Raw genomic sequence first — 461373 nt, 5'->3', positions numbered from 1 at the left:
GCCGTGAAGGGTGGCGTACTGCGCCGTACCGGCCACACGGAAGCCGCGGTCGACCTGGCCCGCATGGCCAACCTCTTCCCCGCCGGCGTGGTGGTGGAGATCCTGAAGCCGGACGGCACCATGGCCCGCCTGCCGGAACTCCTCGAACTGGCCCGGGAACACGACCTGAAGATCGTGTCCATCGAAGACCTCGTCGCCTACCGCCTGCGCACCGAACGGCTGGTGGAGTGTGAATTCAGCATGGACCTGGAAACCCGCTACGGCCCCTTCCGCCTCCACGCTTACCGGCAGACCACCAACGAAGACGTCCACCTGGCGCTCACCCATGGACAGTGGCAGCTCGACGAGCCCGTCCTGACGCGGGTACACAGCAGCACCAGCAGCCGCGACCTGCTGCACAGCCTCCTGAGCGGCTACAGCACTGGACTGCGCGGCCCCCTGGAGAAGATTACCGCGGCGGGCAAGGGCATCCTGCTCTTCATGCGCCCCCACCAGGACGCGAACGACATCATCGCCGGACTGCGGCTGCTCAAGTCGCGGATGCAGGACGGAAAGTCCATGACGCCCCCCGAACCCCGCAGCGAGGAGCAGCGCGACTTCGGTATCGGTGCCCAAATCCTGCGCGACCTGCGGGTCACCAAGCTGCGGGTCCTCAGCAATGCCCCCAAGCAGCGGGTCGGGCTGGAAGGCTACGGGCTGGAAATCGTGGAGTTCGTTTCTCTCTGAGCGAACCATCGGTAGAAATTCCGAGTCGCGGCCGGCGGTATAGTGCGGGTGGCGAAAGAATGTATATTTGCGCAAAATTGACAGTACGCTATGGGACGTGCATTTGAATACCGTAAGGCCCGGAAGATGAAGCGCTGGGCCGGCATGGCCAAGGCCTTCACCAAGGTGGGCCGGGAGATCAACATCGCCATCAAGGAAGGTGGCCCCGATCCCGACTACAACCCCCGCCTGCGCCTGGCCATCGCCAACGCCAAGGCAGTCAATATGCCCAAGGCCAACGTGGACGCCGCCATCAAGCGCGCCACCGACAAGGATTCGGCCAACTACGACGAGGTAACCTTCGAAGGCTACGGACCCCACGGCATCGCCATTCTGGTACAGGCCACCACCGACAACAACAACCGCACCGTAGCCAACATCCGCCACGTCTTCTCCAAGTACGGCGGCAGCATGGGCGTCAATGGCTCGGTGGATTATATGTTCGAGCGCAAGGGGCAGTTCCGCGTGAAGCGGGAGAAGTTCCAGCACGACCTCGAGGAAATCGAACTGGAACTCATCGACGCCGGCCTCGACAGCCTGGTCAGCGACGAGGAGGAGATCACCTTCTATACCGCCTTTGAAGACTTCGGCAGTTTCCAGCACGAACTGGAGGAGCGCGGGATCCCCGTGGACAGTGCGGAACTGGTGTACCTGCCCACCCACACGAAAGAACTCAGCGACTCCGAAGCGGAAGCCGTGATCAAACTCATCGACATGCTGGAAGAGGACGACGACGTCGCCAACGTTTTCCATACCATGGACGAAAGTGAAGAATGAACGAATACGTCCTCCCTCCCTCCCACATTTCCGCCTACCTCTCCGCCGCCCCGCTCCCCCCCTGGGCCGACTGGCCGTACCGGGTTTGCTCCCCCGGCCGGGTGAACCTCATCGGTGAGCATATCGATTACACCGGCGGACTGGTGCTTCCGGCCGCCATCGACTACAACATTTACTTCGCCGCCCGCCCCCTGGAGGAGGCCGTCTGGAAACTCCACGCGGTAGACCTCGGCGAGACAATCGAAGTTCCCCTTCCCCTCACCGGCCCTACCCCCAAGCTGTGGGCCAACTACCTAGTGGGCATCGGCGTGCAGTTCCAGGAGCAGGGGCACCAGTTGTCCGGACTGGAAGTCGTATTCGGAGGAAACTTGCCGAATGGTGCCGGCATGAGCAGCTCGGCGGCCCTGGAAGGGGGAATGGCTTTCCTGTTGAACGAACTACTGGGCGCCGGCCTGACCCGGCCCATTCTGGCGGCCATCTGCCAACGGTCGAGCAACAACTTCCTCGGCATCCCCTGTGGGGTCATGGACCAGTTCGCCAGCCTGAATGGCTCACCGGATGGCCCCATCATCCTGAATTGTCACACCCTGACCAGTGAGCCGGTCCGCAATGAGATCAGGGGTTATACCTTCCTGCTGGTGAACAGCAAGGTGTCCCACGACCTCAGCGACGGTGCCTACGGTCAGCGGGTAGCGGAATGCCAGCGGGCCCTGGAAGTGGTCCACGCCACCTTCCCCCGGATCAACCACCTCAGCGCTACCCTCCCCGACCAGCTGAGTGTGGTCGTCGACCAGCTCGACGAAGTGGCCCGGAAGCGGGCCTCCTACGTGGTGGAGGAGAACCGCAGGGTGAGCCAGGCGGTGATTGCCCTGGAAGCGGGTAACGCCCGTGAATTCGGTACCCTGCTCAATGAATCCCACGCTGGACTACGCGATTGCTACGAGGTCAGCTGCCCGGAGATTGATTTTCTCCAGCACACGGCCATGGAACTCGAGGGGGTAGCCGGCACCCGTATGATGGGGGGCGGTTTCGGCGGCTGCACCATCAACCTGGTGCGCGACGATCAAATCGCGACGTTCAAGGAGACCCTGACCGAAGCCTTCGAAAGGGAATACGGCATCACGCCGGAATTCTACCCCGTCCACCTTACGGCGGGTACGCGCTTTATCTAGTCATTCTTTTCCGGCGCTACTACAGCACCTGCTGCAGCGCCCGCTCGATGGAAGCGGCTCCCCGGAGCCCGATCTCGGCGATCTTGCCTTCCCGGTCGATGAGGAAGGTGGCGGGAATGCCGCGCACGCCGTACTTGGCGGAGGCTTCTCCGCTCCAGCGCTTGAGCTCACTGCCGTGGTTTTCCCAGACGAGGCCATCCTGCTCGATGGCGGCCACCCACTTTTGCCGCTGGTTCTCGCGGGCTACTTCCAGTTGTTCCGGGGTCAGGCGGGCGGCCTGGTTGTCGTCGATCCCGTCCAGGCTCACGCTGTAGATGGTGAAGCCCTGGTCCTTGTACTTGTTGTACACCTTCACCACGTTGGGGTTCTCCCGGCGGCAGGGTCCACACCAGGCAGCCCAGAAGTCGAGCAGCACCACCTTGCCGCGCAGGTCCGAGAGCGCTACTTTCTCCCCGTCGGGGCTTTCCAGTACCAGATCGGGCGCGGGTTGCCCCGGCTGAATCAGCTCCTGGCTGCGGGCGAAGGCAATCTGCTGCTTGAGTTGCTCCAGGTAGGTGGTGTAATTCTGCCGGCTGGCATCGCCTTCGGGCAGGCGGGTGATCACTGCTTCGTGCAGGGGCACTCCCGCTTCACCGGCCCGCTGCAGGGCGCGGAAGGTGACGTAGGCGGCGGTGTAGTCGTTCTCTACCTTCTCGATCATCTCCTGGAATTCTTCCAAGCCGGCCACTTCCTGTATCCCCTGCATGGTGGCAAGGGTTTCCTTGGCGGCGGGCGATCCCTCAATGGTGAACTCGTAGTTGCTGAAAGTCGCCAGGTCACCGTCGATGGTAACCTCCCCGTCCGTATCGTCCAGGGCAACGGTAGCTTTCTGGGCGCCGACGCGGATCTGGTAAAGACCGTCCGGCAGCGGCTCGGCAAAGTCGAAGGCGAAGTTGCCGTTCTCGTCGATGGAAGTGCTCTTGAGCATTTCCTTTTCGCCGGCGATATTGATGCGGTCCAGGTTGGCGGACAGCCCGTTAGCGTTATTGAGGTGAACCTGAATGGAGGTGCCGTCGGGGGAACCCGCGTCACAGCCGGACAGCAGCAAACCAATCAACCCCAGCAGCGGCAGAAGCGTACGAATCATCAGCAATACTTTTTGTAGGGAAGGATTTTTCCCCTCCTTTGGTTGAATCAGCTTTCCAGGATTGCCGCCAGGGTGTCGTGGTGACGCATGTCCCAGGCCAGCAACTTGCCCCAGTCCTGTCCGTCGACCGTGATGTCATCTCCCTGTACCCGGCCAATGACCTGGAAGCCGATGCCGTGCTCCAGCAGCAGGTCCTCGAGGTCGCCGGTCTGGGACTCGTCCGCCGTAACGACGACCCGCCCCTGGGCTTCCCCGAAGAGGAAGGCGTCCTTGCGCATTTCCTCGGAAGTTTCGATGGAGAAGCCGTGACCACCGGCGATGGCACTTTCACAGAGCGACTGGAAGAGACCGCCGTCGCTGATGTCGTGGGCACTCTTGACGTGTTTGCCACGAATGGCTGACAGAATGGCACGATGTAATTTTTGCTCCTGCTCCAGGTCAAAGTGGGGCACGGTGCTGTATTCGATGCCGTGGATCTGCCGCAGGTACTCCGAGGAGCCCAGGTCTTCCACCAGGTCGCCGAGGAGGTAGATCACGTCGCCCTGTTCCTTGAACGACAGCGACATGGTCCGCTTGATGTTGTCCACGATACCCAGCATACCGATGGTCGGCGTGGGATATACCGGCTCGATGCGGCCGCCCTCGTACTGCGACTGGTTGTAGAAGCTGACGTTGCCGCCGGTTACGGGAGTATTGAAGGCCCGGCAGGCTTCGCCCATACCCTTGATGGCGTTGACGAACTGGTAGAAGGCCTCGGGATTGTAGGGGTTGCCGAAGTTGAGGCAGTTGGTGATGGCAACCGGTTCCCCGCCCGAGCAGGCAATATTGCGGGCGGCTTCGGCCACCGCGATCATCGTTCCCACATAGGGATCCGCGTAAACGTAGGCCGAGTTGCAGTCGGTGGTGACGGCCAGGGCCTTGCCGGTCCCTTTGATGCGCACCAGGGCGGCATCCGAGGGTTGGTTTTCGGTGATGCTGTTGGTCCGGACCGTGCCGTCGTACTGGTCGGTGATCCAGTTCTTGGACACCAGGCTGGGCGCCTTGAAGAGCTTTTCGGCCACGGCCAGCAGGTCTTCGGGTTCGGGTACTTGGCTGATGTCGTACTTCTCGACCTTGTCGAGGTACGCCGGGCGCCGGGTTTCCCGCTCGTACACCGGCGCGCCGCCGCCCAGGACCAGCGGTTCGGCGGGCACGTCGGCCACCACTTCACCGCCGGCGTAGAACTCCAGTCGTCCGGTGTCGGTCACCTCGCCGATCTGCTCACACTCCAGGTCCCATTTGTCGAAGACGGCCAGCAATTCCTGCTCGCGGCCTTTATGGCAGACGATGAGCATACGCTCCTGGCTTTCGCTGAGGAGAATTTCCCAGGGTTTCATGTCGGACTGACGGGTTGGCACCTTGTCCAGGTCGATCCGCATGCCGGTGCCCGATTTGGCACTCATCTCGGAGGTGGAGCAGGTGATGCCCGCGGCACCCATGTCCTGCATACCGACAACGGCGCCGGTGGCGATGACTTCCAGGCTGGCTTCCAGCAGCAGTTTCTCCTGGAAGGGGTCGCCCACCTGTACGGCGGGGAGGTCCTCGGCGCTGTCCTCGGTGAGGTCGGCCGAAGCGAAAGTGGCCCCGTGGATGCCGTCCTTACCGGTGGCGGAGCCGACGATAAAGACCGGGTTGCCGGGACCGTCGGCGGAAGCGCTGACCGTCTCGCCTACCTTTACCACGCCTACCGACATGGCGTTGACGAGGATGTTCTGGTTGTAGCTGGGGTGGAAGTACACCTCGCCGCCGACCACTGGCACGCCGAAGCAGTTGCCGTAGTCGCCGATACCCTTGACCACACCGGCCACCAGGTGCTTGGTGTGGGCCAGCTGGGGGTCGCCGAAACGCAGGCTGTTGAGGGAGGCGATGGGGCGGGCGCCCATGGTAAAGATGTCGCGGTGAATACCGCCCACTCCGGTGGCCGCTCCCTGATAGGGTTCGATGGCCGAGGGGTGGTTGTGGCTTTCGATCTTGAAGGCGCAGGCCAGGCCCTCGCCGATGTCAACGAGGCCGGCGTTTTCCTCTCCGGCGCCAACCAGCAGCCGTTCGCCGTCGCGGGGCAGCGTCTTGAGCCACATGATGGAGTTCTTGTAGCTGCAGTGCTCCGACCACATGACCGAGAAGATGCTCAGTTCATTGAAGTTGGGAGTGCGTCCCATAATTTCAACGATGCGGTCGTATTCATCACTGGTGAGTCCGAGATTCTTGGCAACCTCGACGTCTACATTAATATTGCTATCTGCGGCCATGGGCGGGGTTTTATCAGGGCCCAAAAGTAGGGAAAAGAACCGACCCGTTCGCCCCTCTCCTACCCCGGCGCCCGACAGGGTTGCCGACCGGCCGTCCGGCGGCTGACATTTTGACCGGCGCGGAAGGCTGGCACGGTGTTCGTACCCCCGTGGGAGCCGCAGGGGTATCCTTGCGGACGAGAACAATCCGATTGTAAAACCAAAACATCCTATACATGAAGCCGATCAACGATCGAGTAGTGGTTAAACCCGCCCCCGCCGAAGAAAAAACCAGCGGTGGCATCATCGTACCCGACACCGCCAAAGAGAAACCCCAACGCGGTGAGGTAATCGCCGTCGGCCCCGGAAAGGACGGCAACGCCATGACCGTCAGCGTAGGCGACATCGTCCTCTACGGCAAGTACTCCGGTCAGGAACTGAAGCACGAAGGGCAGGACCTGCTCATCATGCGCGAAGACGACATCCTCGTCATCCTGTAAGCACCCGCTTACCCCCATTACATCAATAACTAAAACTATATATCACTATGGCTAAGGACATTAGCTTTGATCGCGTAGCCCGCGAAAAACTGCGCGCCGGCGTAGACGCACTGGCAAACGCCGTAAAGGTGACGCTCGGCCCCAAAGGACGCAACGTCGTCATTCAGAAATCTTTCGGTGCCCCCCAGGTAACCAAGGACGGCGTAACCGTCGCCAAGGAAGTTGAACTCGAGGACCCGGTAGCCAATATGGGTGCCCAGATGGTCAAGGAGGTTGCCAGCAAGACCGCCGACATCGCCGGCGACGGTACCACCACCGCCACCGTACTGGCCCAGGCCATGATCCAGGCCGGACTGAAGAACGTAACCGCCGGTGCCAACCCCATGGACCTCAAGCGCGGCATCGACCTCGCCACTAAGAAGGTGATCGAGCACCTCAAGACCCAGAGCGAGGTCGTAGGTGACGACTTCAGCAAGATCCAGCAGGTTGCCGCCATCTCCGCCAACAACGACAACGAGATCGGCAGCCTCATCGCCGACGCCATGAAGCGCGTCAGCAAGGACGGCGTCATCACCGTTGAGGAAGCCAAGGGTACCGACACCTACGTAGACGAGGTGATGGGTATGCAGTTCGACCGCGGCTACCTGAGCCCCTACTTCGTGACCGACACGGAGAGCATGACCACCGAGTACGAGAACCCCTACGTGCTGATCCACGACAAGAAGATCAGCAACATGCAGGACATCGTGCCCATCCTGGAGCAGGTCATCCAGAGCGGCCGCCCGCTGCTCATCATCGCTGAGGACATCGAGAGCCAGGCCCTGGGCGTCCTCGTCGTGAACCGCCTGCGCGCCCAGCTGAAAGTGGTAGCCGTGAAGGCTCCCGGATTCGGCGACCGCCGCAAGGCCATGCTGGAAGACATTGCCGTCCTCACCGGAGGTACCGTCATCAGCGAGGAGAAGGGCTACAAGCTCGACCAGACCACCCTCGACCTGCTCGGCAACGCCGAAAAGATCACCGTTGACAAGGACAACACCACCATCGTGAACGGTGCCGGCGAGGAAAGCCAGATCACCGGCCGCGTCAACCAGATCAAGCAGCAGATCGAAACCACCACTTCCGACTACGACCGCGAGAAACTGCAGGAGCGCCTGGCCAAGCTGGCCGGCGGTGTTGCCGTACTCTACGTCGGTGCCGCTACCGAAGTGGAAATGAAGGAGAAGAAGGACCGCGTCGACGACGCCCTCCACGCTACCCGTGCCGCCGTTGAGGAAGGCATCGTAGCCGGTGGTGGCGTTGCCCTGGTACGGGCCATCGACAGCCTTGAAGGCCTCGTCGGTGAGAACGAAGACCAGAAGATCGGTATCCAGATCGTCCGCAAGGCCCTCGAGGCGCCGCTGCGCACCATCGTCGACAACGCCGGCGTTGAAGGCAGCGTAGTACTGCAGAGCGTCCGCACCAACAGCGGCAGCTATGGCTACAACGCCCGCACGGGTGAGTACGAGGACCTGAAGGCGGCCGGTGTAATCGACCCCACCAAGGTGACCCGCATCGCCCTGGAGAACGCTTCGTCCATCGCCGGTATGGTACTGACCACCGAGTGTGTGATCAACGACATGCCCGACGCTGACGGCGCGGCCGGTGGCCACTCCCACGGCGGCGGCATGCCCGGAGGCATGGGTGGCATGATGTAATCAAGCCCCTCAGCTTTTTGAAACAGGAAGACCCCGGTCGGCAACCGCCACCGGGGTTTTCTTATTATGACTCTCGTGTACCGGCCGTACACTAATTTCACCGCACATGGAACTGCAAGAGGGTAAGGAAAAATTCATCGAAGCCTGGGGTGCCCTGGGCAGCTCCTGGGGAGTCACCCGCACCATGGCCCAGATCCACGCCCTGCTGTTGGTGGCCAACGATCCGCTGAGCACGGACGACATCATGGACGAGCTCCAAATCAGCCGTGGCAACGTCAACATCAATATCCGCATGCTGGTGGACTGGGGCCTGGCCCACAAGAAACTGATCCCCGGGGAACGCAAGGAGTTCTTCGTAGGGGAAAAGGATATGTCCAAGGTGGTGAAGAACATCATCATCGCCCGCAAGAAACGCGAGCTCGAACCCATGCTGATGCTGCTCGACGACCTCACCGGTGTACAGGGTGACGGGCCCGACGCCCAGGAATTCCGGGAAGTGATCAAGGACCTCAAACTCTACAGCCACAAGGCGGATTCCGCCCTGGCCGCCCTGGTCAAGGTGGACAGCAACTGGTTCTTCTCCACCTTTCTCACCATGATCAAGTAGCCGGCCTAGTCTACCAGCCGCTCAATAATCATCCAGCCTCCCTTCGCCTCGTTGGACAGCAGCGTCAGCGCCTTGCTGTACGGAGGCCGCAGGATTTCCGAACGCTGGGTTCCCAGGTGCCCCACCACCGTGACCCGCCGCCGCGGTTGCCGGCTGCTGTCTGGAAGGTTGATGGTAACCTGGCCTTCTGAAGGGATGTAGATCAGGAAATTTCCCGCCGCATCCGCCGCCGCCGTCGCGCCAGTGGGATTGTCCCCGCCCAGGATGTCATCCCGGGCTTCCACGGTGCTGAGGGGCAGGTGCCGCTCAACGGTACGCACCGCCCGCAGTCCGTTCAGGGCCGCCTGACTGAAATTGCCGTAGGCTACCCGCCCCTCTCCGGCGAGCAGCTTGCGGTTGAAGCCCACTACCGACCGGGAAACCGACGCCAGCGGAGCCACGGAGGCGGTATCAACCACCATACCCCGGGAAATTACGGTGGCCAGGGATTGGACTACTTCCGCGCTGTCCAGGTAGAGGGGGTTGATCCGCAGGTAGTTGCCCCCATTGGCCTGCAGCCTTTCTATCAGCTGTGCAAAGGCCACGGAAGGGAACCGCTCCTCGTAGGCGTCCACGCCGATGAGGAGTTCCGCGCCGCCGTCCGCCGCCAGGTAACGATGGTCCGGGGTGAAGGTCACTGCGGGTAAGGTGAGTTCGGAGCGGCTGTCTGCAGTGGCGGGTTCGCGGGTGCAGTGCAATAGTCCGAACAGCCCGGCCAGCAGGAAAATGGAGAAAGGACGCATCCCACCAGAATACATTTTCGGCCCGGGTGGTTGTGGCTCAGCCCTCCTGGCCAGTATAAAATCCCCGGGTGGGGGTACGCCCCGACAACCTCTCCCCCGCCCCGATGTTAGCGCGTAAAGGTTTTAGTAGATGTCCCGTAAAAAAATAGTGGTGGCCGTAGGTGGCAGCAGCGGTTCGTTGTACGCCAAGGTGCTGTTTGACCGCCTGCTGCAATTAAAATCAAATTGGGAAAACGTTGGAGTAGTAATCACCGAAAACGGGAAGTACAATTGGAAATTCGAGTTGGGCGACGAGGAGTGGCGCAATTACGGTTTTGAATACTACGGGCAGCGGGAATTCACGGCCCCCTTTGCTTCGGGATCGGCCCAGTACGGTACCATGATCATCTGCCCGTGTAGCATGGGTTTGATGGCCCGCATTGCCTCGGGCATCAGCACCGACCTGATCACCCGGGCCGCCGACGTCATCCTTAAGGAGCGCCGCCGGCTGATCCTGGTTCCCCGGGAGGCACCCTACAGCCTGATCCACTTGCGCAACATGACCTCCATCACCGAAGCCGGCGGCATCATTTGCCCGGCGGTGCCTTCCTTCTACGGGAAATCCGACACCCCGGAAGAGATCGTTCGTACGGTAGTCGACCGCGTGCTCGACCTGGCTGGCTTTGAGCTGGAAGACACCTTCCGCTGGGGCAGCGGGGAAGATGGATACCCCGGCTAGCCCCCCTTTTATTTGCTGATACCCCAACCAACTTATTATGCACCACGACCTGACCCTTGCCCTGCCCACCCTGATGGGACTGGAGGAAACCCTCGCCGACGAAGCCCGCGAACTCGGCCTTTCCGAGGTTACGCCCGGCCGCCGCGTCGTCACCGCCCGGGGCAACCTGGAATTGCTCTACCGCGCCAACCTAGAATTGCGCACGGCCGTGAGGGTACTGGTCACCCTGGACACCTTTAAGGTTACCCACGAACAGTCGCTGTATGACCGCCTGCGGGCCACCAACTGGCGACCCTATCTGGCGCCGGAGGGCAGCCTTTTCGTGGACGTAGTGGATCCAGGCCGCTGGTTCCGCAACACCCACTTTATTGCCCAGCTCACCAAGGACGCGATCGTGGACCAATTCCGCGACAAGTACGGTACCCGCCCCTCCGTCGACAAACGGCAACCCGATATGCGCATCCACCTGCGCATTGCCGGAGAAGGGGAAGTAACCCTGAGCCTGGACAGCTCCGGAGATGGCCTCCACCGCCGCGGCTACCGCCGGCGCACCGGCGAGGCCCCCATCAATGAGGTGCTGGCGGCCGGCATGCTCGGTATTGCCGGTTACCGGGGAGAACAACCCTTCGTGGATCCCATGTGCGGATCCGGCACCCTGCTCGCCGAAGCCGCCCTGATTGCCACCCGGCGGGCACCCGGCCTGTTGCGCAGCTTCGGATTCGAGCGGTGGCCCGATTTCGACCGCGCCACCTGGGCCACCATCCGCCAGGCAGCCCTGGATCGCATCCGCCCCGCTCCCCAGCCGATACTGGGTGCGGACATCGACGGGGTAGCCGTGGCCATCAGCCGGGCCACCTTTGACCGCTGCGGCGTATTGCCCCAGGTGACCCTGGTAGAATCCTCCTTCGCCGACCTGCGTCCGCCCCAGGGCACGGAAGGTGGTCTGATGGTTACCAACCCACCCTACGAAATGCGCCTGCAAACGGGGGACATCGAAGGGCTCTACCAGGAAATCGGCGACAACCTCAAGACCCACTGGGCCGGCTACACCGCCTGGCTGATCTCGGCCAATTCCGCCGCGGTGAAGCGGGTGGGGCTAAGAACTACGCGTAAGGTCCCCCTCATGAACGGTCCCGTTGAGGCCCGCTTCTGTCGTTACGATATGTACACCGGCAGCGCTTCCTGACCGGGCGGAAGAATGAGCTTGGCACGGTACCTTAAGGGCATCAATCCTACGCCATGCACCACCTTTTCCTGACCCTGGTATTTCTCCTCATCGCTGGAACCTTCGGTCACGCCCAGCAGATGTCTGCCGCCAAAGCCCGCCTGGTGGAATCGGTGGATTCCCGCGCTTCCCGGTACATCGAGATGTCCGATGCTATCTGGGCCCTGGCCGAGACGGCCTTTGAAGAAGAAGCCAGCGCCAGGATCCTGGCTGATTACGCCGAACAGGTAGGATTTCGTGTTTCGCGCAATCTGGCGGGCATGCCCACCGCCTTCACCGCGGAGTACGGATCGGGCGAGCCGATCATCGGCATCCTGGGGGAATTTGATGCCCTGCCGGGCACCAGCCAGCAGGCCCGTCCCAAAAAGGCACCCCTGCGGGAAGGGGCCGCCGGCCATGGTTGCGGCCACAACCTCTTTGGGGTGGGCAGCCTGGCCGCGGCGATCGCCGTCAAGGAAGCGATGGACCGTGGAGAGATCAGCGGTACGATCCGCTACTACGGCACCCCGGCGGAGGAAAAGTACTTCGGCAAACTGTACCTGGCCCGGGAGGGCTTTTTCGATGACCTGGACGCCTGCCTGGACTGGCACCCCGCCGACAAGACGGAAGCCGACGTGCAGAGCTCACTGGCCCTGGTGGACTTCGTCGTTGAATTCCGCGGGCAGGCGGCCCACGCCGCGGCGGACCCCTGGAACGGACGCAGCGCCGCCGACGCCATGGAGCTGATGTCGGCCGGTATCAATGCCTATCGCGAGCACGTACGCCCCAGCGTCCGCATCCACACCCACATGCAGCAGGCCGGTGACGTGGTAAACGTGGTACCGGACTACGCCCGTTTCTGGGTGCGGGTGCGCGACAGCAAGCGGGACGGCATGCTGGCCACCTACGCGCGCGTCAGGAAGATCGCCGAAGGCGCGGCCACGATGGCGGACGTCGACTACCAGATCACCCTGGTCAGCGGATTGCACGAGGTACTCGTCAACCGCACGGGTGGTGCGGTGATGCAGCAGAACCTTGAGCTGCTGGGAGATATCGAGTACACCGACGAGGAAATTGCCTTCGCCCAGGCCATCCAGGAAGCCACCGGCAAGGAGCAGCGGGGCCTCGACGGAACCATCCACCCCCTCAGGGAAACCCTGGAAAACCCCGGAGGTGCCAGTTCTGACGTGGGGGACGTCAGCTGGCTGGTCCCCGAGATTCGCCTCGGCGTGACCACCGCGCCCATCGGTACGCCCTGGCACAGTTGGGCCGTGGTGGCCTGCGGCGGGATGAGTATCGGACACAAGGGTATGTTGCAGGCGGCCAAGGCCCTGGCCCTGACGGCCTACGACCTGTACCGGTCGCACGAAACGGTTACGGCCATGCAAGCGGAGTTCCGGGAACGGAAAGGCGGTGCCGTGTACCAGGCCATCCTACCGGAGGGGCCGCCCCCAATCCCCAAGGGAAAATAATCCTAGCGGGAGGCGTGGATGAGTCCGCCGCCAACCACGTCGTCTCCTTCGTAGAAGACGGCACTTTGACCGGGGGCTACGCCGCGGACGTTGGCGTAGAAGTCGACCGCGAACTGACTCGGCGACAGTTGGGACACCTGACTGAGGGTGCCGGCATCCTTGTACCTCACCTTCGTTACGAGTTCCAGTCCGTCGGCGGGCAGCTCGGCGTACTTCTGCAGGGTGGCCCCACCCACCAGCATGCCGTTCTTGACGAGGGCATCCACCGGTCCCAGGGTCACCGTATTGGTATCGGCATCAATCTTGGTGACGTACATCGGCTGTCCGAAGGCCTGCCCCAGGCCCTTGCGCTGGCCAATGGTATAGAAGGGGTAGCCGTCGTGGGTACCGATCACCTCCCCTGCCGTATTGACGAACTTGCCTCCGGCTACCTGCTTTTCCAGCTCCGGCAGCCGCCGCTTCAGGAAGCCGCGGTAGTCGTTGTCGGGCACGAAGCAGATCTCGAAGCTCTCGGCTTTCTTGCTCAGTTCCTCGTAGCCGAAGTCGTAGGCCAGCTGCCGTACCTCGGGTTTGGTCATGTGACCCAGGGGGAAGCGGCTGCGCGCCATGCACTCCTGGCTCAGCCCCCAGAGGACGTAGCTCTGGTCCTTGCGGTCGTCGGCGCTTTTGCGGACGTGCCACCGCCCGGCCTCGGTTTGCCGCAGCTGGGCGTAGTGGCCCGTGGCGATAAACTCGCAGTCCATGGCGTCGGCCCGCTTGAGCAGGGCGCTCCACTTGATGTGGGTGTTGCAGAGCACGCAGGGGTTGGGGGTACGGCCGGCCATGTACTCGTCGACAAAGTTGTCGATTACGTGGTCGCCGAACTCGTCGCGTATGTCGATGATGAAGTGGGGGAAGCCCATTTCCACGGCCACGGCCCGGGCGTCGTTGATGGAATCCAGGCTGCAGCAGCCGGTTTCCTTTTTTGTACCCCCGGAATTGGCATAATCCCAGGTTTTCATCGTTATGCCTACAACCTCGTAACCCTGCTCGTGCAGGATCATGGCCGTTACCGTGCTGTCAATGCCGCCGCTCATGGCGACCAGCACGCGTCCTAATTTGCTCATGCTCACTTGATTTTCGCGCGGGTTCAAGGGCCCGGCCAAAACGGAAAGCAAAGGTAACGGTTTGGGGCGGGGGGAAGTTGCTATCTTTACCCATCATGCTCGGATTTACCTATTACCAGCAGTTTGAGGAAATGGACTGCGGCGCCGCCTGCCTGAGGATGGTGGCGAGGGCGCACGGGCAGGAATACGGGCTGGAGGAGTTGCGCGAACGCACCCGCATCAGCCGCGAAGGGGTAAGCCTGCTGGGCATCAGCGAGGGAGCCGAAAGCATCGGACTGCAAACCCTGGCCCTACCGGCCAGCCTGCAGCAGATGGAAGACGAGATCCCCACCCCCTGCATCCTGCCCTGGAAGGGCGATCACTTTGTGGTACTCTACGGCGTAAAGGACGGCCGCTTCTCCATCGCCGACCCCGACCCCTCGGTGGGCAAGACGGAACTCGACCGCGTAGCTTTCGTGGCGGGTTGGTCGCACGGGGTGAACGACAACAATGAGTACGTCGGCAACGTGCTGGTGCTCGAACCTACTCCGGCCTTCCGCCAGCGGCAGCCCGTAGGCAACGACGAGAGCAGCATCCGCTACGTGCTGCAGTACGTGCTCAACTACAGCAAACTCCTCACCAACCTGGGGGGAGGACTCCTGCTGGCGCTGCTGCTGCAGTTGGCCATGCCCTTCCTGCTCAAGAGCATGGTCGACTTCGGCATCGTCCTGAACGACCCCCACTTCATCGTCCTGGTGGTGGTGGCCCAGGCGGTGCTGCTGTTCACCATGATCCTCTTGGGGGCCTTGCGACAGTACATCCTCACCCACATTGGCGGGCGGGTCGACGTGAGCCTCGTCAGCGACTACATCAGCAAACTGACCCGGCTGCCGATGGAGTTCTTCGACAGCCGCAGCCGGGGCGACATCTTCCAGCGGCTGAGCGACCACGAGCGGTTGCAGGACTTCATGACGGGCACTACCCTGCTGCGGGTGTTCAACCTCCTCAACTTCCTGGTCTTCGCCGTGGTACTGGCGATCTGGAACCTGACCATCTTCGCCATCTTTCTGTTCGGCACCCTCATCAACTTCCTCTGGGTGGGCTATCTGCAGCGCCACCGCCGCGAACTGGATTTCCGCTATTTCGAGCAGTCGGCCCGGAACAAGGAGCAGCTGATGGAGATCATCGAAGGCATCGAGGAGATCAAACAGAACGACGCCGCCCGCCACAAGCGCTGGGCCTGGGAACGCCGCCGGGCCGGCCTCTACCAGACCCGCCTGAAGCTGAACAAGCTCGACCAGTACCAGCGCACCGCGGGCAACCTCATCGATACGGTCAAGAACCTGTCCATCACCCTCGTGGCCGCCCTGGCCGTGGTCGACGGTTCCCTCACCATCGGGGCGCTGGTCGCCATCCACTACATCGTGGCCCAGCTGAACAGCCCGATTGAAGACCTGAGCGAGTTCTTCCGCGGCTACCAGGAAAGCGCGATCAGCCTGGAGCGGATGAACGAGATCTACAACAAGGAAGACGAGCACTCCGGCGACGGCCACCGGCTGAGCGTCATTCCCGGAGAAGGTCACCTGGCCCTGCGCGACGTTTCCTTCCGCTACAATTCCCCGGGCGCCGCCACCGTCCTCCACCAGGTGAACGCCGACATCCCGGCCGGCAAGATCACCGCCATCGTAGGGGCTTCCGGCAGCGGAAAATCCACCCTGCTGAAGCTGCTCATCGGTTTCTACCAACCCCTGGAGGGCGAGGTACTCCTCGACGGCACCAAGCTGAGCAGCATCGATCCCGCCTTCTGGCGCAAGAACCTTGGGGTGGTGAGCCAGGACGGCTACATCTTCAGCGACACCGTGGCCCGCAACATCGTGATGGGGGAAGGCGTCATCGACGAGCACCGGCTGCTGCGGGCGGTGAAGATCGCTCAGGCCGAGCGGTTCATCGAGCGGCTACCCGAAGGCTACCACACCCGCATCGGGGCCAGCGGAGCAAGTCTCAGCAAGGGGGAGCAGCAGCGCATCCTGATCGCCCGGGCCATCTACCACCAGCCCCCCTTCGTCTTCCTCGATGAGCCCACCAGTGGCCTGGACGCCTTCACCGAGGTGACCATCATGGACAACCTCTTCGAATACCTGCGCGGCTCCACCGTCGTCATCGTGGCCCACCGCTACGCCACTTTCGAGCAGGCCGACCACATCATCGTGGTGGAGGACGGCAAAGTTGTCGAGAGGGGCAGCCACTCCGATCTGATGGCCGGTCGCAACAGTTACTACCGCCTGGTCAAGAACCAAACCCTGCTTGGCAGCTGACGCTATGGAACCCGCCCAACGCTCCCAGGAAGTCAACGAGATCATCGGCACCCCCGCCGGGTGGGTGATGCGCAACGGTACCCTTCTGCTGGCCGGCCTCATCGCCGGCTTGGTCATCCTTGCCTCCTTTTACCATTACCCCACCACCCTGCGCGGCGAGCTGGTACTCACCACCGTCGACCCGCCCCGCCAGCTGGAAGCCAAGCAGGGGTTCGACGTGCAGCGGCTGCTCGTGGCCAGCGGCGATACCGTAGAGGCCGGTCAGACCTTGCTGGTGGCCCGCCGGGGCGAGGCCCGCTTCGAGCACGTGCTTTATCTGGAGGATCAACTGCTGAACCAGAAGAGCCTGGAACCCAGCGCCCTGCTGCTGCTGGACATCCCCCCCACCCTGGTCCTGGGCGATATGCAGGACGCCGTTTACCAGTTCCAGGAAAAGCAGGCCCTCTACCGCAACCTGGCCGCCCGCCGCCTTGACGCCTACACCTCCAAGGAACTGGAGGCCATGATTGCCCGGGAAGAACGGGAAGTAAGGGTGCTGCGGGGTCGGGAGGAAACCCTCCGGGATGAAGTCGTTAACGCCCGGGTGGCCCTGGACCGCGAGGAAGAGCTCTCCACCAATGGCGTACAGTTCACCGAACGGCTCACCAGTGCCCAGCAGCGACTGGAGCGGGCCGAGGAAGACCTGCAAAGGAACACCAGCAAACTGCGGTCGACGAGCTTCGCCGTGGAACTGATGCGCAACCAGATTGAATCCTACCGCTCCGGCCAGCAGGGCAGCACCCAGCAGGCCGGCATCGAATTGCGGGAGGCCTACGACGCGCTGCAGAACGCCGTCACCCGCTGGAAACGGGACTATACCACGGTGAGTCCGGTAGCCGGCAAGGTGGTGCTGAGCCCGGAGGTGCAGGAAGGAAACTACCTGGCCGAAGGCAAACTCCTGGCCACGGTTCTGCCCCTCAACGCCGGCGGCACCATCGGCCGCATGGAACTCGACGTTCGCGGCAGCGGCCGCATCGAGGCCGGGCAGCGGGTGGTGGTGGATTTTCCGAAGTGGCCGGCCCTGGAGTACGGCTCGGTAACCGGACAGATTGCTTCCGTCGGACTGGTCCCCGTAGAGGGCAAGATCCCGGTGCAGGTGGCCTTTCCCAAGGGGCTGGTTACCAGCACCGGGCACTCCATCACCCCCGACCCTTTCCTCCAGGGTGATGCGACAGTAATCGTCGACCAGCGGCGACTCCTGAACCGGCTGCTGTCGGTCTTTTAGGCGAACAACTCCTCGTAGAGCTCCCTCACCGTAGCTACGGTATGGATGCGGATACTGTAGCGGTCCGGGTCAATTCCTTTCACATTGTACTTGCTGACATAGATGCCCCGGAAGCCCAGGCGGTCGGCCTCCTGAATGCGCTGCTCGATGCGGGTGACGGCCCGGATCTCCCCGCTCAGCCCCACCTCGCCGGCGAAGCAGAGATCGGGAGAAACCATGACGTCCTGGGCCGAAGAAAGCAGCGCCGCGATGATGGACAGGTCGATCGCCGGATCGTCCACCCGCAGTCCGCCGGCGATATTCAGAAACACGTCCTGGTTGCCCAGCGAAAGTCCCGCCCGCTTCTCCAAAACGGCCAACAGCATCGACAACCGCCGCAGGTCAAATCCGGTAGCCGACCGCTGGGGCGTACCGTAAACGGCCGCGCTAACCAGTGCCTGCACCTCGATCAGCATGGGGCGCATCCCTTCCAGGGTGGCACATACGGCGGAACCCGACAGGTTCTCGTCCCGCTCGCTCAGCAGCAGCTCGCTGGGGTTGGACACTTCCCGCAGGCCTTCGGTCTCCATCTGATAGATGCCGAGCTCGTCGGTGGAGCCGAAGCGGTTCTTCAGGGTGCGCAGGATGCGGTAGGTGTAGTTGCGGTCCCCCTCGAACTGCAGGACGGCATCCACGATGTGTTCCAGCAATTTAGGCCCGGCGATGCTGCCCTCTTTCGTAATGTGGCCGATGAGGAAGACGGGTATCCCGCTTTCCTTCGCGAAGCGTTGCAGCTCGGCGGCACATTCCCGTACCTGGCTTACCGTGCCCGCCATGCTTTCCACGTGGGGACTGGCGAGGGTCTGGATGGAATCGGCGATCACCAGGTCGGGTTTCAGGTTGGCCGCGTGCTTGAGCAGCTTGTCGGTATTCGTTTCAGTGAGGAGGTAGCAGTTGTCCATGGAGCCCCCGAGGCGGTCGGCCCGCATCTTGATCTGCTCCTCGCTTTCCTCCCCGCTGACGTAGAGCACCCGCTTGCCGAGGCGCAGGGCCAGTTGCAACAGCAGGGTGGATTTCCCAATGCCGGGTTGGCCGCCAAACAGCACGATGCTGCCGGGGACGATGCCGCCGCCCAGCACGCGGTTGAGTTCGCGGTCGGGTGCGATCAGCCGCTGCACCTCCCCGGCCGTCACTTCGTCGAGGCGTACGGGGCGTGGCCCCTTCCCGATGGGCCCGGCGGCGGCCGCGGCGGCTCCGTTGCCCACCGAACGCCAGTCCGGCTGCTGGGTAATGCGGTCGTTCTTGGTTTGCACCACCTTCTCCTCCACCAGGGTATTCCACGATTTGCAGGAGGTGCATTGTCCCATCCACTTGGGACTCTCCGCTCCGCAGTTGGTACAGAAGAACGCTACTTTGACTTTGGCCATTTCTTGAGGTTTAACGGGGACAAGATACCACAATTTGTTGGGTTACCCCTTGCTGCGCCCGATGATTATGACTCCGCCAATGATGAATACCGCACCCACGCCCTGGAGAACGTTGATGTGCTCCTCGAGCACCAGGTATTCCAGCAGAATGGTGGCCACCGGCCCCACGGCTCCAATGATGGCCGCGTCGCCCGCCCCCAGGCGCTTGACCCCTTCCGTGACCAGGTAACTCGGCGCCACGGTACAGAAGGCCGCCATCACCGCCCCGTATACGTATACCTCCGTCGGCAATCCGAGCAGGGGATCGGAACTGAGGCTCACGTGGGTGATCACGGCCAGGGAAGAGGTGATGAGCGCCAGGCTGGTAAACCGGATGTTGCCGAGCCGGGGGGCCAGGCGGCCGCTGCCGATGATGTAGCTCGCGTAGAGCAGGGCGCTCAGCAGCACGAGGGCCGCTCCCTTCAGAAAATCACTGCCGGCGGAAAGGTCCGACCCGCTGAAGGCTATGAATATCCCCAGGTAGCAAATTCCGGTAGCCACCCACTGTACCGGGCGGATGGGGGTGCCGAAAACAATTCGCTGCATGATCAGCACCATGGTGGGGTAAGTGAAGAGGATCACCCGTTCCATCCCGGCGGTGATGTACTGCAGCCCCAGGAAGTCGGTGTAGCTCGCCAGGTAGTAGCCCACTACCCCCAGCAACAGGATGGTGCCCAGGTCCCGGGCCGTAAGGGGCTCGGCGTGCCGGCGTTTCCGGCCTCGGAAGTAACCGATGAGCAGGAACAGGGGCAGCGAGAAGATCATGCGCAGCCCCAGCAGACTGATGCTGCTGACCCCGTATTCGTAGGCCAGCTTGATGATCACCCCCTTGGAGCTGAACAGCACCGCTCCCAGGAGCAGGCACAGCATGCCGATGGTCCGGGAAGAATAGGCGGAAAGTGCAGCCATGAGGAAAGTGCGGTAAGGTGGGGCGGCTGGCGCAGGTTCAATGCACCGTGAGGTAAGCCACTCCCATGCCCGCGATGATGATCAGGAACTTGGTGACGGAGATGCCGTGGCGGTGGCTGCCGTCGGCCTCGAAAAGGATAGTCGTGGAGATGTGGAGGAAGCTGCCCACCACCAGCGCGAGGATACGCAGTCGCCATTCCGGATCGATGCTGAGCACCTGCCCCAGTCCCACCCCGATCGGCGAGAGTGACCCGAAGATGCCCAGACAGGTCCAGACAAACGCCCGGGAGTAGCCCGACCCCCGCAGCAGCAATCCCAGGGCAAAGGCCGCCGGCAACTTGTGCATGGCGATACCGTACAGCAGGTGCTCATCGTGGAAATGGTGGCCCCCCGCGTGGGTTTCCCCCGCTCCGAGGGGCAACCCCTCCAGCAGGGCGTGTACCCCCAGTCCGAACATGATGCCGACGGCAAACCCCATCCCCTGCCCGCGGTGGGCGTGCACGTGTCCGTGTTCCACCCCCTGACTGAAGCCCTCCAGCAACAACTGGATAAAAAAGCCCAACAACAACCAGGGACCGGCGGAGGCGGCGCCCTGCCCGAACACGTCGGGGATCAATTCCAGGGCCGCGATACCAAGCAGATACGCGCCGCTGAAAGACAGCAGCGTGGGCAAAAACTTGCGGAGGCGTTGGTCACCCACCAGGGCGGCACCACCGCCGACCAGGGCGGTAGAAAACAAAAGGATGTACTGCCAAACGGCCATAGTGAGGGGTATCGGAGCTAGGCAAACGCCACGGCCGGGGAATAGGTTAAGCCCACCGCCGGCTCAGGTAGCGGAAGAGGACCACCCCAAGCAGGGCAACGGCCGTCCCCAGCAGGGCGCCGGCCAGAATATCGCCGGGAAAATGTTTGCCCACGTACACCTGCGCCAGGGCAATCGACGCGGCCCACAGCACCAGCAGCAACCGCCAGTACCAGCGGTCCACCAGGGTAAGCGACAGCATGGTAGCCAGGGCGAAGTGGTTGGTGGCATGATTCGAGGGGAAGCTGTACTTGCCGCCGCAGGACACCAGGGCCCGCACACTCCCGCTCAGCTCCGGATCGGCGCAGGGGCGCAATCGCCCCACCCAGGGCTTGATCACCGTGGCGGCCAGCTGGTCCGCCACGGTGATAACCAGGCCAATACAGAGCAGCAGATAAAGTGTTCGTCTCATCCCCCACTTCCGGTACATCAGCCACAACAGCAAGGCGTATAGTGGAATCCACGTCAGCTTATCGCGGTAGACGGGGAGCACGGCATCGAGAAAGGGGTTGGCTAACTGCTGATTGAAAAACTCCAGCAGGGTCAGGTCGAGCGACATCATCGGCTTTCCGCCACTACGGCGACTGATTTGTGCTGATGGGCGCGGCCATCAGCGGTAAAGAGTTCGACCACCACGACGTAAGGGCCGGGCGCTACGCGGGTGCCGTCGTCGGCCCGCCCATCCCAGCTCAGTTCACCGGTCGTACCGAGCAGACTGGCCGCGTGGGGAGCCACCACCCGCCGTCCCGACAGCGCGAAGACGTGAAGATTGGCCAGGTACCCCGGGGCGTCGGCCCGGTAGTGGAGTAGGTACTCATCCTCGAAGCCGTCGCCGTCCGGGCTTACGGTGGGACTCAGGGCTGCGAGGTGGAAGGAGGAAGGCAGGGTTCCGGCGTACGCCTGGGAGTTCGGACGGGTGGGCGTCCCGAATCCCGATTCCCGGGAAGCGGAGGACCAGTGGTCCGCTACATCAGCCGCCAGGTGAAACCCCAGCCGTTCGAGACTGACTCCGCTCACCGTGCTCAGCAAGGGGTTGTGATAGTCGGGGTGGTAATCCACCGACTCGAGTACGCGGTCGTCCGCCCCGGACAGGGTGATGTTCCCGCCGGCGTCGGGCAGACTGGGCAGTGGCATTTCTACCACCCGGCCGGAATCCACGCCGGAAAACCGCTGCAGTAAATCCTGACGGTCCGGGGTGAAAACGACGTAGCCACCTGCAGGCAATAAATGCGTACGGTCGATCACCTTCGGACGGTGGGCGGAGTTGCGGTTGTGCAGCTGCAGCCCGTTCAGGTCAATGGCCGAACTGGAAACGTTGACCACCTCCACGAATTCACTCCCCCCCGGAGCGGGGTCGAACAGGATCTCGTTAATCACCAGGTCACCCGGAGCGGGGTCGTCGGCCAGGAGAAGTTCAAGTACCTGATCCCGGTCGGCGTAGTTACCCGCGCAATCGGCGTAGTCGGCCAGGACAGTTAGCCGGTAGATCTGCCCCCGTTCCACCGGGAAGGCCAGGTGGTAGGTGTGGCCGTCCTCCGTGGCGCCGGCCAGCGGTAGGTCCGCCACGGTGAAATAGACCGGTCCGGCTACCGGCTCATCGAAGGTTATCGTAAAGCCATGCTCCGTAATCTCCCAGGTCTGGGGCCGGGGCGGCTGTTGATCGGCCCGCTGTCCATACACCTCGTTCTCGCGTCCTGGCGTACCGCCGTCGGGGTGGGTGCTGGCGCGCCAGTTGCCGCCGCAGTCCCCGGCTCCGCTGCCGGTGTAGGCCAGGCTGTAGCCCCCGCCGTCGCGATCCGTATCGTTGTACCAAGCTGGGGTATAGCGAATGTGTTGGACGGTATCAGCGCCCAGGAGCAGGGTAATTTCATCGCCGTTGTTGGCCAGGGGAGGCAGACGAAGGGCTACGGCACGAGCGCCGAGGCGGGTGAAATCCTGGACGTATTCTTCCCGGACCAGCACGGCGTATTCCCCGGCTTCCAGGGGGGATTCCCCGGCACCCGCGGTAACCGCCCTGCCCCCGCTGGAGATCGCCAACTGACTTAGGTCAACCGCTTCATTGCCAGCGTTGTATACCTCCACGTATTCCGCATCGGGCAAACCCACGACCGGGGTGGGATCCACCATCATTTCCGTGATCTGCACCGCCTGTCCGGCCAGGGGCGGGGCCGCAAGGTGGAGGGCGATAAGCAGACTGGACCAGGGTTTCACGGGGCAAAGATAACACGACCGTCGGGGGGGCGCGGGCGGTCGTGCGCGGGGAAAGTACCCACCTTTCCAAGGCAAGGGGAAACAAATGCTTGGTTTTCACGGAAATTCCTTACCTTTGCGCTCCAAAAAATAGATAGCGATGCAAAAGGAGCTGCACCCCGAATCCTACCGCACGGTAATTTTCCGTGACATCAACGCGAACGTAAGCTGGCTGGGCAAATCCTGCGCCAAGACGCGCGACACCGACACCTTCGAAGACGGCAAGGAGTACCCCCTTATCAAACTGGAGATCTCCAGCGAGAGCCACCCCTTCTTCACCGGTAAGATGCAGTACGTGGATACCGCCGGCCGGATCGACAAGTTCAACAAAAAATTCGGCAAGAGCCGGTTCGCCAAGAAAATCGAGGAGACCGAGGAGGCCTAGTCCCCCTACCCTCTGTGGTAATAATCAAAGCCCCGACGAAGCTTGCTCTCGTCGGGGCTTTTCTCGTTGGGGGTCGGACATTTCGCTGCGGTCCTCAATGAAACGCCCCGCGCAGCCAAGGCTACGCGGGGCGTTCGAGTGTCGGTGTTAAGGCCGGCTACAGGTGAATCACCTCGTCGTAGGCCGCGGCGGTAGCTTCCATCACCGCCTCGCTCATGGTGGGGTGAGGGTGGACGGTCTTGATGATTTCGTGGCCGGTGGTTTCCAGCTTGCGGCTGGCCACTACTTCGGCGATCATTTCGGTGACGTTGCTGCCGATCATGTGGGCACCCAACCATTCGCCGTACTTGGCATCGAAAATCACCTTCACGAAACCTTCCTTGGCGCCGGCGGCGCTGGCCTTTCCGGAGGCGGAGAAGGGGAACTTGCCCACCTTGATCTCGTAGCCGGCTTCGCGGGCGGCCTGCTCGGTGTAGCCTACGCTGGCGACTTCGGGCGAGCAGTAGGTACAGCCCGGGATGTTGTTGTAGTCCAGGGGCTCGGGCTTCATTCCGGAGATGTTCTCCACGCAGATGATGCCTTCAGCGCTGGCCACGTGGGCCAGGGCGGGGCCGGGGATGACGTCGCCGATGGCGTAAATGCCGGGCACGTTGGTGCGGTACATATCGTCCACCTGGATGATGCCGCGGTCGGTCTTCACGCCGAGGTCCTCCAGGCCGATGTTTTCGGTGTTCGGGGTGACGCCGGCGGCGGAGAGCACCACGTCGCACTCGATCACCTCTTCCTTACCCGACTTGCGGTTCTTGGTGGTGACCTTCAGGGTATCTCCCGAGGTATCGACCCGCTCCACGCTGGTGTTGGCGAGGGTTTTGATGCCCTTCTTCTTGTAGATCTTGGTCAGCTCCTTGGATACGTCGGCGTCTTCCCGCGGGACCAGCCCCTGCTCGAGGAACTCCACGATGGTGACTTCCGTACCGATGCTGTTGTAGAAGTAGGCGAACTCCACGCCGATGGCGCCGGCCCCAACTACGACCATCCGCTTGGGCTGCTTGGGCAGGGTCATGGCTTCGCGGTAGCCGATGATCTTCTTGCCGTCGATGGGCAGGTTGGGCAGCTGGCGGGCCCGGGTGCCGGTGGCCACGATAATGTGCTGGGCGTCGTAGGTGGTGGCTTTCCCGTCGGCGTCGGTGACTTCCACCTTCTTGCCGCGGATGAGCTTGCCGGTGCCCGAGAGTACATCAATCTTGTTCTTGCGGAACAGGAAGTTGATGCCCTTGCTCATGCCGTCGGCCACGCCGCGGCTGCGGCCGATCATCTTGTCAAAGTCGGCCCGGGGCTCGGCTACTTCAATCCCGTAGTCGGCCGCGTGGCTGATGTATTCAAAGACCTGGGCGCTCTTCAGCAGTGCCTTGGTGGGGATACAACCCCAGTTCAGACAGATACCGCCGAGGCTTTCGCGCTCTACGACGGCAACCTTCATGCCCAGCTGGGCGGCCCGGATGGCGGCCACGTAACCGCCGGGGCCACTTCCGACAACGATAAGATCGTAAACCATATATATGGTGATTTTTAGGTGGAGGCCTGACCTCCGTGATTCTGTTTGGGTCGCGAAGATAAGGTGCGGGCCGCCGTATTACTGTCCGCAAGACACGCAAGAACCTGCTGGCCTATCTTCACCCCAGAAATTCACCGGGTCGAAGTGAACGTCCGGCCACGGTATTGTTTCTATGCCTTTAGTTAACCCACACACTACTCCATGCAGAACCGCACCGTAATCGACCACGTCACCCCCCAGATCAACAACGGAAGATTTCCCGTAAAGCGCGTGGTCGGCGAGTTGGTAAACGTCACCGCTACCATTTTCGGCGACAGCCACGATTACCTGCGGGCCCTGATCGAATACCGCAAGGACGGGGCCGAACAGTGGCAACTGACCGAAATGGAGGAGGAGCCCAATGACCGCTGGAAAGGCGCATTCCGGGTCGACGAGCAGGGCTTCTATGAGTACCGCCTCGTGGCCTGGGTGGACCACCTGAAAACCTGGTACAAGGGATTCAAGAAAAAGCAGGCGGACGGTCAGGAAATGGGCGTGGAACTGCGCATCGGCGCCAACTTCCTGAGCGAAAAGGCCGATCAGCTGGAGGGCGACGACCACCACCGCGTCACGGAGGCCATCCAGCGCCTCGGCGGTCAGGAAGAGGAAGCCGTGGCCTACGTGCTGAGTGAGCACTTTGCCCAGCTGCTGCACGACTATCCCCTGCGCCGGATGACCACCGTCTACGACCGCGGACTGAAGGTGAAGGTGGGCCGCAAGAAGGAGCGGTTCAGCAGCTGGTACGAGATCTTCCCCCGCTCGGCTTCGCCGGACATCAACCGCAACGGAACCTTCAACGACGTGGAGCAGCTCCTGCCCCGCATCCAGGAGTTTGGTTTTGACGTGCTCTACTTCCCTCCCATTCACCCGATTGGATACCGCAACCGCAAGGGACGCAACAACGCCGTGGAGGCCATGGAAGGGGAACCCGGCAGCCCCTGGGCCATCGGCTCCCACGAGGGCGGCCACAAGGACATACTCCCCGCCCTGGGCAGTCTGGACGATTACCAGCGACTGATGGCCCGGGCCCAGGAGCACGGCATGGAGATCGCGCTGGACCTCGCTTTCCAGTGCGCTCCCGATCACCCCTACATCAAGGAGCACCCCGAGTGGTTCATCTGGCGGCCGGATGGGTCCATCATGTACGCGGAGAACCCACCGAAGAAGTACCAGGACATCGTCCCGATCAACTTCGAGACCGAAGACTGGAAGGCCCTCTGGAAGGAACTGCTGGAGGTGACCCTCTACTGGTGTGAGGCTGGCGTGCGGATCTTCCGGGTAGACAACCCCCACACCAAGCCCTACCGCTTCTGGGAATACATCATCCGCGAAACGAACGAACGCTTCCCCGACGTAATCTTCCTGGCCGAGGCCTTCACCCGTCCGGCCATCATGGCGGAACTCGCCAAGCGCGGCTTCCAGCAGAGTTACACCTACTTCACCTGGCGGAATACAGCCGCGGAGCTGCGGGAGTACCTCGAGGAGCTGACGACCACGGAGCTGGCCGATTACATGCAGCCCAACTTCTGGCCCAACACCCCCGATATCCTGGCCTACGAGATGATGGGGGCCAACGAGAACCAGTTCGTCAAGCGACTGCTGCTGGCCGCTACCCTGTCGAGCAGCTACGGGGTGTACGGCCCCAGTTACGAGCTGATGGAAAACCGCGGCAACACCAACGGCAAGGAAGAATACTACGACAGCGAGAAGTACATGGCCCGTCACTACGACTGGTCGTACCGCAACCGCATCACGGATACCTACCGCCGCATTAACCGCATCCGGAAGGAGCACCCGGCCCTGCAGCAGACGAACAACATCGTCTTCACCGACAGCAACAACCCGAACCTGCTGAGCTACGTGAAGTACACCGACGACCGCAGCAGCATCATCTGGTGTATCGTCAACTTCGACCCCCACCACCCCCAGGACGGCTACTGCGGCGTGCCCACCGAAATCGTAGGAAACCGCAACTTCCAGGTCCTCGACCTGCTGTCAGGGGCTACCTACTGGTGGAACAGCGGTGCCAACTACGTGCGCCTGGACCCCGGTTTCTGGCCGGCCCATGTGTTTGAAGTCAAGCTGGTCTAGGGTCTAGTCCTAGGCGGCTTCCCGCACGAAGAGGTACTGGGTGCTGCCGCCGGTGGAGCTGGCGTTGCCTTCACTGGGCAGGACCATGGCCTCTACGTAGCGCCAGCCGTTGGCGATGAGGTAGTTCACGGCGTGCATCACGCTGTTGAACTTGATGCGTTCTCCGTTATTGGGGTCGATCACTTCCATCCGGTTGCGGGAGCCGCCGTTGATGCTCTGTCCGTAATCGATGAAGATGGTCACCTTGTTGGACAGGAACCGCTCCTGGGCGATCATGCGGACCATCTGGACTTCCTGGAGGTTGTTGATGTTGACGCCGTCGACCACGACCTGGGAGAAGGCGGTAACGGCGAAGCCGAAAACGAAGGCGAGGCTGAGAAAAAGCTTTTTCATGGGTATGTTTTGTCTGGGCATAGAATGCCCCGGATCACTGCGGGGATACGCCGGGGGGCAAGTATAGGAGTTCCTTAACGAAATAGCCGCGCCCCGCCGACGTTTACCAACCTATGCTGCCACTCCTCCTCCTGTTGCCCCTGATGCTGCTGCCCGTCACCCCGGAGCCCATCGAATGGCTGGACCCCGCCACCGTTACCCTGCCCGACACCTTCGTCGGCGAACCCGTCAGCCACACCTTTCGCTTCCGCAACCTGACGGAGGCGCCGGTGGTCATCGACAACGTACGGGTGGGCTGCGGCTGCACCGCTACTGAGTGGCAGGACACGGCCGTAGCCCCCGGAGAAACGGGCAGCCTGACGGTTACCTTCGACGCCGACGTGGCGGGGGCCTACCGCAAGTACGTCAAGGTATTTTTCGACGGACAGCGCGGCGGCCACAAACTCTGGATCGAGGGATTCGTCGAAAACCGCCCCTGAGACCCTGGCTAAAGGCGTACCTTCGCCGCCGCTATTAAGAAAGAAGAACTATGACTTGGTTGACCTGGGTGCTGCTGCTGGGCTACATTGGCCTCAGCCTGGCCCTTTACCGACTTTTTCCCCGCGCCGGCCGTCCGGCCAACCACGCCCTGATTCCGGGCTACAATATGTGGGTGGTATCGGAGCTCGTGGGCCGCAAGGGCAGCTACAGCCTGCTGCTGCTGATCCCCTACTTCAACATGATCTGGTTCGCCGGTCTGATGGTGGACCTGGCGCGCTCCTTCAACCGCTTCAATTTCTTTGAGCACGTCCTTTCCGTAGTCGCCAGCTGGGGGTACTTCGGCTGGCTGGGTGGCCAGGACCCCGTCTACCGCGGGCCCATCCTGGTGGAAGAGCGTGAATGGCAGTCCCGCCTGGCCGCCGCGGAGAAATCCGGGGACCAGCGCGAGGTCCGCAAACTGCGCAACCAGGCCCCCTTCGCCAAACCGGTACTGCGCGACTGGGCCGAGGCGGCCATCTTCGCCATCTTCGCCGCGGCCCTGATCCGCCTGCTGCTGATCGAAAGCTACATCATCCCCACCCCCTCGATGGAGGGCAACCTGAACGTGGGGGACTTCCTCTTCGTCTCCAAGGTCAACTACGGACTGCGGCTGCCCGAAACCATTCTGATGCTGCCCCTGGTCCACAACCGGGCCCCGGTGGTTAACGGCGAGAGCTACATCGACGGGGCCAGCCTGCCCTACCGCCGCCTGCCGGCCCTGGAAGAGATCGACCGCTACGACCCCGTCGTCTTCAACGTGCCCTCGGGCGACAGCGTCTACATCTTCCCCTACCGCACCTACTCGGCCAACGACTACGAGATGGGGAACATCGACGCGAATGCCGCCGCGGCGATCCGCAGCGGACAGGTGGAACTGGTGACCCGCCCCCGCGACAAGAAAGACCACTACGTGAAGCGCGCCGTGGGCCTGCCCGGCGAGACGCTCGAGATCCGCAACCGCGACCTCTACATCAACGGGGAGCAAGTGGCCCACCCCGAAAACGTACAATTTCTCTACGACCTGACCTTCACCGGTCCGCCCAACCGCAGCGGCTGGAGCGATATGGGCATCAGCGCCGACGACGTGCAGCAGCGCAACGCCACCAGTTTCGTCATGTTCCTCGACGAGGATCAGCTGGCCGCCCTGAAGGCCGGCGACCCTGGCCTGGAAGTGGACTTTTTCGACCAGACTGCCCCCAATGGCGTCCGCCTTTACCCCCACAGTGCCAAGTACTTCGGCGACTGGACGGTCGACAACTTCGGCCCCATCGTGATCCCCGCCCGGGGCATGACGGTCACCCTCGACGAAAGGAACTACCAGCTGTACTGGCGCCCCATCAAGGTCTACGAGGAGAACGAGAGCTTCGAAATGCGCAACGGCCGCTTCTACCTCAACGGCGAGGAGATTCAGGAGTACACCTTCCGGCAGGACTACTACTGGATGATGGGCGACAACCGCCATAACTCCGAAGACAGCCGCGTCTGGGGCTTCGTGCCCGAAGACCACATCCTGGGCAAACCCCTCTTCATCTGGTTCTCCGTCAAGGAGGGCAGCATCTTTAACGGGGTGAACTGGGACCGCATCTTCCGCTCGGCCACCAAACAGGGCGACTAGCCTTGGCGGGCCGGGATTTCCTCACCGAACGGCTGGATGCCTTGCGGGCCGCGGGCAACCTCCGGCGGCTGCCCGGCAACCCCGCGGGGATCGACTTCTGGTCCAACGACTACCTCGGTTTCTCCCGCCTGCTCGGCCGCGGCCACGCTTCCGAACTGGTACACACCGCCCCCGGCAGCCGACTGATCTCCGGTGATCACCCGGCCATCTCCGGACTTGAAGCAGACATTGCCGCCTTTCACGGTTTCCCGGCGGCCCTGCTGTTCGGTAGTGGCTACTCGGCCAACCTGGGACTGCTGAGTTGCCTGGCCCGCCGCACCGACACCATCGTCTACGACGAACTCATTCACGCCAGTCTGCGCGACGGCATCCGGCTCAGCGGGGCGGCGGCGCGCAGGTGCCCGCACAATTCGCTAGTGCAGGCCGCCCGGATCCTGACCGCGGCGCGGGGCGACGGACAGACCTTCTTCGTCACCGAAAGCCGCTTCAGTATGGACGGCGACCGGGCACCCCTGGCCGAACTGGCGGACTTGTGCCACCACCACGGTGCCCACCTCATCGTGGACGAGGCGCACGCCATCGGACTCGACGGGCCCTCCGGTGCCGGGCTGGTCGCCCAGCTCGGACTGGCGGGGGCCGTATTTGCCACAGTGGTCACCTACGGCAAGGCTCCCGGCTATCACGGCGCCGCCGTACTGGGCTCGAATGACCTGCGCGACTACCTGATCAATTTCAGCCGCCCCTTCATCTTCACCACCGCGCCCCGGCCCGCCTACGTGACGGGCTTGCGCGAGGTGTATGATCTCATGGGTACACAGCAGCCGGAGTTGCGGCAGCAACTGCAACGCGTGATTGAGGGCTACCGCTCCCTGGCTACTGAACACCTTGGAGAACTGGCGGCACCAAACGATGGCCCGATCCAGCTCGTTCATCTGCCAGGCAACGAGCGGGTGATGGCCCTCGAAGGTCACCTCCGCGAAAGGGGGCTGCTGGTCAAGGCCATCCGCAGTCCGTCCGTCCCCCCGGGCACCGAGCGCCTGCGCATTTGCCTGCACGCCTTCAACTCCGTAGGTGAGGTGGAGCAACTCATTGACGGCCTGACAACCGGCCTCGCAAAGATCTCCGCATGAAGTACGCCATCGCCGGAACGGGAGCCGTAAGCGCGGCCGGAACCACCGCTGAGGTCCAACACGCCCACTACCGGGCGGGACGCCCCGCGTGGCAAGTAGATCCTGCGACCGGCTTACCGGTGTACGCCATCGCTTCACTGCCCGCCCACCCCGCCATTGCCACCTTTGCCGCCGAGCGCCACCTGGACCGGGGCAGCCTGCTGGCCCTGCACGCGGCGGAGCAGGCCGTCGCTGCAGCCGGATGGCATAGCCGGGATTTTGCCGTTCTGGTCGGTTGCTCCCGCGGCCCCACCGAAAGCTGGGAGTCCACCTTTTCGACCTACACGAGCGAGGGCCAGCCTCCGGTGCGCACTTCTCCCCAGACTACGCTGGGCAGCCTGGGATTTGCCCTGGCGGACTACTTCGGGACGGGGAGCCTGAGCACCGGCGTCAGCGTGACTTGCTCCAGCGGTTTTCACGCCCTCTACCACGGAATAGCGCTCCTGGCTGCGGGCATGGCCGACCGGGTCCTGGTGGGCGGTACGGAAGCCCCCCTCACCCCCTTTACCCTGCGGCAGATGGAAGCCCTGAGGGTATACGCCCGTTCGCCGGAGGATGCCGGTACTCCACCTTGTCGTCCCTTGGCCGATCCACCGTCGGGCATGGTGGTCGGGGAAGGAGCCGCCTTCCTGGCCCTGGAAAGGGTGCAGGATCACCACCAATTCGTGGTGGAAGGGCTCGGTGCCGCGCGGGAGCGTGCCGGCAGCTCCACCGGCATCAGCCGGGAAGGGGATGCCCTGCAACACGCCATGCGGGAGGCCACGGGGGAAGGGGCATTAGACTTCGTGATCGCTCACGCTCCGGGAACGCCGCGGGGGGATGCCGCGGAGCGAGTGGCGATCGAAAGTGTTTTCGGATCCGTGCCGGTCACTTCGCTGAAGTGGGCCACCGGCCACACCTTCGGGGCCAGCGGACCGCTGGCGCTGGTGGGGGGTATCGGCATGCTGCAGGGGCATGAGTTTCTGGCGACGCCCTACCCTTCCGCCACCCCAGCGTTTGCGGACGGAAAGATCCTTCGGAGTTTCCTGGTCAACGCAACGGGCTTCGGCGGTAACGCCATCAGCGTCCGAGTAGGCCGGAGGAGCCTGCCCTGATCCAAACAATGGCTACCGCGACGCTGATTCCTTGACCACCAGTACCCCGCGCATCACCTGGTAGTGGCCGGGGACGGTACAGACGTACTCGTAGGTACCCGGTTTGGTGGGGGCCGTAAAGTAGATCGTATCCTCCGTTTCCGGGGCCACCAGTTCAGTGTGGACCAGTACCTCGGGAATGTCCGGGATGTAGTCCATAGCCGCCCCCTGCAGCCCCAGGGCCAGGGCGGCCTGGCCGACCCGGTCGCCCATTTTGCCGCTGGTGAGCACGAAGTTGTGCTCCATATCGTCCGGATTGCGGAAGGTGAACTTGATGCGCGCCCCGGGGCGGGCCGTGAGGTATTGTTGCTTGAACTTCATGCCGAGGGCAGATTCCAGGACGATTTCCTCGTCGAACTTCCCGTTCCAGTCTGCCGGCATCTCCATGGGGCGTTTGGCGGAGGATTCGGCATCGGCGAGGTCCGTCGTCGCCGCTGCTGATCCGCTGCCGCCACCCGGGATGGCGTTCAGGGTGTAATAGCCGAAGTCGTGCAGCAGGCGGTCACCGGCCGCACCGCGCAGGCGGGCCAGTTTGATCTCGTAGATGTAGCCGGGGCGGAAACCGTCGACCTTCACCCTCACCGTCTTGCCGTCGGGCTGCAATTCCGCCGCGGTTACCGGATTGGCCTGGATGTCCACCACCGGGCTGCCGTAGTTGTGGTGGTAGCGGTAGGTGAAGTTCTGGATGTTGAAGCTGGAGGGGCGGACCGTTGCCGCCGCCACGGGTTTGGTAAATTCAATGGAGAAGCCATCCTCCGTGGCGCGCACCGCGTACATTTCAAAGGGTACCTTCCCCGTCCATTTCAAGCGTTCCAGGGCAAATTCTTTGCCGCCCGTTGCGGCCCAACCGCGGGCGGTCTGTCCGGCGTAGAGGGCTTTGTCGGGGCCGAAGTTCAGGCGCAACAGTCCGGAGCTGAACCCTTCCCGGAAGGGGAAGACCACTCCCTGGTATTCGCCGTCCACCTTCTCCAGGGCCACCCGCATGATCTTGCTCTGCCCCTGGTCGCTCACCAGCAAGTGACCGGCAAAGGGCCCGAAGGCTCCTTCGGTGTTGTCGGCCAGAATGGCGGCGGTGGAGATGCCCAGGATGCCGTGGGGGAACCATACGGCGGGGAGTTTCACGTTGCCCAGCTCCTTGCGGGCCTGGTACATGGTCTGGAAATCGTCGTTGAGGTCGCTTTCCTTCAGGTTGACGTCCGATCCCGGCTCCCCGGCCCACCGCAGGCTAGCGGGGTGGCCGGCAAAATCACCCTTTCGGAGGTGGGTGATCCGCCCCGAGCCGATCCAGTCGCCCTGGTTCTCGGCTACGAAAACCTCTCCCTCCAGGTTGGTGCCGAAACCGGCCGGACTGCGCATGCCCGCGGCGTAGGGGATAAGTTTTCCGTTGGCGGAGTTGTACTGCATCATCCAGCCGCGGAAGGGGGACTTGCTTACTCCCTTGCCTTCCCAGCCTACGTTGCGGGTAGTGAGGAAGCTTCCGTCGGGCTGGAACAGGGGGCCGTAGTGGTATTCGTGGTAGTTGCCGGTAAGGGGCATATCGTACACTGTTTCGTACACATCAGCCGTCCCGTCCCCGTCACGGTCCGTGAGTTTCGTCACTTCTCCGCGTTGGGCAACGTAGATGGCTCCGTCGCGGGCACTCAATCCGAGGGGTTCGTGCAGCCCGCGGGCAAAGAGGGAATAGGTGGCCTCGCCCGTGGGATTGGCGATGATCCATACTTCTCCCCGCCGGGTGGTTACGGCCAGTTTCCCATCTGGCAGGAAGTCCATCCCCCCGACCTCGAGCTTGATCTCCTCGGGGATGTTCACCGCTTCGAGTTGGTAGAAGTCGGACTCCTGCTGCGCCAGAAGTAAGGCGCTGAGGGCAAGGCAGCAAACAAGGAAAAGCGGTCGCATGAGTAACAGTTTGACGGGGCAAGAGAAGGGAGGGACAGGGAAGGATTACCAATTCAGGGAATAGGTGAGCTGCTCACCCGGCGGAAGCTCGGCCACCAGCCGTTGGGTACCCTCCCCGCGGAGCAGGCGCAGTCCGCCGCTGGCCAGCTGATCGATGCTGACCTGCAGGCCCGGATCGACCAGTTCGAAGCTGCCCTTCCCGGTTTCCCGGATGGCAGCGGCGGCCACTACGCTGGTGACCAGGATTTCGTCCGTGCTGTGGTTGATCAAGGTGCGGCGCAGTCCCCGGTCGGTGGGTACAATCTCATCGGATACCTCCCCGCCTCCGGGGGTAGCGAAGAAGAAGGTTGGCCGCCCAGCGCCGTCCAGTTCGTAGCGCAGGTGGTGGAAATCCTCCGCGTGTTCCGGCCAGGCGTCGGTATCCGTGTTCCACTGCGGACGGCCGTCGAAGGCCACCACGGGCGCCAGGGCACGAGCTACCTGGGGCTCACCGCGGCCCACCCACATTTCACTCACGTCGAGGTAGGGGCCCCGCCAGGCCTGCAGGAGACTACCGTTGCGTAGGTCGTAACTGTAGTGGGGCCCCCGGGCTTCCCCGACGTTGATTACGTGGGTGCGCTTGTCGGTGTAGTCGTAGACCCGGGCGGGCGGAAAATTCAGAAAGCTGCGCAGCAGGTAGGGCCGCTCATCCGCCTCGATGGCCAGGGGTTCTCCGCTGCGGGGTGTGGCCACGGCCCGGTCCTCCGGCATGTCGTTGAAGCTCGCGAACTCCTGTCCCTCCAGGGCGTATTTCACCTTCAGGTGATTCCAGCCGGTGAACTGGTAGTGGTCCAGCCGTACCCGGTGATTTCCCTCACCAAGCTCGACGGAGCCTCCCCCCTCAATCCCTTCGACGCGACCGCCCAGGTCGACCACCAGTTCATCGTCGATGTAGAGTCGGGTGGAGGCCGGGGAAGTGATGCGGAATTTGTAGGTGCCGGCCTTGGGAATATCCAGCTCGGAGGTAAACCGCAAGGCGTAGCCGCTCCCCTTCTCCCGCAGGCCATCGAGGTCGAAGCGGGAAATGTAGCCCTGCTTCGTCGGGGTGAGGGATGCGTAGTCGGTCACATCCTCCGGGTTACCGGCGATGTCGTAGTAGGCGTAGCGGATGAGGGGCAGACTCAGCTCAACTTCACCGGCACTATCGACGGCGGAGGAACGGCCCGCTTGCCCGAGGCTGCGCATATTCGTCAGCGACATTTCCCCCTGGAGGAGTTCCAACGTGAGGGGGCCACCCGCTCCCCCCCCGGTGGCGGGCAGGGGCTGCTGGTAGTAGATAAGGTTACCGTTCAGGTAGGTGGCCACCAGCAAGGGAGGGTCTTGCCCGCGGGCGGGCAGGTAGGCCAGCTCCAGGTTTTGCCATACCCCCGGGGTCGCGGAAACCTCCGCGCGTTTGCTCACCGTTGTATCGAGGTCGAGCGTGGGCAATGTCAGGGCGTGGGTGCCGCCCAGTAACAGCCGGGCCTCCCCCTCCTCATCCAGGCGAAAACTGAAGGCCAGGGTTACCGCTTCGTGATTCGGCAGTAATTCCAGCCGGGCCGGGCCCGTGGCCGTGAGCACACCGTCGGCCATTACCCAGCCTTCCGGGGCGGAATTCATCTCCAGCGGCTGGAGACCGTCGTCCGGCGCCCGCTCCCCGGTCTCGATGGTTTGCACTTCCAGGGGGTCGGTCGAACAGGCGGCGGCGAACAGCACCGCGGAGAACAGGATGTACTTCAGCATGACGCAAGATAACAAGCCCGCTAGAAAGTAAATCGATTGCGCCAGCGGGTTCCGGTTTCCCATTCTCGGCCGGGCAACGTATGTTTAAGCCCCACGAAAACACTGATCATGCACCGCCGTAGCGCCCTTAAACTTACCACCGCAGCCCTGGGACTGGCTCCCCTGGCCGCGGCGGCTTCTCCTCGTCCCCCGGCACCCGCGACCCCGCCCGACGGTACTCGCTTCAACCTGGCCTTCGCCCCCCACGCCGGTATGTTCCGCAACCTGGCGGGAGAAGATTACCTGGACCAGGTACGCTGGGCCGCCGATATGGGCTTCCACGCCTGGGAGGACAACGGCATGGGCGGCCGGGAGCCGGAAATGCAGAAAAAGATCGGGGAGCTGCTGGCCGCGAAGGACATGCAGATGGGGGTATTCGTAGCCAACAAGATCAACTGGCGGGAACCCACCCTGACCAACGGGGCTGGGGAACACCGTGAGGCCTTCCTGGCCGACATCCGCAACGCCGTGGAAGTAGCCAAGCGCTGCAACGCCAAATGGATGACGGTGGTGCCCGGCTTCGTACAGATGCGCCTCGAGCCATTTTACCAGATGGCTAACGTGGTGGAAACCCTGAAGCAGGGCGCGGCCATTCTGGAGCCCCACGGACTCGTGATGGTGCTGGAACCGCTGAACTACCGCGACCACCCCGGACTCTTCCTGACCAAGGCCGCCCAGGGCTACGCCATCTGTCAGGCCGTAGGCAGCCCCTCCTGCAAGATTCTCTACGACATCTACCACCAGCAGATCCAGGAAGGAAACCTGATCCCCAACATCGACGCCGCCTGGGACGAGATCGGCTACTTCCAGATCGGGGACAACCCCGGCCGCAAGGAACCCACTACCGGGGAGATCAACTACGAACGGGTACTCGCCCACATCCACAACAAAGGATTCCGGGGCGTATACGGCATGGAGCACGGCAACAGCCAGGAAGGGGAAACCGGTGAGCGCGCCGTCGTGGAGGCCTACCGCAAGGTGGATGTACCGGTATAACCATCCAGTCCATGACCTTCTCCCCCACCCGCTTACTACCGTATATCGCCCTCATGCTGCTGGCCGCCTGTAGCGACAGCCCCGAGGAGCCCGCTGCCCCGCCCGCCCCGACGCCCCAAACGGGATATACGACTAACTCGGCCGCCGGACTCGAGTGGAGTCAGAAACGCTACGACCGGACGCGGGAAATGGAACGCAACGGGCAGCTGCGCTGCGATACCGTGGGGTACACCTGCCCAGATGACCCCGTCAGTGGTCAGTTCATTTTCTGCTACGCGGGTGATGAGCTCGTGCGGACGGCCCACGAATTTACCCAGGGCGACCACGCTTCCCTTTCCGAGAGTTACTACTACGACGGGGAGGATATGTACTTCGCTCACCTGACCGCCGGCGAGTGGCGCTTCGGGGGCCCGGGTAACGAAACGGAGCCGACCACCATCGATGAGATCCGGGAGGAGATGCGTTTCTACGGCAACGGGGACCTGCTGGACCGCCGCTTCCGTACTTATACCGTCAATTCCTGGGAAACCTCCCCGGACCCCGGGCAGCTGCCTACGGAGGCCACGGGAGAGGAGATTACCGGCGGATTGGGGGCCGATGCCGTGCGGCGGGTAGTCGACACGAGGCAGTATACCTGTCCGTGATTACTCTACGTCCGGGTACCAGTTGCCCAGCTGTACCTGGATTTCGGGATTCCCCGCGGTAACCTGCTTCCGGAAGGCATCCACGTCACTTTTTGATCCATCCTGGTTGCGGTAGTGGTAGGGGTAGACCTCGCGGGGGGCGAAGGCGAGCACCGATTCGGCGGCCTGGTCCACGTCCATCGTATACGGCAGGTTCATGGCTACGAAGGCCACGTCAATGTCCTGGAGTTCACGCATGGCGGGCACCCCTTCGGTGTCTCCGCTGATGTAGAAGCGCTGGTTGTCGTCGCCAAAGTCCACCACGTAGCCGTTGAATTTTCCTTCGGGATGAAAATTCTCCTTGGGCGGGGGATTGTAAGCCGGGATGGCTTCGATGGTGACGTCCCGCCAATTATAGGTTTCCCCATTGGCCAGGGTATGGCGTTCGGCGAAAGCCTGGACGATGGAATCCGCTTCTATGACGGCCGCGGGAGCCAGCAGCGTAGCCCCGGACAGGTCGAAGGCGCCGAGGGTGGCCGGGTCGAGGTGGTCCGGGTGGGTATGGGTAATGAGCACGAGATCCGGAGCCGGGAAAGAAGCGTAGCGCTCCGCTCCGCCGTAGGGATCGATATAGATGGTCCGTTCGCCCTGGGTGAGCACCAGAGATCCGTGGTAGACGGGGTGGACGGTGACTGCTTCGCTTACGGTTTCTTCCTCGGGAGTGGTAGCTTCCGTTGCTTCCGCAGCGGGCGTATTATTATCGGCGCAGGCGGCGAGTCCGCAGGTGCAGAGCAAAACAAAAAGGCAGTGTCTCATGGTTGGGATGCTGAGTGAATGCCGGTACAACGGGAATTACTCCGATGAGTTGATCCCGAATAATCGTTTACTTTCTCTGTCACCTTTGACCACCCTACTGTTCTCATGCGTCCCTATCTGCTTTTGTCGCTATTGCTGACCCTTCCCCATTGGCTACCCGCCCAGTTGAACCTGTTTTCCGGTGCCTCCTTTGAGCATGAGGTCACTCCCAACTGGGGTTATCAGTTCGAGGTGGAGCACCGGCAGGTGGTCAATACGGGGGATGACAACCGCGTCCTCCTCCTGGGGGCGATCAACCACCGGATTGTCGGCCGGCTCGACGTGACCCCGGGGGTGAGGTTTACGCCGCGGTACGATACGGACGAGCCTTCCACCGTAAGGCTGTTTACGGACCTGAATTTTTCCCACCCCCTGGGCGAGGGTCCTTTTAGCTTGGAAGCGCGCGTCCGCTCCCAGTACGAACGCGCGCTGGCGGACAATGGATCCGGACCGGAAGTGGCCGTCCGTCCCCGCGTCGGCATCGCTTACCAGCTGTTGGAACACACCGGATTGGTGGCGGAGTACGAGGCCAGGTACCGCTTTGACACCCGCGACGCCTGGACGCAGCACCGCTACACCTTCGGGATGGAACAGCAGTTGTCTACCCGCATCAGCGTAGAGGCCTTTTTCCGCCTGGAACGGGAAATCGACCCTCCCGTGCCGGAAACCGAGCCCACCATTGGGGTTTTTCTGGTGTACGTTCTGCCGGACCGCAGGGACCGCGACTGGCGCTACCGGTCGCCCTTTGGCCGCAGCCTGCTCTGGTAGACCACTAACTGCCCGGGACGATCATCACGGCGTTCTGCATCAGGCGGCTGGGGCCGCGCCAGAACATGCGGTAGTGGGGATTGTCGAGCAGGTAGACCAGCTTGCCCTGGCCGATGTTGCGGACGCCCGCCCAGCTGTTACCGGCCAGGAGGTTGAGGCTCGCCTCGGGGGCGTAACCGGCGGCCAGCAGTTGGGTGGAATCAACCGCGTAGCGTCCTACCGACTGCAGGCCGGCAGTGGGCACGAGGGAGGAACTGCCAAACTTGAGGGTATACACCTCCTCCTTCATGCCGAAGGCCAGGGGGTGGCTGGTATCGAGGGTGGCGTTCAGCGCGGTGCCGGGCACGTTCTTCTTGCCGTAATAGTCGGTACGCTCCCGGTAGTTCAGTTGGGCGGCGGCTTCCGAGGTATCCCGACCGGGGGTCTTCAGTTTCTGGTCGGTGAAGTCGCGGTCGGCCGTGAAGAATTCGGCGGTGCTTCCAACCGTGATCAGCGTTCCGCCGGCGGAGATCCAGTCCTTCAGCGTTTCCCGCTCTTCCTTGCCGAATACCGCGTCGAGGTGGTCGGCGTCGGGTAGGATCAGCACGTCGTAGTCGTTCAGGTCGGCGTAGCCATAGCGGCTGCCAAACTTGGGCACGGCAGTCTGTCGCAGTACGGAGGTGCGAATCCGGGTAACGGGCAGCCGCGTTTCCCAGTCAAAGAGAAAGTAGATCTGACCGCTGGTGTAGGTATCGAAAGGCTCGTCGACCAGCATGGCTACCTGGGGCTCCCGCAGGGGGAAATTGCGGGTGCTGGCCAGGTCGTGGCCCGAGCGCATCCGGCCCGTGGTGAAGCGTTCGATGCGCAGGCCGTGGTCTTCAGCCAGTCGCTGCATCAGCTGTGCCAGTTCAGTCTCCTTTTCCAGGTTGCGGCCGCGCAGGATGACCAGGCTACCGGCGGTGAACTCCCGTCCCTCGTCGGAGGTGAAGGGTTCCAGGGCCGCCCGGACGCGCACGTCGGCTTGCCACAGCTCGGCCAGGGCCTGGGGGGCGTTGCGCTGGCTCCAGTCGATCACGTAGGCGTAAACCGGGCCGTTGGTGGGACCGGCTACGGTTCCTTCCCGCTCGATGAGGCTTACCACCTCGGTGTCAACCCGTAACGGACCGTTGAATTGAAAGGCCTCGAGGTTATAGGCCAGGGGTGCCGACCAGGTGCTCATGTCGTACATCACGCTGTCCTCTATCTCCATCTGGTTGCTCAGGATGCTGTTCACGAACAGGTGGCGGGGTTGCTCGGTAGCAATAATGAGGCTGCCGGCGGGGTGGGTTCTTTCTGCGGTGGCGCGGGTGCCGCGGTACCCCGTGCCGCGGGCGGTGAGGGGTTCCAGGGTGCGCTCCACTTCCACGCCATTTAGGAGCATCATCTCGAGGAAATCGTTGAAGTAATCGCTGCCGTCGTTCTCGATGAGGTAGGCGGTGGTTTCCGCCTTGCTGTTCAGCGGATCCCAGGCCTGGAGGCTGTAATTCACCAGGGCCTCCCGGTTGGCGGCCGCGGCCTTCACCTGGGCGATGCTGGTGGTGTAGTGGTCCCACACCCGCTGCCGGAGGGTAAGAATGAAGCCGTCCTCCGTCTCCACGGCGCGGCCGGCGCCGATGCCACCCTGTTCGACGAGCATGCCAATGGCCCCCATCACCGAGGGATAGCTGCTTCCGTAGCTGGGGTAGTAGAAGTCGAAGCGGTCGCGGGTAAAGTAGCTGATGCCCTGTTGGTCGAACTGGGCGATGTTGGCCCGCCCGAAGGTATCGGCCCAGCTTTCGTAGGCGTCGGGCAGGAGGAGGTTGCGGGGCGTGGTGCCGGGGGTGGTAAAGTAATTGGCGTCGTAGCCCTGCTCGTGGTAGTCGGTATGGACGTTCGGCATCCAGCGCTGGTAGGCGCGGGTGTGCCCCCGGCTTTCGGGGTGGACGCCCCATACCCAGTCGCGGTTCAGGTCGAACCAGTAGTGGTTGGTCCGGCCATTGGGGAAGGGGGCATAGTGCTCCAGGTCGCGGGGCTCTTCGCCGCCGGTGGCCCGGGCCATGCCGTTGTACCAGTAAACGTAGCGGTCGCGGCCGTCGGGATTGATGCAGACGAACAAAAGGTTGACCGACTCGCGGAGGGCGTTCAGCAGATCGGGGTCTTCGGTGGTTGCCAGTTCATAGGCCACCTGCATCGCGGCCTCGGTGCTGCTGGCTTCGTTGCCGTGGATGTTGTAGCTATAGCTGTTGATCACCGGCTGTTGGGCTGCGATCTCTTGCACCTGCGTGCCCGCCATCCGGTAGCCTTCCACCAGCTTCAGCTGATTGTTGCGGATCTGCTCCAGCCGGCCCATCAGACTGGTATCGGTTACGGTAAGCAGGATCAGGGGACGACCCTCGTAGGTGCTGCCGTAGCGTTCGAGCTTGATGCGGGGACTTTGTTCGGCCAGGTATTCAAAGTAAGCCACCGACCGCGCGTATTCGGTGAACCGCTCCCCCAACCGGTAGCCCAAAAATTGCCGGGGGCTCAGGATTTCGGAGGAGGAAAGATTCTCCGGAAAATCCAGTCGCTCATAGACGTCGGATTGGGCATTCAAATTGAGAATACAAATACAGAAAATTATGACTGAGTAAAATCGCATAGCATATGGTGGGTAAGTCCCCAAAATAGGTAATGGTGACGGCGTAGGGGGTAATTATATATTTTTTTCCCCGCGGTCCGTTGTGGGTATACCGTTCTCCGGAGAAAGGCTACCGTTCCGTCAAAGTCCCTTGTTATTACGGTCAGAAGGCGCAATTTTAAGAGTGATCTGTAAGCTAATAGACCAACTCACCCACAGTAATTCGGCGATCAGCGTCTCTCTCAGAATGAACCTAACGTTTAGGCTTTAGTATTACCACCGCCCGGGCCGTCGAGGCTAGAAACGACTGCCAGGGAGGACTGGACCTGGAATTGAAACTGATACCGTACACACTCTACACGTCAAACATGTTAAAATCATTCGTCCTGCCGTTGTTGCTCCTATGCACTACGGCTCTTTGCGCCCAGGGGCGCTGCCAGCGCGGAAACTGCTACGATGGACAGGGCATCCTTCGTTTCGCGGACGGCGCCCTCTACACCGGAAATTTCAAGGCTGGTCAGTTCGACGGTGAGGGTACCCTTACCTATCCCGACGGCTCGGTGTATTCCGGGAACTTCCGGGGACAACGACAGAGTGGCTACGGCAAACTGAAGGACGCCAACGGCAATCTCTACGACGGCATGTGGCGCGACGGACGCCGCCACGGCCGCGGCAAGGTGGTCTACGCCAGTGGCGGGGAGATCATCGGAACCTGGGTAGAAGATCAATTGCAGGGAGAAGTAGCCTTCACCTTCGCCAACCGCGACTACTACGTGGGTAATATGGACCACAACGCCATGGACGGCTACGGCATCATGGAATTCGCTAACGGTGACGTCTACCGCGGCGAATGGAGCAACAACCAGCGCAACGGCAGCGGAAAAATGATCTACGCCGACGGGACCGTCTACGAAGGTCAGTGGGAAAACGGGGCTCCCAAGGTAGACTGGGCCGCCCTTGGATTCGTAGGCAATACTGCCAGTCTGCTCAGCTGCGACCAGGGCTGCCCGGACGGTAATTCGCGCTTCACCTACGCCGACGGCACCACATTTCTCGGTGAGACCCGCAACGGCTACCCCGACGGAAAAGGTACCGTACTCTTCCCCAACGGCAACAGCTACCACGGCCGCTTCCACAACCACCGGCCCAACGGACTTGGCATCATGCAGTACGCCGACGGGCAGATCGAAGGCGGCATCTGGAAGGACGGCCAGCTTTTCCGCCGCATGTATTCCGCTAGCGGCCAACCCGCCACCGAAGCCACCGCCGCCTACGACCCGGAAGTAAAGGTGTGGGCCGTAGTGGTCGGCGCCGCCTACTACCAGCACATGCAGACCCTGCGGTACACCGACGACGACGCCTACCAGTTCTACGCCTTCCTTAAGAGCATCGAAGGTGGCGCGCTTTCTGACGATCAGGTGAAGGTGCTGATCGACGAGAATGCCACCCACGACAACATCCTGGCCGCCATGCGGGATACCTACCGCAAGGCCGACGAAAACGACGTCATCCTCTTCTACTTCAGCGGTCACGGTCTGCCGGGCTCCTTCCTGCCGGTCGACTACGACGGGGAATCCCGGGCCCTGGCCCACGAGGACGTCCACGAGGTACTGCAGAACAGCCGGTCGCGCCACAAGGTGGTCATCGCCGACGCCTGCCACAGTGGCAGCCTGGTCGCCCGCGGCGTGGGCGCCAACCGCGAAGCCCTGTCGGGTTACTACTCGGCCCTCACCAACGCCAAAGCCTCCACCGCCCTGATGATGTCGAGCCGCGGAGAGGAAATCAGCCTCGAGGATGGCGGACTGCGCTCCGGTGTATTCAGCCACTACCTCATCCGTGGCATGAAGGGGGAAGCCGACGCCAACCACGACCGGATGGTGTCCATCCAGGAACTCTTCAACTTCGTCCACCGCGAAGTGCGCGGCTACACCGGCAACGTGCAAACCCCCACCCTGACGGGCAATTACGACGAACAGATGCCGATCTCGGTGATGCGGGCGCGGTGATGAGGCCCGAGCTTTGCTCGGTAGTTGCTGGTTTTTGAGCTTCGCCCGGGGGTTGCTGGTTTCTGGTTGCTTCCTCACTGGCGCTCGGGTTGCTGGTTTTCGAGCTTTGCTCGGGGGGTCTAACATTCGCGAACCGAGCTCGCGAACCGAGCTCGCGAACCGAGCTCGCGAACCGGAACCTCATAACCAAAGGAATGACCGCGAGCTTAGCTCGCGAACCGTTCAGCTCACGAACAGTCAGGATCCAGGACGATTATAAATGTAAAACTCCACGGCCCGGGGCGAAAACTCTACCTGACTGATATTCTCCGGGACACGGGTGAGGCTCAGGGGGACCGTATTATAGGGATCGTTCGTTTTCATTCGGCTCAGGTCGGCCTCCACCCGGAAGTCACTGGCCCGGATGGTACCAAAGGCGCGCTGGGGTACGGTGGCGGTGACGGTAACGAAGGGGGGAAACACCCGGGAGGAGTCCGACGGTGGAGCATTATAGAGGGTCACCGGGATGCGGAACTGCTGCTCGATAAACGCCTCAACGTCAACCGATAGATCAACCTTGTCGTAATTCAGGTCCAAGCCCTCGGGGGCGGGTTCCAATTGAACCTCCGCCCGCACGCTTTCCTCCAGGTTTTCGAGTACCAATGTCTGGGTGGGCCAGGAGGTGATTTCTTCCAGGTCGTCGATGGCCCCGCTTACGGTTACGCTGTCGGGACTCAGGGAGACTCCGTTGACCGCCGCGTAGCCGGGTCCGAAACTGGCCTTCACATTGGAAACCACCGGCACCCGCTTGCCATCGCGTGGGGTGGTGAGGATGCGCTGGGGATCGTAGCCGATGTTATCTATCTCCAGGTCCCCGCTGGTGAGTTGGCGGCGAATCTGCTGCTCCAGCACATTGCGACTGAGCAGGTAGTCCTCGTCGGCACCCACGTCCAACTCGACGTTCATTTCTCCGCCGCGCATGCTCTCCCAAATCAGGTTCCAGCCACGGCCGCGGATCTGTACCGGAATGCTGCGGGGGGGTGATCCGGCCAGTGCGCGATCCGCGCTGACGGTGTAGTGAAGCTGGACGTTCTTGGTGATTTCGTAGTCCTGGGAAAGGTTGAGGATCAGCCAGAATACGAAGGCCAGCCCGATGCAGATGAGCAGGATCTGCCGGTCGGTGGCCGCCATATTCCGGAAGGGAATACTATCCTTCAGTCTTTGCAGGGTAGATGGCATCGGTAAGTTCCTTCGAGATCGCGTTCTTGGTCACCTGAATGTAGGTTTTATTACCAACGTTCAGGGTTACGATCTGGTCTTCCACCTTGTCGATGATGCCCAGGATGCCACTGGCCGTAACGACGCGCTGTCCCTTTTTCAGTTCGCTCATGAACGCTTTTTGCTGCTTGCTGCGCCGGCGCTGGGGGATGATCATGGTAAATACCAGAACCGCCAGCATGGCAATCATGAAAAATCCGTTGGTGAACAGGTCGCCGCCCGCTTGAAGTAATAGCGTCATAGTCAAAAATCCTTTTATTCGTTAATGATCGTACCGTCGACGTAGATGGTGGTGAGTGACGGATAGGTATTGGCCGTGAGGGTAACGGGCTTGCGCTGCCGCCCGTACTTGTGGGCGGTATTGAAGACCACCTCCACTACCCCACCCTCGCCGGGTGCGATGGGCTGCCGGGGATAGCTCGGCACCGTACACCCGCAGGTGGAGCGGGCGTCGGTGATCAGCAGGGGCGCCCGCCCCGTATTCGTGAACCGGAAGGAGCGCCGCACTGTAGTTCCCTCCTTTACTTCACCGAAGTGATATTCCGGTTCCTCAAAGGTCAGCTTCGCCACCAGGCTGGTATCGGCCGGGGCGGCATCCTGGTCGGCAACGGGGTTGCGAATCAGGCTGGCCGTGGTACCCGCGGGCTTTTCCTCCACGCTTCCTTCGTCCGCCGGGGCGTCGGAACAGGCCCAGAGGCCGGCCAGCAAAAGAAGAATCACGGAAATCCGGAGCATACGTACACGATTGAGGCGGCAAAGATACACAGCGCCCACCAACCCGATTCCGTGGTTTGCGGTATGGATTGCCGCTTTTCCAAAGCTATCTTTACCCGCTTCAACAATCCGGCACTCACCATGCGCGTCTTCCTTACCGGCTTCATGGGCTCGGGCAAAAGCTACGTCGGTTCCCGCCTCGCCCGGCGACTGGGACTGCCCTTCGTAGACCTGGACCAGTTCATTGAGCAGCGTACCCGCCTGAGCATCGCCGAACTTTTCGCCGAAGTGGGGGAAGACAGCTTCCGCGACTTGGAAACCATGATGCTGCGGGAGTTCGACACCCTGCCCATGTTCGTACTGGCCACCGGCGGTGGCACCCCCTGCTGGCACGACAACATGAACTGGATGAACGCCCACGGCCGTACCGTTTTCCTGGACCCTTCGCCGGCCATAATTGTCAACCGATTGTCGCAGGAGCGGGACAAGCGTCCACTACTGCACGGAGGGGAAGACCTGGCCACCCTGGTTGACCGCAAGCTGACGGAACGGCGGGAGTGTTACGAGCGGGCGCACATTCATCTACTGCAGGACAATCCAAACCAGGACATTCCGCGTTTGCTGGAGAAACGCCTCAACACCTACCCCGCCAAATGAATTCCATGTCGCGACTACTGCTGCTATTACCCTTTCTGTTGCTGGCGGCCCCGGCCCTTGCCCAGCAAACTTCCAACGCGGGGATGTACTTCGTTGGCTTTGCCGACAAGGCCAACACACCCTTTTCCGTGGACCGCCCCACTGAGTTCCTCAGCACCCGCTCCCTGGCGCGCCGGGATAAGATCGCCGCGCCGGTGACGGAACTCGACCTGCCCATTCAGGCCGACTACGAACGCGCGGTGGCCGCCGCGGGGGCCCAGATCTGGCTCCGCAGCCGGTGGATGAACGGAGTGGTCGTAGCCGCCGACGAGCAACAACTCGATAAAATTGCCCGGTTGCCCTTCGTGGATACCACCTACTACGTAGCACCCCGGCAGTACGAGCGGTCCACTACCCTGCCCCGCCCGGCCAACTTTGATCAGCCGGCACCGGTGGTCGGCAGCGTTCCGGTGAACGAGACCTTTTACGGATACGGCTTTACCGACCTGGCCCGCATGAACGGCGACAGCCTCCACCGCCTCGGCTTTAGGGGCCGCGGAGTGCTGGTGGCCGTCTTCGACGGGGGCTTTCCCAGCGTGGGCTACAAGGACTTCCTGGGGTATGACCAGGTGGAAGCGGTTCCGGGTAATTACGACCTGGTGGAACAGGACAGCACGGCCCTCGACGGTTCCACCCACGGCGCCACGGTGGTGAGCACCATGGCGGCTCACCACCCCTTCTTCTTCATCGGCACGGCGCCGGAAGCCCGCTACCTCCTCTTCAAAACCGAGAACAGCCGGGGGGAGCACCGCCTCGAGGAAATCAATTACGCCATTGCCCTGGAGATGGCCGACAGCGCCGGGGTGGACCTGGTGAACAGCAGCCTGGGATATACCACCTTCTCGGACAAGCGTATGGACTACACTTACGCTGACCTGAACGGCCGTACCTCCCCCGCCTCGATCGCGATCGGCCACGCCTTTGACCGGGGGATGATCGTGGTGACCAGTGCCGGAAACAGTGGCGCGGACGACTGGAAGCACATTGGCATTCCCGCCGACGCCGAGGAGGCCTTCAGCATCGGCGCCCTGGACGCCGCGGACCAGCGGGCGTACTTCAGCAGCTTTGGCCCCACCGCCGATGGCCGCATCAAGCCCGACGTGAGCGGCCCCGGCGTGATGGTGACCGCCGTAGCCGCCAACGGCAAAGGCCTTACGGGGGCCAACGGTACCAGCCTGAGCGCCCCGTTGGTCACCGGACTGATCGCCTGCCTGCTGCAGGCCGTGCCCGAGGCCACCAACCAGGAGATCCTGGATGCCATCCGGGCTACCGCCTCCCAGGCCACCGCGCCGGATGCCACCTTGGGCTACGGCAAGCCGGATTTCGCGGCCGCCTACCGCCGCCTGATCGGTCGTCGGCAGCAACCGTAAGGGTCGGCTTTTTTGACTGGTCGCTTGTACCGGCCGGAGGCGTTGCTTATTTTTGGGAATCCCGGCAGCCAACCACTTAAGGTTTTTGCTGTTGGGCCTAACGAATAGCCGGGACACCCCGGCACCGCTTTTTTTATTTGGTATCAGTAAGTTGGAACGAGCCCCGGCATCCTCTGGATGACCGGGGTTCTTTTTTTACCGGCGGAAGGCCAAGCGCTCCCCCCTTACCTCATCGCGTACCCGACCATCGGCGTACGCCAATTGCCCGCTCACGATGGTTTCCCTTACCCGGCCGCGCAGGGTCATCCCCTCCAGGGGCGACCACCCCACGTGGTACAGGATATTCTCGGGAGCCACCGTCCAGGTAGTCGCCGGATCGTAGATCACCACGTCGGCCCACATGCCCTCGTCCAGGTAGCCGCGCCGGTCGATCTGGAAACACACCGCCGGGGCATGACACATCTTTTCGACGATCTTTTCCACGCTGATCAGCCCTTGCTGCTCCAGCCGCATCATCAGGTCCAGGCTGTGTTGCACCAGGGGTAGTCCGCCGGGCGCCTGGAAGTAGTCTTCCTGCGCCTTCTCGGCGGCCGTATGGGGCGCGTGGTCGGTGGCCACCACGTCGAATCGATCGTCCAACAGGGCCGGCAGCAGGGCGGCCCGGTGGTGTTCGGCCTTGATGGCGGGGTTGCACTTGATGCGGTTGCCGAGGCGGTCGTAGTCGTCGGCGTTGAAAGTCAGGTGATGGACGCAGACCTCCGCCGTAATGCGCTTCTCTTCCAGCGGTATGTCGTTGCGGAAGAGGCCTACCTCATCGGCGGTGCTGATGTGCAGGATGTGCAGCCGGGCGTTGTGGCGGCGGGCCAGCTCGATGGCCAGGCTGCTGCTTTTCAGGCAGCCGGCCGCCGAGCGGATGTTCGGGTGCTCCTGCACCGGAATATGGTCACCGTATCGCTCGCGGGCCGCGGCGGCGTTGCGGCGGATGGTCTCCTCATCCTCGCAGTGGGTAGCGATGAGGAGAGGGATCTGGGAGAAGAGCGTTTCCAGGGTTCGCTCGTTGTCCACCAGCATATTGCCGGTACTGCTGCCCATGAAGATCTTGAGTCCGCAGACGGAAGCGGGATCAGTGCGCAGGGCCTCGTCGAGGTTGTCGTTGGAGGCCCCCATGTAGAAGCTGTAGTTGGCCACACTGGTGTTGGCCCCGATGCGGTACTTCTCGTCCAGCAGGAGCTGGGTGAGGGTGGAAGGCTTGGTATTCGGCATTTCCATGAAGGAGGTAGTGCCACCGGCCACCGCGGCGCGGGCCTCGGAGCCGATGTTGGCCTTGTGGGTCAGCCCCGGTTCCCGGAAGTGGACCTGGTCGTCGATGACCCCCGGCAGTACCAGGCAGCCGCTGGCGTCGATTTCCCGATCGACCCGGCGGTCGATGCTGCCTTCAACCCGGGTGATGAACCCATCTTCAATGAGCAGATCGGCTACCCGCCGTTGTCCCCGGTTGACAACCGTGCCGCCCTTGATCAAAATGCTTCCTTTCCGCATACCGCTTACTTTTTGGCCAATGTAAGGCACCCTCCGGCGAATTTAGGACCACCTTAATAGATTGCTCACAGATTTTAAGCTTTCCCGCTGCAACCTTTGGGCCTCGGCAAACGCCATTGCAACATCCGCTGTTCCTTCCCATGGGCGGGCCCGCGGGTGCCATGAACAGTTAAACCGCAATACCCATGAAGACGCTGTATACCCTCTTTTTCCTCCTCTTCGCCGTCGGCCTCTCGGCCCAGGACGTGGCCTACGCCAGCACGGCAGTTGCTCCCGCATACGCCTACCGCACCTCCGCCGCGCCAGCACTGGCCACCAAAGACTACAGCCTGCGCCGGGAAAAAACCCTGCTCGGCGACCTCGACCTGAGCGGCGCCTGGGGTGGCCCAACCTATAACTATTCCGCTACCGGTGACGACTGGTCGCTGGTACGCGGCGGTTTCGGCGGCCTCGAGTTTGGCAATAACGTGTTCCTCGGTTACGGCGGATGGAAGGCGCGCGAGTCCTTCACCACCGACGAAGCCCCGCTGATCGGCAGCCGTCCAGAGTATGATTTCCGCCACGGAGGCTTCATCATTGGCGTGACCCCGGGGGCCGACAACGTGATCCACCCCCGCTTTACCGCCATCGTCGGCCCGGGGCGGATCGACGTGGCCAACGAAGGCCGCGACCGCATGCTGGTCGGCCAGTTGATGGGCGGCGCCGAGCTGAACCTGTTCCAGTGGTTCCGCCTCGGCATCGAGGGCGGCTACCGCTTTGCCAGCGGCGTGGATTCCCAAGTAGTGACCGCCAAGGACGTCAGCGGCGCCGTCGTACAGATCGAAGCGCGATTCGGATGGAGCTGGTAATGCCGGTTTTCGCGGGCGGGTTTTCTACCTTTGCGGGTCTATGGAAAAATCGCCCTTCAAGCATATCGCAATCGCCGGGAACATCGGGGCCGGCAAGACTACCCTCTGTCGCCAGCTCGGCCAGCATTTCGGCTGGGAAGTTCACTACGAAAGTGCCGACAATAACCCCTACCTCAGCGACTTCTACAACGATATGAAGCGGTGGAGCTTTAACCTCCAGGTTTACTTCCTCCACAACCGCTACAAGCAGATCATCGACATCCAGACCGGAGACCACCCCGTCATCCAGGATCGGACCATCTACGAAGACGCCCACATCTTCGCCCCCAACCTCCACGGCATGGGGTTGATGACCGAACGGGATTTCGACAGCTACACCCAGTTGTTCCACACGATGACCAGCCGCATTAAGCCGCCGGATCTGCTGATCTACCTGCGGGCCGGCATCGGCACCCTGGTGGCCCACATCGAAAACCGCGGCCGCGACTACGAAGGCACCATGAGCCTCGACTACCTCAAGCAGCTCAACCGCCGGTACGAGGACTGGATCCGCGATTACCACGAGGGCAATATCCTCATCATCAACGTGGATGAAGTAGACTTCGTGAACAAGAAGGAAGACCTGGGCAAGGTCATCAATATGGTTGACGGCAAGCTACACGGCCTGTTCAAGGACGCCTGAGGCAATACGTCACCAGCCGCAAGAGCGGGGGAGGAAGGCTATTCCTCCCCCGCTTTCAGTTTGGAAGAGAGGTCGATGTAAACCCCCTCCCGCTTGGGCGGCGAGATGCTTTGGAGGTACTCCGAGCGCTGGGCGTTGTCGTTCTCCACGAAAGGACGGATCTGGAACAGCCAGATCTTGTCGTCCTTGAAGCCCAGCTCCACGTCGAAGGGCCCTTCGGTTTTCACCCCGGGCGCCTTGGGCATGATCTCTTCCACTTTCTGGCCCAGGGCGTATAGTTCCACGAGGTTTTCGCGGCTCAGGATGGCCTGGTCGAAGGATGCAGCTTCCATCACACTGCCGCCGCTAGCGGGCAGGCGACGGTGCATGCGTTCCCGGGCCGGGGCTTGAAGGATGAACCTGCCGGTGTGGTCCAGCAGGTAAGCTTCCGCCGCCTGCCCGTCAACCGCGCCGCCGGCGCCCCGGCTGAACGCCACCGTGATGTCGTCGTCGTGGCCGGTACTTACTCCCTTGGTGATCATGACACCGGAGTACTCCACGTCTACGCTGGGGATGATCAGGATACTGGGGAAGACGTTTTCCGGGTTCAGCAGGTATCGTTGCCGCCAGCGGTAGCTGCGCTCAGTGTAGGGGCTGGCCCATACCTCTTTGATGCCCTGGATAATGGCGTCCTCCGCCACTACGTTAAATACCGTCTTGTTCAGGCCGGCCCCGGTGAATTCATCCAGGTCCTCCATGTTGGTGTCCGAGCGGAGGAAGACGGGCACCTGCCCCAGGCCGCCCCCGAACTGCTGGCGAAATCCTTCCCGCAACTGGGCAATCAGCTTGTCCTCGATGCGAATCTGGCCAATGGCCTCCCGCAGGGTAGCCAGCTGGGCCAGGGTGTAGCGTTCTACTTCCGCCGGCGTAGCTCCGCTCGATTCCATCTCCGCGGCCCGGGCGAACCGGCTGTTCAGGAATTCCCAGTAGCTCACCCCGGCCGGCTGCCCGGGCATCTGCTGGTCAAGGTGCTCCCGGAAGATGCCAAAGGGAATGACCAGTCCGTTCACCACGTTTTCCGGGAACAGCTGCTTGAGCTGTCCCAGGTTGGCGGCCTTGGGGCCGGAGCGGACGCCACTATCCTTGCTGTTCACCTCGCTTAACTTGAGCACGTCGCGGGTGCCCAGGTCAATGCGGTCGACGGGTACGCGGATCTTTTCCTGGCTGCGCTCCCGGACGGCGAACAGGTTCTTTTCGGTTTCCGACATTTCACTGACGGGCTTCATCACCACGGACCCGGCATTGGATACTGCGTAGAACACCTCCTGCCCGTCGTAGGGCTTGAGCTGCTCGAACTGGCGGTCGGTGAGTACGGCGTTGGGTATGCCCAGGTTACGAGCCAGCAGCTGGACGTGGCTGACCATATTTCCCTCGCTGACCGTCAGGATGCCCCCTACGGGCTTGAGGTCGGCGGGCGGGCGGCTGAAGGCAAAGATATCGCGGTTGTTCACCTCCACGCCGTCTGGTGCCCCCTCGATGAGGTGGAGGATGCCCCGGGCGTAGCCCGGATTGAGTCCGCGGGCCTGGGCCTGGGCCTCGATGTCCATCAGGCGGTTTCCACTGTCGGTGTTGCGGGCCAGCCAGTCTCCGAGTTCGCCGACGGCCTGGCCGAGGGGCAGGAGAACGGAAGAGCGGATCTGGTCGTCGAGAAAGCCCAAAGCCTTCGGTTCAAACTCGGCGTAGCGCTCGACTACTTCCCCGTAGGTTACCCGGTTGGTGGCCGTACCCCACTCCACGAAGCGGCGGGCGTTGTCGAGGTAGGCGGTCATCATTTCCGGCCAGATATACTGGTAGCCCGGATCGGCAATGTTGGCCAGGGCGGCCTCGTACTCCCACAGTTCGATAAAGCCGGTGCCGGTGGCCGCCTCCCCGAGGTAGCAGATCTTTTCCATCTGCTCGCGGGCGGTTTCGGCTTCCCAGTTCACGGCCGCGCGGAAGATGAGGTCACTGAGCTCGTTCAGGACATCGATCAGCCGCAGCCGGTCCAGCGGTCGGCGCGACTGGGTGACCAGGTCGCGGCGAATCTGCAGCGTCAGGTCGGCCGCGGCGGTGAGGCGGCTGATGTCGTTTTCGCCGTTTTCCTGTCGTTGTTGCCGTTCGACGAAATCGGCCAAGCGGGCGCGCAGGGAATCTTCCCGCGGCAACTCCTTGAGCAGTTCACTGATGTTATCAAGGTCACTGCCTCCGTAGGCGGTACGGATATCGGTCACCAGCTGGCGGGCCGGAGTGGCCAGGCGGCGAGATTCGAGCTCCTGGGCGTGTTGCTCGATGAAGGCTTCCACGGCACCCGCGTCCGCGCCCTCCGGACGTCCGTGGATTTTGATGCGCAGGTCCATGAAGGCGGGGTATTTGTCGGCAATCTCCTTGCTAACCGCCCGAATCCGCTGGTTCAGGTCGGTATCGCCGCGGTGGGGAATGTCACGGGCGGCCTGTACGATGAGGTAGAAGTTCTCGCGTAGCACATCATCCTTGGCCAGCAACCAGCGGAAAAAGGCGCGGCCCCACTCTTCCTCATCCTCCACCTGGAAGGCGCCGCGGTAGTAGCGGGCCTGTTCGAGAATCCAGCCGTTGTCCACGGCCACCAGGTAGTTGTTGAGCTGGTACTGCTTCAGGCGGCTGTGGTCGTGGGCCGCGTCCCAGAAGTCGTCATACTTCGTATCGGCCAGAATCTGTCCGAAGAAGAGGTGATCCCGCCGCATCAGCTGCTTGATCTCCGGCCGGTAGTCGGCGTGCTGGTGGGCCTTGTCGTCGTTCGGACAGGGGTCGCGGGCCGCCCGCTGACTGCCGTCGGAACAGAACCAGAAGATGCCGCGGTACGGGCCGCGGCGGTCGTTGCGGTAGCTTTCAATGAGGGTGGCAATTTCTTCGGCTGAGGACTGGGCACCCAGGGGGGATGCGGCAAGTGTCCCCAAAAGGGCGATGATCAGCAAGAACAGGGCGCGATCGGGCGACCGGAAATGAAAGGGCATGTAAGGGAGTTTATTCGGCAAGGCAGTGGTTGGTGGCCGGCAACTACAAGAAGAACCGGTCAAACAAAAGGCAAGTGGCGGGCGGTAAGCCCCCCGACAAGGTCTAATACGCAAGGTATTCGGGCCACGTTCAAAGGTAAGCCCGATATCTGCCCCACCGGTGTGAACATTGTTACATGAAGGTATCTTCTAAACCAAACCTTACTGGAAGTGATAGCACTGCGCATCTTGGCTTATGTACTCGGAACCATCGGCGTGCTGGGCACCCTGCTACCCTTTCTTAAATACGACGACTGGTGGATCCGGGGCTTCGACTACCCACGGCAGCAACTGATCTTCATCCTCTTTCTGGCCGCGATCTGCTGGGTACTCTCTAATCCGCAGAACACCACCTTGAATGTTGCAATTAGTGTAATCCTGGTGGTGGCCGCTTTATACCAGGCCTACCGGATCTACCCCTACACCTCTCTTCATAATAAGGATGCCCTAGACGCTCAGATTCTCGACAAACCGGAAGGCCACCTTAGCCTGTTAATGAGCAACGTGTTGCAGACCAACACCCGCACCGACTTGGTGATTAGCATGGTGCAAGATGCGGATCCAGATATCCTGCTGACGGTGGAAACCAATAAATGGTGGGAGGAAAAGCTGCTGGAAGGACTGGGTGACACCTACCCCCACCGGGTCATGGTTCCCCTCGAAAACCTTTACGGTATGCACCTGTGGAGCAAGATCGAACTAATCGACCCCCAGGTCAAGTACCGTATCAAGGATGACATTCCCAGTATTGAAACGGCCATCGTGCTGGAGAACGGACGAAGGGTCGACCTCTATTTCCTTCATCCCATGCCCCCCAGCCCCACGGAGGCCTACGCCAGTACCGGCCGCGACGCGGAGCTCTCGCTCGTAGGACTGGAGATAAAGGAAAAGCCAAACCGCACGGTCGTCGTGGCCGGCGACATGAACGACGTGGCCTGGTCCCACTCCTCCCGTCTCTTCCAGCGGCTGAGCGGACTACTCGACCCCCGCCGCGGTCGGGGACTTTTCTCTACCTTTCACGCCGAACACCGGCTGCTACGCTGGCCGCTCGACCACGTGTTCCACAGCAGTGACCTCACAGTCATCGATCTGCAACGGCTGCCCTACGTGGGCTCCGATCATTTCCCCGTACTGATCAAGCTCAGCTACGAACCCCAGCAGGACGAAAACCAGGGAGAAACGCCGGAAGGGGACGACCTGGAAGAAGCCAAGGAAACCATTGAGAAGGGCAAACGGCAGGAGGACGACGCCATTCTCAAGGAATAATTATTCGCAAAAAAGTGTCATTATTTCTTAACGTCACTGCGTGAGCTATGCCGTCTTGAAGTATCTTTGACCCCGCCCTAAACCAATTGCTCTATGAAAAATGTTGTTTCTCAGCGCTTTATCAAGTGTCACGATAAGCTCAAAGCCGAGAAACGCATCCGCTCCAGCCGGGCCTTTGCCCTTTCGCTGGACTATCTGCCCCAGTCGCTGAGTGAGATCCTCAAGGGAAGGCGCGACGTAACCATCGAACTGCTGCGGCAGGCCATCAACAAGTACAAGCTCAATCCGGTCTACCTATTCACCGGTGATGGTCCGATGTTCATGACCGAGGAGAGCAACCAGAACTTCCGGGTGCTGACCACCATCACCACTCCGGACGCCGACGAGTTGATCGTCCACGTGCCCCTGCCCGCCCAGTCGGTCTACGCCGGGGAACTCAGTGACCCCTCCTTCGTGGAGAGCCTGCCTACCTACAGCCTGCCCGACTACAAGTACAAGGTGGGTACCCACCGCAGCTTCGACGTACCGGGCAACAGCATGGAGCCCACCCTCTTCGAAGGCGACAAGGTGGTGTGCGCCTTTCTGGAACCCACTCTCTGGGAAAGCGGCATCAAGGACAACTACGCCTACGTGATCGTCACCCGCAGCGACGTAGTGGTCAAGCGCGTACGCAACTACCTCGGCAGCAGCAAGGAACTGGAGGTCATCTCCGACAACTCCTTCTACGAAACCTACCGCATCCCCCTGGCCGACCTGCGGGAAATCTGGTACGTCCGGGCCCGGATCACCCCCTTCCTGCCCTCCCCCCAGAACATCCAGCGGTACGTCCACCAGGAAATGGTGGAGCTGAAGGCCACCATCGCCCAGCAGGGCAAGCTCATCGACCGCCTGGGCGTCTCCGTGGAGAAGGCACTCAGCGGACAGAACAGGGGCTGATCGCAACCCAGCGGGCGCGGACGCGGGTGCCAGAACTACCGGACCAAGAGCCGGGTCCAATCCGCAGCGTCGGCTCCCGCCAGCCGGAGGGTGTACAGCCCCGCGGGCAATTCACCGGTCTGCAGCCGCCAGTTCCCGGAAGGCGACACCGTCACCCTGCGGACCAGGCGCCCCCTGCCCGAGTAAACATTCAGCGACCGGCATTGTCCGGAGTCAACTGCTCCGCTGACCACGCTTCCGCGGGCCACGGGATTGGGAAAAACCTTTACCGCTCCCCTACCCGCTTCGGCAAGGATGGAGCGCACTGGAGAATACTCAAAAGTCCCGTCCGCGTCCACCTGCCGCAGGCGGTAGAACTGGCGGCCAGGCAACGGACGCTCATCAATGAAGGCGTAATTGCGTGGGCTGCGGGTCGTCCCTGCCCCCGCTACTGCGCCGATCGCACTGAAGGTATTACCGTCCGCCGACCGCTCGACGGTGAAATAGGCATTGTTGGTTTCGGTGGTGGTGGTCCAGTTCAGCTGAACCCCACGGGGCGTTTCCTCCAGCCGGAAGTCTGCCCAACGTACCGGTGCCGCGGCCGCGCAGCCGGCGCTTACGCAATTGTTGCGAATAGCCGCCTTGTCGGCGCAGTTCCCGCTGTTGCTGCTTACCGCTACGGCCGGATTGTAGGTGTCGAAAGCGGCTCCATCCACCGCTACCTGGCAGGGCAGCTGGCAGCAATCGCCCAGTACGCCGTTGTTGGTGATCTGCAGGGCATTGTCCAGCACCACCAGTGAGGCGAAATCATCCAGGTTGTCCATCCCGTCGTTGCCGTCGAAGGTCAAAAATGCCGCCCGCTCCAGGCTTTGGAAACCCGTCAATCCACTCACCGGCTGGGTGTCCACGATGGCGGAAGTTGGGGTGAGGGCGTCGTTGTTCTGTATGGTGACACCGCCAGTCACGGTGGTTAGGTTTCTTAAGGGGTGGGTTTCGGTGAGGCTGCTATTCCCGACGATTTGAAGGGCGCTAGCTAAGGCGGTTGTCCCTTCAAAGTTCAGCAGTAAACTCACTTGGGGATTATTGGAGTAAACCAGAGAGTTCGTCACATTTAATTCTTGACCGCCTGTAATGCGCAGTTTGTTGTTTCCGGCAATACTGATATCTGCAACCTCGATTGCTCCCGTTCCATCAAATATCCGCGAGATGTTCGTTAGGGACGCATTGTCATTGATAGTTATTGAATTCATACCAGTGACCAGCGTAAGATCTCTCCCAACATTTGAAAGAGTACTATTATCAGTTATCGTCAGGACATCCGATATGGTAGCTGAAATTCCGGCAATACTCGTAAGTACTTGATTGAACTCCACCACCAATTCCGTCAGGGTGAAGTTGGCGCCGCCGCTCACGCCGGCGGAGAGTCCGTCGAGGGTGGTGAGGTTGTCGTTGCCGCGGATGATGAGGCTGGAACCGATGGAGGCTACGGCCGGCAGGTTGTCCAGGTTGACGAGGTCGTCGAGTTCGTTGAGCCGCATTTGCCCGCCGATGGTAGCGAGTAGCGGTCCGTCGAAATAATCCAGTTGGGGCAGGTGGGTGAGGTTGAAGTCGCCACCCGTTTGGGTCAGCGCCGGGAAGCTGGCGGTGGCCAGGTTGGGCACCTGCTGCATGAGGAGGTTGCCGCTAACCGTGGTCAGGGCCGGGAGGCTTACCGATTGTAAACCCGTCACGGTGGCGGGGTCGCCGGATCCGATCTGGAGGTTTCCGACGGAAGTCAGTGAGGTAAGGCCCCCCAGGGGATTTCCGGCACCCGCGGTATCATCGGCGCCCCAATCGGTCAGGCTCAGGCTGCCCGTTACCGTAGTGAGCGCCGAAAGATTGGACAGGTCGGTAATGGTGCCGGTAGCCTGTATGGTCAAGCTGCCTGCGACTTCGGTATAGGGAGTACCGCCGCTGTCAAAGGCATCCACTTCAGTCTGGGTGGTTAGCAGGACGTCTCCCGTGTAAGTCTGGGCACCGGCCAGAAAGGGGATGGTTGCATAAAGGGATAGGAAAAGGCATGCGAGGAGTGTGTTCCGACGCATCGGAATTCCGGGTAGAACAGTCATGAATAAAGGTGTGATAGCTTTACAGGCGACCTCGAATCAAGCGGTGCGAGGGCCTGATGAAGAATACGCGCGTAGGGTCAGTACCGTCCGTCGGACAGCTAGGCGATAGTCGTGACCGGGCCGGACATTATCGCCCGGTTACACGACACGCTCAAATCCCGTTTGCGCAGGATACACCATATAAATGTCCGAACCACACCCCATAATATGCAGTTCCCCAAATTTAATATCGCATTTATCCGTTACAACAGATAAATCAGATTACTCCACTTTGTGGATGGAGTGCTCCCAAGTGATGTTTATGCCCCCCGCCTTCAGCATGAGGGATACGCTGCAAAGTTTTTCCATGCTAAGCCGACAGGCGCGTTCGACCTTCTTTTCTTCCAGGTTGCCGTACAGGTGATAGTGCACGTGGATGTCGGTGAAGACCCGGGGCTCGGTGTCCACGCGTTGGCCTTCTACGGACACCTTGATGTCGTGCAGGTCCTGCCGCTGCTTTTTCAGCAGCAGGACGATGTCGATGCTTGAGCAGCTGGCTACGGCCGACAGTACGAGCTGCATGGGCCGCATGCCCTTGCCCTGTCCGCCAATGTCGGGGCTGCCGTCGGTGATGACGGTCAGGCCCTCGTCGTTGGAGGTTTCAAAGAGAAAGGCGTTGTCAATTCGGTTAAGTTCTACTTTCATTTCTTGGCGCGGTTGGTTTCCCACATCTTGCGGTTGTCGTTTACTTCGATCCAGTAGCCGTCGGGATCCTGGATATATACCTGCTGTACGCCGTCGGGGCGCGTATTGCTCTGCATGGGTTCGCCGCGCCAGGTCTCAAAGGGGACGTTGATCTTCCGGAGGTGGGCTACGAAGGCATCGAAGTCGGCCATGGCGATGCAGAGGTGTACGCCTTTGGTGGTCTTCACATCGACGGTATCGGTTTCGATGATGTGGAGTGCCATTCCCTCCCCGAGGGAGAACCATACCCGCCGGTCGTTTCCGGTACCGTTGAAGACGGTGTCCAGGGCAAATACCCGCTGGTAAAAGTCAGCGCTCTGCTGGAGGTCATCGACGTTTATCGCGTAATGGTCGAAGCTCGCCCGGAAAGGACCGTTCTCGGTACCGAAGGGTGTCATTTTGGGGGAACAGGAGAAGGCGACCCAGCAGGTGGCCAGGAGGAACAGGTAGCGCATGTGACTTTAGTTTCGGGGTAAGATAGCCCTCCGCCGAGCAATTGGTCCGCAGAAAGGCAGCGGAAAAATCGATTGTCCTTACCGGACTACATCAGCAGTTCAGGATCGGTATCGAGGGTAATGCGGTTCGCTGCCAGCAGGGTCCGCCGCAAGCCCGCGGTGCGGGTAAAGACGTAGCTGAAAAAATAGCGGGCGGTTTGCAGCTTCGAGCGGTAGAAATTTTGCTCAGCCTGGTTTTCGCCGGCATCGAGGGTGCGTTCGGCGGCGTTGGCCTGCCGGAGCCACATCCAGCCGATGACGTGGAGCCCGAAATACTCCAGAAAGATGGTGGCGTCGGCCAGGAACACGCGGGGATCCTCCTTCCGGGCCAGCTGCATGAGGTGCTGGAGGACCTGTTGCATTTCTTCCAGCCCCTTCCCGAGCGCCGCCCCCAGGGCAGCGGTCTGACCGGTTGCGCCGGTGATTTCCGACTGGATTTCCTCGGCGAGGTACACCACCGCCTTGCCGTTCTCCATCATCACCTTGCGGCCCAGGAGGTCGAGGCCGTGGATGGTGGTGGTACCCTCGTAAATGGAGTTCACGCGGATGTCGCGGAAGAGCTGTTCCACCGGGTGGTCGTCGGTGTACCCGGCTCCCCCCATGACCTGCATGGCCAGACTTACCGATTCGTTGCCGTACTCGCTGGGAAAGCTTTTGGCGATCGGGGTCAGCAACTCCAGCAGCAGGTGGCTGCGGTCGTCGCCCCGGGCGGTGTGGAGGTCCTGGTACAGGCTACACTGCAGCAGGAGGGCAATACTGCCCTCGACCACCGCCTTCTGGAACAGCAGCATGCGGCGCACGTCGGCGTGTTCGATGATGGGCACCTGGGGAGCGTTGACGTCCTTGTTGCCGGGGTGGCGGCCCTGTGAGCGTTCGCGGGCGTATTTGAGGCTGGCGTAGTAAGCCGCGGAGGCCGCCCCGGTGGCCATGATGCCCGTCCCGATCCGGGCCTCGTTCATCATCAGGAACATATGGTTCAGGCCGCGCAGCTCCTCTCCAACCAGGAATCCCCGGGTGGTACCTTGCTCTCCGAACATGAGGTGGGCCGCCACGTAGCCTTTCTGCCCCATCTTGCCGTAGATGCCGGCCGTGGTGACGTGGTTGTCGATGAGGCCACCATCGGGGCCGGGCAGGTATTTGGGTACTACGAACAGGCTGACGCCCTTCACCCCTTTCGGGCCGTCCTTCTTGCGGGCCAGCATCAGGTGTATGACATTCTCCGCTTCGGTATGGTCGCCGCCACTGATGTAGATCTTTTGTCCGTAGATGTGGTAGCTCCCGTCTTCCTGTTCCTCGTAGTAGGAGGTGATGTCGCTCAGCGAGCTGCCCGCCTGGGGTTCGGTGAGGGCCATGGTGCCCTGCCAATCTCCGGCGGCCATCTTGGCCAGGTAGGTGTCCTTGAGTTCCTGGGTACCGAATTCCAGGATCAGATTGGCCGCTCCCTTGGTCAGCAGGCCGTAGGCGGCCAGGTTACCGTTGGCCGACTGGAAGACCAGGGTGCCGGCGTTCAGCACCGTGAGTGGCATGCGCTGACCCTCGTACGCCTCATCCCAGGCGGCGCTGAGCCAGCCGCTGCCGCCCATGGCCCGCAGTCCCTCCCCCACCTCGGGCAGCACGTGCACCTTTCCGTCGGCAAAGTAGGCCTTGTCGCGGTCCATCCGCGTGTACACCGGGTGGAGGTACTGGTCGGCCAGTTGCCCGGCGGCGTCCAGACTGAAATCGATGGCTTCCCGGTCGAAATCGCCGAACCGATCGCCGCGGCGGATTGCCTCCAGATCGAGCACTTCGTGGAGGATAAACCGGAGGTTACGGAGGGAAATGTACTGCATACGGTAAAGATATGAATTCATTGCACCCGCGTCCGCGCCACCTGTGTATCTTTGCCGCCCCAAACGAACCGCGCGTGGCAAACAAGTACTTCGACCTGATTGACCAGACCTTCTACTTTCCCCAGGAAGGATTTGACATGGAAAACGGGTACCTCACCTTCAACCGTATCCCCCTCATCCACCTGATCCGCAAGTACGGTACGCCGCTGAAGCTTACCTATCTGCCGAGTATCGGCCGCAAGATCAAGGAGGCGCGGAACCTGTTCCGCCGCGCGATGCGCGCCCAGGGCTACGCCGGTCAGTACCAGTACTGCTACTGCACCAAGAGCAGTCACTTCGCCCACGTGGTGGAGGAGGCGCTGGACCACGACGTGCAGCTGGAGATCAGCTCGGCCTACGACGTCGACCTCATCCGCCGCCTGTACGCCCGCAAGAAACTCGACAAGAAGATCCAGATCGTCTGCAACGGCTTCAAGCCGGAGAACTACCTGGCCGGCATCGTGGGGCTGATGAACGACGGCTTCGAAAACGTCATCGCGGTGGTCGACAACAGCCACGAGCTCGATTACTACGAGGCCCACGTTCAGGGCGTAGCCAAGATAGGCATCCGCATGGCCACCGAGGAGGAGCCCAACTTCGAATTCTACACCAGCCGCCTCGGCCTGCGCTACGGCGACGTGCTGCCGCTGTTCCGCGACCGCATCAAGAACAGCGAGAAACTGGAGCTCCACATGCTCCACTTCTTCGTCGACACCGGCATCAAGGACACCCTCTACTACTGGGGCGAGCTGAAAAAGGCCGTCCGCCTCTACGGAGAGCTGAAGAAAGAAAGCGAAAACCTTCACGCCCTTAACATCGGCGGCGGCATGCCGATCCGCAACAGCCTCGGCTTCGAGTTCGACTACAAGTACATGGTGCGGGAGATCGTGAAGAACATCCTCGACGCCTGCGAAGAGGACGGTGTGCCCGAACCCGACATCTTCACCGAATTCGGTAAGTACACCGTCGGGGAAAGCGGGGCCACCATCTTCAGCGTCCTGGCCCGCAAGCAGCAGAACGACAGCGAGATGTGGTACATGATCGACAACTCCCTCATGACTACCCTGCCCGATGCCTGGGGCATCGGTGAGCGCTTTATCCTGCTGCCCATTAACAAGTGGGACCGCGATTACCGCCGGGTAAACATTGGTGGGTTAAGTTGCGACAACTCCGACTACTACAACTCGGAGATCCACGAAAGCCAGGTGTACATGCCCGTCGACCGCGACGGCGACGAGGAGCCACTCTACCTCGGTTTCTTCCACACTGGAGCCTACCAGGACAGCATCAGCGGCTACGGCGGCATCAAGCACTGCATGATTCCGAGCCCCCAGCACATCATCATCGACATCGACGAGGAGGGCAACCTCACCGACCGCGTACTGGCCGGCAAGCAGTCGGCCGAGAGCATGCTTCAGATCCTGGGGTACTAGCTATTCTGCCCCGCCGCGCGGGGACTGCAATTTCCGGATGATTTCCATGGACAGCCGTTCCGGGGTGAAAGGGAGCAATCCCTTGATCATCAGGCCCATTCCTACTTCGGTTATCACCTCCAGGCGTCCGGCCTCCATGGCTGTATAGCCCTGCCGGGCGGTGGATGCGGCGGATCCTGCCGATTTGAACAGCAGGCTGTCGGCCATGTCCGCGGTATCGGCGAAGCCGGTGTCCACGGCCCCCGGACAGAGGGCGGTGACGGTGACGCCGGTGCCGGAGACCTCCGCTGCCACGGCCTTGCTGACCGAATTGACGAAGGCCTTGGTAGCGAAGTAGACGGCTTGTCCGGGCCCCGGCATGAAGGCGGCGGTGCTGGAGGTATTTAGGATGCGGCCGCGCCCCCGCGCGATCATGCCCGGCAGAAAGAGGTGCATCAATTCAGTAACGGCCACCACGTTGAGTTCGATCATTTCGGACAAGCGGCTCCAGTCCTGACCGGCGAAGTCGCCTGTCCGGCCGAAGCCCGCGTTGTTGAAGAGGTAGTCGACGGTGAGCCCGTGTTCCGCCACGTAGTCGGCCAGTGCCCGCCGGGATCCGGCCTCGGTCAGGTCGCGGGGGAAGACGGATACGCTTACGCCGTAGCTGGTGCGCAGTTCTGCGGCCAGGTCGTCGAGTTCCGATTGCCGGCGGGCCACGACCAGGAGGTCGCGGCCCCGCCGGGCGTGTTCGTGGGCCAGGGCGCGGCCGATGCCGGAACTGGCGCCGGTTACCAGGCCGAGGTCGGTCATGCCTTGGCCTCCTCGGCGATCTGTCCCAGTTGGGTGAAGAAGCGGCGTACTTCACTTACGCCGGTCAGGCTGTAGCGGGCCGCGGTACGACCGGGGCCCACCTTGATGCTGACGCCCCAGTCGGGCAGGGCGCGGAAGATGTCCTCGTCGGTGCTGTCGTCGCCGATGCCCAGTACGAAGTCCCACTTCTGCTTGTTGACCCAGTGCTGGGTGGCCTTGCCCTTGTTCACGCCGGAGTTCTTGATTTCGACCACCTTGTTGCCTTCCAGCACCTGCAGGTCCTGGTTCTGGATCAGGTAGGTGAGCATGTCGCGGAATTCCCGGACCCGCTTGTTGCCGAGGTCACGGTCGATGTTGCGGTAGTGCCAGGCCAGGCTGTAGTCTTTCTCCTCGATGAAGGAGCCGGGGGTACGGGAAACGAGGTTCTCGAGCAGTTCACGCACCTTGGGTTTCCAGCCGTCGACGACGTTGGAATTCAGCTGCCACTTTTTGTTTTCCTTCATCCATACGCCATGCTCGGCGGCCATTTCCACGTCCAGGTGGCCGAGCCACTTTTCCAGGGTGGTGCGGTCGCGGCCACTGTTGATGACGACGGTGTTTTTAGGATCGGATGCAAGCTTGACGAGGACATCAAGCACCTCCTGGTCCGGCTTCACGGCCTGGGGATCGGGGTCGAAGGACATGAGGGTGCCGTCGTAATCGATGAACAGCAGGCGGTGGGCGGCCTGCTCGTAGCTTTCGGCGACAACCTTCAGGGCCTCGGCGCTCAGGTGAGTGGTGTGGTGCATTTTATTCTTCTCTTTTAGTTTTTGTTGTTCGCGGATGAAGGTGGCCGCCCAGTGCTTGACGTCGTACTGCTTCAGTTTTTCCTGCATTTCCTCCATGCGCTTATGCTGCTCGTCGACGTCCATTTCGAGGGCTTCGATGAGGGCCGCCTCGATTTCCTTGGCGCTCTGGGGGTTGACGGTGATGGCGCCGTCGTTGAGTTCGTACACCGCGCCGGCCATCTCGCTCAGGATCAGCACCCCGCGCTTGGAGTCGTCCTTGGCGGCGATGTATTCCTTGGCCACCAGGTTCATCCCGTCGCGCAGGGGGGTGATCAGGGCGATGTCCGCCTCCTTGTACAGGGTGGTCAGGGCCGCGAAATTCAGCGAGCGGTAGTAGTAGTGGATGGGCATCCAGTCGAAGGTGCCGTATTCGCTGTTAACCTGGCTGACCAGGATGTCCACCTCCGTTTTCAGGCTCTGGTACTGGTCGACATTGGCCCGGCTCGGCACCACGATCATGATCAGGTTCACCTTGCCGATGTATTCAGGGTTGTTGCGGATGAACTGTCCGAAGGCCCGGATGCGGTGGGGGATACCCTTGGTGTAATCCAGTCGGTCCACGCTGAGGATGATCTTCCGGCTGGCGTGCAGCTTGCGGATTTCTCCGCTGCTCTGGTCGGTCTGGGCGTCGACGTTAGGGTGGGCGTATTTGTCGTACTCGATGCCCATGGGAAATACGTCGACGTTCACCTGGCGGTCGCCGATGGTCAGCCGACCGAATTCGTGCTCGTAGCCGGTGATGCGGTAGGCCGCCGAGAGGAAGTGCCGCATATAGCCGAAGGTGTGGAAGCCCACCTGGTCGCTGCCCAGGATACCGTCCAGGATCTCCTTGCGCCACGGCAGGATCCGGAACACTTCGTAGCTCGGGAAGGGAATGTGGAGGAAAAAGCCCATGCTGATCTTCGGGAACTTTTCCCGGATCATGGCCGGCAGCAGCATCAGCTGATAATCGTGCACCCAAACCATGTCGTCTTCCCGCAGAATATCCTCTATGGCCTGGAAGAACTTGAAGTTGACCTCCTGGTAGGCCTGCCACATTTCATCGTTGTATACGGTATACTCCGTGAAGTAATGGAAGTGGGGCCAGATCGTCTTGTTGCTGAATCCCTCGTAGTAGAGGTCGATTTCCCGCTCGGTCAGGAATACCGGCACCAGGCTGCGCTTCATCAGGTCGCTGCGGATGGCCTCCCGTTCCCATTCGTTGGCAATGTCCTCACCGGGCCAGCCGATCCATATTTTATTGTAGCTGTCATCAAGGGAATTCAGCCCCGTGGCCAGTCCGCCGGCGCTGGGGTGGTAGTGCAACTCCCCATCCATACGGTTTACGGTGATGGGGAGGCGGTTTGATATGATGACAAGTCTTGACATATGCTGGGTAGTGTTAGCTAGAAAGGGTTGATGGTTGCAAGGCGGTTGCCTTTACCAAAATAGTACAGCGGGCGCGGACGCAGGTGCGAGGAAGGTACTTAAAAAATCAGTATTTGCTGGCGCTCGGCCGGAACCTCCACGGGCCGGGTTTCCAGGCGTACGGGTACGGCCGGGGTAGCGTCGGGCAAAAAGCGGCGCACGATGCGCAGGCGATGGCTGTAGCGGCGGCTTTCCCGGTCGAAAATACCGTAGTGGTCCAGGGGATCCACCCTCACCCGGCCACAAACGTGGAGCACCTGGCTGTCGGGCAGGATAAGCCCGACGTGGTCTACCCTCCCCCGGCCATCGTCGAAAAAGGCCAGGTCGGCCGGCTGGCACTGCACCACGAAATCCACCGAGCGGCCCAGGCGGCTCATTTCCGGAATGGTGCGCGGCAACTGTACGCCCACCAGGCGGCAGACCAGCTGGATCAGTTCCGCGGCGCCCACGCCAGTGGGGGTACGGCCACCCTTCAGCTCCGGCGTAAAGAGCCACTTGCGGGCCATCCGCAGCATCACGTCGGCGTCGGCGGTGAGGTTCTCACTCAGGAGCGCCTGCCCGGAATAGCGGAAGCGCTGACCGGCGTGCTGCAGCTGGATGCCGTCGTAGCCCGGCAGGCGGGCACCGAAGGTGACCGGCATGCCGAATCCGTCACTGAAGATGGGACAGAATAGTTCGAGAGCGAAGGCCGGCTGTTCCAGCTGCCGCCGGTAGACGTCTTCTTCCACGCTCACCAGTTGGTCCGTCAGCACGTAGCCCTCCAGCTCATCGTCGGGGAGAAGCACCCGGCTGTAACGGTCCTTTTGCTCCACCACCGCTACGGCCTCTCCCAACAATAACTGACTGAGCAACGGCGCGCCCGGGTGGGGCCGTTTGTGGAGGGTGGCAGCGGTGTACTTTCCGGTGGCGTAGGTGATCTGCATCGGCCGGCAAGATAGGTCAAAAGCCCCGGGCAACCCACGGCGGCTGCTTACCTTTGGGACATGAAATTAAGCCTGGCGACGGTTGTTATCTGCTTCATTCTGGCGTTCGCCCCGGGCAGGGCGTCATCCCAGGATGCCCTGTTTTCCCAGACTTTCGCCTCCCCGCTCACGCTGAGTCCGGCCCTCACCGGCCTGTTTCCCGGTCGCTACCGGGTGGCGATCAACCACCGCAGCCAGTGGGGGGAGGTGATGCAGTCGCCCTTCAGCACTTCCAGCTTCGCGGCAGATTTCCACTACGACTTCGATCCGAAGCGGCGGGGCAGCGACGGTTTCGGCGCCGGGGTTCTCTTCGTCAACGACCGGATGGCCGAGGCCGGCTACGCCCAGAACCAGGTGATGATCGGCGGGGCCTACCACAAACGGCTCGACGCCCGCGGCTTTGAAACCCTCAGCGCCGGCGCCCAGGTGGGGGTAGTACAACGGACCATCGGCTACGGCGATCTGACTTTCGAAGACGAGTTTAACGGGATCGATGGCTACCTCGACGGAGCGGGCGGAGAAATTCTGCCGGAAAACAGCGTCTCCTTTGGTGATTACCAGATCGGCCTGAACTACAGCCGTACGCCCCAGAGTCGCACCGCGGTTTTCGCCGGCGTCAGCCTGCACCACCTCAGCCAGCCGGAACAGAGCTTCTACGCTACGGCCACGGCGGGTGAGGACATCGAGGTTACCAATACCCTCTACAGCCGCTACGGGGCCTACGTCAATTTCCGTATCCCGCTCTCGCTCACGGCCCAGCTTTCACCCCGGGGCTATTTCGTCACCCAGGGGCCTCATGCCATGTTATTGATGGGTAGCAGCCTGCGGCTCCTGCTCGACGACAGCAACGGCACCGGACTGCACCTGGGCGCCCACCTGCGCGGAGCCCGCAGCATCGACGGTTTTGGTCCCGAAAGCGCGATTGGCTTCGTGGGACTGGAGGTCGCCGATTTCCTCTTCGGTCTGAGCTACGACGTCAGCCTGGGCGACCTGACGACAACCCGCCGCAACCGTTCCGCGTTTGAACTGAGTGCCACTTTCACCGGCCTGTCGGAAGATGACGCCGCGGTGCCCTGTCCCAAATTCTAAGCGGGGTGGATACTAAAGGTGGGGTGGTACCGCTTATACCCTCTCAGACAATCTGCTTATGAAGTTCCTTTTCCCCCTCTTGCTTCTTTTCCTTTCGGCATCCCTTTCGGCACAGATCGAATGGCTCAGCTGGGAAGAGGCCGTAGCACGCAACGCCAGCGAACCCCGCAAGATGATGGTGGATGTATATACCGACTGGTGCGGGTGGTGCAAGCGGATGGATAAGACTTCCTTCGTGGACCCCGCCGTCACGGAGTACGTGAACGAACACTTTTACGCCGTAAAGCTGAACGCCGAGCAGCGGGAGCCCATTCAATTTGACGGCCACGAGTTCACCTACGACCCTACCCTCAGCCGCCGCGGCGTGCATACCCTCGCAGTAGCCCTGCTGGATGGCCGGATGAGCTACCCCAGCATCGTCTATCTGGACAAGGAACAAAAGCGCATTACCATCGCCCCGGGTTTTAAGGAGGCCGAAGCCCTGCTGCAAGAGCTCACTTACGTTGGGGGCGATCACTTCAAGCGGCAGAGTTACGCCGACTACGTGAAGTCCCAGGCCAAAAAATAGCGTCTGGCTGGCCGCTTCAGTCGGCAGCCAGTAGGTCCTGGTACAGCCGGAAATTCTCCGCGTCGAAGCAGACGAACACCACTTCCTCCACCTGACGGGCGGGGTAGGCTTTTACCGTTGATACGGCGATGGCTGCAGCCCGGTCCTTGGGATAGCCGTACACCCCGGTGCTGATGTTGGGAAAGGCGACCTGGCGAGCGCCCAGTTCCTCCGCCCGGTCAAGGCTGTTGTGGTAGCAGGCCGCCAGCAATTCGGCTTCCCCGGATGCTCCCCCCGCCCATACCGGTCCCACGGTATGGATTACGTGACGGGCCGGCAATTGCCCCCCGGTGGTCACAACGGCCTCTCCCGTCGGGCATCCACCCTGACGGGCCCGGATTTCCCGGCACTCGGCCAGAATTTCGGGTCCTCCCGCCCGGTGGATGGCCCCGTCCACCCCACCCCCGCCCAACAGCGATTCGTTGGCGGCATTGACGATGGCATCGGCGGGTAGGCGGGTGATGTCACCCTGGACAACGGACAGTTTCATACGGCGGCTTGACTCGGGGAGGGAAAATTAGGTTTTCCGCTGATGTTCGATTTTTTCGGAAAATTTTTATAAAAAACGGGACAAACCCCATCCTTATGGGGTCATATATGGAAAAGTTTGTCTACATTTGTAGCATAACGGAAGGAATTGATCCTTCCCCAGTTTGTTCTCTCATTTATAAACCTATTAACTCACGGGAGTAGGAAGTTTTATTTAACCTCCTGCGCCGTTTCCCTATGAAGTATTTCCGGGCCTATGGCCCACTGGACAGTTAGTTACCAGTAGACGATTTAAGACTTAACTAGGTCCGTACGGTGCAACGTGCGGACCTTTTTTTTGTGCCCGGGCGGCACCCGGGGAGCTCAGGGTTTCCGGGTAAAGGAAATGCTGCGGAACTACCTCTACCCCCACGAACGTGGGGTGGGTAGCCCTGCGGACGCTTCTATCTTTGCCGCACGAGTTATTGGGGATTATTCCCCTGTTTTATGTGTCTCTCAGTGAAGCCTATTTTACCTAAGCGAGTATTGCCTTTGGCACCTATCGCAAACCCCAACTTACTGGCGGTCATCGGTACCGCACGACATTTCACTATTAATGTAGTCAGAAAGTGTAATTGGTGCCCCCACAATGTTGTGGGGGCATTTTTTCGTGACACCCCATTTAAATGGGGTCACGCCGGCCCCACCCCGGTCGTTCTAGGGGTGGATAATGTAACGAAACGGTTATTTCCGTCATCAGGATTTGAAGGGTCCGGGCGGGACAAGAGATTATTATTTGGTCCATTTGGATCATGATAATGTGTAAGTAAGTTTTTTAACGGCATTATGCGCCGTGACTTTTTGTTATTATGGTAGTTAGAAAGCTTTTTTAGGCCTGTGCATTTGCACGGGTCTTTTTTTTGCCCCCCCGGCACCGGTGAACACTTTGGCCCTCACGGCCTGTTTGCTACCCAAAAGAGCCCTCCGCCTATGCCCCGATTCCTCCTTGGCTTTCTGACTGGTCTGTTGTTCCTGGGATGTGGTGAGCCCCCTGCCGGAGAGGCGACTGCGCCCCCCATGGTGGCCGCGGTTCAGGCCGCCCCCGATGTCGAGGAAGACACGGTGGCCCGGGAGGAACCACTCACAGCTCCCGCTCCCGCCCCGCCACCCCCAGCTGCGCCCAAAAAGGTGACAGTGGCCCCGCCTCCCCCTACGAATACGGCACCCGCGCCCGCGCCCCCGAAGGCAAAAACCGTAGCCGTGAGTTCCTTTGCCCCCAGCCACGCCATCTGGAATGAATTGTTGCAGCGGCACGTCTCTGCGGGAGGAAAGGTCGATTACCGGGGCCTGTTGGAGCACCGCGACCGACTGGAAACCTACCTGGACCTGTTGGCCAAGGATGCCCCCGACGCCCGGTGGACCCGGGAGGAGCGGCTCGCCTACTGGATCAACGCCTACAATGCTTTTACCATCCAGTTGATCCTGAACAACTGGCCGGTGAAGAGCATCCGCGACCTGGACGAGCCTTGGGACCGGAAATTTATCAAGCTTGAGGGCAAAGCCTACAGCCTCAACCAGATCGAGCACGAAATCATCCGCCCGGAATTCCGCGAACCCCGGATTCACTTTGCCCTGGTATGCGCGGCCCTCAGCTGTCCGCCCCTCGCGAACCAGGCCTATACCCCCGCCAACCTCGAGCGGATGCTGGAGGAGAGGACCCGCAGCTTCATCAACGACGAAAAATTCAACGTCACCCAGGAGGCCGTCGTGCGGGTTTCGCCGTTGTTCGACTGGTACGCTGACGATTTCGGCGACCCCAAAACCTTTTTGAACCGCTACCTGGTCATCGACATTCCCCCCCGGAAGGAGCTACACTTTCTGGACTACGACTGGGAACTGAACGACTGAGCAGGGTACCTTGCACCCATGGCAAAAATCAAGCAAAAGGCCCGGCTGCCCTACGAAACCGAACCCGGCACCATCCACTCCGAGAAAACGCTGAATACCCTGAGGTACGAAGACGTATTCTACACCCACTCCGTGGGCCGGGTACTGGAAGTCGACCGCCAGAGCAACCACCGCATCCGCTTCACCACCCAAGGGGACGTGCGGCTGCAGGTGGAGGTTTGGGGCGACAATATGATTCGCTTTTTCCTGGCCTACGGGCGGGAAGCAGCCGACTTCAGTTACGCCCGCGACCCGGAGTTCGGCCCCCAGCCGGCGCACATCGTCTGCCGGCAGGAAGCCGAGGGATACTTCATTGAGACCGCCTCCCTGGAGGTCAGGGTCGATCTGGTCGACGCGGCCGTATCGATCACCGACCGGGCCACGGGAGTGGAAGTACACCGCTACGCCAGCCCCTTTTACGCCCGCACCACCCTGATGAAGGGGCTGGACCAGATGCGGCTGCAACTGAAAACCGCCACCGGCGAGAGTTTTTTCGGCCTCGGCGACAAGGCCTGGGATACCGACCTGAGCGGCCGCTGCTTCGAGAACTGGAACAGCGATTCATTTGGCTACGGCCGCGAGCGGGACGCCCTGTACCGGACCGTACCCTTTTATTATGGTTTGCGCAAAGGCCACGCCTATGGCATCTTCCTGGACAATACCTACCGCACCCATTTCGACTTCAACAGTAATAAAGACGGCCTCACTACCCTCTGGGCCGACGGCGGAGTGTTCGATTACTACTTCATCAATGGGCCCCAGCTGGACCAGGTTGCCAGCCGGTACGCCCGCCTGACGGGCGGGCCGGAGTTGCCCCCGCTCTGGGCCCTGGGTTACCACCAGTGCCGCTGGAGCTACTTCCCCGAACGCCGGTTGAAGGAAGTCGCGGCCACCTTCCGCGAAAAGGAAATCCCCTGCGATGCCCTCTACCTGGACATCGACTATATGGACGAATACCGGTGTTTCACCTGGGACAAAAAGCACTTCCCCAATCCTAAGCGGATGATCAGCGAATTGCGGGAGGCAGGCTTCCATACCGTAGTGATGATCGATCCCGGCATCCGGGTGGACGAGGACTACCCCGTCTACACCTCCGGAGCCGAACAGGACGTCTTCTGCCGCCGCAGCACCGGCGAGCAGATGGTGGGGCCCGTCTGGCCGCCGGAGTGCGTGTGGCCGGACTATACCAACCCCCGCGTCCGGGATTGGTGGGGACAGCTCTACCGTGAACTCTACGTCGACCAGGGGGTGAGCGGCTTCTGGAACGACATGAACGAACCGGCCATGTTCAAGGTCAACGCCCTGACCTTCCCGCCGGACGTCCGCCACGATTACGACGGGCTGACCGGGGACCACCGCAAGGCCCACAACATCTATGGCATGCAGATGGCCCGCGCTACCCACGAGGGGTTGCGCAAACTGCAGCCCGAAAAGCGCCCCTTCCTGCTCGCCCGCGCCAATTTCAGCGGGGGACAGCGCTACGCTTCCCTCTGGACGGGCGACAACATCGCCAGCTGGGAACATCTGGAACTGGCCAATCGGCAGTGCCTGCGGATGGCCATCAGCGGTTACAGCTTCGTGGGGACCGACATCGGCGGGTTCGTGGACGATCCCAGCCCGGAATTGCTCACCCGCTGGCTGCAACTGGCCGTCTTCCACCCCCTGATGCGCATCCACAGCATGGGCAACAACACCGACGGGGCCTCCGAGACGGAAACCGCCCAGGTGCAGGAGGCCGAGGCCACCAACCGACAGGACCAGGAGCCCTGGGTTCACGGGGGCAAACACACCGCCCACAACCGCCGCGCGATTGAACTTCGCTACAAGCTGCTGCCCTACCTCTATACGGCCTTCGAGCGCCACATCGCCACCGGTATTCCCGTGCTGCGGAACCTCTTCTTCTACGACCAGACGGACGAACAGTGCCTTAAATACGGCGACCAGTTCATGGCCGGTGAGGACTTGCTAGTTTGCCCGGTCACCGCCCCCAATCTGAAGTCAATGACCGTCTACCTGCCCCGGGGACAGTGGTACAGTTACTGGTCGGGCAAGACCTTCACCGGTGGGCGGACGTTGAGGGTGCGTATTCGCCCGGACCGGCTGCCCATCTTCGTAAGGGCCGGGGCCATCGTTCCCACCCTCGACGTGGTGCAGTCCACCGCCGAGATCGCCAGCCTCGAAACCCTGCACCTGACCGTCTTCCTCGACGCCACGGGCTCGGGCAGCCTCTACTGGGACGCCGGTGAGGGCTACGGCTACCGCCAGGAACAATACCTGCGCTGCAGCTACGTCGTGAACTACGACGGCAGTACGGTCACCCTGGAGCAGTCGGCCGAAGGGGAATTCACGCCCAACCTCCGCCGGACCAGCATCCGCCTTGTCGGTCTTGACCGCGCCCCCACCCGGGTGGAGGCCGACGGGAAGGCCCTAACCGACGCGCCCCGCTACCACCAGCAATCGGCCTACTTTACCGTACCCTTTGACTTCCGGAAAGTGGTGTTGCGCTAGGCTCCCCCTTTCCCTCACTTTATCTACGACATCATGTTTACTGGGATCATTGAAACCGCCGGGACCATCACCGCTATTGAGCACGACCGGCAGAATGTGCACTTCACCGTCAGCAGCGACCTCGGGCCGGAGCTTAAGATCGACCAGAGCCTCGCCCACGACGGGGTGTGCCTTACGGTCGTTGCCCTGGACGGGAACGCCCACACGGTCACGGCCATTCGGGAGACGCTCGACCGCACCCGCCTGGGAGAATGGCGGGTTGGCGGCACGGTCAACCTGGAAAGGGCCATGCAGGCCGGGGCAAGGCTCGACGGGCATATTGTACAGGGGCACGTCGACACCGTGGCGGAATGCCTCGCGGTGGAGGAAAGTGGCGGCAGCTGGTACTACACCTTCCGCTACGCCACGGACGATTTGCTGGTGGACAAGGGAAGCATTTGCGTGAACGGCGTCAGCTTGACTGTGGTGGAACCCACGGAGGATACCTTCCGGGTGGCGATTATCCCCTACACCCACGAGCACACCAACTTCAAGCAGCTACAGGCTGGCGACCGGGTCAACTTGGAGTTCGACATCATCGGCAAATACATTGCCCGGCAAATGGCCGCCTACCGCAAGGTCGTAGACCCCAACTCTTAATAAAAAGATAAAGGTAAGCGGGCGGACCCACGAACCCCCGGAAAGCACCGACCTTCTATCGCATAACCGCTTAATCCCAAAAACCCAAGCGATGATGAAAACGCTACTCCCGTTTGTCTTTTTTCTTCTCCTGCCCTTCCTGGCCACCGGGCAGAAAACCGCCGACCCCGGTCAGCATGAGGCCCCATCCCAGCGCTTCGATGCTCCCCGCTCGGCCCTGGCCAAGGCCCTGATTGATACCATACTGCCCGCGGCCCTTTCGGATACCTGCGCCCGCAGCGCCATGGCTTTCGGAATAACGGACATCGACGGCTTCGTGACCGGATCCAACGGCTACGGCGACCTGGTGAAACTGCAGCGGTTCTCCTTCAACGCCGACGGTCCCTTCGCCATCACTTCCGTCGGGGTGGCCTTCGCGGGCTACGACACTACCATCGAGGAAACATTCCTCCAGGCCCTGGTCTTTGACGACCTCCAGCCCGACAGCTCCTTCGGTGATTTTCTGGGGGTCAGCGATTCCGTCCAGGTACGCAACATCGCCCTGCCGACTACCCAGATCGAGTTCACCTTTTTCGATTTCCCCGAGCCCGTGATCGTTGAGCGCGATTCCTTCCTCGTGGGCGTGGACTTCAGCGATACGTACAATGCTACAGAAAACGGCTACGTGGGCATCTACCACACCCGGCAGGATTGTGGCGACGGCCGCAACACCTTCGAATTCTTCCCTACCCAGGGCGGCGGGCTGGGCTTCGCTACCCTCTTTGATAACTGGGGCGGACTGAATATCGAAATGTTCATGGTAGTGGTTATCGACACCGAAGTGAGCACCGCTACCCGCCATCCGCTGGCGGACTACGGAGCCTCGGTCAGTCCCAATCCCGCGAGCTCGCTGGCGGCCGTTACTTTCCGGACTGAGTTGCCCGGTACCTACGCCGCCACCCTTACCGATTTGACCGGTCGTCAGCTGCGGCAGTCGCGGCTGAACACCCCGGCCGGACCCTCCGCCCGCATTGAATGGCAGGTGGGCGACCTCCCGGCCGGACTCTACCTCTACCATATTGATGGCCCGGCGGGTCGCCAATCCGGCAAGGTGATGGTGCAGTAAGCCTACAAATCCAGCAGCCCCGCGGGCAGCTCCATCAGCAGAAGACCGTCTTCGTTCCTCACCTCACGTACCAGATCGTCGTGGAGGGGAATGTAGACGGTCTTCTCGTTATGGGTGATCTCCGCCAGGTAATGTTCCGGCAGGTCCAGGATATCCTCGATGGGGCCCAGTTCCGGATACCCCTCGGCCTGGATGCGGTAACCAATGACCTCATCCCAGGGCGTACCCTCCTCCGGGGCCATGACGCTTACCTCGGCGGCGGGCAACCAGAGGGGACGGTTGGCCAGCAGGTTCACCTGCTCCCGGGTATCGAATTTCTCCAATTTTACGGTGAGCTTGCCGCCCTGCCGGAAGCGTTCCACGAAGTAGGGAACGGGCCGCTCGCCGATCAGCACGGCGCGGGCCAGCAACAGGTCATCCTCGTAGACCTCCTCCACGAAAAGTCCCAATTCGCCGCGGACGCCGTGGGGCCGTCCGGTGGTTCCGATTTGTACCAATTCCATAGGCCGTAAAGGTAAGCCGGCGAGGCCGCAGGTACCACACTCCGTCTGGAAAGCCGGTCAACCCGTCACCGGCGCAGAAGGCCAGAACCGGCCCTGTAAAACACGGCGGACGCCGGAAAACCCACCCCAATCTGCACACTTGATGACTCCCTTGGTAGGGGGCTGACCCTTACCTTTACCTGATGACTACTAGCGAGGTAAAGCTCATTTCCGTGGAGGAAATCATTAAGGCCCGCCACCGGCTGCGGGGCGTCGCGTTGGAAACGCCGCTGATGCGCAGCACCCGCCTGAGCGCATTGTACAATGCCGAGATTTACCTCAAGCGGGAAGACCTGCAGGAAGTCAGGAGCTACAAGATTCGCGGCAGCTACAACAAGATGACCTCCCTGAGCCAGGAGGAGCGGGAACGCGGGGTGGTCTGCGCCAGCGCCGGCAACCATGCCCAGGGACTGGCCTTCGCCTGCAACGCCATGCAGGTCAAGGGGGTTATTTTCATGCCCGTTGTCACCCCCTCCCAGAAGGTCAGGAAGGTGCGGCTGTTCGGAGGTGACTTCGTTGAGGTAGTCCTCATCGGGGATACCTACGACGACGCCTATTCCGAATCCATGCGGGTAGCGAAGGAGCGCGGCCTTACCTACGTCCACCCCTTCGACGACCCCAAAACGATTGCCGGACAGGGTACCGTGGGACTGGAAATCCTGGATGCCACTACCCTGCCCATCGACATGGTGGTCATGCCCATTGGCGGCGGAGGACTGAGCGCCGGGATCGGCAGCGTTTTCCGCCAGTTGAGCCCGAAAACCGAGTTGGTCGGGGTGGAACCCTCCGGAGCTCCCGCCATGTTTAACAGTATCCGGGCGGGCGAGGTAGTCACGTTGGATACCATCGACAGCTTCGTGGACGGCGCGGCGGTCCGGCGGGTAGGCGACCACAATTTCCCGATCGTTCGCGATACGATCTCCAGGATCGAGCTGGTCGACGAAGGCAAGGTCTGTGGCGTAATGCTCGACCTCTATAATGAGGACGGGCTGGTGGTCGAGCCCGCCGGGGCCATGTCCATCGCCGTGCTCGACCAGCTCGGCGACCTCAGCGGCAAGCACATCGTCTGCGTGGTCAGCGGCGGCAACAACGACATCACCCGCACCCCGGAAATCCAGGAACGGGCCCTCATGTACGCCGGCCTCAAGCACTACTTCATCGTGGAGTTTCCCCAGCGCTCCGGTGCCCTGCGCGACTTCCTCGACGTACTCGGCCCCAAGGACGACATCACCCACTTCGAATACACCAAAAAGCACAACCGCGCCATGGGCCCCGCCCTGGTGGGCATCCAGCTGGGCAGCCGCGATGATTTCAATCAGCTCATCGCCCGCATGGACGCCCGCAAACTGCGGTACGAGCACCTGAACGACCAGCCCATCCTGTTCGAGATGTTGATCTGAGTTGTCCAACATTTCGTTCAGAGTTTGTATGGATTTTCCTGTTCTGGCCGAAAACGCGGGATTTTTTACCCTAAACAAGGCGGTGAAGGCGGATCGTAGCCCAGTTACGAAGCCGTTTTCACCAACGCAGTTTGGGGGAAAAAGCACCGTTTGCAGACCGAATGGGAAAGTCCATACAAGCGCTTAATTTGGCGCTTTACCAGATCCGCTTTTTGTGCTTCAGAACCTGAAACTTATTTCCGCCGGTGCCGGCAGTGGCAAAACCTATCGCCTCACCCGTGAGATGGCGGATTTGCTGACCACCGGCTCGGTCCGCCCCAGTGGCATCATCGCCACCACCTTTACCAAGCGGGCCGCGGCCGAACTCAAGGAGCGCGTCCGGGTAGCCCTGCTGAAGGAAGGCATGAGCCGGGAGGCCAACGAACTGACCAACGCCCTGATCGGTACGGTCCACGGACTGGGCGTCAAGCTGCTCCGCCGCTTCGCCTATGAAGCTGGCGTAAGTCCGAAAGTGGACATCATCGCCGACGGCGACGACCAGCGGCTCTTCAACCTGAGTATGGCGGCCGTCATCAGCCTCGACCAGATCCGCCGCATCGAACACCTTTGCACCACCCTGGGACTGAGCCGCAACGGCGAGAAATACAACTGGCGCAAGGACGTGCTCGGCCTGGTAGAAATCATCCGCGGAAACAACTTCTCGGAGGAAGACATCGCCCGCAGCAAGCGCCTGAGCTGGGAAACCCTCAGCGCTTTCCTCCCCACCCCCACCGGAGACCTGACGCTGGAGCAGTACCACGTGCGGATGGCGCGCGAACTGAAAGAAACCTACCGTCGGCTCTTCGATAACGAGGCGGACGGGACCAAGAAAACGGAAACGGCGGCCCTCTACCTCCGCAATCTGCTGGCCGAACTCAAGGAGCGCGACTACCTCCCCTGGCTGGAATACGCCAAGCTGGGCAAATTCACCGGCTCCGTCGGGGCGAAGAGCCGCGACCTGGTAACCGACCTGGTAGCCCTGGCCGAACGCCACCCCTCGCTGAAGGCTTTTCAGGACGACATCCGCTCCTACCAGGACCTCCTCTTCGATGTGGCCCGGGATGCCATCGCCGAATACGACCAGTACAAGAAGAAGCGCGGCCGCATCGACTACACCGACATGGAGGTGCTGGTTCTGGAGTTGCTCGACCACCCCCGGGTGCAGCAGACCCTGAGGGAGGAACTGGACCTGCTGATGGTCGACGAATTCCAGGACACCTCGCCCATTCAGCTGGCCATTTTCCTCCGGTTGAGCGAGCTGGCGCGGCAGAGCATTTGGGTAGGGGATCCCAAGCAGTCGATCTACGGATTCCGCGGGGCCGAGCCCCGGCTCATGGCCGCCGTGATGCAGGCCAACGGCCCCATTGACCCGGCCAACATCCAGCGGCAGAGTTGGCGCAGCCGGGAAGACCTGGTCTACGCCTGCAACAGCCTTTTCGTGAATGCCTTCCCGGATATCGCTCCGGAGGAAGTAAGCCTTGAACCCGTGCGCCTGCGGGCCGGCAGTCGGTTCAGCCCCCCGGAAAGTCCGGAACTGGCCGCCCGGGGCGGACTCCTCCACTGGCACTTTGAGCCCGAGGGAAAAGGACGCCACAGCGCGACCTTCATGCAGTCGACCCTGGCCAAGGCCATCCGCGAACTGCTGGCCAACCCGCCACCGGTGTTGCCCAAGGGACAAAAGACCGAGCGGCGTCTGCGGGCCGGCGACATCGCCATTCTCTGCCGGAACAACTACGGTTGCGCGGCGGTAGCCGCCGCCCTGGCCGACCAGGGGATCCCAGCAGCCATTGCCCGCGACGGCCTCCTGGCCACCGCCGAAGCCACCCTGTTGCTGGCCTGCCTGAAGTACATGCTCAACCCCGGCGATACCCTTTCGGTCGCCGAAATCATGCTGTTCGGCAGCCGGCAGGACCTGCCCGACATCATCGACCACCGGCTCCGTTTCCTGGAAAGCCAGCCGGAATCCACCCCCTGGGGCTCGGAGGAAGACCTGATCGGCCGCCTGGACGAACTGCGCGCCGTGACTTCCGAACACTCCACCAGCGAAATGCTGAACATCGTGCTGGAGCGGCTCGACCTGCGGCGCATCGCCGTGGCCTGGGGCGACGGGGAACAACGCCTCAGTAACCTGGACGAACTGCGCCGCCTGGCCGTAGCCTACGAGGACAGCTGCCACCGCCAGCACACGGCTGCCTCCCTCGGGGGCTACCTGTTATATCTGGACCGACTGCTGCGGGAATCCAACGACAAACAGGGCGCCAGCGAACGCCCCGACGCCGTGAACGTACTAACCTACCACCGCAGCAAGGGACTGGAATGGCCGGCGGTAATCTGCTTCGACCTCGACCAGTCGCTGCGCGCCGAAGTATGGGGGCGGGCCGTGGTGCCCGACGACCCGGCGGCCCCGGTCGACCTCCACAGGCCCCTGGCCAACCGCTGGCTACGCTTCTGGGTAAAACCCTACGAAAGGGTATCCGCCGAGGTCCCCTGGATCGACGCCCTGAACGAAAGCTGCCACCAGCAGCGGGCCACGGAGGACGCCCTCGCGGAAGAAGCCAGGCTGCTTTACGTTGGCATGACCCGCGCCCGCGATTACCTCATACTGCCCACCGGCAAACCGGGGGCCGGCTGGGTGAACCGCGCCTACGGCCGGGGGGGCAACCAGACCGACGTGCTCGCGCCGGATACCACCGAGACGCCCTTCTCCTGGAACGGGGTGGACGTCGACAAATACTACCAGCACTGGGTGGAACCCCGCCAACAACCGGCCTACCCGATGTCTTACCGCGGCATCCCCTTCCTGGACCAGGAGCGCAATGGTCGGCAGCCCCATTCGCCCCTCCACGTGGATGAAGCCTTCCTGCTCAATCACTACAGCGGTAACCTCCCGGGAGATACCCTTACCTATGGTACGCCACCCGACCTCGGTTCCGGGGTCGACGTGCGGCTGTACGGGCGGTGTGTCAGCATATTCCTGGCGGGTGACCCGGGGTGCAAAGCCGAACCTGAATACCGCCACGAACTGGCCGAACAGCTGATTGCGGATTTCGGACCCGGAGCGGAGGCCGAACCCGAGACTCTGTTGCAGCTGTCCGAGGCTTTTCATGCCTTCCACGGCACCCGCTGGCCCCAGGCAACCCTCCACGCCCAGTACCCCCTGCGCGGTACCGTGGGGAACCGACGGTACGATAAATGCATCGACTGGCTGTTTGAACTGGAAACCGGAGGCTGGGTGTTGTTCTACGATGTATGTCTTTCCCCAAAGCAGTTCCAGCAACAGGCCGGGCTCAAAATGGCGGAGCTCAAGCTCCAGGCTGAACTCGCGGCCCGGCAGTTGGGGGGACCGGTGAGTGCTGCCTATCTTCACTTTCCGGTACAATCATGCCTTAACGAGATCAAGCTGTGAAAATCCTGCTGGTTGCCGCCACCCCCGAAGAGATCCTGCCCACCGTAACCTGGTTGCGGGAAGAGGCCACCGCCACCGATCGCAACGTACTGACCTTCCCCGGTTGCTCCATTGAGATTCTGTTCACCGGGATGGGGCCCATGACGACGGCCTTCGCCCTCGGGCAGATCCTCCGTCCGCCCCTGCCCCAACTGGCCATCCAGGCCGGCCTGGCCGGAGCCGTGGACCGCTCCCTGGAACTGGGCACCGTGGTACAGGTGGACCGGGAACGACTAATGGATCACGGCGCCGAGGACCGCGACGGGGCCCTCTTGTCGCCGCCGGATATCGGCTTTCCCTTCTCCCCCCCGTTCGGGGACGACGGCATATTGCGGATGGTGGGTTCCGGTCCGGCCCTCCCCTTCCCCACGGTTGCCGGCGGGACCGTTTCCAAGGCTACCGGCAGCGCGGCTTCCGTATCACGGCTCCGGGAACAGTTCCCGGAAGTCCAGGTGGAAACCATGGAGGGCGCCGCCTTCTTCTACGCCATCCGTTCCCGGGGCGTGGCCGGACTGCAATTGCGGGCCATCAGCAACTACGTGGAGGAACGCAACCGGGCCGCCTGGCAGATCGACACCGCCGTACGCAACCTGAACAAAGCGCTCCGCAAGGTGCTCCAGCCCTTTCTGGGGGTCAGGGCGGAGCAGCCCCAGCCTACTGCTTCATGACCACCTTGTCGGTGGGCCCCATCATTTCGTTGCGCAGTGCCGTTTGCCGGGCCACGTTGCGGGCGGTATCGAGCCAGGCGTTACGGGTGATCTCATCCTCCTTGTTCAGGATGGCCGGCAAACCGTTGTCGCCCCCCTCCCGGATCGCCTGGACCAGGGGGATCTGGCCCAGCAGCATGCTGTTGCTTTTCTTGGCCAGGGTTTTTCCTCCACCTTGTCCGAAGATGTAGTACTTGTTGTCGGGCAACTCGGCCGGGGTGAAGTAGGCCATGTTTTCCACCACCCCTAGTACGGGTACCTGCACGTCCGGCAGGAAGAACATGTTCATGGCCTTCACGGCGTCGGCGAGGGCGACTTCCTGGGGAGTGGTCACCAACACGGCCCCGGTAACGCTCACGGTCTGTACCAGGGTGAGCTGTACGTCGCCGGTGCCGGGGGGCAGGTCCACGATCAGGAAGTCGAGAGGGGGCCAGACCGTCTCCTCGATGAACTGACGAACGATGCCGGCCAGCCGGGGGCCGCGCAGCACGACGGCCTGTTCCGGTTCCACGACAAATCCCGTACTCATCACCGGTAATCCGTAAGCGTAGAGGGGCTTGATCTTGGGCTTCCCGTAGACCTTTTCTACCTGGGGGCGCTGCCCCTGCAAACCCAGCATAGTGGGCGCTGACGGTCCGTAAACGTCCGCGTCCAGCAGACCGACGCGGGCGCCGAGTTCCTGGAGCCCCAGGGCCAGGTTGACCGCTACGGTGCTCTTGCCTACCCCACCCTTTCCGCTGGCTACGGCGATGATGTTCTTGACGTGGGGCAGCGGGTTGTCTTTCTGGGGGCCGCCGGTGGCCTGCCCCGCTTGTCCGCCGAGGGCGGGGTTCTGCATGTGCACGTGTACCTGGGCCTGGGGGTAAACGGCCAGGATGGCTTCCTGGCAGGCGAAGTTGAGCTGTTGCTTGTAGTTGTCCTCCAGCTTCGGCAGTTGCAGGGTGAAGGAAACCACGGGCTCCTCCACCTTCAGGTGCAGCACCATGTTGGCGGTAATAATGTCCTGTCCGGTCTTGGGATCGGTAACCGTGGCGAGCGCCTCGGCAATTTTGCTAAGTTCCATATATCGTTATAGATCTACAATGGTCACCCCGTCGCCACCCTGTTCCCGGGGCGGCGTGCTCAGGCTGAAATCCTGGTTGTATTCCTTGAGTTTTTGGCGCACGGCCCGCCGCAGGGCCCCGCTGCCCTTGCCGTGGACGATGCGCAGCTGGCTGGCGTTCGACATCAGCGCCTGGTCGATGAAGGCCTGGGTGGTCTGCAGTACTTCCTCGTACCGCATCCCTCGCACGTCGAGGTTGTTGCTGAAGGAGGCCACGGCGGACACATCGCTGGATACGCTGCGCTCCTTGCGCAGGGGCATGGGGCTGTCGGCGGGCTCCAGGTCGCGCAGGTTGGTCGTCAACCGCAGGTCGCCGACGATCACGATGGCCCGCTTCTTGTCGATCGATTCGATGGTGCCGGCGGCACCCCCCGTGCGCAGTTTGACGTAGTCGCCTTCCTTGAAGTTCCGCTTGCCCGCCTTGCCGGACTTGGGCTGGTAGTAGATGGTTTCCCGCAGGTCGGTGACCTGTTCGCTGATCTTTTCCCGCTCCTCGCGCAGCTCCCGGGCCTTTTCCTTTGCCTCGTCGATCTTCTTTTCTTCCCGCAGGGTCCGGATCAGGTTTTCCATCTCCTTGTTGTACTTCGCAGTTTCGGCCAGCGACTGTTCCTTGGCTTCCAGCTTGAGTCGCTTGCGGCGCACCTCGATGTCGCGGTGCAGTTCCTCGTAGGTGCGCGTCAGGGCATCGAGCGTTTTTTGCTTCTGCTCCAGTTCTGATAGCCGCTGTTCAACTTCCTGTTTCTCGCGCTGCAGGTCCACCAGCAGCTGGTCCACCGCCCGCTCGTTTTTGCCGGCCCGTTTGCGGGCGTGGGCCAGGGTGTCTTGGGGCAAGCCACTCTTCTGGGCGATCTCGAAGGCGTAGCTGGAGCCGGGGCGGCCGACGTTGAGTTCGTAGGTGGGGCTCAGGGTGTCCTTGTCGAAGTTCATCCCCCCGTTCACGATCCCGGCCGTTTTGTAGGCGTAGATTTTCAAGTTGCTGTAGTGGGTGGTGATGACTCCGAAGACCCGGCGCTGGTTCAAGCCTTCCAGGATTCCTTCGGCAATGGCGCCGCCGAGCGCGGGATCCGTGCCCGACCCGAACTCGTCGATGAGAACCAGGGTCCGGTCGTCGGCCGCCTTCAGGAATTCCCGGGCGTTCTTCAATCGGCTGCTGTAGGTCGACAGGTCGTCCTCGATGCTCTGCTGGTCGCCGATGTCGGTAAAAATGCGGTCGAAGGTGCCCATTTCCGACTCGGCATCCACCGGGATGAGCATGCCGCTCTGTACCATGAGCTGGAGTAGTCCGACCGACTTCATCGCGATCGACTTGCCGCCGGCGTTGGGCCCCGACAGCATCAGCAGGCGGTTCTTGCCGCGGAGCTTCAGGTCGAAGGGGACGGTCTTGCGGCCGTGGGCCTTGTTCTTGAGGTACAGGAGAGGGTGGCGGCCCTCGCGAATGCCCACCGAGGGGCGGTGGTCCACCTTCGGCCGCGCGGCCTTCAATTGCCGCGCCAGACCGGCCTTGGCCTGCACCAGGTCGAAATAGCCGATCAGGTCACGGTAGGCCGCCATATAGTCTACGTAGGGCCGCAGCGTAGCGGAGAGCTCGCGCAGGATGCGGAAGATTTCCCGCCGCTCCTCCTGCTGGAGGTCGAAGATGTCGTTGTTGATGCTGATGACCTCATCGGGCTCGATGTAGGCGGTTTTGCCGGTGGCCGACTCATCGTGGATGATGCCGCGAATCTGTCGCTTGTGCTCGCTGGGTACGGATAGCACTCGGCGGCCGTTGCGGAAGCTCTCTACCGTATCACTCAGGTAGCCCGCGCGGCGGTACTTCTCGATGACGCTCCGGAAGGCCCTTTCCACCTCCCGCTGCTTGCTGCCCACCAGCCGGCGGATGCGGCTGAGCTCGGGGGAAGCGTCGGAGCGGATGTTGCCCTCCGCGTCGATCACCGCCTCAATGGCCGCGGAAAGCTCGGGGAGGTATTCCACCTCCCGGACTACGGCGTAGAGTTGGGGGTAGGCCGACTGCCGCGACCCCGCGTTGAAGAATCCGAAGAGTTGCTTGGCCTGGAGGAGGAGCACGTTGAGCTTGGCCAGCCCGGATTCTACCAGCGCATAGCCTTCCACGCGGAGGGCGCGCAGCTCCTCGTCCACGTCCTCGTAGGCGGTGATGGCGAACATATTCCGCTCCTCGGTTCCCTGGCGGAACTCGGCTACCTGGTCCAGCCAGCGGTTGATCTCCTTGACGTCGGTGGAGGGGGTAAGCTGGCGGGCGGAAGCACGGCCCAGCTCACCCTGGCACTGCCGTTCTACCAGGGCCAGTACTTTGTCAAATTCCAGTTTTTCGAGGGTATCCGCGGGGAGTAGCTGCATAAATTAACACCAAATGTAGCAGGTAAACGGGCGGCCCCCACGGATGGTTGGTTCAGTCTTCCCGTTGGCGGTTTTTTAGCCGGGGCCGCGTCCACTCCTCCCGCTGGGCGAAGGAAACGACGTTCTTGATCAGGGAGATCATGCCCAGAAAGACCAGGTAGCCCACGGATACCACGATGTAGATCCAGCGGTAGGATCCCGCGTCGGAAATGGTGATGCCGCTAAAGGCCCACGCCAGTAGTCCAGCGCCAAGGGCCAGCCCCATAAAACTGTAGATACTGCGCCCCCAGTACTTTGCGGTATTGGGAGCCGAGGCGCTGAGTACGGCATTGAAGAGGGCAAAAAACAGCATGAAACTGGCGGCGGTAAGCCAGGGAAAGCGACTGCCTGCTTCTCCTTCCTCGCCGGCCCCGCTGATGATCAGCCCGAACATATCTACGACGAACACCATGGCCAGTACCACGGCGGCCTGCAGCACGGGGTCGACGCGCCGTTCGAAAATGGAGGTCTGGGAAGTCATGGGAAGCTGTTTACCGCCTAACAGCGGCCGGTCCCGATTGTTAAAGGTCAGTCGGTTTGTACGCCCGACTCCTTTTTCTCGTGGTCAAACTCGCTGACCCACTGGATGGCGTCCATTACCCGCTGCCGTTCCCGGTCGCGGTCTTCGGGGGTATAGCCGTAGGCGGTGGCGAAAACGTCCAGCACCTCCTCCAGTACGGGCAGGATGCTGGGCATGTCGAAATAGAGTCTTCCGCTGCGGCGCTCCACCCAGTCGATGGGATACAGGGCCGACTCGTGGTCGATACACCAGGCGGCCTCGGCGGCGGCCAGGCGGGCCACGTCGGTTTCCTCCGGCCGTTGGCGGGCCAGGTCAATGATTTCCGGGGTCTGCTTGCCGTAGTTGGCCACCAGATAGGGCGCGCGGTCGGGGGCCAGGCTGGCCGCCTCCAGTTGCCGGGTAATTTCCGCCTCGTAGGCCAACACCTCGCTGAAGTTGCGGAAGGGACCTCCCGTCAGGACGATCTCCCGGGTGCTGTTGCGCCCGAGTTCTTCCCCTTCGGTGTGGAGCTGCTTGCCCAGTCGGTCGACCACCCGCTCGGCCATTTTGCGGTAGCCGGTGAGTTTTCCACCGGCGATGCTGAGCAGGCCGGACTCACTTTCGAAGATCTCATCCTTGCGCGACATCTCGCCCGCTTCCTTGCCTTCCTCGAAGATCAGCGGCCGGACGCCGGCCCAGCTGGACTCCACGTCGGCTACCTTCAGGTTGACCGTCGGGAAGATCTCGTTGGTGGCGTTCAGGAGGTACTCCACGTCTTCCAGATAGACAGGCACGGCGTTCGGGTCACCCTTGTACGGGGTATCCGTCGTGCCAATGTAGGTGCACCTCAGGCGGGGAATGGCGAACAGCATCCGGCCGTCCGCCACGTCGAAGTAGCAGGCGTGGGCCAGGGGCAGCCGCTCGCGGGCGACCACAATGTGGACCCCCTTGGAGAGGAACAGCCGCTTGTTGTTCATGCTCTGGTCGATCTTGCGCAGGTCGTCGACCCAGGGGCCGGCGGAACTGATCACGTGTTCGCAGGAAATAACGAAGTCGCGCTCGCCGAAGCGGTCACGGCAGTGCACGGCGTTGATCTTTTTGTTTTCGTCGTAGCCGAATGCCGTGGCCTCCACGTAGTTGACGGCCAGGGCTCCGTGGCGGACAGCGGTTTTCACGTTTTCTACGGTCAGCCGCGCATCATCCGTCCGGTATTCGGCGTAGAATCCACCGCCCTTCAGGATGTCCTCCCGCAGCAGGGGTTCGATTTCCAGGGTTTCCTCCTTGGTGAGCATCACGCGCTTGTCGTCGCCCTCCACGTCGGCCAGGAAGTCGTATACCCACAGGGCCATGCTGGTGGACAGCTTGCCCAGAGAGCCGCCCTCTACCAGGGGCAGGAGCATCTTCTCGGGGCGCACCAGGTGGGGGGCCAGCTTGTGAACTACGGCCCGCTCCTGTCCAACCTCGCGTACCAGCCCGATTTCCAGGTTCTTGAGGTAGCGCAGGCCGCCGTGGATCAGCTTGGTGGATTTGGAGCTGGTACCGGAGGCGAAGTCGTTGCGCTCGATGAGGGCAACGGAGAGTCCCCGGCTGGCGGCATCCAGGGCAACCCCTGCGCCCGTGATGCCGCCACCGATTACGACCAGGTCAAAGGTATCCTGGTCGAGTCGCTCGAGGATTTGGTTACGGGCCGTAGTGGCGTGCATGGCAAAGTACTTTAGGTGGGTGTTGCGGCGGGGCCGCGGGTGCAATGCTCGTACAACGCCGTCCGGCCGGATTGGTTAACTAGCCGGCGTTTTCGGGCCGCAGTTTGCGTACGGTACGGCCGGCCTGCCACATTTCGCTATCGCTGAGTTCCTTCAGCTCCTTCTCCAGCTTGACCCGATAATCCTTCTGGCTGTTGGAGTCGATGCTGCGCTGGGCTTCCTGGCCGGTGGCCACGCTTTCGTAGAGGTCCTCGAATACCGGCTTTACGGCATCGCGGAACTTGTCCTTCCAGTCCAGGGCGCCCCGCTGGGCGGTGGTGGAGCAGTTGGCGTACATCCAGTCCATGCCGTTCTCGGCTACGAGGGGCATCAGGCTCTGGGTGAGTTCCTCCACGGTTTCGTTGAAGGCTTCGGAGGGGCTGTGGCCGTTGGCGCGCAGCACGTCGTACTGGGCCTCGAAGATGCCCTGGATGGCACCCATCAGGGTACCCCGTTCTCCCGTGAGGTCACTGTACACCTCCCGCTTGAAATCCGTCTCGAAGAGATAGCCCGAACCGACACCGATCCCCAGGGCCACCACCCGCTCGAAGGCGCGACCGGTTGCATCCTGGTCGATGGCGAAACTGGAGTTCAGTCCGCGGCCCTCGAGGAACAGCCGGCGCAGGCTGGTACCAGAGCCCTTGGGCGCTACCAGGATCACGTCTACGCCTTCCGGGGCAACGATGTTGGTCCGGTCGTTGTAGGTGATGCCGAAGCCGTGGCTGAAGTAAAGGGCCTTGCCGGGGGTGAGGTAGGGCTTGATGCGGGGCCACACTTCGATCTGGGCGGCGTCGGACAGAAGGTACTGGATGATGGTACCGCGGTCGGCGGCTTCCTCGATCTCGAAGAGGGTCTCACCGGGCACCCAACCGTCCTGGACGGCCTTGTCCCAGGAGGCACCGCCCTTGCGCTGTCCAACGATGACGTTAAAGCCGTTGTCCCGCAGGTTCAGGCTCTGTCCGGGCCCCTGTACCCCGTAGCCGATCACGGCAATCGTTTCATCTTTCAGCACCTCGCGGGCCTTTTCCAGGGGGAATTCTTCTCTCGTAACGACCTTTTCTTCGGTGCCGCCAAAGTTCAACATTGCCATATCGGTTGCTTTTATGTGCGGAGCAAATATGCAACGGGCGGGCTGAAGCCACGGGGTCAAACTCCCGGCCAATTACGACGGCTAATTTGTCGCCGCGGCCTTGGGTTCGACGTCGATCTGCCGGATGACGACCTGGGAAAAACGCTTGTGGCCGAGCAGGAAATAATGGAGAGCGATGCTGTCGGCTACCCGCCCGGCGTCGGTGCGGGGAGGGCCAATCCGGCAGTTCTCGATTTCACGGCTCCTGCGGCCGCGCCGCCTGATCCACATAGGCAGATTGCGGTAAAAGTCGAGGTGGGCCCGGATGATTGACCGGATGTGTTCCACCTTTCCCTGGGCGAGGAAAAGCATACCGGCGGCCCCGTCGAGCAGCAAGCGCACCGGCAGCCACCAGATGAGGCGAAGGGTGTTCTCGTTCTTGAAACTGGTGACCAGGGTGTTGCGGAAATTCAGGAAGGCCTTGCGGGGGGTATCGTAGGCCAGGGTGCCCCCGCCCACGTGATGCACGGTGGCGGCCGGTTCAACCAGCACCCGGTAGCCGGCCCGCTTCATGCGCCAGCAGAGGTCGATCTCCTCGGCGTGGGCGAAATATTCCGGCTCAAAGCCCGCCAGTCGGTGAAAGACGTCCGCCCGGACGAAAAAGGCCGCCCCCGTAGCCCAGAAGATCTCCGCCGGGCAATCGTACTGCCCCTCATCACGCTCCATGTGGCCGAAGACCCGGCCCCGGCAGAAGGGGTATCCCAGGAAGTCGAGGTAGCCGCCGCTGGCCCCGGCGTATTCAAAGCATTCGGGATCGTGCTCGGCCAGCACCTTGGGCTGTACGGCCCCGACGGTTGGGTCGAGGAAGTGGGGCAATATCGTCTCCAGCCAACCGGAGGTGACCCGCACGTCGCTGTTCAACAGCACGTACACCGAAGCCTTCACCTGCTGCAGGGCCACGTTGTAGCCGGCGGCGAAGCCCAGGTTCTCGTGCAGTTCGATCACCTCCACCGCCGGAAAGGCGCTTTTCAGATAGGCAACCGAATCGTCGGTGCTGGCATTGTCGGCCACGATAAGCCGGCAGGTGGGCGGCAGGGAGTTGGTCACCGTTGGCAGGTAGCGCTCCAGGTAGCCGCGGCCGTTGTAATTGAGGATGACTACGGCGGCGTCGGGCAGTTCCTCGTCCGCTACGGCGGTGGCCCGCTGGTCTTCTTCCAGGGCCCGGCGGGCGTTGGCTTCATCTATTACGAGCTGGTCGCGCAGGGCCTCTACCCCACCCAGTACCAGGTCGCCCCGCAGATAATTCACGAAGCTGACCGTGAGGGTTTCCCCGTACAGGTCGCCGGAATAGTCGAAGAGGTGGACTTCGATGCTCGTGCCGCGGCCGTCGCCCAGTACGGGGCGGTCGCCGATGTAGAGCATGCCGTCGTAGGTGCAGCCGTCGAAGTGGGCCCTCACCGCGTAGATGCCGGGGGCCGGCACCAGTTTCAGGGGGTGGTCGGGGTGAAGATTGGCGGTGGGATAGTCGAGCGTTCGGCCGATTTGCTGTCCGGCTATCACGGTGCCCGTCAATTCATAGGGCCGCCCCATCAGGGTGGCGGCCTTGCTCACCTCTCCGGCCTGGAGGGCGCGGCGGATCTTGGTGGAGCTGACGGTGATTTCATCAACTTCCTGGGCGGCGATTTCCACCACCTCGTAACCGTATTGGGCCGAAAGGTGCCGCAGCAACTCAACGTCACCGGCCCGGTCCTTGCCGAAGCGGTGGTCGTAGCCAATGACGATGCGATCGGGCGTAAAGTTCCTTACGAGAAATTCCTCGATGTATTCGGTGGGCGTCTGCTGGCTGAACTGGCGGTCGAAGGGGATCACGACGAGGTGATCGATGCCCTCTTCGGCGCAGAAACTGATCTTTTCGCGGGTGGTGGTCAGCAGCCGCAGGCTGTCGTCTTCGGGGCGCAGTACGGTGCGCGGGTGGGGATCGAAGGTGATGACGACGCTTTCTCCCTCCCGGGCTTCGGCCATCCGGCGAATGCGGGCCAGCAACTTCTGATGCCCGCGGTGGACGCCGTCAAAGCTGCCAATGGTGATCACGGCACGCCGAAAACGCGGAAGATCGGCCAGTCGGAAATAAGTCTGCATCGCCGACAAAGGTAGCGAGGCGGCGGCGGAGTAGGTAGCGAATCGACCACTACCCTACCCCGCCGCCACACCCGCTGGGGTAACGGCTATTGAATCAGCCGGTTACAATCATACGTTCGGCTTCCAGCCGTCTTCGTACTCCCGCGACCAGAGGGCCATGGCGTCGGAGTTCTGCTGGGGCTTGCCGGTTTTCGGGTCGGTCTTGAGTACCGACTGGGTACGTTGGGCCATATTGCCCAGGTGGCAAATGGTCACGCTGGTGTTGGCGTCGGACACTTCGGAGTTCAGGGCTTCATCCTGGTTCACCCCGCGGATGAAGTTGGCAATGTGGAGCTCGTCGAGGCTGCCACCGCCGGCGGTATCCATACTGACGGACTTACCGGTCTCCTGCTCGTGACGAATCTCTTTGCCGCGCTCATCGTAAACAAAGTAGCCGTCGCGGTCCATAAGTACGCTGCCTTCGGTACCATAGATCATGGCGCCGCGACCGCGCTCCCACAGGGGCATGGCGTTGCAACTGCGGCCGTCCCAGTGGATGTGCTTGTCGCCGGGGAAGTTGAAGTTGGCCAGCTGGGTATCGTAGGCCTCCCAGGCGTCGTCGTAGGCCAGTCGGCCCCCGCTCGAAGTGACCTGCTCGGGGAAGTCGACATCCAGGGCCCAGCGGCACATATCCACCTCGTGGGTTCCGTTGTTGAGCATCTCGCCGGTGCCGTACTTCCAGAACCAGTGCCAGTTGTAGTGCACCAGCAGGGCGTCGAAGTCCTGGCGGGGCGCCGGGCCCTGCCAGAGTTCCCAGTTGAGCCACTCGGGTACGGGCGCGGGTTCGTGGTTGCCGATCGGGGCGCGGTTGTTGGCGTACCAGGCCTTGGCGGCGTAGGCGTTGCCGATGAGGCCGTCGTGGATCTCCTTGACGATGCGGTTCAGGGATACGCTGCTGCGGGTCTGGTTGCCCATCTGCACCTTGAGTCCGCTGCTCTTCTGCTTGGCGATGAGCATCTCGCCCTCGGCGGGGTTGTGGCTGCAGGGTTTCTCTACGTAGACGTGCTTGCCGGCTTCCAGGGCCATGATGGCCATGGGGGCGTGCCAGTGGTCGGGGGTAGCGATGACAACGGCGTCCACGTCGGAATTGTCCAGGAAGGTGCGGAAGTCCTGGTGGCCCATGGGTTTGTCCCCGCCGCCGGCCATGACGGCTTTTTGCCCTTTTTCAATGGCCCGGGTATCGACGTCACCGATGCCGATTACCCGGCAGTTTTCGGCGCCGGCGAAAGTGCGGGCCAGGGATGCCCCGCGACTATTGGTCCCGAAGACGGCCACGTTTACGGTATCGTTGGCCCCGAGTACCTGGCTGTGCAGGGGCATGCCCATGGAGAGGCCCGCCGTGGTGAGGGCGGTAGTTTTAAGGAAAGTGCGGCGATTTGCCATGATCGATGAATTTAAAGCTCACGAATTTTGATGGTGCGGAAGGCAACTGCGTCGCCGTGATCCTGAAGCAGGATGGGTCCCTGGGGCCACTGGCCGAAGTTGTCCCATTTCTGGTATTTGCTGTAGTTGACCAGGGCCTTGAACATCTGGCTGAAGCGGTCGTACTCCACGACCTTGTAGCCGTTGAGCCAGTGCTCTACCTTTCCGTCCTTGGACACGATGCGTCCCCGGTTCCAGTCGTTGATCTTGTAGTCCTTGTTGCGCTTCACATCGACCGGCTTGGCCGGGATGAGGTCGTAAAGGGAGCCGATGGTCCGGTTGCCCAGCACGCCGGCCTTGGCGTCGGGGTGGCGCTCGTCGTCGAGAATCTGAAACTCGAGCCCGATGGCCGATCCGGAGCCCTGGTTCAGCTCGGGGTCCACGTAGTACTTCACGCCGCTATTGGCGCCTTCGGTGGGCTTGAACTCGAAGACGAGTTCAAAGTTGCCAAAGTGCTCCTTGGTGACGATGTCGCCGCCATTGGTGCTCTCCCCGCCGTTTCCGGCCAGCACGCGCAATTCACCGTCTACGATTTCCCAGCCGCTGGCGGGGAAGTCATTCAGCTTCGCGCCGCGCCATCCGTCGGAGGTCTTTCCGTCGAACAGCAAGCGCCATCCCTGCCGCTTCTCGGCCTCGGTGAGGGTGTTTACCAGCAGGTTTTCCTGGGGGGCCAGGACGGCCCGTTTGCGGTCGGCCTTGGTGGCGTTATCCTTGATGCGGATGTTGCGCCATTTGACCTGCTTACCGGCCAGTTCCTCGGAGATGGAGTGTACCTGCAGGCAGATCAGTCCGGAATCATCCAGGCTGTCGACCAGATTGGCTACGGACTGCCCGTTCACGAAGGTGCGCAGTTCATTGCCCACGGCCTCGATGCGCAGGCTGTTCCACTCCCCGTGCTGGTAGGCCGAGCGGGCGGGATCGTTGTAGTGGACCGGGTAGATCCAGCCGCGACGGGCCTCGTCGTAGATACCACCGGTGTAGCCACGGGGGCTGGGGTCAATCTCCACCTGGTAGCCGTAGATGCGCCGCAGGTCGCCCTGCTGCCGCCACTGCCCGCGGGCCATCACCCCACTGTTCAGCGGTGCTTCGTCGTAGAATTCAAGCTCCAGGATAAAATCAGCGTAAGTCCGCTCCGTACAGAGGAAGGTATTGGGCGTATTCACTACCGCGGTGCCGGTGATGGTGTTCCCATCAAGGGAATAGGGCGCCTTGCCCCCGTAGGTTTCCCAGTTGCTCAGGTCCTTGCCGTTGGTAAGGGAAACGAAGCCATCCTCCTGCGCCGTCAACGGCAGGAAGAGCCAGGAAAGTAGGAATACAGCGTAATGCCGTTTTTGCATGTCGATGAATTATAATCCCGAAGGCAAGCGGCCAATCGGAAGGGGTTAATGTTGTCTAAAGGACAAGATAGAAAATATTTGAAACGGACCACCCCATTGGTAAACCGATTGCAAGAATTTGTGCCAACGGTTTCCGATCTTGGGTCCCACCCTACCGCCTATGCAACTGCTTCCCTACTTTTTTTTCCTGCTCGTTCTGGGCACCGGCGTCCGCGCCCAGTCGGCCGACGGCTTTTCCCTCGAGTCGGAAGAAGACGGTGTGCGGGTCTACATCCGCACGGAGGACAACGACGAAATGTCGGTACGCGTGGTCACCCGCACCACGGCAGAGTTGCGACGGGTACGCGCCACCCTCGACGACGCGGAAAGCTATCCCGAATGGGTCCACCGCTGCGATGGTGCATACATCGTTCCCGGCGGTACGGCCAACGACTACCTGTACGTATCCGGTATTGACCTCCCCTTTCCCTTCCGCGACAAGGAGGTAGTGGCCCGCGTGCAGCAGACCGTCGGGCCACAGTCGGTGTTTAGGCGCACCATCCGGGCCGAGCCAACCGCGGTGCCGCCCAATGCGGGGCGCGACCGACTCCAGGTGTACTTCGGGGAATGGGTGGTCCGCCCCCTGTCCCGGGGCGTGGTGGAGTTGCAGTGCACGGTGCGCACGGATGCCGGAGCCGGCCTCCCCGGCTGGTTGCGGCGGGAGATCCTTACCAACGGACCAGCGAAAACCGTGAGCAATCTTCGAGACCGCCTGGAGGCCACCCCCTAGATTCCCGCAACGGCGGTAAGGGGAACAACGGGCCCCTCCGACCAGTCCATCATGGCATTGAAGAGGCGGATCTGCTCGAAGTGAACCAGATCGCGACGGCGGATGATGGTGGGCTGTATCACCCCATCGGCGATGAGCTGGGCCCGCCGTGCTCCGCGCAACAGGGGCCAGGCCGGGGTGTACCACCGGCTGCCATCGTAAAGCGCCAGGTTGGCGTAACTGCTATCGGTAAGGTGCTGCCGCTGGATGATGAGGATGTCATCGCAGTCCTGCCGCTCCTCCAGCAGGGCCTCGATTCCGCTACGGTCGGCGTACTTGTGGCTGTAGTTCAGGCCATTGCCTTCGACGACCCGCAGCGACCGGACGGGGCGAACGGTATACGGCTGGACCTCCCAGTGCTCGAGGGTGGCGCCGTACACCAATCGCAACTTATGGACGCCCTGCTGCGGCAGGTCCAGTCCTTCCAGGATTGCGGCCAGCTTCAGGCTGCCCTGCTTTCCGTAGTGGAGGGTGCGGGAGCGGTCCATCCGCTCCTGGTGACGGTCAAGCAAGGCCGCGCGCCCGTCCTCCAGTCGGATGGTTTCCAGCAAGCGTGGGGTGGCGGGTTTCTTCATCGGGGGGCGAAGATAAGCGGAGCTACCGTTCCCGCAGGGGGATACGGATCTTGGCGCAGAGCTCCGCATATTCTTCCTCCGCCGTACTGCGGGCGGTGACGCCGCCTCCGGACCGGAAGAGGTGGGTGCCGTTTTCCTCCTCCAGATAGCGGATGAGGACGCAGCTGTCCAGTGTTTCTCCGTCGAAATAGCCTCCGATACCGCAGTAGTAGCCGCGTGGGCCGGGTTCGGCCCGACGGATGAGGTCGAGGGTAGCGGGTTTGGGTGCGCCGCTCACCGAACCGGCCGGAAGCAACGCCAGCAGGTAATGCCCCAGTGAGGACCGCCAGTCCGAAGGCAGCCGGCCGCCCAGCCGGGTGCTGGTTTGCAACAACCCGCCGGCGGCGGTGTCGATGGAGCGCAGGTAGCGGTATTCCGTCACCCTCACTTCCCGGGCAATGCGGCTCAGGTCATTCCGCATCAGGTCGACGATGGTGGCGTGTTCAGCCACTTCCTTCGGACTGTTCAGGAGGTACTCCCGGCCGGCCGGCGTATCGGGGGCCGTGCCCTTCATGGGGCGGGTTTCGAGGTAACCACCGGCGTCGATGGTCACGAAGGTTTCCGGACTGAAGCAGACAAAATGGTCGGGGTAAAGAATGCGGTACTTTGCCTGGCTGTTTTCGTAGACGGAGGCGAGGCTATCCGAAAGTCTTACCGGGGTAGGAAAAGTGAGATTGACCAGGAAGGTATCCCCGCGCTGCAGTCCTTCCCTAACCAGGGCAAACGCTTGATCGTAGCGTTCCCGGGGGATATAATTCGCCTCCAGGGTTGGCCGCGGCAGGCCGGAACGGGTAGTGTCGGGGCGGCCGGGAAAACTGAAGCGCACGCCGGAAGCGGCCAGCTCGGTCAGGGTCCACAATCGGGGCCTTTGAAGTTCAAAGTCAATCAGAAAGAAGCAGGGCTGCCCGCTCCGGCCGCAATCATTGAGGCGATCGGCCCAGGCATCCAGCGATGGTGAAGTGGTATCCGGCATCGTCTGGAAAGACGCGGCAGCGCGCAAAAAGTTAGGAAATGCAGGCCTCCAATTTCTTCAGGTAGCTGAGGCTGTCGGGGATGGCCCGGTGGGCCCGCGGACTTTCCCGGCTCAGTTCGAGGCACACCAGCCGACGGAAATCGATGTCCTGCAGCGCTTGCAGCAGGGGCAGCATTTCCAGATCCCCCTCGTCCGGCGGCAGGTGAAGGTGTACCCCGCGGTTCATTCCCTCCAGGGAAACCGTCCCCAGGCGGTCGGCATAGCGTTCGACGGCCCGCGCCGGGATGTCCTCCCCGGTCACCCAGACGTGGCCGAGATCCAGCGCCAGCGACAGCCCCCGGGCCAGCCGCTCATCGGTGCGCAGCAGCCGGTCGTAATCGGCGTTGGTCTCGATCAGCATGCCCGGTTCGGGTTCCAGGCTGAGGCTGACCTCCCGTTCGCCTGCGTAATCCGTCACCCGCAGTAGTCCATCGACCAGGTACTCCATGGCTACTTCGGGGTGAACCGTGGGTTGGCGCACGCCGGACCAGAAGGAAACGGTTTCGGCACCCAGCATACCCGCGATGTCGATCGCCCGCTTGAGGAAGCTTACCCTGCGCGCACGTCCCTCCGGTGTGGGGTTGATCAGGGTAGGTTCGTGTTTTACCGCGGGGTTTAGGAGGTAGCGGGCACCGGTTTCAATGACGCAGTCCAGCCCCAGTTCTTCCAGCCACTGCCCCACTTTTTCCGTCTGCGCCTGCCAGTCTGCCGCCAGGGGGTCCAGGTGGTGCCAGTCCAGGGTAAGGGCCACCCCCTCGTAGCCGGCGCCCGCGATCAGCCGCAGGGCATCGGGTAGCCGGTGGTGGGCGCATCCATTGGTGTTGTAGGCGTAGCGTAAGGCCATATTCTGCGGCCTTATTCGGGGCGTGGAACGAAGGATCCCGCCACCGCCTCGGGTTCCGCGGAGGTGGCGCGCAGCCACCGCAGCAGTTCCATCTGCTGTTCCGGGAAGCTGTGGACCGGCGGGTGGTCGCCGGCCGTCATCGGGGCCTTGAAGAATACTCCCAGCGACTCCACTACCCCACCCTGTCCGCGGCGGTTCGCCAGGTCGAGACAGCGGGCAATCTCGATGGCCAGGGGGGCCGCCAGGATGCTGTCCTTGCACAGGAAGTCGACCTTGATCTGCATGCGGTGGCCGAGGAAGCCGGAAATATCGATGTTGTCCCAGGCTTCCTTGTCGTCGCCCCGGGGACGGTAGTAATTGATCTTCACCAGGTGGTCTTCCACGGGGTACCCCAGGCAGTTGGTGAGCACGTCACCCTTGGTGCCGATCTTGTTTTCCAGGGATTCGGGGTGGCGCAGGGCCTCTCCGTCGCGGTTCCCGAGGATGTTGGTGCTGAACCAACCGTCGACGTGGAGGGCGCGGGCGCGCAGGGCGGGGGCAATGACGGTCTTGAGGAAGGTCTGCCCGGTCTTGCCATCCTTGCCGGCGATCGGCACGGTGCGATCCCGCGCCAGTTCGCGGAGGGCGGGAATTTCGGCGGAGCGGCTGGGGGTGAAATTGCCGTAAGCCACGCCCTGGGTAATGCAGGCGTAGGCGTAGAGCATGGCCGGACTGATGCCGGGGTGGTTGTCGTCCAGCGCGCGTTCGAAAGCATCCGCCCGGTGGTAGATTTCATCCGTGATTTCCACGGCGTGTTCCGTGCTGGCCAGGTTGATCACCACCACCCGCCCGTCGATGTCGGAGGCAAAGGCGCTGAGCTGCTGCTGAATGCCGGCGATGAGTTCCCGGTGGGTGCCCGTACTGTCGCGCTCCCCTACCACGCCACGGCAGTAGTTGCGGTTGCTCACCGCGGTCCAGGGGCGGCGGGAACCCAGGTCGTTGGCCACGGCCTCCAGTTCCTCGCGGCTCAGTACCCGGTGGGTCTGGGCGGCTTCGTACAGGTTGTGGTCGAAGAGGTCCCAGCCGTGAATGCGGATATTCTGGTAGGGCACCAGGTCCAGGTCCGAAAATTCCGCCAGCGGCAGGCCCGTGGGCTGCTGCAGTCCGCGGCGGATGAGCTCGATGCCCGCGGCCGCGGTAGTGCCCACGGCACCGCCCAGGCCGATGATGGCAATGCCGAGATTGGAAGCTTTGGTGGAAGGTGTCGTACTGCTCAAGGCGGGGTGGCTTTTCGGATAAGCCGCCAAGGTAGTGGATTTTGCCGTCCGGGCCTACCCCATGCACTCGGTTGCGCGCCGCTGGGCTACAGCCCTACCTGCCGCCGCCCTTCCCGCAGGTAATCGCGGATGTTGAGCCAAAAGGCGGCAAAGAAGTAGAACGGGAGGGAAGAACCCAGGGATAGACACGACAGGTAGATGAAGTAGAGGCGTACCCGGGTCCGCCGGATGCCCATATGGTCCGCCAACCAGCCGCAAACGCCGAAGGCGGAGTGTTCGAGGGTTCTGCGTAGCCATTCCATGCGACGGTTCTGTTTTGGTGGGGCAACCCCAATTTACGGAGTTGTCGCTTTCTCATTGATCGCAAAATGTACTACCGAAGTTCAAGCCGGCGGTAGAGCCAGTCGCGGTCCACCTCCCGTACGCTTTCTCCCTCCAGGTCCGCCCGGGAAACGTCCACGATGGCGTGGCGGATCAACCGCAGTACGGGATGGCCTACCGCGGCGCAAATGCGCCTTACCTGCCGGTTCTTGCCTTCCGTCAGGGTGAGGCTGAGCCAGCTGTCGGCCACGTTCTTGCGGTAGCGGATCGGGGGATTTCTCGGCGCGACCGCGGGTGCAATGCGTTCCACCAGGAGGGGCCGTGAGCGATGGTCCTTGCCCTTGATGCGGATGCTGGGCCCCGCCGCCAGGGCCTTAAGCGCCGCCGGATCGGGCTCGCCCTCCACCTGGACCCAGTAAGTGCGGGGGTGGTAATGGGCGGGATTGAGCAGTTTGTGGTTCAGGGAACCATCGTTGGTCAGGATGAGCAACCCCTCGCTGTCGCGATCCAGCCTTCCTACGGGGTAGACGTCGCCCGGGAAGTCGTATACGTCGGCAAGCGTTCGGTGCTCGGGCATTTCCCGGGTGAACTGAGATAGTACATCAAAGGGCTTGTCCAGCAGGAAGTATCGGTGGGCCATGGCTCAGACGTTCAGGTCGCCGGACAACCGATCCAGTTCCTCCCGTACTTCGCGGTGGGTGCCTTCCAGTATCAGCAGGTTTTTCTCTTCCCGGTCCAGCATCTCGTCAAACCGGCTGAAGTTCGCCTCGATCCGCCGCCGCAGCGTGCCGATGTAGACCTTCAGTTTCTCCTCCAGTTCTCCGGCGAGGCGGGCACGGCCCTCGGTTACCTCCCGCTCGAACCCCTGCACGATCCGCTTCCGTTTTCCGCGGGTGCTGAATCCGGCGAAAATGACCCCGATGGTGGTCAGCACGCCACCGGTAACGTCTACCACAGGCAGGGTGCTCAGCGCCATCAGGATGACGCCCAGGGCCGCCATTCCGCCGCCGGCGGCGAGGTTGGGGGCGATGGAATCGCGGTCGGCAAACAGCGACTCGTCGGTGAAACTCTCCGTCTTCCCCACGAAGCGGTTGAACTGGTCCTGCAGGTCGCGCAGCACGTTCTCCCGCCGTTCGGCGATGCTGCTGAAGATCTCGTGGTCGTTGCTCAGAATGGTCTGGCTGCCGCGGATTTTCAGGTCGATGGTCTTGACCATCTGCTGGATGGTTTCCGCCAGGTCCACCACGTTTTCATTGAGGCGGGCGCGGAGCTTTTCGTTCAGGTCGGTTTCAAGGTCCCGGGCCAGGTTCTCGAGCCACTCCTTGGGTCCCGGGGTGCTGCCGAAGGTGGAGGCGATGCTCCGCTTCACGAGGCCGAACATGCTCAGTCCGGATTCCAGCTCACTGAGCTTGGCGCGGGTGATGCCGTCGTAGGTCAGCAGCAGGTTCTCGACCATCAGGTCCACCTGCTTGTTGCTCTGGGCCACCTGTTCGTCGAGGGTGGTCTGGATGTCGGTGCGGAAGGCGGTGTCGGCGTCGAACTGCCGCCGCCGCAGAAGGAGGCCGTCGGCAATCTTTTCGTTGATGGTGGATGCCGTCAGGATGCTGTTGTTCAGCTTCAGCCGGGGTGCCCGCCCGCCGGTGATGTTGTCGGCGATGAACTGCCGCAGGGGTGCAAATCCCGTATCCTCCTGGCCGAGTTGCTCGTCGCGGGCGCTCACGGCAAAGACCCGCGGTTCGGCGATGCCCTCCTGGCGTGCTTTCTCGGCTACGCCGGCCAGGTTCACTTCGAGTTCCTGGGGAGTGGCCAGGTCACTTTGCTGAAGGACGAAGATGGTCTTCTTGCGCCAGTCGCCGTGGATGTACTGGAAGAAGTCCCAGGCCGATTGGCGGTAGGGGTTCTTGGCCTCGAAAACGAAAACGATGAGGTCGCTGGCCGGGATGAACTGTTCGGTGATCTCCTGGTGGTGCTCGACGATGGTGTTCGTCCCGGGGGTATCCACGATGGCGATCTCCCGCAGGATCTCCACGGGCAGGAAAACCTTCTTCAGGTAGGGATTCACCGTCACCTCCCGCCGCTCCTCCCCGTAGAGGATTTGCTGGATGGTGTCGGTCATGGGCTGGGGGGCCGCCTTGGCAATTTCTTCGCCCGTGGCCAGCAGGGCGTTGACGAAGCTGGACTTGCCCGCCTTCACCTCGCCCACGATCACGAACATGAAGGGTTCGAAGATGCGGTTGCGCAGGTCGCTGACCGTGCGGGCCATTTCCTCGTGGCCGATCCGGATGGTGAGCTCGTGCAGCCGCTTGATGATTTCCTCAAGGCGGGCGCGGTCGGCTTGCAGGCCGGCGTCAATTAGGTTTGCCATGGATTAAAGTTAGTCGTTTGGGAGAAGGAGCAGTTCGGGCCCCAGGCAAAATAGCGCATCGAGCACTGAAAGGTCGGGCTGAAAACCGTAGCGTTCCTCGAAGACCTGGCGGTAGGCGGGAACGGCTTCCGGACCGGGCACGGCACCCGCGTCCGCGCCCCGAAACGCAGTTGTATCCACAAGCTCCACGGGACCACCCAGCAGCTCGAGGATCCGCCCGGTGAGGCGATAATTAAACTCGTACAGCAAGGTGGCCGGCTGCAACAGGGATTCCAGGATCGGGTCCCCATAGTGCTCAAAATAGGGTGCCCGCCCGTAGGCCGACCGGATCGCCTGGGCGTGTTGCCGCTGCCAGTCGCTGTGGTGGCTGACCCTTACTTCCCGAATGGGCATTTGCCGGTGTTTGCCCCCTTCCAGCGGAACCGACAGCAACAGTGGGCCGTTGGCTCCGGCGATGCGGCAGCGGTTGCGCCACCCCCCTTTCTGGTAGTTTTCGTGGGCTTCCCACTGCCACATTCCCGCCCGTAGGGCAGCTAGAAACCAGGAGGTGGGGGGGAAGTAGGCGGTAGGGGTAGTGAGCAAATTGTTAGGACGTTGGATTAAAACCGGGGTCAAACATATGCCATTTCCGGTCGGTTAAGCGGGCATGAGTACATCAGATAAACTAACCGACCGCTACAAAAAGCAAAATCCGCTTACCCAGTACCCCCAGCCGCCCTTCCCGCGACAGCCGCAGGAGCGCCCGGGGTCCGTCAACAAGATGGAGCCTGAACCCGACCACGGAGAGAAAAGCTACGTGGGATTCGGCCGCCTGAAGGATCGCAAGGCCCTCATCACCGGGGGAGATTCCGGCATCGGGCGCGCCGCCGCCATCGCCTTCGCCCGTGAAGGAGCCGACGTGGCCATCTGCTACCTGCCCAGCGAGGAGCAGAACGCCCAGGAGGTGATCAAACTGATCGAAGCCGAGGGCCGCACGGCAGTAGCCATTCCAGGCGACATCATCTCCGAGGACTTCTGCAATGAACTGGTAGAAACAGCCGTGAAGAAACTCGGCGGCCTGGACATCCTGGTCAACAACGCCGGCCGGCAGACGGCCCAGCAGAGCATTTTCGACCTCACCACCGAGCAGTTCGACAACACCTTCAAGGTGAACGTCTACGCCCCCTTCTGGATCACCAAGGCCGCCCTGAAGCATATGGAAGCAGGAGCCTCCATCATCAATACCGCCTCGGTACAGTCGTTCGACCCCTCGGCGACCCTGCTGGACTACGCCCAGACCAAAGCCTGCAACGTAGCCTTCACAAAGGCGCTGGCCGGTCAGGTAGCCGAAAAGGGCATCCGCGTGAACGCCGTGGCCCCCGGTCCATTCTGGACGCCGCTGCAGTCTTCCGGCGGGCAGCCCCAGGACAAGATCGAGAAGTTCGGCAGCACTACCCTGCTCAAGCGTCCCGGTCAGCCCGTGGAGCTGGCACCCGTTTACGTGCTGCTGGCTTCCCAGGAAGGCAGCTATATGACCGGCGAGGTGGTAGGCGCCACCGGCGGGGAGATGCCCTACTAAGCCTTACCTTGGCGGATCAGTTAACTCCCGCCAATGCGATTTACCGTTACGTTTCTGCTGATCATGTTTTCCGCCATCGTGGTGGGACAGAAGAACCCCGCCTACCAGCTCTTCAACGAGTCGGGCCGCAAGGTCCACTTCGGCAAGATGATGAAGGAGCTGCGGGAGGCGGACATCATCCTCTTCGGAGAGTACCACGACAACCCCATCGCCCACTGGATGGAGCTGGAGATCATCGATGGTCTCGGGAAGTATAGCCTGGGGATGGAGATGTTCGAAACCGATGAGCAGGAGCGGCTGGATGAATTCATGAACGGACAGATCACCCTGGAGGAACTCGACAGCCTCACCGGGGGCGTCTGGCCGAACTTCAAGACCGATTACCTGCCGTTGCTGCAGGCCGCCCGTGCCGACAGCAGCAAGGTATACGCCACCAATACGCCCCGCCGGTTCGCCAGAATGGTGTTCCAGCGGGGCTTCGTGGTTTTGCGTTCCCTCGACGAGGCGGACCGCGCCTACCTGCCCCCCCTGCTGCCCCCCTACGACCCCGAACTGCCCGGCTACAAGGCCATGCGGGTGCAGGGACACGGATCCGGCCACAGCGGTGAAAACTTCCCCAAAGCCCAGGCGATCAAGGACGCTACCATGGCCTGGTTTATCGTCAAGAACGCCGAACCCGGCGTACCCTTCGTCCACGTGAACGGCAGCTACCACAGCGACAATTTCGAGGGCATCAGCTGGTACCTGCGGCAGTACAAGCCCCAGCTGAAGGTGATGACCATTACCACCCTGGAGCAGCCGGAGATCGACGAGCTCCGCCCGGAATCGGTTGGGAAGGCCAACTTCACCCTCCTCGTTCCTTCCAATATGACGAAAACCTACTGAGCGGCGGCCAGCTCCAGGAGGGAGTCCCCGATCAATAGCAGGGCCACGAGACCGGAAAATACCGCGGTGAACAGCACGGCCCCCGCGGCGACATCCTTGGCCTTTCCGGCCAGCACGTGGTAGTCGGGGCTGACCAGGTCGACCACGTACTCCACGGCCGTGTTCAGCGCCTCGGCGGCCAGCACCAGTCCGGAGCAGATCAGCACGGCCACCCACTTCCACAGCGGGAAGTCAAGGGCCCAGCTCACCGCGACCATCCCCACGAAAGCGAGCATATGGATCTTGGACGGCGCGTGATTGCTCAGCAGATCGTGGGCACCGCGGAAAGCATAGCCGAATGCGGACAACCGGCCCCGGGAGTAAGTGATCAGTCGTTTCATACGCCTTAATCAAGTTGGAATCCGCCGGCCGTGTTCGGGACTACAGCCAGCCGATACCGCCCCGCAGCAGGATAAATCCCGTCAGGGCCACCAGGGGGGCCATCCAGCAGGTGAGTAAATAACGGTAGTAAGCGGGCGACACCCGGCTGGCCTGCACCCACTCCACCAGATAGCTGAGGCACCAGACGGCCAGGGCAATGGACCCGACCAGCAGGGCCAGGAGGGTGCCGAAGTATTCGTCGAAAAGCATCAGGAACAGGTAGAGGATCAGCTGCCCGACGAAGGCCAGGGCGTAATTCACCGCGGACGCTCCTCGGTAATCACCGCCCGGGTTTCCACCTTTTGCAGCAGGTGGTTGCCCACGGCCTCACCCTGGGTCACCCCGTAGTCGATGGCGGGCCGGTAGTGGATACCCCCGTAAAGGCGGCTCAGGGCGGCTTCTTCGCTGGCAGCCAGGAAGCTGGGGTAGCTGCGGGTGGGCAGGTCGTACTCTTCCTCGCTGTCGTCGTCGAAGGCGAAATTGTCGCCGTACAGGTCGGTCAGCACCACGGCGCAGGCGCGGCTCACGACGGAGTGTCCGCTGGTGTGCTCGGGGAAGGGCGGCGTCTGCAGTAGCGGGCGCCACTCCTGGTCGATGTGGCGGTTGATGAAGGTTTCGGGGCGGACGAGCTTGCTGCGGTACTTTTCGTCCCAGCAGCTGATGAAGGCGTCGAACATGGCCATGCTCGTCATGGCGTAGGTTTCGACCGTGCGGGCGAAGTCGGCATCGGCCTTGCGGGCCGCGATGGCCGCGATATTGACCCAGTGGCCTCCGGGGGTGATTTTCTTGGTGGCGAACATCAGGTGGCCTACCGTGTGGCTGACGTAGGGGTTGCAGTCCCAGAACTGGGCGATGGCCTGACGTTCGGCGGATTCCTCCTTACTCACGCCGGTATACACCTCATATACCTCCATGACCTCCTTCATCCACTGGCTGTTGGGGTCGAGGCTGTATTCAGTGGGCGGTGGTGGCTGGAACTGGTTGGCGCTGTCGAGGGCGAAGGGCCGGATCTTCATCCAGCTGGGCTCGATGCCGTCCATGTAGTCCGGCGGCGTGGGTTGCCACTTGCTCTCGTCGTCGGTAATGGAGTACTTCGGAAAGGTGCGCGTCTGCTTGTACATATCGCCGTCGTACCAGGCGATCACGTGGTCGGCCACCGCATCACCGTAGGCCACCGAGGCGTCGAATACTTCGGCGGGCATGCCGACCTTGCGGATCTCGGCCAGCAGTTGCTCGCGGAACTCGTCCATGCGGTCCTCGCTGAAGATCAGGCTTTTGCCAACTTTCAGGTGGGCGACCACGGCTGCCAGGGGGTAAGCGATTTCCGTTTGGGCCGGGGGCGCGGGCGCGGGTTCCAGGTGAGGGATCTGACCGGCCAGGCTGCGGAGATTGGGATCACCGGCGGCGAGGGCTTCGTAGCCGGCGATGCTGGAATAGGAGTAGATCCGGCTGGCCACGGGGGGCGAGAAGATGTCGTGGACGATGACGTCGGTGAGCTGCTTGACCGAGCGGTGGAAGTACTCCGGGTCAGCTACTTCCTCCTGGTAATTGGGGTTCACATCTTCCCCGCAGGCGACCAACAGGCCGCAGAGGGACAACAAACAAATAAAACGACTCATAAGCTTCATTGCGTGCACGGTTTAGGAGGTAAGCGTGAGTGGCACGTCTCTTCGGTGGGTGAGCCAAAATTACAACGTTTCCGGCCAATCCGCGGAATCCCTTTGTTGGCATGGCAGGAAGACGGCCGACCTAAGGGCAAAAATCCGGGACCTCCCGGTTCAGGAATTCCTCCACCAACCTACCATACTCCCGCGGCCGCCAGACCACGTTGTGGGCGTGCCAGGCACCCCAGTCCAGGGCGTGGTAGGTAAGGTATTCCCGGAGGATGCGGTCGGCGATGCGGTCGGACTGCTCCGGGGCGGTAAGGGTATCGCTAAGCGAATGAAACAGCAGTACGGGTACCCGTATCCTGTCCGCGGCCTCCGCCGGACTGGCCGCGCTGTAGTCCACCCCGCCCCGGAAATTGACCCATTGAAAGGTACCCGGCGAGAGTACCGAAAGCACGGGACCGTACTCCCGGACGCCCCGTTCCGTGATGGCCGAATGCCAGTCGGCGTAGGGGCTTTCCGCCAGCACGAAGGCCGGCCAGGCGCTCCCGTCCGCTGCGGCCAGCAGGGCCGTGGCCGCCCCCCAGCTCTCCCCCACCCAGCCGATCTGTTCGTCGGCCAGCCCCGTTTGCTCCCTGAACCAGGCGTGGGCGGCCAGCAGGTCGCGTGCCTCGTGGATGCCCCCACTGGCGTAAGCGTCGTCGCTATCGCCGAAGCCGCGGTGGTCGTACAGCAGCAGGTCGCAGCCGCAGCGGTCGAAGTAGGGGGTATACTTCAGCATGCTCACCCGGTTGTCGTTGTACCCGTGGGCGAAGATGACCCCACAGCCGGCCTGTCCACCCCGGTAGTACCAGCCGCGTAAGGTGAGGGCTCCCTCGGGGCTGGAAAACTCGATGTCCTGGGGTGGTGGCAGCTCGGACTGGAGGCTGTCCAGTTTGAGGCGCCACCGTTCGGTAGCGATGCGGTAGGATTCCTCCAGGCTGCGGTGGGGGGTATCCAGCACCCGGTTGCTGATGACGAAGGTGATCAGCAGGTAGAAAATCAGAAGGGCAGCGAGGCCGACAAGTACTTTCTTCATGGGCTACACCGAAAATAAGGAATACCGCGTTACCCCTGGTCCGGGGCGGGCCGGGCCGCCGTCCACCGGGGCATTGCCTATCTTCGCCGCCTTATCCGACCTATGCCATCACTCGAAAAGAAACACCGGGTCCAGTCACTCATCCAGCTTGCGCTGGCCGTGGCCCTGCTGATCGTGATCAACGTCCTGGCCAACGCCCGGCTGGGAGGCACCCGGCTCTACGGTGCCCTGGATTTGACCGAGGACAAGCGATTCACCCTGACCGAACCCACCCGACAGCAACTGGCCGCCCTGGAGGAGCCGGTATACATCCGGGTGCTGCTGGAGGGTGAGTTGCCGGCCAGCTACCAACGGCTGCGCACGGCCGTCGCCGAGACCCTCGAAGACTTCAGCGGCTACACCGATAACCTGGAGTATGAGTTTGTCGATCCGCTCATCGGCCAGCCCGATGAGGTCCGCCAGCGGCAGGAGGATATGCTCCAGGATGGCATCGTGCCCATGACCGACTACCAGCAGACGGCCGGAGAGCGCACCACCCGCGCCATCTACCCCTACGCCCTGATTTACTACGGCGACCGCCAGCGCATCGTCCCCCTGCTGGAAACCGCCCGCCCCGACGTGCCCATCGAACAGCAGCTCAACCAGGCCGAAAGCCTGCTGGAGTACAACTTCACCTCGGCCATCCAGAGCCTCACCGACGACGACAAGCCCGTCATCGGGTTCACCCTCGGCAACGGCGAGCTCGGAGCCCTGCAGTTCGCGGACCTGGTCGCCGAGTTGCGCAAGGACTACGAGGTGGGGCCGGTGTACCTCGACAGCTTTGCCACCCTGCCCACCGATATCGACCTGCTCATCGTGGCCAAGCCCACTGTTCCCTTCACGGATTTCCAGGCGTTCAAGCTCGACCAGTACGTCATGAACGGCGGCAAGGTCATCTGGGCCATCGACGCCGTGGCCATGGACTACGACAGCCTGCGCGCCACCGGCGAAGCCTACCCCCAGAGCCGGACCACCGGCCTGGAAGACCTCTTCTTCAAGTACGGCTTCCGGCTCGGCAACCAACTGGTGCTTGACCTGGTGAATACGCCCATCCCGATCGCGACCAGCCAGGGGCCCAGCGGACCGAAGTTTAACCTGGTGCCCTTCCCCTACCACGTGCTGGCGCTGCCAGAAGCCGACAACCCCATCGTGCAGAACATCGACGCGGTGGACATGCGCTACCCCACCCTCATCGAACTGGTGGGCGGCAGCGACCAAGTGGAAGAAACGGTGCTGCTGGCCAGCAGCGACCGCAGCCGCCGGCAGCGGTTGCCCTCCCCCATCGACCTGGACGCCCAGAAGTTTGACGTCGACCTGGACCGCTTCAACGAATCAGACCTGCCCCTGGCCGTGCTCCTGGAGGGTCGGTTCGAGAGTCCATACGCCAATCGCCTCAGCCGCGAGAACGAACAGCTGCTGAGGGCCAACGGGATGGACTACCGGGCTGAATCCGTCCCGACGGCCATGGTCATCGTCAGCGACGGCGACGTACTGGCCAACAGCGTCAACAGCCGCGGAGAAGTAGGCTACCTGGGCGTCAACCCCTTCACCAAAATCCCCTACGCCAACAAGACGTTCATGCTTAACGCCGTGGAGTACCTGCTGAACCCCGGCGGCGTCATCACCAGTCGCGGCAAGCAGGTGAAGCTGCGCCTCCTCGACCGGGAAGCAGCGGTGGCGGAAGCCGGATACTGGCGGGCGCTCAACCTGGCCCTTCCGCTGGTGGCGCTGGCGCTTTTCGGGTGGGTATTCAATTTCCTGCGGCGGCGTCGCTACACCACAAACTGACCGTATGAAACGCACCCTGCTATTGCTTGGACTGGTCATGGTGCTCGGCCTTCTGGCCCTGTGGGCCACCCGCAATCCCGACGGCGCTGCGGCGCAATCCGACGAAAGATCCTTCGGCTACCCGGCCACCGATGACATCCACCGCATCTTCATCGCCGACCGCGAGGGCAACCAGGCCTCCCTGGAGCGCGGCGGCCCTACCGGATGGCGCTACGATGGCTACCCGGCGAACGAAAACGCCATCAAAAACCTGCTGCAGGCCGTCGGCCAGATGGCCGTCCAGCGGTTGCCCACCAGCAAGGAAACGCCCAACCTGATCCGCAACCTGGCGGGAGGCGGCATCCTCGTACAACTCTTTGATGCGCGGGGCAACAAGCTCCGGGGTTACTACATCGGGGGCGGAACCAACGGAGAACTCGGCACCGCGGCCATCATGGAAGACAGTGAGCATCCCTACGTCGTCCACCTGCCTATGTGGAGCGGCAACCTCCGCCACCGGTTCAACCTGAGGGGCGACGAGTGGCGGTCGAAGCGGCTTTACCGCACGGACCCTGACCGGGTCGAGTACCTGGAAATTGAATACCCCCGCCAGCAGGACAAGGGCTTTCGCCTAGAGCGGACGGCGGACGGTTCCTTCCTCCTCCACGCCCACGCCAACAGTTACCTCCCCGCCCGCCCGGTGCCGCGGGGCGTGGCCGAAGGGGTACTGAGCCGCTACGAAGATTACTACATCTCCCGCTACGAAAATGCGGATACGGCCAGCATCAACCGCGCCCGCAACCGACTGCCGTTTGCCATCATCCGGCTCAAGGAAGCCGACCAGCCCGAGCAGCTGGTGCGCATTTTCCCCCGCTACCGCTGGCCCGACACCCCGGACCAGACGCTGGAGGCCTACACCGCTTTCGTCAACGACGACCAGGATTGGGCCCTGTTAGCGGTAGAAACCACCCAACCCCTCCTCATCGGCTATGACTCGTTCTAGCCAACTTATCGGCCCGCTGCTGGCTCTCTTTATCGGGCTCACCGCCACCGCCGTGCTGCCACCGCCGCCGTGGGGATTCTTCGGCCACCGCCGGATAAATCACCTAGCCACCTTCACCCTCCCCGTGGAGATGATGCCCTTCTTCCGCGCGAATATTGACTACCTGGCGGAGCACGCCGTGGATCCCGACAAGCGGCGGTACGCCGCCCCCGGCGAAGCGGTCAGGCACTACATCGACCTCGACCACTGGGGTACCCTCCCCTTCTCAGAATTGCCGCGCTACTACCCGGACGCCAGGGCTTGGCGGGGTCGTGTCCTGGACCTGCAACCCTCGGGAGATACCGTCGCCTGGCGCTTTGACACCCTGCTCCGGAACGACGACATCCTGCTCCTGCGCACCGCCGACCATACAATCGACCTTCCCTACTCCGATTACCGACGGCTCTGGTACGATGGGACGGATACGGTCAGCCGCGATTCCGTGCTCGCGGCGGGCCTCCCCCTCACCGGTGATCGGGTAGCGCTGGAAGACAACTTTTCGCCCCACGGGATCCTGCCCTACCACCTCGTCGCTTTTCACCGGCGCCTGACGCAAGCCTTCGTGGACGGGTCGCCCGACCGCATCCTCCAGTTGGCCGCGGAGATGGGCCACTACGTCGCCGATGCCCACGTTCCACTGCACACCACCAAAAACTACAACGGCCAGCTAACGGGGCAAACGGGCATCCACGCCTTCTGGGAAAGCCGGCTGCCGGAACTCTTCGCCGACGTCGACTACGATTATTTCGTAGGGCCCGCGGAGTACATTCGGGATCCGACAACCTTTTACTGGGGTATCGTGATGGACAGCCACCGGCTCGTCGACAGCGTGCTGCAGACCGAGCGGCGGCTGCGGGCCACCTACCCCGCTGATCAGCAAATGTGCTACGAGGAAAGACTGGGGCAAATGACCCGCACACCCTGCACCGAATACGCCCGGGCGTGGTCCACGGCCATGAACGGCATGGTAGAGGAGCGTTTCCGGGCCTCCATTCACGCCGTAGGGTCGGTATGGTACAGTTGTTGGGTCGACGCCGGACAGCCCCATTTGCCCGGGGTAACGAGCCGCACTGCGGAGGTGTCACAGGCACCCGCGCTCGCCGCCCCCGTACCGGATTCTACAATACGCGCCCATGAATAAGGCTTACTGGATCAGCGCTGCTGCCCTTTTTGTCCTGACGGCCTGGCTTTCGGCGGGCTATCACCAGGCGGACGAGCACTTTCAAATCCTGGAATTCGCCAATTACAAAGTGGGGCTGACTGCGGCGGAAGACCTGCCGTGGGAATGGCACGAACGGATGCGGCCGGCCCTGCAACCGTTTCTGGCCTATCTGGTCTACCAAATGGTCGGATGGGGGGACCAGGCCAATCCCTTCACCGTGGCCCTGCTCCTGCGGTTCCTTTCGGCGGCCTTCACCCTGGCCGTTGCATTTACCCTGTTCCGGCGGTACCGCACGGCTTTCCCGCCGCCCCTGGGTTGGCTGTTCGGCCTCACCCTCCTCTTCCACTGGTTTGCCTACTACAACGGGGTGCGGTTCTCCAGCGAGAACTGGTCGGGCCTGGCGGCCGTAGCCGGTTTCCTTTCCTACCCTCTTCACCTGGCCCGCCGGGAGGCCACGCTGACTCCGGACGGCGGCCGCAGCGCCCTGATGGCGGGCGTGTGGTTTGGCCTGGCCTTCCTGTTCCGCTACCAGATCGCCCTGCTGGTGGCGGGCTTCGGCCTGTGGCTGCTGTTTGTGCACCGGGAGAAGTTCCGCAACATCCTCCTGCTGGTGGCGGGCGGCCTGGGTACACTGGCCGTTTGTTACCCACTTTCCTACTGGCTGTACGGGGAGTGGTCCCTGCCCGCCTGGAATTACCTCGCGGCCAACCTGATCGAGGGCAAGGCGGCCACCTACGGCACCCGCCCCTGGTACGGCTACGTGGAGCTGGTTTTCCTGCGGGGCATCCCGCCGCTCAGCCTCCTTTACCTGGCCGGATTTGGTGCTTTCTGTTATGCCTACCGACGGGATCCGGTGGCGTGGATGGGCCTGGCCTTCGTGGTGGCTCATTCGTTCCTGGCCCGCAAGGATATCCGCTTCCTTTATCCCTTGACCCCGTTGTTACCCGTATTCTTGGTGGGCGCCCTGGCCGCCTTTCGGCCGTGGGTCATGAACCACTGGCCGCGCAAGGAGTGGCGGATAGCGGCGTCGCTGATGGTACTTACCAATACGCTGTTGCTGATCTACGTCGTCAGTCGGCCGGCGGCGGCGGAAATCGCCCCCCTGAAAAACCTGTACGAAACCTACCCCCAGGGAGTGACACTCACCGGGCCCCAGTCGCGGATCCTCAAGGCGGAGGGCGCGATCGCCCGCTACTATCACCGCCCGGCTACCGTGGTGGATACGACGGGGCAGCCAGTCACCAAATTCGCCCTGGCTGAACGCCCCCTCATCTGGGTAGACCGTACCCGCGACCAGCCGCAGCCCCCGGCCGGCAGCGCGCTGGTGTACACCGACCGCCCGGGCTGGCTGGATGCCCTGAACCTGGACCTGGGGCAAAAGTGGTATTACCTGTATTCCGTGGCCCCGTCTGGCGGGGAAAAAGACGCCCACTAGATCTGTTCTGCCCAGTGCCCGTAGTCCACGCCGGGGTTTCTATATTTGCGGCCTATGACCGCTTACTCTACCGACTCTCCGACCACTTGGACGCTCGAGGCCCTCAAGGAGCTTCACGACCAGCCCCTGATGGAATTGCTCTTTCGCGCCGCTACCGTACACCGTGAGCACCACGACCCCAATGAAGTACAGGTTTCCAGTCTGGTAAGCATCAAGACCGGCGGCTGCCCCGAAGACTGCGGCTACTGCCCCCAGGCGGCCCGCTACCACACCGACATCGAGGAAAATGCCCTGCTGTCGGTGGAGCAGGTAAAAACCGCCGCCGAGCGTGCGAAGGGACTCGGCAGCAGCCGCCTCTGCATGGGCGCGGCCTGGCGCAACGTCCGCGACGATGCGGAATTTGAACAGGTGCTGGAGCTGGTCCGCACCGTGAACGGACTGGACATGGAAGTATGCGCCACCCTGGGCATGCTCACCCCCAACCAGGCCGAGCGGCTGGCCGCGGCCGGGCTTTACGCCTATAACCACAACCTCGACAGCAGCGAGGACTACTACAAGGAAGTCATCTCCACCCGCGGCTACGAAGACCGGCTGGAGACCATCGGCAACGCCCGCCAGGCCGGCCTGACCGTTTGCTCGGGCGGCATCATCGGAATGGGGGAAAGCGTGGAGGACCGGCTGAAAATGCTGCTCACCCTCGGCAGCCTCCGGCCCGTTCCGGAATCCGTCCCCATCAACGCCCTGGTGGCCGTACCCGGCACCCCCCTGGAGGACCAGCGGCCCGTAGACATCTTCGAGATGGTGCGCATGATCGCCGTTACCCGCATCGTGATGCCCTCCACCACCGTGCGGCTGAGCGCCGGGCGGACCGACATGAGCCCCGAAGGGCAGGCCCTCTGCTTCTTCGCCGGTGCCGGATCCATCTTCGCGGGCGACAAGCTGCTCACCACCCCCAACCCGGAGGCTTTCGCCGATATGGAGCTCTTCAGCGCCCTCGGACTGCGCCCCACCCAGGCTTACGCCAAGGGAGAACGGCCGGTACCCACCGCCGACCCCGGTCCGCCGGAGCAGAAGCGCCCCATCCGCTGGAGCCGCCCCGGCCACAAGATTGAGCGCAACGAAGCCAAAAGAAAATAACGACAACACCCGAAAATTACCGCATTATGAGCCGCACCATGGTCGCCGGAAACTGGAAAATGAATACTACGCCCACCGAGGGCAAAGCATTGGTCAAGGCCGTAATGGACAAGGTCCCCAACCCCTCCACCAAAGTGGTGTTTGGCGTGCCCGCCATCCAGCTGATGGAAATCCAGGAGCTGGTCAAGGGCCACCCCAACTACGCCGTGGCCGCCCAGAACATGCACCAGGAAGAAAGCGGGGCCTACACGGGTGAGCTGAGCGCGGCCATGCTGGTCGACGCCGGCATCGAATACGTGATCCTCGGCCACAGCGAGCGCCGCGACTATGCCGGCGAGGACGACGACCTGATCAACCTCAAGATCAACCAGGCGCTCAAGCACGGCCTCAAGCCCATCTACTGCTGCGGGGAAAAGCTCGACATCCGCCAGGCCGGAAACCAGGAAGTGGTCGTCGGCCGCCAGATCGAACAGGCCCTTTCTTCACTGGAAGCCGACCAACTCTCCCAGGTGGTGATCGCCTACGAACCCGTCTGGGCCATCGGCACCGGCGTTACCGCCTCCAATGAGCAGGCCCAGCAGATGCACGCCAATATCCGGCGCATGATCACCAACCAGTTCGGTTCGGAAGTGGCCAATAACCTGACCATCCTCTACGGCGGTTCGGTCAAGCCCAACAACGCCGCCGAACTGTTCGCGGAACCCGACGTCGACGGCGGACTCGTAGGTGGTGCCAGCCTGGACGCCGACAGCTTCGCCGCCATCATCAACGCCGTACGGCGGTAATCGCCGCCTCCCTACCCTTCGATATGAAACGACAGGGTAAAGGTCCGGCTGGTCACCTTTTCCAGCACCCGGCTCTCGGGTAAGGTGGGGTTGAACAGCAGGGTGTTGCCGATGCCGTGGCTGATCTTGAATTCCGGCGACAGGATGAAGTAGGGGAAGAAGATCTGAATGCCGGCGCCGTACTCAATGGCGTAGTCGTGCGGGCTGATCCTGACCAGCTCCTCCGCCTGCCGGGTCCGGGATTCGCTGGCCACGTCAAAGCTGTACTTCATGCCCGCGATGAGGAACAACCGCTTGTCCCGGTAGGGCGCCGACTTGTAGCGGAAGTAGAACGGCATCTCGATGAAGACCGACTCGATCTTTTCCTGGCTGACGGCCTGCCGCTCCGTGCTCTGGGTATAGTCCAGGCTGCGCTCCGCAAAGCTGAAGCCCGGCGTGAAGCGGAAATCGAAATAGCGGCCGAGCTTCAGGTTCCCGATAAGGTTCAGGTTAAAACCCGGGCCGTTCAGGCTTTTGATGCCGACAATAGAATCGGTATATAGGAACTCCTCGCTGCGGTACGGGGTGTAGCGGCTCGAGTTGAACCCGAGGGTAATGCCGAAGTAGTACGGCTTATTCTGGAAATCGTAGAAGTTGTAATTCTGGCCGCCGGTGAACTGGGCGCGGGCGCAGGTGCTGAGGCCGGCCACCAACGCCAGGGCCAGGATTAGCGGGTGGCGGTGTAGATGGAGGCAATTCCGAAAGTAAGTGCTTGGCATTCCGTGTTGTTATAGCCGACCCGGTCCAGGATCGTCAAAAAGTCCTCCCCGCTGGGAAATGCCTGTACACTTTCAAAAAGGTAGGCGTAGGCGCGCGGGTCCTTGCTCTGTAAACGGCCGATCAGCGGCATAATTTTACCGAAGTACAGATTAAAGCCCCAGCGGATGGGTGCGTAACGGATCCGACTGAATTCCAGCACCACCAGTTTGCCCCCGGGCCGCAGTACCCGGTGCATCTCGGCCAGTCCGCGCTCGAGGTTCTCGAAGTTGCGGACCCCGAAGGCGGCGGTCACCGCGTCGAAGCTCGCATCCGCATAAGGCAGGTTCTCGCTGTCGCCCTGCTCGAGCACGATGTGGTTCTCCAGCCCGGCCTGCTTCACCTTGGTTCTTCCGTAGGCCAGCATGCCCGCGCTCAGGTCGATACCGGTGACGTGGTCGACCCCCCGCCGGCGGACGGTCTGAATGGCCACGTCGGCCGTGCCGGTAGCTACGTCAAGCACGCGGTGGTGGACGGCGGGGTCCAGCTCGGCAATCATTTTGCGTCGCCACAGGGTGTCGACCCCCAGGGAAGTACCCCGGTTGAGGAGGTCATAGGTGGGGGCAATGGCGTCGAACATCCGTCCGACCTCTTCCTTCTTGGATTCCCCTTCCCCGTAGGGTTTTACTACTTTCTCGGTACCTGACATATGGACAAGTTAACCCCTGATATTGCCTTTGGTTTACCTAGGTTTTCCGGCACGATTTTTGTACCTTCGCGCGTAGGCGAATGCGCCGGTAATCAGGAGGATTGGTGACCTTTTTTGCCAGGTGCGCCCGGATTTAACCAGGCCGGAGCGCGCCCCGTTTGCGGAGGTCGCGACGGCCTCACCACTCCATAACTTTCAGCTCTTTATGCCAAATCAACGCATCATCCCGGTCAATATAGAAGACCAGATGAAATCGGCCTACATCGACTATTCGATGTCGGTCATTGTCAGCCGCGCCCTGCCCGACGTTCGCGACGGCCTGAAGCCCGTCCATCGGCGTGTTCTCTTCGGCATGTCCGAACTGGGTCTGAGCTATCGCAGCTCCCACAAGAAATCCGCCCGTATCGTCGGGGAAGTCCTCGGTAAGTACCACCCCCACGGCGACTCCTCGGTCTACGACACCATGGTTCGTATGGCCCAGGACTGGTCACTGCGCTACCCTCTCGTAGACGGTCAGGGTAACTTCGGTTCGATGGACGGCGACAGCCCCGCCGCCATGCGCTACACCGAAGCCCGCCTGCAGCGGATCTCGGACAGCATCCTCGGTGACCTCGACAAGGACACGGTTGACTTTCAGCTCAACTTCGACGATACCCTCAAGGAGCCTACCGTCCTGCCCACCCGGATCCCCAATCTCCTGGTGAACGGTGCCTCGGGCATCGCGGTCGGTATGGCCACCAACATGCTGCCCCACAACCTGAATGAAGTGGTGGATGGCGTGATCGCCCTTGTTGACAATCCGGACATTACGGTTGACGAGCTCATGGAGCACGTCAAGGCCCCGGATTTCCCCACCGGAGGCATCATTTACGGTATGGACGGCGTGCGCGAGGCCTTCCGCACCGGCCGTGGCCGCGTGGTGGTCCGCGGACGGGCCGACATCAAAGTCGACCACAACGACCGGGAAACCATCATCATCAGCGAGATCCCCTACCAGGTCAACAAGGCCACCCTCGTGGCCAAGATCGCCGAACTGGTGAACGATGGCAAGATCACCGGCGTCAGCGCCGTACGTGACGAATCGGACCGCGACGGCCTGCGCATCGTTATCGAGATCAAGCGGGACGCGATGGCCTCCATCGTGCTCAGCTACCTGTACAAGTACACCCCCCTGCAGTCCAGCTACGGCGTCAACAATGTAGCCCTGGTCGGCGGTCGCCCCATGACCCTGAACCTGAAGGACCTGATCGAGGAATTCGTGGCCTTCCGCCTCGAGGTCATCCAGCGGCGGACGCTGTTTGAACTCAACAAGGCCCTGGCCCGCGCCCACATCCTTATCGGCCTGTTGATCGCCCTGGACTACCTCGACGAGGTGATCCGCCTGATCCGGGCCAGCAACAGCCCCGAAGAGGCCAAGGAAGGACTTATGGCGGGTGCCTTCATCGAAGACAAGGCCGCCTTCTGGAACAAGTTCGGCAGCCTGGTGAAGGAAGCCCAGACCGAGGAACTCGTCGTGCCGGAAGGCAATGTGATGAGCGGCGAGCAGGCCCAGGCCATCCTGGACATGCGGCTGCAGAAGCTTACCGGACTGGAGATCGACAAGATCCGCGATGAGTACGCCGAGATCCGCGACCTGATCGACCGCCTGCGGGCCATCCTGGAATCGGAGGAGCTGCAGCGCGACATCATCAAGGAAGAACTGCAGGACGTGCGCGCCCGCTTCGGCGACGAGCGCCGCTCGGAGATCAGCCTTGATACGGCAGACATCTCCATCACCGACATGATCGCCGACGAAGACGTGGTCGTTACCATCTCCCACCTGGGCTACATCAAGCGTACCCCCGTGGCCGAATACCGCGCCCAGGGCCGGGGCGGCCGTGGCAGCCGGGGCTCCAAGACGCGGGATGCCGATTTCATCGAGCATATCTTCGTGGCCAGCAACCACAACTACCTCTTGCTCTTCACGGAGCAAGGTCGCTGTTTCTGGCTCCGCATCTACGAAATCCCCGAAGCCGGCAAGAACAGCAGCGGACGCGTCATCCAGAATATCCTGGCCATCCCCAAGGAAGACTCGGTACGCGCTTACATCAGCGTGGCCGACCTCACCGACGAGGTATTCCTGCAGCAGCACTCGGTGATCTTCGCCACCCGTCGTGGTCAGGTGAAGAAAACCAGCCTGGAGGAGTACAGCCGCCCCCGTACCAATGGCGTCAACGCCATCACCATCAACGAGGGGGATGAACTGCTGGAGGCCCGCCTCACCAACGGCAACAGCCATGTCTTCCTGGCCACCCGCAAGGGACAGGCCATCCACTTCGAAGAGGAGAAGGTGAGAAACATGGGACGCAACGCGGCCGGTGTTCGTGGCATCACCCTTAACGGAGAGGACGACGCCGTGGTGGGCATGGTAACCATCGACCACGAAACCGATACCGACAAGTCGATCCTGGTCGTCAGCGAAAAGGGAATGGGCAAGCGGTCCGACTGGGCCGATTACCGCATCACCAACCGCGGCGGCAAGGGCGTGGCCACCATGAAGATCAGCAAGAAAACGGGTGAACTGGTTACCATCAAGGCCGTCAGCGACGAGGACGACCTGATGATCACCAACCGCTCGGGCATCCTCATCCGGACCTCGATGCAGGACCTTCGGGTCATGGGCCGCTCCACCCAGGGGGTAAGGCTAATCAAGCTCGATGGCGACGATGCCATCGCCGACGTAGCCGTGGTGAGCATCGACGAGGAAACCCTCGCCACCGGTGAAGAGGAATAATTTACCGGTACGCTGAAAGTACAAAGCCGTCAGTAGCAGTCACTACTGGCGGCTTTTCAGTAACTCCGGCCCCGTTGAACACCCCTTGACACCAACTGTTCCATTAATTTTAGGAAGGTATTAACGATACTTGCTCCCTCAATTAACGTTTTGCATTTATCCTTTGACGCCGAAAACCGTCTACAGGATAAGACACAAACCATTCTGAAACCAACAAATTTTACCCATGCGTAAATTTATGCTGAGCGCTCTTTTCGCTCTTTTTGCCGTCTCTGTTGCCTTCGCACAGAGTGGCGAGGACGCACTGAAGAACGCCTCCAAATCCTACAAAAGCTACCAGACGGGCAATGACGTCGTTGAGCTGCAGGCCGCCGTGGACGCCATCCAGGTTGCCATGAACGACACCCAGGTACAATCCGACGTCGACGCCTACCTCACCGCTGGTGACATTTACTCCGCCGCCATCCAGCGCTACGTGCAGGACCGTACCATGGCCGGTGCTGAGCCCATCGAACCCATCGTTGCCAAAGCCGCCTCCCGCGCCGCCCAGGCCTACATGAAGGCCTACAATATGGCCGAAAAGGGACGCGACAAGAAAGCAGCCCTGAAGGGGCTGGAAGCGCTTCAGGGTAACATCTCTAACGAAGGCATCTTCGCGATCCAGGACAAGAACTACCAGGACAGCTACGAGGCTTTCAACACCAGCGTAACCGTCCACGACTTCCTGACCACCAACGACGGTGACAGCGCCTTCGCCGAGGACGAGACCAAGCTCAACGACGAGCGTTACTACGCCGCCCTTTCCGCCGTACTGAACGAGCAGTACAACGAAGCCGAGCCCCTCTTCATCCGCCTCTACGAGTCCGGCTACGAAGATGCTGGTCTGTACGACGGCCTCTACAAGGTCTACAGTGGCAAAGGTGATATGGAAAAGGCCGGACAGTACCTGACCGAAGGTCGGGAGAAGTTCCCCGAAGAAACCACCCTCCTCTTCACCGAGATCAACTACTACCTCGCCCAGGGTAAACTGGACGAACTGACCGGCAAGCTGCAGGAAGCCATCAAGGCCGAGCCCGAGAACATCAGCCTCTACGCTACCCTCGGACAGGTCTACGACCAGCTCTACCAGTCGAACCGGGAAGAAAATCCCGAGAAGGCAACCGAGTACTTCGAGAAGGCCAAGAAAAACTACGAGGCCGGACTCGAAAAGCAGCCCGATAACGCTTCGCTGATCTACAGCCTCGGTGCCCTTTACTTCAACCGCGCGGCCAAAATGACCGAGAAGCTGGTTGAGCTGGGTAACGACCTCAGCAAGGAAGGTCAGGCCAAGTACGAAGCCATGGAGAAGGAAATCAATGCCGAGTTCGCCCAGGCATTCCCCTACTTCAAGAAGGCCGAGCAGACCGACCCCAACAACCTGAATACCCTGATCGCCCTGAAGGAAATCTTTGCCCGCCAGGACGACTACGACGCCTCCAACGAAATGAAGGAGCGCATCGAGCGGGTCCAGGCCGGTGAGAAGATCGAATCGAGCTACTTCAACAACTAGGGAATCACCTATCCAGGCCCCTAATCAAAAAGCCCCGCCGGACAACTGTCCGGCGGGGCTTTCTCTTTATCAGGCGAACAGTACCAGCTGACCATCGCCGAGAGTAGCCCCGTGGCGACTGCTGCGACTGCGACTGTGGATGATCTGCTGGCGGATAACGCCCGGATCAAATCCCAACTGCCGGAAATCCTTGTCGGCACACAACAGGAAGTACTGGGCGCGCTTCCATACCACGCCGATCTTTTGCAGGTGCTCCCGCCTCAGCGGACGAAACCGGCGGGAATCGACAATCTTCCGGGCCGACTTTACCCCCACCCCCGGAATGCGAAGAATCATCTCGTAGGGCGCGGAATTCACGTCCACCGGAAACAGCCCGGGGTGCCGCAGGGCATAGGCCAGTTTGGGATCCAGGTCCGGATCCAGGTTAGGCTGGGCATCATCCACGATCTCGTCGGCCCGGAAGCCGTAGAACCGCATCAGCCAGTCGGCCTGGTAAAGCCGGTTCTCCCGCCGCAGGGGTGGCGCCGAAAGCACGGGCAGCCGCGCGTCATCGCTGATGGGCACATACCCGCTGTAGTACACCCGCTTGAGTTGCTGCTCCTGGTAAAGAGAGGAAGCCAGGGTGAGGATGTCCTTGTCGCTTTCCGGGCTGGCCCCGATCACCATCTGGGTGGACTGACCGGCGGGGGCGAAGTTGGGGGTCTTCATCAACGCCCGCTTTTCCTCCCGGTAGCCCTCGATGGAATTTCGCAGGGCATTCATGGGTTGGTACACCTCGGCGTAATTCTTCTCCGGGGCCACCTTCTTCAGACTGACCTCGCTGGGCATTTCAAGGTTCACGCTGAGGCGGTCCGCGTAAAGCCCGGCCTCGTGAATCAGGTCGTCGCTGGCCCCCGGAATCGCCTTGAGGTGGATGTAGCCATTGAATTTATGCTCGGTCCTCAGCGTCTTCGCAATGCGGACGAGCCGCTCCATGGTGTAGTCCGCGCTCTTGAAAATGCCCGAGGAGAGGAAAAGCCCCTCGATGTAATTGCGGCGGTAAAAATTCAGGGTGAGGTCCACCACCTCCTCCACGGTAAAGGCCGCCCGCTTCACGTCGTTGCTCCGGCGACTTACGCAGTATGCGCAGTCGAAGATGCAGTGATTCGTCAGCAGGATCTTCAATAGGGAGACGCAGCGCCCATCCTGGGTGTAGGTATGGCAGATACCCATTCCCGTCGCGTTGCCGAGGCCGTCGGTGGTATTCTTTCGCTTGCTGCCGCTGCTGCTGCAGGAAACGTCGTACTTGGCCGCATCAGCCAGGATGCTGAGTTTCTCAGCGGTTCGTTGGTTCATAGGGGAAGGGGAATAGGCGCTAATTTACAACAATTCATGGTGTAAATAATCTATTCCACACAGTTGTTTAGGCGACTGTATCCTTTATGACCAACTTGATTGCCCCGGACAAAATGGTGAGCTTTTAATCCCCTAACAGCCGACAAATTTCACCGCCCGAAAATGCCTTGGGCGTCACATAATTCCGGCTTACGCAATTTAGACAATCCACCTTTTATTTGGCAGGACAACCATTGACCGTATAATTATTGACCTACGATCGTTTCTGTTGATTAAGTTTTGCAACCCACCCTTCAACTTTCATTTCTCGCTGAAAATGGCAGCTACAGAGCTGACATATTCCCATCGAAAAATGGCTGTGGGTGGACCGTACCTTTGGATTGTCAATCGGGATAACCGAAGACGGCAAGCCGATAAATACCCAAGGCGTACGGCTGCTGATTCCCTCCCGGTTCTCTAATGCGGCATGATCGACTTTAAGCTTTATACAGGGCGGCCTTCCGAGTAGGAGGCCGCTCTTTTTTTATCCTGCCACGCAGCGGAAGCCCAGGTGGTTGAGTCCGCTGTCCGCCGGGGTAAACTGCCGTTGCTGAAGGTTGAAGCCGGTGCAGTAGCTCGTGCTGCAGAGGAAGGATCCTCCCTTTATGATGGATTCCCCCGTTTCCTTCCGTTCGGAGTCCGTCCATTCCCATACGTTGCCGGCGATGTCGTACAGTCCGTTGTCGGAAGCCGGAAACTGTTTGACGGCCGCTACGCCTACATAGCCATCCTCTACCCGGTTTTCGTAGGGGAAGGGGCCTTGCCACCAGTTGCCCCGGTACTCGCCATCGGGCAGCATTTCGGCGCCCCAGGGGAAAGAACGGTTCTCCTCTCCCTGGGTGGCCGCGTACATCCACTCTTCTTCCGTGGGCAACCGTTTACCGGCCCAGGTGGCGTAGGCACGGGCATCTCTGAGGCTCACCTGGGTCACGGGTTCATCGGGGCGGGCGGCGGGGGCATCGGGCCCCTGGGGAAATTTCCAGTTCGCGCCGGTGACGGGTTCCCAGCTGAGGGTTTCCAGGTTGAATACTCCGGACCAGCCGAAACTGTCGGCCTCGGTGGTGTAGCCCGTAGCGGTGACGAAAGCGGCAAAATCGGCCGTGGTCACTTCGGTTTCGTCCATGAAGTATCCGCCGGCGGGGTGATCGATCCAGACCATACCCTCGGTGGGCGGAGTGGTTAGTGCGGCAGTGGCCACGTCTGCGCGGCTTTCACAGCAAAGCAGGGAACCGGCGAACGCGGCGAGTAAAAGGAGATGGGGAAGCGACATTAGGCGATAACTACGATATTGCCCCAAAATAAGATGAAATGAGACGATTGCCGGCGGAATGGGAACCACAACAGCTGGTTTTGTTTTCTTTTCCGCGGCGGGAAGGCGACTGGGGGGAGGTACTGGAAGACGCTTCGGCGGCAATGATCGCGGCGGCCAATGCTGTTCACGAAGCCTGTCCGACCCGCATCGTAGTGGGCGACCGCGAGCACTTCGAACGCTACGCCGACCGCTACCGGGGAGAGGTCAGCTACTGGCCCACTGACGATTCCTGGATCCGCGACTCGGGCCCCATTACCGTGGTTGCCGAAAGTGATCCTACCCTGCTCGACTTTACCTTCAATGGTTGGGGTGGCAAGTTTGATGCCCGCCGCGACAATGAACTGCCCCGCATCATTCACGAAGAGTTGTATCCCCGGGCCGCCTACGCCCGCGTGCCCCTGGTACTGGAGGGTGGCGCCATCGAATCCGATGGCCGCGGCACCATACTGACGACCTCCCGCTGCCTGCTGTCCACGGGCCGCAACGACTACCGCGACAAGGCCGAGGCCGAAGCCATGCTCCGCGACCACCTCGGAGCTGAGCGAATCATCTGGCTTGACTACGGGGAACTGCTGGGCGACGATACCGACGCCCACGTGGATACCGTAGCCCGCTTCCTGGACGCGGAAACGATCGCCTACGTGGGACCACCCCCGGAATCCGATCCCCAGCACGCCGACTTTACCGCCATGCGCCGACAGCTACGGGAAGCCGCCCGGGGTTACCGGCTGGTGGAACTGCCCTGGACGGGCCACGTGAGCAGTCGGGTGGACGGCCACCGCCTGCCGGCCTCCTACGCCAACTTTCTGATCAGCAATGGCAGCCTGTTCGTACCGACCTACGGTACCGAAGCCGATCAAAGTGCGCTGGAGGTGCTGCGCCAGGAAAGCCCCTACCGGGTGGTGGGGGTCAATTGCCTGCCCTTCGTAGAACAACACGGTGCCCTGCACTGCCTCACCATGCAAATCCCCGACTGGGAGAACCCCGAAAAATCCTGACGTATGCGACCGGTCACCCGCCGAAAGTTCCTTCACCAAGTCCCCGTAGCCCTCTCCGCCGCCTCCCTGGTCACCGGATGCTCCCCCACTGCGGAAGCGGCCGAAACCGCTGGCCCCGGTGGTCCGGTAGTTATCTCTACCTGGCAACACGGCCTGGCGGCCAATGAGGCAGCCTGGGAGGTCCTGCAAGGGGGCGGCAACGCCCTGGACGCCGCTGAAGCCGGGGTAAAGGTTACGGAAGCCGATCCGACGGTCAGCACCGTGGGGCTGGGCGGACGGCCCGACCGCGACGGCATCGTCACCCTGGACGCCGCCATTATGGACGGGGCCGGCGACTGTGGCAGCGTGATGGCGCTGCAGGATATTCTTCACCCCATTTCCGTAGCGCGGCGGGTAATGGATAACACGCCCCACGTCATGCTGGCGGGGGAAGGTGCCCGGCAATTTGCCTTGGCGGAAGGGTTCCCGACGACCAACCTGCTGACCGAGGACAGCAAGCAGGAATGGGAGCAGTGGAAACGCGACAACCCGGGATATCGCCCCCCGATCAACGTGGAGAACCACGACACCATCGGTTTGCTGGCCCTGGACGCTCAGGGGCGCCTCGCGGCCGCCTGTACCACCAGCGGAGCAGCCTACAAATACCACGGCCGCGTAGGCGACTCACCCATCGTGGGGGCGGGACTCTACGCCGACAACGAGGTGGGGGCGGCCACGGCCACCGGCTGGGGGGAAGCCGTGGTGCGGGCCTGCGGTTCCTTCCTGGTCGTGGAACTGATGCGGCAGGGGCACTCCCCCACCGAGGCCTGCCGGATGGCCGTAGAGCGCGTGATCGCCAAAAATCCCGACTACCGGGAAATTCAGGTAGGATTTATTGCGTTGGCCAAGGACGGAACCACGGGGGGATACTGCATCCACCCCAATTTTGATTACGCGGTCTACACGGCTGCAGAGGGCAACCGGATGGTGGTGCCCGACAGTAAACTCACCTCCGATGAATAGGCCCCGCTTCGAAGTTTGCCTGCAGGGAATCGATGACGTATACGCCGCCCACGCTGGCGGAGCCGACCGGGTAGAACTCTGCTCCGCCCTGGTCGAGGGGGGACTCACCCCCAGCCACGCGGCGATTGCGGCCAGCCTGGAAGTGGGCATCGACGTGATGGTCATGATCCGCCCCCGTGGGGGAGACTTCGACTACAGCGCCCGGGAGCTCGACCTGATGGAAAAGGACATCGCCGTATGCCGTGAACTTGGGGTTACGGGCGTTGTCTTCGGCATGCTGCAACCCGACGGACAGGTGGCGCGCACGCAGGTGCAAAGAATGGTGGAAGCCGCCGGTCCCCTACAGACCACCTTTCACCGCGCCTTCGACGTCTGCCGCGACCCCTGGGAAGCCCTGGAAGAACTGATCGGCCTGGGCGTCGACCGCATCCTGACTTCCGGACAGCGGGGCACGGTACCGGAGGGCATCTCCCTGATCCGCGGGTTGATCGAGCGGGCGGGCGACCGCATCTCCATCATGCCCGGCTGCGGCATCACGGCGGATAACGTAGCCCAGGTCATTGCCCTGACCGGTGCCGAGGAATTTCACGCAACGGCCTTCGACCGGGTGGGCAGCCACATGGCCCACCGCAACGAAGAAGTATATATGGGCATACCCGGGCTGGAAGAATACGAACGGGAAGCCGTCACTCCGGCCGCGGTACGACGTTTCCTGCGGCAGTTTCCTCGATAACCAGAGGCTATACGGCCGGAGCATTCCGAAGATAGTTTTACTATCACCCCTATCGTTCCAACAATATTTTGCAACCTATTTTTGTTACAAAATAATTTTCGCGAACAAATCCAGGCGCAAAACTTTGTCGTAGGTGGTTGAACTACACGCATGTGTATACACCAATTCACCCCTCCAATTCTTTGCACCATGAGATCATATTTACCACGCTGGTGGGGTTGTTTCGCCTTGCTGCTTTGCTGCACCCAGGTTGCCCTGGCCTCCTCCCACCGGGAAGCCCCCCTGATTGCCGACGATCCACTGGCCGACAACACCGATGTTTACGCCTTCGTCAGTCCCGATGACCCCTCCACGGTCACCCTGATTGCCAATTACATTCCCATGCAACTGCCCCAGGGCGGTCCGAACTACTACACCTTTGGGGAAGACATTCGGTACGAGATCCACGTCGACAACGACGTGGCGATCCGGGGGGATGAAATCACCTATCGCTTCACCTTCACCCGGGTGAATGAGGACCCGACCACCTTCTTCAACATCCGGCTCGGAGCCGAAAACATCAAAGCTACTTACTTCCTGGAGCGTAGCATGGACGGTGGTACCACCTTCGATACCATTGTCAGAAACGGCATTTGCCCGGCCTACAACATCGGCCCGCGGTCGATCGAAGGCCCGGTGGGGTTGGACTCTACTTACCGGGAGGTATGGGAAAACGCCATCACCGAGGCTTCCACCGGCGAAATGGTCTTTGCCGGACCCGCTGACGACCCCTTCTTCGTGGACCTTGGCGGGATATTTGACCTTGGCGACAGCCCACGGCAGGGAGAAGGTGACGTGAGCCGCGACGGGCTGGCACAGTTCAACGTCCATACCATCGCCCTGAAGGTCCCGATCAGCACCCTTAAAAAAGCCGGCACCGCCGCCCGGCCGGCCAACATCCTGGATGGAGATTACGTCATCGGGGTTTGGGCTTCGGCCAGCCGCCGGTCCGTCCGCACCCTGTACCGGGATGGGGAGATCCGCGAAGAGGGGCGCTTCGTGCAAGTCAGCCGGCTCGGCATGCCCCTGACGAACGAGGCAGTAATTCCCATAGGGATGAAAGATTACTGGAACGCAATCACGCCCTACGCGGAATTGCGGGACACGGTACTGGACAAGTACTTCTTCAACCCGGAACTGGCACTCTACATGGACACGGCCTTCTTCGCCGCGGCCGTGCCGGCTTTTACCCCCTTGCGGGTGCAGCAGGCCAGTCCGACGGTATTGGGCAAGGTGGACTTCACCAACGGCGCCGACGGCCTCTTTATCCTGAAGGGGCACCCCGCCCTGTCCGGAACGGCCCTGGACGACGCCATCTTCGGCAGCCTGCTGCTGCCTGGCCCCGGCCAGCCGCGTTCGGTGGACCTCTGGCCCATCTTCCATACCGGCGTGCCCAACCTGCCGCCCTACCAGCTGGCTACCGGCAAACCCGCCGGCAACCCCCTGGCTACGGGTAAGCCCTTCATCAACAACTTCCTGCCGAACGGCGGTGACATGTTGCGGTTGAACATGGCCGTACCTCCCACCCCTCGCGACAGCGATGGCTTCAGTTCACTGGGCTTGGTCCAGGCAGCCGTACTCGGATTAACGGATGCAGCCTATGCCAACACCGACCTGCAATTCATTCCCAATATGGACGGCTTCCCCAACGGCCGGCGGTTGGAGGATGACGTTACCCGCATTGAGCTGCAGGCGGTTTCCGGAGTGGTCCTCGCGGCCGTGGGCCTTTTCTACGACGACTACGACCTGGACGGTGGTGGCAGCCCCCTTACCCCGGGACTGCTGGACGTCCTGGGCTACACGACGGAAGTAGAATCTAACGACCTGCCCTTCCGCACGTCCTTTCCCTACGTAGCCATGCCGTGGCGCGGTACCGAAGTGGACCACACCATCATCGCCGAGTAGGCACCCTCCCCCCCACCCTCTTAACTGGCTGCTCCGGTGCCCGCGCGGTACCGGAGCCTATCCTCAACCATCATGAACTCCATTACCTCATTATACCGTGGCGGGATGCTGTTGGCCGCTGTGCTACTGGGTACGGCACTCTATGCCTCCTCCCACCGGGAAGCCCCCCTCATCGCGGACGACCCCCTGGCCGACAACGTCGACGTCTACGCCTTCCGGTCGCCGGACAACCCGGACATGATCACCCTGATCGCGACCTACATCCCCATGCAACTCCCCCACGGCGGGCCTAACTGGTACCACTTCGGGGAAGATATCCGCTACGAAATCCACGTGGACAACGACGTGTCGACGGTTGGTGATGATATCACCTACCGTTTCACTTTCCGACGCACCAACGAGGACCCCACCACTTTCTTCAATATCCGCCTCGGCAAGCAGAACCTGAGGACTACCTATACCCTGGAGCAAATTGACTTCGCGGGTAACAGCACGGTCCTCATAGAAAACGGAGACGTGCCCGCCCCCAATATCGGCCCCCGCTCCATCGAGTCGGCCGTTGGCCTGGGTGAAGACAGCTATGAATCCTACTCCAATTCCACCGTCCGCACTACCGCCGGTGGCATCGAGGTATTCGCCGGCCCGGTAGACGATCCATTCTTCGTGGATCTCGGTGGCATTTTCGACCTCGGGGACGCGCCCCGGCAGGACGGAGAGCCAGTGGACGGCTTGGCGTGCTTCAACACCAATGCGTTGGTGCTCAACGTACCCATCACCGCCCTGCTGAAAAAGGGAGTAGGCGCCACCCCCGAAAACATCCTTGACCCCGACTTCGTGATCGGCGTGTGGGCCTCCGCCAGCCGCCCGCGGGTGAGAATCCTCCAGACCGACGGAAGCAAGCCAGACGTAGTGGACAGCAACTACATCCAGGTGAGCCGACTGGGAATGCCCCTGACCAATGAGGCCATCATTCCGGTAGGCATGAAGGACTTCTGGAATGCCTGCACTCCCTACGACGAGGCCCGCGATACCTTCTTCGACCGCTATTTCCACAACCCTGAGCTGGCGCTTTACATGGACGACGACCTGTTCGGTGGCGCCGTGCCCGCTTTCGCTCCCCTGCGCATCCAGGAGGCCAGCCCGACGGTATTGGGCCCCGTAGACTTCACCAATGGAGCCAATGGGCTCTTCATCCTCAAAGGTAATGAGGTACTGGAAGGCACCGCGCTCGACGACGATATCTTCGGCACCCTGCTGCTGCCTGGCCCGGACCGGCCCCGGTCGGTGGATCTCTGGCCCATCTTCCATACTGGGGTTCCCAACTTCCCCCCTTACCAGCTGGCTACCGGCAAACCCGCCGGCAACCCACTGGCGGCCGGCAAACCGTTCATCCACAACTTCATCCCCAACGGCGGTGATATGCTGCGGCTGAACATGGCCGTGCCCGTTACCCCCCGGGAATCGGCCGACTTCAGTTCCCTGGGACTGGTGCAAGCCGCCGTACTGGGCCTGACGGACGCGCGATACAACGGCAGCGACACCCTGCAGCTGATTCCAAATATGGATGGTTTCCCCAACGGGCGCCGTCTGGAGGATGACGTCACCCGGATCGAACTGCAGGCGGTCTCCGGAGTGGTACTGGCCGCCGTGGGCCTGTTCTACGACGATTACGACCTCGAGGGAGGTGGAAGTCCCGTCACGGCTGGCCTGACCAACGTGCTGGGCTACACTACCGGTATTGAAATGAACGACGAACCCTTCCGGGAATCCTTCCCCTACCTGGCCCTGCCCCACAGCGGCAAGGGAGAGTGCAGTGGGGCCCTGCGGCCCACCTCCGCCGGCGGAAGCCTGCCGGAAGAGGGAGTAGGCGTTAACGCGCCCAACGTTGTAGGTTACAGCTTCCCCAACCCCTTCCAACAGGAGACGACCCTGAAGTTGCACGTCCGGGAAACCACTGCGATCAGCATCGACCTCTACGACGGCAACGGACGCCAGCTGCAAAACCTCGGTCGGCAGACTTTCCCGGCCGGTGATCACCAGATCAACGTATCCGTCGGCAAGTTGCCCCAGGGCCTGTACTTCACCGTGATCAGCAATGGCAACGGCAAGGTCCTGCAGACCATCCGGATGGTGAAAACCAACTGACCCGAGCGACCGTAACTTGAGATAACCGAAAGCGTGGTATCCCGCCCCTGGACGGGGTGCCACGCTTTACTTCCACATCACCACACCACCATGCGAAACTCTACCATTCTACTGAACAGTCTGGCTTTTCTTATCCTGTTGGCCCTGGGCTGCAGTGAAGGTGCTGATCACCAGCAACAGGCCCGCGCCCAGGAACCTGAGATTCCCGCCCTGCTCCCGCGCCCCGCCGCCCTGCAGGCCACCGCGGAATGGGACCAGACCCAGAGCGGCTACTCCCAGATGGCCGCCCAGCTGCGGCTGGACAACCCCAACGCCATCGAACCCCGCATCAACCTCGCCAAGATCTTCATCAACGAGGCGCGGGTCACCGGGGAGCACGGTCACTACTATCCCGCGGCCCTGGCGATGCTGGACGAAGCTCTGGAGCTGAACCACCAGGGGCCCCGGGACCCGAATCTGGAATTCGACGCCCTCTCCACAAAGTCCGGCGTCCTGCTGTCCCAACACGAGTTTGCCGAGGCCCTGACGGTAGCCAATAAAGCGGTTAGCCTCAACCCCTACAACGCCCAGGTGTACGGTGCCATCGCCGACGCCAACGTCGAACTGGGGGATTACGAAGCGGCCGTCCGGGCCGCGGATAAAATGAATGAAATCCGCCCCGACCTGCGCTCGTACAGCCGTGCATCTTACCTCCGGGAAATCCACGGGGATATAGACGGAGCCATCGACGCCATGAACCGGGCGGTGCGTGCGGGCGCGCCGGGCTATGAGTCCACGGCATGGGCCCGACTGACCCTGGGGCAACTGTACCACCGCTACGGGCAACCCGACAAGGCCGCCGCGGAATACGCAGCCCTCCTGCGGGAGCGCCCCAACTACCCCTTTGCCCTGGCCGCCCAGGCCGAACTGGCCCAGGATGCGGGCGATGACGCCAGGGCCGAACAACTGCTGATCCAGGCCCGCGACATCATCCCCGAGGTCGGATACTACATGGACCTGGCCAAGCTATACCGCAAGCAAGGGCGCACCGACGAGCTCGAATCTATGGAGCAGGACATCCTGGAGATGCTGGAGGACGACGTCAGCAGCGGACACAACATGGACCTGGAGTATGCTACCCTGTACCAGGATGTGTTTCCCGACTACGACAAGGCACTGGAGTACCTGCTGGAGGAGCACAACCGCCGCCCCGCCAACATTGACGTGAACCGCGAACTGGCCAGGTTATACGTAGCCCGCGGCGAGAACGACAAGGCCCTGGACCACCTCACCAAAGCGGAGCGCACCAACAGTGCCCACCCCGACCTGGCAGCTATCCGTCAGGCCACCGGCACCGCTACCAAATAACGGGAAGAAATTCAGGCGTTCTTGAAGCCTTCCACGACCGCTGGATCGCCCACCGAGAGGGACCCTTCTCCGCCCCGCCAGAGGGCATTTTCACCGAACAGAACCTTCTTGCCCCGTTTGCGGTAGTCCGCCAGGGTGGTAAGCACGGCGGGATCCCGCTCGCCGGTTTCTGGTTCGTGGGTCACCATGATGCAGCGGGCACAAGGTTTGGGAAGCTGAAAACGGTGGCTGCCGATCCTGAGGGTTGCCCAGTTGTCCTCGGCGTATGCCTCCGGGGCATCAATCACGATATTGGGGCGGAAACGGGTCATTTCCAGCTCCCGGCCCCTCCGGCGGGAGAGGTCATCCAAGCTGGCCGTATTCGCGATCAGGTAAGGGAAACCGTCGGCGAAGCTCACCGTCTCTTCCGGATTGGCGTACCGCTGGTCAACCGGTCGCATGCTTTCCGCGGGCATGTACACCAGCCTGCCCCCGGGTAAGTCTAGTAAACTAGCCAGGGTGGTGGAACCAGCCACCTCCACTGCCTGAAAGGTGTCGTCCCAAACGGTGACCGTGAGCGAGGAAGAAAAATCGGGACGGGCATTCTGGCTTTCCCAAATCGTGGCCCCGGTAGAAATCTCCATCACCCGCAATCCCTGCTCGCCAACGGTATGACCGGAGTAACGGGCCAGGTGAGGGTTTTCCCGCTGGGTAATGAAGCGCCCCGTTCCGTCGATCAGCATCCAGCGGCGGTCGTCCGCGAATCCGCGCTCCTGCGGCTGCAGGGTGGTTACAGACTCCCCGCCGAGGCTTTTCACCGGGTATCGGTAAAGGGCGGCCACCTGCATCAGGCCTGGACGGATTCCACCAGTTCGGGAATCTCGACCTGGGTATTCAGCAGATCTTCCATGGTTTCGCGGCGGCGGATGAGGTGGACCTTTCCGTCGAGCACCATCACCTCGGCCGGCCGGTAGCGGCTATTGTAGTTGCTGGCCATCATGTAACAGTAGGCGCCAGCGTTGGCCATGGCCAGGATGTCGCCTTCCCTCACCTCGGAGAGCTGGCGGTTGATGCCGAAGGTGTCGGTTTCGCAGATGTAGCCCACCACGGTGTAGATGCGCGGTTTCCCCTTGGGATTGCTGATGTTGGTGATGTGGTGGTAGGCATCGTAGAACATCGGCCGGATGAAGTGATTCAGTCCGCTGTCGACCCCGGCAAAGACGGTTGCCGGCGTGGTTTTCACTACGTTGGTACGTACGAGGAAGGTTCCGGCCTCGCTGACCAGGAACTTGCCGGGCTCGAACATCAGTTCCAGCTCGCGGCCGTAGTCCTTGCAAAAGGCGTTGAACCGTTCGCTGAGCTGCTGTCCGAGGTCCTCGATGTCGGTGGCGATGCCTCCTTCCTTGTAGGGAACCTTGAAGCCCGAACCGAAATCGAGGTAATCGAGATCCGGGAAATCGGTCGCGGCCCGCAGCAGGATCTCAACCGCCTGGAGGAATACCTGGGCGTCGAGGATATCGGAGCCGGTGTGCATGTGCAGTCCCTCCACTTTCAGGTCCAGGGCGTTGACCACCTTCAGTACGTGGGGTACCTGGTGGATGCTGATGCCGAACTTGGAATCGATGTGGCCGACGCTGATCTTGCTGTTGCCGCCCGCCATGATGTGGGGGTTCAGCCGGATACATACGGGTACGCCGCGGTGCTGGTCGCCGAATTGCTCCAGGATGGAAATGTTATCAATGTTGATGCGCACGCCCTTGGTGACCGCCTCGTTGACCTCGTCGAGTCCCACGCAGTTCGGGGTAAAGAGGATGTCGTGGGGGTCAAAGCCGGCCATGAGGCCGAGATCGACCTCCTGCATAGAAACCGTGTCCAGGCCACTGCCCAACTGGCGGAACAGCCGCAGTACGTTCAGGTTGGTGAGGGCCTTGCAGGCGTAATTGATGCGCAACCGCTCCACGCCGGAAAAGGCCCGGTGGATGCGGTCGTACTGGTCTTTCATCTTGTTGGCGTCGTACACGTAGAGGGGTGCACCAAATTCTTCCGTCAGGGAAATCAGGTCGACGCCCGAAACGGTGTAGCGTCCATTCTTAAACTGCATGCTGATAAAATTGCCAGGGGTTTAGTCCCGAGATAGAGTAGGTATGAACATAATCAGGTGGGTTGCAGGTTTCATGAATAAATGCAAATGTCAATTTTCCTGCAAGCCGATGGTTATTCCGGCGACGTCTGGTGGATCCTGGGCGCCCTGATCGTTCTGGGGGTCGTATTCTATATGACCAAGCGAGCTCAATATACGCAGCGCGCCAGGCACCTGAAAAACAGCGACCCCCGACAGGAGGTCGTAAACGACACGAGTTACAATATCAACCAGGAGGGAATCGACGGTCACCGCTCCGAAGGCATGACCGAAGCCGAAGCGCGGCGGACGAAGGAACGCATGCAAGACAGCGGACACATCCCGAGCGATGAGGAGTACCACGACCTGAAGGACGACACGAAGAAGGACCGCTAGGACAACAATACCGCGGCTCGGGCGTCTTTAGCCCAATGAAGCAGTTGGATAAACTGATGGCGAAGTCCTTCGTAGGACCCTTCATCGTCACCTTCGCTATTGCCCTGTTCGTCCTGCTGATGCAGATCCTCTGGTTGTACCTGGACGACATCGCCGGGAAGGGGCTCAGTTTTTTCCTTATCATGGAACTGCTGGCCTACAAGTGCGTAGGCCTGGTGCCCCTGGCCCTGCCCCTGGCGCTGCTGATCTCCTCGGTAATGGTGCTGGGTAACCTGGCCGAGCATTACGAGCTATCAAGTTTCAAGTCCGCCGGGGTATCCCTGCTGCGGGTCATGCGCATGCTCATCATCTTCGGGGCCATCAGCGCCGGCGTCTCCTACCTCTGCAGCGACTACATCATACCGGCCGCCAACCTCCAGTTCGGGGCCCGGATGTACGACATCCAACAGAAAAAGCCGACGCTCAACATGGAGCCCGGCGTGTTCAACGAAGACTTCAACCAGTTCACCATCCGCCTCGGCGACCGGGGCGACGACGGTCGCCGCATTGAGGACGTGCTCATCTACGACCACACCAAGGCCAACGTGGGGGAGTTGAGCCAGATCACCGCCAGCAACGGCGAGATGTACACCTCCGACAATGGTGACTTCTTCATCATGCGGCTCTACGACGGTCACCAGTACATCGAGCAGCGACCCAGCGGGCGGGAAGGTCGGAGCGCACCCTTCATGCGGACGAGTTTCGACACCTACACCAAGGTGTTTGACCTGAGTGAATTCCAGCTGGAGGTGCACGCTACCTCCCTCTTCAGCACCAACCGCAGCATGCTTTCCACCTGGCAACTGCGGGAGGGCGTGGACTCCATCGCCACCGATATTGCGGTGCGCAAACAGGGCCTGAGCAACCACCTGCTGGCCTACCTGCCCCAGTTACCGCGGGACACCATCACCTACCGCGTCCAGCAAAATGATCCCCTGGCGTTCGCCGGAGCGGATACCAGTTTGGTGGTAGAAGTAGAGACCACTGAGGCCGACAGCATGGAACTGCTGGAGGCCGCCTATCGCCCGCTTCACGCCGCTCCCCGGCCCGAGGAGCGGGGATACACCTCGGACAGTGTCCGCCATCGCTTTCTGCGGGAGCGACAGGCCGAACTGGAAACCCGCCGCGCTGCCCGCTTCGCCGAGGCCCGCCGCCACCCCCTAGTGGTGGGTGCCTCCCCCTGGCACGGGGTGCGCAGCCTGCTCGACAGCCTGCCGAAATCGGACCACTCCCGGATCTACAACCGCGCGCGTTCCAGCATCCGTTCCGTCACGGCCCAGGCCCAGTCGACCCTCCGCCTGCTGCCCGGCATCGAGGAGTCGCGGGTGAAGCACGTTTACGACATGCACATGAAGTACAGCATGGCCGTGGTGTGCATCATTTTCGTCTTCATCGGAGCCCCGATGGGGGCCATCGTGCGCAAGGGGGGCTTTGGGTATCCCATCCTGGTGAGCATCATCTTTTTCGTCATCTTCATCATCCTGACGATTTTCTGCCGCAAGCTCGCCGAGAGCTTCGTGGTCAGCGGGGTATTCGCGGGCTGGCTGCCGTGCCTGATTCTCTTCCCCATCAGTTTGTGGATCACCTACAGCGCCATGAACGACGCCAAGCTGGTGGACACCGACCGGGCGAAAAATGCCCTGCGGCGGGCCCGCGACAGCAAACAAGTAGCGGCCCTGCGGCGTCGGATAGCGAAGTCCTAATTTCGCTACCTTCGCCCTATGCCGTTCACCCGTCGTCATTTCACGCCGCCCAGCCTGCGCCTGCGGACCTTTCTGCGGGCCAACCGCTACTTCCTCCTCGGGGTGCTGCTGCTCATCCTGGCTAACCTCTACCTGGTACTGACGCGGCAGCAGGGAGAAGCACTTATCGCCATCAACCAGCTGCGTACTCCTACCTGGGACCTGGTATTCATCAACGGGACGCGGCTCGGAGAACCCATCGCCTACGTGGTGGTGATCCTGGTGGCCCTTACCTACCGCATTCGCACGGCCATATTTGCCGCGGCCACCGGAGCGGCGGTTGCGGTGTTCACCGGACTGCTCAAGCTTTACTTCGCCCAGGCCCGCCCCATGCGGTATTTCTTCGACAACTTCGAGACCACCTGGAACGACCTGAACCTCTTCGAGGAGAACATGCGCAACTGGGGGGACACCAGTTTCCCCAGCGGGCATTCCGCCTCGGCCTTTGCCCTCTACAGCTTCATTTGCTTCAATGTGCGGCGGCCCAAGGTGCTCATCAGCATCCTGTGTTTTCTGCTGGCCATTGAGGTAGCCTTCAGCCGCATGTATCTCCTTTATCACTTCCTGAGGGACGTGACCGCGGGGGCCTTCATTGGGCTGCTGATTGCCATTCTTATGTTCTTCCTGCAGTGGAAGGTTTTTCCCGATAGTACCTTGCTCAACGACGGAATCTGGTGGACACGCAAATCGCGGGTTCCCCCCGTCGAAGAGAACATTACGCCCGACTGATATGCCCCCTAACCAAACTACCCTCCCCTCCCTGGCCGTCGTCCGGGAAGACAAAAGCCCACCCGACGCTCGCGTTCCCCTCACCCCCAGGCAGGCGGCTGCCCTGATCAGCCGGGGTTGGGACGTGGTCGTACAAACCAGCCCCCACCGCTGCTTTCCCGACGAGGAATATGCCCGTCTGGGCGTACCGGTGCGCGAGGACATCACTACCCAGGACATCCTGCTGGGCATCAAGGAGGTGCCCATCAGCCGCCTGGTTCCGGGGAAAACCTACTGCAACTTTGCCCACGTGGCCAAGTTCCAGCCTTATAACCAGGGGCTGCTGCGGGCTCTGCTCGACAAGGGTATCCGCCACATTGACTACGAATACCTTACCGACGACCGGGGCCGCCGGCTCATCGCCTTCGGCTACTGGGCGGGGATGGTCGGTGCCCACAACGCCGTCTGGGCCTTTGGAAAACGCACGGGCAGCATCGATCTGCCGCGGCTGAAGGACCTCCACGACTACGCCGCCGTCAAACCGGTGTACGCTGCGCTGTCCCTGCCCCCCGTGAAGGTTGTCCTTACGGGCACCGGGCGCGTGGGCGCGGGTGCCGCGAGGGTGCTGCGCGATATGGGTTTCCGCAAGGTGAGCCCCGCGGAGTTCCTGGAGCCCGCGACGGAGCCCGTGTTTACCCAGCTCGCCGTGGAAGACTACGTAGAGCACCCCTCCGGCAAGGCCGTGAAGCGGAGCCACTTCTACGCCCACTCCGCAGAGTACCGCAGCCGCTTCGGCCCCTACTGCGCAACGGCGGACATCTTCATCAACGGCATTTTCTGGGATGGCCGGGCACCGGCCTTCTTTTCCGCCGCCGACATGGAAGCTGCCGATTTTCGCATCCAGACGATCGCTGACGTGACCTGCGACATCGCGCCGGCCGCCAGCGTACCCTCCACCCTGAGGGCTACGACCATTGCCGACCCCGTATTCGGTTATCAGCCACGCACCTCCCAGGAGGCGTCTCCCTACACCTCCGATGTGGTCGACGTGATGTCGGTGGACAACCTGCCCAGCGAGCTGCCCCGGGACGCCAGCCAGGCCTTCGGGGAAACCTTCATGGACAAGATCCTGCCGGAGTTCACCCGGCCGGAGAGCGACATTTTGCTGCGGGCCACGATTACCCGGGACGGGGAGCTCGGTCCCCACTTCACCTATCTCAAGGATTTTGCCGCCGGCGTCCACCCCGCCTAACCTCCAGAAGATGACCGTCAACCTGATTTCCGATACGGCCACCCAACCTACGCCGGCAATGCTGGAGGCCATGTTCTCCGCCCCCGTGGGCGACGACGTTTTTCGCCAGGACCCCACGGTGAACGAGTTGGAAGCCTTCGCCGCCAAGCTGTTTGGGATGCCGGCGGCGCTGTTCTGTCCGTCGGGAACCATGACCAACCAACTGGCAATCAAGTGTCATACCCGCGCGCTGGATGAGGTAATCTGCGAGGAGAACAGTCACATCTACCAATACGAAGGCGGGGTGTACAGCTTACTGTCCAACGTCAGCATCAGCCTGCTGCGGGGGGAACGGGGAAAGGTGCTGCCGGGGCAGGTGGCCGCGGCGGTGAAACCCCGTTATGACTGGCTCCCGCGCACCCGGCTGCTGGTCCTGGAGAACACCTGCAACAAGGGAGGTGGCAGCATCTATACCCTCGACGAGGCGTCACAGCTGGTCAGTGAAGCCCGGGAATTCGGACTGGCCGTTCACCTCGACGGCGCTCGCCTGTTCAATGCCTTGGTGGAAACCGGCGAATCGCCCGCTGCCTGGGGCAGCCTGTTCGATACGGTATCCATCTGCCTGAGCAAAGGCCTGGGCGCCCCGGTGGGCAGTCTGCTGCTGGGCAGCGAGGAGTTAATCGCCGAAGCCCGGCGCTACCGCAAGGTGTTCGGGGGAGGGATGCGACAGGCCGGCTACCTGGCCGCGGCGGGAATATTCGCGCTGCAGCACCACGTCGACCGGTTGCGGGACGACAATGCCAGGGCCCGCCGGCTGGCGACCGTCCTGCCCGATCTGCCTTACGTAGCTTCCGTAGCTAAAACGGAAACCAATATCTGCATCTTCCACCTGGCCGGGGAGCTTACGGCCGCCGATTTCCTGACTGAACTGCGGGCGGAAGGAATCGAGGCCACACCGTTTGGGCCCCAGACCGTGCGCTTCACCACCCACCTGGGCGTCGACGACGCGCAGATCGAATTCGTTATTGACCGTTTACACCATTTGACGCCACGGGTATCCCAACCCGTTCGTGGGTGATCGTATCTACCGGACAAATCTGTTCGCAGAGCAGGCAGGCGATGTCACAGGGACGGTCCACGGCAATGGTGTCGAAGGGACTCACGAAGCCCGCCTCCTGCGGACAAATGGCCACGCAGGCCCCGCAGTTGATGCAGGCGTTCCAGCCGATGTGAAACAATACCGGTTGCTGCTTGCTCATATCTTCTTAAATTCGGAGGTGGGGCTAAAGTAGTCGGCCATGGTCAGGTACAGTTGCCGGTTCCGCTCGGGGATGTTCATGTTGTGGAAGATATCGGTTTTGATGCCGTAAAGCTTCCACATTTTGTCGCCCAGTTCACTCAGCCACAGGCGTTGGTAGGCCTCAAGGGCGCCGGCCTGCAGCGGCAGCTGGTCAGCCAGGTGGCCAGACAGAAAATCGGCGGCGATCTTACCCCCCGCCACGGCGGTGTGCAGTCCGCCCCCGGTGATGGGATTCACGTGACGGGCGGCGTCGCCTACCAGGATGAGGTTGTCGGCGAACTGTGTCCGCAGTGGGGCGGCCAGGGGCACTCCCCCACCCTGTACTTCCAGAATGCGGCTGTTGGCGAAGCGGTCGCGGAAGAAACTTTGGGTCATGAATTTATCGAGGTGCCAGCGGGCGGGCTGGTCGGTCATGGTGGCAATCACCCCCAGTCCGATCTCGGCGTAACCGTGTCCCTTGGGGAATACCCAGGCGTAGCCCCCCGGAGCCCATTCGTGGCCGGTGACAATCTCCAGCAGTCCTTCGGTCTCTACCCCATCGACGATGAACTGCAGGCAGCCGGCGAGTTCGGTGATCTTGATGTGGGTCTGTAGGCCGGCCCAGCGCCCGACCTGCGACTGTAATCCGTCAGCCCCCACCACCACCCGGGTCCTCAGGGTGATTTCCTGGTTATAGCGGAGCAGTCGCACGGTGCAAAGGCCATCGGCTTGGGGGGTATACCCCAGCCCTTCGGTCTTCAGCCAGACTTCCGCTCCCGCCCTTTCGGCCTGGGTCATCAGGTAGCGATCGAATCGCCGGCGGTCCACCACGTAGCCCAGGGGGCGCTTCCCGGCTTCGGAACCGTATTCCTCCGGTTTGAGGCTGCGGTAGTCGTGGACGGCCCGGTTTCCCGTCTCGTCGTAAATGGCAAAGCCGTAGATCGCTTCGTGGATGAATTCCTCGTCCGGCGTGATTCCCACTTGTTCCAGCGCGTGGCGGCTGATCGCGCCGGAGCACTGGATGGGAGCGCCCAGCTCCTGCCGCTTGTCAACCAAAAGTACTTTCAATCCGGCGGTAGCGGCAAACCGGGCGGTAGTGGAACCGGCCGGTCCGGCACCAATGATGACTACATCGTAATCTACTGGGGGCATAGAGAGGGTTTGTCTACTGCCAAACCCGGACCGGGGAAGGGTGTTCAGCGCCGGGTGGCCCGGCTTGTCCTAATTGCCCGACTTCCAGACCTGGAACCACCGCTTTCCCGCGCGATCGCGCTCCTCCCGGCGCCGTTCGCGGTCCTTGGCCCGGCGGCGCTTGCGGATTTCCTTCTCCTTGTCGCGGTTCCAGATACTGTACCGCTTGCCGATGACATAGCGTACGCTGACCGCGGTATGGGTGTCGAGTACCGATTCTCCACCCACCACGTTGAGGGCCGGTTTGAAGTCGTAGCTGACGTTCACCCGCGCGAATGTGGCCTCCATCCCGACGATGCCGGTAATCCCTTTGGGTCCGTCGAAGGGGTTGCCCGTCTCCCCGTCGATTTCGTTGCTCCAACCGGCGTGTACTCCGGCACCGTAGAACAGGTTCAGCCGTCGACTGAGCAGGGGCTGGTGTTGCTTGCCCAAAAGGGTGAGCGTGCCTTCGTCCTCGTTCAGGGAGGATAGGACGATGCCTTCCAACACGAAGTTCTTGTGGATCTGCGGCAACCGCAGCTGGGCGGTGGCGCCCCACTCCGTACCGACCCGGATTCCGAGTGCGGCGTCGTAGGATTGGGAGACCAGCAACAGGGGAGCCAGAAGGAAGGCGGCCAGCACGGATTGTTTCATGCCGGTATAACGCCCCTGACGGGACCTTTGGTTTGCACCCCCTCAGATCAGGCTGTCGACCAGACGCCGCCCCAGCTCACTCTCCGGGGATTGGAGGATGGCCCGGGGGCACCCCCGCTCCACGATCGTCCCGTTCTCCATCAGCAGAATGGAAGTAGTACACGACGTGGCCAGCCGCAGGTTGTGGGTAATGAACAGCACCCCTACCCCCCGGGGTCGACAGGCCCGTTCCATCACCTCGACCACCTCCCGGCGCAGGGGCACGTCGAGGCCGGAGAGGGCTTCATCGCAGATGAGCACCCGGGGCCGGGCGGCCAGGGCCCGGGCGATGGCCACCCGCTGTCGCTGTCCACCGCTCAGCTCGTGGGGCAGCTTCCCGCGGAAGTCGGCCGGGGGGAGCCCCACGCTGTTGAGCAGGTCATCTACGCTTTCTGCACTCTCCGCCGCCAGCGCTTCTTTAAGGGCCGCTGCCACGGTAAGGGATGGATTCAGCGAGCCGTAGACATCCTGGAAAATGATCTGCCCGCCCGCCAGTCGGCGGATCTCCGGTCCGGAAGCCGAGGCGGGCACGCTGCCCCCCGGTGCCAACAACTGGCCCGCCTCGGCGGGCAGCAAGCCAACCAGCCAGCTGGCGATGGTGCTCTTTCCGCAGCCGCTGGGGCCGATGAGGCCCACCCATTCTCCCCGGCGTATGGCAAAGGAACAGTCGCGAATCACCGGGCTTTCAGCGGAGGCGTAGCGGATGGTAAGGTCGCTGACCTGCAGTACCAGGTCCTGGTGGGCTTCTGGGGTAGGATTGGCACCCGCGGCCGCGCCCGGTGTAGGGAACTTCCGTACGGTAGACGTTGGCCGCCGGATGGATACCTGGCGGTCGGTGACGCGCTCGATCAGTTCCTCGTCGTGGGCGATAAAGAGCAACCCCATATCGTGCTCCGCACGCAGGTCGTCGAGCAGGCGAACGATCTCCGCCTGGGTGACCAGGTCCAGGGCCGTAGTGGGTTCATCGGCGATCAGCAACCGCGGACGGCCGGCCAGGGCCATGGCGATGAGAAGGCGCTGCAATTGACCGCCGCTGAGTTCCCGGGGCAGGGCGTGCATGATGCGGTTGCCCAGGGCGTCCAACCCCACTTTGCGAAGGGTTTCCGCTACCGCCTCATCCAGGTTGCAGGCGGAATCTCCCAGCCGGTGAATTGCCTCCCGCAGCTGGCGGCCACAGCTGACCACCGGATTGAGGGCCGACTGGGGCTCCTGAAAAATGTAGGCTATCTCTCTGCCGCGCACGCGGGTTCGAATGCTTTCCGGCAGGGACAGGAGGTCCACCGGTTCGCCGGCCTTGGGGTGGTATAACGCATTGCCGGTTGCTACCCGGGCTTTGGGCGGGAGCAAGCCCAGGAGGGCGAAGGCCGTCAGGCTTTTGCCGGAACCGGAGGGGCCAACCAGGCCCACCGATTCACCGGGGGCTACGGAGAAGGAGAGGTCCCTGACGAAGCGGGGATTGGCCGGGAACGACAAACTGAAATCAGTAACGGTAAGTAGTTCACTCACGGGCGTCAAGAATTACCACTCCGGCACCTGCAGCTGCAATTGATAGTCCCGGGCCTCATAGTCAATGGCCGCCACGTAGGATTCCCGGCCATTGGAGATCATGAGGTAAGGTACGCGCAGTGGCCCGTTGTAGTGAGCCGCCTGGCGGAAAACCTCGGTGGTGAGGGGAATTTTCGGCGCTTTGCACTCGATCAACAGGAAAGGACGCATCTGCTGATCGAAGATCAGGATATCGGTGCGCCGGGCGGCGCCGTTCACCGCCAGTCCCCGCTCCACGGTGATGCGGTTGCGGTTGTACCGCATCTCCTTGATGAGGAAGTGCAGCAGCAGCTGGCGGACGAACTCCTCGGGCTGCAACACCAACCACTTGCGGCGGATCTCGCAGCGCACGTGGCGCTGGTTCCCGCCAAGCTTCACGGAAAGCTGGGAGGAAAAGCGTTCGAGCCGCAGGTCAATGGCGTAGGGGGAAGATGGATCAGTCACGATAGGTTCGGGCAAGCGCTTGTAGCCGTGGAAACAGCAACAGCAGGGTACGGTTGAAGGCGTCGTGGTGTTCCTGGAGGCTTTGGTTGACCCCCCGCAGCAACTCGGGGCGGCTGAGGCGCGGCAGCATGCGGCGAAACACGTCGGCCATCCCCTCCTCGCTGGTGTAGACCGATAGCCACTGGTGGCGGGTCAGACCGTCCACGTGGGGCACCAGCCGCCGGGGCAGCAACGGGCGGGCGGCGTGGAGCCGGTCGTAGGCTTGTTGGGTAAAGGCGGGAAAGGGCGCGGGCCCGAGCGCTTCCCAGTTGAGGAAAAGGAAATGGTCGAAGGCCACGTCGCTGATCACGCCGGCGTAGCGGCCGTGGGCGGAACGTAGCCGTGCATTCAGCCGGCGTACGTCTGGGTCGGCGTCGGTGAAGCGGTCGATGCGGCGGTGGAGCTCCACCCCCCGGCGGATGCCCTCCGGCAGGGTATCCACTTCTCCCCGCCCCCGCAGCAGGTCACCAATGAAGTTGCCCACCTGCAGGTCAGCGGAATAATGCGACAGTGCCAGGTGCGCCAGAAAATTCAAACGTGCTCGAGTTGGTGCTTATAGTAGTTGTAGATGTCCACCTGGGCGCGGAAGGTGCCGTTGCCGGCCACGGCCTTGCGGTACTGGTTCATCTGGCGGTCGGAGATGTGGCGGGCCCGCTGGTTGTCGCGCCATTGCATGTCCATGATGCGCCGCAACTCAAGTTTGATGAGGTGGTCGTAGATCGGGGTGACCACCTCCACCCGGCGGTAGAGGTTGCGGTTCATCCAGTCGGCCGACCCCATGTACACCTTCTCCTGTCCGTTGTTGCCGAAGATGAAGATGCGGGCGTGTTCCAGGAAGCGGTCAATAATGCTGATGATCTGGATGTTCTCCCGCTTACCGGGGACCAGCCGGCAAATGCCACGCACGATCAGCCGTACCTCCACCCCCGCCCGGGCCGCTTCCCGCAGCTTGTTGATCATGGTTTCCTCCTCCAGGCTGTTCATCTTCAGAAAGACGTAGGCGTGCCCGCCCTCGCGGGCGATGGCGATTTCCCGGTCGATGAGGTTGAGGAATTCCGTCTCCAGGTTAAAGGGGGCCACCAGCAGGTGCTTGCAGCGCGGCAGGATGAGTTTGCCGCGGAGCAGGTCGAACACCCGCTCCACGTCCTTGCCAAGTCCAGGCCGGCAGGTCAGCAGGGCGTGGTCGGTATAAAGCCTGGCGGTCTTCTCGTTGAAATTGCCAGTACCGATGTAGCTGTAGTGGATCGTATCGTCGTCCTCGGTGCGCCTTTCGATGTGGAGCAGCTTGGTGTGCACCTTCACGGCCGGGTAGCTGTAGCGGACGTAGGCCCCCGCTTCGGTCATCTCCTTGCCCCAGTAGAGGTTACTGGCCTCGTCGAAGCGGGCCTTGGCCTCCACGAAGGCCTCTACCTGCTTGCCCTGCTTGAGGGCGTACAGCAAGTTGGCAACGACCTGGGAATTCTTGGCCACGCGGTACAGGGTGATCCGGATCTTGCGCACCTCCGGGTGGTCCGCCGCTTCCCGGATCAGCTGGGGGATGTAGTCGTACTTCTGGTAAGGAAAGCTGAGGAGGATGTCGGTCGCCTGGATTACGTCCATCAGGCTTTCGGCCCCCTCCAGCTTGGGGTGCGGCAGCGGGGGCAGGGGCTCGTAGGCCAGGTACTCCCGCCCGGGGGGCTGGGGGAAGGTGAAGAAGTCGTTGAAGTTGTGGTAGCGGGCCCCGGGGATCATATCGTACTTCGACAGGTTCAGGGCCTTCTTCAGGCGGGTGAGCATCCAGCTGGGCATGTCGCCGTCGTAGAGGAAGCGGGTGGGCAGGCCCAGGTCCCGGGTGGTCAGGCTGTGCTCGATCTTGCGCAGCAGGTCGCCGTCAAATTCATTATCGATGTACAGCTCCGCATCGCGGCTGAGTTTGAAACTGTAGCCAAAATCGACGCGGCGATCCATCCACCGGGAGAGATTGGCGCGCACCACGCTGTCGGTAAAGATGACGTAGTAGCCCTCCGGGTCGTCGGCCGGGCTGGGCAGCAGCAGGAAGCGCCCCGTCTTGTTGATTGGCAGGGGTACCAGGGCTACCTCACCCGTTTCCTCCGCTTCGGGTTCGTTGAGGCTGACGGCAAGACACAATTGCCCGTCGTCCAGGAAGGGCAGTTCGCGGTCGCCGGCCTCCTCCCCTTCGGTGGGCAGCCAGTGGAGTTCGAGGTGGGGCTGGATGTTCTTGTCGAAGTGGTGGGCAGCAAAGAATCGCTGTTCCGCGTTCATCTGATCGGAGTGGATCAGGTGGATGTTCTCGTCGCGCAGCTGGGGCAGGATCTCGTCGCGGAAGATGCGCCCGAACTCCTCCTGCTGCTGGTAAACCTTGCGGCGGATGGCCTTCAGCTCGCTTTTCGGCTTGAAATCAAAGAGTTCCTTGCGCTCCGTCTTGGGCAGTTTTTTGAATTGCCGCAGGGAGGAGACCCGGACCCGATAGAACTCGTCGAGGTTGGCACTGTAGATGGCCAGAAAGCGGATGCGTTCGTAGAGCGGCACCCGCGGATCGGCGGCTTCCTGCAGCACCCGGGCGTTGAAATCCAGCCAGGAGGAATCGCGTTTGACTAATTCTTTTGCCAAGGGAGGAATGGGTTAGCAACCTAAAGGTATAACAGGGGCGCGAACGCAGGTGCAAGGTAGCGATTGTCCCACGAGCCGGTATATTTCCGCGAACAAACCAGCCTTCCAAGTATTAAACCAGCAACTGATTTGCCCATGAGACTAATGCAGCATAAGCGGGAAGCCTTTTGGTTCTACCGCTACCTGTCCAACTTCTACGATAAGCTGGTGAACCCCCTCTTCTGGACGGAACCGATGCGGGAAAAAGCCCTCGGCATCGTCGACTGGTCCAATGGTGAATCCCTCAAGGTGATCGACGTCGGTTCGGGTACCGGCTTCACTACCGAAGGGATCGTCAAGCGGGTCCCGGCGAAGAACGTCATCTGCCTGGACCAGAGTCCCCAGCAGATGGAAAGGGCCATGGTCAAACCGGCCCTGGTCGACTGCCGCTTCCGCCTAGGCGACGCCGAGAACCTCCCCTTCGACGACGATACCTTCGACCGCTACGTTTCAGCCGGCTCCATCGAATACTGGCCCGATCCCCAGCGGGCGATCGAGGAAGCCTTTCGCGTCATCAAACCCGGCGGACAAGCCCTGCTGATCGGCCCCCTGGAACCCAAGAACCCCGTCAGCCGCTTCATCGCCAACACCTGGATGTTGTTCCCCCCCGAGAACGACTACCACCTCTACTTCCACCAGGCGGGCTTTACCGACATCGACTGGGTATTCGTACGCCCCCACTGGCAGGAGAACGAACGCTACGCCATTGCCATGGTCGGCAAGAAGAACCGCCCCGGCCCCAGCCCCAACGCCCGCCCCCGCCGCAGCACCCGCTCGCTGGTGGAAGCCGAGCCCGAAGGTGGCTGGCTCGGCCGCAACCTGCTGCTGACCGGACGTCTCATTCTCGGCTCTACCGCCGGATTCCTCTTCATCCCCATGGCGCTGATGGCCCACGTCACCGCCCCCCTGCGTGGTGTGGAAGGTGAATACCAGCCCCTGAACCGCGAGCAGAAAGCCGTCCTCTACGGCCTGGGCGTCGTCACCGCCTTCTTCATCGGCCGGGCCATCCTGCGGCGGCGCTGGTGATGGATGAACTGAACGAACGGATCCGCGATTTTTACGACCAGTCCACTCCCCTGTGGCTGGACACCTGGGGAGAACAGATGCACCACGGCTATTACGGGCCCGACGGCAAGCGGAAGGTAGGCCACCGGCAAGCCCAGATCGACATGATTGAGGCCCTGCTGGAATGGGGCTTGCCCCCTGAAGCGGAAGTGGAACGCTTCCTCGACGCGGGCTGCGGCGTAGGCGGCAGCAGCCGCTACCTGGCCCAGAAATACCCCGGAGCCCACGGCCTGGGCGTAACCCTCAGTCCGGTGCAGGCCCACCGCGGCAATGCCTTCAATCGGCGGGAGGGCCTCTCCGACCGCGTCAACCTGATCGCCAAGGACGTCTACGAACTTACCCCGGAAACGAGCGGCCGCTTTGACCTGATCTGGAGCATGGAATCCGCCGAACACATGGAAGACAAGGAGGGGCTATTCCGCCTCTTCCAGGGTCTGCTGCGCCCCGGCGGGCGGCTCCTCATGGCCACCTGGTGCCACCGCGACGAACCGCCCTACCTCTCCCCTTCCGACCAGTATACGCTGCACCAGATTTGCGAATTGTACCACCTACCGCCCCTGGTCAGCCTCTCGGAGCTGGAAGCGGCGGCCACGGCCGCCGGCCTTACCCACGTCCGGATGGACGACTGGTCCGCCGCGGTGGAACCCTTCTGGGGGGCCGTGATCCGCAGCGGACTCGATCCCCGCAACTGGCCCGGATTGCTGCGGGCCGGACAGGGCACCTTGGCCGGTGCCTGGGCCATGAAGTATATGCGGCGGGGATTCGCCAGCGGCGCCATCCGTTACGGCGTACTAAGCGCTGGTCGCTGAGGCCCTACACCGCTTCGATCAGTTCGCGGGCGTTCTTGAGGGCGGACTCACTCGGTGGGTTCTGGCTCAGCATGGTCGCGATGGCGCGCACCCGCTCGTCACCGTCCAACTCACGCACCCGGGTAATGGTGCGCTCGGCGTCCGTCTTGTCGGTCTTGTATACGAAGTAGTGGCGATGGGCACGGCTGGCGACCTGCGGGGAGTGGGTGATCACCACTACCTGGTGGTGACGGCTCAGGTCGGTCAGGATGCGTCCCATGCGCTGGGCTACGTCTCCGCTTACGCCCGAATCGATCTCGTCAAAAATCAGGGTGGGCAGTTGCATGGCGGAGGCGACCAGGCTTTTGGTCACCAGGGCGAGGCGCGACATTTCACCTCCCGAGGCGGCATCCTTGATGGCCTGCAGTTTACCCCCCTTGTTGGCGCTGAACAGGAAGCGTACCTCATCGAGTCCGTGGGGTCCCGGCTCGGGTAGCGGGGTAAAGTCCACCTTTAGGCGGGCGTTGGTCATGCTCAGTTCGCCCAACTGCTGCTGCACGTTGGCGGCGAAGTCCGGGGCCACCCGTTCGCGGGCCTTGCGCAGTTGCTTGCCCTGGTCCACGAGGCGGGCCCGCAATTGGTCTTGTTCCTTTTCCAGTTTGGTAATGCTGCCGCCCAGGTCGGAAAAGTGATCCAGCCGGGCGGAGAGCTCCCGGTAGATCTCCAACAATTCCGTATTGGTCTTGACGGAATGTTTGGTTTGCAGGCGGTAGAGCAGGTTGAGTCGCTCCTCGATTTCCTCGAGCCGGTCGGGCCTTACGTCGGTGTCGGAACCGAAGGCCTCCAGGTCCGAGGCCACTTCTTCCAGCTCCAGTCGGATGCTTTCGAAGCGTTCGGCGATGGACTGCAGTTGGGGGTCGCCGGCCGAAAGCGGGGTGAGTTTCACGGAGATGGCCAGCAGGCGGTCGGTGACCGATTCGTCGGCCTCGGTGAGGTAGTGGAATACTCCGGAAGTGAGCTGCTTGATCTCGTCGGCGTTGCTCAGCCGGTGGCGTTCGGCCTCCAGGCTTTCCTGCTCGTTTTCCCGCAAATTGGCTTCCTCCAGCTCATTCACCTGGAACTCCAGGAATTCCTGCTCCCGGCGGGCCTGGGCCTGCTCCTCCCGCAGCTGGGCCAGCTTGCGGCGCGTCTGTTGCAGCCGCTGGTACTCCGTGCGGTATTCCCGCACCGCGTCCCGCTGTCCGGCCAGGGCATCGAGCAATTCCAGCTGAAAGTCGCTGTTGTTAATGTACAGGGTATCAAACTGCTGGTGGAGGTCGATGAGGGTACTTCCGAGCTCCTGCAGCACCTTCAGGTTTACCGGCGTGTCGTTTACGAACGCCCGGCTTTTCCCCGAGGGGGTGATCTCCCGGCGGATGATCAACTCCGCGTCGTAATCCAGGTCGTTGTCGGTAAAGAAGGACCGCAAGTCGTAGGCCGCGATGTCGAAACGCCCCTCGATGATGCACTTGCGGCTGTCGTCGAACAGCGTCTTGGTGTCCGCGCGCCCGCCAAGGATGAGGTTCAGGGCGCCGAGCACGATGGACTTACCGGCACCGGTTTCCCCCGTGATGATGCTCAGGCCGGTAGCGAACTCCAGGGTCAGCTCCTCGATGATGGCGTAATTGCGGATGTGCAGCCGTTTGATCATAGACGTATTTGTTGGAAAAGCCCAAATTTACAACTCAAAGTACGGCCACCGAAACGTGATTTCCCCGATTCTGTTTTTTTAACCCCTTCTGGCTTCCGGGAATTAATTGTTAGCTTCACTCGACACACTCACAATTGATTGCCTATGAACTGGTGGCTCTACCCCCTCACCGCCCTGATCCCCATGCTGGTGGGGTCCATTTATTACAATGAAAAAGTGGTCGGCGGCATGTGGATGAAGGCCACCGGACTGGACGCGGAAAAGTTGCAGCGGGGGAATATGGCCGTCATCTTCGGCATGGCTTACCTCTTCAGCGTATTGATCGCCCTGTTGTTGCCTTTCCTGGTGATTCACCAGACCAGCATCGATAGCCTGTTCATGATGCAGGAGGGCTACGGCGTAGCCGAAAGCGCCCTGATGCAGCAGCTCGAGACCCTCGACACCACCACCGGGATGTACGACCTCCACCGGAGTTTTGGCCACGGATTTTTTCACGGCGCGCTCATGGCGATCGCTTTCGTCGGCAGCATCCTGGCCATCAACGCCCTCTTCGAACGGCGGCGGTGGAACTACGTGCTCATCCACGTCGGCTACTGGACGATCACCCTCGGACTGATGGGTGGCGTGCTCTGCGCCTTTCTGAAAATCGCCTGAATTCCCGGTCGTTTTGTCCACCTCACCCTGGACCTATACCCGTAACCAGCGCGGCGGCCTGATGCTGCTCCTGCTGCTGTTGGCGGGAGCCTACGGACTGACCCGCCTGTCGGGGCCGCCAGGACCGGAGGACTACGACCACCAGGATGGTGAACTGCTGGCCGCCGCCGAGCAACTCCGGCTGGCCGCCGCATCGCAGTCAGATAAACCGGCTAACGTCCGGGAGGACTTTCCCTTCGACCCCAATACCGTCAGCCACCGTGACCTCCGGCGGCTGGGACTGAGCGACCGCCAAGCCACGGCCTGGGTGCGTTACCGTGAAAAGCGCCCCTTCCGCACGGTCGAAGATATCAGCCGCCTCCGGGTACTGCACCCCGACCAGGCTAGTCACTTACAGAACCTGGCCTACCTGCCCCCCACAGTGGCGGACCCGGAAAACCGCCCGGCAGCGGCCGAGGTACCCGCGGAGCGGTTTTTCTTCGACCCCAACACCGTATCCGCCGACAGCTTTCGCCGACTGGGGTTCAGCGAACGGGAAACGAACGCCCTGCTGAAGTACCGCAGCTACCGGCCGGTAACCTTCCGCCAGCCGGAAGACCTGTTGCGGGTGAGCGCCCTGGACAGTCAACACCTGGCCGCGGTGCTCGACCTCGTTCGCATTGCAGTTCAACCGTCCGTGGAACCCGCGCCCGCCGCCACCCCTGGAAAGCAAACAGATACGCTGGTTTATGTCGACATAAATCGCGCCACGGTGGTGGACTGGACCCAACTGCCGGGCATAGGCCCTTACCGCGCCGAACGGATCGTGAAGTACCGGGAAGCACTGGGGGGATTTGCCACCGTAGCTCAGGTAGGAACCACCTACGGGCTACCCGATTCAGTGTATACCACCATTGCCCCCCGCCTCCGCGGTAGCCCCATCCTGCGCCCCCTTTACATCAACCGGCTGGACGCCAACGAACTCGCCCGCCACCCCCTGCTGAAGCGGAGCACGGCTACGGTGATCGTGCGCTACCGCGAAAACCACGGCCCTTTTCATTCAGCGGAAGACCTGAAAAAAGTGCGGGCCCTGTCCACCGAAAACCTCAGTGAGCTGTTGCCCTACCTGAACTTTGACCCATGAACCACCTCTTTTCCCTGATCGGCAACACCCCCCTCGTCGACCTTTCCACCCTCCAGGAGAACTCCAAGATCAAGCTTTACGGCAAGCTCGAGGGACAGAACCCCGGCGGATCGGTGAAGGACCGGGCGGCCTTCAGCATGGTGCAGGGGATGCTGTCGCGGGGTGAACTGGGTCCCGGCAAGCGCATCGTCGAAGCCACCAGTGGGAACACCGGTATCGCTATCGCCATGATCGCGGCCAGTCTTCACATCCCCGTCACCCTCATCATGCCCGAGAACAGTACCGAAGAGCGGGTCAAAACCATGCGGGCCTACGGAGCCGAAGTGCTACTGACCCCGGCCGACCGCACCATCGAGTACAGCCGCGAACTCGCCCAGGAAATGGAGGACAGCGGGGAGTACGTCCAACTCAATCAATTCAGCAACGACGACAACTGGAAGGCCCACTACCGGACCACGGGACCGGAAATATGGCGAGACACCGACGGACAAATCACTCACTTCGTGAGCAGTATGGGCACCACCGGAACCATTACCGGAACCGGACGCTACCTGCACGAACAGTCTCCGGCGGTACAGATCGTCGGCGTACAGCCCACGGACGGTAGCAGCATCCCCGGGATCCGGCGCTGGAGTCCGGAGTTCGTTCCGGCGATCTACGACGACAGTCAGGTGGACCGCAAGATTGACGTCAGCGAAACGGAAGCCGTGGAAATGAGCGCCCGCCTGGCCCGGGAGTGCGGCGTCTTTGCCGGGACCAGTTCCGGAGGAGCCACCGCCGCCGCCCTCCGCCTCGCCGGCGAACTGGAGGAAGGCCTCATCGTGTGCATCATCTGCGACCGCGGCGACCGCTACCTGTCTACTCTCTGATCTCCGGCAGCACCCAGGGTTTGGCCCTCAACCACTCCCATTCCGTGCGCGCCAGGTCCACCTTTGGGTCGATGAAATCCTGCCGCAACCGGCCATTCAGTCGCACCTTGAAGTGACCGTATACCTCCACCGGCCCCTTGGCAACATCGCGGAGGTGGTGGGCGTACTGCAGGATCATGTCGGGGTGGGTCACCAGTTTGCTGTACCGCCGGTCGTCGAGGCTGTCGGAGGGGAACACATTACGGCTCATGCCCTGTTCGTCCACCACCCGGTAGAACCCGTTTCCCTGCTTGGTGCGCAGCATCATGCGCCAGCTGTAGCGGTGCCCTTCCTCGGTCCAGTTTACGTCCGATCCGAAGAGGTGGTTGCGGAGCGGCAGCAGGGCATGCACTGTCACCAGCAGTACCAGGGCGGCGGGGCGCGGGTGCCAGAGCCGGTCCGGCGACACCGCTTCTCCCAGTCGGGCGCGCCAGCGGCTGCGCCAATCCGCTACCCGGGGAATTCGCCGGCCCAGCCACTGCACGAAGCGCAACGGCCAGTCGGGAGCGAAGAACAGGCTGGTCAGCACCAAAGAGAGGTAGGGAAAGATGCCAATGTTGAAAATGAGGTGGTTCGTCGCGTGGAAGAACAACAGCAGTGCGAGCGCTACCCAGCGCAACCGGCGGTGCAGCAGCAGAAAGGGGGCCAGGAGGTCGAGCAGCATCCCGCCCCAGGCCATGACGTAGGCCGTGGACTTCAGGGCAAACACCGGCCCCAGCACCGGCATATCAGCGCGGGCGGCCAGCCAGAGGTGGAGGGGTAATGCCTCGAGGAGCCAGTCGTGGTTGATCTTGTTGATCCCTCCGAAAAAGTAGACCAGCCCCATGAGCAGGGGGAACACGTACACGCTCCACCGCGGGGCTACCGGCGACCACTGCCGCGGATCGCGCCTGACGTCCAGCGACCATTCCCGCCAGGCCGGCGTAAGGGCCAGCAACCAGGCCAGCCACACGAAGAGGTAGGCGTGGTTGAGGTAGTGGGCCTTCTCCAGCAAAAACAGATAGGTGAAACACAGGGCGAACAGCGGCGCCGTGATCCGGAACCGCCAGCCGGCCGCCACGGCGAGCCCCAACAGAAATCCGACGGGGAAGAACACACTCAGCCACGGTTCCGGCAGCGGGTGTACCCACTCAAAGCCGTAGTAGCGGAAGGTAAAACCGGAATAGGCGTCGTGGATCCAGTGGTAGTAGATGCCATTGCCGAGAATGTCGCCAGCACCCAGCAGCCCAAGCGCGATCCGCAGCCACACCAGGGTGTAAATCGGGACTACGCCGGATGGGCAAAAGACTTGCTTGAGCGACATAACACGGCGGTAAGCGCGGAGACCGTCGCCAGCGGGACTAGAGGTGGCGCTCGGCGTGGTAGCTGCTGCGCACCAGGGGGCCACTCTCCACGAAATCGAAGCCCTTGGACATGCCCAGGGCCTTGTAGTGGGCGAAGGTATCCGGAGTGACAAAGCTGTCGACCGCAAGGTGCATGGCCGTGGGCTGCAGGTACTGACCGATGGTCACCACGTCCACGCCGCACTCGGCCAGGTCATCGAGGATGCGTTCCACCTGCTCCTCGGTTTCCCCGAGGCCGACCATGAATCCCGTTTTGGTACGCTTGCCGGCCTCCTTGATCCGGCGGAGTTCCTCCAGGCTGCGCTTGTAGCGCCCCTGCGGGCGCACCTTGCGGTAGAGTTCCTCCACCGTTTCCATATTGTGGCTGACGACCTCCTGGCCACCGTCGATCATGCGGTAGAGGGCGTCCCAGTTGCCGCGCACGTCGGGAATCAGGGTTTCGATGGTCACCTGGGGGGTGCGTTCCTTGATGTGGCGGACGGTCTGGTACCAGATCTCGGCGCCGCGGTCCTTCAGTTCGTCGCGGTTCACGGAGGTGAGTACGGCGTGCTTCACCTGCATCAGATCGATGGCTTCGGCCACGCGGCGGGGCTCGTCTTCATCGTACTCCGTCGGCCGACCGGTCTTGACGGCACAGAAGCTGCACGAGCGGGTGCAGACGTTGCCCAGGATCATGAAGGTGGCCGTACCGGCTCCCCAGCATTCCCCCATGTTGGGGCAGTTGCCGCTTTGGCAGATGGTATGGAGCTGGTACTCGTCCACCAGCTTGCGCACCCGCTTGTAGTCGGGTCCGATGGGCAATTTTACGCGGAGCCAATCGGGTTTACGTTGACGTTCGGCGCGGGCAGGGGCTACGGGTAGATCGATCATAATTATAGGTACAAAGCTACCCCAAATTGGTTGTTCGTCGAAAAACATTCCCCCTTCATTGTGCTCCTGCTACATTTACCAACTATGGATTTCATGGAAAACATCCGGGTGGCGTTGCGCAGCGTAGGCACCAACTGGCTCCGGGCCCTGCTGACCACGCTCATCATCGCCGTAGGCATCATGGCCCTCGTGGGCATCCTTACCGCCATCGACGCGGCCATCTATTCCCTCTCCTCCAACCTGTCCAGCCTCGGAGCCAACACCTTCGAAATCGACCGCAAACGGGAAACCGTCCGCTCCCGTGGGGGGCCCGGGGAAGGAAAGCGTTCGGAGCCCTTTACCTACGCCCAGGCCATGGAATTCATGGAAACCTACGAATATCCGGCCGACGTCAGCGTGAGCTTCCCCGCCCGGGGAGCCACGGCCGTGACCTACCAGGACCGGGAAACCAACCCCAACGTGTCACTTTACGGCATGACCACTAACTACCTGAACAGCAAGGGGTTTGAGATCGCTACCGGCAGGAATTTTACTATGCGGGAGGTTCAGGAAGGGGGCAACCTCGCCATCCTGGGGTCGGAACTGGTGGAAACCCTGTTCAACGGTAACGACGAGTTCGCCATCGGCAAGGAAATCACCGCCGGTGGGAATCGCTACCGGGTAGTGGGCACCCTTAAGAGCAAGGGCGCCAGCATGACCAGCAACGACAAGCGGGTACTCATCCCCCTGCAGGAAGCCAAGCGCTTCTACGCCAACAACCGGACGAACTACGACATCCTGATCGCGGTCCGCGACCCCACGGGCATCGACGCCGCCATGGCCGAAGCAACGCTCACGATGCGCCGGGTGCGCCGCCTGCGAGCCGGACAGGAGAATGACTTCGAGGTTTCCAACAGCTCCGACCTGGTGAGTATCATCAAGGAGAACACCGTCATGCTGCGGCTGGCCGCCATCAGCATCGGGCTGATGACGCTGCTGGGGGCCGCTATCGGACTGATGAACATCATGCTGGTGTCCGTCACTGAGCGCACCCGGGAGATTGGCGTCCGCAAGGCCCTCGGGGCCACCCGCCGCAACATCCTCCTCCAGTTCCTCATCGAGGCCGTGGTCATCTGCCAGCTGGGTGGCCTGTTCGGCATCCTGCTGGGCGTAGCCGCCGGCAACGTCGTGGTAGTGTTTACGGGAGGCAGCTTCATCGTGCCCTGGTTGTGGATTGGCCTGGCGCTCATCGTGTGTACGGTGGTGGGCTTGCTGTCCGGCCTCTACCCCGCCCTGCGCGCCGCGGCCCTGGATCCCATTGAGTCGCTGCGGTACGAATAAGTGCAGTACTTTATCGGCGATGCCCAATCAAGTTACCTACCGCGTCTACGATTTCCTGAAGGAAATTGAGCCCTTCAGTTACCTCGACCAGGAATCTCTCCTGCGGGTAGCCTCGCGGGTGGAAGTCCGCTACCAACCCCCGGGTACGGTAGTCTTCCGCCCGGGTGAACCACCCCGCGACCGGTTCTTTGTCGTGAAGGAGGGCGTCATTGAGCTGTACAGCGAGGACGCCGACGGCCAGGAATTGCTGGTGGAGCGCTGCGGCGAAAAGGACATCTTCGGCATCCGTCCCCTGCTGGCCGACGATACCTACGTCTTCCTGGCCCGGGCCGTGGAGGAATCCCTGCTATACGCCATCAACAGTGAGGGGTTTCGCGACATCATCCCCCACCACCCGCGGGTACTGGAGTACCTGGCCACCAGCATGGCCGGCAGCAGCCGCTATAACCTCGAGTACCGGGCCGTGCAACGGCAACGGCCCGGCGCCGCCGCCTCCCGGGAAGAGCCTGACCTGCTGACCCTGCAGTCCCTGCACCGGTCGCGCGACCCCGTAGTCTGCCACGCCAACGAAACCATCATGGATGCGGCCCAGCGGATGACCGAACAGGGCGTCGGATCCATCATCGTGGTGGACGAGGACCACTGCCCCATCGGCATCATTACGGACCGCGACCTGCGGCGGTGCGTGGCCACCGGAATGGTCAGCCGGAAATTGCCCGTGCTGCGCATCATGTCGAGCCCGGTATCCTGTATCCCCACCGAGGCCACCGTAACGGACGTGCAGATCCGCATGCTCCGGACGGGTTATCACCACCTGGTACAGACCGAGGACGGTACGGACAAAAGCCGGGTGACGGGGGTGGTCAGCGAGCACGACCTGCTGTTGCTGCAAGGAAACAATCCCGCGGTCGTAATCCAGGAAATAACGACCGCCCGCACGCCGGCTTACCTGCGAGAACTGCGCGACCGCGCCGAACGGCTGCTGAGCAGCTACCTGGAGAAGGAGGTGGCCATCGGCTATATCACGGCCGTGATGACGCAGATCAACGACGAAATTATCCGGAAATGCATCAAGTTGGGGTTGGCGCGGATGCAGGCCGACGGGCTGGGCAACCCTCCGGCCCTCTTCGACTGGCTCACCCTGGGCAGCCAGGGTCGGGGCGAACAATTGCTGCGGACCGATCAGGATAACGCCCTGATCTTCGAGGACGTAAGTCCCGCCAAGTATAATTCCACCAAAGACTACTTCCTCAAGCTGGCCGACTACGTCACCGAGCACCTTAACGAGGTAGGCTACCGCTACTGCGATGGCGACATGATGGCCAGCAACCCGAAATGGTGCCTGAGCGTGAGCAAGTGGAAGGACCAGTTCACCGAGTGGATGCACGAGAACACGGCCGAAAACCTGCTCAATACCTCGATCTTCTTCGACTACCGGGGCGTGTGGGGCGACGGCAGCCTGCCCGACAAGCTGACCAGTCACATCTTCGACGAGCTCGGCAGCAACAGCACCCGCTTCCAGGCCTCACTGGCTATGGCGGCCCTGCAAAACCCCAGCCCGCTCACCTTCTTCCGCAATTTCGTGGTGGAGCGCTCGGGGGAACACAAGGACCAGTTCGACCTCAAGGCCCGGGCCATGCGCCCCCTCACTGACGCCGCCCGCGTACTCATCCTGCAAGCCCGCAAAGGCAACATCAACAACACCTTGAAGCGTTTCGAAGCCCTGGCAAAACTGGAGCCCCAGAACGCCCGGCTGTACGAGGAGGCGGCAGAGGCCTACGAGTTGCTTATTCGCCTGCGGGCGGAGCTAGGTCTGAAACGGGGGGATAACGGTCGCTTCGTCCGTCCGGAGGAACTCACTCAGGTGCAGCGGCTGCTGCTCAGGAACAGTTTTAACCCCGTGAAGGAAATCCAGCAACTGCTGGAAGTGCGCTTCCAGCTAAGTTTCCTGCGCTGATGGCAGTTGCGGAATGGCTGCGCAGGGTATTCGGGCTGGCCGGCGGGGATGGCCGGCGGTCGTCGGAAGGGGGGTGGCCCGACTACTACCGGCGCTACGCCACCGAGGTGGATCACCGGATTCCGCCGGACACCGACCTCAGGGAGATTCCCGTTGTCGTCCTGGATGCGGAAGCTACCGGTATCGACGTTCGCCAAGACCGTATCCTGTGCATGGGCGGGCTAAGGGTAAGTGGCAACAGCATTAACCTCGGAGAGAAGTTCGAGGCCTACCTCCCCACCCCCCCGGGATTCGAACGGTCGGACGCCGTCGTAATCCACGGCATCATTCCGAATTCCCAGCGCTACGCCTACGTCGATGAGCCAACGCTATTGTCGGATCTCCTGGAGTTTCTGGACGGGGCACTGATCGTGGGCCACCACATCGGTTTCGACGTGGCCCTCATTAACCAGGCACTGAAGCGCCACGGCGCCGGCCCCTTGCTGAACCAGGTAGTGGACACCGCCGACCTGGCCAAACGGCTGCGCCCCGCGGGTTACTGGACCCCCGAGCACGACTTCAGCCTGGACGCGTTGGCGCGGCGCTATCGGATACCGTTATCGGACCGCCACACCGCACTCGGTGACTGTTACATCACGGGCGTTCTATGGCTGAAACTACTGTCCCGGCTCGCCCTGAGGGTCGGCCGGGACTTGCAGCTTCGTGATCTCTAAGTAGGGAGGGCGAGGGCTATTTCCCCTGCCCCTTGCGGTGCTTCTTCTTGTCCCGCTTGGCAAAACTGCCGGGGCTCGGTGCTCCCGTCTTGTACTTGTTGCGGGGGCGCTTGCCGCGGGGGCCGTCGTCGTTGCCGCCGGCCTGTCCGTCATAGATGCGCAGTTCCACGTCGTTGCCCCGGTCCTGGACACCCGCCAGGGCGGCCACTACCCGACTGGCCTCGGTGCTGTCGACGTCGATGAAGGTCAGGTTGTTCTGGAGGTCGATCTTGCCGAGGTCAATCTTCTTGCCGGGCAGGTTCTTGTTCAGCATACCGATGACCTGGGGCACGGTGTACCCCTGCCGGCGGCCTGCCGACATGCACAGCCGGGTGTAGCTCACGTTGGACCGGCGGTCGTGGGACTTCCGTTCCCGCTTGTCGTCCGAGCCGGCTTCCACGGGGCGGCTGCTGCCGACCTGCTGGCTGAAATCGGAAAGCGACAGGGCTACGAACTGCTGGATCAGGGCTTCCCGGTCGAGGTCGGCCAGTCCGTCGACGATCTCCGGCATCAAGGAGAGGAGTTTCTGGTCGGACATCGTTGCCTCCTTCACCGAAGTGACGAAGCGCAGGGCCCGGCGACGGTAAACTTCCTCCTGGCTGGGGATGGGCGCTTCGGTGAATTCAATCTTGCCGTAGCGTTCGATATCGCGCAGTTTGCGCACTTCCCGTCCGGTGACGATGGAGATGGCTACGCCTTCCTTGCCGGCGCGGCCGGTACGGCCGCTGCGGTGAACGTAGACCTCGGGGGCGTCCGGCAGGTTGTAGTTGATGACGTGGGTAAGGTCGGAAACGTCGAGGCCGCGGGCGGCTACGTCGGTGGCCACGAGCAGTTTGATACGTCCCTTACGGAAGCGCTTCATGACGTCGTCGCGCTGGGCCTGGCTCATGTCACCGTGCAGGGCATCGGCGGCGTGGCCGGCGAAGCGCAGGTCTTCGGCTACTCCGTCGACTTCGCGCCGGGTGCGGCAGAAGATGACGGCGTACATGTCCGGATCCAGCTCCACCAGCAGCTTCAGCAGGCTGAAGCGGTGGGCCCCCTTCACCTTGTAGTACAGGTGGGTGATGTTGGAGTTGCCGGCGTCGGTATGGTCGATGCTGATCTCCTGGGGATCGTTCATGTAGTCGGTGGAGATCTTGCGGGCCTCCTTCGGCATGGTGGCCGAGAAGAGAAGCGTCTGCTTCTCCCGGGGAGTAGCATCAAGGATACCGTTCAGTTCTTCCTGGAAGCCCATGTTCAGCATCTCGTCGGCCTCGTCGAGTACCACCCGCTTCAGCTGGTCGACGACGAGCTTCTTGCGGTTGATCAGGTCCAGGGTACGCCCCGGAGTGCCGACAATGATGTTGGCTCCGCTGCGGATGGCGCGGATCTGGTCGCCGGCGCTGGCGCCTCCGTAGACGGCTACCACGTTCACGCCCTTGCGGAAGCGCGCGAATTCAGTGAGGTCGCGGGAGATCTGCAGACACAGTTCGCGGGTAGGACAAAGGATGAGGGCCTGTACGGCGTCCAGTTCGGTGTCGATGCCGTCAACGACGGGCAGGCCGAATCCGGCGGTTTTGCCGGTACCGGTGCGGGCCAGGGCGATAAGGTCGCGGTCCGAACCGAGGATGGCCGGGATGGTTTTGGCCTGAACGGGCGTGGGCGTAGTGAAGCCGAGTTGCGCTACGGCTTGTTTGACGTCGTCGCGTAGCGACGTTTCATTGAAATTTTCCATTTCACCTGTATTAATACGGGTGAAACGGTTTACTACAATGCACTGTCAAAGCGCCCCAGCGTAAATCTCCAAACCACCCGCGTGATTTAAGAAGCCGCAAAGGTACGACAAATTTTATTAACACCTAGTCCTTCTGCATAATTCCCACAAAATGAACGCCCTGGGTACCGGCCAGCACCATTTCGCGTCCTGGCTGTTCTATGGCAAATTATGGATCGCCTATGCAAACTGCCCTGCCCCTTCTTGCCATCTTCACTACCCTGCTCCTGGGATGTGCCCCGCAAACACCCGCTGCTCAGGCTGGGGAACCCGCGCCCGATGCCCGGCAGATACAGTCCACCGATTGGGCCGGGGTATACGCCGGAACGGTGCCCGCCCCGAATGGCGGTACGGCCATCGAGACCGTATTACAAATACACCCCGACACTACCTACACCCTGGTAACCCGACCGGCTGGGAGCCCGGTGGAGCCCCAACGGTTTTCCGGACGGTTCGCCTGGCAGCCCGACGGGAAGGGGCTCAAGTTGCTGGACATCGACAGCACCGACCGCCCGATCTATTATGCGGTAGGTGACGGGTTGCTGCGGCAGCAGGATCTGGTAACCGTGTCCATCGAAGGGCGGTCGACCAACAACTATGATCTACAGAAAGATTCCCTCGGACTGGCCGGGCAGCGGTGGGAGCTCAGTGAACTGGACGGCACTCCCCTCCCCCGGGCCAAGCAAAATCCCTACCTGACCTTCTTCCTCACCGACCAGCGGGTACAGGGCCACGCCGGCTGTAACTCCCTGTCGGGAAACTACCGGGTGGAAAGTGGCGAACTGGCCTTCCCACCCCTGGTGACCACCAAGATGGCCTGCCCCCAACTCGAGGTGGAGAAAAAGTTTCTGGAGGCCCTGCACGCGACCACCAACCATGAAGTGAAGGATGGGCAGTTGATCCTCAAGGACGGGTCGGGGAAAGTGCGGGCGGTGTTTAAGGGCCAATAATCGCGGCTTTTCCGCCGGCGGCTGCACTATTTACCGCCGTACCGCTATCTTTGCGCCTTCGCCCGGATGGCGGAATTGGTAGACGCGCTGGACTTAAAATCCAGTTCTCAGTACTGAGAGTACGGGTTCGATTCCCGTTCCGGGTACAACGGCGAATGATCCCCGGATCGTTCGCCGTTTGTATTTTACTGCAGCAGGTCCCTTACGTGGAGCACGACGTTGACGAGCATCAGGGCGGCCAGGGCCAGCCCCAGCAGCCGCATCCAGGTCGCATTATCGGCGCGGAAAACTTCCGCCCGGGCCCGGGCTTCGGCGCTGCCGAAGCGGAGCATTCCACGGGCAAAAAGGTAGAGGTATACGCCTACCGCCAGGAGGATGAGCTCGATGAATAGTCCGATGAGGCTGAGGGTCATGACAAGGGAGGTTGGGGCGAATATCGTACTTTTCGGCCGCCTAACCACCGATCATGACCAAACAAGAACTATCCGCCGCCGAGAACGAGGACGGCATGCTGCTGCAAGTTTCCCGCCTGAACCACCGCCTGGAACGCATCCTGGAAGGCGGGGGCGCCAAGCGGGTCGCCAAGCAGCACCAGCAGGGAAAACTCACCGCCCGGGAGCGCGTACGTAAACTTATCGACCCCGGATCGGAATTCCTGGAGTTCGGTGCCTTCGCTGGCTACGAGATGTACGAGGAATACGGTGGCTGCCCCGCCGGTGGGGTCATCACCGGCTACGGCCGCGTGGCCGGCCGCCTGTGCGTGATCGTCGCCAACGACGCCACCGTCAAGGCCGGCGCCTGGTTCCCCATCACCGGCAAGAAGAACCTGCGGGCCCAGGAAATCGCCCTCGAAAACCGCGTTCCCATCATTTACCTGGTCGACAGCGCCGGGGTATTCCTGCCGCTGCAGGACGAGATCTTCCCCGACGAACGCCACTTCGGCCGGATCTTCCGGAACAACGCCCGGATGAGTGCCCTGGGCATCACCCAGATCGCCGCCGTAATGGGCAGCTGCGTGGCCGGGGGCGCCTACCTGCCCATCATGTCGGACGAGAGCCTCATCGTCCAGGATACCGGCAGCATCTTCCTGGCCGGGCCCTACCTGGTCCGCGCCGCGATCGGCGAGAAAGTAGACAAGGAAGACCTCGGCGGAGCGGATATGCACGCCTCCGTAAGTGGGGTGATCGACTACAAATGCGCCAACGATACGGAATGCCTGGATACCATCCGCGACCTCATGAGCCGCGTTCCGAATAAGGTGATTACCCCTTTCGACCGAACCGAACCGGGCAGCGTGGAGGCCTCGGCCGTGCTCGGCGTCCTCCCCGAGGAAAGGTCCAAGCCCTACGACGGCCGCGACCTTATCCGTGCCCTGGCCGACGACGGCAAGTTCACCGAGTATAAGGAAGAGTACGGGCAGACCGTCCTCTGCGCCTACGCCCGCATCGACGGCTGGTCGGTAGGAATCGTAGCCAACAACCGGCTCGTGGTGCGCAGTGGCAAGGGCGAGATGCAGTTCGGCGGAGTCATCTACAGCGATTCGGCCGACAAGGCCGCGCGTTTTATCATGGTGTGTAACCAGAAGAACATTCCCCTGGTCTTCCTCCACGATGTCTCCGGCTTCATGGTGGGCAGCCGCTCCGAACAGGGGGGCATCATCAAGGACGGGGCCAAGATGGTCAGTGCGGTGAGCAACAGCACGGTACCAAAGTTCTCCATCGTCGTAGGCAACAGCTACGGCGCGGGCAACTACGCCATGTGCGGCCGGGCCTACGATCCCCGCCTGATGCTGGCCTGGCCCACGGCCCGCATCGCCGTTATGGGTGGAGAGCAGGCCGCCAAGGTGTTGTTGCAGATCCAGGTCAGCAGCCAGAAAGCCCGCGGCCAGGAGGTTTCGGAGCAGGAAGAACAGGAACTCCTCCAGCGCATCACCGAGCGCTACGACCACCAGACCAGCCCCTACTACGCCGCCGCCCGGCTCTGGGTTGACGAAATCATCGACCCCCGCAAGACCCGCGCCTACATCTCCGCCGGCATCGAAGCAGCCACCCACGCCCCCGTCGAACGCTTCAACGTGGGCGCCATCCAGACCTAGACCGCCATGTTGTGTTACTCCACGGACCAGTCCGTGGAGTAGCACAACATGTTGCCTCTCCCTTTCCTGATACCCAGTGCCGACCGGCGCACAGTACCCCCATGGTGAGCAGTGCGAGTTTGTATTCAACATATCAAGGAAATGCTGGCTGAGTAATATCTTTTTTCACGTTGGCACCGGCATCAATGCGGTTCCTGGCACCTGCGCATAGCGCCGCACTTACTTCTTTCGGTTATAATATGACTGGAGTGTCGGCGTGGCTTTCCCTGAATACCAGACCTAGATGTCCCAGAATGAACCCCGCGACCGCCGTTAGCCGTAAATATCCGGTCAAAAAGCCGCGATTAGGCGGCTGGAGTGGGGGCAGCGGTTTTCCCGGTACTACTTTCGCGGCCATGTACCAGAACGATCTCTTCCTTCGTGCCGCCCGCGGCGAATCCGTTGAACGCCCCCCGGTATGGCTCATGCGCCAGGCCGGTCGTATCCTGCCCCAGTACCGCGCCCTGCGCGCCAGCCTGAGCGGTTTCAAGGAATTGGTGTCCTCTCCCGACCTCGCGGCTGAGGTAACCATCCAGCCCGTGGATGAACTCGGCGTGGATGCGGCCATCATCTTCAGCGACATTCTGGTCATTCCCGAAGCGCTCGGCCTGGACTACACCATGGTCGAGAAGGTCGGCCCCCGCTTTCCCCGCACGATCCGCAGTCAGGCGGACGTAGATGCCCTGCGGCCGGCCGAGGAGGCACCCGCCCACCTGGGCTACGTCTTTGATGCCCTGGACGCCACCAAGCGACGGCTCGACAACCGCGTTCCCCTGATCGGCTTTGCCGGGGCCCCCTGGACCATCTTCGCCTATATGGTGGAAGGTGGTGGCAGCAAGACCTTCAGCAAGGCCCGCCGAATGCTCTACCAGGACCCCCAGATGAGCCACCGCCTGCTGGAAAAGATCACCACGGCCACGGCGGCCTATCTGAAGAAGAAGGTCCGCCACGGCGCCGACCTCATCCAGCTGTTCGACAGCTGGGCCGGAGTCCTTCCTCCCAATCACTACCAGGAGTTCTCCCTGCGCTACATCGAGCAGCTCTGCCGGGAACTGGAGGGTACCCCCGTGACGGTGTTCGCCAAGGACGCCCGCCACGCCATTTCGGGCATCGGAAAGCTGCCGTGTCAGGTGGTTCAGCTCGACTGGATCGCCGACGTCGAACGGGCGCGGACGCTGGTGCCGGGCAAGGTGCTACAGGGCAATATGGACCCCGCTCAGTTGTACGCTCCCACCGACCAGGTAGCCGAAGCTACCCGGGCGATGCTCGACCGCTTTGGTCGCCACCACATCGCCAACCTCGGCCACGGCGTATACCCCGATACCCCGCTCGAGGGGGTGAAGGCCTTCGTGAACGCCGTCAAGGACTACCGCTACGCCGACTAGGGAACCGGGGGAGGCTGGACTGCGTATGTTGAGTATGCGCAGCATCATTCTCCTGTTTCCCTTCCTGTTTCTCCTCGCCTGCTCCAAAGAAGACGTAGTTATGGGCCCGACCGGCTCCCCCGCCCCACCCTCCGCCGAACCCGACACCACGATTTCCTTCCTGGCCCTGGGCGACAGCTACACCATTGGTACCAGCGTTGCCGCCGATGAGCGGTGGCCGAACCAACTGAGCCGGCAACTGCTCGCCCGGGAGAAGATCGCCGTGGAGCCTCTGGAGATCGTGGCCCGCAATGGCTGGCGTACCGACAATCTGGCCAATGCCCTGGCCGCCGCCGACCCCGGAGAGAATTTCGACCTCGTCAGCCTGCTGATCGGGGTGAACGACCAGTTCCAGGGCTTCTCCGTCGACGGCTACCAACAGCGGTTCCGGGCGTTGCTGGAATCGGCCATTGGGTACGCCGGGGGCGATACCTCCCGGGTATTCGTCGTTTCCATTCCGGATTATGCCTATACACCCTTCGGGGGTGGTAAGGAGTCCATCAGCCGCGAAATCGATGCCTTCAACGCCGCAGCCGAATCCGTAGCTACATCTTACGGGGTACCCTTCTACAACATCACCCCCATTACCCGCCGCGGGCTACAGCAGCCCGACCTGGTCGCCTCCGACAACTTACACCCCAGCGGGAAGCAGTACGGCCTCTGGGTGGAGGAAGTACTGCTGGCGCGGGTAGCCGGTCTGATCAGGAAAAACGGCTAGCCCCGGCGGGTGCGCCATCCGCCTCGGCCGGAGTGAGGGTGTTGCCCGGGTAGGCGCTCAGGGCCGCTTCCAGGCAGTCCATGGACTTGGCAAGTTCCCCGGTGTTCAGCACGTAGGCGATCCGGCACTCATCCATACCAAGACCGGGCGTGGCGTAAAAGCCGGGACCGGGGCTGAGCATCACGGTAGCCCCCTCGTATTCAAAATCTTCCAGCAGCCAGCGGCAGAAGTCCTCGCTGTCGGCGATCGGGAAGCGGGCAAAACAGTAAAATGCCCCTCCGGGCTTGGACAGAAAAACGCCGGGCATCTGTCGCAGGCGGTCGTAGACGATGTCGCGCCGCCGCTGGTATTCCTCCTTCACCTCCTGGAGGTAAGGTCCGTCATCCTCCAGCATCACTTCACTGAGCCGCTGCCCGAGGCCGGGAGGGCTGAGACGTAATTTCGCGAAGCGGTCCACCGACTCCCGCACGGAGCGGTTGCGGCAAACCAAAGCTCCGACCCGGGCACCGGTGGCACTGTACCGCTTGGATACCGAGTCGATGACGATGGCGTGTTCGTGGAGTTCTTCGAGCTGGAGTACGGATTGCAGGGGGGCGTCGTAGCTGAATTCACGGTACACCTCGTCGACACAGAGGAACAGGTCGTGTTCGCGCACGATGGCGGACAGCAATTCCATTTCCTCCCGGGAGTAGCAGGCCCCGGTGGGGTTGTTTGGATTGGTGATCACGATCGCCCGCGTCCGGGGCGTTATTTTTTCGGCAAAGGCCTCCGCATTGGGGATGCTGAACCCGTCGCTGATGTCACTCGTCACCGGAATCACGGTAACCCCTGCGATGTGGGCGTAGCCGTTGTAGTTCGCATAAAAAGGCTCCGGGATGATGATCTCATCTCCGGGGTCGAGGCAGGCCAGCATGAAAAAGAGAATGGCCTCGGAACCACCGGTAGTGACCATGATCTCATCGGCCGTCAACTGGACGCCAAAGCGGGCATAGTATCCACACAACGCTTCCCGGTAACTGTCGATGCCATTGCTGGGGCTATAGTCAAGTATCTCCCAGGGAAGCTCCCGGAACCTGGCCACGGCCTGGGGGTGGGTCTTGATGTCCGGCTGCCCGATGTTCAGGTGATAAATGTGCTTTCCCTTCGCCCGGGCCCGGTCCGCCAGCGGGATCAGCTTGCGAAAGGGCGACAGGGGAACGGTCTGGGAACGGCGGGATACAACTGGCATAGGGGCCGAAGTTTGGCACTACGAAGATAATCCGGCCGGAGCGGTAAACCCTGCAGGGTCACTCCGGGCGGTAAAAGTACTCCCCTTCGTACCCTTCGTAGAACCCGCCAAAAAGGGGGGCATCCACGTGTCGGATCCGGCGGAGCAACTCGTCGAGGCTGGCCACGGGGACGTTGTCGACCTGGGTGATGACGAAGCCGGCATTCATGTGGGTAGCCGCGATGGGGCTGTCCCGGAAGATGGAAACCACCCGCACACCGCCGCCGGGGAAGCGTTGCCACTCGTCGGCACTCAGGTCGCGCAGCTCAAAACCCAGGAGGTGCAGCCGGTCGTCGGTACGCTCGCTGACGAGTGTACCGGGGCGGTTGGTTTTGTCGGTGAGCAGGACGGTCTTGCTGCGGCTTTCTCCGTCGCGGATGAAGGTCACCTGTACCCGCTGTCCGGGGCGGTAGCGGCTGAGCTGTTCCTGCATTTCCGGACTCGAATTGATGGCTACCCCGTTGATGGCCGTCATCACGTCGCCCATCTGCAGTCCGGCGCGGGCCGCCGGACCGTTGGGGGTAAGGTCGGTGATGAGGGCCCCGCTGGCCGCCGGCAGCCGGAGTTGCTTGGCCTGCGCATCATTGATGCCTTGTATCCATACGCCGAGCACCGCCCGTTGTACTTCTCCGTAATCCCGCAGGTCGTTCAGTACCCGCCGCGCCAGGTTGCCGGGGATGGCAAAGGCGTAGCCTTCGTGGCGACCACTGTTGGTGATGATGGCAGTATTGATGCCGATGAGTTCTCCGGCGGTATTGACCAGGGCTCCGCCGCTGTTGCCGGGGTTGACGGCAGCGTCGGTCTGGATAAAGCTCTCAATGCGGTCGTCGGGGCGCAATACATCAATGCTGCGACCCTTGGCGGACACGATACCCGTGGTCACCGTCGAGTTGAGGCTGTAGGGGTTGCCGACGGCCAGCACCCACTCCCCCACCCGAAGGCTGTCGCTGTTGCCGAAGTGGGCCGTAGGCAGGTCCGTGGCGTTGATCTTCAGGAGCGCCAAGTCGGTGCTTTCGTCCACCCCCACCACCCGGGCGTTGAACTCCCGCCGGTCCTGCAGGGTGATGCGGATGCGCCGGGCGCCCTCGATGACGTGGTTGTTGGTCGCCACCAGCCCGTCCGGAGAGATGATCACCGCCGATCCGGTGGTGACGCTGTTGCCCCCCGCCCCGGACAGCAGACCTTCCCGCATATAGGAACGAACCGAAACGACCGCCGGGGTGACCCGTTCGGCCGCCGTGATGAAGCTCGTAGGGGCACTGCTGGCGAAGGTGCGCAGCCGCAGGTCCTCCCGGCTGGGGTTCACCGGCATTTCCTCGGCGGGCAAACCCGGAATGAACCACCGGCCTGCCGCCACCCCGAGCACGGCGGAGGCGAAACAGGCCAGGGAAAAGACTACTATTGTGCGTAGACTCATAGGACCAACAACGCCCGTGCCCCCCGGATTGTTACTCTAATTCCAGGCCCTACCTTTGCCCCCGTGATCCGCAAACCTTCCTACGACCCCGACCATCCGCCCTCCAGCAACATCTTTGGCTGGAAGGTCTCCCTCATTGGCCTCGCGCTGATCCTGCTGCTGGCCGGCATCGCCGCCTACCGGACCTATACGCTTGACGTACCCGTAGGCTTCGAAGATCCCCTCGAACAGCCTGAATCCAAGAATTACTACCGTGAAAAGGCCGACCGCGAAGCGGCCAAACTTGATTCCCTGCGGCGGCAGCAGGATCAGCGGCGGCAACAAGATCAATAAATGGACCTGACCTTTTACAAGTACCACGGAGCGGGCAACGACTTCATCCTCCTCGATGATCGGGCGGGCAAGCTGGCGGACCGCCTCTCCCCCACCCACGTTGCCCGGCTGTGCGACCGCCACTTCGGCGTGGGGGCCGACGGACTGATGCTCCTGCGCCCGGCGCCCCCGGAATTTGACTTCGAAATGGTGTACTTCAACGCCGACGGCAGCGGCAGCACCCTGTGTGGCAACGGTGGCCGCTGCATCGTCCGCTTCGCCGCCGACCTGGGTATCGAACGGGACATCTACCGTTTCCTGGCCTCCGACGGACCCCACGAAGCCACCCTGACCCCGGCGGGCGACATCGCCCTGGGCATGGCCGACGTGGAGACCATCCGCGAGGTAGGTGCGGACTACGAGATCGATACCGGCTCCCCCCACTACCTGCGGTTCGTGGAGAACCTGGACACCGTGGACGTAGTCGCCGAAGGCCGCGCCCTGCGGCAATCTCCCCCTTACCGAGATAAAGGGATCAACGTAAACTTTGTCCGCCAACGCCCCGACGGACTCGATATCGCCACCTACGAACGCGGCGTCGAGGACGAAACCCTGGCCTGCGGAACCGGGGTGACCGCTGCGGCCATCGGCTCCCTGATGCGGCGGCCCAACATCCCCGACGGCCCCTTTCTCGTGCCCGTCCAGGCCAGGGGCGGTTCGCTTTCCGTCAGCGGGGAAAAGCAAAACGGGCGGTTCACCAACCTTCAACTCATTGGCCCGGCTACCTTCGTATTCACCGGAACCATAAGCCTTTAGTACATGCTGGATCAAGTTTACCTCAATGGCGCTTACCTCGCCGCTTCCGAGGCACACCTCCACGTTTCCGACCTGAGTATCCTGCGGGGATACGGGGTCTTTGACTACTTCCGGGTGATCAACGGAAAGCCGCGGTTCATCACCGACCACCTCGACCGCTTCCGCCAGAGCGCGGCCGGGCTGGAGCTGGATCTCCCCCTCGGGGGGGCGGAGCTGGGTGAGGTAATTCAGGAAGTGATCGACCGTAACGGCCCGTCCACGGGTGGGATACGCACCATCCTGACCGGAGGTTACGCCGGGGATGGCTATACGCCCCAGCAACCCAACCTGCTGGTCCTCCCCTACACCTTCACGCCCCCCGCGCCCACCTACTACGCAGCAGGGTGCACGGTCATGCTGCACGAATACGAACGGCAGCTGCCGCGGGTGAAATCCATCGATTACCTGGAGGGCATCCGTATTCAGCCCCTGCTGCGGGAGCGGAGTGCCCAGTATCCCCTTTACGTCGACCGCCGGGGCTGCGTCCGGGAAAGCGACCGCTCCAACTTCATGATCGTGGTCGATGGTCGGCTGATCACCCCGGTGGATGATGTGCTGCTGGGCATCACCCGCCGGCACCTGCTGCGGTTGGCGGGCCAACTGGGCATCCCGTTTGAGGAAAGAGACGTGACGGTGGAGGAGCTCCTGGCGGCCGACGAGGCCATCATCTGCAGTTCCATCAAGGGGGCCATGCCCATTACCCGGGTGGATGATCAACTGATCGGCGGCGGGGACGCGGGTGCCATTACCCGGCAGCTGATGGAGGCCTGGCGGGAATACGCATAAAAAAAGCCCCGTCGGCAGCGGACTGCGGACGGGGCTCCTGATGAGTTATCTGAGTTGAAGTCGGTTTAGACTTCCTTGTCGATGTCTCCGGTAGCGGCATCACCTTCGCCTTCGTTGGCTTCGGCGAGGGCTTCACCTGCGGCCTCGGCGGCGTCGGCTTCGGCCTTGGCTTCACCGGCTACGTCAGCAGCGGCGGCGCGGCTTTCTTCCGTGGAACCAGCCTCCTCCTCGGTGGAAGCGGTGGCTTCGGCGGTTTCGGTTTCCTCTACGGCCTCGGGCTCGGGCTCGGGAGCGGGGGGAGGCGTACCGGAAACGGCAGCGCGGAATTCAGCTTCCTTCTCCTCCTGGGCGGCGCGGCGCTCGGCGGTGGTGCCTTCTTTGGCGTCGATCCACTCCTGGTACTTCTTGTCGGCTTCCTCCTGGGTCAGCGCGCCTTTGGCAACGCCGCGCATAAGGTGCTTGCGGTAGAGTACTCCCTTGAAGCGGAGGATGGCCCGTACCGTATCGGTGGGCTGGGCACCCTTCAGCAGCCAATCGTAGGCGGCGGTGCGGTCCAGGTCGATAGTGGCCGGAACGGTCATCGGGTTATAGGTACCGATCTTCTCGATGAACTTACCGTCGCGGGGCGCGCGGGCGTCCGCAATGACGATGTGGTAAAAAGGACGCTTACGACGGCCCTTACGCTGAAGGCGAATTTTAACTGGCATGGTGACAAATTGTCGTTTGTTAGATAAGACCGACCTACTCCCTCCAGGGGGCAGCCGGTTTTGCCGGGGCGCAAAGGTAAGCCGAAACCACCTAACGCAAAAACTTAACGGAGGATTTGTTTGCTTGTTCCCCGCGCCCGCCGTGTAATACCTGAACTATCCTGCACGTCCATATATATAGGATGGCGGGGTAAGGCGGTAGCTCGGCCTTGCTGTCCACCGCCGCGGCCCAGTTGATGAGCGCGAAAGGGTTGGGAATCAACCCCCAAGGCTTCGGCGCGGCATATATAATACCGGGAATGCTTGGAAACATCCGGGCCAGTGGTATGTTAGCGGCAGTAAAGACATAAACCACCTGCACATGAAATTTTTTATCGATACCGCCAACCTCGACGACATCCGCGAAGCCGAAAGCCTGGGCATTCTGGACGGAGTAACCACCAACCCCAGCCTGATGGCCAAAGAGAACATCAGCGGCGATGAAAACGTGCGGGCCCATTACGCCAAAATCTGTGAAATCACCGGCGGCGACGTCAGCGCCGAGGTGATCAGCACCGACCTGGAAGGCATGAAGCGGGAAGCCAGCGAGCTGGTCAAGATCGCCGACAACATCGTCGTCAAGATTCCCATGATCCGCGAAGGCGTCAAGGCCCTGGCCTGGTGCACCGAAAACGGCATCCGGACCAACTGTACCCTAGTGTTCAGCCCCGGACAGGCCATCCTGGCTGCCAAGGCCGGCGCTACCTACGTAAGCCCCTTCATCGGCCGCATCGACGACATCGGCTGGGAAGGCATGACCCTCATCTCCGACATCGCCGAGATCTACGCCATCCAGGGCTTTGAAACCGAGATCCTGGCCGCCTCGATCCGGAGCGGCAAGCACATCGTGGAAGCCGCCAAGGCCGGTGCCGACGTGGTGACCTGCCCCCTGAGCAGCTACGACAGCCTGTTCAAGCACCCCCTGACCGACATCGGACTGGAGAAATTCCTGGCCGACCACAAGAAGGCGCAGAGCGTAGTCTCGTAAATTAACCCTAAGATTGCCCGGAGCAGCCCCGCTGCTCCGGGCATTACCCATTCTGAATACCTTCCCCGTTGTTAAACCAGTCTATGAGCAAGCCACGTGTAATCAAGAACTACGATAAGCTCGACGAGGATTTGCTCGAGCAAATCAAGCTCAACTACCCCAATGGCTTCGAGCGTCACCTGATCCGTTTCACCGACGTGAACGGAAAGATCGCCAGCGCGCTCCCCTTTGAAACCAGCGAGAAGTACTACCTGATCCGCATGACCAAGTCCGAGGCCCAGCTGATCATCGAAGACGACGACGACTACGATGACGACGGCATCCTCACCGACGAGGCCCGCGAGGAGTACGGCGACAAGTACGACGACGACATCGAGGAAGCCGACATCGACCTGGACGAACTCTCGGACGAAGACGTAGATACCGACGAAGAGGACTAGCGTGGAGCCCTACCTGACCGTTTCGGGCTCCCCCCATCCGGACAGTGCCAACTCCCGCCTGCTGGCCAGCCTGGCCACCCTTACTTCCACTCCCGTCCGCTCCGCTACCCCCCTGGATTCCCTGCCCATCTTCCAGCCCGCTCGGGATCAATCCCCCTGGCCGGAACCCGTTATCAATTGGCGCAAGGACTGGGCAGGGGCGAAGGCCGTTATCATATCTACCCCCGCCTACCTGGACAACCTGCCGGGCGTACTGAAAAATGCCCTGGACTGGCTCACCACCTCCGGGGTGGCCACCGGCAAGCCCGTACTGGCCCTGACCTTCTGCCCCCACCCGCCGCGGGGGGAACATGCGCTGCAAAGCCTGCTGTGGTCGCTGCAGGCGCTGGACTGCCGGGTCGTGGCCCAATTGCCCTGTTTTCAGAATGAGGTGGCCTTTGATGAAGGGGGCGGCATTTTACCGGGCGATACCCGGGAGATGCTCACCGAAGCCCTGCGGCTGTTACCCTAAAGGCATCCCCCGTGAACCACCGGATCATCGTCGGACTCTTTTTCCTCACCTACCTGGTCATCGGATTCGCGGTAGTGGACGACTACGGCATCACCTACGACGAAGCCATACAGCGCCGCCACGGTCACGTCACCGTCGAATACATGGCCGACCGCCTGGGCATTGATCACCCGCCCCTGGCTACGGAAGGAAAGTCGTTCAGCGAGTACGGCATGATCTTCCAGATCGTGGCTACCCTGGCTGAGATTCAGTTGGGCATCATGGATGACCCTTTCCAGTACTACCGGCTCCGCCACCTCATGGGTTTCCTGCTGTTTGCCCTGGCCCTGGCCTTTTTCTACCGGACCCTGAGGCTGCGCTGGCCCCGGGAAAAGTGGTACCCCCTTATTGGCACGGCCATGCTGCTGCTCAGTCCGCGCATCTTCGCCCACGCCTTCTTCAACCCCAAGGATCATATCCTGCTGGTTTTCTACGCCATTGCCACCTTTACCCTGGCCCGCTACCTGAAGCACCGCAGCAATGCTGCCCTCGCCTGCCACGTACTGGCCTCCGCCCTGGCGCTGAATACCCGCTTCCCGGCCCTTATTCTGGTGGCGGCCACGGCCCTGATCCTCATTTGGGAACAGCTGTTCGAGCGCCCCGGCAACTACCGCAGGCTGGTGCACGCGGCCGTCTACCTGCCTGCCACCTTCCTGCTCATGCTCCCCTTCTTCCCCTACCTCTGGGTGGAAACAGGATCTCGCCTGGCCGGCGCCATCAGTCACATGAGCGCTTTTACCTGGGACAGCGTCAACCTTCTCTTTGCCAATTACCTGCCGGCCACCGACCTGCCGGCCTACTACATCCCGGCCTGGATCTTCATCACCACTCCCCTGCCCTATCTACTGTTCCTCTTCGCGGGACTGTACCTGGCCATTCGTGCGGTATGGCCCGGACTACAAAAAGGGAGACTGTGGACGGGCTACGCCGGCCAACTGGATTTTGTCCAGCTTGGCCTCTCGGTCGGGCCTATTTTGGTCGTTATCGTGCTCGGATCCACCCTGTATAACGGTTGGCGGCACCTGCACTTCGTCTATCCCGGCCTGGTGTTCCTGATGATTACCGGGTACGACCGACTGGGGCGGTGGCGGCCCGTTCTCAGCAGCGCCGTGCTGACCCTGGGGATAGTCACTACGGCCATAGCTATGATCCGCATGCACCCCCAACAGCAGGTGTACTTCAATGAACTTATTAGCGGCGACTACCTGCTGCGGCGGTTTGACATGGACTACTGGGGTGCTGGCTACCGCCAGGCTCTGGTGGAGCTCGCCGACCAGATCCCTGAAGGAGAAACCCGCACCGTCAAGTGCCAGAACTGGCCCTGTATCGACAACATCCGGGCCCTGCCGCCCCGCGCCCAAGGGAAGATCATCCACGAATCCGACTGGGGCCGCGCCGACTATACCGCCACGAATTTTCTATACCCCCAGGAGCGGATCGACGTGGCCAACCGCGTCGGCATATTCGCCCGACCGGTCGTGGAAGTTGCCCCGCGGGGCGATCTCATCATCGGCATCTACAAGAACAGTGAATGAGCGTACGCATTGGCCTACTATCCGACACCCATTCCTACCTGGACCCGGCTATCCTGGAACACTTCGCCGGTTGCGATGAGGTGTGGCACGCCGGCGACGTTGGCGACCCGGCGGTGCTGGATGCACTGGAAGCCTTCCGCCCCGTACGGGGGGTATACGGCAACATCGACGATACGGCCATCCGGCAGCGGCTGCCCCTCGACGCCTGTTTTACCGTGGGTGGGGTGAAGGTGCTGATGACCCACGTCGGCGGATATCCAGGACGTTACACCGCGCGGGTAAGGAAGCTTATCGAAGCGGAGCGGCCCGACCTTTACATCTGCGGCCACAGCCACATCCTGAAGGTGATGATGGACAAAACCCGCAAAGTTCTACACATGAACCCCGGGGCCTGCGGCCGTCACGGCTTTCACCGGATGCGAACCGTACTACGATTTTCCGTGAACGAGGGCCGGATCGAAGACCTGGAGGTTATTGAGCTGGGGTTGCGCGGGGCTGTTCCCCCGGACTTTCTTCCCGATTAGACTCCGGAATATCCATCCCCATGGCCCGGGCGCGGGCCCGCCAGCGCTCCCGCGCCAGCCGCTGCATATCCTGGGTACTGTCCATCTCGTCCATGATCTCGAGGCCCAGCAGGGTTTCCATGGCGTCTTCCATCGTGACCAGTCCTTCCATACCGCCGAATTCATCCACCACCAGGGCCACCGGCTCCCGGCGCTCCAGCATGCGGTCGATCAGGTGGTGCAAGGAGGTATCCTGGGGAACGGTCAGCAAATCTCGGACCAGCGACAGCACGGGCTCATCGTCCCGCTTTTCAATAATGGCCTTGTACACCATATCCTTTAGCACGTAGCCGAGGACCTGGTCGCGGGTCTCCCCGAAGATGGGGTAACGGCTAAAGGGGCTGTTGTCAAACTTGTCGTAGAACTCCCGGATCGTCAGGGTGGACCAGGCGCCGACCACTACCGTGCGGGGGGTCATCACGTCGTGGACGGTCAGGGATTCAAAGTTCAGGAGGTTGCGCAGGATGCGGCCTTCTTCTTCCTTCAATTGACCCTGCTCCGTCTGGGCCTCGGCCATGATGGCGAACTCGACCCGGGTGAGGGCCGTGGAGTGGGCGTCGCCGCCGCCGAGGCTCTGGTTGATCTTGTTGGATACCCAGACGATCCCGAGGGCCTTGAAGATCTTGACCAGGATGTCCAGGCTCTTCACGGTGAAGGGGGCCAGCTTCTTCCAGTAGGAGGCGCCGAGGTTTTTGGGGATGATCTCGGAAAAGATCAGGATGGCCAGGGTCATCACGATACTCACCACCACCTCGTAGGATACCGCATAGCCGATGAAGGGCAAGACGAATCCACCCTCACCAAAAGCAGCACCCGTGCTCGCACCTACCAGGATGGCACCCACGGTGTGGGCGATCGTATTGAGGGAGAGGATAGCCGTCAGCGGCTCGTTGATTTCCTTTTTGAACTGCTGCAGCAGTTCACCGGTGCGCCCGCCTTCCTGCACCTTCAACTGGACGTAGCTGGGCGTAATCGACAACAGCACGGCCTCGAAAATGGAACACAGAAAACTGAAGGCGATGGAGATGAGCGCAAATAAAAGCAGTGGGACCATAGGGGGAGAAAGAGGTATTACACCCTAGAAGGTGAGCGGACCCCGATTAGTTTACATACAGCTTCTGGTAAGGGACGATTACGTCGGCCGTCTCCAGGGCATTCAGGCTGCGCAGTTCCTCGACCGTGATGCGGTACTGGCGGGCAATGCCGTACAGGCTATCTCCTTCCTGCACGATGTGGAAGGACCGATCCTGCTGCACCGGGGCTCCGTAGGCCGGGGGCACCGGGGATTCGTAGGCCGGGGCGGCGGACTGGGGGCGGCTCTCAGCCACGGGGCGGGCGGGGGGCACGATCACATTGGGTGACGGTGCCACTACCGGCGGGGGCGGGTAAGCGGTGGTGTAGCTTGAATTGTTGCGGTCGCGCGCGGGTGCCGGGGCAACCGGAACGTAGTCGCTCGGGCGCGGGGTGATGCCGGCTGCGTTGTTGCCGGAACCGGTTGGAGATTGAGTAGGCGCGGCCTCCGGGCAATCGCAGTCCGAAGTTTTGAGTCGCTGCCCTACCCGGGCCACGGGAGCATCACTGAGGTTATTGAAATCCTTGAACCGCTGGGTCGTATACCCGTACCGCAGGGCCAGGCTGGCGAAGGTTTCTCCGGGCTGGACGATGTGGTAGCCGCTTTCGTTACTCTCAGCTGGCCGGGTCCGGGCCGGCGGGGGCACCACTACTTCGGGGACGGACACCACGGGATCGGCCGGCGGCGGAGTGGATTCCGGAACGCGAATGCGCGGCGGTGCCACCGTGGTACTACCACCACCGGTGTACGCCGCATCATTTTCCGAGCCGATTTTTAGCCGTTGGCCTACGAAGATGGTATTGTCGTAAAGTCCATTGGCCCGCTTGATCTCGTCGACGCTGACCCCGTAGCGGCGGGAAATCGCGTAGAGCGTCTCCCCCGGGGCAACCTCGTGGACCGTGACTGGTACGGCACTTGGAACACTGTTTTGCTCCGTCACCTGGGTGGCTACCATTTTCGGGGCGGCACTTCCTTCCTGGAGCACGGGCTCGGCCGGAACATTAGCCGCGGCCACGGGCTGGGCGTCGATGTACAGGGGTACGAAGGCGGTTTGCCGCTCCCGATCCCTGCACTGCTGTTCAAGGTATTGGTCCAGGGAGACGTCGTTCACGCCGGCGGCGGAGATCACTTCATCGTGATTGACGCGGCCGTCACCCGTGAACTGTCGTTCCACGATGCCCAGTCCCGGGACGAGGCGGTACAGGATGGCGGGGAAAGCCGCGCCGGGTTGGGTCTGTCGCAAGAGGTAGGTGGCCTGGCAGCCACTTCCTTCCATCCCCTCGAAGGTGACGGTTGCTCCGTTGTTGCCACCGTCCAGATTTACCCCGATGACGCTGTTTTCGGTATCGAAGGCGAAAGAGGCGAAGGGCGATTGGTAGCGGATGTTGCTTCCCATTTCCTCAAGTACGGCTGCCATTACTACGGGCTCTACCCGGTAGCCTCCCTCGGGCAGCGGCTGTACGAGGAAGAGGTGGTCCTGGGCTTCGTTAATGCGGTGGGCCAGGTCTGCGGTCAGCCGTGCCTCGCTGCAGGGCAGGTAGTCTTGGGGAAGCTGGGACTGAACGGCCGCTCCTTCTCCGTCGGTTTCCAGGATGAGCCGCATGCCAAAGCCGGCGGGCAGGCTGTAGGAATAGTAATCCATCCGGGCGCTTCCATCCACGGTCCGGTCGTAACGCAGGCGTGCACCGCACGCCCCATCGTATATCAGAAATATCTGTTCGGCGTAACCCTGCCCCCACAGAAAGAGCAAGAGCAGTACGAAAAGTGATCTCATCAACTAAGTGGTTTGGCGTCGTAAGTGGAACAGACGGAACGCAGTAAGAACGACGGGCAGCCGGCGAACTTGTCCGTACGCTCACCTTAAACATGGCAACCCTGAAATAAAAGCAAGCCTCGGGCGCGGATGTCCCAGCCAAGGTAGGGACAAAACCACATTACCTCCTAACCCCAGCGAACCTTAGCCGCAGAAAATCGGATTTTACCACAAACATTCCCCATGCCCCTCTCCTTCCCGCCCCACTGCCGCGCCTGCCTGTTCGGGCTCTGCGTTTTCCTGCTTCCCGTCGCTTGTGGACCGGATAACCGCCAGGATATTGACCTGAGCGATTTGGTGGTCGAACAGCCGGTGGACGGGGTTGGCCACTACGTATACGCCATTAACCTGCCACAGTCCGTTGCGGCCGGCGAATCCTTCGACGCCCAGATGGAGTGGCGCACGGTGGGCGGCGTGGATCCCAATGCCCGCTACACCATGGACGTGGTACTCGAAGGCGCCGAACGGAAGGAATGGTCGATCCCCTCCGGGGCCAACACCGTAGGGGAACTGCACCTGGCCAACTGGCTCAGCTACACCTTCGAGGTGCCGGCCAGTTTCCCGGCCGGGAATTACACCTTCGGGGTCCGCTTGCGCGACGCGAACCGGGACCTGGAGGAAGTGCCGCTGGGCTACCTGGAAGAGCTGCGGATGGACGACGGCTACTTTCGCCTGGGCGAGATCGAGGTGGTCAACTAAGGGCTAGACCTCGACGTAATGATCGTCCAGCTTGCGCTCCTGGGGCTCACCCAGCTTGTCGACTGACTTGGCCACCAGCATGGCTACGGTGGCATCACCCGTTACGTTGGCTACCGTCCGGCACATGTCCAGGGGGCGGTCCACCGCAAAGATCAGGGCCAGTCCCACCTCGGGAATACCGGCCTGCGCCAGTACGATCACCAGCATCACCATCCCGGCACCGGGAACGGCGGCCGAGCCGATGCTGGCCGCCAGGGCGGTAGTAATGATCGTCAACTGGGCGCCGAGTCCCAGCTCGATGCCGTAGGCCTGGGCAATGAATACCGCCGCTACGGCCTGGTAGAGGCTGGTACCGTCCATGTTGATCGTCGCCCCGATCGGCAATACGAAGGAGGTAACCTCCTCGTCGACCCCCAAATGCTCCTCTACCCTTTCCATGGTCACCGGCAGGGTGGCCGCACTGGAACTTGTACTGAAGGCCAGCAACTGCGCCGGGCTGATGCCCTCAAAAAACCTGCCGTAGCTCACCCCGGTGAATACCTTGACCAGCATGGGGTAGACCCCGAAGACCATGAAGGCCAGTCCGGCCAGTACCGAGGCACTGTACATCAGCAAGGCAATGAAGAGATCCTTGCTCGGGGCCTCCACCACCAGACTGGCCAGCAGGGCAAAGACGCCGACGGGGGCGGCGAGCATGATCAGGTCGATCAGCTTGAGGACGACTTCGTTGACGCCGTCGAAGAAGTCCTTTACCGGCTGGGCCTTCTTGGGATCGATGAGGATGAGCCCGACGGCGAAGAAGATGACAAAAAAGATCACCTGGAGCATATTGCCGTTGTCGCTGGCGGCGCCGATGATGTTGTCGGGCACGATGTCGACCAGCGCCTGGAGGGGGCCGGCATCCGCCTGTTTGGAGGCATCGGTTATCCTGGAACCCGCGTCCGCGGCAAAATCGTTCAGCAGGTTATCTCGGGTAGTCTGGTCCAGACCCTTGCCCGGTCCCACCAGGTTGACGATACCGAGGCCCACCACGATGGCTACGACGGTAGTGAGTACGTATAGCCCGATGGTGCGCACGCCCATGGAGCTGAGCTTGCTGATGTCCTTGAGGTCGGTGATTCCCTTGATGAGGGAGGCAACGATCAGGGGGATGGCAATCAGCTTCAGGCTATTGATGAAAATCGTGCCGAAGGGCTTGATCCAGTCGCCGACAAATTCCTCCCAACCCAGGGAGGCGGCCAATACGCCAAAGCCGACGCCAAGCGCCATGCCGATGAGTATTTGCCAATGCAGGGCCAGCTTCTTCATGAGGGGGTAGTTGGTTAGGGACGGGGCCGAAAATACCTTACGCCGCCCCATACGGCCAAACTACCACCTTTCTCGGCCGGCCCAACCGGGTTATCCCAGCAGGTTGGGGTACTCGTCTTCCGGTGGCTTGGGGATGGGCTTGATCATGGGCAGTTCCATGACCTTGGCTTCCTTCGGGCCCACGGTAATGAAGCGCAGGAAACCGCCGTGGGCTTCGGCGATGTGGCGGGCGAAGGTGCGGAAGTTGTGGTAGTAGAGGTAGCCGTAGGGTTCCCGCAGTTTGGGCAGGATATCGTTCAGCTTGCTCAGTTCCTTGACAATGAACTTCTCCCGCTGCTCGATGCCGTTTTGCATGCCGTTGTACAGCTGCTGGATGCGGGCCGAGAGGCCTTTGTCGATCTTTTCGTAGTAGGCGCTGAGGCGGCCGCGGGTGTTGTAGGTACGGATGTCGGCCAGGCGCTGGGCCTCGGTCAGCTCAACTTCATCAAGGTCATTGTCGGCGGCACCCACCAGGATTACGATCAGGGGGATGGCGTCGAACATCAGCTGTTGCTCTTCGTCGGTCAGGTTGTTGAACTCTCTCAGCATAACTTTCTACTTTGGGGGCGACAAACATACATAGTCCCACCCTAGCCATGCAGCAATTACTCCTTTTTTTGATGGCGGTCGTCGCGGGTGCTATGCTGGCGGTACAGGCCGGGCTCAACAGCGGAATGGGCAAGGCCGTCAACAGCCCCGTATACGGTGCCCTGATTTCCTTTGTTACGGGAGGCATTGCCCTGCTGGCCTACTGCCTGGTGGCCGGCGTACCTCTGGGTAATGTACGGCGTGCGTTCGACTTGCCCTGGTTTTACTGGCTCGGCGGCGTGCTGGGTGGCTTTTATGTATACGCCATCATCGTGCTGGCGCCCCGGCTGGGGGTGGCCCTGACCATTGGTCTGACCGTAGCCGGGCAGATGGTATTCAGCCTGGTGATCGACCATTACGGCCTGCTGGGCATCCCCCCCCAATCGGTGAACTGGCTGCGCATTCTGGGCATCGCGGCCATTATTGGCGGGGTGGTGTTGCTGCGCAGTAATTAAGCTTGCTGTACCTTTGCCGCCTATGGGATGGTTCAAAAGACTCAAGGACGGTATTCAGACCGCCACGCGTAACAAGAAAGAAGCCCCGGAAGGCCTGTGGTACAAGTGCCCACGGTGCAGCGAAACGGTAACCCGCAAGGAGCTGCGCGAGAACTTCTACAAGTGCCCGAGCTGCAATTACCACGAGCGCATCGGCTCCCAGGAGTACTTCGATTTATTGTTTGACGGCAATTTCGAGGAGTACGAAGCCGACATGGAGGCCGTGGACGTACTGCAGTTCAAGGACCTCAAAAGCTATAAGGACCGGCTGAAGGCCGCCAAGAAAAAAACCGGACTGAACGACGCCATCCGGGTAGCCCGCGGCAAACTCAACCGCCGCCCCCTGCTGGTGGCCTGTATGGACTTCGGTTTCATCGGCGGCAGCATGGGCAGCGTCGTCGGCGAAAAGATCGCTTTCGCCATCGATGAGGCCCGCAAAACCCGCACCCCCCTGCTGATCATCAGCAAGACCGGTGGTGCCCGCATGATGGAAGCCGCCTTCAGCCTGATGCAAATGGCCAAGACCAGCGCCAAGCTCAGCCAGCTGGCCAAGGAGGGCGTGCCCTACTTCAGCCTCATGACCGACCCCACCACGGGTGGCGTGACGGCCAGCTACGCCATGCTCGGCGACATCAACCTGGCGGAACCCGAAGCCCTCATCGCCTTCGCCGGCCCCCGCGTCGTGAAGGAAACGATCAAGAAGGAACTGCCCGAAGGATTCCAGACCTCGGAGTTCCTCCTCGAGCACGGCTTCCTCGACTTCATCGTCGACCGCAGTGAGCTGGTGGATCGCATGGGCGACCTGCTGCACCTCTTCGAATCCGCCAAGGCACCCCAGACCTAACCGACTTCCGGGTTCAGACGACCAAGTCCGGCTCCTGCTCCCCGCGCAGGAAGTCGCGGACCCGCCGTGCCACGAAGATGCCTAGCCGTAGCCACCCCAGGGGCGGTTGCAGACTGGCAATCAGGCGGATCACCGTGGTGACCGCTTCCAGAAAATAGGCCGCCCCTTCCAGCATCCGTCCGATATACCGCTGGTGGCGCCCCAGGTCGTCGTGGCTTACCGAGGCATCCATCAGGTTCACGACGTCAAAATCCAGCCGGTACCGGGTCAGTAGCAGCGGTGCGCCGCCCTCCCCTGCCACAGCCCCCAGGGAGACGAACGGCCGCCCCAACAGGAAATGCCCGAAGTAGCGAAAACCGGTAAAGAACATGCCAATGCCTTCCTGCAGCCGCTTGGCCACCGCCTTTACGAAGTCGAACACGGCCCCAAGCAGGGTTTCAATGGTGCCGGCGATCCAGGCGATCACCCGCCTTACCGCCCGAAAGGCCCCGCGTAGCAAACTGCGCAGGCCGTAGTACGCCCGTCGAAAGGGGTGGCGCTCGGGCTCCCCGTAGATGGGGCTTACCTCCCGTTGTCGTTCGGCGAATTCGGCATCAAGCTTGTCTTCCATTCCGCTTTCTCTCACGGCCTCCCAAATTCGGTTCTCCTCCGCTTCCGCTTCCGGGGGCGGCGGCGGAGCGTAGGCGTCCAGCAGTCGCCCCACCAGCTTCAGGTCGACCAGCCAGCTACCGGTTTCGGCCGTGCGCACGATTACCCGATCCAGCCGACGGTCCTTCCACTCTCCGTGTTCCCGCTCCTGGGCCACCAGGGCCAGGACCGCCCGGTGACTCAGGATCCCGAAGGCTCCGTCCAGCACCCCCGTATAGAAACCAGCCCTCCACAGGGCGAGCTGCAACAGCCGGATGCCCAGGTGATTGGCGCCGGTGTCCTGATGTAATTCATTGCCCTTCACCCGTCGTTCGGCCCGGCGCGCAAGTCTTTCCTCCCGGTCCGTCCAGGCGTCACCGGTACCCCCACCCTGCGGCAGGGTGTACTGCAGGAAATACCGGCCCGCTGCCTCGGGCAAGAAGCGGTTGGCCCGCCGGAAGGCATCGAACAGCCGGGGGCCGTCGAGCAGGAGTTCGTGGAAGGTACGGTGCAGGTGAACCGCGTCGCGGCCCGGCAGATATTCCCGGTAGTGGCCGCCCAGGGAGTTATCGAGTTGGTAAAGCAACGGCAACTGCTCCCGCGTGAAGTAAGACGGTCGGCGGTTGGTGTACCCCTGCTGAAAATGGTAAAAGTAGACCCGCATCCGGAAGGACAGGGAGCGGCCGTAGGCGGAGGTTTCGCCGATACGGTACCCTTCCCTCACTTCGGTATCCCCGTCGAAAGAAGTGTATCGGGCCAGTCGGTGCACCACCGGAACCAGGTATTCCTCCAGCCAGTCCAGTCGCTCCGCCAGGCCTCCGGCCGGCAGGCTGCGAAAGTTGCGAAAGCCGGGATAATCGTCTTCCCCTACGAAGGCGCCCGCCGCTACCGTGACCTTCCCCAGCAATTCCCGTGGCGGATCTTCCCCGGCGGCGCGTGCCCGGTGCCACGCCTGAAAGTCCGCCGGCGTGAGGTAGGCCAGGTCGGTCAGGTGCTGCACCAGTTCGTGCCATTGCCCGCGGCGGGTACGCGAAGGTTGAGCAGTGCGCAGGAAAGTAGCGGGAACGGTAGCGGGGAAGGGCATGGCGTAGCGGGCGGTCATGGTCTCGGCTACGATCCGCTCGGCCTCCTCCCCTACCCGGGGACTCAAGTTTCCCGCCTGCAGGTCGCGGCATACGTCGACGAGCGTTGCGGTATTCACCCCCTACCGTTTGCTGCCCAGCAGGAGCTTGGCGATGCCGTCGGCCATGGCCGCCCGGGCAATGCCGGCCGCCTTCACCGTTTCGTTGTGGAAGTCGAGGTAGACGGCCTCCTCCGGCGAGAGGTTTTCCTTCACGAAGGTGACCGTATCCTTGTCGATCGATACGTGGGTGGCGGCAAGGGCGGAAACCGTGGCGTCCTTCTTGAGGAGATTGCCTTCCAGCTGCTGCATGATGCGGCTGAGCTTCAGGGGATTGCCTTCTTGCGCATCCTGGAGATCGTTTACGCGAATGGTAAGGTTGCCCGTCAGGGTGACAACGTCCAGGCTCGTCATATCGTGGATGAAATCACCGAATGATTTGTTCTCTGGCATGGGTGTGGGGTTCAGGGAGTTAGTAGAATTCCTCGGTACGCATAAGGTGCAGCTTTTTCCGCAGTTCTTCAGTGTCCAGCCCCGGAATGTCGGCTACATCCTCCTCCCGGAACAGGCTGTAGCGGAAGGTCGGCTTTTCACCGGGGGCGGCCTGGGGGGTGTAGCACAACAGCAGGTCGCTGAGCACGGTATAGGCCCCCATCGTCAGTCGCGGACCGTCCGGGCTGCGCTTCTGCCCCCGTTCCCGGTCATTGCGGGCGGCGTAGTGGGTGCAGCTGATGAGCTCCCCCGCATCATTAATGTAGTTTTTACCGCTGATGACCTGGCAGCCTGCACTCCAGTTGCTTATGCCCAATCCACTCCAATGGATATTGAAGGTGGGATTGGGGTTGGGGTCAAGGCCGTCCCGGCGATTGCGGTCCGTGAGGGCATTGTCGCCGTGGACGTCGCGAATCACCATCACCCCCGCGCCGGCCGGCCGGGCGGCCTTATAAATACGTTCCCGGCGCCCCTGGCTGATGTTGTGCCAGTTGAAGCGGTAATGGTGCTGCCCTTCGGTCAGGTAGCCCTCGCGGCCCTCCCGCGGATTGGAATCGGTGGAACCCCAGAAAAAGAAGGTCATCCCGCGGATCAGCAACACAAAAAGATCGTCCGGCGGTCGGCGGCCGCCCTGGGGGAAAGCCTCCTCCGCCCGGAAGCGGATGCCGATCAGTTGGGGAGCTGCGGGGTCGAATTCCCACTCGGCGGGCAGCAGGGTATCGCCACGGCGTGCCGAGGCCGCCAGTTGCTGCATCGTGGGAGTTGGATGGTCACGGAAGTGCCGCGCCGCCGTTGCCAACCAGTTCATCCACCGCTGGTGGTCGGGGCGGGTTTCACCCAGTGACCACCGGCACCGAAGGCCTTCACGCTCCCACTGGTCAAGGTAGAAGCGGGTGTCACTGCCCACTACCCCGTCGGGCCAGGAAGCCGGATCGCGACGGCCGTGGCGTTCCGGGCTGGCGATCGTCCGGACGTACTCCTGAAAGAGCCGCACCGCCGCCTGGGTGACGTACCCGAAAATACCCCCGTGAGCCGCGTAGGGCATGAAGCCAGCGGACTGCAACAGTTGGGTGAGCGCCCGAATGCGCTGGCCGGGCAGTTGTTCCCAGGGCCACCAACGGTTGCGGCTATCGTCGCGGAAGCGGATCTCGCCCCGGGCAAAGCCATGGGGATGGTGGTACAGGCGCAGGAACTCCTCCTTCTCACCCGCGGTCATTGCCACGTCCGCATCCACCCGCCCCAGCCGCAGTACCTTTTCCATACGGCTTTATACTTTCCAGGTCCTGTTGGTTACCAGCTCCGGCCACTTCATTTCCAGTCCTTCCAGGGCCTGCAGCACGATGTCGGTCATGAGGTAATTGCGGTACCAGCGCTGGTCAACCGGGATGATGTGCCAGGGGACCTCGCTGCGGGCGATGACGTCTTCGTAGGCCGCGCGGTATTCGTCCCAGTGTTCCCGCTCGCGCCAGTCGGCGTCGCTGTGCTTGTAGTGCTTTTCGGGTTCGACCACCCGCTCCATCAGCTCCTCCCGCTGCTGTTCCTCGCTGAGGTGGAGGTAGAATTTGAGGATGAGGGTGTTGTTGTCGTACTGCAGCAGCTTTTCAAAGGCGTTAATGCTGGCTATCCGGCGGTCGACCTGCTCCTCCGTGATCCAGCCGTGGACCCGCTGGATGAGCACGTCCTCGTAGTGGCTGCGGTTGAAGATGACCATTTCCCCCTGAGCGGGCACTTCCTTGTGGACCCGCCAGAGAAAATCGTGATCAAACTCCTCCTCCGTCGGCTTGCGAAAGTTGACCGCCCGCAGCCCGTAAGGCGCGCAATCGCCGAATACGTTCCTCAGCGCGCCGTCTTTCCCACTGGCATCCATGCCCTGCAGCACCACGAGTACGGCGTGTTCCTTCTCGGCGACCAGCTGCCGGTGCAGTTCACTGATGCGGCTGGAGCGCTCCCTGGTTTGTCGTTCGGCTTCGTCGCGGTCCAGGTCTTCGGGGGCGCGGGTGGATATGGTGCTCAGGTCGATTCGGGTCATGCAGCTGGTGGGGTTGAGAAGTTTAGGTTTTTGAAAGGGATGAGGCGCCGGAGCGCGGGTGCCAGGGCAACCGGGAATGGCCAACGAACAGGAAAGTACGATACCGCGGGCGAACCCTCCCTCCGTACCCACTATCACCCGCCGGGCGGCCATATTTTTCCTAATTTTGCGGCCATGACCAGACTGCTGCCCCTGGGGCTTTTGCTAGTGTTAGTTGGATGCCGGTCCACCCCCGCGCCCGAAGCTGCCCCCGCGGTGGATGCCCTACCCGTTCGCCTGGAAGCCCTGGACGAATCCGCCACCCGGCGCTGGTTTGGTCCCGAAGTGGTTGCCGAGGAGCTCTTCGCCGGCATGGAATGGTCGGAAGGCCCCCTGGTACTGCCCGACGGAACCGTCGTCTGCAGCGACGTGCCGAACAACCACATCCTCAGCTGGACCGGAAGCGGCAGCGAGGTATGGCTCAACAACTCAGGTGCCGCCGCCAACGACTACAGCAACGAGCCCGGCAGCAATGGCCTGGCGCTGGATCCCGAGGGACGGCTGCTGCTGGCCCAGCACGGCGCGCGCCGCATTGCGCGCATGGATGCTCCGCTCGCCGGCCCCGAACCGACCTATTCCACCGTGGCCGATCGCTACGATGGCAAGCGTTTCAACAGTCCCAACGACCTGGTGGTAGCCGCCGACGGGTCCATTCTCTTCACCGACCCGCCCTACGGACTGCCCAAGGGAGAGGCCGGGGAAATGGGTTTCAACGGAGTCTACCGCGTAGACCCCCGCGGTCAGGTGACCCTGCTGACGAAGGAATACTCCCGCCCTAACGGTATCGGACTCAGTCCGGATGGCCGCACCCTTTACATCGCCAACTCCGATGGCGCCCGCGCGGTAGTGACCGCCACCCCCCTGGCCGAGGACTTCACCCTGGGTGAGCCCCGCATCCTCATCGACGGTACCGAACTCGCCGGCAAGGAGCCCGGTTACCCCGACGGACTGGCCGTGGCCGCCGACGGCACCGTCTTTGCCACCGCGCCCGGGGGCGTCTGGGTGGTTCGCCCCGACGGGACGGTACTGAGCAAAATCCGCAGCGAAGGGCCAGTGTCCAACGTTTGCCTGTCGCCGGCCGAAGACTGGCTTTACCTTACGAACGACAACCGCCTTCTGCGCGTAAAACTTAATCCCCTATGATTTCACTCAACGACCACGACATCAACGAAGCGGCAACGGCCATTCGCCGTGGCATGGAAGTCTACGTGCACCGCGAACACGGCCGCATGCTGATCGCCGACGACCCGGAGCGCAACGTCCGGGCCGATCCGGAGGTCTTCGAAGCCATCATGCAGGACGTCAGCACCGACCCCGACGCCTACGTCCACATCGAGCGCATGCCCGCCGCCGACGCCATCAAGATCATGTCGGCCTTCACCGACCGCGTCCGCAACCAGGAACTCTGGCAGGCCCTGACCTACGCCCTGAAGCGGCCCAATCCCTTCATGAATTTCAAGACCGAACTGCGGCGGTTCCCCAAGAACTACGAGCGGTGGCGGCAATTCCGTCAGGAGCGCTACACCGAGTACGTGCAGCAGTGCCTCGCCGAATCGAAGGATTGAGCGGCAAACCACAAATCCGGCGGCTGTCCCGCCCTGACATTGACCTCCCCCGGTGGAACGCCGCCGTGCGCGACAGTCCCGCCAACTTCCCCTACGGCCTGAGCCACTGGCTCGACGTGGCCACCGCCGGCCGCTGGGAGGGCCTGGTGGTCGACGATTACCGCCTCGTGCTGCCACTTCCCGCCCTGCGCCGCTTCGGGTTCCTGCCCGTCATCATCCGACCGCCCTATACCCAACAACTGGGGCCCTTCGGTCGTCCCCGCCCGGGCGATATCGCGGCCTTGTTACAGGCCATTCCCTTTCGCTTCCAGGTTTCCCTTCCCCTTATAGCGAGTATCCCTGCGGAAGAAATCTCGTCCCGTTTCCGCTGCCGGAAGCGCACCAATTACGAACTCGACCTTTCGGGGGAATGGGCGCAGATCGTTTCCGGATTTCCCCGCAAACTCCAGGCCTTTCTGCGGCAGACGGCCGCCCGCGATCAACTGCAGCCTCTGGAAGCAGATGAATTTGTAGACCTGAGCCGCCGCCACCTGGCCGGCCGGGCCGGCCTGCGGGAAAGTGACCTCACCGCCCTGCATACCCTGATCCTTGCGGCACGTCAGCATGAATTCGGCCAATGCTACCAGTTGCGGGAAGAAGGCGAACTGCTCGCCGCCGGCTTTTTTCCCTGCTTCGGCCGCCGGACCATCAACCTGGCTACCGTCACCACGGAACGCGGCCGCAAAAGAAGGGGAACCAGCCGCTTACTGGCCCAGGTGATGCGGCAGCGCGCCGGCACCCCGGGCGCCATCTTTGATTTCGAAGGATCCGAATTGCCGGGGGTAAGGGACTTTTTCGCCAAATTCGGCGGCAGCGACCGCGGCTATTACCTGCTGGAAAGCCGCCCCTTCGGCCTGGGCTAGCCGCAACCACCCGGGCCTTGCTCCGTTACGGTAGCAAAGCCCTGCCTCCATGCCCGAACTGCCGGAAGTCCACAACTTCAAACTGTACTTCGACGCCGCCGCTACGGGACAGACGATCGCCGAAGTGACCGTCCACGACGGCCAGATCCTCCGCAACCTGTCCGGCCCGGCCTTCGCCGATGCCCTTACGGGGCGCACCATCCTGGGCAGCCTGCGCCGGGGCAAATACCTCTTTGCGAATTTGGATAATGGCCACGCCCTGCTGCTGCACTTTGGCATGACGGGCGACCTGAACCTCTACCAGGAGGCCGCCGACCGGGGGAAGTTTGAACGGTTTGCCCTCCGGTTCACCGACGGCAACGTGCTGGGCTTCGACGATCCCCGCAAGTTTGCCCGCATCCTCTACCTCCACGATCGCGACGCCTACATCCAAGAAATAAACCTGGGCCCCGACGCCCTCAACCTGAGCCTGGAAGACTGGCTCGACGCCGTAAAGGGCAGGAAAGCCACGATCAAGGGGCTGCTGCTCAACCAATCCATCCTGGCGGGGGTGGGCAACCTGTACGCCGATGAAATCTGCTACCGCACCCGCATCCACCCCGCCGCCCGCGCCTGCGACCTCTCCGAGGAGCAGCTGACGGACATTCACGCCGAGACCATTGCCGTAATGAAATACGGCACCGAGAACGCCCCCTACTACAAGGACTACCCCGACGACTGGTTCTGGCACGTGTGGCGGGAGGAAGGCAAACCCGGCCCCGGGGGGGTGGGTGAAGTAAAGGTGACCAAAGTGGCTGGCCGCACCACCTACTACGTAGAAGGCTACCAGCACTAACTACTTCCCGTGGGGTTTACATCCGCTCAGGCATTTCAATGCCGAGGATGCCCATGCCCGATTCCAGTACGTTGCCCACGGACTGGCACAACCGCAGGCGGAAGGCCGTGGCCGCTTCGGAACCGGCGTTCAGGATGCTGACGTCGTGCCAGAACTTGTGGAGGTTCTTGGCCAGTTCGTAGCAGTACATCGCCACCAGGGAGGGGTCGTAATTCTCGGCCGCGTCCCGCAGCAGCGTCGGGTAGCTGTACAGCTGGCTGATGAGCTCTCGCTCCGTAGGCTCCAGCGCGGTGTAACCTGCCGCCGCGGACAGGTCCGGGGAGCCGGCCTTCCGCCACACGGCGCGGGTCCGTACGAAGGCATTCTGCACGTAGGGGCCGGTCTGTCCTTGAAGGTCGACGCTTTCCTTGGGGTCGAACACCATTCGCTTCTGGGGGCCCACCTTGATGATCTGGAACTTGAGGGCTGCCATGCCCACTTTGCGGATGATCTCGCGGCGCTCCTCCTCGCTCAGGTCGCTGGTGGATTCCCGCTCCAGGCTCGACTGGTAGGCTTCCTGGATGACTTCGTCCATGAGGTCGTCGGCGTCTACGACGGTGCCTTCCCGGCTCTTCATGCGGCCGCTGGGCAGGTCGACCATGCCGTAGCTCAGGTGGTAAAGCCCGTCGGCGTAGGGTTCTTCCAGCCGCTTGAGGATCTCGAAGAGGACCTGGAAGTGGTAGTTCTGCTCATCGGCTACGGTGTACACCATCCGGGTAGCGCCGAAGTCGTCGTACCGCAGGCGGGCGGTACCGAGGTCCTGGGTGATGTAGAGGCTGGTGCCGTCGGCCCGCAGCAGGGCTTTCTGGTCGAGTTTGGCGTCGGTGAGGTCGACGAAGACCGATCCGTCCTCCTTGCGGTAGAACACCCCCTTGTCCAGGCCCGCGTCCACCATATCCTTGCCCAGCAGGTAAGTCTGGGACTCGTAGTAGAGCTTGTCGAAGCGGACTCCCATCCGCTCGTAGGTTTCGTCGAAGCCTTCGTATACCCAGCCGTTCATCCGGTTCCAGAGGGCTACGGTTTCCACGTCGCCGTCTTCCCACTTCAGCAGCATTTCCTTGGCGGCGGCGCCCAGTTCGCTGTGGGTGTTGAAGTAGGTGTTCTTGTAGGACTTCCAGAATTCCTTCTCCGAAAGTTCCTTTTTCTTGCGGTCCTCGTAGATTACCTGGGCGTCTTCCGACTGCTGCCAGGCGCGGTACTCTTCCTGGAAGCGGGTTTCAAAGAGCACATAGTACTCCCCCACGAAGTGATCAGGTTTGACACCGGTCGATTTCGGGGTAGCTCCCTTGCCGAAGCGCTCCCAGGCCAGCATGGATTTGCAGATCGCAATCCCCCGGTCGTTGATAATCTGTACGGTCTTGACGTCAAAGCCGGCGGCGTCGAGCAACTGGCTGGTGGCCCACCCGAGGAGGATGTTGCGCACGTGCCCCAGGTGAAGGGGCTTGTTCGTATTCGGACTGGCGAATTCCACCACCACCCGCTCACCACGGTCCGGAGAGCGGCCAAAACCGGGTTCTCCCGCTTGCTCCAGCAGGAAGCGGGTCCACACCGCGTCGTCGATGACCAGGTTCAGGAACCCCTTGATGACGTTGTAGTCCTTGATTTCCGCGAAGTTGTCGCGGAGGTACTGCCCGAGTTCCTCGCCGATCTGCTCCGGTTTTTTCCGGGCCAGGCGGGTCAGGGGAAAGGTCACGACGGTATACTCCCCCTCAAATTCCTTGCGGGTCGACTGGAGGGTGATGTCCTGTCCGGAGGCATCCACGCCATACAGGGTTTCGAGCCCGTTGCGGACCCCGGTTTCGATCAGTTCTGGTAGTGCGGTCATATGGCCGCAAAGATAGATGATCAGACCGCAACCGTACTCAAACTCACCCTTAACTCTTCCTGGGCTTCCTGGGCAACGGCCCGCACCGCAGGTGAGATATCGGTCAGTCCGGCGTAGTACTCCACTACCGGCAGGTAGCGCACGTCCTGCAGGCAACTGATCAGCCGCAGGGCGGCGATCTTCAGCCGGTCGTCGCGGCCGCGCAGCACCCGGCGCAGGGACTTGAACTCCCGCCGCCGCAGTTCGGCCAACTCTTCCTTTCCGGCATACTTCTTCTCTCCAGCCGTGGAAACCTGCCGTTGCCGCTTGTCGAGCACGGGGATGATGAGCCGTTTCAGGGAAAGTTCCAGGAGGTTATCCAGGAATTCAATGGCGCTGATCTGCACCGCACTGTTATCGCCGTTAAGGGCCAAATGGACCGGTATGACGTCGGCCGGCGGATAGCGCAGCCCGAGGAGGCGGAAGAGGCGGTTGAAGGTTCCCCGCATCCGCTGCCGCAGCAGGCTCGCGTAGGCCTCCCGGTACGCCAGTTCGTCCTCGCTTTCAGTATAGCGCAGCAGGATTTCCTGGTGCATCAGCTGGTCGTGCTGGGATTCGTAGGTCCTTACCTCGGAGACGACCAGGCGGTAGATCAATTTGCCGGGCATATTCCGCTTGGGAAAGTCGCGCCGGAAGGCATTCAGTGCCCGGAGCACCTCCATCCGTAGGGGAAGGTCGTGGGGGTAGTAACGTTCGATAAGGGAGAACAGCAGGTCGACCGACTGCTGCCGGTCGATTTTCTCAATGACCGAAGGCAGGCGGCGGACCTCCGCCAGGGAGAGCTCCCCCTTGGCCACCAGGTCGGGCACCACCCCCAGCAGGCCGCCCTGGTACTGCACGAGGGCATTGATGGCCATGGTCCGCTGTCCGGGATGCACGATCAGATGCAGCAAGGGGACAATCAGGTCTTCGTGCTGGCTTTCGCCGGCCGCGAGGATCGCGTAGCGCAGCACATCCTCGTTTTCCGACACCAGGCACCGCTGGATAAAGGCCCGTCCGGTCGCGGTCTTCGACCGCCCCGAGGCCCGCAGCAGATAGGGATACCACCGCTGCCGCTCCGCGGCCGGCATACCCCGCAGCTCACGGATGCGGCGACGCAGGCGCTGCCCCACCCGCCACTGCTTCTGGCTGAACTCGTTGCCGGCGGTTTCGGTCGCCAGGCTTACCAGTGCCGCACCTGAGATGTCCGGGTTGGGGTCATCGAGCAGGGGCTCCAGCACGGAGCGTTCTACGGCGTGAGTCCGGGAGAAGAGGTAGTCAAAGGCTGCCGACCTGACCTGCCGTTCCGGATCCCGTAGCAGGGGCATTACTTCGTCCAGCAACTCCGTTCCGGGTTGCAGGTACAGGCTGCGGAGGGCCCGGGAGCGGACGTTCCCCGAGGGGTGGGCCAGCAGGCGGCGGATCGGCTCGCGGAAGGAACTTCCACTCAGGTCATCGGTACGCTCCAGCACGTAGAGCAGCTGCTTTTCGTGGGTACTCATCTGCCCTTCTTCCAGCACCTGCAGGAAGCCGGCCATCACCTTGCGGTGGTGACTGCGCAGGCGGTTGCGGTGTTCCTTGGGTTTAAGGTGGGACAGCTGGGCGCGGAACGCCTCGATGTACTCTTCCCGGATCAGCACTACGCTGCCCATCCAGAGGGCCACCAGGGCCAGGATCACCCAACTGATGGCCGGGGCCGAAAGGTGGAGCACCTGGGTGACGAGAATCAGCAGCAAGCCCCCCACCCCGCCGGCGAGACTGTCTACGAATACATCGATGTAGGTCTTGACCCGCTTCTTGGTCTCTTCGTCGAGCGGCAGGAACAGCATCTCGATACTTGCCCGGCTCAGGCTCTGTTTCAGGCTGCCATCGACCGAGCGACTGAAGATGGCGGCGTTCAGTCCGGGCATGGCCAGCATCACCACCGCACCGATGCCCAGGCCCACTGGCAGGAACAGCAGGGCCCCGCTAACCCCCATGCCCTGTACTACCCGGTGAGTGAACAGGAGCTGAATGACCAGGGCCACGATGTTGAAAGTCGAATACCAGAAACCGAAGAAGCCCGCCAGCCGGTCCTGGTCGCCGTAGCGCTCGGCCGCCAGTACGCTGAACTGATAGTCCACCAGTTTCGCCACCGTGACGCTCAGGGCCACGATCACACAGAGCAGGAGTAGGTGCTTGCTGGCCAGAATCAGACGGTGCGGGGCTTCGTACCCGGTGTCGGATTTGCGTTTGCGGCTAATGAGGCTCTGTTTGCGCGCCACGTACCGCCGCCAGATCACGGTGGTCAGGATCAGGGCCGGCAGCAGCAGGCCCGCCGCCATCAGGATAAGGTTGCGTGCCCCTATTTCCTGGGCCAGCAGGGAGGTGATGTATCCCCCGGCAATTCCACCGGCTATGGCACCCGCCCCGATGAGGCCGAACAACCGCTTTGCCTGACGGACGTCAAAAACGAAGCTCGCCATCATCCAGAACTGGGAGGCTGCCAGCACCCCGAAAATGGCGGTCCAGAGATAAAGGACCACTGCAACGGTGGGCCGCGCCAGTGGAATCTTCATGAAGCCCGCGCACCCCAGCAGTATCGCCAGGCACACCAGCAGGGAAACCGTACTGACCCGCAGCAGGCTATAATGCCGCAAAGCCAGGGAATACCCGGTACTCACGATGGCTGCCAATACCGCCGTAGTAAGAAAAATGTAGGGCAAGCCAATGGCCCCGTACTCGGACAGAAACAGGGCACTGGCCGTCGGCTTGACGATCAGCAGGGTACAGATGATGAGAAAGACGAGCAACTGCAGCAACAGCACGGCCCCCCACTCCCCCGGGCGGGCACGAAATAGCTTGCTCAAAACTTGCTGCATACGGAGACGTTAATTCCCTCGTGGGCCAGGTGTACAATCTTAACTCAGGACACGCGAGAACTGCACCGCCCTCCCCTTTCCTAACAAGATAACTCTATAAAATGTCAACCTCCCCGCAATTTGGAGAAGTCCTCAACCAGGTAGACAACAACGACCGCCAGGAAACCATAGTTCTTGGCGGCGGCTGTTTCTGGTGCGTTGAAGCCGTATTCCAGGACATCCAGGGCGTCCAGCGCGTCATCAACGGTTACGCCGGCGGCGACGCCAAGACGGCGAATTACGAAGCGGTGTGCACCAAGCAGACCGACCACGTGGAAGTGGTCCTGCTGGAGTTCGACCCGGAAGAGATCAGCCGCGACGAAATTCTGGAAATCTTCTTTGTCTCCCACGACCCCACCACCCCCAACCGCCAGGGCAACGACATCGGCCCCCAGTACCGCAGCGCGGTATTCTATACCGACCAGGCGCAGAAGGAAGCCGCCGAACGGCAGATGAGTGAGCTGGTACCCGAGCTCTACGGCAAGCCCGCCGTTACCGAGCTGCGGCCCTTCCAGAGCTTCTACCCCGCTGAAGACTACCACCAGAATTACTACAGCAAGGTGGGCGACCGGAACAGCTACTGCACCTTCGTCATTACCCCCAAGGTGGGCAAGATCCGCAAAAAGTACAGCCACCGATTAAAGTCCCGTGCATGAAACCCTGGGCCACTACGCTTGTATTACTACTTTTTACCGCCGCACTCGCGGCGCAAAACCATTCATCCTATATGGATACCACCAGTTACAGTCTCGGCATCGTGCTGAGCCAGAACCTGAAAAGTCAGGGATTCGACAGCATCGACGCCAGCAGTCTGGCCAAAGGATTTGAAGACGGCCTGAGCGGTTCGGGCAGCGTTTCCCCCGAACAGGCCAACCAATACATCCAGCAGTACTTGCAGAAGGCGGCGGCGGCCGCAGGTGCCGAGGCCCGCAAGGAAGGCGATGCCTACCTGGCCGAGAACGCCAAGCGCCCCGAAGTGAAAGTTACCGACTCCGGCCTGCAGTACGAAGTACTCAAGGAAGGAACGGGTGCCAGCCCCTCCGCCACGGAGACGGTTAAGGTCCACTACCACGGTATGCTGGTCGACGGCACCGTATTCGACAGCTCCGTAGAGCGCGGTCAGACCATCGAATTCCCCCTGAACCGGGTGATCCGCGGCTGGACCGAAGGCCTGCAGCTCATGAAGGAAGGAGCCAAGTACCGCTTCTACATTCCCTTCGACCTGGCATACGGCGAGCAGGGTTCTCCCCCCGCCATCCCCCCCTACTCCACGCTGATCTTCGACGTAGAGCTCTTCGAGGTTAAATAAGCGAAGCGACCGGCTCGCTCACGGGTTGGGTGCCCATCCACTGCTGAAACAGTTCAGCCAGTTCCTGGGTGGCGCCCATCCCGTAGGCGGCGGCGCCGAGCATCAAGGTGGTGACGACGAAGGTTACGGTACGAGCCTGGCGACGGCGTTTGCGGTCATTCTTAAGCGTGAGGTAATTCATGGTTTGGTATCGTTGATGTCCTGGTAAGTTGGTAACGCCTAATTTAGTCAGCCTCATATACTTAACCCCTCCCCACCCCCCCATTTTAGGACCGATTTAAGGTCTCCTTTACGGAACGGTACCCTTTTGGCAGGGACCGGCATCCACCCAGCGAACATCCTACGTTAAAAAAGCTATCAGAAACCATGCCCACCCTTTCCGACGCCTACAGCACCCTGAGCCGGGAAGTGGCCGCCGCCGGTGCCCGACTGGTGGTAGTGACCAAGACCCATCCCGTGGAAGTGATCAGGGAGCTCTACGAGCTGGGCCACCGCGACTTCGGTGAAAACCGCGTCTCCGAGCTGGAAGAGAAACACCCCCAGCTGCCCAAAGACATCAACTGGCACTTCATCGGCCACCTCCAGCGCAACAAGGTCAAGAACGTCTTGCCCCTGGTTTCCCTGATACATTCCGGAGACAGCCTCCGCCTCCTGCGGGAGATCGACAAGCGGGCCAGCGACCGCCGGGTGGACGTGCTCCTGCAGTACCACATCGCGGAGGAAGAGAGCAAATACGGCCTCACCGTGGAATCGGGCCGCCAGCTGCTGGAATCCATCCGTGAGCAGCCGCTCAAGCACGTCCGCATCGTCGGCGTGATGGGCATGGCCACCTACACCGACGACAAAGAGCAGGTAGCCCAGGAATTCCGCACCCTCCACGAAATCTACTCTTCCGTCAAGGAGGAGTTCTTCCTCGACGAGCCCACCTTTTCGGAGATCAGCATGGGCATGTCCGGCGACTACGAGGTCGCCCTCCAGCAGGGAAGTACCCTGGTCCGCATCGGCAGCCGGCTGCTCGGCGAACGCAACTACGACTGAGCCTGCGCCCCGGCGGGTGGCGTAAACAACAGCGGAAAGAACCGCCCCTCCATTCTCTCCCCCTTCGGCACCACCGGCACGCCCTTTAGGAGCTCTTCGGTGACGTTGCTGCGGGTGCCATCCGCAAATACATTAAGTACGAAAGCCCGCCGCGCCCGCTCCGAACGGTTGTGGTAGGAACCGTGGACCAGTAGCGGATGGTGAAAGGTGGCGTACCCCGCCGGTAATTCCACGGCCACCCGCTGATCGAACGCCCGCCGCTGTTCGGCGTCCAGCTGGGCGTAAAGGCCTTCCATATCGTTGGCCAGGGTGGTCTTGTCCAGCAATTTCCAGCGGTGTGAACCGGGGACGTACTGCAGGCAGCCATTCTCCGGCGTAGCATCGTCCAGGGCCGTCCAGCAGGTCAGGTGCTGAATCGGGCCCGTGCGGGTCCAGTAGCTGTAATCCTGGTGCCAGGCGACCACTCCCCCGTGGCGGGCGGGCTTGCAGAACAACTGGTCGTGCCAGAAGCGCACCGCCCGGTTGCCTAGCAACTGGGAGGCAGCCACCAGAAACCGCGGGTTCCAGAGTACATCGTGAAAGCCTGGCGTAATGCGCCAGTGCCCCAGGCTGTGAAAGAGGACCGCATCTGGATCTCCGCTTTCGTTGCTGTGGTATTCGTAAAAGAGGTGGTTTCCGGGGTGGTCGGGCTGCACGAGGGCCTCCAGTTCTTCCCGCAACCGCCCAACCTCCTCTTCCTCCAGCAACTTTACCTTGCTCAGGTAGCCGTGCTCGTGGAAAAAGTCAACCTGTTCATTCGAAAGCGCGTACCGCTCCCAGGCCTCCTCGGCGCTGAGGGGTGGGAACAGGTCGCTGATCGGGGCGGCGTACTGGGATAGATCACGCTGGGACATGGCGGTGGCATTTGCACCGAATATAGCTAGCCGGCGGAACTCGGATCGGTAAAGGTCCAGGCCAGGACCCGGCTTTTCTTGTTGCCCTGCTCCATGGACAGGACGCGCACCGTGACTCCCTCCAGGGCATCCAGCAATTGGCGGGCGGAGCGCAGGTAGCCCTTCTTGGAGACCAGGGTCGTAAACCACCCCACCTGCCGGCTGAAGTCCTGGCTTTCCCGGATCATGCGCCGCAGGAACGCCATCTCTCCCCCCGGCGTCCACAACTCCGAATCCGCCCCGCCGAACGACAGTCCGCCGTCGGTCCGCCCCAGTTTCCGCCACTTTTTTTCCCCCGCCCGTTCGGCGGATTCCCGGTCGGCGTAGAAGGGAGGATTGCAGAGGGTAAGGTGGAAGTAGTCCTCCGGCTGGATGATGCCCCGAAAGATGAAGGCCGACTCCTCCTGCTGGCGGATCTCGATGTGCCGGCGCAGCTTGGGGTTGAACTTGACGATGGCCCGGGCCACCCGTACGCTGTCCGGATTTACCTCCGACCCCACGAATGACCAGCCGTACTCTCCCACCCCCAGGATGGGGTAGATCACACTGGCCCCGGTACCGATGTCCAGTACCCGTTGGGCCTTGGGCAGCAGGTCGGCAATGGTATGGATATAATCCAGCCGACCCGGCAGTGGAGGCACCAGGTGGCCGTCCGGCAGGTCCCAGTGCTGCAATCCGTAATCCCGCAGCAGCAACACCCGATTGAGCAGTCGCAGGGCTTCGTTCCGGGAAAAATCCAGGCTCAACTTGCCCACGGGGTTCGTAAACAGATATTGCTTCAGGCCGGGTTCCAGCCGGCAGAGTTCCGTAAAGTCGTGCTTGCCACGGTATCGGTTTCGGGGGTGCATACGCCGGGTGTATCGGGGGGCAAAGGTAGTCGTCCGCAGCAGAAATCCGCGGAGGTCGGGCTACCTTGCGCCCATGGAAACGATGCCCCTGTCCCAGCTGGCTACCTTTATCCGTAGGGTATTCGCCCTCAACCTGCCCGAACCGGTGTGGGTGGCGGCCGAGCTGGCCCAGGTGCAGGAATCGCGCGGCCATACCTGGCTCACCCTGGTGGAAAAAGGGGAAGGGGAAGAGGCCATCGTGGCCCAGCTCGAGGGGGTGATCTGGTCCTCCACCCGTAAGCAACTGGAAAAGGCCCACGGACTGCGCCTCCTCCGCGGACTGCTGCAGGAGGGGATGTCGGTGCGGCTGCGGGTCAGCGCCTCTTTCCACGAACGCTACGGACTGAAGCTCATCGTGGAGGACCTCGACCCGGAACATACCCTCGGCAGCCTGGAACGCCGACGGCAAGCGACGCTGGAGGCCCTGAGCCGCGACGGTCTGCTGGACCGGAACGCACAACGGCCCCTGCCCGTAGCCCCCCAGCGACTGGCGGTGATCAGCGCGGATACGGCGGCGGGATGGTCCGACTTCCGGCGTCAGCTCGCCGAAAACGTCTTCGGTTATGCTTTTACGACCGACCTGTACGCCGCGGCGATGCAGGGAGTACAGACCACCGAGGAGATCACGACCCGCCTGCGACAGATCGGGCGGCGCAGTGGCGAATACGACCTGATCGTCATCGTCCGCGGCGGCGGCGGCAAGACCGACCTGGCGGCCTTCGACGATGAGCGGCTGTGCCGGGCGGTGGCCGACGCTCCCCTGCCGGTGGTGGCGGGCATCGGTCACGAAATCGACGCCACGGTGATGGACCGGGTGGTCCACCGCAGCCTAAAGACCCCGACGGCCGTCGCGGCCTACCTGATCGACCGGCTCGCCCAAACGGAAGCTACCCTGCTGGGATTGGGACGGCGTATCGCTGCCACCTCCACCGCAAGGTTGCACGAGGAGGACACCATGCTGAACCGGCGGGCCTCCGCCGTGCGACAAAGCGCCACGGCCTTACTGGAAGCCGGGCACCTGCGCACCGACGCCCGGGAAAGGGAACTGCTGGTTGCGGTGAGCCACCAGCTCGACCGGGCCAACGACCTGCTGGACAAGCAAACGGCCCTACTCGATGCACTTCGCCCCGAGACCACCCTGGCGCGGGGATACGCCCTCGTGAGCCAGGCAGGCAGCATACTGACCGACCCCCAACAGGTGAAGGCCGGCGAAGTGGAAGTCAGGCTCCGCGACGGAAAACTCCGTCTGAAGAAGGATTAATTCCCGAAGCCGATAGATTTGGATCCTCCCTTGCTGCTGCGGTAAAGCTCCGCCATGCGGATGGCCGTGACGGCCGCCTCGACGCCCTTGTTGCCGTGCTTGCCGCCGGCCCGGTCGAGGGCCTGCTGGTGGTCATTCGGAGTGAGCACCCCGAAAATGAAGGGTTTGCCGGTGGTGATGCTCAGGTTGACGAGCCCCTGGCTGACGGCGTTGTTGATGTATTCGTCGTGCTTGGTTTCCCCCTTGATGACGCAACCCAGGCAGACCACCACGTCGGGCTTTTCCCGGGCGGCAAGGATGCGACCGGCGGCCGGCAACTCAAAGGTTCCCGGCACCTGGACGGTGTGGATGTTTTCCTCCTTGGCGCCGTGCTTGACCAGGGTGTCGTAGCAGCCCCGGTAGAGCTCGTGGGTAATGTCGGCGTTCCAGTCCGCTACCACGATACCGAAGGTCATCGGCGCGGCGTCGGGCAAGGAGGAATCGTCGTAACTGCTGAGGTTTTTCTGGGCGGAAGCCATGGCTTTATTTTGCGCCCAAGATACTGCGGGCGGGGGAAGCCACCGCGCCTCAGAAAGGCAGGCGGTCCACGTCGACGTTGCCCCCGGTGAGGATGATGCCTACGTGCCGCCCCTGGAAGGTTTCCGGATGCCGCAGGATAGCGGCTAATGGTACGGCGCAGCTGGGCTCGACGATGATCTTCATCCGCTCCCAGATCATGCGCATGGCCGCGATGATCTCCGCCTCGGAGACCGTGAAGATGTCCTTTACGTAATCGCGGATGATGGGGAAATTCCGTTCTCCGAGGTTGGTGCGCAGTCCGTCCGCCACCGTCTGATTGGTTTCGTTCTCCTCGATGCGGCCGCTGCGCAGGCTGCGGAGGGCATCGTCGACGGCTTCGGGTTCCGCGCCGATCACCTCCGCCTGTACGCTGAAGTAGCGGGCGGACAGGGCCGTTCCCGCCAGCAGTCCGCCACCGCCAACCGGGGCCACGATATAGTCGAGTACCGCCTCGGTGTCCTCAATGAGCTCCAGGGCTGCCGTGGCCTGTCCGGCAATGACCCCGTAATCGTCGTAGGGGTGAATGAAGGCCGCGCCGCGCTCGGCGATCACCTCCTCCAGGGCTGCCTGCCGCTCGCGGGGGGTGTTGTTACAGTAGGTGATGTGGGCACCGTACCCCTCCACCGCGGCGACCTTCACCCGGGGGGCATCGTGGGGCATGACGATATAGGCCGGCACCCCGAGAATCTGGGCGGCCTTGGCCACGGCCTGGGCGTGGTTGCCGCTGCTGTGGGTGGCCAGTCCGCGCTCCCGCTCCCGGGGGCTGAACCGCAGGGCCGCCGAGGCGCCGCCCCGCATCTTGAAGGCCCCGATGCGCTGGAAGTTTTCACACTTGAAGTACAGCCGGGCACCCGCCAGCTGGTCGATGCTCCGGTTCGTCAGCACCGGGGTGCGGTGCACGAAGGGGTGGATGGCCTCGTGGGTAACCAGCAGTTCAGCCTGGTTAGGCGCGCTGTGCAGGGGGGGAAGTTCAATCATTTGTAGTGGGCGGAGAGCCATTTGGTTACTTCCTCCAACCAGCCCCTGACCGGGGTTTCCCGTTCGCGCGCCGCCCCGAATCCGTGGCCGCCCGTGGCGTAAATTCTCAGGTCGGCCGCTACCCCGTGGGATTGCAGGGCAGCATAATATTCCAGCGAATTGCGGGGAGGGACCGCCTTGTCGTCGGAGGCATGAATGAGCAAGGTGGGCGGGGTAAGGGAATCCACCTGAGCAGGAAGGTGAAAATATTCCCGCAGGTCGGCATCTTCCTCCGGTCCGAGCAGGTTGGCCTGGCTGCCGGCGTGGCCGCGGCGGTCCGCGTCCATCAGGGTGACCGGGTACACCAGGATACTGAAGGCGGGACGGCTGCTCACACCCCCTTCTTCCCGCGGGTGGACCGAGGCGGAACCCGCCAGGTGGCCACCGGCCGAAAAGCCCATCACCCCTACCTGGTCCGTGGCGAAGCCGAGGCTATCGGCCAGGCCCCGAATGCGCAGCAAGCCAGTCTGGGCATCATTCAGGGCCACTTCGGAGCGGCACTCCGGCTCGGCCCGGGCGGGCAGGCGGTGGCTGAGGACAAAGGCGTGGTACCCCGCGTGGCTGAGGTAGCGCGCGATGTCCGTTCCCTCAAGGTCCCACGCCTCAATGGCGTACCCGCCACCGGGGATGATCATCACGGCATCGGCCCGACCCGAGCGGGGTATCGGGGCGAAATAGTGGAGCTCCGGCTCGCTTACGTCGGTGAGGATGCGCCCGATGCCGGCTTCGTTCCGGCTGCCCAGCGGGCGATCGTTTGCGCAGGGAATGGGACCCGTGTACACCGGAAACACCTGATCCTGGCCGGTGAGTACGGCAGCGAAGAACAGCAAGGGCAGCAGGAGGCGCATTTCGGGGGATTGGCGGGTAATGGATTACAATTTGCGGTAGCCCGTATCGGTCAACTGCAGGGCGTAGGCACCGGGGTAGCCCATTTCCAGGGCGCGGTCGCGCACGCTCCGGGCCTGGTCCGCGCTCGTGAGGTCATCGATGAAGAAGACCGTCAGTTCACCCCGCTTTTCCGTCCGCAGGGTGCCGAGGGTTGCCGCGCGTTCCCGGTCGAAGTTTTCCGGTTTGCCGAAGGCTCCGAGTTGTACCCGGAAGGCAGCCTGGGTGGCGGCCGGAGCCGGTGCCGGGGGAGGTGCCGGTGTCCCGGAGGCGGGTGCCGGGGCCGCAGGGGAAGGCCGCGCGGCCGGAGCTCCTTCTTCCGTCACTACAAAGCTTCCCGCGTAGCCAAGGTCGCGGGCACGCTGGGCGGCACCCTGGGCCGCTTCCCGGTCGGCGTAGCCGCCCAGGCGGACCTTGAAGCGGCCGTCGGCCTCCTGGAGGTATACCCGGCCAAAGGTCGACAGGTTCTCGAACTGCTGGAGGTTGGGGCGGTTGCTCACGCTGGCGATCTGGACGGCAAATCCCGGGGCGGGGGTGGCCGCCGGCCGGTCGTAGGTCGCAGGAGCCGGGGGGCCACCACCGCCGGTAGGCTCGGTGACGACGGGCCGGGGAGCGGGAGCAGGGGCCGCGGGGCGATCGTTGGCGGCCGTGGGAGCCGGACGTTCGTTGCCCACCGTGGGAGCCGGATGGCTAACGGTTCCGCCGGCGGCACCGGGCAGCAGCAGGATATTTCCGAAAGCGTCGGACTGCTGTCCGCCACCGGTGGTCACCGGAAAGTTCATGGGCGCATAGCCGAAGGCATCAACGGATACGTCGTAGGTGGTGTACGGCTGCACCGAAGTGTAGTAAGCCCCGTTGACGTCGGTGGTGAGGGTGGTTGACGTCGAATCGCTGCGGCGGGTGATGACTACGGTAGCGTCGGCGATGGGAAGATTGGTCTGGATGTCGGTTACGTATCCGCGGACCGCCCCGAACGGCACGGGGTCGTCGGCGGAAACTCCCTCCGGGACGGAAGTGACTGGACCATTATCGGCTCCGGCCGGGCGGTTCTCGGTAGCGCCGGTGGCCGGGCTGATGTAGTACAGGTCTTCGGACGAGGCCATTCCCGCCGGGCGGTTGCTGGTGACGTAGCCCGTCTGGGCGGTCGGATCAAAGAGGAAGCCCAGGTCGTCGCGGCTGCTGTTCACGGCTGCCCCCATGTGGTAAAGGGTGGTGGGGCGCCGCCCTTCCATGGCCGCCCGGAACACGTCGTAGCCGCCGAGGCCGTGGTGCCAGTCGCTGGAAAAGAACAGGCTGTTGCCATCGAAGAAGGGCGTGATTTCGTTTCCGCGAGAATTGACGGCGGGACCTACGTTTTCGGGCACGGCGTCCCAGCCGCGGCCATCGAAGGAGGCCCGGTAGATGTCGTATCCTCCGTAACCACCGGGGCGGTCGCTGGCGAAGTAGATCGTGCGATCGTCGTTGGCGGCAAAGGTGCCGTAGCCGGTACTGAAGTCGTTTCCGTTGAACGGCAGGGGCCGCACGTTGGTCCATCTCCCCTCGGGGTTGACGTCGGCGACCATCAGGGTAAGGGTGATGCCGGCTTCGGGCACCATGCGGGTACCGGGGGTAAAATTGTTCCGGCTGAACAGCACGGTGCGTCCGTCGGGGCTGTAGCTCACCGGACCAATGAATCCGTTCTCAATGCGGTAGCCAAAGCTCAGGGGCACCGGGTCGGAGGCCGTGCCGTCCGCCGCCAGGTTGGCCACGTAGGGGCGGTTCCCGGCCATACCGTCGAAGTCCTCGTCCGCCCGACCGGAATTGAATACCAGCCGGCCCGGCTGGGGCACGCTGGCCCCGAAGTCGGCGGCCAGGCTGTTGATCGACATTCGCTCGGCCTGGAAGCCCGCGTGCTCGTTCCGTTGTTGCTGGGCAAACCGGGTACTGGTCACGTAATGGTTACCCACCGTGGGGTCCGTTTCCCGGGCGTAGGCCGCGAAGAGGGGTTCGGCCTGGGCGTACTCCCCCAGTCCCCGGAGGGTCTGGGCGTAGCCCAGCAGGGTTTCGGCATCGACGCGGCGGTCGGCCATAGCCCGTTCGTAGTACATCCGGGCGGTATCGAGCTGGTTCAGCATCCGGTGGGCGTGGCCGAGGCGGGAGAGGGCTTCCACATCGTCGGAGCGGTAGTCCAGGGCGCGGCGGTAGCTCTCGATCGCCAGGTTATAGGCGTGGAGCTCCAGCTGCTTGTCGGCGGTGCGCATCTCGCTGCGGAACTGGGCCGCAAGCGGCACGGCGGCCAGCGTCGGAAGGAGGAAGAGCAGGGTCTTGAATACGTGGTTCATGACGGGAATATAGGTCGCCCCAAACATAGGTAATTTCCCTGCGGCGGCGGTGCCCCTTCCGCTAACCCGAACCCGTACTGCACCGCAGGGGTAATAGCTGGTATGGCTCCCCCCCTGCCCCCGCCCGCCGATCGCCCGATGGTGGTAACCGCCTGGTTCGCCGAAGAAGACCTGGCCCCCTTCAACGCACTGCGCCGCCGCTTCTTCCCGCCGGAAAGGAACTACCTCGACGCCCACCTGACCCTCTTCCACCACATTCCCCCGGGTATTCGCGGGGCTTTCCTGCACGCTGCGGCCGATGCCTGCGCCGGGCTCCCTCCGGTACCGGTGGAGATACGACCACCATTCCTGCTGGGCCGGGGAGTAGCGTACGCGGTGGCTTCGGACGGATTACGGCACCTGCGGTCCCGCCTGGTCGAACAATTTTCCCCCTCACTCACCGCACAGGACCTGAACAGCTGGGGCCGGCCTCATCTGACGGTACAGAATAAGGTGGCCCCGGAAGACGCCCACCGGCTGTTGCGCCGACTACAGCCCCGGTTTACCCCTTGCCACATCGCTCTGAAGGGGCTGAGCTGCCATACCTACGACGGTGGCCCCTGGAGCCTGATCACCCACCTGCCTTTCGGAAAACCTTAATCCGGGGCGGTTCGTTACTCCACCATGGCAGCCAAGGAAGAAAAACCTGAATTCAAGAACCCCATCGACGGGAAGAAAGTGGCCCTGAACCCCCAGCTCCTCCCCTACGCCCACGAGCGCGGAGCGGCGGTAGTGAAGCCCGTGGACCGCGGCAAGATCACCGGTCTGGCCATGACCGCCATGTACGAGCAGACCAACCAGCAGCTCGACCAGATCCGTGCGCAGATGGAACTGCTGGCTGCCCAGGCCAACGAGATCGCCCACCGGATGTCGGTCAGCGAACGCATCTACGAGGCGGAGATGAACATCGACCCGATCGTGAACCGGACCTACTACCTCTACGAGCGCAGCAACGGCAAAAGTCTGCTGAGTCTGGTGAGTCCCGCCGAGTGGGGCCCCCGCCCCCCTTACCACTACCTGGCGACCGTGCGACTGCTCGGCGACCACACCTGGGAGGTGATCGAGCGACGGGAGGACCTGGAAGACTAGCATTCGCCCCGCCAGAGGTTAACTTTGTCGAAAACATCCTCAATGACCGTTGACGACGACCTAGTATTGCGGCTGGCCGATCTTGCCAAGCTGGACGTCTCCGAAAACCGCCTGGGTAAACTCCGCGGTGACCTGACCCGCATCCTGGCGATGGTGGAAAAGCTGAATGAACTCGACCTGGAAGACGTCGAGCCCCTGCGCTACGTGACCGAGGCCGAACAGGCACTGCGGCCGGACCGCGCCGGGGATCACCTGGACCGCGAACGGGCAATGGAAAACGCCCCGGAAAGCGACGGGGTGTTCTTCCGGGTACCGAGAGTTATCTAACCCACAAATTGCCCCATGGCCGCCGTAATTGACATTCACCAACTGACCAAGACCTACCTCATGGGGCAAACCCAGGTACGTGCCCTGCGCGGCATCGACCTGCAGATTCAGACCAATGAGTACGTGGCCCTGATGGGCCCCTCCGGTTCGGGCAAGTCGACCCTGATGAACCTCCTGGGCTGCCTCGACTCCCCCACCTCCGGCCGTTACCTGCTCGACGGCAAGGACGTCAGCCAGATGGAAGACGCGGAACTGGCCAGGATCCGCAACGAAAAGATCGGCTTCGTCTTCCAGACCTTCAACCTGCTGCCCCGGCAGACGACGCTGGAAAACGTGGCCCTGCCCCTGGTCTACGCCGGACTACCCAAGAAGGCGCGGCGGGAGCGGGCCGCTGAAGTATTGCACGACGTGGGACTGGGCGACCGCCTCGACCACCGCCCCAACGAGCTTTCCGGTGGACAACGGCAGCGGGTAGCCATCGCCCGGGCCCTGGTGAACCGCCCGGCCATCATTCTGGCCGACGAACCCACGGGCAACCTGGACACGAAAACCTCCATTGAAATCATGGGCATCTTTGAGGATATCCAGGCCCGCGGCAATACCGTAATCCTGGTGACCCACGAACCCGACATCGCCGATCACGCCCACCGGATCGTGCGTTTGCGCGACGGAGAAGTCGAGAGCGACCTGCCCAACGAACACGTGATTCGGGTCAGTGATCCCACTCACCGGTATAATCAGGCCTGACTTGCTATCTTTGCGGCCAACTTCAAGCCGGGTGGCAATTGCCATCCGCCGTTACGATAGCATATATGAACCAACGTACGATAGCCAGTACCATCAGTATTAGTGGCGTAGGGCTGCACACCGGCCAGGAGGTGAACCTAACGTTTAAGCCCGCTCCGGAAGGTCACGGCGTCAAATTCCAGCGGGTCGACCTCGACGATCAGCCGCTGATGAACGTCGACGTGAACCGGATCGTCAGCACCGAACGATCCACTACCCTGGGCAGCGGCTCGGCCACCGTGTCCACCATTGAGCACCTCTTGAGCGCGCTTTCCGGACTGCAGGTCGACAACGTTCTGATCGAAATCGACGGCGGAGAGGTCCCCATCCTGGACGGCAGTGCCAGCCCCTTCGTGGAAAAGATTCTGGCCGCCGGCTTTGAAGAACAGGATGCCCCCCGCGACTACTTCGTGGTGGAGGAGCCCATCACCTTCCGCGACGAGGCCACCGGCTCCGAGATCGTGGCGCTGCCCTACGACGGTTTTGAAGTGGTGTCGATGATCGACTTCGACAGCCCCGTCCTCGGTCAGCAGTACGCCACCCTGCGCGGCTACGAGGATTACGCCACCGAGATTGCCCCCTGCCGCACCTTCGTGTTCCTCCACGAGCTGGAAGCACTCTTCGAGCACGACCTTATCCGCGGCGGCGACCTGACCAACGCCATCGTCATCGCCGACCGCCACGTGCCCCAGCCCCGCCTCAACTCCCTGGCCCAGAAGATGGGCAAGGAAACCGTAGAGGTGACCGAGCAGGGCATCCTCAACACCCTGGACCTGAAGTTCCACAACGAACCGGCCCGCCACAAGCTGCTGGACGTGATGGGCGACATCAGCCTCCTCGGCGTACCGATCCGCGGCCGCATCCTCGCCACCAAGCCCGGCCACCGGGTGAACGTGGCCTTCACCAAGCTGCTGAAGAAGGCCTACCTGGACCAGCGCCGCCTGAAGGGCCGCCCCCGCTACAATCCCAACGACGAGCCCGTCTTCACCACCGAGCAGATCCTCGAGGTGATGCCCCACCGGTACCCGTTCATGCTGATCGACAAGATCATCGAGATGAGCGATACCCACATCGTCGGACTAAAGAACCTGACCTTCAACGAGGCCTTCTTCCAGGGGCACTTCCCCAATAACCACGTGATGCCGGGCGTCCTGCAGATCGAAGCCATGGCCCAGACCGGTGGCCTGCTGGTACTCACCCAGCAGGAGGATCCCGGAAACTGGGACACCTACTTCCTGAAGATCGAGAACGCGAAGTTCAAAAACTTCGTTGTACCCGGTGATACGATACTGTTCAAGATGGAATTGACCGCTCCGGTCCGCCGGGGCATCTGCCAGATGCGCGGAACCGCCTACGTAGGGAACAAGCTCGTCTCTGAGGCCGACCTGGTCGCCCAGATCGTGCGCCGGACGTCCTGACGGGACTACTCCACCCTTGCCCTACCCTATCCGCCAACCATATAAAATCATTCATGTCCATTCATTCCCTAAGCGTCGTCCACCCCAATGCTAAAATAGGAGCCGGCGTGACCGTTGGACCATTCACCACGATCGAGGAAGACGTTGAGATCGGCGAAGGGAGTGAGATCGGGCCGAACGTGACCATCTACGGTGGCGCCCGCATCGGCAAGAACGTCAGGATCTTTCCCGGGGCCGTGGTTGCCGCCATCCCCCAGGACCTGAAATTCCGCGGAGAATACACCACCGCCGAAATCGGCGACAACACCACCATCCGGGAGTTCGTGACCGTGAACCGGGGTACGGCGGCCGCCGGCACTACCCGGATCGGCGCCAATTGCCTGCTGATGGCCTACGCCCACGTGGCCCACGACTGCATCCTCGGCGACAATATCGTCATCGCCAACAACGTGAACCTGGCCGGTCACGTCGTGCTGGAGGATCACGTGATCATCGAGGGGCAGGTAGGGGTACAGCAGTTCGTCCGCATCGGTCGCCACAGCTTTATTGCCGGGGGCAGCCTGGTGAGGAAAAGCGTGCCGCCCTACATCCGCGCCGCCCGGGAACCCCTGAGCTACATCGGCGTGAACCGCATCGGGCTCCAGCGCCGGGGCTTCAGCATCAACCAGATCAACGCCATCCACGAGATCTACCGCATCCTGTTCGTGAAGGGCCTCAACATCACCAACGCCGTTACCGAGATCGAGGCCTCCGTGCCGGTCTCCGAGGAGCGGGACGAAGTGATCAGTTTCATCAACGGAACGGAAAAGACGGGCATCATTCGCAGCTTCCAGGCCCTGGATAATGGCAGCTGATCTTCCCTCCCTGAAGATTGACGTAAAAGAGGTGTCGAAACGGTTCGGGCGCACCTGGATCATCCGGCAGCTTTCTGCGGAGTACACCTCCGGCACGATCTACGGCATCCGGGGGCGGAACGGCTCCGGCAAATCCACCCTCATTCGTATGCTGGCGGGGCAGCTCAGTCCGAGCCGGGGCAGCCTGCGCTACACCCTCGGTGACCACGAATTGCCCGTGGAGGACCTCTACGCCTACGTGAGTTGGACGGGGCCCTATTTTGAGCTGGTCGAAGAGCTGACGGTCCGGGAATTCCTGTCCTTCCATTTTGCCATGAAGCCCCTGCTGCCGGGACTGACGGTAGACGGGGTAGTGGAGCGGATCGGGCTGCAGCATGCGGCGCGCTACTCCCTCACCGATTGCTCCTCCGGGATGCGGCAACGGGTACTGCTGGCCTCGGCCCTCTATGCGGCCACTCCCCTGCTCCTGCTGGACGAGCCCACCGTAACTCTGGATGCCAGCAGCGCCGAATGGTTTCTGGAAGAACTCCACGCCTGCGCTACCGGCCGGCTGACCTTTATTGCCAGCAATGATGAGCGCGACCTGTCGGCTTGCGACACAATAAGCTCGCTATAGTGTTATTATTCGGATATTATTCCCGTCCTTAGGACTACCTGCCCTATGTTATTCAGTTACGCGGAAAAGAGTACCCCCTTCGTCCTGAGTCCCGAGAGCCTCGACTGGCACCTCGCGAAAGGCTGGTACCGTATGGGGTCAACGATCTTTACTACCCACTTCCTCTTCTTCCAGAACCGCCCCTTTTCCGCCATCTGGATCCGCATCGACCTGCAAAACTTCAAGTTTTCCAGGAGCCAGCGCAAATTGCTGCGCAAGAACGCCCAGCTGTTCGACACGGCCATTGCGCCGCGCTGCATTGATGAGGAACGCGAGCGGCTGTACCGCAAATACGCCGATTCCTTCGACGGGCGGCTCTCGCCGTCGGTGGCCGACAGCCTGGAGGACTACGACAATGAGGTACTGTTTAATACGTGGGAAGTAACCGTTCGCGACCGGGTGCGCCAGCAGCTGGTCGCCAGCAGCTATTTTGACCTGGGAGGCCGTTCCGCGGCCAGCATTCTGGGCATATTCGATCCGGACCTGAAATCGTTCAGCCTGGGGTACTATACCATGCTGCTTGAGATCGAGCACTGCTTGCAGCAGGGCTTCCGCTATTATTATCCGGGGTATGTCGTACCGGGCTACCAGCGGTTTGATTACAAGCTGCGGCTGGGCAAGGCGGAGTATTTCGATATCCGTACGGAAGGCTGGCTGCCCTACAACGAATTCAATCCCGATGCGGAAGCTCCCGTAGAGGCCCAGCAGCTGGCCCTCGCCCGCTTCACGGAAGTGTACGGAAGGCAGGATGCCGGCGTCAGGGTAAAAATCTATCCCCTGTTTGAGGCCGGGCTGTACGACATCTGGAACGACGACTACTTTCCCTATCCCTACCTGGTTTCTCTGGGCGGACAGTCCAGGCACCCGCTCATCGTCGTGGCCTTTGACCCGAAGGTGCGGCAATACTACCTGTTGGAGTGCCGGCACATGATTCAGACGCAGCTGATGTTCAATGCGGAATACCTGCAGTCGTTCGAGAGCAACGATTTCGTGACGGAGTTGCTGGCCGTGCGGCAGGTGCTGTTACAGACGGCCGACGTGCATCACGTGGCCGAGGCCTGTGTGGCCCTAAACCTTGGGTAGTTCGGGCATCTTGCAGTCCTCCTCCGGCGCTTTGCCGCAAACCTCGCATTTGCCGATCTGATTCGTCAGCATGGGGTTGTTGCTGGCGCAGGTGCCCCGGAATTCCTCACCCGTCACCAGGTGGCGAATATTGATGAGCAGAAAGCTCAGGGCGAAGACGCCAAAAATGATCAGGAAGAGGGTGATAAAATCCATGGGTAGGGGTTATGCGACAAAGATAAAACGGTTCCCGCTGCGGGAAGGTTGTCCGGCCCGGCAGGACGAAAAAAGAGGGTTCGGGCCGTAGCCCAAACCCTCCAGAAAAACACCTAAAACCCATATTCTTCAATGAATAACCCGGTGTCGGCTCCGGTACCGGGGAACCGGTACGTCAGGCTGACGCGATATAGCTGACCAGGTTATCATAATTTTTGCTTTGTTGTCTGACCTGCAACCTTATCAATGGACAAGGTTTGAAGTACTTACGCTGAAACGCACCGAAAGTGTTTACAGGGGGGTACTTTTAAGAGTTCTAAGGTAAAAAAAAATTAGAAAGTGAGCGGTTGGATAAAACATTCAGATTTTTGGCAAGCCGCCGCTGATTTGTTGCGCCGGGGCGCAGGTGCCTCCGCCCATCCATTCGCCCTGCCGACCCTCTGCACCGTCGGCCCCACCTGCGTCCCCCGCCCCCGCAAGGTGGTGCTGCGGGCGGTGAACTCCGACACCACTATGCTGCGCACCTATACCGACCGCCGTTCGGTCAAGGCCACTCACCTCAAGGAGGGGTCGGAGGCAAGCTATGTCTTCTGGGACCCCAACCAGCAGCTGCAACTGATGACGGGTGGACCAACGTCCTGGGCTTCGGAGGAAGAAGCGGATGCGGTATTTGCCGGCCTTCCCAAGCACGGTCGCAAAGCCTACGCTACGGAGGCCGCCCCGGGTACTCCTCTACCCTCCCCCGGATCGGGACTGCCCCCCGACTGGGAGGAACGGGACAAGGAGGCTACGGATTTCGCCCGTGATCACTTCGGGATATTGGTCACTACCCTGCGGTGGGCGGATGTACTCCACCTCGACCGCGGCGGCAATACCCGCATGGCGGGGACCCGCCCACTAAACGGTGACTGGACCTGGGAATGGGTTGTCCCGTAAACCTCGTCCTTACACTTCCCGGCACAACTGCAGCCAGTCTTGCCCCACGAGTTGATCCACCGGCGGCATCCGGCCCAGGGCCATCAGTTCATTGATGGCGGCGGCCTCGGCGTCCCGTTTCACGCCCAGGCAGGCCTGTACGTGGCGGTCGCGGATGTAGAAGGCCAGAAAAGGCGTCTCCCCTGGCTTACCATCCAGGACGATGCGGTCGTAATGGGTACCGTGCCCTACGTAGCGGAAATTGACCCCCTGCTGGTTGGTCCAGAAAAAGGGCACCATATGGTAGGCTTCGGAGCTACCCGCCATGTTGCGGCCGGCAATTCGCCCCTGCTGGCTGGCCACTTTCCAGTGTTCGATCCTTACTTCTCCTTCCCGGTCCGGATAGGTGGCAATGTCCCCCGCAGCCCAGGCGTTGGCCCCGTGGGCGGCGAGGTGGCCATCCACCTTGATGCTGTGGTCCTTCTGGAAAGCTATCCCGGAAACGTAATCGGTGGCCGGCCGGACCCCGATCCCGACGACCACTACATCGGCGGGCAGACTGCTGCCATCGTCCAGGACTACCTGCTCCACCCGCCCGGCCCCCTGGATGGACGTCACCGTCCGCCCGAGTTTGAAGGTCACCCCGGCGGCTTCGTGCAAGTCCTGCACGTAGCGGCCTACCGCTTCGCCAAATACCTCCCCGAAGAGCACCTCCCCCGGCGAGACCACGGTGACCTGCCCGCCCCGCTTGCCCAGGCTCATGGCCGATTCCAGTCCGATGAAACTGCCTCCGACAATGACCACCCGGGTATGGGAGTGCACCGCCTCCCGGAGCTTCACGGCATCCCCGGGCTGACGAATGGTGTATACCCCCGGCAAATCCGCTCCGGGCACCGACAGCTTGCGGGGCGTGCCGCCCGTGGCCATCAGTACGTGGTCGTAATGAATCACCGCTCCGTCTTCCAGCAGCACGCTTTTGGCGTTCAGGTCCAGCCGCTGCACCCGCGCCCCCGCCCGGAAATCGACGCCGAGCTTGCGGTAGAAGTCAACGGACCGCAGGGGCAATTTTTCTATGGGATCGTCTTCCTGCAGGAAATTCTTGGTGACGGCGGTTCGGTCATAGGGTAGCACCTCCTCCTGCCCGAGCATCAGTATTGAAGCCTGCTGGTCCAAGTCGCGAATGGCCTCCACCGCATAGGCCGCGGCCGTACCCGCCCCTACGATCACGTGATCGTAGTGGTCGCCGCGGGGCCGGGATTCCGGCAGTGCTTCAGGTGGTTCGGGACGATTGGTGGATTGGGGCGTTTCGCTGACGCAGATTTGTCCTTCCTCAATGGCCACGGCGAAGGTGGGCAAGCCTTCCATGCCGGGGGCCTCCAACTGCTCACCGTTGCGCACGTCGAAGCAGGCGTGGTGGAGGGGGCAGCGGACGCGGTGCTCGCAGAGAGCCCCCTTGCTGAGGGCGAACTGGTAGTGGCTGCACTTATTCTCCACGGCGTACACGGTGCCGTCCACGTTCGCCAGCAGGACATCGTAGTCGCCTACCGTAACGGCATGCATATGGCCGGCGGGGAGCTGGGCAAGGGGGAGTACGGGGGTCATGGGCGGTGCTTTTGTCAGGTATAAGCACCGCCGTACCCTTTGGTTCACACCACGGTCACCAGGGCACCTTCGCCCCCGGACCGCATTTCTCCGAGGGACCGTACCGGGGAACCCAGATCGGCGCAAATGCGCTCGAAATCGGTGGCTACATCCGGGGAAACGGCGACCAGTAGTCCGCCGCTGGTCTGGGGATCGGCCAGCAACCACTTCTGGCGTTCATCCTTCAGGTCAACGCCGTGGCCGTAGCTGGCGAAGTTCCGCTTGGTGCCGCCGGGGATGCAGCCGGCATTCAGGTAATAGTCGAGGGTAGCGGCGTCGATCAGGGGAACGTCATCCATGCGAATCTGCGCACGGGTTCCGCTGGCCGTACACATCTCGGTGAGGTGACCCAGCAGGCCGAAACCCGTAACATCGGTCATGGCGTGGACGCCTTCCAGGGCGGCGAGCGCGGGTCCCAGGCGATTCAGTCGTACCATTTGCTCGATGGCGAGCCCATCGTCCGCACTTCGCAGCTTCTTTTGCTTCTGAGCGGTACTCAGAATGCCTACCCCCAGCGGCTTGGTCAGGTAGAGCAGGTCACCGGGGCGGGCGCCGCCATTCTTTTTCAACTGGCTGATGGCTACCCGGCCATTTACGGCCAAGCCGAAGATTGGCTCCGGACTGTCGATGCTGTGGCCGCCGGCCAGGGGGATGCCGGCCTCAGCGCAAGCCTGACGGCCGCCTTCAACAACCTGCCCCGCGATTTCAGGCCCGAGTTTATCGATCGGCCAGCCCAGGATGGCGATGGCCATCATGGGCGTGCCCCCCATCGCGTAGACGTCGCTGATGGCGTTGGTGGCCGCAATCCGCCCGAAGGTGAGGGGATCGTCGACGATGGGCATGAAGAAATCGGTGGTACTGATGATGGCCGTACCGTCGCCGAGGTCATAGACGGCCGCGTCGTCGCGCTCACGGTTACCAACCAGCAGCTGGGGGAAGGGCTCTCCCGGCGCGGTCTGGGCCAGGATGCGGTCGAGGACCGCCGGGGCAATTTTGCAGCCGCAGCCGGCGCCGTGGGAGTATTCGGTAAGCTTTACATCAGTCATTGCGGGGGGGGGATTACACCTTGGGGAAATAAAAAAAGGCCTTCCGGAGACCGGGCACCTCGCCTCACCGCACCCATGAGGGGGGGGGTGAGAAGGGGGCTGCGTCTCCGGAAGGCCTCGGCGGATTGCGGACTAGTACTGCCGCAGGCTTTCGTCGCGGTTGTCGCGCTGGCGGCGGATCTTGCCCTTGGTGCGCTCGGCGAGTTTCACGGCGGTGTAGGCATTGGCCAGGCCACCGGTGGCGGACAGTTCGGCGAACTTGACGGTTTCATCGTCGGTGCCCGGCTTGATGACGTTCAGGTTGACGGGCAGGGCGCTTTCCTCTATGATCTCCTTCACCTGGCGGGCGGAGAGGTCGGGGAAGTAGCTGCGCAGGAGGGCGGCGATACCGGCCACCATGGGGGCGGCCATGGAGGTGCCGTCGAACTTGGCGTACTCGTCACCGGGGATGGTGGAGTAGATCTGGGCGCCCGGGGCGAATACGTCGACGTATTTCTTGTTGTAGTTCGAGAAGCCGGCGGCCAGCTGGTCGTTGTAGTTGCTGCTGGCGGCGCCTACCTCGATCCAGGTCTTGCCGGTCTTGCGGCGGCCCTGGTAGGTGTCGTTGGGGTAGTTGTTTTCCAGGGTCAGCATCTTGCCGTCGTTGCCGGCGGCGTGTACGAGGAGGACATCGTTCTTCTCGGCGTACTTCATGGCAGCGTCAACCTCCTTCTTGTAGGGGCTCTGTCCCTTGCCGAAGCTCATGTTGATCACCTTGGCGCCGTTGTCCACGGCGTAGCGGATGGCGTTGGCTACGTCCTTGTCGCGCTCGTCGCCGTTGGGCACGGTGCGGACGCTCATGATGCGGACGTGGTCGCCGCCTACGCCGTTGATGCCGAGGTCGTTGTCGCGAACTCCGGCGATGATACCGGCTACGTGGGTACCGTGGGCGGCGTCGGGGCCTTCCACGTCGTTGTTACCGTAGTTGCGCTGATCGAAGTTGGCGGGGTCGTCACCGACGATCTCCCGGGCATCGAACTCGGGGTTGTAGTTGTACTTCAGCTGGCTGTCGAAGTATTCCTGGGCTCCTTCGAGCTGGCCGTAGAGTTCGGCAAAGGTGGTGCCTCCGGCGGTGGCGTTGGCGACCACCTGTTTGACGATGGCGATCGTCTGGTCGTCGCTGTCGATCCCGGCGATGTCCTCAGCGGTAACGTCCTCGGGCTCCTTGTTGAGTTCCTCCAGGGCCTGATCGATGGCCGCCTTGATCATTTCGTACTGGGCGGCGGTGGGGCCGAGCTCCTTTTGCTTCTTTTCGATGGTCTCCTTGTAGGACTGGTAGGCATCAAATTCCGCCTTTTCCTTCTTGCTCAGTCCCTCGCGGTTGCGATTGTTGTACTTGGCGTGGAGGCGGTTGTAGAGGCGCACGACCTCCAGGTTCTCGTAGTTCACGTTGCGGCCGTCGGCCCCACCGATGAAGTTCCAGCCGTGGACGTCGTCGACGTAGCCGTTGCGGTCGTCGTCGATCCCGTTGCCGGGGATTTCTCCGGGGTTTGTCCAGATCACGTCTTTGAGGTCTTCGTGCTCGATGTCCACTCCGGAATCGATCACGGCCACCACCACCGGTTCAGCCTTTTTACCGGCCAAATAGGCGTTGGCACGGGCGGCGCTCACGCCGGGAAAGGAATTTTCCGTCTGGTCAAGTTCCCACCAGTTGTTGGGGGCGGAAGACTGGGCGGTCAGGCCCAGCGACAGAACACAGAGAAAAACAAAAAACAACTGTTGCATATCGGTTTATTTGGCGCAATGTAAAGCCACGGGCCACCCGGAAAGTTTTTGGTGGCCGGCCCCCGGCGGTGCGTAAAGTTAACCGGCAGACGCACTTTCGGGTGGTTAGTGAAAGCTTAAATCCCCTGTTCAATAGCCGTTACTTCCACCCTGCCCCTTCGTCCAAACGGCGTTGCCCGATCAACTCGGTGCCCCTCACCCGGTATAAGCCGGCAAACATCGCTTGCCCAGACCTGTTTTTTTGTTGGAGGACCGTCGGCAATCCCAGTTCAATCTATGAAAAACGTGTACGACCGCATTCGCCGCTGGCGAACTGAGCGACCCAAGACTTTTTACGCCCTGGCCGGCATCTCCGGCCTGGTGGCCGCAGGCGTGGTTGCCCTGGTAGTCGTCTATTTGATGGTCAATGCCGGAGCCTTCGGCCCGATGCCTTCCCGTCAGTCCCTGCTGGATTACCGCAATGACGTCGGCAGCGAAGTCTACGACGTGACCGGAGTCAGCCTGGGTCGTTTCTACGCCCAGGACCGCACCGTCACCGAATTCGACGAGTTGCCCGACCACCTCATTCAGGCGCTGGTGGCCACCGAAGACAGTCGGTTCTATCAGCACGGAGGCGTAGACTGGGAAGCCTACGGCCGGGTGGCCTACAAGACCCTGCTGCAGGGGGAAGACGACCAGGGCGGGGGCTCCACCCTGAGCCAACAGCTCGTGAAGAACGCCTACGGCCGCCCCCGGCTCGGCTACGGCCCGCGGGTCGATCTCCTGCTGCACAAGATCCGGGAAGGGTTTCTGGCCCAGCGGCTGGAGAGCGTCATGTCCAAGGACGAGGTCGTCAAGCGTTACCTTAATACGGTCAGTTTCCCGGGCAACACCTTCGGTATTGCCGCGGCCACCCAGCGGTATTTCCAGAAACCGCCCAGCGAGTTGAGCGTACGCCAGTCGGCCAGCCTGGTCGCTTCCCTCAAGGGGACCAGCAGCTACGACCCCCTGCGGGCCCCCGAACGGAACGCCAAGCGTACCGACCTGGTGCTGAAACTGATGCACAATGCGGGCTACCTCACCGAAGAACAGCTGACCGATGCCCTGGCCGACAGCCTTGGCCTGAACTACCACCGCAAGTCAGAAGAGGAGCCCCTGGCCCCTCACTTTACCCAGGCCGTCAAGCGGGAGGCCCTGCGCCTGCTAGCGGACATCCAGCGCCCGGATGGAGAACCCTATAACCTGTACAGCGACAACCTGAGCATCTATACCACCCTGGACCTGCGGCTCCAGGAACACGCCGAAGCGGCCGTGGAGCGACAGATGACCAACCTGCAGCGGGAATTCGAACGTCACCTTGGCCGCCGCGACGCCTGGGAAACGGAGGCTTCCCTGCGGGGTGCCATCCGCAACAGCCAGCGGTGGCGCGTGGGCCGCGCCGCCGGTCGCGACAGCACCGCCCTGGTGGAGGAGTTCAATACCCCCCGCCCGATGGAACTGCTGGTCCCCAATGGGGAACCCATCTCCGGGGAGTTTACCCCTTTAGACAGCGTAAAGCATTCCCTTTCCTTCCTACGCTCCGGTTTCCTGGTCCTGGACCACTCTACGGGTGCCGTGCGCGCCTGGGTCGGTGGCAGCGACTTTGATTTCAGCCGCTACGACCACGTGCTCAGCCGCCGGCAGACCGGATCGACCTTCAAACCCTTCGTATACGCCGCTGCCCTGAAGAAGGGCTATGACCCCTGTTACCGTTTGAGCAATGCCCTGAGGACTTACGAGGACGAGGACGGCCCCTGGACCCCCCACAACTCCGACTGGAACCACGGGGGCACTTACAGCATGCACGGCGCCCTGACGCATTCGGTCAACGTGGCCGCCGTTCGCATGATCATGGAGACCACCCCGGAGCCGGTGGTGGAAATGGCCCGCCGCATGGGCCTGCCGGGCGAGATTCGCCCCATCCCGAGCATCGCCCTGGGCACCGTAGAGAGTAACCTGTTTGAAATGACGGGAGCCTACGGGGCTTTCGCCAACCAGGGGGAGTATGCCCCACCCCACTACATCAGCCGGATTGAGAATGCCGACGGGGAGGTGATCTACGCCCACGATGCCCCGACCGAAACGGTGCTTGAAAGTCGTACCGCCGCCCAAATGCAAACTATGCTCCGCTACGTAGTGGAGCGGGGCACCGCAAGTCGGCTGCGGTGGCAATACGGGATCACCCGCCCCTCCATCGGCAAAACGGGTACTTCCCAGAACATGGCCGACGGCTGGTACATCGGCAGTACTCCCACCCTGACCGGCGGTGCCTGGGTAGGTGGGGAGAACACCGGTGTCCGCTTCCGTAACGGCAACATGGGCAACGGTTCCCACTCCGCCCTGCCCATCTGGGCGTACTTCCTGGAGAAGGTCGAAGCCGATACTGTCCTCGCCGATGTATTGGGCGAAGATTTTCCTCCGCTGCCGGCCGAGGTACAGCGCGACTTCTACTGTTCCGAATTTATCCCTCCCGTGGAGGTGGTGGAAGAACTGGAAGGCGATGACGTAGAGGAACCTGTGCAAGCCCTCCCCGTTAGTGGACTGGAGCCTTCCGACAACGGCACCCGGTAGGCTAGTCGGTCACCTTCAGCTCCTCCCGCTTTTCGCGCAGCTCTGACTTCAGCTGCTCCTTGACGGCTGTTAGTTTGGGATCGTTGATGCGGTTTTCCATCTCCTGGGGGTCCTCCTGCAGGTCATACAATTCGTAGCCTTCAAAGCCGGGCTCCGTGAAGTGGATTAATTTGTAGCGCTCCCCCCTTACCCCTTCGTGGCGGGCCACCCGGTGGTAACTGTTCATTTGCTGGTAGTAGCGGTAGTAGACATAATCCCGCCAGTCCTCCGGGGTGTCCCCCTGCAGGATGGGGAGCAGGCTCCTGCCCTGCAGTTCATCCGGAACGACCGCACCTGCCAACTGCAGCAAGGTGGGTGCCAGGTCGATGTTGAGGGTCATAGCCTCGGTGGAAGAACCTGCTTCGATCAAGGGCGGGTAGCGGATCATGAGTGGCGTGCGGTGGCTCTCTTCGTACATGAAACGCTTGTCGTACCAACCGTGCTCACCGAGGTAGAAGCCCTGGTCGCTGGTGTAGATCACGATGGTGTTCTCGGCCAGTCCGCTCTCTTCAAGGTAGTCCAGTACCCGTCCGACGTTGTCGTCCACGCTCTTCACGCTGGCCAGGTAGTCCTGCATGTAGCGCTGGTAGCGCCAGCTGAGTTCCCGGTCGGTACCCTTTACGGATTGCCACTCTTCACCCACCCGTTTGAGGAAGGGCTCCCAGGCGGCCCTTTGCCCCGGGGTCATACGGCCCAGTTGGCGGTCGAAATTCTTTACCTGATCGAAGTTAGGGTTCTGGATGAAGGTTGCGCCCCCGGTACCGGGGTCCGGGTTCTGATACTCCCCCGTGACCTTGAGGTCGTGGCTGGTGAACATATCGGCGATGCGCATGTCGGCGTGGGCCGCGGCGGGCCGGCCGGCGTATTCGTCGCGCAGGGTGGCCGGCTCCGGGTAGCGCTTGTCCAGCAGGCCGGCCAGGTCACTCGTATCTGGCATCCAGTTACGGTGGGGGGCTTTATGCCAGTAGAGCATCATGAAGGGCTGGTCGCTGGCAGCATTGCGGCGCAGTTCCTCAAGCGCATAGTCGGTGATTACCGTGGAGGTATAACCTTCTGCCGGCGGCAGGGTGTCGCCGTTGTGCACGAACACCGGGTTGTAGTAGCTCCCCTGCCCGATCAGGCCACGGAATTCGTCGATGCCCCGGGGAATGGCCTGGAGGTGGTGTTTGCCAATCAGCGAAGTACGGTATCCCGCTTCGTGGAGGGCCTCCGGGAACGTCCACTGATCAGGATTGAAGGGGCTCAGGTTGTCGATCTTGCCGTTGAGGTGGCTGTACTTTCCAGTCAGGATAGCCGCCCGGCTCGGGGCGCAGATTGAATTGGTCACGAAACTGTTGCGGAAGAGCATCCCCCCGTCGGCGATCCGGTCCAGGTTCGGCGTTTCGGTCAGCTCATCGGTGTAAGCCGAGATGGCCCGTTGGGCGTGGTCGTCCGACATGATGAAGATGATGTTCGGTCGTCGGGCGGTGGCGCTGCCACTGAGTTGTTCGTCGGTTTCGGGGGCGGGTCCGCAGGTGCAAAGCAGCAGGGCCAAGAGCAGAGAGGAAATGAAATAGTGCATGGTGGCCAAGATAGCCGATAACCGGAAAAAAGGTATTCCCGCCCAGCTGCCGGAGTTGCTTACCTTTTCCAATATGAAACGACCGGAATTCCTGCGCTCGCGGCTGCTGCTTGCGCTGATAATCCTCCCCCTGCTCCCGGCGATTGCCCAGGAAACCCTGCATTCCATTGATCGCCGCCCCATCGTCGAGCGCCATCGGGTAACATTGACCACTATGGATACCCTGGGCGCGCTTTCGGTGGGCAATGGCCGGTTCGCGGTAACGGTCGACGCTACCGGCCTGCAAACCTTTCCGGAGCGTTACCGCAACGGCATACCGCTGGGTACGCTGTCGGAATGGGGTTGGCACAGCTTTCCGGCCGACACGGTCTATTCCATCGGGCAGACCCTCCGGCCAACGGCGTCACACGGACGACAGGTACCCTACGCCGTACAGTGGCCCGCCGACACCCCCGCCGGGCGGGCGGCCGATTACCTGCGGCAAAATCCCCACCGCTTGCACCTGGGACAGGTAGGCTGGGACATTCGTGGGGCGGACGGCACGCTGGTCCGGGTGGAGGACATCACCGACATCCGCCAGGAACTTGACCTCTGGAACGGCCATGTCCTGACCCACTTCACCGTGGGTGGCGCCCCGGTCCGGGTGACCACGGCGGTCCGCCAGGATGCAGACGAACTTGTGGTGAAGGTGGAAAGCCCCCTGCTGGCCACGGGGCGCCTTGCCGTAAAAGTGTCCTACCCCTACCCCACCGGGGAATGGCTCGATGAGGCAGCGAATTATGATCAGGAAGAGCAGGAGCGGCTAAACGCCAGCCAATCCCGGTCGGGCAATTGGCTTATCCAGCGGCAAATCGACACTACCACTTACTTCACCCGTTTCCAGACCACCAACCGGGCGGCAGGAATCGATAGCCTACCCTATGGATACCGGTGGACCCCCTCCGGCGGGGATTCAACCTGGACCTTCGCGGTGGCTTTTGCTCCTGATGCGCCTTCCCTGGCACCCGCGGCCGCGCCCTTGGAAGCATTGGAGGAAATTGCCCGGGCCTACCACCAGTACTGGACCACCAATGGCATCATTGACTTCGGAGCCGTAACCGACCCTCGGGCGGCAGAACTGGAGCGGCGCATGGTGCTTTCGAGATACCTCACCCACGTGAACAGCAGCGGCAGCATGCCCCCCCAGGAAACGGGGCTGACCTATAACTCCTGGTACGGCAAACCCCATCTGGAAATGGCCTGGTGGCACGGTGTCCACTTTGCGCTCTGGGGGGAACCGGAAGTTCTCGCCCGCCACCTGGACTGGCACTTCCGTGCCCTGCCCGGCGCCCATGCCATTGCCGTACGACAGGGGTTCCGGGGGGTAAGGTGGCAGAAGATGACCGATCCGGATGGCGGGGAAACGGCCTCCTCCGTGGGATCTTACCTCCTCTGGCAGCAACCCCACCCGATCTACTTTGCGGAACTGCTTTACCAGCTTTCCCCCTCAGACAGCCTTTTGTCACGCTACGCCCCCCTGGTCGACACGACGGCGGCCTTCATGGCCGACTTCCCCCACTACGATGCCGAACGGGGGCAGAGGGTGCTCGGCCCCGGGGTGATTGCCGCCCAGGAACGGTTCGGGGCCGACACCACCCTGAATACCACCTTCGAACTGGCCTACTGGCGGTGGGGGCTCACCACCGCCCAGCAGTGGCGGGAGCGGAGGGGACTGCCCCGGCGGGACGACTGGGACAGGGTCATTGCAGCACTCGCCCCCCTGCCCGTCCAGGACAGCCTGTACCTCGCCGCCGCCAGCGCCCCCGACTCCTATACGAATCCGCGCTACCTCACCGACCACCCCAGCGTACTGGCGGCGTATGGCTTGCTGCCGGCTACGGAGGGACTGGACACTGCCATCATGGCGCGCACCCTGGATACCATCTGGAAAGTCTGGCAGTGGGAAGAAACCTGGGGGTGGGACTTCCCCCTGACCGCCTTCACCGCCGCGCGGATGGGGCAGGCGGAACGCGCCGTCGATGCCCTGCTGATGGAGGTGCCGAAGAACCACTACCTGAAGAACGGCCACAACTACCAGCGATCCAATCTGAGGATCTATCTGCCGGGGAACGGCGGCTTTCTCGCAGCACTGGCGATGATGTGCGCGGGAGCCGCCGGCCTCCCGGGTGGTTCAGGTTTTCCCCCGGATTGGGACGTCAGATGGGAAGGGCTGCAACCTGCATTATGACTTACAGGATGGGTACCCGCAACGCCCGCAGTCCATCCACGCCCTGCAACGGCTCCAGTTCAAAGTTCTCCCACTGGTCACTGATGAATCCCTGGGCACTGAGGTAGCGAAAATAACCCTGATAGACGAGGGCCTCCCTGTCCTGGGTATAGATCACCGTGAGGTGATCAGGCTGGGTAAGCCTTTCTTTCGTTTGCTTTACCACCGCTTTATCAATGCGCTTCTTGACAATTTCATAGCGCACGTTATAAGCGCCATCAACATCGAGCCGCTTCAGGTCCGGTTGAAATTTCAGGGTAAGCCGGCTGCTGTAAGCCAGAACCAGGGGAGCGATTTCCAGGTGAAACTCTTCAGCCTCTGGGCACTCCGGTGAAGAGGTTACGACCGGGTGCCTTACCGCGCGGGCAATATTGCAGGTCCAGATCAGCTGACGCAGTTGAAGGTTTTCAATGTAAATATCATGAAACTCCAATTGGGGGGCCAGGGCCTTCCCGAGATAGATGTTGTACTCTATTCCATCGGTCTGGTACTTCTCGAAGTAACACGGCACCAGCTTCTGTAACTGCTGTTCCTCTTCCTCTAGCATGCGACTGATACTCCGATTCAGATTATCAAGCGCGCATTCGTAGGCCAACCGGTTACGGTCAAAAATCCTGGACTCCTCACCAAGTCGGCTGAAGTAGGCATCGGTCATGGGCCGGACGTCCTCGAAACGTTCGGCCAAGTGGAGCAATACCGGGTTGATCCGGAGGCGGATATATTCACCCAGCGCGGTTTCATCATCCGTCCCGAATTGATTACTCATCCCTTCCCGCTTGCCATTCACCTCAAACGACAGTGCTTTCACTGCATCCAGGGAATGCTTTTCCCCGGCCTCGTCCAAGACCTCAATTGCCACGGTAAGGTTATCCAGAAGATCCACATAGATTGCCCGGTTCCGGTTCTTAGAGGAATTGCGGATATCCAGCGACCCATAAAAAGGACTTAAATCCTCAAAAGTGATGATGTCCCGTGGCCCACTGGAATTCAAATGGGCAATCGCCGCCTCCCGAAACCGCCACTGAATAGCGGGATGGATCGCCGTGAATTCTTCCAGCATGACGGCCTCTACCTTGCTTTCAAATTCATCGAGGTGACGCTTGAGGGCATTGACAAACATTGGCGTAATCTGGCGGATTTTGAACAGGGACAGGCCATTTATCTCCCCGGCTTCAGGATTGGACAGCTCTAGGATTCCTATCGTTTTCCCTTCATATACGAGGGGGGCCAATAACAGATTCCGGAATCCGGATTTTATCACCAGTGAAGCCAGGGGATTATCCATTACCTCCCCGAGATTCTCGATGATTATGGTCCTTTGTTGGGTGATCGCCTGATAATAGATGGATTGGTGCAAGTGGGCCCGGTGCTCCTTTTTCAATTGCCGAATCAGCAAACTGTTCCAGATCTTTCGATCGGATACAAAGTTGAGTTCTCCGTTTTTTTGCAAGGTGGCCAGCCCCAGGCGGAGGTCAGGCAAGCAAAACAGGTTGCGCAACTCACGTTCCAGCTCAACCATCCACTGCTCCTCGGGTATATCCTGTCGATTGAGCAGTGAGATGTGGAGCCGCTTGGTAGACTCTTCGATGGTGATGTCGACCAAAGTGGTTAGGGTCACGCCCCTGAAGAGAAAGTTCTCCGGGGGAAGTGCGGCCATCCAGTCCTGCACGTCAAAGTCCTGATCCAAAAGGTTCTGCAGACGTTCCCGGGGCAGTTCCGGCAGGGGCCCGCGCGGCATCACATCGATGAACTGGGTATTGCCCGTCAGTTTAAAATACCGGTTCAAGCCTTTTGTCTCGTTCCAGGCGGAAAAGACGATCGGCAGGTCCACTTTCAGGTCCAAACCATACAGTTGTTTTAGAATGCTTTTATAGGCATAGATCACCCGGGCATCAATCCGGGTATAATGCACCGAGCTATCTACAGAATCAATTTTGACATCGTCAGATTGGTAAATGCGACGGTAGGCTTCAGTAGCATAGATGAACCGTTCATGATCAAAGGGCGAGCAAAGGGAATGGGGTGAGTTGGACCATCCCTGGACGGGTAGCAGGGGGGAAAAAAGCCTGGCAAGAAACTCCTGCTTGTCGGCAAAGTAGTTTTCGTCACGGATAGGCTCGAGCAGCCCTGGGTTGCGGGCTATTTCACCTTCGATAAATTGACGGTCAGGATCAGCGTCGGGTATTTCCGCCCGCCATTTCGCTACCACTCCCGCCAGGGAAAGCTCCGTAACAAAGGGAACGGCATCTGATAACCTGGTTGAAAACGGCTGTTCAACAAGCATGATATGGTTAATTTTCCCTCGAGGGGGTGGCAAGAGGTCATTTGAAGGCTACTACCGCACTGCTGGGGCCGGTCAAAGGGATTAGGTCAGTCTCACGGAAACCAGCCTTGGTGGCCCACTTGCGAAAATCCTGGTAGGTATAATCGAAGCCCTCGGGCGTTTCGATGAGCATATTCAGGCTCATCAGCAGGCCAAAAAGGTTCTCTTTCCGCTTGTCATCGATCACGTTCTCGATGACCAGCAGGGCGCCGCCCTCCGGGAGGGCATCGTAGGCCTTGCCGAGCAACATCAACTTTTCCTGCTCACTCCAGTCGTGCAGGATATTGCCCATCGTGATCACGTCGGCGTGAGGTAAATCGTCGGCGAAGAAGTCGCCTGACTCCACCCTCACCCGGTCTTCCATGCCGCGGTTGCGGATGTTCTCCTCCGCGATGGGCACCAGGGCCGGAAGGTCGAAGGTCACGCACTGCAGGTGGGGATGCTGCTCGGCCAGGATACAGGAGCAGGTGCCGTCGGCCCCACCCACGTCGCAGTAGTTGGTATAGGCAGAGAAATCGAAACTCTGGGCCAGAAAGATGAAGTTGGGAATCTGGAAGCCCGCCATGGCGGCCGCGAATTCCCGCAGAGTGGCCGGGTCAGCGTAGACGGCTTCAAACAGGCTCTTTTCCCCGTGCTTGGACTCATTCTGGGGTTGGCCGGTCTGCAGGGCTTCCTCGAGGTTGCCCCAGAAGGGGTAAAGGCGGTTATTGGCCATCTGCAGCATCCCGCCGATGTAGCCGGGCGTGCCACGGACGAGGTAATGGTCCACGTCGGGGGCGTTGGCGTACTGGGCGTCTTCGCCCGTACCCTTGCGTTGAAGAAAACCCAATGCCACCAGGGCATCCAGAAAGTCATAGAGCGACCGGCTGTGCAGGCCGAGGGTCTTCTGTATGCTGGCCGCTTTCTGGGGCCCTTTGGAGAGGTAGCTGAACAGGTCCAGCTCTACGGCGGACAGCAGGACCTTGGCCGCCCAGAAGCCGAAACCGGTTTGCAGGATACGGTCAGGGGCGACGGTGGGGATGGGGGTCATATCAATCGTGTGGGTGAAGTTGTTAAGGAATATAGGTACAGCCCCGGTACCACGCAACCCGGTAATCTGGCCGGTTTCTAGCGGGTGGGTAGCGGCATACCGTGCATGCGCAGGAAGGAAAGTTTGTCCCAATACCCCCGCTGCAGCTTGATCTTGCCCTCCGTGATGTGGAAAAAACCGCAGCCAAGCAATCCCATGGGGTCCTTCCATTCCAGGATGACCCACTCGTCGTCCTGGAAGAGATTGACGGGCAGGCAAGTCATTTCCGCCGTGCTGAACTCGTAGGCGAAGAGTTCCCGGATAGCGTGCTTTCCCTGGATGGGCAGGTTGGCAACCTGATGGTTGATGGCATCGTCGTGGTAGAGCTCCGCCAGTCCATCCGCGTCGCCTCGGTTAAACAGTTCTATCCAATGTAGTACCATGTCTTTTGCGTCGTTCATGAAACTGACGATTTTAGGGGGCCAGTGATTCATATAACCCGTATTACCTTAGCCAGTGCGCGGCCGAGGCCGCCGACTTCACTCTCTCTTTCCCGATTTACCGCGATCATGCCCATGAAGAATCTCTTTTCCCTGCTTTTTATCTCCCTTTTGCTCTGCACCTGCGCGAGCCAAAACAACCAGGACGCCGCCGCCACGGAAGGTGACGGCTGGATCAGCCTGTTCGACGGCACCTCCACCGACGGGTGGCGTGGCTACAACGCCGAGGAACTTCCTCCCGGCTGGGTGGCCCGCGACGGGGTACTGCAATTCGACACCGAGCTGGAGCTGGAACAGGACTATACGGGTGGCCGCGACATCGTCTACGGTGAGCGGGAGTTCGAGAACTTCGAGCTGGAACTCGAGTGGAAAATCCCCCCCGGCGGTAACAGTGGCATTTTCTACCACGTGAAGGAAGGTTACGACAGCCCCTCCTCGATTGCCCCCGAATACCAGCTGATCGACGACGCCGGTTACGCCGACATCCACGATCTGACGGCCTACAACAGTCAGTTCGGTGCCGAGCACCCCGAAAAACTGCAGGACTGGCAAAGCACCGGCGCGGACTATGCCATGCATACCCCCGATCCCGCCAAGAAGAAACTGAACCCGGCCGGGGAATGGAATACCAGTCGGATCGTCTTCACCCCCGAACGCGCCGAGCACTGGCTCAACGGTGAGCTGCTGCTGAGCTTCGAGCCCTGGTCCGACGAATGGCAGGCCAAGCGCGACTCCGGCAAGTGGAAGAATGCCCCCGACTACGGCAAGTTCCGCAGCGGATACATCGCCCTGCAGGACCACGGCAGCCCGCTCTGGTTCCGTAACATTCGGATCCGCGAACTGTAACTCCCCCACTCCACCGATTCCAAATCCAAGATTAATCCGATCATGAAAAGAAGAACATTCATCCAGAGCAGTTCCGCCCTGGCCGCTGCCCTGTTGTTGCCCGGCTGCGCTACCTCCGGCCAGTCCGGCCCCGAGAAAACCCGACTGCGCACCGCGCACATCGGTCTGGGTTACCAGGGAAGTGAAGATATGAAGGCCATCGCCTCCCACCCCGCGGTGGAGGTGGTAGCCCTTTGTGACGTAGACGCCAACTTCCTGAAGGCCGCCCACGAGAAGCACCCTGGCGCCCGCACCTTCGTCGATTACCGCGAGATGCTGCGCGAAATGGGCGACGACATCGACGCCGTGGTTGTTGCCACTCCCGATCACACCCACGCTCCGGCCTCCCTGATGGCCATGGAGATGGACAAACCCGTCTACTGCCAGAAGCCGCTGGCCCACCACGTATCGGAGGCCCGCGAAATGGCCCGGGTGGCCAAGGAAAAGAACCTGGTCACCCAGATGGGCATTCAGGTCCACTCCTTCTATGATTACCGCCTGGCCACCCAGTTGATCCAGTCGGGCATCGTCGGCAAGGTGCACACCGTACGGGCCTGGTCGCCCAAGAACTGGGGCTACGACGGCCCCGCCCCCACCACCAGCGATCCGATTCCCGCCAGTCTGGACTGGAACCTCTGGCTGGGTACCGCGCCCGATCGCGAATACGTGGAGGAGCGCTACCACCCCACTAACTGGCGGCAAATCGTAGATTACGGCTGCGGCACCCTGGGTGATATGGGCGTCCACATCTTCGACACCCCCTACAATGCCCTGGAGCTCGACGTCCCGCGCACCGTCGTGAATGAATGCCGCCCCCCGAACGGATACGGCTTCCCGGAAAATAACCTGGTGACCTACGAATTCCCCGGCACCCCGTATACCGGCGAGAGCCTGAAGTGGGTTTGGTACGATGGCCCCGGCGCTCCGGCCGCCCACCCCGACCTGGAATTGCCCAACGGAGAAACCCTACCCGACCAGGGCGCGGTGTTCATCGGCGATAAAGGCCGCCTGCTGCTGCCCCACTTCATGCAGGAGCCCCGGATGATCGTCGACGGCGAGTACCAGGACATTTCGACCGAAATCGCCGCGGCCGCCGAGGCCCTGCAACTGGGTACCCCCATCCGCAACTACGAAACGGAAAGCCCCAAGCACTACCACCAGTTCGTGGATGCCTGCCTCGGCAAGGGCAGCTGCAGCGCTCCGTTCAGCTACTCCGCCCGCCTGACGGAGGTCATCCTGCTGGGTACGGTAGCGGGCCGCTTCCCCGGTCAAACCCTCCACTGGAACGCCGGCTCCGGCCGCTTCGACGAGGAGGCCGCCAACAAGTTCCTGGAAGGCGACTATCGTAAGATCTGATTGTATCAGACGTCCACAACCGGCGGTCGGGAAGGTTCCGGCCGCCGGTTTTTTGTGACCACTGTTTAAGTCATTATCGGAAAGTACTGGAGGAGTAATAACGCCGGCCGGGAGCAGCCGACTGCGCGCGGGTGCCTACCACAGTCGGTGTGTCAACGTCGATTTTTTACAATCGCGGTGGCTTTTCTGCCCCGAACTTAGGATCATCGCTCACCAAACTACCCGCAGCCATGACCCACGTATCCGAGATTGCCCCCGATGTGTACCGAATTTCGGTTTTCGTGCCGGAGATGAACCTCCAGTTTAACCATTTCCTCCTACGGGACGAGGAGCCCATGCTATACCACGCTGGCATGCGGCGGATGTTCCCGCTGGTGTACGAGGCCTTAAGTCGACTGATTGCCCCCCGCGATTTGCGGTGGATTGGCTTCAGCCACTTTGAAGTAGACGAATGCGGTGCCCTGAACGAGTGGCTGGGTGTGGCCCCCCAAGCTACCCCGGTCTGCAGCGAGGTCGGGGCCCTGGTCAACATGGGCGACTTTGCCGACCGCCCGGCCCGGGCCCTGGCCGACGGGGCCACCTTCACGACGGGACGTAACCGCTACCGCTTCATCCGCACCCCCCACCTGCCCCACGGATGGGACGCCGGCGTTCTCTTCGAGGAAACCAACGGCACCCTGCTCTGCTCCGACCTGCTGCACCAGAATGGCGACGTAACCGCCCTGACGGATACGGACATCCTGTCGCACCACCAGCGGTCCCTGATGGAATTCGAGCAGGGCCCCCTCATGGGCTATTCCCCCTACACCTCCCGCACGGCGTCCATCATCCAGCGCCTGGCGGACCTCAATCCCCGCACCCTGGCTACCATGCACGGTTCCTCCTTTAACGGCGATTGCCGGCAAACCCTGGAAGGCCTCGACCAGGTACTCCGGACGGTATGGGAACCCCAGGCCAGGGCCGCCGCCACCGCTTGAGGAGGGGGGTTCCCCGGATACTCCCTAAATTCGGTGGACCCCCACCGCACGCCATGATCGCCGTTTCCACCTACCGCCCCAGCCCTCCCCTCGCGCCCTTCGTGAGTTGCTACACCCGGGGGGTGTATAACACGGAAGCCCGGCGGGGGGCTATGATCGAGGTAATCCCAAATGGTTGTCCGGAACTCATCATTCACTTGCGCGAACGCCACTGCCAACTTCCGGGTGGCAACGGATTGGCGGCCACGCCCGACTATATGCTCATCGGGCTGTTCCGTCGCGCCTTTCGCGTACACTTTGACGAGCCGGTCCCGGTATTTACCATCCGCTTCCGGCCGGAAGCCCTCACCTCCCTGTTCCAGCTGGAGGGAAGGGAGATGCTGGACGATTTTCAGGACAGCTACCTGCTGTTTGACAAATCCTTTCACGCACTGTGCGACCGGATCCGGACCGAGCCGGAGGTGACCCAAATGATCGCGCGGGCGGAGGATTATCTACTCCACCGGCTCGCCCTGCGGCCAACCCGCCGGGATTACGTGGCGCGGTCGGCCGCGCTGATGCGGCGGTGCGCGGTATGCAGCGTAGCGGATATATCCCGGCAGGTATGCATCAGCCAGCGGCAACTCGAGCGACAATTCCGCCGGGTGGTAGGGATCACCCCGAAACAGTACCTCAATCTGCTGCGCATCAACCGGGCGGTGGAGGCCCTGAATCGGGACCCGAACCTGGACCTCACCAGTGTGGCTTACGACTGCGGCTACTTCGATCAGGCCCACTTCATCCGCGACTTTCGCCGGGTGACCGGGCGGCCACCCGGTGCCTACCGCCGCGGGGAGGGCAACCTGGTCGCGCTGGGCGGATAATCCTACCCGCTTGGCTTACCCCATGGAGTGGAGGCCCACGTGGTTTCCTTCAGTGTCGCGAAACAGCGCGAAATGGCCACTATCGGGGCTGATAAATGTCTTTGACAGGAGGACTTGCCCGCCGGCGGCCTCGACCCGATCGAGGACCGCGGTCAAGTCTTTGCCCCCGTTCAGGTAGACCTTGGGCCCGTCCGGCGAGGGAGTGTACCCCTCACCTGAGCAGATAGCGCCTCCGATGCCCCCCTGTTGCTGGTCGTGGAGGAGGATGCCCATACGCACGGGCCCCATCTGCATTTCCGGCATTTCGTAGTCGAAGATTGCGCTATAGAAAGCCTGGGCACGGGGGAAATCAGTGACGGGGATTTCCACCCAGCTCAGGGCGTGATGCATCATTTCCATAGGTTAAATTGTTAGTGTGGTCAGAAAAGTGATTTTGGGTGGGCGATCAGGAAGGTACTCGCTACGGTGAAATCACCCTGGGTGATCGGCGTCCACCCGGACAGCCTGCGTTGCTTCCCGCGCTTCGGGCTGGTTCCCGCCGGCCGCGGAACCCGCGCTCCGCCGCCCCGCCAACAAAACAATCCCTTAACAAGTCCGGGGGTTTTGCCAAAAGAAAAAGCCGTACCTTTGCGCGCTCAAATCGGCAGTTCCCCAAAAGCCAAGTTTTATGCAGTCTATTCGCAACATCGCCATCATCGCCCACGTCGACCACGGCAAAACCACCCTGGTGGACAAAATGCTGTTGGCCGGCCAGCTCTTCGGAGACCACGAGAACCCCGGCGAGCTGATCATGGACAGCAACGACCAGGAGCGGGAACGCGGGATTACCATCCTTGCCAAGAACGTCTCGATCCAGTACAAGGGCACCAAGATCAACATCATCGACACCCCTGGTCACGCCGACTTCGGTGGTGAGGTAGAGCGGGTGCTGAACATGGCCGACGGCGTACTGCTGCTGGTGGATGCCTTTGAAGGCCCCATGCCGCAGACCCGCTTCGTGATGGACAAGGCCCTGAAACTCGGCCTGAACCCGCTGGTTGTCATCAACAAGGTAGACAAGCCGAACTGTACCCCTGAAGAGGTGCACGAGATGGTATTCGACCTGATGTTCAGCCTGGACGCTACCGAGGACCAGCTCGACTTCCCCACCATCTACGGATCGGCCAAGAACGGCTGGATGAGCACCGACTGGCGGCAGGAAACCGACAACATCCTGCCCCTGCTGGATGCGATCCTCGAGCACGTGCCCGAGCCCAAAATCAAGGAAGGCAACACCCAGATGCTGGTCACCAGCATTGAATTCAGCAAGTACATCGGTCGTATGGCCATCGGCAAACTGAGCCGGGGTACCCTGAAGGCCAACCAACAACTTACCCTCATCAGCCGCGAAGGCGTGGAGACCAAGGCCCGGGCCCGCAGCCTCTTCGTTTACGAAGGATTCGGCCGCGTGGAAGTGGACGAAGTACAGGCCGGAGACATCTGCGCCGTATTCGGCGTGGAAGGATTCGAGATCGGCGACACCATTGCCGACGGTGAGAACCCCGAAGCCCTGCCGACGATCGCCATCGACGAGCCCACGCTGAGCATGGTCTTCACCATCAACGATAGTCCCTTCTTCGGCAAGGAAGGCAAGTACGTCACCAGCCGCCACATCAAGGACCGCCTGACCGCGGAACTGGAGCGGAACCTCGCCCTGCGGGTGGAGGAAACCGAGAGCGCCGACAAATTCAAGGTATTCGGACGCGGTGTAATGCACCTTTCCGTACTCATCGAAACCATGCGCCGCGAGGGCTACGAGCTCCAGATCGGACAGCCGCAGGTTATCGTGAAAGAAATCGACGGCGTGAAGCAGGAGCCGGTGGAAGAACTGACCATCGACCTGCCGGACGAGATGTCGGGAACGGCCATCAACATGGTCACCCAGCGCAAAGGCACCATGCTGAGCATGACCCCGAAGGGTGAGCGGGTGGTCCTCGAATTCGAGATTCCCAGCCGCGGCATCATCGGTCTGCGCTCCAACATGCTGACCGCTACCCAAGGTGAGGCCATCATGACCCACCGCTTCAAGGAATTCCAGCCCCACAAGGGTGAAATCCCCGGTCGCCTGAACGGCTCGCTGATCTCCATGGAGAACGGCAAGGCCATCCCTTACTCGATCAACAACCTGCAGGACCGCGGCCGCTTCTTCATCGACGCGAACGAAGAGATCTACGAAGGACAGGTCATCGGCGAGAACAGCCGCGCAGCCGACCTCGTGATCAACGTGACGAAGACCAAGAAGCTCACCAACATGCGCTCTTCGGGCAACGACGACAAGGCCCGCCTGGTACCGCCCCGCAAATTCTCCCTGGAGGAAGCCCTCGAGTACATCCAGGCCGACGAGTACGTGGAAGTAACTCCCGAAAGTCTGCGCCTGCGCAAAACGCTGCTGCGTGAAGCTGAGCGGAAGCGTGGGGAGAAGATTACTTTCTAGGGCTTTAAGGCTATTAATTCTTTAGTACTGTAGGTGCCGCCTTCGGCGCTGGCTATCTGCGTACGCCGGGCGACGGTAGTATTACCCTGCAAGGTCCTTTCCTGGTGGAGGGGGTAACTTGGGGAACTGCCATGAACGCCTTGTTCCGCTATTTTTTGCTGTTGCTTGCTTTCTTTCCCGGCTGGATGGCGGGGCAGGAAAACCACTGCACGGGCAGTCGCTATGTGCAGCTGTACTACGACGATTCGGGGCGTGACGTGCGCCTGTCCTGTATCGTGGATTACGGCGGTAGCGGCGATATCCTGGTGGGCGGGATGGCGGGTGGCGACATCCTCCTGTCCCGGCTATCGGCAGAGGGAGTGGTACGCTGGCAACGGGCAATCGCGACCGGCGGGGAGAGTACCGAGCTGAGCCTGGTAAACGGATTGCTCGTCGATCCGGAGGGCATGATCGCCGGGGTGGTCAGTCATTTTTCGGACAACCGGCAGACCGCCGGGCTCTTTCGCTACAATCCGGTCACCGACCAGCTACTCTACTACCGCAAGGCCCCCTACGAGAGTGACCCCACCGGCATCCTGCTGGGAGGTGGCGGCGAATACGTAGTATCCGGCTCCCGCATCGGAGCGCCCTCCCCGATTTTCCGACGGGGTCTGCTGCAGCGATTCCGCCGAAACGACGGCAGCCCCCTGGGTCAGGGTCATTACTATGACCTGGCCGGGGAAGAAACCATCTTCGATCTACTCCCCCACCCCGATGGCGGATACCTGGCTGCCGGGGCGGCCAGTGTACGGGGCAGTGCCGGCGCTGGCCGTAGTGTCCTGCTGCAGGTCGACCCTGGGGGCAACCTGCTCAGCAGCCGGGTAGGTCCCGTTGCTGACGACCGCAATGCCCGACTGTTTGCCTTCGATGTGGAAGTGGAACAGGGCCGGACTTACCTCCTGCAGTGGGGTGATCTCGACCGCATTACCGGAGCGGAGGGGACACTACCCATTATTACGGCTTTCGCAGCCGGAGGTGAAGTGTTGTGGAGCCGCAAATACGACCTGACCGCCAGCAGCGGAGAGGTGGGGATCGAAATGGCCATTCACAATGGGGGACTGCTCCTGTACGGCTACTCGCTGGTGGGCAAGCGCGACATCTTCCTGCTGCAACTGGAGTTTTCCGGTGAGGTACGCTGGGCCCGCCGTTACTCCTTCCCCGGTAATGCCCAGGTTTACCAGCGCGGAAACCAGCAGTTGCTGGCAAGACCCTTCCGGATCCTGGTAGCGGCCACCTACAGTTTCCGCGGCACCCAGCCCCACGAGGGGTTGCTGCTCCAACTCGACGGGGAGGGGCGCCCCCTGGCGGAATGCCTGGTAGTGGAAGATTCCCCTGTGGCGGTAAGCAACCTGCTAACGGTATGGAGCGAGCGCTCCCTCAGTGATACAATGATTACCGCCGACTGGGTGGAGGAAGCCGCCGACCGACCGGAAACGGAGCTGGTGGCGGTGGATGATTGTGACCGCCCCTGCGCGGGGTGTACGGAAAGGAGTTTCTCCTCCCGGGTGCTGTGTCCCGGCGACACGATTCTGGTAGCTGGAAGCTGGAGGAGCGAACCCGGGCTCTATCGCGACACCCTGTCCGGCAGGGCCGGGGCCTGCGATACCGTGGCCACCACCGAGATCGTTGACGCCCCACCCATCTCGGCCCGCTACCTCCAGCTTCCTGGCTGCGGGCTCGCGGGGGGTACGATCGAGGTGATCCCTTCCGGAGGGCTGCCGCCTTACGGCTATGCGTGGTCGGATGGACCGCGCACCGGGTCCCGGGGCAGCCTCGATCCCGGCGCATACCAGGTGACGGTGAGTGACGTTACGGGATGCCAGTCGTTCGTCCTGCCAGTAACCGTTGCGGCGGCCGCCGATACCGATTTCAGGCTGGAAGTCACCGTCCCGAGCTGTCCCGGGGGCAGCGATGGAGGGGTAGCTTTATTGCCCGCCGGCTCCGGGCGTCTCAAGCTGCTGTCCGACACCACCTTCACCGCCGATGCCATTACCGGCCTGGCCAGCGGGTTCTATTCCTTAATCGTCCGTCTGGACGACGGATGCGAGGTCTACCGGGAAGCCGAGGTGCCTCCGTCGGCCCCCTTCCACCTCCAGCTCAGCGGGCCGGAGCGCGGGCGGCTGGGTGATCCCCTGACGTACACCGCACAGGTTACCGGAGGCTCACCTCCCCTGGCCTTCACCTGGAGCGCGGACAGCACCGCGAGCTGTGTCGCCTGTCCGTCCTACCAGCTTACCGCCCGCCAAACCGGGTGGATAACGGTAGAGGCCGGGGACGCCAGCGGTTGTACCGCCCGCGACAGCCTGTTCCTGGTCGTAGAGCGGGGACCGCCGCGGGTGTACGTGCCGACGGCCTTCAGTCCGAATGGAGATGGCCACAACGACCTGTGGGTGCCGGGCCTGGGGCCGGACATCGCCGCCATCGTTTCCTGGAAGGTGTACCACCGCTGGGGCGGACTGGTGTGGTCCTACGAAGCGGGAGGGGCGAACTATTGGGACGGCGCGGTCGCGGGAGTCTACTTCTACACCCTGGTGGTGCGGCTGATCGACGGGACGGTGGCCGAGCTGAGCGGCGAGGTAACGGTAGTCCGCTGAGGGTACTTTATCTTTGCCGGTCAATTGACGCCCATGAAACGATTTGCATCCGCCAAGCCATTGCCCATCCTGCTCCTCCTCATCTTCCTGGCCGCCGCCAGCCGGTTGCTGCCGCACTGGCCCAACTTCGGTCCGGTAGGGGCCATGGCGCTGTTCGGTTCCGCCCTGATGGCCCGCCGCTGGATGGCCTTCGTGGTGCCCTTCGCCGCTCTTTACCTGAGCGATCTGGCCCTGAACAACCTGGTGTACAGCCAGTACTACGAAGGATTTTTCTGGGGTTTCAACGGCTGGGTGTACGCCGGATTCGGCCTCACGGTGCTGCTCGGCTTCGGACTGCTGCGCGAGCGCAGCTTCAGCTGGCTGCGGCTGGGTGGCGTAACGCTGGGCGCGACGGCCCTCTTCTTCCTGCTGACCAACTTCGGGGCCTGGCTGGGCTCCCCCCTTTACCCCCAGACGGGCGGCGGACTGCTGGCGGCCTACGCCGCGGGGCTTCCCTTCCTGCTCAACAGCGCGGCGGGCAACCTGGTCTTTGCCGGACTGCTCTTCGGCGGGGCCCGCTATCTGGCGCCCCGCACCCAGGCGGTAAAAGTGCGGGAGCGGGTATAACGGGTAGTATGCATTTTCAACGGCTATTCCTCCTTGCCTGGCTGTTCGTGATATTGCCCGGCACCTGCGTGCGCGCCCAGATCGTGAACATCGAAGACAAGCGCAAGGGCTTCGACAGCGTAGGCTGGTACGGGCAGATCGACCTCGGCGGCAGCCTGACCCGCAACATCAACCAGGTCATCACGCTGAACGGGGCGGTACGCGTCGACCGAAAAGGACGCCGACAGTCGCTGCTCGGACTGGCCGATTACCGGCTGGTGCAGGTCAGCGGCAAAAACGCCCTCAACGCGGGCTTCGGCCACCTGCGCTACGCCTACTACCTGAACGACCGATGGCGGTGGGAGACCTTCGGACAAATGCAGTACAACGAGCAACTCCGGCTGCAACTCCGGACCCTGGTCGGTACCGGGCCACGCCTCAAACTGCTATCCTTCGACAACAATCGCGTGTACGTGGGCACCCTGTACATGTACGAGTACGACGAGGTGGCCGACGGGGAAATCATCTACCGCAGCCACCGGCTGAGCTCCTACCTCAGCTTCAACCTCTACGCCTGGGAGCACCTGTCGATCTCCAACACCACCTACTACCAGCCCATCCTGCCGGACTTCCGGCAACCGCGCATCTCGAGCGTCACCTCGGTCTCCCTGAAACTGACCGACCGGCTCTCCTTCAATACCCGGTACAGCATCACCCACGATGCGTTGCTGAACCGGGGGCTGCCCGACGTGCCGGAAACCACCTACGAATGGGTCAACGGCCTGCGGTACAGCTTCTGACCCGGGGCTAGCCTCGAGTTTCCGTCCGCGCGGTATCAATAGTGCAAATGAATACCTTAGCCTCAGGAAACCAATACTGGCGTTCCTCAGTCTCGCCAGCCCAGGTTGTACCGTCGAAAACCAATCCATGTCAGACGCAAACTACCCCGCCATTCCCGTGGCCTATCCGGAAACCCGTACCGACAGCACGGAAGACGAATACTTCGGCACCACCGTGGCCGACGAATACCGATGGCTGGAGGACGACAACAGCGAGGAGACTAAAGCCTGGGTTCAAAGAGAAAATGAGGCCACCTTCGGCTACCTCGAGCAGATTCCCTTCCGCAAGGACATCGAGGAGCGCCTCACCGAACTGGTAAATTACCCCCGGCTGTCCTCCCCCTTCAAGGTGGGCGACTACTACTTCTACAGCCGCAACAACGGGCTGCAGAACCAGGCGGTGATCTATTACAAAAAGGGCATGGATGGTGAGGAGATGGTCTTCATCGATCCCAACGCCCTGAACGCCGACGGCACCACCAGCATCAACCTGCTGGGCGCCGACAAGGACAACCGCTACATGGCCTACAGCCGCAGCGAAGCCGGCAGCGATTGGAGCAGGATCTACGTGCGCGACATCGCCACCAACCGGGAGTTGGAGGACGAGCTCGACTGGATCAAATTCAGCGGCGCCGGCTGGTACGGCGACGGCTTCTTCTACAGCCGCTACCCCGCCCCGGCCGAGGGTGACCGGCTGAAGGGCAACAACCTGAACCACTCGGTCTACTACCACAAGCTGGGTGAACCCCAGTCCGCCGACCGCCTGGTGTACGCCGACGCGGAGCACCCCACCTACTACCACTACGGCGGCACCACGGAAGACGAGGACTATTTCATCATGTACGCCGCTCCAGGTACCGACGGCTACGCCACCTACTACTTGCCGTTGCCGGGGAACGGTGAACTACCCGCCACCATTGACCCCATCGCCCTCTTCCCCGACACCGACCACAAGAGCGCGGTGGTGCACGTGGAGGGCCGCGACTTCTGGGTGCACACCGACATCGGGGCGCCCAACTACCGCCTGGTGAAGATCAACCTGGATGCTCCGCAGAAAAGCAGCTGGACGGAGATCATTCCGGAAGCGGAAAGCCTGCTGCAGGGCGTCAATACCGGGGGCGGCTACCTCTTCGCCAACTACCTGGAAAAGGCCACGGACCGCTACTACCGGCTGACCTACGAGGGGGAGCACAAAACGGCGATCGAACTGCCCGGTGTCGGTTCCGCGGGTGGCTTCAGTGGCAAGGAGGAAGACGACAAGCTCTTCTACGTCTACACCAGCTTCACCTATCCCCCCACCATCTTCGAATACGACATCGAGGCCAACGAGAGCAAGCCTTTCTTCCAGCCGGAACTGAAGTTCAACCCCGAGGACTACGAGGAGAAGCAGGTCACCTACACAAGCAAGGACGGCACCGAGGTGACCATGTTCCTGGTGCACAAGAAAGGCCTGGTTTTGGACGGGAACAATCCCGCCTACCTCTACGGCTACGGCGGCTTCAACATCAGCCTGTCGCCCAGCTTCAGCGTAATGCGGTTGCCCCTGCTCGAGAACGGCGGCGTCTTTGCCATGGCCAACCTCCGGGGCGGCGGGGAATACGGCGAAGCGTGGCACAAGGCGGGCATGCTCAAGAACAAGCAGAACGTATTCGACGACTTCATCGCCGCCGGGGAATACCTGATCGAACAGGGGTATACCAGCCGCGAAAAGCTGGCCATCGCCGGGGGGTCCAACGGTGGCCTCCTCGTGGGGGCGGCCATGACCCAGCGTCCTGATCTTTTCGCCGTGGCCTTCCCGGCCGTGGGCGTCATGGACATGCTGCGTTACCACAAATTCACCGTGGGCAAGGGCTGGATTCCCGAATACGGCAGCAGCGAGGATGCCGAGATGTTCCCCATCCTGAAGGCCTACAGCCCGCTGCACAACCTGAAGCAGGGTACCGCCTACCCCGCCACCATGATCACTACGGCCGACCACGACGACCGGGTGGTGCCGGCCCACAGCTTCAAGTACGCCGCCAAGCTGCAGGCCACCCACGGGGGCGACAAGCCCGTACTCATCCGCATCGAAACGAACGCCGGCCACGGAGCGGGCAAGCCCATCTCCAAGATCATCGAGGAGCAGGCCGATATGTGGAGCTTCTTCTTCTACAATACAGATACTCCGGTGGAGTACGGTGTCAAGGGGTGAATGGGTGAAGGAGTGAATGGGTGAAAGAGCCTGCAGACTTTTTGCCTCGCTTCGCTTGGCACCTTATTTGACTTGGCGGCTTGATTTCTGTACCGCCGGATGGGTTCGCCACTGATCCGGGGGTATGGGTAGGACTTCTTTCCGCCTGACTACTCGACTACCGTCCCGCCGCAGCTGCTGCCGGCACCGGCGGTACACCCGTAGCAGTGCTGGTTCAGGACGATGTTGCGGTTGCGGAGTTCTGCGGCGTTGAAATCGCGGAGGTGCTGTCCCCGGGCGGCCACCTTCAGGTCGAGCATCTGGTTGAAGTCGCAGTCGTAGAGGTAGCCGTCCCAGCTTACCGAGATGGTGTTGCGGCACATCAGTCCTTCCACCGTGGCCGGGTTGTAGGCGTCGACCAGTTTCTGCATGTACTCCCCGTAGTTCCCGCTTTCCAGCAGGTAGTCGAGGAAGCGGCTCACCGGCAGGTTGGTGATGGCGTACAGCTCATTGAAGATGATGCCGTACTTGCGGTGGAGCTGCCGCTTGAATTCAGCCTCCAGGGTTTCCTGCTTGCCGGGCAGGTAGGCGCCGGAGGGGTTGAATACCAGGTCGAGTTTCAGTCCCGTTTCGGGGTTGCCGTAGCCAACGGCGTTGAGCAGTTGCAGGGCCTGGATGCTGTCCTCGAAGACGCCATCGCCCCGCTGCCCGTCGGTACGCCCCTTGCTGAAGTAGGGCAAGCTGGAAACCACCTGTACCCGGTGGCGGGCCAGGAATTCCGGCAGGTCGCGGTACTTCGGGTTGGCCATGATGATCGTCAGGTTGCAGCGGTCGATGACCTGCTTGCCCAGCCGGGTACACTCTTCCACGAACCAGCGGAAGTTGGGATTCATTTCCGGGGCGCCCCCGGTAATGTCGACGGTGCGGATGCTGGGGGTGGCAGCGATCACTGAGAGGCAGAGCTCGAGGTCTTCCCGGCTCATATTTTCCTCCTTGCGGTCGGGGCCGGCGTCTACGTGGCAGTGGGCGCAGGTCTGGTTGCACAGCTTGCCGATGTTGAGCTGGAAGATCTCGATTTCGGTCGGTTTGAAGGGGCGGTGGCCCTGTTCAGCCAGGCGGTCGGTGAACCGGGGCAGGCCGGCGTCGGCGATGTCCTTGCCGTTCAAGACGTTCAGCTGGATGTAGCCCTGGCTCAGGTCGGATCCCTTGCGCTTTAGGCTGATTGTTTTTTGTTTTACTCCCATGGGTTGGTTGGGGCTGGTAGCTGGTTACTGGTTGCTGGTTGCTGGTTGGGGCTGGTTACATGGTTACCTTCTCCACCTGCCGCTGCATCTGCCGGGCGTAGATCAGGGTGGTGCCGGCCTTCACGGCGGCGGCTACGTGGACGGCTTCCATCATCTGCTCCTCGTCCGCGCCGGCCTGCAGGCTGTTCGTGGTGTAGGCGTCGATGCAGTAGGGGCACTGCACGGCGTGGCTGACGGCCAGGGCGATTAGGGCTTTCTCGCGTTCGGTGAGGGCACTGTCTCCTTCCGTCACTTGGCTGTACCAGTCGAAGAACTTGCCGCCCATCTCTTCCTGCCATTCGGTGATCTTGCCGAAGGTGCGCAGGTCTTTGGGGTCGCTGTAGGGGTTCATGGGGCTATTGGTTTGGGGCTTTACAGGGGGCGGGGTCGCGGGTGCCGGGGCCGACCCGAAGTCGCCGGGGGAATACGGTATGCCTTCCCGGGCGGCCTCGGCCGGGGGCATGATTTCGGTGTTGTCCCACAGGCCGGTGGTCAGGGTAGCCGCGTAGCTCAGGGGCAGCCGTGTCCGCTGGGCGAGCATCTTGGCTTTGGCCGTGTGGTGGTCGTAGTCCAGGGCGTGAAAGGTGTAGGTCAATCTCCCATCCGCGTCGTCCAGCATCAGGTACCAAGTGCGGGGCGTCCCGTCGTTGGCGGGCATTCCCGCCGCACCGCTGTTGAGCCAGAGGCGTCCGTCGCGGGCATCGGCGAAGGGCAAACCGCTGTGGCCCCCCACGATCACGTCGGCCCCGCTGGCCGCAAAGCTGCGCTGCTTGGTTTCCCAGGGGGTAGACTTCCAGATGAACTCCGACTCGTGGTCGGCGGATCCGTGGAGGACGCGCACCCGCTTACCAGCGTAGGTGAAGTCGAACTGCCGGGGCAGGGTACGCATGTAGGACAACCCCCGTTCGCCCACTTCCTCACGCGCGTAGGCGTACCAGAGGCGGGAGAAGAGGTCGCAGCGGCTGCCGTCGCTGAAGTTGCAACCGCAGTCGTCGACGCCGTCCCGCAAGTTGAGTTCTACGTTACCGGCGATGGAGCGGGCGCCCCAGTCTTCCAACAGGTTCAGGCAGCCTTCCGGATCGGCGCAGTAGCCCGGCGTATCGCCGGTGCAGATTACGTTACTTGGGGGGATGCCCTGGGAGACGGCGCGCTCCTGCAGGGCAAGCAGGGCTTCCAGGTTGGAATAGATACCGCCGAAAATCAGGACGGGTCCGGATAGCCGGCCCAGATCCGCTGTGGATTCAGTTGACATGTGGCATAGATACGCGGCGGCGGTTATCTTGGTTTCAAAAGAATTACCCTCCTGTTCGCCGTGCCGTTGGATGCGGGCATACAACTCACAACCTGTAAGGAGGGTGTGAACCATTATCCTGAGGCATTCGGGAAATTGTATCTTTGCCGGCCCGTCTTTCAGATTAACGCCTAACACCTAAGTACCTTGATCGCCGCTCATTCGCTACTTCCCCCCTACCTGATATCCAACTGGCTGGCGGCCCTGCCGTTCCCGGCCCTGGTGGTAGGCAGCGATCACCGGGTATTGTTCGCCAATGCCCACATGAATGCCCTGTTCGACGAACTTGGCCCCCAGAACGGTTACTTCGACCCCCAGTACCTCCTGGACAAGTCCGATGAGCGGCAGCCCACTCAAAAGGTCAACAACTTCCTCCAGAGCGGGGAATACGTGGCCAAGAACATTCAGATCGGCTTCCCCCCCCGCAACTTCTTCCTCCGCGCCACCCGGGTGGTCACCGAGGAGGACCAGGAATACTTCTGTTGCGTGCTTACTCCGCAAAAGTTCCTGGACGACGTTGACTACTCCGAGCTGCTCGACACCGTCTCCTCCCTGGTCATGCAGATGGACATCGACGGCAACATCCACTACCTCAACGAGCGGGTCTTCGAAAAGCTGGGCTACGACCTGAGCCAGCCGGAACTGGCCGTCCGCCACATCCGCGACATCGACCGCCACTACGACGAATCGGCCTGGTCCGAGCGCCGTCAGGAACTGCGCGAGGGGCGGGGCGTCAGCTACTTTACCCAATTCAGCCGCCGCGACGGCAGCCTGATGCCCGTGGAGGTCAACGTCATCCCCGACCGCTTCTCCATCAGCCGCCGGTTTACCCTGACGGCCCAGGACATCACCGAGCAGAAGGCCGTGGAGGACCGCCTCCGCGAAGCACTGCTGCAGGTCAAGGAGCTGAGCCGGGAATACCAGCGGGAGAACCGCCAGCTCAAGCAGACGATCCGCCAGCAAGGGCACGCCAAGGAAATCATCTCCGTCGACCCCGGCTATCAGAAGGTGCTGCGCAAGGTCGAACAGGTGGCCCCCACCCAGACCACCGTACTCATCACCGGCGAGACGGGCACGGGAAAGGAGCTGGTCGCCGGCCGCATCCACGCCCTGAGCTACCGGGCGGACAAGCCGCTGATCACGGTAGACTGCAGCGCCCTGCCGCCCGACCTGATCGAAAGTGAACTCTTCGGCTACCGCAAGGGGGCCTTCACCGGCGCCTCGGAACACAAAATCGGACGCTTCCAGGCCGCCGACGGGGGCACCATCTTCCTCGACGAGATCGGAGAGATGCCCCTGGGCCTCCAGACCCGATTGCTGCGGGTGCTCCAGGAGCGGACCTTCACCCCACTGGGCGGCACCCGCCCCATCTCGGTAGACGTCCGGGTCATTGCGGCGACGAACCGCGACCTGCGGGCCGAAATCGATAAGGGCACCTTCCGTCAGGATCTCTTTTTCCGCCTCAGCGTCTTCCCCATCCACAACCCCCCACTGAGGGAACGGCCGGCGGATATCGGCCCCCTCCTGTGGCATTTCATCCAGAAGTTCAACGTCCGGCTGAACCGCAAGGTCACCAAGGTGGAGCCAGCCGTAATGGACCTGCTCAGCTCCTACCCCTTCCCCGGCAACATCCGGGAGTTGGAGAACCTGACCGAGCGGGCGCTGATCGTATCCAGCGGCGATACCCTGCGACAGGCGGACATCCGGCTCGAGGTAGGCGCCCTCAAAGCCGGTCCGGGGCCCGAACAGCCGGTTTGGCAGCAGCCCAGCCAGGAAGAGTTGCTCACCCTGGAGGAGCACCAGAGACAGTACATTGCCTACGTGCTGGAGCTTACTGGCGGCAAGGTAAGCGGCAAGGGCGGCGCCGCCGGCATCCTGGGCATGAACGCCCAGACCCTCTTCGGACGGATGCGCAAACTCGGCCTGCGGTAGTTCCCCGCGTTTAGCTGATGCGGGAGCCGTTCTGGATGGGTCGGTCGGGCCGCAGAAGGGTTACGGCCCCTTCCCCCTCGATGCCCCCCAGCACCAAGCACTCACTCATGAAATTTGCGATCTGCTTGGGCGGGAAGTTCACCACGGCTACCACTTGTCGCCCTACCAGCAGCGACGGAGTGTAGTGATCCGTGATCTGGGCCGAGGATTTCAGTGTACCGAGCTCACCGAAATCGATCCAGAGTTTGATCGCCGGCTGGCGGGCTTCGGGGAAGGGCTCGGCCGCGGTGACAGTTCCCACCCGCATATCCACGCGGGCGAATGCAGGCCAGGTCAAGTCTTTTTCCATAGGGTATCGTGGATGATGCGACCCGCAAGGGGCAGCAGATACAGCAAGAAACAAACTACCAGGCTAACTACGGTTACGGAGAGCAGGTCGGCGTAGGGTGCGGCTGCTCCTAGTACTTCCGTAGGCCACAGCCCAAAGGCGTAGATAGTCCCAAACACCAGCCCGCCCCCGACGCTGGCGAAGAAACTGACCCGCGGGACCGGCAGCCACCACAGGCAGAACACCGGGGCCAAACCGACTACCATCGCCCCGGAAACGGTAGTGGCCGAGAGGATGGCGGGATCCAGAAATACGGGCAGGGTGCCCACCAGGGTTATACCGGCCATGGCCCACCGGCCGGCGCCGACCGTGGCGGTAGTTTGGTTTCGGCTGGCCAGGTCAATTACCGCAAGCTTGGAGAAACTGGAAAAGGTGCTGTCCAGGGTGCTGGCGGCCGAGGTAACCATGATGAAGTTCATGACCAGCAGCAACGGCCCACCCAGAAGCCGGGCCACTTCGACGGGTGCCTGCCCCTGTACTCCCGCCAGGTTGCCGTATACCCCTACCAGACTGAAGAGGAGGATGCACCCCGCCCCCAGCGGAACGGCCCAGAGAAAGGCTTTCAGACTCGTACGCGGCTTGGCCAAAAATCCCCGGTCGGTCAACACCGGATCGTGAAAGGGGTAGCTGAGGCTCTGCAGCAGGGCCACCAATAACAGGTTGATCCCCCCGCTCCACCCACTCGTGCCCGGGGCCGGCCCCGCGGAAAGCAACCGGACCGGATCGTAGTCCAGCCGGGGCAATATAGCCCCCAGCACTACCGTAAGCAGGAGCGCAAACAGGGCCATCTGTATGACGTCGGTCAGGATAGAGGAAGACATTCCCCCTTTCAGGCTGTAGGCGAGGGTAAGCGCGGTAAATACCAGAATGGCAACATAGTAGGAGGTGCTGCCGATGTCCCCGAAGTAGCTGCCGATGACCATGGTGTTGGACCACACCTCATTGAATAACCGAAACCCGATCAGCAGGGAGAAGAGCAGTACCGCCCCCCGGCCAAACCGGCTGCTCAGGAAGTGGTGGATACTACGGTAACGCCCCCGGGTGCGGAGGTAATAGATGACCACGCCCGCCACGGCGAAACCCACGTAGTAGGCCGCGTAGGCCGCTCCCCCGATCCAGCCAAAAGAGAGGCCCAGGTTGGCTGCGTTCGTGATGGACTTTGCAAACAGCCAGGAGATGACCAGACTACTGGTCAGGGCCACCACGCCGGGCGCCCGCTCCCGGCGGGTCCCCTGATAAAAGGCACCCGCGGTGCGCGCCAGGGGAGACACGGCGAACAAGATCAGGCTGGATCCCACGACCAGCAGCCACTGCAGGTTGGTATAGGTCAGGAGTTCGTCCATCATTCCACGTCCCACCAGACTGGCACGTTCACCGAGTTTCCGTCGGTGGCTGCCGCTGCGGCCCGGTAATTATCGAAATTCAACGCCTGCTCGTCGGCGGGATAGGGAAAGCGCACGGGGTAGCGCCCGTCGTTCAGGCTGGCGGCCACGGGATTCAGAGCGGGAAAGCCGGTGCGCCGCCATTCGATCCAGCCCTCGTAGCCATGACCGATTCCCGCCAGCCACTTTTGGGTGATGATCTGCTGTAGTCCCCGCTCGGGAGCCCAGGCCGCCGCGCCTCCGGTGAGGTAATCGGTGGGCAAGGGGGTAGACCAGTATTCGAACCCCAACCGTACGCCTTCCTCATAGAGGGCCTGAACGTCGGCGTCCAGGTATCCGCGGTGGGCGGCTTCGGCCAGGAACAGGGTGGTCTCCCAGGCGGTGAGGTAGTTGAACTTCAGGGCCCCGGTATTTTCCCGCCAGATCCGTCCCGGGCGGGCGTAATCATCGGGCACGATGGCCGACGCCGCATCAATTCCGTTAATGATGCCGTTAAATCCTCCATCGTTAACCGCGGGCCGGTACAGGACCTCCACCCGTGGATCGGCGTAGTGGCCGTAGAGCTGCTCGGCCGTCATCGACATCAAAAACACGTTGAAAATTCCTACACGGGCGGTAGCGAAAGCGAAGCTGTTGGGCGGTCCGGCGGTAAATTGAAAGATGGCATCCTGCTCTCCGGAGGTGAAGTAGTTTCCGGATTGGTAGATCGTGGTCAATTCTTCCCGAACGTCCACCCGCCCCGAGATCCGCATTAGCGCCTTTATGCGCAGGCTATTGACAAAACGCCCCCAGGCGGCAAGGTCCCCGGCGTACAGCAAGTCCCCCTTTATTGGCAGCGCGGTCGCCGGGCGATCGAGCAGGGCACTCGCCCGACGGAGGTTATCCAGGATGCCCCCCTCGGCCAGATAAATATTCTCCTGCCGGTCGTAAGCGGGGGTTACTATCCCGTCGGAGCGCCCGCGTACCGCCTCGGAATACGGGACGTCGCCGTAGATGTCGGTCAGGGTCATGGCCAGGTAGGCCTTGAGTACCCGCGCCGGACCTTCGTAGGCCGCAGCGGCCGGATTGTCCAGGCTTTGCTGCAGGAGGGTTTCGTTGTCGCGCAGGGCCACGTAGAGCACGTCCCAGGGGTTGCCTCCTTCCTGGGGACTGCTGAGCGCGTGGCGGTCCAGCAGGTTAAAGTCAATCATGGCAAAGTGCTGACTGAGCAGGTTACCGGCCACGAAGCCTTCATAGCTCATGTCGTCTCCGAAGCCGTAGAGGACCTGCCGCAACAGCAGTTCACTTTCCACTTCAGAAGGGGCGTTCGGATTGGTGTTGATCTCCTGGAAATCTTCGGTACAGGCAGAAAAGAGGAAAACCAGGATGGTAGAAGCGAGGAGGACGTTTTTCATGGTAGCGGTTGGGGGCTTACCCGGTTAGAATTGAAGGCCCAGAGACAAACCGAAGCTGCGGGCGGAGGGATAGGTCATGTCCTCCACCCCAAACACGATGCGCTGCCCCTGAATCGCAAACTGCTCGGGATCGAAGTGGGGAATGGCCGACCAGGCGTAGAGGTTGCGTCCAATGAGGCTCAGGGACAATTCTCCGAGCCCCGAAAGGAAGGAGCCCATCAACTGCTCGCGGTCGAGCTGGTAAGTAATCCTCAGCTCCCGCAACTTCAGGTAGCTGGCGTCGTAGAGGTTGTTCTCCTCGTGGTTGCGGTCGTAGTAGCTGCGGTAGTAGCTTTCGGCGGATATGGCCATGGTATTGGCGACATAGACCGGCTCCTCCTCCGTGCCGGTATTGACCACCCCGGGGATGACGATGCCGTTTTCGGGTCGGTGGGCGGTTTCCTCCAACTGTCCGGCTACGCCGGCCAGGCTGAGGGTGCGGCTGACCAATTGTCCGCCCTGCCGCCAGTCCAGCAGCACGTCCAGCCCGAAATTCCGCCAGCGGAAGGTATTGGAGGCTCCGAGGAGGAAATATGGGTTGGCGTTGCCCAGCTTGCGCAGGGTGTTGTCGGCCACTAATTCTCCCCGGTCGTTGAGGATAAATTGGCCATCGGCCGTCTTGCGGTGGCCGGTGCCCCAGATGTCACCCATTTCTCCACCGGGTTCGACGATGAAGTAGACGGTCTGGTTCACCGAGTTGTAAATACGGCTGTATGACAGGGTAAAGCGGTCGGCACCTGCGGGCAGTGACTCCACCTTGGCGGTGGTAGTACTGAAATTCAGCCGGGTGGTCCAGTTGAACTCGCGGCCGGTGATGGGGACCAGACTAAGAATGGCTTCCCAGCCACGAGACCGGACGGCACCCCCGTTGACGATCTGCTGGCGGTAGCCGGACGACTGCGGGATAGGCAGGCTCAGGATCTGGTTGTCCGTACGTTGGGAGAAGTAGGTCAGGTCCAGCCCTAACCGGTAATCCAGCAGACGAAGGTCCGCCCCAGCCTCCCGGGCGGTGGTTCTTTCAGGCTGTAGATCTGGCTGCGGCAGGGTGGACTGTTCACTGAAGGTGGGCTGCCCTCCGAAGGGCGTCTGGGCCACGAAGGTGGAGGTGGTCCGGAAAGGATCCGTGTCGTTGCCTACCTGGGCGGAATTGGCCCGTAGCTGCAGGTAGCTGATCGCTTCCGGGAGCTCCCACGCCTGGCTCACCACAAAACTCAGACTGGCGGAGGGATAAAAGAAGCGGGTGCTAGATGCATCCGTGGGCGACGCCAGGGCGCTCGACCAGTCGCTGCGGCCAGTGAGGTCCAGGAAAAGGTATTCCCGCAGTCCGAATCGTGCCAGGCCATACAGGCTGTTGATCTGCTTAGCGGCCGAGCGGTCGAGTGCCACTACCGGACTGGCCGCGTTGCTCAGGCGGAAAATGCCGGGCTGAGCCAGGGTGAAGGCGCTGTACTGGGCGTCTGCCGCCCGCTGGGTAAGGCGGTTCCCTCCGGCCAGCAGGTTCATGTCCACGGCGCCGAAGGAGGTGCGATAATCCAGGAGAAAATCAGTATTCACTTCCCGGTAGCTCACATCGTGCTCCGCGTATCCGCCGCGGGGGAAGCGGTTGCTGCTGTAGTGGCGTCGGAACTGTCGGCTTTCACTGCTGTAGTCCATCCCGGACCGAAGGCTAATGCTCAGGTTGTCCAATAATTCATACCGCACGGATACGAAGCCGAACAGGCGGTCGCGGGTAAAGCTGTTCCGGTTTTCGCGGAGGGTGAAGTAGGGGTTATCGAAGAAGGTATAATTGTAGCTGAACTGCTGTATCCCTTCCAGCCCGGGCTGCCAGTATTCTTTCAGGGATTCCACGTCGGTCTGCCGGCCCAGCCAGGCGGTGAGGTCATAGTTGATGTTCTCGGAGCCGTAGCCCCCGGCGGGCCGGTTGTCGGAGCCGGAGTTAAGGTAGTTCAGGCTGGCGTCCACCGAGAAGCGATCCGAGGGCCGGAATTCAAATCGCCCCGCCAGCGTCTTGCGTTTGAGGTTGACGCCCGGAATGAAACTTTCACTCCGCAGGTCGGCCGCCGAAAGACGAAACTCGCCGCTCTCCCCTCCCCCGCTGATGGCCAGGTGGTTGATGGCCGTGTGCCCGGTTTCGTAAAAGTCGCGGACGTTGTCGGGACGGCTCACCCAGGGCGTGGCCGCAATGGGCAGCCCCCCGTGTACGGCCACGTCGCCCCCGCGAACCACCCGCCCGTCCGGAAGGGTTACCGGACTGTCGAACTGCGGAAGGCTCAGCCCGGCATCGAGGCGGGGACCGTAGCTGTAGGTGATATTATCAGAAATACCCCCGCCCAGACCATCGACAAAGGCGAACTGACCGCCCTGCCCCTGTCCGTACAGGTTTTGGTAGCGGGGAAGCCGGAAAGGTTGGTCCAGCGTCAGGCTGCTGTTAAAGCTTACGCCCAGACCGGGCTGCTTCCCTCCACGTTTGGTGGTGATGACGATCACCCCGTTGGCGGCCCGGGTCCCGTAGAGAGCGGCGGCGGAGGCCCCCTTGAGTACACTCACGCTGGACACGTCCGCGGGATTGATTTCCATGGCCCCGTTGCCGAAATCCACCCCCTGAAAGCCGGCGGCAGCTTCGTCGCTGGCGTTGAGGACGGTGTTGTTGCTGATGGGCACCCCGTCGACTACGAAGAGCGGGCTGTTGTTCGTGAAGCTGGTTTCTCCGCGGATAACCACCTGACTGCTGGACCCCACGCCCGTGGCCCCGGCAGTCACCCGCAGTCCCGCCACCTGCCCGCTGAGATTGTCCAGAAAGTTGACTGCCTGGACATCAGTAAGCTCCTCGTTGCCAATCTGCTGCACCGAGTATCCTAAAGTGCTGTTCTGCCGGCGGACGCCCAGCGCCGTTACGACGACTTCTGACACATCAACGCCGGCCACCATCCTGATCCGGAGGGGCATGGGTGTATTCACCGCCACCGGAACATGGTGGTCGCGATAGCCGATATAGCTGACGACCAGGGTGTCCGGGAGGCTTTCTACCGGGAGGGAGAATGCACCCCCCTCATCCGTAAAGGTGCCCTGCGCGGGCTGAGCCTGCATGAATACGGATGCCCCCACCAGGGGCTGGGTGCCGTCCGTCACGGTTCCGGTGAGGGTAACCTGGGCAGACAGCAATATGGACAGGAGGGAGCCACCCAGGGTGGCCCAACCACGTAAGTGAGACATTCGGCAATGGTTGAAGTCGGGAAAAGGGGAAGCGGGAATTACAGCTGCCCCAACGGCGGCCCCCTACCCGTTGCCACCTGTTTCGCCCCAGTAGTTCGCCGAAGTAATCTGCCGAATGGCATTATGGAGCGGCGTTTCAGCAATCCCTGCAGTTCCGGCAACATGGACCGGAGCAGGTACCAATGGCGGATCACGTCGCCCCTGTCGTTGAGATCGGCGAGCCGGGCAAGCTGAACCACCTCTTCCAGGGCCGCTGACAGTTCGGTCATCACCCGGTGGCTTTGCCAGGAAATGCCCCGAATCAGGGGCTCGGTAAAATGGGATCGGTGTAGACCCAGCAGCCAGATGCCGCCCCGCTGGTCTGGTCCGAGGACGTTCCTGCCCTCCGCCAGGGCGCGGGCCGCTTGATCCAAATGACTCACCCGCAGTCCGGGGCAGTCGTTGCCCACTACAATGATGCTCTCGTAGCCGCGGGCAAATACCTCGGCCATCGCCCGGGCCAGTCGGTCGCCGAAGCTGGGACCGCGCTGTCGGCCTTCGTCATAGTGATACACCGGCAGCCCGCTCCGCCCGAGGGTATTTCGGGTACGCCGGAGCAGCGCCCGACTGGCGCTTAAGCTATCCGTGGCGCGGCCAAAGCCCTTCGTGGCCGCTTCCGCGGAGGCGGATCGACTGAAGAGCAGGATGGCGGTGGTTGGCGGCACGGGGCAAATTGATGACGGGGAAAAAACCCACGCCGCAATTTACGGTAGAACCCCGCGGTGCGGATTTACCCCAGCGCGGCTTTAAGGGCAGCGGCCCAAATGCCGTAGGCTTTTTCCAGCGCCTCCCGGTGCTCGGGTTGGGGGGTAATGCGGGAGAGAACTTCCTGCCTGCCTACGGCTTCGGGGAGGTCGGCGGATAGTCCGGCGGATACTCCGGCGGCCAGGGCGGCCCCCACGGCACCGTTGGTATTGTGCACTTCAATGGTGGCCCCCGTCAGGGTGGAGATGGTGGAGGCGAATACCTGGCTTTGGAACATATTGTCGTTGCCCACCCGGATGGTGCTCAGCGACACGCCCAGCTCCTGCATTACTCGCATGCCGTAGACGAAGGAGAAGGCCACCCCTTCAATACCCGCCCGCACCAGGTGGTCACGGGTATGGCGGTTGAAATCAAGTCCGAGGAGGCGGGCCCCCACCTCCCGGTTCTGCAGCATCCGCTCGGGACCGTTACCGAAGGGCAAAAAGTGCAGTCCCTCGCTGCCGATGGGCACTCCCGCGGCAATGCGCTCCATGTTCTCGTAGGTGGTGGCGGGGCTGCACACCTGCTGACGAATCCAGCGGTGGGCAATTCCGGTGCCGTTGATGCACAGCAGGATGCCGATGCGGTCCTGGTCCGGGCCGTGATTGACGTGGGCGAAGCTGTTGACCCGCTGGCCGGGGTCGAAAGAGCGGCGGTCGGTGACGCCGTACACCACCCCGCTGGTCCCTGCCGTGGCCGCCACTTCTCCGGGGCGGATCACGTTCAGGCTCATGGCATTGTTTGGCTGGTCGCCCGCTCGGTAACCAACGATGGTCCCGGGAGCGAGTCCCGTTTCCCGGGCGGCGGTTTCGGAAACCGTTCCCTGTTGGCCGACGGCGGGTACGCGGGGGCAGAGCTTGTCGGCGTCGAGGCCCATTTCCTCCAGGACAAGCTCCGCCGGCTGGTTCTGTTTGAAATCCCACAGCACCCCTTCGCTCAGCCCGGTAACCGTGGTGGTGGCCTGACCGGTGAGCCGGAGGGCGATGTAGTCGCCGGGCAGCATGGCGTGGGCCGTGCGGGCGTAATTATCGGGTTCATGGTCGGCTACCCATTTCAGTTTGGCGGCGGTAAAGTTCCCCGGACTATTGAGGCAGTGGCTCAGGCAACGCTCTTGACCGATGCCAACAAAAGCCTGCTCACCAGTACTTACCGCCCGACCGTCGCACCAGATGATGGAGGGGCGAATAACCTTGTGGTCGGCGTCAACTAAGACAAGTCCATGCATCTGGTAACCAATGCCGACGGCCTTCACTTCCGAACTTGGCACCTGCGTACGCGCCAGCAACTGCTCGGTGGTTTCCACCACGTACTGGTACCAGAGCTCGGGATCCTGCTCGGCCCAGCCCGACTGGGGCGACTGCATGCTCATCTCCTCTTGGGGGGCCTGCACCCGCGCGAGGACCTTGCCGGTGGCGGCTTCGACCAGGGCGGCTTTTACGGATGAGGAGCCGATATCGTAACCAATCGTGTACATGGGAAGCGGGGTTTAATGGGCCCCGAATGTAACACCCAATATCAGTTTGTCCGCATGTCGCGCACGATGAGTTCGCTCAGGTCGTATACCATGACCTCGCCCTGCTTCTCGCGGCCGGTGACACCGTCGGACAGCATCGTGAGGCAGAAGGGGCAGTTCACGGCGATCACGTCGGGGCTCAGGCTGAGGGCTTCGTCGGTCCGCTCTATATTGATGCGCTTGTCGCCGGGCTCGTCCTCCTTCCACATCTGGGCTCCGCCGGCACCGCAGCATAGTCCGTTCTGCCGGCTGCGCTTCATCTCCACCAGTTGTCCATCCAGGGAGCGCAGGACATCCCGCGGCGCTTCGTAGATGCCGTTGGCGCGGCCCAGGTAGCAGCTGTCGTGGTAGGTGATCCGCTTGCCTTTGAAGGATCCCCCTTCGGTCATCTTGATGCGGCCGTCATCGATCAGTTGCTGCAGCAGCTGGGTGTGGTGGACGATCTCGTAGTGCCCCCCCAGAGCGGGGTACTCGTTCTTGATGGTATTGAAACAGTGGGGGCAGGCCGTAACCATCTTCTTCACGCCGTACATATTCAGCGTTTCGATGTTCTGGAGGGCCACCATCTGGAAGAGGAATTCGTTGCCGGCCCGGCGGGCGGGATCCCCCGTGCAGGCTTCCTCGTCGCCCAGGATGGCGAATTCGATACCCGCAGCCGTGAGGATTTCCGCGAAGGCCCGCGTCACCTTCTGGGCGCGGTCGTCGAAGGAGCCGGCGCAGCCCACCCAGAAAAGGATTTCGGGGTGCTTGTCTTCGGCGGCGAATTCGGCCATGGTTTTAACATTCATATCGGTGGGGTCTATGGGGCGTTGAATGATTAGGGTTGCTGGGTTTCAGGTTTTTTGAGTTACTGGGTTGCTGTCCGTCGCTGTACCCTTCGATTACATTACTTGGTTTTTGCGTTTGCCCTTGCTTTGGCAAAAATTTGCAGTAGCGTAAAGTATTCTTTTCCAATGGTGCGGACAGTGTCCTTTTCTACCTGGATCTCTGATTCTAGCAGTATTTCCAGCCAGAATACGGTTTCGTCGCACTCTTCTACGACAATACACATCTTGGCGTACCATTCCTTCTTTGACCGAGCACGACAGGCCGCGCGATAGTTAGCAGCTACGGAAGTGGCGGATTTGATCAGCTGGTAACGAATCACATTCAATGCCGGATTTTTACCCGCTACCTGCAGGAAGTTGATGAGTTGGATCGCCGCCGCTTTCGTTCGCTTCTTTAACTGGATTGAAAACTCCTGATTCGTCGGGCGCTGACTACCATATGCATTCACGGGTTCAGCAAACACCATGTCCTGGTCAGCCGGCACAAATCCTGTCCAATCCGCTTCTTCATCCATTTCTTCTACTCTCTGAGGGTAATCCCAATGGTTGTTGTACTTCCCTGTGAATTGGCTAGCGCAAAAGTCAACGCCAACTCAAAAATTAATCAACTCAAAAACTCAATACCCCCATTCCCCTACCCTTCGGTCCAGGCCGTACGCGAAGTGCCCACGCTCCAGGCCCGCTGCTGGTTCTCGATGCTGTTGAACAGCGGCATCCAGTCGGCCGGCCCCTGAGCCTCGGTCAGGATCTCGTGGCGACGCATCTGGTTGATCATTTCCAGGGGATTGATCAGTACCGGACAGGCTTCCACGCAGGCATTGCAGGTGGTACAGGCGTGAATTTCTTCGCGGGTAATGTAGTCCCAGAGGTTGCGGCCGTCGTCGAAATTGGTCCGGCTCAGGGGCGCTTCCGGATCAGGGGCGAACTCGGTATTTCCGCTGCGGATCTTGTCGCCGATCTCTTCGGCCCGGTCACGGACGTTCATGACGATCTTGCGGGGGCTGAGTTTCTTGCCGGTAATGTTGGCGGGACACACCGCGGTACAGCGGCCGCATTCGGTACAGCTGTAAGCTCCGAGAACGTCGATCCAGCTCATTTCGGTGACGTCGTCCGCGCCGAACTCGGGCAGGGGGGCGTTCATGTCGGGTTCCGGAGCATTGGGGTCGCCGAGGCCCATCATGGACTTCACCTCGTTCATGACCTCCGGCATATTGATCATCTCGCCCCGCGGCTTCAGCCGGGCAAAGTAGGTATTTGGGAAGGCCAGGAGGATGTGGAGGTGCTTCGATTTGGGCAGGTAGTTCAGGAATACGAACACCATGATAATGTGACCCCACCACCCGATGCGCTCCAGGGTGTAAAGCGTCCCGGCCTCCAGTCCGCCGAATACTACCGGTCCAAGGAATCCGCTAACGGCAAAGTTGGTGGGCCGGTAGTGATCGGGGTCCATGTCCTGGAGCACCACGTCGGTGCCGTTCATAGTGAAGATGCAGGCCAGGAGGATAAGCTCAAAGACCAGGATCAGGTTGGCGTCGAGTTTCGGCCACCCCTGCATCTCCGGCTTGTGGAAGCGGGGGATAAAGAGCAGGTTGCGCCGGACCAGGAAGATGACCGTAGCCACGAAGGCCAGGATGCTCAGCAATTCGATGGTACTGATGATGAAATTGTACATCCCGCCCAGCGGTCCGAGGAACCAGCGGTGCACCCCGAAGATGCCGTCGATGAAAATTTCAATCAGCTCAATCTGGGTAAAGACGAAAGCCGCGTACAGCATGAAGTGCAGCAGGGCCGGAATCGGCCGCTTGAACATCTTCTTCTGTCCGAAGGCGACCAGCAGCATGTTGCGCCACCGCTCCCCCGTGGGACCGGTGACCGCTTCGTCCTTGCCCATCATGACGTTGGCGTAGACCTTCCGGAACTGGAAGAAGGCGAAACCGAGTGCCAGCAGGGCTACCACGGCAAAAATGATCGACTGTACCATACGGGTAAAGGTAGAATTACGGGACGGGGCTCCCAACTTTTGTTTGCGAAATTTCGCTACTCGTAGTTGACCGGAGTGTGCACTGCCGTCGGCGATATTACAACATTTTGTTTGTTTTATTCTGAAAAGCGGATTATCTTACTTCCGGCAAGGATCGGGTCCCGGGATCTCCGGATCAGTCATACACCCTCCAGGCCGTTGCAAAAATCAAACAAGTCATAGGCAGCCCGCCGTACCCGTCCCGGTACCGGATGGTAGGTAGTGGTTGTCGGTTAACCTTCCTTTCGCGTACTCTCCGGGAATATGCGGAAAGGCCACCGGCGTGGGCGGTGGTTTGCGCGAAGTGGAGGGAGCTGTGCGGCGGCGGTCGGGTGGGTTCTCCCACCCACTCAGAGGAGCCCTACGCCCCCACTCCACTAACCACTCCCCCAGCTGAAAAAGCCTTTTTACCTTTGCGCCATTATGCAGCAACAGGTCAACGTTTTCAAGTTCGGCGGTGCCTCTCTCAAGGACGCCGACGCCATTCGCCACGTAGGCACCATCCTCAAGCGCTTCGCGCATCAGAGACTCGTCATCGTCGTTTCGGCCATGGGTAAAACCACCAACGCCCTGGAAGAAGTCGCCAACAGTTACTGGCGCGGCGACGCCCCCGAAGCCAAGCAAAAACTCGGCGCCATCCACGAAGCGGCTACCCAGGTGATCAATGAACTGTTCGCCGAGGTACCGGAGGAGCTGACCGCCGCGGTCAATGACCTGTTCGTCAGCGTCGAGTGGGCATTGGACGAAGCCCCCAACCCAGAGTACGATTACGACTACGATCAGATCGTCAGCCTCGGGGAACTGGTGAGCTCCCACATTGTGGCCGCCTACCTTAACCGCATCGACCTGCCCACCCGCTGGCTCGACGCACGCGACGTGATTCAGACCGACAATACCTACCGCGAGGGATGGGTCAAGTGGCCGGAAACCATCGAGCGCGCCGAACGCCTCGTACCACCCCTCCTCCAGGAGGCCAATTTCGTCCTTACCCAGGGCTTCATCGGCAACACCAGCGAGAACTACACCACTACCCTGGGCCGCGAAGGGTCGGACTACTCCGCCGCCATCTTCAGCTACTGCCTGGACGCCGAGGCCATGAGCATCTGGAAGGATGTGCCCGGGGTACTCACCGCGGATCCGCGACTGTTCGACAACGTCACCAAGATCGACCGCCTGAGCTACAAGGAGGCCATCGAGATGACCTACTACGGCGCCAAGGTGATCCACCCCAAAACCATCAAGCCCCTCCAGAACAAGAGCATCCCCCTCTACGTCCGCTCCTTCATCGAGCCCCACCTGGAAGGCACCTACATCACCGACGACGCCGGGGACGTGTACCCGCCCATGGTGGCCGTAGAGCGCGACCAGGCCCTCATCAACATCAGCACCCGCGACTTCAGTTTCGTGGCCGAGCACCACATTCGGGAACTGTTTGAGCACATCACCACCACCCGCCTGCAGGTCAACATGATGCAGAACACCGCGATCAGTTTCAACGTGGTTGTCAACGACATCGACGACCGGGTGGAACGCTTCTGCACACTCATCGACCAGAACTTCAAGACCACGGTGGATCGCCAGCTCGAACTGATCACCATTCGCCACTACACGCCGGAGATCGTCGACAGCCTCCGCCGCGGCAAGGTGAATATGCTCGAAGGCCGTTTGCCCCTGACCCTCCAGATGGTCGTGAAAGACGTACCCGTTATGCGGCGCAAGGACTAGCGGTGACCATCCGTCCAAATTAAAAAGGGGGTGCGCCGGATCGGCGCACCCCCTTTTTCATTGCTGCACGGCAGGATTAGTGCAGGTTACTGGTGATGAGCTTCAGAAATTCATTACGTGTACGCTCCGACTCAAAGGCGCCGGTGAACGCCGAAGTAGTGGTCACGCTGCTCTGCTTCTGCACCCCGCGCATCATCATGCACATGTGACGGGCCTCCATGACCACGGCCACGCCGAGCGGATTCAGGGTAGTATGGATGGCCTTGAGCACGTCGTCGGTCAGTCGCTCCTGCACCTGCAGGCGGCGGGAGAACACCTCGATCACCCGCGGGATCTTGCTGAGGCCCACGATGTAACCGTCCGGGATATAAGCCACGTGGGCCTTGCCGAAAAAGGGCAGCATATGGTGCTCGCAGAGGGAGTAGAACTCAATGTCCTTGACGATCACCATCTCGGAGTAGTTCTCGGCGAACATGGCGGAGCGCAGGATATTCTCCGCGTTCATCTCGTAACCCTGGGTCAGGAACTGCATGGCCTTGGCCGCCCTCACTGGGGTCTTCAGCAGTCCGTCGCGCGAGGGGTCCTCCCCGAGGTCCTGCAGGATACGGGTGTAGTGGTCACTGATGGTATCGGTGGTTTCCTCATCGTAGTTGAGGACTTGTTGTAGCGGCATAATCTATGGTCTTCCGGCCGGTCCGTAGTAGTCGGCGTAGATGTTTTCGGTCTCGTAAAGGCGCACCCGGTAAAGGCGGGAGCCAGCGGCGGCGATTTTCTCCTCCAGGTGCTTCCAGATTTCGCTCGTGAGGTTTTCCGTAGTGGGTTGGCGGCCGTCCTTGAACCAGTCGATGTCCAGGTTCAGGTTGGAATGGTCCAGTTGGTCGACCACCTCGGCCTTGACGATGCCGGACAGCACCTTGGCATCCATGACAAAGCCCGTAATGGGGTCTGGTTCACCACAGACGGTCACCCGCAGGTCGTAGTTGTGACCGTGCCAGTTCCGGTTGGCACATTTGCCGAATACCTCCTTGTTGCGGTCGTCGGGCCACTCCTCCACCGCCAGTTTGTGGGCGGCGTTGAAGGTCTCTCGGCGGGTCAGGTAATGCATGGTCGCGTTTTTCGGGGTGCGAAGGTAATCAATCGCCGAGCTCTAACCGGCGCAGCTTATCCAACAACAGAGCCAGGCGCAGGTTGAACGGCTCCCCGGCATTGAGGTACTGTCCATCGACCAACAGGTGGTCGCCCTGCCGCTCCAGCTTGCCCAGGGTAGTATAGGTGGCGGCCGAGGCGGGCTGCAGCACGCTTTTCCAGTAGATGGCCGCATCGGTCATGGCGTAGCCCACCTTTCCGTTTCCGAACAGGCTCTGGTCACAGATGAAGAGCACCCGTTCATCTCGAGTAGCCTGGAGATAACCAGCGGTGGCGTTCTTCAGGATACGCGGCGGCATGGTCACGAAGTCGGTATACACCCCGTCCGCCCCTCCCCCAAAGCCGAGGTAATCCATGACCATCTTGAACAGGTCGACCCGCCGCCAGTCCACCCCCTGGTACCGCAGTACCCGTTGGTCGATCACCGCTCCGTGAAGGGCTTCGGCCGTTTCCACGACAAAGTATTCGATCAGGTCGGCCACCACGTCACGCCGTCTGCGGTTGGCCCGGCGACGATCCGCTTGCCCGTTCAGGAAGGCGGCCAACCCCTGCAGGGCCACGTCCCGAATCCGGTGAAAGTTATCCGCCTGGGCGTACGCCTTCAGATAGTCCGGCAACGCATCGGCACCGAAATAGGCGGCCAGTCGTTCCCCCAGCCGGTCCTCAAATTCACCGCGCAACTGCCCTGGCGTTACCGCGGGCGACGGATCCGGTGGAATGTCTTTCAACTCCAGGGGATCGTCATAGCCGGTTTCACGTTCTGTGGGTTCCGGGCGGCGGGGCGCAGGTTCCGTGGACTGGTCCTCGAAAGCAAATTCGAAGGACAGTCCTCCCCCACCCGCTTCCGGCTCCTCCTCCCCGCCTAAGTCAATCTCAAATTCCACCTCCGGATGGCGGTTGGGGGGAGGGGGTGGTGCTTCACTCGTCGGTGGCGGACTTTTTTTTTCTTCCTCCGCACCGGCCGCGGCCTGCTTGCGGGCCTTGGCCCGGGCAATGAAGGCCTCCAGTTCACTGAGTTGGGCTTCGTCCAGATAGGATTGTTCGGGGTCAAAGACGGGATCCGCCGACAGCTCCTCGGTGGCGAGGTTGTAGTCCGGCAGGGTCTCGTATACCGGCTCAAAGTAGGGCTCGTCGGCTTCGGTGGGAAAGTCATCCACGTCTGCCGCGTTGGCGGCTCCTTCCCGCATCCACAGCGGATAAGCCGGGAACACATCTCCGGCCGCTTCCCCAGTATCCGCAAAGCCCAGCCGGCTGAAGAAGGCCCGGGCGCGTTCGTTGTAGGGGCGCAGCGCGACCAGGATATCCCGTTCACTTCCGATACGTTTCACCGCTGCCTCAAACAGGGCTTCGGCTACTCCCTTCCCGCGGTCAGCCCGGCGCACCACCAGGTGATCGACCCGGGCAGCGTTTTTCCCGCTACGGGTCACCACTATATAGCCGGCCAGGGCGCGACGGTGCTCGTCCCAGGCGGAGATCACTTCCGAACGCGGATCGGTCAGGGCCAGCAGGACCTGGTCGGCGGCCTCGGCCACCGTACGGTCATTTTCCGCCCGCTGCTCATCGGATAGTTCCGGCAGGTCGAAGTCCGGAAAAATGGCCTGCCAGACAAAGGTGGATAAATGGGCGAAGTCGCTCTCCCGGCCAGGACGGTACTGCATAGGTTGGATTGCCGATTAGGTCGTAAACGTACTGCTAAACGGAGCGTTGCACGGGTAGTTCGTCCCCCGGCCGCAGCCCCGCCGCTGCGCCGCGAAAATAGCAAGGCCCGCGCCTCCCACCCCGCTGGGACGTTTGCGCTAATTGCCTACCTTCGCACCGTGGCCAATTCTCGCACCATACACGACAGCGCCCGCTTCGGGCTGACCATCGAGCGGCTGTGCCGCCACCTCATTGAGGAGCACGGCGACTTTGCCGACAGCTGCCTCATCGGCATCCAGACCGGCGGCGTACAGCTCGCCGAACGGCTGCACCACCGCCTCCGGGAGCTCGGCGTATCCGACCTGCCCTTCGGCAAGCTGGACATCACCTTTTACCGCGACGATTTCCGCACCAAGGCCGGCCCCCTCACCGCCCACCCCACCACCATCAACTTCCTGGTGGAAGACAAGCGCGTCATCCTCGTCGACGACGTGCTCTTCAGTGGCCGTACCGTGCTCAGCGCCATGACGGCCCTCAACCACTACGGCCGACCCTCCGCCGTGGAACTGCTCGTGATGGTAGACCGCCGGTTCCGCCGTACCCTGCCGGTGCAGGCCAACTACCGCGGGCTGCTGGTCGACTCCCTGACCAACGAATACGTCGACGTGCAGTGGCGGGAAACCCACGGCACCGACCAAATCCTACTCCTCGGCTCCTAACGTCAGCTATGGCCTCCGTTCAGCAACTATCCACCAAACACGTACTCGGCATCAAGTACCTCACCGCGGCCGACGTGGAGCTGGTACTGGATACCGCCCGCGAGTTCAAGGAGGTGATTAACCGCCCCATCAAGAAGGTGCCCAGCCTGCGCGACATCACCATCGCCAACCTCTTTTTCGAGAACTCCACCCGCACCCGGATCAGCTTTGAACTCGCCGAAAAGCGGCTCAGCGCCGACACGGTAAATTTCAGTGCCTCCAGTTCGTCGGTGAAGAAGGGAGAATCCCTGTTGGACACCGTCAATAACATCCTGGCCATGAAGGTAGACATGGTCGTGATGCGGCATCCCGCGCCCGGCGCCCACCACTTCCTGGCCGGCAAGATCGACGCCAGCATCGTCAATGCGGGCGACGGCACCCACGAGCACCCCACCCAGGCCCTGCTGGACGCCTACTCCATGCGCGACGCACTCGGCGGAGAGTTGCGCGGAAAGAAAGTCTGCATCTTCGGTGACATTACCCACTCCCGGGTAGCCCTGTCGAATATTTTCTGCCTGCAGCGACTCGGCGCCCACGTTCGCGTGTGCGGCCCCCCTACCCTCATCCCCAAACACGTCGGGAGCCTCGGCGTGGAGGTCAGCTACGACGTGCAGGAAAGCCTGCACTGGTGCGACGTGGCCAACGTGCTGCGCATCCAGCTGGAACGGCAGGACACCAAGTACATCCCCAGCCTGCGGGAGTACAACCGCTATTTCGGCATCACCAAGGAGCGCATCGCCCGACTCGACAAACCCATCGTGATCATGCACCCCGGCCCCATCAACCGCGGCGTTGAAATTGATACCGAGGTGGCCGACTCCGAGCACAGCATCATTCTCCAGCAAGTGGAAAACGGGGTGGCGGTCCGGATGTCCGTTCTTTACCTCCTCGCTGCCCGCCGCAACGAAGTCTAGATGTTGTACTACCTGGTACGGCCGGCGGCCCGCTTCGTACTGTCGTTCTACTACCGGAACATCGACATCACCGGGCTGGAGCACATCCCGCGTGACGCCCCCGTCATCCTCGCGGCCAATCACCCCACCGCCTTCCTGGAGCCCTGCCTGATGGCTTGCTTCCAGCCCCGCACCCTCCACTTCCTGGCCCGGGGAGATCTTTTCCAGCGCAGTTGGGCCAAAGTGCTGCTGGGGGCGCTGAACCTGTTACCGGTGTACCGGATACAGGACGGGGGCTACGAAAAGCTGGTCCGCAATTACGATACCTTCAAGGAATGCTTTGACGTACTGAGCCGCCAGGGTGCCCTGATGATCCTGGCGGAAGGACGCTGCATCCACGAGAAGAGGCTGCGCCCCCTGCGTAAGGGAACCGCCCGCATCGCCCTCGGAGCCCTGGAGTACGACAATACTTTGCGGGACGTCTACATCGTCCCCGTCGGGGTCAATTTCTCGGCCGCCGACCGGGTCCGCTCGAAAGTGATGATCCGTTGCGGTGAACCCCTCAGGGCCAGCCACTACCTGCGGGAATTCCGCCACAACGAAGCCGGAGGCATCCGTAGCCTCACCGATGCCCTGCGTACCGCCCTTTCGCCCCTGGTGGTCCAATGCCCGGAAGGGATGGATGCCGCGGCCTTCGAGCCTATGCTCACGGTACGCCGCAATGCCGTATCCACCGCCCCGGAGGGAATCACCCATTCCGGCCTTGAACTGGAAGCGGAACTGGCCACGGCTGCGGACCCGGGCCTCCCCGGGAAAAGCCCCGGCGCCCTGCGCTACGCCACCCTCCTGCAGCAGTTTGGACTCCACGACCGTGACCTGGCAGCAGCCGCCGGCCCCGGTAAAAAGCCCTGGATGGCCTTGCCCGCCACCCTCCTGCTGCTTCCCCAACTGCCGGGCTGGCTGCTGGCGGAAACAACTGGGTTGACGGGACCCAAAACCATCGAATTCTACAGTGCAGTACGCTTCGCCGCGCTGGCGGTCATCACCCTGTTGTATATACCGCTGTTGATCTTTCTGCCCTGGACTATCGCCCTGTGGCTGGTGGCGTCACTGTTGACTACCCGCTGGTCGATCCGACAACTGGAGGCCTGCCGCGACTGGCGACAGCAACGCCGGCTCAGCCAGGTGAGCCCAGAGGACCAAAGGAGATTGCGGGAGGCGCGGGAAGCCCTACTCTAGGACCACGTTGTCGTGGACCCGAACTTCCTTGAACTTCGCCTCGTGTTCCTCGACAAACTTGAGGTGGACGGGGGAAATCTGGTAGGCGTCGTGGCCGGCCACGTCGTCGAACCACAGGACCAGGGAGTAATCAAAGCTGTTGTTCACCACCCCGCGGGAAGGGGTTGCGGCGGGTTTGCCCAAAAACAGGCGGCGCACCGTGGGCGAGGCTTCCAGACTGCGAACGCCGGCTTCGAAACTCTTCAGTTCGTCTTCGCTGAGGCCATCGTGCAACCAGAAGTACACGGTGTGAGCCATGCCGGGCTGGGTAGTTTCACTCATTTCGGTAGATTGGGGGTTCTGTGCCACGCAACCACTGGCCACAAAGAGGAAGAAGAGAAGGCAAGGCAACAAAAGCGGTCGGTAGTTCATTGATGTAGGTTATGCGGGCAAGATAGCCCACGGAAGTAAATCAGCCTCATGACCCTTATCATCATCCTCATTACCGTCCTGATTTCCTGGCAGGCCTTTAATAACTCCGAGCTCCGGGCCAAGCTCATTTTCCTGCCAGCAGCCATCAAGAATCGCGGTGAGTACTACCGTTTTCTCACCCACGGGTTCATTCACGCCGACTTCCAGCACCTGCTCTTCAATATGTACGCCCTGTACATCTTCGGCGGCTCTGTAGAGTTCGTGTTCACCGAATACCTCTTCGGAGATACCCTGGGAAAACTCGCCTACCTCGTCTTTTACCTCGTAGCCATTGTAGCGGCCAGCGTGCCCGACTACCTGCGCCACCAGGATAACCGCATGTACGCCAGCCTCGGCGCCTCCGGGGGCGTGGCGGCCACCATCTGGCCCTACGTGATGCTCGCGCCCTGGAACTGGTTCATCTTTCCACCCCTGCCGGCCATCCTGCTCGGTATCGGCTACATCCTGTATTCCCACTACGCCGACAAGCGGGGGCAGGGCAACATCGGCCACAACGCCCACCTCTGGGGAGCGATTTTCGGTCTCATCGCCTACTCCATCCTCGTGCTTGCATTCGAGCCCGCCCTCATGAGCTACTTCCTCCAGGAACTGATGCAGCCCAAGGGCCCGAACTTCTAATGGCGGCAACCCTCCCGCGGATAGCGGCTGCGTCGTACCTTCGCCCCCTTTAGTAAAACGTGTGAATTTATGGGACTCAAGTGTGGTATCGTTGGCCTGCCGAACGTAGGGAAATCGACCCTTTTCAATGCGCTGACCTCAGCCAAGGCACTGGCCGCTAACTACCCCTTCGCCACCAAGGACCCGAACCTGGGCGTCATTACCGTACCCGATCCGCGGCTGGACAAGCTCGAAGAGCTGGTCAACCCCCAGAAGGTGATCCCCACCACGGTAGACATCGTCGACATTGCCGGCCTCATCAAGGGCGCCAGCAAGGGCGAAGGCCTCGGCAACCAGTTTCTCGGTAACATCCGGGAAACCGACGCCATTCTGCACGTGGTACGCTGCTTTGAAGACGACAACGTCGTTCACGTCGACGGTAACGTGGACCCCGTCCGCGACAAAATGATCATCGACACCGAACTCATCCTCAAGGACATCGAGACGGTAGAGAAGCGCGTCGACAAGTTCCGCCGCACGGCCAAGAGCGGCGACAAGGACGCCAAGCGCATCGTAGAAGTCGGAGAAGCCCTGCTCGCCCACCTGGAAAGCGAGAAGCCCGCCCGCAGCTTCGAAACCTCCGAGGAGGGCGAGGCGGTCGTCAAGGACCTCCTGCTGCTTACCAGCAAACCCATCCTTTACGTCTGCAACGTCGACATCGACAGCATCGACGATGGCAACGAACATACCCGGGCCTTCCGCGCGGCCGTAGCCGAAGAGAACGCCGAGGTGATCCTGATCTCCGCCAGCATCGAAGCCGACATCGCCGAGCTGGAAACCAAGGAGGAACGGGCTGAATTCATCGAAGAGATGGGCCTGACCGAGCCGGGCGTCAACAAGGTGATCCGCGCCAGCTACGAGCTGCTCGACCTGATTACCTACTTCACCGCCGGGGAGAAGGAGGTCCGCGCCTGGACGATCCACCGCGGCACCAAGGCTCCTGGCGCCGCCGGCGTGATCCACACCGACTTCGAAAAGGGATTCATCCGCGCAGAAGTCATCCACTACGAGGATTTCGTAGCCTTCGGCAGTGAAGCCGGCGCCCGCGACAACGGTAAGCTGAACGTCGAGGGAAAGGAATACGTAGTCCAGGACGGCGATGTGATGCACTTCCGCTTCAACGTCTAAACGGTATTAGCCTATCGTGGTTAAACCCCACCCGTAACTTGCCGTTACGACGGGGTAAACCCCAGTACCTATGGCCAAGCAACTCTACCTCATTGCCCAGTTCGAGCTGAACGACGCGGACAATTTCGCCCCGATTTTCCGGGAACACGCCAAAGCCAGCCGCGCCAAGCCCGGTTGCCTCTTCTTCTACCTCATCCGCGACCGCGAGAACCCCGCCAAATTCGCTACGATGGAGTGCTGGGAGGAGTACCGCTACTTCGAAGACCACGTCAACGACGACGAGCACAACGCCTTCCACACCAAGATCAGCAAGGTCTGGAAACGGGAACCCGACGTGATGGAGGCTGATTTGCTTTGTGGGATGGAGTGATTTAGGCCGTTAGTCCTTTAGGCCGTTAGTCCTTTAGGGCAACACTAATTAGCATCCCCTAAAGAACTAACTGACTAAAGCACTAAACTCCTACTTTACCTTATTCACGATAGCATCCTGGTGATCAATGCTTTCCTGGTGGATAGCGCGCAGGTAGCTGATCATGAATTCCTCGCTGAGCCCGTGGACCTTTCCGCGTTTACTGGACTCCTTGAGGACTTCTTCCCAACGGCTTTCCTGGAGGACGGCGATGTTGCGTTCGGCCTTGAATTCACCAATCTTGTCGGCAAGTTTCATGCGGCGTCCTAGCATGCCGATCAGGTCGCTGTCGATTTCGTCGATCTGGCGGCGCAGCTCCGTGAGGCGTTCCATCTCAACCTCGTCGGCGGTGGGTTTGCGCAGCCGGAGCCCATCGAGCAGTTCGCCGAAAGCGGCGGGGGTGATCTGCTGGGCAGCGTCGGACCAGGCTTCGTCGGGACGGGGGTGGACTTCCGTCATCACGCCGTCGTAGTTCAGGTTAAGGGCTTCCTGGGCCACTTCGGCCAGCAGGTCGCGGCGACCGCAAATGTGGCTGTTGTCGACCACCATCTGGAGATCGGGGAAGCGGCGCTTCATCTCGATGGCCATCTGCCAGCGCGGTACGTTGCGGTAGATGGTTTCCCCGTGGTAGCTGAAGCCACGGTGGATGAGTCCGATGCGGGTGATGCCCGCCTTGTAGATTCGCTCCACGGCTCCGATCCACAGTCCCAGGTCTGGGTTGATCGGGTTCTTGATGAGGACGGGGATGTCGGTACCGTTCAGGGCGTCGGCTACCTCCTGTACGCTGAAGGGGTTGACCGTGGTACGGGCACCGAGCCAGACTACGTCAATGCCCGCTTTCAGACAGTCGTATACGTGACTGGCGTTGGCCACTTCGGTCGTGGTTTTCAGGCCGGTTTCTTCTTTTACGCGCTTCAGCCAGGAAAGTCCCTCCTTGCCTACCCCCTCGAAACTGCCGGGGCGGGTGCGGGGCTTCCAGATGCCGGAACGGAACAGGTCCACCTGGTTGAGCTTGGCCAGGTCCTTGGCGCACTGCATCACCTGCCCTTCGGTTTCGGCGCTGCAGGGACCGGCAATTACGATACCGCGGCCGGGCGTGGGCGGAATGACCTTATCAATCTTCATGTCCATGATAAATCTATTTAGCTGTTATTGATTGTGATATGACATACCGATTACACCATCGGTTCAAGTCAGGATTTTTGTGATTTGATTGGCGTGACGGATCCGTTCGTGGAAGCCGTCGAAGTCACGCTTTATGAGTTGGGTACGGAAGCGGGACAGCTGTTCGATGTGCTCGTCCAGTACGTCAAGCACGTGATCCCGGTTTTGCCGGAAGATCGGCACCCACATATCCGGAGAACTCTTGGCCAGCCGCACGGTGGAGCCGAAGCCCGAGCTGGCCAGCTCGAAAATCCGCTGTTCGTCCTTTTCCTTCTCCAGTACCGTCAGGGCCAGGGCGAAGCTGGCGATGTGGGAGATGTGGCTCACGTAGGCGCAGTGCAGGTCGTGGGCGCGGCTGTCGAGGTGGGTGAAAGTCATGCCCGCGGTGGCGAATACCCGCTTGGCCACGTCTACGGCGTCGGCATCGCTGTCCTGGGTATCCACGAGTACGCAGGTCTTGCCGCTGAACAGGTTGGGTACCGCCGCTTCCGGGCCGCTGAATTCCGTGCCGGCCATGGGATGGCAGGCTACGAATCTACCCCGCCGGGGATGGTGCTTGACGCCGGTCAGCAGGGTTTCCTTGGTGGAGCCCACGTCGAGTATGGTCTGCTGGGGGCCTACCATGTCCAGCAGTCGGGGCAGCAGGTCCAGCATGGCGTCCATGGGCGTGGCTAGTACGAGGACGTCGCAGCGGGGAACACCGGTTTCCAGGGGGGCATCCTCGTCGATGAGCCGGCGACGTACCGCCTTGTCCAGGTTCTCCTGGCTGGCGTCCATACCGATGACCCGCACCTCCATGCCGCTCTCCTTCAAGCTGATGGCCAGGGAGCCGCCGATCAGTCCAATTCCGATGATTCCTACCGTCATGGCTGTGGGCTTTGTTCGGGCACCCGCGCGCCGCCGCCCAGTCGGGAAAGGGCTTCTTCCAGTACCGGGACCGGGCTGCAAAGACTGATGCGCACGTATTCGTCGCCGGCAGGTCCGAAAATGCCGCCGGGGGTGATGAATACCTGATTTTCGTATAGGGCGCGGTCGCAGGTGCCGTATCCGTCGATGCCGCCGGGGCACTTCGCCCAGACAAACAGCCCTACCTGATCACGGCGGTAGCTGCAACCCAGGGTGTCCATGATCCGGAAGGCCACCTCCCGCCGCTCGCGGTAAGTAGCGTTGAGGCGGTCGTACCACTCCCGCCCCAGTCCCAGGGCCACCGTTGCGGCCTCCTGTACGGGCAGGAACATGCCGCTGTCCATATTCGACTTGAACCGCAGGACGGTCTTCAGGTAGGCTTCGGCGCCGGCCAGTACGCCCACCCGCCAGCCGGCCATGTTCTGGGCCTTGCTCAGGCTGGAAAGCTCCAGGGCCACCTCGCGGGCACCGGGAACGGACAGGATGCTCTGCACGGAATCGGTGAGAATGAAAGCATAGGGGTTGTCGTTTACCAGGAGGATGCGGTTGCGGCGGGCGAAGTCGACCAAACGGTAAAAGAACTCCGGGGGAGCGGCCGCGCCGGTGGGCATGTGGGGATAGTTGATCCACATGATCTTGACCTTGTCCAGTCCTTCAGCCTCCAGGGCGTCCAAATCTGGTAGCCAGCCTTTTGTCTCGCTCAAGGCGTAGCTGCGCACTACCCCACCGGCCAGCTCGGTGGCCGAGCGATAGGTGGGATAGCCGGGGTCGGGCACGAGTACCTCGTCGCCGGCATTCAGGAAGGACATGCTGATGTGCATGATGCCCTCTTTGGAGCCCATCAGGGGCAGGAGTTCCCGGTTGGGGTCCAGCTCCACGCCAAAGAAGGTAGCATACCAGCGGGCGAAGGCCGCGCGCAGTTCGGGCCGCCCCACGTAGGGCTGGTAGCCGTGGGTGTCGGGGCGGCGGGCACTGGCAGTTAGGGCCTCGAGCACTTCCGGCGCGGGTGGCAGGTCGGGGCTGCCGATGCCCAGGTTCAGGATGTCCTGTCCCTGTGCACGCAGCTCGGCGATCTCCCGCAGCTTCTTGCTGAAGTAGTACTCCTGGGTCTCACCGAGGCGGTTGCTCTCCGGCAGGATGGGTGAAAAGGTCGTTTGGGGGGTCATAAGTCTTCAGGGTTTTTCGCCCGCCTGGTAAATGCCCAGTACGCGGAGTTCCTGGGTGATGGGCTGGATGCCCGCCAGGGCTTCGGCCACCGTGATGGAACCATTCAGCATGAAATCGACGTAGAAGCGGTACTGCCACGGCCGACCGATGATGGGGGTACTCTGGATCTTGGTGAGGTTGATCTTGTAGGCATCCAGGACCATGAGTACGCGCGAGAGACTGCCGGATTCGTGGCTGACCGAAAAGCTCAAACTGACCTTGTCGCCGGCGTCTTCGCTGACGTCGCGGCCCCGTTCGAGCACCAGGAAGCGGGTGTGGTTCAGCTTGTTGGTTTCGATGCCGGGGGCCAGGATGTCCAGTCCGTACAGCTGGGCGGCCAGGGAGTGGGCCACCGCGCCGCGGGTACGGTCGGCGGTTTCCTTGACGTGGCGGGCGCTCAGGGCGGTGTCGGCCGACTCCACCAGTTTGATTTTTGGCCAAGCCTTGAAGAACTCCCGCACCTGCATCAGGGCAATGGGATGGGAGTACACCTCCCGCAGCTCCTCGATGGCTACGCCGGGCAGGGCCATCAGGTTCTGGCGGATGCGCAGGTAGACTTCCCCGGTGATGCGCAGGTTGGACCGCTGCAGGAGGTCGTAATTCTCCATCAGGCTGCCGGCCAGGGTATTTTCGATGGCCATCAGGGCCACGTCGCTCTGCTCCTGCTCCACCTGTTTCACCACTTCGGAGAAGGTGTGGCCGGACACGGTGACCACCTCCCGTTCCCGGAAGTGGATGCGGGCGGCGGCTTCGTGGAAGGCGCCCGCGTAGCCCTGGATGCTGACGCGTATTTGCCGAAGGGCGGTAGTAGGATGCATAGGCAGATGGAATAAAAAAAGCGGCTCCCGGATGTGGGGGACCGCCATTGCTGTAACTTTCTATTGGTACGTTCAGCGCCCCCCTACTCGCGTAGGCAGTAAAAGCTAAACCAGAAATAGAAAGTGCTTTTCGTCATGATGACACAAACCTACGGCCTTGTTTTTGAAACACAAAATGTTGTTCTGGCAACTACGGCGGATTAGTGGTTGCTCAACCATCGCCTTTCCCGGTCGTTACTAATTGACCCGGTCGGCGTTTAAACTACCGGGTTCTAACTTTACCGCATGGATACATTGATTACCGTTGGGCAGTTGGTCCTGAGCCTTTCCATTTTGATCGTGCTGCACGAATTCGGCCACTTCCTTCCGGCTCGCCTCTTTGGCACGCGGGTGGAAAAATTCTACCTGTTTTTCGACCCCGGCTTCAGCCTGTTCAAGAAGCAGATCGGGGAAACGGAGTACGGAGTTGGGTGGCTGCCCCTCGGCGGCTACGTCAAGATCAGCGGGATGATCGACGAAAGCTTCGACACCGACCAGATGGAACAGGAGCCCCAGCCCTGGGAGTTCCGGTCCAAGCCGGCCTGGCAACGCCTCATCATCATGCTGGGCGGGGTTACGGTGAATTTCTTCCTCGGTTTCTTCATTTATGCCATGGTGCTCTTCGCCTACGGGGAGGAGTACTTCCCCGCGGAAAACATCACCGCCGGCATTGCCGCCGACAGCCTCGGACAGGAGATCGGCCTCGAAAGCGGCGACCACATCCTGCGGGTGGGCCAGGTGCCCTTCGAGCGCTTCAACGACCGCATCGTCCTGCGGGAGATCGCGATCAACAACGCCCGCGACATTGAGGTGAACCGCGGCGGCGAAACGGTAATCGTGGACGTCGATCCCAAGTGGACCGACCTGCTTACGCGGTACGAAAACAAGAACGCCCGCCTCTTCACCATGCGCATGCCCCTGGTGGTGGCCGACGTGGCCCCGGGTGGCCCGGCCGAAGCCGCCGGCCTACAGAAAGAGGACCGGGTCGTGAGCGTGGATGGTACCCCCACCCCCTACTTTGACCAGTTTACCGAAATCATCCAGCGGCAGAAAGGACAAACCGTTACCCTGGGCATCCAGCCGAAGGACAGCGAAACCATCAAGGAGGTTCCCCTCACCCTTACCGAGGAGGGACGCATCGGCGTGGCCGTTGCTCCCCCCGATTACTTCTACAAGACCGAGCGGCAGGAATACGGGTTCGTGGAATCCCTGCCCGCCGGCGTCAACCAGGGCGTCAGTTTCCTCAGTGACCAGTTCAAGGCCTTCGGACAGATGTTCGCCGGCAACATCAAGGTCACCGAGAGCCTCGGCGGGTTCGCCAGCATCGGCTCCATGTTCGGCAGCACCTGGAACTGGGAGCGTTTCTGGTACATGACCGCCTCCCTGTCGCTGATCCTCGCGTTTATGAACCTGCTGCCCATCCCCGCCCTCGACGGTGGCCACGTGATGTTCCTGCTTTATGAAGTAGTTACGGGTCGCAAGCCCAGCGACAAGTTCATGGAACGGGCCACCATGGTCGGCTTTGTCATCGTACTCGGCCTGGTGGTACTCGCCAACGGACTCGACATCTGGCGCTGGATCAACAATTAAGCATGAATTATTTCAGTTTTTTCGGGCTGCGGCCCTCCCCCAGGGTTGACCAAGCTGCCCTGAAGCGCAGCTTTTATGCCAATTCCAAGCGGTTCCACCCCGACTTCCACACCTTGAAGGATGAGGAAGCCCAACAGGAAGTGCTGGAAAAGAGTACCCTGAACAACCAGGCCTACAAGGTGCTGGCCGACGACGACCTGCGGCTGAAGCACCTCCTGGAAGTGAAGGGCGTGCTGGGGGAAGAAGGCAGCAACCAGGTACCCCAGGACTTCCTGCTGGAAATCATGGAGGTGAACGAGGCCCTGATGGAGCTGGAATTCGAAGACGACCCCAGCGTGCGGCTTAAGGTCACCGGCCTGATCGATCAGCTGGAGGCCGATCTGGACCGGGAAGTTGCCCCAATTCTGGAATCCTACGACGACGAAACCGTCAGCCCACAGGAGTTGGAGCAGCTCAAAGACTACTACCTCAAGCGGCGGTACCTCCTCCGTCTGCGTGAAAAGATTTAACCCATGTTAATCCTTCTTTCTCCAGCCAAGACGCTGGATATGTCGCCGGCCGGGGCCGGTGGCACGGCTCCCCGCATGCTCGCCGATACCCACGAGCTGGTACGCACCCTGCAGCGGCAGTCGGCCCGCAAGCTTGGTAAACTGATGTCCATCAGTGACAAGCTCGCGGAACTTAACTATGAGCGCTATCAGTCCTTCGCCGAGGAAGCCGTAGGCAAGGCTGCCCTGCTGGCCTTCCGGGGCGACGTGTACCAGGACCTAGAAGCCGACGACTTCAGCGACCGGGAATTCGCCTTTGCCAACCAGCAAATCCGGATCCTCTCGGGACTTTACGGCATCCTGCGCCCCGCCGACCTGATGCAGCCCTACCGCCTGGAAATGGGCACCCGATTGTCCACCAAGCGCGGCAAAAACCTCTACGCCTTCTGGGGCGACAAGATCACCCAACTCCTCAATGCCGACCTGGCGGAGGAAGGCAGCGGCCTGGTGCTTAACCTGGCCAGCCAGGAGTATTTCCGCAGCGTTCGGCCTGAGCACGTTGACGGCCGGATCCTGAACATCCACTTCAAGGAGCCCCACGGGGACAAGCACCGCGTCATCGCCTTCAACGCCAAGCGCGCCCGCGGACGGATGGCCCGCCTCATTACTCTGGAAGGGATCCGCACGGCCGACCCCCTGAAGGATCTGGTAGTGAACGACTACGTCTACCGCGAAGACCTGAGTACGGAGAACGACTGGGTGTACGTCCGCGGCTAATCGGCAATTTCCTCCCAATAGCCCAACAATTGTTGGGCGCGCTGGGCGGTAGTGTGGCAGGATAGCACCCGCTCGCGGGCCCGGGCCCCGACCTTGCGTTTGGTGGCCTCGTCCGTGCCGTAGAGCACATCCAGGACGTGGTGCTCCTGCTCCACGCAGAACAGCTCCAGCTTGTCCTCGAAAAAGAGCTCCAGGCCATCCCAGGGGTCAGTCAGGATGGGCACCCCGCAAGCGGCAGCCGCCAGCAACTGAATGGTGGGCGTATAGCCGAACTGCCGGCGGTTGCTCTGCCCAAGGATGAGGGTACAGGCTTGGCGGTTGTAAAAGTCCACCCGGTTCGTTTCCGGAAGGTGCTCCACGTAAGTGAGGTTATCCGGCCAGTCGGCATCAACCGGGTACCCCTCCCCGGCCAGTACGAAGCGGCGGTTTGGCGTCATGCCGGCGGGGGCCAGCAGGAGGTTGTCCAGCAGCTCTTTCCGTTCCGGCTTGAATGAGCCGATGAAGCCCAGGTCGTAGGTCTTTTCGATGTCCATCCGGTAAAAGGAGAAGGGATCGATGCTCTCGTACAGGGGACGGGCACACTTGACCCCAAACTCCTCCTCCAGGCGGTTCAGGGCCGGCCCCCCGGTGGTGGACAGGTAAATATCGAAGGCAGACATGGATTCCCGGGAGAGGGTGCAGGGACTGGGCGTTCCGGTTTCCAGCCCGCGGAGGGTGAGGCTCAGGTCGGTGTCGTAGTAGAGCTTGATGCCCCGGGCTTCATTGGCCAGCCAGCGGGCAATGCGGTCTGCCCCGGCTACTCCGGAGCCGAGCATGACCAGGTCGGCCGAAGCGATTGCCGGCAAATATTCCCGCAGCAGGGTGTCGAGGTTTTCGTAGGACCAGACCTCGCAGTAGGGCGACTTGAACATGTCGCGGGGCGCCCGTCCCAGACGGTCCTGTGGCTCCAGGTAGGTGGTCCGGTGGCCGTGGTGGGAGAGCTCATTGATGAGGCCACGGTAGAGGTGGGCAGTCGGGTTTACGTGACTGCTCAGGATCGGCCGCCCGATGATTACAAGGTCCAGGGTCTGTTCGGGAAAATTCACGCGAGCAAGGTACGCACGTCCCGGCGGCGGGTCCCCATTTCTCCCGTTAGGATTCCTTTAAATCTCGGTTCAACAACGGAAAATATCGGCCCGCTCCGGGATAGCCACCGCTCTCCTACCCTCCCTAAACACTGGTGGCGACACCCCCATCAGGAGATGCAGCCACCAGTGCTTTCGCTTCCTTACGCCGGGCGCCCTTACGGTCAGCGAATCATCACTCCGAATGCTTTCCGGCGCAGGTCACCATCCTGCAATGCAGTGACCACGCAAATGAAGTACTCACCCCGACCGGCCGCCTTGAGCTGATCGGTAGCGATTTCCATGCGGTTGCGGTGGCCGGCGGAAACGAATCCCTGGGTCCGGAAGCGTTCGCGGCCCAGCAGGTCAATGAGGCGAACCTCCACCGCACCGGACACTCCGGCCGGGAACTCAACGAAGAGTTGCCCGCCGCTGCTGGGGTTGGGGTATACCGATACACCGGCCAGGGGGGTGGCAGGGCTTGGAACCAGGCTGGTGGTACCCGAGCAGTCGAAGGTATCCAGTCCCAGTGCACGCACGCGTTCGAAGAGCAGCCGGTGGCCCGCATCGGTCAGGTGGACGCCGTCACCACTGTCCAGGCTGTCGATGATGAAGCCGTTTTCATCGGCTACGCCGGTCCAGAAGTCAATGGCACGCTCTCCGTAGATCGAGAAGATGGAATCCCGGACCTCCCGCTGCAGTTCCACCTGGGCGGTATTGGTGAAGTTGCGGGGCTGGGTGGTGGCCACCCATACTTCCACGCCTGCGTTGCGGGCCTCTTCCACCACGGTGGCGAAGTTGGCCAGCTGGTCCTCCACCGGGAAGTTGCGGGCCGCGTCGTTGGAGGGCATGTTGATGATGATGGCGAAGGGGTTGTAAGTCAACGCCCGGGTCACGTTCCGCAACGGATCAGGGCTGATGTTCACCCCGGCCGGCACCTCGGCCCCATTGGGCAGGATGTGGTAGGTGGTATAGCCTCCCCGGGCCAGGTTGATCACCTCGTAACGGGTATCGCGGGACAAGTACTCGGCATAGCGGGCCACCCAGGCGCTGTCGGGAGTGGAGGCGCCGGTTCCTTCCGCGGTGGAGGAGCCCAGTACGACGATCTCGCAGGTGGTGGTGTCGGAGGAGATTTCGAACACCGCGTCGCTGACGTCGAAGAGGGTATCCGCCAGGATGCGTACCAGGGCGGAGTCCGTCGGTGCATTGGGCACCGTCCACTCATAAGCTTCGTTAAACGCCGGCACGGTATCAATGGTCGTCCATTCCTGGCCGTTATTCAGGGAGTATTCCAGGATAACGGAGGTAAGGTTGCGGGATTCCCAGGTAATGGAAGGTGACTTCCCGGCCTGCCAGAACTCTCCGCCATTTGGTGCGGTCAGCGTAAGGGAGGATCCACCGGCGGCCGCTTCGTTGGCGTAGGTCATGCGCAGCACACCCAGGTAGTAGAAGCCGGAGCTATTGGTATTATTCGGTCCCGGGCCAATGGTGATCTGGATGGTGCCGTCGGGTTGGGGTTGCACCGTGGAGACAGCTACGCTATCGGCGTTGGAGGCCACATCCAGCAACGTCGTATCCCGGGTTGCACCGTCGATGACAAAGCGGGTTTCCCGGTTGTCGCTGGCACTCCGCGAGGCAAACAACTCGAGGGTGTACATCTTGTCGGGGTTCAGGCCCGTGAGCTCAACCCCGGCGGTGGGCTCCGTACGCCCGCCGAATTCCGTTACGTTGCCGAAGAAGCTGTCGCCGGTGGCCGTAGCGGGGAAATCGAGGTCGGGATTCGGGTTCTGGGTACCGTTGGTGTTGATGTTGTTGAAGGGGTCGAAGATGTTGATGCCGTAGCCGGTCTGCAGGCCGCTTGAATTCTGCAGGTCTGCAATCGCTCCGGCCTGGGGATCCGTGATGTTGTTCCAGGGCGCGGGACTCAGGGTCGAACCACCGAAATCCACAAGTACGGTATCGAGTTCATCCGGACCGCTGGGTGGAGGTGGCGGGGGCGGCGGGGTATCCTCCTTGTCGTAGCTCACCATCAAAGCCCCGAGGTAGTAGAAACCGGTGGAGTTGTCGTTGTTGGCTCCCGGACCGGCCTGCAGGATGATGGTCCCATCCGCAGCCGGCTTCAGCGTCATCCGCACTACGGTGGCGGTGTTGTTGGAAGCGTTAAGGCTGACCGTTTCCGTGGTTAGACCCTGGGCGGTATAGGTAGCTTCCCGGGTATCGGAGGTATTGTTCCGGGAGGCAAATATGGTAAGGGTGTATTCCTTGTCCGCCTGCAGGCCATTGAGTGTAACGGCGCCGGTGGGCTCAACCGCGCCGTTGAAGGTGCCGGTGTTGCCAAAGAAGCTGTCGCCGGTAGCCGTGGCGGGAAATCCAAGCGAGGGATCCGCATCCTGGCTTCCGGCCGTATTGACGCCGGTGAAGGCGTCGGTCACGGTAATTCCGTAGGCCGTAGGCAGCGAGCGGGCGTTCAGCAGGGAAGCGATGCTGCCACTGGTGAAGTCATCCAGGTTGTTCCAGGGGGCGGGCGAGGAAACCGAGCCAAAGTCGATCAGGAGGGTATCCTTGTCCTGGGCGGAAACCGATCGGGGCAGCCACCCCAGACAGAGCAGCAGGATCAGGGCCCAATAATGTGTAGAGGGTTTATTCATAGCGGGTAATGGTTTAGAGAAAGAGATGCGGCAATGCGCTCCACAAAGAAAACCCAAACCCCCAATAATGGAAATTCTATTCACCGCCGGACGGCAATTTGTTAACCTTGTTCCTGATCGGTCCGGTCCATCGCTACTTCCCGGCCCCGGTCAACTCCTCCACAAAGGCATCCAGCGTAGCCCGGGTGATGCTCCAGTCCGGCGGTTTAATGTCTCCCCAGGCCTTGGGGGTGTCGGACATATTGAAGTAGTTGATCCCCACCACCCGGTCGTCGCCCCGCAGGGTCCGCGCCGCGCCCAGCAACCATTCCGTCTGATAGTCCTCCGGCCCCTTCACCCCGAATTCGGTGATGAACACCGGCTTGTCCACGAAGCGCATCCGCCACATCTTGCGATTGAATACGGTGGCGAATTGCTCCTGCTTCCGGGGGTCGGTAATGTTCTTGTCGGGCAGGCCGTAGATGGCAATGCTGAGGTAATCCACGTAGTCGTCGCCCGGATACCACTCCAGGGAGCCCCGGTCGCCGGCCGGTCCCCAGACCCGGTTCACGTTTGCGGGTAGTTTGCCGGGATCCATAACGTAGCGAAAGGACCGGATGTAAGTGTGGGGGTCCTGACTCTGCCAGGGGTAGCGGTGGATGGGGATTTCCATCTCGTGGGCGTAGCGGAAGTACACCCGGTCGGCGGCTGCACCCAGCGTCCGGTACAGCCGCTGCAACTCCTTGTCGTACCGTCCCGCCGCCACGTTCGCCAGTACATCCTTGTCGCGGATGTCGTCGGGCGCGTGGAAGGGTTCAAAGCTGACGATCGGGGTATGCCCACGGGCGCGCACGGCCTGCATCAGGGAGTCGAAGGAGCCGTCCTGAACGGACCGGAAATCGACGAAAAGGTGTTCCGCCGAAATGCTTTCGGCACCCAGCAGGCGGCCCTGGGGGTCGTAAAGCCCGAAGGTGAACGCTACCTGACGGTGGGGACGACGGTGCGTCTCCACCTCATCCAGGGATCGGAGGCCGCCATAGGTACCCTGGGGGGCTGCGCGAAGCTTCTCCACCACCCCCGTCAGGTCTGGCAGTGGTCCACCGGCGTCCCCTTCGTGGATTACGTAGATGGGAACTGCAAGGAAACGCAGCCGGTGCAACCGTCGGTATAGCTCTTCCTCCGCCGGCAGGTCGCGGGGATAGGCCGAGAGTTCCTGCTCCCCGGCGTAGCGGAAGGTGACCGAGGCCGCATCTACGACGTCATCACCGGGGTAATACTCCAGTGCGCCCGGGTATCCCGCCGGTGCCCATACCCGCACGGCCTGGGGTGCCAGGCTGTCGCAAAGGGCGGCAAAATGCCGGTATGCTTCGATGTAAACGGAGGGGTACTGCTGCCAGGGATACGCTTCGACGGGAACTTCCATTTCCGGATTGAACCGCAGGAAAACTCCCGCTCCCCCGTCGGGCAATGCACCCAGAAAGCGCTGGAAGAGATCATCGTACCGGCCCTCCTTGATGTCCAGAAGGGGATTGTCGTCGTAGGATCTGCTGCCCCCACTCCAGGTCCGCAGCGTAACCATTGCGGGGAGGTTAGTCGCCAGGTCACCGACCGGAAGCTCATCATCGGACCAGCCGGCCAGGTGGCTGAGGTCCAGCGCGTACTGCCGCAGGGGCGGGGGCAGCGCTCCACTCGGTTGTTGCCCCAACTCCACCCGGCCAATGAGCTGGGTTTCGGGCGTTGGGTAGAGGGCATTGCCACGGGGACTCACCGCGTCCAGCATCCAGCCAAATACCGGGGCGAGGAGGTAGATCATGATGCCCACCGCCGCGATGGCTAGCATGGTGTACCGCCAAAAGTATTTGCGCTTGTGGATCACTGGAAGGATTCGTAAAGGTGATTCTGGTGCTGCACCCAGCTTGCTACCCGTAGCCGGGCGGAGTCAATGGAGGACGGGGAAACCGAGGAGGACAAATCCATCCTCTCCAAGGGATCATTCGCCAGGTTGTAGACTTCTACGGTGCTCGTCGATTCGTTGAAAATGTACTTCATGTCGCCCTTGCGGTACCCAAAGTAAAGCTGCGTCCAGGGAGCAAAGTAAAACCCTTCTTCTGAGGGTGATGACAACAGGTTTCTGCCCTGCCAGTCGGCGGGTGGCGCTATACCGATCAGGGAAAGTGCCGTAGCGGGAATATCCTTGCTGCCGCCGAGGCCGCTATTGCGCTGTCCATTGAACAACACGGGATTGATCAGGTAAAGGGGGACGCGGAGGTCTTCCTCGTACAGGGTATTGCCGTGTCCGCTGTGGCCGTGCTGCTGGAAGGCCTCCCCGTGGTCTCCCGTCACGACGACCAGCGTGGTGGAATCCAGTCCCCGCCGCTGCAGGTCGTCGAGCACCCGGATCACCATCTCCATATCGTGGCGGGCGGCGTTGAGGTAGCGGTTGTAGCTGAAATCCCCCACCCCGTAATCGTATTCCTCCCCCGCGTAGTAGTAGGGATAATGCGCCTGCACCGTCCAGAGCATGGAAAAGAAGGGCTCATGCGGTGATTCGTCCAGCCAACGCCCCAGCTCTCCCACCAGGCACTCATCGTCCACCCCCGCTCCGGCTCGGTAGGAATGGACATCCAGGCGAAATTGTTCCTCACACTCAATGTCGCGGTAATCCTTCACCACGTCAAATTCCCGGTGCTGGAGGTAATCCAGGGCACTCTGCCAGGACTGATCCGCGGAGGAGAAGAAGGAGGTGCGGTACCCCTCCTGCTCCAGGACGGATGGCAGGGAAGGGAAATCAACCGTGGTGAGCTCCCGCGTTACGCTTTCGTAGGACAGCTTCGGGTAAATCCCCGTGAGCAGGGAAACCATCGAACAGTTGGTGGACGGAGCGTGAGCGTAGATATTCGGAAAGCTCATGGCTCGGTCCAGATAGGGCGCCAGGGGGGCTGCCAATCCCTGGGGACCGTGGTAGGTATCCAAGTATACACCACCGACCGATTCCAATACGATGAACAGGAGGTTCTTCACCCGGTCATCCCCTACCGGAGTCGTAACCGGCGCTTTAGACGGGACTTCGGCAAAGGGAAGGGATCCAGGCGGCAAGCTTTGCTGGCTGAAGGCCGAAGGCGTGTCGGAGGCAAAGGCCGAGCGGACGAAAGTAGCCACGGCGTTGTCCAGCTGCCCGGCTGGAGCGGGGGGCGGACGGCGGTACGACAGCAGCAGGCTCAGGCTGATAACTCCAAAAAGGGCCGCGCCAAGTAGGTAGGTACCCGCCCGCCGGGGCCCCCAGAGCGTCGCCAGCTCGGCGATCCGACTCAGCAGCAGCACGCTGGCGCAGAAAAACAGCAATTCCTCGGCCCTGCCCCCCGAGGCCTGTTCGCCGATGGCACCCCAGGAATCCTTGGTGGTCATGAAATCGGAGTAGTATAACCACTGATAAGTGAAGGGGTTGCCGAGGTAGGCGACGGTATCAACGTTTACCAGGCTAGACAGGGCCAGCAGCAGGGTGATTACGGTAAAGCCGGCCGTAATCCACCCCTCAGGGATCCGGTTACGGGCCGCCGCCAAGGCTCCCCAGCCAAGGCTCACCACTCCTCCAACGAGCAGCAAGTCCTGGGCTGCACCGGACAACACGTAGACCAATGACCAGCGCGGTGATTGCCAGATGATCCGGGGGGTGAGTTCCATAATATCCGCCCGGGCAATGAGGTGTACGGCGGCCAGCCCCAGGCCGAGGGCGAAGATCCGGTCGAGGGCAGGTATTTGCCTTTCCTTCAGCCGGTGGCGGCTCAGCCACCGCAGCAGGGCGTAGGTCACCAGGAGTACCACCAGCAGGATGAGCCCCAGGTCGCCTATGGTCACGCCCCCTTCCGCTTCCCCCTCCACCGTACCCACCCGGCGGATGGGGCGGTCGGGATCTACCGTCACCGTAGCTCCCGCACGGGTGTCCCAGTAGTCGCGGAAATCACCCGCCTCATTTTCCGTGATCCAGAAGCAGTAGTAGAATTCCGAATCGGGGGGAAGTTTCAGCTCGGCCTCAAAACCCTCCCGCCCCGGGGTCATGGGGGTGTACAGCAGAGAATCAACTACCCGCACTCCATCGTTCCACCGTTGCCCCTCAAGCACCGAAAAGTTGATCGGTTTCCAAACCAGGAAAACGGCACCGCCGTCTTCGGGGGCGTAGACGAACTGTTGCCGCAGGGTATCCGTCGCTCCGGAAAGCGAAGTACAGCAAAGTATCAGGAAGAGCAGGGTGAGTGTAACAACTTTCATAAGCCAATCCGCAGCCGCGCAGTCAGTCCCTTTCCATTTCACCGGGCTGCACCGTAATAAAGGTATGCGCTTCCGGCAATTATTTCGGGGTATGTGGCTTTCGGGGCAAAATCCCGGCACCCGCGCGCCGCCGCCGTCAGCCTTGCACGGTAAGTTTTAGGTCAAGGGCGTCAAAGGTGGCCCGCCCACCCACCGGCAGGGTACACATATCCTTCACGTGGCCGATGGGCATTCCGTAGGCGACCGGGATGCCGAGATCTCCCAGCCGGTCGGTAAGCGTTTCCTTCAAAGTAAGGGAGCGGTCGCCGGCGTCGGCCTCGCAGTCGTTGAAGTTCCCCAGAATGATTCCCGCGGCGGAGGAAAGTTTCCAGGCTTGCCGCAGCTGGGTCAGCATACGGTCGATCCGGTACGGCTTCTCCCCTACCTCCTCGATAAAGAGCAGGTTGCCTTCCACCGGGGGGACGAAGTCGGTGCCCACCATGGCCGCCAGCAGGCTCAGGTTGCCGCCCCATAGAGCGCCGGATGCCTGTCCGGGGTGGATGATGTAGGGGTCTCCGCTTCCCTCCGCAGGAACAATCGGCTGCCACTCCTCTCCCTCCCAGATGGCCATACGCAGGTGGCGTTCGGTGAAGTCCGTGAACTCCGAACTACCCACGGGGCCATGGTAGGTGATCATGCCGGTTTCCCGTGTAATGGCGTTCAGCAGTGCCGTGATGTCGCTGTAGCCGATAAGAATCTTCGGGTTGCGGCGGATGAGGTTGAAGTTCACCTCGGGCAGGAGCCGTCCGCTGCCGTAGCCGCCCCGGGCGCACCACACGGCACTCACCTGGGGATCGCCGAACATGGCATGGAGGTCGCCCAGGCGCTCGGCGTCCGTACCGGCCAGGAACCCGCGTTCGGCGCGCACGTAGCGGCCCAGTTTTACCAACAGCCCGAGACTTTCAATCTGGGTAACGGCCCGCTCCAGTCCGTCATCGTCAAGGTAACTGGCCGGGGTAATGAGCCCTATGGTATCCCCCTTCCTGAGGCGGGCGGGGGCTTCGGGGCGGCGGCGCGCGGGTGCCGCAGCCAGGGGCAAGGGCAAGGCCAGGGTGGCAGCCAGACGGGTAGTGAAGGTTCGACGGTCCATCCGGGCAAGTTAATCCACCCAGGCAGACTTTCCAGTCGCCGGGCGGTCAGGCCAGCGGGGCGTAGCCCAGGAAATAGCCGGCTACGAAGCTGAGAAAAAGCGTCAGGGTATAGAGGAGGCCCGGCAGGCCAGCCAACTTGAGCAGGGGGTGACGCCGGGAGAAGAAGTCGGGAAGTTGCATCTCGTGGGTATTCAGGTGAAACTGTTCCAAAGCTCCCCCGAAACGGGTGGTTTTCCCGGGACACATTCCCGGCATTCGTTCCACAACCGGGGTATGATTAGTCGCCTCGGAATGCGCCCAAACCCTTATCTTTCAACAAGATGCCGTTCACCCTTATTTCGGTGTGGATTCTCGTCTAGCCTACCCCGCCCTACGTCGAGTAAGTTGGCGGTTGCAGGAAGCCGCGCCGATATTGGGAAGACAAAATCACTTGCTACCATGGGAATTCTGGGCCGTTATCTCCTTTACCTCGCAGACTGCCTCGTCATGCTTGCCGTGATCGGGGTCCAGTTCTTCCTGTACCGGGGCGAGCTTCCCTTCGGGTACGATACCGAGCAGTGGTTGCCCCTGCTGCTGGAGGGCGGCGGCAGCGTGATGCTCACCACCCTCTTCGGTGCTACCCTCTACTGGAGTATCGTGGATTACCATCCGGCCCTGGTCAGCCTCCGCCGTTCGCGGGTGGTAACCCGGTCAGGAGAGCGCCCCGGCGTGGAAACGCGCATCGTCCGCTCTTTTGTGAAAGCGTTCAGCGTCTTTACCGCCCCTGTCCTCCTCCTGTTCGCCCTGTTCAACGACCACTTCCTCCACGATTACGTGGCCAAGACCGAACGCCGTAAATAAAAAAGCCCTTCGCGCGGAGCGCGAAGGGCATGGAAAGGGGACTACAGAAATGTAATCTAGTGCGTCTTGGGGGCCATTAAATCCCGTAGCTGATGCCGAAGGAGACCTCGCGGCCGCGCTCGTAGCTCTGGAAGATGTACTCCTGCCCACCGAAGGTGGAGAAGCTCTCGAAGGCGGGATTGAGCAGGTTGCGGGCACGCAGGCTCAACTTGAAGTTTTCGATTTTCTTGCTGATGCTCATGTCCAGCTGACTGCGGCCGCGCTCGAAGATGTCGGGGCTACCGACGGCACCGATGCTCTGCAGGCGGTCGCCGAAGTAGTTGTAAGCCACCACCACGTCCCAGCCGGTTTCCGGCGTAGCGTAGCTCAGGTTAGCGTTGGCTACGAAGGGCGACTGACCGTTGAACTGGCGGTTGGCGCTGAAGTCGGGATCAACCGCCTGCCCCAGCCGTACCTCGGCGGCATCGATCTGCTGCCGGGCTTCGATGAAGGCCAGGTTGGTGCTCAGGGTGAAGTTGTCCAGCTTTTCGTTCAGGAAGCCCAGCGACTTGCGGGCCTCAATTTCCAGACCGTAGAGGTCGGCATTTTCGGAGTTCGTCCAGGTGAACTGCTGGTCGCCGGACAGGCGGAAAGTAGTCACGATGGGGTTCCGGAAGCGCTTGTAAAAGGCACTCAGCGCGAGTACCTCTCCGGCGTTCGGGAAGATCTCGTAGCGTAGGTCGTAGTTGTCGACGCTGGTAAGCTCAAGGTCGGGGTTACCGAAGACGATGGGCTCACCCAGGAAGCCGAAGGCACCGAAGGGGGCCACTTCCCGCATGTTGGGGCGGGCGACGGTCTGGGTAAAGCTGCCGCGCAGGTTGGTATTCTCGCCGAGCTTGTACACCAGGTTCAGGGCGGGCATGAACGACAGGGTGTCGATGTCGGCCGTGTTGTCGTCGATCCGGTTCATATCGGGGGTGCGGCCATTGGCGGCGGCCTGCTCGTATTCGATGCCGACAACGTCGCTTTCCACGAGGATGCGGGTTTGCTCTGCCCGGAGACCGAAGATGGCCTTCAGTCGGGGGCTGACCTCGTAGGTCATCATACCGTAGGCGGCGCCGACGGAGTAGTTGCCGGTGTAGCTGTTGGCCAGGTTGCTGTTGTCAAAGACATAGACACCCACCAGGTTGCGTCCGTTGACCTGTTCCAGAACACCAAGGTTCTCGGGCCCGAAGTACACGCCGAAGTCACCACCGGCCTCGGTGAAGGAAAGACCGCGGTCGTTCTCGTAGGCATAGATGGTTTCGTTGAAGTCGCGCTGCTTGTTGCGGTACATGCCACCGAACTTGAGGGCGTTGCCGCGGCTCTTGCCCTGCAGTACCGGAACGGTGATGTCCAGGGAGCCCTGGTAGGTATCGTCGGCCAGGTCGCGGAAGAAGCGGCTGGGGCGGCTGAACTGGCTGGGATCGATGATGTAGCGGTCGCCCTGCTCGATGTACTCGGCGAAGCGCAGGTCAGGTTCGTTCTGCTTGCTGTCGATGTAGTTGGCCGACCACTCTACCTTAGTGTTACCCAGTCCGGTGAGGGTGTGGTCACCCTGCAGTACGTAGTCGATCAGTTCCCGCTCCATGAAGGTGGAGGCTTGCGAGCGGTAGAAGTTGTCTTCCGTGCCCGCGGCACCCTTGCTCTCGTTGCTGCCCTCCAGGATGCGGCCTTCCAGGAAGCCCTGGTGGCTGTAAATGGTGTAGAAGGAGAGGCTGTTGGAGGCGGAGGGGCGCAGGGTCAGGCCGACCATGCCGCCGAGCTGGGCGGATTCCACGCTCTTCGAGTCGTTCAGGTCGTAGATTTCCTGGAGGCTGCCGGAGTTGCCACCGGGGTTGACGAAGTTGCCGCGGCGGCCGTTGGTGTACTGGCTGAATTCCCGGCTGTAGGAAGCCGTGGCAAAGAAGCCGAGCGGCATGGTGCCGAGCATGAGCTGGTTGCCAATGTTGGCGCTCAGGCTGTAGTCGGGGCCGGTGCGCTTGTTGCCCAGGGTGAAGGCATTACCGAATCCGTTGGCTACGTCCTCTACGGCGGCGGCAAGTTCCGGATCGCGGCGGGCGCGGCGGTCGACGTTGCTGCTCAGGGCGTTGAGGTCCTTGAGCCGCGGGTCGTTCAGGATGGCGGGACCGTCGAGGGTGCCATCGTTGTACCCGAGGCCGATCTTGTCGCCGGCGGGGAAGGTGAGGAAGTCGTTGCGGAAGTTGCTCAGGTTGTTGTAGCCTCCGGAGGCCGACACGCCCCAGGTGAAGCGCTCGGGCAGGGCCTTGATCTTGATGTTCACGCTGCCACCGGTGAAGTCACCGGGGAGGTCGGGGGTGAATGACTTGCTGGCCGTGATGTTGTCCAGCACCGTGGTCGGGATCAGGTCGAGCTGGGCGGAGTTGCGGTAGGGGTCGATGCTCGGCAGTTGCAGTCCATTGAGCGTGGTGGCCGAGTAGCGGTCGCCGAGGCCACGCACGTAGACGTATTTGCCGTCCACCACCGTAGTACCGGTTACCTTGGTCAGGGCCGCAGCGGCGGTGCCGGCGCCAAGACGCTGAATCTCCTGACTGGAGATCACGTCCTGCACCTTGTCACTGTTCTGCCGCAGCTTCATCACGGCAACCTCCCCCCGCTCAAGGGCCTGAGCCGTAACGGTAACGTCGAGGGCCAGTTCAATACCGGTATCCTCGGCAAAGGTGATGTCCAGGATGGTGGTTTCGTTGGCTTTCACCTCTACCCCTTCAAGGAGTTGTTCGGCGTAGCCCACGTAAGTGGCTGAGATGGTGTACACTCCGGGCTCGGCCTGGAATTGGTACTTACCCTCGATGAAGTCGGTCTGGGCGCCAATGGAGGTGCCCTGGATGACGACGTTGGCCCCCAGCATGGGGAATCCGTCCTCGTCAAATACGGTTCCTGAAATGGCGCCTTTCTGGGACAGGACGGTAGCCGATACCAACAGGAGGGCCACTAAGGAAAACATGCGGTTAAGCATAAGAAAGAGAATTGTGTGCACTAGAATATTAGAGGGAGGGCGGCTCCGCGGAGCGGCCCGGTTTTTTGGGGTAACCGCTTAGTGGGCTACTACCATTTTCTGTAGGAGGCGGCTGCCAGCGGCGTCAAGGACGATGAGGTAGTTGCCGTTGGGCAGTTGGCTTACGTCCAGGGTTTCCTGCTGGGCACCGGCGTCGTAGCGGCGGGTGGATTGCTGCAGGGGCCGACCGAAAAGGTCGAAGACGGTAAGGGTAACCTGAGCCGGCTGCGGCAATTCAAAGCCGACGGTAGCGGTTTGTCGGGCGGGGTTGGGTACGGGTGCGTCCAGCAGCAGGCCTCCCGCGGCCACCTGCCCTACCCCGTTGGTGAAGTCACCGGTAACCATATACTCGGCCAGGGCGGTCCAGCCGGTCACCCAACTCCGGTCGTCGTTGGCGTAAGCGCCCGGGGCAAAGGCGCCGAAGTAGGCGGTGGTTTCAAAACCGGCGCTGGCTTCGGGGGCACCTACGGCAGCCGGACCAAAGGCATACACCCGGGGGTCAATGTTTCCGCCGTCGAGGTCGCGGCTGTCCAGGCCATTGAGGATGGGGTCGGCGATCACGTTGCCGTTGGCCAGGAAGTTGGCGGCTACGTTGGCGCTGGAGGCCGGCACGATGGCTTCGTTCTGGTCGACGGCCAGGAAGAGGTCGGCGGCGGTGGTGCCACGGCCGAACCCGAAGAAGTAGTTGTTGAAGAAGCCCAGGTCACCGTCCAGCAGGCGGGAGTAGGAATCCACCTCGGAGTCCGTGCGGTCCTCAACGGCGACGGCCGCCCCGTTGAAGTCCATGAAGATGGAGTTGTGGTAGTAGCCGCCGGCGTTGTCGCGGAAGAGGATCGACAGGGGGAGCGAACGGCCGGCATCGCCACCGGAGGCGGTTTCGTTCTCCCCGATACCGATGAAGGTGGCGTTGTAGATGGTGGGGCGGCTGAAGGGCTGCTGCTCATCGGGGCTGGCACCGTCGTGCTCGCCGGAGCGGCCGGTGGCGTCGCCGGGGCCCTGGAGGGCGAACCAGAACTGTCCGCCGCCCCGCCAGCCGTAGTCGTAGTCGAACCCGTCGTCGCCACAGAAGGCGACGGCGGCGTGATTCACCTGGACGGTTCCGCCGAACCACTCGATGCCGTCGTCAAGGTTAGCGAAGACTTCGACGTAGTCGATCTCCGTACCGGAGCCTACCCCACCGAGGGTGAGGCCGTTAATCTCATTGTCGGTGCTGAGTTGGGCGCCGCCGTGGCGGATGGATACGTAGTTCAGTACGCCACTGTTGTCGTCGTCCTCGTTGCCTCCGAAACGGGCGCGGGCTTCGGCGGCATCGATGCCTTCAATGCCGTCGGAACCTCCGGGGCGGGCGATGGTGGCCTTGCCCAGGATGATCAGTCCACCCCATTCACCGCGGTCGGTGAGGTCGAAGTCAAGGGGGTCGTTGAGGTCGTCCTCGGCGGCGGTAAAAATGATGGGCGCTTCGGCCGTGCCGCGGGCAAAGATCTGGGCACCCTGGGAAATGATGAGGGCGGAGGTGTTGTCGCCGGTGGAGACGTCGGCACCGCCGAGGCCCCGGATTACGGTACCGGCCTCGATGTTGAGGATGGCGCCGGCTTCGAGGTAGACCAGTCCATCCAGGATGTATTCGTTTTCGCTGCTCCAGGTGTAGGTTTCTCCGCCTACGAGGTCGTTGTCGGTGACTACGACCTGCGTCTGGGCCATGCCCGGGGCGGCACAAAACAGGGCAACAATAAGCAGGGTAAAGTTAGCCTTCATAGAGCTTGGGTTTCTTTGGGGTCTCTGATTGCCCACAAAGGTCCCGTTGATCCATAAACTCCCTATTACAATTAGGTTAACTTATTGTGAAGGGGACACGATCTACTCCGCGTCGCGCTCCAACAGGGCGTAGGCACGGCGTAGGGCGGCGGCATTGGACTCGGCCATTTCATCGGCGTTCCCCACCTTTTCGGTGAGGCCGATGAGGTAGCAGCCCGCCTCCTTGGCCGAAATCCCTCCGGGCCCACTGTCCTCGATGGCAATACAAGCCGTGGCGGGCAGCCCCAGCCTTTCGGCGGCCAGCAAATAAATATCCGGCTCCGGCTTCATGTTTTCCACGTCGGAGGCGGTCACGCTGATGGAGGTGTAGCGGTCCAGGCGGGTAGCTTCGATCATCAGGTCGGCGTCCGAGCGGCCGCTGTTCGTAGCGATGGCCAGGGGAAACCGCCCGGCGATGGCCTCTAGGGCTTCCGGCACCCCCTCAAAGGTGCGTCCCTCCCGCCGTACGGAGTCCTGGAATCGCTGCTGTTTCTGTTCTACCAGTTCGGCAACGGTCATGGACCAACCGTGCTCGCCAATCAGCCATTCGGCCACTACCCGGTCGCTGGTGCCGATCCACTGCTCAAACCAGTGAGCGTCGTACGCCAGGCCATAGTCGTCCTGCAGGAGCGAAAGCCAGGCTGCACAGTGCAGGGGTTCGGAATCGGCCAGGGTGCCATCTAAATCGCAGAGCAATCCACGCAGCATATCTATTCTTTAAAACAGGTGAAAATCTCCCGGCAGCCCGAAAATAACTGAGTCGGGCAGGACGGAATGTCTGATGCTAATTAGGAGAAGAAAGGTAAGCGGGGGAAAAGTTCGGATCAGCGGAGGATCACGCGACGGATCACTTCGGCACCCCGCCAGACGACGGTTCCGAAATCGAAGGCCTGGTCGCTGACCTGCTGGATCTGCTCAAACTTGCCTTCCTTCTGGAGCTTGACGGTCCGGCCGACTAAAAAGCCGGAGCAGGCCGCGCTGCAGATGAAGAGCGCGAGCACGATGGTGATCAACTTGACCTTAGGGTGCGTCATTACGTCTGCTAATATAGGAAATCCGCCGCTGCCATACCACAATGGGCGGGCAAACGGCGGATTTATTCGACGAATGGCCTGTTTACCGGGACCGAAATCCGGATTACTCGAATTCGCGCATTACGCGCACCAGGGTTTCCACCCCTTCGTACGGCATGCTGTTGTAGATGCTGGCCCGGAAACCACCTACGCTGCGGTGGCCGGTGATGCCATCACAGCCGGCAGCCTCGGCGGCAGCCAGGAACGCATCGGTGTCCGCTTCGTCCGTACAGACGAAGGTCACGTTCATCAGGCTGCGGCTTTGCTCGTCGGCTACCGTACCCCGGAACTTGGGGTTGCGGTCTATCTCGTCGTACAGCAATTTGGCTTTGCGCTCATTGAGCTTCTCCATTCCTTCCAGGCCGCCCTGCTCCTTGATCCAGCGCAGGGTAAGCATCATTACATAGATGGGATACACCGGCGGCGTATTGAAGGTGCTGCCGCCGTCGATGTGGACGCGGTAATCAAGCATGCTGGGCAGGTTACGCTGCACCTTTCCCAGCAGGTCCTTACGGACGATCACCAGGGTAGCTCCGGCGGGGCCGAGGTTCTTCTGGGCTCCGGCGTAGATGATGCCGAACTTCTCCAGGGGGATGCGACGGCTCAGAATGTCGGAAGACATATCCGCCACGAGGGGAAGGTCGGTTTCCGGCCACTCCTTGAACTGGGTACCGAAGATCGTATTGTTGCTGGTCAGGTGGACGTACTTCAATCCCTCGGGGATGGTGTACTCCCGCGGGATGTGGTTGTAGTTGCTCTCCTTGCTGCTGGCGATGACGTTCACCTTGCCAAAGTGCTTGGCCTCCTTGATGGCCTTGGCCGACCAGGAGCCGGTATCCAGGTATCCGGCGGTTTCCTCCGGGTTCAGCAGGTTCATGGCCGTCATGAAGAACTGGGAGCTGGCACCGCCGGAAAGGAAGAGTACGCCGTAGTCGTCGCCAACGTTGAGCAGTTCCCGGACGAGCTGTTCGGCTTCCAACAGTACGGCGTCGAAGGCGTCGGAACGGTGGCTGATTTCCAGAATAGACAGGCCGCTGCCGTCCAGGTTCTCCACGGCCGCGGAGGCCTGCTTGAGCACACTGGCGGGAAGGATGGCCGGTCCGGCACTAAAATTGATCTTTTTCATGGGGGGTGGTTTGCGGGGGCAAAAGTACCTCTGATTAGCAGTGATTGCATAGAATTGTTTTCTGCGGGGATAGTTTGGCTCCACCCCCCATGATCCCGACCGGAACAGCTGCGTTTTCCGGCCGCTGAGTAGCGGATCCGTTTAACCCGGGAGCGATTCGCGGGGGAAAGTTAATTTTGGCCGTAGCCGACCGACTTCAATTTTGGGGTCAACATCCGGCCGCCTCGCCTACTTATAGTGCCACTTAACCTTGCGCTTAACATGACCCGCATTCAAACCTACCTGTTGCTTTCCGTCTCCCTGCTGTTCCTGGTGCTGAGTTGTACGCCCAAGGCGGCGGGCCCCGCCACGGCGGATGGAGACACCGCCGACAAGAAAAAGACCACCACGGTCACCCGCCCCGCGCGGCCCGGGGAAGAGCTGAGCAGCTGCCCGAAATTTACCGACGCCCCTAACCCCGACGACGCAGAAACGAATTACGTCATCTACCGCGCCGCCCTGAAAGCCAAGGAGATGGACCGCGCCCTCAAAACCTGGCGCAAGGTCTACGCCGTGAGCCCCGCGGCCGACGGGCGCCGCCCCACCGTCTATACCGATGGTGTAGCCTTCTACAACTACCTCATCCAGCAAAACCCCGACAAGCGGCAGGTGTACGGCGATTCCATCCTGATGCTATACGAACAGGCCCGGGAATGCTACCCCGGCGACGGGTACATGGCGGCCATCCAGGCATTCGACAGCTACTACACCTACCCCGGCACGGCCACGGAAGACGAGATCTACGCCCTGTTCAAGGAGAGCATCGAGATGGACGGTCCGGAGAAGCTGCAGTACTTCGTGATCAACCCCATGTCGCGGCTGGTGGTCGACCAGCACGACGCCGGCAAGATCGAGGACGCCGAGGCCAAGCAGATCGTCAACGCGCTGAAAACGCGGCTGGAATTGGGTCTTGAGGAATGCAGCGGTACCGAGTGCGCCCCCTGGCAGGCCATCCAGGCCTACGCCCCCAGCAGCCTGCAGTACTTTGAAACCGTGAAGGGTTTTTACGATTGCCAATACTATTTGCGCGAATACTACCCCGATTTCGAGGCCAACCCCAACGACTGCGACGCGATTACCACCGCCTACTCCCGCCTGCAGTGGGCCGATTGCGCGGAGTCTTCCCCTGAGTTCCAGCGGGTGAAGAAAGCCTACGAGGCAAACTGCGCCGTAGTGGAAGCCGGCCCCTCCGGCGGCAGCACCCTGCGGCAGGCCTACGATGCCCTGAAGAGCAATCAGTCGGCCGAGGCTGTCCGCCTTTTCGAAAAGGCCGCCGAGGAATCCACCGATGGCGAGCGGAAAAGCCGCTACCTGCTCACGGCGGCCAAAATCTACTACCGCGACCTGCGCAACTTCAGCCAGGCCCGGGCCTTCGCCCGCCGCGCCGCCCAGGCCGACCCCACCAACGGCGAACCCTATATGCTGATCGGAACCCTCTACGCCAGCAGCGGACCACTGTGTGGCCCGGGCACCGGCTTCGACAGCCAGGTTGTCGTCTGGCCGGCCATCGACATGTGGCAGCGCGCCAAATCCGTCGACCCCTCGGTAGCCGCCAAGGCCAACCAGCTCATCGGACGCTATACCCAGTATATGCCTTCGCGGGCCGACATTTTCCAGCGGGGAATCCAGGAAGGATCCACCTTCACCGTGGGTTGCTGGATCCAGGAAAGCACCCGCGTCAGAACCCCCTGAGGCAGCGGGGGCGCACCTACGGATTAAGTTTTTATATTTGCGGAAGGTCAGCTACCGGCCCCCTGCATTGTATATAAACCTATCTGTACGTGAGATCATCGCTTAATGTTCGGTCACGCCGGGTCCTTTCGGGCCTGCTGGCCATCACAATTTGCCTGCTGGCGGGAGGAACCATCCTTTCCAGCCTGACCAACGCCTCCCCCGCCCCCGGCAACCCGAAACTCACCGCCACTGGCTTCCCCATCGTGGAACCCACCGTCCGCTACGGCGTAGCCCTTGACACTTTCCTGATCGAGGAGAACACCATCGAATACGGCCAAACCCTCTCCGATATCCTCCTCGGGCATGGCATGGGCGCCCAGGAAGCCTTCGACGCCGCCAACAGCTTCAATGCCATGCTCGACGTGCGGAACCTGCGCGCCGGCCGCCCCTACCAGATCCTCGACGACGAGGACACCCCGGGTCCTGACTTCCTCGTCTACGTTCCGTCGGTCTACCGCTACCTGCGGCTCGACCTCCAGGGCACCGGCCGGGATGAGTACGCTACCCTGCCCGTAACCATGTCCGAGCAACTCGCCGCGGGTGAAGTGGAAACCTCCCTCTGGAACGCCATGGTCGGTGCCGGACACAGCTTCGCGCTCACCGACAAGATGGAAGACGCCCTGCAGTGGTCGGTCGACTTCTACCACGTCCAGCCGGGAGACGCCTTCCAGCTGGTCTACGAACAAGAATACGTTGAGGGGGAAGAAGCCGGTTTCGGCCGCGTCCGCGCCGCCCGCTACAGCACCGGTGGCAAGGACATTTACGCCTTCTACTTCGAAAGCGAAGACAGCACCCAGGCGGGCTACTTCGGCCTCGACGGCCAGCCCATGAAGGCCACCTTCCTGAAGGCGCCCGTCCGCTACAGCCGCATCAGCAGCCGCTACAACCTGCGTCGCTTCCACCCCGTCCAGCGGCGGGTGAAGCCCCACCTCGGCACCGACTACGCCGCACCCTACGGTACCCCCATCGTGGCGGTTGCCGATGGCGTGATCACCCGCTCCGGGCGTACGGGCGGCAACGGCATCTTCGTAAAGATCAAGCACGACAAGCGGTTCGATACCCAATACCTCCACATGCAGAAGCGGGCACCCGGCATGGTTGTCGGCAAGCGCGTTAGCCAGGGCGACGTAATCGGCTACGTTGGCTCTACCGGCCTCGCCACCGGTCCCCACGTCTGTTTCCGCTTCTGGGACCACGGCAAGCAGGTGGACCACACGAAGATGGACTTCCAGGACGCCGAGCCCATGCCGGAGGAATACCTGCCGGAGTTCTTCCAGGTGCGCGACGACTACCTGGCCAAGCTGAACAGCGTAGGCAGCCCCGTCGAGGATACCGCCAAGAAGTAATCAGCCCCTCCGGGCCTAGAGCAGGAGGTCCATATCCACGTGCTCCTCGATCAGCTCCACCGCCCGCCGGATCTTCCAGGGGGTCTTGAGGTTGATCTTCACCTCCATCTGACTGATGCGAACGGCCGCCCCATAGGTGTCCAGCTGACAGGCCACGACCGGAATGTTGTGGGCGCTGAGGAAGTCGGAATGCGGCAGGTCCGGGTTATCGTCTGACAGGCCAGTAACCACCACACCCGAGATGGTAGTCCCGGGGAGGTTTCTCTCTTCCAGGATGCTTTGCAGCGCACTCAGCGCCTCGTACAGCCGTCGGTGGCTGACGATCACCAGCAGGTTTTTCAGATTCTCGACTTCCTCCTGGGCCAGCAGACTGCCGCTGGCAATGTTCTCGACCTGGTTGTCCAGCCCCTCGCGGTTCATCAGGGTCCGCCCCTTCAGGGCATGGCGTATAGAGGCCATGATGGGGTTCGCCAGTATCTTCTCGTAGGGCAATACGCCCAATAGCGGAATGCCCGTCTTTTCCAGGTACTTCCCGACGTAGTAGCGGACCTTCTCGAGCTTGGCCGGCAGCGTCTTGTTCACGATCACCCCGCGGACCGGTACCCTCCGTTCCCGGAACATGGCCAGGTTCATGTTGAGGCGGTCGATGGTGCTGCCGATACCCCCCTCCACGATCATCACCACGGGGGCGTTGAGCAGCTGGGCCACCTGGGCGTTGCTGACGTCGCACACGCTGCCCACTCCGGGGTGGCCGGTGCCTTCGTAGATCACGAAGTCGTTGCGCGACTGCAGCTTGCGGCTGGCCCGGGTGATGGCCGAACTGAATTGGTAGCGGGAGGGATCGTCCAGGTACTTGGCCGTAACCCCGCTGCCGATGATGACCGGACTGTGTAGCTCGGACCGCAGCTCGAAATCCATGCCCCGGGCGAACAGCAGGGCGTCCTTGTCCACCTGCAGGTCGCCGAGCTCCACCCACTCCTGCCCTACCGGCTTACAGTAGCCGACCCGGAATTCCCGTTGCCGGATGGCGGCCATCAGGCCCAGGGTGCAGGTGGTCTTGCCCACGTGCTGGGAGGTAGCGGCGATATAGAGGCGGTCGAGCATGGCGTTTCGGTTAAAGGGTGAAGGGCGCGGACGCAGGTGCAAAGAAAGGTAACCCAAAGCCAACGCCCGGAGTGCAGTCCGTAGGGAAGCCTAGTGCATACTTGCCCCCCCGGCTCCCCGTGGGATCCGGATGACTTCCACCATATCCTGTACCTCCTCCGGTGGGGGGGCGGTGAGACGGCTGACGACCAGCGCCACGACCAGGTTGACCACCATGGCCACGCTGCCGAAGCCTTCCGGACTGATGCCGAACCACCAGTGTTCGGCGTCGGGTACGGCGTCGACGAACCACCCCAGCCGGTAGACGGCCATGTAGCCGAACATCAGCACGATGCCCACGACCATGCCCGAGATGGCGCCCGACCGGTTCATGCGCTTGTCGAAGATACCCAGCACGATGGCCGGAAAGAAGCTGGCCGCGGCCAGGCCGAAAGCCAGCGCCACGGTTGCCGCCACGAATCCCGGTGGGTTAACCCCGAAGTAGGCCGCTACGATCACCGCGGCGGCGGCTCCTCCCCGCGCCCACCAGAGCTCCTCCGCCTCGCTCATGTCGGGCCGGATCTGCTTCCGCATCAGGTCGCGGCTCACGGCCGTGGAGATGACCAGCAGAAGACCCGCCGCGGTGGACAGGGCGGCGGCCAGTCCGCCGGCGGCGACCAGGGCAATGATCCAGGCGGGCAAACCGGCGATTTCCGGATTGGCCAGCACCATAATGTCACGGTCGATGTAGACCTCATTGGCGTTGTCAGTCGGGGCATTGTTCAGCAGGGCCTGTCCGTAGGGCCCCGGCACCCGCGCGCCGTCCGCCCGTTGCTGGTCGACCCCACCCATAAAGGCTTCACCGGGAGCGTACTGCAAGCGGCCGTCCTCGTTCTTGTCTACCCAGGCTACTAGGGCCGTTTCCTCCCACTTGCTGAACCACCCCGGCAGCTCGGTGTAGGGGCGGTCGGAGATGGTGGTGATCAGGTTCGTACGGGCGAAGGCCGCGATGGCGGGGGCCGTGGTGTAGAGTACGGCGATGAACAACAGGGCCCAGCCGGCACTGATGCGGGCGTCCTTTACCCGTGGAACGGTGAAGAAGCGCACGATGACGTGGGGCAAGCCCGCCGTACCGGCCATCAGGGCCAGGGTGATGGCGAATACGTCGATCATGGACTTGGAACCGTCGGTGTATTCGGCAAAACCCAGTTCGGCGTGGAGCTGGTCGAGCTTGTCCAGCAGCGCGGTACCCGACCCGTCGTTCACGTCGGCGATGAATCCGAGTTGGGGGATGATGTTGTCCGTCATCTGAAGGGAGATGAAAATGGCCGGTACCATATAGGCGAAGATGAGCACGCAGTACTGGGCCACCTGGGTGTAGGTGATGCCCTTCATGCCGCCCATGATGGCGTAGAAGAACACCACTACGGTACCGATATAGACCCCGGTATTGATCTCCACCTCCAGGAAGCGGCTGAACACCAGCCCCACCCCCCGCATCTGACCGGCAACGTAGGTGAAACTGACGATGATGGCGCAGAGGACGGCCACCGTGCGGGCCACATTGGAATAGTAGCGGTCGCCGATGAAGTCCGGGACCGTGAACTTGCCAAACTTGCGCAGATAGGGGGCCAACAGCAGGGCCAGCAGCACGTAACCGCCCGTCCATCCCATAAGGTATACGGCCCCGTCGTAGCCGGCGAAGCTGATGATGCCGGCCATGGAAATGAAACTGGCCGCGCTCATCCAGTCGGCCGCGGTAGCCATTCCGTTGGCTATGGGGTGTACCCCACCCCCGGCGACGTAGAATTCCGTGGTGGAACCCGCGCGGGCCCAAACAGCGATGCCGATGTATAGCAAAAAAGTGGCGCCTACGATCAGGTAGGTCCAGGTCTGTACGTCCATAAGCGTTTCCAGGTTCTCGGGGGTAAACCGGCTATTCACCGACGCCAAACTCGGCGTCGAGGCGGTTCATGAGGTAAACGTAGACGAAGATGAGGACCACGAAAGCGTAGATGCTCCCCTGCTGGGCAAACCAGAAGCCCAGCTCGGCCCCGCCAATGCGGTACTGATTGAGGGGCTCTACGAAAAGGATGCCGCAGCCGAAGCTAACGGCAAACCAGATCGTAAGAAGGATTGCTAAATACCGAAGATTGGCCCGCCAGTATCGGCGGTGGTCTCCCGGTGGGGCCATCGGTAAAAAATTAGGGGGTGTACGTGTGGCCCGTCGAATTAAAAAGGCATGATCGACTAGGTTCTTTACCGGCTGAATGCCGAATTCCTCCTCAAGATATACCAGCTGCGAAGAACTTCCAAATGCCAAACCCCCAAATTGCGAACCTTTGTTCCGGCACCACGCTTACCAGTCCGAACCCAAGCAATTATTGACATGGCCGAATGGTACGAAGGATGGACGGATGTGACTTATCCGATCTTTGAAGGAATCACGGGGTGGCCGGGGCAACCCACTACTCACCTCGAAACCCTGAGCTGTATCCACTGCGGGGATACCGCCAAGGTTTCCGTCCTTCACATGAGCGTCCACACCGGCACCCACATGGATGCCCCCTGTCATTTCCTGGCCCAGGGCATCGACGTCAGCCGCTTCCCGATCGAAGTGGGGATGGGTCCGGTCAGGGTAGCCGAGATCGACTGCCCGGCCGAGGTGCGCCCCGAAGACCTGGAGGCCTACGAAGGCCGCTCCCGCCCCCTGGTTTCCGGCGAGCGGCTGATCCTGCGTACCGGCAACAGCGACGCGGCGTTCTGGCCCCAGGCTCCCTTTGATGAAGACTACCATGGCATCGGCCCGGCGGCGGCGGCCTGGATCGCGAAACGCAAACTGCAATTGGTGGGCGTGGACTACCTGTCGGTGGGCCCCTTCCACTCCGGCAATCCCCAGACCCACCGGGCCCTGCTGGGCGCCGGCGTCTGGGTGATCGAGGGCGTGGACCTGCGCCACATCCGGGAGGGGAACTACGAAATGATCTGCCTGCCGCTGAAGATCGCTGGCTCCGACGGCTCGCCCATCCGCATCCTGCTGCGGCCGGCAAATAATTAAACAACACTTTTTGTGTTGTTTAATTTGCCTTTTCAAACTGTCCGTGTTATTTTTGCTTTGCGTCGCATTCCGTGGCGCGGTTGCAAAAAGTAAACGGTTATGTCTCGCTCTACCCCCCCGGCCCACGGGTCCGGCTCCGATAAAGTTCTGAACGTCAACTGGGGCCTTCTCGGCCGCCGGCTCCGCCACCGGGGCAAACAGTACGTCAGTTCCGCCCGCTACCGGGCTTCACAGACCGAATACATCCCACCGGCGTGGATGACCCACCTGCGCCTCACCTGGTTTCGCCTGGGCCTGATCGCGCTGGCGGCCTTCGTTTTCACCCAGAAACAGATCGACTTCACGGTGACCGTCGGGGCGGCCGGAGAAACGGCGGCCCAGGTTGCCGGCGCTCCCGCCGAGCAGACCTCAGCCCTGAGCATGCTACCCTCCCCTTCCCGCGCCGCTGCCCCCCGCTGGTCGCCCGACCGGTATGAAGAGGCCGCTACCCGGGCCTACATCGACCGCTTTGAGCGGGTCGCCCGCACGGAAGCCGGAAAGTTTGGCATCCCCGTACCCGTCAAGCTCGCCATGGCCATTCTGGAGAGCGACGCCGGCGAAGGCGTTGCCGCCCAGCAGGACAACAACCACTTCCCCACCGCTACGCCCCGCCACCGCTTCGACAATGCGTGGAGCAGCTGGCGCGCCCACAGCCAGGCGATTCAGGAGCGCTACCCCCGCCTGGCCTACGAATCGGTCAACCACCAACAGTGGATCGCGGCCCTGGCCAAAACCGACTACAGCGACGACCCCGCCTACGCGGAGAAGCTGTTGAAAATCATCGAGCGGTTCGGATTGGACCGCCTCTAGACGAGCTTTATTTTTCTCTAAGTGGTTTTCCCGGCCGCTTCCCGACGGGAGGCGGTCATTTTTTTAGCTCCCCCTCACCGGCAAAACCACCCGCCCCCGCCGCCGTTTTCCCCTTGTGATGCAACAAGACGAACTCCTGGAAGCGGAATACCAGCGCTTTATTGAATTTGGCCAGCTTCTGGACCGCCGCACCCGGCGCTACCTGGTGGAATACCTCCGGGCCAAACTGAGCGGGAAACCCTACCGGGGAGAGGCCCTCAACGACCGCTACGCGGAGTACTTCCAGTCGGCCCTGGACGACATCTTCGGCATCGACCAACTGCTCTTCGTCTGCGCCAACAACGAAACCATCACCCGGCAGATCGTACTCGACACCCTGTACTGGATCAGGAAGACCTTTACCCGTTCTGCAACGAAGCATCCCTACGTACAGGAGGAAGAACTGCTGCGCGGCTGGAGCGTGACGCCGGCCAAGGCCTTCCCCCACCGCTACCCCCACCTGCTGCAGTTCCTGGGGTCAACCTACCTGCGGGAGGAACTCGATACCGGGTTCTACCGCAACCGGCTGGATCAATTCTTCGCCCGGGAAGTCGCCGATTGGACACCCACCGACCACCAGCAATTCGACCGGATCCTTACTGACTTACTCAGCCAGTGGGACGCGCTGCTGCAAGCCCGGATTTTGGCTTACCAACTCACCAGGTTCAATGAGGCAAAGGAGAGTTATACCGAGCTGTTGACCCAGAAGGTGGAGGAATACCGCCGGCTCCAGTCTATTCTCGACCCCTTCACCGATTACCTGGGTTGGGACATGAGCCGGGAACTCTGGCAGTCGACCAGCTTCGACGCCCTGCAACGCTACGACGCGCTGCTGGCCGACGAAGAGAGTCTGCGACGACTGGCCGACCTGTTGGGTAACCTGCGGGAGGCCGAGATCGAACTCGAGGAAGAAACTTTCGAAAAGACCATCGTCCGCCAGGAGTGGGTCAGCGATCCCCTCCACCGTGCCGAAGTTGTGGGGGTGCACGAGAGCCAGGACCTCAATCACCTCCTGAGTTCGGAGGCCGCCCTGCTCAGTCAGCACGATACCGAAACCGCATTCCTGAAGAAGTACGCCGACCACGGACTGCTGACCCTCCGCTACGAAGACCGCTACCTGCGGCGCAGCGAGGACACGGTGATGGAGGTGAACCAGCGCGTGAAGCAGCGGGAAAAGGGGCCGTTCATCGTCTGCGTCGACACCAGCCAGTCGATGATGGGCCGCCCCGAGGAGATCGCCAAGGTGCTCACCCTGGGCATCCTGAAAATGGCCATCCGCAGCAACCGGCGGGCCTACCTCATCAACTTCAGCACGGGCATCAAGACCATCGACCTCCACGACATCGCCAACTCCATTGATGAGCTGGCGGCCTTCCTGACCATGTCCTTTTACGGGGGCACGGATGCTACCCTGGCGCTCTACGAAGCCCTGCGGCAGCTCAAGGCGCACGACTACCGGGACGCGGATGTGCTGATGATCTCGGACTTCGTGATGTACAAGATCGATTCAGACGTACTGGCCGAGGTAGCTCACTTTCAACACAATAACGGAACCGAGTTCCACAGCCTTGCCCTGACCCGGGAGGCCAACGCCGAACTGCTTTCGCGCTTCGATACGAACTGGTTGTACGACCCGGAACGGCGTGGCATCATTCGTGAACTCACCCGGGGCCTCACGCCCATCACCAGTCGCTAATTACGGCCCGGTCGGCGACTCTGCTTGCGCAGGACCAGCAGGGCAACCACCAAACCTACCGCCAGCAGGATCCACAGGGTGGGATGCTCGTACCAGGCGGCTTCGGGGTTGAGTTCGGGGTCCACATCCACTCCTTCCTGGGCAAGTATCCAGGGGGAATACAGCAATGTGAGAAAGGGATAAAGTTTACGGGACATAACGTTGCTTTTTCACCCTTACAATTGGGACAACCAAAGTGGGGTTCACCGTATATCCTCAAAACAGCCGCGCCCCGGAGTTATCCAGGGCGCGGCTCATAAGGTGTGGTTGATCAGCGGCTTAGGTTGGCTTGCGGCGGGTCACCACGATGAGGATGATGAAGAAGGCCGCGACGCCTACCCACAACAGGGGGTTTTCGTACCACTCGGTCTTGTCGATATCAATATCGATGAGCGGATTGTCCTGGCTGCCCAGCCAGGAGGTGGCCAGCAGCAGTAAGGTCGAAAGCGAAAGGGTGCGCATAAGGAGTTGGATTTGGGATAGAAACCCTTTTCCAACAACCTGTTCGCGCCATCCCTTTCCCGCCTAAACTTTAACGAATATCCGCCGGTGGTACAGCCAGGCACCAAGGGCGAGATAAAAGGCCACCAGTACCAGGGCGTACAGCAGGCTGGAAAGCCGGTCAAGCAGAAAGTCGTGGACAAAGACGGTTTCGTAGAGGTAGCCGTGGAGGGAAGTCTCCCCCACCCGGATGCTCCCGAAAATCTTTGCGAAGAAGCTGGACAAAAAGTACAGGATCAGGGCATTGGCGCCGGCGTAGCTGAATATCCGTCCCCACACAATGCCCTTCACGTCGGTGATGTAGTAGATGGCCGCGAGTACGACCAGGGCCCACCCGGCCGTGACCAGCACGAAACTGCTCGTCCACAGGGCCTTGTTGATGGGAAACACCAGTCCCCACGCATGACCAAGAACCAGTAAGACACCCCCGGCCATGAGCATTCCCCGGGTCTTGTTGGTGTAGGGGCCCAGCAGATACCGGCCCGTAACCACACCAATGAGGCAGGTAGCCACGGCAGGCAGGGTGCTTAGCAGCCCTTCCGGGTCGTAGTCCTCCTGCCAAGTGTGGGTGCCGAGAATCAGCTTGTCCACGTACATCGCCCAGTTGTTGGGTGCACGCTCGTAGGTCGGATCGCTGCCATCGGGCAGGGGCAGGAAACCCATCCAGAGCCAGTACCCCAGTAGCAGGCCTACCGTTACCCACAGGAGGTGGCGCGACCGCAGGTGCAGGGCCAGGGGTGCCGCCAGTAGGAAGACGAGCCCAATCCGCTGCAACACACCCGGCAGGCGAATCTCACTCCACGCCTTCACGAAGGGTGGGTAGATCAGGAATGCCCCCAGGAAGATGCCCAGCCCGATCAGTTTCAGGCTGCGCACGACGATCTTGCGGTAGGCGTCGGGCCCCGCTTCCTTGCCGCGGTAGGCAAAGGAAATGGAACAGCCCACGATGAACAGGAAGAAGGGGAAGATCAGGTCGGTGGGCGTGTAGCCGTGCCAGGGCGCGTGCCCCAGTGGGGCATAGATGTGGCTCCACGTCCCGGGGTTGTTGACCATGATCATGGCCGCGATCGTCAGCCCGCGGAGCAGGTCGATCGACAGGACACGGTTGTTGACGGTGGTCGTTACAGCTTCCATTACCGCAGGAAGGATTCGGCCTTCTCCACCATCTTCTGACTGCCGGCGAACAGGGGGATGCGCTCGTGAATGTGCTCCGGCTTGATGTCCAGGATGCGGCGGTAGCCGTCGGTGGCCCGCCCGCCGGCCTGCTCCACGATGAAGGCTACGGGATTGCATTCGTAGACCAGGCGCAGTTTACCGGCCTCACGCTCCGAGCTCTTGGGGTACATGTAGATACCGCCCTGGATCAAATTGCGGTGGATATCGCTCACCATGCTGCCAATGTAGCGGCTGGTGTAGGGGCGGTCCTCCTCTTCCTTCTGGCAGTACTTGATGTAGTCCTTGACGCCCTGGGGGAAATGAACGTAGTAGCCTTCGTTGACGGAGTAGACCCTACCCTGCTCCGGCATGCGGATGTTGGGGTGGGACAGGTAATAGGTACCGATGGCGGGGTTAAGGGTAAATCCGTTCACGCCGTTGCCAGTGGTGTAGACCAGCATGGTGGAGGTGCCGTAGATCACGTAGCCCGCGGCTACCTGCATATTGCCGGGTTGGAGGAAGTCCTCCAGGGTTACGGGGGTACCCTCGGGTGAGATGCGGCGGTAAATACCGAAGATGGTACCCACCGACACGCCGGCGTCGATGTTGGAGCTCCCGTCGAGGGGATCCATGACCACCACGTATTTGTTGCGGTTTGCGTTGTTGGCACCGCTGATGGTGATGAATTCCTCATTTTCCTCCGAGACGATGCCGCAAACGATGTTGCGGTTGGTCAGGGCATTGATGAAGACATTATTGGCGAATACGTCGAGCTTCTTCTGCTCCTCGCCCTGGACGTTTACGTTGCCGACGGTACCGGTGATGTCTACCAGTCCCGCCTGGCGGATTTCGTGGTTGACGACCTTGGCCGCCAGGCGGATGCAGTTGAGGAGGCGGCTGAGCTCACCGGAGGAGTACTCGAAGTCCTTCTGGTTGCTGATGATGAACTCTCCGAGCGTTTGGGGGTGATGTTTCATGGAGTGGTGTGGAAGTGTGGGTGTTGAGTTAGTGGTATTGGCCTGGAATCAGGAAGCGACGTACGTATTCGGATACCCCTTCCTCCAGGGAAGTGAACGGCTCGCGGTATCCGGCCTGCCGCAGTTTTCCCATGTCAGCCTCTGTAAAGTATTGATAATTCGGGCGCAGGTCCGCCGGCGTATCGATGAAGTCGATGTCCGGTTCCCGGTCCATGGCCTGGAAGGTAGCCCGGGCGAGGTCCAGGAAGGTGCGGGCCCGGCCGGTGCCAAGGTTGTACAGGCCATCCGGTTGCGGTAGCTCGGTCATCAGCCAGTGGCTCACGCGACACAGGTCCAGCACGTAAATAAAATCGCGCTGCTGCTCCCCGTCGGCAATGTCCTCCCGGTGGCTGCGGAACAACCGCATGCGACCGGTGGCTTTCACCTGGCGGTAGGTGTGCCAGACTACGCTGGCCATCCGCCCCTTATGGTATTCATTGGGTCCGTAGACGTTGAAGAACTTCAGGCCGTACCAATGGGGCGGCGCCTGGGTCTGTTCCCGGGCCCAGACGTCAAAGTCGTTCTTGCTGCGGCCGTATTCGTTCAGCGGGTGCAGCTCGTCGGGCGGGGTGGTATCGCTGAATCCTTGTTCACCCGAACCGTAGGTGGCTGCGCTGCTGGCGTAGACAAGCGGGATGCCCTGGGCCGCGCAGCGTACCCAGACATCGCGGGAGTACTGCCGGTTCAGGCGGTCGAACAGCTCCGTGTCGGTTTCGGTAGTGTCCGTGCGGGCGCCGAAGTGAAAAACGCCCCGCAGGGGCCACTGTTCCTGGTCCCAGACGGCGAACAGGGTGTCCCGTTCCACTTTCACCAGAAAATCCTTGCCTTCCAGGTTGGGGATCTTGTCCGCATAATGCCGAAAATCGTCCACCAGTATCAAATCCGTAAGGCCCAGGCTGTTGAGGTATCCGACTAAAACGCTTCCAATAAATCCGTTCGCGCCGGTGATGAGGTACATAAGCTGAGGTTAGGGGCGTTAATTTACGTCATTACCGGCGAGCGACCATGCCCCGGCTATTCCCCTTTGCCCGGCACCCGCGGCCGCGCCATGTGCACGTTGTGGGCTACCTTGCGGCCAAACGAAAAATGATGGCCAAGAACGCGGTTAAAAAAAAGAGCCGGATCACCGTCGACGTGGGGCTGGACGAAAACAATATGCCCATCGAAATGACCTGGGCGGCCAGTGACAATCCGGCGGGGAACCACCCCCAGGACTGCAAGGCAATGCTACTTTCCCTCTTTGATGAGCGGACCAAAGAGACCCTCAAGATCGACCTGTGGACCAAGGAGATGCAGGTGGTGGAAATGGACCGGATGTTCTATCAGACCCTCCGCGGTCTGGCCGACACCTACTTCCGCGCCACCCAGAATAAGGAACTCGCCAACCAGATGCAGCAGTTCGTCTACTATTTCGGCCAGGCCACCGGGGCCATCCCCAAGGAGGAATAAGAAAACCTGCCGGGGTTACGTAATCGATTGCACCAACGTTGTAGTTTAGCGGCGTGCCCTACCTTGGGTGCCTCATTAAAACATACGAACTCCCATGGCGACTTACTTTGACCGCATTCCCACCATTCAGTACGAGGGTCCCGAGAGCGACAACCCGCTCGCGTTTAAATACTACCAAAAAGACCAGGTTGTAGCCGGCAAGACGATGGCCGAGCACTTCAAGTTTGCCATGGCCTGGTGGCATACCCTGCGTAATACGGGTGCCGACCCCTTCGGTCCCGGAACGGCTCAATACCCCTGGCTGGGGGATTCCGACCCGGTACAGGAAGCGAAGAATACCGCTGACGCCGGCTTCGAAATCCTGGAGAAGCTGGGACTGGACTACTTCTGCTTCCACGATGTCGACCTGCTGGAGGAGGCGGGTGCCGACCTGACTACCTACCGCAAGCGGCTGGATGAGGTGACCGACTACATCCAGCAGAAAATGGAGGACACGGGCAAGAAGGTGCTCTGGGGCACGGCCAACCTGTTCAGCCATCCCCGCTACATGAACGGCGCGAGCACCAATCCGGACTTCCGGGTAGTGGCCTACGCCGGAGCGCAGCTGAAGGGGGCCATCGACGCTACCATCAAGCTGAAGGGAGAGAACTACGTCTTCTGGGGCGGCCGCGAGGGCTATATGAGTCTCCTCAATACCGACCTGAAGCGGGAAATGGACCACCTGGGCCGCTTCCTGACCATGGCTCGCGACTACGCCCGCGCCCAGGGTTTCACCGGCAGCTTCTTTATCGAGCCCAAGCCGTTCGAACCCAGCAAGCACCAGTACGATTTCGACAGTGCCACCGTGGCCGGCTTCCTGCGGCAGTACGACCTGCTCGACGACTTCAAGCTCAACATCGAGGTAAATCACGCCACCCTGGCCCAGCACACCTTCGAGCACGAGCTGGCGGTGGCCGCCAGCCAGGGACTGCTCGGCAGCATCGACGCCAACCGCGGCGACTACCAGAACGGCTGGGATACCGACCAGTTCCCGAACAGCGTCCAGGAGCTTACCGAGGCCATGATCATCATCCTCCAGGCGGGCGGACTGCAGGGCGGAGGGGTAAACTTCGACGCCAAGACCCGGCGGAATTCCACCGACCTGGAAGACATCTTCCACGCCCACGTAGGGGGGATGGACGTCTTCGCCCGGGCCCTGCTGGCCGCCGACCGCGTCCTGAGCAAGTCGAAATTCAAGGACATGCGCCGGGAGCGCTACGCCTCCTTCGACGCCGGGGACGGCCAGAAGTTTGAAACCGGAAAACTGAGCCTGGAAGCACTCGCTGAGATCGGATTCGCCGGCGGCGAGCCCCCGATGACCAGCGGCCGCCAGGAACGGTACGAAAACCTGATCGCCCAGTACCTGTAGGCGATCACCGACTGCCTTAAAGGAAGGAGCCGGCCACCCTGCTGATTGGGGGGCCGGCTCCTTTGTTTTTCAGGACTTCTACCGCGGTTAGCGGATGGCCTGACGGATCCGCACGAGCTTGGTCAGCAGGTCTTCCAGTTGGTCAAGGGGTAGCATATTCGCCGCGTCGCTTTTTGCTTCGGAGGGATTGTAGTGGGTTTCCATGAAGAGCCCATCCACCCCAACGGCGACCCCGGCCCGGGCGATGGTTTCGATCAGGGCGGGGCGGCCGCCGGTAACGCCGCTGCTCTGGTTGGGTTGCTGGAGGCTGTGGGTACAATCCAGAATCACGGGGGCGCCAAAGGACTGCATGGTGGGAATGCCCCGGTAGTCGACCACCAGGTCGGTATAGCCGAAGGTTACCCCCCGCTCCGTCATCCAGACCTGGTTGTTGCCACTGTCCAATACCTTCTGCTGGGCGTGCTGCATAGCCGAGGGGCTCAGGAACTGTCCCTTCTTGATGTTCACCACCCGACCGGTCTCGGCGGCCGCAACGAGCAGGGAGGTCTGGCGGCAGAGGAAGGCGGGGATCTGCAGGATGTCGACGTATTCGGCGGCCATGGCCGCTTCTTCATCGGCGTGGATATCGGTGGTCGTGGGCAGGCCGAACCGCTCCCCCACCTTGCGGAGAATGGACAGCGCGCGGGTATCGCCGATGCCCGAGAAACTGTCGATGCGGCTACGGTTAGCCTTGCGGTAGCTGCCCTTGAATACGAGGGGGATGTCCAGCTTCTGGGTCACCTCTACCAATCGCTCGGCGATGCGCATGGCCATCTCCTCCCCTTCAATGGCGCAGGGCCCGGCAATGAGGAAGAAGTTATCGGCGGAAAGATCGGGAAGTCGCATGCCTGGGGAATTTTGGGTGGTCGGGCGGGTTATTCGCCGCCCTGGGTCAGTTCAACAAATTTGGCCTTGACGGACTGGGCGAGTTCCTGGGCCCTTTGCTGGCTGGCAGCCTCGGCGTAGACGCGCACGATGGGTTCGGTATTCGATCCGCGCAGGTGCACCCAACCGTCGGGGAAGTCGAGCTTCAGCCCGTCGATATTGGTGAGTGGAGTTTCCGGGTAGAGGCCTTCCATGACCGAAAGGGCATCGGCCAGGTCCAGGGCGGGATCGAGCTGGATCTTGTCCTTCACCATTTCGTAGTGCTGGTAACCGTCGCGGAGTTCGTTGATCGACTTGCCGCTGGTGGCCAGGTGGCTGAGAACCAGCGCCAGGCCGATGAGGCTGTCGCGGCCGTAGTGCAGCCGGGGGTCGATGATGCCGCCGTTGCCCTCGCCACCGATGGTGGCGTTGACTTCCTTCATTTTTTCTACCACGTTTACTTCGCCGACGGCGGAGGCGTGGTAGGGTTGTCCAAAGGTCTCCGCCAGGTTGGCCAGGGCACGGCTGCTGCTGAGGTTGCTGACCACCGGACCGGGATCGTGGCGCAGCACGTAGTCGGCCACCGTCACCAGGGTGTACTCTTCTCCGATCCAGCGCCCGCCGGGGCCCACCAGGGCGAGGCGGTCCACGTCGGGATCCACCGCGATGCCGAGGTCGGCCCCGGAGGTTTCCATCCGGTGGATGAGGTCGGTCAGGTGAGCCGGCAGGGGCTCAGGGTTGTGGGCAAATTGTCCGTCGAGGGTACCGTTCATCACCTCACAGGTGACTCCGAGTTGTTCGCAGAGGGGCGGGATGGAGATGGCGCCCACGCTGTTTACCGCATCGAGCACCACCCGGAAGCCGGCGGCCCGGATGGCAGCAACGTTCACTAGCGGGTGTTCCAGCACGGCGGTGATGTGGTCCTGCAGGATATCGTTGTCCTGCCGCAGGCTGCCAAGGTCATCGACGGGGGCGTAGGTGATGTTGCCCGCCCGCACGGTGGCGATCAGGTCCTGGCCGGCTTCGTGGCTGATGAATTCACCCTGGTCGTTGAGCAATTTGAGGGCGTTATATTCCTTGGGGTTGTGGCTCGCCGACAGGATGATGCCTCCGCCGGCACCCCGGGAAACCACCGCCATTTCCACCGTGGGGGTGGTGGCCAGCCCGCAGTCGATCACGTCGATGCCCATGGATTGGAGGGTGGCCGCGGTGAGGGCCGATACCACCGGACCGGAGGGGCGGCCGTCGCGGCCGATGACGACCAGGGGGCGGGCGCCGCTGCGGATCAGCCAGTCGCCGTAGCCGGCCACGCTGCTGACGATGTCTTCGGGGGTGAGGTTGTCGCCGGGCCGGCCACCGATGGTGCCGCGGAAACCGGAGATGCTTTTTATTAGGGGCATGGGATGAGCTAGGTGTGCCGCCGCTGGGCGGGTTAGAAGAGCGCCGCAAGTTTACGACATCCGCGGCGAAGCGGCTACCTTTACTCCATGTCGCACCCCCTCAATGACCCGAAGACGCTGCAAGGCTGGGCACTCTTCGATTGGGCCAATTCCGCCTTCGCCCTGGTCATTACCACCGCCATCTTCCCCCCCTACTTCGAGGAAATGGTCGACGAGCAATTCCGGGTGCTGGGCCTGGAATTCACCAACAGTTCCTGGTTCGCCTACCTGATCACTTTCAGCTACCTGGTCATTGCGGCTTTCTCCCCTTTCCTGAGCGGGATCGCGGACGCGGGGGGCCGCCGCAAGTCCTTTCTCCGGACGTTCACCATCATGGGCGGCCTGGGTTGTTTGAGCCTGTTCTTCTTCACGGGGATGGATACCCTCTGGATCGGTAGCCTGGGCTTCATTGTCGGACTCATCGGCTTTGCCGGTGGACTGGTGTTCTACAACAGCTTCCTGCCGGTGATCGCCACCGAGGACCGCTTCGACCGCCTCAGCGCCCGGGGCTTTGCCATGGGGTACGTCGGCAGCGTTATACTGCTCGTGGTCAACCTGGCCATGGTCACCCAACCTGGTTGGTTCGGCTTACCGGAGACCGGTACGCTGGCGGTACGCATGGCCTTCCTGACCGTCGGCGTCTGGTGGCTGGTATTTGCAGCCGTGTCGCTGTCGCGGTTGCCCAACGACGAACCCCGCCCCGGTACCGGCCTCGGAGAGATGGCCGCCATGGGATGGCAGGAATTGCGCAAGGTGTGGAACCAACTCGAAGAGCATCCCCAGGCGAAACGGTTTCTGGCGGCCTTCTTTTCCTATTCCGCCGGGGTGCAGACCATCATCTTCCTCGCCAGCATTTTCGCGAAGAAGGAGCTGAACTTTGCTACCCAGGAACTGATCGTTGTCGTGCTCATCCTGCAAATCGTGGCCATCGGCGGCGCCTACCTGGCGGCCCGGATCAGTGAGCTGCGCGGCAACAAGTTTGCCCTTTACGTTGAGCTGACCATCTGGATCCTGATCTGCGTACTCGCCTATTTTGTCAGTGGGAAGGTGCAGTTCTACCTCATTGCCGGGGCGGTGGGCCTGGTCATGGGCGGCATCCAGTCGCTGAGCCGTTCCACCTACGCCAAGGTTATCCCAGCCGAAACGAACGGCGGGGTGCGGCGGACCGACACCACCTCCTGGTTCAGTTTCTACGATGTGCTGGAGAAAGTGGCCATCGTACTTGGCACCTTCATCTTCGGCTTCCTGGATGCGCTGACGGGGAGTATGCGGCTGAGCATTCTTATCCTCGCGCTCTTCTTCCTGGTGGGTATGCTGCTGCTCTCCCGCTTCACCCTCACCCCCCGGCGCGTGCAAACCTAGTTCGGCCTGCCGGGTTAAGGCATGGATGAAAGAAGGCATGGAAATCATTGCGAGCCGTAAAACCGCGCTCCTCATCGGGGCCACCGGACTGGTGGGTGGCCACCTGCTTGAGCAACTGCTCGACCACAGCGCCTACCGCCGGGTGATCGCGCCTACGCGCCGCCGCATGGCACGGGAACATGATAAACTGGACAACCCGGTGGTCAACTTCGAACGGCTGAGCCGCGACCCCGCCCTGTTCCGTTGTCACGACGTCTACATTGCCCTGGGTACTACGATCAAGAAGGCGGGCAGCCCGGAGGCCTTCCGGCGGGTCGACTACGATTACGTGGTGCATACCGCTTCCCTGGCCCAGATCCACGGGGCCAACCAGTGTCTGGTGGTAAGCAGTGCCGGAGCGAATTCCGAGAGTCGGTTTCTTTACAGCCGGGTGAAGGGGGAAATGGAGGAAGCGATCACGCGACTGGACTTCTGGGCCATCCACCTGTTCCGGCCCGGGGTGTTGCTGGGGCAGCGTGACGAACTGCGGATCGGGGAAAAACTGGCTGCAGGCCTAACAACCGTGGTGCGTCAAATCTCACCCGGACTGCTGGGAGACTACAACCCCACCGAAGCCGACGTGCTCGCACGCCGGATGATCGAAGCCGCCCAGGCTATTTCGCCGGGAGTACACTTCCACGGGGCAGAGGAGCTGCTTCGCAAATAAACCTACTCTTCCTCCTCCTGACCGGGCTTTTTCGCTTCTTCGGGATAGGCGATGCGCAGCTGGTGGGAACTCTTGAGCACTGAGCGGAAGATCCTCCGCAGGCTTTCCAGTTCGTGAAAGCTTAGCCGGCTTTGCACCAGTTGGCCATTGGTGAGCTTGCCCCGGATGATGTTATCGATCAGGTCGTAAAGCTCCTGCTGGGTCGGTTGCTTGAGGGATTTCGATGCGGCCTCCACGCTGTCGGCCAGCATGAGTACGGTCTGTTCCTTGGTGGTAGGCAGGGGCCCGTCGTAGCGGAAGTAGGGCTCGTCCACTTCGCGTTCGGGATGGTTCTTGATGTGGTTGCGGTAAAAGTATTCCGTGCGGGTGGTGCCGTGGTGGGTCCGGATGAAGTCGATGATCGTTTCCGGCAGCCCGGCAACCCGCGCCAGCCGCACCCCCTCATTCACGTGGTCGATGATGATCTTGGCGCTTTCCAGGTCGGTGATGCGGTCGTGTGGGTTTGGACCTGTCTGGTTCTCGATGAAGTATTCCGGGTTCTTCAGCTTGCCGATGTCGTGGTACAGGGCCGCGGTGCGTACCAGCAGGGAGTCGATGCCGATCTCACTGGCCACCCGCTCGGCGAGGTTGGCGACGTTCAGGCTGTGCTGCCAGGTGCCGGCCGCCTGTCGGGCCAGTTTCTCCAGCAGGGGGCGGTTCATATCGTTCAGCTCCATCAGGGTGATGGGCGAGATCAGTCCGAAGAACCGCTCCAGCATCGGAATCAGGGGATAGGCCAGCAGCACCAGGAATACGTTCAGGCCCAGCCATAGCAGGTCGACGTAGTTGATCCCGGACCACCCCGAACCCTGCACCAGTTGGATCCCTACGTAACCGAAAAGGTAGAACGCGAACAACAGCAGCAGACTGCTGAAGAACCGGCTCCAGTCGCGGGTATCGATGTCCATGAAGATGACCACCACGCCAGCCATGATGCTCAGGAAGGTGAAGGGATAGCCGAGAGAAGTCAGGAAACTCGCGATCAGCACCACGGCTACGTGCACGAAGAAGGCCAGGCGCTCGGAAAAGAAGATCCGCATGACAATCGGCACAATACAGAAAGGCACGACGTAGGCACTCCACCCCGGGGCCAGCTCGATGGACCGGACCATGATCGCGTAAAGCAGCGGCCACATCAGGATGAACACCAGGTTCTTGATCCGCACGTAGACGAAGGGGAAGAAGGTGCGGAGGTAGAGGTACAGCAGCAGGATGACCAGTCCGACAATGAGGGTGAAGCCGGTGTAGACGGAAAGGAAGGTGGTAGACCCCTGCAGGTTGCTGTTGTAAAGCCGGCGGTAGCTCAGCAGTTTCTGGTAGACGTTGTCGGAAATAACCTCTCCCTGACGAACGAGGATGTCGCCCTGTTCCACCAGCCCGTCGAAGGGGCTCACCGCCTCCAGGGTTTGTTCGCGCAGGCGGTTGGTGAGGCTGTCGTTATAGAATACGTTGTAGTGTAGCCGGTCTTCGAGCAGGGGAAGGAGGAAATCGGGCGCGGCCAACCGGGTATACAGGATAGAGTCCGTCAGCCACTGTCGCGCCCGCCCGGGGGTGGTGAAGACCTGACCGATGGTACGGGTGTGCACCTCGCTGCCGTCGACAATCTGGATGACGGATGCCATCCCGGAGCGGGCTTCATCCTCGGTGCGCAAATTGACGATGCCGCGTTGGTAGATCCGGTCGAGCAGCTCCAGGCCGTAGAGCCGGTGGGCTTCGGGTTGCTGCAGCAGCCCGGGATAGGTGCCACGCACCCGGGCCGTATCCAGGGCCACCCGAAATGCTTCGATATACTCGGCCCGGGCCCGGCGGGCGGTCTGGGGGTCACGCTGGTAAACCGGGGTCAGGTTCCGCAGGACGGCCTGCCGGTCGGCCTGCAGCCGCTCTTCCCGCTTCAGGATGGGGATGGAATAAGGGGCCGTCAGGTCGGCGTACTGCCAGGTCTGGTTAAGTTCGAACTGGTACGGGAAGGTGAGGTTGTTGGGGTACAACAGGCTGATCAACACCACCGCCAGCACCCCCAGCAGGATGCGGGGCAATCTACGTGCCCAGAGGGAACTCTTGCTTACTCCGTCCATTCCGTCGCCAAGTTAGGTTTTATTCGCGCTTCAGCAGCGACCGCCTGCCGTATACCGAGCAGATGGGGCAGTCGCGCATCCGGTGACCGCGCGCCGGACAATACTCCCGGCCAAAGAAGATCATTTGCAGGTGCAGCCGATTCCAGCTCTCGCGGGGGAACAACCGTTTAAGGTCGGCCTCCGTCCTGGCCACATTTTTTCCAGTGCTCAGGGCCCAGCGGAAAGCGAGGCGGTGGATGTGGGTATCCACCGGGAAGGCCGGCACCCCGAAGGCCTGGCTCATGACCACGCTGGCTGTCTTGTGCCCCACCCCCGGCAGGGCTTCCAGTTCTTCGAAGGTAGACGGCACTACCCCACCGTGCTCCTCGGTGATGATGCGGCTGAGTTCCTTGATGGCCTTGCTTTTGGCGGGCGACAATCCGCAGGGGCGGATGATCTCCCGGATATCCTCCACCGGCAGGTCCTTCATGACCTCCGGTCGGTCGGTCACCGCCCACAGGTGGGGCGTCACCTCATTCACCCGCTTGTCGGTACACTGGGCCGACAGCAATACGGCCACCAGCAGGGTATACGGATCGGAATGATCCAGGGGAATCGGAACTTCGGGGTAAAGGCGTTCCAGGATTTCCTGGATCGCCGCTGCCTTCTCTGCTTTCTTCAACTACTCTTGGGGTTTACGCGGCAAAAGTAAGGCGTACGCCCGCAAGCCCCCCTCCCCTAGTCGATATACCGCCGGGTGAGGTCTCCGTAGGCGTCGATGCGGCGGTCGCGGAAGAAGGGCCAGATGCGGCGGACATCGGCCGTACGCTTTTTGTCGACCATCACCACGTTCACGTCCTCCTCGTCCCGGGGCGACTGATACAGGTATTCCCCCTGGGGGCCGGCCACGAAGCTGCTGCCCCAGAAGCGGATGCCCCCGGTTACTCCGGAGGGGTCGGGCTCGTAGCCCGTACGGTTAACGGCTACCACGGGTAGGCCGTTGTAGACGGCGTGACCGCGCTGGGAAATGATCCATGCATCGCGCTGCCGTTCCTGCTCGGCCTGGGGATCCGTGGATTCGTAGCCAATGGCCGTGGGATAGATCAGTACTTCCGCTCCGGCCAGGGCCATGAGGCGTGCGGCCTCGGGGTACCACTGGTCCCAGCAGACCAGCACGCCGAGCTTGCCGACGCTCGTCTGCACGGGCTTGAAGCCCAGATCTCCCGGGGTGAAGTAGAACTTCTCGTAGTAGGCCGGATCGTCGGGGATGTGCATCTTGCGGTAGCGGCCGGCGATGCTGCCGTCGCGCTCGATCACCACGGCCGTGTTGTGACAGATGCCTGGCGCGCGGCTTTCGAACAGGCTCAGTACGAGCACCAGGTCGAGTTCCCGGGCCAGGGCACCGAAGTATTCGGTGCTCGGGCCCGGGATGGGTTCGGCCTGGTCAAAGACCTCGGTGGATTCGATCTGGCAGAAGTAAAGTCCGGTATGCAGTTCCTGCAGCACCACCAGCTCCGCGCCCATCTCCTTGCACCGGCGGATGCCTGCGGCGCTTTTCTCGATGTTGGCGGTCCGGTCGCCGGTATTGGACTGTTGAACGATTCCGATGGGTAACTGCATGGTCAGATGGCTTTAGGGGGCGCAAATATATCGCGCCTGCCCTAAGCCTCGCCGTCGTAGTCGAAGGGCAGTCGCTTCACATCCTTAACGGTGGAAAGCGTCATCAGGGTTTTAAGCCGCTCGATCTCGTCGATCTGCTGCAGCGTCTTGAACAGGAGGCGCTCGTAGGTGGGGATGTCCTTGCAAACGATCTTCAGCAGGAAGTCGGCCTCCCCGGTGATGATGTAGCATTCGGTGATCTCCTCGATGATCTGCACCTGCTCGAGGAAGTTCTCCCGGGCCTGGTTCTTTCTCCAGTCCAGGGAAACGAGGACAAAGGTTTTCACGTTCAGCCCGATCGCCTCGGGGCTCACCTTGGCGTGGTAGCTTTGGATGACCTCGTTCTGCTCCAGTTTCTTTACCCGCTCAAGAGTGGGTGCGGGACTCAGTCCGATGCGTTTGGAAAGATCGAGGTTGGTGATCTTGCTGTTATCCTGCAGAATTTTGAGGATACTCAGGTCGATCTTGTCAAGTTTGTCGGACATATAAGGATAGGATAAGTGATAATATGTTGGTGCGGCAAAGATAGCCGCACCAACAATTATTTCCCAATCCTGAATAGAAAAGTATATTATTCGCTCAACGCCGGCTTACGGCCAAATACCGAGGCTAATGTAGTCGTTCGATATTTTGCTGATTGCCAGCGCAAAAGCCGCCGTGCGGAGGTCCTTGATCTCGGGCTTTTCGCGGTAAAGTGAGTAGATTCCCTGGAAGCCGAGGATCATCGTTTCCTCCAGTCCGGAGCGAACCAGGTCGATCTCGTCGGCCCCGTGGATGATCATGCGGCGGTCGCGGTCGCTGATCTCCTTGCCCGTGGTGGTTTCGATCTGCTCGACGATGCGGCGGTAGTTCTGCTCGTCGAAGCGCTTCTGCAGGCGGCCGAAGCGCATATGGCTCAGGTTCTTGAGCCACTCGAAGTAGCTTACCGTTACCCCACCCGCGTTCAGGTAGATGTCGGGCAGTACCACGATGCCGCGCTCGGCCAGGATAGCGGCGCCGGCGGCCGTGACCGGTCCGTTGGCGGCCTCGGCAATCAGCTTCGCTTTCACGTTGCCAGCGTTGTGCTCGTCGATCTGGTTCTCCAGGGCGGCGGGTACGAGAATGTCGCACTCGAACTCCAGAACGGCCCGGCGATCCTCCTTATCAAAGGCTTCCGCACCGGGGTAGGTAAGGATGGTGCCGTGCTCGGCGCGGTGGCGCATCACGTCGTGGATGTCCATTCCGTCCGGATTATAGATGGCGCCCTCGACCTCGGACACGCCGATGATCTTCACGCCGCCTTCGTCCTGGCTGATGGTAGCCGTATGCGAACCTACGTTACCCAGTCCCTGGACCACCATGGTCTTCCCTTCGATGCCTACCGACAGGCCAAGCTGGTCCATCAGTTCCTTCTCGTTGCAGGCCTCGCGGATGCCGTAAAAGACGCCACGGCCCGTGGCTTCGGAACGCCCACGGACGCCGTTCTGGCTCACCGGTTTGCCGGTAACACAGCCGGCGGCGTTGATGTCTTCGGGGTGGAAGCTGCGGTAGGTGTCGTAGATCCAGGCCATTTCCCGGGGACCGGTACCGTAGTCGGGTGCCGGCACGTCAATGGCCGGGCCGATAAACTTGCGGCGGATCAGCTCGGTGGTGTACCGGCGCGTGATCTTTTCCAGGTCGGCTTCGCTGTATTCCCAGGGATTGATGCGAACGCCTCCTTTGGCACCGCCGAAGGGCACGTCGACGATGGCGCACTTGTACGACATCAGGGTGGCCAGGGCCACTACCTCTTCCTGGTTCACGTGGTTGGAGTAGCGGATGCCCCCCTTGGTGGGACTCCGGTGGTGGCTGTGCTGGGCCCGGTAGGCCTCAATCACGCGCACCTCTCCGTCAATCTTGACGGGGAAATAGATTTGGTAGACGGAGTTGCAGACCTTGATCTGCTTCAGTAGGCCTTCCGGCAAACCGGTGTGGGGAGCTGCGGCGTCAAAATATTGACCCACGCTTTCCAGAAAAGAATTGTCAGGCATGATCTTCAATTTGATTTTCAATAATGGTTAGGCGGCGGTCCAGCCTCCAGAGGTAGTACGCCAGACCAAGGAATACAACGACGATGACGGCCACCACCACGTACATCTTCCCGATGCTGCGCATGAAATCGGCCGGGGGGGCTACCGCCGCCTCCTGGGCGAGGGCGGGGACGCAGGTGCAACAAAGGAGGAGAAGAACAAGGTAGCGTGACATGGCATCGGCTGGTTAGGCATCGGCGAAGGTACGCAATCGCGTTACTCTCGGAGGTAGCCTGCGGTCAGGAATACTTCGCACCGGCAATGGTCCAGTTATCCGCGCCATTCGTCTACCGATTTTGCCCCCGTGGGCTGCCACCGCGAAGTTGGACATCCAATTAAGCCACTGCATTATGCGTATCCTTTCCCTGCCCATCGAAGAAGACCTGCTGGAGGTTCACAACAGCCTCTGGTCTGGTGAGGAAAAAGTATTCTTTAACGGTAACCTGGCCAGCTCCGGCTGGAGCCTCTTCGGCCGCACCCACTACTTCACGGTGGACGCTCCCGGAGGCGAAGGCGTAGACCGCTACCGCGTGGAGATCGGCATGAACTGGTATGGCGGGTACGCCGTCGACGTCTTCCGCAACGACCGGTGCCTGCTGGCGAGTTCCCGCACCCCTCTCACCCGCGTCGACCCCAGCCTACAACCCCATACGGACGCGAAACCTTTTCACCTCAGCCGGGATAAAAGCCGCCCCACCGAGCTGGACGATGAATTCTTTGTCTGAGCGCGAAGCGGGATCATCGCCGCTATACTGACCATTCCCGGCGGGGCTTAGTTACCTTTGCGGCCAAAGTTTACTCGCTATGTCCGCTCTTTCCGCTATCAGTCCCGTCGATGGCCGTTACGCCAACAAAACCGAAGCCCTCGCACCCTACTTCAGCGAGTACGGCCTGATCCGCTACCGCGTCCTGGTTGAAGTGCGTTACCTGCAGGCCCTCCACCGCCTGGGGCTGCCTCAGCTGCAATCGGTAAGCCGGCAGCAGATCGCTGACCTCGGGGAGGTCGTCGACAACTTCGACGTTTCCGACGCTCAGACCATCAAGGAAACCGAGCGGGTTACCAATCACGACGTCAAGGCGGTAGAGTACTTCGTCAAGGACAAGCTTAAGGAGCGGGGACTGGATGCCATCCTGGAGTTTACCCACTTCGGACTCACCTCCCAGGACATCAACAACACGGCCATCCCCCTCAGCCTGCGGGATGCCCTGGAGGAGGTGATGTTGCCCGCTTTCCAGCAACTCACTCAGCAGCTCGACGGGCTGGTCGATGCGTGGCGGGACGTGCCCATGCTGGCCAAAACCCACGGACAGCCCGCCTCCCCCACCCTGCTGGGCAAGGAATTCGCCGTCTGGACCAGCCGGCTGCGGGAGCAGGTCCGCCAACTGAAGGCCGTACCCGTATCGGCCAAGTTCGGGGGTGCCACCGGCAATATGAACGCCCATTACGTAAGCTACCCGGATTACGACTGGCACGGCTTCGCCGACGAGTTTGTCAAGAATGACCTCGGGCTGGAGCGCAGCTACCCCACCACCCAGATCGAGCACTACGACAATCTGGGAGCGGGATTCCACGCCCTGACCCGGGTGTGTACCATCCTGATCGACCTTTGCCAGGACATCTGGACCTACATCAGCATGGAGTACTTCCGCCAGCGCACCGTCGCGGGCGAGATTGGGAGTTCGGCAATGCCCCACAAGGTGAACCCCATCGACTTTGAAAACGCCGAGGGCAACCTGGGGCTAGCGCGCGCCCTCCTTACGCATCTGGCGGACAAGCTGCCCGTAAGCCGCCTCCAGCGCGACCTGACCGACTCCACCGTACTGCGCAATGTCGGTGTCCCCTTCGCCCACGTACTGATTGCGGTAAAGGCTATTGAGAAAGGTCTCGGCAAGCTGTTACTGAACCCCGACAAGATCGCCGCCGACCTGGAAGCCAACTGGATGGTGACCGCCGAGGCCATCCAGAATGTGCTGCGCCGGGAAGGTTATCCCCAGCCCTACGAAGCCCTGAAGGAGCTTACCCGCGGGCAGGCCAATATCGGAGAGACGGAGATCCATCGCTTCATCGACCAGCTGGAAGTGTCCGAGGAAGTGAAGTCCGAGCTGCGGGCCATCCGGCCGGAGAATTATGTGGGACGGTTTTGAGCGCTTTCAGAGTTCTGCATATCGCAGGTGGAATGAACCGGGCCGGAGTTGAAACGATGATTATGAATCTCTACCGGTGTATGGACAGGTCCCGCCTGCTGTTCGATTTCCTCTACTTCTCGAATGACCAATTCGATTATGACGAAGAAATTAGGCAGCTCGGGGGAAGAATCCATCGCCTACGAGAACCGAAAAATCTGCTGGATCGGCTTAAGCTTAGCAAGTCATTCTTGACCAGCCACCATCAGTATTCGGCCATCCACGTTCACGATCTATACCACAGCGGGCTCTATCTATTGGCCGCTTGGATGTCCGGCACCAAAATACGCGTCATGCACGCGCACGTTACCCGACCCAATTTACGCCTATCACCACTCGCCCGTCTTTACCAGGGGTTAACTATCGGTCTGGCCCGGAGATTGGCTACCGGACGTATTGCTTGCGGACGCGCTGCAGGGCAATTCTTGTACGGTAATTCAACCCCCTTCACCGTAATGAAAAATGGAATTGCATTACAGGAATTTGAACCACCGCCCCTGCACCGAAAATCTGAAATAAGGAAATCTATCGGGGTGTCGGACACCGCCACGTTGCTTTGCCAGGTGGGCAGATTAGAGCAGCAAAAAAACCCGCTTTATAGCCTGGAAGTACTACACTCGCTTCGGCTTCAGGGCAAGGAAGTTATGCTAATTTACGCCGGAGAGGGCAGGCTGCGTCCAGCCATTATTGAACGAGCGCGGGAGCTGGGCCTTACAGGCCACGTCCGGCTGCTGGGGTCCCGGCAAGATACTCCCGATCTTATGTTCGCCAGCGACCATCTACTACTCCCCTCCTATTACGAAGGTTTTCCTCTGGTCATTGTCGAATCTCAAGCCATGGGTCTCTCTTCCATCGTTTCCGACCGTGTAAGTCCAGAGATCGACTTAAACCTCGGTTTGGTCCGGTTCATTGGGTTGGAATCCCCGGCGAGGTGGGCCTCTACAATACTGGAAAATTCGGCGACCAGGAAGGTAGGGACGACCGCACGACATCAGATACTGAGGGAGGCCGGATATGACGCAGGCCAGAACCTTGGCCAACTCTATGGACTGTACCGGGTCAACCCATGACGCTCCACTACATTGAAGCTTTCGACCATACCGAACTCATCGAACGATGGATTCCCATATTGGCAACGATTGAGGACCTTAAAATCGTCGTGCACGTAAATCCTTGGTATCGGGATCAACTCACAACCTATTGTCGTACGCTTACGGGTGTAGAGCTGCGCGGACCAGTAGGCTGCCTTAGCTGGTCAGACTACCTTGAACGGCTGCAATTTTCATCTACTTGTGTAGCTTTTATAGCGACACTGGGCAAACGAACCGAGTGGTTTTACTCCTTGGCGGGACGCGTGCGCTACGCCGTTCTCCTTCACAACCTGAACAATTGTTTTGACCGAAAGGAGTATCGTCACCCTCCCGAGCGCATAGTGGACAGGTTAAAAGACTTGCGAACGTTGATCCGCAAAAGATCACACCGCCGATTTCTGGCTTCCGCTGGGGCACTTACCTACGCCACCGCCGCGCTAGCAAGTGAGGGAAAGAAAGAATCTTTCTTGTATGCCGTGCCGCATCTGGTTCTTCCATTTGCCGCTTACCAAGCCGGCTGTAAAATACTGAATCGACCGGCGGCTTCCTCTGGGCTAAGGGTAATTATCCCCGGTACCGTGACCGAAAGGACTAGAGACTATCAGGCTGTCATTGATGCGCTGGTCATCGTGGCAGAATCGGAAGCCCCCATGCACGTCCATCTTGCAGGGCGTTTTAGAAATCCCACCTTGGAACAATTGTTTCAAACCCGGTTGGCACATGCCTTTAGTCACCCGGCTACCGGCCCCCTTACTATTCACAAATACCCAAATGGCCTGAATAAGACCGACTTTGATCGTTTACTGGCAGAGAGCGATCTCATTTTGGCCCCCCTTAAAACACCCGTCACTGTTGGCCGGTATCAAGAACAAATTGGACGCACAAAGGCACTCGGCACCCCCTTCGATGCCATCTTTTTTAAAAAGCCACTTTTATTGCCAGCCTGGCACCCAGTGCAGGATCCAGCGGTGATACCTTACTCAAGCGCCAATGACCTGGGGCACATCCTAATTAATTTCGCGAAAGGGAACCGAGAATTGCCCGTCAATTGCTGGGAACACTATAGCCATTTCCAGTTGCGGGAGTACTGGAAAGCCGTGCTCGCTAGTCTTGCTGAATAAACCGAAACCCGTGTCCACGCCTTAAAAATCCGGACTGTTACCAAATGGGTCGTCGGAGAGGAGCTGCCCGTCCTCGAGGAGGTCATCGTTGCCGCCGTTGTAGGCGTCGCAGTTCATTTCGATACCGAGTTCACCTTCGGGCCTGATCCAGTCCTTGCTGGTATCCCAGCCGATGGTTTCGTCTTCCTGAGCGGCACGGACGAAGCGGCGGAAGAACGGCTTGGCCATATTCGAACCGGCGCCGAGGCCGAGGCTGCGGAAGCGGATCCAGCGGTCGTCGCCGCCCACCCAGGTGCCGACGATAAGCTCGGGGGTGATGCCCATGTACCAGCCGTCGGTCTGGTCGTTGGTGGTACCGGTCTTGCCGCCTACGGGGCCTTCCACGCCGCCCAGGTTGCCTACGGAGGCGCGCGACAGCATATTGACCATGACGTAGTTGGCCTGGGGACTGATGGCCGGCTGTTCTTCGGGCAGGTATTCGTAGATGACGCGGCCGGTACGGTCCTCGATGCGGGTAAGGAATACAGGGCGGATGAATACGCCATTGTTTCCGAAAGTGGTGTAGGCCCCGGTGAGTTGCTGTACGGTGAGGTCAACCGATCCCAGGGCGATAGACGGAGCATCCGGAATTTCCTCCTTCGGGATGCCCATATTGGCCACCATATTGCGGACGGGCTCCGTGCTGGCCAGTTCCTTCATCAGATAGGCCGAAATGGTGTTCACGGAGTTTTTCAGCCCCTGGTAGAGGGTGTAATCGGCGTAGCTGTAGGCGCCGTTGGAGTTGCGGGGGGTCCAGGGTTTGTTCAGGTGGAAATTGCCGTCGCCCGGCGCGATGGTGACGGGCTGGTCGAGTACCCGCTGGCAGGGGGTGATGCCACGCAGGTCAATGCTGGCCGCGTAGATGAACGGCTTGAAGGTCGAGCCTACCTGCCGCTTGGTGGTGACGTGATCGTACTGAAACCACTTGAAATTGCTGCCCCCCACCCAGGTGCGGACGTAGCCGGTGCTGGGCTCAACGGACATGCTACCGATCTGCAGGATCATCTTGTGGTAACGCACGCTGTCCAGGGGGGTCATCAGCGTGTCCGTTTCCATGCGGTCATTGTCGTAAGTGAAGACCCGCATCTTGACTTCCTTCTCAAATTCGGTCTTTACGGTACGCTGCAGTTCCTTCCAGGCGCGCTCCAGCTCGGCAAACTCCGGAAGCCGCATCACCTTCCGGTGGCGGTCGGCGAAGTCTTCGGAGATCAGGTTGAGGCGCACGGCCTCGTCGATGGCCCCAGGTTCTTCCTTTTCCTGCATCATCCGCTCGATTTCACGGTCGTTGCGCGAGAAACGGAAGTCCATCTTTTCCCCGACGGCGTCGAGCACCGGCTGGAGGATCGCGTTCCGGTAGGCCTGGTAGCGATCGGAGTGGCGGATGGCGTTCTGGAGACTTTCCTGGCGGCGGTCCACCCTCACCTCGGTCTCGGAATAAGGATTGGTGTATGTCCAGGGGTCCAGGCTCTTCCAGTGCTGGAAGAACTGCTTTTGCAGCTGCCGCATGTGGGCCACGGCCTGTTCTTCGGCGTGCTGCTGCATGACCGGATCGATGGTCGTGTAGAAGGTGAGGCCGTCGCGATAGATGTCGTAGGGCTGGCCGTTGGATTTCAGGTAGGGCTCCTGGGAGAGGATGCGTTTGGCTTCCTCGGCGAGCACCATGCGGAAATAGGGGGCCAGTCCGTCGTCGTGGCGCTGACGGGTAAATTTGATGCCCAGGGGCAGGGCCGAAAGGGAATCGAATTCGGTGCGGGAGATACGGTTATTTCTGACCATCTGCGCCAGCACCTGGTTGCGGCGGTTGCGGGTGCGGTCGGGGAAGCGGAGGGGGTTGTAGAGGGAGGCGTTCTTCAGCATGCCGATGAGCATGGCCGCCTCTTCTACATTCAGGTCGCTGGGTCGCTTACCGTCGAAGTAATTCTCCGCCGCGGCACGGATGCCCTGGGCGCCGTTGATGAAGTCGTAGCGGTTGAGGTACATCGCGATGATTTCCTCCTTGGTGTACTTGCGCTCGAGGCGGACGGCGATGATCCACTCCTTGAGTTTCTGAAAGCCCCGCTCGACGATGTTGGCGCTGACCTGCTCGGTGAACAGCAGTTTGGCCAACTGCTGGGTGATGGTGGAGCCACCCCCCGAAGATTGCTGGCCCAGGATGGCCGTCTTGATGACCACCCGGGGCAGACTCTGCCAATCGATGCCACTGTGGGTATAGTAGCGCTCGTCCTCGGTGCTGACCAGGGCCGCCTCGAGGTGGGGGCCGAGGTCCTTGAAGTCAACCATTACCCGGTTCTCCACGAAGTAGCGACCGAGGACCGACCCGTCGGAAGCCAGCACCGGGCTGGCTTCGTTGTTCTTCGGGTTCTCCAATTCGGTGACGGAGGGCAAATCCGTAAAACTCAGTCCGACAAACAGCAATACCACCCCGATGGGCATGGCGAAGACCAGAATCCAAAAAAGCTTGAGGGCCGTGCGGCTCCACCCTTCGGTTCCGGCGAATAAAAAAGACTTAAGCTTGGACATTGCGGTCGTGGATTATTGTGGGCCACCAAAAATTAACGCGACAACTGAAGGCAAAACGCGGAAATCGGGTAGCGGCGTACCGTAAAATAAGACAAGCTCCCGGCTTAGTCCAGTTTCAGAACGTCGAGGAAAGCCTTCTGGGGGACTTCCACCTTACCAAACTGCCGCATTTTCCGCTTGCCGGCCTTCTGCTTTTCGAGCAGCTTGCGCTTCCGCGAAATGTCGCCGCCGTAACACTTGGCGGTAACGTCTTTCCGCATGGCGGAGAGCGTTTCCCGGGCGATGACCTTGGCCCCGATGGCCGCCTGGATGGCAATCATAAATTGCTGGCGGGGCAGCAGTTCGCGCAGCTTCTTGCACATGCCGCGACCGATGTACTCGGCCTTGGAGCGGTGAACGAGGGCGGACAGGGCGTCGACGTTTTCTCCGTTGAGCTTGATGTCCATCCGCACCAGGTCGGTTTCCTGGTAGTCCTTGGGCTGGTAGTCGAAGCTGGCGTAACCCCGGGAGATCGACTTGAGCCGGTCGTAAAAGTCGAAGACGATCTCGGCCAGGGGAAGGATAAAGTGCAGTTCCACCCGCTCCGGGCTGAGGTAGGTTTGCTTGGTTAGGGTGCCCCGCTTGTCGATACAGAGCGTCATGATGCTGCCGATGTATTCGGTGGTGGTGATGATCTGTGCGGTGATCATCGGCTCCTCCACCATGGCGCGGTGGTTCACGTCGGGCAGGTCGGCGGGGTTGCGGATCTCAGTGACATTGCCCTTGGTGTCGGTAACCCGGTAGGTTACGTTGGGTACCGTGGTGATCACATCCATATTAAACTCCCGGAACAGGCGCTCCTGGACGATTTCCAGGTGCAGCATACCCAGGAAGCCACAGCGGAAGCCGTAGCCGAGGGCCGCGGAGGTTTCGGGCTCGAATACCAGGCTGGCGTCGTTGAGCTGCAGCTTCTCGAGGCTGTCGCGGAGGGGCTCGAAATCGTCGTTGTCCAGGGGGAAAATACCGGCAAAGACCATGGGCTTCACCTCCTCGAACCCGCCCAGTCGCTCACCGGGCCGGTCATCGAGGGTGACCGTGTCGCCCACCTTGATTTCCGAGCTCGTCTTCAGTCCGGTCACGATATAACCCACACTGCCGCATTCGATCTGGGGCTGGGGTTTGGGGGTGATCTCCATGGCCCCTACCTCGTTGGCTTCGTAAACGGACTTGGTGGCAATAAAGCGCAGGTTGTCGTTCTTTCTGAGCACGCCGTTCATCACCCGGACATAGGCGATGACGCCGCGGAAGGGGTTGAACACCGAGTCGAAGATCAGGGCCTGCAGCGGCGCCTCCGGGTCTCCCTTGGGGGCGGGGATGCGTTCCACTACGGCCTTCATGATTTCGGGTACCCCGATGCCGGTCTTGCCGGAGGCCAGGATGATGTCTTCCCGGTCGCAGCCGGTCAGGTCGATCATCTGGTCGGCCATCTCCTCGATCATGGCGGTTTCCATGTCCACCTTGTTGAGCACGGGAATGATTTCCAGGTCGTGCTCCAGGGCCAGGAAGAGGTTGGAGATCGTCTGGGCCTGGATGCCCTGGGTCGCGTCTACCAGCAGCAGGGCGCCTTCACAGGCGGCAATGGAGCGCGACACCTCGTAGCTGAAATCGACGTGGCCCGGGGTATCGATCATGTTGAAGGTGTACATCTCGCCGTCGGTATGCGGGTAATGCATCTGAATGGCGTGGCTCTTGATCGTAATGCCCCGCTCCCGCTCGAGATCCATATCGTCGAGCTGCTGGTCCATCTTCTCCCGTTCGCCCACGGACTGCGTAAAGTCGAGCAGACGGTCGGAGAGCGTAGACTTGCCGTGGTCGATGTGGGCGATAACGCAGAAATTTCGGATATTCTTCAAGGCAGTAGGGAGTTGACGGTTGATCAAAGCGCGCAAAGATAAGGAACACCCATACCCGGCGATGGTTTTTTCCTGACCGCCGGCTTACGATTGGGGTCGGGCCTAACTACGGTGAATCTTCCCCCAGCCTCCCGTATCTTATGGCACCCGCCCCTACCGATACGCCACTCGATATGTCCCGAATCATAATGTGTTGCCTGCTGCCCCTGATGTGGCTTTCTCCCCTGCGCGGGCAGGTAGATGAACGCTACTCCGACCGGCTGATCCTCGCCAACGGCACCAAGTGGTCGGTGGACCTGCGCCGCTCGTCACCGGAGGAGCTGGCTCGCTCGGTAACTTTTACCCGGCCGGACGGCAGCAGTGGTTCACTCACCCCCGACCAGGCGATATCCTTTCAGTTTGCCCGCTCGGGACGCCACTATCGCTCCGTAGCGGTTGACCTGCCCTCCTCCGCCGCTTCACCTAATCGCGCACCCCGCCTCCGCTTCGGAGAGGTCCTCGCTTCGGGTGATGTGGAACTGATCAAGGTCGCCCTGTCCACCGGAGAATACGACGAGCAGGCGGCGGACGGGGAGCCTTATCTGTACCTGCTGCGGGAAGGGGATATCGAGCTGGTGCTCAGGCTGTCCAGTATTATGGTCTACGAAAGGCTGCACGCCAATCCGGCCCGCTTTCGCAACCTGCTGAAATTCATCACCCGCGATTGCCCGGCGGCGCTCGCACTCGCGCGCACCGCCCGCTTTGCTGATGCGGACATCCTCCGGGTACTGGATGCTTACGCAGACTGCGACCCCCATCGCTCGTTGACCCTGGATCGCTCCCGGCTCCGCGGCGGCGTGCAGCTGGAGCACCTGGCCCGGGTCTTTCACCTCGATATTCGGGACGGTGACTTCAGCGACCGGCAACTCAGTGCCGGCCTGGGCTACCAGGCCATGGCCCGGTTCACCGAGGGGTACCGGCGACTGGCCGTCCTGGCCTCACTGGACTTCGTCTACCACTCCTTTCGCTGGGAAGGTGTATCGGACGTATCACAGTCCATGATCCGCGGTAACCTTTCCCTCGGCTACTCCGCCGTAGAAAGCCAGCAATATGCCGTACAGCTTACGGCAGGACTGAGCAATTACAATGCATTTGCTTCCGGCTTCCGTAGTTTCTTCTCCAACAATTACTTCCTGTTAAACGGCGGGGCCAACCTGCGGGCGGGCAAATGGCTCCTTGGCTTGCATTACGAGTACCTGCCCGGACAGATTTCCCGGCGGCCCGGCAATCAGCTGGTCACTACCCTGGGATACCGCGTTCCTCTCTGAATAACCGGCCGGCCACGGCGCTTCGCGCTACCTTGCACCTGCGCTCCGGCGCCGTAAAACAGTGAGCCGGGGGGTGGCGTTTATCCTTCGGCAGTTCAATCCATGGAAGAAGTTCACGAAGTTCCCGAAGCTCCCCAACCGCGCCGTCGCAAGCGCCGGTGGTGGCAGCGGGTGCGCAAGCTGTTCATCTGGATCGTACTGGTGGTGGTGGCCCTGCTGGGCTTGCTACAGCTGCCCTCCTTCCAGAACTGGCTCGTGGACCGGGTGACGGCCAACATCAGCCGTACCCTGGAAACCGAGGTATCCATTGACTACGCCCGGCTTTCGTGGTTTGACGAACTAACCCTGCGCGGCGTTTTCATCGAAGACAAGTACGGGGATACCCTGCTGTACGGTCAGGAACTGACGGCCGACTTCAACCTGCTCTCCCTGCTCAACAACGCGGTGGAAATCGAGGAGCTGGCCATTTCCAATACCCGCTTCAAGATCCGCCGCGACCTGGGCGACCCGGAAACCAACCTGGAGACCGCCCTTGAGCGGCTGTTCCCGCCCCGTGACGAACCAGCCAAGCCGCTGAACCTGGCCCTGGAACGGCTGGACCTGGAAAATATCTCCTTCGTGCAGGACGATAGCGTGCGCGGGCAACGCTTTGACGTCAGCTTGCAGTCCGGGGTGATATTCCTGGATGAACTCGACCTGCCCAACAAACTGATATCCATTGAAACGGCGGAGATCATGCACCCAGTGGTGCGGCAAACGAGCATCCCCCCCACCCCACTATCGACCGTTCCCGAGGTGGACGCCGCGCTGCGAAGCCTGGACAGCACCCTCACCGACAGCAACCGGGTGAGCCTGCACGTGATGGCCGGCAGCCTGGAAATCATTGGGGGATCCTTCATCCTGAACAACTTCCGCAAAGGTCCTATCGAAGAAAGCGACCTGAGCGCCATCGACTTCGCCCGGCTCGCCACGCGGGACATCGACCTGGAGCTGACCGGGATCGACTACGCAAACGGTGAACTCGAAGCCACCCTGGAGCACCTGAGCCTGGAGGAAGGCAGTGGCTTCGTGCTGAATCGCCTCAGCGTGGAAGAACTCCGCGTGACACCCACCGAGTTGGTCCTGAACGACCTGGTTCTGACCACGCCGGCCAGCAGCCTTTCGGATTCCCTGAGCTTCACCTTCCCCGGGGGATGGGAAAGCTGGGCCGACTTCAACAACCGGGTGCGGATGGAAATCGGCCTGCAACCCAGCACCCTGGCGGTGCGCGACCTGCTCTACTTCGCCCGCAAACTGAGGTTCAACCCCTTTTTCCGCGAGAACCAGGACCGCAGCATCCAGCTGGGCGGAGCCTTCACCGGCCGCGTCAACAACCTCCGCGCCGAGGACGTCACCCTCGGCCTCGATGACCGCAACTTTCTCGCCGGCAGTTTCAGCAGCCGCAACCTGGCCCTGCCCGGGTCCGAGGCGCTGAACCTGAAACTGGATGCGCTGACCACCAGCGTCGGCACCCTGCGCCGGCTCATCCCCCGCCTCAACCTGCCCCAGAACTTCAACAAGCTGGGCCGGCTGAACTTCGACGGGCAGTTCGACGGCTTCTTTACCGACTTCGCGGCCAAGGGCAACCTGCGCACCGAACTCGGTCGGGCCCAGATGGATATGCGCATGGACATCGAGAATGGCTCCACCCGCGCCGAATACAGTGGATCGCTGACCCTGAACGATTTTGACCTGGGCCGCTGGACCGATACCCCCCAGTTGGGGATGGTCGACTTCTCCGCTTCTATCGACGACGGGGTGGGCTTGCTGGCCGAGTCCGCCAGCGCCAACCTAACGGCCACCATCGAGCGGCTGGGCTTCCGGGGCTACGTCTACGAAAACGCCCGGATCAGCGGCCGGCTGGAGCAGCAGTTCTTCAACGGGAGCTTCGAAATCGCGGATGAGAACATCGACCTCTACTTCCTCGGTGAGCTGGATTTCCGCGACAGTGTACCAGTGTTCGACTTCAACGCCGACATCGACCGCGTCGACCTCCAGGCATTGAACCTGAGTGAGCGCCTCGTCGTGCTGTCGGGCAAGGTGGACCTGAACGTGATCAATACCGTCTTCAGCGATATGGAGGGCCGGGTGGAACTCGACAGCTTCCGCGTCGTACGGGATACGGCGGTGATCAACATCGGCAGCCTGCTGGCCTACTCCAACTTCAACGAGGAAGGCCAAAAGGTGGTCAAACTGGAAAGCGACGTGGCGGAGGGTGAAATCATCGGCCGCTTTGACCTCAACGACGTTACCACCAGCCTTACCCACTACCTGGTGGAGTTCTATCCCGGCTGGGCCCGCCGGCTCAACATCAAGCCCCCGCGCAGCATCCCCGAGGACAACAAGTTCAGCTTTGACCTTACGGTCATTGACTCCAAGGGGCTGAACCGGCTGATCAACCCCAAGCTTGGCCCCCTGGTCGACGTCCACCTGACGGGCAGTTACGACGGTTTCCGCGACGAGCTGAAGGCGGAATTGCTCGCGCCCCGCTTTTCCTTCGACAATATATCCCTGGTCGACCTGATCGTCCGGACCAAGGGCCGGGAATCGGAAGGAGAACTGGACCTGGTGATCGACAGCACCCTGGTCAACGGTAAGCCGATGCTCGATCAGCTCACCCTACTGAGTTTGATCGACCAGGATACCATCAACTTCGGCATCAACTACGGGGGTGCCGGTGGTCTTTTTCTGGAGAAGCTGAACCTCAACGGGGAGATCACCCTGCCGGACACGGCCAACTACGCCATCCGTTTCGACGATTCCGACCTCATCCTCTTCCAGGAACCCTGGGCCATCCGCCGCGACAACCGCCTGGTCATCGGCCCCCAGTACATCGACAGCCGCAACTTCAGCCTGCGCAGCGGCAACCGCCGCATCCGTCTCTCCAAGCGGGGAGACAAGGGTCTCGACCTGAACTTTGAGAACATGGCCCTGGGATTGATTGACTCGGTATGGGCCTATCAGCCCCTGGACTTCAGCGGTGAAGTGGACGTCCACGTCGGGGTGGACAACGTTTTCCTCCTCAAGGGATTGAGCGCCGATATCCGCAGCGATACCTTCCTCATTAACGGCGACGATTACGGTTACCTGCGGGTCGACCTCCGCGCCCCCGACCCCAAGGGGCAGCTGACGGCCTACATGAACCTCAATCGCGATACCGCCCAGCTCATCGCCGAGGCTACCTTCAACCTCGGAGACCTTTCACCCACGCCCCGGGTGAACCAGCGCCGCAACTATCTGGACCTCACGGTCGACGTGAACGGTTATCCCCTCGACCTGGCCCGTTACTGGGTGGGCGGATCGGTATCGGACATCGTCGGTAAGATCAACGGCCGGCTGAACGTGGAAGGCCCGGCCGGCAAACCCGACGTATCGGGCTACATCGATGCCTCGGCGGGTGCCTTCACCCTCGACTACCTGCAGACCCGCTACCACTTTGAGGAATCGCGGGTGCGCATCACCAATACCATGTTCGACCTGGCGGGCACCGAGCTGCTCGACCGCTACAACAACGTGGCCCGGCTCACCGGGGGCATCTCCCACGACCGGCTGAAGAACCTAGGCATCAATGCCCGGCTGCGGACCAACCGTTTCCTGGCCCTCGACCTGGCCCCCGGCCAAAACCCCAACTTTTACGGCCGGGCCATCGGCAGCGGTACCGTGGACTTCTCCGGGGATTTCCGGCAGACGGACATCTACGTGCGCGCCACCGTGGGGCGGGACTCGCGACTCTCCATTCCAGTCACTGAAGGCACTGGCGCGGGGCCGATCGACAACGTCCGCTTCGTGGACCGCCGCGTTTACCAGGAAGAAGAAGAGGTGGTGTCCGCCACCGACCCCACTGGCGTGAGTCTGGACATGGAGATTGAGGTGACCGACGAGGCGATCGGTGAGATCATTTTCGACGAGGAGGTGGGCGATATCCTGCGGGGGCAGGGCAATGGCAACCTGACCCTCCGCATCCCCCGCGACGGTGACCTCCAGATGTACGGCACCGTTACCCTGACCGAGGGCGACTACCTCTTCACCCTGTACCGGGTGGTCAACAAGGAATTCACCGTGCGACCGGGAGGTACGGTGACCTGGTCCGGCGACCCCTTTGCCGCCCGGATCGACATCGCGGCCGACTACCAGAACCTGAAGACCCCTATCATCAACTTCGTGCGGGAGTACTTGCCCATCGACGGTAATACGGACATCGCCCAGAGCGCCAGCCAGGCAACCGATATCGACCTGACCCTGAAACTCGACGGCATCCTGACCCAACCCGACATCAACTTTGACATTGGCTTCCCCAGCCTCGACGGCCGGCTGGAGAATTACGCCAACAACAAGCGGCGGCAGCTGCTCCTCGACCAGAATGAGCTGAACCGACAGGTCTTCGGCCTCATCGCCGTGGGCCAGTTCCTGCCTTCCGACCTGAGCTTCAACGTGGCCGACGTGGCCGTCAATACCGTCAGCGAATGGCTCTCGACCTACCTAAGCCTGCTGCTCAATGACCTGCTGCGGGACGCCTTCGGGGAAGACGCCTTCATTTCCGGCTTCGACTTCGATATCGCCTACAACAACTACTCCACCACGACCAACCTGAACAACCAAAACACCATTGGCCGGGGACAGGCCGTGGAGTTTTCCTTCCGCCGCGACTTCAACAACCGCCTCAGCCTCAGCGGCGACGTAAACGTGCTCAACAACCAGTTCGCCGCGGGCGGCAACACCGGCACCTTTATCGGCAACGACGTGGTGCTGGAGTACGTCCTTAATGACAGCCGCACGCTGAAGCTGCGCGTCTACCAGCGGCGGCAGCCCGACATCGCCAGCGGACGGCGGCTGCAGGTGGGTACCGGACTGAGCTGGAAGCGGGAGTTCGACTCCCTGTCCGAATTCTTCGACGGCTTCCGGCGCGACGCTACCCTGCGGCGTTAGGCCGACGGCCCAGGGCACGGAAATGCTGCCCGATGAGGCGCAGATCATCCCGCAATCCGTAATCGCGGGCGTACAGCAAATTCAGGTGGTGGAGGGATTCGGCGGCGCACACCTCACTGCCCAGCCCGGGGTGGAGCACACCGGGGCGCAGGGCCGGCAGCAGGGTCCTTTCCGGATCTCCGGGGTGGTAACCCACCCAGCTGAGCTGGGCTATCAGCACTTTCCAGAGATTGCCCAGATACCCTCCCTTCCTTTCGACCAGCCAAATATTCAGGGGAAGGGTCAGCAACAGGAGCAGGGCCAGCGTCCGGTCCAGCAGCCACTTGCCCCGCCGCTGGACGGGATCGTCGATGCGCAGGTTGACGTCGATGGTGTAGAGGGTACCCCGCTGGTCCGGTCGGTGGCTGCCGATGATGCTGCGGCTCGCTTCCGGCAGGATCCGGTACTGGATGCGGGGACCGAGTTCCCGCATCCATCCCTGGATGTCCGCGATGTCGAGGTCCGCCGAGCAGAAGATGATTTCCTCCACGCGGTACAGGCGGCAGAGGGTCGCCAGGTGATCCGTCCTGCCAATCGTTTCTCCATCTTCCCCGTCGGAGGGGCGCGGAGCGCGGGTGCCGGGGCTAACCCGTCCGATGTAGTGAGCGGTAGCACCGGCGCGTTGCAGCAGGCTGAGGGTACGCTGGGCTTCCGCCGCCCACCCCACGATGAGCAGCCGGCGGTCGGCGGCGGGGCCGGCGGCGCCCGGGTTCAGCAGTCGCGCCGCCCCCCGCAGCAGCAGGGTCCAGCCAATGGCCCAGCCCGCCCCCAGCACCAGCAGCGCCCGGCTGGGGCGGAGGTCTTCGGGCAGCAAGCCGTATATGGACAGCAACAGGAGGGTACCGATGCCCAGGCTGCTCAGGAGACGGCCGTAATCATGTGGCCGGTCGTAACCGCCCCCCAGGAAGATGCTGCCCGTCCAGAGCACGGTGTAGGCCGGCAGGTGGAGGTAGTCGATATACTCGGGGAAATATTTCGGATCCCCGAAGTGGTAGGCCGCCCAGAGTTGCTTCAGCAAGCGCAGGCCCAGGTACATCCCGGCGGCGTCCAGCAGGGGGTAGCGGAGTCGCTGCCAGGCATTGGCGACCACCGTCAGCAGGGCACGGAGGTAGATCGCCAGCCGCATCATCAGCACCAGCCACCATGCTCCGGGGCCTACGAAGTGCTTACGGGCGAAGATGACCATCGCCTGATAGAAGACCCGCACGTAGTTCAGGCTGCCTCGTTTAGTGCTTTCCCCTTTGTAGTGGATGATACTGGTGCCCGGGTAGTAGTAATTGCGGTAGCCGCCCTGAGTTAGCCGGTAGGAAAGATCAATGTCCTCCCCGTACATGAAAAAAGCCTCGTCGAGCAGCCCTACTTTTTCCAGGGCCGCCGCCCGCATCCACATGAAGGCACCTGCCAGCACCTCGATTTCGTGGGTTTCATCCTCGGCCAAATAGCCCAGGTGGTAGCGGTTGAAGCGCAGGGAACGGGGGAACAGCCGGGCCAGACCGAAGGCCTTGGTGAACGCTACCCAGGGCGTGGGCAGTCCGCGTTTGCTTTCCGGCAGGAAGCGCCCGCTACCGTCAATCATGCGCACGCCAAGGCCACCGAGGTCAGGATGCGCTTCCGCGAAGGCGTAGCAGCGTCGGAAGGTATCCTCCTCCACCAGGGTATCCGGATTGAGGAGGAGGTGGTATTTCCCCCGGGCCTGCCGCAGGGCCTGGTTGTTGGCCACCGAGAAGCCGGGGTTGCGATCGTTGGCGATCACCCGCGCCCAGGGGAAGCGGCGGCGTACCATTTCTACCGAACCGTCGGCGGAGTGGTTGTCCACCACCCAGGTCTCGGTCTCCATCCCGGCGGTGGCCCGCTCTACGCTCAGCAGGCACTGCTCCAGAAAATACCGGACGTTGTAGCTGACAATGACGATGGAGAGCTGCACGGCGTAAAGGTAGAACGCAAACTTCTGCCGCCCGAAGGGTTATATAGTGACCAACCGAAATTATGCTCCCCAATCGCCCCGTCAGCGGCTTCCGCCTATTCTTGTACACGGTATTCAGCATGGTGGCCCTGCTGATCATCACCAACGGCGTCGTTTTCCTGCTGGCGCAGCAGTACGCCCTGCCCCTCGGCGAAGCAACGGCTGCCCTGACCGAAGTAAGTGAACGCCAGCAGCTCCGGCTGCTGCTCCTCATCAACAACCTCGGAACCTGGGGGCTGTCGGCGTTGCTGGCCTTCTCACTCGCTTTTGGTGCCGACTGGGGGCGGGCGGCCGGCCTGGTCACCCCACCCCGTCCGCGGTTCGTCTCCCCTGCCCTGCTGACTTTCGTCGTCGGCCTGCCACTGATCGCCCTGGGGGCCTACCTTAACTTGCAACTCGACCTTCCGGAGTGGATGGACCGGTCCGAAGCCACCGGCAATTCCATGCTGGCCAGCATCCTGACGTTTGAAACTCCGCCTGAACTCCTCATGGCCCTGCTGACCGTAGCGGTAGTGCCTGCCCTCTGCGAAGAGCTGATGTTCCGGGGGCTGCTCCAGGGGCAATTGCTGACCCGCATCATGGGAGGCCACGCCGCCGTATGGGCCGCCGCGGCCATCTTCAGCGCCATCCATGTTGAATTTGCCGGCTTCGTGCCGCGATTGCTGCTGGGTGCCTTGCTGGGTTACGCGTATCGCTGGACGGGCTCCCTGTGGATCCCTATCCTCCTGCACCTGCTTTTCAACGGCAGCCAGGTAGTGTCTACCTACTGGTCCGGGGAGTTCACCGCGGACACCGAAATGGATGCCCCCTGGGTTCCCCTGCTGATTGCCGGTTTACTTAGCCTGGTGGCCGTCACCTACCTGATTGTCAGGTCCGAACGCCGGTTGGCGGCGCTTCCGGCGGTGCCCCCGCCTACTGATCAGAGCGACTGGCGGTAGCGCTCACTGGCGGAAAAAATTTGTTCGAACCGCTCGCGATCGCGTGGGGTGAATCGCTTGCCGCGCCGTTCCATCATGCGCTCCGCCGTGGCAATGGCTTTGTCGAGGCGGTAGGTCTGCAGCCCTTCTGCTCCACCCCAGGTGAAGGAGGGCAGGAAGGCAGGCGGGAAGCCCGCCCCGAATACGTTGGCGGAGAAGCCGACCACGCTGCCCGTATTCAACATGGTATTGATGCCCACCTTCGCGTGGTCGGCCAGGATCAGCCCGTGAAACATCAGTCCCGTGGGCACCCGCGCGCCGGCGGCGTACGACCACACCTTCACTTCCCCGTAATCGTTCTTCAGGTTGGAGGCATTGGTGTCGGCGCCAATGTTGCACCACTCCCCCACCACGGCGTTCCCCAGGAAGCCTTCGTGCCCCTTGTTGCTGTTAGCGTAGAAGACTACGTTGTTCACCTCGCCACCGACCTTGCAGTAGGGACCGATGGTGGTCGCACCGTACACCTTGGCCCCCATTTTCAGCACGGCACCCGCGCCCGTCGCCACCGGTCCCCGCAGCAGGCAGCCCTCCAGGATCACCGAATCCCGACCAAAATAGACTGGGCCGGAAGTGACATTGATAGTGCAGGCTTCTAGGCTTACGCCTTCCTCGATAAAGAGCTGGTCGGCGGGGCCGATCAGGGTATTGGTCGGAGAAAGCGGCGTCGAGGTCCGGCCGCGGGTGAGCAGTTGGAAATCCTCGCGGAGCGCCATATCGTTGAGCAGGAAGAGATCGGCAGGACGGGTGACGCGCACGACCGGGAATTCCAGTTCAGCAGTATCACCAACTGCAGCTTGCTGGTCCTCCAGGAAGGAAGTGGCATTCCGGGCATCCAGCCTCGCCAACACTACCTGCCCATCCAGGGTATACCGGGAGTTGGTAGGCAGATCACGGATATACTCCAGCAGGCCATCCGATGGCAACAAGGATCCATCGATCAGCAGGTTATCCTCTCCCGGCTCAACCGGATAGTCAGCCTGCAGATAAGCCTGGGTATGATAGGCCACGCCACGGTCGAGCAGCCGCGACCACTTCTCTCCAATGGTCAGCATCCCCAGGCGCAGGTCGCCCACCGGTCGGTTGTAGGTGAGGGGCAACAGCGCCTGGCGGATCGGGGAATCGAACAGAACTACCTTCATCGCGTCTCCAGGTCAAAACCGATATCGGAGCGGAAATTGGCGCCTTCAAAGGTGATGCGCCGGGCATTCGCATAGCTTTTTTCGAGGGCCTCAGCCAGGGTATCGCCGTAGCTGGTGACGGAAAGCACCCTTCCTCCGTCCGTTACGACCTCCTTGCCCTTGCGGCGGGTGCCGGCGTGGAAGACCATGCTATCCTGGATGTCTTCCAGTCCGCTGATCGCCTTGCCCTTTTCGTAGGGGCCGGGGTACCCTCCGCTGACCAGGACGACGGTGGCGGCCTGGCGGTCGTCCATGCGAATGACCGCGGTGCTGAGGTCACCTTCCACGGTTTCCAGGAGCAGGCTCATGATGTCGGACTGCAGCCGGGCCATTACCGTCTGCGTTTCCGGGTCGCCCATGCGGCAGTTGTATTCGATGACGTAGGGCTCACCGTCCACGGCAATGAGGCCAAAGAAGATGAAGCCGCGGTAATCCAGTTTCCGCGCCTGGATGCCGTGCAGGGTGGGCTGGATGATGCGTTGCTCCACCTTGCGCATCAGGTCGGCATCCACGAAGGGCGGATGACTTACGCTGCCCATGCCGCCGGTATTGGGGCCGGTATCCCCCACCCCGATGCGTTTGTAGTCCTTGGCCACGGGGAGAATGCGATAGCTCGAGCCGTCCGTCAGGACGAAAACGGAGAACTCGATGCCGTCCAGAAAGTCCTCCACCACCACGGTGGAGCTGGCATCACCGAACTTGCCGTCGAGCATGGCCGAGAGTTCGCGTTTGGCTTCGCCGCGGTCGTTCAGGATTACTACCCCCTTGCCGGCGGCGAGGCCGTCGGCCTTTAGCACGATCGGGGGGGTACGGGTGTCCAGGTAGTCAGCGGCTTCCTCGCGGTCATCAGCGGTGAAGCGCCGGTAGCCGGCCGTGGGGATGTCGTACTCTTCCATGAACGCCTTGGCGTAGGCCTTGCTGCCCTCCAGGCGGGCGGCTTCCCGACTGGGTCCGATGAAATAGACCGTCTTCAGCCGGTCGTCGGTGCGGAAGTAATCGCGCAGTCCGCGTACCAGGGGCTCCTCCGGACCACAGATGACCAGCTTGACGTTGAGGTCAAGCACGGCTTGCCGGATGGCACTGAAGTCGGTCAGATCCAGGGGGAGGTTCTTACCCCGGCGCTCCGTGCCGGCGTTTCCGGGGGCGATGTAGAGTTCGGAGCAGAGGGGGCTTTCGGACAGCCGCCAGGCCAGGGCATCTTCGCGGGCGCCGTTCCCCAGGAGTAGTACGTTCATGGATGGATCTATTTTCTGCTATTGGACACTGACGGGGGCCGAACGGGTAAAGAACTCCGTTTGGATGCTGGCCCTCAGGGTCCGGATTTGGTCTTTAAAGAGTCGTTGTTTGACGAGGTACACTTCGTAATCCCCCGGCGCAATATCGTCGATGGCCGAGGTGGGCAGCGATACCGTTCCCGTTGCCGTGGGACCGGTTACGAGAATCCGCTTCGGCGTGCTGCGGTCGGTGGGTTCAAAGAACAGCACCAGGCTTTCCATTTCGGTCAGTCCGCGCTCGGCCACCGGAAAATTGACGGGCTGGTCGCGGTACAGGGTATCCGGCAGGGAATCGATGAACACCGGGTGGGACACGAAGCTGAATACCGCCCCGCCCCCGGAGTCATGGATGCCGAACCGCAGCACCGAGGGCAGATCCCCCGTAGCGTAGTGGCGGTAGCGGTCCGTGGGCAGTGTGCCTACCGGCTGCATGGCGCTGCCGAGGAAGGTCGGAATCCGGTCGGTGGAATCCGGCAGTTCCAGGTCGGCCAGCAGGCTCTGGTCGCCCTGCTGGTAGCGCACGTGACCGCTCACCTGCTCCACCTCCTCGATCGGGGTGGGTTCCGCGGGTCCGCAGGACATCAGACCGGATAGCATGAGAGGAAGGAGGTAGCGCAACTGCAATTTTTTGCAAATGTAGCGCGCCACGGCTACTCGAGGCGCCAGTCGATGGGCGTTTTACCGTGGGCCTCCAGGTATTCGTTGGCCTGTTTGAAGTGGTGGTTGCCGAAAAAGCCCTTGTCGGCGGAGAAGGGAGACGGGTGGGCACTCTCCAGCACCAGGTGGCGGCTGGCGTCGATCAGCTCCGCCTTCTTGCGGGCGAACGCCCCCCAGAGCATGAAGACGGTGTGCTCCGTACGGTCGCTTACGGCCTGGATACTGGCGTCGGTGAAGTACTGCCAGCCGGAACGCTTGTGGCTGCCCGGCTGGTTCTTCTCCACGGTAAGCATGGCGTTAAGCAAAAACACGCCTTGTTCGGCCCAGCGGGTCAGGTCACCGTGGCCGGGTACCGGAATATTGAGGCTGTCCTCGATCTCGCGGTAAATGTTGCGGAGACTCGGTGGCGGGGTTACGCCGCGGGGCACGCTGAAACTGAGGCCCATGGCCTGCCCAGGGTTGTGGTAGGGGTCCTGCCCCAGGATGACCACCTTGACCTGGTCCAGGGGGGTGGTATTGTAGGCATTGAAAATGAGGGATCCAGGGGGGTAGATGGTTTTCCCGTCCGCCTTTTCCTGCTTGATGAACCCGATGAGGGTACGGAAGTAGGGCTTGGAGAATTCTTCCGCGAGGGCTGCTTTCCAGGAAGGTTCAATCTGCACGTTGGTGGCGGACATAGTGGGGGTTTGGGTGACGGTAAATAAATCGGGGCGACGGGAAAATGTTCCCGCCGCCCCGGCACACCGTTCATTTTTCCTGGCGGTGTATAGCGCTGAATGTCGTGCTAGACCTTGACCAGCTCGTCGATACGCACCGTCCGGCCTTCTTCGATACTTTTGCGGGCGGCCACGCCGATGAGGACCGAATAGGCCCCGTCCTCGGTGCCGGCCATGTGACCCAGGGGGTCGGCCGCGTCCGGATTGACGAAGAGGTAATCCAGCATGCGGCGGTCGCCGCCGCCGTGACCGTAGCGGTACTTCGGCACCTTGATGCTTTCGAAATTCGGCTCGAAATTCTCGTGCACGATGATCTCGTGGAATTCCGTCGGCACTTCCTCGGTCTTGAAGGTCATCTCGTCACTGTGCAACGACGCCTGCTCCTCCTTGCTGTACTCTCCTTTCTGGAAGGGGATGTCCTCCCAGGAGTCGATGCGGCCGTCGTGGCCGTTAAAGGCGATGCGGTAGCCCTCGTAGGGGGAATAGGTGGTCAGGCTGTAGTTGACCACTACGTCGTTGTCGTACAGGATCTGGGCGCTCATCTTGTCGTAGATGTCGATGTCCTCCCGGAAGACGCAGCTGTCGCGGATGTACCCGTCGTACTCCTCGTTGTCCACGTAGAGGTCCATGTAGTATTCGTTCTTGGTGATGTCCCAGAAGTAGGGGCATTCGTTCTTGTGGGGACAGGTCCGGCAGGATTCCCCCCGGAAGGGACCGTTCTTGCCGTAGTGCTCCAGGGCTCCCATGGCGGTCACCGCTACCGGCTTGGCGTTGACCCACCAGTTCAGCAGATCGAAGTGGTGGGTGGCCTTGTGTACCCACAGTGATCCGCTGTTCTCCTGGTAGGCGTGCCACCGGCGGAAGTAGCTCGCGCCGTGGTGGACGTTGAGGTACCAGTTGAAGTCCACGCTGGTGATCTCCCCTACCCGCTTGTCGTGCAGCAGTTGCTTCAGGGCGGTGTTGTGGGGGGAGTGACGGTAGTTAAAGGTGACCAATACCTTACGGCCGGTGCGCTGCTGCGCTTCCAGAATGGCCTGCACCTTCTCCGCCGTGGTCGTCATCGGCTTTTCAGTGATGACGTTGGCGCCGTGCTCCATGGCCCGAATGATGAATTCATCGTGGGTGGAGTCCATGGTCGTGACGATCACCCAGCCGGGCTTCGTCTCCTTCATCATCTTGTCGAAGTCGGTGAAGGTGGGGCAATCCACTCCCATAGCGCCCTTCACGAAGGCTACCCGTCCGGGATTGATGTCGCACAGGCCCACGAACTTGACCTGCTCGCCGTAATTCTCCACCAGGTTGCGGCCCCAGAGGGAGCTGCCCCGGATTCCGGTGCCCACCAGGACCACCCGTTTCTGTTCGTTGTTTTTCCACAACGCAAAGGCGCTGGCCTGGCTCGTGGCCAGGGCGGCCGTCAGCAAAGTGCCGGATTTCAAAAATGTTCTTCGGTGCATGAATCGTCTTTTGTGTGGTCAAGTTAGTAAATTACAATCGATTTACAAGGCGCTGCCGCGGGTGCCATGCAATTTAATTTTGGCCGGGTTATTAGATTACCAATTTATGGAACTCAACGCAGACCTTGGCGAATCCTGGTATGCCCGCAAGGTGGGCGACGATACCGGGCTGATGCCCTTCCTGGATGCCTGCAACGTCGCCTGTGGCTTTCACGGTGGGGATGCCCTGACGATGGTGCGCGCCATTGATCTGGCGCTCCGCCACGGGGTAGCCATTGGGGCCCACCCCAGCTTTCCCGACCGCAAGCATTTCGGCCGGCGCAGCCTGGACCTCCCCGTGGACCACCTGCGGGCGCTGCTGCTCTACCAGGTAAGCGCCCTAGACGGCATGGTACGGGCCGCCGGGAGCTCACTGACCCACCTCAAGCCCCACGGTGCCCTGTATCACTATGCGGACCGTCACCGGCCGGCGGCGGCCGCCATTGTCCAGGTGATGGAACAGTTGCAGGTGCCTACCCTTTACGGCCCTCCGGGGGGTGAACTGTCCGCCGCGGCCGATATGGCGGGGCTGCAATTCTACGCCGAGGGCTTCGTGGACCGCCGCTACGAGCCCGACCTGCGGCTACGCTCGCGGGACCTCCCGGGCGCCTCCATCGACGACCCGGCCGAGGCCGCGGAACAGGCCCGTGCATTGCTGCGGGAAGGACGGGTGATGGCCAGCGACGGCCAGCGGTACCCGCTGCGGGTCCGTACCCTTTGTCTGCACGGGGATCATCCCGGTGCAGTAGACCGCGCCCGGGCCGTCCGCATGGTCCTCGACCGGACGGAAAGGGCCTGATTTTCTCCGGGCTGCCCCCGGAACCGTAGCTTTGCGCCCCCAATTCCCCAAGTATGCGCAGCTGCCTGTTCCTTTTTGTCCTTTCTATTCTGTTCACCGCCTGCTCCGGCGGGGAACAAGCGAACGTCGGCTCCGCGGAATCCCCCGACGTGACGATCACCCTCGAGGGGGCTACCTCTGGCACCGTCCTGCTGATCGGGCAGTATATGGACCAGCAGTACCGGGTGGATTCGGCGGTCGTATCCTCCGACGGCAGCGTTCACTTCGAACGGGACACGCCCTACGAAACCGGTTACTACTACGCTTATTTCCCCGACCAGGTCGCGGTTCCCTTCCTGCTGGATCAGGACCAGTCCTTCACCATCAGCGGTAAGCGGACAACCCCGGTGGAGATGCTGGAAGTGGAGGGCAGCGTGGACAACCGCCTGTTGTACGAAAGCATCCGCTACGAAAAGAAGATCAGCACCCCACTGGCGGCCATGAATCAGCTGATCAGCACCCTCTCCCCCGAGCAGCCGGAATACCAGCAGGTGGCCACGGAGCGCGACCAGTTGCTGACCGACCTGAATGCCTTCTACGCGAAAACGTACGAAGCGCACCCCGAGGCCTTCTTCACCGCCTTCCAGCGGGCGGCCCAGAACCCTCCCCTGCGGAACCTGCGCGCCGCCGACGGAAGCCGCGACAAACGGGCGGAGGTGTCCGCTTACCGCGAGGATTTCTGGAACGGCGTTGACTTCACCGACGAACGGCTCCTGCGCACCCCGGCCATCGCCAATAAACTGCGCCGGTACATCACCGAGCTTACCCCCCAGCACTCCGACTCCATCCGCGCGGCCGCCGACCAGTTGCTCGGCCAGGTGATGGAGCATCCGGAATACTATCGCTTCTTCGCCAACTTCATCACCCGGGAGTATCAGCCGGGTTCACCGGCCGTCATGGACCCCGAGGCGGTCTATGTCCACATGATCCAGAACTACTTCACCCGCGACCGTGCCTTCTGGACGGACAGCATGACGGTGTACGGACTGCAAGACCAGGCCGACATGATGGCCCACAGCCTGCTCGGACAGCCCGGGCCGAACCTCCGCGTGAATGACCTCAACGGTCGCCCCCGGGAGATCTACGCGGAAACCGCTCCCTTCATCGTGGTGTACATCTATAACCCGGAATGCGACCACTGCATCGAGGAAACTCCGAAGCTGCTGAAGTGGTACCAGAACAACCGGAAGCAGGCCTCCGTATACGCCCTCGCCCTGGATACGACGGAGGACAAATGGAAAAGCTTCGTACGTAATTTCGGGCTGCAGGACTGGACCAACGTTTACGACCCCACCAACGAGGCGGTGTACAAGACCTACTTCGTCGACCACACGCCGGAAATCTACCTGCTGAACCAGGACCGGACCATCATTGCCAAGAACATCGAGCCGGCGGATCTTGACGGAGCCATTGCCCGCGCCCGGCAACGCCAGGTCGAGGGGCTTTAATTAATCCTCTTCGATCTCCGCGTCGTCGATGAGGCTGTCGCCGTCGCCGTCGTGGTCTTCGAAGCCCGCGATGCGGTCCCCCTTCTTGCGGGGCTGGTAGTCCGGATCGTCCAAAATCCGCATGTCCTTGCCCCCTTCGTTATGGTAGTCGCCGCGGGCGAAGCGGTCGGCGCGATCAAAAAAGGAGTCGGTGCCGCTGAGCGTGGATTTGGCGTCGTCGCGCTCCCCTTCCCGGTTGTCGAAGGCACGGGCGCGGGCGGCGGCCTGTTCGGCGGCGGCTTTGGCCTGTTGGGCGGCTTCTTCCGCCTTCATGCGTTCGGCTTCCCGGTTGGCGTGCTCGATGAAGGCATCCGCCTTGCCCTTCAGTCGGGCACCGGTTTCGGCAGCCCGGTTCAGGAAATCATCTCCTACGTCTTCGGCCACCTTTTTGGCTTTCAGTCCAGCCTGGGCCGCGGCGTCCAGTCCGGCATCGGCAGCCTGCCGGAAGGCAGAGGGCGGCTTGGGGCTGGGGGGCTCGCTTTCCAGCAGGTCCGCCTCGAAGTCGACGCTTCCGGACTTGGGGGCATCGGCTTCGGGCGTCAGGTTCAGGTTGCCGAAGGTGAGCTCCTCATCGATGATGTCCTTGGCTTTCCGGTTGCCGGCGGGCGCAGGTGGAGTATCCGTCAATTCGTCCTCGGCCGGCTCTTCTTTCCAGACGGCGTCGCCGAGGTCACTGAGGGCGTGCTTACCGCGGTCGATGAATTCCGGCGCGCGGGCTACGAATTCTCCGGCGGCGCGCCTGGTGAGATCGAGCAGCTCGTCGCCCTGTTCCGCCAGTTCGTCACCGGCCTCCCGGGCTTTCTCGCCGGCGCGGGACGCCTGGTGTTTGGCGACCGATTTGGCACCGAAGAAAATCCGTTTAAGGTCGTTGAAGAGCGGCATGGCTGGGGGATTGATTCCGTTGCTAAAATACAGCCTGACGGTCGAAGTTAGGCGCTAGACCACCACGTTGCGGGGGTTCTTGCGCTCTACCGCCTCTCCGCTGGTGTCGTTTCCGCTCTGCGGCCCCTGCCCGTCCTTGTACTTGTAGAAGCCGTAGTGCCTTTCCTTGTCGAGGGTCAGGCCGGGACCGTGGAAGAGTATCCGCCACCAGGCTTTCGGATGGCGGTAGGTCTTCATGTCCTTGATCATGTCCACGTGCTCGTGGAACACCAGCTTGATCGGATTGTAGCTGTTGACGGGTTTGAGGATGCCGTAGTTAGGCGTTTCCTCCTCCGGACAAAAGGTGCCGAACATGCGGTCCCAGATGATGAGGCTCGAGCCGTAGTTCTTGTCCAGGTACTTTTCTTCGGTAGCGTGGTGCACGCGGTGGTGACTGGGCGTCACGAAGATGAATTCGATGGGGGCCCACATCCGGTCGATCAGCTCGGTATGGATCCAGAACTGGTAGAGCACCCCGATCTGCATGCAGATAAAGAACACGAAGGGATCGAAACCGAGCAGGGCGGCGGGGATGAAGAAAATCACCTTGATGTGCTGGGTCCAGCTCAGGCGGAAGGATACCGTGAAGTTGTACTGCTCCGAACTGTGGTGGGTGACGTGGGTGGCCCACCAGAACCGCTGCTCGTGGCTTACGCGGTGCGCCCAGTAACGGCAGAAGTCCACGACGATGAAGCAGAGGATGAAACTCCACCAGGTGGTGGGGATGTAGAGCGGGCTCAGGTTGTAGAAGAACAGGATGATCCCGAAGGTGGCGGCCTTCACCAGGGCGGTGCTGATGAGGTTGCCGATGCCCACGCCGGCGGCGGCCAGGCCGTCCTTGATGTCGTAGTTGTGCTTTTCAGCCCGACTGCTGCCCGCGTTGTCGGCCAGGAAGGACTTCAGCGACTCGGCGTAGAGGTTGCGGTTGCGGGTATAGGTGAACGGGTTGAAGCCCGCGTTGCTTAGGGTGGGCGCGTTCCCCATCGGGTACCCCAGGGCGGCGGCGGCTTCCTCGAGCTCGTGGATGTATTCCCGGCGGCGCAGGAACCATTCGATGATCGTCAGGGCGACCATAACGGGAACCGCATAGACGATGACCGGAGGGAACTCCAGGTTCTGGATGTCTTCGAAGGTATATAGGGGCTTGTTCATAGGTATTTACTTGCGCAGGCCGTAGCGTTCCTTGCCGGCGGATTCGTATTTGTCCCCGGCTTCCCAGAAGGGCGCCGTGGGGCGGTTGGCGATCAGGCGGGCGGCCAGGGTGTAGATCTGGCAGTACCGCTGCAGGTAATCCAGGTCTACGGTTTCCGGGTTATCGGAAACCTGGTGGTAGTACTTCGCGATGGTATCGTCGAAGCCCGTCATACCCGGGGAGAACGTAAGGGCGGGGATGCCCTTGACGGCGAAGTTTACGTTGTCCGACCGGTCAAAGAGGCCCTGTTCCGGCGCGGGGTTGGCAATGACGGAAGCCCCGAAGGCGGAAGCCGCGGCCTCAATCTGGGGATCGATGCCCGTGCGTCCCATACCGATTACCGCCACGGCGGAGGTATCGTTGTAGCCGGCTCCATCGGTGTTGAAGTTGAAAATGGTTTGTTCCAGGGGAACGAGCGGATGCTCGGCGTAGTATTTGCTGCCCAGCAATCCTATTTCCTCCCCGGTAACCGCCAGTACCACGATGGACCGCTCGGGCGGGTGCTGGGCAAAGGCGCGGGCAGCCGCGAGCAGGCTTACCGTTCCGAATGCGTTGTCACGGGCTCCGTTGAAGATGCTGTCCTCGGCCGAGTAGTATCCCCCACCCTGGCTGCCTACACCCACGTGGTCGAAGTGGGCGGTCATCAGGACGTACTCGTCCGCCAGCTCAGGATTGCTGCCACGGAGGATGCCCCCCACGTTCCGACTGCCCAGGTCGCGGATGCGCATTCCGGTGCTGCTGAGGGCCCCGGATAGGCCGCCGGGGGCGGATTGCAGGCTGGCCACCGTCGCATCGGGCAGGCGGATGAAGCCGTATGGAATGGTCGCCTGGCTTCCATCCTCCGTCATGGTCATACGCTCACCGCCCAGGTAACTCTTGAAGCTGCCCCAGGGGAAAGGAAGGGTGAAGAGCTCGAAGATGCCGGCCGCTCCGGCCTCCGCCGCCATGGCGGCTTTCGCTTCCATGCCGCGGAATACGGCCTGCTGGCTCTGGTCACCGGGGATACCGGGCCGGGTGATTACGATCTTCCCCTTGACGTCCAGGTTCGCGTAGTCGTTGTGATCGTTGGCGGGGTCCACCCACCCGAAGTTGGCGAACACCACCTGACCGCTTGCCTGGGCCTCCGGGCCGCGGATTACGAGCAACTCCTCTCCATTACGGTAGGTATCGCCACCGATGGTCAGTTCGGCGCGCTCCGGGGCGTTGACTACCCGCAGGGGTACTTCCTGAAAGTAGCTGCTGTCCGCAGCGTTGATCGGATCGTAGCCGTAAGCCCTGAGTTGGGCAGCGATATACTCCGCCGCCACTTCGTTGCCCACCGATCCCGTCCGGCGACCCTGCAGGTAATCGGAAGCCAGGAAGTACAGCTGTCCCGCCAGTTCGTGGCGGTTGAAGGAAAATTCAGGGAGGGAGCGGTCGATCTGCCCTGCGGCACCCTGCTGGGCACCGAGGCCGAACGAACAGAGTAGCAGCAGGAGGAGGGTATTCTTCATGGCGTAAAAGTAATGGATTACCGCCTATATGAAACCCCGGGACTGCGGGCAGGCCGACCGCCTCCGTCGCTTAGCTGACCAGTTCCTCGAAGGCCTCGGCAACCTCGCGGTAGACGATTTCCCCGCGGACGATGTTAAGGCCGGCTTTCAGTCCGGCGTTCTCCTCCGTGGCCCGCTCCCAGCCTTTCTCGGCGATCTGCAGCAGGTAGGGGAAGGTAGCGTTCGTCAGGGCCAGGGTACTGGTGAAGGGTACCGCTCCGGGCATATTCGCCACGCAGTAGTGGATGACGCCGTCGATCACGTAGGTGGGATCCTCGTGGGTGGTGGGGTGACAGGTTTCGATGCAGCCGCCCTGGTCTACCGCCACGTCGATCACTACCGTACCGTCGCGCATTTCGGTGAGCATCTGCCGGGTGATGAGGTTCGGGGCCTTGCCACCGGGAATGAGTACCGCGCCGATGATCAGGTCCGTACGGGGCAGTTCCCGGCGGATGTTGTACTCGCTGCTGAAGACGAGGGTAACGTTCGGAGGCAGGACGTTGGCCAGGTAGCGGAGCCGGTCGAGGTTGATGTCCATCAGGGTCACGTTCGCGTGGAGGCCGGCGGCCATCTTGGCAGCTTCGGTGCCTACGACCCCGGCACCCAGGATCAGCACGCGGGCGGGAGGCACACCGGGCACGCCGCCCAGCAGGATGCCGCGGCCGCCGGCGGGTTTCTCCAGGTACTTGGCTCCTTCCTGTACCGACATCCGGCCGGCTACTTCGCTCATGGGGATGAGCAGGGGAAGTCCACCGTTGGGTCCTTCAACGGTTTCGTAAGCCAGGCAGACGGCCTTGCTCTTGATCATGGCCTCGGTGAGCGGGCGGGAGCTGGCGAAGTGGAAGTAAGTGAAAACCAGCTGATTCTCGCGGATCAGTGCGTACTCCGATTCAATGGGCTCCTTCACCTTGACGATGGTTTCGGCCTGGGCGTAGACCGACTCGATATCGGGCAGGATTTGGGCGCCGGCCTCTACGTATTCTTCGTCGGTGTAGCCGCTGTTGGTTCCGGCGCTGGTTTGCACGAGCACCGTGTGGCCACGGCGGACGAGCTCCAGGGTGCCACCCGGGGTAAGGGCGACGCGGTTTTCGTTGTTTTTAATCTCTTTGGGACATCCAATGATCATCGGGGTGGTGGTTTTAACGAACGATGGTTAAAGTAGGGTGAGGGTTAGGGGCGGGCGACCAGCGCAAGCTGTCCGCGGCCGTTGACGGCCAGACGCGTGATGTCGTCAAAGCCATAGAAGGTCAGGTCGACCACCTGCCGCCAGCCCTTTTCGGCCGCGGCGGGGTTCAGGCGGTAGAGCTTGCTGCCGGAACCGGCCAGGTAGCTGCCATCGCTCAGGACAACGAAATCCTCCGTGGCGTCGGGCATCTCTCCCACCACCGTGGCACTTTCGTTGAGTTGGTACAGGTTCTTTTCCATCAGCCGCCAGGGCGTGGCGGATTTGTCCACGTACACTAGGTTGCCATTGGGCAGGCGGGTGAAGGTACGGCCGGTGTTGGTCGCCAGGGTGCGGGGGGCGTCGCCGGTGGCGGAGGCCAGCACCAGCCGGTTGGGGTTCTCGACCAGGAAGAGGGCCAGTTGGCTGTTGTTGAGCCATTCGTAGTACCCTACTCCGGCGGCGGTGCCCGGGAGGGGTTGGCCATTGTCGGAGCGGTCGAGGGGGAAATCCCACAACCGCAGGATGGTATCCCGGCCAATCATTTCTTGGCGGACGGCCGAGAAGCGGCCGGTGGCGAACCGCTTTTTGGGACTGTATTCCCCGGAGGCGGTCTGGGTAAGGCGGGTACGGGTACCGGCAGCCAGGTCGAAGAGGTATACGTCGGGCTGAGCCATGTCCGGCGTCATCACCGAGGCGAACAACTGCTGGTCCCCAGCCCAGTTGGGGTGGTTGTTGTAGCCGTTCGGGTTAAAGGCCGTCAGGTAGCGGGGATTGGTCAGGGTAACCGCCGTATCCTTCACCTGCAGGTCGAAGACGTACAGCTGGGTAGCCGGGGCCTGGGCGGAAAGATCACCCAGCCAGGGCAGCAGGAAAAACAAGCCGGTAAGCAGACGGAACATGGCGGTTATTTATCAAAAGTGAGCCAAAGATAGCGTAACCGATCACTCGGAGCCGAGCAAATCGGACATGGTAAAGATTCCCCGTTTGCCAATGATCCAGGCGGCGGCCGACAGGGCCCCGCGGGCGAACCCTTCCCGTGATTTGGCGGTGTGGGTGAGCTCGATGGTATCGACGGCAGAAGTGAAGGTCAGCCGGTGGGTTCCCGGCACATCGGGCTCGCGGTAGGACTCGATGGGTACCGCACCCGGAGGAAACTGGGAGGCAATCTTTTCCTGGAGCGTGAGCGCCGTACCCGAGGGGGCATCCAGCTTCTCGGTGTGGTGAATTTCCTCGATCCGGGCGGTATAGCCTTCGTGGGCCAGCTTGCGCGCCATCTGCCGGGCGGCGGAGAAGAATACGTTCACCCCGATGCTGAAATTCGAGGCGTAGAAGAGTGCCCCTCCGGCCCGCTCCACCCGCAGGCGGACGGCGGGGAGCTGGTCGAGCCAGCCGGTGGTACCGACCACGATGGGTACGCCGGCGGCAAGGGCCAGGTCGATATTGGCCACCGCCGCGTCGGGGCGGGAGAATTCGATGGCGACGTCGGCCGCCGCCAGGTCGGAGGCGCCTATCTGTTCGCGATTGTCCTCGTCCACGCGGAGGACGACCTGGTGACCGGCCTGCAGGGCCAGTTGTTCAATGTAACGGCCCATCTTGCCGTAGCCAAGCAATACGATTTTCATGAAATGTGGTTAAACCAGCGACAGCACGCCGCTGAGGGGAATGGGTAGCCAGGCGGGCCGGCTGTTGAGTTCGTAAGCTACTTCGTACACCGCTTTCTCCAGGATGAACAGTTCCAGCAGGGCCCGGCGGTCACCTTCTTCAGGCGGAAGGAAGGATGCGTCGCCGCACTCCGCGAAGTAGGCGTCAAGGTAGGCTTGGGAGACGACTTGGTACCAGTACTCAGCGCGGTCGGCCAGCTGGCGGCCGGTGTAGCGTTCGGGATTGAGGAGCAGCTGCCCCTGGGCGGCGTAGTGGAAGGAACGCACCATGCCCCCTACATCCTTGAGGGGCGGCCGTTTGCGACGACGCTCAGGAATGCTGAGCAGCGGCTCTCCCTCGAAGTCAATGATGTAGAAATCGGTGTCCGTATAAAGCACCTGTCCGAGGTGGTAATCCCCGTGGATGCGCGTCAGTTGGGCCTCCATTTCCCGGTCCCGAAGTCCGCTGAGTCGCGCATTCAATTCCTGGTGGACGGAGAGAACCCGGCGGGCCAGCACCTGGGTGGTGGGCGGCAGGGACTTCAGTTTCTCGGCCAGCTGAGCGAACTGCCGGTCGAGCAGCCGCAGGGCGGCGTCGGAGATTTCCTTGCGGTAGGATGCCGTCAGCGATTCCGGCTGCAGGTCGGGGCGGTCGGGGCCTGCCGATGCCAGGGCCTTGTGCATCTGGGCGGTACGGGTACCCAGCAACCGCGCGCGGCCGAGGGTTTCCGCGTCCACCTCCTGCTCCTCTCCGGCGAAGTAGCGCTCCGTCAGTTGCTGAAACAGCTCCCAGGCGTCGCCCCGGTTGTCGACCTTGCCGCTCATCAGGCCCAGGTTCAGGTAGCCCTCGTCGTCCATTCGTCCTACCCCGAGGCAGCCGCCATAGGGCGGACAGTGGTCAAATCCGGCGTGTTCGGACAGAAAGCGCACCAGCTCCAGGTCGGGGTTCAGCCCGGGATCAAGCTTGCGAAACAGCTTGAAGAAAAAGGAGTCATTATAAATGATTGCCGTGTTGCTGGTATCGATGGCGGGTACCACGCTGTCAGCGGTCGCGGGGCCGTCGCGCAGCACCTTGCCGGCTTCGGCGCACAGCCCACCGGCCAGGGATTCTTCCTCCCGCATAAGGGTATAGAGCCGGTCGCGGAAATCCTTCCGCGCCACAGCGTCCACCAGCATGCCCGTTCCGGTAATTTCTCCGAGGATGAGCCCGGGATGATGCTGCTGGTACTGAGTGCGCAGGTCACGGTTCGTATTTAGGGCCAACGGCATCTGGTAGCGTTCGCGGGATCCGTCGCTGAAATCAACATCGATGAGTACGATGCCCCCGTCGGCCTGAATGGGATATACGCCGGCGATGCTGCAGGTTTCAATATGCTTGCCCTTGCTGGTGAACCACCGCTGCTGGGGGAGGTAGCCGGGCAGAAGCACGGTGGTGAGGGCTTCCCGGAAGTCGGAATCCTGAAAAAGGGTACTGAAGACGGTGTCTGCTGGCATATTTTTTCTGATAGGTAGGGTGTTCGTATAGCGTCCTGGCTCAGCCATTGTTTACCGGCACCCGCGCGCGCCGTCCGGGGTTTGGCCCTTTCAGCCGGCAAAATGAGAAATTAACCGCCAACGGCCGAGGATAATGGGCCGGACATGGCCGGCTTTACACCCCGCAGGCGGAACCAGCGGTAGCCGAAGGAGCCCAGGCGCACGGTGTACTTTCCATTCTCACCGGGCGCTATTTCGTGGGGCTCGACTAGGTCGACCAGTGGCGTGTCCTGCTCGTGCTGCAGGTCCAGGTCGATGACCACGGGGCTGCTGAGGAAGTTGTGGGCCGTAACCACTTCCACGTCGCGGTAACAATAGGACATGGCGAGCACCGACTTGTGGCCCACGTCCAGGATCTTCCAGTCGCCGTACCCGATTTCCGGGCATTCCTTGCGCAGGCGCACCATTCGCTTGGTCCAGCTGAGCAGGCTGTTGGGTTCCCGGGCCTGCCGCTCCACGTTGAGGGCCTGGTAATGGTAGGGGCCCTCGTCGATGACCGGATGGACCAGGTCCTTCCCCGCGGCGGCACTGAAACCTGCATTGGTTTCGTCGCTCCACTGCATCGGGGTGCGTACGGCATCGCGCTCCTTCAGGCTCAGGTCATCTCCCATTCCGATTTCGTCGCCGTAGCGGAGCACTGGGGTGCCGGGCAGGGCAAACACCAGGCTGTAAGCCAGTTCAATGCGAGCCCGCTCACCCAGCATGGGGGCCAGGCGACGGCGGATCCCGCGATCGTACAGTTGCATTTCCTTCTCGGGCCCGAAGTGCTCAAACACCAGCTGCCGTTGCTCCTCAGAAAGCCGCCCCAGGTCGAGCTCATCGTGATTGCGCAGGAAGTTGGCCCACTGCGCCATGGGGTGGATGCCGGCCGTTTCCTGCAGCGCTTCCGCCAGGTGGGTACAGTCGCCACTGGCCAGGGCGTAGAAGAGGAACTGATTGACGTAGAAGTTAAACATCATGTGCAATCCCCCCCCCTGCTCGCCGAAATACTTCTTGGCTTCTTCCGGCGCGATATTGGCTTCCCCCAACAGCACCGCGCTACCCTTTCGCCACTGCAGGAAGCGGCGCATATCCTCCAGGTAGTCGAAGCGGATTTCCCGGTTGCCATTGCTGCCCGGCTCCTGGGTTTCCAGCACGAAAGGCACGGCATCCACCCGGAAGCCGGTCACCCCCAGCGAAAGATAGTAACCGATGATGCGGTGGATCTCTTCCCTCACCGCCGGGTTCGCCAGGTTCAGGTCGGGCTGAAAATCATAAAAGCGGTGGAAGTAGTACGCCTTGGCTTTCTTGTCGCGCGTCCAGGTCTCCTCCTGCACGCCGGGAAAGATCACGCCCTCGTCCCAGTCGTCGGGCTTTTTCTTCGACCACACGTACCAGTCGTGGTAGCGGGCGTCCTCCCCCTGCCGGGCGTTCTGGAACCAGGGGTGCTGGTCGCTGGTGTGGTTGACCACCAGGTCGATGATCACCTTGATGCCGAGGTTGTTGGCCTGGGCGAGGAATTCGGCGAAGTCACCGCTGCTTCCGTGGCGGGGATCCACCCCGTAATAATCCTGGATGTCGTAGCCGTTGTCGCGGTTGGGGGTGGGCTGGAAGGGGGCCAGCCAAATCACGTCGACTCCGAGGGAGTGGAGGTATTCCAGCCGGCGGGTGAGGCCCCGGAAGTCCCCCACCCCATCACCGTTGCCGTCCATGAAGGTTTCCAGGTCAAGGCTGTAGATGATGGCGTTCTTATACCAAAATTCATCGATCATGCGCGCAAGGCTTTTCAGGGTTACGGTGGCGGATGCAGTGCGCCACCCGCGGTAATGACGCAAGGGGCGGGGCGGATGTTTTGCCGAACAATGACGGCCGCCGCGGAGTACAACAGCAAATTACTACCCTATGGCCGCGTTCGGTTACCAAATTTCCCAAGAGCAATTCACCCCCCGCCGCCTGCTGGAGCTGGCCAAACAGGCCGAAGCCGCCGGTTTTGATGAGCTGGCTTCCTCCGACCACCTCTTTCCCTGGAGCCACGCACAGGGCCAAAGCGGCTTTACCTGGTCTTGGCTCGGTTCCGCCCTGGAAGCCACCAGCCTGCCCTGCGGCGTGGTCAACTGCCCCAACGAACGCTACCACCCCGTGATCATCGCCCAGGCCGTTGCCACCCTCTGTCAGATGTACCCCGGCCGCTTCTGGCCGTCCTTCGGCAGTGGAGAATTCCTCAACGAGCACATCACCGGCAACCACTGGCCCGACAAGGCCGCCAGGAACCGCAAGCTCGCCGAATCCGTAAGCGTCATGCGCCGCCTCTGGGCCGGCGAGCAGTTCACCCACCGCGGGGAGTTCATCACCGCCGAGGACGTGCAGCTCTTCACCCTCCCCGAAGAGCCCCCGGTAGCCATCGGCTGCGCCATCACCGCCACCACGGCCGCCGACATTGCCGCCTGGGCCGACGGGCTCTACACCGTCTGGCAGCCCCACAACAAACTGGACGACGTGATCGACGCCTTCCGCAGCAACGGTGGTGAAGGCAAGCCGATCTACCTGAAAGTCGACCTCTGCTGCGCCCCCACCCGCGAAGAAGCGATCGAACTGGCCCACGCCCAGTGGCGCACCAACGTCGGCACGTCGGCCGTCCACGGAGAGCTGCGCACCCCGGAACAGTTTGAGGCCGCCAGCCAGTTCATCGGTCCCCGGGAGGTAGCAGAATCCATCCGCATCAGCGTGGACCCGGATGAGCACGTCGAATTGCTGAAAAAGGACCTTGCGCTGGGCGTGGACAAGATCGTCCTCCACAATGTGGGGCTGAACCAGGATTACTTCCTGAAATTCTACGGCGAGCAGGTGCTGCCGAAACTGCGCTAAGACCCGCTTATCGCTGGTTGTAGGCCCGCAGGAGACCGTACATCTCGTTTATGTCGTAGCGGTCACCGGGGAAGACCCAGTTGCGGCGGTCGCGGGTCTGCACCAGCAGGATTTTCTGGTCGACGTTGCTGCCCCGCCCTACGGCCTCCAGCCGTACGCTGTTCAGGCTGGGCAGCGGCATCTCCTCCCCTTCAATGACGAAAGCATCGGGGCCGATGGAAACGTCGGGGTATTTGTACATCGTCCAGAAGCTTCCCAGAAAGGCCATCAGGAACAACAAGGCACCGAAGTAGGCCAGCATGGGCAGCAATACCCGCTGCCGGGGGTCCTGGTGGCCGGAGCGGCTGGCCCGGTACGCCAGGTAGACCATGACCAGGAAGCCGGCCCCGCACCCCACGAGAGTGGCGTAGAGGTCCATCCGGTCCGGCGTAAAGTGGTGAATGTCCATTATCGTCCGTTTTCCGGGGTGGAGCGACTCAGGAGGTTGTCCATCACCTCACCCAGTTGCTCGGCGCTGATGCGCTTGCTGATGATCTTCTTGTCCTTGTCCAGCAGGAAGATGGCCGGGGTCGACTTGATGTCGTAGTCCTTGTAGAACCGCTGGTAGGGGTCGGCCACCTGCACCCAGTCGCCGGTCTTTTGTTCGTCCACGTAGTCCCAGCATTCCCCCAGCTCCTCGATGCCCTTGGTGCAGACGCTGAAGATGGTCACTCCCCGGTCTTTGTAGTTCTCGTAGAATTCCTTCATGTGGGGGGTCGACTTCTTGCAGGCCGGGCAGTCGTAGCGCCAGAAATACAGTACGGTGTAGTCGGAATCCACCCCATAGAGGGTGGTATCGTTGCCGGCGCGGGTGACCATTTTCAGGTCAGGGGCCTGCTTGCCGATAAGCAGGGGCTTGAGCCGGTCGGCGGTTTCCACCATCTTGCCCACCTGCTCCTCGTCGGCCCAGTAGGCCTTGCCGCTGCGGTAGTAGTTGTCGACCAGGTGGACGTAGAGGGCGTCCATACCGACGATATTGCTCGAGGCCGCCTCATTGGTGTAGTGCACCACGAAGTATTTGAAGGCTTCGGACAGGGGGTCCATCCGGCCGAGTACCTGGTCGATCGCGGCGGCCAGGGTGTCCGGATGTTTCACCTGCAGGGTGTTGATGAAGTAGTCTACCCGCTGAAAGAGGAAGGGTGTGCGGACGAGCCGCACGTCGTCCAGGTCCAGTCCGTCAAAATAGTGCTCCTGCATCCACCGCCACTGCCGGGTACGGCGGGCTTCCTCGTCTTCCATTTCCGGGTAGTCGGGGGGAATAACCGGCTGGTTGCTCCGGATGATGGCCGATACGAAAGCTTCCGGGTGCTCCGCCACTACCGCTTGCTGGTGGGCGGTCACCCGTTCGTTGAGGACCTCCATTTTCTGGCGGGCCTGGGCGGCGAGCGCGGGTGCCAGGGTGGAATCCGCCAGCCGGGCCTGCAGCTCCGACCCCTCCCGCTGCCGGGCGGCCAGAAACGCCAGGTAGTCGTAGAACAGTTCGTTTTCCCGGCTGCCTTCCGCCCTTACTTCACCCAGGGCGTCGACGCTGGTGGAAAGACTGAATTCCTGATCACCGTCCGTCCCGATGAGGAACTGGAAGTAGTTGTTGTCGGGAGCCAATACCACCAGGTAGATGCCGGGATTCAGGACCGCAGAATCTCCGGTAAAGACAAAGCGGCCGTCGTCGTTGCGGTAGGCCGTATCTACGATGTACTGTTTGTCCATGAGGTAGTACCCCAGGGTCATGAGTTCCTCCTCGTAGCCCTCCACGTCAACGGTAATCCGGTAAGCATCCTGCTGGGCGACCAGCTGTACCGACAGGGAGGAAAGGAAGAGGAAAGTGAGAAAGCGTAGCAGCATTACGTGTCGTTAGATTCCGCAAAGGTAACGCACACCCCGCGGCCGGCGGTATGTCCGCCCGCAGCCCCAACGAACACGGCCTCCGGGGCTTTCGTTGCAAAAATGTCCGCCCGTCCGGACGCATCCGCAAACCACTAACGAACAGAACAGCATGAGAACCTTCACCAGCTTCCGCGGCATTACCCCCGAAAACGCCCGCTACCGCAACAGCGATCACCTTTTCGACCTGGAGCGGCAACGCCTGTACGGCAACCAGACCATCGACAACGACTACGAACTGACCATCCCCGGTGCCAACATTACCGAGGTGGACGAGGAGAACCGTGGCGGCTACCTCATCGAATTGGCGGCCCCCGGTTACGACCGCGAGGATTTCGACATCAGCGTGCACAAGGACATCCTGACCATCAAGGGAGAGCTACACGAAAGCCGCCAACGCCCCCACCACTCCTTCAGCCGCCGCGAGCACAACTACCATACCTTCAGCCGCAGTTTCACCCTGCCGGAATCCACCGATGAGGAAAACATCACCGCGGCCTACCGCAACGGCATTCTGGAAGTCTTCGTCCCCGTCATGAAACCCGTGGAGCAGAGCCAGACGCCCCGCCGCATTGAGATCGGCTCCTGATCTATCCTAAGGAATTGTAATAGCGCAGCGACTCCAGGATGATTTCCGGGGTCGCTGTTGCGTTTACCACCGCCTGCCCCGGCCGATCGAGCAGGGTGAAGTTGATCTCCGTGCCTTCGTTTTTCTTGTCCTGCCGCATCAGGTCCAGCATGGCGGGGAAGCCGGCTTCGGGCAGCGGCTGGTGGCCGTATACCTCCAGGCAGTAGCCGGTGATCGCCTCCAGGTCCTCACCACTCAGCGATTGCTGGCGGTGGCTGATGAAGGATTCGGTGATCATGCCCACCGCGACGGCTTCCCCGTGCAGCAGACGGTGGTCGCCGGCCAGCAGGTAGCTTTCCACGGCGTGGCCGATGGTGTGGCCGAAGTTGAGCGCCTTGCGCAGTCCGCGCTCGTGGGGGTCTTCTTCCACGATCTCCCGCTTGATGTTGACGCTGTGGGCGATAAGCGCTTCCCAGCTGACGGTTGATAGCTCGGTAATTCCACGTAGCTCCTCCCACTGCCCCGCGTCGGCGATGAGCGCGTGCTTGATCACCTCGGCATAGCCGGACCGCAGTTCCCGCGGCGGCAGGGTTTCCAGAAAGGCGGGATCGATCCACACCGCCTGGGGGTTGGCGAACACCCCGATGCTGTTCTTCACTTCGTGGTAATCGATTCCCAGTTTGCCGCCCACGCTGGCGTCCACCTGACTGAGCAGCGTGGTGGGCAGTTGCACGAAGTCGATGCCCCGCTTGAAGGTAGCGGCGGCGAAGCCGCCCATATCCCCGATGACGCCGCCGCCGAGGTTCAGACAGCACCACCGGCGCCCTACCCCGGCCCGGAACATTTCCTGCCAGATGTTTTCACAGGTGGACAGCGTCTTGTGGCGCTCACCCGCTGGCACCCGGACCAGGGTGATGGGGGTGCCGGCCGGCCGCAGCAGGGGCTCCAGCCGGGGCCAGCAGTGCTTTTCGGTTTCTTCGTCGACGATCACCACCCAGCCGGCGTACCGGCGGCTCACCAGCCACTGCAGGTGATTTTCGTCGAGGGCAGCAATACGGATGTCGTAGTCTTGACTGACGGTGAGGGTCATAGGCGGGAAGCCGGCTTACCAGCGCTTGCCGATTTGCACGTTGATGAACAGGTTGAGGAACAGGGGGCTGTTGCTGACGCCGGGAGTAAGGTCACTCTCGATCATGAGGTCGGTATTCCCCAGGAAGTACTCGGCCATGATGCCGGCTTCCAGGCTTTTGGCCGTCTCGTCGAAGGCCCCGAAACCAAAGTGGGTGGCAAACTTGGCGTGCACTCCGGGACGCACCCCTACTTCTTCCAGGCCGACCGTCCAGGCGCTGGCCCCGAATACGTTCACCTGGTTGTTGAGAAAGACGTCGGCGTTTTCTCCGTTGTAACGCACGTCCACCGGTGCGGCATCAGCCCGCTCAATCTCGAGGTAGTAGGGCTTGATGAGCCCCAGGGAGGGGCCGAATTCGTAAGAGTACCCCACCGCCACGCCGCGCTCTGGCGCCTTTTCCGACAGAAAGCGCTTCATGCCGAAGCCCAGCCGCAGGGCGTAGAGCTGGTTCTGCTTGCCGAAGACGTAAGCCCGACTCACGCGGTTACTCACCACGTTGACCCGGTCGGGATTTTCCCGCCGCTCCCGGCTGTGGCGGATATCGCCGAAGGTCAGGGTCCAGAAACGAGTGCGGTCGAAGGAGATAAGTTTGCCGGAGCGTACCCCGACCATAAAGTTGCGGGGGGTGGCGATGGCCACGTTGAAGGTCAGCTCGTGGTCGTAGATCAAGCCGAGGGGCGAAGCGTCGTAGATATTCCGGTCGCCGGGCAGCTGCTGTTGGGCCGCAAGCCCGAGAGCCGAGACAATGAAGCAGCAGGTGAGAATAATGCGGTACATGAGCGGAATATATAGCGAAGGTACAGCATTCCGGGGGGCTTTGTTGCCGGAGCTTACCTTTAGAGCTTGTTTGGGTTTTGCTTTTCTGATCGAAAGCGAGGCACTTTTTGGGTGGCCGAGGCGCTGGAGGTGGATCGTAGCCACGCTACGAAGCCATTTCCAGCAACGAAGGACAGGCGAAAAGGGACCGGTTGCAGGTCGAATGGTAAAGCCCAAACAAGCTCTTACCGCTTGTTTGGATCACCAATTGTCGCCTGTCTTGACCCCCACCCCCGAAATCCGGGTAAGGACCACCATCCGCCACCCCCGCCTGCGCTACGTGCTCCAACTGCTCGGCGACGACCTGGGATACCGCTTTTTATTCGAGAACGATCGTTCCGTCTTCCCCACCGCTCCGCCCCGCTACCGGATCGGCTACGGCGGCGAGGGGCCCCACGCCCTGCCCCACCACCCCCTGCTCGTTGGCCGGGCCCCGGCACCCGTGGACCTCGCCCCTACCCTGCGTCCCGATGGCCTGCCCACCTTCTTTGCTACCCCCCGCGGCCCCGATCTGCTGGCCTGCATATTCTTCGCCGTAAGCCGCTACGAAGAGTACCAGCCCTTCACGCCCGACCGCCACGGACGCTTCACCGCCGCCCAGTCCCACGCCGGCCGCCACGGCTACCTTCACCGGCCGGTGGTCCGGGAATGGAGTGCCCTGCTCGGCCAGCAGTTGAGGGAATGGTTCCCCGACCTTCCGCCACCGCGGGAACGCGAGCTGGAGCTGCGCCCTACCTACGACATTGACCTGTTGTGGGCCTGGCACCACCGGGGCTGGCGGGGAATGGCGGGAGGCCTGCGCGACCTGCTGCGCGGACAGTGGCAACGGGCGGTTTCCCGCTGGCGCTCCCTCCCCGAAAACGACCCCTACAATACCATCGGCCAACTGGAGGACCTGCACCGGCGGTTGGGACTTACGGCCACCTACTTCTGGCTGGTGGCCCGCCCCGGATGCCGTCAGGATACCAACCCTTTTCCCATCCCCGCTACCCAGCGCGCGGTGATGCAAGAGCTGGAATCCTCGGCCCGCCAGGGCCTTCACCCCGGGTACCGCAGCAGCGAGCATCCTGAATTATTGGCCAAGGAAAAGCAACTGATCGCGGAACTGCTGGAGCGAGAAGTCGAGAGCAGCCGCCAACACTTCCTGCGCCTGCGCCTGCCCCACACCTACCGCCAACTGGAGGAACACGGCCTGCGGGAAGACCACAGCATGGGGTACAGCGACGATGTGGGCTGGCGCGCCGGCACGAACCTCCCCTTCCCCTGGTATGACCTGGAAAGGGAGCGCGCCACCCGGCTCATCATCCACCCCTTTGCGGCCATGGACGTGACCCTGAAACAGTACCTGGGATTGTCGGGCGCGGACGCGGGTGCCAGGATCCGGGACCTGGCCCGTCACCTCCTTCCTTACGGCGGCCCGTTTCCCCTGTTGTGGCACAACAGCAGCTTCGCCGCGGCGTACGGCTGGGAGGATGGGTGGGACCACTATGCCACTACGCTGACTGAATTACTGGCGGATGGGGCCGTGCCCTGGCGCCCGGACTAGTCCAGATCGAACAGGTCCTTCACCCCGGGATAGCGCACGACGTTGAAGCCTTCGGCCAGGTCATAGCCCGCTTCACGACCGAAGGTGCGGGCCTTGGCGTGGAGGAAATCCATGAAGTCCTTACCGCTGATGGGCGTCTTGGGCTCGCCGGCGTAGGCACTTGGCAACTGGTCGTTGAACTGGGAGGCGTAGCAGGCGATGGCTTCCATCTTGCGAGCATGGTAGGCCGTTATGTCGACGACGAAATCCGGCTGCCGGTTGCGGTCCTGGATGTAGTGGTAGACGGCGCGGGGCCGCCAGTGCTGTTGTTTGCCGCCCTGGAGGTCCGTGGTTTCGATTTTCTGCAACCCGCTGTAGTAGCAGGCGTCGGCCACCAGCCGGGCGCTGCGCCCATGGTCGGGATGGCGGTCGGAGAGGGCATTGGCGAGCACGATATCGGGCTGGCAGTAGCGGATGGCGGTGATCAGCTTGCGGACCGAGTCCTCGTCGGCGGTGAGGAAGCCATCGGGCAGGTCGAGGTTCTCGCGGAACTTGGCCCCCAGCTTTTTGGCGGCGGCGTAGGCTTCCCGGGCGCGGATCTCGGGGGTACCCCGGGTGCCCAGCTCGCCCCGCGTCAGGTCGACCAGACCAAAGGAATATCCCAGATCGGCGTGGTGGAGCAAGGTGCCGGCACAACTGAGCTCGATGTCGTCGGGGTGCACGCCAATGGCGAGGATATCTACTTTCATAAAGGGCTTCGTGATTCGGAGTTGAGTAGGACTAACCCCTCAGGTGGGCTGGGGTTTAATCCCCGGAAAAACGGGGCCATGCGGGGCCGGTACGGGGATTTACCCCGGCCCCTGGCGCGGCTACGAACTTCGCCGTCCAACACCGAGTTATAGTCCGAACATTACTCACACGATGCGTAAAGCTTTTGCCCACTGGACCGCTTTTATGGCGGCCGCCCTGTTTCTCACTCAATGCGCCAATTACCGGCTCCACGAAGCGGAAATAGAAGACCTTACCTCCGACGAAGCCCCCTCCGGGACGCTGCAGTATTCCACCTTCCTGGTGGGCGACCTGGGCTACGATTATTCCCAGGGACTCACCACCCTGGAGGCGATGATCGACCAGATGCCCCAGGGGAAAAAGAAAAGCTCCCTGCTGCTGCTGGGTGATATTGTAGGCAAGGACGGGCTAAAGAAGAACGCCGACGAGGAAGACCTTGCCTATCTGGACCAACTCATCAGCCGGCTACAGCGTGTGCCCGGACCGGTCTACTACACCCCAGGGGAGAACGAAATCGGGGGTGACGGCCAGTTCAGCCGCCTGGCCCGGCTGGAGGAGTATATCAAGGACCACAGCGAGAAGGACATCCGCTTCATGCCCAACAATGCCTGTTCGGGCCCCGACGACAAGGAGCTGTTCGACCGCGTCGGGCTCATTGGCATCAATACGGCCTGGTACCTGGCCGACTGGAACCGCGACGAAGAAGTCAGCGAAGGCTGTGACTTCACGAACCGCGATGCCATGACTTTCGCCCTGGCCGATGAGATCAAGGGATACCGCGACCAGGTGAAGATCGTGATGATGCACCACCCCCTCCAGTCCAACGGCAACCGGGGCGGGCAGTACAGCCTGCGTCAGCACATTTTCCCCTTGGCGGACGTCATTCCCGGCGCCTACGTACCCCTGCCCATCCTAGGCAGCGTGGTGCGACTGATCCAGGGCGTCGGCGGGGGCAGCAACGACCTGCACAGCCTACGGTACCAGCAGTTCATCCGCAAGGTGGAGGCTGGCATCGACGACGAGACGAACGTGATCTTCGTAAGCGGCCACGAGCATAACATGATGCTCAACCACGAGGACGAATACATCAACATAGTGGCCGGCTCTGGCAGCACCCGCGGCCCGGCCCGCCCCGGCAACGACGCCAACTACGTACACGGCGCGGTGGGCTTCAGCCGGCTGGATTTCTTCGACGACGGCTCAATCTACGTAGGATTCTACACTGTGGATGAAGAGGGCAAGCAGGAGCGCACCTTTTACCGTCGCATCATCAAGGATCGCTTCGCTCCTCAGGACGTCGGAGTGGACGCAGTTCCCGCCGAAACCGTTAACAACGACACGGTACGCGCGTCCATTTACGCTGGTGACTCCACGGAGGTCGCCTTTAAGAACAAGGCCACTTTCGGGCGCCACTACCGCCCCCTTTACTACCAGCCCGTGGCCGTTCCGGTGGTCATGATCGACACCCTGTTCGGGGGCTTGAAACCCTACCGCCGCGGGGGTGGAATGACGACCATGAGCCTCCATACGGAAGGCAACGACGGCCACCTCTACCAGCTGCGCTCGGTCCGTAAGAACCCGGCCCAGCTGCTGCCCAGCCTGTTGGAAAATAGCTTTGCGGCCGACCTGGCCAAGGACCAGTTTACGGCCATTCACCCCTACGCCCCCCTGGCCCTGCCCCCCCTGCAGGAGAAACTCGGCCTCCTGGGTGCCGACCCACTATTGTACTACATCCCCAAACAGCCCGCGCTGGGGAGTTTCAACACCAACTTCGGGGGAGAAATGTACTGGGTGGAGCAGCGTCCCGATGAAGATTGGAGCGGCACCCGCTTTTTTGGCGGCAGCAAAAAGATCATCAGCAACAGCGATATGCGCGAAGCCCTGCGCGACGACTGGAAGAACTACGCCGACCAGCGCAATTACGCCCGGGCGCGGCTGTTCGACCTGCTGATCGGTGACTGGGACCGCCACCGCGACCAGTGGCGCTGGGCCGCCTTCGAGGAAGATGACGGCCGCACACGGTACGTTCCCGTAGGCCGCGACCGCGACCAGGTGTTCAGCAATTTCGACGGTGGACTGCTCGGAGTGGCCCGCATCTTCGTTCCCGAAGCCCGCAAACTTCGCCCCTTCACCGCCGACCTGGACAACGCCACCTGGCGGGCCCTGAACGGCAAATGGAACGACCGGGTCTTCCTGAACGCCATCACGCGGGAAGAGATGTTGGCCGAGGCACGATTCATCCAGCAGAACCTCAGCGAGGAGGCCATAGATTCCGCCCTGCAGCGTATGCCCCCGGAAGTACTCGAATACAGCCTTGGGCAGCACGACATCGGTGGTAAACTCAAGTCGCGACTCCAGCAACTGGACCGCTTCGCCGGTGAGTACTACGCTACCCTGGCCGAGCGCGTCAATGTTATGGGTACGGGACAGGACGACGTATTTCGCCTCGAAGGGCTCGAGAACGGACACCTCCTCGTGCAGGTATTTGATGCGGACAGCGACGGAGAGGCCGACGAACGCTACTATGAGCGTACTTTCTATCCGAATGAAACCGAAGAGGTGGTGCTTTACGGACTCGACGGGGACGACCGTTTTATCCTATCCGGTCAGTCCAGCCGCATCAACCTGCGGATTGTTGGAGGGACGGACAATGATGTAGTCCTGGCGGAAGGGAAGCTGGTCGCCCGCGTCTACGACGAAAAAGAAAGCATGGAACTAGAGGGGCGGACCAGTCGACTCAAGGACCGGCGCAGCGACAACCACCCCGACCTGAATACCTACGACTTTGAAGGATACTACCCCAGCTACACCATCCCGGTCCCCTCCCTGGGCTTCAACGTGGACGATGGCTTTTTCATCGGCGGTGGCCTGACGCGGACGATCACCGGCTGGAAGCCCGATCCCTACGCCCAGCGTCACAGCATCCTGGGCACTTACAGCACCAACGAATTCTACAAATTCCGCTACGACGGTGAGATCAATGACCTGTTCCGCCGCCGCAACGACCTGACCGTGGCGGCCCACTACTACAGCCCCGGTTACGTGGCCAACTTCTTCGGCCTGGGCAACCAGGGCGTGGGGCAGCCCGATGACGACGAGCTGGACGAACTGGAAATTACCGAGGACCAGGTACTGGAATACAACCGTGCCCGCCGGGAAGAGATATACCTCAATCCCATGTTGCGGATGCGGGGCGAGCGCAACCGCTTCAGTTTCTCCGTCGGTCCCTTCTACCACCGTTATGAGCTCGACGACGCTCCGGATTTTACCCTGATCGCCAATACTGAAGCCATTGACCCGGCGGTTTTCGACCGGCAGTCGTTCGCGGGCCTGGCCGCCTCCATCAGCTCCAATAACCTTGCCGTGCCACTGATGGCCGACAACGGATTGAAGTATGAACTCTTCGCCCGCCACAGCTGGAACCTCGACATGTCGGAAATGCAGACCACCAAATACGGCGGCCACCTGACCTTCTACCGCATGCTGACGAAGGCGATCAATTTCGCCACCCGCGTCGGGGTCGAATTCAATACCGGCGACCCGCTGTTCTATCAGCTGGCGTCCATGGGAGGGCGGTCCAACTACCGGGCCGCGCGGGTAGACCGCTACCTCGGCAATAACCTGGTGTACCAGAACCTCGACCTGCGCTTCATGGGCTTCGGCTTCGGCAAGGGTGAGGTACCCACCGTTGGCGGCTTCATCCTTGGCCTTGACCACGGCCGGGTATGGCTGGACGGAGAAGACAGCAGCACCTGGCACGTCGGCTACGGCGGTGGGGTCTGGATTGCTCCCCTGGGCGCGACTATCCTCAGCCTGACGTACTTTATGGACAGCGAGAGTGGCCGACTCAACTTTGCCGCCGGATTCCCCTTCTAAACCCACCACTATGAATAAGCTATGGGAAAAACCCAATCTAATCAGCGTGGTCATTCTGCTGATCGTCCTGGGCATCGGAATCACCTACGTGATGATCACCGTAAATCAGCGCCCGGAAACGGAAAGCTTTACGGTGGACGATGACTACTTCTTCCCCTATAATTTTGATCGCCTGGACCGGGTCGTCAAGCTCCCTTCCGAGCTCAACGAGATCAGTGGGCTCTGTGCCGGTTTCAATCCGAATGAGCTATTCGCCATTCAGGATGAAGAGGGTGAGTTGTTCCTGGTCAACAGCGTTTCGGGGAAGACCATCAACCGCGTCCGCTTCGACAAGAACCGGGACTATGAAGGCATCACCCGCCGCGACCGGGAGATTTACGTCCTGGAGACCGACGGAGACATCCACCAGTTTACCTATCAGGATTCCCTCAGCGATATTCCGGCTACCAAGCTCGAAACCGACTTCAGCTACCGCAACGATACGGAGGGCATCTGCTACGACCCGGTGACCAATTCTCTCCTGATCGTCCCCAAGGAACAGGAGCTGAACCCGGCAGCCGACAACGAAAGCCGACGCGGCATCTACACCTTCGACCTTGCCACCAAACGGCTGAACCCCCAGCCTACCTACTACATCGACCAGCTTCAGGTTGGGCAGATTGTTTTCGGCTCCAACCGGGAGTACATCATCAAGCCCAGCGGCATTGCCGTCGACCCCTTTACCAACGATATCTTTGTGATCTCCTCGGTGGGTAATATCCTGGTGGTGATCGACCGCGACAGCCAGATCAAACACGTGGAACTCCTGGAAAAGGCTACGTTCACCCAGCCCGAAGGCATTACCTTTTCCGAAACCGGAGAACTTTACATCAGCAGCGAAGGCCGGGGCGGACGCGGCATCGTAGCTACACTTACCCGAATGCAACCCCCTACCAATGAGCAGTGATCAGAACGCGGAAGTAGAGGAAAAGAAGAAGACCATCTTTTCCGAGGCCCGGGAATACGTCCGCAGCCGCTTTAACGAAGGACTGGAACCCATCTACCTCTTCCACAACTTCGCCTACGCCGAGGAAATCGCCGACAAGGCCGCCGAACTGGCCGAGGACGCGGAACTGGACGCCGCCACCGCCGAGCGACTGCAACTCGCCGGACTATTCTACCCGCTCGGCTATATCGGCGGCCCAAAGAACTTCACCAAGCGGTCGGCCGAAGAACTGACCACCTTCGCCAGCCAGCAAGGTTACGATGTAGGAGACGCACCGGCCTGGATTACGGCCGTCCCCGAGGCCAACGCCAAAAGCGACCGCCTGGTCCGCCTGCTCCACGATGCGGTGTGGAACTGGCTGGGCCGGAAGCGCTACGAAAGGAGGGCCGAACTCCTGCAACTGGAACGGGAAGCAATCGACAGTAAAAAGGGCGGGCCCGTCGTCTTCGGACAGGAGATGCAGGACTTCCTGCTCAAGTTCAATTACCTCACCGACGAAGGGAAACGGGAGTTTGACGCCCGCCGCCGCAAGAATGTCAGCACCCAGCAGAGCAACAACTACAAGATTCAGCAGAAGGAGGTCAAGGCCAAGACCGGCAAGAACTTCGGCCGCGGCATCGATACCATGTACCGGACCGCCTTCCGCAACCACATCAACCTGAGCCGGATCGCCGACGACAAGGCGAACATGATGATCTCCATCAACACCATCATCCTCTCCATCCTGATCGCCGTATCCGGTGCCGGACTCAGCTTTTTCGAGGAGTTGGTTTTCAATAGTCCGGAGTTCCTCGCCCCCATCATCATCCTCCTGATGAGCTCCCTTACCGCCGTCATCTTCGCCGTGTTCTCCGCCCGCCCGAAGGTGACCGAGTACCGCATCAAAAAGCGCAAGCTGATGCAGAGCAAGGAGGCAAGCCTGCTCTACTTTGGCAACTTCCTGAAGATCGAGAAATCCGATTTCATCAAGTATATGTCGGAAATGAAGATGGACCAGGACAGCCTCTACGACGACCTGGCGCGCGACCTCTACGACCTCGGCCAGGTGCTGCACCGCAAGTACCTGCTGCTGACCATCAGTTACAATACCTTCATTGGCGGGCTGGCCCTGGCCGTCCTGGCCTTCCTGACGGTCTACATCTGGAACCTGACCAATATGCAGTAACGGCGGCCGATATCTGGCCCCCGGATGTTAATCCAGTACCTGCAGCTTGGCGAACTTGAGCATGATGCGCTTCTCGGGCTGGGGCAGGTCGCTGAAGTGAATGGTGGCGATGCGGTTGTCGCTGCCACCGTCGACGTGAAGTACCTTGCCTTCCCCGAATTTCAGGTGCAGCACCTTGCGGCCAGCCTCCACTTCCCCCGGTGCACTGGGCTGGAAGGTTGCGGGATCGACCCGCGGTTCGGCAAAGCGGGCGGTGCCCCGACGGGTGCGCGGTGCTACTCCGGTAACCCGGGCCCGGTGTTCCCGTTGCCGGGCCACTTTGTCGTATTCGTGATCGGCACTGCGCGGGTTGGTGGAAGTGCTCTCCACCGCATCGGCCGGCACCTCGGCCAGGAAACGGCTGGGCTCGTTCATCACCATCTTCCCATAGCGGTAGCGGGTGTTGGCGTAGCTCAGGGTGAGGTATAACTCGGCCCGGGTGATGGCTACGTAGAACAGTCGCCGCTCCTCGTCCAGCCCGTCGGTGCTGTCCATGCTCATCCAGCTGGGGAACAATTTCTCCTCCAGGCCGACGACGAAAATGGACTTGTACTCCAGGCCCTTGGCGGCGTGGACGGACATCAGGGTGACCACATCCCCGTTCTGGTTCTCTTCGTTGCTGTCGAAGTCGGTCAGCAGGGCAATGTTCTGCAGGTAGGTGGCCAGCGACTTGTCGGGCAGGGTATCGGTATCGATGACGGTATCCTCCTCGACGAACGATTTGATGCCGTCCAGCAGGGCCTCGTGGTTCTCTAGCCGGCCCATCCCTTCGATACTTTTGTCGTTGCGCAGCAGGTCCGTCAAACCGGAGCCCTTGGCGATCAGGTCGGCCAGCTCGTAGGCGTTGGCGGTATTCACCTTGGCCTGGGCTTCCTCGATGATGTGGATGTAGCCGTCGGCCGCGTGGCGCGTACGCTTGGGCAGGGCCACGTGCTTCAGGGCCTCGAAAAGGGTGATATTCTGCTGCCGGGCCAGGTCGGCTACCTTGGCCAGACTGGTGCCGCCGATGCCGCGCTTCGGGTAGTTGATCGACCGCCGGAAAGCTTCCTCATCGTTCGGGTTGACCACCATGCGCAGGTAGGCGATCAGGTCCTTCACTTCCTTGCGTTGGTAGAAGCTCAGCCCCCCGTACACCCGGTAGGCGATGTTGAACCGCCGCAGGTATTCTTCAAAGATCCTCGACTGGCTGTTCGTTCGGTACAGAATGGCGATGTCGCTGTTCTGCAGGTGGTAGCGGTTCTTCTGCTCCAGAATGGTATCCGCCACCCGGCGCCCTTCCTCGTTGTCGTCGACCGCCTTGATGATGCGGATCTTGTCCCCTACCCCCTTGTCGCTCCAGATTTCCTTCTGGATCTGCCGCTTGTTGTAACTGATGACGGCGTTGGCGGTGTTGACGATGTTTTCCGTCGAGCGGTAGTTCTGCTCCAGTTTAAAGGTCTGGATGCCGTGCTGTCCGAAATCGTTCTCGAAATCCAGGATGTTCTGAATCGTCGCCCCCCGAAAGGCGTAGATCGACTGGGCGTCGTCGCCAACCACGCAGATGTTGCGGGGGCTGTTGGGGTACTGTACCAGTCGTTTGATGATGGCGTACTGCAGGGTGTTCGTATCCTGGAACTCGTCCACCAGCACGTACTTGAACTTCTCGCGGTACTTCTGTACCACCTCCGGGTGGTTCTGGAGCAGTTCGTAGAGGCGGAACAGCAGGTCGTCGAAGTCCATGGCACCGGCCTGCTTGCAGCGGGCTACGTATGCGGCGTAGATTTTGTGGACGAGGGGCATGTTGGCCATCTTGTCCTGGGCCAGCAACTCCTCGTTTCTTTCGTACAACTTCGGCGTGATGAGGCTGCTTTTCGCCGAACTGATCCGGTTCTTGATGGCGTTGGCCTGGTATACCTGCTTGTCGAGGTTCATCTCCCGGATGATGGAGCCGAGCAGGCTCTTCGTATCGTCGGTATCGTATATGGTGAAGTTGCTGGGGTAGCCGATGTGCTGGGCCTCCACCCGCAGGATGCGTGCAAAGAGGCTGTGGAAGGTTCCCGCCCAGATGTAGCTCGCCCTTTTGCCCACGACCTTTTCGATACGCTCCTTCATCTCCCGGGCCGCCTTGTTCGTGAAGGTCAGGGCCAGGATCTCCCAGGGCGCTGTGCCTTGCTCGATGATGTAGGCAATGCGGAAGGTCAGAACCCGGGTCTTTCCCGATCCGGGGCCGGCAACCACCAGCACGGGACCATCGGTAGTAGTGACCGCCTGCCGTTGAACCTCGTTGAGCGATTCAAGGTAGCTGCTGTTGGATGGATCGGGCATGGGTGTAGTTTTGAGCGGGCCGCCAAGATAAGCAACAATTTGTTTGGGAGCAGCCACGGGAAGTAAAGAAAGGGCAATCACTCCCCTTTCCCGGCACCGGCGTTCAGCGGCAAAACACGAAGGTTATACGCTGGTGGGCAGCACCTCGTCCGGGTCGGAGGGTAACCATTTGCCATGCAGCCGTAGCGTACGCTCGATCACGTCCCGGACGGCCCCTGCGCCTCCGTCGCGGTTGCTTACGTACTTCGAAATGGACAGGATTTCCGGACAGGCGTCGCGGGGGCAGGCGGGAAATCCGACCAGCCGCATGACCTCATAATCGGGCACGTCGTCGCCCATGAAGAGCACGTTCTCGTCGTTCAGTTCGTACAGCTCCATGAACTCCCGGTAGGCTTCCACCTTGTCCTGCACGCCGTAGTATATATCCACCACGCCAAGGCCCTGCAGCCGGGAAACTACGCCCTGACTCTTCCCCCCCGTAATGACGCACACTTGGTAACCCACCTCGAGCGCCCGCTTGATGGCGTACCCGTCCCTGACGTTCATTTGCCGCAGCAGGTTACCATCCTCCAATACAATCAATTGGGAATTGGTGAGCACCCCGTCAACGTCGAAGATGAAGGTGGTTACGTCGGCGAAGCGTTCCAGTTCGTTCATTTACAGTTCGTAAGTACGGCAGTACGATATTACGGGCAGTACGATAGTATAATAGTAGGTTGATTCGGTGTCAGAGCCTCCGGAAAATCAATGTAGTGTATTCAGAAGTTGATAGTCTGACCTCAAATTACTGCTCTAGTGCATAAAAGGATCAAACACTCCTAGGGTCATACTGCGAGACTGCCGTACTGAGTGACTGCCGTACTACTGATTCTCCCGCCATTCGTACACCCACTTGGCCTGAATCTGCTCCAGGTGCTCTTCGGTAGATTGCTCGCGGGTACCGGTGAATTGAGGGATTTCCAGGATCCAGTCGAGCAGGTCGGTGAAGCGGATGCGGTAGATCTTGTCCTGCCCGAAGTCGTCGCCGAAGCGGTCGTAGAGGGCGATGGCAATATCCTCGTGGTCGGCCCAGCCGAAGGGGAAATCGTCGAAGTCTTTAAAGCTCATAGGTATTTACTATTTACAAACGTCCGGTTACCATTTACAATTCGCCTGCGGTACAGACCGATGGACACCAATTGCAAATGGTACATCCGTAAATGGTAAAGGGGAAAGGTTAGTGTTCGTGGCCGATGATGCGGCTCTGGTCGGGGATTTCCACCTCGATCACCGCGTCCTCGTCGAGGATCACGGCCTGGCATCCCAGCCGGCTTTCGATGCGGGGATTAATGGCGCGGTCGATGAAGTCCTCTTCCTTGTCGCTGATCTCCTCCAGGGCATCTTCTCCGCTGAGGACGTAGACGTGGCAGGTAGAACAAGCGCATACCTCACCGCAGTTGTGGTTGAGGTGGATGCCGTTCTCCTCCGTAACCTCGAGGATGCTCATGTCGGTCTCGACGTTCTCCACCGTTTTCGGCGCGATTTTCTTGTCTTCGAAGGTGAATTTTACGGTAGCCATCGGGGGTTGGTCTTTTTCGGGGGGGCGAAACTAAACATATTTAACGACCGTGCGGCAGAGCAGTTCTAAGGCGGCATCACTTATTACGTAGGGAGGCATCACGTAGACCAGTCGGCCGAAGGGGCGGACCCACACTCCTTCCGCCACGAACTGAGCCTGTATGCGGGCTACGTCCACGGGGTCCCGGCATTCTACCACGCCGATACCTCCCAGCACCCGGACGTCCTTTACCGATTCCTTCCGGGCGGCGGGGCGCAGGTGCCGTTCCAATCCCGCCGCAATGCGGGCAATGTCCTCCCGCCAGCCGCTACTCAGGAGCAAGTCGATGCTGGCCACCGCCACCGCGCAGGCCAGGGGGTTACCCATGAAGGTGGGGCCGTGCATCAGTACCGAGGCTTCACTCCGACCGATGGTTTCGGCGACCCGGGCGGTACACAGGGTGGCCGCCAGGGTGAGGTAACCGCCGGTCAGGGCCTTGCCCACCGTCATGATGTCAGGGCGGTGGCGGGACTGACCTTCCCCGGCACCTGCGTCCCCGCCCACGAACAATGTGCCGGTCCGACCGAAGCCCGTGGCAATCTCGTCGTAGATGAGCAGCAGGCCGTGGCGGTCGCAGAGGGCACGGAAGACCTCCAGATAGGCGGGGCTGTAGAAATGCATCCCCCCGGCACCCTGTACCACCGGCTCCACGATGAAGGCGCAGCTGCGGTCGGCGTGGCGCTGGAAAAAGGTTTCCAGCCCCGCCACGTAGTCGGGATCCAGGGCCGCAGCATATCCCCCCGGGGGACGGTCGTAGAACTCGTGGCGGGGCATAAAGCCCGCAAAGAGCTGGTGCATGCCCGTAACTGGGTCGCAGACCGACATGGGGCCGGTGGTATCGCCGTGGTAACCGCCGCGTACGGTGAGGAAGGTGGTGCGGTTGCGGTGGCCGAGGGCGTGCTGGTACTGGACAGCCATCTTCATAGCTACTTCGACGCTCACCGAACCGCTGTCGGCCAGGAACACCCGGTCCAGTCCATCGGGGGTGATGTCCACCAGTCGTTGCCCGAGGGCCACGGCGGGTTCGTGGGTGAGTCCGCCAAACATGACGTGACTCATTTTACGGCTCTGCGCCTGGAGGGCGGCGTTCAGTTCCGGTACGTTGTAGCCGTGGATCGCACTCCACCAGCTGGACATACCGTCCACCAGTTCCCGGCCGTCCGCCAGACGCAAACGGTATCCTTCCGCCGAAGCGACGGGGTATACGGGAAGGGGATCAACCAGGCTGGTGTAGGGGTGCCAGAGGTGATCGCGATCGAACGCTAACTGGGAGGGAGACATGCGGATAGGGGATACCAACGAAATGTGGGGCAGTCCACGGGAGACGCCCGGTCGCGACCGAAGCGTGGCCCGGGGGCTGCCCCACACGGAAAGTTTGGCGGGAGAAAAGGGGGAAGATTCCTAGCCCATTTCCTGTTGTACCTCCTTGACCTGCGGCATCATCCGCTTGAGCATCTGCTCGATGCCGGACTTGAGGGTTACGGTAGAACTAGGGCAACCGGAGCAGGCGCCCTGCATGATCACGGTGACCACTCCGTCGCGGTAGCTCTTGAATTCGATGTTGCCGCCGTCGGATTCCACGGCCGGCTTCACGTAGGTGTCGATGAGTTCCTTGATCTGGCTCACCGTTTCGGCCTCGTCCTCGGTGTACTCATACCCTACCCCACGCTCGGCTTCGATTTCGGCAACTGCCTCGGCGAATCCGTCCTTGATGACGGTCTTGTTCTCTTCCAGGAAGCCCTTGACGAATTCCTTCAGCGTAAGCATGATGTCGTCCCAGCTGTAGTTGAACTCCTTGGTGATGGTCACGTAGTTGTTCGCGATATACACCTTCTGGACGTAGGGGAAGTCGTAAAGTTCGGTAGCCAGGGGCGACCACTCACGGGCGAAGTCCTCCTCACGGAACTCAGCGGTGCCGTTGTACAGCATGCGGTTCGTGACAAATTTCAGGGTTTCGGGGTTCGGGGTTTGCTCGGTGTAGAGCAGTACGGGACGCTTGGTGGCGGTGGTAGCTTGACTCATCGTTGTCTTTTGCATAGTAACGCCTGTCAGCCTATTGGGTTGAATGGGCGCTTTCCGTCCGGAGTGGGCCACAAAAAAGGGAGGCGCAGTGGTTGACTGCGCCTCCCCGGGTGTTATGTGATAATCGGGTTATCGCTTACTCCACGTCCCACCAGACCAGTCCGTCGAGGGGGTCCTCGTCGCTTCCGAACTGACGCTGCAGGGCTTCCAGATAGTTCTCCTTGTTCAGGCTGAACTCGTTGTCGGGGTATCCGCGGCGGGTGGGGATCGTCTTGATCACGATGGCCGCGGGGGCGGGATCCAGTTCGGGGTACCCTAGGCGGCGCCACTCCGACCAGGCCTCCAGGCCCTGGAAATAGAGGGAAACCCACTTCTGCTGGCCGATCGACTTCTCGAAGTTGTTGGCGTCGTAGGCTACTTCGTCCTGCTCCAGATAATCCTCGACGACGTCCTCGTCAGTGATTCCGTGCTGGTTCAGACTGGCGGTAACCGCGGCGTTGTAGAGCGCTTCGGCGTCGCCGCTGATCCAGCCGCGGGCGGCGGCTTCGGAACGGTTGAAGAGCACTTCGCTGTAGGTCAGCATTACGGCCGGGGCATCGATGCCCACGAAGGCCAGACCGGGGAAGGAGATGGCGGCTACCGGGATGGCGCCGGCGTCGCCCTCGCTGATGCCGTAGGGCATACCTACGTACTCCGTTCTGCCGGCGTCCACGCTGTTGGCCGTGGGCTGGGCGTAGACGGGCAGGCGGGGGTCGTTGCGCTCCTCCAGGAATTCTACCAGGGGCTCGCTGATGGCGTAGTCCGTACGGGTAAGGGCATCCGTGTAGAAGGTGTTGTTGGCAAACTCGCCGCCGGTGATGTAGCTCAGCTGGGCGTTCTCGCTGTTGTCCTCGATGACGCCCCGGCTGAGGGCCAGGTTCACCCACTCACGTCCGAGCTCGGGGGCCACGTCGGATACGCGGATACCGGCCCGCAGGATGATGCTGTTGGCGAACTTGCGCCACAGCTCCATATTGCCGTTGTAGATGATGTCGCCTTCCACTACTCCGGGTACGATCATGTCACCGGCTTCGACCAGGGTATTCACCACGCCGCGGTAGATCGCTTCCTGCTCGTCGTAGCGGGGGTTCAGGTTCTCGAGGCCTTTGAGGGCTTCGCTATAGGGAATGTCTCCCCAGAAGTCGGTCATCGACAGGAAGGCCCAGCTCTGCATGATCTTGGCCAGCGCGATCTGGTTGGCATTAGGACCGTAATCAGAAACGGAGCCCTTGGTTTCCTCGCTGGTGTTCAGCAGGATCACGTTCTCGAGATCCTCCAGTCCACCGGTGTAGAAACCGTAGAAGGAGGTACGTACGTCGTCGTACCGGGTCACGTCGGTGTACTGGGTCTGCGACAGGTGCTGGATGTAGTGCGACCCGTAGGTGCCCGTTCCGGCAAAGCCCTCACCCAGCACCAGGTCAACCAGTCCACGCTGGGCCTGGGTGATCAGGTAGGGAGTGGGTACCTCTACCGGGCTGTTGGGGTTGGTGTTGATCTCCTCGAACTCATCGGTACAGGCGGTGAAGCCAACCAGGAGGAGACACGCAAGAAAAATGCGGTTCATATAATTATTTTTTGTTGTTGAATTGGGGCCGGCCGGAGCAGCGATGGGTCATCCCTGTCCCGGCCGGGCGGTCACTACTCAGTTGCTTAGAATCCGAGACGCAGTTTCATACCGATGCTGCGCACGCTGGGGTTCTGTCCGTTCTCGAAGCCCTGTACGTTGCCGTTGGTCACCGAGGTTTCCGGGTCAATGTTCGGGGTGTTCTTGTGCAGAATGGCCACGTTGCGGGCGAAGACGCTGATGCCGGCGTTGTTCACGAAGTTGTTGGCGAACCAGCCGTTGGGAAAGTCATAGCCCAGGCTGATCTCGCGCAGCTTGATGAAGCTGGCGTCGTAGGTGAACTCCTCGCGGAAGTTGCGCAGGCCACCGAAGTAGTCCTGGGCGTTCACGTAGGTGGTGTTGGGCTGACCGTCTTCGGTTACGCCTTCGACCAGTACGCCACCGCCTTCGGAAACGGGCTTGCGGATGTCCACGCCATTGGCGTTCTGGCCAACGGTGCTTTCCAGCAGTCCGGAGTTGGTACCCCAGCGGTTGGATACGGAGTACACTACCCCACCCTTGCGGAAGTCGACCACGGTACCGAGGCGGAACTTGTAGATCTCGAAGTCGTTGATGATGCCGCCGGTGTAGTCGGGGAATACGCTGCCGAAGTTGAGGTTGGAAGCCAGGATGGGAAATCCGTCCTCGTCCACGATCTTCTGTCCCGCGTCGTCGCGCTTGTAGCCCAGGCCGATCAGGGTTCCGTAGGGCTGTCCGGTTTGGGCCACGAACTGGGTGCCGTAGCTGCCCAGGCTGAGCAGGTCCTGGCCTTCGGCCAGTTCCACCACCTCGTTCTCGTTGGAAGCGAAGTTGATGCGGGCGTTCCAGGTGAAGTTCTCCGTCTTGACGGGGGTACCGTACAACTGCACCTCAATGCCCTTGTTGGTCAGCAGACCGGCGTTAGTGGTTACGTTGCTGAAGCCTGAGGTTCCGGAAACACCAAGGTCGATGATCAGGTCCTTCGACTGAATGTCGTAGTAGGTGACGTCGAAACCGAGGCGGTCGTTGAAAAACCGCATGTCGATACCGGCCTCCCAGGTGGTGATTTCCTCCGCTACCAGGTCGTACTTGGCCTGGGTATTGGGTACGGCGAAGGTCGGGAAGGAACCGTAGGGGTTGCTGGCACCGTAGGTCTGCCGCGTCTGGTAGGGCGCCGGGTCGTTGCCTACCGTAGCAAATCCACCACGGATCTTACCGAAGCTGATGAAGCTGTTCTCGAGCAGTTCGCTGAACACGAAGCTGGTAGATACCGAGGGGTAGAAGTAGCTGTTGTTGCCGGCTTCCAGGGCGGAAGACCAGTCGTTGCGGGCCGTCACGTCGACGTAGAGCATGGCGCGCCAGCCGAGGCCGAGACGACCGTAGACCGACTGTACCTCTTTCTGGCTCTGGAAGTCGTTCCGCTCGGGGCGGTCGACCGAAGTCTCCACGGTGTAGATCCCGGGGACGCTGAGTCCGCCGCTGCTCTTCGAGCGAATGGAGCTGTACTCATCCTGGCGGAGGTTACCTCCGAGCTGGGCGTCGAGGCTGAAATCGTTGGCGAAGTTGGTGGTGTAGCTACCGAGGAGTTCGAAGTTGTTCTCCCGGTTGGTTACGTCGAGCCGCTCGGCGTAGGGAATGTTGGCCGCGGAGCGGGAAGCCAGGCGGTCGTTGACCTGGAAGTTGTAGTAGTCGGTACGTGCACTACCCGTGATGGACAGGCCGGGCATCACCTCGTACTTCAGGCTCAGGTTGCCGTAGACGCGGTCGCGGTTGTCGTTGCCGCGGTCCTCGTAGACTACCCAGTAGGGGCTTTCCCAGTACAGGGCGTTCAGGTTCGTGGGGCTGCGGATGTTCCAGGTGCGGGGCATGCCGCCGGGGGTCTTGTAATCACGCAGGCGGTCCATATCCAGCTGCCGCTGGAACCACTCGTTGAAGTTCGACTGTACGTTGATGGCGTTACCGAATCCACCGTAGCCGATGGCGGGGCGTCCTTCGCCGCGGGTGTTCACGTAGGTACCGTTGATGGTGGCCTCGAACTTGCTGCCCAGTTGCTGGGTGGCGTTCACGTTCAGGGTGTTGCGGTTCAGCTTGGATTCGGGGAATACACCGGCGTTGGAGCTGTTGGTGTACGACATTCGGAAGACCGTCTGCTCGTTGCCGCCCGAGATGGCGACGTTGTTGTCGAAGGAAACGCCGGTATCGTAGAAGTCGCGGACGTTGTCGGGGTTGGGCGACCAGGGACGCAGTTCACCGAAGTTCTCGCCGGGGTACCAGCTGTCCCAGTGGCGTACCATGGTGCCATCCATTTCGGGGCCCCAGCTCTCGTCGGCGTAGTACTCGGGAATGAACTGCCCGTCGAAGGAAGCCCAGTCGGCCGGGTGAACGTCGGGGTCGTATTCAAAGGTGGAGAATTCCTGGGTGTAGCCACCGCCGTACTGGTTCTGGTAGTCGGGCAGGACCGCCACGTTGTTAAAGGTTACGCCGGAATTTACGGTTACCCCGATGCCCTTCCGGGCCTTGCCACTCTTGGTGGTGATGAGGATAACGCCGTTGGAGGCCCGCGATCCGTAGAGGGCCGCGGCCGCACCACCCTTGAGTACCGAGATCGAGGCGATGTCGGCGGGGTTGATGTCCTGGGCGGTGGTACCGTAGTCGCGACCACCCGCAGCTACGGCGGCGCTGGAACCGTTGTTGTTGTCGTTGGCGATGGGTACACCGTCAACCACGAACAGCGGCTTGTTACTGCCGGTCACCGAAGTGGCGCCCCGCAGGATGATGTTGGCCGAGCCACCGAGTCCGCTGTTGGAGTTGTTGATCTGGGCACCGGGGATGCGGCCGCTCAGGGCACTGACCACGCTGTTCTCCTGGGTCTTGGTGACGTCGTCACCGTCGACCTCCGTAACGGCGTAGCCCAGCGACTTCTCGCTGCGGGTAATGCCCAGTGCGGTCACCACCACGTCGGTAAGCTGTACGCCTTCCTGGAGGATGATGTCGTAGGCCGTGGCGGAAGTGAGGGGAATGCGCTGGCTGGCGTAACCGGTGTAGCTCACCACCAGCCGCTCACCGCCGTCGGGAACGGTAAGCGCGAAGGTCCCGTCAAAGTCAGTAACGGTACCCGTCGTGGTACCTTCTACGAGAATGGAGGCGCCAATGAGGGGCTCACCGGCGCTGTCCACGATCGTACCGGTAATCTGCTGTTGCGCCAGCATCACGCCGAACGCCCCGAAAACCAATACGAGGACTAGAATTAATCTCTGCATGTAGGGTAATTGATTTAAATGTGAAGATTAGGAGTGTAAAAACTTGTGTTGGCCTTGCTGTCCGTGGGGCTACCTGAGTGAACAGGGAATACGGAAAACCAAAGCCAAAACAAGCCCTGGGGGAAGCCGTAACCGGCTGCCCTTGTTTTCTTTATGCACAATCAGACTTCGTTTGAATTCCCGTTAATACCCCGTTAAATCTATTGCAAAGCTACAAAAGATTGTTTACGTGACAACCAAACTCAACCGCTCCCCCTCCGTTAGCCATCAATTGATCATTTTGAACTCATCACCTTTCCCGGGGGAAAAGTTGCCCGAACCCGGCACCCGCGGAACCGCCTAACTTCCTGGTATTCGCCGGGTTCACGCTCCAGCGGCCCGTCGGGGCTTTCCGCAAATAAACCCCATCTTTACCCTCCCAAAAAATTAAATATGAACGTCATTCGATTGGCAGTTTTCCTCTGCTGTCTGCTGCCGGTGGCCTCCCAGGCCCAGGAATTCAGTGGCGGCTTCCGGGCCGGCCTCAACTTTACCACCTTCGAAGGCGACGCGGAGATGAACGGCGGCGGCATGACGCTGGAGGAGTTCAACCGCACCACCGGCTTCCACGTCGGGGCCACTTTCGCCTACGCCTTCACCGATCTCTTCGGTTTCAAGGCCGACCTGATGTACAGCCAGAAGGGAGGGGAAGTGCTATTCAACGGGCCATCCTATTTCTACCTCTACGCCGACGCGGCCGACCTCACCCCCTTGCGCATCGAGGGCGAGCTGCAGAGCGAGCGGGACGTCCTGAACAGTTACATCGACGTGCCCGTGGTGGCCTACTACCGCCTCGGCCCCCTCGAGCTGGAGGGCGGATTCAGCGCCGGACTGCTGGTCAACAGTCGGGCCTCCGGTTCGGCCACCTTTTCCTCCCCCACCCTGCCGGACGGTCGTGTCATCGCCGACGTATCCTATAATTACGACTACAATTACTTCGACGACCCCATTGGCTACGATGCCATCGTCGAATTCAACCAGAACCGGGCCAACTTCCCCTCCGTCATCGACGCCTACTACAACGCCGAGCAGGATACCCCCCTTTACCGGAGGCTGGACTTCGGCCTCATCGGCGGTGCCTCCTTCTTCCTCAACAACGGCCTCTACCTCGGGCTGCGCTACCAGCACGGCCTCACCGACGCTACCAACGGGGAAAATGACCAGCGGCTGTCGCTGACCGAAGGCGTGGACGAGCGGGAGTACAATACCGAGGATACCGACTACAACCGCGTGATCCAGGCCAGCATCGGATTCCGTTTCTAGACGCCTATGAAGAACCTGCTCAACCAACTCTACGCCCGCCAGCCCCTGAGCCGGGAGGCGGCCTACATCACCCTGAAAAGGATCGCCAACGGAGAGGCCGCCGAGCCCGAGATCGCCGCGGTGGTGTCGGCCATCAATATGCGCCCGCCCCACCTGTCGGAGATCCAGGGCTTCCGCGACGCCATGCTGGAACTGGCCGTGCCCTTCGAACTGGAGGGGCGCCCCACCATCGACATCGTCGGCACGGGCGGCGACGGCAAGAACACCTTCAACATCAGCACCCTTTCCTGCTTCGTGGTCGCCGGGGCGGGCTACCCCGTTACCAAGCACGGCAGTTACGGCGTCAGCAGCAACGTAGGCAGCAGCGACGTACTCCAAGCCTTGGGGTATCAGTTCTCCAACGACCGCGACAAGTTGATGGCGGACCTCGACCGCGCCGGGATCTGCTTCCTCCACGCTCCCCTCTTCCACCCGGCCATGAAAAACGTGGTCCCTGTACGCAAATCCCTCCGCGTCCGGACCTTCTTCAACCTGCTCGGCCCCCTCATCAACCCCGCCCGTCCGCGGTATCAGCTCTTCGGCACCTACGACCGGGAGGTGAGCCGCATCTATGACTACCTGCTGCAGGGAGAGGAAAATCGCGACTACCTCATCGTCCACGCCCTCGACGGTTACGACGAGATCAGCCTTACGGGCGGAGCCAGTGTGCGCGGACGCAGGTGCCAGGCCATCTTCTACCCCGATGATTTCGGCCTGCCCGAACTGTCGCCCCCGTCCTTGTACGGCGGCGAAACCCCCGAAGAGGGTAAGGCCATCTTCCTGGGCGTGCTGGAGGGGAATTGCACCCCCGAACAGCTGGCGGTGGTGAGTGCCAACGCCGGACTGGCCATCCACGTCATCCACCCCGAACGCAGCCTGCCGGACTGCGTGGCCGAAGCCCGCGAAAGTATCGAAAGCGGGCGGGCCCGGAATGTGTTGCACAAACTGCTGGGCTGAGACAACCCCGCAGTGGGCAAATGCTTTATCTATTCCACAAGACCAACACCCATGGGAAACATCCTCGAGCGTATTGTCGAACATAAACGGCTGGAAGTCGACCGCCGCCGGCAGCAGGTGCCCCTTGCCGCCCTGCAAGATTCCGAAGGCTACGACCACAAGCGCCACGACCTCTGCCGGGCCCTGGAAAAGAGCCAGCATTTCGGATTGATCGCCGAGTTCAAGCGCAAATCCCCTTCCCAGGACGACATCAACCTCAACGCCGACGCCACCGCCGTGGCCCAGGGTTACGCCCAGGCCGGCGCCGCGGCCATCAGCTGCCTCACCGACGCCCACTTCTTCGGTGCCCGGCCGGACGATATCACCCGCGTCCGGGCGGCCGTGGACATCCCCATCATCCGCAAGGATTTCCTCATCGACCGCTACCAGCTCCACGAAGCCCGGGCCATGGGCGCCGATGCCGTCCTGCTGATCGCTACGGCCCTCTCCGCCCAGCAGATTGACGAGCTGGCCGAAGAGGCCAACACCCTTGGCCTCCAGGTCATCTGCGAGGTCCACGACGAAACCGAAGTCGGCAAGATCAGCCCCAGCGTAGACATAATCGGGGTGAACAACCGCAACCTGACCAACTTCAAAGTCGACATCTCCAACAGCCTCGAACTGGAACAAATGCTGCCGCCCGGCATCCTGAGGATCAGCGAAAGCGGCATCGACGACCCCCAGTCCGTGGTAAAGCTGCGCCGCGCCCACTTCCAGGGCTTCCTCATCGGCACCCACTTCATGCGGCAGGCTGACCCCGGCGCGGCCTGCGCCCGGTTTATCCAGGAGACGCACAAGTTTGAGGCCATCTACAAGGACGCCATTGCATGAAAATAAAGGTATGCGGCCTGCGGGATCCGGAAAACATCGCCGCCGTGAGCGGACTGGACGTCGACTACCTGGGGCTGATTTTTCACCCGGATTCCCCCCGCTTCGCGGGCCAGCCCTCCCTGAGTGAGTGGCTGACGGATAATGTCGCCCTGTTGAACGGCCACGAGCGCGTCGGGGTGTTCGTCAACGGTGAAATAGACTACCTGCTCAATACGGTCCACGATTATCATCTCGACTGGGTGCAGCTGCACGGCAGTGAAAGCCCCGGTTACTGCCAGGAACTTAAACTGCTGTGGAGCGTGAATACCCTCCGCCGGGCAAGCATCTGCAAGGCCTTTTCCATTACGGACGATTTTGATTTCCGGCGCACGAACGACTACGTGAACAGCTGTTCCCTTTTCGTCTTCGATACCGGCGGGCAGGCCCAGGCCGGGGGGACCGGTAAAAAATGGGACTGGAGCAAGCTGGAGGAGTACCAGGGACCGGTGCCCTTCCTGCTCAGTGGAGGCATCGGCCCGGAAGACGCGGCCGCCATCAACCAGGTCCGCCACCCCCAGTTCAAGGGCGTAGACCTGAACAGTCAGTTCGAGCTTGAGCCGGGACGCAAGGACGTGGAGCGTCTGCGGCAGTTCATCCGCGAACTGAATTGACCACCGCCGCGCCGTCGCGGTGAAACCATATAAATCGTGGGCAGCCCCAACATCGCCATCGTCGGAAACGGAAACCTCGCCTGGCACCTTTCCGGCGTACTCGGCGACCGGGCCGTGGTGGCCAGCCGCTCCGCTTCTGCGTCGACGGTCACCTACCAGGCCCTGGCCGGTATGTCACTGGATGCCGTGTTTCTGGCCGTCCCCGACAACCGCATCGCCCAGACCAGCGAGGAGTTGTCCGGCCTGCTCCCCCCTACCCTGCCCGTCTTCCACACCAGCGGAGCTACCCCCGCGGACCGCATCAGCAACCGCTTTTGCCACCGCGGTGTCCTGTGGCCCATCCGTTCGCTGCGCCGGGGAGAACCCGTCACCCACTGGCGGGACCTGCCGCTGGTGATCTACGCCACGACGGAACCCGCCGGGCAACTCCTGCGACGGCTGGCCGGGGACCTCAGCGATTCGGTGACCTGGCTCGACGACCGACAACGGGCCCAACTGCACCTCGCGGCCGTCTTTTCCAATAACTTTGTTACCGCCCTTTACGAGATTGCCTTCCAGCTCTGCCGGCAGCACGACATCCCCTTCGAGCTGCTGCTGCCCATCATCCGTCATACGGCGGGCAGCCAGGATGGTCAGCGGCCGGCCCTCCGGCAAACGGGGGCCGCGGCGCGGGGGGATTCCGCCACCATGGACCGCCACCTGTCGCTGCTCGACCAGCCGGAATACCAAAAGCTGTACCGTGACATCAGCCATTTAATCCTCCAGTATCGGCTGTCCGAGCACGACCCTCACCTCGGGCGTGATGCGAACGATGATCTTGAGGATGAGGGGGTCGCGTAGGGGGGCCTTCGTTTGCCGCTGCAGGCGGTAGGCGGTGCGGATCGCCGTAAACACGGTGGTCAGCGCGGTATCCCCCCGGTGGGCCGTCATCCGCTCCTGAATGCTTTCCTCCGTCCAGTCTCCGTGCTTGCCCAGCAATTCCACGTTCAGGGCGGGACTGAGGCCCAGGGTCATGGAAAAGCTGGTGATCTCCAGTCCGTATCCGCTCAGGATGGGGAAGATCTGCAGCCAATCCTCCAGCAGTTTGGCGGTTTTCTCACGGGTGCCCTCCCCGACGGAGGTGGCGAGTCCGGAGATGGCATTGCGGGCGTTGGAGAGGATGTCGTCTAACATGGAGTGGGCATTTTGCTTCAGTGCGCTAAGGTCGGGGCAAAACGGTCGGATAAACCAGTCCCGTTCGACCAGCCGACTGCCGCCATCGACCAGTTGCAATGGCCGAAGATAATCCTCCGGCGCCCCTGGATAAATCCGGAAATGTTCCTTACCTTTGCGCCCCGAATTCATTTTTTTCACCAACATCCAACTCTAGATGTTCGCAATCGTAACCATAGCCGGTCAACAATTCAAAGTTGAGGAAGGTCAGGAGATCTTCGTCCACCGGTTAGAAGCCCAGGCTGGCGACTCCGTCAGCTTCGATGCGGTCCACCTCCTCGCCAACGGCGACGACGTAACCGTAGGCACGCCGATGCTCAGTGGCGCCACCGTAGGCGCTACCGTCGTTGACCCTCTCGTAAAGGGAGACAAAGTGATCATTTTCAAGAAGAAGCGCCGCAAGGGCTACCGCCTCAAGAAAGGTCACCGTCAGCAGTACACCAAACTGAAAATCGATTCCATCGCGGGCTAGTCACGGCCCCTTTACTAACATTCCCCCTTGGGGGAGCCCAAAACTTTATTTACCATGGCACACAAAAAAGGTGTAGGTAGTACCGACAACGGCCGCGACAGTAAATCAAAGCGCCTTGGCGTGAAGCTGTTCGGTGGGCAAACCGCCCAGGCCGGCAACATCATCATCCGTCAGCGGGGTACCAAGTACCACCCCGGTGAGAACGTCTACATGGGCAAGGATTTCACCATCCACGCCAAGGTTGATGGCAAGGTTTCTTTCCGCAAGAGCCGCCTGAACCGCATGTTCGTCAGCATCGACCCCGTTGCCGAGAACGCCTAACTACCGGTAACCGCCCCCCTGGGGCCGCGTACCAAAAGAAACGCCCGGCCGAGGATCTCCTCGGTCGGGCGTTTTGTTTTAAATCCACACGTGCCCCCAGGTGGTTTGACTCCTGCTAAGAACATGGTTGGGATAGCTGGCCTGGTTCGGTAATCCCCTTGTCCCGCGACGGCGAGGCCGCTTTGGGAACCCTGACAAGTCGAAGGGTTTGAGGCCCGCCCTAGACAGGCCGAAGTCACTTCCCAATTTAAATAAATTGTAGGGTCAACCAAGTTTCAGGGCCCGTGTGGAATACACTCAACGCACGCCCCCCGGCCAGGGTTGTGCGGCGACTGGGCTAGTTTATCCCGGCGCCAAATCCGGTTGGGAAACTTAATCCGTGTCCCTATTGTTAATTGGTTACCTTTGCGGCGCGAGCCAGGACACTTTGCTTCCACCGATCCATGCCTCGCCCGCGTAGCCCGATTCTCCGGGCCGCTATACCATTCGGACGGAAGCCTTTACGATCCGCCCTCCGGCTTGTGAGCCAGGCAGGATGAAGCTCCACCCTACCCCTTCGGAGCAGTTAACCCATCTATAGTTTATGGACAGTAAACGTCCCTCTTCCCGCTCCGGCCAAAGCCGCAGCAACAACAAACCCAATCGCTCCGGCGGTAAGCGTCGCCCCAGTGGTGGTGGCGGCGGCGGAAACCGCGATCGCCGCGGCAGCGGCGGTGGCCGTTCCAACCACAATTACATCCCCCTGCCCGCCGAAATGATGGTGCACGAAGGCGTAGCCCTCAAGACCGTCGAATACCGGGCCGAAACCAAGTACGCCGACTGGCCCATCAACGCCAAGCTGAAAAGCGCCATCAAGGCCGCCGGCTGGGTGTACCCCACGGAAATCCAGGAAAAGTCGTTCGAGCACGTCGCTGCCATGAAGGACGTGATGGGCATCGCCACCACCGGTACGGGCAAGACCGGTGCCTTCCTCATCCCCCTGATCGACGCCCTGCTGGAAAGCGAGCAGCCGTTCCAGACCCTCGTGCTGGCACCGACCCGCGAACTGGCCCTCCAGATCGAGGATGAGTTCCGCGCCCTGACGCTCGGCATGAAGTACAACGCCATCACCCTCATCGGTGGCCGCAACATCAACACCGACATCGTAAACCTGAAGAAGCGCAGCTACCACCTCGTGGTGGCTACCCCCGGCCGACTCAAGGACCTGTACCAACAGGGCAAAATCGACCTGCAGGAAGCTTCCGTCCTGGTCCTCGATGAATTCGACCGGATGCTCGATATGGGCTTCCAGAAGGACGTAATGTTCCTGACCGACAAGATGGGCGACCGCGACCAGACGATGCTCTTCTCCGCTACCCTCGACAAGAGTCAGCAGAAGCTGATCGACCACTTCCTGACCGACTACGTCACCATCAAGGTGAGCAGCGGTGAGGTATCGGCCGAGCACATCAACCAGACCGTCAAGTTCGTCGCCCCCGACGACAAGTTCGACGCCCTTATCGAACTGATGCAGCAGCCCGAAATGAAGCGCGTCCTGGTCTTCGCCGAAACCAAGCACCGCGTCAAGAAGGTAACCAAGAAGCTCAACCAGGCCGGTATCTCCGCCGACGAGATCCACGGCAACAAGAGCCAGAACTACCGCCAGAAAGCCCTGAACGCTTTCAAGGCGGGCAAGATCAAGGCCCTCTGCGCCACGGACGTTGCCGCCCGCGGACTGGACATCGACGACATCACCCACGTGGTGAACTTCGAAGCCCCGACGGACTACGACACCTACATCCACCGCGTGGGCCGTACGGGCCGCGCCGGTAAGGGCGGTGAGGCCATCACCTTCTACGACAAGTAGGAAAGGGCCTACCCCCGAACGTATTATTAGGAACGGCCGGTCGCAGCATTGCGACCGGCCGTTTCTCTTTGGCGTTTTACCGGTTTCCCGGCACCCGCGGGCAGCGCCTAGTCCATACGCGCGTACTCCGCCTTGTTGGCCGCCTCCTGGGCGTAGGTATTGAGCTTTACCTGCTTGGCCGGCGACTTGGGCCGGATACGCATGTTGAGGAACTCCACCAGCAGGGAGAAAGCGATGGCGAAGTAGAGGTAGCCCTTGGGCACCGTACCGATGTGGTTCTCGAACACCACGAGGTCGCCCAGGTGTGCACCTTCCACGATGAGCATGAAGCCGATGAGGATCAGGAAGGCCAGCCCCAGCATCTGGATGGTGGGGTTGCGGTTGACGAAGTTGCCCACGGGAACCGCGAAAGCCATCATCACCCCTACGGAAGCCACGACGGCGATAATCATGACGATGAGGGCCCCCACCAGTCCGTTGGTCATGCCTACGGCCGTCAGGATGGAGTCGAAAGAGAATACGATGTTGATGATGGTGATCTGGATGATGACCGATCGCAGGCTCGCCCCCACGGATGGCGTGCCCGGGTCGCCCTCAACGTGCTCGTCCCCTTCCAGCTTGTGGTGGATTTCGGAGGTCGATTTGTACAAAAGGAATATCCCGCCGGCCAGCAGGATGAGGCTCTGACCGGTAAATCCGCCGCTGGCCCACCCCCAGTCGAATTCGAACCAGGGATTGTTGAGGGAAACCAGCCACGACACCCCGAACAGCAGGACGATGCGCAGCGCCATGGCCAGGATTAATCCGATGTTGGTGGCTTTCTTGCGGTCCTCCTCGGACTTCAGTTTACCGCTCGCGATGGAAATGAAAATGATGTTGTCGATGCCGAGAACGATCTCCAAAAAGGTCAGGGTGAGCAGGGAAAGCCACACGGCTCCGCTGCCAAAATCGGGAATTTCAAACATAGGTTCTAAAGTCTGTTGGGGGCGGAATTAGCCCACTAGGGCAAAACTACGGCCTGTTGCATTTGTTTGTGGTGGCTATGAAGGAAACAAAATTTCGGCGGCTGCGGCGCGATGAACTGGAGGAGGTCAAAGGGCAATTCGTGAAGTTCCTCAGCGTCAACGGGATCGACGCCGACAGCTGGGTGAAGATCAAAGCCAACGACCCTCAGCGGGCCGACGCACTCATTCTTCAGTTCAGCCAGATCGTTTTTTCCGGGGTGATCGAACGGGTGGAATACCTCGTACAGCGCAAGCCCCACGACCTGCGTACCTACCGCACCGGACCGGACAAGATAGAGATGCGGGGGCTGCTGATCAGTGGGGAGACCAGCGTGGACCTCACCAACCCCGACACCCCCCCGGAGGAAATCTTCCGCCAGCTGCAGGCCGACGGGGCCCGGCCCAAGATCTACTCCGCGGAGCGGGCCTACCTACCCATCGGCCGCGACCAGGACATCTTCCTGCGGATGGAGGAAGGGGCCCTCATCGACGACGGGCAGCTATTCCAGCTGCTCGACGGGCTGAGCTAGCCGCCAACCGACGCTACGGGTAAAGTTGTTACCTTATCCATCCTCCCGAAATCGCCGACCATGGTCTTCCGCCTCGCTTTTCTTCTGACCGCCTTGCTGTTCGTTGGCTGTGACCGGTCGGCCGACAGCGATTCCGCCCCGTCGACCGCCGCTGCGGACAAGCCCCGGTCCAATACGGAAACCGCCATCTACAAGGACGTCAGTCAGCCCATCGACGACCGCATCGCTGACCTGATTGGTCGCATGACGACCGAAGAAAAGGTGGCCCAGCTCCTCTCGGTCTGGTCGGACAAGCACCGGATGGAAACCGACGACTATTCCTTTGACCCGGAGAAAGCCCGCGCGGTAATGCCCCACGGCATCGGCCACGTGGCCCGCCCGGGGGAAGCCCGGGGCAACGGGGAACCCGGCCGGACGCCCGCCCAGCAGGTAGCCTACGCAAACGCCATCCAACGCTTCCTGGTAGAGGAAACCCGCCTGGGCATTCCCGCCCTGATGCACGAGGAAAGCCTCCACGGACTGGCCGCCAAGGACGCCACCAGCTGGGGGCAGCCCATCTCCGTGGCCGCCACCTGGAACCGCAGCCTCACCCGCCGCCTCTACGCCACCGCAGCCCGGCAGGCCGCCAGCCGGGGCACCCACGTGGTGCTGAGTCCGGTGGTGGACATCGCTCGTGACCCCCGCTGGGGCCGGGTGGAAGAAACCTTCGGTGAAGATCCCTACCTGACCGCGGAAATGGGCCTGCAGGCGGTGCTCGGTTTCCAGGGCGACAACGACAAATGGGATCCCGGGGAGGTATACGCTACCCTGAAACACATGGCCGGCCACGGGGAGCCCGAAGGCGGGAACAACATCGCGCCGGCCCACCTCAGCGAACGTACCCTGCGGGAGGTCTTCCTCTACCCTTTCCGCCACATCGTCCTCTACGGCAACGTGCGCAACATCATGGCTAGCTATAACGAGGTAGACGGTGTGCCCAGCCACGCGAACAACTGGATGCTCAACGACCTGCTGCGCGGACAGTGGGGCTACCGTGGCGTGGTGGTTTCCGATTACTACGGGGTGGAAGAACTCTCTACCCGCCACGCCGTGGCCCCCGACCTCGAGGCGGCCGCCATCCGGGCCATCCGCAGCGGGATCGACGTGGAACTGCCCGACGCCAAGGCCTTCCCCTATCTGGTCGCCGCCGTCAACTCCGGAGAACTTGACGAAGCCATCCTCCACCGGGCCGTGGAGCGGGTACTGCGGCAGAAATTCGACCGCGGACTGTTCGAGAACCCCTATACCGATCCGAACGGCGCCCTGGCAAATACCTCCGCTGACGACACCCTGGTGCGGCAGGCCGGGTCGGAAGCCATGATCCTGCTGAAGAACGAGGGTATCCTTCCGCTGGGGGATGACCTTACCATCGCCGTCATCGGCCCGAACGCCGACCGGGAACTACACGGAGGATACACCGGGGAACCCCACCACTTCGTGACCGTCCGCCAGGGGCTGGAAGCCTACGCCGCGGCCCACGGAAGCACGGTGGTCTACGCCGAGGGCACCCGGGTAACGGAACCCGGCAGCTGGTACAAGGATCCGGTGGTGGCGGTCAGCGTGGCCGACGACCGGGCCCGGATCGAGCAGGCGGTACGGATTGCCCGGCAAGCCGACGTAATCGTGCTGGCCGTTGGCGGCAATGAACTCACGAGCCGGGAAGCCTGGGCCGAAAGCCACCTGGGCGACCGCCCTTCGCTGGAAATGCTGGGTACCCAGAATGAACTTATCGACGCCCTGGCTGAACTGGACATTCCCATGATTGGACTGGTATTCGGTGGTCGCCCCCTCAACATCAGCAACCTGGCGGAGAAGTCCGCGGCCGTCTTTCAGTGCTTCTATTTGGGACAGGAAACGGGGCACAGTGTGGCCGACATCCTCCACGGGGTGGTGGCGCCAAGTGGCAAACTCCCCATCAGCATCCCCCGGTCGGCCGGTCACGTGCCTGCCTATTACAACCACAAACCCACCGCCCGCCGCGGCTACCTTTTCGAGGACGTCAATGCCCTCTACCCCTTCGGTTACGGGCTGAGCTACACCACCTTTGCCTTCAGCGAGCCCAGGCTGGGCGACGACCTCATTCCGGTGGATGGCAATACCACCGTTACCGTGGACGTGACCAATACCGGTCGGGTGGCCGCCAAGGAAGTCGTGCAACTGTACATCCGCGATGACTTTAGCACCGTGACCCGGCCGGTCCGGGAGCTAAAAGGCTTCCAGAAAGTACGCCTGCTGCCCGGCGAAACCCGGTCGATCACCTTTGAGATCGGCTTTGAACAGCTCAGTTTTCTGAATGCCGACCTGGAGTACGCCGTCGAACCCGGCACCTTCAAGCTGATGACCGGCAACAGCAGCCGCCTCCAGGACCTGAAGTCGGTAACCCTGACCGTCGTCAGCCAGGCGCGCTGAGCGGAGGGGGGGTTAAGTCACCGGCCCGGCTTCCGCCGGGCCGGTGTGCAAAACAAAAAACAGCAGATAGTCCATAAACGACAAAGCGGTGACCCGGCGCCGTACGGCCGGACCACCGCTTGCGCGTGATAGTTTACCGGTATCGGTAGAGGTACAGTCTAGAGGTCGCTGATGCGCTTCTGTACCTCGTAGAGGCGGGTATTCTTGTCGACGTCCTCTACCCAGGGGTCATGCTCCAGGTAGTTGGCCGAGATGAGTTTCAGGGAGTGGATACGTCCCTTGCTGTCCTTGATGGGCTGCACGTACTTCACCCACAGGCTGCCCTTGGAGCGGACGGCGTAGATCTTGTTTTCCTTGATTTCGTGCACCCCGGCGATCTGCCGGCAGATGACCACGTCGCCGTCGTTGATGACCGGCTCCATGGAATTGCCGTTGATGGGGAAGGCTACGAATCCGTCGCCGAACAGGTCGGGCAGGGAAAAGAACTGGGCTTCTTCGCGCAGGAAGCTGTCGCCGTCAACACTGGCGCCCGCGAACGCCTCCACGGAGGTGAACAGTATGTTTTGCTTGACGTCTACCCCGCTGATGTCGGCTACCTTGGGCAGATCCATACCGAAGGGAGTGCCGTGGCCTTCCAGCAGGTATTCCTGGTTTACGCCGTACTCGGTGCAGACGCGACGGGCCTGCTCGTAGTTGATGCAGCGCTTGTCGTCGGGATTGAGGTACGCCCGGATGATGTGTCCATAGGAACGATTGTGCAGGATGCGCTTGGCGAAATCACCCAGGCCCCGACCGTTGCGGTCGTTCTTGATGATCTCCCCGCGGTCCTCCAGAATCTGGAAGACTTCCCGGAACCGATCGTTCAATTCGCGGCGATCTTCGGTTATCATAATTCAGTATCAGTTTATTTAAGCTCAAATTAAAACATTTTCAAACAGTCGCGCAAGTTTTCAACAAGTTTTCTGAAATAATTACAGGGAATTCCCGATCCGGGGAGGTGAATTTGTTGGAATGGGACGATTATCGGTCCAGTCCGGCGATCAGGGTCGCGCTCAGGTTGGCCACGAAGGGCAGGCTTTCCGAGAGGATACGACCGCGCTGCTGCAGCAAGCTGCGTTTGATGCCCGCGATGATGCGGGCGGGCTTGGCGGCGATGGCGTCAGCTACGATACCCACGCGGTATTCGAGCTGCCCTTCATTCGACAGGGCTTCATTGACCAGGCCGATCTGCGCGGCTTCCTCCCCCTGGAAGGTGCGACCCGTGTACGCCAGTTCGGCGGCGATGCCGGGATTGACCAGGTAAGGCAATCGTTGCAGGGTGCCAAGGTCGGCTACGATGCCCAGGTCCACTTCCTTGACGGAGAAGGAGGCCGACTTCACGCAATAGCGCAGGTCGCAGGCGGTGATGATGTCTACCCCACCCCCGATGCAGCCCCCCTGTACCGCGGCGATCACGGGCTGGGGGCAGCGCTCGATGGCGTTGATGCAGTCCTGAAGGTCGGTGATGAATTCCCTCACCTGCTCCCGCACCGTAGTGGGGTCGCCCCGGAAGCGGGCCTGCATATCCTGGAGGACGCTCAGGTCCATACCGGCGCAAAAGTGCTTGCCGGCCCCGCGGAGAATGATGACGCGAACGGATTCGTCCGCTCCCGCCCGTTCGAAAGCTTCCCGCATGGCGTGCCAGGCGGGCAGGTCCAGGGCATTGGCGCGGTCGGACCGGTCAAAGGTCAGGTGGGCAATGCCGTTTTCCGCTCGGTAGATCATTCGGGGAAGATAGGCGGCTTTTCGGAGTCGGGGACGCGGGTGCCTCTTCGACGGGGTGAGGCCCTGCCCTATTCGGTGGCCGGTGGTGAGGCCGGAAACTTGTTGAGGAGGCGGGCTTGCTCCGCGATCGCCTCGTTCAACTCCTCTTTCAGTCGGCTGATGAGCGCTCCCGCCGGCAGTGTATCCTGGATGGTGGCCACTCCCTGTCCGGCGCTCCACAGGTTCTTCCAGGCTTTAGCCTCGTGCTCGGCACCGAAGTCGGCCTTGCCCTTCTGGTCCCACATCTCCCGGGTGATGCCGGCGGCCTCCAGGCTCGCGGCCATCCAGTTGGCGGGAATGCCGGATACGGAGGCGGTGTATACAATGTCGCGGGTACCCGCCTCCACGATCATATCCTTATAGGCCTGGTCGGCCACGGCTTCCCGGGTGCTGATGAAGCGGGTGCCCATATAGGCCAGGTCGGCCCCCATCTGCAGGGCGGTGGCGATGTCGCGCCCCGTGCTGAGTCCGCCCGCGAGCAGGATAATGCCGTCGAACATCCCCCTAATCTCGGTTACGAAGGGGATGGGGTTCAGGGTACCCGCGTGCCCCCCGGCCCCGGCACAGACGAGAATGAGCCCGTCTACTCCGGCGTCGATCGCCTTCTGGGCGTGGTAGGTGTTGGTCACGTCGTGGAATACGAGTCCGCCGTAACTGTGGACCGCGTCCACCACTTCCTTTGCCGCCCCGAGGCTGGTGATGACCACCGGTACCTGCTGGCGCACGATCACCTCGAGATCGGCCTGGACGCGGGGATTCGTCTTATGGACGATGAGGTTCACGCCGAAGGGAGGCAGGGGCTTTCCACGCCGCCGTTCTTCCGCCGCCAACTCCTCCTTGATCTCTACCACCCATTGCTCAAAGCCTTCCGTGGTGCGGTTGTTGAGGGCCGGGAAAGTACCCAGGGTGCCGTGCTTGCAGCTTTCCAGCACCAGTTGCTGCTGGGAGACGATAAACATGGGGGAAACCACCACCGGAATGTCAAGGTGGAGGCCGGCTAAAATTTCCTGGCGGTTCTTCATGTCGCCAATTTAGCGAATTTTCGCTTTTGGGTGGAATACCTCCATCCTACGGCGTGGATGCCCGCGGACGTTCTATCTTGCCACCATGAGTACCTCCCCCCGCGACCAGGCGTTCAGCGCCTATTTCTACCGCCGCATCCGGCAGGTGGCGGAACCGTCCGATGCCCCGGCGCGGGAACGGAGTGAACTGCTGCGCCGCCTCCTCCAGGAGGCCTTCGAGCGGGCCACCGAGGCGGACAACCTCCATTTCAGCACCCGCTACGCCCGTATTTCCTACGCTGCCCACAAATTTGGCCTGTCGCGGGAGCTCACCTACCAGGAGCGGCAGTTCCGCCGCGCTGACACCAGCGAACTGACGGAGGAGGAATGGGCCGACCGCCTCGACCGGGGCCTGAAGGTGGCCGTCTCCCTGGTGCGGGCCCTGTTTGCCGCCCCCATTCCGGAAGACCTGCTCGAGTACGACCGCCGTCCCTTCCCACCCTACCGGCAGCCGGAAGTAAAGCAGCGTTACTATTTGCTGCGGGTGGTGGGTACCGCCATCGATGCGGAACGGCAGTTGCTTACCGTGCGGGAGGAGAAGCGCCCCGAGATCACCCACGTCATTCCCTATGGGGACGCCGAGCTGGCTGACTCTCCGGTGGCCGACGCGGCCCGCATCCTGGAGAAAGTGAGTGGCCCCCACCTGACCCTCAACCTGATCAACGCCCAGCTGAGGGACGACAACCGTCTCTACCCCAGCCAGATCGTTATCGAGCCCGACTACCTGGTGAACGTCACCGACGTGGCCTACTGCTTCAGTGGCGGGGGGGCACCCCAGCCCTGGTCGGCCCTCCCCGGCCGCCTGCTGCCCTTTGAAAAGAAACCGCCCCTGGTACGGGGTAACATCGTCAACGCCTTCCTCGACGCGCTCATCCAGCAGCCCGACAGCGATTTTAAAACCGTCATGGCGACCATGTTCGCTCAGCAGCCTCTGGAGCTGTGCACCTTCAGTGACCGTGAGGTCCGTGAACTGGTTAACGACCTGAAGCACCACTTTTCCACCGTACAACGGTTCGTACGCGAGCTGCTGGGGGAACTGGACATCGACCGGGAGAAGGTGCTGCTGGAACCCACCTTCCTCTCCCCCGCCTACGGGCTGCAGGGGCGCCTGGATTTGCTGCAGTCCCAGCGGGACACCCTGGAGGCACTTACCTCAATCGTCGAACTCAAGACCAGCAAGATCCACCGGCCCAATGTCCACGGCATCCGCAGCGACAACTTCATCCAGACCGTCCTCTACGATCTGATGATCAATCGCGCCCTGGGCAAGGGGGCCAACGTGCGCTCCTACATCCTGTACAGCGTCGACTACGACAATCCGGTGCGCTACGCCCCGCCGCAGTTCACCCACCAGATGGCCGCCCTGGCCGCCCGCAATCAGCTCGTAGCCCTCGAAATGCTCATCGCCCAACTGGGCCAAGCCGACGCGGCGGGGCGGGTAACCGACCTGCGGGCCCAAACCGACACCCTCTTCGCCCGGCTGTCGCCCGACCGCATCAAGGGACTGAGTCGCTTCTCCGAGGACGATCACCGTACGGTTCTGGCCACCTACGGGGCCCTGAGCGACCTGGAACGGCGCTACCTGGGTGCTTTCATGGGCTTCGTGGCCCGGGAACAACGGCTGGCAAAGATCGGCGAGCAGAAGACCGACCACGTCAACGGACTGGCCAGCCTGTGGCTGGACGAGCGGGAAGACAAGATCGAGCGCTTCGAGTTGCTGGACGGGCTGCGCTTCGCCGCTTACGACGTGGGCGACAACATCCTCACCCTGGACCGGCCCGCCGACCACGACTATCTCGTGAAGTTCCGCCAGGGGGATATCGTGGCGTTATACGGCACCAGCGCTCCGGCGGCCCAACCCGGTGATGCGGTGCGCTCCCAGGTCTTCAAGTCCACCATCATTGACGTCACCAAGGAAACCCTGCACCTGCGTCCGCGCAACCCCCAACTGAACGACCACGCCTTCCGCCGGGCCTCCTACTGGGCGATCGAGAAGGACGTGCTGGACAGCAGCTTCAAGAATCTCTACCTGGGCCTTTACCTGTGGGCCGCCGCTACTCCAGACTTCCGCGGGCGGTGGCTGGGCCTCACCCCCCCGGGAAAAGCCACTCCCCTGCCCGGTCGGGTTTCCGACGAGCTCACCGAGGAGCAGGACCGCATCCTCAGGAAGGTGGTGACCGCACCGGACTACTTCCTGCTGTGGGGCCCTCCCGGCACCGGGAAGACGAGCATGATGCTGCACCACCTGGTTCGCTACCTGCTGACGCATACCGAAGAGAACGTGCTGCTGGTGGCCTACACCAACCGGGCCGTCGACGAGATCTGTGAAAGTATCGAGAAGATTCGCACGGCCGCCGGGGAGCCCTTCCGCGACTACCTCCGCATCGGCAGCCGGCTGGGCACCAGCGAAGCCTATACGGACCGCCTGCTGCAGGTGCGCAGTGAAGGCATACAGCAGCGCAAGGAACTGAAAGCCCTGATCCACCGCACGCGGATCGTGGTGGGCACCGTGGCCAGTGTCGGGGGGAAGAATGAGCTCTTTCACCTCAAGAGCTTCGACCGCATCGTGGTCGACGAAGCCAGCCAGATCCTGGAGCCCCTGCTCGGCACCCTGCTGACGCGGGCGCCCCGCAGCCTCCTAATCGGCGACCACCGCCAGTTGCCCGCCGTGGTGCAACAGGGGGAAAGGGAAGTCAAAGTGAACGATCCCTTCCTTCAGGACCTCGGCCTCAATGACTTGAGCACCAGTCTCTTTGAACGGCTTTACCTCAAGGCCATTTCCGCCGGCTGGACGTGGGCCTACGACCAGCTTCGCCACCAGGGGCGGATGCACCAGGAAATCATGTGCTTCCCGGCGCTCCATTTCTACGGTGGGGACCTGGAGATCCTGCCGCTTTCGGTGAGCCAGCGTACTCGCCAACTCGCCCCCCTCCTCCTGGCGGACCGCGGCACTCCCCTCCACCGGCAGCTGGCCACCCGCCGACTGGTCTTCATCGCCACGGAAGCCGACCGCCGTTCGGCTGACCCCAAGGTGAACCGCCACGAAGCCCGGATGATCGTGCAGCTGGTGGAGGCGTTTACTGAACTCTACTCCACCACCGCCAACCCGGTCCGCCCCGGCGACATCGGCGTCATCACTCCCTACCGCGCCCAGATCGCCTACATCCGCCGCGAACTCACGGCGGCCGGCCACGCTGCGGACCACTTCACGGTGGACACCGTGGAGCGCTACCAGGGCAGCGCCAAGCGGATCATCCTGATGTCCTTGTGCGCCAATGAGTCGCTCCAGCTGGACCGCATGTCGCAGGTCAGCAGCGAGGGAGTAGACCGCAAACTGAACGTGGCAATGACCCGGGCGCGGGAGCACCTCGTGCTGGTGGGCTGCCCGGACGTGCTGCGGCAGAACGAGATATACGCAAAGCTGCTGGAGCACGTTTCAACCTCACCGGATACCAGTTGTACCTTACCGTAGAATTCTACCCCACATGACGCTCACCACCCTTCTGCTCTACATCGGCATCGCCGCCCTGTCGCTTACGGTACTTACCCACGTTTACCTGAAGGCTACGCGCAACCTCGGCATGAGCCTGTTGCAGAACTTCACGGGAGCCCTGTTCGTGTTCTCGGGTTACGTCAAGGCGATCGACCCCCTGGGTACGGCCTATAAAATGGAGCAGTACTTTGCCGAGTTTGCCTCCACGGCTTCCGGTGCCGGGGCTGACTTTCTGGTACCGCTCTTCCCCTGGCTGAGCAGCTTTTCGGAAAGCTTCTCGGTCTTCATGATTGTGCTGGAGATCATGCTGGGCGTGATGCTGATCGTGGGGGCACTCCCGCGGCTTACTGCCTGGCTGTTTTTCGTCATCGTGGCCTTTTTCACCGTGCTGACGGGCTTCACCTACCTCACGGGCTATGTACCCTCCGGGACCAATTTCTTTGCTTTCGGGGAGTGGGGCGAATACGCCGAAACGAATATGAAGGTCACCGACTGCGGCTGCTTCGGCGATTTCCTCAAGCTGGAGCCACGGGTAAGCTTCCTCAAGGACGTAGCCCTGCTGGTGCCCGCCCTGATCTTCCTCTTCGCGCCTTCCCGCTTGCACCAACTCTTCACTTCGGCTACCCGGGGCGTCGTAGTGGCGGTTACCGGAGCCGCGGCCCTCTTCTTCAGCCTGAGCAACTACGTGTGGGACCTGCCGGTCCACGACTTCCGCCCCTTCCGGATCGGCACCGACGTGGCCACCGTAAAGCAAGCCGAGGCCGAAGCCGCCGCCAGCGTTTCCGTTCTGGGATATGTACTGACCAACAAGGCTGATGGCCGGGTGGTGGAAATGTCTACCGACGAGTTCCTGAAAGTCTACCAGGACTACCCGGAGTCCGACTGGGCGTACGAGACCTTCTCCTCCGAGCCCGCCATCGAGGCCACCAAGATCAGCGACTTCGAGGTGAGCGACGCCGACGGCAACGACATCGTTCCGGAACTGCTGGCCAACCCCGACTACACCTTTATCGTAGTGGCCTACTCCCTCAAGGGGGAGCCCGGCAACTGGGATGAGGACTACCTCGAGCCCTGGCAGGAGAAAATTCAGCCCGTCGTGCGGCAGGCGCAGGATGCCGGGCACACCGTAATGGCCATGACCAAATTCGCCGACGACGCCTACCTCGAGGATTTCCGCCGTACCATCGGGGCCGATTATCCCTTCTACCGGGGCGATGACATCCTGCTCAAAACCATCATCCGTTCCAACCCCGGCGTGGTTTTGATGAAGCAGGGCGTGATCGTCAACAAGTGGCACCACGCCCGCCTTCCCGCCTTCGAAGAGATCGCCGAACAGGATATTTTGGCCGCTTCCCGGCAGTAGTCCGGCTTTTTTCGTTGCTTTGCGGGGCGAAGGGGGCAGTTCCGCCCGCTGCGCTTTGAAAACCGGAAACCGATATGCTGAGTCGCCGCAACGTTCGCATCAAGATCATGCAGGTCCTTTACGCCGCCCAGCGGCAGGAACGCCATGACCTCCGCGCGATCCGCAGCCACTACACCCTGATGGTGAAGCGCTCCTTCGAGCTGTACCTGCAAAACCTGCTGATCCTTCAGCGCTGCTGCGAGTACGCCAAACAGGACCTGGCTACCCGGAACGCCAAGTTCCGCCCCAGCGCCGAGGACAAGGCCTTCCGCGCCACCCTGGCCACAAATCCGGCCGTGCAGTCCCTCAGCAACAACAAGGAACTCAGCCGGCTTTACGACCGCTACAATACCCGAACCCTGATCGACGCCGATCAGATCAAGCAACTCTACCGCGACTTCCTGGGCACCGAGGCCTACGCCGCCTACGCGGCCCAGGAGGAGCCCTCCCCCGCCGACACCACCAAGGTGCTGCTCGCCCTCTACAAGTGGCTGCAGGGAGAGGAACTCTTCCTGACCATGGTGGAGGACCACTTCCCCCTCTGGACCGAAGACAAGAGCCTCGTGGTGGGCGCCATGAAAAAGACCATCAAGGCCCTGCCGGCCGGCGATGACTTCTACCAGGAGTACGAGTCGACCTCGGAGTCCGTCAGCGAATTCGGCGAGGTACTCCTCACCTTCGTAGTGGACGCCAACGACCAGTTGCTTACCCGTATCAAGTCGGTACTCCAGAACTGGGACGCCGAGCGGGTAGCCATCATCGACATGATCCTCCTCAAGATGGCCATCGCGGAATTCCTGGAGTTCGACAACATTCCGCCCCAGGTCACCCTGAATGAGTACCTGGACATCTCGAAGCTGTACAGCACCGACAAGAGCAAGGACTTCCTCAATGGCGTGCTCGACAAGCTACTGAAGGAACTGCGTGAGGAAGGCCTGGTGCGCTAGCCTGGCGCCCCCTACGTTCAGTAATCGATCTTCCCCCGGCCGGCCTTGATTTCCCCCCGCCGCTTCTTCCGCTCCAGCCGCTTGCGGCTGTTGGCTTTAAAGGAGCCGGCCTTGCGTTTCTTCGGGGGATTGCGGATACCGCGCTCCAGCAACCGCTTCAGGTCCTCGAGGGCGCGCTTGCGGTTGGTGTGCTGGGAGCGGTCGCTCTGATCCGTGACCGACAGCCTGCCCCGGCCGTCGAGGCGGTTCCCCAGGTGGAAGCGGATGTTGTCGCGTTCCCGGCGACTCAGTCCCTGGCTAGCCTCTACGTCCAGCAGCAGTTCCACCCGGCTTTCCGTCTTGTTGACGTGCTGGCCGCCGGCCCCGCTGGAACGGGAAGTGCGCATTTCCAGCTCCCGTTCAATTACCTCCCAGTTCATCGGTCCAGATTGGGTACGAAGGTAAAGGTACGGTCGTCAAGGTTGAGGGCGCAGAGGTGGCCCATGCCGGGCTTGGTGTGGAAACATCCGGCGTCGATGTCGAAGACCGGATACGCCCGCCGCCGGGGGTGGGCCTGGGCCTCGACCTGTTGGCGGGTCAGGGGGGTATGACCGTGGACGATCTTGCGGTCGCCCAGCCAGTCGTAGTCGATGTGGCGGTACCAGTTGCGGCGGTTCAGCATCGCCTTTTTCCCCTTCAGGGGGTTCTTGCGGCGGAAGTTGAGTCCGGCGTGGACCAGGATGTAATCGTCCAGCAGGTAGTAATAGGGCAGCTGGTTCAGCCAGGCGATGTGCTGGGGATCGATGCGCCCTTCGGGGTTACCGGGCTGGATGTAGCTCGATTTGGTGGAGGCCGCTCCGGCGTTTCGCCAGGATGCGCGCGACCGCTTGTCCCCCACCAGAATGGCGTCGAGCATATACTGGTCGTGATTCCCGCGCAGGGGGTGGATGCGGTAGCCCTCCGCCTGGAGGCGCAAAATCATATCCAGCACCTGGGCGCTGCGCGGCCCGCGGTCCACGAAATCGCCCAGGAGGTACAGGTCGTCGGTGGTGCCGAGACTGATCCGGTCCAGCAGCGCCTCAAAGGTGCGGGCACAGCCGTGAATATCGGAAATGGCTACTCTGCGGGGCATCGGGTTCTTTAGGGAGGGCCAAAAGTAGTTTTTCTGCCCATAATGCATAAAAAAAGCTCCGCCCGCGGTGGCGGACGGAGCTTTCCGTTGGGAGGGATCCCTTACTTACTGGGTAGCGGCGTTGGGGTCGGCAACCACGGTACCGTCGAGGGAGATGACGGTCTGGGGAGGCGTGGTGTTGGCGGTGATGGTTACCCGCTGGTTGCGCTGTCCAACCTTGTTGTTGGAGTCGAAGCGAACAGTGATCTCACCGGTTTCGCCGGGAGCGATGGGAGCGGTGGGACGGGAAGGAACCGTACATCCGCAGCTGCCCTTGGCGTCGGTGATGATGAGGGGCTCGTTGCCGGTGTTCGTGAAGCTGTAGGTGTGGGTGATGATCTCCCCTTCGGTCACTTCACCGAAGTTGAAGGAAGACTCCTCGAAAGCCATGGTGGTGGTGGGGCCGGCGGGAGCGGCTACGTTGGGCTGCATGGGAGCGGCGGCATTGGGATCGGCGGGAGTGACGGTCTCAATGTTCTGACGGGCGGCGTCGCGCACGTCGTCGTTGCCCTGCTGGCAGGAGAAAACACTGAATGCCAGTACGGCGGCACCAAACAGCGAAGAACGGAGGGTAAGCATACGAATCTGATTTATTTCTGGACAAATATCAGGTGCACAACGCCAATGTCCACCATCCCGCTAGTAAATGACTTGTTAACGGCGCCCACATTGGTATCCCTTACCTTGCGCCGCCAAAAGCCCCCTCCATGTACGAATGGCTGCTCTTCGACGCCGACAACACCATCTGGGATTTTGATGCCGCCGAGGCCAGTGCGCTGGAACGCACCCTGCTGGAGCGCGACTTGGAATGGTCGGCCGAGGTGCTGGGCACCTACCGCCTCATCAACCGCGCCGCCTGGGACGATTTCGAGCAGGGGCGGCTGCCCAAGGAGCAATTGCGCGACATCCGCTTCCAGCGGCTGCTGGAGCATTACCGCCACGACCACCCCGCCGAAGAGCTATCACTGAGCTACCGCAACTACCTGGCGGCCAGCCACCACCTGCTGGAAGGGGCCCGGGAAGTACTCGACCAGGTAAAGGGGCACTACCGCCTGGGCCTGATCACCAACGGGCTGAAGGAGGTACAGCGCCCCCGGCTGCAGAATACCGGCATCGCACCCTACTTCAATTTTATCGCGATCTCGGATGAACTCGGGGTGGCCAAGCCCGACAAGGCGTTCTTCGCCCACGCCCACGGTGAAATGGGATCACCCGACCCCCGGCGCGTACTGGTCATCGGCGACAACCCCAACGCCGACGTTCGCGGCGCCCTGAACTTTGGCTACGACGCCTGCTGGCTGCGGCGCCCCGGTGCAGCCAACCATTCCCGGCTGGGGGAAACCTACCGGATCCGCAAGATCACGGAACTGCTGGAGGTGCTTTAAAAACAACCGCCGCCACCAGTTATACTGGCGACGGCGGATACGTTTCGGTTGCGGCGGTAAATCAGCCCTTTTTCTTCTTGCTCGAGGTCTTTTTCTTGTTGGACGCTTCCTTCTTTTCAGCATCCTTTTCGCTGTGAAGGTAGCCTACGGACAGGCTGTCTTCTCCCAGGAAGTGCTCGCAGTGGTGGGCCCGGTCTTCGATCCGCACGAGGAATTCTTCCAGCAGAGACTTGGTACCGTAGTCGCCCAGCTCGAAGGCTTTCTGAATGGACTTGCGGAACTCCTCGGCCATCCGCCGCTCGTTGTTCATATCCGCCTCTACCCCGTCGCGGATGCGGAAGACGCCTTCGGGCTCCTGCTCGATGTAGGACAGCTTGACGTAGTTCTCCATCCGGGTGGTGGGGTCGTAGCCCAGCAGGGTAATGCGCTCTGCCACCGCGTCGGCCTGCTCGTGGATCTCGGTGTAGTTCTCCTCCAGGAAGAGGTGAAGGTCCCGGAACTGGGGGCCTTCCACCAGCCAGTGGTGCTTGTGGTACTGGAAGTACTGTATCCAGAGGGCGGCCAGGTGGCGGTCCAGGTGCTCCCGCATGACGGAGCAGGTTTTCTCGCTTAGCCCTACGGGGTTGCCTTCGTATTCTTTGTGATCTCTGATCTTTTCCATTAAAGGGTTGTTTACCCTCCCCAACGGCGGCCCCCTTTTGATGTTCAGGATTTCTGTGCCGGCCGTTGCCGTCCGATCACGGACATACCCCTTAACTTCCGGCTGTTCCGGCTTACCTTTCACGCGTTGGTTCGTCTAACCAACGTTAGGAGTAAAACCCCAAGAAACATGAGTGTCCTCCGCCTTGCGATTCTCGACATGTACAACGGCATCCCCAACCAGGGCATGCGGTGCATCCGTGAGATCGTGGAACAATTCTCCGACAGCGTCGAATACGAGGTGTTCGACGTCCGTGCCGAACACCGGCTGCCCAACCTGGACTTCGACATTTACATCAGCTCCGGCGGCCCCGGCGACCCGCGCGAAGGCGACGGCGTCTGGGAAGACCTCTGGGGACAGTGGCTGGATTCCGTCCTGGCGTACAACGCTACCCATGACCGGAAGAAATTCGTCTTCTTCATCTGCCACAGCTTCCAGATGGCGGTCCACCACCTCGGCATGGCCGAAGTAACCGCCCGCCGCAGCCTGAGCTTTGGCACCTTCCCCATGCACGTTACGGAGGAGGGCGTCGACGATCCGGTATTCATTGGCCTGGACGACCCATTCACCGCCGCGGACTTCCGCCGCTTTCAGGTGATCCAGCCCGACGAGGACCGGATGACGGAATTAGGAGCTACCATCCTGGCCATTGAGAAGGACCGCCCCCACGTGGACCTGGAGCGTGCCACCATGGCCATCCGTTGGACCCCGGAAATCGTGGGTACCCAGTTCCACCCCGAGGCGGACGCCGACGGTATGCTGGAGCACTTCAGCCGCCCGGAAATCAAGGCGGAGGTAATCGCCGAGCACGGCCGCGACAAGTGGATCAGCCTGATGGCCGACCTCAGCGACCCGGCCAAGATTTCCCACACCCACGACACGGTCATCCCCGGCTTTCTGCGGCGCGCCATCAAGGTGTTGGCCCCCGAACCGGAGGTAGCCCAGGGTTGATCGCGGAGCGGTCGCGCCAACCCCCGTATTCCGTTACCTTTGTTCCATGCGTATCTCTCCCCCCCAGCCTGCAGAGTGGGTTCTGATTACCGGTGCTACCCATGGAATCGGTCTCGCCCTGGCCAAGGAGTGTCTGCGACAGGGAATGGGAGTAGCCGCCGTGGGGCTGCCGGACCACCACCTGGACCTGGCCCAAAAGGAGCTCTCCGCTTTTCCCGGTGCCAACGTGCGGGCGATCGGCCTCGACCTGATCCAGCCCGGAGCCATCGACCGCCTCTTCGAGTGGCTGCAAGCCGAATCCCTGACCATCAACTACCTGGTGAACAACGCCGGCTTCGGCCGCGGCGGCCTGTTCGAGAATACGGATTGGACGGAGTACCGTAACATGCTGTTACTCAACAACCAGGTAATGGTTGAGCTCACCTATCGCTTGCTGCCCCACCTGCGGGCCTGTCGCGGTGGCATCCTGAACATCAGCAGCATGGAGGCTACCCTTCCCCTGCCCTACAAGACGGTGTACACCGGGACGAAAGCCTTCGTCTATAATTTCTCTTTGGCATTGCGCGAAGAGTTTCGCTATCACGGCGTGAGCGTGTCCGTGCTCTGCCCGGGCCCCATCATCACCAACGAGGACGGATTGCGGCGGCTTGAAGCGCAGGGGCGGCGCGGGCGCCTGCTGGTAGCCCTGCCCGAGGACATCGCCCCCGCCGCCGTGAACGGCATGCTGACCGGCAAGGCCGTGATCGTACCCGGATGGCTGGTACGGGCCATTATCGCCACGAGTTACATCACCCCCCGCCCCCTGCGCATGCGCATTCTGGAAAAGCTGTTCAGCCGTTACCGCGACACCCCGCCCGCCGTCGGCACCCCGTCCAAGGCCCGGAACCTGGCCAACTGACTCAGAAGGAGTAACGGAAACCCGTAAGTTTTTCACTGAGCTCCCAAAGCCGGCGGGCCTGCTCCTCGTCGTAGCTGCTGGAGAACGACCGCTTGGGGAACTGGTCGTCCCAGTACAGCCCGCTCGGCGGATTGTCAGCTACGGAGGCTAAAAAAATGCTGGTGGCGGCCCCTTCCTCCGCTGATTTGTTGCCCTTCATGCGCCGACGTACCCGCCAGGCCAGGCGGTGCAGCCAGGTATTCCCCTTCAACCCGATGTCGGTCTGCACCAGACCGGGCTGTACGGCACAGATGGTGGTGCTGTCGCGCTTGCGGCGGTCGTACTCGTAGCAGAACAGCACGTTGGCCAGCTTGCTCTGGGCGTAGCTGCGCAGGCCGTGGTAGTTGTTGTCGAGGTTCAGGTCGTCGAACTGTATGCCCTTCACCTGCCGGTGGCTGTCGCTGGCCACACAGATGATGCGGCCGTCCGGTTGCAGGTGGTCCCGCAGCAACCCCGTGAGCAGGAAGTAGGCCAGGTGGTTCACGGCGAAGGTTTGCTCTACCCCTTCGGCCGTCAGCAGTTGCTCGGAGTTCCAGACGCCGGCGTTGTTGATGAGGACGTCGAGACGGGGGTGGTTCACGCGTACGCGGTCGGCCAGGTCACGGATTTCTTCCTGACTGCTTAGGTCGGCGTGTACGGGACTCACCCGCCCGCCGGTGATGCCCGATGCGGCCAACCGCGCCTTCTCCAGGGTGCGACCGTGCAGCAGTACGTGAAAGCCCCTGGCGGCCAGGGCGCGGGCCGTTTCCAGGCCGATTCCACCGGTGGCGCCGGTGATGAGGACGGTTTTTTCCATGGGGTTATTCTTCGCTGGTCTGCCGCAGCCGGTTCACTTCTTCCTCGGCACCCCGCAGTTTGGCGCGGCACAGGGCGATGAGCTGCTCCGCCCGCGCTACGCGGAGGTGCAGCTGGTCGATGTCGGCCGGTACTTCCTGCAGCTCGGAAAGTATCTTTTCCAGTTCCGCCTGGGCTTCGGTGTAATTCATTGCGGACAATTTCCGCGAATGTAGGGCCACCCGCGGGAAAAGAACATCACCCGCCTTGTCTCGCGTTCCCTAAGAAAAGCAAACCCCACTATGCGACATTGTATTTTCTTCGGTTTCCTCCTCCTGGCAGCCCTTCCGCTGAGCGCCCAATCCCCCGTTGACGTAGGCCGGGGCGGCATGCAGACCACCGCCCTGGAGGAAGCCACCGGAGCGGACCTGTTCGCCACCAACTTCGAGGAATCCAACGTGGGCTTCCTTCACATTTACGTTGACCCCACGGATGACCCCCTGGAAACCTACCTGCTGCGGGGACGGGAAATGTCGGATACCGCGGTGGCCATGCTGCCCGCCCGGCTGCGGCGGCTGGCCAAGGATGACGACGCCACCTTCTACGCCACCCTGGCCATCAAGGGCATCGATGAAAACCTCTACCTGACCCGCCTGGATGCCCCGCGCCGCGACCAGATCGACATGTTCGCCATCCGCGACGGCAAGGTGAAACACCTCAAAACCCTGGCCTACCTCGATTGCGGCGGCACGGAGTGCCTGCAGATGGACAGCTATATCACCGACGTCAACCTCGACACCGATTTTGACCTCATCCAGATTGCGCGGCGAACCACCGAGCAGAATGGCACGACCGACGAGCGGCGCACTGTTTATTATATGTCGCCCGACAACCGCCGCTGGAAGGTCACCGAGGAACTCGACGTGCCCTGGGAAGGCATCCAGTTTTATGAACCCGGTCACGAGGAGGACCACTAGGGGCTCAGGGCCGGCGGCTACTCCTCCTCCGCCGCCGACCGGGATACCTCCCGCCGTATTTTTCGGAAGAGCTTCTCCGACTTGGGGGTAAGTTCCACCCCTTCCGGGGCCGCGTCGTACTGCCCGACAATCTCGAGCAGGACGTTGATCCTCCCCTCGGTATCGTAGAAGCGGTTCACAATGGCGATGCGTCGCTGTTCCACCAGACAATAACCGGAGGTAAAGTTTCCCTTCTCGTAGCGAACGGTATATCCCAGTTCCTCAAGCAGTTGCTCCAGTTTTTTCAGGCTGTGTTTGGTCGTGGCAATCATCGGGCGCGGCCGCGGGTGCGGGGTTTTGGGTCGGGGACAAGCCCCGGCAAAGGCCGCAAAGGTAAGGAGCCATTCGCCTTCTCCGGGGGCCTTACCCTTCTCCATCCGTGAAGTACATTTGAGCCATGCGCACCCTCCTGTTCTGTCTGTGCTGCCTGTGGGTAGTCACCGCCCCCGCCCAGACGTTCCGCGCCTCCGTGCTGGCGGGGGCCAACCTGAGTCAGATCGACGGCGACGACCTGCTGGGCTTCCACCGCCCAGGGGTAAATGCCGGACTGCGCGTCGTGGCTCTTTTGGGCGACCGCTGGCGCTTCGGCCCGGAAATCCTCTACTCCCAGCAAGGCGCCAAACGCAACCGGAACAGCATCAACGTTAGCCCCTACGACGCCTTCCGGTTGAGCACCGTGGAAATTCCGCTGATGGTGTACTACAAGGACTGGCGGATTACCGCCGAGGCCGGGGCCAGTTACCAACGGCTCATCGATTACACCATTACCGACTTCCGGGGGGAAGACATCACCGCCGACCTGCCGCTGCGCGACAACCTCTTTGCCCTGAACCTGGGGGTTACCCTTTACCTCACTGAGCAGCTCGGGTTCAATTTCCGCTGGTCGCGACATGTGGCGGATATTCAGCAGCCCGATGAACCCCGGCTGCGGGGCCGCGGTCTTACCCTGCGAGCCGTTTATACCCTCGGAACGGGTGAACCCCTGCCCGGCCGCCCTACTCCGGACACCCCCAACCCAAACGCCCTATGAAGTCCCCCGAACTGCGCGCCGTCATCGACCTCGGCACCAACACCTTCCATATCCTCATTGCCTCCATCGATGCCGATGGGTTGATCCACGAAGTGTACCGGGAACGCATCTTCGTCAAACTCGCCAGCGACGGCATTGAGACCATCGGTGCGGCCCCCTTCGACCGGGGGATCACCGCCCTGGCCCACTTTGCGGACGTCATCCGCAAGTACCGCGTAAAGGAGGTGACGGCCATCGGCACCGCGGCCCTGCGCACCGCCTCCAACGGCGAGGTGTTCGTCCGCCAGGCGGAACTGGAAACCGGCATCAGGATCAAACTCATCCAGGGCGACCACGAAGCCCAGTACATCACCCGGGGGGTGCTGGCGGCCCTGCCCCCGCTGGACGGCCGCATCCTGATCATGGACATCGGCGGTGGGTCCACGGAGTACATCCTGGCCTCCGAGCGCGGCGTCCACTGGCGGCAATCCTTTCCCATCGGGGTGGCGGTACTCCACCGGGGCTTCCACCATACCGACCCCATCAGCGAGGAGGAGATCCGTGACCTCTACGCCTTCCTCGACCACATCCTGGTGCCGCTGAAGGACATCCTCCGGCAGTACCCCACCACCCATCTCGTGGGCGCGGCCGGCACCTTCGACGTCATGGCCGATGTACTGAAGGACGCCGCGGCGGTCCCCCACCCCACCAGCCACACCCTGGACCTGAAGGGCATGGAGGAACTCCACTTCCGCATCGTGGCCTCCACCACCGCCGAACGACTGGATATCCCCGGCATCCCACCCGAGCGGGTGGATCTGATCGTCGTGGCCATGCTGCTGATCCGCTACACCGTGGAGCTGGCGAATATCGACCGCATCACCGTCAGCGACTACGCCATGAAGGAGGGCATCCTCCTGGGCATCGACGAAGCCAGCCCGCTGGTCTAGCAGGCTGTGAAGGCTAACAATTAATCACCCACTAGTGCGTCTGGTCAAAGTCCTGGATGACCCCCAGGATCAGCATCACGTCGGTGTAGAACTGGCGGATCAGCTGAAAGGACAGGTTGGAGCGAAAGAAATGGGGCTCCAGCAGGTCATAGCCGTGCTCCAGGCCAATAAACAGGTCCTGGTTGTGGACGGCAAAGTAGAGGTCGCGTCCCTCCCGCTCGTGGAAGGTCACGAGGGCCTCCTGCATCGGCGGCGTAAGTATGCCGGCCACCTTGGTGCCGGGGTGGGCGTATACCGCAAACTTCTCGCGGAAGACCGGATTGAGGATCTCGATATCCGCCGATCGCCCGCGGCTGCCCATGTAGGCATCGACCGATCGCTTCAGCCGCCGCAGCTTGTGGCGGGGCCACACCGCCAGCCGGCCCGTGGTCTCCTCACTGAAAATGGCGTGTACGAACAAGCCACTGAACACCACCTCCAGGCGGTTGCTGGCCGGACTGATCTCCTGTACATAGGTCTCCCCCATCTCAAAGGCCATCTCACCCACAATTCCACGTATATAGTCCTCGGCGTGGTAGCTGTCGGGGTTGGGCCGGAACAACCCGCTGCGCTCGAAGCGATCCGCCAGGATGGGCCGTTTGGGGTCGTACTCCAGGGACCGGTAGTTCGGCAGGTCATTGATGAAGTCCAGCAACAGCCGCATGATGGCCGGCTTGAACGACTGCCGGAAGCGTTCGATGCGCAGGTACAGTGACCCCACGTAGAAGGCCACCGGTAAAGCCAGCAGCAAAATGAGAAAGCCCAGGTCGTAGGCCAGAAACACCCCCAGCAGGACCAGAATACCCAGTGCGGACAGTCCCATGCCCAGCAAGATGCGCTTGCGCAGTCCTTCCAGCCGGAGCAATTCCGGGCGGATGGTGGTGTTGTAGTACAGTCGCAACTCGTGGAGGCGGGGTGGAATCATCGGCAAGTCGGTAGCCGGCAAAATACAACCATCCGCCATACCCTCGGTGTCTGTCTAAAAACTCCTATCTTTGCGCGCTTATGCAGTACAGCATCAAATTATCCCTTCTTTTCCTCGCCCTGGCCTTCTTCGGTTGCCGCTCGGAATTCGAGACCATCCGGACAAGCAACGATCCGGCCCTCATCCTCCAGCGGGCCAACGCCTACTACGAGGCCGGGGAATACCAGCGCGCCCAGACGCTTTACGAGCTGGTTATCGCGCCCTACCGGGGGCAGGCCGAGGCCGAGCAGATCGCTTACCGCTATGCCTACACCTACTACTACACCGAGCAGTACGTGCTCGCCAGCTACTACTTCAAGAACTTCGCCACCACCTACGGGGGCAGCCCCCTGCGGGAGGAGGCCGACTTCATGTCCGCCTATTCCAACTACCAGCTCAGCCCCACCTACCGCCTCGACCAGAGCTACAGCGTGAAGGCCATCGAGGGGTTTGAGGAATTCGCCAACCGCTACCCCGACAGCGAACGGGTAGCGGAGGCCAACCGCCTCATCGACGAGATGCGGGCCAAAATGGAGCTGAAGGACTTTGAGTCCGCGAAACTGTACATGGACATCGAGCGTTATGAATCGGCCCTCACGAGTTTCGAGAACGTCCTGAAGGACTACCCCGAAACCCAGCGGGCGGAAGAAATCCGCTACCTGATGGCCCGGGTGCAGTACGAATACACCCTGCGCAGCTTCCGGGCCCGCAAGCCCGAACGCCTCCGGGCCACCATCAAGCTGGCTGAGAACTTCCTCAACCGCTACCCGGACAGCAACTACGCAGAAGAGGTACGCAACTACCTCGAAAAATCAACCGCCGAATTAAAAGAGCTAGAAAATGTCTGACATCAAAGCCCGCGCCCAGGGACTGAGCCCCGATACCGCCGCCCGCGACATCCAGAAAGTCGTCGCCGATACCGGTAACATTTACGAATCGCTGGCCATCGTCAGCCGCCGCGCCCGCCAGCTGGCCGTCGACCTGAAGCACGAACTGGACCAGAAACTGGAAGAGTTCGCCGAGGTGACCGACACCATCGAGGAAGTAGTGGAGAACAAGGAGCAGATCGAAATCTCCAAGTTCTACGAAAAGCTGCCCAACCCCGTGCTCATTGCTATGCGGGAGTACCTCGACGACGAGCTCTACCACCGCTACAACGAGCGCCGCGAGGAGGACGAGGACGACCTGTAGTCCCTTGAGCCTCGCCGGCAAGAAAATTATCCTGGGCGTCAGCGGCAGTATCGCCGCCTACAAAGCCGCCCTCATCGTTCGCGGACTGATCCGGGAAGGTGCCGAAGTCAGGGTCCTCATGACCCGGGCGGCCACCGACTTCATCAGTCAGCTTACGCTTTCTACCCTTTCCCGCCACCCGGTAACCACCTCCGTCCACAGCGACGAGAGCTGGAACAACCACGTCGAGCTGGGCCTCTGGGCCGATGTCTACCTGGTAGCCCCCGCCACCGCCACCACCCTCGCCAAACTGGCGCAGGGAATCTGCGATAGCGCCCTGGTGGCCGTTTACCTCTCGGCCCGCTGCCCCATCTTCTTTGCTCCCGCCATGGACGTCGACATGTGGCTGCACCCGGCCACCCGCGCCAACGTGGAAAGGCTGCAGGGCTACGGCAACCACCTCATCGATGTGGACAACGGCGAACTGGCCAGCGGACTGGTCGGACAGGGTCGGCTGGCCGAACCGGAACGCATCCTGGAAGTATTAAGGGCCCACTTCGCCCGCCAACACGACCTGGACGGGCGACGCATCCTGATTACGGCTGGCCCCACCCACGAAGACCTCGATCCCGTTCGCTACCTCGGCAACCGCAGTACCGGAAAGATGGGCATCGCCCTGGCCGAAGCCGCCGCCGCCCGGGGCGCCTCTGTGGACCTGATACTAGGCCCTACCCCCCTCTCCCCCCAGGGGACCGGCATTAACGTTACCCACGTCCGCACCGCCCTTGAAATGCACCGGGAGGCCCTGCAGCGGTGGCCCCAGGCCACCGACGGCATCCTCTGCGCCGCCGTGGCCGACTACCGCCCGGAAACCGTAGCCCCGGAAAAGATCAAGAAAACCGGGGATGGTCTTACCCTGAAGCTGGTGCGCAATCCCGACATCGCCGCGGAACTGGGGCAGCAAAAACAACCCGGACAATTCCTGGTCGGCTTTGCCCTGGAGACCGAGAACGGCGTTGAAAATGCCCGCGGCAAACTGGAACGCAAGGGGCTGGACCTCATCGTGCTCAACTCCCCCCGGGTAGCCGGAGCGGCCTTTGGTCACGATACCAACCAAATCCAGCTCATCGATGGCAATAAGGTGACCTCCTTTGAGTTAAAACCCAAACGTGAGGTGGCAGATGATATCCTCGATCGCCTCCCCGCCCACCCAACTCCCTCACCATGAGACTGACGCTCGTCCTCCTGCTCCACTCCTTCCTGCTCACCGCCCAGAGCGAGATCAACTGGACGGTCAACCTGAATACCCAGCAGGTGACCCAAACGGAGCGCCGTGTCTTTGAAACCCTGGAAAAGGACCTGGTGACCTTCCTGAACGGGCGCACCTGGACGGACGACAAGTTCAGCCAGGACGAGCGCATCGACGTCACCCTCTTCCTGACCCTCGCTGAGGTGACCCGGGAAACGGCCACGGGTGAAGAGCTCGTCCCCAACCGCTACTCCGGCACCCTGGCCATCCAGAGCTCCCGCCCGATCTACGGCACCGGCGAGGTCACCCCGGTGCTGAACTACCAGGACAAGCGACTGGAGTTCAGCTACGAGCAATTCGAGGCCATCCAGCTGTCCGACCAGAGCTTCACCTCGGAACTGTCTTCCATCCTGGGCTTCTATGCCTACCTGGTACTGGGCATGGATTACGACACCTTTTCACCGCTCGGGGGGCAGCCGTACTACGAGCAGGCCCAGCAGATCTACAACCGCCTGCCAAACGGTCTCGCGAACAGTGGCGGCTGGACCGCCGCCGGCAAGACCAACAACCGCTACTTCCTGCTGGAGAACCTGCTGAGCCCCCGGATGATTCCCCTGCGCCGGGCTTCCTATACCTACCACCGGCTGGGCCTCGATCAGATGCTTACCGACCCCATCGCGGCGCGCAACAATATCACCCTGGCCATCGAGGACGTCCAGGCCGCCAACCAGAGCTACCCCAGCAGCGCGCTGGTCCAGGCCTTCGTCGATGCCAAGCGGGAGGAAATCATCGCCATCTACCAGGCCGCAACGCCCGCCGAGCAGAACGCCGTGATTCAGATGATGTCGCGGGTCGACCCTGCCCAGTCGAGTGCCTACCGTGCCATCCGCTCCGGAGGATCCTCTTCCCGCGCTGCAGGTCGGGTGCCTAGCCGCGGGCCAAACGGTAGGCGATAATCTCATCGTGATCGAACTCCCCGTCGAAGCGCGCCTCCTCTTTGGCGGTGACGCTTGATTCCGGGGGCACCCGCGCTTCGACGACCGCCGCCAGCACACTGGGGTGGATGTAGTAGTCGCGGCATACCGCGGTGGTGTTGCCCAGGTATTCAGCCACCCGCTCCACCACCCGCAGGTCGGCCCGTTCCGGTGGCTCGCCGTCGTTCTCCTCCAGCAGTTCCCAGTAGGCATCCACGGCAGCGGCCGTACCCGCCCAGGTGCGGAAGTATTTACTGCTGAACTTCGGCCCCACCACCTCGCGAACCATCTCGTTCACGTCGTGGCTGTCCAGGTTATACCACTTGCCGTCCTCCCCCTGATAGCGGAATACCTCGTAGCCCGGCAGCTCACTCATATTGGTGACCACCTCCACCAGGGAAGGATCGCTCAGGTCAACCGTGCGCACTACCCCACTCTTTCCAGTGTACTCAAAGTGCAGGCCGTTTTCGTCCACCTCCACGTGTTTGCGTCTCAGGGTGGTCAGCCCGATGGTTCCGTTGCGCTTGCGGTAGCTCGCGTTCCCCACGCGCATGGCGGTCTCGTCCATCATGGAGATGGCCACCGCGGCCACCCGGTCGTGGTCCCAACCGCGGCTGTTGTCCTGTACGATGCCCCTTAGCGTACGGCGTGCGCCGGGCAGGGCGTCGGCGAATTCCAGTAGGGTATTGAATTTATTCAACTGCTTGAAGGCCATCCAGTCGGGATGGTAGCGGTACTGCTTGCGGCCGGCTTCGTCTCGCCCCGTACTCAGCAGGTGACCGTTTTCCAGGGGGCAGATCCACACCTCCGTCCAGGCGGGGGGAATGGCCAGGGAAGCCAGCCTGTCCTGGATCAGTTTATCCTTGATCACGGTACCGTCTTCGCGGAAGTAGCGGAAGCCACCCCGGTAGGGCTTGCGGGTCCAGCCGGGCTGGTCATCGGAAACGTATACCAAGTTCGGTACGGCGGGATGCATGGTTCGGTTAGCCCCCATAAAGTGAATCGGATTGCTAACTCCATAAAGGTTGGTTTTACCCCATCGTGTTCAACCCGTAGCTGGAGAATTGGGCACATTGACGGCCGGGGGGCAGGCCGTGGTGGCGCGTACGCCGGTGCCGGAACCGTGCGCCTGCTGTCCGGCCGGAATTGCTACCTTTGCCCGCGCTTCATTAAAAACGTCCCGCATGATCAGCTACTACGCCAGCAATAACGGACAGTTGGGACCAGTGGAGCAACCAGGTCCGGACACCTGGATTCACCTCTCCCCGCCCTTCACTTCGGAAGAGCTGCCCGAGATCGCGGAGCGCTACGAACTCCCCATTGACTTTCTCACGGACCCCCTGGATATCGACGAGCGTTCGCGCTACGAGCGGGAAGACGACGCGCGGCTGATCGTCATCAATACCCCCATCCTCAGCCAGGTGGAAACCGAAAACGACAGCATCTACATCACGGTGCCCATCGGTATCATCCTTACCCCGGAAGCCCTGATCACCATCACCTCCACCCCGGACCACCCCGTGCTGCAGTTGTTTATCGACAACAAGCTCCGCAACATCGATCCGGCCCGCCGCAGCCAGTTCGTGCTGCGCATCTTCGAGCACACCGTCTACCGCTTCCTCACCTGTCTGAAGCGGCTGAACGTGAAACGCAACCTCATCGAGCAGGAGCTCTACGACAGCAGCCGAAACCGGGAACTGAAGCAATTGCTCAGCATCGAAAAATCCCTGGTCTACTTCATCAATGCCCTGAACGGCAACGAACTGCTGAAAATGAAGATGAAGCGGGCCGATTTCCTAGGCATCCGCCACGATGAAGACCAGTGGGACCTCTTCGAGGACATCATCATCGACAACGGACAGGCCCTAGAAATGGCCAATATCTACACCAACATCCTCAACGGGACCATGGACGCCTATGGCTCCATCATCTCCAACAACCTGAACATCACCATCCAGCGGCTGACGCTCATCACCATCGTGCTGACGGTCCCCATGGTCATCGCCAGCTTCTACGGGATGAACGTTCCCATGCCGCTGCAAAACGGAAACTATACCTTTCTGCTCATTCTCCTGCTCTCCATTATGCTGAGCATGGCCGTAATATTTTACTTTCGGCGCAAGCGGCTCTTCTGACGAGAGCCGTAAGCACCCTGTTTTTATCTACCTTCACCCCCCCTACTGATAAAGTCACTTTCATGCCCCACTCTACGATTACCGGTATCGGTCACTACGTACCGAAGAATGTTGTTACGAACCAGGACCTGACCGCCGTCATGGAAACCAGCGACGAGTGGATCCGGGAACGCACCGGCATCGAGGAGCGCCGCTACATCGACCGCACCAAGGAAACCACTACCACCCTGGCGGTGGAAGCCTCCCTGCGGGCCATTGAGGATGCCGGCATCGAGAAGGAAGACATCGACTTCATCATCTTCGCTACCCTGAGCCCGGACTACTACTTTCCCGGCGCCGGCGTCCTCCTGCAGCGGGAACTCGGGATCGCGAAGACCGAAATTGCCGCCCTCGACATCCGGGCCCAGTGCTCCGGCTTCCTCTACGGACTGACCACCGCCGACCAGTTTATTCGCGCCGGTACGTACAAGAAGATTCTCCTCGTCGGGGCGGAGGTACACAGCGTCGGCCTGGATTTCTCCACCCGCGGCCGCAACGTCAGCGTCATCTTCGGCGACGGCGCCGGCGCCGTCATCGTGGAAGCTACCGACGAGCCGGAAAACAGCGTTCTCGCCACTCGGATGCACAGCGACGGTACCTACGCCGAAAAGCTCAGCTACATGTACCCCGGTTCCCACGGTGGCTACTTCATCGAGAAGTACGGCATCGAGGGATTTGACGTTGACTTCGCCGTTAACGACCAGCCCTACGGTGGCGTCTTCTGGAACCAGGACATGCTCGACAAGGGCCGCATCTACCCCCACATGGAAGGGCAGGCCGTCTTCAAGATGGCCGTGCGCAAGTTCCCAGAAGTGATTACCGAAACCCTCGAGGCCGCGGGGCTCGGCGTGAAGGACATCGACCTGCTGGTACCCCACCAGGCCAACCTGCGCATCAACCAGTTCGTAGCCCACACCATGGGGCTGCGCGACGACCAGGTGTACAACAACATCATGCGCTACGGCAATACTACGGCCGCTTCCATTCCGATTGCCCTTTCCGAAGCCCGCGACGAGGGCCGCGTCAAAAAAGGCGACCTGGTGACCCTGGCCGCCTTCGGCGCCGGCTTTACCTGGGCCGCCGCCGTACTGCGCTGGGGCAAGTAGGTGTCACCTAGGGGAGCACCTCCGCTACGGTGAAGATGCTCCCCCCGGTAAATACCACGTCCTGATCCTCCGCGGCGGCCCGGGCCGCCCGGAACCCAGCAATCACTGAGGGATAAGACTGCCCCACCAGTCCGTACGCTACCGCGGACGCCCTTAATTCCTCCGCGGGCAGTCCCCGTGGGATGTCCGCCTTTACGAAGTAGTAGACTGCGTCCTGGGGGAACAAGGGCAGGGCTTTCGAAAGGTCCTTGTCGTTCACCACGCCCAGCACGATATGTAGTCGGCCGCCCCGGGATTCCCGCAGGGCCCTCAGGCGCTCAAGTACCGGACCGAGGCCCTCGCCGTTGTGGGCGCTGTCCGCCAGCACCAGGGGGGCATCGTCCTGCAGGACTTGCCACCGACCGATGTAGTAGCTCAGGGAATGTACGTGGTCGAAGGCGTAAGCCACCCGTTCCGCATCCAGGTCCAGGGCTCCCCCCTGCCCCAGTTCCTTCAGGGCAATCCAGGCCGTTTGCAGGTTTTTTTCCGCGAAGGGGCCCCGCAGGTCCGTCTGGAACACCCGCCGCGGCTGCTGGTCGGCGAACACGATGGGCGCGTCCAGCTCCCGGGCACGGTTCCGGAATACCGCTTCCGTTTCCGGCTGGGTTTCGCCGATCACTACCCGGCGGCCCGGCTTGATGATGCCGGCCTTCTCTCCGGCGATTTCCGGCAGGGTGTTACCGAGAAATTGCATGTGATCGTAGCCGATGTTCGTGATGACCGAGAGCTCCGGGTCGATTACGTTGGTGCTGTCGAGCCGACCGCCAAGGCCGACTTCCACGACCGCCCATTGCACCCGCGCCCGCGCAAAGTGATGGAAGGCCATCGCCACGGTGATCTCAAAGAAACTGGGGTTGATCCGCTCGATAACCGGCCGGATGTTCTCGGTGAACTCCACCACTTCGGCCTCGGGAATGAAGGTGCCGTCCACCTTGATGCGCTCGCGGAAATCCTTGTAGTGCGGACTGGTGTACACCCCCACCCGGAAGCCGTGGGCCTGGAGGGCGGCGGCCAGGAGGTGACTGACCGTTCCCTTGCCATTCGTGCCTCCGACGTGGATGCACCGCAGCTGTCGCTCGGGGTTGCCCAGCTCCGCCAGGAGGGCGCGGATGTTGGTCAGGTCCTTCTTCATCGCGCTGTCGCCGCTGCGCTGGTACATGGGCAGGCGGGTGAAGAGGTAGTCCAGGGTTTCGGGATAGGTCAAGGCGAAAGCGGATTGGTGAATGGTGGTGCAAAATTACCAACTCCCCCGGTGCCCCGTTGGGTATTTCACCGATGCTCCGGGGGGCTTCAACCACCCGCGCCGGAGACCAGGCAAATGCGGGCGAGCGCTTACCTTCGCGCCATGACTAGGAAGGAGCAGATTTTACAGATGCTGGAGACGGCCCCCAAGGATGCCTTTCTTCGCTTTGCCCTGGCGAAGGAGTGGGAGCAGGAAGGCAATGACCCTACGGCCCTGAACATCTACCGCAGCCTGGTCAACGACCAGCCGGAATACGTAGGCACCTATTACCACCTCGGTAAAACGCTGGTACGCATGGAGCGGCCCCGGGAAGCCTGGAAGGTCTTCACCCAGGGTATGGAAGTGACCAAGCGATTGGGCGAGATTCACGCCATGCGGGAACTGGCCGGCGCGCGAATGGAACTGGGCGACGAGGAAGACTTCGCCTAGAAGCGATACTTGGGGGCGGGGGTGAGCTGGCCCCGGGGTTCGGAGCGCGAGATCACCTCCCCGTCGGGCCGCCCTTCGCTGACGGGCGTGTAGTCGGGAATGCGGGGGAAGGTGGTGGCCGTCAGCGCCAGGTCCTCCACGGACTCCGGCCGCTGGGCGAGCACGGTATCCTGTGCAGGCCGGGGCAGCTGGGTGAAGGCCGCGAAGCCGGCCACCAGCAGCACCACCGCGGCCACCATCCAGGGGCGAACCCCCATCCAGCTGACGGCCGCGGGCCCACTTTGCCGGCGGCTGAGGAGTTGTTCGATGCGGTCCCACTGCTGCGGGCCGGCCGGCCGGCGCATGCCACGGGCGGTGCGGCGGAACTGACGATCAAAGGAATCGAGCTTGGACATGGCGGACAAAGGTTAGCGGGCGGGGTAGCCCAGTTTTTCGAGTAATTCCCGGAGCCTTTTTTTGGCCAGGATGAGTTGTGATTTGCTGGTGTTTATGCTGATGTCGAGCATCTCGGCGATCTCCCGGTGCTTGTACCCCTCGATGACGTAGAGGTTGAAGATCGTGCGGTAGCCGGTGGGCATACCATCCAGCAGGTCCAGGATGTCCTGCTCCGCCAGCCGTTCGGTAGCAGCAGCGGGGATGGCATAGCTGGCCGGATCCACCTCCGTAAGCTCACTGGCCTGCCGCAGGGCGTGCTTCTTGCGCAGCAGCATCAGGGCTTCATTAACGATGATGCGGCGGATCCACCCCTCGAAACTGCCGGTATCGGAGAAGGTATCAATCTTGTCAAACACCCGGAAAAAACCGGCCACCAGCACGTCGTCCGCGTCGGCGTCCCGGCGGCAGTACCGGCGGGCTACCGCTCCCATGAGTGGCGAGAAACGATCGAAAACGGTCCGTTGCGCCCGGCGGTCATTCGCTTTGCAGCCATCGATCATTTCCTGCTCGGTCAAAGGGGGCAGCGGTTGGGTTACGGAGATAAGATGCTGGATTCCGGCGCGGTGGTGGGTACGAAGTCGAATACTTCGCGAAAGTGGCGCTCCACCACCGGCGTCACCTCCTCCAGCTCCACGGGCCGGCCGAGCTCTACGCTGAGGCTGGTGACCGACCGACCGTCCTCCGCGATGCCGCAGGGGACGATGTGGCCGAAGTGGGTAAGGTTAGGCCGTACGTTAAGCGCGAAACCGTGCATGGTGGTCCACCGGCTCAGGTGAACGCCAATGGCGCAGATCTTGCGTCGGGGTTGCCGCCGGCCGGGATTACCCGCCAGCCACACGCCGGTGTAGCCGGGGTCCCGCTCACCCTTCAGTCCGAAGTCCGCCAGGGTGCGGATGACCACTTCCTCGAGGGAGCGGACGTAGCGGTGGACGTCGTTGAAAAACTCGTCGAGGTCGAAGATGGGATAAGCCACCAGCTGCCCCGGACCGTGATAAGTGATGTCGCCTCCCCGGTTGATCTTCAGGAAGGTGAACCCCTGTTCTTCCAGCTCCGCTTCAGATAGTAAGAGGTGGTCGGTGGAACCCGACTTGCCCAGGGTAAACACCGGCGGGTGCTCAACGAAGAGGAGATGGTGGTGCTGGCGGGGGCTGACGGTTTCCCCACCCCCGCGGCGGTGTTCTCTCAGGGCGAGTTTTCGGTCGACGACCTCGCGGTGCAACCGGGCCTGCAGGTCCCAGGCCCGTTGGTAGTCTACCCGCCCCAGGTGATGGATGTATACGACCGGCATAAGGGGTAAACGTCGCGAAGGCCCCGCCGGGTTGCTCCGGGGGGTGGCTGCTGATTCAGTCAAGTCCAATCGTCATCACGATCTTGCCCACGTTTGCGTTGCTGGCCATGTAGCGGTGGGCGGCGGCTACCTCCTCCCAGTCGTAAATGGTATCGACCACCGCCTGCAGGCTGCCGTCGGCAAAGTGGGGCCAGATGTCGCGGCGGAAATCCGCCGTGAGCCGCCGCCGGTATTCGTCCGTGCGGCTGCGCATCGTGGTTCCCGTCAGCTGGATGCGCTTGCGCAGGAAGGGGGCCATGCTGAAGTCGGCCACCCGCGCGCCGCCGAGGGCCGCCAGGCTGACGATGCGGGCGTCAACGGCGCTACACTGCAGGTTCTGGGCCAGGTAGGGTCCGCCCACGAAATCCAGGATGACGTCGGCCCCTCTACCGTCGGTGGCGTCCAGGACGGCTTCGGCAAAGTCCTCGGCACGGTAATCGATACAGCGGGCGGCGCCCAGCTCCTCCAGGGCCGCGTGCTTGTGGCCACTGGCGGTTACGATGGGCACGCCCCCGGCCAGCCGGACGAGTTGGATGGCGGCGGTCCCTACCCCACTGGCGCCGGCGTGGATGAGCACCGTTTCCGAGGCCTGGATCCGGGCAATCCAGTACAGGGCCTGGTAGGCAGTAAGAAACACCTCCGGAATGGCCGCGGCCTTCGTGAAGGAAAGCTTTTCGGGTAATTTCAGCAGCATCCGGTGGTCTACCGCAATCTGCTGGGCGTAGCCCCCGCCGTTGACCAGGGCGCAGACGTTGTCGCCGACCTCGAAGCCAGTCACTGTGGATCCCACTTCGATGACCGTTCCGGCTACCTCCAGTCCCAGGATAGGGTTAGCGCCGGGGGGCACGGGATACTTGCCCTCCCGCTGGAGCAGGTCGGCGCGGTTCAGGGCGGTGGCGGCTACGTGGAGGAGGACGGCTTCGGGCGCGGGTGCCGGGTCAGCGACTTCCGCCAGATAAAGCTGGCTTTCGTCGCCGGGCTGGTCGAATACAATTGCCTTCATGGGGTCAAATTAGGGGCTGGTGGGATGAATCAGGAACGGCCCAGTTCGATGGCACGCTCCAGGGCGGCGCGGGCACCGCTCTTGATATCTTCGAATACGCTGGTTGCCCGGAAGGTGTTCATGGCCGCCTCGGTGGTTCCCCCCTTGCTGGATACCCGCTCGATCCATTCGCGGCAGGTCAGGTCGTTCTTCATCTGGAGCTCCACGGCCCCCCGGAAGGTCTGGGCCACCAGCAGTTCGGCCTGGCTGTTGTTGAAGCCCATCTCGGTGGCCGCTTCGATCATGGCCTCCATGAAATAAAGCACGTAGGCCGGACCGCTGCCGCTGATGGCGGTGGTAGCGTCGATGCTGTACTCATCGTCGACGTAAATGGCCTTGCCCGTGGTATTCAGCAGGTTCTGTACCAGTACCAGCTCGATGCGGGTGACGGCGTCGCTGGCCGTGTAGGCCGTCATGCCCAACCCGATCTGGGCGGGAAGGTTAGGCATGGCGCGAATGACCTTGTCCACGCCGAGCCCTTCCTGGATGGACTTGATCGTCACTCCGGCCATGATGGACAGGTATACCTGCTGGGGGTCGGTCTGCGGGCGCAGGGTTGCGAACAAAGCACCGCTGTCCTGCGGTTTAACGGCAAGAATGATCAGGTCGGCTGCGGCCAGACAGGTTTCCGGCCCCGTGTAGATGGTGCCAATCTTCTCGTCGCGCAGCAATTCCGCCTTGTCGGATTGCCGTTCCAGGATCATCAAATCATCCTGGTTGACCAGGTGCGCCCGCAGGAGGCTGCGGGCGTAGGTTTTACCCATATTACCTCCCCCAATGACCAGAATCTTCATTATCCCGAATTTTTGGCGAAGATAGAAGATACTGGGCGCCCGGGCGGTGTCCGCCCACCCTGCTGCCGGGTCAACTTTTGTTGGCCGGGGCTGTATACTCTTGTAAGCACATGAATCCTATGCCATCGATAGAAGAGGAGATCCGCCAACCTTCGTTCCGGTCTCCCGCACACCGGACCCAGGTTAATATTATCTATACGGCTGCCTGGATCAACCAGAACACCACCCAGGCCTTGCGGCCGTTCGGTCTGAGCATCCAGCAATTCAACATCCTGCGCATCCTGCGGGGCCGCAATGGCAAGCCCGCTACCGTGAAGCTCCTCACCGAGCGGATGCTCGACAAGATGAGCAACGCCAGCCGACTGGTGGACAAACTCAAGGAGAAGGGATACGTGCGCCGGCAGGAGTGCGAAACCGACCGCCGCCGGGTCGACATCGTCATTACCGAGGAGGGGCTCGACGTGATCCGCCGCGCCAGCGAGGCGGTGGAGGAAACAATGGCCAGCCATTTCGGCAACCTCACCGACGACGACTTTGACGAGCTCAGCACCCTGCTCGACCGGCTCCGGGGTTGATCATATCTAGAATATTTTAGGGTTCCAGGCAGCAGCCAGGGTTGCTGGTACGTCTTAGGGAGGAAGGAATCATCGGACCCTTTGCGTCCGGGGGGGGAATGAGTCCGTCAATTGACTACCCTAACCCACCCACGCTATGAACCGGTTTCTTCTCCTCCTCCCCCTGTTCCTGATCTTATTTTCGGCAGACCTCCTCGCCCAGCGCACCATTACCGGTACGGTGGTTGACGAAGCCGGCGATCCCCTTCCCGGCGCGTACATCACCGTCAAGGGCTCCACCCTCGGCACCAGTACCGACGCCGACGGCACCTATTCCATCTCCGTGCCCGAGGCCGCCCGCAATCTGGTCTTCTCCTTCCTGGGCTTCGGTACGGTAGAGATCCCCATCGGTGAAAGCGACCAGATCGACGCCGTGCTGTCGGCGGGCACCGTCCTCGACGAGGTAGTCCTGATTGGCTCCCGCTCCACTGGGCGAACCAAGCTGACCACCCCCGTCCCGGTAGACATCGTCAACGTCACCGAAGTGGCCACCGCCGCGGCCCAGACCAACGTCAACCAGCTGCTCAACTACGTAGCGCCCAGTTTCAGCTCCAATACCCAGACGATCTCTGACGGTACGGACCACATCGACCCTGCTTCCCTGCGGGGCCTGGGCCCGGATCAGGTACTGGTGCTGATCAACGGCAAGCGCCGCCACAACACTTCACTGGTAAACGTGAACGGCACCTTTGGCCGGGGCAACGTAGGTACCGACCTCAACTCCATCCCGGTGGCCGCCATCGAGCGGATTGAGATCCTGCGCGACGGCGCTTCGGCGCAGTACGGTTCGGACGCCATCGCCGGAGTCATCAACATCATCCTCAAGGAAAAGACCGGCCTGAGCCTGAACGCGGAGACCGGGGCCTACGTCAGTTCGGAAATTCCGGATTACCAGGGCAGTACGGACGGGGAGTTCAACCAGATCAGCGCCAACTACGGCATCCAGCTCAACGACGCCGGGGGCGTGCTGAACGTTACCGGGGTATTCGACGACCGCGACTTCACCAACCGGATGAAGGAATTCACCGGCAGCATTTTCAGCGGCTACAACAACCCGGCTTCGGGCGCCGCCCCCGGTGAGGACATCACCGAGTCGGAACTGGTCCGCCGGGGACTGGAGCGTAGCGACTTCAACATGCGCGTGGGGCAGTCCGCTCTCCGCAACGGCGGGGTGATGTACAACCTACTGCTGCCGGTCGCGGCCGCGACCGAGGTTTACGCTTTCGGCGGTCTCAACTACCGCCGGGGCAACGCCACCGGTTTCTACCGCCTGCCCAACCAGAACCGGACGGTTACGGACATCTACCCCAACGGCTTCCTGCCCGCCATCAACTCCAACATCAGCGACGCCAGCATGGCCGTGGGCCTGCGCAGCGTCTACAACAAGTGGGAGGTCGACTTCAGCAACGTCTACGGCCGCAACGGATTCGGCTACCTTATCACCAATACGCTGAACGCCAGCCTGGGCGCGGCCAGCCCGACCTCCTTCGACGCCGGCGGCTTCAGCTTCGCCCAGAACACCGCCAATCTTGACATCCGGCGTTACTTCGACGACGCCCTGTCCGGGCTGAACGTCGCCTTCGGCGCCGAGTACCGCCTGGAGAATTACCAGATTACGGCCGGGGAACAGGCCAGCTATTACGATTACGGGGCCGCCTCCGCCTACCGCACCACCGGCGGCGACACCGTCATCATCCGCGATGGCACGGGCCCCATCAGCACCGTGTTTGACCCCCTCGGCCGCAGCCGCCCGGGCGGTGCCCAGGTGTTCCCCGGCTTCCGCCCCGACAATGAGGTGGACGCCTTCCGCAGCAGCGTGGGCGCCTACGCCGACGTGGAAGCGGACATCACCGACAACTTCCTGCTCGGCGCCGCGGTGCGCTTCGAGAATTACTCCGACTTCGGCTCCACCGTCAACGGCAAGTTGACCACCCGGGTAAAGCTCAGCGAGGACTGGACCTTCCGGGCCGGCGCCAGCACCGGATTCCGCGCCCCGAGTCTGCACCAGCTGAACTTTAACTCCACTTCCACCCTCTTCGTGGACGGCGTACCCTTTGAAGTAGGCGTCTTCAGCAACGACAGCCGCCCCGCCCAGTTGCTGGGCATTCCCCAGCTCAAACAGGAACGGAGCGTCAACTACAGCGGCGGCTTCACGGGCCGCATACCCGACGCCAACCTTAGCATCACCATCGACGGCTACCTCATCGACATCGCCGACCGGGTGGTCCTGACCGGACAGTTCCAGGGGGGCACCGAAACCCCTCAGCTGCGCGAAATCAGCCGACTGCTGCAGCAGGCCAACGCGAACCGCGCGGCCTTCTTCGCCAACGCCATCGACAGCCGCACCCGGGGTATCGACGTGGTGGTCACCCACAACGCCAACCTGGGATCGGGCCGGCTGACCAGCAGCCTGGCCGCCACCTTCGCCAAAACCACCCTGGAAGAAGTAAATACCAGCTCGGTACTGGAGGGCTTTGAGGATACCTACTTCGACCGCACCAGCCAGGTCTTCCTGGAAAGTGCCGTCCCCCGTACCAAGGCCAACCTGACCTTTGACTACCAGGTGGGGGACTTCGGCGTCTTCCTGCGCAACGTATTCTTCGGCCCCGTGAACGAAGCCACCAACAGCCTGGACAATGACCAGACCTTCAGCGGCAAGGTAATCACCGACCTGAGCGCCAGCTACCAGATCAGCGAACGGCTGCGGCTGGTGATCGGCTCGAACAACCTGCTGGACGTCTACCCCGACCTGAACATCCCCGCCAACCAGTCGGACGGCCGCTTCCTCTACAGCCGCCGCAGCCAGCAGTTCGGGTCCAACGGACGCTACCTCTTCGCCCGCGTAAGGTTTACCCTCTAATGTATCTTCGGCGGGTCGATCAAATCCACCCGCTATGCTGCTTCGCCTGTTCCTTGGCACCTGCGCCTTCGCCGCCCCCCTCCTGCTCCTGTCCCAGCTGCAGCTGAGGGTGAGCAGCGACGGCAGCCACCTGAGGAATATAACCGCCGACACCACCTTTTTCTACCTCGGCGATACCGCCTGGGAGCTTCTCCACCGGAGCCAGGAGGAAGAGGCCCGCGACTACCTCGAGGACCGGGCGGCCAAGGGATTCAACGTCATCCAGACCGTCGTACTGGCCGAACTCGAAGGGCTCACCTCGCCCAACGCCTACGGGGATTTGCCCCTGAAGAACTCCGACCCGACCGAATGGAACGAAGCGTACTTTACCTACGTCGATCGCGTGGCGGAGATGGCCGACAGCCTCGGACTTTTTCTGGGACTGTTGCCCACCTGGGGCGACAAATTCAATCTGCAGTGGGGCGTTGGTCCGGAGATCTTTACTCCGGAGAACGCCGAAGTCTACGGTCGCCGACTGGGGGAACGGTACGGGCGCCACAACGTCATCTGGATCCTGGGCGGCGACCGGATCCCCGCCGACGAAGAGGACAGCACCATCATCCGGGCCATGGCCCGCGGACTACGGCTGGCTATCGGGGACCGGCAGCTGATCACCTATCACCCCCAGGGCGGATACCGTTCCACCGACTTCTTCGCCGGAGAGGACTGGATTGACTTTCATATGTACCAGACGGGGCACGGCCGGCTCGACGACCGCAACAACTACGAATACCCCCATCAGATGGCGGCCACCGACCCTGGCAAACCCATCATTAACGGCGAGCCCGCCTACGAGGACCACCCCATCAACTGGCGGCCGGACAACGGCTGGTTCGATGACTTCGACAGCCGGCAAGCCGCCTGGTGGAGCGTATTGGCGGGAAACGCCGGCCACACCTTCGGCAACCATAACATCTGGCAACTCTGGCAACCGGGAAGGGCACCCATCAGTCGGGCCCATACGCCCTGGATGACGGCCATGCACTACCCCGGCGCTGCCCAGATCGGTCACCTCGGACGCCTGATGGCCTCCCTGCCTTATTACCTTCTACAGCCCGATGAGTCGTGGCTGCTGGAAGCCCCCAACAGCAGCGGGCGCGACACCCGGGTAGCGCGCAGTGAAAACGGCGACTGGGTTGTTGCCTACACCCCTTACGGCCACACCCTGCGGACGGAAGCCGAAAAATTACCGGCCGATGCTTCCTTCACCTGGTTCGACCCGCGCACGGGGCAGCGGATACCTTTCGCCCCCGACCGGGAAGGCAATCTGGTGGTTTTCGACCCACCCTATGCCCCCGCCCGGGGCAACGACTGGGTACTCCTGGTAAGCTCCGGAGATTAGGGCAGCGTACAAAGCTGCACCACCGGTTCTTCTCCGTCCGTATCGGTGTGCGCCAGCAACAACTGTCCCTCGTGGAGGGCCAGCCGCGGAAACCCGGTGCTGCGGGCCGTTGAGGTGCGGGCCACTTCCCGTGAGGCTACCTTGCCTTCGGGGCTGATCGTCCAGAGCGTGATTGCGGCCCGATCGGGATCATCAGTAGAACAGACTCCAAGCACGTAGGCGGTACCGTCGGCGCCCAGCTTCAGGTCCACCCGCCCGAGAGGATCCTTATCGTCGAGGACCAGGGGGTTGGAAAAGGATTCCGCAAGGGTATCGTAACGGGCGAACTGAATGCGGGGGGTACCGCCGGCGGCGGTGTACCAGGCGATGACCATGGATCCGGCATCATTCGCCCCCAGGGCGGGCCCGTTCACCGGACATCCGGTGACTTCCCACTCGTCGGCGTGGACCCTTTGGGGGTCCGACCAGTTGCCGCCCGCTTTTCGTACTACGAAGCCGATGTCGCGTACCTCCTGTTCCGACCGGTCGCGGTAGGCCACCAGGACACGGTTGGCGGTGGCCACGGTGGCGGTATTGCAGCAGTCACAAACCCGGCCGTCAAGCTCGGTGCGTTCAGAGACCTCACCATCCGGTGTAAGGGTAGCGGTACGCAACGTCATGGCACCTCCGCTGCCGTGGTGGGCGTGATCATTCTCATGCCCATCGCCGCCTTGCTTGGTATTGCGGCCATCGAGCCAGGTCACCTGCAGTTTGCCATCGGGGAGGTGGGCGCTGGATACAAATCCGTGTTCGGCGGGGATGCCGTCGGTGTGCAGTACCTGGCTGGCCGCCGCCCCGCCCTCGATACCGTAGCGGACATCGTAATCGTAGGTCCCCTCCCCAGCGTAGGCCAGGTAGTGGTAGAAAAGGCGGTCGCCAAAGGGCTTGACGGAGGGGTAGTCCGCCCAGTTGACGAACCACTTCTCTCCGGCGGTGACCTCCCGGTCGTCCGTCCACTTCCCATTGCTGAACTCCCGGGCGTAGAGGCGGTCGCCGTCCGTATCGTCGGAGATCACGTAGGAAAGGAGCAACCGCCCCTCCCCCGCCCCGAAGCGCGGGAGCCGGGAACCGGGGGGGAGGGTGTTGCAGTTTTCTCCAGCGTCCGTGATCACCACTTCGGATTCCGGACTGGGCGTTCCGCAGGCGGTGAACAGGAGGCAGCAGGACAGGAAGGTGATCCACGGTAGGGAACGATCCGCACGTTGGGCCATGGTAGGGGCTTGTAAGTGAAAAAAAGTGTCGGGTCGTCCCGTCGTGGTAAGTGCGTTTACAGGCCGAGGATAGACCGGTTGCCGGCCTCGTCCGTGCCGGCATCGGCGAAGTCGTCGAAGGCCCGCTCGGTAACCTGGATGATGTGGTCGGCGATGAAGGGAGCCCCTTCGGCGGCGCCCTGCTCGCTGCTCTTGATGGCGCACTCCCATTCCAGCACTGCCCAGCTGTCGTAGCCGTACTTGCTCAGTTTGGAGAAGATGCCCTTGAAGTCTACCTGTCCATCGCCCAGGCTGCGGAAGCGCCCGGCCCGGTCGGCCCACCCCTGGTAGCCGCCGTAGACGCCCTGCTTGCCGGTGGGATTGAACTCGGCGTCCTTCACGTGGAAAGCACAGATACGGTCGTGGTAGAGGTCGATGAACTGCAGGTAGTCGAGTTGCTGCAGCACGAAGTGACTCGGGTCGTAGTTGATCTGGGCCCGCTGGTGACCGTCGAGGGCGTCGACGAACATCTCGAAGCTGATGCCATCGTGGAGGTCTTCGCCGGGGTGAAGTTCGTAGCCTACATCCACGCCGACTTCATCAAAGGCATCCAGGATGGGCTTCCAGCGGGCGGCGAGTTCCTTGAATGCCATGTCGACCAGGCCGGCGGGCCGCTGGGGCCAGGGGTAGACGAAGGGCCACAGCAGGGCGCCCGAGAAGGTCGGGTGGGCCTTGAGGCCCATGTTGGCGCTCGCCTTGGCGTTGAGCATCAGCTGCCGGGTACCCCACTCCATCTTGGCCTTGCGGTTATTGGCCGCTTCCTTGGGTGCGAAGGCGTTGTACATGGTGTCGTAGGCCGGGTGGACGGCCACCATTTGCCCCTGCAGGTGGCTGGCCAGCTCGGTGATTTCCAGGCCGTGCTCGGCTACCCTTCCCTTGATTTCGTCGCAGTAGGTTTTACTCTCCGCGGCCTTTTCCAGGTCGATGAGGCGGCTCTCCCAGGTGGGGATCTGGACGCCCTTGTAGCCGAGTCCGGCCATGTACCGGCAGATGTCGTCGAGGTTGTTGAAGGGGGGCTCGTCGCCCATGAATTGAGCCAGGAAAATGGCGGGGCCTTTGATCGTAGTCATAGTAGATGTTGGATTGATGATTAAGGATGGCAAATAACCGCAAAGTGAGATGATCTTCCCTTCACGGAAACCGGTAGCATCCGGGGCTAACTTACTAAGATTTGGGAGGACGGCTAAGCCACGGGCGTGGTGTCCTGTGATAATGGGTCGATTTTAGTTCTATCTATTCCCCTTACATTCGACATTTACCCCGCCGTTCATCACCCCCCTACCCCACCTCATGACCGTCACTGATCTTTCCGCTTCCGAATACGCTCCCTTCTACGCCGGATACGTTGACCTGGTGCCGCCCGGCATCACCCTGCGCACGGCCCTCGACGACAGCGCCGCCGGACTGGCCGAATACCTGAATGAGGTGAGCGAGGGCGGCGAGGACTACAGCTACGCCCCCGGCAAGTGGACCATCAAGCAGACCCTCCAGCACATCATCGACAGCGAGCGGGTATTCGCCTACCGCGCCCTGCGGCTTGGCCGCCACGACGCCACTCCCCTGCCCGGATTCGAACAGGACGACTACGTTGCCTGGGCCGACCTTTCCCGCCGCGAGTTCCGGCGCATGATCACGGAATTTGAAATGATACGCAAGACGACCATTGCCCTCTACAACGGATTCGGCGAAGAGGACCTCAAGTTCCAGGGCACGGTGAGCGGTGGCACGGTGAGCGGTGGCCCGATGAGTTGCCGGGCCCTTGGCTTCATCATTTGCGGCCACACCTACCACCACCTCAAACTGTTTCGCGAACGCTACTGATTCCGGATTCTTCCTGCTTCTCCTGTCGAATTCATACCCCGTTACGGTGCGGCCACGTTACTATCTTGCCGCCCCCCTGATACCGTCACTTAACACCCCCTCCCCCTTGGTACGTTCCCTCTCCCTGTTTCTGTTGCTGCTGTTCACCTTTCCGGTACTGGCCGACAACCTGGATGGCCGGCTGCGGCTGCTCTTCCCCGGCAACGCCCCGGCGGAGGTAAGCGAACGGCAACTCGTGGAGAAAGGCCTGGAAAACCTGCTGCGGCAGCTGCGCTATTCCGACAAGGCCGACCGTAAATCGACCAAAAAGCAGGTTCACCTCATCCGCGAACGGTTTCACCGCCAGGTGCTGCGACAGTACGACCCGGGGGCCAATCTGGCCGACGCCTTCCGCCAGGGCACCTACAACGACGCCACGGCCGCTCTGCTGCTGGCCCTCACCCTGGAACAGTTCAACATTCCCTACGAAGGCTACGTAGACCACTGGGAAAGCTACCTGCTGGTTGACCCCACCGGAACGCGAATTCCCCTGCGCCACCCCGCCGCCCGCAAGCACGACCCCCAGAGCGCCCTGCGCTACCGCCGCGAATACCTCGCGCTCGTCCGCCAGACCGTTGGCGATGACCTCACGGGACTGTCCGACGCGGAGGCCGACAGCGTCTTCTACCGCTATTACTACCGCCCGGATCGCCGACTCACCTTTCTGCAGCTGTCGGCCTACCAGGAATTCCGCCTGGCCCAGCACGCCTACGCCAATGGGCAGTACCAAGCCGTGGAGGAGCACCTGAACGAAGCCAGCATCCGCGAAAACCGCCGGGCCTTCCAGGTACTCGCCGAGGCGGGGCAGCTGCAACTCTCGTCGCTCCGGCAACCCGACGCCGAAGGGTACATCACCGGCCTTTTCGAACTCTGGCGGGAAGATCCCACCAACGGCTACCTCCCCGCCGCCCTGCTGCGCCACTTCGACGAACGGCAACGCCAACTGCTCAACGCCGGCAAGCTGGAGGATGCCCGCCGCTTCCTCGACCAGTACGCCGAGCGGCGGCCCGCCGGGCTCGACGCCTGGAAAGCGGAACTGGAACTGTTGCAGCAACTGCGGTTGCTGAACCATTACCAGGCCAACGGTGAACTGGACGCCGCCCTCCAGCTGGCCAACGCCCTCTACGAAGGGCAGCCCGACAACGCCAACTTTCAGCACTACCTGGCCGAACTCACCCTCGTCCACCTGCGGCGCACCTACCCCGATCCCGACGAACTCGTGAACCGCGCCCGCGCCGCCGCCGAGCAGTTTCCCTTCTTCCTGGAGCACGACCGCTACGCCGACATCGTATTGCGGCAGCGCGCCTTGCGCATCCGCGACCTGTTCGCCGCGGGCGATGAGGCACAGGGGCTGAAAGAACTGAAGGAATTCCGCGACCAGCTACAGCGTGTACCCAACGGAAACGACCGCCCGTTGTGGACTCTCACCGCTTTCGTAGCCGCCAGCAATTACTACTTCGGAGAGCGGAACTACGCCCCGGCCCGTGCCTACATCGAGGAGGCGCTGGCGTACGATCCGGAAAACGATTTCCTCCTGCACCAGCAAGACCTGCTGAGCCGGTACTAGACCCGATACCTACTTGCCCTCGGGAGCAATCAGCTCCTCAATTGTTTCGTCGAAGCTCTCTTTGAAAGCCGCGTACTTGGAAGTGGCGGGGCCGTTGAAGCCGGTGTGGATTCTTACCACCCGGTTGTTCCGGTCGACGAACAGCAGGGTTGGATAGCTGATCACCTTGTTGAGCATGGGCAGTGCGCGGCTCGCCTCCCGCTTGTCGTTGCTCGCGGCCAGCAGTACCGGCCACTCTACCTCCATATTGTCGCGGTAGCGCTCCACCGCGGCCCGGCTGCGGGGATCATCGGCACCGTAACGCTCAAAGGCCAGGGCCACTACTTTGAGGTCGCCGGTCTCGTTTTCCGCCAGGTATTCCTTCAGGAAATTGGTTTCGTCGCGGCAGTTGGGGCACCAGGTGCCGAACAGCTGGACGATTTTCGGCCCTTCCAGGTCTTCCAGCCGGAGGGTATCCCCATTCACGTCGGGAAAGGCGAACGAGAGGGGCACATCCTCCCGCAGCCGCGTCAGTTCATCCGGACTGGTCAGTTCCGCCTGGTCGTCGCGCACGGCCGTCCAGTCGGTAATGTAATGGCGACCGCTGCGGAAGGTACCCGTCAGGCTGCCGTCCTCGCGGATCAGAGCTTCGAACAGGAAGGCGTGGCTGCCATCGAATACGCTCAGGTAGGCCTTGTTGGCCTGCACCGTACCCTCCAGGTAGCGGTAGTCGCCGGTTTCGGTCAGGAAGGTCCCCGTGAGGTGGTTTCCCTCCTGGCGGAACTCGGCCACGCCGGGATAAGGGTCTTCACTCGCGTCCCCCGCGAAGGTTACCGCCCACTGTCCGCTCAGGTCAGCTACGGGCTCCTTCTTCAGCGGCGTAAACCGGTGGTTCTTGCCGAAGTAGGCCTTGAACGGGATCCGGTAATTGTCGCGGTAGTGGACCACCCATACCCCCTCGATGACGTTCTCCTCGTGGTAGGCGCTGATGTGGGTGTCGTAGACCGGAAAGTCGATGCGGAGGGTGTCGCGGCCCACGGACTGGTCGCGGCCGGATTGTATATCCTTGGCCGGCACCAGGATTTCCTCTTCCCCATTGTGGATCACCAGATGGAAGGTGGTATCGTCCTCGTACACCACGTCGAAGGTGAAGGGCAGTTGCCCCTCGGTCACTTCGTCAAACTCCAGGTTCACCTTTTCGGGGATGGGCTCCCCCTTCGGGTTGGGGACGATGGGGTTGTACTCCAGCTCCAGCACGCCCCGGTAGGGGCCGGGGGGCAGCACGGCGTAGCGGTCCTGTACAAATACGCAGGAGGCCACCGTCAGGCCAATCAGGATGAGGGCGCCGAGCGCGGGTGCCGTGAATCGGGGGAATGCAAACATGCTTCGGTATTGGGGGAAACGCAAAGGTCGGTTGAAGGAGGAAATAAAGCCCAGTCCTAATACGCTTTTCTGTCCGGGTAGTTGGTCATTTCAGATCAAGTACTTACTTTTGCGTCCGCTTCCCGCGCATCCGGTCTCGTAGTACAACGGATAGTATACAGGTTTCCGAAGCCTGCGATGATGGTTCGATTCCATCCGAGACCACCCAAGGATACGGTAGCTGAGTTAAGTGGCTCCAGCCGCAGCTTGGCTACCGTATTTTTTTGGCCCCTACCCCTCGTTTACGGCAGCTCCGCGGCGAGGTATCGATCAAGGTCCACCGCCAGCCCCTCCACGAATTCCTGGATCATTTTACTCCGTTGGAGGCGCTCGTCCCACGAGTCCGGCCGGTACTGGGTAAGGGGGAGTAGCGACTCCGTCGGCCAGGAAAAGGTTTGGGTGGTCAGTCCACCGCCCGTATTCCGGTCGTAGCTCACCAGTTCGGTTTCCGCAATTTCCGGTCGCAACCAGCGGGCGGTTACCTCTCCTTCCTCCACCAATAGATCGAGGATAAAGGCTACCGTGGTCATTCCTGCCGCCCGACCGGAGGTTACCGCGATGGGCCGCCTGCCTGCATCCGTGAACAGATAGGCTCCCTCCAGCTTCACGATGAGTCGTCCGGTAGCCGGATCACTGTAGGTCAGTGCATCCGCTGCGGCATAGCCCGTAAGGGCCAGCCATTGGCGGACGGCCGACCAGGTTTCCGCCCCTGACCCCGCGGCGACACTGCTGGTGACATACTCGTACCGCCCCAAAGAATCTACCGGCATGGCCGGGTAGCCCCCCTCCTTTTCAGCCAGCTTACGAAGGCTTTCGGCCCGGTCACGGTATTGATCCAGGGACAGTGCGCCCTGGTCATATAAACTCCGGAGGTATGCATCTTCGGCCGCCAGGCTCTGGGCGTGGAGAGCAGAAATGGTCAGTACGCAGATTAGGGTATAGAGGTATCTCATAGCAGCTTTTACGCCAAACTTAGGCGAACACCTCGTTTTACCTGGCTGCCAGCCCTGAGCTTACCATTCCCTTAACCTCCGTTAAGGAGGTGGTAATTACCCGCTTCTCCTAATTACCTACCGCTTGATCACGGTTACCCGGCCGGATGCCGAATGGAGATAGTAGATGCCGCTCGTCCAGTCAGAGATGTCCAGTTCGTACCCTCCGGGCCCAAGCTGCCCTACGACGGGAATCCGCTGACCGCGGGCGTTGACGACCGCAGGTAATTGGGTAGCGGCGGCATCCACGACACTGACCCGGTGGGTAGCCGGATTGGGGAAGGCCCGCGGCGCTTCGGGAGTCTCGGGGGAAGTGAAGTGTAGAACTACAACGTCGGAGTAGGACGCGCTGCCGTCGGCATCCACCTGCCGGAGACGGTAGTAGGCGCTACCTGCGGTGGGCTGCTCGTCCAGGTATTCGTACTGCCGGGGGGAGGTGCTGTTCCCCGCGCCGGCTACGGAGCCGATCACGGTCCACTGCCCCTGGTGACCGACGGACCGTTCCACCTCAAAGCGGGCGTTGTTGCTTTCGCGGTGGGTTTCCCAGTGCAGGCGGGCCAGGCCCTGCTTTGGAAAGGCCTCGGCACGAAAGTCAGTAAAGGATACCGGGAGGGAAGCCCCTTCCACCTCCTGGATCAGGAAATTGTCGAAGACCGCAAGATTGGCCAGGCTGGCGTCGATATCCGTCCCCATGACAATGTTCCCGGCGCCCGTCCAGTAGAGGTTGCGGCCGGGTACGGGGGTGGGATCTGACCATACCTGTACTCCTTTATGGTACAGTTCCCCCAGGCCGGTGGAGGGGGTATACACGAACCGGATATTTTCAAAGTCGTCGTTCCGGGTATCGTCGTCGGTAAAGGAAGCGACTGCCCCCGAAGAAACTTCCCGGAACCCTCCCGCCCCGTTGTCGGTCCGGTACACCACCGATACGGAGGTGGCGGAACCGAGAATGAAGAATCCCCGTTGAAAGAGCGTCCCCATACTCTCGTTACGCTGAAAATCAAAGGAAATGTCAATACCGTTCACGTCGAAGATGGGGCTGTCAGCCAGCACCAGGTTCACACTGGGAGTGGTCGTGCCGGGGTTCAGGCCACTGGTGCCGCCTGCGCCATTAGCGGAGATGTAGACGTCGCTGTCGGCGCTCACGGCGTTGGGACCAAAGTCCGCCTTCAGGGGACCATCGGCGGTGTTGTTCCAGGTAAAGTGGCTGATCATTTGAGCGGGCAAGCCGGTACCTATGCTTACGCACAGGAGGAAACTCAGTAGGGTTTTCATGAGAGGTGTAAGTCTTTGGGATCAATCATTAATCCTGGTCGCAAAATAAATCAAATAGTATAAGCGACGACCACCTTAACAACGCTATTGGTCTAAATCTGATTGTACCCCGTAGTGAAGGTTCCTGTTGTGGCCCCCGGAGGGCACGCATTTCCTGGTTTTGTCAGAAAGCTTTAGGCCTTGTTGGTCTGCCCATGGCCCCCCAAACCGGTAGGGCTACCCCGTTGCCCCTTCCCTATTTTATCGCTGCCCCGGCCGGTTTACCTTTGTCGGTCCCACCACTGGCCGCGCGTATGCGGGACGGTACGGTTGGGCTCACCTTTTGCTTATGTCTGTTACCGGTCTTCTTCCCCCGCTATTATTCAGCCTTGCCTTTCTCCTGCCCGCCTGGTGGCTCTACCGCAACGGCCGCAAGGGTTGGGCCCTGGCACCCGCGTGTACCGCCCTAATCCTGGTAGTGGTGACCCTAGCCATATACCGACAGGAGGTCACCCACCGGCAGGCGCGCCACGACCTGCGCACCTTGCTGACCGAGCTGGACCGCAAGGACCTCTACAGCACCAGTGACCTGCGAGAGGTCGACGAAACGCTGTTCTTCTTCTCGGCCGCCAGCCAGGCCCTTTACCGGGGACTGGGCTACGCCCCGGAGCAGCGCGACAGCATTGGTCGTGCCCTGAAGCGGATGGCCGACTGGAGCATTCGCTACAGCAACCTGACGCAGTGGGGACCGGGGGCCGACTGGGACCGGGAGGTGTTCTTCATGGCCCACGCCGGCAGCGTGCTGGGCCATTACCAGCTGGCCACCAACGACGAAGCCTACGCCCCCTACTTTCAGCGCATCGGCCGCTACCTGGCCGGGCGCATGATCCGCGGACACTACAAACACCTCATCAGCCGGCCCGACGAAAGTCTGCTGCGGCCGGCCGATAACGCCGCGGCCATCTATACCCTTTCGCTCTACGACGAATACTACGGGGAAGGTTACGCGGTGAAGACGCGGCAGCAATGGACTGACTACATCGACAAGGAGCTGCACTACGCCGAAAGCCGGCTGCCCTGCGCGGGCTTCACCACCACCAACCGCTGCGCCCTGGAACCCAGCGCCGCCGCCACGGGTCTCTACATCTGCTACCGGGCGGCCGCCAGCCCTGAGGAAGTGACCGACGATATCCCCTACCGGGAGTGGCTGCACTACTTCAAGCGATTCAGTGGCAACCCCTTCAGTCTCTCCGTGCGGCCCAATATGCGCGACGGCGAGGTGGCCCGGCTCTGCAACGCGGGGCTGGCCCCCCTGGAATGCGGGCAATACGAGGACGCCATCGGCCTGTGGGCCGCGGCGGAATACGGCGGGGGGTACACCTATTTCCGCCTGTTCTCCGGAGCGGTTATCGAGCGGTGGTTCGGGGAGGCACCGGACTTCTCGGCCATGCGGGCCGCCCGCCGGGTGAAGGTCCTGACCGAGGTGGCCCTCCGCGCCATCGGGGAAGGGGAATTGAACCAATAGCAGCGGCAATCATTAGGTTAGGAAACGACCAGTATGCCCCAGGATTTTGACGTCATCATCATCGGCTCGGGTGCCGGTGGGGGGGCGGTAGCCTATACCCTCGCCGACACCGGAAAGAAAATTCTGATCCTCGAGCAGGGCACTTTCCTGCCCCGGGAGACCCGCAACTGGGACCCCGCCTTCATCTTCGGGCCGGATGGCTACAAGGCCGACGAACAGTGGATCGGTCCGGAGGGGGAAACCATCAACCCCATCGTCTACTATAACGTAGGCGGCAATACCAAGATGTACGGCGCCCTGCTGCACCGGCAGCGGCCCCAGGACTTCCGGGAGATTCAGCATAAAGGCGGGATCAGTCCGGCCTGGCCCATCGGCTACGACGAATACGAGCCGTACTACATGATGGCGGAACACGTCATGAAGGTCCACGGCAACCGCGGCGAGGACCCCACCGAGGGCTGGGCCAGCGGTCCTTTCCCCTTCAAGGCCTTCCCCCACGAACGCCGCATCCAGGAGGTGGCCGACCACCTGGAAGGTATGGGCCTCCACCCCCACCACTCGAACCTGGCCCTGAACCGCGACATCGACGAGCCCTGGCGGCGGCCCTGCATCGCCTGCGGCACCTGCGACCCCTTCCCCTGCATGCTGCACGCCAAGTCGGATGCCGAGACCGCCCTGGTACGCCCCGCCCTGCAGCGCTCGAACGTGACACTCTGGACGGGCAGCCGGGTAGAAAAACTCATTGAAGAAGGGGGCAAGATCACCCGCGTCGAACTGGTGCGCGACGGGCAGCCGATGAGCCTCAGCGCCGATCTGGTGGTGGTATCCTGCGGGGCCATCCAGACGGCGGCCCTGCTCCTGCGCTCCGGCGTGGCCAATTCCTCCGGCCAGGTAGGATGCAACTTTACGAAGCACAACCAGAGCGGCATCTCCGCCATGGATTACAACCATCCGAACCCCACCATCTTTCAGAAAACCCTGAGCGTCCACGACTTCTACGACGGCAGCCCGGAGCACCCCTACCCCCTGGGCACCGTCCAGCTTACCGGCAAGGCCCACTGGACGCGGATTATGGGCGACTACGCCGACCAGAACATGGTCGAGGAGCGTGCCCGCGAAATCCAGCAGTACGCCGTGGACTTCTGGTTCACCAGCGAGGACCTGCCCGACCCCCGCAACCGGGTAGAGTGGACCGACAAGGGCATCAAGTTCAACTACCGCCCCAACAATCGGGAGAGCCACTTTGAATTGCTGGACCACTTCCAGGAAAATTACCTCCGCCCCATGGGCTTTACCGACTTCATGCGGTCGACCAAGGGGCTGGCCTTCACCTGGCACCAGGCCGGAACCGCCCAGTTCGGCACCGACCCGCGCAAGAGCGTACTGGACGTCAACTGCAAGGCCTGGGACGTGGACAACCTCTACGTGGTCGACGCCAGCTTCCAGCCCAGCCAGGGTGCTACCAACCCCACCCTCACCATTATTGCAAATGCCATCCGGGTGGGCGAACACCTGCGCAAGGATTGGTTTAACGAGGGGGGCGTAACGCTGGACAACTATCCCCTATCGGACGGGTACATGGCCGACATTGCCCAGGCCAACGTGCTGGTATCCGCCGACCTGACTTACCAAGACGACAGCCGGGGGGCGTAATTCTTCCCCCCCGATCTGCGTTATAGCCGGGCAAGCCTATCTTGCCCTCCAATCGACGTAGCCACTATGAAGTTGACACGATTTTCCCTCCTCATCGCCTTCCTGGGCGGCTTTTCGGCCGCGGTGGCGGCCCAGGCCACTACCGTATATACCGAGGCCTGGCGCACCTTCAAGCAGGCCGAGGACCACCGGCAGAAAAACCTGCTGGACAAGGCCCAGCGGGAGTACGCCGAGGTAGCCACCATGCTGCTGCCCGTACACCAGCCCGAAGCCGAGTTGCTCCGCATCCAGGCCGAGCTCAACGTGGCCAAGCTGGCCGTCCGCCTGGGCAAAAGCGACGGCGAAAAGCTCATCCTCGACTTCGTTCGCCGCTATCAGCCCGACCCCATCGCCAACGCCGCCCTGCTCGAGATTGCCAACTTCTACTTCGAGGAGAATCAGCTGAAGAAGGCCGTGGAGTACTACAAGATGGTCCCCAAGGACATGATGACCAGCGAGGAGCAGGCCGAGGTGAATTTCCGCCTGGGCTACGCCAGCTTCGTGCAGAAGGACTTTGAAGCCGCCAAGCGCTACTTCCAGTTCAGCCGCAACGTCCAGGGCAAGTACTACTACCCCACGAACTACTACCTGGGCATCATCCAGTTCTTTGAAGGCAACTACGAGGTGGCCGTCAGCCAGTTCCGCATCGCCGAGAAGTCGCCCGAGTACGCCCCCTACATTCCCTACTACCTGGCCCAGATCTACTTCGCCCAGCGGCGTTACGACGAGCTGATCGCCCTGGTTGCCCCCCTGCTGGAAGGCGGCGGCACCGGACTGCGCAACCGCCAGGAAATGGAGCAACTCCTCGGGCAGGCCTACTTCGAGCGCGGGGAGTACGCCCTGGCCCGCCCCCTGCTCGAAAGCTACGCCAAGGGCAACCGCCGGCTGCGGGAGGAAGAACTATTCCAACTTGGCTTCGCCCAGTACCAGACCCAGGACTACGCCCAGGCCAGCAAGACCTTCCGTGAAATCTCGGGACAGAACACCGCGGTAGGTCAGAGCGCCAACTTCTACCTCGGCGACATCGCCCTGCGGCAGGGCGACGGCGTCGGTGCCCGCACGGCCTTCGCCGCGGCCGGCCGGCAGACCTTCGATCCCGAACTGCAGCAGGAGGCCCTCTACAACTACGCCAAACTGAGCTACGAGCTGGGCTTCGCCGCCGACGCCATTACGGCCATTGAGCAGATCCCGGCGGACTCCCCTTTCTACACCCAGGGACAGACCCTGCTCAGCGACGTGTTCACCACCACCCAGGACTACCAGCGCGTACTCAACCTCCTGGATGCGATGCCGAACCGCTCTCCCCAGCTGGACGAAGCCTACCAGCGCGCCGCCCTCTACCGTGGCCTGGAACTGCTCGGCCAGGGTGAGTTGGTACAGTCCAAGGCCCTCCTCGAAAAAAGCCTGCAGCGCCCCGTCAACGCCAGTTACCGCGCCCAGGCCCTGTACTGGCTCGCCGACCTGGCCAACCGCCAGGGCGACTACGCCACCAGCATCAACCTGACCAACCAGTTCCTCACCCTGGCCAAATCGGTACAGAACCTGCCCCCCCAGTCTTCCCTTTACACCGGGAATTACCTCCAGGGCTACAACTACCTGAAGCAGGACAACTACGCCACCGCCCTCAATTACTTTACCGCTACCGTAGAAGGCATCGAGCGCAACCTCCCTTACATCACCGACAGCGACGTGCGCGAGCGCGTACTGGGCGACGCGATGCTGCGGGCCGGAGACGCCTACTTCTCGCGCAACCAGTACGACCTGGCCGCCCGCTTCTACGATAACGCCATCCAGCGCAAGACCGTCGGATTCGTATACGCCCTCTACCAGAAAGCCCTGATCGAAGGACTGCGCGGCCGCAACGCCGAGAAGGTCCTGGCCCTGGAACAGCTCGTCCAGAACTACCCCAACAGCCAGTTCGCCGACGATGCCCTCTACCAGCTGGCCCTGACCTACCAGGAGCTCAACCGCCCCCAACAAGCACTGGAGCCCCTGCGGACCATCATCAAGCAGTACAAGGTGAATTCCCCCCTGGTCAACCAGAGCCTGCTGCAGCTCGGTCTCATCAGCTACAACCTCGGCAACAGCGAGGCCGCCGTGAACTACTACAAGCAGGTCTTCACCTCCAACCCCACCCCCGGGGAAGCGGTACGGGCACGGGAAGCTCTCCGGGAAATCTACGTGGATGATATGGGACGGGCCGACCTCTTTTTCCAGTTCTTCGAGACCCTCCCCGGACAGGAAATCACCACCGACGCCCGCGACAGCATCAGCTTCCGCGCCGCCGTGAGCCAGTACGAAAACGGCAATTACGAACGCGCCGTAGCCGCCCTGACCGACTACCTGCGGCAGTACCCCCAGAGCCCCAATACGCTGCCCGGCGTCTTCTACCGGGGCGACAGCTACGTGGCCCTGCGCCGCTACAACGACGCCCTGCCCGACTACGAGGCGGTCATCAACGCCGGCCCCAGCCGATTCTACCTGCCGGCCCTGAAAAAGGCCAGCCTGATCGCCTACAACTCCGTCCAGGACTTCCAGCGATCCTACCGGCTCTACACCCTGCTGGAGGCCGCGGCCGACAACGAAACCGTCCGCTTTGACGCCCAAGTCGGCGCCCTGCAGTCGGCCTACCGCCTCAACGACGCCCGCGCCACCGAGGAGTACGCCGCCAAGGTGGCCAACAACGCCAATGCTACGGCCGCCCAGCGCACCATCGCCAACTTCTACCTAGGCAAGATCGCCTACGACCGCAAGGACTTCGTACGGGCCCTGCCCTACTTCGACCAGGTGATCGCCAACAGCGATGACGAGCGAACGGCCGAGGCCCGCTACCTCCGCGCCAACGCCACCTACCAGCAGCGCAACCTCGACCGCGCCCAGCAACTGGCCCTGGAGGCCAACCGGGAAAGCTCGGGCTACCCCTACTGGGTAGCCAAGACGGTCATTTTGCTGTCCGATGTCCTCCGCGACAAAAAGGACCTCTACAACGCCCGCGCTGCCCTGGAGGCCCTGCTGGAGAACTACAACGAAGACGCCACCATCGTGGCCGAAGCCCGCCAGAAACTGGCCCGCGTCGAAGCGGAGATCCAGGCGGGAAGCCGACTCAACAACCAACCCGCCAACTCCAGCCGCCTTGAGCTGGACAACGGAGGCAACTAATATCACCGCCCATGCTACGTCACACCCTCCTCGGCTGCTGCCTGCTCGCTGGCCTGAGCCTGTTTTCCCAGACCGACCTCGAAGACAACAGCGTGACGGTCGTCACCAGTTTCGAGGCCCGGCTCACCGACGCCGAACGCGTGAAGGTGAATCCCGCCCCGCCCCCCACCGACACCAGCAGCCGCCGGCAGTCGTATAGCATCCTGCCGCGCCCCCTGTCGATCGACTACCCGGCCCCGACCATCCGCCCCCGCGCCCTGGCCCGGGAGGAAGCCCCGGAGATCAACCGCGGCTGGGTGCAGCTCGGCCTTGGCGTACCCAACGCCTTCTACGCCGACGCCAGCTATGACCTGGCCGGTCAGGAGAACCTCGACCTCGGGTTCTTCGGCACCCACTACAGCTTCAACAACGACAAGAAAGTAGAGAACCAGAAGGCCAGCGATACCCGCGTGGGGGCCGAAGGCAGCTACCTCTTTGACCAGGGCTTCGCCGTCGGCGGTGGCCTGAGCTACGACACCCGCAGCCGCTACTACTACGGCTACAACTTCTCGGAGATGGAAGGCGATTCCGCCCTCACCTTTTCCGACAATGAAGTACGCCAGCGGTTCAACACCTTCAGCCTCCACAGCGAGATTTTCAACGGTACCCGCACCGAAGGCAACATCGACTACCGCGCCGGCATCGCCCTGTACCTGATGGACGCCAACCCTTCGGTAAGGGAATCTGGTCTCGACATCGACGTATCCGGTACCAAGTGGATTAACGATACCAACCCGCTGGACCTGGCCTTCAAGGCCAGTTTCACGGCCTTCAAGGATACGGCCAGCCAGAACCTCAACGTGGTGAGCCTCAGCCCCAGCTACACCGTCCTCATCGCCGACCGCATCAAGCTGAAGGCCGGCGTGCGGCTGACCGGGCAGGAGGATGACTTCGACGTTTTCCCCAACTTCACCGCCTCGGCCGTCATCGTCGACGGACTGTTCAACGCCTTCGCCGGCGTAGAAGGCGACGTGCACAAGAATACCCTGCGGAGCCTGGCCGACTATAACCCCTGGATCAATACCCGTTTCCGGCTGCGGAACTCGGAGGCCACCCGTTTCTACGGCGGTCTGGAAGGCACCTACCGCTCCATCGCCTACCGCGCGGAAGCCGGTTACAAGTACCTGGACAACCTGGCCATGTACGTCACCAACCGCGACCGCAACGGCATCCCCCGCTTCGACGTCATCTACGACGACGGCAGCCAGATCTACCTCCAGGGTACCGCTACCCTGCCCCTGGTGGAGGGCCTCGACCTGAATGCCACCTTCACCCAGCGGTTCTACAGCATGGAGGATGAAGAGAAACCCTGGCACCTGCCCAGCCTGAGCTTCAACGCATCCGGAATCTATACCCTGAGCAACCTGCCCCTGCAGTTGCGGGCCGACTTCTTCGTGGAAAACGGACTGCCCTACCGCACCATGGAGGGCGGAGTCGATCACCTCAATGCCTTGCTTGACCTCAGCCTGAACGCCGAGTACACCATCACCGACACCTTCGGTGCCTGGGTGCGGGTGAACAACCTGTTGAACAACAAGCGGGAACGCTTCTACCAGTACCCCACGATCGGAACCAACTTCATGGTCGGCGCCTCGGCGCGCTTCTGATTACTCCCCGTAGGTTTCCCGGGCAAAACCGAAGCGCATCAGGTCGACCAGCGTTCCGCCGGGCAGGCGGTATTCGTTGCGCAGCTCCCCTTCACGGCTGAACCCGACCCGTCGGGCCAGGCGCTGACTGGCGTAGTTATCGATGAGCGTCTTTATGACCAGCTTGTCCAATTCAAGTTGCAGGAAGGCAAAGCGGACCACCTGGGCCAGCACCTCCGTCATGATCCCCTGGCGGATCAGTTCCCGGTCGATGAAGTAGCCCAGTTCCCCCATCGGCACGCCCCAGTCGAGGTTGAACACCTGTACGAAGCCCACGAGTTCCGTGGTTTCGTGGTGCCAAACGCCCATGGCGTAGCGTTTCTGCAGCAGCCATTCGGCGATGCACTCCCGCACGAAGATCTCGCTGCCTTTCTTCGAGCGGCCGGCCTCCGCCATGAGGTAGGGAAAGTGGTCGAGAAGGTAATCGCGGTTGTTGTCCAGCAGCCGGTACAGCGCCTTTCCGTCGTTCTCCCGGAAGCGACGTACCACGCAGCGCTGGGTGATCAGGGCGGTGTCGATGTTAAACAGCTGGTGGCGCATGGGCAATTCTGGGTTTGATGGGGTGAATGACCGGGGGCCGGCTTACTCGATCCAGGTCACCTTTTCGCGCCAGTCGCCGCGGGGCCGCGGCAAGTCGGGAGCGTCGGGTCGACCAATATAGAACATCCCCAGACAGCGTTCATTGGCCGCTGCTCCGGGCCAGTCGCCGTAGCCGCCGCAAACGAAGCCGGGACTGGACCAGTAGCCCCCCAGCCCGTGGCCGTCGAGGCTGAGCCACAGGTTCTCCACCGCGGCCCCCACGGCGGCAATTTCCTCCCACTCCGGTACCGACTCCCGCGGATCGCGGTGGAGGAAGATGAGGAGTACGGCGGCGGACTGGTCGATCTTCGTTCCGAATTTCTTCTCGATCCCGGCGGCGTCTTCCTTCTCCCGCCCGTAGACGTCGAGGAGCTCCTGCTTCAACTGGTCTTTTCCACCGTCGCGGTAGCAGCGGAACCGCCAGGGCTCAGTCTTGCGGTGGCTGGGGGCCAGGTTCGCCGCCTCGAACAGCTGACCAAGGGTGGCCGCATCAACGGGTTCACCGGTAAAGAATTGGGGGAAGACGGATTTTCGGTTGGCAATGGCCGGCAGCATAGATTGAGTTTTTCGGGCGCGTACGCAGGTGCAAGGGTAACAAAAAAAGCGGGCAACCGGCGTTGTGCAGGTTGCCCGTTTGGTCAAGCATTGGTCTTTATCAGCCCGGATTTGGGGTGTGCGGGTCAGTAAAACAACCCAGCCACCGCTCCCGTCATCAGACAGGCCACCGTACCACCCAACAGGGCGATCACGCCGAGTTCGGTGAGGTTCTTCCGCTGCCCGGGGGCGATAGCGCTGATGCCCCCCACCTGGATGCCGATGCTGGCGAAGTTGGCAAACCCGCACAGGGCGTAGGCGGCAATGAGGACGCTCTTCGGGTTCAGGGGCGCACCCGACGCCTGCACGGCCCGGAAGGTGTCGTAGGCCACGAATTCGTTGATCACCGTCTTCAGCCCCAGGAGCTGACCGATGATGGTAATGTCTTCCGCTGGTACGCCGATGATCCAGGCCACGGGGGCAAAGATCAGCGCCAGCAGGTAGGTAAAGCTGAAACCTTCAAAGCGTCCGTCAGTGGAGGCGGCAATGGCTGCGTTCCAGTTGCTGTCGGTCAGGCCCAGGCTGGCGGCCAGGTCGTTCACCAGGTCGGTGCCGCCCACGAAGAAGACATTGAGCATATAAATGAGGGCGGTGAAGACCAGCAGCATGGCCCCTACGTTGATGGCCAGCCGCAGCCCGTCGCCCGTTCCCCGGCTGATGGCGTCCAGCAGGTTGTTGCTGTCGTCGGCCGCCATTTCCAGCCGCTTGTCGCTGCTGGGGTTTTTTGCTTCGTGGGGATCGTCGTCGTGGGCCCCGGTCATCTGTACCAGTTCTTCACTGTCTTCCGGCAACAGCATCTTGGCACAGACGATGGCCGCGGGAGCGGAGATGATGCTGGCGGTGAGCAGGTGGCGGGCAAAGAACTGCTGGCTCTCGGGGTCGGTACCGCCCAGGAACCCGATATAGGATACGAATACGCTGCCCGCGATGGTGGCCATGCCGCCTACCATAACGCATAGGAGTTCCGAGCGCGTCATCTTCTCGAGGTAGGGCTTTACCACCAGCGGGGCTTCCGTCTGCCCGATGAACACGTTGGCGGCCGCGGCCAGGCTTTCCGGTCCACTGAGGCCCATGGCCTTGCTGAGCAGCCACGCCAGTCCGTACACGACCTTCTGCAGGATGCCCAGGTAATAGAGGATGGCCGACAGGGCCGAGAAGAAAACGATGGTCGGCAGCACCTGGAAGGCGAAGATGTAGCCGAAGCTGTCCAGGTCCACCACGATACTGCCAAAGAGGAATTCCGCTCCTGCCCCGGTGAACTCCAGCGTCTTGCGGAAGCCGGCGGCCACGTAGTCAAAAACGGTACTTACCCCATCTACTTTCAGGATCAGAATGGCCAGCACGAACTGCATCGCGATACCGATTCCCACCAGCTTCCAGTCGATGGCCTTGCGGTTCGCACTGAACAGATAGCACACTCCAAGCATCACGCTCATTCCAAGCACGGTGCGAAACAGATCGTAGGCAAATGACATAGCAGCAATTCGGTGGGCCGCAAGGTAGCTATTCTGCCGGAGCCATGGATAAGTGGACGGCGGGTTAAGTGGATGAATGCCGGTCTGTGTACCTTTGCGTCCAGTATGGGACAACCTTTTCTTATCGGCATCACGGGCGGCAGCGGCTCCGGCAAAACTACCTTCATCCGACAACTGCGGCAGGGGTTACCGGACGACAAGGTCTGCCTGCTGAGTATGGACGATTACTACGTGCCGCGGGAAGACCAGGAACAGGACGCGCGGGGCATCTACAACTTCGACCGGCCGGCCTCCATTCACCGCAAGGAGTTCGTGCGCGACCTCAAGCAGCTGCTGAAGGGCAACACCGTCCAGCGGCGGGAGTACGTCTTCAACAACGAGCTGGCGGAAGCCTCCATGCTCACCTTCTACCCCGCCCCAGTCATCATCGTGGAAGGACTGTTCGTCTTCCACTATAAGGAACTGCGCAAGATGCTCGACCTGAAGGTCTTCCTCCACGCCAAGGACAACCTCAAGGTCGTCCGCCGGATCAAGCGCGACCGGGTGGAGCGGAATTACCCCCTCGACGACGTCCTCTACCGTTATGAGCACCACGTGCTGCCCGCCTATGAGAAGTACGTTCACCCCCACAAGGAACGGGCGGACCTGATCGTCAACAACAACACCGACTTCAATATGGGCCTGGCGGTGCTCCGCGCTTTCGTAGAGAAGAAGATTTCCTGAGGAAGTCCGTTTTTGCGGGGACGCGGGTGCCCTGCCCTACCCCAACGGCTGCCGCCGCTGGATCAGGTCCCAGAGGTTCCCGTACAGATCGGCGAATACCGCTACGGTTCCGAAATCCTCTTCCGTCCGCGGCCGCACGATGCTGACGCCGTGTTCCAAGAGCCCGGCGTAGTCCTGGTCGAATTCGTCGGTTTCCAAAAACAGGAATACCCGTCCCCCGGTCTGCCGCCCCACGGCGGCGCGCTGTTCGTCGGTGGCGGCCCGCGCCAGCAACAGACCTGCCCCTTCTGATCCCCGGGGCCTCACCCTCACCCACCGCTTAGTTTCGGACAGCGGGGTGTCTTCCAACAGGTCCAATCCGAGAACCCGGGTGTAGAAATCGATCGCTTCATCGTAGTCACGGACCAAAAGTGCGAGTTGGGAAATGTGTTGTGCCATAGGCCGAAAGGTAGCTGCCCCGGGCCGAAGGGGCCACTAAGTTGATTCTCTTGGGCAAAATCCCCGTCCACGGATTGTAATAAACAATTTCATTCCCTACCTTTGCGCTCCATTTGTAAAAACCGGTGCCATGCCTAAAATGAAAACGCACAGCAGTGCAAAGAAACGCTTCAAGATTACCGGCAGCGGTAAAGTGAAGCGTTTTCAGGCTTACACCTCGCACATGATGCGCAACAAGTCCAAGAAAGCCAAGCTTCGTCTCCGCGACGGTGCCCTGGTTTCCGACGCCGACGAGAAGCGGATCAAGCGCCTGCTCTGTAAGTAACCTTTTTTAACGAGAGTACGGGTCCCAAGAACCCTCCGCGGTCCCCGTGCTGTACTAAAACAAACCATTATGCCACGTTCAGTTAATGCGGTTGCCCGCCGCGCGCGCCGCAAGCGCATCCTCCAGGCCGCCAAAGGATACTTTGGTGCCCGCTCCAAGGTCTACACCGTAGCCAAAAACGCCGTCGACAAGGGTATGCAGTATGCGTACCGCGACCGCCGCAACAAGAAGCGCGTATTCCGCCGCCTCTGGATTGCCCGTATCAATGCCGCCGCCCGGCAGAACGGTACCACCTACAGCCGCCTGATGCACGGTCTGAAGACCTCCGGTGTCGGCCTCAACCGCAAGGTACTCGCCGACCTGGCCATGCACCACCCCACCGCCTTCACCGCGGTGGTCAACACCATCAACAAGTAAGCCGGTAACCCCGCTTGCTACCGAAAGAAGCCCCCGCAGCCAATGGTTGCGGGGGCTTCCTGTTTTTTGGCTTACTTTCGGTAATACTATTTACCCCTACGATCATGCGCCACACCCTGCTCACCCTGCTATTACTCTTTTCCCTGGCACCCGCGTACGCGCAGTATGCCGGAACCACCGGCCTGACGGAAAAGGGGCTGGCCCGCTACGGCGACTGGATCGAAAGGGAAATCGACGCCGGCACCCTGCCGATGGCCGAAACCATCATCTTCCGCAACGGCACTCTCGCCTACCACAATGTACAGGGCGTGAGTGACCTCACCACAGGCACCCCTCTCCAGGAAAACCAGCTGTACCACCTGATGTCCATGACCAAACCGATCGTGTCGGTAGCGATCATGATGCTCTACCAGGAGGGCCTCTTCCAGCTTACCGACCCCGTGTCCAAATACCTGCCCGAATTCAAGAACCTGCGCGTCGCGAAAAATACGGACGAGGGCATCGGCGTCGCTACCGTCCCCGCCGAGAGCCAGGTAACCATCGAACAGGTACTTGCCCACACCGCGGGCTTCTCCCACGGCCTGGGTGGCACGAAACTCGACAACGAGATTGCCCGGGAACTGTACTTCAAACCCAAGGCCGATCTCGCCAGCCGGGTGAATACCCTCGCTACCCTGCCCCTGGTCGGGCAACCCGGCGAGCAGTGGTACTACAGCGCCTCCCCCGATATCCTGGCCCGGCTCATCGAGGTATTCTCCGGACAAACCGTAGCGGAATTTCTCCAGGAACGGCTCTTCGACCCCCTGGGAATGGCCGATACCGGTTACAACATTCCGGCGGACCAAGCCTCCTGGCTGGTCGCCAACCACACGGCAACCGACAGCTCCCTTACCCGGGCCGCCATGCAGCTGCCCAGTAGCGGGAACACCATTTTCGGGGGCACCCACGGCCTTTATTCCACGGCCCAGGACTACCTCCGCTTCGCCCGCATGCTCCTCAACAAGGGAGAACTCGACGGGCGGCAGTACCTCAGCCCCAAGACCGTAGAATTGATGACCCGTAACCACGTAGGCGACATGCGGGAGGACGGACAGGGCTTCGGCCTCGGCTTCGGCATCATCACCGACGTAGCCGAATACGGTACCATTAGTTCGGAAGGGCAATACTTCTGGAGTGGCGCCTACTCCACCTACTTCTTCGTGGACCCCGCCGAAAACATGATTGCCATCATGATGTCGCAACGTTCGCCCTACTCCGGCTACCTCGAGCGGAAGTTCCGGCAAATGGTGTACCAGGCGCTGGGCGAGTAGGTGCTGGCCGGACCGCCCACACGCCGTGTGGGCCATATGCCAAACAGTGCCGGCTTCCAACTTTACTACCCGCCAACTGGTGGATCCGGGGGCGGACCGCCCACACGCCGTGTGGGCCATGCTTCAATTAAGTAGTAGTTACAGCTTCTCCACCCGGCGGGTGGAGGATCCGAAGGCGGACCGCCCACACGCCGTGGGGGCCATGCTTCAATTAAGTAGTAGTTACAGCTTCTCCACCCGGCGGGTGGAGGATCCGGGGCGGACCGCCCACACGCCGTGTGGGCCATGCACTAAAAGCCAATGTTCTACAGCTTCTCCACCCGGCGGGAGGAGGATACAAATTATTACTTCCCCGACCTCACTTCATCCTCCATCTGCTCAGCCATCCACCAGGCTTTTCATATAATAATTTCCAGGCCAGGATAAAGGGTTGTTGGTCAGACCAGCCTTGACGGGATTGTTCAGGATGTACCAAAACACCTTACCAAAGGTATTGCCTCGTCAATCCCGGTCGAACGCCTTACTTGCCCAGACTCTACGACCTGGCCTGTCCAACTTTTTATTGATTAAACGGGCCGTGTATCGTTTGTGAGCTTCAAGTAGGGACCTGAAAGGTGTAACGCCGTATTCGTCCGGATGGGCCAACAGAACATGTACGTGATTCGACATTACAGATATCGCATACACTTCTACCAGCCCCCTTTGCTCGTTGAACAGCCACTGGTCAATGATTAACTGCTTAATTTCAGGATCTTCCAGCAATCGCGGTCCTTCCTGAATGCGGTCAAGCAGCTGATCGTATCTGAGCTGATATTCCTCCTGAAGGTTTCTCAGCCTATCCTGCTTTTGTTGCTCGATCAGGTCGTCCGTCGTCTCGATCCCGAATTCAACTTCTACTGCTTCTCTGGCCCGGCGATACGAGATAGCTAATTGCTCCCCCAAATGCTGGGGTATGCTTCCGTGTAAACGGTAAATGATGTGAACGGCATCCCGGGTGATGTCGCAGTTCTTGAACTCCATGGCGACGTTGTGTGCTCCTGAATAGGGCCTAGAAAATAATGCGTTGCTGACTTGGTAGAAGACCTCATCCAGTGGATAGTCGTAAGCTGGTCTTACGGAATACTAATTTCAGGTAAAGAGCTTGAGAAGATAGGGGGCTGGTCCACACGCTGCTTGTACTGTATTTCAAACCATCCCAGTCGAAAGTTTCTCCACCCGGCGGGTGGAGGGTCCGCTACCGGGCAGCCCACACGCCCTGTAGGCCATAATTTAATACCAATGGCCTGCACTTTCTCCACTTGGCGGGAGAAGGGTCCAAAGGCGGACCGCCCACACGCCGTGTGGGCCATATTCTAAATAGCCGTGGCACACATCCCCTCCACCCGGCGGGTGGAGGGTCCGCCACCGGGCAGCCCACACGCCGTGTGGGCCATATGCTAAACAGCCGTAGCACACATCTCCTCCACCCGGCGGGCGGAGGGTCCAAAGGCGGACCGCCCACACGCCGCGTGGGCCATATGCTAAACAGCCGTAGCACACATCTCCTCCACCCGGCGGGCGGAGGGTCCAAAGGCGGACCGCCCACACGCCGTGTGGGCCATATTCTAAATAGCCGTAGCACACACCTCCTCCACCCAGCGGGTGGAGGGTCCGGGGCTCCTCCGACCGGATCGAAAGTATCCGAGCAATCCCACATACAGTCGTGAGCATCGCTTCGGACCGCCCAACCGTCCCACCTTAGCGTTTGGAAGCCTCTTGACACAAAAAAAGCCTCTTCCCATTACTTGAGAAGAGGCTATATCATTCAGCGGCGGCGGTTACTTCCGGGCGCTGCTTTTGCGGTTGGGCGGGCTGATCACCTGGACGCCACGCTCCAGGATCAGCTGGTTGTAGGCCGGGACCTTTTCCCGGACGATGGTTCGGTAGGCTTCCAGTTCGGCGTCGATCTGGGCGGTGAGCTCCTCCTTGACGGCGTAGGCCGCGGCGGTGGGCCGGTAGGTACCGATGCCGGTCAGGCTGTTCAGGTGGGCCAGTTTGTTGGTCAGGCGGATGGGGTAATTGAGGGGGTCCTGACCACTGCGGTTCTTCGTCTGGTAAAGCGTCTCCTCGATGGCCGTCAGGCTGTCCATGATGGACTTACCGAAGTCGATGACTTCCTGGTTATCGATCCGCTGCTGGAGTTCCTTGATCTGGCCACGCAGCTGTCGGAGGTCGATGATCACCTGGTGAGCTTCGCTGGTCTTGTCCTGCACCTCCTTCATGAAGGCAAACTGAGCCTGGCGGTCCTCCTCGGAAGCCTGGACGCGGGGGTCCGGCTTGATGGTGAAGTCACGTACCTGCTTCCGCTCTCCGTAGGAGAACGCCACCTGGTAGTCGCCGGGCAGGGCCATGGGGCCACCGGTGCCCGCCCACCACAGGATCATGTTGTCAAACTCCACGCCGTCGGGGTACTGCATGTCCCAGTTGACGGTCTGTCCTCCGGCTTTCAGTTCCAGTTTGTTCTCCTTCTTCTCGGCCGTGGTGCTCCACTGGCGGATGGTGTCCCCCTCCTGCAGGATGGCCAGGGTCATGGGCAGGGAGTCCTTGGCGGCTTTCTCGCTGAGGAACAGCTGGAAGTTTACGCCGCCCGGGTGGTTCTGCCCTTCGGTGCGACTACTGCGGCTGCTGCCGCCCATACGCCAGGCGTCCGCCGGCTTGAAGAGGTGGAAATCGGCATCTTTCGCCACCTGGCCGAGCTGCTTCAGGGGGGTCAGGTCGTCCATCACCCAGAAGCTGCGCCCCTGGGTAGCGACGATGAGGTCGTCGTCCTTGAACGTCAGGTCAGTAACGGGCACGATGGGCAGGTTCTGCTGGAAGGGCCGCCAGCTCTTGCCGTCGTTGAGGGTGATGTACAGGCCGCTTTCCGTACCGGCCACCAGTACTTCAGGGTTGCCGGGGTACTGACGCACCACCCGGGTGAAGTCGGTGCGCGGAATACCCGCGTCAATCCGCCGCCAGGTCTTGCCGTAGTCGCCGCTGTGGAAGAGGTAAGGGGTGTAATCTCCGCTCTTGTAGGAAGTTCCGGCGGCGTAGATGCCTCCATCCTTCCGCTGATCGACGTCCAGGCTGTTCCACATGATGTACTTGGGGGCAGCCTTGGGGGTTACGTCCGTCCAGGTTTTGCCGTTGTCGCGGGTCACGTGGATGAGTCCATCGTCGCTGCCCGCCCAGATCACTCCGGCTTCCCGGGGGCTTTCCACGGCGGCAAAGATGGTTGCGTAGTACTCCACCCCGGTATTGTCCTGGGTGATGGGTCCACCACTGCTCTTCAGTTTTTCCGCCTCGTTGCGGGTGAGGTCGGGGCTGATGATTTCCCAGCTTTCTCCTTCGTCGGTGCTGCGGTGTACGTGCTGGCTGGTGGTGTAGAGTACATCGGCATCGTGGGGGCTGAAGAAGATGGGGAAGTTCCACTGGAAGCGGTACTTCATCCCTTCCGCACCGTAACCCATCGGGTTGTCGGGCCATACGTTGATGGCGCGGACCTGGTTGTTCTCGTGGTCGTAGCGCGTCAGGAAGCCGCCGTAACTGCCGCCGTAGACGATGTCGGGATTCTCGGGGTCCGGCGCAATGTGGGCCGATTCTCCGCCGGCGGTTTCTTCCCAGTCGGATTCACCAATGGTGCGCCCGTCGGACCGGTGGCTGATCCGTACGGTGCTGTTGTCCTGCTGGGCCCCGTAGATGCGGTAGGGGAAGGCATTGTCGGTAACCACCCGGTAGAACTGGGCGGTAGGCTGGTTGTGGTAGGTGCTCCAGTTTTCGCCCTGGTCGAAGGACACCTGGGCCCCGCCGTCGTCGGCGATGACCATCCGCTCGTTGTTTTCCGGTGCGATCCAGAGGTCGTGGTGGTCGCCGTGGGGGGCGTTATTGGATTTGAAGGTACGGCCGCCGTCGGTGCTGTGGTGGTAGCTCACGTTCATCACGTAGACCCCGTCGAGCTCCTGGGGGTCGGCGTAGATGCGGGTGTAATACCAGGCGCGCTGCCGCAGGGCCCGGTCGTCGCTACGGGCCGACCAGGTCTCCCCAGCGTCGTTGCTGACGTAGACACCGCCGTTTTCGTTCTCAATGATGGCGTACACCCGGCTCGGGTCCACGGGGCTCACCGATACGCCGCTGATGCCCCAGGTGCCCTTGGGCAATCCCTTGTTGCCGGTAATTTCCGTCCAGGTATCGCCCCCGTCGGTGGTTTTCCAGAGGCCGCTGCCCTCCCCACCACTTTCAAGGCTGTAGGGGGTGCGGCGGATCTTCCAGGTCGAGGCGTAGAGTACGCGGGGGTTGGAGGGGTCCATGCTCAGGTCCACGGCACCGGCGCCGGCGTTGGCGAAGAGGATGCGTTCCCAGTTCTGGCCACCGTCCTTGCTGCGGTAGACGCCTCGGGTTTCGGTATCCTTGTAGAGGTCGCCCATCACGGCGGCGTACACCAGGTCCGGGTCGCGGGGGTGTACCCGTACGCGGGAGATGTGGCGGCTGTCTTCCAGTCCAATCTGCTCCCAGGTCTTGCCGGCATCGATGGACTTCCACATCCCGCTGCCGTAGCTCACGTTGCCGCGTACGGTCTGCTCTCCGCCACCGACGTAGAGGATGTTGGGATTACTTTCCGCTACCGTGACGGCCCCTATGCTGCCGCCGAAGTATCCGTCGGAGAGGTTGGTCCAGGTTTGTCCCCCATCCTTCGTCTGCCAAACGCCGCCACCGGTGGCGCCGAAGTAGTAGAGGTTGGGCTTGCCGGCCACGCCGGTCACGGCGGCGGAGCGCCCGCCCCGGAAGGGCCCGATATTTCGAAACTGGAGAGAGGAATAGAACTTCTCGTCCACTTCCTGGGCCATCAGTGCCACGCAGCACAGGACCAGGAATACGGTAGAAAACAGTCGCATAGGTTGGATTTGGTTTGGGGATGAAGATAACCATATCCCCGAACCCGCCTATACCACGGCCTGGAAGCTATGGTCGCCGTACTGCCCCAGTCGCAGATTGGCCTGCTGGATGTTGAAGGCGCCCGGATTGAAGTCCTGGGTCAGCCAACTGGCCAACTCCTCATATTCGTAGTGGCTGGGGTCATTCAGAATCTTGATCTTTTCGTTGTAGGCCGCTACCCCGCCGATGTCCTGGGGGGGGCAGGCCCGCTCTCCGGCCGTGCACACGGGGTAGTGGTTGCTCCCGTGGGGCGTGCGGATGTCCCTGAGCTCCAGGTCATGGTACCAGTTGTCGAACTCGTAGCCACACTGTTCGCCTACCTTGCCCAGCAGGTCGCCCAGTTGGGGTTCACCGGGACCGGTTTGTTCGCGGTGCTGGGAGGGGAAGAACTGAAAATCTTCCGTGCCCCGCCAGCCCATGGCCGCCTGGATGATGTGGTGGAGCTGCGTCTGCCGCACGTCGGCCGGCACCAGCACCTCCCGCCAGATGGTGGGCTGGCTGCCATCGAGGGTAATGCGCAGCAGGAAAACGGGCTCCAGCGGTGAGGTCTCCTGGGCGGCCATGTCGCCGCCAAGGTCATCCTCGCCTTCCGCATCGGCCACCGGGGCGGGGTCGGAAGGGTTCTCCTCCACGGTTTCGGGTACGGCTACGGGCTCGTTGGCGAGGGCCGGAGCGGGATCCAGCGACAGCAGACCGGTGAAGGCCGCGGCGTAAAAGTCTTCCAGGTCGCCTTCCGGGTGATCCAGCCCTTCGGTTTCCCGGTCGACGATCACATCCCAGATGGCCAGCAGCAGCTCGTCCACTTCCGGTTGGTAGGATACCGGGGGCTCGTCCTCCCGCTCGGAAAAGTGCTGGAGGTAGCTCCGGTAGGCTTCGGTCACGTCGTGATCACTCAGCGCGGGGAACTGGCTGCGGACGTCGGCGACGGCCGTTGCAATGGCTTGTTGTAAATTGTCGGTTGACATAGGTTGCGGCTTCTCCGCAAAGATACACACCACCCGTATGGACCCTAATTTCCCCGGCAGTAAAGACCAGACGATTCACCGGTTTTCCCGCCGGGGGACGGAGGAGGTGACCGATAAGCTTGCCGTAGAGGAGCCCCTGGAAATTGCCCTCCTGGTCGGGGGCCGGCGGCGGGTGGCGGCCGTTACCATGCGCACGCCGGGCCGGGACCGCGACCTGGCCATCGGCTTCCTGTTCACCGAAGGGTTGTTGCCCCCGGGGCAGCGACTGGGCGGCGGCGCACTGGTTCCGGGGAATTCCCTCGAACTGCCTTGGCCGGAGCAGTTGCCCCTGGACCTGCGACCCCTCGACCGTCACACCTACACCTCCAGCAGCTGCGGCGTCTGCGGCAAGACGTCGGTGGAACAGGTGTACCAGGCCCTGCCCTTCCCCGACGATACCCGCCGGTGGCGGGTACCCGTAGACCTGCTGTACGCCCTGCCCGACCGGCTCCGGGAAGCCCAGCAACTCTTTGACCGCACCGGCGGAATCCACGCCGCCGGGCTCTTCGACCTCAGCGGCCACCTGCTGCACCTGGCGGAAGACGTGGGGCGCCACAACGCCCTCGACAAGCTAATCGGCCACTTCCACCAGCGCGACGCGCTGCCCCTCTACCGTTCCATCCTGGTGCTCAGCGGGCGGGCCAGCTTCGAGCTCTTGCAGAAGGCTGCCATGGCCGGCATCGGCTGCGTTCTCAGCGTCGGAGCCCCCTCCTCCCTGGCGGTGGAGCTGACCGGGGAGCAGGGCATCACCCTCTGCGGATTTGTTAAACCGGAATCCCTCAATTGCTATTCCCACCCCGGGCGGATCACTCACTCCCCCACCCCGGAAACCCTAACCCCACCACCATGCCCAGCGAACTGACCCCCGAACGCCTGACCGACCTGAAAATCAAGCCCCCAAGTTCCATTGCGGCCGGACTGCCCGCCCTGCGGTACAGCCTCAAGCACGTAAACGAATACATGCACGTGGGCGAAGGACTGGAAACCCTCTCCAAGCTGAACCAGAAGGGGGGATTCGACTGCCCGGGCTGCGCCTGGCCCGACCCCGACGGCAGCCGCGCCCCCATGGCCGAATACTGCGAGAACGGTGTCAAGGCCATCGCCGAGGAAGCCACCAAGCGCCGCATTGGCGCCGACTTTTTCGCCGAACACTCGGTGGAGGAACTCGGGAGATGGACCGACTACGAACTGGGCAAAAGCGGCCGAATTGCCCAGCCCCTGCACCTGCGCCCCGGCGCCACCCACTACGCACCGGTAACCTGGGCCGAAGCCTTTGGCATGATGGCCGATCACCTGCAAGCGATCCAGCCGGACGAGGCCGTCTTCTATACCTCGGGCCGCACCAGCAACGAGGCAGCCTTCCTCTACCAGCTTTTTGCCCGACAATACGGCACCAACAACCTGCCCGACTGCTCGAATATGTGCCACGAAAGCACCAGCCACGCGCTGGCCGAAGTGATCGGGCTGGGCAAGGGCAGCGTCACCCTGGAAGACATCCACCAGGCCGACTTGGTCATCTGCATGGGACAGAACCCGGGCACCAACCACCCCCGCATGCTCTCGGCCCTCGAGAAGATGAAGGAAAACGGCGGGCGGATGATCAGCGTGAACCCCCTGCCGGAAACCGGACTGATCCGCTTCTCGAACCCCCAACGCCCCTGGAAAATGGTCACCCGGGGCACGGAGCTCACCGACCTCTTCCTGCAGGTAAAGGTGAATGAGGACCAGTCGCTGCTGCGCGCGTGGCTGAAGATTCTTTACGACCGGGAACAGCAAGATCCCGGAACATACTTTGACCAGGACTTTATTCGGGAGTATACCTCCGGCTACCCCGCCCTGGCGGAAATGCTGCGGACCACCGACCTCGACGAATGCATCGCGAACACCGGACTGAGCCGAGACGAAGTGGAGGAAAGCGCCGGACTGATCCACGGTTCCGGCCGCATCATCATCTGCTACGCCATGGGCCTGACGCAGCACGAGAACAGCGTCGACACCATCAAGGAACTCATCAACCTCCTGCTGGTTAAGGGAAACATCGGGCGGCCCGGGGCGGGAATTTGCCCGGTGCGGGGCCACAGCAACGTACAGGGCGACCGCACCATGGGCATTTGGGACAAGCTCAAGCCCGAACTCGCCGAGGCCTTGCGTACCCACTACCACTTCGAGCCGCCCACCGAGGAGGGGTACGACACGGTGCGCGCCATCCACGCCATGGAGGAAGGCCGCGTCAGTTTTTTCATGGGCATGGGGGGCAACTTTCTCAGCGCCACCCCGGATACGGAACGCACGGCCCGCGGGCTGCGCCGTTGCGCCATGACGGTCCACGTATCCACCAAGCTGAACCGCAGCCACCTCGTTCACGGCAGGGAAGCCCTGATCCTGCCCTGCCTGGGCCGCACGGAGGTGGACCTCCAGGCCAGCGGAGAGCAATTCGTAAGCTGTGAGAACAGCATGGGCGTGGTGCAGATGAGCAAGGGGGTGCTGGAGGCCGACGACATGAACCTGATGAGCGAGTGCGCCATCGTATGTGAACTGGGCCGCCTCACGCTGCCCGAGTCGCAGGTACCCTGGGTAGCCTACCGCAAGGATTATGACCTCATCCGCGACGCCATTGCCGCCTGCATACCGGGCTTTGAGGACTACAACAAAAAGGTGCGGCAGCCGGCCGGCTTCTACCTGCCCAACGGACCGCGGGAACGGCGCTTCGATACCGCCACCGGGAAGGCGCAGTTTTCTACCAGCGCCCTGACGCCAAACCGCCTGGAGGAGGGAGAATTCCTGATGACCACCGTACGCAGTCACGACCAGTACAATACCACCATCTACGGTCTGCACGACCGCTACCGAGGCATCCACAACGAGCGCCGTGTAGTGCTGATGCACCCGGACGATGTAGCCCAGCTGGGCGCTTCCGCCGGTTCGGTAGTGGACCTGAAGAGCCGGTACGACGGGGTGGACCGCTGGGCCCGAACCTTTCAGCTTGTCCCCTACTCCATCCCCCGGGGCTGCGTAGCCCTGTACTTTCCGGAGGCCAACGTGCTGGTCCCCACCGGGGTTACCGCCCGGGGCAGCAACTGCCCGATCAGCAAGTCGGTGCGGGTGCGCATCTTCCCCACTCCGGAACAGGAAAACGGGGGGCAGTAAGGTGCGGGTTAACCCTATTTTCGCTTCTTGCTCTTGCGGCCGCGGGCCTTTTTCCGACGGCGGTACTCCTGGAGTTCCTGTCGCGTCATGGGCCGCTTCTTGTTGGTTTCCTTCTTTTCGTGGAAGGCTCCCTGGTTGCTGACCTGGATCTTCGTTTCCACGATGGGCTGCTGGGACTGGGGCATTTCTTCCGGGATCAACTCCTCCGATACGGTCACGGCTTCCGGCAGGGGCAGTACTTCCAGCTTCCGGTCCATCAGTGCTTCGATGGCTTCCAGGTCCGCCAGTTCGGCTTCGGTGGTGAAGGTGACGGCGGTGCCCTGCTTGTCGGCCCGCCCGGTACGGCCGATGCGGTGGATGTAGTTTTCCGGCTGTTCGGGGGTGTCCAGGTTGATGACGTGGGAAACGTCACTCAGGTCCAAGCCGCGGCTCACCAGGTCGGTGGCGATAAGCATGCGGTGCTCGCCCGACTGAAAGCGCTCCAGGCTGTTGAAGCGGTAGTTCTGGCTCTTGTTGCCGTGGATAACGCCCACCTGTCCGGGGAAGGCTTCTTCCAGCTGGTCGGCCAGCAGATCGGCGAACCGCTTTCCGGGGGTGAAGACCAGCACCCGGTGGTATGTATCCGCGTCCGTGAGGAGGTGCAGCAGCAGGTTAACCTTGGTGTTGAAGTTCGGCACCCGGTAGCCGAATTGGGCAATATTGTCGAGGGGGGTACCGGTGGGTGCGGCTTCCACGGTTTCCGGAAAATTGAAGGTGGCGTCGATGATGGCTTCCACTTCCGGCACCATGGTAGCGGAGAATAGCAGATTCTGCCGGCGCTCGGGCATCAGTTCCAGGATCTTGGTGAGCTGCGGCAGGAAACCCAGTTCCAGCAGTTCGTCTACTTCATCGATGACCAGGTGGCGGAGGGCCCGGAACTTCAGGCTGCCCGTCACCGTGAGGTCGTAAAGGCGGCCCGGCGTACCGACTACAAAGTCGCAACCCTGTTCGACGGCCGCGGCGTGGACCTTCAGGTTTACGCCGCCGTAGACGCCAACCGTCACCACGTTCTGGTAGGCCGTCAGCTTGTCGATCTCCTCGACCACCTGCACCACCAGTTCCCGGGTGGGCACGATGATGAGCGTCTGGGGGAAGGGATGCTTCTGAAAGGTCCACTTCCGGAGCAGCGGCAGCAGATAGGCCAGCGTCTTGCCGGTACCCGTCTGGGCAATGCCCACCACGTCGCGTCCGGACATCACCACCGGGAAGGCGCGCTCCTGGATGGGCGTCGGATGCTCGAGCCCGAGGTCGGCAAGGGCGGAGAGCTGGAATTTGGACAGGTTGAGGTCGGCGAAGGTCATGGGCACAAGATACAGCGGTCCTTACTCGTAGCCGGGAAGCTGTCCGCTGACGTTGAGGCGGAACTTGGCGCGGTACTCCGTGGCCGTCATTCCGGTATGCTTTTTAAAGGCCCGGTTGAACTGGCTTACGGTATTGAAACCACTGTCGAAGGCCACGTTCTGCACCGTGCTGTGGTCGTCGGCCAGCAACTTGCAGGAATACACGATGCGGAAATCGTTCAGGAATGTCACGAAGGTCTTTCCGGTGGTCTTCTTGAAGTAGCGGCAAAATGCCGGGACGGTCATGGCGGCCACCCCGGCAACTTCGTCGAGGGAGATGTCGCGGTCGAAGTTGGCCCCGATGAACTCCTGCAGCTGGTTGAAGCGGTCGTAGCCGTGGGTCTCGATCTCCAGGTGAAAGCCTTCGGCGTTGAGGCTCTCGTATTCGGTGCTGTTGGCCAGCTCGTTGAGAATGTCGACCAGCAGCAGCAGGCGCCCCAGGGGGGGCAGGTCGATCAGCCGCTCCAGCCGACCGCCCTGTACCATGCGGGTGGTGCCGTGAAAGCTGATGCCGTTGCGGGCCCGGTGCATCAGTTCCTTGACGCGCCGCATTTCGGGCAGGTCCAGGAACTCGTAGTTCGGAAAGCTGGGCGCAAACTGCACCACCGTTTCCTTCTCGTTATTGGACATCCGGTCCGTGAAGCCGAGGTGAGGCAGGTTGGAACCGATCAGGATCAGCTCGCCGTCCTGATAGTGACTGATGTGACTACCGACGTGCCGGCGGCCGTGGCCACCGCGGACGTACACCAGCTCCAGTTCAGGGTGGTAATGCCACTTGGGCAGTTTGTTGACCCGTTTCTTCGGTTCCGCGTAGTGTTTGACGAGGAAGGAGGTTCCGGGCACCGGGGTAACGCGCTCGCGAACGGGCTGGGAGATCGTCTCCATATTCATTGTGGTTGAGTGGGGGCTATAAGACAAGGTGGCCGTGATTTCGACCCGATAGGCAGGGCATTAAACACCCCAAAGTTGGGCTTGGTTACGCGATGAAATAGGCAAGAATTACCCCGGCCTGCGCGCATTTTATCCCACTCCGGGGAGGCGGTCAAAATGTGCGCTGCCCTCGACAATTTATGCGTTTAAACGGATGCCGGGGCACCCGACCTTTGTGGTATCAGGAGTTGATCATGTGCGGCAGTCGAGCCAATCGACCCACGCAAAACTGAAAAGTATTTATCAACCCCAAATTATTTGACCATGAAAACGTCACTTTCTCTGTTCTTGATCCTGTTCAGCGCATCGCTGTTTGCTTCGATCAATCCCATTGACCTGGTGGTTCAAGCAGATCCTACCTCACACACCCTGACCATGCGGACGGTGGCTCCGGTAGATGACCAGACTACAGTACAAATCGTTGACACTAAAGGTTTAGTGTTGCACAAGGCCGAGCTGACCGCCGGCAGTTACCTGAATACCCGCTTCCAGCTTTCCGCCCTTCCCGTCGGTGAGTACAAGATCGTCGTTACCGACGCCCTTGGCAAAACCATCCAGCCCATCGTCGTCAACCAGACCGGCATCCAGGCCGACCCCGCCCTGGCTACCCGCGCCTTCTTTCCCCGGGTGAAGTTGCAGGAGGACTTGCTTACCATCAACTACCTCAACTCCCAGGGCAGCAAGGTGAACATCAGCCTCTCCGACCAGGTCGGCAACGAACTGATAAGCGACCAGCTGCCCGCCGCGAAAACCGTGCAACGGGCGTACAACCTCGAAAAGCTTCCGGCCGGTCACTACTACGTGACGGTATCGGCCCCCGAAATTTCCGCATACACTACGCGTCTCTTCGTGAACTAAGAATTTTGCATGATCGACTTTAAGTTTCGCCCCCTCACCTTCCGGTGAGGGGGCTTTTTTTTGGCTTCCACCACCGCCCCGTTGCACATGGCAGTCGGTGTGAAAGGGGTCCGGCGAAGAGGCATCAGGCCCGTGAAAATGATTTTCGCCCGGCTAAATGCTGCGTCATCCTCGCTAATTTATGCGGCAGACCGGGTTGGGGACGGGCTGATCTTTGGGGTATTAGGAGTTGATCATGTCCGGGGGCCAAAAGCGGCTTCCGGAGACAAGCACCAAAATTTTCAACCCTAAATACCACCATCATGAAAACGGCTTTATCCCTTCTCTTTTTCATCACTTTCCATCTATCACTCTTTGCCAGTGGCAACCCGATAGAACTACTGGTTCAGGTTGACCCTAGTGGCCGGGCCCTCATCCTGCAGACGGCAGCTCCGGTAAAGCACGCAGCTACGATACGGATCGTCGACGCCGACGGGCGCATCCTCCACACCTCTCAACTCACCGTGGGGGGGCGTCTCAACCGTAAGTTCAATCTCGCCGCCCTGCCCCCGGGCGAATACCGGGTGACGGCCCGCGACGCCGTCGCTGAATCCGTTCATCCGGTGACCATCAGCAGCCAGGATATCGTGGCGGATCCCGCCCTGGCCACCCGCAACTACCTGCCCCGGGTGATCCTGAAGGAGGACCTGCTGACCGTAAATTACCTGAACCCCGAAGGTGGCAAGGTAAAGATCCGACTGGCCGACCAGGTAGGAAACGAATTGATGCGCGAGCAACTGGCCGGCCACTCCACCATTCACCGGGCCTATAACCTGGAACGATTACCCGCCGGGGCCTACCACGTGTCCGTGTACGCCACGGACCTTCCAGTGTATTCCACCCGGTTGTATGTAGACTGACCTATTTGCCTGATCGACGTTTGCCTTCGCCCCTTCACCTCCCGGTGAAGGGGCATTTTCGTGGTTGGTACTAGGAACGTGCCGCAGCAATGGCTTCTGCCAAACGGTGCAACTCATCGGGGCGGTTGTACCAGCTCGGGCTAACCCGCACGAGGTCGCCACGGAAGCTCACCATCACCTTGCGGTGGTCAAGTTCTCGGGTCAGGCGCTCCATCCCGACGATTGAAGGCAACCGTATTCCTACCAAATGGTGGGCGCGGCAGGTTGGCAAGTGAATATCAAGTTCCGCCAGTTCGGGCGCTACCTCCACCCATAGTCCAGCGGTGTAGTCCTGCAGGGCCTGGGGTCCATAGCGGTTCAGGAGGTCCAGCCCGGCCTGCTGCATGGGCACGCAGAGAAAATTGCTGTGTTCCCCCACCGAATAGCGGGCGGCCAGGGGGCGGTAGGCATGTTGGTAGTGGGCCAGGCGGGAAAAGTCATGGCTACCCTCCCGGTTGATCCAGTTTTCCTCCAGAGGCACTCCCCCATCCATCCGGGGTCCATAGAAGGCGTAGCCACAACCATAGGGGCCCAACAGCCACTTGTACGCCCCCGCGATTACGGCATCGGGGCGGATCCGGTTCACGTCAAAAGGATAGGCCCCAAGCGATTGGGTGGCATCGATGATGAGCCAGGCACCCACATCGTTTGTCCGCTCGCGGAGGGCTGCCAGGTCGAAGAGGGTACCGTCCGACCAGTGCAACTGGGCGATGGCCACGGCGGCCGTATTTTCATCGATCGCCTCCAGGACGCGGTCCGACCACGAACTTCCATCGTTGGGGCGGGCCACCGTTTTGAGCTTGGCACCTGCGTCCGCGCACCGCCGTTGCCAGGCATAGTAGTTGCTGGGGAACTGGTCCTGAACGACAATGATGTGCTGGCCACGCTGGAGGGGCAGGTTTTTTGCTACCGTGGCAATCCCGTAGCTGGCCGCGGGAATCAGCGCTATCCGGTCGGCTTCGGACGCCCCGATGAGTTGGGCAAAGGAGGACCGCAGGCGGGCCACCGGCTCGAAGAAGGCTTCAATGGGCATGCTACTGTTCTCCTCCCGCCACTGCAGGGCAGCGCGGGCGGCTTCGGCGGCGGATTTCAATTGGGGGGACCGGCTGGCGCCGTTCAGGTAGGCTTCTCCGGGCTGGAGGGAAAACAGTTCGGCTAAACATTCCATAGTCACAGGTTAATCAGGGGGGCGCACGCAGGTGCCGCGGCCACCAAGGTAAGCAAGGAAGCGAAGCGGACGAACCAAGTCTGATTGCCGGGGTTTGAACCACAAATCCTTTCCCCCCGCCTTGACTACCCACATCCTCCTGTTGCTCCTGGCCGGACTTGCCCTGCTCGGTACCTTCATACTGCCGAGCCTGATTCGCAATCAGATGGTCAGCCTGCCGATCATTTACGTGGCCTTTGGCTTTGTGGTGTTCAGTTTGCCGCTGGAGTTGCCCCTGATGAACCCCGAGGACGCGCGCCTGGACCGGAGGCTGATGGAGTACATAACGGAATTTATCGTGATCGTAAGCCTGGCGGCTACCGGCCTGAAACTGGACCGGAAGCCGAGCTTCCGAAACTGGAGCGCGGGTTTCTACCTCCTGGGGATTGCCATGCCCCTGACCATCTTCTTCGTGGCCTTTCTGGGCTGGTGGTGGGTGGGGCTGGCGCCGGCCAGTGCCATTCTGCTGGGCGCCGTGCTCTCCCCTACCGACCCGGTACTGGCGGCCAACGTGCAGGTGGGTCCACCAAACGAGGATGCCCCGGAAGATGAGGTACGCTTCGGGCTTACCCTGGAGGCCGGACTGAACGACGGGCTGGCTTTCCCCTTCGTGTACCTGGCCATTGCCCTGGTGGATGCCCCCGAGATCGGCTCGGCGCTAATGACCTGGGCCTGGTGGGATTTTGGCTACCGGGTGGGTATGGGGGCCCTGATGGGTTACGCGATCGGCAAGGGGATGGCGTGGATTTTCTTCCGTTTCAAGGACAAGATGTCGGAGGCACGCGACACTGAGATTGAGTCTGGATTCTTTATTCTCGCCGCTACCCTGCTTACCTACTCAATTACGGAAATGGTGGAAGGCTACGGATTTCTCGCGGTGTTCGTGGCCTCGGTGGCCAGCCGGCGGATACGCCACGATGAAGAGGCCAAGAAGGCCGAAAAGGAAAGCTACGAGGCGGCCGACCAGGTGGAACAGGCCGTGCTTGGCATCTTTCTCATCGCTTTCGGCGGCATTATTGGTACCGGGGGGCTGCAGGACCTGACCTGGTCTGGGGCCATGGTGGGCCTCGCCCTGTTGCTCGTCATCCGCCCGCTGGCCGGATTGATCAGCTTTCTGCCCTCCAAACTACCGTGGGAAGAAAAGCTGGCGATCAGCTACTTCGGCATTCGGGGGGTGGGCTCACTGTACTACCTGGCTTACGCCCATAATACCGAGTTTTTTCCGGCCATTGACGGCATCTGGTCGATCGTGAACTTCACCATGCTGGTTTCTATTTTCCTCCACGGCTTCAGTGTCACCCCGGTCATGAACTGGGTGGACCGCAAAATGGGCCGCCCCGCCCGCTACAGCTAGAAGGTGCAGCCCCTGGTAATGAGTACCCCGTCGAGGGAAACAATTCGATCGAGCCTGAGCCAGTGCTCCCCTTCCAGCTTCAGGTATTCTTCCGTCTGATCCGTCTTGGTATCTTCCAGTCGGCAGGTCATGGCGTTGACTTTCCCATCGCCCATGCGGTAGATAAGTTCAATGGGTTCTCGCGTAGTGATGGCCGCTTCGAGTCGGTCATAGAAGGAGCAGTCGATGGGCTGGTAATTCGTACGCGGCCGGCTCTGTAGCCAAGCCAGGAACGGGAGTTCATCCTCCGGCCCGTATTCCCGGACCATGAGGATATTGGCAATGGCCGGCCGGTGAAGCGGTACATGAACGGCCCCCACCCGGATGGTCGGCCGGCCGCTGCGCTCCAGCAATTGGCAGGCGTCTTTTTCCAGCGGCGTCAGACCTGAGAATACGAACACACCATCGACCTCGAACAGGGGCTGCCGGTCAAACCGCCGGGGGGGCGATTCCCAGGTGCCCGGCAGAAAACCGGGGGGCGGTGGTCCAAGGTAGAAGAGGTTCATGGTTTAGGGCTTATCCGGTAGTGTAACGAACCATCCCGCCGTCCACGGTAAAGGTTTGACCGGTGATGTATCCGGCGAATGGCGATAACAGGAAGGCCACCATACCGGCGAAATCGTCGGGTTGACCAAGGGTGCCGAGGGGCACTTCGGCCAGAAATTCCTTTTCGATCACGGAGCGATCCACTTTCTGAAGGTCGGCGGCCTTGTCGAGCACGGTGCTGATGCGGGCGGTATTGTGGTATCCCGGCGCCACGATGTTCGCGGTAATGCCCTGGGCGCCTTCCTCCCGGCTGAGCGTCTTCACGAACCCGGCAACCGCCGCCCGGAAAGCGTTGCTGAGCACCAGGTTATCGATGGGTTGCTTGATGGAAACGCTTTCAAGAAAGAGCAGTTTCCCCGCTCCGCGCTCCCGCATCATGGGCAGCAGCGCCTGGGTCAGCTGCACCTTCCACCGGAAGGTGCTGGCGTAGGCGTCATCCCAGTCGGTCATGGACAGCTCCTCTACCCTGCCGGGGGGTGGGCCTCCGGAATTGAGCACGCAACCCGCTACCCCGTGGCTGATCATCTGTTCCGCGATCCCGGCAACGGCGGAGGAATCGGTGAGATCAGCTGATAGCGGGATAAAGGCCTTGCCGTACCTGGAGAGCAGCTCCTGCAGGACTTCCTCTCTGCGACCGATGCCCAGCACGGTAGCTCCCTCCTCAATTAATCTTTCGGCGATGGCCCTGCCCAGTCCACTGGTGGCGCCGCCGACCGCGAATGACTTGCCAGCTATTTGTAAATCCATCCCGCCAAAGTACACATTACTCCACTAGAGCGGCTAGGGCAGCGGCCGGCTGGACAATGCGGCCGGTGATGCGGGTTTCGGTGGACTCCCGTCCGGTTGAATTAAGGATCTGGTAGGCCCGGCGGTGATCGAGTTCGGGATCAAGCGACTTCATTACCCCGAGCAGACCGGCTACGAAGGGGCAGGCCATGCTGGTGCCACTGTAACTCTTGTAGCCATTCCCCGGGATGGTGCTGTAGATGCCTACCCCCGGCGCGGCGATGGCCATCTTTATGTTTTCGGTGCGGTTGCTGAAGGGGGCGCGGAGCAGCAACTGGTCGATGGCGCTGACCGTAATGATGCCCTCGGCGTTGGCTGGCGCAAAATCCTTCGCGTCCCGGTTGGAGTTACCCGCCGCCGCTACCACGATGGCTCCATTGCGGTGGGCGTAGGACACCGCGGCGCTATAGGCCCGCTGGCTGCTCTGGGTACTGCGACCGCCCAGGCTGAGGGATACCACGTCGGCCCCCTCATCCACCGCTTCAATGATTCCGGCGATGATCGTCTTCTGGGTTCCCATTCCGCCGGAGCTCAGCACCTTTACGGAGCTTACCTCGACGAAGGGGCTTTCCCCGCCCGTGCCCGCCAGGCTGCCGATGCCCAGACCATTGTTGGTGACCCCGGCGGCAATCCCGGCACAGTGGGTACCGTGGCCGTGGGGGTCGTCGTCGTACTTGCTTTCGATGGAGAAGTAGTTGTCGACCAGGTCCTCGTGCCCACCGTCCACCCCGGTGTCGAGGATGACCACCTTGGCCGTCTTTCGCGGTGTCTGCTGGTGCAGGAGGCGGTAATAATCGTCCATATTGAGCACTTCCATGGCCCATTGCTCACTGGTAAAGGGATCGTTGATGCTCAGGGAGTTGGCGCTTACGGGTGCTTCCGTTTCTTCCGCCTCGATAAAGGGTTCTACGAGGATGGTTTCGTTCGGCTCGGAATAGGTAACTGTCGACAGTTTGTTCAGTCGCTGTTCCCAGTCGGCGTGGGTGGGGATGCCGGCAATGACATAGTAATTGTCCAGCAGGGTCTCCGAAGCGGCCTCCGGGAAGAAGGCCCTTTCGATCTCCAGACCTTCCGCCGCGGCAAAGGCCGACAGTTCGCCGGGCTGGGCCCCTTCACGAAGTTCCACCAGGTGGCTGATGCCCTCCACGGGTGCTTCGACGCTGGAGGCCTGCACCTCTTCCGCTTCGATGAGGTCTTCCAGGTAGTGAACGGCCGCGAACATGGCGAAAATCAGGATGACCGCGCTCCACACCGAAATCTGCTTGCGCACCGCCATCGACTGCACGAAACCTACCATGCCGAGGAGGATGAAGTCCTTAAGAATCTTGGGGAAAGCGTTGGTAGCCAAGGACACCGAACTGAAATCGGACCAGGCGATCAGCCCCACCCCGGCGTAAGTCAGGACCATCCACAGGGGGGCGTCCTTTAGGTTACGGCGCCAGAACCAGAGCGACAGGGCGAGGGCGGTGAGCAGAAGCATGAAGCGATAGTTTTCCTAAATATAAGGCCTGACGGGCTGGACCGGCGGGCTTAATCGACGTAGGTCATCTATCGAACGTTGGGGATTGGGTTGGGGTTGCGCGTGGAGCGTGGCTCACCTCGCGGCCGGAGGCCGCATTTTGCTGGCGCGGTCTGAGACCGCGTTGTACTAACGGAGAAAGCCCCACCGCTGGGTAGCGATGAGGCTTTCATTAAATTGGCGGCGACCTACTCTCCCGGGGACGAACCCAAGTACCATCGGCGCGGGGCAGCTTAACTTCTCTGTTCGGAATGGTAAGAGGTGATCCTGCCCGCAATAGCCACCAAAGTCTTTGTCCACCGACGCCTGAACGCCGACGGTCGTTTCTTTTGATAACGATCAACAAGTTAGATAAGAGAGCTTCAGTCCTTTTCACGGCTCGATCGGATCGACCGATCAACCAAAGACCGTAATTGCGAAGGAAATACTTTTCCCTCTAACAAGCGTGCTGCCAGTTACTTTTCAATACTCATAAGTCTCAGGCCGGTTGATTCAACCTCTACCATTAACCCATTTCGAAGAAAAAATAAAAGGAAGCTGTCGGGCGATTAGTACTGCTCGGCTCCATGCGTTACCACACTTCCACCTACAGCCTATCAACGCAGTCATCTTCTGCGA

At 61.6% G+C, this 461373-nt stretch carries 399 protein-coding genes, 2 tRNA genes, 2 rRNA genes and 1 pseudogene (1 of these 404 only partly in view); 192 read left to right on the top strand and 212 right to left on the bottom strand.

Annotation, left to right across the window (positions count from 1 at the left end; translation table 11 throughout):
* The 3 genes from ribB to galK all read left to right on the top strand — a co-directional run.
* Positions 1–726 carry the 3' portion of a 3,4-dihydroxy-2-butanone-4-phosphate synthase gene (gene ribB / locus CGL56_RS10390; RefSeq protein WP_245183957.1) on the top strand. It extends 423 nt beyond the left edge of the window, so the window shows 726 of its 1149 coding nt (coding positions 424–1149); the start codon falls outside the window, past its left edge; the stop codon is at positions 724–726.
* A gap of 90 nt (positions 727–816) precedes the next feature.
* Positions 817–1542, top strand: a complete 726-nt coding sequence (locus CGL56_RS10385; RefSeq protein ID WP_099106470.1) for a YebC/PmpR family DNA-binding transcriptional regulator — start codon at positions 817–819, stop codon at positions 1540–1542.
* Positions 1539–2714, top strand: coding sequence for a galactokinase (gene galK, locus CGL56_RS10380; RefSeq protein WP_099106469.1), 1176 nt, complete (start codon positions 1539–1541; stop codon positions 2712–2714). The genes CGL56_RS10385 and galK overlap by 4 nt, the downstream gene beginning before the upstream one ends.
* A gap of 19 nt (positions 2715–2733) precedes the next feature.
* Here the strand turns inward: galK and CGL56_RS10375 are convergent, their stop codons facing one another.
* Positions 2734–3840 (bottom strand): peroxiredoxin family protein, encoded by a 1107-nt coding sequence (locus CGL56_RS10375; protein WP_099106468.1) that lies wholly within the window; start codon positions 3838–3840, stop codon positions 2734–2736.
* Positions 3841–3887: 47 nt separating this feature from the next.
* Positions 3888–6128, bottom strand: coding sequence for a phosphoribosylformylglycinamidine synthase subunit PurL (gene purL, locus CGL56_RS10370; RefSeq protein ID WP_099106467.1), 2241 nt, complete (start codon positions 6126–6128; stop codon positions 3888–3890).
* Between the two features lie 215 nt (positions 6129–6343).
* Between purL and CGL56_RS10365 the strand changes: the two genes are divergently transcribed.
* From CGL56_RS10365 to CGL56_RS10355, 3 genes are all read left to right on the top strand, one after another.
* Positions 6344–6607 carry a co-chaperone GroES gene (locus tag CGL56_RS10365; RefSeq protein ID WP_099106466.1) on the top strand — a complete coding sequence of 88 codons (264 nt, stop codon included), beginning with the start codon at positions 6344–6346 and terminating at the stop codon, positions 6605–6607.
* A 47-nt stretch (positions 6608–6654) separates the two neighbouring features.
* Positions 6655–8301 carry a chaperonin GroEL gene (gene groL / locus CGL56_RS10360; protein ID WP_099106465.1) on the top strand — a complete coding sequence of 549 codons (1647 nt, stop codon included), beginning with the start codon at positions 6655–6657 and terminating at the stop codon, positions 8299–8301.
* 106 nt (positions 8302–8407) lie between these two features.
* On the top strand, positions 8408–8908 hold the full coding sequence (locus CGL56_RS10355; RefSeq protein WP_099106464.1) for a GbsR/MarR family transcriptional regulator: 501 nt from the start codon (positions 8408–8410) through the stop codon (positions 8906–8908).
* Between the two features lie 5 nt (positions 8909–8913).
* Here CGL56_RS10355 and CGL56_RS10350 read toward each other — a convergent pair whose 3' ends face one another.
* The gene (locus CGL56_RS10350; RefSeq protein ID WP_099106463.1) at positions 8914–9690 is read right to left on the bottom strand and encodes a hypothetical protein; all 777 of its coding nucleotides are present in this window, start codon (positions 9688–9690) and stop codon (positions 8914–8916) included.
* 130 nt (positions 9691–9820) lie between these two features.
* Here CGL56_RS10350 and CGL56_RS10345 point away from each other — a divergent pair, with 130 nt between their 5' ends.
* From CGL56_RS10345 to CGL56_RS10335, 3 genes are read left to right on the top strand one after another with little or no spacing between them, the layout of a single operon-like run.
* Positions 9821–10408 carry a UbiX family flavin prenyltransferase gene (locus tag CGL56_RS10345; protein WP_099106462.1) on the top strand — a complete coding sequence of 196 codons (588 nt, stop codon included), beginning with the start codon at positions 9821–9823 and terminating at the stop codon, positions 10406–10408.
* 37 nt (positions 10409–10445) lie between these two features.
* On the top strand, positions 10446–11594 hold the full coding sequence (locus CGL56_RS10340) for a THUMP domain-containing class I SAM-dependent RNA methyltransferase (RefSeq protein ID WP_099106461.1): 1149 nt from the start codon (positions 10446–10448) through the stop codon (positions 11592–11594).
* Positions 11595–11647: 53 nt separating this feature from the next.
* Complete coding sequence (locus tag CGL56_RS10335; protein ID WP_099106460.1) at positions 11648–13084, top strand: amidohydrolase; 1437 nt, start codon at positions 11648–11650, stop codon at positions 13082–13084.
* 2 nt (positions 13085–13086) lie between these two features.
* Here CGL56_RS10335 and mnmA read toward each other — a convergent pair whose 3' ends face one another.
* Entirely contained in the window at positions 13087–14190 is a 1104-nt protein-coding gene (gene mnmA, locus CGL56_RS10330) for a tRNA 2-thiouridine(34) synthase MnmA (RefSeq protein WP_099106530.1), read from the bottom strand.
* Positions 14191–14285: 95 nt separating this feature from the next.
* Between mnmA and CGL56_RS10325 the strand changes: the two genes are divergently transcribed.
* Together CGL56_RS10325 and CGL56_RS10320 are read left to right on the top strand one after the other, a co-directional pair.
* A complete protein-coding gene (locus tag CGL56_RS10325) occupies positions 14286–16484 on the top strand; it encodes a peptidase domain-containing ABC transporter (RefSeq protein ID WP_099106459.1) in 2199 nt (732 codons plus the stop codon).
* A complete protein-coding gene (locus CGL56_RS10320; protein ID WP_143470680.1) occupies positions 16474–17748 on the top strand; it encodes an HlyD family efflux transporter periplasmic adaptor subunit in 1275 nt (424 codons plus the stop codon). The genes CGL56_RS10325 and CGL56_RS10320 overlap by 11 nt, the downstream gene beginning before the upstream one ends.
* On the opposite strand, the gene radA is transcribed toward CGL56_RS10320, so the two are convergent.
* The 5 genes from radA to CGL56_RS10295 are packed head-to-tail and all read right to left on the bottom strand — an operon-like array spanning position 17745 to position 23115.
* Positions 17745–19154: a DNA repair protein RadA gene (gene radA / locus CGL56_RS10315; RefSeq protein ID WP_099106457.1), complete on the bottom strand. Its 1410-nt coding sequence runs from the start codon at positions 19152–19154 to the stop codon at positions 17745–17747. The genes CGL56_RS10320 and radA overlap by 4 nt on opposite strands.
* A gap of 42 nt (positions 19155–19196) precedes the next feature.
* On the bottom strand, positions 19197–20102 hold the full coding sequence (locus CGL56_RS10310; RefSeq protein ID WP_099106456.1) for a DMT family transporter: 906 nt from the start codon (positions 20100–20102) through the stop codon (positions 19197–19199).
* Between the two features lie 37 nt (positions 20103–20139).
* On the bottom strand, positions 20140–20865 hold the full coding sequence (locus CGL56_RS10305; protein ID WP_099106455.1) for a ZIP family metal transporter: 726 nt from the start codon (positions 20863–20865) through the stop codon (positions 20140–20142).
* A 46-nt stretch (positions 20866–20911) separates the two neighbouring features.
* Positions 20912–21463: a phosphatase PAP2 family protein gene (locus tag CGL56_RS10300; protein WP_167641551.1), complete on the bottom strand. Its 552-nt coding sequence runs from the start codon at positions 21461–21463 to the stop codon at positions 20912–20914.
* Positions 21463–23115, bottom strand: coding sequence for a lamin tail domain-containing protein (locus CGL56_RS10295; protein ID WP_099106453.1), 1653 nt, complete (start codon positions 23113–23115; stop codon positions 21463–21465). Before CGL56_RS10295 ends, CGL56_RS10300 begins: the two co-directional genes overlap by 1 nt.
* Positions 23116–23254: 139 nt before the next feature.
* On the opposite strand from CGL56_RS10295, the gene CGL56_RS10290 reads away from it, so the two are divergent.
* Positions 23255–23539 carry a type B 50S ribosomal protein L31 gene (locus CGL56_RS10290; RefSeq protein ID WP_099106452.1) on the top strand — a complete coding sequence of 95 codons (285 nt, stop codon included), beginning with the start codon at positions 23255–23257 and terminating at the stop codon, positions 23537–23539.
* Positions 23540–23696: 157 nt separating this feature from the next.
* Here the strand turns inward: CGL56_RS10290 and lpdA are convergent, their stop codons facing one another.
* The gene (lpdA, locus tag CGL56_RS10285; protein ID WP_099106451.1) at positions 23697–25094 is read right to left on the bottom strand and encodes a dihydrolipoyl dehydrogenase; all 1398 of its coding nucleotides are present in this window, start codon (positions 25092–25094) and stop codon (positions 23697–23699) included.
* Positions 25095–25295: 201 nt separating this feature from the next.
* On the opposite strand from lpdA, the gene CGL56_RS10280 reads away from it, so the two are divergent.
* Positions 25296–27224, top strand: coding sequence for an alpha-1,4-glucan--maltose-1-phosphate maltosyltransferase (locus tag CGL56_RS10280; RefSeq protein ID WP_099106450.1), 1929 nt, complete (start codon positions 25296–25298; stop codon positions 27222–27224).
* A gap of 9 nt (positions 27225–27233) precedes the next feature.
* Here the strand turns inward: CGL56_RS10280 and CGL56_RS10275 are convergent, their stop codons facing one another.
* The gene (locus CGL56_RS10275) at positions 27234–27617 is read right to left on the bottom strand and encodes a hypothetical protein (protein ID WP_099106449.1); all 384 of its coding nucleotides are present in this window, start codon (positions 27615–27617) and stop codon (positions 27234–27236) included.
* Between the two features lie 113 nt (positions 27618–27730).
* On the opposite strand from CGL56_RS10275, the gene CGL56_RS10270 reads away from it, so the two are divergent.
* The 4 genes from CGL56_RS10270 to CGL56_RS10255 are packed head-to-tail and all read left to right on the top strand — an operon-like array spanning position 27731 to position 32014.
* A complete protein-coding gene (locus tag CGL56_RS10270; protein WP_099106448.1) occupies positions 27731–28096 on the top strand; it encodes a DUF1573 domain-containing protein in 366 nt (121 codons plus the stop codon).
* Between the two features lie 50 nt (positions 28097–28146).
* A complete protein-coding gene (locus tag CGL56_RS10265) occupies positions 28147–29751 on the top strand; it encodes a S26 family signal peptidase (protein ID WP_099106447.1) in 1605 nt (534 codons plus the stop codon).
* 2 nt (positions 29752–29753) lie between these two features.
* Positions 29754–30881, top strand: a complete 1128-nt coding sequence (locus CGL56_RS10260; protein ID WP_167641552.1) for an aminotransferase class I/II-fold pyridoxal phosphate-dependent enzyme — start codon at positions 29754–29756, stop codon at positions 30879–30881.
* The gene (locus tag CGL56_RS10255; RefSeq protein WP_099106445.1) at positions 30878–32014 is read left to right on the top strand and encodes a beta-ketoacyl synthase N-terminal-like domain-containing protein; all 1137 of its coding nucleotides are present in this window, start codon (positions 30878–30880) and stop codon (positions 32012–32014) included. The genes CGL56_RS10260 and CGL56_RS10255 overlap by 4 nt, the downstream gene beginning before the upstream one ends.
* Before the next feature lie 12 nt (positions 32015–32026).
* Here the strand turns inward: CGL56_RS10255 and CGL56_RS10250 are convergent, their stop codons facing one another.
* Positions 32027–33949: a plastocyanin/azurin family copper-binding protein gene (locus CGL56_RS10250; protein WP_099106444.1), complete on the bottom strand. Its 1923-nt coding sequence runs from the start codon at positions 33947–33949 to the stop codon at positions 32027–32029.
* Positions 33950–33994: 45 nt separating this feature from the next.
* The gene (locus CGL56_RS10245; protein ID WP_167641553.1) at positions 33995–35710 is read right to left on the bottom strand and encodes a PA14 domain-containing protein; all 1716 of its coding nucleotides are present in this window, start codon (positions 35708–35710) and stop codon (positions 33995–33997) included.
* A 108-nt stretch (positions 35711–35818) separates the two neighbouring features.
* On the opposite strand from CGL56_RS10245, the gene CGL56_RS10240 reads away from it, so the two are divergent.
* On the top strand, positions 35819–36745 hold the full coding sequence (locus tag CGL56_RS10240) for a hydroxypyruvate isomerase family protein (protein ID WP_099106442.1): 927 nt from the start codon (positions 35819–35821) through the stop codon (positions 36743–36745).
* Between the two features lie 11 nt (positions 36746–36756).
* A complete protein-coding gene (locus CGL56_RS10235) occupies positions 36757–37389 on the top strand; it encodes a hypothetical protein (protein WP_099106441.1) in 633 nt (210 codons plus the stop codon).
* Here CGL56_RS10235 and CGL56_RS10230 read toward each other — a convergent pair whose 3' ends face one another.
* A complete protein-coding gene (locus CGL56_RS10230) occupies positions 37390–38184 on the bottom strand; it encodes an MBL fold metallo-hydrolase (protein ID WP_099106440.1) in 795 nt (264 codons plus the stop codon).
* Positions 38185–38289: 105 nt separating this feature from the next.
* Here CGL56_RS10230 and CGL56_RS10225 point away from each other — a divergent pair, with 105 nt between their 5' ends.
* On the top strand, positions 38290–38991 hold the full coding sequence (locus CGL56_RS10225) for a DUF2490 domain-containing protein (protein WP_099106439.1): 702 nt from the start codon (positions 38290–38292) through the stop codon (positions 38989–38991).
* A gap of 4 nt (positions 38992–38995) precedes the next feature.
* On the opposite strand, the gene CGL56_RS10220 is transcribed toward CGL56_RS10225, so the two are convergent.
* A complete protein-coding gene (locus tag CGL56_RS10220) occupies positions 38996–41581 on the bottom strand; it encodes a M14 family metallopeptidase (RefSeq protein WP_245183958.1) in 2586 nt (861 codons plus the stop codon).
* A 392-nt stretch (positions 41582–41973) separates the two neighbouring features.
* On the opposite strand from CGL56_RS10220, the gene CGL56_RS10215 reads away from it, so the two are divergent.
* The gene (locus CGL56_RS10215; protein ID WP_099106437.1) at positions 41974–43611 is read left to right on the top strand and encodes a caspase family protein; all 1638 of its coding nucleotides are present in this window, start codon (positions 41974–41976) and stop codon (positions 43609–43611) included.
* Between the two features lie 237 nt (positions 43612–43848).
* Here CGL56_RS10215 and CGL56_RS10210 read toward each other — a convergent pair whose 3' ends face one another.
* Genes CGL56_RS10210 through CGL56_RS10200 form a run of 3 tightly spaced genes read right to left on the bottom strand, consistent with a single transcriptional unit; the run spans position 43849 to position 45603 of the window.
* Positions 43849–44829, bottom strand: a complete 981-nt coding sequence (locus tag CGL56_RS10210; protein ID WP_099106436.1) for a CdaR family protein — start codon at positions 44827–44829, stop codon at positions 43849–43851.
* Entirely contained in the window at positions 44798–45109 is a 312-nt protein-coding gene (gene yajC, locus CGL56_RS10205) for a preprotein translocase subunit YajC (RefSeq protein ID WP_099106435.1), read from the bottom strand. The genes CGL56_RS10210 and yajC overlap by 32 nt, the downstream gene beginning before the upstream one ends.
* A gap of 14 nt (positions 45110–45123) precedes the next feature.
* Positions 45124–45603: a DUF1573 domain-containing protein gene (locus CGL56_RS10200; RefSeq protein ID WP_099106434.1), complete on the bottom strand. Its 480-nt coding sequence runs from the start codon at positions 45601–45603 to the stop codon at positions 45124–45126.
* Between the two features lie 120 nt (positions 45604–45723).
* Here CGL56_RS10200 and CGL56_RS10195 point away from each other — a divergent pair, with 120 nt between their 5' ends.
* Both CGL56_RS10195 and CGL56_RS10190 read left to right on the top strand, forming a co-directional pair.
* Positions 45724–46239, top strand: coding sequence for a shikimate kinase (locus tag CGL56_RS10195; RefSeq protein WP_167641554.1), 516 nt, complete (start codon positions 45724–45726; stop codon positions 46237–46239).
* Positions 46240–46244: 5 nt separating this feature from the next.
* Entirely contained in the window at positions 46245–47648 is a 1404-nt protein-coding gene (locus CGL56_RS10190) for a S8 family serine peptidase (RefSeq protein ID WP_167641555.1), read from the top strand.
* Positions 47649–47843: 195 nt separating this feature from the next.
* On the opposite strand, the gene CGL56_RS10185 is transcribed toward CGL56_RS10190, so the two are convergent.
* Positions 47844–49187 carry a dihydroorotase gene (locus CGL56_RS10185; protein WP_099106431.1) on the bottom strand — a complete coding sequence of 448 codons (1344 nt, stop codon included), beginning with the start codon at positions 49185–49187 and terminating at the stop codon, positions 47844–47846.
* Between the two features lie 185 nt (positions 49188–49372).
* On the opposite strand from CGL56_RS10185, the gene CGL56_RS10180 reads away from it, so the two are divergent.
* Together CGL56_RS10180 and CGL56_RS10175 are read left to right on the top strand one after the other, a co-directional pair.
* Positions 49373–50035, top strand: coding sequence for a hypothetical protein (locus tag CGL56_RS10180; RefSeq protein WP_099106430.1), 663 nt, complete (start codon positions 49373–49375; stop codon positions 50033–50035).
* Between the two features lie 40 nt (positions 50036–50075).
* The gene (locus CGL56_RS10175) at positions 50076–50717 is read left to right on the top strand and encodes a deoxynucleoside kinase (RefSeq protein WP_099106429.1); all 642 of its coding nucleotides are present in this window, start codon (positions 50076–50078) and stop codon (positions 50715–50717) included.
* Between the two features lie 38 nt (positions 50718–50755).
* Here the strand turns inward: CGL56_RS10175 and CGL56_RS10170 are convergent, their stop codons facing one another.
* Positions 50756–53725, bottom strand: coding sequence for a PEP/pyruvate-binding domain-containing protein (locus CGL56_RS10170; RefSeq protein ID WP_099106428.1), 2970 nt, complete (start codon positions 53723–53725; stop codon positions 50756–50758).
* 210 nt (positions 53726–53935) lie between these two features.
* Between CGL56_RS10170 and CGL56_RS10165 the strand changes: the two genes are divergently transcribed.
* Together CGL56_RS10165 and CGL56_RS10160 are read left to right on the top strand one after the other, a co-directional pair.
* Positions 53936–55030: an endonuclease/exonuclease/phosphatase family protein gene (locus CGL56_RS10165; RefSeq protein WP_099106427.1), complete on the top strand. Its 1095-nt coding sequence runs from the start codon at positions 53936–53938 to the stop codon at positions 55028–55030.
* Positions 55031–55123: 93 nt separating this feature from the next.
* Positions 55124–55966: a S24 family peptidase gene (locus CGL56_RS10160; RefSeq protein ID WP_143470679.1), complete on the top strand. Its 843-nt coding sequence runs from the start codon at positions 55124–55126 to the stop codon at positions 55964–55966.
* A 35-nt stretch (positions 55967–56001) separates the two neighbouring features.
* Here CGL56_RS10160 and CGL56_RS10155 read toward each other — a convergent pair whose 3' ends face one another.
* The 4 genes from CGL56_RS10155 to CGL56_RS10140 all read right to left on the bottom strand — a co-directional run bounded on the left by CGL56_RS10155 (position 56002) and on the right by CGL56_RS10140 (position 61099).
* Positions 56002–58029, bottom strand: a complete 2028-nt coding sequence (locus CGL56_RS10155) for a T9SS type A sorting domain-containing protein (protein ID WP_099106426.1) — start codon at positions 58027–58029, stop codon at positions 56002–56004.
* Positions 58030–58314: 285 nt separating this feature from the next.
* Complete coding sequence (locus CGL56_RS10150) at positions 58315–58737, bottom strand: OsmC family protein (protein WP_099106425.1); 423 nt, start codon at positions 58735–58737, stop codon at positions 58315–58317.
* Positions 58734–59231, bottom strand: a complete 498-nt coding sequence (locus tag CGL56_RS10145) for a VOC family protein (RefSeq protein WP_099106424.1) — start codon at positions 59229–59231, stop codon at positions 58734–58736. The genes CGL56_RS10150 and CGL56_RS10145 overlap by 4 nt, the downstream gene beginning before the upstream one ends.
* An 86-nt stretch (positions 59232–59317) precedes the next feature.
* On the bottom strand, positions 59318–61099 hold the full coding sequence (locus CGL56_RS10140) for an acyl-CoA dehydrogenase (protein ID WP_099106423.1): 1782 nt from the start codon (positions 61097–61099) through the stop codon (positions 59318–59320).
* Positions 61100–61173: 74 nt separating this feature from the next.
* Here CGL56_RS10140 and CGL56_RS10135 point away from each other — a divergent pair, with 74 nt between their 5' ends.
* Positions 61174–62571: a type III PLP-dependent enzyme domain-containing protein gene (locus tag CGL56_RS10135; protein ID WP_187305579.1), complete on the top strand. Its 1398-nt coding sequence runs from the start codon at positions 61174–61176 to the stop codon at positions 62569–62571.
* Here the strand turns inward: CGL56_RS10135 and CGL56_RS10130 are convergent, their stop codons facing one another.
* The 3 genes from CGL56_RS10130 to CGL56_RS10120 form a co-directional block, all read right to left on the bottom strand.
* Positions 62572–63360 carry an SDR family NAD(P)-dependent oxidoreductase gene (locus CGL56_RS10130; RefSeq protein WP_099106421.1) on the bottom strand — a complete coding sequence of 263 codons (789 nt, stop codon included), beginning with the start codon at positions 63358–63360 and terminating at the stop codon, positions 62572–62574.
* Positions 63357–65555 carry a bifunctional alpha,alpha-trehalose-phosphate synthase (UDP-forming)/trehalose-phosphatase gene (locus CGL56_RS10125; RefSeq protein WP_099106420.1) on the bottom strand — a complete coding sequence of 733 codons (2199 nt, stop codon included), beginning with the start codon at positions 65553–65555 and terminating at the stop codon, positions 63357–63359. The genes CGL56_RS10130 and CGL56_RS10125 overlap by 4 nt, the downstream gene beginning before the upstream one ends.
* A 98-nt stretch (positions 65556–65653) precedes the next feature.
* Positions 65654–66517, bottom strand: coding sequence for a C40 family peptidase (locus tag CGL56_RS10120; RefSeq protein ID WP_099106419.1), 864 nt, complete (start codon positions 66515–66517; stop codon positions 65654–65656).
* 60 nt (positions 66518–66577) lie between these two features.
* Here CGL56_RS10120 and CGL56_RS10115 point away from each other — a divergent pair, with 60 nt between their 5' ends.
* Both CGL56_RS10115 and CGL56_RS10110 read left to right on the top strand, forming a co-directional pair.
* Entirely contained in the window at positions 66578–67645 is a 1068-nt protein-coding gene (locus CGL56_RS10115) for a PorP/SprF family type IX secretion system membrane protein (RefSeq protein ID WP_099106418.1), read from the top strand.
* Positions 67646–67703: 58 nt separating this feature from the next.
* A complete protein-coding gene (locus CGL56_RS10110) occupies positions 67704–68213 on the top strand; it encodes a thioredoxin family protein (protein WP_099106417.1) in 510 nt (169 codons plus the stop codon).
* Positions 68214–68229: 16 nt separating this feature from the next.
* Here CGL56_RS10110 and CGL56_RS10105 read toward each other — a convergent pair whose 3' ends face one another.
* On the bottom strand, positions 68230–68742 hold the full coding sequence (locus CGL56_RS10105; protein WP_099106416.1) for an O-acetyl-ADP-ribose deacetylase: 513 nt from the start codon (positions 68740–68742) through the stop codon (positions 68230–68232).
* Positions 68743–69980: 1238 nt separating this feature from the next.
* On the opposite strand from CGL56_RS10105, the gene CGL56_RS10100 reads away from it, so the two are divergent.
* The 4 genes from CGL56_RS10100 to CGL56_RS10085 all read left to right on the top strand — a co-directional run bounded on the left by CGL56_RS10100 (position 69981) and on the right by CGL56_RS10085 (position 74919).
* Positions 69981–70628, top strand: a complete 648-nt coding sequence (locus CGL56_RS10100) for a DUF547 domain-containing protein (RefSeq protein ID WP_167641556.1) — start codon at positions 69981–69983, stop codon at positions 70626–70628.
* 18 nt (positions 70629–70646) lie between these two features.
* Positions 70647–73175 (top strand): glycoside hydrolase family 31 protein, encoded by a 2529-nt coding sequence (locus CGL56_RS10095; RefSeq protein WP_099106414.1) that lies wholly within the window; start codon positions 70647–70649, stop codon positions 73173–73175.
* A 33-nt stretch (positions 73176–73208) separates the two neighbouring features.
* Positions 73209–73814, top strand: a complete 606-nt coding sequence (locus CGL56_RS10090) for a riboflavin synthase (protein WP_099106413.1) — start codon at positions 73209–73211, stop codon at positions 73812–73814.
* 94 nt (positions 73815–73908) lie between these two features.
* The gene (locus tag CGL56_RS10085) at positions 73909–74919 is read left to right on the top strand and encodes a T9SS type A sorting domain-containing protein (RefSeq protein WP_167641557.1); all 1011 of its coding nucleotides are present in this window, start codon (positions 73909–73911) and stop codon (positions 74917–74919) included.
* A gap of 2 nt (positions 74920–74921) precedes the next feature.
* On the opposite strand, the gene rimM is transcribed toward CGL56_RS10085, so the two are convergent.
* On the bottom strand, positions 74922–75422 hold the full coding sequence (gene rimM / locus CGL56_RS10080; protein WP_099106411.1) for a ribosome maturation factor RimM: 501 nt from the start codon (positions 75420–75422) through the stop codon (positions 74922–74924).
* A gap of 182 nt (positions 75423–75604) precedes the next feature.
* On the opposite strand from rimM, the gene ilvA reads away from it, so the two are divergent.
* The 3 genes from ilvA to mqnB all read left to right on the top strand — a co-directional run bounded on the left by ilvA (position 75605) and on the right by mqnB (position 81013).
* On the top strand, positions 75605–76861 hold the full coding sequence (ilvA, locus tag CGL56_RS10075; RefSeq protein ID WP_099106410.1) for a threonine ammonia-lyase: 1257 nt from the start codon (positions 75605–75607) through the stop codon (positions 76859–76861).
* A 214-nt stretch (positions 76862–77075) separates the two neighbouring features.
* Positions 77076–80306, top strand: coding sequence for a UvrD-helicase domain-containing protein (locus CGL56_RS10070; protein ID WP_099106409.1), 3231 nt, complete (start codon positions 77076–77078; stop codon positions 80304–80306).
* Positions 80303–81013, top strand: a complete 711-nt coding sequence (gene mqnB / locus CGL56_RS10065; protein ID WP_099106408.1) for a futalosine hydrolase — start codon at positions 80303–80305, stop codon at positions 81011–81013. Before CGL56_RS10070 ends, mqnB begins: the two co-directional genes overlap by 4 nt.
* Here the strand turns inward: mqnB and CGL56_RS10060 are convergent.
* The 8 genes from CGL56_RS10060 to CGL56_RS10025 form a co-directional block, all read right to left on the bottom strand.
* A complete protein-coding gene (locus CGL56_RS10060; protein WP_099106407.1) occupies positions 81000–82115 on the bottom strand; it encodes an Mrp/NBP35 family ATP-binding protein in 1116 nt (371 codons plus the stop codon). The genes mqnB and CGL56_RS10060 overlap by 14 nt on opposite strands.
* A 6-nt stretch (positions 82116–82121) precedes the next feature.
* Entirely contained in the window at positions 82122–84509 is a 2388-nt protein-coding gene (locus CGL56_RS10055; protein WP_099106406.1) for an endonuclease MutS2, read from the bottom strand.
* A 52-nt stretch (positions 84510–84561) separates the two neighbouring features.
* The gene (locus tag CGL56_RS10050) at positions 84562–85029 is read right to left on the bottom strand and encodes a hypothetical protein (protein ID WP_099106405.1); all 468 of its coding nucleotides are present in this window, start codon (positions 85027–85029) and stop codon (positions 84562–84564) included.
* Positions 85030–85076: 47 nt separating this feature from the next.
* On the bottom strand, positions 85077–86750 hold the full coding sequence (locus CGL56_RS10045; RefSeq protein ID WP_099106404.1) for a glycerol-3-phosphate dehydrogenase/oxidase: 1674 nt from the start codon (positions 86748–86750) through the stop codon (positions 85077–85079).
* A 79-nt stretch (positions 86751–86829) separates the two neighbouring features.
* Positions 86830–87879 carry a ketol-acid reductoisomerase gene (gene ilvC, locus CGL56_RS10040; protein ID WP_099106403.1) on the bottom strand — a complete coding sequence of 350 codons (1050 nt, stop codon included), beginning with the start codon at positions 87877–87879 and terminating at the stop codon, positions 86830–86832.
* A gap of 81 nt (positions 87880–87960) precedes the next feature.
* Positions 87961–89997, bottom strand: coding sequence for a bifunctional riboflavin kinase/FAD synthetase (locus tag CGL56_RS10035; RefSeq protein WP_099106402.1), 2037 nt, complete (start codon positions 89995–89997; stop codon positions 87961–87963).
* Between the two features lie 108 nt (positions 89998–90105).
* The gene (locus CGL56_RS10030) at positions 90106–91419 is read right to left on the bottom strand and encodes a Gfo/Idh/MocA family protein (RefSeq protein WP_099106401.1); all 1314 of its coding nucleotides are present in this window, start codon (positions 91417–91419) and stop codon (positions 90106–90108) included.
* 11 nt (positions 91420–91430) lie between these two features.
* A complete protein-coding gene (locus CGL56_RS10025; protein ID WP_099106400.1) occupies positions 91431–92795 on the bottom strand; it encodes a 3-keto-disaccharide hydrolase in 1365 nt (454 codons plus the stop codon).
* 160 nt (positions 92796–92955) lie between these two features.
* Between CGL56_RS10025 and CGL56_RS10020 the strand changes: the two genes are divergently transcribed.
* Entirely contained in the window at positions 92956–93564 is a 609-nt protein-coding gene (locus CGL56_RS10020; RefSeq protein ID WP_099106399.1) for an SRPBCC family protein, read from the top strand.
* Here CGL56_RS10020 and CGL56_RS10015 read toward each other — a convergent pair.
* The 8 genes from CGL56_RS10015 to CGL56_RS09980 all read right to left on the bottom strand — a co-directional run bounded on the left by CGL56_RS10015 (position 93561) and on the right by CGL56_RS09980 (position 100597).
* Positions 93561–94178: an aminotransferase class IV gene (locus CGL56_RS10015; RefSeq protein WP_099106398.1), complete on the bottom strand. Its 618-nt coding sequence runs from the start codon at positions 94176–94178 to the stop codon at positions 93561–93563. The two genes, CGL56_RS10020 and CGL56_RS10015, sit on opposite strands and share 4 nt — an antisense overlap.
* 22 nt (positions 94179–94200) lie before the next feature.
* Complete coding sequence (locus CGL56_RS10010; protein ID WP_099106397.1) at positions 94201–95190, bottom strand: aminodeoxychorismate synthase component I; 990 nt, start codon at positions 95188–95190, stop codon at positions 94201–94203.
* 31 nt (positions 95191–95221) lie between these two features.
* Positions 95222–96073 carry a sugar phosphate isomerase/epimerase family protein gene (locus tag CGL56_RS10005; RefSeq protein WP_099106396.1) on the bottom strand — a complete coding sequence of 284 codons (852 nt, stop codon included), beginning with the start codon at positions 96071–96073 and terminating at the stop codon, positions 95222–95224.
* A gap of 11 nt (positions 96074–96084) precedes the next feature.
* Positions 96085–97329, bottom strand: coding sequence for an inositol-3-phosphate synthase (locus tag CGL56_RS10000; protein ID WP_187305578.1), 1245 nt, complete (start codon positions 97327–97329; stop codon positions 96085–96087).
* 86 nt (positions 97330–97415) lie between these two features.
* On the bottom strand, positions 97416–97631 hold the full coding sequence (locus CGL56_RS09995) for a PspC domain-containing protein (protein WP_099106395.1): 216 nt from the start codon (positions 97629–97631) through the stop codon (positions 97416–97418).
* A gap of 71 nt (positions 97632–97702) precedes the next feature.
* Positions 97703–98290, bottom strand: a complete 588-nt coding sequence (locus CGL56_RS09990; protein ID WP_099106394.1) for a pseudouridine synthase — start codon at positions 98288–98290, stop codon at positions 97703–97705.
* Positions 98291–98293: 3 nt separating this feature from the next.
* The gene (locus CGL56_RS09985; RefSeq protein WP_099106393.1) at positions 98294–100015 is read right to left on the bottom strand and encodes a dynamin family protein; all 1722 of its coding nucleotides are present in this window, start codon (positions 100013–100015) and stop codon (positions 98294–98296) included.
* Positions 100016–100024: 9 nt separating this feature from the next.
* Entirely contained in the window at positions 100025–100597 is a 573-nt protein-coding gene (locus CGL56_RS09980) for a WbqC family protein (protein WP_167641558.1), read from the bottom strand.
* A 64-nt stretch (positions 100598–100661) separates the two neighbouring features.
* Between CGL56_RS09980 and CGL56_RS09975 the strand changes: the two genes are divergently transcribed.
* Both CGL56_RS09975 and CGL56_RS09970 read left to right on the top strand, forming a co-directional pair.
* On the top strand, positions 100662–101573 hold the full coding sequence (locus CGL56_RS09975; protein ID WP_099106391.1) for an SDR family oxidoreductase: 912 nt from the start codon (positions 100662–100664) through the stop codon (positions 101571–101573).
* 33 nt (positions 101574–101606) lie between these two features.
* A complete protein-coding gene (locus tag CGL56_RS09970) occupies positions 101607–102458 on the top strand; it encodes a ChaN family lipoprotein (protein WP_099106390.1) in 852 nt (283 codons plus the stop codon).
* On the opposite strand, the gene CGL56_RS09965 is transcribed toward CGL56_RS09970, so the two are convergent.
* The 4 genes from CGL56_RS09965 to CGL56_RS09950 all read right to left on the bottom strand — a co-directional run bounded on the left by CGL56_RS09965 (position 102452) and on the right by CGL56_RS09950 (position 105563).
* Positions 102452–102838: a diacylglycerol kinase family protein gene (locus CGL56_RS09965; RefSeq protein WP_099106389.1), complete on the bottom strand. Its 387-nt coding sequence runs from the start codon at positions 102836–102838 to the stop codon at positions 102452–102454. The two genes, CGL56_RS09970 and CGL56_RS09965, sit on opposite strands and share 7 nt — an antisense overlap.
* A 40-nt stretch (positions 102839–102878) precedes the next feature.
* Positions 102879–103139, bottom strand: a complete 261-nt coding sequence (locus CGL56_RS09960; RefSeq protein ID WP_099106388.1) for a hypothetical protein — start codon at positions 103137–103139, stop codon at positions 102879–102881.
* On the bottom strand, positions 103136–104497 hold the full coding sequence (locus CGL56_RS09955) for a vanadium-dependent haloperoxidase (protein WP_099106387.1): 1362 nt from the start codon (positions 104495–104497) through the stop codon (positions 103136–103138). The genes CGL56_RS09960 and CGL56_RS09955 overlap by 4 nt, the downstream gene beginning before the upstream one ends.
* A 130-nt stretch (positions 104498–104627) precedes the next feature.
* On the bottom strand, positions 104628–105563 hold the full coding sequence (locus CGL56_RS09950; RefSeq protein ID WP_099106386.1) for an alpha/beta hydrolase: 936 nt from the start codon (positions 105561–105563) through the stop codon (positions 104628–104630).
* A gap of 102 nt (positions 105564–105665) precedes the next feature.
* On the opposite strand from CGL56_RS09950, the gene gldG reads away from it, so the two are divergent.
* The 6 genes from gldG (at position 105666) to tpiA (ending at position 112930) form a co-directional block, all read left to right on the top strand.
* A complete protein-coding gene (gene gldG / locus CGL56_RS09945) occupies positions 105666–107390 on the top strand; it encodes a gliding motility-associated ABC transporter substrate-binding protein GldG (RefSeq protein ID WP_099106385.1) in 1725 nt (574 codons plus the stop codon).
* Between the two features lie 4 nt (positions 107391–107394).
* Positions 107395–108372 (top strand): hypothetical protein, encoded by a 978-nt coding sequence (locus tag CGL56_RS09940; RefSeq protein WP_099106384.1) that lies wholly within the window; start codon positions 107395–107397, stop codon positions 108370–108372.
* On the top strand, positions 108359–109552 hold the full coding sequence (locus tag CGL56_RS09935; protein ID WP_143470677.1) for a zinc dependent phospholipase C family protein: 1194 nt from the start codon (positions 108359–108361) through the stop codon (positions 109550–109552). The genes CGL56_RS09940 and CGL56_RS09935 overlap by 14 nt, the downstream gene beginning before the upstream one ends.
* Positions 109545–111008, top strand: a complete 1464-nt coding sequence (locus CGL56_RS09930) for a glycosyltransferase family protein (RefSeq protein WP_099106382.1) — start codon at positions 109545–109547, stop codon at positions 111006–111008. The genes CGL56_RS09935 and CGL56_RS09930 overlap by 8 nt, the downstream gene beginning before the upstream one ends.
* Positions 111009–111137: 129 nt before the next feature.
* Positions 111138–112145 carry a biotin synthase BioB gene (bioB, locus tag CGL56_RS09925; protein WP_406603292.1) on the top strand — a complete coding sequence of 336 codons (1008 nt, stop codon included), beginning with the start codon at positions 111138–111140 and terminating at the stop codon, positions 112143–112145.
* Positions 112146–112171: 26 nt separating this feature from the next.
* Positions 112172–112930: a triose-phosphate isomerase gene (gene tpiA / locus CGL56_RS09920; RefSeq protein ID WP_167641559.1), complete on the top strand. Its 759-nt coding sequence runs from the start codon at positions 112172–112174 to the stop codon at positions 112928–112930.
* 11 nt (positions 112931–112941) lie between these two features.
* Here tpiA and porT read toward each other — a convergent pair whose 3' ends face one another.
* Together porT and ubiE are read right to left on the bottom strand one after the other, a co-directional pair.
* On the bottom strand, positions 112942–113688 hold the full coding sequence (gene porT, locus CGL56_RS09915) for a type IX secretion/gliding motility protein PorT/SprT (RefSeq protein ID WP_099106380.1): 747 nt from the start codon (positions 113686–113688) through the stop codon (positions 112942–112944).
* Positions 113637–114374, bottom strand: a complete 738-nt coding sequence (ubiE, locus tag CGL56_RS09910) for a bifunctional demethylmenaquinone methyltransferase/2-methoxy-6-polyprenyl-1,4-benzoquinol methylase UbiE (protein ID WP_099106379.1) — start codon at positions 114372–114374, stop codon at positions 113637–113639. The genes porT and ubiE overlap by 52 nt, the downstream gene beginning before the upstream one ends.
* Positions 114375–114579: 205 nt before the next feature.
* Between ubiE and gyrA the strand changes: the two genes are divergently transcribed.
* A complete protein-coding gene (gyrA, locus tag CGL56_RS09905) occupies positions 114580–117147 on the top strand; it encodes a DNA gyrase subunit A (protein ID WP_099106378.1) in 2568 nt (855 codons plus the stop codon).
* A 226-nt stretch (positions 117148–117373) separates the two neighbouring features.
* Positions 117374–118696 (top strand): tetratricopeptide repeat protein, encoded by a 1323-nt coding sequence (locus tag CGL56_RS09900; protein WP_143470676.1) that lies wholly within the window; start codon positions 117374–117376, stop codon positions 118694–118696.
* A gap of 69 nt (positions 118697–118765) precedes the next feature.
* Here the strand turns inward: CGL56_RS09900 and CGL56_RS09895 are convergent, their stop codons facing one another.
* Both CGL56_RS09895 and CGL56_RS09890 read right to left on the bottom strand, forming a co-directional pair.
* Positions 118766–120031, bottom strand: a complete 1266-nt coding sequence (locus CGL56_RS09895) for a putative DNA modification/repair radical SAM protein (RefSeq protein ID WP_099106376.1) — start codon at positions 120029–120031, stop codon at positions 118766–118768.
* Positions 120032–120554: 523 nt separating this feature from the next.
* Positions 120555–121268, bottom strand: a complete 714-nt coding sequence (locus CGL56_RS09890) for an SUMF1/EgtB/PvdO family nonheme iron enzyme (protein WP_167641560.1) — start codon at positions 121266–121268, stop codon at positions 120555–120557.
* Between the two features lie 110 nt (positions 121269–121378).
* Between CGL56_RS09890 and CGL56_RS09885 the strand changes: the two genes are divergently transcribed.
* The 6 genes from CGL56_RS09885 to CGL56_RS09860 all read left to right on the top strand — a co-directional run bounded on the left by CGL56_RS09885 (position 121379) and on the right by CGL56_RS09860 (position 129551).
* Entirely contained in the window at positions 121379–122380 is a 1002-nt protein-coding gene (locus CGL56_RS09885) for an agmatine deiminase family protein (protein WP_099106374.1), read from the top strand.
* 3 nt (positions 122381–122383) lie between these two features.
* A complete protein-coding gene (locus CGL56_RS09880) occupies positions 122384–123382 on the top strand; it encodes a N(4)-(beta-N-acetylglucosaminyl)-L-asparaginase (RefSeq protein WP_099106373.1) in 999 nt (332 codons plus the stop codon).
* On the top strand, positions 123375–124115 hold the full coding sequence (locus tag CGL56_RS09875; RefSeq protein ID WP_099106372.1) for a copper homeostasis protein CutC: 741 nt from the start codon (positions 123375–123377) through the stop codon (positions 124113–124115). Before CGL56_RS09880 ends, CGL56_RS09875 begins: the two co-directional genes overlap by 8 nt.
* A gap of 189 nt (positions 124116–124304) precedes the next feature.
* Positions 124305–126059 carry a DUF4331 domain-containing protein gene (locus CGL56_RS09870; RefSeq protein WP_099106371.1) on the top strand — a complete coding sequence of 585 codons (1755 nt, stop codon included), beginning with the start codon at positions 124305–124307 and terminating at the stop codon, positions 126057–126059.
* A gap of 72 nt (positions 126060–126131) precedes the next feature.
* Entirely contained in the window at positions 126132–128204 is a 2073-nt protein-coding gene (locus tag CGL56_RS09865; protein ID WP_099106370.1) for a DUF4331 family protein, read from the top strand.
* A 90-nt stretch (positions 128205–128294) separates the two neighbouring features.
* Complete coding sequence (locus CGL56_RS09860; protein ID WP_099106369.1) at positions 128295–129551, top strand: tetratricopeptide repeat protein; 1257 nt, start codon at positions 128295–128297, stop codon at positions 129549–129551.
* Positions 129552–129562: 11 nt separating this feature from the next.
* Here CGL56_RS09860 and CGL56_RS09855 read toward each other — a convergent pair whose 3' ends face one another.
* On the bottom strand, positions 129563–130378 hold the full coding sequence (locus tag CGL56_RS09855; RefSeq protein ID WP_099106368.1) for an MOSC domain-containing protein: 816 nt from the start codon (positions 130376–130378) through the stop codon (positions 129563–129565).
* The gene (gene lysA / locus CGL56_RS09850; RefSeq protein WP_099106367.1) at positions 130378–131631 is read right to left on the bottom strand and encodes a diaminopimelate decarboxylase; all 1254 of its coding nucleotides are present in this window, start codon (positions 131629–131631) and stop codon (positions 130378–130380) included. The genes CGL56_RS09855 and lysA overlap by 1 nt, the downstream gene beginning before the upstream one ends.
* A gap of 87 nt (positions 131632–131718) precedes the next feature.
* On the opposite strand from lysA, the gene CGL56_RS09845 reads away from it, so the two are divergent.
* From CGL56_RS09845 to CGL56_RS09825, 5 genes are read left to right on the top strand one after another with little or no spacing between them, the layout of a single operon-like run.
* On the top strand, positions 131719–132045 hold the full coding sequence (locus CGL56_RS09845) for a hypothetical protein (protein WP_143470675.1): 327 nt from the start codon (positions 131719–131721) through the stop codon (positions 132043–132045).
* 35 nt (positions 132046–132080) lie between these two features.
* Positions 132081–133787, top strand: coding sequence for an LptF/LptG family permease (locus tag CGL56_RS09840; RefSeq protein ID WP_143470674.1), 1707 nt, complete (start codon positions 132081–132083; stop codon positions 133785–133787).
* Positions 133788–133805: 18 nt separating this feature from the next.
* The gene (locus tag CGL56_RS09835) at positions 133806–134555 is read left to right on the top strand and encodes a phosphatase PAP2 family protein (protein WP_099106365.1); all 750 of its coding nucleotides are present in this window, start codon (positions 133806–133808) and stop codon (positions 134553–134555) included.
* A 1-nt stretch (position 134556) separates the two neighbouring features.
* Complete coding sequence (locus CGL56_RS09830) at positions 134557–135786, top strand: NAD(P)-dependent oxidoreductase (RefSeq protein ID WP_099106364.1); 1230 nt, start codon at positions 134557–134559, stop codon at positions 135784–135786.
* 10 nt (positions 135787–135796) lie between these two features.
* Positions 135797–136843, top strand: a complete 1047-nt coding sequence (locus CGL56_RS09825) for a threonine aldolase family protein (RefSeq protein ID WP_099106363.1) — start codon at positions 135797–135799, stop codon at positions 136841–136843.
* Here CGL56_RS09825 and CGL56_RS09820 read toward each other — a convergent pair.
* From CGL56_RS09820 to ppk1, 7 genes are all read right to left on the bottom strand, one after another.
* The gene (locus tag CGL56_RS09820) at positions 136788–137024 is read right to left on the bottom strand and encodes a 4Fe-4S binding protein (RefSeq protein ID WP_099106362.1); all 237 of its coding nucleotides are present in this window, start codon (positions 137022–137024) and stop codon (positions 136788–136790) included. The two genes, CGL56_RS09825 and CGL56_RS09820, sit on opposite strands and share 56 nt — an antisense overlap.
* Positions 137021–138196: a geranylgeranyl reductase family protein gene (locus tag CGL56_RS09815; RefSeq protein ID WP_099106361.1), complete on the bottom strand. Its 1176-nt coding sequence runs from the start codon at positions 138194–138196 to the stop codon at positions 137021–137023. The genes CGL56_RS09820 and CGL56_RS09815 overlap by 4 nt, the downstream gene beginning before the upstream one ends.
* A 69-nt stretch (positions 138197–138265) precedes the next feature.
* Complete coding sequence (locus tag CGL56_RS09810) at positions 138266–138868, bottom strand: hypothetical protein (RefSeq protein WP_099106360.1); 603 nt, start codon at positions 138866–138868, stop codon at positions 138266–138268.
* A 42-nt stretch (positions 138869–138910) separates the two neighbouring features.
* The gene (locus CGL56_RS09805) at positions 138911–140413 is read right to left on the bottom strand and encodes an ABC transporter ATP-binding protein (protein ID WP_167641562.1); all 1503 of its coding nucleotides are present in this window, start codon (positions 140411–140413) and stop codon (positions 138911–138913) included.
* Positions 140414–140425: 12 nt separating this feature from the next.
* Positions 140426–140896 carry a type I restriction enzyme HsdR N-terminal domain-containing protein gene (locus CGL56_RS09800; RefSeq protein ID WP_245851959.1) on the bottom strand — a complete coding sequence of 157 codons (471 nt, stop codon included), beginning with the start codon at positions 140894–140896 and terminating at the stop codon, positions 140426–140428.
* Entirely contained in the window at positions 140889–141470 is a 582-nt protein-coding gene (locus CGL56_RS09795) for an acyl carrier protein phosphodiesterase (protein ID WP_099106524.1), read from the bottom strand. The genes CGL56_RS09800 and CGL56_RS09795 overlap by 8 nt, the downstream gene beginning before the upstream one ends.
* Positions 141467–143545: a polyphosphate kinase 1 gene (ppk1, locus tag CGL56_RS09790; protein WP_099106358.1), complete on the bottom strand. Its 2079-nt coding sequence runs from the start codon at positions 143543–143545 to the stop codon at positions 141467–141469. The genes CGL56_RS09795 and ppk1 overlap by 4 nt, the downstream gene beginning before the upstream one ends.
* Positions 143546–143680: 135 nt before the next feature.
* Here ppk1 and CGL56_RS09785 point away from each other — a divergent pair, with 135 nt between their 5' ends.
* Positions 143681–144610, top strand: coding sequence for a methyltransferase domain-containing protein (locus CGL56_RS09785; protein ID WP_099106357.1), 930 nt, complete (start codon positions 143681–143683; stop codon positions 144608–144610).
* Positions 144610–145458, top strand: coding sequence for a methyltransferase domain-containing protein (locus CGL56_RS09780; RefSeq protein ID WP_245184032.1), 849 nt, complete (start codon positions 144610–144612; stop codon positions 145456–145458). The genes CGL56_RS09785 and CGL56_RS09780 overlap by 1 nt, the downstream gene beginning before the upstream one ends.
* 4 nt (positions 145459–145462) lie before the next feature.
* Here CGL56_RS09780 and recN read toward each other — a convergent pair whose 3' ends face one another.
* Positions 145463–147127, bottom strand: a complete 1665-nt coding sequence (gene recN, locus CGL56_RS09775; protein ID WP_099106355.1) for a DNA repair protein RecN — start codon at positions 147125–147127, stop codon at positions 145463–145465.
* A gap of 144 nt (positions 147128–147271) precedes the next feature.
* Here recN and CGL56_RS09770 point away from each other — a divergent pair, with 144 nt between their 5' ends.
* From CGL56_RS09770 to cysM, 3 genes are read left to right on the top strand one after another with little or no spacing between them, the layout of a single operon-like run.
* Entirely contained in the window at positions 147272–147781 is a 510-nt protein-coding gene (locus tag CGL56_RS09770; protein ID WP_099106354.1) for a DUF1761 domain-containing protein, read from the top strand.
* Between the two features lie 13 nt (positions 147782–147794).
* On the top strand, positions 147795–148904 hold the full coding sequence (locus CGL56_RS09765; RefSeq protein ID WP_099106353.1) for a helix-hairpin-helix domain-containing protein: 1110 nt from the start codon (positions 147795–147797) through the stop codon (positions 148902–148904).
* Entirely contained in the window at positions 148901–149773 is an 873-nt protein-coding gene (gene cysM, locus CGL56_RS09760; RefSeq protein WP_099106352.1) for a cysteine synthase CysM, read from the top strand. Before CGL56_RS09765 ends, cysM begins: the two co-directional genes overlap by 4 nt.
* On the opposite strand, the gene CGL56_RS09755 is transcribed toward cysM, so the two are convergent.
* Both CGL56_RS09755 and lipA read right to left on the bottom strand, forming a co-directional pair.
* A complete protein-coding gene (locus tag CGL56_RS09755; protein ID WP_099106351.1) occupies positions 149763–151115 on the bottom strand; it encodes an HTTM domain-containing protein in 1353 nt (450 codons plus the stop codon). The two genes, cysM and CGL56_RS09755, sit on opposite strands and share 11 nt — an antisense overlap.
* 37 nt (positions 151116–151152) lie before the next feature.
* Positions 151153–152025 (bottom strand): lipoyl synthase, encoded by an 873-nt coding sequence (gene lipA, locus CGL56_RS09750; RefSeq protein ID WP_099106350.1) that lies wholly within the window; start codon positions 152023–152025, stop codon positions 151153–151155.
* An 84-nt stretch (positions 152026–152109) separates the two neighbouring features.
* On the opposite strand from lipA, the gene CGL56_RS09745 reads away from it, so the two are divergent.
* From CGL56_RS09745 to CGL56_RS09735, 3 genes are read left to right on the top strand one after another with little or no spacing between them, the layout of a single operon-like run.
* The gene (locus CGL56_RS09745) at positions 152110–153345 is read left to right on the top strand and encodes an ABC transporter permease (RefSeq protein ID WP_099106349.1); all 1236 of its coding nucleotides are present in this window, start codon (positions 152110–152112) and stop codon (positions 153343–153345) included.
* A 19-nt stretch (positions 153346–153364) separates the two neighbouring features.
* On the top strand, positions 153365–155302 hold the full coding sequence (locus CGL56_RS09740; protein ID WP_099106348.1) for a DUF294 nucleotidyltransferase-like domain-containing protein: 1938 nt from the start codon (positions 153365–153367) through the stop codon (positions 155300–155302).
* Positions 155302–156015 (top strand): 3'-5' exonuclease, encoded by a 714-nt coding sequence (locus CGL56_RS09735; RefSeq protein ID WP_099106347.1) that lies wholly within the window; start codon positions 155302–155304, stop codon positions 156013–156015. The genes CGL56_RS09740 and CGL56_RS09735 overlap by 1 nt, the downstream gene beginning before the upstream one ends.
* A gap of 16 nt (positions 156016–156031) precedes the next feature.
* On the opposite strand, the gene CGL56_RS09730 is transcribed toward CGL56_RS09735, so the two are convergent.
* Complete coding sequence (locus tag CGL56_RS09730; protein WP_099106346.1) at positions 156032–157768, bottom strand: DEAD/DEAH box helicase; 1737 nt, start codon at positions 157766–157768, stop codon at positions 156032–156034.
* A 221-nt stretch (positions 157769–157989) separates the two neighbouring features.
* Between CGL56_RS09730 and CGL56_RS09725 the strand changes: the two genes are divergently transcribed.
* Both CGL56_RS09725 and CGL56_RS09720 read left to right on the top strand, forming a co-directional pair.
* Complete coding sequence (locus CGL56_RS09725; RefSeq protein ID WP_167641563.1) at positions 157990–158757, top strand: META domain-containing protein; 768 nt, start codon at positions 157990–157992, stop codon at positions 158755–158757.
* 60 nt (positions 158758–158817) lie between these two features.
* A tRNA-Leu gene (locus CGL56_RS09720) sits at positions 158818–158903 on the top strand.
* 39 nt (positions 158904–158942) lie between these two features.
* Here the strand turns inward: CGL56_RS09720 and CGL56_RS09715 are convergent.
* Positions 158943–159170, bottom strand: a complete 228-nt coding sequence (locus tag CGL56_RS09715; RefSeq protein ID WP_099106344.1) for a hypothetical protein — start codon at positions 159168–159170, stop codon at positions 158943–158945.
* A gap of 53 nt (positions 159171–159223) precedes the next feature.
* Between CGL56_RS09715 and CGL56_RS09710 the strand changes: the two genes are divergently transcribed.
* From CGL56_RS09710 to CGL56_RS09700, 3 genes are all read left to right on the top strand, one after another.
* Positions 159224–160852 carry an acyl-CoA carboxylase subunit beta gene (locus CGL56_RS09710; protein ID WP_099106343.1) on the top strand — a complete coding sequence of 543 codons (1629 nt, stop codon included), beginning with the start codon at positions 159224–159226 and terminating at the stop codon, positions 160850–160852.
* A gap of 395 nt (positions 160853–161247) precedes the next feature.
* Positions 161248–162276 (top strand): uroporphyrinogen decarboxylase, encoded by a 1029-nt coding sequence (gene hemE / locus CGL56_RS09705; RefSeq protein WP_099106342.1) that lies wholly within the window; start codon positions 161248–161250, stop codon positions 162274–162276.
* Between the two features lie 34 nt (positions 162277–162310).
* Positions 162311–163033, top strand: coding sequence for an SGNH/GDSL hydrolase family protein (locus CGL56_RS09700; protein ID WP_209280279.1), 723 nt, complete (start codon positions 162311–162313; stop codon positions 163031–163033).
* Here the strand turns inward: CGL56_RS09700 and CGL56_RS09695 are convergent.
* Together CGL56_RS09695 and CGL56_RS09690 are read right to left on the bottom strand one after the other, a co-directional pair.
* On the bottom strand, positions 163017–164261 hold the full coding sequence (locus tag CGL56_RS09695) for a pyridoxal phosphate-dependent aminotransferase (RefSeq protein ID WP_099106340.1): 1245 nt from the start codon (positions 164259–164261) through the stop codon (positions 163017–163019). The genes CGL56_RS09700 and CGL56_RS09695 overlap by 17 nt on opposite strands.
* Positions 164262–164319: 58 nt before the next feature.
* Positions 164320–165717, bottom strand: coding sequence for a trypsin-like peptidase domain-containing protein (locus CGL56_RS09690; RefSeq protein WP_099106339.1), 1398 nt, complete (start codon positions 165715–165717; stop codon positions 164320–164322).
* Positions 165718–165780: 63 nt separating this feature from the next.
* Here CGL56_RS09690 and CGL56_RS09685 point away from each other — a divergent pair, with 63 nt between their 5' ends.
* The 3 genes from CGL56_RS09685 to CGL56_RS09675 are packed head-to-tail and all read left to right on the top strand — an operon-like array spanning position 165781 to position 167670.
* Positions 165781–166050: a hypothetical protein gene (locus CGL56_RS09685; protein ID WP_099106338.1), complete on the top strand. Its 270-nt coding sequence runs from the start codon at positions 165781–165783 to the stop codon at positions 166048–166050.
* A complete protein-coding gene (gene dapF / locus CGL56_RS09680; protein ID WP_099106337.1) occupies positions 166051–166845 on the top strand; it encodes a diaminopimelate epimerase in 795 nt (264 codons plus the stop codon). It abuts the gene before it with no gap.
* A gap of 3 nt (positions 166846–166848) precedes the next feature.
* Complete coding sequence (locus CGL56_RS09675) at positions 166849–167670, top strand: aminotransferase class IV (protein WP_099106336.1); 822 nt, start codon at positions 166849–166851, stop codon at positions 167668–167670.
* Positions 167671–167735: 65 nt separating this feature from the next.
* Here CGL56_RS09675 and CGL56_RS09670 read toward each other — a convergent pair whose 3' ends face one another.
* A complete protein-coding gene (locus tag CGL56_RS09670; protein WP_099106335.1) occupies positions 167736–168377 on the bottom strand; it encodes a 30S ribosomal protein S16 in 642 nt (213 codons plus the stop codon).
* A 361-nt stretch (positions 168378–168738) separates the two neighbouring features.
* On the opposite strand from CGL56_RS09670, the gene fsa reads away from it, so the two are divergent.
* The 5 genes from fsa to CGL56_RS09640 all read left to right on the top strand — a co-directional run bounded on the left by fsa (position 168739) and on the right by CGL56_RS09640 (position 172453).
* Positions 168739–169404 carry a fructose-6-phosphate aldolase gene (gene fsa / locus CGL56_RS09660; RefSeq protein ID WP_099106333.1) on the top strand — a complete coding sequence of 222 codons (666 nt, stop codon included), beginning with the start codon at positions 168739–168741 and terminating at the stop codon, positions 169402–169404.
* 83 nt (positions 169405–169487) lie between these two features.
* Positions 169488–169844 carry a hypothetical protein gene (locus CGL56_RS09655; RefSeq protein WP_099106332.1) on the top strand — a complete coding sequence of 119 codons (357 nt, stop codon included), beginning with the start codon at positions 169488–169490 and terminating at the stop codon, positions 169842–169844.
* A 1-nt stretch (position 169845) separates the two neighbouring features.
* Complete coding sequence (locus CGL56_RS09650; protein WP_167641564.1) at positions 169846–170355, top strand: NADPH-dependent FMN reductase; 510 nt, start codon at positions 169846–169848, stop codon at positions 170353–170355.
* 11 nt (positions 170356–170366) lie between these two features.
* The gene (locus CGL56_RS09645; RefSeq protein WP_099106330.1) at positions 170367–171929 is read left to right on the top strand and encodes a glycosyltransferase family 39 protein; all 1563 of its coding nucleotides are present in this window, start codon (positions 170367–170369) and stop codon (positions 171927–171929) included.
* Entirely contained in the window at positions 171926–172453 is a 528-nt protein-coding gene (locus tag CGL56_RS09640) for a metallophosphoesterase family protein (protein ID WP_099106329.1), read from the top strand. Before CGL56_RS09645 ends, CGL56_RS09640 begins: the two co-directional genes overlap by 4 nt.
* Here CGL56_RS09640 and CGL56_RS09635 read toward each other — a convergent pair.
* Together CGL56_RS09635 and CGL56_RS09630 are read right to left on the bottom strand one after the other, a co-directional pair.
* Positions 172401–173546, bottom strand: coding sequence for a CNNM domain-containing protein (locus CGL56_RS09635; RefSeq protein ID WP_099106328.1), 1146 nt, complete (start codon positions 173544–173546; stop codon positions 172401–172403). The genes CGL56_RS09640 and CGL56_RS09635 overlap by 53 nt on opposite strands.
* Positions 173547–173592: 46 nt before the next feature.
* Entirely contained in the window at positions 173593–175338 is a 1746-nt protein-coding gene (locus CGL56_RS09630; protein ID WP_099106327.1) for a muramidase family protein, read from the bottom strand.
* A 222-nt stretch (positions 175339–175560) separates the two neighbouring features.
* On the opposite strand from CGL56_RS09630, the gene CGL56_RS09625 reads away from it, so the two are divergent.
* The gene (locus CGL56_RS09625) at positions 175561–176076 is read left to right on the top strand and encodes a hypothetical protein (RefSeq protein WP_099106326.1); all 516 of its coding nucleotides are present in this window, start codon (positions 175561–175563) and stop codon (positions 176074–176076) included.
* Between the two features lie 3 nt (positions 176077–176079).
* Here CGL56_RS09625 and CGL56_RS09620 read toward each other — a convergent pair whose 3' ends face one another.
* Both CGL56_RS09620 and CGL56_RS09615 read right to left on the bottom strand, forming a co-directional pair.
* Positions 176080–177384 (bottom strand): dicarboxylate/amino acid:cation symporter, encoded by a 1305-nt coding sequence (locus tag CGL56_RS09620; protein ID WP_099106325.1) that lies wholly within the window; start codon positions 177382–177384, stop codon positions 176080–176082.
* 90 nt (positions 177385–177474) lie between these two features.
* Entirely contained in the window at positions 177475–177972 is a 498-nt protein-coding gene (locus CGL56_RS09615; protein WP_099106324.1) for a hypothetical protein, read from the bottom strand.
* Positions 177973–178019: 47 nt separating this feature from the next.
* Here CGL56_RS09615 and CGL56_RS09610 point away from each other — a divergent pair, with 47 nt between their 5' ends.
* Both CGL56_RS09610 and accD read left to right on the top strand, forming a co-directional pair.
* Positions 178020–178466 carry a DMT family transporter gene (locus CGL56_RS09610; RefSeq protein WP_099106323.1) on the top strand — a complete coding sequence of 149 codons (447 nt, stop codon included), beginning with the start codon at positions 178020–178022 and terminating at the stop codon, positions 178464–178466.
* 22 nt (positions 178467–178488) lie between these two features.
* Entirely contained in the window at positions 178489–179349 is an 861-nt protein-coding gene (gene accD / locus CGL56_RS09605) for an acetyl-CoA carboxylase, carboxyltransferase subunit beta (RefSeq protein WP_099106322.1), read from the top strand.
* A gap of 13 nt (positions 179350–179362) precedes the next feature.
* Here the strand turns inward: accD and CGL56_RS09600 are convergent, their stop codons facing one another.
* The 4 genes from CGL56_RS09600 to CGL56_RS09585 are packed head-to-tail and all read right to left on the bottom strand — an operon-like array spanning position 179363 to position 183617.
* Complete coding sequence (locus CGL56_RS09600) at positions 179363–181177, bottom strand: hypothetical protein (protein WP_099106321.1); 1815 nt, start codon at positions 181175–181177, stop codon at positions 179363–179365.
* A 3-nt stretch (positions 181178–181180) separates the two neighbouring features.
* Positions 181181–181549, bottom strand: coding sequence for a hypothetical protein (locus CGL56_RS09595; RefSeq protein WP_099106320.1), 369 nt, complete (start codon positions 181547–181549; stop codon positions 181181–181183).
* Positions 181550–181568: 19 nt separating this feature from the next.
* On the bottom strand, positions 181569–182849 hold the full coding sequence (locus CGL56_RS09590) for a peptidoglycan-binding domain-containing protein (RefSeq protein ID WP_099106319.1): 1281 nt from the start codon (positions 182847–182849) through the stop codon (positions 181569–181571).
* Between the two features lie 6 nt (positions 182850–182855).
* On the bottom strand, positions 182856–183617 hold the full coding sequence (locus tag CGL56_RS09585; protein WP_099106318.1) for a PPK2 family polyphosphate kinase: 762 nt from the start codon (positions 183615–183617) through the stop codon (positions 182856–182858).
* Positions 183618–183791: 174 nt separating this feature from the next.
* Here CGL56_RS09585 and CGL56_RS09580 point away from each other — a divergent pair, with 174 nt between their 5' ends.
* The 4 genes from CGL56_RS09580 to CGL56_RS09565 are packed head-to-tail and all read left to right on the top strand — an operon-like array spanning position 183792 to position 186958.
* The gene (locus CGL56_RS09580) at positions 183792–184799 is read left to right on the top strand and encodes an SMP-30/gluconolactonase/LRE family protein (RefSeq protein ID WP_167641565.1); all 1008 of its coding nucleotides are present in this window, start codon (positions 183792–183794) and stop codon (positions 184797–184799) included.
* Positions 184796–185221, top strand: coding sequence for a UPF0158 family protein (locus CGL56_RS09575; RefSeq protein WP_099106316.1), 426 nt, complete (start codon positions 184796–184798; stop codon positions 185219–185221). Before CGL56_RS09580 ends, CGL56_RS09575 begins: the two co-directional genes overlap by 4 nt.
* Entirely contained in the window at positions 185197–186123 is a 927-nt protein-coding gene (locus tag CGL56_RS09570; RefSeq protein WP_143470673.1) for a hypothetical protein, read from the top strand. Before CGL56_RS09575 ends, CGL56_RS09570 begins: the two co-directional genes overlap by 25 nt.
* 49 nt (positions 186124–186172) lie before the next feature.
* Positions 186173–186958, top strand: a complete 786-nt coding sequence (locus CGL56_RS09565; protein WP_099106314.1) for an Fpg/Nei family DNA glycosylase — start codon at positions 186173–186175, stop codon at positions 186956–186958.
* A 16-nt stretch (positions 186959–186974) separates the two neighbouring features.
* Here the strand turns inward: CGL56_RS09565 and argS are convergent, their stop codons facing one another.
* Positions 186975–188822, bottom strand: coding sequence for an arginine--tRNA ligase (argS, locus tag CGL56_RS09560; RefSeq protein WP_099106313.1), 1848 nt, complete (start codon positions 188820–188822; stop codon positions 186975–186977).
* 20 nt (positions 188823–188842) lie between these two features.
* Positions 188843–191701 (bottom strand): Npt1/Npt2 family nucleotide transporter, encoded by a 2859-nt coding sequence (locus tag CGL56_RS09555; protein WP_099106312.1) that lies wholly within the window; start codon positions 191699–191701, stop codon positions 188843–188845.
* Positions 191702–191802: 101 nt separating this feature from the next.
* On the opposite strand from CGL56_RS09555, the gene msrA reads away from it, so the two are divergent.
* Positions 191803–192396, top strand: a complete 594-nt coding sequence (gene msrA / locus CGL56_RS09550; protein ID WP_099106311.1) for a peptide-methionine (S)-S-oxide reductase MsrA — start codon at positions 191803–191805, stop codon at positions 192394–192396.
* A gap of 71 nt (positions 192397–192467) precedes the next feature.
* Positions 192468–193049, top strand: coding sequence for an FKBP-type peptidyl-prolyl cis-trans isomerase (locus CGL56_RS09545; protein ID WP_167641566.1), 582 nt, complete (start codon positions 192468–192470; stop codon positions 193047–193049).
* Here CGL56_RS09545 and CGL56_RS09540 read toward each other — a convergent pair.
* Complete coding sequence (locus CGL56_RS09540) at positions 193042–193230, bottom strand: hypothetical protein (protein ID WP_099106309.1); 189 nt, start codon at positions 193228–193230, stop codon at positions 193042–193044. The genes CGL56_RS09545 and CGL56_RS09540 overlap by 8 nt on opposite strands.
* Before the next feature lie 185 nt (positions 193231–193415).
* Here CGL56_RS09540 and CGL56_RS09535 point away from each other — a divergent pair, with 185 nt between their 5' ends.
* Entirely contained in the window at positions 193416–194087 is a 672-nt protein-coding gene (locus CGL56_RS09535) for a YggS family pyridoxal phosphate-dependent enzyme (protein WP_099106308.1), read from the top strand.
* On the opposite strand, the gene CGL56_RS09530 is transcribed toward CGL56_RS09535, so the two are convergent.
* Positions 194078–194980 (bottom strand): phytanoyl-CoA dioxygenase family protein, encoded by a 903-nt coding sequence (locus CGL56_RS09530; RefSeq protein ID WP_099106307.1) that lies wholly within the window; start codon positions 194978–194980, stop codon positions 194078–194080. The genes CGL56_RS09535 and CGL56_RS09530 overlap by 10 nt on opposite strands.
* 26 nt (positions 194981–195006) lie before the next feature.
* Complete coding sequence (gene rlmF / locus CGL56_RS09525; RefSeq protein WP_099106306.1) at positions 195007–195867, bottom strand: 23S rRNA (adenine(1618)-N(6))-methyltransferase RlmF; 861 nt, start codon at positions 195865–195867, stop codon at positions 195007–195009.
* Between the two features lie 73 nt (positions 195868–195940).
* Here rlmF and xseA point away from each other — a divergent pair, with 73 nt between their 5' ends.
* Entirely contained in the window at positions 195941–197167 is a 1227-nt protein-coding gene (gene xseA / locus CGL56_RS09520) for an exodeoxyribonuclease VII large subunit (RefSeq protein ID WP_099106305.1), read from the top strand.
* Here xseA and ribH read toward each other — a convergent pair.
* From ribH to CGL56_RS09500, 4 genes are read right to left on the bottom strand one after another with little or no spacing between them, the layout of a single operon-like run.
* On the bottom strand, positions 197164–197685 hold the full coding sequence (gene ribH, locus CGL56_RS09515; RefSeq protein ID WP_099106304.1) for a 6,7-dimethyl-8-ribityllumazine synthase: 522 nt from the start codon (positions 197683–197685) through the stop codon (positions 197164–197166). The two genes, xseA and ribH, sit on opposite strands and share 4 nt — an antisense overlap.
* Before the next feature lie 49 nt (positions 197686–197734).
* A complete protein-coding gene (locus CGL56_RS09510) occupies positions 197735–198703 on the bottom strand; it encodes a pyridoxal-phosphate dependent enzyme (RefSeq protein WP_099106303.1) in 969 nt (322 codons plus the stop codon).
* Positions 198700–199590, bottom strand: coding sequence for an alpha/beta hydrolase (locus tag CGL56_RS09505; RefSeq protein ID WP_099106302.1), 891 nt, complete (start codon positions 199588–199590; stop codon positions 198700–198702). The genes CGL56_RS09510 and CGL56_RS09505 overlap by 4 nt, the downstream gene beginning before the upstream one ends.
* A gap of 24 nt (positions 199591–199614) precedes the next feature.
* Positions 199615–201948 carry an SPOR domain-containing protein gene (locus CGL56_RS09500; protein WP_167641567.1) on the bottom strand — a complete coding sequence of 778 codons (2334 nt, stop codon included), beginning with the start codon at positions 201946–201948 and terminating at the stop codon, positions 199615–199617.
* Positions 201949–202050: 102 nt separating this feature from the next.
* On the opposite strand from CGL56_RS09500, the gene CGL56_RS09495 reads away from it, so the two are divergent.
* The 8 genes from CGL56_RS09495 to CGL56_RS09460 all read left to right on the top strand — a co-directional run bounded on the left by CGL56_RS09495 (position 202051) and on the right by CGL56_RS09460 (position 208199).
* A complete protein-coding gene (locus tag CGL56_RS09495) occupies positions 202051–202587 on the top strand; it encodes a 2'-5' RNA ligase family protein (RefSeq protein WP_099106300.1) in 537 nt (178 codons plus the stop codon).
* 24 nt (positions 202588–202611) lie between these two features.
* A complete protein-coding gene (locus tag CGL56_RS09490; protein ID WP_099106299.1) occupies positions 202612–203076 on the top strand; it encodes a DUF2452 domain-containing protein in 465 nt (154 codons plus the stop codon).
* 42 nt (positions 203077–203118) lie between these two features.
* The gene (gene gatC / locus CGL56_RS09485) at positions 203119–203403 is read left to right on the top strand and encodes an Asp-tRNA(Asn)/Glu-tRNA(Gln) amidotransferase subunit GatC (protein WP_099106298.1); all 285 of its coding nucleotides are present in this window, start codon (positions 203119–203121) and stop codon (positions 203401–203403) included.
* A 15-nt stretch (positions 203404–203418) separates the two neighbouring features.
* On the top strand, positions 203419–204150 hold the full coding sequence (locus CGL56_RS09480; protein WP_099106297.1) for an ABC transporter ATP-binding protein: 732 nt from the start codon (positions 203419–203421) through the stop codon (positions 204148–204150).
* A gap of 65 nt (positions 204151–204215) precedes the next feature.
* Complete coding sequence (locus CGL56_RS09475) at positions 204216–205607, top strand: bifunctional UDP-3-O-[3-hydroxymyristoyl] N-acetylglucosamine deacetylase/3-hydroxyacyl-ACP dehydratase (RefSeq protein WP_099106296.1); 1392 nt, start codon at positions 204216–204218, stop codon at positions 205605–205607.
* Between the two features lie 53 nt (positions 205608–205660).
* Positions 205661–206461 carry an acyl-ACP--UDP-N-acetylglucosamine O-acyltransferase gene (gene lpxA, locus CGL56_RS09470; protein ID WP_099106295.1) on the top strand — a complete coding sequence of 267 codons (801 nt, stop codon included), beginning with the start codon at positions 205661–205663 and terminating at the stop codon, positions 206459–206461.
* Positions 206451–207077 (top strand): ABC transporter ATP-binding protein, encoded by a 627-nt coding sequence (locus CGL56_RS09465; RefSeq protein WP_099106294.1) that lies wholly within the window; start codon positions 206451–206453, stop codon positions 207075–207077. Before lpxA ends, CGL56_RS09465 begins: the two co-directional genes overlap by 11 nt.
* A 45-nt stretch (positions 207078–207122) precedes the next feature.
* On the top strand, positions 207123–208199 hold the full coding sequence (locus tag CGL56_RS09460) for a GNAT family N-acetyltransferase (protein WP_099106293.1): 1077 nt from the start codon (positions 207123–207125) through the stop codon (positions 208197–208199).
* On the opposite strand, the gene CGL56_RS09455 is transcribed toward CGL56_RS09460, so the two are convergent.
* Complete coding sequence (locus CGL56_RS09455) at positions 208185–208394, bottom strand: hypothetical protein (protein ID WP_099106292.1); 210 nt, start codon at positions 208392–208394, stop codon at positions 208185–208187. The two genes, CGL56_RS09460 and CGL56_RS09455, sit on opposite strands and share 15 nt — an antisense overlap.
* 387 nt (positions 208395–208781) lie before the next feature.
* Between CGL56_RS09455 and CGL56_RS09450 the strand changes: the two genes are divergently transcribed.
* Positions 208782–209330, top strand: a complete 549-nt coding sequence (locus tag CGL56_RS09450; RefSeq protein WP_167641568.1) for a PNPOx family protein — start codon at positions 208782–208784, stop codon at positions 209328–209330.
* 9 nt (positions 209331–209339) lie between these two features.
* Here the strand turns inward: CGL56_RS09450 and CGL56_RS09445 are convergent, their stop codons facing one another.
* From CGL56_RS09445 to CGL56_RS09435, 3 genes are all read right to left on the bottom strand, one after another.
* Positions 209340–210911 carry an FAD-dependent oxidoreductase gene (locus CGL56_RS09445; RefSeq protein ID WP_099106290.1) on the bottom strand — a complete coding sequence of 524 codons (1572 nt, stop codon included), beginning with the start codon at positions 210909–210911 and terminating at the stop codon, positions 209340–209342.
* A gap of 44 nt (positions 210912–210955) precedes the next feature.
* A complete protein-coding gene (gene selD, locus CGL56_RS09440; RefSeq protein ID WP_099106289.1) occupies positions 210956–211996 on the bottom strand; it encodes a selenide, water dikinase SelD in 1041 nt (346 codons plus the stop codon).
* Between the two features lie 132 nt (positions 211997–212128).
* A complete protein-coding gene (locus CGL56_RS09435) occupies positions 212129–213760 on the bottom strand; it encodes a S8 family peptidase (protein WP_099106288.1) in 1632 nt (543 codons plus the stop codon).
* A 276-nt stretch (positions 213761–214036) separates the two neighbouring features.
* Between CGL56_RS09435 and CGL56_RS09430 the strand changes: the two genes are divergently transcribed.
* Positions 214037–216349 (top strand): transglycosylase domain-containing protein, encoded by a 2313-nt coding sequence (locus CGL56_RS09430; RefSeq protein WP_099106287.1) that lies wholly within the window; start codon positions 214037–214039, stop codon positions 216347–216349.
* Position 216350: 1 nt separating this feature from the next.
* Here CGL56_RS09430 and CGL56_RS09425 read toward each other — a convergent pair whose 3' ends face one another.
* Positions 216351–217949 (bottom strand): sulfatase family protein, encoded by a 1599-nt coding sequence (locus CGL56_RS09425; RefSeq protein WP_167641569.1) that lies wholly within the window; start codon positions 217947–217949, stop codon positions 216351–216353.
* Between the two features lie 73 nt (positions 217950–218022).
* Between CGL56_RS09425 and CGL56_RS09420 the strand changes: the two genes are divergently transcribed.
* Positions 218023–220176 carry a hypothetical protein gene (locus CGL56_RS09420; protein ID WP_167641570.1) on the top strand — a complete coding sequence of 718 codons (2154 nt, stop codon included), beginning with the start codon at positions 218023–218025 and terminating at the stop codon, positions 220174–220176.
* A gap of 1 nt (position 220177) precedes the next feature.
* On the opposite strand, the gene CGL56_RS09415 is transcribed toward CGL56_RS09420, so the two are convergent.
* From CGL56_RS09415 to CGL56_RS09405, 3 genes are all read right to left on the bottom strand, one after another.
* Positions 220178–222499, bottom strand: coding sequence for a GAF domain-containing protein (locus CGL56_RS09415; protein WP_099106284.1), 2322 nt, complete (start codon positions 222497–222499; stop codon positions 220178–220180).
* Between the two features lie 37 nt (positions 222500–222536).
* Positions 222537–223568: a methyltransferase gene (locus CGL56_RS09410; RefSeq protein WP_099106283.1), complete on the bottom strand. Its 1032-nt coding sequence runs from the start codon at positions 223566–223568 to the stop codon at positions 222537–222539.
* Positions 223569–223645: 77 nt separating this feature from the next.
* The gene (locus CGL56_RS09405; RefSeq protein ID WP_099106282.1) at positions 223646–224008 is read right to left on the bottom strand and encodes a nuclear transport factor 2 family protein; all 363 of its coding nucleotides are present in this window, start codon (positions 224006–224008) and stop codon (positions 223646–223648) included.
* A gap of 114 nt (positions 224009–224122) precedes the next feature.
* On the opposite strand from CGL56_RS09405, the gene CGL56_RS09400 reads away from it, so the two are divergent.
* The 4 genes from CGL56_RS09400 (at position 224123) to CGL56_RS09385 (ending at position 228128) form a co-directional block, all read left to right on the top strand.
* Positions 224123–224893 (top strand): 3-keto-disaccharide hydrolase, encoded by a 771-nt coding sequence (locus CGL56_RS09400; RefSeq protein WP_099106523.1) that lies wholly within the window; start codon positions 224123–224125, stop codon positions 224891–224893.
* Positions 224894–224935: 42 nt separating this feature from the next.
* On the top strand, positions 224936–226288 hold the full coding sequence (locus CGL56_RS09395) for a Gfo/Idh/MocA family protein (protein ID WP_099106281.1): 1353 nt from the start codon (positions 224936–224938) through the stop codon (positions 226286–226288).
* A 230-nt stretch (positions 226289–226518) separates the two neighbouring features.
* On the top strand, positions 226519–227265 hold the full coding sequence (locus CGL56_RS09390; RefSeq protein ID WP_099106280.1) for an oxygen-binding di-iron domain-containing protein: 747 nt from the start codon (positions 226519–226521) through the stop codon (positions 227263–227265).
* A 53-nt stretch (positions 227266–227318) separates the two neighbouring features.
* Entirely contained in the window at positions 227319–228128 is an 810-nt protein-coding gene (locus CGL56_RS09385; protein WP_099106279.1) for a helix-turn-helix domain-containing protein, read from the top strand.
* Positions 228129–228143: 15 nt separating this feature from the next.
* On the opposite strand, the gene CGL56_RS09380 is transcribed toward CGL56_RS09385, so the two are convergent.
* Positions 228144–228521: a VOC family protein gene (locus tag CGL56_RS09380; protein ID WP_209280281.1), complete on the bottom strand. Its 378-nt coding sequence runs from the start codon at positions 228519–228521 to the stop codon at positions 228144–228146.
* A 274-nt stretch (positions 228522–228795) separates the two neighbouring features.
* On the opposite strand from CGL56_RS09380, the gene typA reads away from it, so the two are divergent.
* From typA to CGL56_RS09355, 5 genes are all read left to right on the top strand, one after another.
* Positions 228796–230601 (top strand): translational GTPase TypA, encoded by a 1806-nt coding sequence (gene typA, locus CGL56_RS09375; protein ID WP_099106278.1) that lies wholly within the window; start codon positions 228796–228798, stop codon positions 230599–230601.
* A gap of 131 nt (positions 230602–230732) precedes the next feature.
* Entirely contained in the window at positions 230733–233234 is a 2502-nt protein-coding gene (locus CGL56_RS09370; RefSeq protein WP_099106277.1) for a T9SS type B sorting domain-containing protein, read from the top strand.
* A 33-nt stretch (positions 233235–233267) separates the two neighbouring features.
* Positions 233268–233840: a DUF6580 family putative transport protein gene (locus tag CGL56_RS09365; RefSeq protein WP_099106276.1), complete on the top strand. Its 573-nt coding sequence runs from the start codon at positions 233268–233270 to the stop codon at positions 233838–233840.
* 8 nt (positions 233841–233848) lie between these two features.
* Positions 233849–234619 (top strand): DUF481 domain-containing protein, encoded by a 771-nt coding sequence (locus tag CGL56_RS09360; protein ID WP_099106275.1) that lies wholly within the window; start codon positions 233849–233851, stop codon positions 234617–234619.
* Between the two features lie 127 nt (positions 234620–234746).
* The gene (locus tag CGL56_RS09355; RefSeq protein WP_099106274.1) at positions 234747–236849 is read left to right on the top strand and encodes a prolyl oligopeptidase family serine peptidase; all 2103 of its coding nucleotides are present in this window, start codon (positions 234747–234749) and stop codon (positions 236847–236849) included.
* A gap of 149 nt (positions 236850–236998) precedes the next feature.
* Here the strand turns inward: CGL56_RS09355 and arsS are convergent, their stop codons facing one another.
* From arsS to CGL56_RS18635, 3 genes and pseudogenes are all read right to left on the bottom strand, one after another.
* Positions 236999–238072: an arsenosugar biosynthesis radical SAM (seleno)protein ArsS gene (gene arsS, locus CGL56_RS09350; RefSeq protein WP_099106273.1), complete on the bottom strand. Its 1074-nt coding sequence runs from the start codon at positions 238070–238072 to the stop codon at positions 236999–237001.
* Between the two features lie 55 nt (positions 238073–238127).
* On the bottom strand, positions 238128–238463 hold the full coding sequence (locus CGL56_RS18640; RefSeq protein WP_099106521.1) for an arsenosugar biosynthesis-associated peroxidase-like protein: 336 nt from the start codon (positions 238461–238463) through the stop codon (positions 238128–238130).
* 285 nt (positions 238464–238748) lie between these two features.
* Positions 238749–239363, bottom strand: a pseudogene (locus CGL56_RS18635) (metallophosphoesterase family protein); the annotation flags it as partial.
* Positions 239364–239549: 186 nt separating this feature from the next.
* On the opposite strand from CGL56_RS18635, the gene CGL56_RS09335 reads away from it, so the two are divergent.
* Entirely contained in the window at positions 239550–241334 is a 1785-nt protein-coding gene (locus tag CGL56_RS09335) for a sigma-54 interaction domain-containing protein (RefSeq protein ID WP_099106272.1), read from the top strand.
* A 10-nt stretch (positions 241335–241344) separates the two neighbouring features.
* On the opposite strand, the gene CGL56_RS09330 is transcribed toward CGL56_RS09335, so the two are convergent.
* The 9 genes from CGL56_RS09330 to CGL56_RS09290 all read right to left on the bottom strand — a co-directional run bounded on the left by CGL56_RS09330 (position 241345) and on the right by CGL56_RS09290 (position 252854).
* Complete coding sequence (locus CGL56_RS09330; RefSeq protein WP_099106271.1) at positions 241345–241683, bottom strand: tRNA-binding protein; 339 nt, start codon at positions 241681–241683, stop codon at positions 241345–241347.
* A complete protein-coding gene (locus CGL56_RS09325) occupies positions 241668–243068 on the bottom strand; it encodes a sodium:solute symporter family transporter (RefSeq protein WP_099106270.1) in 1401 nt (466 codons plus the stop codon). The genes CGL56_RS09330 and CGL56_RS09325 overlap by 16 nt, the downstream gene beginning before the upstream one ends.
* Positions 243065–244498, bottom strand: a complete 1434-nt coding sequence (locus tag CGL56_RS09320) for a SusD/RagB family nutrient-binding outer membrane lipoprotein (protein ID WP_099106269.1) — start codon at positions 244496–244498, stop codon at positions 243065–243067. The genes CGL56_RS09325 and CGL56_RS09320 overlap by 4 nt, the downstream gene beginning before the upstream one ends.
* Positions 244499–244522: 24 nt before the next feature.
* Positions 244523–247750: a SusC/RagA family TonB-linked outer membrane protein gene (locus CGL56_RS09315; protein WP_099106268.1), complete on the bottom strand. Its 3228-nt coding sequence runs from the start codon at positions 247748–247750 to the stop codon at positions 244523–244525.
* A 38-nt stretch (positions 247751–247788) separates the two neighbouring features.
* Positions 247789–248454: a TIGR04282 family arsenosugar biosynthesis glycosyltransferase gene (locus CGL56_RS09310; RefSeq protein WP_099106267.1), complete on the bottom strand. Its 666-nt coding sequence runs from the start codon at positions 248452–248454 to the stop codon at positions 247789–247791.
* 65 nt (positions 248455–248519) lie between these two features.
* A complete protein-coding gene (locus CGL56_RS09305) occupies positions 248520–250007 on the bottom strand; it encodes a xylulokinase (protein WP_099106266.1) in 1488 nt (495 codons plus the stop codon).
* A gap of 41 nt (positions 250008–250048) precedes the next feature.
* The gene (locus CGL56_RS09300; RefSeq protein ID WP_099106265.1) at positions 250049–250834 is read right to left on the bottom strand and encodes a (Fe-S)-binding protein; all 786 of its coding nucleotides are present in this window, start codon (positions 250832–250834) and stop codon (positions 250049–250051) included.
* Positions 250835–250932: 98 nt separating this feature from the next.
* Positions 250933–251388, bottom strand: coding sequence for a four helix bundle protein (locus tag CGL56_RS09295; protein WP_209280282.1), 456 nt, complete (start codon positions 251386–251388; stop codon positions 250933–250935).
* A 119-nt stretch (positions 251389–251507) separates the two neighbouring features.
* The gene (locus CGL56_RS09290; RefSeq protein ID WP_099106264.1) at positions 251508–252854 is read right to left on the bottom strand and encodes a (Fe-S)-binding protein; all 1347 of its coding nucleotides are present in this window, start codon (positions 252852–252854) and stop codon (positions 251508–251510) included.
* Positions 252855–253316: 462 nt separating this feature from the next.
* On the opposite strand from CGL56_RS09290, the gene CGL56_RS09285 reads away from it, so the two are divergent.
* Positions 253317–254618, top strand: coding sequence for an aspartate kinase (locus CGL56_RS09285; protein WP_099106263.1), 1302 nt, complete (start codon positions 253317–253319; stop codon positions 254616–254618).
* A gap of 76 nt (positions 254619–254694) precedes the next feature.
* Here CGL56_RS09285 and folE read toward each other — a convergent pair whose 3' ends face one another.
* From folE to CGL56_RS09270, 3 genes are read right to left on the bottom strand one after another with little or no spacing between them, the layout of a single operon-like run.
* Positions 254695–255291, bottom strand: coding sequence for a GTP cyclohydrolase I FolE (gene folE, locus CGL56_RS09280; protein ID WP_099106262.1), 597 nt, complete (start codon positions 255289–255291; stop codon positions 254695–254697).
* Positions 255292–255294: 3 nt separating this feature from the next.
* Positions 255295–255723: a 6-pyruvoyl trahydropterin synthase family protein gene (locus tag CGL56_RS09275; RefSeq protein WP_099106261.1), complete on the bottom strand. Its 429-nt coding sequence runs from the start codon at positions 255721–255723 to the stop codon at positions 255295–255297.
* Between the two features lie 28 nt (positions 255724–255751).
* A complete protein-coding gene (locus CGL56_RS09270; RefSeq protein ID WP_099106260.1) occupies positions 255752–257422 on the bottom strand; it encodes a GNAT family N-acetyltransferase in 1671 nt (556 codons plus the stop codon).
* 159 nt (positions 257423–257581) lie between these two features.
* Here CGL56_RS09270 and pyrR point away from each other — a divergent pair, with 159 nt between their 5' ends.
* From pyrR to CGL56_RS09255, 3 genes are read left to right on the top strand one after another with little or no spacing between them, the layout of a single operon-like run.
* Positions 257582–258121: a bifunctional pyr operon transcriptional regulator/uracil phosphoribosyltransferase PyrR gene (pyrR, locus tag CGL56_RS09265; RefSeq protein ID WP_245851955.1), complete on the top strand. Its 540-nt coding sequence runs from the start codon at positions 257582–257584 to the stop codon at positions 258119–258121.
* Positions 258122–258129: 8 nt separating this feature from the next.
* Positions 258130–259074, top strand: coding sequence for an aspartate carbamoyltransferase catalytic subunit (locus tag CGL56_RS09260; RefSeq protein ID WP_099106258.1), 945 nt, complete (start codon positions 258130–258132; stop codon positions 259072–259074).
* On the top strand, positions 259075–260292 hold the full coding sequence (locus CGL56_RS09255; RefSeq protein WP_099106257.1) for a 1-acyl-sn-glycerol-3-phosphate acyltransferase: 1218 nt from the start codon (positions 259075–259077) through the stop codon (positions 260290–260292).
* Here CGL56_RS09255 and CGL56_RS09250 read toward each other — a convergent pair.
* Complete coding sequence (locus tag CGL56_RS09250) at positions 260284–260613, bottom strand: Dabb family protein (RefSeq protein WP_167641571.1); 330 nt, start codon at positions 260611–260613, stop codon at positions 260284–260286. The genes CGL56_RS09255 and CGL56_RS09250 overlap by 9 nt on opposite strands.
* Before the next feature lie 138 nt (positions 260614–260751).
* Here CGL56_RS09250 and CGL56_RS09245 point away from each other — a divergent pair, with 138 nt between their 5' ends.
* From CGL56_RS09245 to CGL56_RS09235, 3 genes are all read left to right on the top strand, one after another.
* Positions 260752–261381 (top strand): rhomboid family intramembrane serine protease, encoded by a 630-nt coding sequence (locus CGL56_RS09245; protein ID WP_099106255.1) that lies wholly within the window; start codon positions 260752–260754, stop codon positions 261379–261381.
* 69 nt (positions 261382–261450) lie between these two features.
* A complete protein-coding gene (gene ychF, locus CGL56_RS09240; RefSeq protein WP_099106254.1) occupies positions 261451–262548 on the top strand; it encodes a redox-regulated ATPase YchF in 1098 nt (365 codons plus the stop codon).
* A 70-nt stretch (positions 262549–262618) separates the two neighbouring features.
* The gene (locus CGL56_RS09235; protein WP_099106253.1) at positions 262619–262918 is read left to right on the top strand and encodes a putative quinol monooxygenase; all 300 of its coding nucleotides are present in this window, start codon (positions 262619–262621) and stop codon (positions 262916–262918) included.
* A 90-nt stretch (positions 262919–263008) separates the two neighbouring features.
* Here the strand turns inward: CGL56_RS09235 and CGL56_RS09230 are convergent, their stop codons facing one another.
* From CGL56_RS09230 to CGL56_RS09215, 4 genes are read right to left on the bottom strand one after another with little or no spacing between them, the layout of a single operon-like run.
* Complete coding sequence (locus tag CGL56_RS09230) at positions 263009–264088, bottom strand: chorismate mutase (protein WP_099106252.1); 1080 nt, start codon at positions 264086–264088, stop codon at positions 263009–263011.
* Between the two features lie 57 nt (positions 264089–264145).
* Positions 264146–264988 (bottom strand): prephenate dehydrogenase, encoded by an 843-nt coding sequence (locus tag CGL56_RS09225; protein ID WP_099106251.1) that lies wholly within the window; start codon positions 264986–264988, stop codon positions 264146–264148.
* The gene (locus CGL56_RS09220) at positions 264985–266193 is read right to left on the bottom strand and encodes a pyridoxal phosphate-dependent aminotransferase (protein ID WP_187305577.1); all 1209 of its coding nucleotides are present in this window, start codon (positions 266191–266193) and stop codon (positions 264985–264987) included. The genes CGL56_RS09225 and CGL56_RS09220 overlap by 4 nt, the downstream gene beginning before the upstream one ends.
* 6 nt (positions 266194–266199) lie before the next feature.
* The gene (locus CGL56_RS09215; protein ID WP_099106250.1) at positions 266200–267051 is read right to left on the bottom strand and encodes a prephenate dehydratase; all 852 of its coding nucleotides are present in this window, start codon (positions 267049–267051) and stop codon (positions 266200–266202) included.
* A gap of 285 nt (positions 267052–267336) precedes the next feature.
* On the opposite strand from CGL56_RS09215, the gene rseP reads away from it, so the two are divergent.
* The 3 genes from rseP to yaaA are packed head-to-tail and all read left to right on the top strand — an operon-like array spanning position 267337 to position 269945.
* Positions 267337–268680, top strand: a complete 1344-nt coding sequence (gene rseP, locus CGL56_RS09210; RefSeq protein ID WP_099106249.1) for an RIP metalloprotease RseP — start codon at positions 267337–267339, stop codon at positions 268678–268680.
* A gap of 2 nt (positions 268681–268682) precedes the next feature.
* Positions 268683–269189 carry an iron-sulfur cluster co-chaperone HscB C-terminal domain-containing protein gene (locus CGL56_RS09205; RefSeq protein WP_099106248.1) on the top strand — a complete coding sequence of 169 codons (507 nt, stop codon included), beginning with the start codon at positions 268683–268685 and terminating at the stop codon, positions 269187–269189.
* A 3-nt stretch (positions 269190–269192) separates the two neighbouring features.
* Positions 269193–269945 (top strand): peroxide stress protein YaaA, encoded by a 753-nt coding sequence (gene yaaA / locus CGL56_RS09200; protein WP_099106247.1) that lies wholly within the window; start codon positions 269193–269195, stop codon positions 269943–269945.
* Here yaaA and CGL56_RS09195 read toward each other — a convergent pair.
* From CGL56_RS09195 to CGL56_RS18535, 6 genes are all read right to left on the bottom strand, one after another.
* On the bottom strand, positions 269942–271030 hold the full coding sequence (locus CGL56_RS09195) for a CgeB family protein (RefSeq protein ID WP_099106246.1): 1089 nt from the start codon (positions 271028–271030) through the stop codon (positions 269942–269944). The genes yaaA and CGL56_RS09195 overlap by 4 nt on opposite strands.
* A gap of 203 nt (positions 271031–271233) precedes the next feature.
* Positions 271234–273696, bottom strand: a complete 2463-nt coding sequence (locus tag CGL56_RS09190) for a GDSL-type esterase/lipase family protein (RefSeq protein WP_099106245.1) — start codon at positions 273694–273696, stop codon at positions 271234–271236.
* A 133-nt stretch (positions 273697–273829) separates the two neighbouring features.
* On the bottom strand, positions 273830–275515 hold the full coding sequence (locus CGL56_RS09185) for a glycoside hydrolase family 26 protein (RefSeq protein ID WP_143470672.1): 1686 nt from the start codon (positions 275513–275515) through the stop codon (positions 273830–273832).
* Between the two features lie 32 nt (positions 275516–275547).
* Positions 275548–277941 (bottom strand): LTA synthase family protein, encoded by a 2394-nt coding sequence (locus CGL56_RS09180; RefSeq protein ID WP_099106243.1) that lies wholly within the window; start codon positions 277939–277941, stop codon positions 275548–275550.
* A 136-nt stretch (positions 277942–278077) separates the two neighbouring features.
* Positions 278078–279070, bottom strand: coding sequence for a S66 peptidase family protein (locus CGL56_RS09175; protein WP_099106242.1), 993 nt, complete (start codon positions 279068–279070; stop codon positions 278078–278080).
* 46 nt (positions 279071–279116) lie between these two features.
* Entirely contained in the window at positions 279117–279251 is a 135-nt protein-coding gene (locus CGL56_RS18535; protein ID WP_262490631.1) for a hypothetical protein, read from the bottom strand.
* Positions 279252–279509: 258 nt separating this feature from the next.
* Between CGL56_RS18535 and CGL56_RS09165 the strand changes: the two genes are divergently transcribed.
* Positions 279510–279911: an RDD family protein gene (locus tag CGL56_RS09165; protein WP_143470671.1), complete on the top strand. Its 402-nt coding sequence runs from the start codon at positions 279510–279512 to the stop codon at positions 279909–279911.
* Positions 279912–279987: 76 nt separating this feature from the next.
* On the opposite strand, the gene CGL56_RS09160 is transcribed toward CGL56_RS09165, so the two are convergent.
* The 5 genes from CGL56_RS09160 to serC all read right to left on the bottom strand — a co-directional run bounded on the left by CGL56_RS09160 (position 279988) and on the right by serC (position 286938).
* The gene (locus CGL56_RS09160; RefSeq protein WP_099106239.1) at positions 279988–282906 is read right to left on the bottom strand and encodes a TonB-dependent receptor; all 2919 of its coding nucleotides are present in this window, start codon (positions 282904–282906) and stop codon (positions 279988–279990) included.
* A gap of 78 nt (positions 282907–282984) precedes the next feature.
* Complete coding sequence (locus CGL56_RS09155; protein ID WP_099106238.1) at positions 282985–284700, bottom strand: T9SS type A sorting domain-containing protein; 1716 nt, start codon at positions 284698–284700, stop codon at positions 282985–282987.
* Between the two features lie 102 nt (positions 284701–284802).
* A complete protein-coding gene (locus CGL56_RS09150) occupies positions 284803–285447 on the bottom strand; it encodes an HAD family hydrolase (RefSeq protein ID WP_099106237.1) in 645 nt (214 codons plus the stop codon).
* A 116-nt stretch (positions 285448–285563) separates the two neighbouring features.
* On the bottom strand, positions 285564–285773 hold the full coding sequence (locus tag CGL56_RS09145) for a hypothetical protein (RefSeq protein ID WP_099106236.1): 210 nt from the start codon (positions 285771–285773) through the stop codon (positions 285564–285566).
* A 103-nt stretch (positions 285774–285876) separates the two neighbouring features.
* On the bottom strand, positions 285877–286938 hold the full coding sequence (gene serC / locus CGL56_RS09140) for a 3-phosphoserine/phosphohydroxythreonine transaminase (protein ID WP_099106235.1): 1062 nt from the start codon (positions 286936–286938) through the stop codon (positions 285877–285879).
* 261 nt (positions 286939–287199) lie between these two features.
* Here serC and CGL56_RS09135 point away from each other — a divergent pair, with 261 nt between their 5' ends.
* Together CGL56_RS09135 and CGL56_RS09130 are read left to right on the top strand one after the other, a co-directional pair.
* A complete protein-coding gene (locus tag CGL56_RS09135; protein ID WP_099106234.1) occupies positions 287200–288669 on the top strand; it encodes a hypothetical protein in 1470 nt (489 codons plus the stop codon).
* Between the two features lie 89 nt (positions 288670–288758).
* Positions 288759–290057, top strand: a complete 1299-nt coding sequence (locus CGL56_RS09130; protein ID WP_099106233.1) for a M23 family metallopeptidase — start codon at positions 288759–288761, stop codon at positions 290055–290057.
* A 15-nt stretch (positions 290058–290072) separates the two neighbouring features.
* Here the strand turns inward: CGL56_RS09130 and CGL56_RS09125 are convergent, their stop codons facing one another.
* The 3 genes from CGL56_RS09125 to CGL56_RS09115 all read right to left on the bottom strand — a co-directional run bounded on the left by CGL56_RS09125 (position 290073) and on the right by CGL56_RS09115 (position 293334).
* Positions 290073–291161, bottom strand: coding sequence for an AAA family ATPase (locus CGL56_RS09125; RefSeq protein WP_099106232.1), 1089 nt, complete (start codon positions 291159–291161; stop codon positions 290073–290075).
* Between the two features lie 90 nt (positions 291162–291251).
* Positions 291252–293045 (bottom strand): sodium:solute symporter family protein, encoded by a 1794-nt coding sequence (locus CGL56_RS09120; RefSeq protein ID WP_099106518.1) that lies wholly within the window; start codon positions 293043–293045, stop codon positions 291252–291254.
* 31 nt (positions 293046–293076) lie between these two features.
* Positions 293077–293334 carry a DUF4212 domain-containing protein gene (locus CGL56_RS09115; protein ID WP_099106231.1) on the bottom strand — a complete coding sequence of 86 codons (258 nt, stop codon included), beginning with the start codon at positions 293332–293334 and terminating at the stop codon, positions 293077–293079.
* A gap of 195 nt (positions 293335–293529) precedes the next feature.
* On the opposite strand from CGL56_RS09115, the gene CGL56_RS09110 reads away from it, so the two are divergent.
* The 3 genes from CGL56_RS09110 (at position 293530) to CGL56_RS09100 (ending at position 296782) form a co-directional block, all read left to right on the top strand.
* On the top strand, positions 293530–294198 hold the full coding sequence (locus CGL56_RS09110) for a cyclase family protein (protein ID WP_099106230.1): 669 nt from the start codon (positions 293530–293532) through the stop codon (positions 294196–294198).
* A gap of 99 nt (positions 294199–294297) precedes the next feature.
* Entirely contained in the window at positions 294298–295047 is a 750-nt protein-coding gene (locus CGL56_RS09105) for a glucosaminidase domain-containing protein (protein ID WP_099106229.1), read from the top strand.
* A 118-nt stretch (positions 295048–295165) separates the two neighbouring features.
* Entirely contained in the window at positions 295166–296782 is a 1617-nt protein-coding gene (locus tag CGL56_RS09100) for a VWA domain-containing protein (protein WP_099106228.1), read from the top strand.
* Here the strand turns inward: CGL56_RS09100 and CGL56_RS18065 are convergent.
* The 5 genes from CGL56_RS18065 to rfaD form a co-directional block, all read right to left on the bottom strand.
* Entirely contained in the window at positions 296779–296979 is a 201-nt protein-coding gene (locus CGL56_RS18065) for a hypothetical protein (protein WP_143470670.1), read from the bottom strand. The genes CGL56_RS09100 and CGL56_RS18065 overlap by 4 nt on opposite strands.
* Positions 296980–297100: 121 nt before the next feature.
* Complete coding sequence (locus CGL56_RS09095) at positions 297101–297283, bottom strand: hypothetical protein (RefSeq protein WP_099106227.1); 183 nt, start codon at positions 297281–297283, stop codon at positions 297101–297103.
* Between the two features lie 63 nt (positions 297284–297346).
* On the bottom strand, positions 297347–298456 hold the full coding sequence (locus CGL56_RS09090; protein WP_099106226.1) for an acyltransferase family protein: 1110 nt from the start codon (positions 298454–298456) through the stop codon (positions 297347–297349).
* Complete coding sequence (gene fbp / locus CGL56_RS09085; protein WP_099106225.1) at positions 298456–299454, bottom strand: class 1 fructose-bisphosphatase; 999 nt, start codon at positions 299452–299454, stop codon at positions 298456–298458. The genes CGL56_RS09090 and fbp overlap by 1 nt, the downstream gene beginning before the upstream one ends.
* A gap of 28 nt (positions 299455–299482) precedes the next feature.
* Positions 299483–300451 carry an ADP-glyceromanno-heptose 6-epimerase gene (rfaD, locus tag CGL56_RS09080; RefSeq protein WP_099106224.1) on the bottom strand — a complete coding sequence of 323 codons (969 nt, stop codon included), beginning with the start codon at positions 300449–300451 and terminating at the stop codon, positions 299483–299485.
* Between the two features lie 131 nt (positions 300452–300582).
* Here rfaD and gldC point away from each other — a divergent pair, with 131 nt between their 5' ends.
* Both gldC and xylA read left to right on the top strand, forming a co-directional pair.
* On the top strand, positions 300583–300942 hold the full coding sequence (gene gldC / locus CGL56_RS09075) for a gliding motility protein GldC (protein WP_099106517.1): 360 nt from the start codon (positions 300583–300585) through the stop codon (positions 300940–300942).
* 94 nt (positions 300943–301036) lie between these two features.
* Positions 301037–302350 (top strand): xylose isomerase, encoded by a 1314-nt coding sequence (xylA, locus tag CGL56_RS09070; RefSeq protein WP_099106223.1) that lies wholly within the window; start codon positions 301037–301039, stop codon positions 302348–302350.
* 87 nt (positions 302351–302437) lie between these two features.
* On the opposite strand, the gene kdsA is transcribed toward xylA, so the two are convergent.
* Positions 302438–303235 carry a 3-deoxy-8-phosphooctulonate synthase gene (kdsA, locus tag CGL56_RS09065; RefSeq protein ID WP_099106222.1) on the bottom strand — a complete coding sequence of 266 codons (798 nt, stop codon included), beginning with the start codon at positions 303233–303235 and terminating at the stop codon, positions 302438–302440.
* Positions 303236–303264: 29 nt separating this feature from the next.
* Positions 303265–304653, bottom strand: a complete 1389-nt coding sequence (gene glmM / locus CGL56_RS09060) for a phosphoglucosamine mutase (RefSeq protein ID WP_099106221.1) — start codon at positions 304651–304653, stop codon at positions 303265–303267.
* 87 nt (positions 304654–304740) lie between these two features.
* Here glmM and CGL56_RS09055 point away from each other — a divergent pair, with 87 nt between their 5' ends.
* Together CGL56_RS09055 and CGL56_RS09050 are read left to right on the top strand one after the other, a co-directional pair.
* Positions 304741–306054: an MFS transporter gene (locus CGL56_RS09055; RefSeq protein WP_099106220.1), complete on the top strand. Its 1314-nt coding sequence runs from the start codon at positions 304741–304743 to the stop codon at positions 306052–306054.
* A gap of 37 nt (positions 306055–306091) precedes the next feature.
* A complete protein-coding gene (locus CGL56_RS09050; RefSeq protein WP_167641572.1) occupies positions 306092–306760 on the top strand; it encodes an NAD-dependent epimerase/dehydratase family protein in 669 nt (222 codons plus the stop codon).
* A 2-nt stretch (positions 306761–306762) separates the two neighbouring features.
* Here CGL56_RS09050 and CGL56_RS09045 read toward each other — a convergent pair whose 3' ends face one another.
* The 6 genes from CGL56_RS09045 to CGL56_RS18240 all read right to left on the bottom strand — a co-directional run bounded on the left by CGL56_RS09045 (position 306763) and on the right by CGL56_RS18240 (position 312735).
* Positions 306763–308874, bottom strand: coding sequence for an HD family phosphohydrolase (locus tag CGL56_RS09045; RefSeq protein ID WP_099106218.1), 2112 nt, complete (start codon positions 308872–308874; stop codon positions 306763–306765).
* 19 nt (positions 308875–308893) lie between these two features.
* The gene (nth, locus tag CGL56_RS09040) at positions 308894–309535 is read right to left on the bottom strand and encodes an endonuclease III (RefSeq protein ID WP_099106217.1); all 642 of its coding nucleotides are present in this window, start codon (positions 309533–309535) and stop codon (positions 308894–308896) included.
* 56 nt (positions 309536–309591) lie between these two features.
* Positions 309592–310473, bottom strand: a complete 882-nt coding sequence (locus CGL56_RS09035; RefSeq protein ID WP_099106216.1) for a carbon-nitrogen hydrolase — start codon at positions 310471–310473, stop codon at positions 309592–309594.
* Between the two features lie 41 nt (positions 310474–310514).
* Complete coding sequence (locus CGL56_RS09030; RefSeq protein WP_099106215.1) at positions 310515–310997, bottom strand: Lrp/AsnC family transcriptional regulator; 483 nt, start codon at positions 310995–310997, stop codon at positions 310515–310517.
* Between the two features lie 105 nt (positions 310998–311102).
* Entirely contained in the window at positions 311103–312521 is a 1419-nt protein-coding gene (locus tag CGL56_RS09025; RefSeq protein WP_099106214.1) for a Glu/Leu/Phe/Val family dehydrogenase, read from the bottom strand.
* Positions 312514–312735: a CcmD family protein gene (locus CGL56_RS18240; protein WP_187305576.1), complete on the bottom strand. Its 222-nt coding sequence runs from the start codon at positions 312733–312735 to the stop codon at positions 312514–312516. Before CGL56_RS18240 ends, CGL56_RS09025 begins: the two co-directional genes overlap by 8 nt.
* 175 nt (positions 312736–312910) lie before the next feature.
* On the opposite strand from CGL56_RS18240, the gene CGL56_RS09015 reads away from it, so the two are divergent.
* From CGL56_RS09015 to CGL56_RS09000, 4 genes are all read left to right on the top strand, one after another.
* On the top strand, positions 312911–313285 hold the full coding sequence (locus CGL56_RS09015) for a hypothetical protein (RefSeq protein WP_099106213.1): 375 nt from the start codon (positions 312911–312913) through the stop codon (positions 313283–313285).
* Positions 313286–313364: 79 nt separating this feature from the next.
* Positions 313365–314705, top strand: coding sequence for an adenylosuccinate lyase (gene purB / locus CGL56_RS09010; RefSeq protein WP_099106212.1), 1341 nt, complete (start codon positions 313365–313367; stop codon positions 314703–314705).
* Between the two features lie 32 nt (positions 314706–314737).
* Positions 314738–315814, top strand: coding sequence for a glycosyltransferase (locus CGL56_RS09005; protein ID WP_099106211.1), 1077 nt, complete (start codon positions 314738–314740; stop codon positions 315812–315814).
* Positions 315811–316956 (top strand): hypothetical protein, encoded by a 1146-nt coding sequence (locus CGL56_RS09000; RefSeq protein ID WP_099106210.1) that lies wholly within the window; start codon positions 315811–315813, stop codon positions 316954–316956. The genes CGL56_RS09005 and CGL56_RS09000 overlap by 4 nt, the downstream gene beginning before the upstream one ends.
* A 21-nt stretch (positions 316957–316977) precedes the next feature.
* Here CGL56_RS09000 and CGL56_RS08995 read toward each other — a convergent pair whose 3' ends face one another.
* Both CGL56_RS08995 and lepA read right to left on the bottom strand, forming a co-directional pair.
* Positions 316978–319515, bottom strand: coding sequence for a transglycosylase domain-containing protein (locus CGL56_RS08995; RefSeq protein ID WP_099106209.1), 2538 nt, complete (start codon positions 319513–319515; stop codon positions 316978–316980).
* A 104-nt stretch (positions 319516–319619) separates the two neighbouring features.
* Positions 319620–321407: a translation elongation factor 4 gene (gene lepA / locus CGL56_RS08990; RefSeq protein ID WP_099106516.1), complete on the bottom strand. Its 1788-nt coding sequence runs from the start codon at positions 321405–321407 to the stop codon at positions 319620–319622.
* A 173-nt stretch (positions 321408–321580) separates the two neighbouring features.
* On the opposite strand from lepA, the gene CGL56_RS08985 reads away from it, so the two are divergent.
* Both CGL56_RS08985 and CGL56_RS08980 read left to right on the top strand, forming a co-directional pair.
* Complete coding sequence (locus tag CGL56_RS08985; RefSeq protein WP_143470669.1) at positions 321581–322714, top strand: hypothetical protein; 1134 nt, start codon at positions 321581–321583, stop codon at positions 322712–322714.
* 102 nt (positions 322715–322816) lie between these two features.
* A complete protein-coding gene (locus tag CGL56_RS08980; RefSeq protein WP_099106207.1) occupies positions 322817–327679 on the top strand; it encodes a translocation/assembly module TamB domain-containing protein in 4863 nt (1620 codons plus the stop codon).
* Here the strand turns inward: CGL56_RS08980 and CGL56_RS08975 are convergent.
* A complete protein-coding gene (locus CGL56_RS08975) occupies positions 327663–329642 on the bottom strand; it encodes a glycosyltransferase family 2 protein (protein ID WP_099106206.1) in 1980 nt (659 codons plus the stop codon). The two genes, CGL56_RS08980 and CGL56_RS08975, sit on opposite strands and share 17 nt — an antisense overlap.
* Before the next feature lie 62 nt (positions 329643–329704).
* Between CGL56_RS08975 and CGL56_RS08970 the strand changes: the two genes are divergently transcribed.
* On the top strand, positions 329705–330619 hold the full coding sequence (locus tag CGL56_RS08970) for a CPBP family intramembrane glutamic endopeptidase (protein WP_099106205.1): 915 nt from the start codon (positions 329705–329707) through the stop codon (positions 330617–330619).
* Here the strand turns inward: CGL56_RS08970 and CGL56_RS08965 are convergent.
* The 5 genes from CGL56_RS08965 to CGL56_RS08945 form a co-directional block, all read right to left on the bottom strand.
* Positions 330601–331797 (bottom strand): putative sugar nucleotidyl transferase, encoded by a 1197-nt coding sequence (locus tag CGL56_RS08965; protein ID WP_099106204.1) that lies wholly within the window; start codon positions 331795–331797, stop codon positions 330601–330603. The genes CGL56_RS08970 and CGL56_RS08965 overlap by 19 nt on opposite strands.
* The gene (gene purD / locus CGL56_RS08960) at positions 331794–333071 is read right to left on the bottom strand and encodes a phosphoribosylamine--glycine ligase (protein WP_099106203.1); all 1278 of its coding nucleotides are present in this window, start codon (positions 333069–333071) and stop codon (positions 331794–331796) included. Before purD ends, CGL56_RS08965 begins: the two co-directional genes overlap by 4 nt.
* An 18-nt stretch (positions 333072–333089) precedes the next feature.
* Positions 333090–333707 carry a hypothetical protein gene (locus CGL56_RS08955; protein WP_143470668.1) on the bottom strand — a complete coding sequence of 206 codons (618 nt, stop codon included), beginning with the start codon at positions 333705–333707 and terminating at the stop codon, positions 333090–333092.
* 53 nt (positions 333708–333760) lie between these two features.
* Positions 333761–334444, bottom strand: coding sequence for a uracil-DNA glycosylase (gene ung / locus CGL56_RS08950; RefSeq protein WP_099106201.1), 684 nt, complete (start codon positions 334442–334444; stop codon positions 333761–333763).
* 107 nt (positions 334445–334551) lie between these two features.
* Positions 334552–335937, bottom strand: a complete 1386-nt coding sequence (locus CGL56_RS08945; protein WP_099106200.1) for a Gfo/Idh/MocA family oxidoreductase — start codon at positions 335935–335937, stop codon at positions 334552–334554.
* 106 nt (positions 335938–336043) lie between these two features.
* On the opposite strand from CGL56_RS08945, the gene CGL56_RS08940 reads away from it, so the two are divergent.
* Positions 336044–336775: a 5-oxoprolinase subunit PxpA gene (locus CGL56_RS08940; RefSeq protein WP_167641574.1), complete on the top strand. Its 732-nt coding sequence runs from the start codon at positions 336044–336046 to the stop codon at positions 336773–336775.
* 53 nt (positions 336776–336828) lie between these two features.
* Positions 336829–338262: a DUF5106 domain-containing protein gene (locus CGL56_RS08935; protein ID WP_099106198.1), complete on the top strand. Its 1434-nt coding sequence runs from the start codon at positions 336829–336831 to the stop codon at positions 338260–338262.
* Here CGL56_RS08935 and CGL56_RS08930 read toward each other — a convergent pair whose 3' ends face one another.
* The 8 genes from CGL56_RS08930 to CGL56_RS08895 form a co-directional block, all read right to left on the bottom strand.
* Positions 338263–339183 (bottom strand): hypothetical protein, encoded by a 921-nt coding sequence (locus tag CGL56_RS08930; RefSeq protein WP_099106197.1) that lies wholly within the window; start codon positions 339181–339183, stop codon positions 338263–338265.
* A 54-nt stretch (positions 339184–339237) separates the two neighbouring features.
* Positions 339238–340374: a sterol desaturase family protein gene (locus CGL56_RS08925; RefSeq protein ID WP_245183960.1), complete on the bottom strand. Its 1137-nt coding sequence runs from the start codon at positions 340372–340374 to the stop codon at positions 339238–339240.
* 6 nt (positions 340375–340380) lie between these two features.
* Positions 340381–341907 (bottom strand): M28 family peptidase, encoded by a 1527-nt coding sequence (locus CGL56_RS08920; protein WP_099106196.1) that lies wholly within the window; start codon positions 341905–341907, stop codon positions 340381–340383.
* Positions 341908–341977: 70 nt separating this feature from the next.
* Positions 341978–343072, bottom strand: coding sequence for an alanine dehydrogenase (gene ald / locus CGL56_RS08915; RefSeq protein ID WP_099106195.1), 1095 nt, complete (start codon positions 343070–343072; stop codon positions 341978–341980).
* A 44-nt stretch (positions 343073–343116) separates the two neighbouring features.
* Positions 343117–344010: a hypothetical protein gene (locus CGL56_RS08910; protein ID WP_099106194.1), complete on the bottom strand. Its 894-nt coding sequence runs from the start codon at positions 344008–344010 to the stop codon at positions 343117–343119.
* A gap of 42 nt (positions 344011–344052) precedes the next feature.
* Complete coding sequence (locus CGL56_RS08905) at positions 344053–344733, bottom strand: 4-hydroxy-tetrahydrodipicolinate reductase (protein ID WP_099106193.1); 681 nt, start codon at positions 344731–344733, stop codon at positions 344053–344055.
* Positions 344734–344742: 9 nt separating this feature from the next.
* Entirely contained in the window at positions 344743–346245 is a 1503-nt protein-coding gene (locus CGL56_RS08900) for a putative maltokinase (protein ID WP_167641575.1), read from the bottom strand.
* 110 nt (positions 346246–346355) lie between these two features.
* Positions 346356–348035 (bottom strand): alpha-amylase family protein, encoded by a 1680-nt coding sequence (locus tag CGL56_RS08895; RefSeq protein ID WP_099106191.1) that lies wholly within the window; start codon positions 348033–348035, stop codon positions 346356–346358.
* A gap of 130 nt (positions 348036–348165) precedes the next feature.
* Between CGL56_RS08895 and CGL56_RS08890 the strand changes: the two genes are divergently transcribed.
* Entirely contained in the window at positions 348166–349128 is a 963-nt protein-coding gene (locus CGL56_RS08890; RefSeq protein ID WP_099106190.1) for a TIGR03885 family FMN-dependent LLM class oxidoreductase, read from the top strand.
* Positions 349129–349135: 7 nt separating this feature from the next.
* Here the strand turns inward: CGL56_RS08890 and CGL56_RS08885 are convergent, their stop codons facing one another.
* Together CGL56_RS08885 and CGL56_RS08880 are read right to left on the bottom strand one after the other, a co-directional pair.
* Positions 349136–349576: a hypothetical protein gene (locus tag CGL56_RS08885; RefSeq protein WP_099106189.1), complete on the bottom strand. Its 441-nt coding sequence runs from the start codon at positions 349574–349576 to the stop codon at positions 349136–349138.
* Positions 349576–351009, bottom strand: coding sequence for a redoxin domain-containing protein (locus CGL56_RS08880; RefSeq protein ID WP_099106188.1), 1434 nt, complete (start codon positions 351007–351009; stop codon positions 349576–349578). Before CGL56_RS08880 ends, CGL56_RS08885 begins: the two co-directional genes overlap by 1 nt.
* Before the next feature lie 151 nt (positions 351010–351160).
* Between CGL56_RS08880 and CGL56_RS08875 the strand changes: the two genes are divergently transcribed.
* Complete coding sequence (locus CGL56_RS08875; RefSeq protein ID WP_099106187.1) at positions 351161–351637, top strand: Hsp20/alpha crystallin family protein; 477 nt, start codon at positions 351161–351163, stop codon at positions 351635–351637.
* 1 nt (position 351638) lies between these two features.
* Here the strand turns inward: CGL56_RS08875 and aroB are convergent, their stop codons facing one another.
* Together aroB and CGL56_RS08865 are read right to left on the bottom strand one after the other, a co-directional pair.
* Positions 351639–352706: a 3-dehydroquinate synthase gene (gene aroB / locus CGL56_RS08870; protein ID WP_099106186.1), complete on the bottom strand. Its 1068-nt coding sequence runs from the start codon at positions 352704–352706 to the stop codon at positions 351639–351641.
* Between the two features lie 15 nt (positions 352707–352721).
* Entirely contained in the window at positions 352722–353522 is an 801-nt protein-coding gene (locus CGL56_RS08865; RefSeq protein ID WP_099106185.1) for a hypothetical protein, read from the bottom strand.
* A gap of 259 nt (positions 353523–353781) precedes the next feature.
* Here CGL56_RS08865 and CGL56_RS08860 point away from each other — a divergent pair, with 259 nt between their 5' ends.
* A complete protein-coding gene (locus CGL56_RS08860; protein ID WP_099106184.1) occupies positions 353782–355107 on the top strand; it encodes a polysaccharide deacetylase family protein in 1326 nt (441 codons plus the stop codon).
* Here CGL56_RS08860 and bshB1 read toward each other — a convergent pair.
* Positions 355104–355835 (bottom strand): bacillithiol biosynthesis deacetylase BshB1, encoded by a 732-nt coding sequence (gene bshB1 / locus CGL56_RS08855; RefSeq protein ID WP_099106183.1) that lies wholly within the window; start codon positions 355833–355835, stop codon positions 355104–355106. The two genes, CGL56_RS08860 and bshB1, sit on opposite strands and share 4 nt — an antisense overlap.
* A 172-nt stretch (positions 355836–356007) precedes the next feature.
* Here bshB1 and CGL56_RS08850 point away from each other — a divergent pair, with 172 nt between their 5' ends.
* The 3 genes from CGL56_RS08850 to CGL56_RS08840 are packed head-to-tail and all read left to right on the top strand — an operon-like array spanning position 356008 to position 361901.
* Positions 356008–359751: a metallophosphoesterase gene (locus CGL56_RS08850; RefSeq protein ID WP_099106182.1), complete on the top strand. Its 3744-nt coding sequence runs from the start codon at positions 356008–356010 to the stop codon at positions 359749–359751.
* A gap of 10 nt (positions 359752–359761) precedes the next feature.
* On the top strand, positions 359762–360697 hold the full coding sequence (locus tag CGL56_RS08845; RefSeq protein WP_099106181.1) for an SdiA-regulated domain-containing protein: 936 nt from the start codon (positions 359762–359764) through the stop codon (positions 360695–360697).
* Positions 360687–361901 (top strand): Pycsar system effector family protein, encoded by a 1215-nt coding sequence (locus tag CGL56_RS08840; protein WP_099106180.1) that lies wholly within the window; start codon positions 360687–360689, stop codon positions 361899–361901. Before CGL56_RS08845 ends, CGL56_RS08840 begins: the two co-directional genes overlap by 11 nt.
* A gap of 27 nt (positions 361902–361928) precedes the next feature.
* Here CGL56_RS08840 and CGL56_RS08835 read toward each other — a convergent pair whose 3' ends face one another.
* The 8 genes from CGL56_RS08835 to CGL56_RS08800 form a co-directional block, all read right to left on the bottom strand.
* Positions 361929–364244: an ATP-dependent helicase gene (locus CGL56_RS08835; protein ID WP_099106179.1), complete on the bottom strand. Its 2316-nt coding sequence runs from the start codon at positions 364242–364244 to the stop codon at positions 361929–361931.
* A 123-nt stretch (positions 364245–364367) separates the two neighbouring features.
* The gene (locus CGL56_RS08830) at positions 364368–364901 is read right to left on the bottom strand and encodes a KdsC family phosphatase (protein ID WP_099106178.1); all 534 of its coding nucleotides are present in this window, start codon (positions 364899–364901) and stop codon (positions 364368–364370) included.
* A 204-nt stretch (positions 364902–365105) separates the two neighbouring features.
* Positions 365106–365351 (bottom strand): Fe-S cluster assembly protein IscX, encoded by a 246-nt coding sequence (iscX, locus tag CGL56_RS08825; protein ID WP_099106177.1) that lies wholly within the window; start codon positions 365349–365351, stop codon positions 365106–365108.
* Positions 365352–365460: 109 nt separating this feature from the next.
* Positions 365461–365802, bottom strand: coding sequence for a 2Fe-2S iron-sulfur cluster-binding protein (locus tag CGL56_RS08820; protein ID WP_099106176.1), 342 nt, complete (start codon positions 365800–365802; stop codon positions 365461–365463).
* A gap of 30 nt (positions 365803–365832) precedes the next feature.
* Positions 365833–367122: an adenosylmethionine--8-amino-7-oxononanoate transaminase gene (gene bioA / locus CGL56_RS08815; RefSeq protein WP_099106175.1), complete on the bottom strand. Its 1290-nt coding sequence runs from the start codon at positions 367120–367122 to the stop codon at positions 365833–365835.
* 120 nt (positions 367123–367242) lie between these two features.
* On the bottom strand, positions 367243–367863 hold the full coding sequence (locus CGL56_RS08810; RefSeq protein WP_099106174.1) for a NifU family protein: 621 nt from the start codon (positions 367861–367863) through the stop codon (positions 367243–367245).
* 136 nt (positions 367864–367999) lie between these two features.
* Entirely contained in the window at positions 368000–369466 is a 1467-nt protein-coding gene (locus CGL56_RS08805; RefSeq protein WP_099106173.1) for a SusD/RagB family nutrient-binding outer membrane lipoprotein, read from the bottom strand.
* 86 nt (positions 369467–369552) lie between these two features.
* Positions 369553–372744, bottom strand: a complete 3192-nt coding sequence (locus tag CGL56_RS08800) for a SusC/RagA family TonB-linked outer membrane protein (protein WP_209280283.1) — start codon at positions 372742–372744, stop codon at positions 369553–369555.
* A gap of 432 nt (positions 372745–373176) precedes the next feature.
* Between CGL56_RS08800 and CGL56_RS08795 the strand changes: the two genes are divergently transcribed.
* Genes CGL56_RS08795 through CGL56_RS08775 form a run of 5 tightly spaced genes read left to right on the top strand, consistent with a single transcriptional unit; the run spans position 373177 to position 377402 of the window.
* Entirely contained in the window at positions 373177–374046 is an 870-nt protein-coding gene (locus CGL56_RS08795; protein ID WP_099106172.1) for a porin family protein, read from the top strand.
* Between the two features lie 6 nt (positions 374047–374052).
* Positions 374053–375042 carry an anthranilate phosphoribosyltransferase gene (trpD, locus tag CGL56_RS08790; protein ID WP_099106171.1) on the top strand — a complete coding sequence of 330 codons (990 nt, stop codon included), beginning with the start codon at positions 374053–374055 and terminating at the stop codon, positions 375040–375042.
* Positions 375043–375093: 51 nt separating this feature from the next.
* Positions 375094–375912 carry an indole-3-glycerol phosphate synthase TrpC gene (gene trpC, locus CGL56_RS08785; RefSeq protein WP_099106170.1) on the top strand — a complete coding sequence of 273 codons (819 nt, stop codon included), beginning with the start codon at positions 375094–375096 and terminating at the stop codon, positions 375910–375912.
* Positions 375909–376562 (top strand): phosphoribosylanthranilate isomerase, encoded by a 654-nt coding sequence (locus CGL56_RS08780; RefSeq protein WP_099106169.1) that lies wholly within the window; start codon positions 375909–375911, stop codon positions 376560–376562. The genes trpC and CGL56_RS08780 overlap by 4 nt, the downstream gene beginning before the upstream one ends.
* 36 nt (positions 376563–376598) lie before the next feature.
* On the top strand, positions 376599–377402 hold the full coding sequence (locus tag CGL56_RS08775) for a DUF2520 domain-containing protein (protein ID WP_099106168.1): 804 nt from the start codon (positions 376599–376601) through the stop codon (positions 377400–377402).
* Here the strand turns inward: CGL56_RS08775 and CGL56_RS08770 are convergent.
* Positions 377316–377735, bottom strand: a complete 420-nt coding sequence (locus CGL56_RS08770) for a hypothetical protein (RefSeq protein ID WP_099106513.1) — start codon at positions 377733–377735, stop codon at positions 377316–377318. The two genes, CGL56_RS08775 and CGL56_RS08770, sit on opposite strands and share 87 nt — an antisense overlap.
* A gap of 196 nt (positions 377736–377931) precedes the next feature.
* Between CGL56_RS08770 and rplU the strand changes: the two genes are divergently transcribed.
* From rplU to CGL56_RS08755, 3 genes are all read left to right on the top strand, one after another.
* Positions 377932–378246, top strand: a complete 315-nt coding sequence (gene rplU / locus CGL56_RS08765; RefSeq protein ID WP_099106167.1) for a 50S ribosomal protein L21 — start codon at positions 377932–377934, stop codon at positions 378244–378246.
* 54 nt (positions 378247–378300) lie between these two features.
* Positions 378301–378567, top strand: a complete 267-nt coding sequence (rpmA, locus tag CGL56_RS08760; protein WP_099106166.1) for a 50S ribosomal protein L27 — start codon at positions 378301–378303, stop codon at positions 378565–378567.
* A 583-nt stretch (positions 378568–379150) separates the two neighbouring features.
* Positions 379151–380413: a DEAD/DEAH box helicase gene (locus CGL56_RS08755; RefSeq protein ID WP_099106165.1), complete on the top strand. Its 1263-nt coding sequence runs from the start codon at positions 379151–379153 to the stop codon at positions 380411–380413.
* Between the two features lie 107 nt (positions 380414–380520).
* On the opposite strand, the gene CGL56_RS08750 is transcribed toward CGL56_RS08755, so the two are convergent.
* Positions 380521–381378 (bottom strand): TerC family protein, encoded by an 858-nt coding sequence (locus CGL56_RS08750; RefSeq protein WP_099106164.1) that lies wholly within the window; start codon positions 381376–381378, stop codon positions 380521–380523.
* A 77-nt stretch (positions 381379–381455) separates the two neighbouring features.
* Between CGL56_RS08750 and CGL56_RS08745 the strand changes: the two genes are divergently transcribed.
* Both CGL56_RS08745 and CGL56_RS08740 read left to right on the top strand, forming a co-directional pair.
* Positions 381456–381947, top strand: a complete 492-nt coding sequence (locus tag CGL56_RS08745; RefSeq protein ID WP_099106163.1) for a DUF6495 family protein — start codon at positions 381456–381458, stop codon at positions 381945–381947.
* Between the two features lie 60 nt (positions 381948–382007).
* Positions 382008–384395 (top strand): glycoside hydrolase family 3 N-terminal domain-containing protein, encoded by a 2388-nt coding sequence (locus CGL56_RS08740; protein ID WP_099106162.1) that lies wholly within the window; start codon positions 382008–382010, stop codon positions 384393–384395.
* Positions 384396–384553: 158 nt separating this feature from the next.
* Here CGL56_RS08740 and CGL56_RS08735 read toward each other — a convergent pair whose 3' ends face one another.
* The 3 genes from CGL56_RS08735 to CGL56_RS08725 form a co-directional block, all read right to left on the bottom strand.
* Complete coding sequence (locus CGL56_RS08735) at positions 384554–385285, bottom strand: S24 family peptidase (RefSeq protein ID WP_099106161.1); 732 nt, start codon at positions 385283–385285, stop codon at positions 384554–384556.
* A gap of 130 nt (positions 385286–385415) precedes the next feature.
* Positions 385416–386159, bottom strand: coding sequence for an enoyl-CoA hydratase-related protein (locus CGL56_RS08730; protein ID WP_099106160.1), 744 nt, complete (start codon positions 386157–386159; stop codon positions 385416–385418).
* A 68-nt stretch (positions 386160–386227) separates the two neighbouring features.
* A complete protein-coding gene (locus CGL56_RS08725) occupies positions 386228–387220 on the bottom strand; it encodes an NAD(P)H-dependent flavin oxidoreductase (RefSeq protein WP_099106159.1) in 993 nt (330 codons plus the stop codon).
* A gap of 85 nt (positions 387221–387305) precedes the next feature.
* On the opposite strand from CGL56_RS08725, the gene CGL56_RS08720 reads away from it, so the two are divergent.
* The 3 genes from CGL56_RS08720 to CGL56_RS08710 all read left to right on the top strand — a co-directional run bounded on the left by CGL56_RS08720 (position 387306) and on the right by CGL56_RS08710 (position 393101).
* A complete protein-coding gene (locus tag CGL56_RS08720; protein WP_099106158.1) occupies positions 387306–390731 on the top strand; it encodes a DEAD/DEAH box helicase in 3426 nt (1141 codons plus the stop codon).
* 13 nt (positions 390732–390744) lie between these two features.
* A complete protein-coding gene (locus CGL56_RS08715; RefSeq protein ID WP_099106157.1) occupies positions 390745–392115 on the top strand; it encodes a DoxX family protein in 1371 nt (456 codons plus the stop codon).
* Positions 392116–392189: 74 nt separating this feature from the next.
* Positions 392190–393101, top strand: a complete 912-nt coding sequence (locus CGL56_RS08710; protein WP_099106156.1) for a transcription antitermination protein NusB — start codon at positions 392190–392192, stop codon at positions 393099–393101.
* Between the two features lie 17 nt (positions 393102–393118).
* Here the strand turns inward: CGL56_RS08710 and arfB are convergent, their stop codons facing one another.
* The 3 genes from arfB to CGL56_RS08695 form a co-directional block, all read right to left on the bottom strand.
* Positions 393119–393520, bottom strand: a complete 402-nt coding sequence (gene arfB, locus CGL56_RS08705; protein ID WP_099106155.1) for an alternative ribosome rescue aminoacyl-tRNA hydrolase ArfB — start codon at positions 393518–393520, stop codon at positions 393119–393121.
* Positions 393517–394212 (bottom strand): metallophosphoesterase family protein, encoded by a 696-nt coding sequence (locus CGL56_RS08700; protein ID WP_167641576.1) that lies wholly within the window; start codon positions 394210–394212, stop codon positions 393517–393519. Before CGL56_RS08700 ends, arfB begins: the two co-directional genes overlap by 4 nt.
* A 105-nt stretch (positions 394213–394317) precedes the next feature.
* Positions 394318–394830 carry a DUF1573 domain-containing protein gene (locus CGL56_RS08695; protein WP_099106153.1) on the bottom strand — a complete coding sequence of 171 codons (513 nt, stop codon included), beginning with the start codon at positions 394828–394830 and terminating at the stop codon, positions 394318–394320.
* Positions 394831–394958: 128 nt separating this feature from the next.
* Between CGL56_RS08695 and CGL56_RS08690 the strand changes: the two genes are divergently transcribed.
* The gene (locus CGL56_RS08690; RefSeq protein WP_099106152.1) at positions 394959–395636 is read left to right on the top strand and encodes a YjjG family noncanonical pyrimidine nucleotidase; all 678 of its coding nucleotides are present in this window, start codon (positions 394959–394961) and stop codon (positions 395634–395636) included.
* Positions 395637–395697: 61 nt separating this feature from the next.
* On the opposite strand, the gene CGL56_RS08685 is transcribed toward CGL56_RS08690, so the two are convergent.
* Positions 395698–396297, bottom strand: coding sequence for a Dps family protein (locus tag CGL56_RS08685; protein ID WP_099106151.1), 600 nt, complete (start codon positions 396295–396297; stop codon positions 395698–395700).
* A gap of 168 nt (positions 396298–396465) precedes the next feature.
* On the opposite strand from CGL56_RS08685, the gene CGL56_RS08680 reads away from it, so the two are divergent.
* Positions 396466–397287, top strand: coding sequence for a type 1 glutamine amidotransferase (locus tag CGL56_RS08680; RefSeq protein WP_245183961.1), 822 nt, complete (start codon positions 396466–396468; stop codon positions 397285–397287).
* A gap of 46 nt (positions 397288–397333) precedes the next feature.
* Positions 397334–398185: an SDR family NAD(P)-dependent oxidoreductase gene (locus CGL56_RS08675; RefSeq protein WP_099106150.1), complete on the top strand. Its 852-nt coding sequence runs from the start codon at positions 397334–397336 to the stop codon at positions 398183–398185.
* Between the two features lies 1 nt (position 398186).
* Here CGL56_RS08675 and CGL56_RS08670 read toward each other — a convergent pair whose 3' ends face one another.
* Together CGL56_RS08670 and xseB are read right to left on the bottom strand one after the other, a co-directional pair.
* Positions 398187–399020: an SDR family NAD(P)-dependent oxidoreductase gene (locus CGL56_RS08670; RefSeq protein ID WP_099106149.1), complete on the bottom strand. Its 834-nt coding sequence runs from the start codon at positions 399018–399020 to the stop codon at positions 398187–398189.
* 4 nt (positions 399021–399024) lie between these two features.
* Complete coding sequence (gene xseB / locus CGL56_RS08665; RefSeq protein WP_099106148.1) at positions 399025–399210, bottom strand: exodeoxyribonuclease VII small subunit; 186 nt, start codon at positions 399208–399210, stop codon at positions 399025–399027.
* A gap of 90 nt (positions 399211–399300) precedes the next feature.
* Here xseB and CGL56_RS08660 point away from each other — a divergent pair, with 90 nt between their 5' ends.
* The gene (locus CGL56_RS08660) at positions 399301–399975 is read left to right on the top strand and encodes a hypothetical protein (protein ID WP_099106147.1); all 675 of its coding nucleotides are present in this window, start codon (positions 399301–399303) and stop codon (positions 399973–399975) included.
* A gap of 17 nt (positions 399976–399992) precedes the next feature.
* Here CGL56_RS08660 and CGL56_RS08655 read toward each other — a convergent pair whose 3' ends face one another.
* Entirely contained in the window at positions 399993–400286 is a 294-nt protein-coding gene (locus CGL56_RS08655) for a hypothetical protein (protein WP_099106511.1), read from the bottom strand.
* Positions 400287–400411: 125 nt separating this feature from the next.
* Between CGL56_RS08655 and CGL56_RS08650 the strand changes: the two genes are divergently transcribed.
* Both CGL56_RS08650 and CGL56_RS08645 read left to right on the top strand, forming a co-directional pair.
* Positions 400412–401044: an outer membrane beta-barrel protein gene (locus tag CGL56_RS08650; RefSeq protein ID WP_099106146.1), complete on the top strand. Its 633-nt coding sequence runs from the start codon at positions 400412–400414 to the stop codon at positions 401042–401044.
* Positions 401041–401973: a Ppx/GppA phosphatase family protein gene (locus tag CGL56_RS08645; RefSeq protein WP_099106145.1), complete on the top strand. Its 933-nt coding sequence runs from the start codon at positions 401041–401043 to the stop codon at positions 401971–401973. Before CGL56_RS08650 ends, CGL56_RS08645 begins: the two co-directional genes overlap by 4 nt.
* Before the next feature lie 31 nt (positions 401974–402004).
* On the opposite strand, the gene CGL56_RS08640 is transcribed toward CGL56_RS08645, so the two are convergent.
* Positions 402005–402937, bottom strand: coding sequence for a DUF3137 domain-containing protein (locus tag CGL56_RS08640; RefSeq protein WP_167641577.1), 933 nt, complete (start codon positions 402935–402937; stop codon positions 402005–402007).
* Between the two features lie 80 nt (positions 402938–403017).
* On the opposite strand from CGL56_RS08640, the gene CGL56_RS08635 reads away from it, so the two are divergent.
* From CGL56_RS08635 to porD, 4 genes are read left to right on the top strand one after another with little or no spacing between them, the layout of a single operon-like run.
* Positions 403018–403824, top strand: a complete 807-nt coding sequence (locus CGL56_RS08635; RefSeq protein WP_099106143.1) for an outer membrane protein assembly factor BamD — start codon at positions 403018–403020, stop codon at positions 403822–403824.
* A complete protein-coding gene (locus tag CGL56_RS08630; RefSeq protein ID WP_099106142.1) occupies positions 403817–404167 on the top strand; it encodes a DNA-directed RNA polymerase subunit omega in 351 nt (116 codons plus the stop codon). Before CGL56_RS08635 ends, CGL56_RS08630 begins: the two co-directional genes overlap by 8 nt.
* Positions 404168–404171: 4 nt before the next feature.
* Positions 404172–405374 (top strand): bifunctional phosphopantothenoylcysteine decarboxylase/phosphopantothenate--cysteine ligase CoaBC, encoded by a 1203-nt coding sequence (coaBC, locus tag CGL56_RS08625; protein WP_099106141.1) that lies wholly within the window; start codon positions 404172–404174, stop codon positions 405372–405374.
* Positions 405371–406351, top strand: a complete 981-nt coding sequence (porD, locus tag CGL56_RS08620; RefSeq protein WP_099106140.1) for a type IX secretion system protein PorD — start codon at positions 405371–405373, stop codon at positions 406349–406351. Before coaBC ends, porD begins: the two co-directional genes overlap by 4 nt.
* On the opposite strand, the gene CGL56_RS08615 is transcribed toward porD, so the two are convergent.
* A complete protein-coding gene (locus tag CGL56_RS08615) occupies positions 406323–407345 on the bottom strand; it encodes a DNA topoisomerase IB (RefSeq protein WP_167641578.1) in 1023 nt (340 codons plus the stop codon). The two genes, porD and CGL56_RS08615, sit on opposite strands and share 29 nt — an antisense overlap.
* 208 nt (positions 407346–407553) lie before the next feature.
* Here CGL56_RS08615 and CGL56_RS08610 point away from each other — a divergent pair, with 208 nt between their 5' ends.
* Positions 407554–408504, top strand: coding sequence for a magnesium transporter CorA family protein (locus CGL56_RS08610; protein ID WP_099106138.1), 951 nt, complete (start codon positions 407554–407556; stop codon positions 408502–408504).
* Positions 408505–408566: 62 nt separating this feature from the next.
* Positions 408567–409649: a beta-ketoacyl-ACP synthase III gene (locus CGL56_RS08605; RefSeq protein WP_099106137.1), complete on the top strand. Its 1083-nt coding sequence runs from the start codon at positions 408567–408569 to the stop codon at positions 409647–409649.
* 7 nt (positions 409650–409656) lie between these two features.
* Here the strand turns inward: CGL56_RS08605 and CGL56_RS08600 are convergent, their stop codons facing one another.
* Positions 409657–410892 (bottom strand): bifunctional folylpolyglutamate synthase/dihydrofolate synthase, encoded by a 1236-nt coding sequence (locus CGL56_RS08600; protein WP_187305575.1) that lies wholly within the window; start codon positions 410890–410892, stop codon positions 409657–409659.
* A 141-nt stretch (positions 410893–411033) separates the two neighbouring features.
* On the opposite strand from CGL56_RS08600, the gene CGL56_RS08595 reads away from it, so the two are divergent.
* Positions 411034–411360, top strand: a complete 327-nt coding sequence (locus CGL56_RS08595; protein ID WP_143470667.1) for a tetratricopeptide repeat protein — start codon at positions 411034–411036, stop codon at positions 411358–411360.
* On the opposite strand, the gene CGL56_RS08590 is transcribed toward CGL56_RS08595, so the two are convergent.
* Genes CGL56_RS08590 through proC form a run of 5 tightly spaced genes read right to left on the bottom strand, consistent with a single transcriptional unit; the run spans position 411357 to position 414958 of the window.
* A complete protein-coding gene (locus CGL56_RS08590) occupies positions 411357–411755 on the bottom strand; it encodes a hypothetical protein (protein WP_099106135.1) in 399 nt (132 codons plus the stop codon). The genes CGL56_RS08595 and CGL56_RS08590 overlap by 4 nt on opposite strands.
* A 12-nt stretch (positions 411756–411767) precedes the next feature.
* Positions 411768–412310, bottom strand: coding sequence for an RNA polymerase sigma factor (locus tag CGL56_RS08585; protein ID WP_099106134.1), 543 nt, complete (start codon positions 412308–412310; stop codon positions 411768–411770).
* A gap of 17 nt (positions 412311–412327) precedes the next feature.
* Positions 412328–413083 (bottom strand): lipoyl(octanoyl) transferase LipB, encoded by a 756-nt coding sequence (lipB, locus tag CGL56_RS08580; protein ID WP_099106133.1) that lies wholly within the window; start codon positions 413081–413083, stop codon positions 412328–412330.
* Positions 413084–413138: 55 nt separating this feature from the next.
* Entirely contained in the window at positions 413139–414125 is a 987-nt protein-coding gene (locus CGL56_RS08575) for an NAD(P)H-quinone oxidoreductase (RefSeq protein ID WP_099106132.1), read from the bottom strand.
* 29 nt (positions 414126–414154) lie between these two features.
* Positions 414155–414958 carry a pyrroline-5-carboxylate reductase gene (proC, locus tag CGL56_RS08570; protein ID WP_099106131.1) on the bottom strand — a complete coding sequence of 268 codons (804 nt, stop codon included), beginning with the start codon at positions 414956–414958 and terminating at the stop codon, positions 414155–414157.
* Positions 414959–415077: 119 nt separating this feature from the next.
* Here proC and CGL56_RS08565 point away from each other — a divergent pair, with 119 nt between their 5' ends.
* The 3 genes from CGL56_RS08565 to CGL56_RS08555 all read left to right on the top strand — a co-directional run bounded on the left by CGL56_RS08565 (position 415078) and on the right by CGL56_RS08555 (position 419813).
* Entirely contained in the window at positions 415078–415533 is a 456-nt protein-coding gene (locus CGL56_RS08565; protein ID WP_099106130.1) for a MarR family winged helix-turn-helix transcriptional regulator, read from the top strand.
* A gap of 136 nt (positions 415534–415669) precedes the next feature.
* Positions 415670–418432 carry a TonB-dependent receptor gene (locus CGL56_RS08560; protein WP_099106129.1) on the top strand — a complete coding sequence of 921 codons (2763 nt, stop codon included), beginning with the start codon at positions 415670–415672 and terminating at the stop codon, positions 418430–418432.
* Positions 418433–418466: 34 nt separating this feature from the next.
* Positions 418467–419813 (top strand): apiosidase-like domain-containing protein, encoded by a 1347-nt coding sequence (locus CGL56_RS08555; RefSeq protein WP_099106128.1) that lies wholly within the window; start codon positions 418467–418469, stop codon positions 419811–419813.
* Here CGL56_RS08555 and CGL56_RS08550 read toward each other — a convergent pair.
* On the bottom strand, positions 419810–421063 hold the full coding sequence (locus tag CGL56_RS08550; protein ID WP_099106127.1) for a hypothetical protein: 1254 nt from the start codon (positions 421061–421063) through the stop codon (positions 419810–419812). The two genes, CGL56_RS08555 and CGL56_RS08550, sit on opposite strands and share 4 nt — an antisense overlap.
* A 56-nt stretch (positions 421064–421119) precedes the next feature.
* Positions 421120–422172: a sugar phosphate isomerase/epimerase family protein gene (locus tag CGL56_RS08545; protein ID WP_099106126.1), complete on the bottom strand. Its 1053-nt coding sequence runs from the start codon at positions 422170–422172 to the stop codon at positions 421120–421122.
* A 220-nt stretch (positions 422173–422392) separates the two neighbouring features.
* Between CGL56_RS08545 and CGL56_RS08540 the strand changes: the two genes are divergently transcribed.
* Both CGL56_RS08540 and CGL56_RS08535 read left to right on the top strand, forming a co-directional pair.
* Entirely contained in the window at positions 422393–422923 is a 531-nt protein-coding gene (locus CGL56_RS08540) for a DinB family protein (protein ID WP_099106125.1), read from the top strand.
* Positions 422924–423029: 106 nt separating this feature from the next.
* Positions 423030–424529: a tetratricopeptide repeat protein gene (locus CGL56_RS08535; RefSeq protein ID WP_099106124.1), complete on the top strand. Its 1500-nt coding sequence runs from the start codon at positions 423030–423032 to the stop codon at positions 424527–424529.
* 9 nt (positions 424530–424538) lie between these two features.
* On the opposite strand, the gene CGL56_RS08530 is transcribed toward CGL56_RS08535, so the two are convergent.
* Complete coding sequence (locus CGL56_RS08530) at positions 424539–425891, bottom strand: TlpA disulfide reductase family protein (RefSeq protein ID WP_099106123.1); 1353 nt, start codon at positions 425889–425891, stop codon at positions 424539–424541.
* A gap of 132 nt (positions 425892–426023) precedes the next feature.
* Between CGL56_RS08530 and CGL56_RS08525 the strand changes: the two genes are divergently transcribed.
* A tRNA-Arg gene (locus CGL56_RS08525) sits at positions 426024–426095 on the top strand.
* A gap of 77 nt (positions 426096–426172) precedes the next feature.
* Here CGL56_RS08525 and CGL56_RS08520 read toward each other — a convergent pair.
* Both CGL56_RS08520 and CGL56_RS08515 read right to left on the bottom strand, forming a co-directional pair.
* A complete protein-coding gene (locus tag CGL56_RS08520; RefSeq protein ID WP_099106122.1) occupies positions 426173–426883 on the bottom strand; it encodes a hypothetical protein in 711 nt (236 codons plus the stop codon).
* Between the two features lie 117 nt (positions 426884–427000).
* Positions 427001–428197, bottom strand: a complete 1197-nt coding sequence (locus CGL56_RS08515; protein WP_099106121.1) for a T9SS type A sorting domain-containing protein — start codon at positions 428195–428197, stop codon at positions 427001–427003.
* Between the two features lie 328 nt (positions 428198–428525).
* Between CGL56_RS08515 and CGL56_RS08510 the strand changes: the two genes are divergently transcribed.
* The 4 genes from CGL56_RS08510 to CGL56_RS08495 all read left to right on the top strand — a co-directional run bounded on the left by CGL56_RS08510 (position 428526) and on the right by CGL56_RS08495 (position 436198).
* Positions 428526–429701, top strand: coding sequence for a hypothetical protein (locus tag CGL56_RS08510; RefSeq protein WP_099106120.1), 1176 nt, complete (start codon positions 428526–428528; stop codon positions 429699–429701).
* Between the two features lie 33 nt (positions 429702–429734).
* Positions 429735–431354 carry a GMC family oxidoreductase gene (locus tag CGL56_RS08505; protein WP_099106119.1) on the top strand — a complete coding sequence of 540 codons (1620 nt, stop codon included), beginning with the start codon at positions 429735–429737 and terminating at the stop codon, positions 431352–431354.
* 66 nt (positions 431355–431420) lie between these two features.
* A complete protein-coding gene (locus CGL56_RS08500) occupies positions 431421–434552 on the top strand; it encodes a tetratricopeptide repeat protein (protein WP_099106118.1) in 3132 nt (1043 codons plus the stop codon).
* Between the two features lie 11 nt (positions 434553–434563).
* Positions 434564–436198 (top strand): TonB-dependent receptor, encoded by a 1635-nt coding sequence (locus tag CGL56_RS08495; protein WP_099106117.1) that lies wholly within the window; start codon positions 434564–434566, stop codon positions 436196–436198.
* On the opposite strand, the gene CGL56_RS08490 is transcribed toward CGL56_RS08495, so the two are convergent.
* The 3 genes from CGL56_RS08490 to CGL56_RS08480 form a co-directional block, all read right to left on the bottom strand.
* Positions 436199–436777, bottom strand: coding sequence for a GNAT family N-acetyltransferase (locus CGL56_RS08490; protein WP_099106116.1), 579 nt, complete (start codon positions 436775–436777; stop codon positions 436199–436201). It lies immediately after the preceding gene.
* 42 nt (positions 436778–436819) lie between these two features.
* Positions 436820–437371: a nitroreductase family protein gene (locus CGL56_RS08485; RefSeq protein ID WP_099106115.1), complete on the bottom strand. Its 552-nt coding sequence runs from the start codon at positions 437369–437371 to the stop codon at positions 436820–436822.
* Positions 437372–437496: 125 nt separating this feature from the next.
* A complete protein-coding gene (locus CGL56_RS08480) occupies positions 437497–438885 on the bottom strand; it encodes a NupC/NupG family nucleoside CNT transporter (protein ID WP_099106114.1) in 1389 nt (462 codons plus the stop codon).
* A gap of 105 nt (positions 438886–438990) precedes the next feature.
* Between CGL56_RS08480 and CGL56_RS08475 the strand changes: the two genes are divergently transcribed.
* Positions 438991–439608: a uridine kinase family protein gene (locus tag CGL56_RS08475; RefSeq protein WP_099106113.1), complete on the top strand. Its 618-nt coding sequence runs from the start codon at positions 438991–438993 to the stop codon at positions 439606–439608.
* 36 nt (positions 439609–439644) lie between these two features.
* Here the strand turns inward: CGL56_RS08475 and CGL56_RS08470 are convergent, their stop codons facing one another.
* Positions 439645–440046: a VOC family protein gene (locus CGL56_RS08470; protein ID WP_099106112.1), complete on the bottom strand. Its 402-nt coding sequence runs from the start codon at positions 440044–440046 to the stop codon at positions 439645–439647.
* 130 nt (positions 440047–440176) lie between these two features.
* On the opposite strand from CGL56_RS08470, the gene rpmI reads away from it, so the two are divergent.
* From rpmI to CGL56_RS08455, 3 genes are all read left to right on the top strand, one after another.
* The gene (gene rpmI, locus CGL56_RS08465; protein WP_099106111.1) at positions 440177–440371 is read left to right on the top strand and encodes a 50S ribosomal protein L35; all 195 of its coding nucleotides are present in this window, start codon (positions 440177–440179) and stop codon (positions 440369–440371) included.
* A gap of 69 nt (positions 440372–440440) precedes the next feature.
* Positions 440441–440788 (top strand): 50S ribosomal protein L20, encoded by a 348-nt coding sequence (rplT, locus tag CGL56_RS08460; protein WP_099106110.1) that lies wholly within the window; start codon positions 440441–440443, stop codon positions 440786–440788.
* Positions 440789–440892: 104 nt separating this feature from the next.
* Complete coding sequence (locus CGL56_RS08455; protein WP_099106109.1) at positions 440893–442098, top strand: serine hydrolase domain-containing protein; 1206 nt, start codon at positions 440893–440895, stop codon at positions 442096–442098.
* A gap of 501 nt (positions 442099–442599) precedes the next feature.
* Here the strand turns inward: CGL56_RS08455 and CGL56_RS08450 are convergent.
* The 3 genes from CGL56_RS08450 to CGL56_RS08440 all read right to left on the bottom strand — a co-directional run bounded on the left by CGL56_RS08450 (position 442600) and on the right by CGL56_RS08440 (position 448013).
* Complete coding sequence (locus CGL56_RS08450; RefSeq protein ID WP_099106108.1) at positions 442600–443118, bottom strand: transposase; 519 nt, start codon at positions 443116–443118, stop codon at positions 442600–442602.
* Between the two features lie 797 nt (positions 443119–443915).
* Positions 443916–447008: a WD40/YVTN/BNR-like repeat-containing protein gene (locus tag CGL56_RS08445; RefSeq protein ID WP_099106107.1), complete on the bottom strand. Its 3093-nt coding sequence runs from the start codon at positions 447006–447008 to the stop codon at positions 443916–443918.
* A 48-nt stretch (positions 447009–447056) separates the two neighbouring features.
* A complete protein-coding gene (locus tag CGL56_RS08440) occupies positions 447057–448013 on the bottom strand; it encodes a plasmid pRiA4b ORF-3 family protein (RefSeq protein WP_099106106.1) in 957 nt (318 codons plus the stop codon).
* A gap of 37 nt (positions 448014–448050) precedes the next feature.
* Here CGL56_RS08440 and fdhD point away from each other — a divergent pair, with 37 nt between their 5' ends.
* Positions 448051–448914: a formate dehydrogenase accessory sulfurtransferase FdhD gene (gene fdhD / locus CGL56_RS08435; protein ID WP_099106105.1), complete on the top strand. Its 864-nt coding sequence runs from the start codon at positions 448051–448053 to the stop codon at positions 448912–448914.
* Positions 448899–451199 (top strand): FdhF/YdeP family oxidoreductase, encoded by a 2301-nt coding sequence (locus CGL56_RS08430; protein WP_099106104.1) that lies wholly within the window; start codon positions 448899–448901, stop codon positions 451197–451199. The genes fdhD and CGL56_RS08430 overlap by 16 nt, the downstream gene beginning before the upstream one ends.
* Before the next feature lie 14 nt (positions 451200–451213).
* Here CGL56_RS08430 and CGL56_RS08425 read toward each other — a convergent pair whose 3' ends face one another.
* Together CGL56_RS08425 and CGL56_RS08420 are read right to left on the bottom strand one after the other, a co-directional pair.
* Positions 451214–452539, bottom strand: a complete 1326-nt coding sequence (locus tag CGL56_RS08425) for a DEAD/DEAH box helicase (protein WP_099106103.1) — start codon at positions 452537–452539, stop codon at positions 451214–451216.
* 21 nt (positions 452540–452560) lie between these two features.
* Positions 452561–453463 (bottom strand): helix-turn-helix domain-containing protein, encoded by a 903-nt coding sequence (locus tag CGL56_RS08420; RefSeq protein ID WP_099106509.1) that lies wholly within the window; start codon positions 453461–453463, stop codon positions 452561–452563.
* A 309-nt stretch (positions 453464–453772) separates the two neighbouring features.
* On the opposite strand from CGL56_RS08420, the gene CGL56_RS08415 reads away from it, so the two are divergent.
* Together CGL56_RS08415 and CGL56_RS08410 are read left to right on the top strand one after the other, a co-directional pair.
* A complete protein-coding gene (locus CGL56_RS08415) occupies positions 453773–454366 on the top strand; it encodes a hypothetical protein (RefSeq protein ID WP_143470666.1) in 594 nt (197 codons plus the stop codon).
* Positions 454367–454668: 302 nt separating this feature from the next.
* The gene (locus CGL56_RS08410) at positions 454669–455265 is read left to right on the top strand and encodes a carboxypeptidase regulatory-like domain-containing protein (protein WP_099106101.1); all 597 of its coding nucleotides are present in this window, start codon (positions 454669–454671) and stop codon (positions 455263–455265) included.
* Positions 455266–455335: 70 nt separating this feature from the next.
* On the opposite strand, the gene CGL56_RS08405 is transcribed toward CGL56_RS08410, so the two are convergent.
* Positions 455336–456472, bottom strand: a complete 1137-nt coding sequence (locus CGL56_RS08405) for an aminotransferase class V-fold PLP-dependent enzyme (RefSeq protein WP_099106100.1) — start codon at positions 456470–456472, stop codon at positions 455336–455338.
* Positions 456473–456593: 121 nt separating this feature from the next.
* Here CGL56_RS08405 and CGL56_RS08400 point away from each other — a divergent pair, with 121 nt between their 5' ends.
* A complete protein-coding gene (locus CGL56_RS08400; protein ID WP_209280284.1) occupies positions 456594–457865 on the top strand; it encodes a cation:proton antiporter in 1272 nt (423 codons plus the stop codon).
* Here the strand turns inward: CGL56_RS08400 and CGL56_RS08395 are convergent.
* From CGL56_RS08395 to CGL56_RS08375, 5 genes are all read right to left on the bottom strand, one after another.
* A complete protein-coding gene (locus tag CGL56_RS08395; RefSeq protein WP_099106099.1) occupies positions 457862–458410 on the bottom strand; it encodes a hypothetical protein in 549 nt (182 codons plus the stop codon). The genes CGL56_RS08400 and CGL56_RS08395 overlap by 4 nt on opposite strands.
* Positions 458411–458420: 10 nt before the next feature.
* Positions 458421–459197 (bottom strand): SDR family oxidoreductase, encoded by a 777-nt coding sequence (locus CGL56_RS08390; RefSeq protein WP_099106098.1) that lies wholly within the window; start codon positions 459195–459197, stop codon positions 458421–458423.
* A 16-nt stretch (positions 459198–459213) separates the two neighbouring features.
* Positions 459214–460716, bottom strand: coding sequence for a S8 family peptidase (locus CGL56_RS08385; RefSeq protein WP_099106097.1), 1503 nt, complete (start codon positions 460714–460716; stop codon positions 459214–459216).
* Between the two features lie 214 nt (positions 460717–460930).
* Positions 460931–461043, bottom strand: a 5S ribosomal RNA gene (rrf, locus tag CGL56_RS08380).
* A gap of 240 nt (positions 461044–461283) precedes the next feature.
* Positions 461284–461373, bottom strand: a 23S ribosomal RNA gene (locus CGL56_RS08375); the annotation flags it as partial.

Origin of the sequence: Neolewinella marina (assembly GCF_002631205.1) — a bacterium.
Classification (GTDB): Bacteria; Bacteroidota; Bacteroidia; order Chitinophagales; family Saprospiraceae; genus Neolewinella; species Neolewinella marina.
Note: the sequence above shows the minus strand (reverse complement) of the source record. Positions and strands in the feature narration are given on the sequence as shown.

Excerpts from the sequence above, each read along its gene's own strand:
- CGL56_RS10385 (WP_099106470.1), top strand. The coding sequence starts at position 817 with ATGGGACGTGCATTTGAATACCGTAAGGCCCGGAAGATGAAGCGCTGG.
- galK (WP_099106469.1), top strand. The coding sequence starts at position 1,539 with ATGAACGAATACGTCCTCCCTCCCTCCCACATTTCCGCCTACCTCTCC.
- CGL56_RS10375 (WP_099106468.1), bottom strand. The coding sequence starts at position 3,840 with ATGATTCGTACGCTTCTGCCGCTGCTGGGGTTGATTGGTTTGCTGCTG.
- purL (WP_099106467.1), bottom strand. The coding sequence starts at position 6,128 with ATGGCCGCAGATAGCAATATTAATGTAGACGTCGAGGTTGCCAAGAAT.
- CGL56_RS10365 (WP_099106466.1), top strand. The coding sequence starts at position 6,344 with ATGAAGCCGATCAACGATCGAGTAGTGGTTAAACCCGCCCCCGCCGAA.
- groL (WP_099106465.1), top strand. The coding sequence starts at position 6,655 with ATGGCTAAGGACATTAGCTTTGATCGCGTAGCCCGCGAAAAACTGCGC.
- CGL56_RS10355 (WP_099106464.1), top strand. The coding sequence starts at position 8,408 with ATGGAACTGCAAGAGGGTAAGGAAAAATTCATCGAAGCCTGGGGTGCC.
- CGL56_RS10350 (WP_099106463.1), bottom strand. The coding sequence starts at position 9,690 with ATGCGTCCTTTCTCCATTTTCCTGCTGGCCGGGCTGTTCGGACTATTG.
- CGL56_RS10345 (WP_099106462.1), top strand. The coding sequence starts at position 9,821 with ATGTCCCGTAAAAAAATAGTGGTGGCCGTAGGTGGCAGCAGCGGTTCG.
- CGL56_RS10340 (WP_099106461.1), top strand. The coding sequence starts at position 10,446 with ATGCACCACGACCTGACCCTTGCCCTGCCCACCCTGATGGGACTGGAG.
- CGL56_RS10335 (WP_099106460.1), top strand. The coding sequence starts at position 11,648 with ATGCACCACCTTTTCCTGACCCTGGTATTTCTCCTCATCGCTGGAACC.
- mnmA (WP_099106530.1), bottom strand. The coding sequence starts at position 14,190 with ATGAGCAAATTAGGACGCGTGCTGGTCGCCATGAGCGGCGGCATTGAC.
- CGL56_RS10325 (WP_099106459.1), top strand. The coding sequence starts at position 14,286 with ATGCTCGGATTTACCTATTACCAGCAGTTTGAGGAAATGGACTGCGGC.
- radA (WP_099106457.1), bottom strand. The coding sequence starts at position 19,154 with ATGGCCAAAGTCAAAGTAGCGTTCTTCTGTACCAACTGCGGAGCGGAG.
- CGL56_RS10310 (WP_099106456.1), bottom strand. The coding sequence starts at position 20,102 with ATGGCTGCACTTTCCGCCTATTCTTCCCGGACCATCGGCATGCTGTGC.
- CGL56_RS10305 (WP_099106455.1), bottom strand. The coding sequence starts at position 20,865 with ATGGCCGTTTGGCAGTACATCCTTTTGTTTTCTACCGCCCTGGTCGGC.
- CGL56_RS10300 (WP_167641551.1), bottom strand. The coding sequence starts at position 21,463 with ATGTCGCTCGACCTGACCCTGCTGGAGTTTTTCAATCAGCAGTTAGCC.
- CGL56_RS10290 (WP_099106452.1), top strand. The coding sequence starts at position 23,255 with ATGCAAAAGGAGCTGCACCCCGAATCCTACCGCACGGTAATTTTCCGT.
- lpdA (WP_099106451.1), bottom strand. The coding sequence starts at position 25,094 with ATGGTTTACGATCTTATCGTTGTCGGAAGTGGCCCCGGCGGTTACGTG.
- CGL56_RS10280 (WP_099106450.1), top strand. The coding sequence starts at position 25,296 with ATGCAGAACCGCACCGTAATCGACCACGTCACCCCCCAGATCAACAAC.
- CGL56_RS10275 (WP_099106449.1), bottom strand. The coding sequence starts at position 27,617 with ATGAAAAAGCTTTTTCTCAGCCTCGCCTTCGTTTTCGGCTTCGCCGTT.
- CGL56_RS10270 (WP_099106448.1), top strand. The coding sequence starts at position 27,731 with ATGCTGCCACTCCTCCTCCTGTTGCCCCTGATGCTGCTGCCCGTCACC.
- CGL56_RS10265 (WP_099106447.1), top strand. The coding sequence starts at position 28,147 with ATGACTTGGTTGACCTGGGTGCTGCTGCTGGGCTACATTGGCCTCAGC.
- CGL56_RS10255 (WP_099106445.1), top strand. The coding sequence starts at position 30,878 with ATGAAGTACGCCATCGCCGGAACGGGAGCCGTAAGCGCGGCCGGAACC.
- CGL56_RS10250 (WP_099106444.1), bottom strand. The coding sequence starts at position 33,949 with ATGCGACCGCTTTTCCTTGTTTGCTGCCTTGCCCTCAGCGCCTTACTT.
- CGL56_RS10245 (WP_167641553.1), bottom strand. The coding sequence starts at position 35,710 with ATGCTGAAGTACATCCTGTTCTCCGCGGTGCTGTTCGCCGCCGCCTGT.
- CGL56_RS10240 (WP_099106442.1), top strand. The coding sequence starts at position 35,819 with ATGCACCGCCGTAGCGCCCTTAAACTTACCACCGCAGCCCTGGGACTG.
- CGL56_RS10235 (WP_099106441.1), top strand. The coding sequence starts at position 36,757 with ATGACCTTCTCCCCCACCCGCTTACTACCGTATATCGCCCTCATGCTG.
- CGL56_RS10230 (WP_099106440.1), bottom strand. The coding sequence starts at position 38,184 with ATGAGACACTGCCTTTTTGTTTTGCTCTGCACCTGCGGACTCGCCGCC.
- CGL56_RS10225 (WP_099106439.1), top strand. The coding sequence starts at position 38,290 with ATGCGTCCCTATCTGCTTTTGTCGCTATTGCTGACCCTTCCCCATTGG.
- CGL56_RS10215 (WP_099106437.1), top strand. The coding sequence starts at position 41,974 with ATGTTAAAATCATTCGTCCTGCCGTTGTTGCTCCTATGCACTACGGCT.
- CGL56_RS10210 (WP_099106436.1), bottom strand. The coding sequence starts at position 44,829 with ATGCCATCTACCCTGCAAAGACTGAAGGATAGTATTCCCTTCCGGAAT.
- yajC (WP_099106435.1), bottom strand. The coding sequence starts at position 45,109 with ATGACGCTATTACTTCAAGCGGGCGGCGACCTGTTCACCAACGGATTT.
- CGL56_RS10200 (WP_099106434.1), bottom strand. The coding sequence starts at position 45,603 with ATGCTCCGGATTTCCGTGATTCTTCTTTTGCTGGCCGGCCTCTGGGCC.
- CGL56_RS10195 (WP_167641554.1), top strand. The coding sequence starts at position 45,724 with ATGCGCGTCTTCCTTACCGGCTTCATGGGCTCGGGCAAAAGCTACGTC.
- CGL56_RS10190 (WP_167641555.1), top strand. The coding sequence starts at position 46,245 with ATGTCGCGACTACTGCTGCTATTACCCTTTCTGTTGCTGGCGGCCCCG.
- CGL56_RS10185 (WP_099106431.1), bottom strand. The coding sequence starts at position 49,187 with ATGCGGAAAGGAAGCATTTTGATCAAGGGCGGCACGGTTGTCAACCGG.
- CGL56_RS10180 (WP_099106430.1), top strand. The coding sequence starts at position 49,373 with ATGAAGACGCTGTATACCCTCTTTTTCCTCCTCTTCGCCGTCGGCCTC.
- CGL56_RS10175 (WP_099106429.1), top strand. The coding sequence starts at position 50,076 with ATGGAAAAATCGCCCTTCAAGCATATCGCAATCGCCGGGAACATCGGG.
- CGL56_RS10170 (WP_099106428.1), bottom strand. The coding sequence starts at position 53,725 with ATGCCCTTTCATTTCCGGTCGCCCGATCGCGCCCTGTTCTTGCTGATC.
- CGL56_RS10160 (WP_143470679.1), top strand. The coding sequence starts at position 55,124 with ATGAAAAATGTTGTTTCTCAGCGCTTTATCAAGTGTCACGATAAGCTC.
- CGL56_RS10155 (WP_099106426.1), bottom strand. The coding sequence starts at position 58,029 with ATGCGTCGGAACACACTCCTCGCATGCCTTTTCCTATCCCTTTATGCA.
- CGL56_RS10150 (WP_099106425.1), bottom strand. The coding sequence starts at position 58,737 with ATGAAAGTAGAACTTAACCGAATTGACAACGCCTTTCTCTTTGAAACC.
- CGL56_RS10145 (WP_099106424.1), bottom strand. The coding sequence starts at position 59,231 with ATGCGCTACCTGTTCCTCCTGGCCACCTGCTGGGTCGCCTTCTCCTGT.
- CGL56_RS10140 (WP_099106423.1), bottom strand. The coding sequence starts at position 61,099 with ATGCAGTACATTTCCCTCCGTAACCTCCGGTTTATCCTCCACGAAGTG.
- CGL56_RS10130 (WP_099106421.1), bottom strand. The coding sequence starts at position 63,360 with ATGACCGACCTCGGCCTGGTAACCGGCGCCAGTTCCGGCATCGGCCGC.
- CGL56_RS10125 (WP_099106420.1), bottom strand. The coding sequence starts at position 65,555 with ATGTCAAGACTTGTCATCATATCAAACCGCCTCCCCATCACCGTAAAC.
- CGL56_RS10120 (WP_099106419.1), bottom strand. The coding sequence starts at position 66,517 with ATGCAGATCACCTACGCCACCGGAAAGTACACCGCTGCCACCCTCCAC.
- CGL56_RS10115 (WP_099106418.1), top strand. The coding sequence starts at position 66,578 with ATGAAATTAAGCCTGGCGACGGTTGTTATCTGCTTCATTCTGGCGTTC.
- CGL56_RS10110 (WP_099106417.1), top strand. The coding sequence starts at position 67,704 with ATGAAGTTCCTTTTCCCCCTCTTGCTTCTTTTCCTTTCGGCATCCCTT.
- CGL56_RS10105 (WP_099106416.1), bottom strand. The coding sequence starts at position 68,742 with ATGAAACTGTCCGTTGTCCAGGGTGACATCACCCGCCTACCCGCCGAT.
- CGL56_RS10095 (WP_099106414.1), top strand. The coding sequence starts at position 70,647 with ATGGCAAAAATCAAGCAAAAGGCCCGGCTGCCCTACGAAACCGAACCC.
- CGL56_RS10090 (WP_099106413.1), top strand. The coding sequence starts at position 73,209 with ATGTTTACTGGGATCATTGAAACCGCCGGGACCATCACCGCTATTGAG.
- CGL56_RS10085 (WP_167641557.1), top strand. The coding sequence starts at position 73,909 with ATGAAAACGCTACTCCCGTTTGTCTTTTTTCTTCTCCTGCCCTTCCTG.
- rimM (WP_099106411.1), bottom strand. The coding sequence starts at position 75,422 with ATGGAATTGGTACAAATCGGAACCACCGGACGGCCCCACGGCGTCCGC.
- ilvA (WP_099106410.1), top strand. The coding sequence starts at position 75,605 with ATGACTACTAGCGAGGTAAAGCTCATTTCCGTGGAGGAAATCATTAAG.
- CGL56_RS10060 (WP_099106407.1), bottom strand. The coding sequence starts at position 82,115 with ATGGAACTTAGCAAAATTGCCGAGGCGCTCGCCACGGTTACCGATCCC.
- CGL56_RS10055 (WP_099106406.1), bottom strand. The coding sequence starts at position 84,509 with ATGCAGCTACTCCCCGCGGATACCCTCGAAAAACTGGAATTTGACAAA.
- CGL56_RS10050 (WP_099106405.1), bottom strand. The coding sequence starts at position 85,029 with ATGACTTCCCAGACCTCCATTTTCGAACGGCGCGTCGACCCCGTGCTG.
- CGL56_RS10045 (WP_099106404.1), bottom strand. The coding sequence starts at position 86,750 with ATGCACGCCACTACGGCCCGTAACCAAATCCTCGAGCGACTCGACCAG.
- ilvC (WP_099106403.1), bottom strand. The coding sequence starts at position 87,879 with ATGGCAATGTTGAACTTTGGCGGCACCGAAGAAAAGGTCGTTACGAGA.
- CGL56_RS10035 (WP_099106402.1), bottom strand. The coding sequence starts at position 89,997 with ATGCAGACTTATTTCCGACTGGCCGATCTTCCGCGTTTTCGGCGTGCC.
- CGL56_RS10030 (WP_099106401.1), bottom strand. The coding sequence starts at position 91,419 with ATGGCAAATCGCCGCACTTTCCTTAAAACTACCGCCCTCACCACGGCG.
- CGL56_RS10025 (WP_099106400.1), bottom strand. The coding sequence starts at position 92,795 with ATGCAAAAACGGCATTACGCTGTATTCCTACTTTCCTGGCTCTTCCTG.
- CGL56_RS10020 (WP_099106399.1), top strand. The coding sequence starts at position 92,956 with ATGCAACTGCTTCCCTACTTTTTTTTCCTGCTCGTTCTGGGCACCGGC.
- CGL56_RS10015 (WP_099106398.1), bottom strand. The coding sequence starts at position 94,178 with ATGAAGAAACCCGCCACCCCACGCTTGCTGGAAACCATCCGACTGGAG.
- CGL56_RS10010 (WP_099106397.1), bottom strand. The coding sequence starts at position 95,190 with ATGCCGGATACCACTTCACCATCGCTGGATGCCTGGGCCGATCGCCTC.
- CGL56_RS10005 (WP_099106396.1), bottom strand. The coding sequence starts at position 96,073 with ATGGCCTTACGCTACGCCTACAACACCAATGGATGCGCCCACCACCGG.
- CGL56_RS09995 (WP_099106395.1), bottom strand. The coding sequence starts at position 97,631 with ATGGAATGGCTACGCAGAACCCTCGAACACTCCGCCTTCGGCGTTTGC.
- CGL56_RS09990 (WP_099106394.1), bottom strand. The coding sequence starts at position 98,290 with ATGGCCCACCGATACTTCCTGCTGGACAAGCCCTTTGATGTACTATCT.
- CGL56_RS09985 (WP_099106393.1), bottom strand. The coding sequence starts at position 100,015 with ATGGCAAACCTAATTGACGCCGGCCTGCAAGCCGACCGCGCCCGCCTT.
- CGL56_RS09975 (WP_099106391.1), top strand. The coding sequence starts at position 100,662 with ATGAGTACATCAGATAAACTAACCGACCGCTACAAAAAGCAAAATCCG.
- CGL56_RS09970 (WP_099106390.1), top strand. The coding sequence starts at position 101,607 with ATGCGATTTACCGTTACGTTTCTGCTGATCATGTTTTCCGCCATCGTG.
- CGL56_RS09965 (WP_099106389.1), bottom strand. The coding sequence starts at position 102,838 with ATGAAACGACTGATCACTTACTCCCGGGGCCGGTTGTCCGCATTCGGC.
- CGL56_RS09955 (WP_099106387.1), bottom strand. The coding sequence starts at position 104,497 with ATGAGTCGTTTTATTTGTTTGTTGTCCCTCTGCGGCCTGTTGGTCGCC.
- CGL56_RS09950 (WP_099106386.1), bottom strand. The coding sequence starts at position 105,563 with ATGAAGAAAGTACTTGTCGGCCTCGCTGCCCTTCTGATTTTCTACCTG.
- gldG (WP_099106385.1), top strand. The coding sequence starts at position 105,666 with ATGCCATCACTCGAAAAGAAACACCGGGTCCAGTCACTCATCCAGCTT.
- CGL56_RS09940 (WP_099106384.1), top strand. The coding sequence starts at position 107,395 with ATGAAACGCACCCTGCTATTGCTTGGACTGGTCATGGTGCTCGGCCTT.
- CGL56_RS09935 (WP_143470677.1), top strand. The coding sequence starts at position 108,359 with ATGACTCGTTCTAGCCAACTTATCGGCCCGCTGCTGGCTCTCTTTATC.
- CGL56_RS09930 (WP_099106382.1), top strand. The coding sequence starts at position 109,545 with ATGAATAAGGCTTACTGGATCAGCGCTGCTGCCCTTTTTGTCCTGACG.
- bioB (WP_406603292.1), top strand. The coding sequence starts at position 111,138 with ATGGAATTGCTCTTTCGCGCCGCTACCGTACACCGTGAGCACCACGAC.
- tpiA (WP_167641559.1), top strand. The coding sequence starts at position 112,172 with ATGAGCCGCACCATGGTCGCCGGAAACTGGAAAATGAATACTACGCCC.
- porT (WP_099106380.1), bottom strand. The coding sequence starts at position 113,688 with ATGCCAAGCACTTACTTTCGGAATTGCCTCCATCTACACCGCCACCCG.
- ubiE (WP_099106379.1), bottom strand. The coding sequence starts at position 114,374 with ATGTCAGGTACCGAGAAAGTAGTAAAACCCTACGGGGAAGGGGAATCC.
- gyrA (WP_099106378.1), top strand. The coding sequence starts at position 114,580 with ATGCCAAATCAACGCATCATCCCGGTCAATATAGAAGACCAGATGAAA.
- CGL56_RS09900 (WP_143470676.1), top strand. The coding sequence starts at position 117,374 with ATGCGTAAATTTATGCTGAGCGCTCTTTTCGCTCTTTTTGCCGTCTCT.
- CGL56_RS09895 (WP_099106376.1), bottom strand. The coding sequence starts at position 120,031 with ATGAACCAACGAACCGCTGAGAAACTCAGCATCCTGGCTGATGCGGCC.
- CGL56_RS09885 (WP_099106374.1), top strand. The coding sequence starts at position 121,379 with ATGAGACGATTGCCGGCGGAATGGGAACCACAACAGCTGGTTTTGTTT.
- CGL56_RS09880 (WP_099106373.1), top strand. The coding sequence starts at position 122,384 with ATGCGACCGGTCACCCGCCGAAAGTTCCTTCACCAAGTCCCCGTAGCC.
- CGL56_RS09875 (WP_099106372.1), top strand. The coding sequence starts at position 123,375 with ATGAATAGGCCCCGCTTCGAAGTTTGCCTGCAGGGAATCGATGACGTA.
- CGL56_RS09870 (WP_099106371.1), top strand. The coding sequence starts at position 124,305 with ATGAGATCATATTTACCACGCTGGTGGGGTTGTTTCGCCTTGCTGCTT.
- CGL56_RS09865 (WP_099106370.1), top strand. The coding sequence starts at position 126,132 with ATGAACTCCATTACCTCATTATACCGTGGCGGGATGCTGTTGGCCGCT.
- CGL56_RS09860 (WP_099106369.1), top strand. The coding sequence starts at position 128,295 with ATGCGAAACTCTACCATTCTACTGAACAGTCTGGCTTTTCTTATCCTG.
- CGL56_RS09855 (WP_099106368.1), bottom strand. The coding sequence starts at position 130,378 with ATGCAGGTGGCCGCCCTTTACCGATACCCGGTGAAAAGCCTCGGCGGG.
- lysA (WP_099106367.1), bottom strand. The coding sequence starts at position 131,631 with ATGCAGTTTAAGAATGGACGCTACACCGTTTCGGGCGTCGACCTGATT.
- CGL56_RS09845 (WP_143470675.1), top strand. The coding sequence starts at position 131,719 with ATGTCAATTTTCCTGCAAGCCGATGGTTATTCCGGCGACGTCTGGTGG.
- CGL56_RS09840 (WP_143470674.1), top strand. The coding sequence starts at position 132,081 with ATGAAGCAGTTGGATAAACTGATGGCGAAGTCCTTCGTAGGACCCTTC.
- CGL56_RS09835 (WP_099106365.1), top strand. The coding sequence starts at position 133,806 with ATGCCGTTCACCCGTCGTCATTTCACGCCGCCCAGCCTGCGCCTGCGG.
- CGL56_RS09830 (WP_099106364.1), top strand. The coding sequence starts at position 134,557 with ATGCCCCCTAACCAAACTACCCTCCCCTCCCTGGCCGTCGTCCGGGAA.
- CGL56_RS09825 (WP_099106363.1), top strand. The coding sequence starts at position 135,797 with ATGACCGTCAACCTGATTTCCGATACGGCCACCCAACCTACGCCGGCA.
- CGL56_RS09820 (WP_099106362.1), bottom strand. The coding sequence starts at position 137,024 with ATGAGCAAGCAGCAACCGGTATTGTTTCACATCGGCTGGAACGCCTGC.
- CGL56_RS09815 (WP_099106361.1), bottom strand. The coding sequence starts at position 138,196 with ATGCCCCCAGTAGATTACGATGTAGTCATCATTGGTGCCGGACCGGCC.
- CGL56_RS09810 (WP_099106360.1), bottom strand. The coding sequence starts at position 138,868 with ATGAAACAATCCGTGCTGGCCGCCTTCCTTCTGGCTCCCCTGTTGCTG.
- CGL56_RS09785 (WP_099106357.1), top strand. The coding sequence starts at position 143,681 with ATGAGACTAATGCAGCATAAGCGGGAAGCCTTTTGGTTCTACCGCTAC.
- CGL56_RS09780 (WP_245184032.1), top strand. The coding sequence starts at position 144,610 with ATGGATGAACTGAACGAACGGATCCGCGATTTTTACGACCAGTCCACT.
- recN (WP_099106355.1), bottom strand. The coding sequence starts at position 147,127 with ATGATCAAACGGCTGCACATCCGCAATTACGCCATCATCGAGGAGCTG.
- CGL56_RS09770 (WP_099106354.1), top strand. The coding sequence starts at position 147,272 with ATGAACTGGTGGCTCTACCCCCTCACCGCCCTGATCCCCATGCTGGTG.
- cysM (WP_099106352.1), top strand. The coding sequence starts at position 148,901 with ATGAACCACCTCTTTTCCCTGATCGGCAACACCCCCCTCGTCGACCTT.
- CGL56_RS09755 (WP_099106351.1), bottom strand. The coding sequence starts at position 151,115 with ATGTCGCTCAAGCAAGTCTTTTGCCCATCCGGCGTAGTCCCGATTTAC.
- lipA (WP_099106350.1), bottom strand. The coding sequence starts at position 152,025 with ATGATCGATCTACCCGTAGCCCCTGCCCGCGCCGAACGTCAACGTAAA.
- CGL56_RS09745 (WP_099106349.1), top strand. The coding sequence starts at position 152,110 with ATGGATTTCATGGAAAACATCCGGGTGGCGTTGCGCAGCGTAGGCACC.
- CGL56_RS09740 (WP_099106348.1), top strand. The coding sequence starts at position 153,365 with ATGCCCAATCAAGTTACCTACCGCGTCTACGATTTCCTGAAGGAAATT.
- CGL56_RS09735 (WP_099106347.1), top strand. The coding sequence starts at position 155,302 with ATGGCAGTTGCGGAATGGCTGCGCAGGGTATTCGGGCTGGCCGGCGGG.
- CGL56_RS09730 (WP_099106346.1), bottom strand. The coding sequence starts at position 157,768 with ATGGAAAATTTCAATGAAACGTCGCTACGCGACGACGTCAAACAAGCC.
- CGL56_RS09725 (WP_167641563.1), top strand. The coding sequence starts at position 157,990 with ATGCAAACTGCCCTGCCCCTTCTTGCCATCTTCACTACCCTGCTCCTG.
- CGL56_RS09715 (WP_099106344.1), bottom strand. The coding sequence starts at position 159,170 with ATGACCCTCAGCCTCATCGGACTATTCATCGAGCTCATCCTCCTGGCG.
- CGL56_RS09710 (WP_099106343.1), top strand. The coding sequence starts at position 159,224 with ATGACCAAACAAGAACTATCCGCCGCCGAGAACGAGGACGGCATGCTG.
- hemE (WP_099106342.1), top strand. The coding sequence starts at position 161,248 with ATGTACCAGAACGATCTCTTCCTTCGTGCCGCCCGCGGCGAATCCGTT.
- CGL56_RS09700 (WP_209280279.1), top strand. The coding sequence starts at position 162,311 with ATGCGCAGCATCATTCTCCTGTTTCCCTTCCTGTTTCTCCTCGCCTGC.
- CGL56_RS09695 (WP_099106340.1), bottom strand. The coding sequence starts at position 164,261 with ATGCCAGTTGTATCCCGCCGTTCCCAGACCGTTCCCCTGTCGCCCTTT.
- CGL56_RS09690 (WP_099106339.1), bottom strand. The coding sequence starts at position 165,717 with ATGAGTCTACGCACAATAGTAGTCTTTTCCCTGGCCTGTTTCGCCTCC.
- dapF (WP_099106337.1), top strand. The coding sequence starts at position 166,051 with ATGGACCTGACCTTTTACAAGTACCACGGAGCGGGCAACGACTTCATC.
- CGL56_RS09675 (WP_099106336.1), top strand. The coding sequence starts at position 166,849 with ATGCTGGATCAAGTTTACCTCAATGGCGCTTACCTCGCCGCTTCCGAG.
- CGL56_RS09670 (WP_099106335.1), bottom strand. The coding sequence starts at position 168,377 with ATGCCAGTTAAAATTCGCCTTCAGCGTAAGGGCCGTCGTAAGCGTCCT.
- fsa (WP_099106333.1), top strand. The coding sequence starts at position 168,739 with ATGAAATTTTTTATCGATACCGCCAACCTCGACGACATCCGCGAAGCC.
- CGL56_RS09655 (WP_099106332.1), top strand. The coding sequence starts at position 169,488 with ATGAGCAAGCCACGTGTAATCAAGAACTACGATAAGCTCGACGAGGAT.
- CGL56_RS09640 (WP_099106329.1), top strand. The coding sequence starts at position 171,926 with ATGAGCGTACGCATTGGCCTACTATCCGACACCCATTCCTACCTGGAC.
- CGL56_RS09635 (WP_099106328.1), bottom strand. The coding sequence starts at position 173,546 with ATGGTCCCACTGCTTTTATTTGCGCTCATCTCCATCGCCTTCAGTTTT.
- CGL56_RS09630 (WP_099106327.1), bottom strand. The coding sequence starts at position 175,338 with ATGAGATCACTTTTCGTACTGCTCTTGCTCTTTCTGTGGGGGCAGGGT.
- CGL56_RS09625 (WP_099106326.1), top strand. The coding sequence starts at position 175,561 with ATGCCCCTCTCCTTCCCGCCCCACTGCCGCGCCTGCCTGTTCGGGCTC.
- CGL56_RS09620 (WP_099106325.1), bottom strand. The coding sequence starts at position 177,384 with ATGAAGAAGCTGGCCCTGCATTGGCAAATACTCATCGGCATGGCGCTT.
- CGL56_RS09615 (WP_099106324.1), bottom strand. The coding sequence starts at position 177,972 with ATGCTGAGAGAGTTCAACAACCTGACCGACGAAGAGCAACAGCTGATG.
- CGL56_RS09610 (WP_099106323.1), top strand. The coding sequence starts at position 178,020 with ATGCAGCAATTACTCCTTTTTTTGATGGCGGTCGTCGCGGGTGCTATG.
- accD (WP_099106322.1), top strand. The coding sequence starts at position 178,489 with ATGGGATGGTTCAAAAGACTCAAGGACGGTATTCAGACCGCCACGCGT.
- CGL56_RS09595 (WP_099106320.1), bottom strand. The coding sequence starts at position 181,549 with ATGCCAGAGAACAAATCATTCGGTGATTTCATCCACGATATGACGAGC.
- CGL56_RS09590 (WP_099106319.1), bottom strand. The coding sequence starts at position 182,849 with ATGGAAAAGGTACTGCGGCTGGGGCGGGTGGATGCGGACGTGGCAATG.
- CGL56_RS09585 (WP_099106318.1), bottom strand. The coding sequence starts at position 183,617 with ATGACCCGAATCGACCTGAGCACCATATCCACCCGCGCCCCCGAAGAC.
- CGL56_RS09580 (WP_167641565.1), top strand. The coding sequence starts at position 183,792 with ATGACCAGACTGCTGCCCCTGGGGCTTTTGCTAGTGTTAGTTGGATGC.
- CGL56_RS09575 (WP_099106316.1), top strand. The coding sequence starts at position 184,796 with ATGATTTCACTCAACGACCACGACATCAACGAAGCGGCAACGGCCATT.
- CGL56_RS09565 (WP_099106314.1), top strand. The coding sequence starts at position 186,173 with ATGCCCGAACTGCCGGAAGTCCACAACTTCAAACTGTACTTCGACGCC.
- argS (WP_099106313.1), bottom strand. The coding sequence starts at position 188,822 with ATGACCGCACTACCAGAACTGATCGAAACCGGGGTCCGCAACGGGCTC.
- CGL56_RS09555 (WP_099106312.1), bottom strand. The coding sequence starts at position 191,701 with ATGCAGCAAGTTTTGAGCAAGCTATTTCGTGCCCGCCCGGGGGAGTGG.
- msrA (WP_099106311.1), top strand. The coding sequence starts at position 191,803 with ATGTCAACCTCCCCGCAATTTGGAGAAGTCCTCAACCAGGTAGACAAC.
- CGL56_RS09545 (WP_167641566.1), top strand. The coding sequence starts at position 192,468 with ATGGATACCACCAGTTACAGTCTCGGCATCGTGCTGAGCCAGAACCTG.
- CGL56_RS09540 (WP_099106309.1), bottom strand. The coding sequence starts at position 193,230 with ATGAATTACCTCACGCTTAAGAATGACCGCAAACGCCGTCGCCAGGCT.
- CGL56_RS09535 (WP_099106308.1), top strand. The coding sequence starts at position 193,416 with ATGCCCACCCTTTCCGACGCCTACAGCACCCTGAGCCGGGAAGTGGCC.
- CGL56_RS09530 (WP_099106307.1), bottom strand. The coding sequence starts at position 194,980 with ATGTCCCAGCGTGATCTATCCCAGTACGCCGCCCCGATCAGCGACCTG.
- rlmF (WP_099106306.1), bottom strand. The coding sequence starts at position 195,867 with ATGCACCCCCGAAACCGATACCGTGGCAAGCACGACTTTACGGAACTC.
- xseA (WP_099106305.1), top strand. The coding sequence starts at position 195,941 with ATGGAAACGATGCCCCTGTCCCAGCTGGCTACCTTTATCCGTAGGGTA.
- ribH (WP_099106304.1), bottom strand. The coding sequence starts at position 197,685 with ATGGCTTCCGCCCAGAAAAACCTCAGCAGTTACGACGATTCCTCCTTG.
- CGL56_RS09510 (WP_099106303.1), bottom strand. The coding sequence starts at position 198,703 with ATGATTGAACTTCCCCCCCTGCACAGCGCGCCTAACCAGGCTGAACTG.
- CGL56_RS09505 (WP_099106302.1), bottom strand. The coding sequence starts at position 199,590 with ATGCGCCTCCTGCTGCCCTTGCTGTTCTTCGCTGCCGTACTCACCGGC.
- CGL56_RS09500 (WP_167641567.1), bottom strand. The coding sequence starts at position 201,948 with ATGAACCACGTATTCAAGACCCTGCTCTTCCTCCTTCCGACGCTGGCC.
- CGL56_RS09495 (WP_099106300.1), top strand. The coding sequence starts at position 202,051 with ATGGCTCCCCCCCTGCCCCCGCCCGCCGATCGCCCGATGGTGGTAACC.
- CGL56_RS09490 (WP_099106299.1), top strand. The coding sequence starts at position 202,612 with ATGGCAGCCAAGGAAGAAAAACCTGAATTCAAGAACCCCATCGACGGG.
- gatC (WP_099106298.1), top strand. The coding sequence starts at position 203,119 with ATGACCGTTGACGACGACCTAGTATTGCGGCTGGCCGATCTTGCCAAG.
- CGL56_RS09480 (WP_099106297.1), top strand. The coding sequence starts at position 203,419 with ATGGCCGCCGTAATTGACATTCACCAACTGACCAAGACCTACCTCATG.
- CGL56_RS09475 (WP_099106296.1), top strand. The coding sequence starts at position 204,216 with ATGAACCAACGTACGATAGCCAGTACCATCAGTATTAGTGGCGTAGGG.
- lpxA (WP_099106295.1), top strand. The coding sequence starts at position 205,661 with ATGTCCATTCATTCCCTAAGCGTCGTCCACCCCAATGCTAAAATAGGA.
- CGL56_RS09465 (WP_099106294.1), top strand. The coding sequence starts at position 206,451 with ATGGCAGCTGATCTTCCCTCCCTGAAGATTGACGTAAAAGAGGTGTCG.
- CGL56_RS09460 (WP_099106293.1), top strand. The coding sequence starts at position 207,123 with ATGTTATTCAGTTACGCGGAAAAGAGTACCCCCTTCGTCCTGAGTCCC.
- CGL56_RS09455 (WP_099106292.1), bottom strand. The coding sequence starts at position 208,394 with ATGGATTTTATCACCCTCTTCCTGATCATTTTTGGCGTCTTCGCCCTG.
- CGL56_RS09445 (WP_099106290.1), bottom strand. The coding sequence starts at position 210,911 with ATGACCCCCGTACTCCCCCTTGCCCAGCTCCCCGCCGGCCATATGCAT.
- selD (WP_099106289.1), bottom strand. The coding sequence starts at position 211,996 with ATGACTGATGTAAAGCTTACCGAATACTCCCACGGCGCCGGCTGCGGC.
- CGL56_RS09435 (WP_099106288.1), bottom strand. The coding sequence starts at position 213,760 with ATGCAACAGTTGTTTTTTGTTTTTCTCTGTGTTCTGTCGCTGGGCCTG.
- CGL56_RS09430 (WP_099106287.1), top strand. The coding sequence starts at position 214,037 with ATGAAAAACGTGTACGACCGCATTCGCCGCTGGCGAACTGAGCGACCC.
- CGL56_RS09425 (WP_167641569.1), bottom strand. The coding sequence starts at position 217,949 with ATGCACTATTTCATTTCCTCTCTGCTCTTGGCCCTGCTGCTTTGCACC.
- CGL56_RS09420 (WP_167641570.1), top strand. The coding sequence starts at position 218,023 with ATGAAACGACCGGAATTCCTGCGCTCGCGGCTGCTGCTTGCGCTGATA.
- CGL56_RS09415 (WP_099106284.1), bottom strand. The coding sequence starts at position 222,499 with ATGCTTGTTGAACAGCCGTTTTCAACCAGGTTATCAGATGCCGTTCCC.
- CGL56_RS09410 (WP_099106283.1), bottom strand. The coding sequence starts at position 223,568 with ATGACCCCCATCCCCACCGTCGCCCCTGACCGTATCCTGCAAACCGGT.
- CGL56_RS09405 (WP_099106282.1), bottom strand. The coding sequence starts at position 224,008 with ATGAACGACGCAAAAGACATGGTACTACATTGGATAGAACTGTTTAAC.
- CGL56_RS09400 (WP_099106523.1), top strand. The coding sequence starts at position 224,123 with ATGAAGAATCTCTTTTCCCTGCTTTTTATCTCCCTTTTGCTCTGCACC.
- CGL56_RS09395 (WP_099106281.1), top strand. The coding sequence starts at position 224,936 with ATGAAAAGAAGAACATTCATCCAGAGCAGTTCCGCCCTGGCCGCTGCC.
- CGL56_RS09390 (WP_099106280.1), top strand. The coding sequence starts at position 226,519 with ATGACCCACGTATCCGAGATTGCCCCCGATGTGTACCGAATTTCGGTT.
- CGL56_RS09385 (WP_099106279.1), top strand. The coding sequence starts at position 227,319 with ATGATCGCCGTTTCCACCTACCGCCCCAGCCCTCCCCTCGCGCCCTTC.
- CGL56_RS09380 (WP_209280281.1), bottom strand. The coding sequence starts at position 228,521 with ATGATGCATCACGCCCTGAGCTGGGTGGAAATCCCCGTCACTGATTTC.
- typA (WP_099106278.1), top strand. The coding sequence starts at position 228,796 with ATGCAGTCTATTCGCAACATCGCCATCATCGCCCACGTCGACCACGGC.
- CGL56_RS09370 (WP_099106277.1), top strand. The coding sequence starts at position 230,733 with ATGAACGCCTTGTTCCGCTATTTTTTGCTGTTGCTTGCTTTCTTTCCC.
- CGL56_RS09365 (WP_099106276.1), top strand. The coding sequence starts at position 233,268 with ATGAAACGATTTGCATCCGCCAAGCCATTGCCCATCCTGCTCCTCCTC.
- CGL56_RS09360 (WP_099106275.1), top strand. The coding sequence starts at position 233,849 with ATGCATTTTCAACGGCTATTCCTCCTTGCCTGGCTGTTCGTGATATTG.
- CGL56_RS09355 (WP_099106274.1), top strand. The coding sequence starts at position 234,747 with ATGTCAGACGCAAACTACCCCGCCATTCCCGTGGCCTATCCGGAAACC.
- arsS (WP_099106273.1), bottom strand. The coding sequence starts at position 238,072 with ATGGGAGTAAAACAAAAAACAATCAGCCTAAAGCGCAAGGGATCCGAC.
- CGL56_RS18640 (WP_099106521.1), bottom strand. The coding sequence starts at position 238,463 with ATGAACCCCTACAGCGACCCCAAAGACCTGCGCACCTTCGGCAAGATC.
- CGL56_RS09330 (WP_099106271.1), bottom strand. The coding sequence starts at position 241,683 with ATGGAAAAAGACTTGACCTGGCCTGCATTCGCCCGCGTGGATATGCGG.
- CGL56_RS09325 (WP_099106270.1), bottom strand. The coding sequence starts at position 243,068 with ATGATGGACGAACTCCTGACCTATACCAACCTGCAGTGGCTGCTGGTC.
- CGL56_RS09320 (WP_099106269.1), bottom strand. The coding sequence starts at position 244,498 with ATGAAAAACGTCCTCCTCGCTTCTACCATCCTGGTTTTCCTCTTTTCT.
- CGL56_RS09315 (WP_099106268.1), bottom strand. The coding sequence starts at position 247,750 with ATGTCTCACTTACGTGGTTGGGCCACCCTGGGTGGCTCCCTCCTGTCC.
- CGL56_RS09305 (WP_099106266.1), bottom strand. The coding sequence starts at position 250,007 with ATGTACACGATTGGTTACGATATCGGCTCCTCATCCGTAAAAGCCGCC.
- CGL56_RS09300 (WP_099106265.1), bottom strand. The coding sequence starts at position 250,834 with ATGAATGTTAAAACCATGGCCGAATTCGCCGCCGAAGACAAGCACCCC.
- CGL56_RS09295 (WP_209280282.1), bottom strand. The coding sequence starts at position 251,388 with ATGGATGAAGAAGCGGATTGGACAGGATTTGTGCCGGCTGACCAGGAC.
- CGL56_RS09290 (WP_099106264.1), bottom strand. The coding sequence starts at position 252,854 with ATGGTACAGTCGATCATTTTTGCCGTGGTAGCCCTGCTGGCACTCGGT.
- CGL56_RS09285 (WP_099106263.1), top strand. The coding sequence starts at position 253,317 with ATGCAGCAACAGGTCAACGTTTTCAAGTTCGGCGGTGCCTCTCTCAAG.
- folE (WP_099106262.1), bottom strand. The coding sequence starts at position 255,291 with ATGCCGCTACAACAAGTCCTCAACTACGATGAGGAAACCACCGATACC.
- CGL56_RS09275 (WP_099106261.1), bottom strand. The coding sequence starts at position 255,723 with ATGCATTACCTGACCCGCCGAGAGACCTTCAACGCCGCCCACAAACTG.
- CGL56_RS09270 (WP_099106260.1), bottom strand. The coding sequence starts at position 257,422 with ATGCAGTACCGTCCTGGCCGGGAGAGCGACTTCGCCCATTTATCCACC.
- CGL56_RS09260 (WP_099106258.1), top strand. The coding sequence starts at position 258,130 with ATGGCCTCCGTTCAGCAACTATCCACCAAACACGTACTCGGCATCAAG.
- CGL56_RS09255 (WP_099106257.1), top strand. The coding sequence starts at position 259,075 with ATGTTGTACTACCTGGTACGGCCGGCGGCCCGCTTCGTACTGTCGTTC.
- CGL56_RS09250 (WP_167641571.1), bottom strand. The coding sequence starts at position 260,613 with ATGAGTGAAACTACCCAGCCCGGCATGGCTCACACCGTGTACTTCTGG.
- CGL56_RS09245 (WP_099106255.1), top strand. The coding sequence starts at position 260,752 with ATGACCCTTATCATCATCCTCATTACCGTCCTGATTTCCTGGCAGGCC.
- ychF (WP_099106254.1), top strand. The coding sequence starts at position 261,451 with ATGGGACTCAAGTGTGGTATCGTTGGCCTGCCGAACGTAGGGAAATCG.
- CGL56_RS09235 (WP_099106253.1), top strand. The coding sequence starts at position 262,619 with ATGGCCAAGCAACTCTACCTCATTGCCCAGTTCGAGCTGAACGACGCG.
- CGL56_RS09230 (WP_099106252.1), bottom strand. The coding sequence starts at position 264,088 with ATGGACATGAAGATTGATAAGGTCATTCCGCCCACGCCCGGCCGCGGT.
- CGL56_RS09225 (WP_099106251.1), bottom strand. The coding sequence starts at position 264,988 with ATGACGGTAGGAATCATCGGAATTGGACTGATCGGCGGCTCCCTGGCC.
- CGL56_RS09220 (WP_187305577.1), bottom strand. The coding sequence starts at position 266,193 with ATGACCCCCCAAACGACCTTTTCACCCATCCTGCCGGAGAGCAACCGC.
- CGL56_RS09215 (WP_099106250.1), bottom strand. The coding sequence starts at position 267,051 with ATGCATCCTACTACCGCCCTTCGGCAAATACGCGTCAGCATCCAGGGC.
- rseP (WP_099106249.1), top strand. The coding sequence starts at position 267,337 with ATGGATACATTGATTACCGTTGGGCAGTTGGTCCTGAGCCTTTCCATT.
- CGL56_RS09205 (WP_099106248.1), top strand. The coding sequence starts at position 268,683 with ATGAATTATTTCAGTTTTTTCGGGCTGCGGCCCTCCCCCAGGGTTGAC.
- yaaA (WP_099106247.1), top strand. The coding sequence starts at position 269,193 with ATGTTAATCCTTCTTTCTCCAGCCAAGACGCTGGATATGTCGCCGGCC.
- CGL56_RS09190 (WP_099106245.1), bottom strand. The coding sequence starts at position 273,696 with ATGAATAAACCCTCTACACATTATTGGGCCCTGATCCTGCTGCTCTGT.
- CGL56_RS09185 (WP_143470672.1), bottom strand. The coding sequence starts at position 275,515 with ATGCTAGCCATCGCGGCGGTGGGCATCATGATCTACCTCCTCGCCCCG.
- CGL56_RS09180 (WP_099106243.1), bottom strand. The coding sequence starts at position 277,941 with ATGAAAGTTGTTACACTCACCCTGCTCTTCCTGATACTTTGCTGTACT.
- CGL56_RS09175 (WP_099106242.1), bottom strand. The coding sequence starts at position 279,070 with ATGGACCGTCGAACCTTCACTACCCGTCTGGCTGCCACCCTGGCCTTG.
- CGL56_RS18535 (WP_262490631.1), bottom strand. The coding sequence starts at position 279,251 with ATGCAACTTCCCGACTTCTTCTCCCGGCGTCACCCCCTGCTCAAGTTG.
- CGL56_RS09165 (WP_143470671.1), top strand. The coding sequence starts at position 279,510 with ATGGGAATTCTGGGCCGTTATCTCCTTTACCTCGCAGACTGCCTCGTC.
- CGL56_RS09160 (WP_099106239.1), bottom strand. The coding sequence starts at position 282,906 with ATGCTTAACCGCATGTTTTCCTTAGTGGCCCTCCTGTTGGTATCGGCT.
- CGL56_RS09155 (WP_099106238.1), bottom strand. The coding sequence starts at position 284,700 with ATGAAGGCTAACTTTACCCTGCTTATTGTTGCCCTGTTTTGTGCCGCC.
- CGL56_RS09150 (WP_099106237.1), bottom strand. The coding sequence starts at position 285,447 with ATGCTGCGTGGATTGCTCTGCGATTTAGATGGCACCCTGGCCGATTCC.
- CGL56_RS09145 (WP_099106236.1), bottom strand. The coding sequence starts at position 285,773 with ATGACGCACCCTAAGGTCAAGTTGATCACCATCGTGCTCGCGCTCTTC.
- serC (WP_099106235.1), bottom strand. The coding sequence starts at position 286,938 with ATGAAAAAGATCAATTTTAGTGCCGGACCGGCCATCCTTCCCGCCAGT.
- CGL56_RS09135 (WP_099106234.1), top strand. The coding sequence starts at position 287,200 with ATGACCCGCATTCAAACCTACCTGTTGCTTTCCGTCTCCCTGCTGTTC.
- CGL56_RS09125 (WP_099106232.1), bottom strand. The coding sequence starts at position 291,161 with ATGCTCGACCGCCTCTATATCGCCGCTACCTCCCAGCACGTGGGCAAG.
- CGL56_RS09120 (WP_099106518.1), bottom strand. The coding sequence starts at position 293,045 with ATGGACGTACAGACCTGGACCTACCTGATCGTAGGCGCCACTTTTTTG.
- CGL56_RS09115 (WP_099106231.1), bottom strand. The coding sequence starts at position 293,334 with ATGGCCCCACCGGGAGACCACCGCCGATACTGGCGGGCCAATCTTCGG.
- CGL56_RS09110 (WP_099106230.1), top strand. The coding sequence starts at position 293,530 with ATGGCCGAATGGTACGAAGGATGGACGGATGTGACTTATCCGATCTTT.
- CGL56_RS09105 (WP_099106229.1), top strand. The coding sequence starts at position 294,298 with ATGTCTCGCTCTACCCCCCCGGCCCACGGGTCCGGCTCCGATAAAGTT.
- CGL56_RS09100 (WP_099106228.1), top strand. The coding sequence starts at position 295,166 with ATGCAACAAGACGAACTCCTGGAAGCGGAATACCAGCGCTTTATTGAA.
- CGL56_RS18065 (WP_143470670.1), bottom strand. The coding sequence starts at position 296,979 with ATGTCCCGTAAACTTTATCCCTTTCTCACATTGCTGTATTCCCCCTGG.
- CGL56_RS09095 (WP_099106227.1), bottom strand. The coding sequence starts at position 297,283 with ATGCGCACCCTTTCGCTTTCGACCTTACTGCTGCTGGCCACCTCCTGG.
- CGL56_RS09090 (WP_099106226.1), bottom strand. The coding sequence starts at position 298,456 with ATGGAAGCTGTAACGACCACCGTCAACAACCGTGTCCTGTCGATCGAC.
- fbp (WP_099106225.1), bottom strand. The coding sequence starts at position 299,454 with ATGAAACATCACCCCCAAACGCTCGGAGAGTTCATCATCAGCAACCAG.
- rfaD (WP_099106224.1), bottom strand. The coding sequence starts at position 300,451 with ATGTACCTCATCACCGGCGCGAACGGATTTATTGGAAGCGTTTTAGTC.
- gldC (WP_099106517.1), top strand. The coding sequence starts at position 300,583 with ATGGCCAAGAACGCGGTTAAAAAAAAGAGCCGGATCACCGTCGACGTG.
- xylA (WP_099106223.1), top strand. The coding sequence starts at position 301,037 with ATGGCGACTTACTTTGACCGCATTCCCACCATTCAGTACGAGGGTCCC.
- kdsA (WP_099106222.1), bottom strand. The coding sequence starts at position 303,235 with ATGCGACTTCCCGATCTTTCCGCCGATAACTTCTTCCTCATTGCCGGG.
- glmM (WP_099106221.1), bottom strand. The coding sequence starts at position 304,653 with ATGCCCCTAATAAAAAGCATCTCCGGTTTCCGCGGCACCATCGGTGGC.
- CGL56_RS09055 (WP_099106220.1), top strand. The coding sequence starts at position 304,741 with ATGTCGCACCCCCTCAATGACCCGAAGACGCTGCAAGGCTGGGCACTC.
- CGL56_RS09050 (WP_167641572.1), top strand. The coding sequence starts at position 306,092 with ATGGAAATCATTGCGAGCCGTAAAACCGCGCTCCTCATCGGGGCCACC.
- CGL56_RS09045 (WP_099106218.1), bottom strand. The coding sequence starts at position 308,874 with ATGGACGGAGTAAGCAAGAGTTCCCTCTGGGCACGTAGATTGCCCCGC.
- CGL56_RS09035 (WP_099106216.1), bottom strand. The coding sequence starts at position 310,473 with ATGCAGTTACCCATCGGAATCGTTCAACAGTCCAATACCGGCGACCGG.
- CGL56_RS09030 (WP_099106215.1), bottom strand. The coding sequence starts at position 310,997 with ATGTCCGACAAACTTGACAAGATCGACCTGAGTATCCTCAAAATTCTG.
- CGL56_RS09025 (WP_099106214.1), bottom strand. The coding sequence starts at position 312,521 with ATGCCTGACAATTCTTTTCTGGAAAGCGTGGGTCAATATTTTGACGCC.
- CGL56_RS18240 (WP_187305576.1), bottom strand. The coding sequence starts at position 312,735 with ATGTCACGCTACCTTGTTCTTCTCCTCCTTTGTTGCACCTGCGTCCCC.
- CGL56_RS09015 (WP_099106213.1), top strand. The coding sequence starts at position 312,911 with ATGCGTATCCTTTCCCTGCCCATCGAAGAAGACCTGCTGGAGGTTCAC.
- purB (WP_099106212.1), top strand. The coding sequence starts at position 313,365 with ATGTCCGCTCTTTCCGCTATCAGTCCCGTCGATGGCCGTTACGCCAAC.
- CGL56_RS09005 (WP_099106211.1), top strand. The coding sequence starts at position 314,738 with ATGAACCGGGCCGGAGTTGAAACGATGATTATGAATCTCTACCGGTGT.
- CGL56_RS09000 (WP_099106210.1), top strand. The coding sequence starts at position 315,811 with ATGACGCTCCACTACATTGAAGCTTTCGACCATACCGAACTCATCGAA.
- CGL56_RS08995 (WP_099106209.1), bottom strand. The coding sequence starts at position 319,515 with ATGTCCAAGCTTAAGTCTTTTTTATTCGCCGGAACCGAAGGGTGGAGC.
- CGL56_RS08985 (WP_143470669.1), top strand. The coding sequence starts at position 321,581 with ATGTCCCGAATCATAATGTGTTGCCTGCTGCCCCTGATGTGGCTTTCT.
- CGL56_RS08980 (WP_099106207.1), top strand. The coding sequence starts at position 322,817 with ATGGAAGAAGTTCACGAAGTTCCCGAAGCTCCCCAACCGCGCCGTCGC.
- CGL56_RS08970 (WP_099106205.1), top strand. The coding sequence starts at position 329,705 with ATGCTCCCCAATCGCCCCGTCAGCGGCTTCCGCCTATTCTTGTACACG.
- CGL56_RS08965 (WP_099106204.1), bottom strand. The coding sequence starts at position 331,797 with ATGAAGGTAGTTCTGTTCGATTCCCCGATCCGCCAGGCGCTGTTGCCC.
- purD (WP_099106203.1), bottom strand. The coding sequence starts at position 333,071 with ATGAACGTACTACTCCTGGGGAACGGCGCCCGCGAAGATGCCCTGGCC.
- CGL56_RS08955 (WP_143470668.1), bottom strand. The coding sequence starts at position 333,707 with ATGCTATCCGGTCTGATGTCCTGCGGACCCGCGGAACCCACCCCGATC.
- ung (WP_099106201.1), bottom strand. The coding sequence starts at position 334,444 with ATGTCCGCCACCAACGTGCAGATTGAACCTTCCTGGAAAGCAGCCCTC.
- CGL56_RS08945 (WP_099106200.1), bottom strand. The coding sequence starts at position 335,937 with ATGCACCGAAGAACATTTTTGAAATCCGGCACTTTGCTGACGGCCGCC.
- CGL56_RS08940 (WP_167641574.1), top strand. The coding sequence starts at position 336,044 with ATGGAACTCAACGCAGACCTTGGCGAATCCTGGTATGCCCGCAAGGTG.
- CGL56_RS08935 (WP_099106198.1), top strand. The coding sequence starts at position 336,829 with ATGCGCAGCTGCCTGTTCCTTTTTGTCCTTTCTATTCTGTTCACCGCC.
- CGL56_RS08930 (WP_099106197.1), bottom strand. The coding sequence starts at position 339,183 with ATGCCGCTCTTCAACGACCTTAAACGGATTTTCTTCGGTGCCAAATCG.
- CGL56_RS08925 (WP_245183960.1), bottom strand. The coding sequence starts at position 340,374 with ATGAACAAGCCCCTATATACCTTCGAAGACATCCAGAACCTGGAGTTC.
- CGL56_RS08920 (WP_099106196.1), bottom strand. The coding sequence starts at position 341,907 with ATGAAGAATACCCTCCTCCTGCTGCTACTCTGTTCGTTCGGCCTCGGT.
- ald (WP_099106195.1), bottom strand. The coding sequence starts at position 343,072 with ATGATCATTGGATGTCCCAAAGAGATTAAAAACAACGAAAACCGCGTC.
- CGL56_RS08910 (WP_099106194.1), bottom strand. The coding sequence starts at position 344,010 with ATGTTCCGTCTGCTTACCGGCTTGTTTTTCCTGCTGCCCTGGCTGGGT.
- CGL56_RS08905 (WP_099106193.1), bottom strand. The coding sequence starts at position 344,733 with ATGAAAATCGTATTGCTTGGCTACGGCAAGATGGGCCGTTACATTGAA.
- CGL56_RS08900 (WP_167641575.1), bottom strand. The coding sequence starts at position 346,245 with ATGCCAGCAGACACCGTCTTCAGTACCCTTTTTCAGGATTCCGACTTC.
- CGL56_RS08895 (WP_099106191.1), bottom strand. The coding sequence starts at position 348,035 with ATGATCGATGAATTTTGGTATAAGAACGCCATCATCTACAGCCTTGAC.
- CGL56_RS08890 (WP_099106190.1), top strand. The coding sequence starts at position 348,166 with ATGGCCGCGTTCGGTTACCAAATTTCCCAAGAGCAATTCACCCCCCGC.
- CGL56_RS08885 (WP_099106189.1), bottom strand. The coding sequence starts at position 349,576 with ATGGACATTCACCACTTTACGCCGGACCGGATGGACCTCTACGCCACT.
- CGL56_RS08880 (WP_099106188.1), bottom strand. The coding sequence starts at position 351,009 with ATGCTGCTACGCTTTCTCACTTTCCTCTTCCTTTCCTCCCTGTCGGTA.
- CGL56_RS08875 (WP_099106187.1), top strand. The coding sequence starts at position 351,161 with ATGAGAACCTTCACCAGCTTCCGCGGCATTACCCCCGAAAACGCCCGC.
- aroB (WP_099106186.1), bottom strand. The coding sequence starts at position 352,706 with ATGACCCTCACCGTCAGTCAAGACTACGACATCCGTATTGCTGCCCTC.
- CGL56_RS08865 (WP_099106185.1), bottom strand. The coding sequence starts at position 353,522 with ATGTACCGCATTATTCTCACCTGCTGCTTCATTGTCTCGGCTCTCGGG.
- bshB1 (WP_099106183.1), bottom strand. The coding sequence starts at position 355,835 with ATGAAAGTAGATATCCTCGCCATTGGCGTGCACCCCGACGACATCGAG.
- CGL56_RS08850 (WP_099106182.1), top strand. The coding sequence starts at position 356,008 with ATGCGTAAAGCTTTTGCCCACTGGACCGCTTTTATGGCGGCCGCCCTG.
- CGL56_RS08845 (WP_099106181.1), top strand. The coding sequence starts at position 359,762 with ATGAATAAGCTATGGGAAAAACCCAATCTAATCAGCGTGGTCATTCTG.
- CGL56_RS08840 (WP_099106180.1), top strand. The coding sequence starts at position 360,687 with ATGAGCAGTGATCAGAACGCGGAAGTAGAGGAAAAGAAGAAGACCATC.
- CGL56_RS08835 (WP_099106179.1), bottom strand. The coding sequence starts at position 364,244 with ATGCCCGATCCATCCAACAGCAGCTACCTTGAATCGCTCAACGAGGTT.
- CGL56_RS08830 (WP_099106178.1), bottom strand. The coding sequence starts at position 364,901 with ATGAACGAACTGGAACGCTTCGCCGACGTAACCACCTTCATCTTCGAC.
- iscX (WP_099106177.1), bottom strand. The coding sequence starts at position 365,351 with ATGAGCTTTAAAGACTTCGACGATTTCCCCTTCGGCTGGGCCGACCAC.
- CGL56_RS08820 (WP_099106176.1), bottom strand. The coding sequence starts at position 365,802 with ATGGCTACCGTAAAATTCACCTTCGAAGACAAGAAAATCGCGCCGAAA.
- bioA (WP_099106175.1), bottom strand. The coding sequence starts at position 367,122 with ATGTCTCCCTCCCAGTTAGCGTTCGATCGCGATCACCTCTGGCACCCC.
- CGL56_RS08810 (WP_099106174.1), bottom strand. The coding sequence starts at position 367,863 with ATGAGTCAAGCTACCACCGCCACCAAGCGTCCCGTACTGCTCTACACC.
- CGL56_RS08805 (WP_099106173.1), bottom strand. The coding sequence starts at position 369,466 with ATGAACCGCATTTTTCTTGCGTGTCTCCTCCTGGTTGGCTTCACCGCC.
- CGL56_RS08800 (WP_209280283.1), bottom strand. The coding sequence starts at position 372,744 with ATGCAGAGATTAATTCTAGTCCTCGTATTGGTTTTCGGGGCGTTCGGC.
- CGL56_RS08795 (WP_099106172.1), top strand. The coding sequence starts at position 373,177 with ATGAACGTCATTCGATTGGCAGTTTTCCTCTGCTGTCTGCTGCCGGTG.
- trpD (WP_099106171.1), top strand. The coding sequence starts at position 374,053 with ATGAAGAACCTGCTCAACCAACTCTACGCCCGCCAGCCCCTGAGCCGG.
- trpC (WP_099106170.1), top strand. The coding sequence starts at position 375,094 with ATGGGAAACATCCTCGAGCGTATTGTCGAACATAAACGGCTGGAAGTC.
- CGL56_RS08780 (WP_099106169.1), top strand. The coding sequence starts at position 375,909 with ATGAAAATAAAGGTATGCGGCCTGCGGGATCCGGAAAACATCGCCGCC.
- CGL56_RS08770 (WP_099106513.1), bottom strand. The coding sequence starts at position 377,735 with ATGTTAGACGACATCCTCTCCAACGCCCGCAATGCCATCTCCGGACTC.
- rplU (WP_099106167.1), top strand. The coding sequence starts at position 377,932 with ATGTTCGCAATCGTAACCATAGCCGGTCAACAATTCAAAGTTGAGGAA.
- rpmA (WP_099106166.1), top strand. The coding sequence starts at position 378,301 with ATGGCACACAAAAAAGGTGTAGGTAGTACCGACAACGGCCGCGACAGT.
- CGL56_RS08755 (WP_099106165.1), top strand. The coding sequence starts at position 379,151 with ATGGACAGTAAACGTCCCTCTTCCCGCTCCGGCCAAAGCCGCAGCAAC.
- CGL56_RS08750 (WP_099106164.1), bottom strand. The coding sequence starts at position 381,378 with ATGTTTGAAATTCCCGATTTTGGCAGCGGAGCCGTGTGGCTTTCCCTG.
- CGL56_RS08745 (WP_099106163.1), top strand. The coding sequence starts at position 381,456 with ATGAAGGAAACAAAATTTCGGCGGCTGCGGCGCGATGAACTGGAGGAG.
- CGL56_RS08740 (WP_099106162.1), top strand. The coding sequence starts at position 382,008 with ATGGTCTTCCGCCTCGCTTTTCTTCTGACCGCCTTGCTGTTCGTTGGC.
- CGL56_RS08735 (WP_099106161.1), bottom strand. The coding sequence starts at position 385,285 with ATGATAACCGAAGATCGCCGCGAATTGAACGATCGGTTCCGGGAAGTC.
- CGL56_RS08730 (WP_099106160.1), bottom strand. The coding sequence starts at position 386,159 with ATGATCTACCGAGCGGAAAACGGCATTGCCCACCTGACCTTTGACCGG.
- CGL56_RS08725 (WP_099106159.1), bottom strand. The coding sequence starts at position 387,220 with ATGAAGAACCGCCAGGAAATTTTAGCCGGCCTCCACCTTGACATTCCG.
- CGL56_RS08720 (WP_099106158.1), top strand. The coding sequence starts at position 387,306 with ATGAGTACCTCCCCCCGCGACCAGGCGTTCAGCGCCTATTTCTACCGC.
- CGL56_RS08715 (WP_099106157.1), top strand. The coding sequence starts at position 390,745 with ATGACGCTCACCACCCTTCTGCTCTACATCGGCATCGCCGCCCTGTCG.
- CGL56_RS08710 (WP_099106156.1), top strand. The coding sequence starts at position 392,190 with ATGCTGAGTCGCCGCAACGTTCGCATCAAGATCATGCAGGTCCTTTAC.
- arfB (WP_099106155.1), bottom strand. The coding sequence starts at position 393,520 with ATGAACTGGGAGGTAATTGAACGGGAGCTGGAAATGCGCACTTCCCGT.
- CGL56_RS08700 (WP_167641576.1), bottom strand. The coding sequence starts at position 394,212 with ATGCCCCGCAGAGTAGCCATTTCCGATATTCACGGCTGTGCCCGCACC.
- CGL56_RS08695 (WP_099106153.1), bottom strand. The coding sequence starts at position 394,830 with ATGCTTACCCTCCGTTCTTCGCTGTTTGGTGCCGCCGTACTGGCATTC.
- CGL56_RS08690 (WP_099106152.1), top strand. The coding sequence starts at position 394,959 with ATGTACGAATGGCTGCTCTTCGACGCCGACAACACCATCTGGGATTTT.
- CGL56_RS08685 (WP_099106151.1), bottom strand. The coding sequence starts at position 396,297 with ATGGAAAAGATCAGAGATCACAAAGAATACGAAGGCAACCCCGTAGGG.
- CGL56_RS08680 (WP_245183961.1), top strand. The coding sequence starts at position 396,466 with ATGAGTGTCCTCCGCCTTGCGATTCTCGACATGTACAACGGCATCCCC.
- CGL56_RS08675 (WP_099106150.1), top strand. The coding sequence starts at position 397,334 with ATGCGTATCTCTCCCCCCCAGCCTGCAGAGTGGGTTCTGATTACCGGT.
- CGL56_RS08670 (WP_099106149.1), bottom strand. The coding sequence starts at position 399,020 with ATGGAAAAAACCGTCCTCATCACCGGCGCCACCGGTGGAATCGGCCTG.
- xseB (WP_099106148.1), bottom strand. The coding sequence starts at position 399,210 with ATGAATTACACCGAAGCCCAGGCGGAACTGGAAAAGATACTTTCCGAG.
- CGL56_RS08660 (WP_099106147.1), top strand. The coding sequence starts at position 399,301 with ATGCGACATTGTATTTTCTTCGGTTTCCTCCTCCTGGCAGCCCTTCCG.
- CGL56_RS08655 (WP_099106511.1), bottom strand. The coding sequence starts at position 400,286 with ATGATTGCCACGACCAAACACAGCCTGAAAAAACTGGAGCAACTGCTT.
- CGL56_RS08650 (WP_099106146.1), top strand. The coding sequence starts at position 400,412 with ATGCGCACCCTCCTGTTCTGTCTGTGCTGCCTGTGGGTAGTCACCGCC.
- CGL56_RS08645 (WP_099106145.1), top strand. The coding sequence starts at position 401,041 with ATGAAGTCCCCCGAACTGCGCGCCGTCATCGACCTCGGCACCAACACC.
- CGL56_RS08640 (WP_167641577.1), bottom strand. The coding sequence starts at position 402,937 with ATGATTCCACCCCGCCTCCACGAGTTGCGACTGTACTACAACACCACC.
- CGL56_RS08635 (WP_099106143.1), top strand. The coding sequence starts at position 403,018 with ATGCAGTACAGCATCAAATTATCCCTTCTTTTCCTCGCCCTGGCCTTC.
- CGL56_RS08630 (WP_099106142.1), top strand. The coding sequence starts at position 403,817 with ATGTCTGACATCAAAGCCCGCGCCCAGGGACTGAGCCCCGATACCGCC.
- porD (WP_099106140.1), top strand. The coding sequence starts at position 405,371 with ATGAGACTGACGCTCGTCCTCCTGCTCCACTCCTTCCTGCTCACCGCC.
- CGL56_RS08615 (WP_167641578.1), bottom strand. The coding sequence starts at position 407,345 with ATGCATCCCGCCGTACCGAACTTGGTATACGTTTCCGATGACCAGCCC.
- CGL56_RS08610 (WP_099106138.1), top strand. The coding sequence starts at position 407,554 with ATGATCAGCTACTACGCCAGCAATAACGGACAGTTGGGACCAGTGGAG.
- CGL56_RS08605 (WP_099106137.1), top strand. The coding sequence starts at position 408,567 with ATGCCCCACTCTACGATTACCGGTATCGGTCACTACGTACCGAAGAAT.
- CGL56_RS08595 (WP_143470667.1), top strand. The coding sequence starts at position 411,034 with ATGACTAGGAAGGAGCAGATTTTACAGATGCTGGAGACGGCCCCCAAG.
- CGL56_RS08590 (WP_099106135.1), bottom strand. The coding sequence starts at position 411,755 with ATGTCCAAGCTCGATTCCTTTGATCGTCAGTTCCGCCGCACCGCCCGT.
- lipB (WP_099106133.1), bottom strand. The coding sequence starts at position 413,083 with ATGCCGGTCGTATACATCCATCACCTGGGGCGGGTAGACTACCAACGG.
- CGL56_RS08575 (WP_099106132.1), bottom strand. The coding sequence starts at position 414,125 with ATGAAGGCAATTGTATTCGACCAGCCCGGCGACGAAAGCCAGCTTTAT.
- proC (WP_099106131.1), bottom strand. The coding sequence starts at position 414,958 with ATGAAGATTCTGGTCATTGGGGGAGGTAATATGGGTAAAACCTACGCC.
- CGL56_RS08565 (WP_099106130.1), top strand. The coding sequence starts at position 415,078 with ATGCCATCGATAGAAGAGGAGATCCGCCAACCTTCGTTCCGGTCTCCC.
- CGL56_RS08560 (WP_099106129.1), top strand. The coding sequence starts at position 415,670 with ATGAACCGGTTTCTTCTCCTCCTCCCCCTGTTCCTGATCTTATTTTCG.
- CGL56_RS08555 (WP_099106128.1), top strand. The coding sequence starts at position 418,467 with ATGCTGCTTCGCCTGTTCCTTGGCACCTGCGCCTTCGCCGCCCCCCTC.
- CGL56_RS08550 (WP_099106127.1), bottom strand. The coding sequence starts at position 421,063 with ATGGCCCAACGTGCGGATCGTTCCCTACCGTGGATCACCTTCCTGTCC.
- CGL56_RS08545 (WP_099106126.1), bottom strand. The coding sequence starts at position 422,172 with ATGACTACGATCAAAGGCCCCGCCATTTTCCTGGCTCAATTCATGGGC.
- CGL56_RS08540 (WP_099106125.1), top strand. The coding sequence starts at position 422,393 with ATGACCGTCACTGATCTTTCCGCTTCCGAATACGCTCCCTTCTACGCC.
- CGL56_RS08530 (WP_099106123.1), bottom strand. The coding sequence starts at position 425,891 with ATGTTTGCATTCCCCCGATTCACGGCACCCGCGCTCGGCGCCCTCATC.
- CGL56_RS08520 (WP_099106122.1), bottom strand. The coding sequence starts at position 426,883 with ATGAGATACCTCTATACCCTAATCTGCGTACTGACCATTTCTGCTCTC.
- CGL56_RS08515 (WP_099106121.1), bottom strand. The coding sequence starts at position 428,197 with ATGAAAACCCTACTGAGTTTCCTCCTGTGCGTAAGCATAGGTACCGGC.
- CGL56_RS08510 (WP_099106120.1), top strand. The coding sequence starts at position 428,526 with ATGTCTGTTACCGGTCTTCTTCCCCCGCTATTATTCAGCCTTGCCTTT.
- CGL56_RS08505 (WP_099106119.1), top strand. The coding sequence starts at position 429,735 with ATGCCCCAGGATTTTGACGTCATCATCATCGGCTCGGGTGCCGGTGGG.
- CGL56_RS08500 (WP_099106118.1), top strand. The coding sequence starts at position 431,421 with ATGAAGTTGACACGATTTTCCCTCCTCATCGCCTTCCTGGGCGGCTTT.
- CGL56_RS08495 (WP_099106117.1), top strand. The coding sequence starts at position 434,564 with ATGCTACGTCACACCCTCCTCGGCTGCTGCCTGCTCGCTGGCCTGAGC.
- CGL56_RS08490 (WP_099106116.1), bottom strand. The coding sequence starts at position 436,777 with ATGCGCCACCAGCTGTTTAACATCGACACCGCCCTGATCACCCAGCGC.
- CGL56_RS08485 (WP_099106115.1), bottom strand. The coding sequence starts at position 437,371 with ATGCTGCCGGCCATTGCCAACCGAAAATCCGTCTTCCCCCAATTCTTT.
- CGL56_RS08480 (WP_099106114.1), bottom strand. The coding sequence starts at position 438,885 with ATGTCATTTGCCTACGATCTGTTTCGCACCGTGCTTGGAATGAGCGTG.
- CGL56_RS08475 (WP_099106113.1), top strand. The coding sequence starts at position 438,991 with ATGGGACAACCTTTTCTTATCGGCATCACGGGCGGCAGCGGCTCCGGC.
- CGL56_RS08470 (WP_099106112.1), bottom strand. The coding sequence starts at position 440,046 with ATGGCACAACACATTTCCCAACTCGCACTTTTGGTCCGTGACTACGAT.
- rpmI (WP_099106111.1), top strand. The coding sequence starts at position 440,177 with ATGCCTAAAATGAAAACGCACAGCAGTGCAAAGAAACGCTTCAAGATT.
- rplT (WP_099106110.1), top strand. The coding sequence starts at position 440,441 with ATGCCACGTTCAGTTAATGCGGTTGCCCGCCGCGCGCGCCGCAAGCGC.
- CGL56_RS08455 (WP_099106109.1), top strand. The coding sequence starts at position 440,893 with ATGCGCCACACCCTGCTCACCCTGCTATTACTCTTTTCCCTGGCACCC.
- CGL56_RS08450 (WP_099106108.1), bottom strand. The coding sequence starts at position 443,118 with ATGGAGTTCAAGAACTGCGACATCACCCGGGATGCCGTTCACATCATT.
- CGL56_RS08445 (WP_099106107.1), bottom strand. The coding sequence starts at position 447,008 with ATGCGACTGTTTTCTACCGTATTCCTGGTCCTGTGCTGCGTGGCACTG.
- CGL56_RS08440 (WP_099106106.1), bottom strand. The coding sequence starts at position 448,013 with ATGTCAACCGACAATTTACAACAAGCCATTGCAACGGCCGTCGCCGAC.
- fdhD (WP_099106105.1), top strand. The coding sequence starts at position 448,051 with ATGGACCCTAATTTCCCCGGCAGTAAAGACCAGACGATTCACCGGTTT.
- CGL56_RS08430 (WP_099106104.1), top strand. The coding sequence starts at position 448,899 with ATGCCCAGCGAACTGACCCCCGAACGCCTGACCGACCTGAAAATCAAG.
- CGL56_RS08425 (WP_099106103.1), bottom strand. The coding sequence starts at position 452,539 with ATGACCTTCGCCGACCTCAACCTGTCCAAATTCCAGCTCTCCGCCCTT.
- CGL56_RS08420 (WP_099106509.1), bottom strand. The coding sequence starts at position 453,463 with ATGGAGACGATCTCCCAGCCCGTTCGCGAGCGCGTTACCCCGGTGCCC.
- CGL56_RS08415 (WP_143470666.1), top strand. The coding sequence starts at position 453,773 with ATGAAAACGTCACTTTCTCTGTTCTTGATCCTGTTCAGCGCATCGCTG.
- CGL56_RS08410 (WP_099106101.1), top strand. The coding sequence starts at position 454,669 with ATGAAAACGGCTTTATCCCTTCTCTTTTTCATCACTTTCCATCTATCA.
- CGL56_RS08405 (WP_099106100.1), bottom strand. The coding sequence starts at position 456,472 with ATGGAATGTTTAGCCGAACTGTTTTCCCTCCAGCCCGGAGAAGCCTAC.
- CGL56_RS08395 (WP_099106099.1), bottom strand. The coding sequence starts at position 458,410 with ATGAACCTCTTCTACCTTGGACCACCGCCCCCCGGTTTTCTGCCGGGC.
- CGL56_RS08390 (WP_099106098.1), bottom strand. The coding sequence starts at position 459,197 with ATGGATTTACAAATAGCTGGCAAGTCATTCGCGGTCGGCGGCGCCACC.
- CGL56_RS08385 (WP_099106097.1), bottom strand. The coding sequence starts at position 460,716 with ATGCTTCTGCTCACCGCCCTCGCCCTGTCGCTCTGGTTCTGGCGCCGT.